This is a genomic window from Citrobacter sp. BDA59-3, from assembly GCF_015167655.1.
GTDB lineage: Bacteria > Pseudomonadota > Gammaproteobacteria > Enterobacterales > Enterobacteriaceae > Phytobacter > Phytobacter diazotrophicus.
Genome location: NZ_CP063427.1, coordinates 4,825,439 through 5,284,087, shown reverse-complemented (window position 1 = coordinate 5,284,087; position 458,649 = coordinate 4,825,439). Strand labels below are relative to the sequence as shown.

General features: G+C 54.1%; 441 protein-coding genes, 2 tRNA genes, 1 other RNA gene and 3 pseudogenes (1 of these 447 running past the window's edge). 257 read left to right on the top strand and 190 right to left on the bottom strand.

Features of this window, described 5'->3' with window-relative positions:
* From fucP to nepI, 4 genes are all read left to right on the top strand, one after another.
* Positions 1-679: the 3' portion of an L-fucose:H+ symporter permease gene (fucP, locus tag IP582_RS24905; protein WP_039080055.1), read on the top strand. It extends 638 nt beyond the left edge of the window; 679 of the gene's 1,317 nt are visible here — the last part of the coding sequence; its start codon lies beyond the left edge, outside the window; its stop codon occupies positions 677-679.
* Positions 680-690: 11 nt separating this feature from the next.
* Positions 691-1,704 (top strand): aldose 1-epimerase family protein, encoded by a 1,014-nt coding sequence (locus IP582_RS24900; protein WP_193794728.1) that lies wholly within the window; start codon positions 691-693, stop codon positions 1,702-1,704.
* 170 nt (positions 1,705-1,874) lie between these two features.
* On the top strand, positions 1,875-2,327 hold the full coding sequence (locus IP582_RS24895; protein WP_039080057.1) for a DUF1198 domain-containing protein: 453 nt from the start codon (positions 1,875-1,877) through the stop codon (positions 2,325-2,327).
* A gap of 106 nt (positions 2,328-2,433) precedes the next feature.
* A complete protein-coding gene (gene nepI, locus IP582_RS24890) occupies positions 2,434-3,615 on the top strand; it encodes a purine ribonucleoside efflux pump NepI (protein WP_193794727.1) in 1,182 nt (393 codons plus the stop codon).
* Positions 3,616-3,691: 76 nt separating this feature from the next.
* On the opposite strand, the gene IP582_RS24885 is transcribed toward nepI, so the two are convergent.
* From IP582_RS24885 to IP582_RS24860, 6 genes are all read right to left on the bottom strand, one after another.
* Positions 3,692-4,597, bottom strand: a complete 906-nt coding sequence (locus IP582_RS24885; protein WP_193794726.1) for an EamA family transporter — start codon at positions 4,595-4,597, stop codon at positions 3,692-3,694.
* 106 nt (positions 4,598-4,703) lie between these two features.
* Complete coding sequence (locus IP582_RS24880; RefSeq protein WP_193794725.1) at positions 4,704-6,083, bottom strand: carbohydrate porin; 1,380 nt, start codon at positions 6,081-6,083, stop codon at positions 4,704-4,706.
* Positions 6,084-6,349: 266 nt separating this feature from the next.
* Positions 6,350-6,652, bottom strand: a complete 303-nt coding sequence (locus IP582_RS24875; RefSeq protein ID WP_039080060.1) for a PTS lactose/cellobiose transporter subunit IIA — start codon at positions 6,650-6,652, stop codon at positions 6,350-6,352.
* A gap of 6 nt (positions 6,653-6,658) precedes the next feature.
* Positions 6,659-8,047, bottom strand: a complete 1,389-nt coding sequence (locus IP582_RS24870; RefSeq protein WP_071195118.1) for a glycoside hydrolase family 1 protein — start codon at positions 8,045-8,047, stop codon at positions 6,659-6,661.
* 14 nt (positions 8,048-8,061) lie between these two features.
* Entirely contained in the window at positions 8,062-9,390 is a 1,329-nt protein-coding gene (locus tag IP582_RS24865; protein WP_039080062.1) for a PTS sugar transporter subunit IIC, read from the bottom strand.
* 11 nt (positions 9,391-9,401) lie between these two features.
* Positions 9,402-9,716, bottom strand: a complete 315-nt coding sequence (locus IP582_RS24860; RefSeq protein ID WP_071195117.1) for a PTS sugar transporter subunit IIB — start codon at positions 9,714-9,716, stop codon at positions 9,402-9,404.
* A gap of 294 nt (positions 9,717-10,010) precedes the next feature.
* On the opposite strand from IP582_RS24860, the gene IP582_RS24855 reads away from it, so the two are divergent.
* Positions 10,011-10,964 carry a LacI family DNA-binding transcriptional regulator gene (locus IP582_RS24855; protein WP_039080064.1) on the top strand — a complete coding sequence of 318 codons (954 nt, stop codon included), beginning with the start codon at positions 10,011-10,013 and terminating at the stop codon, positions 10,962-10,964.
* A gap of 44 nt (positions 10,965-11,008) precedes the next feature.
* Here the strand turns inward: IP582_RS24855 and IP582_RS24850 are convergent, their stop codons facing one another.
* Positions 11,009-11,551, bottom strand: a complete 543-nt coding sequence (locus IP582_RS24850) for an RNA 2'-phosphotransferase (RefSeq protein WP_193794724.1) — start codon at positions 11,549-11,551, stop codon at positions 11,009-11,011.
* 301 nt (positions 11,552-11,852) lie between these two features.
* Here IP582_RS24850 and IP582_RS24845 point away from each other — a divergent pair, with 301 nt between their 5' ends.
* Entirely contained in the window at positions 11,853-12,077 is a 225-nt protein-coding gene (locus tag IP582_RS24845; protein ID WP_193794723.1) for a hypothetical protein, read from the top strand.
* A 169-nt stretch (positions 12,078-12,246) separates the two neighbouring features.
* Here IP582_RS24845 and nfsB read toward each other — a convergent pair whose 3' ends face one another.
* Positions 12,247-12,900 (bottom strand): oxygen-insensitive NAD(P)H nitroreductase, encoded by a 654-nt coding sequence (gene nfsB, locus IP582_RS24840; RefSeq protein ID WP_193794722.1) that lies wholly within the window; start codon positions 12,898-12,900, stop codon positions 12,247-12,249.
* A 205-nt stretch (positions 12,901-13,105) separates the two neighbouring features.
* On the opposite strand from nfsB, the gene IP582_RS24835 reads away from it, so the two are divergent.
* The 3 genes from IP582_RS24835 to IP582_RS24825 all read left to right on the top strand — a co-directional run bounded on the left by IP582_RS24835 (position 13,106) and on the right by IP582_RS24825 (position 16,407).
* Positions 13,106-14,041: a LysR family transcriptional regulator gene (locus tag IP582_RS24835; RefSeq protein WP_039080067.1), complete on the top strand. Its 936-nt coding sequence runs from the start codon at positions 13,106-13,108 to the stop codon at positions 14,039-14,041.
* A gap of 273 nt (positions 14,042-14,314) precedes the next feature.
* Positions 14,315-15,268, top strand: coding sequence for an aldo/keto reductase (locus IP582_RS24830; protein ID WP_193794721.1), 954 nt, complete (start codon positions 14,315-14,317; stop codon positions 15,266-15,268).
* Between the two features lie 218 nt (positions 15,269-15,486).
* Complete coding sequence (locus IP582_RS24825) at positions 15,487-16,407, top strand: WYL domain-containing protein (RefSeq protein WP_193794720.1); 921 nt, start codon at positions 15,487-15,489, stop codon at positions 16,405-16,407.
* Here IP582_RS24825 and IP582_RS24820 read toward each other — a convergent pair.
* Positions 16,364-16,759, bottom strand: a complete 396-nt coding sequence (locus tag IP582_RS24820) for a cupin domain-containing protein (protein WP_193794719.1) — start codon at positions 16,757-16,759, stop codon at positions 16,364-16,366. The genes IP582_RS24825 and IP582_RS24820 overlap by 44 nt on opposite strands.
* 202 nt (positions 16,760-16,961) lie before the next feature.
* Positions 16,962-17,564, bottom strand: coding sequence for an XRE family transcriptional regulator (locus tag IP582_RS24815; RefSeq protein WP_193794718.1), 603 nt, complete (start codon positions 17,562-17,564; stop codon positions 16,962-16,964).
* Positions 17,565-17,608: 44 nt separating this feature from the next.
* Between IP582_RS24815 and IP582_RS24810 the strand changes: the two genes are divergently transcribed.
* Positions 17,609-18,295: a B3/4 domain-containing protein gene (locus IP582_RS24810; RefSeq protein ID WP_193794717.1), complete on the top strand. Its 687-nt coding sequence runs from the start codon at positions 17,609-17,611 to the stop codon at positions 18,293-18,295.
* 74 nt (positions 18,296-18,369) lie between these two features.
* On the opposite strand, the gene IP582_RS24805 is transcribed toward IP582_RS24810, so the two are convergent.
* Positions 18,370-19,269 (bottom strand): LysR family transcriptional regulator, encoded by a 900-nt coding sequence (locus tag IP582_RS24805; protein WP_039080073.1) that lies wholly within the window; start codon positions 19,267-19,269, stop codon positions 18,370-18,372.
* Between the two features lie 117 nt (positions 19,270-19,386).
* On the opposite strand from IP582_RS24805, the gene IP582_RS24800 reads away from it, so the two are divergent.
* The 4 genes from IP582_RS24800 to IP582_RS24785 all read left to right on the top strand — a co-directional run bounded on the left by IP582_RS24800 (position 19,387) and on the right by IP582_RS24785 (position 22,908).
* Entirely contained in the window at positions 19,387-20,136 is a 750-nt protein-coding gene (locus IP582_RS24800) for an SDR family NAD(P)-dependent oxidoreductase (RefSeq protein ID WP_193794716.1), read from the top strand.
* 520 nt (positions 20,137-20,656) lie between these two features.
* On the top strand, positions 20,657-21,355 hold the full coding sequence (locus tag IP582_RS24795; RefSeq protein ID WP_193794715.1) for an amino acid ABC transporter permease: 699 nt from the start codon (positions 20,657-20,659) through the stop codon (positions 21,353-21,355).
* On the top strand, positions 21,333-22,100 hold the full coding sequence (locus tag IP582_RS24790) for an amino acid ABC transporter ATP-binding protein (RefSeq protein WP_039080076.1): 768 nt from the start codon (positions 21,333-21,335) through the stop codon (positions 22,098-22,100). Before IP582_RS24795 ends, IP582_RS24790 begins: the two co-directional genes overlap by 23 nt.
* 34 nt (positions 22,101-22,134) lie before the next feature.
* On the top strand, positions 22,135-22,908 hold the full coding sequence (locus tag IP582_RS24785; RefSeq protein WP_193796345.1) for an amino acid ABC transporter substrate-binding protein: 774 nt from the start codon (positions 22,135-22,137) through the stop codon (positions 22,906-22,908).
* A gap of 98 nt (positions 22,909-23,006) precedes the next feature.
* On the opposite strand, the gene IP582_RS24780 is transcribed toward IP582_RS24785, so the two are convergent.
* The 11 genes from IP582_RS24780 to IP582_RS24730 all read right to left on the bottom strand — a co-directional run bounded on the left by IP582_RS24780 (position 23,007) and on the right by IP582_RS24730 (position 34,303).
* Positions 23,007-24,167 (bottom strand): sugar MFS transporter, encoded by a 1,161-nt coding sequence (locus tag IP582_RS24780; RefSeq protein WP_193794714.1) that lies wholly within the window; start codon positions 24,165-24,167, stop codon positions 23,007-23,009.
* A complete protein-coding gene (locus IP582_RS24775; protein ID WP_193794713.1) occupies positions 24,167-25,444 on the bottom strand; it encodes a hypothetical protein in 1,278 nt (425 codons plus the stop codon). The genes IP582_RS24780 and IP582_RS24775 overlap by 1 nt, the downstream gene beginning before the upstream one ends.
* A gap of 30 nt (positions 25,445-25,474) precedes the next feature.
* Positions 25,475-26,662: an ROK family transcriptional regulator gene (locus tag IP582_RS24770; RefSeq protein WP_193794712.1), complete on the bottom strand. Its 1,188-nt coding sequence runs from the start codon at positions 26,660-26,662 to the stop codon at positions 25,475-25,477.
* Between the two features lie 412 nt (positions 26,663-27,074).
* Positions 27,075-28,424, bottom strand: coding sequence for a GntP family permease (locus IP582_RS24765; protein WP_039080081.1), 1,350 nt, complete (start codon positions 28,422-28,424; stop codon positions 27,075-27,077).
* 95 nt (positions 28,425-28,519) lie between these two features.
* The gene (locus IP582_RS24760; RefSeq protein WP_193794711.1) at positions 28,520-30,487 is read right to left on the bottom strand and encodes a YjhG/YagF family D-xylonate dehydratase; all 1,968 of its coding nucleotides are present in this window, start codon (positions 30,485-30,487) and stop codon (positions 28,520-28,522) included.
* 10 nt (positions 30,488-30,497) lie between these two features.
* On the bottom strand, positions 30,498-31,403 hold the full coding sequence (locus IP582_RS24755; RefSeq protein ID WP_193794710.1) for a dihydrodipicolinate synthase family protein: 906 nt from the start codon (positions 31,401-31,403) through the stop codon (positions 30,498-30,500).
* 4 nt (positions 31,404-31,407) lie between these two features.
* Positions 31,408-32,196, bottom strand: coding sequence for an IclR family transcriptional regulator (locus IP582_RS24750; protein WP_071195098.1), 789 nt, complete (start codon positions 32,194-32,196; stop codon positions 31,408-31,410).
* Between the two features lie 296 nt (positions 32,197-32,492).
* Complete coding sequence (locus IP582_RS24745; RefSeq protein ID WP_193794709.1) at positions 32,493-32,702, bottom strand: DUF1471 domain-containing protein; 210 nt, start codon at positions 32,700-32,702, stop codon at positions 32,493-32,495.
* Between the two features lie 275 nt (positions 32,703-32,977).
* Positions 32,978-33,334 carry a hypothetical protein gene (locus tag IP582_RS24740; protein WP_228007930.1) on the bottom strand — a complete coding sequence of 119 codons (357 nt, stop codon included), beginning with the start codon at positions 33,332-33,334 and terminating at the stop codon, positions 32,978-32,980.
* Between the two features lie 240 nt (positions 33,335-33,574).
* Complete coding sequence (locus IP582_RS24735) at positions 33,575-33,784, bottom strand: DUF1471 domain-containing protein (protein WP_193794708.1); 210 nt, start codon at positions 33,782-33,784, stop codon at positions 33,575-33,577.
* A gap of 424 nt (positions 33,785-34,208) precedes the next feature.
* A tRNA-Sec gene (locus IP582_RS24730) sits at positions 34,209-34,303 on the bottom strand.
* A 693-nt stretch (positions 34,304-34,996) separates the two neighbouring features.
* Between IP582_RS24730 and IP582_RS24725 the strand changes: the two genes are divergently transcribed.
* The 8 genes from IP582_RS24725 to IP582_RS24690 all read left to right on the top strand — a co-directional run bounded on the left by IP582_RS24725 (position 34,997) and on the right by IP582_RS24690 (position 41,944).
* A complete protein-coding gene (locus tag IP582_RS24725; RefSeq protein WP_193796343.1) occupies positions 34,997-36,550 on the top strand; it encodes a transcription antiterminator in 1,554 nt (517 codons plus the stop codon).
* 25 nt (positions 36,551-36,575) lie between these two features.
* On the top strand, positions 36,576-37,046 hold the full coding sequence (locus IP582_RS24720; protein WP_039080095.1) for a PTS sugar transporter subunit IIA: 471 nt from the start codon (positions 36,576-36,578) through the stop codon (positions 37,044-37,046).
* Between the two features lie 19 nt (positions 37,047-37,065).
* Positions 37,066-37,380 (top strand): PTS fructose transporter subunit IIB, encoded by a 315-nt coding sequence (locus IP582_RS24715; RefSeq protein WP_039080096.1) that lies wholly within the window; start codon positions 37,066-37,068, stop codon positions 37,378-37,380.
* 18 nt (positions 37,381-37,398) lie between these two features.
* Positions 37,399-38,490: a PTS fructose transporter subunit IIC gene (locus tag IP582_RS24710; protein WP_039080097.1), complete on the top strand. Its 1,092-nt coding sequence runs from the start codon at positions 37,399-37,401 to the stop codon at positions 38,488-38,490.
* 11 nt (positions 38,491-38,501) lie between these two features.
* The gene (locus IP582_RS24705) at positions 38,502-39,353 is read left to right on the top strand and encodes a class II fructose-bisphosphate aldolase (RefSeq protein WP_193794707.1); all 852 of its coding nucleotides are present in this window, start codon (positions 38,502-38,504) and stop codon (positions 39,351-39,353) included.
* 81 nt (positions 39,354-39,434) lie between these two features.
* Complete coding sequence (locus IP582_RS24700) at positions 39,435-40,295, top strand: ketose-bisphosphate aldolase (RefSeq protein ID WP_193794706.1); 861 nt, start codon at positions 39,435-39,437, stop codon at positions 40,293-40,295.
* A 48-nt stretch (positions 40,296-40,343) separates the two neighbouring features.
* Complete coding sequence (locus IP582_RS24695; RefSeq protein ID WP_193794705.1) at positions 40,344-41,261, top strand: ROK family protein; 918 nt, start codon at positions 40,344-40,346, stop codon at positions 41,259-41,261.
* Positions 41,258-41,944: a D-lyxose/D-mannose family sugar isomerase gene (locus IP582_RS24690; protein WP_193794704.1), complete on the top strand. Its 687-nt coding sequence runs from the start codon at positions 41,258-41,260 to the stop codon at positions 41,942-41,944. The genes IP582_RS24695 and IP582_RS24690 overlap by 4 nt, the downstream gene beginning before the upstream one ends.
* Before the next feature lie 185 nt (positions 41,945-42,129).
* Here the strand turns inward: IP582_RS24690 and IP582_RS24685 are convergent, their stop codons facing one another.
* Both IP582_RS24685 and IP582_RS24680 read right to left on the bottom strand, forming a co-directional pair.
* A complete protein-coding gene (locus IP582_RS24685) occupies positions 42,130-43,860 on the bottom strand; it encodes an AsmA family protein (protein ID WP_193794703.1) in 1,731 nt (576 codons plus the stop codon).
* A 120-nt stretch (positions 43,861-43,980) separates the two neighbouring features.
* Positions 43,981-45,366, bottom strand: coding sequence for a uracil-xanthine permease family protein (locus IP582_RS24680; protein ID WP_107222650.1), 1,386 nt, complete (start codon positions 45,364-45,366; stop codon positions 43,981-43,983).
* A gap of 226 nt (positions 45,367-45,592) precedes the next feature.
* On the opposite strand from IP582_RS24680, the gene IP582_RS24675 reads away from it, so the two are divergent.
* Positions 45,593-46,270: a hypothetical protein gene (locus IP582_RS24675; RefSeq protein WP_193794702.1), complete on the top strand. Its 678-nt coding sequence runs from the start codon at positions 45,593-45,595 to the stop codon at positions 46,268-46,270.
* Here the strand turns inward: IP582_RS24675 and recG are convergent, their stop codons facing one another.
* The 5 genes from recG to gmk all read right to left on the bottom strand — a co-directional run bounded on the left by recG (position 46,271) and on the right by gmk (position 52,282).
* Positions 46,271-48,352 carry an ATP-dependent DNA helicase RecG gene (gene recG, locus IP582_RS24670; protein ID WP_132440350.1) on the bottom strand — a complete coding sequence of 694 codons (2,082 nt, stop codon included), beginning with the start codon at positions 48,350-48,352 and terminating at the stop codon, positions 46,271-46,273. It abuts the gene before it with no gap.
* Positions 48,353-48,357: 5 nt separating this feature from the next.
* Positions 48,358-49,047 carry a tRNA (guanosine(18)-2'-O)-methyltransferase TrmH gene (gene trmH, locus IP582_RS24665; RefSeq protein ID WP_193794701.1) on the bottom strand — a complete coding sequence of 230 codons (690 nt, stop codon included), beginning with the start codon at positions 49,045-49,047 and terminating at the stop codon, positions 48,358-48,360.
* Positions 49,048-49,178: 131 nt separating this feature from the next.
* Entirely contained in the window at positions 49,179-51,311 is a 2,133-nt protein-coding gene (spoT, locus tag IP582_RS24660) for a bifunctional GTP diphosphokinase/guanosine-3',5'-bis pyrophosphate 3'-pyrophosphohydrolase (protein ID WP_039080106.1), read from the bottom strand.
* Positions 51,312-51,329: 18 nt separating this feature from the next.
* Positions 51,330-51,605, bottom strand: a complete 276-nt coding sequence (gene rpoZ / locus IP582_RS24655) for a DNA-directed RNA polymerase subunit omega (protein WP_000135058.1) — start codon at positions 51,603-51,605, stop codon at positions 51,330-51,332.
* Between the two features lie 53 nt (positions 51,606-51,658).
* Positions 51,659-52,282, bottom strand: coding sequence for a guanylate kinase (gmk, locus tag IP582_RS24650; RefSeq protein WP_039080107.1), 624 nt, complete (start codon positions 52,280-52,282; stop codon positions 51,659-51,661).
* Positions 52,283-52,556: 274 nt separating this feature from the next.
* Between gmk and ligB the strand changes: the two genes are divergently transcribed.
* Entirely contained in the window at positions 52,557-54,215 is a 1,659-nt protein-coding gene (gene ligB / locus IP582_RS24645; RefSeq protein WP_193794700.1) for an NAD-dependent DNA ligase LigB, read from the top strand.
* An 80-nt stretch (positions 54,216-54,295) separates the two neighbouring features.
* On the opposite strand, the gene IP582_RS24640 is transcribed toward ligB, so the two are convergent.
* Positions 54,296-55,540, bottom strand: a complete 1,245-nt coding sequence (locus IP582_RS24640; RefSeq protein WP_193794699.1) for a glycoside hydrolase family 28 protein — start codon at positions 55,538-55,540, stop codon at positions 54,296-54,298.
* A 136-nt stretch (positions 55,541-55,676) separates the two neighbouring features.
* Entirely contained in the window at positions 55,677-56,540 is an 864-nt protein-coding gene (locus IP582_RS24635; RefSeq protein ID WP_193794698.1) for a YicC/YloC family endoribonuclease, read from the bottom strand.
* Positions 56,541-56,664: 124 nt separating this feature from the next.
* Here IP582_RS24635 and rph point away from each other — a divergent pair, with 124 nt between their 5' ends.
* Positions 56,665-57,381, top strand: coding sequence for a ribonuclease PH (rph, locus tag IP582_RS24630; protein ID WP_039080110.1), 717 nt, complete (start codon positions 56,665-56,667; stop codon positions 57,379-57,381).
* Positions 57,382-57,592: 211 nt separating this feature from the next.
* Positions 57,593-58,234, top strand: coding sequence for an orotate phosphoribosyltransferase (pyrE, locus tag IP582_RS24625; RefSeq protein ID WP_071195078.1), 642 nt, complete (start codon positions 57,593-57,595; stop codon positions 58,232-58,234).
* 80 nt (positions 58,235-58,314) lie between these two features.
* Here pyrE and slmA read toward each other — a convergent pair whose 3' ends face one another.
* The 3 genes from slmA to coaBC all read right to left on the bottom strand — a co-directional run bounded on the left by slmA (position 58,315) and on the right by coaBC (position 60,678).
* Positions 58,315-58,911: a nucleoid occlusion factor SlmA gene (gene slmA, locus IP582_RS24620; RefSeq protein WP_039080112.1), complete on the bottom strand. Its 597-nt coding sequence runs from the start codon at positions 58,909-58,911 to the stop codon at positions 58,315-58,317.
* Between the two features lie 119 nt (positions 58,912-59,030).
* On the bottom strand, positions 59,031-59,489 hold the full coding sequence (gene dut, locus IP582_RS24615; RefSeq protein WP_039080113.1) for a dUTP diphosphatase: 459 nt from the start codon (positions 59,487-59,489) through the stop codon (positions 59,031-59,033).
* Entirely contained in the window at positions 59,467-60,678 is a 1,212-nt protein-coding gene (gene coaBC, locus IP582_RS24610; RefSeq protein ID WP_103245897.1) for a bifunctional phosphopantothenoylcysteine decarboxylase/phosphopantothenate--cysteine ligase CoaBC, read from the bottom strand. Before coaBC ends, dut begins: the two co-directional genes overlap by 23 nt.
* Positions 60,679-60,850: 172 nt before the next feature.
* On the opposite strand from coaBC, the gene radC reads away from it, so the two are divergent.
* The 4 genes from radC (at position 60,851) to mutM (ending at position 63,158) form a co-directional block, all read left to right on the top strand.
* A complete protein-coding gene (gene radC / locus IP582_RS24605) occupies positions 60,851-61,519 on the top strand; it encodes a DNA repair protein RadC (protein ID WP_193794697.1) in 669 nt (222 codons plus the stop codon).
* A gap of 215 nt (positions 61,520-61,734) precedes the next feature.
* Positions 61,735-61,971, top strand: coding sequence for a 50S ribosomal protein L28 (rpmB, locus tag IP582_RS24600; protein ID WP_002436699.1), 237 nt, complete (start codon positions 61,735-61,737; stop codon positions 61,969-61,971).
* 20 nt (positions 61,972-61,991) lie between these two features.
* On the top strand, positions 61,992-62,159 hold the full coding sequence (gene rpmG / locus IP582_RS24595) for a 50S ribosomal protein L33 (RefSeq protein WP_003024094.1): 168 nt from the start codon (positions 61,992-61,994) through the stop codon (positions 62,157-62,159).
* A 189-nt stretch (positions 62,160-62,348) separates the two neighbouring features.
* Complete coding sequence (mutM, locus tag IP582_RS24590) at positions 62,349-63,158, top strand: bifunctional DNA-formamidopyrimidine glycosylase/DNA-(apurinic or apyrimidinic site) lyase (protein WP_193794696.1); 810 nt, start codon at positions 62,349-62,351, stop codon at positions 63,156-63,158.
* Between the two features lie 109 nt (positions 63,159-63,267).
* Here mutM and coaD read toward each other — a convergent pair whose 3' ends face one another.
* From coaD to rfaQ, 7 genes are all read right to left on the bottom strand, one after another.
* The gene (gene coaD, locus IP582_RS24585) at positions 63,268-63,744 is read right to left on the bottom strand and encodes a pantetheine-phosphate adenylyltransferase (RefSeq protein ID WP_071195076.1); all 477 of its coding nucleotides are present in this window, start codon (positions 63,742-63,744) and stop codon (positions 63,268-63,270) included.
* A 3-nt stretch (positions 63,745-63,747) separates the two neighbouring features.
* A complete protein-coding gene (locus IP582_RS24580) occupies positions 63,748-64,518 on the bottom strand; it encodes a glycosyltransferase family 2 protein (RefSeq protein ID WP_193794695.1) in 771 nt (256 codons plus the stop codon).
* Entirely contained in the window at positions 64,518-65,792 is a 1,275-nt protein-coding gene (waaA, locus tag IP582_RS24575; RefSeq protein WP_039080119.1) for a lipid IV(A) 3-deoxy-D-manno-octulosonic acid transferase, read from the bottom strand. The genes IP582_RS24580 and waaA overlap by 1 nt, the downstream gene beginning before the upstream one ends.
* A gap of 115 nt (positions 65,793-65,907) precedes the next feature.
* The gene (locus IP582_RS24570; RefSeq protein ID WP_193794694.1) at positions 65,908-66,897 is read right to left on the bottom strand and encodes a glycosyltransferase; all 990 of its coding nucleotides are present in this window, start codon (positions 66,895-66,897) and stop codon (positions 65,908-65,910) included.
* Between the two features lie 28 nt (positions 66,898-66,925).
* Complete coding sequence (locus tag IP582_RS24565) at positions 66,926-68,020, bottom strand: glycosyltransferase (protein ID WP_193796342.1); 1,095 nt, start codon at positions 68,018-68,020, stop codon at positions 66,926-66,928.
* A gap of 2 nt (positions 68,021-68,022) precedes the next feature.
* On the bottom strand, positions 68,023-69,150 hold the full coding sequence (locus IP582_RS24560; RefSeq protein ID WP_193794693.1) for a glycosyltransferase family 4 protein: 1,128 nt from the start codon (positions 69,148-69,150) through the stop codon (positions 68,023-68,025).
* Positions 69,147-70,223, bottom strand: coding sequence for a putative lipopolysaccharide heptosyltransferase III (rfaQ, locus tag IP582_RS24555; protein WP_193794692.1), 1,077 nt, complete (start codon positions 70,221-70,223; stop codon positions 69,147-69,149). The genes IP582_RS24560 and rfaQ overlap by 4 nt, the downstream gene beginning before the upstream one ends.
* A gap of 110 nt (positions 70,224-70,333) precedes the next feature.
* On the opposite strand from rfaQ, the gene IP582_RS24550 reads away from it, so the two are divergent.
* From IP582_RS24550 to IP582_RS24540, 3 genes are all read left to right on the top strand, one after another.
* Positions 70,334-71,296 (top strand): polysaccharide deacetylase family protein, encoded by a 963-nt coding sequence (locus IP582_RS24550; protein WP_193794691.1) that lies wholly within the window; start codon positions 70,334-70,336, stop codon positions 71,294-71,296.
* A 101-nt stretch (positions 71,297-71,397) separates the two neighbouring features.
* Positions 71,398-72,486 (top strand): glycosyltransferase, encoded by a 1,089-nt coding sequence (locus IP582_RS24545; RefSeq protein WP_193794690.1) that lies wholly within the window; start codon positions 71,398-71,400, stop codon positions 72,484-72,486.
* On the top strand, positions 72,483-73,739 hold the full coding sequence (locus IP582_RS24540; RefSeq protein ID WP_193794689.1) for an O-antigen ligase: 1,257 nt from the start codon (positions 72,483-72,485) through the stop codon (positions 73,737-73,739). Before IP582_RS24545 ends, IP582_RS24540 begins: the two co-directional genes overlap by 4 nt.
* Positions 73,740-73,766: 27 nt before the next feature.
* Here IP582_RS24540 and IP582_RS24535 read toward each other — a convergent pair whose 3' ends face one another.
* The 4 genes from IP582_RS24535 to rfaD form a co-directional block, all read right to left on the bottom strand.
* Positions 73,767-74,864 (bottom strand): glycosyltransferase family 9 protein, encoded by a 1,098-nt coding sequence (locus IP582_RS24535; RefSeq protein ID WP_193794688.1) that lies wholly within the window; start codon positions 74,862-74,864, stop codon positions 73,767-73,769.
* 141 nt (positions 74,865-75,005) lie between these two features.
* Entirely contained in the window at positions 75,006-75,980 is a 975-nt protein-coding gene (rfaC, locus tag IP582_RS24530; protein ID WP_193794687.1) for a lipopolysaccharide heptosyltransferase RfaC, read from the bottom strand.
* A 3-nt stretch (positions 75,981-75,983) separates the two neighbouring features.
* Positions 75,984-77,030: an ADP-heptose--LPS heptosyltransferase RfaF gene (gene rfaF, locus IP582_RS24525; RefSeq protein WP_193794686.1), complete on the bottom strand. Its 1,047-nt coding sequence runs from the start codon at positions 77,028-77,030 to the stop codon at positions 75,984-75,986.
* A 116-nt stretch (positions 77,031-77,146) separates the two neighbouring features.
* Positions 77,147-78,091 carry an ADP-glyceromanno-heptose 6-epimerase gene (gene rfaD, locus IP582_RS24520; RefSeq protein ID WP_039080128.1) on the bottom strand — a complete coding sequence of 315 codons (945 nt, stop codon included), beginning with the start codon at positions 78,089-78,091 and terminating at the stop codon, positions 77,147-77,149.
* Positions 78,092-78,307: 216 nt separating this feature from the next.
* Between rfaD and kbl the strand changes: the two genes are divergently transcribed.
* From kbl to IP582_RS24505, 3 genes are all read left to right on the top strand, one after another.
* Positions 78,308-79,504: a glycine C-acetyltransferase gene (gene kbl, locus IP582_RS24515; protein WP_193794685.1), complete on the top strand. Its 1,197-nt coding sequence runs from the start codon at positions 78,308-78,310 to the stop codon at positions 79,502-79,504.
* A 9-nt stretch (positions 79,505-79,513) separates the two neighbouring features.
* A complete protein-coding gene (tdh, locus tag IP582_RS24510; RefSeq protein WP_039080130.1) occupies positions 79,514-80,539 on the top strand; it encodes an L-threonine 3-dehydrogenase in 1,026 nt (341 codons plus the stop codon).
* 148 nt (positions 80,540-80,687) lie between these two features.
* Complete coding sequence (locus tag IP582_RS24505; protein WP_039080131.1) at positions 80,688-81,494, top strand: glycosyltransferase family 2 protein; 807 nt, start codon at positions 80,688-80,690, stop codon at positions 81,492-81,494.
* Here IP582_RS24505 and IP582_RS24500 read toward each other — a convergent pair.
* From IP582_RS24500 to gpmM, 3 genes are read right to left on the bottom strand one after another with little or no spacing between them, the layout of a single operon-like run.
* Entirely contained in the window at positions 81,491-82,426 is a 936-nt protein-coding gene (locus tag IP582_RS24500) for a divergent polysaccharide deacetylase family protein (RefSeq protein WP_193794684.1), read from the bottom strand. The two genes, IP582_RS24505 and IP582_RS24500, sit on opposite strands and share 4 nt — an antisense overlap.
* Before the next feature lie 3 nt (positions 82,427-82,429).
* Positions 82,430-83,695: a murein hydrolase activator EnvC gene (envC, locus tag IP582_RS24495; protein WP_039080133.1), complete on the bottom strand. Its 1,266-nt coding sequence runs from the start codon at positions 83,693-83,695 to the stop codon at positions 82,430-82,432.
* Between the two features lie 9 nt (positions 83,696-83,704).
* The gene (gpmM, locus tag IP582_RS24490; RefSeq protein WP_193794683.1) at positions 83,705-85,249 is read right to left on the bottom strand and encodes a 2,3-bisphosphoglycerate-independent phosphoglycerate mutase; all 1,545 of its coding nucleotides are present in this window, start codon (positions 85,247-85,249) and stop codon (positions 83,705-83,707) included.
* A gap of 245 nt (positions 85,250-85,494) precedes the next feature.
* On the opposite strand from gpmM, the gene IP582_RS24485 reads away from it, so the two are divergent.
* From IP582_RS24485 to cysE, 5 genes are all read left to right on the top strand, one after another.
* Positions 85,495-85,926, top strand: a complete 432-nt coding sequence (locus IP582_RS24485; RefSeq protein WP_193794682.1) for a rhodanese-like domain-containing protein — start codon at positions 85,495-85,497, stop codon at positions 85,924-85,926.
* A 143-nt stretch (positions 85,927-86,069) separates the two neighbouring features.
* A complete protein-coding gene (grxC, locus tag IP582_RS24480; RefSeq protein ID WP_039080134.1) occupies positions 86,070-86,321 on the top strand; it encodes a glutaredoxin 3 in 252 nt (83 codons plus the stop codon).
* Between the two features lie 96 nt (positions 86,322-86,417).
* On the top strand, positions 86,418-86,885 hold the full coding sequence (secB, locus tag IP582_RS24475; protein ID WP_039080135.1) for a protein-export chaperone SecB: 468 nt from the start codon (positions 86,418-86,420) through the stop codon (positions 86,883-86,885).
* Positions 86,885-87,904, top strand: a complete 1,020-nt coding sequence (gene gpsA / locus IP582_RS24470) for an NAD(P)H-dependent glycerol-3-phosphate dehydrogenase (RefSeq protein WP_039080136.1) — start codon at positions 86,885-86,887, stop codon at positions 87,902-87,904. The genes secB and gpsA overlap by 1 nt, the downstream gene beginning before the upstream one ends.
* Positions 87,905-88,085: 181 nt before the next feature.
* On the top strand, positions 88,086-88,907 hold the full coding sequence (gene cysE, locus IP582_RS24465; protein ID WP_047372612.1) for a serine O-acetyltransferase: 822 nt from the start codon (positions 88,086-88,088) through the stop codon (positions 88,905-88,907).
* Positions 88,908-89,010: 103 nt separating this feature from the next.
* Here cysE and trmL read toward each other — a convergent pair whose 3' ends face one another.
* From trmL to IP582_RS24445, 4 genes are all read right to left on the bottom strand, one after another.
* Positions 89,011-89,484, bottom strand: a complete 474-nt coding sequence (gene trmL, locus IP582_RS24460; RefSeq protein WP_039080138.1) for a tRNA (uridine(34)/cytosine(34)/5-carboxymethylaminomethyluridine(34)-2'-O)-methyltransferase TrmL — start codon at positions 89,482-89,484, stop codon at positions 89,011-89,013.
* 165 nt (positions 89,485-89,649) lie between these two features.
* Positions 89,650-90,837 carry an FMN-dependent L-lactate dehydrogenase LldD gene (gene lldD / locus IP582_RS24455; RefSeq protein ID WP_193794681.1) on the bottom strand — a complete coding sequence of 396 codons (1,188 nt, stop codon included), beginning with the start codon at positions 90,835-90,837 and terminating at the stop codon, positions 89,650-89,652.
* Entirely contained in the window at positions 90,834-91,610 is a 777-nt protein-coding gene (gene lldR / locus IP582_RS24450; protein WP_107222640.1) for a transcriptional regulator LldR, read from the bottom strand. The genes lldD and lldR overlap by 4 nt, the downstream gene beginning before the upstream one ends.
* A gap of 423 nt (positions 91,611-92,033) precedes the next feature.
* On the bottom strand, positions 92,034-92,396 hold the full coding sequence (locus IP582_RS24445; RefSeq protein ID WP_193794680.1) for a YibL family ribosome-associated protein: 363 nt from the start codon (positions 92,394-92,396) through the stop codon (positions 92,034-92,036).
* Between the two features lie 137 nt (positions 92,397-92,533).
* Between IP582_RS24445 and IP582_RS24440 the strand changes: the two genes are divergently transcribed.
* Entirely contained in the window at positions 92,534-92,752 is a 219-nt protein-coding gene (locus IP582_RS24440; protein ID WP_193794679.1) for a hypothetical protein, read from the top strand.
* A 2-nt stretch (positions 92,753-92,754) separates the two neighbouring features.
* Here IP582_RS24440 and mtlR read toward each other — a convergent pair whose 3' ends face one another.
* The 3 genes from mtlR to IP582_RS24425 form a co-directional block, all read right to left on the bottom strand.
* Entirely contained in the window at positions 92,755-93,342 is a 588-nt protein-coding gene (gene mtlR / locus IP582_RS24435; RefSeq protein ID WP_115464259.1) for a mannitol operon repressor MtlR, read from the bottom strand.
* Positions 93,342-94,490 carry a mannitol-1-phosphate 5-dehydrogenase gene (gene mtlD / locus IP582_RS24430; protein ID WP_193794678.1) on the bottom strand — a complete coding sequence of 383 codons (1,149 nt, stop codon included), beginning with the start codon at positions 94,488-94,490 and terminating at the stop codon, positions 93,342-93,344. Before mtlD ends, mtlR begins: the two co-directional genes overlap by 1 nt.
* A gap of 185 nt (positions 94,491-94,675) precedes the next feature.
* Positions 94,676-96,586: a PTS mannitol transporter subunit IICBA gene (locus tag IP582_RS24425; RefSeq protein WP_193794677.1), complete on the bottom strand. Its 1,911-nt coding sequence runs from the start codon at positions 96,584-96,586 to the stop codon at positions 94,676-94,678.
* A gap of 538 nt (positions 96,587-97,124) precedes the next feature.
* Between IP582_RS24425 and IP582_RS24420 the strand changes: the two genes are divergently transcribed.
* The 5 genes from IP582_RS24420 (at position 97,125) to dbpA (ending at position 102,964) form a co-directional block, all read left to right on the top strand.
* Entirely contained in the window at positions 97,125-97,733 is a 609-nt protein-coding gene (locus IP582_RS24420) for a glutathione S-transferase (protein ID WP_039080146.1), read from the top strand.
* Positions 97,734-97,830: 97 nt separating this feature from the next.
* Positions 97,831-99,219, top strand: coding sequence for an L-seryl-tRNA(Sec) selenium transferase (gene selA / locus IP582_RS24415; RefSeq protein WP_193794676.1), 1,389 nt, complete (start codon positions 97,831-97,833; stop codon positions 99,217-99,219).
* Positions 99,216-101,057 (top strand): selenocysteine-specific translation elongation factor, encoded by a 1,842-nt coding sequence (gene selB / locus IP582_RS24410; protein WP_193794675.1) that lies wholly within the window; start codon positions 99,216-99,218, stop codon positions 101,055-101,057. The genes selA and selB overlap by 4 nt, the downstream gene beginning before the upstream one ends.
* A 321-nt stretch (positions 101,058-101,378) precedes the next feature.
* Positions 101,379-101,510 carry a hypothetical protein gene (locus tag IP582_RS25440; RefSeq protein WP_223878750.1) on the top strand — a complete coding sequence of 44 codons (132 nt, stop codon included), beginning with the start codon at positions 101,379-101,381 and terminating at the stop codon, positions 101,508-101,510.
* 80 nt (positions 101,511-101,590) lie between these two features.
* On the top strand, positions 101,591-102,964 hold the full coding sequence (gene dbpA / locus IP582_RS24405; protein ID WP_193794674.1) for an ATP-dependent RNA helicase DbpA: 1,374 nt from the start codon (positions 101,591-101,593) through the stop codon (positions 102,962-102,964).
* 70 nt (positions 102,965-103,034) lie between these two features.
* Here the strand turns inward: dbpA and IP582_RS24400 are convergent, their stop codons facing one another.
* Positions 103,035-105,008 (bottom strand): glycoside hydrolase family 127 protein, encoded by a 1,974-nt coding sequence (locus IP582_RS24400; protein ID WP_193796341.1) that lies wholly within the window; start codon positions 105,006-105,008, stop codon positions 103,035-103,037.
* Positions 104,995-106,395, bottom strand: a complete 1,401-nt coding sequence (locus IP582_RS24395; protein WP_193794673.1) for an MFS transporter — start codon at positions 106,393-106,395, stop codon at positions 104,995-104,997. The genes IP582_RS24400 and IP582_RS24395 overlap by 14 nt, the downstream gene beginning before the upstream one ends.
* A 250-nt stretch (positions 106,396-106,645) precedes the next feature.
* Here IP582_RS24395 and IP582_RS24390 point away from each other — a divergent pair, with 250 nt between their 5' ends.
* Positions 106,646-107,464 (top strand): helix-turn-helix domain-containing protein, encoded by an 819-nt coding sequence (locus IP582_RS24390; RefSeq protein ID WP_193794672.1) that lies wholly within the window; start codon positions 106,646-106,648, stop codon positions 107,462-107,464.
* Positions 107,465-108,069: 605 nt separating this feature from the next.
* Here the strand turns inward: IP582_RS24390 and araD are convergent.
* From araD to IP582_RS24330, 12 genes are all read right to left on the bottom strand, one after another.
* A complete protein-coding gene (araD, locus tag IP582_RS24385) occupies positions 108,070-108,765 on the bottom strand; it encodes an L-ribulose-5-phosphate 4-epimerase (protein ID WP_193794671.1) in 696 nt (231 codons plus the stop codon).
* A complete protein-coding gene (locus IP582_RS24380; protein WP_193794670.1) occupies positions 108,759-109,619 on the bottom strand; it encodes an L-ribulose-5-phosphate 3-epimerase in 861 nt (286 codons plus the stop codon). Before IP582_RS24380 ends, araD begins: the two co-directional genes overlap by 7 nt.
* A gap of 2 nt (positions 109,620-109,621) precedes the next feature.
* On the bottom strand, positions 109,622-110,275 hold the full coding sequence (gene ulaD / locus IP582_RS24375; protein ID WP_193794669.1) for a 3-keto-L-gulonate-6-phosphate decarboxylase UlaD: 654 nt from the start codon (positions 110,273-110,275) through the stop codon (positions 109,622-109,624).
* Complete coding sequence (locus tag IP582_RS24370) at positions 110,272-111,777, bottom strand: FGGY-family carbohydrate kinase (protein ID WP_193794668.1); 1,506 nt, start codon at positions 111,775-111,777, stop codon at positions 110,272-110,274. The genes ulaD and IP582_RS24370 overlap by 4 nt, the downstream gene beginning before the upstream one ends.
* Before the next feature lie 112 nt (positions 111,778-111,889).
* Entirely contained in the window at positions 111,890-113,209 is a 1,320-nt protein-coding gene (locus IP582_RS24365; protein ID WP_193794667.1) for an MFS transporter, read from the bottom strand.
* A gap of 53 nt (positions 113,210-113,262) precedes the next feature.
* The gene (locus tag IP582_RS24360) at positions 113,263-114,198 is read right to left on the bottom strand and encodes a DUF4862 family protein (RefSeq protein ID WP_193794666.1); all 936 of its coding nucleotides are present in this window, start codon (positions 114,196-114,198) and stop codon (positions 113,263-113,265) included.
* Positions 114,199-114,243: 45 nt separating this feature from the next.
* The gene (locus IP582_RS24355) at positions 114,244-114,711 is read right to left on the bottom strand and encodes a YhcH/YjgK/YiaL family protein (protein WP_193794665.1); all 468 of its coding nucleotides are present in this window, start codon (positions 114,709-114,711) and stop codon (positions 114,244-114,246) included.
* Between the two features lie 11 nt (positions 114,712-114,722).
* A complete protein-coding gene (gene yiaK / locus IP582_RS24350) occupies positions 114,723-115,721 on the bottom strand; it encodes a 3-dehydro-L-gulonate 2-dehydrogenase (protein ID WP_039080160.1) in 999 nt (332 codons plus the stop codon).
* A gap of 111 nt (positions 115,722-115,832) precedes the next feature.
* Positions 115,833-116,696, bottom strand: a complete 864-nt coding sequence (locus IP582_RS24345) for an SMP-30/gluconolactonase/LRE family protein (RefSeq protein ID WP_193794664.1) — start codon at positions 116,694-116,696, stop codon at positions 115,833-115,835.
* Position 116,697: 1 nt separating this feature from the next.
* Positions 116,698-117,765 carry a substrate-binding domain-containing protein gene (locus IP582_RS24340; RefSeq protein WP_223878814.1) on the bottom strand — a complete coding sequence of 356 codons (1,068 nt, stop codon included), beginning with the start codon at positions 117,763-117,765 and terminating at the stop codon, positions 116,698-116,700.
* A 63-nt stretch (positions 117,766-117,828) separates the two neighbouring features.
* Positions 117,829-118,899 (bottom strand): ABC transporter permease, encoded by a 1,071-nt coding sequence (locus IP582_RS24335; protein ID WP_193794663.1) that lies wholly within the window; start codon positions 118,897-118,899, stop codon positions 117,829-117,831.
* Between the two features lie 17 nt (positions 118,900-118,916).
* Complete coding sequence (locus IP582_RS24330) at positions 118,917-120,437, bottom strand: sugar ABC transporter ATP-binding protein (protein WP_193794662.1); 1,521 nt, start codon at positions 120,435-120,437, stop codon at positions 118,917-118,919.
* Positions 120,438-120,659: 222 nt separating this feature from the next.
* On the opposite strand from IP582_RS24330, the gene yiaJ reads away from it, so the two are divergent.
* Positions 120,660-121,475: an IclR family transcriptional regulator YiaJ gene (yiaJ, locus tag IP582_RS24325; protein ID WP_039080164.1), complete on the top strand. Its 816-nt coding sequence runs from the start codon at positions 120,660-120,662 to the stop codon at positions 121,473-121,475.
* A 123-nt stretch (positions 121,476-121,598) separates the two neighbouring features.
* Positions 121,599-122,072: a 4Fe-4S dicluster domain-containing protein gene (locus tag IP582_RS24320; protein ID WP_071195052.1), complete on the top strand. Its 474-nt coding sequence runs from the start codon at positions 121,599-121,601 to the stop codon at positions 122,070-122,072.
* A 65-nt stretch (positions 122,073-122,137) separates the two neighbouring features.
* Here the strand turns inward: IP582_RS24320 and avtA are convergent, their stop codons facing one another.
* Together avtA and IP582_RS24310 are read right to left on the bottom strand one after the other, a co-directional pair.
* Positions 122,138-123,391, bottom strand: coding sequence for a valine--pyruvate transaminase (avtA, locus tag IP582_RS24315; RefSeq protein WP_039080166.1), 1,254 nt, complete (start codon positions 123,389-123,391; stop codon positions 122,138-122,140).
* Positions 123,392-123,608: 217 nt separating this feature from the next.
* A complete protein-coding gene (locus tag IP582_RS24310; protein WP_193794661.1) occupies positions 123,609-125,639 on the bottom strand; it encodes an alpha-amylase in 2,031 nt (676 codons plus the stop codon).
* Between the two features lie 317 nt (positions 125,640-125,956).
* On the opposite strand from IP582_RS24310, the gene IP582_RS24305 reads away from it, so the two are divergent.
* A complete protein-coding gene (locus IP582_RS24305; RefSeq protein ID WP_039080168.1) occupies positions 125,957-126,784 on the top strand; it encodes a protein bax in 828 nt (275 codons plus the stop codon).
* Positions 126,785-126,862: 78 nt separating this feature from the next.
* Here IP582_RS24305 and xylR read toward each other — a convergent pair whose 3' ends face one another.
* From xylR to xylF, 4 genes are all read right to left on the bottom strand, one after another.
* Positions 126,863-128,041, bottom strand: coding sequence for a D-xylose utilization transcriptional activator XylR (xylR, locus tag IP582_RS24300; RefSeq protein WP_039080169.1), 1,179 nt, complete (start codon positions 128,039-128,041; stop codon positions 126,863-126,865).
* A 93-nt stretch (positions 128,042-128,134) separates the two neighbouring features.
* Entirely contained in the window at positions 128,135-129,316 is a 1,182-nt protein-coding gene (gene xylH, locus IP582_RS24295) for a xylose ABC transporter permease XylH (protein WP_039080170.1), read from the bottom strand.
* The gene (locus IP582_RS24290) at positions 129,294-130,835 is read right to left on the bottom strand and encodes a xylose ABC transporter ATP-binding protein (protein WP_039080171.1); all 1,542 of its coding nucleotides are present in this window, start codon (positions 130,833-130,835) and stop codon (positions 129,294-129,296) included. The genes xylH and IP582_RS24290 overlap by 23 nt, the downstream gene beginning before the upstream one ends.
* Positions 130,836-130,918: 83 nt before the next feature.
* Entirely contained in the window at positions 130,919-131,911 is a 993-nt protein-coding gene (gene xylF, locus IP582_RS24285) for a D-xylose ABC transporter substrate-binding protein (RefSeq protein ID WP_039080172.1), read from the bottom strand.
* A gap of 360 nt (positions 131,912-132,271) precedes the next feature.
* On the opposite strand from xylF, the gene xylA reads away from it, so the two are divergent.
* The 5 genes from xylA (at position 132,272) to yiaA (ending at position 137,249) form a co-directional block, all read left to right on the top strand.
* Entirely contained in the window at positions 132,272-133,594 is a 1,323-nt protein-coding gene (gene xylA, locus IP582_RS24280; RefSeq protein ID WP_039080173.1) for a xylose isomerase, read from the top strand.
* Positions 133,595-133,678: 84 nt separating this feature from the next.
* A complete protein-coding gene (gene xylB, locus IP582_RS24275; RefSeq protein WP_193794660.1) occupies positions 133,679-135,133 on the top strand; it encodes a xylulokinase in 1,455 nt (484 codons plus the stop codon).
* Between the two features lie 133 nt (positions 135,134-135,266).
* Positions 135,267-135,806, top strand: a complete 540-nt coding sequence (locus tag IP582_RS24270) for an isochorismatase family protein (protein WP_193794659.1) — start codon at positions 135,267-135,269, stop codon at positions 135,804-135,806.
* Positions 135,803-136,723: a GlxA family transcriptional regulator gene (locus IP582_RS24265; protein ID WP_193794658.1), complete on the top strand. Its 921-nt coding sequence runs from the start codon at positions 135,803-135,805 to the stop codon at positions 136,721-136,723. Before IP582_RS24270 ends, IP582_RS24265 begins: the two co-directional genes overlap by 4 nt.
* Before the next feature lie 94 nt (positions 136,724-136,817).
* A complete protein-coding gene (yiaA, locus tag IP582_RS24260; protein WP_039080177.1) occupies positions 136,818-137,249 on the top strand; it encodes an inner membrane protein YiaA in 432 nt (143 codons plus the stop codon).
* 36 nt (positions 137,250-137,285) lie between these two features.
* Here the strand turns inward: yiaA and IP582_RS24255 are convergent, their stop codons facing one another.
* A complete protein-coding gene (locus IP582_RS24255) occupies positions 137,286-138,281 on the bottom strand; it encodes an acyltransferase (RefSeq protein ID WP_193794657.1) in 996 nt (331 codons plus the stop codon).
* A 175-nt stretch (positions 138,282-138,456) separates the two neighbouring features.
* Between IP582_RS24255 and IP582_RS24250 the strand changes: the two genes are divergently transcribed.
* The 4 genes from IP582_RS24250 (at position 138,457) to IP582_RS24235 (ending at position 143,734) form a co-directional block, all read left to right on the top strand.
* Positions 138,457-138,762, top strand: a complete 306-nt coding sequence (locus tag IP582_RS24250) for a YsaB family lipoprotein (RefSeq protein WP_193794656.1) — start codon at positions 138,457-138,459, stop codon at positions 138,760-138,762.
* A 105-nt stretch (positions 138,763-138,867) separates the two neighbouring features.
* A complete protein-coding gene (gene glyQ, locus IP582_RS24245) occupies positions 138,868-139,779 on the top strand; it encodes a glycine--tRNA ligase subunit alpha (RefSeq protein WP_004126458.1) in 912 nt (303 codons plus the stop codon).
* Positions 139,780-139,788: 9 nt separating this feature from the next.
* A complete protein-coding gene (gene glyS / locus IP582_RS24240) occupies positions 139,789-141,858 on the top strand; it encodes a glycine--tRNA ligase subunit beta (protein WP_193794655.1) in 2,070 nt (689 codons plus the stop codon).
* 256 nt (positions 141,859-142,114) lie between these two features.
* Positions 142,115-143,734 carry an ABC-F family ATP-binding cassette domain-containing protein gene (locus tag IP582_RS24235; protein WP_193794654.1) on the top strand — a complete coding sequence of 540 codons (1,620 nt, stop codon included), beginning with the start codon at positions 142,115-142,117 and terminating at the stop codon, positions 143,732-143,734.
* A gap of 43 nt (positions 143,735-143,777) precedes the next feature.
* On the opposite strand, the gene IP582_RS24230 is transcribed toward IP582_RS24235, so the two are convergent.
* Positions 143,778-144,071, bottom strand: a complete 294-nt coding sequence (locus tag IP582_RS24230) for an HTH-type transcriptional regulator (protein ID WP_039080183.1) — start codon at positions 144,069-144,071, stop codon at positions 143,778-143,780.
* Between the two features lie 377 nt (positions 144,072-144,448).
* Between IP582_RS24230 and IP582_RS24225 the strand changes: the two genes are divergently transcribed.
* Positions 144,449-145,159, top strand: a complete 711-nt coding sequence (locus tag IP582_RS24225; protein ID WP_193794653.1) for a DUF3053 domain-containing protein — start codon at positions 144,449-144,451, stop codon at positions 145,157-145,159.
* Between the two features lie 65 nt (positions 145,160-145,224).
* Here the strand turns inward: IP582_RS24225 and ghrB are convergent, their stop codons facing one another.
* The 6 genes from ghrB to IP582_RS24195 form a co-directional block, all read right to left on the bottom strand.
* Positions 145,225-146,199: a glyoxylate/hydroxypyruvate reductase GhrB gene (gene ghrB / locus IP582_RS24220; RefSeq protein WP_193794652.1), complete on the bottom strand. Its 975-nt coding sequence runs from the start codon at positions 146,197-146,199 to the stop codon at positions 145,225-145,227.
* Between the two features lie 20 nt (positions 146,200-146,219).
* Positions 146,220-147,500, bottom strand: coding sequence for an MFS transporter (locus IP582_RS24215; protein ID WP_039080186.1), 1,281 nt, complete (start codon positions 147,498-147,500; stop codon positions 146,220-146,222).
* 177 nt (positions 147,501-147,677) lie between these two features.
* Positions 147,678-148,616 carry a sugar kinase gene (locus IP582_RS24210; RefSeq protein ID WP_193794651.1) on the bottom strand — a complete coding sequence of 313 codons (939 nt, stop codon included), beginning with the start codon at positions 148,614-148,616 and terminating at the stop codon, positions 147,678-147,680.
* A 4-nt stretch (positions 148,617-148,620) separates the two neighbouring features.
* The gene (locus IP582_RS24205) at positions 148,621-149,370 is read right to left on the bottom strand and encodes a sugar phosphate isomerase/epimerase (RefSeq protein ID WP_193794650.1); all 750 of its coding nucleotides are present in this window, start codon (positions 149,368-149,370) and stop codon (positions 148,621-148,623) included.
* Between the two features lie 112 nt (positions 149,371-149,482).
* Entirely contained in the window at positions 149,483-150,499 is a 1,017-nt protein-coding gene (locus IP582_RS24200; RefSeq protein WP_108700468.1) for a substrate-binding domain-containing protein, read from the bottom strand.
* Complete coding sequence (locus IP582_RS24195; RefSeq protein WP_146158920.1) at positions 150,411-150,701, bottom strand: hypothetical protein; 291 nt, start codon at positions 150,699-150,701, stop codon at positions 150,411-150,413. Before IP582_RS24195 ends, IP582_RS24200 begins: the two co-directional genes overlap by 89 nt.
* 63 nt (positions 150,702-150,764) lie before the next feature.
* Between IP582_RS24195 and IP582_RS24190 the strand changes: the two genes are divergently transcribed.
* Positions 150,765-153,044: a molybdopterin guanine dinucleotide-containing S/N-oxide reductase gene (locus IP582_RS24190; protein WP_255520057.1), complete on the top strand. Its 2,280-nt coding sequence runs from the start codon at positions 150,765-150,767 to the stop codon at positions 153,042-153,044.
* On the opposite strand, the gene IP582_RS24185 is transcribed toward IP582_RS24190, so the two are convergent.
* Together IP582_RS24185 and tag are read right to left on the bottom strand one after the other, a co-directional pair.
* On the bottom strand, positions 153,007-153,453 hold the full coding sequence (locus tag IP582_RS24185; RefSeq protein ID WP_039080191.1) for an N-acetyltransferase: 447 nt from the start codon (positions 153,451-153,453) through the stop codon (positions 153,007-153,009). The genes IP582_RS24190 and IP582_RS24185 overlap by 38 nt on opposite strands.
* Positions 153,431-154,012 carry a DNA-3-methyladenine glycosylase I gene (gene tag / locus IP582_RS24180; RefSeq protein ID WP_193794648.1) on the bottom strand — a complete coding sequence of 194 codons (582 nt, stop codon included), beginning with the start codon at positions 154,010-154,012 and terminating at the stop codon, positions 153,431-153,433. The genes IP582_RS24185 and tag overlap by 23 nt, the downstream gene beginning before the upstream one ends.
* A 160-nt stretch (positions 154,013-154,172) precedes the next feature.
* On the opposite strand from tag, the gene IP582_RS24175 reads away from it, so the two are divergent.
* From IP582_RS24175 to IP582_RS24150, 6 genes are all read left to right on the top strand, one after another.
* Positions 154,173-154,862: an autotransporter domain-containing protein gene (locus IP582_RS24175; RefSeq protein ID WP_039080193.1), complete on the top strand. Its 690-nt coding sequence runs from the start codon at positions 154,173-154,175 to the stop codon at positions 154,860-154,862.
* Between the two features lie 244 nt (positions 154,863-155,106).
* Positions 155,107-156,309 carry an MFS transporter gene (locus tag IP582_RS24170; RefSeq protein ID WP_039080194.1) on the top strand — a complete coding sequence of 401 codons (1,203 nt, stop codon included), beginning with the start codon at positions 155,107-155,109 and terminating at the stop codon, positions 156,307-156,309.
* A gap of 136 nt (positions 156,310-156,445) precedes the next feature.
* Positions 156,446-156,877 (top strand): organic hydroperoxide resistance protein, encoded by a 432-nt coding sequence (locus IP582_RS24165; protein ID WP_193794647.1) that lies wholly within the window; start codon positions 156,446-156,448, stop codon positions 156,875-156,877.
* Between the two features lie 214 nt (positions 156,878-157,091).
* Positions 157,092-158,774 (top strand): kdo(2)-lipid A phosphoethanolamine 7''-transferase, encoded by a 1,683-nt coding sequence (gene eptB, locus IP582_RS24160; protein WP_193794646.1) that lies wholly within the window; start codon positions 157,092-157,094, stop codon positions 158,772-158,774.
* A gap of 90 nt (positions 158,775-158,864) precedes the next feature.
* A tRNA-Pro gene (locus tag IP582_RS24155) sits at positions 158,865-158,941 on the top strand.
* 32 nt (positions 158,942-158,973) lie between these two features.
* A non-coding RNA gene (locus IP582_RS24150) (RtT sRNA) lies at positions 158,974-159,107 on the top strand.
* Positions 159,108-159,341: 234 nt separating this feature from the next.
* On the opposite strand, the gene IP582_RS24145 is transcribed toward IP582_RS24150, so the two are convergent.
* A complete protein-coding gene (locus IP582_RS24145) occupies positions 159,342-159,566 on the bottom strand; it encodes a hypothetical protein (RefSeq protein WP_193794645.1) in 225 nt (74 codons plus the stop codon).
* 678 nt (positions 159,567-160,244) lie between these two features.
* On the opposite strand from IP582_RS24145, the gene dppA reads away from it, so the two are divergent.
* The 5 genes from dppA to dppF all read left to right on the top strand — a co-directional run bounded on the left by dppA (position 160,245) and on the right by dppF (position 165,954).
* Entirely contained in the window at positions 160,245-161,852 is a 1,608-nt protein-coding gene (dppA, locus tag IP582_RS24140) for a dipeptide ABC transporter periplasmic-binding protein DppA (protein WP_039080197.1), read from the top strand.
* A 169-nt stretch (positions 161,853-162,021) separates the two neighbouring features.
* Positions 162,022-163,041, top strand: a complete 1,020-nt coding sequence (gene dppB, locus IP582_RS24135; protein WP_039080198.1) for a dipeptide ABC transporter permease DppB — start codon at positions 162,022-162,024, stop codon at positions 163,039-163,041.
* Between the two features lie 9 nt (positions 163,042-163,050).
* Positions 163,051-163,953, top strand: coding sequence for a dipeptide ABC transporter permease DppC (gene dppC, locus IP582_RS24130; RefSeq protein ID WP_193794644.1), 903 nt, complete (start codon positions 163,051-163,053; stop codon positions 163,951-163,953).
* A 10-nt stretch (positions 163,954-163,963) separates the two neighbouring features.
* Positions 163,964-164,947: a dipeptide ABC transporter ATP-binding protein gene (gene dppD, locus IP582_RS24125; RefSeq protein WP_193794643.1), complete on the top strand. Its 984-nt coding sequence runs from the start codon at positions 163,964-163,966 to the stop codon at positions 164,945-164,947.
* A complete protein-coding gene (dppF, locus tag IP582_RS24120; RefSeq protein ID WP_193794642.1) occupies positions 164,944-165,954 on the top strand; it encodes a dipeptide ABC transporter ATP-binding subunit DppF in 1,011 nt (336 codons plus the stop codon). The genes dppD and dppF overlap by 4 nt, the downstream gene beginning before the upstream one ends.
* Before the next feature lie 126 nt (positions 165,955-166,080).
* Here the strand turns inward: dppF and IP582_RS24115 are convergent, their stop codons facing one another.
* The 5 genes from IP582_RS24115 to IP582_RS24095 form a co-directional block, all read right to left on the bottom strand.
* Complete coding sequence (locus IP582_RS24115) at positions 166,081-167,679, bottom strand: regulator (protein ID WP_193794641.1); 1,599 nt, start codon at positions 167,677-167,679, stop codon at positions 166,081-166,083.
* A gap of 19 nt (positions 167,680-167,698) precedes the next feature.
* Positions 167,699-168,094: a glutamyl-tRNA amidotransferase gene (locus IP582_RS24110; RefSeq protein WP_039080203.1), complete on the bottom strand. Its 396-nt coding sequence runs from the start codon at positions 168,092-168,094 to the stop codon at positions 167,699-167,701.
* A 245-nt stretch (positions 168,095-168,339) separates the two neighbouring features.
* On the bottom strand, positions 168,340-169,740 hold the full coding sequence (locus tag IP582_RS24105) for a DUF1116 domain-containing protein (protein ID WP_193794640.1): 1,401 nt from the start codon (positions 169,738-169,740) through the stop codon (positions 168,340-168,342).
* 3 nt (positions 169,741-169,743) lie between these two features.
* The gene (gene fdrA / locus IP582_RS24100; protein WP_193794639.1) at positions 169,744-171,291 is read right to left on the bottom strand and encodes an acyl-CoA synthetase FdrA; all 1,548 of its coding nucleotides are present in this window, start codon (positions 171,289-171,291) and stop codon (positions 169,744-169,746) included.
* A gap of 67 nt (positions 171,292-171,358) precedes the next feature.
* Complete coding sequence (locus tag IP582_RS24095; RefSeq protein WP_193794638.1) at positions 171,359-172,021, bottom strand: cysteine hydrolase family protein; 663 nt, start codon at positions 172,019-172,021, stop codon at positions 171,359-171,361.
* 239 nt (positions 172,022-172,260) lie between these two features.
* Between IP582_RS24095 and IP582_RS24090 the strand changes: the two genes are divergently transcribed.
* Positions 172,261-173,079 carry a DUF2877 domain-containing protein gene (locus IP582_RS24090; RefSeq protein ID WP_193794637.1) on the top strand — a complete coding sequence of 273 codons (819 nt, stop codon included), beginning with the start codon at positions 172,261-172,263 and terminating at the stop codon, positions 173,077-173,079.
* Here IP582_RS24090 and IP582_RS24085 read toward each other — a convergent pair.
* Positions 173,071-173,982, bottom strand: a complete 912-nt coding sequence (locus tag IP582_RS24085; RefSeq protein ID WP_193794636.1) for a LysR substrate-binding domain-containing protein — start codon at positions 173,980-173,982, stop codon at positions 173,071-173,073. The genes IP582_RS24090 and IP582_RS24085 overlap by 9 nt on opposite strands.
* Positions 173,983-174,544: 562 nt before the next feature.
* Here IP582_RS24085 and bcsO point away from each other — a divergent pair.
* Genes bcsO through IP582_RS24050 form a run of 7 tightly spaced genes read left to right on the top strand, consistent with a single transcriptional unit; the run spans position 174,545 to position 185,859 of the window.
* On the top strand, positions 174,545-175,141 hold the full coding sequence (gene bcsO / locus IP582_RS24080; protein WP_370551778.1) for a cellulose biosynthesis protein BcsO: 597 nt from the start codon (positions 174,545-174,547) through the stop codon (positions 175,139-175,141).
* Entirely contained in the window at positions 175,132-175,935 is an 804-nt protein-coding gene (gene bcsQ / locus IP582_RS24075; protein WP_193794634.1) for a cellulose biosynthesis protein BcsQ, read from the top strand. Before bcsO ends, bcsQ (IP582_RS24075) begins: the two co-directional genes overlap by 10 nt.
* Positions 175,936-175,952: 17 nt before the next feature.
* The gene (bcsA, locus tag IP582_RS24070; RefSeq protein WP_110296465.1) at positions 175,953-178,067 is read left to right on the top strand and encodes a UDP-forming cellulose synthase catalytic subunit; all 2,115 of its coding nucleotides are present in this window, start codon (positions 175,953-175,955) and stop codon (positions 178,065-178,067) included.
* Positions 178,064-180,358 carry a cellulose biosynthesis cyclic di-GMP-binding regulatory protein BcsB gene (gene bcsB / locus IP582_RS24065; protein ID WP_193794633.1) on the top strand — a complete coding sequence of 765 codons (2,295 nt, stop codon included), beginning with the start codon at positions 178,064-178,066 and terminating at the stop codon, positions 180,356-180,358. The genes bcsA (IP582_RS24070) and bcsB (IP582_RS24065) overlap by 4 nt, the downstream gene beginning before the upstream one ends.
* Positions 180,359-180,371: 13 nt before the next feature.
* Positions 180,372-184,373 (top strand): cellulose biosynthesis protein BcsC, encoded by a 4,002-nt coding sequence (locus IP582_RS24060; protein WP_193794632.1) that lies wholly within the window; start codon positions 180,372-180,374, stop codon positions 184,371-184,373.
* Entirely contained in the window at positions 184,373-184,852 is a 480-nt protein-coding gene (gene bcsD / locus IP582_RS24055) for a cellulose biosynthesis protein BcsD (RefSeq protein WP_193794631.1), read from the top strand. Before IP582_RS24060 ends, bcsD begins: the two co-directional genes overlap by 1 nt.
* Positions 184,853-184,860: 8 nt before the next feature.
* The gene (locus IP582_RS24050) at positions 184,861-185,859 is read left to right on the top strand and encodes a glycosyl hydrolase family 8 (protein WP_193794630.1); all 999 of its coding nucleotides are present in this window, start codon (positions 184,861-184,863) and stop codon (positions 185,857-185,859) included.
* 150 nt (positions 185,860-186,009) lie between these two features.
* On the opposite strand, the gene IP582_RS24045 is transcribed toward IP582_RS24050, so the two are convergent.
* The 4 genes from IP582_RS24045 to bcsE all read right to left on the bottom strand — a co-directional run bounded on the left by IP582_RS24045 (position 186,010) and on the right by bcsE (position 189,889).
* Positions 186,010-186,234, bottom strand: a complete 225-nt coding sequence (locus IP582_RS24045) for a hypothetical protein (protein ID WP_193794629.1) — start codon at positions 186,232-186,234, stop codon at positions 186,010-186,012.
* Positions 186,235-186,463: 229 nt separating this feature from the next.
* Positions 186,464-188,143 carry a cellulose biosynthesis protein BcsG gene (bcsG, locus tag IP582_RS24040; RefSeq protein WP_193794628.1) on the bottom strand — a complete coding sequence of 560 codons (1,680 nt, stop codon included), beginning with the start codon at positions 188,141-188,143 and terminating at the stop codon, positions 186,464-186,466.
* The gene (gene bcsF, locus IP582_RS24035; RefSeq protein WP_039080215.1) at positions 188,136-188,333 is read right to left on the bottom strand and encodes a cellulose biosynthesis protein BcsF; all 198 of its coding nucleotides are present in this window, start codon (positions 188,331-188,333) and stop codon (positions 188,136-188,138) included. Before bcsF ends, bcsG begins: the two co-directional genes overlap by 8 nt.
* Positions 188,330-189,889: a cellulose biosynthesis c-di-GMP-binding protein BcsE gene (gene bcsE / locus IP582_RS24030; RefSeq protein WP_193794627.1), complete on the bottom strand. Its 1,560-nt coding sequence runs from the start codon at positions 189,887-189,889 to the stop codon at positions 188,330-188,332. The genes bcsF and bcsE overlap by 4 nt, the downstream gene beginning before the upstream one ends.
* A 171-nt stretch (positions 189,890-190,060) precedes the next feature.
* On the opposite strand from bcsE, the gene bcsR reads away from it, so the two are divergent.
* The 9 genes from bcsR (at position 190,061) to IP582_RS23985 (ending at position 206,022) form a co-directional block, all read left to right on the top strand.
* Positions 190,061-190,249, top strand: coding sequence for a cellulose biosynthesis protein BcsR (bcsR, locus tag IP582_RS24025; RefSeq protein WP_039080217.1), 189 nt, complete (start codon positions 190,061-190,063; stop codon positions 190,247-190,249).
* An 11-nt stretch (positions 190,250-190,260) separates the two neighbouring features.
* Complete coding sequence (bcsQ, locus tag IP582_RS24020) at positions 190,261-191,025, top strand: cellulose biosynthesis protein BcsQ (protein WP_193794626.1); 765 nt, start codon at positions 190,261-190,263, stop codon at positions 191,023-191,025.
* Positions 191,022-193,619, top strand: a complete 2,598-nt coding sequence (gene bcsA, locus IP582_RS24015; RefSeq protein ID WP_193794625.1) for a UDP-forming cellulose synthase catalytic subunit — start codon at positions 191,022-191,024, stop codon at positions 193,617-193,619. Before bcsQ (IP582_RS24020) ends, bcsA (IP582_RS24015) begins: the two co-directional genes overlap by 4 nt.
* Before the next feature lie 25 nt (positions 193,620-193,644).
* Positions 193,645-196,056, top strand: a complete 2,412-nt coding sequence (bcsB, locus tag IP582_RS24010; protein ID WP_193794624.1) for a cellulose biosynthesis cyclic di-GMP-binding regulatory protein BcsB — start codon at positions 193,645-193,647, stop codon at positions 196,054-196,056.
* A 6-nt stretch (positions 196,057-196,062) separates the two neighbouring features.
* Positions 196,063-197,169, top strand: coding sequence for a cellulose synthase complex periplasmic endoglucanase BcsZ (bcsZ, locus tag IP582_RS24005; RefSeq protein ID WP_193796340.1), 1,107 nt, complete (start codon positions 196,063-196,065; stop codon positions 197,167-197,169).
* Positions 197,151-200,642 carry a cellulose synthase complex outer membrane protein BcsC gene (gene bcsC / locus IP582_RS24000; protein ID WP_193794623.1) on the top strand — a complete coding sequence of 1,164 codons (3,492 nt, stop codon included), beginning with the start codon at positions 197,151-197,153 and terminating at the stop codon, positions 200,640-200,642. The genes bcsZ and bcsC overlap by 19 nt, the downstream gene beginning before the upstream one ends.
* A gap of 217 nt (positions 200,643-200,859) precedes the next feature.
* A complete protein-coding gene (gene hmsP / locus IP582_RS23995; protein ID WP_193794622.1) occupies positions 200,860-202,866 on the top strand; it encodes a biofilm formation regulator HmsP in 2,007 nt (668 codons plus the stop codon).
* Positions 202,867-203,023: 157 nt separating this feature from the next.
* Positions 203,024-204,310, top strand: a complete 1,287-nt coding sequence (locus IP582_RS23990; RefSeq protein WP_039080223.1) for a dicarboxylate/amino acid:cation symporter — start codon at positions 203,024-203,026, stop codon at positions 204,308-204,310.
* A gap of 218 nt (positions 204,311-204,528) precedes the next feature.
* Entirely contained in the window at positions 204,529-206,022 is a 1,494-nt protein-coding gene (locus IP582_RS23985) for a pitrilysin family protein (RefSeq protein WP_193794621.1), read from the top strand.
* A gap of 142 nt (positions 206,023-206,164) precedes the next feature.
* On the opposite strand, the gene IP582_RS23980 is transcribed toward IP582_RS23985, so the two are convergent.
* Positions 206,165-207,094, bottom strand: coding sequence for a sugar kinase (locus IP582_RS23980; protein ID WP_039080225.1), 930 nt, complete (start codon positions 207,092-207,094; stop codon positions 206,165-206,167).
* 231 nt (positions 207,095-207,325) lie between these two features.
* Here IP582_RS23980 and pdeH point away from each other — a divergent pair, with 231 nt between their 5' ends.
* Positions 207,326-208,096, top strand: a complete 771-nt coding sequence (pdeH, locus tag IP582_RS23975) for a cyclic-guanylate-specific phosphodiesterase (RefSeq protein WP_193794620.1) — start codon at positions 207,326-207,328, stop codon at positions 208,094-208,096.
* Between the two features lie 72 nt (positions 208,097-208,168).
* On the top strand, positions 208,169-210,223 hold the full coding sequence (locus IP582_RS23970; RefSeq protein ID WP_193794619.1) for an AsmA family protein: 2,055 nt from the start codon (positions 208,169-208,171) through the stop codon (positions 210,221-210,223).
* A gap of 214 nt (positions 210,224-210,437) precedes the next feature.
* On the opposite strand, the gene IP582_RS23965 is transcribed toward IP582_RS23970, so the two are convergent.
* The 3 genes from IP582_RS23965 to IP582_RS23955 form a co-directional block, all read right to left on the bottom strand.
* Positions 210,438-211,754 carry an MFS transporter gene (locus IP582_RS23965; RefSeq protein ID WP_193794618.1) on the bottom strand — a complete coding sequence of 439 codons (1,317 nt, stop codon included), beginning with the start codon at positions 211,752-211,754 and terminating at the stop codon, positions 210,438-210,440.
* Between the two features lie 262 nt (positions 211,755-212,016).
* The gene (gene yhjD / locus IP582_RS23960) at positions 212,017-213,060 is read right to left on the bottom strand and encodes an inner membrane protein YhjD (protein ID WP_193794617.1); all 1,044 of its coding nucleotides are present in this window, start codon (positions 213,058-213,060) and stop codon (positions 212,017-212,019) included.
* Between the two features lie 53 nt (positions 213,061-213,113).
* Positions 213,114-214,013: a LysR family transcriptional regulator gene (locus IP582_RS23955; RefSeq protein ID WP_193794616.1), complete on the bottom strand. Its 900-nt coding sequence runs from the start codon at positions 214,011-214,013 to the stop codon at positions 213,114-213,116.
* A gap of 118 nt (positions 214,014-214,131) precedes the next feature.
* Here IP582_RS23955 and IP582_RS23950 point away from each other — a divergent pair, with 118 nt between their 5' ends.
* Positions 214,132-214,890, top strand: coding sequence for an SDR family NAD(P)-dependent oxidoreductase (locus IP582_RS23950; RefSeq protein WP_193794615.1), 759 nt, complete (start codon positions 214,132-214,134; stop codon positions 214,888-214,890).
* Positions 214,891-214,978: 88 nt separating this feature from the next.
* Here the strand turns inward: IP582_RS23950 and IP582_RS23945 are convergent, their stop codons facing one another.
* Together IP582_RS23945 and IP582_RS23940 are read right to left on the bottom strand one after the other, a co-directional pair.
* Positions 214,979-215,377, bottom strand: a complete 399-nt coding sequence (locus IP582_RS23945) for a YdeI family stress tolerance OB fold protein (RefSeq protein ID WP_193794614.1) — start codon at positions 215,375-215,377, stop codon at positions 214,979-214,981.
* A 67-nt stretch (positions 215,378-215,444) separates the two neighbouring features.
* Positions 215,445-215,981, bottom strand: coding sequence for a GNAT family N-acetyltransferase (locus tag IP582_RS23940; RefSeq protein ID WP_193794613.1), 537 nt, complete (start codon positions 215,979-215,981; stop codon positions 215,445-215,447).
* Positions 215,982-216,133: 152 nt separating this feature from the next.
* Between IP582_RS23940 and IP582_RS23935 the strand changes: the two genes are divergently transcribed.
* Positions 216,134-217,723 carry an STY4199 family HEPN domain-containing protein gene (locus IP582_RS23935; RefSeq protein ID WP_193794612.1) on the top strand — a complete coding sequence of 530 codons (1,590 nt, stop codon included), beginning with the start codon at positions 216,134-216,136 and terminating at the stop codon, positions 217,721-217,723.
* A gap of 12 nt (positions 217,724-217,735) precedes the next feature.
* Here IP582_RS23935 and IP582_RS23930 read toward each other — a convergent pair whose 3' ends face one another.
* Together IP582_RS23930 and IP582_RS23925 are read right to left on the bottom strand one after the other, a co-directional pair.
* A complete protein-coding gene (locus tag IP582_RS23930) occupies positions 217,736-219,385 on the bottom strand; it encodes an alpha,alpha-trehalase (RefSeq protein WP_039080235.1) in 1,650 nt (549 codons plus the stop codon).
* A gap of 252 nt (positions 219,386-219,637) precedes the next feature.
* A complete protein-coding gene (locus tag IP582_RS23925; RefSeq protein WP_193794611.1) occupies positions 219,638-220,543 on the bottom strand; it encodes a LysR substrate-binding domain-containing protein in 906 nt (301 codons plus the stop codon).
* Positions 220,544-220,699: 156 nt separating this feature from the next.
* Between IP582_RS23925 and IP582_RS23920 the strand changes: the two genes are divergently transcribed.
* Together IP582_RS23920 and IP582_RS23915 are read left to right on the top strand one after the other, a co-directional pair.
* A complete protein-coding gene (locus tag IP582_RS23920) occupies positions 220,700-221,461 on the top strand; it encodes a sulfite exporter TauE/SafE family protein (RefSeq protein WP_193794610.1) in 762 nt (253 codons plus the stop codon).
* A gap of 82 nt (positions 221,462-221,543) precedes the next feature.
* The gene (locus tag IP582_RS23915) at positions 221,544-221,948 is read left to right on the top strand and encodes a GNAT family N-acetyltransferase (RefSeq protein WP_193794609.1); all 405 of its coding nucleotides are present in this window, start codon (positions 221,544-221,546) and stop codon (positions 221,946-221,948) included.
* Positions 221,949-222,048: 100 nt separating this feature from the next.
* Here the strand turns inward: IP582_RS23915 and aguA are convergent, their stop codons facing one another.
* On the bottom strand, positions 222,049-223,131 hold the full coding sequence (gene aguA, locus IP582_RS23910; protein WP_193794608.1) for an agmatine deiminase: 1,083 nt from the start codon (positions 223,129-223,131) through the stop codon (positions 222,049-222,051).
* Positions 223,131-224,018 (bottom strand): N-carbamoylputrescine amidase, encoded by an 888-nt coding sequence (aguB, locus tag IP582_RS23905; RefSeq protein WP_090083804.1) that lies wholly within the window; start codon positions 224,016-224,018, stop codon positions 223,131-223,133. The genes aguA and aguB overlap by 1 nt, the downstream gene beginning before the upstream one ends.
* 147 nt (positions 224,019-224,165) lie before the next feature.
* Here aguB and IP582_RS23900 point away from each other — a divergent pair, with 147 nt between their 5' ends.
* Both IP582_RS23900 and IP582_RS23895 read left to right on the top strand, forming a co-directional pair.
* Positions 224,166-225,062, top strand: coding sequence for a LysR family transcriptional regulator (locus IP582_RS23900; RefSeq protein WP_228008007.1), 897 nt, complete (start codon positions 224,166-224,168; stop codon positions 225,060-225,062).
* 286 nt (positions 225,063-225,348) lie between these two features.
* The gene (locus tag IP582_RS23895; RefSeq protein WP_193794606.1) at positions 225,349-226,317 is read left to right on the top strand and encodes a fimbrial protein; all 969 of its coding nucleotides are present in this window, start codon (positions 225,349-225,351) and stop codon (positions 226,315-226,317) included.
* Positions 226,318-226,402: 85 nt separating this feature from the next.
* Here the strand turns inward: IP582_RS23895 and IP582_RS23890 are convergent, their stop codons facing one another.
* Positions 226,403-227,161 carry a glutamine amidotransferase gene (locus IP582_RS23890; protein WP_193796339.1) on the bottom strand — a complete coding sequence of 253 codons (759 nt, stop codon included), beginning with the start codon at positions 227,159-227,161 and terminating at the stop codon, positions 226,403-226,405.
* A gap of 299 nt (positions 227,162-227,460) precedes the next feature.
* Between IP582_RS23890 and IP582_RS23885 the strand changes: the two genes are divergently transcribed.
* From IP582_RS23885 to IP582_RS23875, 3 genes are all read left to right on the top strand, one after another.
* A complete protein-coding gene (locus IP582_RS23885; RefSeq protein ID WP_193794605.1) occupies positions 227,461-228,408 on the top strand; it encodes a bifunctional helix-turn-helix transcriptional regulator/GNAT family N-acetyltransferase in 948 nt (315 codons plus the stop codon).
* A gap of 793 nt (positions 228,409-229,201) precedes the next feature.
* The gene (locus IP582_RS23880; protein WP_193794604.1) at positions 229,202-231,100 is read left to right on the top strand and encodes a methyl-accepting chemotaxis protein; all 1,899 of its coding nucleotides are present in this window, start codon (positions 229,202-229,204) and stop codon (positions 231,098-231,100) included.
* Positions 231,101-231,244: 144 nt separating this feature from the next.
* Entirely contained in the window at positions 231,245-231,985 is a 741-nt protein-coding gene (locus IP582_RS23875) for a class I SAM-dependent methyltransferase (RefSeq protein ID WP_193794603.1), read from the top strand.
* A gap of 66 nt (positions 231,986-232,051) precedes the next feature.
* Here the strand turns inward: IP582_RS23875 and IP582_RS23870 are convergent, their stop codons facing one another.
* From IP582_RS23870 to IP582_RS23855, 4 genes are all read right to left on the bottom strand, one after another.
* Positions 232,052-232,759: a YafY family protein gene (locus IP582_RS23870; RefSeq protein WP_193794602.1), complete on the bottom strand. Its 708-nt coding sequence runs from the start codon at positions 232,757-232,759 to the stop codon at positions 232,052-232,054.
* A gap of 33 nt (positions 232,760-232,792) precedes the next feature.
* Entirely contained in the window at positions 232,793-233,158 is a 366-nt protein-coding gene (locus IP582_RS23865) for a VOC family protein (RefSeq protein WP_039080253.1), read from the bottom strand.
* A 241-nt stretch (positions 233,159-233,399) separates the two neighbouring features.
* The gene (gorA, locus tag IP582_RS23860; protein ID WP_193794601.1) at positions 233,400-234,752 is read right to left on the bottom strand and encodes a glutathione-disulfide reductase; all 1,353 of its coding nucleotides are present in this window, start codon (positions 234,750-234,752) and stop codon (positions 233,400-233,402) included.
* Positions 234,753-234,980: 228 nt separating this feature from the next.
* Positions 234,981-235,823 carry a 23S rRNA (adenine(2030)-N(6))-methyltransferase RlmJ gene (locus IP582_RS23855; protein ID WP_041851280.1) on the bottom strand — a complete coding sequence of 281 codons (843 nt, stop codon included), beginning with the start codon at positions 235,821-235,823 and terminating at the stop codon, positions 234,981-234,983.
* Positions 235,824-236,016: 193 nt separating this feature from the next.
* Here IP582_RS23855 and IP582_RS23850 point away from each other — a divergent pair, with 193 nt between their 5' ends.
* Positions 236,017-237,288, top strand: coding sequence for a phosphatase PAP2 family protein (locus tag IP582_RS23850; RefSeq protein WP_193794600.1), 1,272 nt, complete (start codon positions 236,017-236,019; stop codon positions 237,286-237,288).
* Positions 237,289-237,327: 39 nt separating this feature from the next.
* Here the strand turns inward: IP582_RS23850 and IP582_RS23845 are convergent, their stop codons facing one another.
* Positions 237,328-237,777, bottom strand: coding sequence for a hypothetical protein (locus tag IP582_RS23845; RefSeq protein ID WP_193794599.1), 450 nt, complete (start codon positions 237,775-237,777; stop codon positions 237,328-237,330).
* Positions 237,778-238,008: 231 nt separating this feature from the next.
* Here IP582_RS23845 and prlC point away from each other — a divergent pair, with 231 nt between their 5' ends.
* Together prlC and rsmJ are read left to right on the top strand one after the other, a co-directional pair.
* The gene (prlC, locus tag IP582_RS23840; protein ID WP_071195002.1) at positions 238,009-240,051 is read left to right on the top strand and encodes an oligopeptidase A; all 2,043 of its coding nucleotides are present in this window, start codon (positions 238,009-238,011) and stop codon (positions 240,049-240,051) included.
* Between the two features lie 6 nt (positions 240,052-240,057).
* A complete protein-coding gene (gene rsmJ, locus IP582_RS23835) occupies positions 240,058-240,810 on the top strand; it encodes a 16S rRNA (guanine(1516)-N(2))-methyltransferase RsmJ (protein WP_193794598.1) in 753 nt (250 codons plus the stop codon).
* A gap of 264 nt (positions 240,811-241,074) precedes the next feature.
* On the opposite strand, the gene uspA is transcribed toward rsmJ, so the two are convergent.
* Complete coding sequence (uspA, locus tag IP582_RS23830; protein WP_041851284.1) at positions 241,075-241,512, bottom strand: universal stress protein UspA; 438 nt, start codon at positions 241,510-241,512, stop codon at positions 241,075-241,077.
* Positions 241,513-242,030: 518 nt separating this feature from the next.
* Between uspA and uspB the strand changes: the two genes are divergently transcribed.
* On the top strand, positions 242,031-242,366 hold the full coding sequence (gene uspB / locus IP582_RS23825) for a universal stress protein UspB (protein ID WP_041851285.1): 336 nt from the start codon (positions 242,031-242,033) through the stop codon (positions 242,364-242,366).
* Positions 242,367-242,404: 38 nt separating this feature from the next.
* Here the strand turns inward: uspB and pitA are convergent, their stop codons facing one another.
* A complete protein-coding gene (gene pitA / locus IP582_RS23820) occupies positions 242,405-243,901 on the bottom strand; it encodes an inorganic phosphate transporter PitA (protein WP_041851286.1) in 1,497 nt (498 codons plus the stop codon).
* Between the two features lie 230 nt (positions 243,902-244,131).
* Between pitA and IP582_RS23815 the strand changes: the two genes are divergently transcribed.
* Positions 244,132-245,325 (top strand): NAD(P)/FAD-dependent oxidoreductase, encoded by a 1,194-nt coding sequence (locus IP582_RS23815; RefSeq protein WP_103245159.1) that lies wholly within the window; start codon positions 244,132-244,134, stop codon positions 245,323-245,325.
* Between the two features lie 49 nt (positions 245,326-245,374).
* Here the strand turns inward: IP582_RS23815 and IP582_RS23810 are convergent, their stop codons facing one another.
* The 3 genes from IP582_RS23810 to ycgZ all read right to left on the bottom strand — a co-directional run bounded on the left by IP582_RS23810 (position 245,375) and on the right by ycgZ (position 246,382).
* Entirely contained in the window at positions 245,375-245,641 is a 267-nt protein-coding gene (locus tag IP582_RS23810; protein ID WP_041851440.1) for a biofilm development regulator YmgB/AriR family protein, read from the bottom strand.
* A 55-nt stretch (positions 245,642-245,696) separates the two neighbouring features.
* The gene (locus tag IP582_RS23805; protein WP_193794597.1) at positions 245,697-246,008 is read right to left on the bottom strand and encodes a hypothetical protein; all 312 of its coding nucleotides are present in this window, start codon (positions 246,006-246,008) and stop codon (positions 245,697-245,699) included.
* A gap of 131 nt (positions 246,009-246,139) precedes the next feature.
* A complete protein-coding gene (gene ycgZ, locus IP582_RS23800; RefSeq protein WP_041851289.1) occupies positions 246,140-246,382 on the bottom strand; it encodes a regulatory protein YcgZ in 243 nt (80 codons plus the stop codon).
* Between the two features lie 346 nt (positions 246,383-246,728).
* On the opposite strand from ycgZ, the gene IP582_RS23795 reads away from it, so the two are divergent.
* The 7 genes from IP582_RS23795 to IP582_RS23765 all read left to right on the top strand — a co-directional run bounded on the left by IP582_RS23795 (position 246,729) and on the right by IP582_RS23765 (position 251,248).
* Entirely contained in the window at positions 246,729-247,949 is a 1,221-nt protein-coding gene (locus IP582_RS23795; RefSeq protein ID WP_193794596.1) for a diguanylate phosphodiesterase, read from the top strand.
* Positions 247,950-248,193: 244 nt separating this feature from the next.
* Positions 248,194-248,925 carry a MerR family transcriptional regulator gene (locus tag IP582_RS23790; protein ID WP_193794595.1) on the top strand — a complete coding sequence of 244 codons (732 nt, stop codon included), beginning with the start codon at positions 248,194-248,196 and terminating at the stop codon, positions 248,923-248,925.
* A 305-nt stretch (positions 248,926-249,230) separates the two neighbouring features.
* Positions 249,231-249,455 carry a hypothetical protein gene (locus tag IP582_RS23785; protein WP_193794594.1) on the top strand — a complete coding sequence of 75 codons (225 nt, stop codon included), beginning with the start codon at positions 249,231-249,233 and terminating at the stop codon, positions 249,453-249,455.
* Between the two features lie 355 nt (positions 249,456-249,810).
* Positions 249,811-250,026 carry a hypothetical protein gene (locus IP582_RS23780; RefSeq protein WP_041851293.1) on the top strand — a complete coding sequence of 72 codons (216 nt, stop codon included), beginning with the start codon at positions 249,811-249,813 and terminating at the stop codon, positions 250,024-250,026.
* 65 nt (positions 250,027-250,091) lie between these two features.
* Entirely contained in the window at positions 250,092-250,343 is a 252-nt protein-coding gene (locus IP582_RS23775; RefSeq protein WP_193794593.1) for a hypothetical protein, read from the top strand.
* Positions 250,344-250,645: 302 nt separating this feature from the next.
* Positions 250,646-250,885: a hypothetical protein gene (locus IP582_RS23770; protein WP_071194997.1), complete on the top strand. Its 240-nt coding sequence runs from the start codon at positions 250,646-250,648 to the stop codon at positions 250,883-250,885.
* A 54-nt stretch (positions 250,886-250,939) separates the two neighbouring features.
* Entirely contained in the window at positions 250,940-251,248 is a 309-nt protein-coding gene (locus tag IP582_RS23765; RefSeq protein WP_193794592.1) for a hypothetical protein, read from the top strand.
* Positions 251,249-251,369: 121 nt separating this feature from the next.
* On the opposite strand, the gene IP582_RS23760 is transcribed toward IP582_RS23765, so the two are convergent.
* Positions 251,370-251,618 carry a biofilm development regulator YmgB/AriR family protein gene (locus tag IP582_RS23760; RefSeq protein ID WP_193794591.1) on the bottom strand — a complete coding sequence of 83 codons (249 nt, stop codon included), beginning with the start codon at positions 251,616-251,618 and terminating at the stop codon, positions 251,370-251,372.
* A 199-nt stretch (positions 251,619-251,817) separates the two neighbouring features.
* Here IP582_RS23760 and IP582_RS23755 point away from each other — a divergent pair, with 199 nt between their 5' ends.
* From IP582_RS23755 to IP582_RS23745, 3 genes are all read left to right on the top strand, one after another.
* Positions 251,818-252,069 (top strand): ParD-like family protein, encoded by a 252-nt coding sequence (locus IP582_RS23755; protein WP_041851297.1) that lies wholly within the window; start codon positions 251,818-251,820, stop codon positions 252,067-252,069.
* Positions 252,066-252,851: a type I methionyl aminopeptidase gene (gene map, locus IP582_RS23750; protein ID WP_193794590.1), complete on the top strand. Its 786-nt coding sequence runs from the start codon at positions 252,066-252,068 to the stop codon at positions 252,849-252,851. Before IP582_RS23755 ends, map begins: the two co-directional genes overlap by 4 nt.
* Before the next feature lie 289 nt (positions 252,852-253,140).
* Positions 253,141-254,283, top strand: coding sequence for an iron-containing alcohol dehydrogenase (locus tag IP582_RS23745; RefSeq protein WP_075203625.1), 1,143 nt, complete (start codon positions 253,141-253,143; stop codon positions 254,281-254,283).
* A gap of 57 nt (positions 254,284-254,340) precedes the next feature.
* Here IP582_RS23745 and IP582_RS25595 read toward each other — a convergent pair whose 3' ends face one another.
* Positions 254,341-254,436, bottom strand: coding sequence for a hypothetical protein (locus IP582_RS25595; protein WP_193794589.1), 96 nt, complete (start codon positions 254,434-254,436; stop codon positions 254,341-254,343).
* Between the two features lie 150 nt (positions 254,437-254,586).
* On the opposite strand from IP582_RS25595, the gene IP582_RS23735 reads away from it, so the two are divergent.
* Complete coding sequence (locus IP582_RS23735; protein ID WP_193794588.1) at positions 254,587-255,714, top strand: metallophosphoesterase; 1,128 nt, start codon at positions 254,587-254,589, stop codon at positions 255,712-255,714.
* Positions 255,715-255,803: 89 nt separating this feature from the next.
* Here IP582_RS23735 and IP582_RS23730 read toward each other — a convergent pair whose 3' ends face one another.
* The 4 genes from IP582_RS23730 to IP582_RS23715 are packed head-to-tail and all read right to left on the bottom strand — an operon-like array spanning position 255,804 to position 259,782.
* Positions 255,804-256,805, bottom strand: coding sequence for a transketolase family protein (locus IP582_RS23730; RefSeq protein ID WP_193794587.1), 1,002 nt, complete (start codon positions 256,803-256,805; stop codon positions 255,804-255,806).
* Complete coding sequence (locus IP582_RS23725) at positions 256,805-257,650, bottom strand: transketolase (protein ID WP_079496972.1); 846 nt, start codon at positions 257,648-257,650, stop codon at positions 256,805-256,807. Before IP582_RS23725 ends, IP582_RS23730 begins: the two co-directional genes overlap by 1 nt.
* 11 nt (positions 257,651-257,661) lie before the next feature.
* Positions 257,662-258,411, bottom strand: coding sequence for an SDR family NAD(P)-dependent oxidoreductase (locus IP582_RS23720; protein WP_193794586.1), 750 nt, complete (start codon positions 258,409-258,411; stop codon positions 257,662-257,664).
* A 42-nt stretch (positions 258,412-258,453) separates the two neighbouring features.
* Entirely contained in the window at positions 258,454-259,782 is a 1,329-nt protein-coding gene (locus IP582_RS23715; protein ID WP_193794585.1) for an MFS transporter, read from the bottom strand.
* Between the two features lie 401 nt (positions 259,783-260,183).
* On the opposite strand from IP582_RS23715, the gene IP582_RS23710 reads away from it, so the two are divergent.
* From IP582_RS23710 to IP582_RS23700, 3 genes and pseudogenes are all read left to right on the top strand, one after another.
* Positions 260,184-261,107 carry a LysR substrate-binding domain-containing protein gene (locus IP582_RS23710; RefSeq protein ID WP_193794584.1) on the top strand — a complete coding sequence of 308 codons (924 nt, stop codon included), beginning with the start codon at positions 260,184-260,186 and terminating at the stop codon, positions 261,105-261,107.
* Positions 261,108-261,251, top strand: a pseudogene (locus IP582_RS23705) (type II toxin-antitoxin system Phd/YefM family antitoxin); the annotation flags it as partial.
* A 5-nt stretch (positions 261,252-261,256) separates the two neighbouring features.
* Positions 261,257-261,512 (top strand): annotated as a pseudogene (locus IP582_RS23700) (Txe/YoeB family addiction module toxin).
* 4 nt (positions 261,513-261,516) lie between these two features.
* On the opposite strand, the gene idnK reads toward IP582_RS23700, so the two are convergent.
* Positions 261,517-262,041, bottom strand: a complete 525-nt coding sequence (gene idnK / locus IP582_RS23695; protein ID WP_103245162.1) for a gluconokinase — start codon at positions 262,039-262,041, stop codon at positions 261,517-261,519.
* Positions 262,042-262,257: 216 nt separating this feature from the next.
* On the opposite strand from idnK, the gene idnD reads away from it, so the two are divergent.
* The 6 genes from idnD (at position 262,258) to IP582_RS23665 (ending at position 269,835) form a co-directional block, all read left to right on the top strand.
* Complete coding sequence (idnD, locus tag IP582_RS23690) at positions 262,258-263,289, top strand: L-idonate 5-dehydrogenase (RefSeq protein WP_071194987.1); 1,032 nt, start codon at positions 262,258-262,260, stop codon at positions 263,287-263,289.
* Positions 263,290-263,313: 24 nt separating this feature from the next.
* Positions 263,314-264,078 (top strand): gluconate 5-dehydrogenase, encoded by a 765-nt coding sequence (gene idnO, locus IP582_RS23685; RefSeq protein ID WP_193794583.1) that lies wholly within the window; start codon positions 263,314-263,316, stop codon positions 264,076-264,078.
* Positions 264,079-264,142: 64 nt separating this feature from the next.
* On the top strand, positions 264,143-265,462 hold the full coding sequence (locus IP582_RS23680) for a gluconate:H+ symporter (protein WP_041851307.1): 1,320 nt from the start codon (positions 264,143-264,145) through the stop codon (positions 265,460-265,462).
* A gap of 70 nt (positions 265,463-265,532) precedes the next feature.
* The gene (locus IP582_RS23675; protein ID WP_041851308.1) at positions 265,533-266,531 is read left to right on the top strand and encodes a LacI family DNA-binding transcriptional regulator; all 999 of its coding nucleotides are present in this window, start codon (positions 265,533-265,535) and stop codon (positions 266,529-266,531) included.
* Positions 266,532-266,676: 145 nt separating this feature from the next.
* Positions 266,677-268,614, top strand: coding sequence for a methyl-accepting chemotaxis protein (locus IP582_RS23670; RefSeq protein ID WP_228007929.1), 1,938 nt, complete (start codon positions 266,677-266,679; stop codon positions 268,612-268,614).
* Positions 268,615-268,860: 246 nt separating this feature from the next.
* The gene (locus tag IP582_RS23665) at positions 268,861-269,835 is read left to right on the top strand and encodes an AEC family transporter (protein WP_193794582.1); all 975 of its coding nucleotides are present in this window, start codon (positions 268,861-268,863) and stop codon (positions 269,833-269,835) included.
* A gap of 42 nt (positions 269,836-269,877) precedes the next feature.
* Here the strand turns inward: IP582_RS23665 and IP582_RS23660 are convergent, their stop codons facing one another.
* Positions 269,878-270,672 carry an SDR family NAD(P)-dependent oxidoreductase gene (locus tag IP582_RS23660; protein ID WP_193794581.1) on the bottom strand — a complete coding sequence of 265 codons (795 nt, stop codon included), beginning with the start codon at positions 270,670-270,672 and terminating at the stop codon, positions 269,878-269,880.
* A 249-nt stretch (positions 270,673-270,921) separates the two neighbouring features.
* On the opposite strand from IP582_RS23660, the gene IP582_RS23655 reads away from it, so the two are divergent.
* Genes IP582_RS23655 through IP582_RS23640 form a run of 4 tightly spaced genes read left to right on the top strand, consistent with a single transcriptional unit; the run spans position 270,922 to position 275,796 of the window.
* Positions 270,922-271,815: an ABC transporter substrate-binding protein gene (locus tag IP582_RS23655; protein WP_193794580.1), complete on the top strand. Its 894-nt coding sequence runs from the start codon at positions 270,922-270,924 to the stop codon at positions 271,813-271,815.
* A complete protein-coding gene (locus tag IP582_RS23650; protein ID WP_103278436.1) occupies positions 271,815-272,741 on the top strand; it encodes an amino acid ABC transporter permease in 927 nt (308 codons plus the stop codon). Before IP582_RS23655 ends, IP582_RS23650 begins: the two co-directional genes overlap by 1 nt.
* Positions 272,734-273,495, top strand: a complete 762-nt coding sequence (locus IP582_RS23645) for an amino acid ABC transporter ATP-binding protein (RefSeq protein WP_103278435.1) — start codon at positions 272,734-272,736, stop codon at positions 273,493-273,495. Before IP582_RS23650 ends, IP582_RS23645 begins: the two co-directional genes overlap by 8 nt.
* A complete protein-coding gene (locus IP582_RS23640; RefSeq protein WP_193794579.1) occupies positions 273,496-275,796 on the top strand; it encodes a molybdopterin-dependent oxidoreductase in 2,301 nt (766 codons plus the stop codon).
* On the opposite strand, the gene IP582_RS23635 is transcribed toward IP582_RS23640, so the two are convergent.
* The 4 genes from IP582_RS23635 to purB are packed head-to-tail and all read right to left on the bottom strand — an operon-like array spanning position 275,771 to position 280,125.
* A complete protein-coding gene (locus tag IP582_RS23635) occupies positions 275,771-277,081 on the bottom strand; it encodes an MmgE/PrpD family protein (RefSeq protein ID WP_193794578.1) in 1,311 nt (436 codons plus the stop codon). The two genes, IP582_RS23640 and IP582_RS23635, sit on opposite strands and share 26 nt — an antisense overlap.
* Positions 277,078-278,223 (bottom strand): amidohydrolase, encoded by a 1,146-nt coding sequence (locus IP582_RS23630; protein WP_193794577.1) that lies wholly within the window; start codon positions 278,221-278,223, stop codon positions 277,078-277,080. Before IP582_RS23630 ends, IP582_RS23635 begins: the two co-directional genes overlap by 4 nt.
* Positions 278,224-278,233: 10 nt before the next feature.
* Positions 278,234-278,761, bottom strand: a complete 528-nt coding sequence (locus IP582_RS23625; RefSeq protein ID WP_103278431.1) for a GNAT family N-acetyltransferase — start codon at positions 278,759-278,761, stop codon at positions 278,234-278,236.
* Entirely contained in the window at positions 278,758-280,125 is a 1,368-nt protein-coding gene (gene purB / locus IP582_RS23620) for an adenylosuccinate lyase (RefSeq protein ID WP_193794576.1), read from the bottom strand. The genes IP582_RS23625 and purB overlap by 4 nt, the downstream gene beginning before the upstream one ends.
* Positions 280,126-280,352: 227 nt before the next feature.
* Here purB and IP582_RS23615 point away from each other — a divergent pair, with 227 nt between their 5' ends.
* Complete coding sequence (locus tag IP582_RS23615) at positions 280,353-281,459, top strand: iron-containing alcohol dehydrogenase family protein (RefSeq protein ID WP_079496985.1); 1,107 nt, start codon at positions 280,353-280,355, stop codon at positions 281,457-281,459.
* On the opposite strand, the gene nikR is transcribed toward IP582_RS23615, so the two are convergent.
* The 7 genes from nikR to IP582_RS23580 all read right to left on the bottom strand — a co-directional run bounded on the left by nikR (position 281,407) and on the right by IP582_RS23580 (position 287,769).
* Positions 281,407-281,856 carry a nickel-responsive transcriptional regulator NikR gene (gene nikR, locus IP582_RS23610; protein ID WP_193794575.1) on the bottom strand — a complete coding sequence of 150 codons (450 nt, stop codon included), beginning with the start codon at positions 281,854-281,856 and terminating at the stop codon, positions 281,407-281,409. The genes IP582_RS23615 and nikR overlap by 53 nt on opposite strands.
* Positions 281,844-282,632 carry a nickel import ATP-binding protein NikE gene (gene nikE / locus IP582_RS23605; RefSeq protein WP_193794574.1) on the bottom strand — a complete coding sequence of 263 codons (789 nt, stop codon included), beginning with the start codon at positions 282,630-282,632 and terminating at the stop codon, positions 281,844-281,846. The genes nikR and nikE overlap by 13 nt, the downstream gene beginning before the upstream one ends.
* Complete coding sequence (nikD, locus tag IP582_RS23600) at positions 282,629-283,393, bottom strand: nickel import ATP-binding protein NikD (RefSeq protein ID WP_193794573.1); 765 nt, start codon at positions 283,391-283,393, stop codon at positions 282,629-282,631. The genes nikE and nikD overlap by 4 nt, the downstream gene beginning before the upstream one ends.
* Entirely contained in the window at positions 283,393-284,226 is an 834-nt protein-coding gene (gene nikC, locus IP582_RS23595; RefSeq protein WP_193794572.1) for a nickel ABC transporter permease subunit NikC, read from the bottom strand. Before nikC ends, nikD begins: the two co-directional genes overlap by 1 nt.
* Entirely contained in the window at positions 284,223-285,167 is a 945-nt protein-coding gene (gene nikB, locus IP582_RS23590; RefSeq protein ID WP_193794571.1) for a nickel ABC transporter permease subunit NikB, read from the bottom strand. Before nikB ends, nikC begins: the two co-directional genes overlap by 4 nt.
* On the bottom strand, positions 285,167-286,738 hold the full coding sequence (nikA, locus tag IP582_RS23585) for a nickel ABC transporter substrate-binding protein (protein ID WP_193794570.1): 1,572 nt from the start codon (positions 286,736-286,738) through the stop codon (positions 285,167-285,169). The genes nikB and nikA overlap by 1 nt, the downstream gene beginning before the upstream one ends.
* 170 nt (positions 286,739-286,908) lie before the next feature.
* Positions 286,909-287,769, bottom strand: coding sequence for a LysR family transcriptional regulator (locus IP582_RS23580; RefSeq protein WP_071194972.1), 861 nt, complete (start codon positions 287,767-287,769; stop codon positions 286,909-286,911).
* A gap of 99 nt (positions 287,770-287,868) precedes the next feature.
* Between IP582_RS23580 and IP582_RS23575 the strand changes: the two genes are divergently transcribed.
* Positions 287,869-288,375 carry a phenolic acid decarboxylase gene (locus IP582_RS23575; RefSeq protein ID WP_041851319.1) on the top strand — a complete coding sequence of 169 codons (507 nt, stop codon included), beginning with the start codon at positions 287,869-287,871 and terminating at the stop codon, positions 288,373-288,375.
* Between the two features lie 7 nt (positions 288,376-288,382).
* Here the strand turns inward: IP582_RS23575 and IP582_RS23570 are convergent, their stop codons facing one another.
* The gene (locus IP582_RS23570) at positions 288,383-289,432 is read right to left on the bottom strand and encodes an AI-2E family transporter (RefSeq protein ID WP_041851320.1); all 1,050 of its coding nucleotides are present in this window, start codon (positions 289,430-289,432) and stop codon (positions 288,383-288,385) included.
* 145 nt (positions 289,433-289,577) lie between these two features.
* Here IP582_RS23570 and IP582_RS23565 point away from each other — a divergent pair, with 145 nt between their 5' ends.
* Positions 289,578-290,780 (top strand): MFS transporter, encoded by a 1,203-nt coding sequence (locus IP582_RS23565; protein ID WP_193794569.1) that lies wholly within the window; start codon positions 289,578-289,580, stop codon positions 290,778-290,780.
* On the opposite strand, the gene IP582_RS23560 is transcribed toward IP582_RS23565, so the two are convergent.
* Complete coding sequence (locus IP582_RS23560) at positions 290,781-291,341, bottom strand: DcrB family lipoprotein (RefSeq protein WP_041851322.1); 561 nt, start codon at positions 291,339-291,341, stop codon at positions 290,781-290,783. It abuts the gene before it with no gap.
* Between the two features lie 73 nt (positions 291,342-291,414).
* Positions 291,415-292,080, bottom strand: a complete 666-nt coding sequence (locus IP582_RS23555; RefSeq protein WP_193794568.1) for a 7-cyano-7-deazaguanine/7-aminomethyl-7-deazaguanine transporter — start codon at positions 292,078-292,080, stop codon at positions 291,415-291,417.
* A 304-nt stretch (positions 292,081-292,384) separates the two neighbouring features.
* On the opposite strand from IP582_RS23555, the gene tusA reads away from it, so the two are divergent.
* The 4 genes from tusA to IP582_RS23535 all read left to right on the top strand — a co-directional run bounded on the left by tusA (position 292,385) and on the right by IP582_RS23535 (position 295,630).
* Complete coding sequence (tusA, locus tag IP582_RS23550; RefSeq protein ID WP_041851324.1) at positions 292,385-292,630, top strand: sulfurtransferase TusA; 246 nt, start codon at positions 292,385-292,387, stop codon at positions 292,628-292,630.
* Positions 292,631-292,816: 186 nt separating this feature from the next.
* Positions 292,817-293,800 carry a TRAP transporter substrate-binding protein gene (locus IP582_RS23545; protein WP_193794567.1) on the top strand — a complete coding sequence of 328 codons (984 nt, stop codon included), beginning with the start codon at positions 292,817-292,819 and terminating at the stop codon, positions 293,798-293,800.
* Between the two features lie 23 nt (positions 293,801-293,823).
* Complete coding sequence (locus IP582_RS23540; protein WP_193794566.1) at positions 293,824-294,333, top strand: TRAP transporter small permease; 510 nt, start codon at positions 293,824-293,826, stop codon at positions 294,331-294,333.
* Positions 294,334-294,343: 10 nt separating this feature from the next.
* Entirely contained in the window at positions 294,344-295,630 is a 1,287-nt protein-coding gene (locus tag IP582_RS23535) for a TRAP transporter large permease (protein WP_193794565.1), read from the top strand.
* 83 nt (positions 295,631-295,713) lie between these two features.
* Here IP582_RS23535 and zntA read toward each other — a convergent pair whose 3' ends face one another.
* The 4 genes from zntA to rsmD all read right to left on the bottom strand — a co-directional run bounded on the left by zntA (position 295,714) and on the right by rsmD (position 299,604).
* The gene (gene zntA, locus IP582_RS23530; RefSeq protein WP_193794564.1) at positions 295,714-297,915 is read right to left on the bottom strand and encodes a Zn(II)/Cd(II)/Pb(II) translocating P-type ATPase ZntA; all 2,202 of its coding nucleotides are present in this window, start codon (positions 297,913-297,915) and stop codon (positions 295,714-295,716) included.
* Between the two features lie 75 nt (positions 297,916-297,990).
* Positions 297,991-298,617 carry a lysoplasmalogenase gene (locus IP582_RS23525; protein WP_041851329.1) on the bottom strand — a complete coding sequence of 209 codons (627 nt, stop codon included), beginning with the start codon at positions 298,615-298,617 and terminating at the stop codon, positions 297,991-297,993.
* A gap of 125 nt (positions 298,618-298,742) precedes the next feature.
* The gene (locus IP582_RS23520) at positions 298,743-299,012 is read right to left on the bottom strand and encodes a DUF1145 family protein (RefSeq protein ID WP_228008005.1); all 270 of its coding nucleotides are present in this window, start codon (positions 299,010-299,012) and stop codon (positions 298,743-298,745) included.
* Positions 299,002-299,604: a 16S rRNA (guanine(966)-N(2))-methyltransferase gene (rsmD, locus tag IP582_RS23515; RefSeq protein WP_041851444.1), complete on the bottom strand. Its 603-nt coding sequence runs from the start codon at positions 299,602-299,604 to the stop codon at positions 299,002-299,004. Before rsmD ends, IP582_RS23520 begins: the two co-directional genes overlap by 11 nt.
* A gap of 190 nt (positions 299,605-299,794) precedes the next feature.
* Between rsmD and ftsY the strand changes: the two genes are divergently transcribed.
* The 4 genes from ftsY (at position 299,795) to rpoH (ending at position 304,012) form a co-directional block, all read left to right on the top strand.
* A complete protein-coding gene (ftsY, locus tag IP582_RS23510) occupies positions 299,795-301,165 on the top strand; it encodes a signal recognition particle-docking protein FtsY (RefSeq protein WP_079496992.1) in 1,371 nt (456 codons plus the stop codon).
* Positions 301,166-301,167: 2 nt separating this feature from the next.
* Entirely contained in the window at positions 301,168-301,836 is a 669-nt protein-coding gene (ftsE, locus tag IP582_RS23505; RefSeq protein WP_041851332.1) for a cell division ATP-binding protein FtsE, read from the top strand.
* Entirely contained in the window at positions 301,829-302,887 is a 1,059-nt protein-coding gene (gene ftsX, locus IP582_RS23500) for a permease-like cell division protein FtsX (protein ID WP_041851333.1), read from the top strand. Before ftsE ends, ftsX begins: the two co-directional genes overlap by 8 nt.
* Before the next feature lie 267 nt (positions 302,888-303,154).
* Positions 303,155-304,012, top strand: coding sequence for an RNA polymerase sigma factor RpoH (gene rpoH / locus IP582_RS23495; RefSeq protein WP_193794562.1), 858 nt, complete (start codon positions 303,155-303,157; stop codon positions 304,010-304,012).
* Positions 304,013-304,074: 62 nt separating this feature from the next.
* Here rpoH and IP582_RS23490 read toward each other — a convergent pair whose 3' ends face one another.
* Complete coding sequence (locus tag IP582_RS23490) at positions 304,075-305,595, bottom strand: PLP-dependent aminotransferase family protein (RefSeq protein WP_193794561.1); 1,521 nt, start codon at positions 305,593-305,595, stop codon at positions 304,075-304,077.
* A gap of 107 nt (positions 305,596-305,702) precedes the next feature.
* On the opposite strand from IP582_RS23490, the gene IP582_RS23485 reads away from it, so the two are divergent.
* Positions 305,703-306,968, top strand: a complete 1,266-nt coding sequence (locus IP582_RS23485) for a 4-aminobutyrate--2-oxoglutarate transaminase (protein ID WP_193794560.1) — start codon at positions 305,703-305,705, stop codon at positions 306,966-306,968.
* Positions 306,969-307,220: 252 nt separating this feature from the next.
* Entirely contained in the window at positions 307,221-308,324 is a 1,104-nt protein-coding gene (locus tag IP582_RS23480; RefSeq protein ID WP_162303313.1) for a branched-chain amino acid ABC transporter substrate-binding protein, read from the top strand.
* Positions 308,325-308,519: 195 nt separating this feature from the next.
* Here the strand turns inward: IP582_RS23480 and panM are convergent, their stop codons facing one another.
* Entirely contained in the window at positions 308,520-308,912 is a 393-nt protein-coding gene (panM, locus tag IP582_RS23475) for an aspartate 1-decarboxylase autocleavage activator PanM (RefSeq protein WP_041851336.1), read from the bottom strand.
* A gap of 427 nt (positions 308,913-309,339) precedes the next feature.
* Here panM and livK point away from each other — a divergent pair, with 427 nt between their 5' ends.
* From livK to ugpQ, 10 genes are all read left to right on the top strand, one after another.
* Positions 309,340-310,449, top strand: a complete 1,110-nt coding sequence (gene livK, locus IP582_RS23470; RefSeq protein ID WP_041851337.1) for a high-affinity branched-chain amino acid ABC transporter substrate-binding protein LivK — start codon at positions 309,340-309,342, stop codon at positions 310,447-310,449.
* Between the two features lie 173 nt (positions 310,450-310,622).
* Complete coding sequence (gene livH, locus IP582_RS23465) at positions 310,623-311,549, top strand: high-affinity branched-chain amino acid ABC transporter permease LivH (RefSeq protein ID WP_041851338.1); 927 nt, start codon at positions 310,623-310,625, stop codon at positions 311,547-311,549.
* Complete coding sequence (locus IP582_RS23460) at positions 311,546-312,823, top strand: high-affinity branched-chain amino acid ABC transporter permease LivM (RefSeq protein ID WP_193794559.1); 1,278 nt, start codon at positions 311,546-311,548, stop codon at positions 312,821-312,823. Before livH ends, IP582_RS23460 begins: the two co-directional genes overlap by 4 nt.
* Positions 312,820-313,587, top strand: coding sequence for a high-affinity branched-chain amino acid ABC transporter ATP-binding protein LivG (gene livG, locus IP582_RS23455; protein WP_041851340.1), 768 nt, complete (start codon positions 312,820-312,822; stop codon positions 313,585-313,587). The genes IP582_RS23460 and livG overlap by 4 nt, the downstream gene beginning before the upstream one ends.
* Before the next feature lies 1 nt (position 313,588).
* A complete protein-coding gene (gene livF / locus IP582_RS23450; RefSeq protein WP_041851341.1) occupies positions 313,589-314,302 on the top strand; it encodes a high-affinity branched-chain amino acid ABC transporter ATP-binding protein LivF in 714 nt (237 codons plus the stop codon).
* 263 nt (positions 314,303-314,565) lie between these two features.
* Entirely contained in the window at positions 314,566-315,882 is a 1,317-nt protein-coding gene (gene ugpB, locus IP582_RS23445) for a sn-glycerol-3-phosphate ABC transporter substrate-binding protein UgpB (RefSeq protein ID WP_041851342.1), read from the top strand.
* 114 nt (positions 315,883-315,996) lie between these two features.
* Positions 315,997-316,884, top strand: coding sequence for a sn-glycerol-3-phosphate ABC transporter permease UgpA (gene ugpA, locus IP582_RS23440; protein ID WP_041851343.1), 888 nt, complete (start codon positions 315,997-315,999; stop codon positions 316,882-316,884).
* Entirely contained in the window at positions 316,881-317,726 is an 846-nt protein-coding gene (gene ugpE / locus IP582_RS23435) for a sn-glycerol-3-phosphate ABC transporter permease UgpE (RefSeq protein ID WP_041851344.1), read from the top strand. The genes ugpA and ugpE overlap by 4 nt, the downstream gene beginning before the upstream one ends.
* 1 nt (position 317,727) lies before the next feature.
* Positions 317,728-318,801, top strand: coding sequence for a sn-glycerol-3-phosphate import ATP-binding protein UgpC (locus IP582_RS23430; protein WP_193794558.1), 1,074 nt, complete (start codon positions 317,728-317,730; stop codon positions 318,799-318,801).
* The gene (ugpQ, locus tag IP582_RS23425; RefSeq protein ID WP_193794557.1) at positions 318,798-319,538 is read left to right on the top strand and encodes a glycerophosphodiester phosphodiesterase; all 741 of its coding nucleotides are present in this window, start codon (positions 318,798-318,800) and stop codon (positions 319,536-319,538) included. Before IP582_RS23430 ends, ugpQ begins: the two co-directional genes overlap by 4 nt.
* On the opposite strand, the gene IP582_RS23420 is transcribed toward ugpQ, so the two are convergent.
* Entirely contained in the window at positions 319,535-319,987 is a 453-nt protein-coding gene (locus tag IP582_RS23420; protein ID WP_193796337.1) for a DUF2756 family protein, read from the bottom strand. The two genes, ugpQ and IP582_RS23420, sit on opposite strands and share 4 nt — an antisense overlap.
* 121 nt (positions 319,988-320,108) lie before the next feature.
* Between IP582_RS23420 and ggt the strand changes: the two genes are divergently transcribed.
* The gene (gene ggt / locus IP582_RS23415; RefSeq protein ID WP_193794556.1) at positions 320,109-321,863 is read left to right on the top strand and encodes a gamma-glutamyltransferase; all 1,755 of its coding nucleotides are present in this window, start codon (positions 320,109-320,111) and stop codon (positions 321,861-321,863) included.
* A gap of 66 nt (positions 321,864-321,929) precedes the next feature.
* Here the strand turns inward: ggt and yhhY are convergent, their stop codons facing one another.
* Positions 321,930-322,421 carry an N-acetyltransferase gene (gene yhhY, locus IP582_RS23410; RefSeq protein WP_041851348.1) on the bottom strand — a complete coding sequence of 164 codons (492 nt, stop codon included), beginning with the start codon at positions 322,419-322,421 and terminating at the stop codon, positions 321,930-321,932.
* 214 nt (positions 322,422-322,635) lie between these two features.
* Complete coding sequence (locus IP582_RS23405; protein WP_193794555.1) at positions 322,636-323,277, bottom strand: polymer-forming cytoskeletal protein; 642 nt, start codon at positions 323,275-323,277, stop codon at positions 322,636-322,638.
* 294 nt (positions 323,278-323,571) lie between these two features.
* On the opposite strand from IP582_RS23405, the gene IP582_RS23400 reads away from it, so the two are divergent.
* The 5 genes from IP582_RS23400 (at position 323,572) to gntU (ending at position 328,536) form a co-directional block, all read left to right on the top strand.
* Positions 323,572-324,609, top strand: a complete 1,038-nt coding sequence (locus tag IP582_RS23400; protein ID WP_193794554.1) for an oxidoreductase — start codon at positions 323,572-323,574, stop codon at positions 324,607-324,609.
* Between the two features lie 123 nt (positions 324,610-324,732).
* Positions 324,733-325,428 carry a pirin family protein gene (locus tag IP582_RS23395; protein WP_193794553.1) on the top strand — a complete coding sequence of 232 codons (696 nt, stop codon included), beginning with the start codon at positions 324,733-324,735 and terminating at the stop codon, positions 325,426-325,428.
* 102 nt (positions 325,429-325,530) lie between these two features.
* Complete coding sequence (gene gntR / locus IP582_RS23390; RefSeq protein WP_041851352.1) at positions 325,531-326,526, top strand: gluconate operon transcriptional repressor GntR; 996 nt, start codon at positions 325,531-325,533, stop codon at positions 326,524-326,526.
* A 136-nt stretch (positions 326,527-326,662) separates the two neighbouring features.
* Complete coding sequence (gene gntK / locus IP582_RS23385; RefSeq protein WP_064572416.1) at positions 326,663-327,184, top strand: gluconokinase; 522 nt, start codon at positions 326,663-326,665, stop codon at positions 327,182-327,184.
* Positions 327,185-327,195: 11 nt separating this feature from the next.
* Complete coding sequence (gene gntU, locus IP582_RS23380) at positions 327,196-328,536, top strand: gluconate transporter (protein ID WP_041851354.1); 1,341 nt, start codon at positions 327,196-327,198, stop codon at positions 328,534-328,536.
* Positions 328,537-328,715: 179 nt separating this feature from the next.
* On the opposite strand, the gene IP582_RS23375 is transcribed toward gntU, so the two are convergent.
* Complete coding sequence (locus IP582_RS23375; protein ID WP_041851355.1) at positions 328,716-329,309, bottom strand: YhgN family NAAT transporter; 594 nt, start codon at positions 329,307-329,309, stop codon at positions 328,716-328,718.
* 162 nt (positions 329,310-329,471) lie between these two features.
* On the opposite strand from IP582_RS23375, the gene asd reads away from it, so the two are divergent.
* The 7 genes from asd to IP582_RS23340 all read left to right on the top strand — a co-directional run bounded on the left by asd (position 329,472) and on the right by IP582_RS23340 (position 341,946).
* Positions 329,472-330,578 carry an aspartate-semialdehyde dehydrogenase gene (asd, locus tag IP582_RS23370; RefSeq protein WP_041851356.1) on the top strand — a complete coding sequence of 369 codons (1,107 nt, stop codon included), beginning with the start codon at positions 329,472-329,474 and terminating at the stop codon, positions 330,576-330,578.
* Positions 330,579-330,841: 263 nt separating this feature from the next.
* Positions 330,842-333,025, top strand: a complete 2,184-nt coding sequence (glgB, locus tag IP582_RS23365; RefSeq protein ID WP_193794552.1) for a 1,4-alpha-glucan branching enzyme — start codon at positions 330,842-330,844, stop codon at positions 333,023-333,025.
* Entirely contained in the window at positions 333,025-335,001 is a 1,977-nt protein-coding gene (gene glgX / locus IP582_RS23360; protein WP_193794551.1) for a glycogen debranching protein GlgX, read from the top strand. The genes glgB and glgX overlap by 1 nt, the downstream gene beginning before the upstream one ends.
* Positions 335,002-335,015: 14 nt before the next feature.
* On the top strand, positions 335,016-336,302 hold the full coding sequence (gene glgC, locus IP582_RS23355) for a glucose-1-phosphate adenylyltransferase (protein ID WP_193794550.1): 1,287 nt from the start codon (positions 335,016-335,018) through the stop codon (positions 336,300-336,302).
* Between the two features lie 91 nt (positions 336,303-336,393).
* Complete coding sequence (gene glgA, locus IP582_RS23350; RefSeq protein ID WP_041851360.1) at positions 336,394-337,827, top strand: glycogen synthase GlgA; 1,434 nt, start codon at positions 336,394-336,396, stop codon at positions 337,825-337,827.
* 19 nt (positions 337,828-337,846) lie between these two features.
* Positions 337,847-340,294, top strand: a complete 2,448-nt coding sequence (glgP, locus tag IP582_RS23345; protein ID WP_193794549.1) for a glycogen phosphorylase — start codon at positions 337,847-337,849, stop codon at positions 340,292-340,294.
* A gap of 131 nt (positions 340,295-340,425) precedes the next feature.
* On the top strand, positions 340,426-341,946 hold the full coding sequence (locus tag IP582_RS23340; RefSeq protein WP_193794548.1) for a PstS family phosphate ABC transporter substrate-binding protein: 1,521 nt from the start codon (positions 340,426-340,428) through the stop codon (positions 341,944-341,946).
* A 51-nt stretch (positions 341,947-341,997) separates the two neighbouring features.
* Here IP582_RS23340 and glpD read toward each other — a convergent pair whose 3' ends face one another.
* Positions 341,998-343,503 carry a glycerol-3-phosphate dehydrogenase gene (glpD, locus tag IP582_RS23335; protein WP_041851363.1) on the bottom strand — a complete coding sequence of 502 codons (1,506 nt, stop codon included), beginning with the start codon at positions 343,501-343,503 and terminating at the stop codon, positions 341,998-342,000.
* Positions 343,504-343,744: 241 nt separating this feature from the next.
* Here glpD and glpE point away from each other — a divergent pair, with 241 nt between their 5' ends.
* The 3 genes from glpE to IP582_RS23320 are packed head-to-tail and all read left to right on the top strand — an operon-like array spanning position 343,745 to position 345,740.
* A complete protein-coding gene (gene glpE / locus IP582_RS23330; RefSeq protein WP_041851364.1) occupies positions 343,745-344,074 on the top strand; it encodes a thiosulfate sulfurtransferase GlpE in 330 nt (109 codons plus the stop codon).
* 59 nt (positions 344,075-344,133) lie between these two features.
* Positions 344,134-344,964, top strand: a complete 831-nt coding sequence (glpG, locus tag IP582_RS23325; RefSeq protein WP_193794547.1) for a rhomboid family intramembrane serine protease GlpG — start codon at positions 344,134-344,136, stop codon at positions 344,962-344,964.
* Positions 344,965-344,981: 17 nt separating this feature from the next.
* On the top strand, positions 344,982-345,740 hold the full coding sequence (locus IP582_RS23320) for a DeoR/GlpR family transcriptional regulator (protein ID WP_041851366.1): 759 nt from the start codon (positions 344,982-344,984) through the stop codon (positions 345,738-345,740).
* Between the two features lie 40 nt (positions 345,741-345,780).
* On the opposite strand, the gene malT is transcribed toward IP582_RS23320, so the two are convergent.
* The gene (malT, locus tag IP582_RS23315; RefSeq protein ID WP_193794546.1) at positions 345,781-348,486 is read right to left on the bottom strand and encodes an HTH-type transcriptional regulator MalT; all 2,706 of its coding nucleotides are present in this window, start codon (positions 348,484-348,486) and stop codon (positions 345,781-345,783) included.
* Positions 348,487-349,126: 640 nt separating this feature from the next.
* Between malT and malP the strand changes: the two genes are divergently transcribed.
* On the top strand, positions 349,127-351,520 hold the full coding sequence (gene malP / locus IP582_RS23310; protein ID WP_193794545.1) for a maltodextrin phosphorylase: 2,394 nt from the start codon (positions 349,127-349,129) through the stop codon (positions 351,518-351,520).
* A gap of 9 nt (positions 351,521-351,529) precedes the next feature.
* Positions 351,530-353,617: a 4-alpha-glucanotransferase gene (gene malQ / locus IP582_RS23305; protein ID WP_193796336.1), complete on the top strand. Its 2,088-nt coding sequence runs from the start codon at positions 351,530-351,532 to the stop codon at positions 353,615-353,617.
* Positions 353,618-353,684: 67 nt separating this feature from the next.
* On the opposite strand, the gene gntT is transcribed toward malQ, so the two are convergent.
* The 3 genes from gntT to gntX all read right to left on the bottom strand — a co-directional run bounded on the left by gntT (position 353,685) and on the right by gntX (position 356,650).
* A complete protein-coding gene (gene gntT / locus IP582_RS23300; RefSeq protein ID WP_041851370.1) occupies positions 353,685-355,001 on the bottom strand; it encodes a gluconate transporter in 1,317 nt (438 codons plus the stop codon).
* Positions 355,002-355,332: 331 nt separating this feature from the next.
* A complete protein-coding gene (nfuA, locus tag IP582_RS23295) occupies positions 355,333-355,908 on the bottom strand; it encodes a Fe-S biogenesis protein NfuA (protein ID WP_041851371.1) in 576 nt (191 codons plus the stop codon).
* 58 nt (positions 355,909-355,966) lie between these two features.
* A complete protein-coding gene (gene gntX / locus IP582_RS23290) occupies positions 355,967-356,650 on the bottom strand; it encodes a DNA utilization protein GntX (protein ID WP_193794544.1) in 684 nt (227 codons plus the stop codon).
* A gap of 37 nt (positions 356,651-356,687) precedes the next feature.
* Between gntX and bioH the strand changes: the two genes are divergently transcribed.
* Together bioH and IP582_RS23280 are read left to right on the top strand one after the other, a co-directional pair.
* Positions 356,688-357,461, top strand: a complete 774-nt coding sequence (bioH, locus tag IP582_RS23285; RefSeq protein WP_193794543.1) for a pimeloyl-ACP methyl ester esterase BioH — start codon at positions 356,688-356,690, stop codon at positions 357,459-357,461.
* 118 nt (positions 357,462-357,579) lie between these two features.
* Entirely contained in the window at positions 357,580-357,849 is a 270-nt protein-coding gene (locus IP582_RS23280) for a YdgH/BhsA/McbA-like domain containing protein (protein WP_041851374.1), read from the top strand.
* 28 nt (positions 357,850-357,877) lie between these two features.
* Here the strand turns inward: IP582_RS23280 and feoC are convergent, their stop codons facing one another.
* From feoC to greB, 5 genes are all read right to left on the bottom strand, one after another.
* The gene (feoC, locus tag IP582_RS23275) at positions 357,878-358,123 is read right to left on the bottom strand and encodes a [Fe-S]-dependent transcriptional repressor FeoC (RefSeq protein ID WP_041851375.1); all 246 of its coding nucleotides are present in this window, start codon (positions 358,121-358,123) and stop codon (positions 357,878-357,880) included.
* 11 nt (positions 358,124-358,134) lie between these two features.
* Positions 358,135-360,453 carry a Fe(2+) transporter permease subunit FeoB gene (gene feoB / locus IP582_RS23270; protein WP_193794542.1) on the bottom strand — a complete coding sequence of 773 codons (2,319 nt, stop codon included), beginning with the start codon at positions 360,451-360,453 and terminating at the stop codon, positions 358,135-358,137.
* Positions 360,454-360,483: 30 nt separating this feature from the next.
* Positions 360,484-360,711: a ferrous iron transporter A gene (gene feoA, locus IP582_RS23265; protein WP_193794541.1), complete on the bottom strand. Its 228-nt coding sequence runs from the start codon at positions 360,709-360,711 to the stop codon at positions 360,484-360,486.
* Between the two features lie 503 nt (positions 360,712-361,214).
* The gene (locus IP582_RS23260; protein ID WP_193794540.1) at positions 361,215-363,545 is read right to left on the bottom strand and encodes a Tex family protein; all 2,331 of its coding nucleotides are present in this window, start codon (positions 363,543-363,545) and stop codon (positions 361,215-361,217) included.
* A gap of 98 nt (positions 363,546-363,643) precedes the next feature.
* Positions 363,644-364,117 (bottom strand): transcription elongation factor GreB, encoded by a 474-nt coding sequence (greB, locus tag IP582_RS23255; protein WP_041851379.1) that lies wholly within the window; start codon positions 364,115-364,117, stop codon positions 363,644-363,646.
* A gap of 216 nt (positions 364,118-364,333) precedes the next feature.
* Here greB and ompR point away from each other — a divergent pair, with 216 nt between their 5' ends.
* Entirely contained in the window at positions 364,334-365,053 is a 720-nt protein-coding gene (gene ompR, locus IP582_RS23250) for a two-component system response regulator OmpR (protein ID WP_001157751.1), read from the top strand.
* Entirely contained in the window at positions 365,050-366,402 is a 1,353-nt protein-coding gene (envZ, locus tag IP582_RS23245; RefSeq protein WP_193794539.1) for a two-component system sensor histidine kinase EnvZ, read from the top strand. The genes ompR and envZ overlap by 4 nt, the downstream gene beginning before the upstream one ends.
* Positions 366,403-366,449: 47 nt before the next feature.
* Here envZ and pckA read toward each other — a convergent pair whose 3' ends face one another.
* The 5 genes from pckA to IP582_RS23220 all read right to left on the bottom strand — a co-directional run bounded on the left by pckA (position 366,450) and on the right by IP582_RS23220 (position 372,607).
* Positions 366,450-368,069, bottom strand: a complete 1,620-nt coding sequence (gene pckA / locus IP582_RS23240; protein WP_041851381.1) for a phosphoenolpyruvate carboxykinase (ATP) — start codon at positions 368,067-368,069, stop codon at positions 366,450-366,452.
* A 350-nt stretch (positions 368,070-368,419) separates the two neighbouring features.
* A complete protein-coding gene (gene hslO / locus IP582_RS23235; RefSeq protein WP_041851382.1) occupies positions 368,420-369,298 on the bottom strand; it encodes an Hsp33 family molecular chaperone HslO in 879 nt (292 codons plus the stop codon).
* Positions 369,299-369,322: 24 nt separating this feature from the next.
* Positions 369,323-369,724 (bottom strand): ribosome-associated heat shock protein Hsp15, encoded by a 402-nt coding sequence (gene hslR, locus IP582_RS23230; RefSeq protein ID WP_041851383.1) that lies wholly within the window; start codon positions 369,722-369,724, stop codon positions 369,323-369,325.
* Entirely contained in the window at positions 369,724-370,404 is a 681-nt protein-coding gene (gene yrfG, locus IP582_RS23225) for a GMP/IMP nucleotidase (protein ID WP_193794538.1), read from the bottom strand. The genes hslR and yrfG overlap by 1 nt, the downstream gene beginning before the upstream one ends.
* 64 nt (positions 370,405-370,468) lie before the next feature.
* A complete protein-coding gene (locus tag IP582_RS23220; protein ID WP_193794537.1) occupies positions 370,469-372,607 on the bottom strand; it encodes an intracellular growth attenuator family protein in 2,139 nt (712 codons plus the stop codon).
* Between the two features lie 320 nt (positions 372,608-372,927).
* Here IP582_RS23220 and nudE point away from each other — a divergent pair, with 320 nt between their 5' ends.
* Positions 372,928-373,488 carry an ADP compounds hydrolase NudE gene (gene nudE, locus IP582_RS23215; protein ID WP_041851386.1) on the top strand — a complete coding sequence of 187 codons (561 nt, stop codon included), beginning with the start codon at positions 372,928-372,930 and terminating at the stop codon, positions 373,486-373,488.
* A gap of 99 nt (positions 373,489-373,587) precedes the next feature.
* Here nudE and mrcA read toward each other — a convergent pair whose 3' ends face one another.
* Positions 373,588-376,140 carry a peptidoglycan glycosyltransferase/peptidoglycan DD-transpeptidase MrcA gene (mrcA, locus tag IP582_RS23210; protein ID WP_079497005.1) on the bottom strand — a complete coding sequence of 851 codons (2,553 nt, stop codon included), beginning with the start codon at positions 376,138-376,140 and terminating at the stop codon, positions 373,588-373,590.
* A gap of 120 nt (positions 376,141-376,260) precedes the next feature.
* On the opposite strand from mrcA, the gene IP582_RS23205 reads away from it, so the two are divergent.
* The 12 genes from IP582_RS23205 (at position 376,261) to trpS (ending at position 386,406) form a co-directional block, all read left to right on the top strand.
* Positions 376,261-377,046 carry a DNA utilization protein HofM gene (locus tag IP582_RS23205; protein WP_193794536.1) on the top strand — a complete coding sequence of 262 codons (786 nt, stop codon included), beginning with the start codon at positions 376,261-376,263 and terminating at the stop codon, positions 377,044-377,046.
* Between the two features lie 8 nt (positions 377,047-377,054).
* The gene (locus IP582_RS23200) at positions 377,055-377,585 is read left to right on the top strand and encodes a PilN domain-containing protein (protein ID WP_193794535.1); all 531 of its coding nucleotides are present in this window, start codon (positions 377,055-377,057) and stop codon (positions 377,583-377,585) included.
* Positions 377,569-378,033, top strand: coding sequence for a hypothetical protein (locus IP582_RS23195; RefSeq protein WP_193794534.1), 465 nt, complete (start codon positions 377,569-377,571; stop codon positions 378,031-378,033). Before IP582_RS23200 ends, IP582_RS23195 begins: the two co-directional genes overlap by 17 nt.
* Positions 378,020-378,376, top strand: a complete 357-nt coding sequence (locus IP582_RS23190; RefSeq protein ID WP_228007928.1) for a HofP DNA utilization family protein — start codon at positions 378,020-378,022, stop codon at positions 378,374-378,376. The genes IP582_RS23195 and IP582_RS23190 overlap by 14 nt, the downstream gene beginning before the upstream one ends.
* Positions 378,339-379,577: a DNA uptake porin HofQ gene (gene hofQ / locus IP582_RS23185; protein WP_193794533.1), complete on the top strand. Its 1,239-nt coding sequence runs from the start codon at positions 378,339-378,341 to the stop codon at positions 379,575-379,577. Before IP582_RS23190 ends, hofQ begins: the two co-directional genes overlap by 38 nt.
* Positions 379,578-379,871: 294 nt before the next feature.
* The gene (gene aroK, locus IP582_RS23180) at positions 379,872-380,393 is read left to right on the top strand and encodes a shikimate kinase AroK (RefSeq protein ID WP_035892101.1); all 522 of its coding nucleotides are present in this window, start codon (positions 379,872-379,874) and stop codon (positions 380,391-380,393) included.
* A 55-nt stretch (positions 380,394-380,448) separates the two neighbouring features.
* Positions 380,449-381,537: a 3-dehydroquinate synthase gene (aroB, locus tag IP582_RS23175; RefSeq protein ID WP_047372833.1), complete on the top strand. Its 1,089-nt coding sequence runs from the start codon at positions 380,449-380,451 to the stop codon at positions 381,535-381,537.
* Between the two features lie 90 nt (positions 381,538-381,627).
* On the top strand, positions 381,628-382,953 hold the full coding sequence (gene damX / locus IP582_RS23170; RefSeq protein ID WP_193794532.1) for a cell division protein DamX: 1,326 nt from the start codon (positions 381,628-381,630) through the stop codon (positions 382,951-382,953).
* Positions 382,954-383,076: 123 nt separating this feature from the next.
* The gene (gene dam, locus IP582_RS23165; RefSeq protein WP_193794531.1) at positions 383,077-383,898 is read left to right on the top strand and encodes an adenine-specific DNA-methyltransferase; all 822 of its coding nucleotides are present in this window, start codon (positions 383,077-383,079) and stop codon (positions 383,896-383,898) included.
* A gap of 79 nt (positions 383,899-383,977) precedes the next feature.
* The gene (gene rpe / locus IP582_RS23160; protein ID WP_041851394.1) at positions 383,978-384,655 is read left to right on the top strand and encodes a ribulose-phosphate 3-epimerase; all 678 of its coding nucleotides are present in this window, start codon (positions 383,978-383,980) and stop codon (positions 384,653-384,655) included.
* Positions 384,648-385,409, top strand: coding sequence for a phosphoglycolate phosphatase (gene gph / locus IP582_RS23155; protein ID WP_041851395.1), 762 nt, complete (start codon positions 384,648-384,650; stop codon positions 385,407-385,409). Before rpe ends, gph begins: the two co-directional genes overlap by 8 nt.
* Positions 385,402-386,406 carry a tryptophan--tRNA ligase gene (gene trpS, locus IP582_RS23150; RefSeq protein WP_041851396.1) on the top strand — a complete coding sequence of 335 codons (1,005 nt, stop codon included), beginning with the start codon at positions 385,402-385,404 and terminating at the stop codon, positions 386,404-386,406. The genes gph and trpS overlap by 8 nt, the downstream gene beginning before the upstream one ends.
* Before the next feature lie 114 nt (positions 386,407-386,520).
* On the opposite strand, the gene IP582_RS23145 is transcribed toward trpS, so the two are convergent.
* The 9 genes from IP582_RS23145 to nirB all read right to left on the bottom strand — a co-directional run bounded on the left by IP582_RS23145 (position 386,521) and on the right by nirB (position 396,894).
* Positions 386,521-387,252, bottom strand: coding sequence for a GntR family transcriptional regulator (locus IP582_RS23145; protein ID WP_041851397.1), 732 nt, complete (start codon positions 387,250-387,252; stop codon positions 386,521-386,523).
* A gap of 96 nt (positions 387,253-387,348) precedes the next feature.
* Complete coding sequence (gene frlD, locus IP582_RS23140) at positions 387,349-388,134, bottom strand: fructoselysine 6-kinase (protein ID WP_193794530.1); 786 nt, start codon at positions 388,132-388,134, stop codon at positions 387,349-387,351.
* The gene (gene frlC / locus IP582_RS23135; protein ID WP_193794529.1) at positions 388,131-388,961 is read right to left on the bottom strand and encodes a fructoselysine 3-epimerase; all 831 of its coding nucleotides are present in this window, start codon (positions 388,959-388,961) and stop codon (positions 388,131-388,133) included. The genes frlD and frlC overlap by 4 nt, the downstream gene beginning before the upstream one ends.
* 50 nt (positions 388,962-389,011) lie before the next feature.
* Positions 389,012-390,034 carry a fructoselysine 6-phosphate deglycase gene (gene frlB, locus IP582_RS23130; protein ID WP_041851400.1) on the bottom strand — a complete coding sequence of 341 codons (1,023 nt, stop codon included), beginning with the start codon at positions 390,032-390,034 and terminating at the stop codon, positions 389,012-389,014.
* A 21-nt stretch (positions 390,035-390,055) separates the two neighbouring features.
* Entirely contained in the window at positions 390,056-391,396 is a 1,341-nt protein-coding gene (gene frlA, locus IP582_RS23125) for a fructoselysine/psicoselysine transporter FrlA (protein WP_193794528.1), read from the bottom strand.
* Between the two features lie 313 nt (positions 391,397-391,709).
* The gene (cysG, locus tag IP582_RS23120) at positions 391,710-393,074 is read right to left on the bottom strand and encodes a siroheme synthase CysG (RefSeq protein WP_193794527.1); all 1,365 of its coding nucleotides are present in this window, start codon (positions 393,072-393,074) and stop codon (positions 391,710-391,712) included.
* Positions 393,075-393,148: 74 nt separating this feature from the next.
* On the bottom strand, positions 393,149-393,958 hold the full coding sequence (gene nirC / locus IP582_RS23115; protein ID WP_079497016.1) for a nitrite transporter NirC: 810 nt from the start codon (positions 393,956-393,958) through the stop codon (positions 393,149-393,151).
* Positions 393,959-394,027: 69 nt separating this feature from the next.
* Positions 394,028-394,354 carry a nitrite reductase small subunit NirD gene (gene nirD, locus IP582_RS23110; RefSeq protein ID WP_193794526.1) on the bottom strand — a complete coding sequence of 109 codons (327 nt, stop codon included), beginning with the start codon at positions 394,352-394,354 and terminating at the stop codon, positions 394,028-394,030.
* The gene (gene nirB, locus IP582_RS23105; protein ID WP_041851405.1) at positions 394,351-396,894 is read right to left on the bottom strand and encodes a nitrite reductase large subunit NirB; all 2,544 of its coding nucleotides are present in this window, start codon (positions 396,892-396,894) and stop codon (positions 394,351-394,353) included. The genes nirD and nirB overlap by 4 nt, the downstream gene beginning before the upstream one ends.
* A 240-nt stretch (positions 396,895-397,134) precedes the next feature.
* Here nirB and IP582_RS23100 point away from each other — a divergent pair, with 240 nt between their 5' ends.
* From IP582_RS23100 to IP582_RS23075, 6 genes are all read left to right on the top strand, one after another.
* Positions 397,135-398,430, top strand: coding sequence for a cytosine deaminase (locus IP582_RS23100; RefSeq protein WP_193794525.1), 1,296 nt, complete (start codon positions 397,135-397,137; stop codon positions 398,428-398,430).
* 152 nt (positions 398,431-398,582) lie between these two features.
* Positions 398,583-399,155: a peptidylprolyl isomerase A gene (gene ppiA / locus IP582_RS23095; RefSeq protein ID WP_041851407.1), complete on the top strand. Its 573-nt coding sequence runs from the start codon at positions 398,583-398,585 to the stop codon at positions 399,153-399,155.
* Positions 399,156-399,261: 106 nt separating this feature from the next.
* Positions 399,262-399,432, top strand: coding sequence for a YhfG family protein (locus tag IP582_RS23090; protein WP_064572417.1), 171 nt, complete (start codon positions 399,262-399,264; stop codon positions 399,430-399,432).
* Complete coding sequence (locus IP582_RS23085) at positions 399,422-400,024, top strand: putative adenosine monophosphate-protein transferase Fic (protein WP_193794524.1); 603 nt, start codon at positions 399,422-399,424, stop codon at positions 400,022-400,024. Before IP582_RS23090 ends, IP582_RS23085 begins: the two co-directional genes overlap by 11 nt.
* Positions 400,025-400,054: 30 nt before the next feature.
* The gene (gene pabA / locus IP582_RS23080; RefSeq protein ID WP_193794523.1) at positions 400,055-400,627 is read left to right on the top strand and encodes an aminodeoxychorismate synthase component 2; all 573 of its coding nucleotides are present in this window, start codon (positions 400,055-400,057) and stop codon (positions 400,625-400,627) included.
* 79 nt (positions 400,628-400,706) lie between these two features.
* Positions 400,707-401,927 (top strand): aspartate aminotransferase family protein, encoded by a 1,221-nt coding sequence (locus IP582_RS23075; RefSeq protein ID WP_041851410.1) that lies wholly within the window; start codon positions 400,707-400,709, stop codon positions 401,925-401,927.
* Here the strand turns inward: IP582_RS23075 and IP582_RS23070 are convergent.
* Positions 401,924-404,002 (bottom strand): YccS/YhfK family putative transporter, encoded by a 2,079-nt coding sequence (locus tag IP582_RS23070; RefSeq protein ID WP_041851411.1) that lies wholly within the window; start codon positions 404,000-404,002, stop codon positions 401,924-401,926. The genes IP582_RS23075 and IP582_RS23070 overlap by 4 nt on opposite strands.
* 53 nt (positions 404,003-404,055) lie before the next feature.
* Entirely contained in the window at positions 404,056-404,688 is a 633-nt protein-coding gene (crp, locus tag IP582_RS23065; protein WP_000242758.1) for a cAMP-activated global transcriptional regulator CRP, read from the bottom strand.
* 309 nt (positions 404,689-404,997) lie between these two features.
* On the opposite strand from crp, the gene IP582_RS23060 reads away from it, so the two are divergent.
* Entirely contained in the window at positions 404,998-405,402 is a 405-nt protein-coding gene (locus tag IP582_RS23060) for an OsmC family protein (protein WP_041851412.1), read from the top strand.
* Positions 405,403-405,492: 90 nt separating this feature from the next.
* Here the strand turns inward: IP582_RS23060 and IP582_RS23055 are convergent, their stop codons facing one another.
* The 4 genes from IP582_RS23055 to IP582_RS23040 form a co-directional block, all read right to left on the bottom strand.
* Positions 405,493-406,362, bottom strand: a complete 870-nt coding sequence (locus IP582_RS23055) for a phosphoribulokinase (protein ID WP_041851413.1) — start codon at positions 406,360-406,362, stop codon at positions 405,493-405,495.
* 51 nt (positions 406,363-406,413) lie between these two features.
* Positions 406,414-406,632, bottom strand: coding sequence for a YheU family protein (locus tag IP582_RS23050; RefSeq protein ID WP_041851414.1), 219 nt, complete (start codon positions 406,630-406,632; stop codon positions 406,414-406,416).
* Positions 406,633-407,616, bottom strand: coding sequence for a hydrolase (locus IP582_RS23045; RefSeq protein ID WP_370551814.1), 984 nt, complete (start codon positions 407,614-407,616; stop codon positions 406,633-406,635).
* A gap of 123 nt (positions 407,617-407,739) precedes the next feature.
* Positions 407,740-408,459, bottom strand: coding sequence for an NUDIX domain-containing protein (locus IP582_RS23040; protein ID WP_193794521.1), 720 nt, complete (start codon positions 408,457-408,459; stop codon positions 407,740-407,742).
* Positions 408,460-408,651: 192 nt separating this feature from the next.
* Between IP582_RS23040 and prs the strand changes: the two genes are divergently transcribed.
* The 10 genes from prs to mdcH all read left to right on the top strand — a co-directional run bounded on the left by prs (position 408,652) and on the right by mdcH (position 418,286).
* A complete protein-coding gene (prs, locus tag IP582_RS23035) occupies positions 408,652-409,512 on the top strand; it encodes a ribose-phosphate diphosphokinase (RefSeq protein ID WP_193794520.1) in 861 nt (286 codons plus the stop codon).
* Positions 409,513-409,525: 13 nt separating this feature from the next.
* Positions 409,526-411,016 (top strand): nicotinate phosphoribosyltransferase, encoded by a 1,491-nt coding sequence (locus IP582_RS23030; RefSeq protein ID WP_193794519.1) that lies wholly within the window; start codon positions 409,526-409,528, stop codon positions 411,014-411,016.
* 211 nt (positions 411,017-411,227) lie between these two features.
* Complete coding sequence (gene mdcA / locus IP582_RS23025) at positions 411,228-412,883, top strand: malonate decarboxylase subunit alpha (RefSeq protein WP_193794518.1); 1,656 nt, start codon at positions 411,228-411,230, stop codon at positions 412,881-412,883.
* Complete coding sequence (locus IP582_RS23020) at positions 412,883-413,740, top strand: triphosphoribosyl-dephospho-CoA synthase (protein ID WP_193794517.1); 858 nt, start codon at positions 412,883-412,885, stop codon at positions 413,738-413,740. The genes mdcA and IP582_RS23020 overlap by 1 nt, the downstream gene beginning before the upstream one ends.
* A 9-nt stretch (positions 413,741-413,749) precedes the next feature.
* Complete coding sequence (gene mdcC, locus IP582_RS23015) at positions 413,750-414,049, top strand: malonate decarboxylase acyl carrier protein (protein ID WP_041851420.1); 300 nt, start codon at positions 413,750-413,752, stop codon at positions 414,047-414,049.
* On the top strand, positions 414,042-414,875 hold the full coding sequence (locus IP582_RS23010; RefSeq protein ID WP_193794516.1) for a biotin-independent malonate decarboxylase subunit beta: 834 nt from the start codon (positions 414,042-414,044) through the stop codon (positions 414,873-414,875). The genes mdcC and IP582_RS23010 overlap by 8 nt, the downstream gene beginning before the upstream one ends.
* Positions 414,875-415,675 carry a biotin-independent malonate decarboxylase subunit gamma gene (gene mdcE / locus IP582_RS23005; RefSeq protein ID WP_193796334.1) on the top strand — a complete coding sequence of 267 codons (801 nt, stop codon included), beginning with the start codon at positions 414,875-414,877 and terminating at the stop codon, positions 415,673-415,675. The genes IP582_RS23010 and mdcE overlap by 1 nt, the downstream gene beginning before the upstream one ends.
* A 130-nt stretch (positions 415,676-415,805) precedes the next feature.
* The gene (locus tag IP582_RS23000) at positions 415,806-416,765 is read left to right on the top strand and encodes an AEC family transporter (RefSeq protein ID WP_041851423.1); all 960 of its coding nucleotides are present in this window, start codon (positions 415,806-415,808) and stop codon (positions 416,763-416,765) included.
* A gap of 3 nt (positions 416,766-416,768) precedes the next feature.
* Positions 416,769-417,383: a malonate decarboxylase holo-ACP synthase gene (locus IP582_RS22995; RefSeq protein ID WP_193794515.1), complete on the top strand. Its 615-nt coding sequence runs from the start codon at positions 416,769-416,771 to the stop codon at positions 417,381-417,383.
* Positions 417,384-418,286 (top strand): malonate decarboxylase subunit epsilon, encoded by a 903-nt coding sequence (gene mdcH / locus IP582_RS22990; protein WP_041851425.1) that lies wholly within the window; start codon positions 417,384-417,386, stop codon positions 418,284-418,286.
* A gap of 12 nt (positions 418,287-418,298) precedes the next feature.
* Here the strand turns inward: mdcH and IP582_RS22985 are convergent, their stop codons facing one another.
* Together IP582_RS22985 and IP582_RS22980 are read right to left on the bottom strand one after the other, a co-directional pair.
* Complete coding sequence (locus IP582_RS22985) at positions 418,299-419,231, bottom strand: LysR family transcriptional regulator (protein WP_193794514.1); 933 nt, start codon at positions 419,229-419,231, stop codon at positions 418,299-418,301.
* Between the two features lie 18 nt (positions 419,232-419,249).
* On the bottom strand, positions 419,250-421,154 hold the full coding sequence (locus IP582_RS22980) for an ABC transporter ATP-binding protein (protein ID WP_041851427.1): 1,905 nt from the start codon (positions 421,152-421,154) through the stop codon (positions 419,250-419,252).
* 170 nt (positions 421,155-421,324) lie between these two features.
* Here IP582_RS22980 and kefG point away from each other — a divergent pair, with 170 nt between their 5' ends.
* The 4 genes from kefG (at position 421,325) to slyD (ending at position 424,583) form a co-directional block, all read left to right on the top strand.
* On the top strand, positions 421,325-421,879 hold the full coding sequence (kefG, locus tag IP582_RS22975; protein WP_072039772.1) for a glutathione-regulated potassium-efflux system ancillary protein KefG: 555 nt from the start codon (positions 421,325-421,327) through the stop codon (positions 421,877-421,879).
* Entirely contained in the window at positions 421,879-423,684 is a 1,806-nt protein-coding gene (kefB, locus tag IP582_RS22970) for a glutathione-regulated potassium-efflux system protein KefB (RefSeq protein WP_041851429.1), read from the top strand. The genes kefG and kefB overlap by 1 nt, the downstream gene beginning before the upstream one ends.
* A 10-nt stretch (positions 423,685-423,694) precedes the next feature.
* Complete coding sequence (locus IP582_RS22965) at positions 423,695-423,895, top strand: YheV family putative zinc ribbon protein (RefSeq protein WP_041851430.1); 201 nt, start codon at positions 423,695-423,697, stop codon at positions 423,893-423,895.
* A 94-nt stretch (positions 423,896-423,989) separates the two neighbouring features.
* Positions 423,990-424,583: a peptidylprolyl isomerase gene (gene slyD / locus IP582_RS22960; RefSeq protein WP_041851431.1), complete on the top strand. Its 594-nt coding sequence runs from the start codon at positions 423,990-423,992 to the stop codon at positions 424,581-424,583.
* A gap of 159 nt (positions 424,584-424,742) precedes the next feature.
* Here slyD and IP582_RS22955 read toward each other — a convergent pair whose 3' ends face one another.
* Positions 424,743-424,961, bottom strand: coding sequence for a protein SlyX (locus IP582_RS22955; protein WP_041851432.1), 219 nt, complete (start codon positions 424,959-424,961; stop codon positions 424,743-424,745).
* Positions 424,962-425,195: 234 nt separating this feature from the next.
* Between IP582_RS22955 and fkpA the strand changes: the two genes are divergently transcribed.
* The 11 genes from fkpA to bfr all read left to right on the top strand — a co-directional run bounded on the left by fkpA (position 425,196) and on the right by bfr (position 433,550).
* A complete protein-coding gene (fkpA, locus tag IP582_RS22950) occupies positions 425,196-426,053 on the top strand; it encodes an FKBP-type peptidyl-prolyl cis-trans isomerase (protein ID WP_041851433.1) in 858 nt (285 codons plus the stop codon).
* A gap of 282 nt (positions 426,054-426,335) precedes the next feature.
* On the top strand, positions 426,336-427,058 hold the full coding sequence (locus IP582_RS22945; protein WP_041851434.1) for a transcriptional regulator: 723 nt from the start codon (positions 426,336-426,338) through the stop codon (positions 427,056-427,058).
* Complete coding sequence (tusD, locus tag IP582_RS22940) at positions 427,058-427,444, top strand: sulfurtransferase complex subunit TusD (RefSeq protein WP_041851435.1); 387 nt, start codon at positions 427,058-427,060, stop codon at positions 427,442-427,444. The genes IP582_RS22945 and tusD overlap by 1 nt, the downstream gene beginning before the upstream one ends.
* Positions 427,444-427,803, top strand: a complete 360-nt coding sequence (gene tusC, locus IP582_RS22935; protein ID WP_071194924.1) for a sulfurtransferase complex subunit TusC — start codon at positions 427,444-427,446, stop codon at positions 427,801-427,803. The genes tusD and tusC overlap by 1 nt, the downstream gene beginning before the upstream one ends.
* A 7-nt stretch (positions 427,804-427,810) precedes the next feature.
* Positions 427,811-428,098: a sulfurtransferase complex subunit TusB gene (gene tusB, locus IP582_RS22930; protein ID WP_193794513.1), complete on the top strand. Its 288-nt coding sequence runs from the start codon at positions 427,811-427,813 to the stop codon at positions 428,096-428,098.
* A 124-nt stretch (positions 428,099-428,222) separates the two neighbouring features.
* Positions 428,223-428,597, top strand: a complete 375-nt coding sequence (rpsL, locus tag IP582_RS22925; RefSeq protein WP_000246815.1) for a 30S ribosomal protein S12 — start codon at positions 428,223-428,225, stop codon at positions 428,595-428,597.
* A gap of 95 nt (positions 428,598-428,692) precedes the next feature.
* Positions 428,693-429,163: a 30S ribosomal protein S7 gene (gene rpsG / locus IP582_RS22920; RefSeq protein WP_035894363.1), complete on the top strand. Its 471-nt coding sequence runs from the start codon at positions 428,693-428,695 to the stop codon at positions 429,161-429,163.
* Between the two features lie 88 nt (positions 429,164-429,251).
* On the top strand, positions 429,252-431,366 hold the full coding sequence (gene fusA / locus IP582_RS22915; protein ID WP_193794512.1) for an elongation factor G: 2,115 nt from the start codon (positions 429,252-429,254) through the stop codon (positions 431,364-431,366).
* A 70-nt stretch (positions 431,367-431,436) separates the two neighbouring features.
* On the top strand, positions 431,437-432,621 hold the full coding sequence (gene tuf, locus IP582_RS22910) for an elongation factor Tu (RefSeq protein ID WP_047372876.1): 1,185 nt from the start codon (positions 431,437-431,439) through the stop codon (positions 432,619-432,621).
* Between the two features lie 187 nt (positions 432,622-432,808).
* The gene (bfd, locus tag IP582_RS22905) at positions 432,809-433,003 is read left to right on the top strand and encodes a bacterioferritin-associated ferredoxin (protein ID WP_039076808.1); all 195 of its coding nucleotides are present in this window, start codon (positions 432,809-432,811) and stop codon (positions 433,001-433,003) included.
* A 70-nt stretch (positions 433,004-433,073) separates the two neighbouring features.
* Positions 433,074-433,550: a bacterioferritin gene (bfr, locus tag IP582_RS22900; RefSeq protein WP_039076809.1), complete on the top strand. Its 477-nt coding sequence runs from the start codon at positions 433,074-433,076 to the stop codon at positions 433,548-433,550.
* On the opposite strand, the gene IP582_RS22895 is transcribed toward bfr, so the two are convergent.
* On the bottom strand, positions 433,534-434,019 hold the full coding sequence (locus tag IP582_RS22895; RefSeq protein WP_193794511.1) for an A24 family peptidase: 486 nt from the start codon (positions 434,017-434,019) through the stop codon (positions 433,534-433,536). The two genes, bfr and IP582_RS22895, sit on opposite strands and share 17 nt — an antisense overlap.
* Before the next feature lie 371 nt (positions 434,020-434,390).
* Between IP582_RS22895 and rpsJ the strand changes: the two genes are divergently transcribed.
* The 31 genes and pseudogenes from rpsJ (at position 434,391) to IP582_RS22740 (ending at position 449,323) form a co-directional block, all read left to right on the top strand.
* Complete coding sequence (gene rpsJ, locus IP582_RS22890; RefSeq protein ID WP_001181005.1) at positions 434,391-434,702, top strand: 30S ribosomal protein S10; 312 nt, start codon at positions 434,391-434,393, stop codon at positions 434,700-434,702.
* Between the two features lie 32 nt (positions 434,703-434,734).
* A complete protein-coding gene (gene rplC / locus IP582_RS22885; protein WP_039076811.1) occupies positions 434,735-435,364 on the top strand; it encodes a 50S ribosomal protein L3 in 630 nt (209 codons plus the stop codon).
* A 10-nt stretch (positions 435,365-435,374) separates the two neighbouring features.
* Positions 435,375-435,980, top strand: a complete 606-nt coding sequence (rplD, locus tag IP582_RS22880; protein ID WP_039076812.1) for a 50S ribosomal protein L4 — start codon at positions 435,375-435,377, stop codon at positions 435,978-435,980.
* On the top strand, positions 435,977-436,279 hold the full coding sequence (gene rplW, locus IP582_RS22875) for a 50S ribosomal protein L23 (RefSeq protein ID WP_000617546.1): 303 nt from the start codon (positions 435,977-435,979) through the stop codon (positions 436,277-436,279). The genes rplD and rplW overlap by 4 nt, the downstream gene beginning before the upstream one ends.
* A gap of 17 nt (positions 436,280-436,296) precedes the next feature.
* On the top strand, positions 436,297-437,118 hold the full coding sequence (gene rplB, locus IP582_RS22870) for a 50S ribosomal protein L2 (protein WP_039076813.1): 822 nt from the start codon (positions 436,297-436,299) through the stop codon (positions 437,116-437,118).
* A 16-nt stretch (positions 437,119-437,134) separates the two neighbouring features.
* Positions 437,135-437,413: a 30S ribosomal protein S19 gene (rpsS, locus tag IP582_RS22865; protein WP_001138115.1), complete on the top strand. Its 279-nt coding sequence runs from the start codon at positions 437,135-437,137 to the stop codon at positions 437,411-437,413.
* A 14-nt stretch (positions 437,414-437,427) separates the two neighbouring features.
* Positions 437,428-437,760: a 50S ribosomal protein L22 gene (gene rplV / locus IP582_RS22860; protein WP_002919773.1), complete on the top strand. Its 333-nt coding sequence runs from the start codon at positions 437,428-437,430 to the stop codon at positions 437,758-437,760.
* Positions 437,761-437,777: 17 nt separating this feature from the next.
* Positions 437,778-438,479, top strand: a complete 702-nt coding sequence (rpsC, locus tag IP582_RS22855) for a 30S ribosomal protein S3 (RefSeq protein WP_000529945.1) — start codon at positions 437,778-437,780, stop codon at positions 438,477-438,479.
* Positions 438,480-438,491: 12 nt separating this feature from the next.
* Positions 438,492-438,902 carry a 50S ribosomal protein L16 gene (gene rplP, locus IP582_RS22850; RefSeq protein WP_007369814.1) on the top strand — a complete coding sequence of 137 codons (411 nt, stop codon included), beginning with the start codon at positions 438,492-438,494 and terminating at the stop codon, positions 438,900-438,902.
* Positions 438,902-439,093 carry a 50S ribosomal protein L29 gene (rpmC, locus tag IP582_RS22845; protein ID WP_032614707.1) on the top strand — a complete coding sequence of 64 codons (192 nt, stop codon included), beginning with the start codon at positions 438,902-438,904 and terminating at the stop codon, positions 439,091-439,093. Before rplP ends, rpmC begins: the two co-directional genes overlap by 1 nt.
* Positions 439,093-439,347: a 30S ribosomal protein S17 gene (rpsQ, locus tag IP582_RS22840; RefSeq protein ID WP_000130100.1), complete on the top strand. Its 255-nt coding sequence runs from the start codon at positions 439,093-439,095 to the stop codon at positions 439,345-439,347. The genes rpmC and rpsQ overlap by 1 nt, the downstream gene beginning before the upstream one ends.
* A 162-nt stretch (positions 439,348-439,509) precedes the next feature.
* Positions 439,510-439,881 (top strand): 50S ribosomal protein L14, encoded by a 372-nt coding sequence (gene rplN, locus IP582_RS22835; RefSeq protein WP_008457164.1) that lies wholly within the window; start codon positions 439,510-439,512, stop codon positions 439,879-439,881.
* 10 nt (positions 439,882-439,891) lie between these two features.
* Positions 439,892-440,206 carry a 50S ribosomal protein L24 gene (gene rplX / locus IP582_RS22830; protein WP_007724317.1) on the top strand — a complete coding sequence of 105 codons (315 nt, stop codon included), beginning with the start codon at positions 439,892-439,894 and terminating at the stop codon, positions 440,204-440,206.
* A gap of 14 nt (positions 440,207-440,220) precedes the next feature.
* Positions 440,221-440,760 carry a 50S ribosomal protein L5 gene (gene rplE, locus IP582_RS22825; RefSeq protein ID WP_007702494.1) on the top strand — a complete coding sequence of 180 codons (540 nt, stop codon included), beginning with the start codon at positions 440,221-440,223 and terminating at the stop codon, positions 440,758-440,760.
* Positions 440,761-440,774: 14 nt separating this feature from the next.
* Positions 440,775-441,080 (top strand): 30S ribosomal protein S14, encoded by a 306-nt coding sequence (gene rpsN, locus IP582_RS22820; protein WP_039076814.1) that lies wholly within the window; start codon positions 440,775-440,777, stop codon positions 441,078-441,080.
* Between the two features lie 33 nt (positions 441,081-441,113).
* Positions 441,114-441,506 carry a 30S ribosomal protein S8 gene (rpsH, locus tag IP582_RS22815; RefSeq protein ID WP_039076815.1) on the top strand — a complete coding sequence of 131 codons (393 nt, stop codon included), beginning with the start codon at positions 441,114-441,116 and terminating at the stop codon, positions 441,504-441,506.
* 12 nt (positions 441,507-441,518) lie between these two features.
* A complete protein-coding gene (gene rplF / locus IP582_RS22810; protein WP_039076816.1) occupies positions 441,519-442,052 on the top strand; it encodes a 50S ribosomal protein L6 in 534 nt (177 codons plus the stop codon).
* Positions 442,053-442,061: 9 nt separating this feature from the next.
* The gene (rplR, locus tag IP582_RS22805) at positions 442,062-442,415 is read left to right on the top strand and encodes a 50S ribosomal protein L18 (protein WP_039076817.1); all 354 of its coding nucleotides are present in this window, start codon (positions 442,062-442,064) and stop codon (positions 442,413-442,415) included.
* Between the two features lie 14 nt (positions 442,416-442,429).
* Entirely contained in the window at positions 442,430-442,933 is a 504-nt protein-coding gene (gene rpsE / locus IP582_RS22800; protein ID WP_039076818.1) for a 30S ribosomal protein S5, read from the top strand.
* Positions 442,934-442,936: 3 nt separating this feature from the next.
* On the top strand, positions 442,937-443,116 hold the full coding sequence (gene rpmD / locus IP582_RS22795; RefSeq protein WP_001140434.1) for a 50S ribosomal protein L30: 180 nt from the start codon (positions 442,937-442,939) through the stop codon (positions 443,114-443,116).
* A 3-nt stretch (positions 443,117-443,119) separates the two neighbouring features.
* Positions 443,120-443,554 carry a 50S ribosomal protein L15 gene (gene rplO, locus IP582_RS22790; protein ID WP_039076819.1) on the top strand — a complete coding sequence of 145 codons (435 nt, stop codon included), beginning with the start codon at positions 443,120-443,122 and terminating at the stop codon, positions 443,552-443,554.
* 7 nt (positions 443,555-443,561) lie between these two features.
* Complete coding sequence (gene secY / locus IP582_RS22785; RefSeq protein WP_039076820.1) at positions 443,562-444,893, top strand: preprotein translocase subunit SecY; 1,332 nt, start codon at positions 443,562-443,564, stop codon at positions 444,891-444,893.
* A gap of 30 nt (positions 444,894-444,923) precedes the next feature.
* A complete protein-coding gene (rpmJ, locus tag IP582_RS22780; protein WP_000868187.1) occupies positions 444,924-445,040 on the top strand; it encodes a 50S ribosomal protein L36 in 117 nt (38 codons plus the stop codon).
* Positions 445,041-445,186: 146 nt separating this feature from the next.
* Positions 445,187-445,543 carry a 30S ribosomal protein S13 gene (gene rpsM, locus IP582_RS22775; RefSeq protein ID WP_003863308.1) on the top strand — a complete coding sequence of 119 codons (357 nt, stop codon included), beginning with the start codon at positions 445,187-445,189 and terminating at the stop codon, positions 445,541-445,543.
* A 16-nt stretch (positions 445,544-445,559) separates the two neighbouring features.
* A complete protein-coding gene (rpsK, locus tag IP582_RS22770) occupies positions 445,560-445,949 on the top strand; it encodes a 30S ribosomal protein S11 (protein ID WP_002919257.1) in 390 nt (129 codons plus the stop codon).
* A 34-nt stretch (positions 445,950-445,983) separates the two neighbouring features.
* A complete protein-coding gene (gene rpsD / locus IP582_RS22765) occupies positions 445,984-446,604 on the top strand; it encodes a 30S ribosomal protein S4 (RefSeq protein WP_000135224.1) in 621 nt (206 codons plus the stop codon).
* A 25-nt stretch (positions 446,605-446,629) separates the two neighbouring features.
* Positions 446,630-447,619 (top strand): DNA-directed RNA polymerase subunit alpha, encoded by a 990-nt coding sequence (gene rpoA, locus IP582_RS22760; protein WP_034461761.1) that lies wholly within the window; start codon positions 446,630-446,632, stop codon positions 447,617-447,619.
* A 40-nt stretch (positions 447,620-447,659) separates the two neighbouring features.
* A complete protein-coding gene (gene rplQ, locus IP582_RS22755; RefSeq protein ID WP_193794510.1) occupies positions 447,660-448,046 on the top strand; it encodes a 50S ribosomal protein L17 in 387 nt (128 codons plus the stop codon).
* A gap of 107 nt (positions 448,047-448,153) precedes the next feature.
* The gene (locus IP582_RS22750) at positions 448,154-448,522 is read left to right on the top strand and encodes a DUF1992 domain-containing protein (protein WP_110296695.1); all 369 of its coding nucleotides are present in this window, start codon (positions 448,154-448,156) and stop codon (positions 448,520-448,522) included.
* A gap of 2 nt (positions 448,523-448,524) precedes the next feature.
* Positions 448,525-448,941: a Zn(2+)-responsive transcriptional regulator gene (gene zntR / locus IP582_RS22745; RefSeq protein WP_193794509.1), complete on the top strand. Its 417-nt coding sequence runs from the start codon at positions 448,525-448,527 to the stop codon at positions 448,939-448,941.
* 66 nt (positions 448,942-449,007) lie between these two features.
* Positions 449,008-449,323, top strand: a pseudogene (locus IP582_RS22740) (alternative ribosome-rescue factor A).
* On the opposite strand, the gene mscL reads toward IP582_RS22740, so the two are convergent.
* From mscL to def, 5 genes are all read right to left on the bottom strand, one after another.
* The gene (gene mscL, locus IP582_RS22735; RefSeq protein ID WP_193794508.1) at positions 449,214-449,627 is read right to left on the bottom strand and encodes a large-conductance mechanosensitive channel protein MscL; all 414 of its coding nucleotides are present in this window, start codon (positions 449,625-449,627) and stop codon (positions 449,214-449,216) included. The pseudogene IP582_RS22740 and the gene mscL overlap by 110 nt on opposite strands.
* 139 nt (positions 449,628-449,766) lie before the next feature.
* Positions 449,767-451,143, bottom strand: a complete 1,377-nt coding sequence (gene trkA, locus IP582_RS22730; RefSeq protein WP_039076825.1) for a Trk system potassium transporter TrkA — start codon at positions 451,141-451,143, stop codon at positions 449,767-449,769.
* Positions 451,144-451,165: 22 nt separating this feature from the next.
* Positions 451,166-452,455: a 16S rRNA (cytosine(967)-C(5))-methyltransferase RsmB gene (rsmB, locus tag IP582_RS22725; protein ID WP_193794507.1), complete on the bottom strand. Its 1,290-nt coding sequence runs from the start codon at positions 452,453-452,455 to the stop codon at positions 451,166-451,168.
* Between the two features lie 49 nt (positions 452,456-452,504).
* Positions 452,505-453,452, bottom strand: a complete 948-nt coding sequence (gene fmt / locus IP582_RS22720; RefSeq protein ID WP_193794506.1) for a methionyl-tRNA formyltransferase — start codon at positions 453,450-453,452, stop codon at positions 452,505-452,507.
* A gap of 14 nt (positions 453,453-453,466) precedes the next feature.
* A complete protein-coding gene (def, locus tag IP582_RS22715) occupies positions 453,467-453,976 on the bottom strand; it encodes a peptide deformylase (protein WP_039076828.1) in 510 nt (169 codons plus the stop codon).
* Between the two features lie 127 nt (positions 453,977-454,103).
* Here def and dprA point away from each other — a divergent pair, with 127 nt between their 5' ends.
* The 6 genes from dprA to IP582_RS22685 are packed head-to-tail and all read left to right on the top strand — an operon-like array spanning position 454,104 to position 457,897.
* The gene (gene dprA, locus IP582_RS22710; RefSeq protein WP_193794505.1) at positions 454,104-455,228 is read left to right on the top strand and encodes a DNA-protecting protein DprA; all 1,125 of its coding nucleotides are present in this window, start codon (positions 454,104-454,106) and stop codon (positions 455,226-455,228) included.
* A complete protein-coding gene (smg, locus tag IP582_RS22705; protein WP_039076830.1) occupies positions 455,200-455,673 on the top strand; it encodes a DUF494 family protein Smg in 474 nt (157 codons plus the stop codon). Before dprA ends, smg begins: the two co-directional genes overlap by 29 nt.
* A gap of 27 nt (positions 455,674-455,700) precedes the next feature.
* On the top strand, positions 455,701-456,258 hold the full coding sequence (locus IP582_RS22700; protein ID WP_193794504.1) for a type I DNA topoisomerase: 558 nt from the start codon (positions 455,701-455,703) through the stop codon (positions 456,256-456,258).
* Entirely contained in the window at positions 456,248-456,820 is a 573-nt protein-coding gene (gene tsaC / locus IP582_RS22695) for an L-threonylcarbamoyladenylate synthase type 1 TsaC (RefSeq protein WP_193794503.1), read from the top strand. Before IP582_RS22700 ends, tsaC begins: the two co-directional genes overlap by 11 nt.
* 4 nt (positions 456,821-456,824) lie before the next feature.
* Positions 456,825-457,643: a shikimate dehydrogenase gene (gene aroE, locus IP582_RS22690; RefSeq protein WP_193794502.1), complete on the top strand. Its 819-nt coding sequence runs from the start codon at positions 456,825-456,827 to the stop codon at positions 457,641-457,643.
* Positions 457,640-457,897 (top strand): DUF1488 domain-containing protein, encoded by a 258-nt coding sequence (locus tag IP582_RS22685; protein ID WP_193794501.1) that lies wholly within the window; start codon positions 457,640-457,642, stop codon positions 457,895-457,897. Before aroE ends, IP582_RS22685 begins: the two co-directional genes overlap by 4 nt.
* Here the strand turns inward: IP582_RS22685 and IP582_RS22680 are convergent.
* Complete coding sequence (locus tag IP582_RS22680; RefSeq protein ID WP_039076835.1) at positions 457,879-458,427, bottom strand: gamma carbonic anhydrase family protein; 549 nt, start codon at positions 458,425-458,427, stop codon at positions 457,879-457,881. The two genes, IP582_RS22685 and IP582_RS22680, sit on opposite strands and share 19 nt — an antisense overlap.
* Between the last annotated feature and the right edge of the window lie 222 nt (positions 458,428-458,649).

The window sequence follows — 458,649 nt, the reverse complement described above, 5'->3', positions numbered from 1 at the left end:
GGTTGTCATGGCGCTGTTTATGTTCACCCGCTTCCCGAAATGCAAAGTGGCGCAAACGGAGACACATAAACGTCCGACCGCTATGGAAACACTGCGTTATCTGGCACAGAATGCCCGTTTTCGCCGTGGTATTGTCGCGCAATTCTTGTATGTCGGCATGCAGGTAGCGGTGTGGTCGTTCACCATTCGTCTGGCACTGGAACTGGGTGATATAAACGAACGCGATGCGTCAAACTTTATGGTCTATAGCTTCGCCTGCTTCTTTATTGGCAAGTTCGTCGCCAACATTCTGATGACGCGGTTTAACCCGGCCAAAGTGCTGATTCTCTATTCCGTGATTGGCGCCCTGTTCCTGGCATACGTGGCGCTGGCCCCCAGCTTTAGCGCGGTGTACGTGGCGGTGGCGGTCAGCATCCTGTTTGGACCGTGCTGGGCGACCATTTATGCCGGCACGCTGGATACCGTGGATAACGAACATACGGAGATGGCAGGCGCGGTAATTGTGATGGCGATTGTTGGCGCGGCGGTAGTCCCGGCGATTCAGGGCTATGTGGCAGATATGTTCCATTCGCTGCAATTGTCGTTCCTCGTTTCCATGCTGTGCTTTGTCTACGTTGGCGTCTATTTCTGGCGCGAAAGTCGAGTGCGTCGCGAACTGACCGAAGCGACCGCTTCCTGAGGAGAAGGACGATGGCAACACGATTGATCCTGTGGCGTGAGCTGTTCACCCAACAGCCGCGCACCTTACTGGAAAACAGCGATTTTACCGTCACGGCGTTCCGCTACCCGAGCGGCGTGGAAGCTGTACGGCTGCAGAACGCCCGTGGGCACCTGGTCGTACTGCCCTGGCTTGGACAGATGATCTGGGATGCGACCTTCGACGGGCACGACCTGACGATGCGTAACATGTTCAGCCAGCCCAAACCGGCGAATGTGATTGTTGAAACATACGGCTGTTTTGCTTTTCATTCCGGGCTGCTGGCGAACGGCTGTCCGTCAGCGGAAGATACTCACGCGCTGCACGGCGAAATGGCCTGCGCCACGATGGATGAGGCGTGGCTGGAGCTCGACGGCGACGCGCTGCGTCTGGGCGGGCGCTATGAGTATGTGATGGGTTTTGGCGATCACTATCTGGCACAACCGTCGGTCACGCTGCATAAAGCGAGCGCGCTGTTTGATATCGCCATGGATGTTACTAATCTGGCGTCGGTGCCGATGCCGCTGCAGTACATGTGCCATATGAATTACGCCTATGTTCCGCAGGCAACATTTAGCCAGAACATTCCGGATGAAGCGTTAATGCTGCGCGAATCCATCCCGGCGCATGTGAAACCGACGGAGCAGTGGCTGGCATTCAATCGCCGCGTCCAGCAGGGCGAAGCGACGGTCACTGCGCTGACGGAGCCGGAATTCTACGATCCGGAAATCGTCTTCTTTGCCGACAGGCTTGACCGCCACACGGATAAGCCTGAGTTTTGTATGCATGCACCGGATGGCACCACCTTTGTGACGCGTTTTTCCAGTGAGCAGTTTAATTACGTCACGCGCTGGATCCTTTACAACGGCGATCAGCAGGTCGCGGCGTTTGCCCTTCCGGCAACCTGTCGCCCCGAGGGGTTTCTTGCTGCGAAGCGTAGCGGCAGTTTACTCAGCCTTGCGCCACAGCAAACCCGCCATTTTAGCGTCACCACGGGCATTGCCTGATGGCCTTACCTGAGCCCGGTTCGCCGGGCTTTGCTGTGTATTCTCATCAATAAAATCAGCCATCTGCGTGATCCCGTGCACTACGAAAAACCAGTAAGCTCACGCTTCGACTGTCCATTTTGTGCATTTTGACTTTATGATGTGCCTCCTGAGATGTGGCGGGAGCTTTCATGATTTGGTTAACACTGACGACACTGGTTGTGGTTTTTATTATTGGTTTCAGGGTATTAACGTCTGACTCCCGTCGCGCGATCCGTCGGTTGAGTGAGCGGCTGGCAATCACGCCGGTGCCGGTGGAAACCATGATTGATCAGATGGGGAAAAGCGCAGGGGCGGAGTTTATTCAGTATCTGGCTCGCCCGGATGAAGCACATCTGCAAAATGCCGCCCAGATGCTCTTTATCTGGCAGGTTTTTATTGTCGATGGCAGTGAACAGCATCTGCAATCCTGGCATCGCATTCTGCAAAAGGCCCGGCTGGCCGCGCCCATTACCGATGCCCAAGTCCGTCTCGCGCTGGGCTTTTTACGCGAACTTGAGCCGGATGTTGCTGAACTTAATGCCTTCCAGATGCGCTACAACACTTTGTTTGTCCCTGAGGAAGGGGTGCACTGGTTACACTGATCTTACTGTCCGATGGTGTAAATAGTTGCGTAAATGTTAAATGAATCACACTGTTGTTTGTTACACTACACGGCTTTCTCAATAAAACATGAAGCCGGGTGTAAAAATGATGGAAATGCAGCGGACGCAGCCTGCAACAGGCGGCGTAAGTCGCCCAAACTGGTCGGCGGTATTTGCCGTCGCCTTCTGTGTGGCGTGCCTGATCACCGTGGAGTTTCTGCCGGTGAGTCTGTTGACGCCCATGGCGCAGGATTTGGGCGTGTCGGAAGGTGTTGCCGGTCAATCGGTGACGGTAACGGCATTTGTCGCCATGTTCGCCAGCCTGTTTATCACCCATATCATCGGCAAAACGGACCGCCGTCTGGTGGTTATTGCCTTTTCGGTGTTGCTGACGCTCTCGTGTCTGCTGGTCTCGTTTGCTAATAATTTTACCTTGCTGTTGCTCGGGCGTGCTTGCCTTGGGTTAGCGCTGGGCGGTTTTTGGGCGATATCTGCCTCCCTGACCATGCGACTGGTACCTGCCCGCACCATTCCGAAGGCGCTGTCGGTCATCTTCGGTGCGGTCTCCATTGCGTTGGTGATTGCGGCGCCGTTAGGCAGTTTTCTCGGCGGGATCATTGGCTGGCGGCATGTGTTTAACGGCGCAGCGCTGATGGGGTTCGTTTGTATTGGCTGGGTGTGGATGGCGCTGCCGTCGATGCCGGGACAGACTGAACATCATCAGAATATGTTTGGTTTGTTGAAGCGCCCGGGCGTCCTTGCCGGAATGCTGGCGATTTTTATGGCCTTCGCCGGGCAGTTCTCGTTTTTCACCTACATTCGTCCGATCTTTATGACCCTCGCCGGCTTTGATGTTGATGGCCTGACGCTGGTGTTATTGAGCTTTGGTATTGCCAGCTTTGTGGGTACTTCGCTTTCATCACATATCTTAAAGCGCTCGGTAAAACTGGCGCTGGCCTGTGCGCCGCTGATCCTTGCAGTGAGCGCGCTGGTGCTGATTTTATGGGGCAGTAATAAAGTGGTTGCTTCGGGGATTGCCATCGTCTGGGGATTATCGTTCGCACTGGTGCCGGTGGGTTGGTCGACGTGGATCACCCGCTCGCTTGCCGATCAGGCGGAAAAGGCGGGGTCGATTCAGGTAGCGGTTATTCAACTGGCAAATACCTGCGGCGCGGCGGTTGGCGGCTATGCGCTGGACAACCTGGGCCTGCTTTCACCGCTGGTGCTGTCCGGGGCGCTGATGCTGCTTACCGCGCTGCTGGTGGCAGGAAAAGTGAAGGTGAAGTGATTTTCCTCTCACCCTTATCCGGGTTATTGCTGCGCTAACCGTAGCCCCGGTAAGCGTCAGCGCCACCGGGGGAATGTCAGGCTGCAGCCTGCATGCGTTTGCGGGAATCCAGCGAAATCAGCAGCACCGACGACACAATCATCAGCGTACCCAGCCAGTCCGGCAGCGTAAAAGCGATACCCAACAGGGCAACCGAGAGCAGCGCGCTACTCAGCGGTTCCGCACAGCTCAGAATACTGGCGCGTGAGCCGCCAATCATCTGCGCCCCTTTCAGATACAGGCTAAAGGTCAGCGCGGTACCCACCATCACCAGATACATAAAGGCCATCACCAGATTGCCGTCGATAATGAAATCGCCACCTTTATTGCCATAGAACGGCGTCAGCATTAATCCGGCGAGAAACATACTCCAGCCGACAATCGGCAGTGTGCCGTAGCGGGCGATAAGCTTCGACGGATAGGTGGAATAGAGCGCGGCGGAAAACGCCGACGCGATGCCCCATACCAGCGCTTCGGTGGAAATCGACAGCGATGTCATATTTCCGTGGGTCACCAGCAAGAGGGTGCCAATCAGAGAGGTTGCAATCGCCGCCGTAACTGCGAGCGTCGGCTTCGCTTTTCGTGCCAGGGCAAACCACGTCACGATAATTGTTGGCGAGAGAAATTGCAGTACCGTGGCGGTGGCGGCATTGGATTTCTCGATGGTCACCAGGAAGGTGAGCTGAACGATAAGCGCGCCAAACAGCGAAAAGAACAGCAGGCTCAGCGTGTCTTTGCGGTTTTTCACGATCGCGAAAATTTTATCGCCATGGAAAAACGACAGAATTAATAACACCGCGCCGCCGGACAGCAGGCGAACCATCGTCAACCAGGGGGCTGCGATGTGACTTTTCTCCATGATGTACTGAGCGCAAACCCCGGAACTGCCCCATAAAATGGCGGCAATCAGTACATAAAGCATCCCTTTTTTTGTGAAACCCATTTTCTACCCAGTCCTGCCATGCTGCTTTCTTATTGATGAATTTTGCATCATAACACAGGCGTGATGGATAACCGGAGGCAGCATCCCTGCCGCCCGTGGATTTACATTAGAACCAGGCTTCCCACATTGCACCGACGTTGAAGGAGTCCAGCGTGGTGTCATCCGTACCGTTAACACGCGCGGTACGCTTGTTGTCAACTTCGCCACCGGTCACGTAGAAGCGCAGCATCGGACGGAACTCTGGCCCCATATCGATGGAGATATTCTGCGACAGGGTCGCTTTCCAGCCGTTGTTATCACCGCCTTTGTCGTAAGCCACTTTCTGCCAGCCCAGCTCAAGCCAGGTGGAATGAACGTCGTTCCACCAGTACATCGGGCGCACAATGGCGTTGTAGTTCTTACGGTTGTCAGACTTGTCTGCGCTGTTGTCGTAATCGTGGAAGGCGAGGAGATATTCCACCTGCATCTGGCGACTAAACTTGTGCAGCCCTTCGAAGCTGGCATAAATAGTCTTCAGATCATCCGTTTTGTTATAAACGCTGTTATCTGCGTTATCGGAGTAACGGGCGATAACTTTGTTCACACCGCTGTCGTTGGTATGGCTTAACACCACGCCACCCTGCCATGCTTTCAGGCGGGCATCGCTTTCAACGGCCTTCGAGTCAAAACCGTAGTTTGCGTAAACTTCCAGATCCAGCGGGCCGACTTTCATGCCGTGGATTTTTGAGGTGACGGCGTAATTGCCTTTGTCGCCGGTGCCGGAGCCGCCGGTACAGGTAATGCGTGACGGGTTATCCCCGTTGTCTTCTACTTCCGGGTTACAGGACTGCACGGCAGCTACAGTGGCCACGTCAAACTGCACGCCACCGATATCGAAGTTTTTCACCCCGGCACCCTGGCCATCGTGGTTCATCCAGAAGTAGTCGTTGATGCCCTGTTGTGGACGCTGATGGAAGTCACGACCTGCCCAGAAATAGGCGTTCGGGTTGGATTCCAGCAGGTTGGTCACACCGGCGTAGGCTTTTTTCAGGTTAACTTCGTCGCCCCAGTGATCAAACATCACGTTGACGTCCCAGATTGCTCCACGCGAACTCTTAAATGCTTTGGAAAGCTGGAACTCGCCACCGTTGCCTTCGTTACCCAGACGGCCAATCGCAGACGAGCCGTTATATGAACCGTCTACGCCAACATATTTCTGATCGCCGCTCTGGTAATGGGCGCCGTAACGGGCGTAACCGCTAAATTTCACGCCATAAGGAATAGCTAAGTCAGGCGTTTGCGCAGTGCTTTGCGGCTCGGTAATGACATCCGCTTTTTTATCAATAGCGGCATCCATTTTTGCCTGCCGCTCGGCTAATGCTTTATCCACCGCTTTTGCCACGATGGCGTCGATTTGTTCTTGCGTAAATTCTTGTGCTATCACCGAACCAGAGCAAAGCGCAGCCGTAACCGCCAGTGCCACTGGAAGTTTATTGTTTAATTTCATAGTTATCTCAATTTATACCCTTTATATTTCAAGTTGCATGGGCATTAGCTGCGCGCATTCACCCGAATCACTTACATCAGTAAGCTCCTCGGGATTCTTTCGCCTGCCGTGTTCCTGAAACTCGAATTATTTAGGGTCTCGTTGGTTGTTTTTAAACAATAACCATCCTGTCCTGATTTGACAGAACAACATGCCAGTATCAAAACAAGTTGATTTATATTTTATAATTCAGGTACAGAGTTATATCTTCCATAAACAATGAGCTTTTAACGCTGATAAAGCTGAATAATCTCCTCTGATAATTCACGCGCCAGTAACGACGTCATTAAATGATCCTGGGCATGTACCATAATTAATGTCATGGGTTGCCGGGCTTCGCCGGCATCCTGTTCAATTAATTTGGTTTGCATTTGATGGGCCTGGCGTGAATAACCATCGGCTTCACGCAGCAGTGTTTGGGCTTCCTCAAAATTGCCCGCTCTTGCGGCACGCAATGCTTCAAAGCACAGACTGCGTGACTGACCCGCGTTAACGATAATTTCCATTACCGCTTCTTCTAATGCGACCATATTTATTTACTCTTCATCAAAACCATTATTTTTCGCGGTGGCGGCAAACCATTCTCCGCTTTTCTTAACGGTACGTTTCTGGGTTTCTAAATCGAGCTGAACAAAACCGTAGCGATTTTTATACGCGTTACACCATGACCAGTTATCAATAAAGGTCCACATATGATAACCAAGGCAATTACAGCCTTCGCTAATTCCTTTATGCAGCCATTTAAGGTGATCGGCAATAAATGCAATCCGGTACTGATCGTTTATTTGCCCGTTTTCAATAAAGCGCTGTTCATTCTCGACACCCATTCCATTTTCAGAAATAAAGCAGCGTGGGTTGCCATAATTATCACGAAGATTAACCAAAATATCGTAAATACCCGGCTCATAAATTTCCCAGCCGCGATAAGGGTTCATTTTTCGCCCCGGCATCTCGTAATAATCAAACAGCCATTCCGGCATAAACGGTGACTCTGGGTTAACGGCGCTGTCCCGGCATTTCACCCGCCGCGGCTGGTAATAGTTAATGCCCAGTAAGTCTATTTTCCCGTCGGCAATCAGCTCCTTATCGCCCAGATGGCACTCAGGAAGCTGATCATACTCTTTCAGCAAAGCCACCAGGTCCGCCGGGTATTCACCCCGCAGTACCGGATCGAGGAAGCTGCGGTTAAACAGCAGATCCGCATGGTGCGAAGCTTTCACATCCGCCGGGTGCTGTGAACGTGGATACGACGGCGTCAGGTTGAGCACAATGCCGATCTCACCAGGATGACGCCCGGCGCGAAACGCCCGCACCGCGCTGGCATGAGCCAGTACCGTGTTGTATGCCACTGTGGCTGCCCGTTTGAAATCCACCACGTTCGGGTAATGGAAGTCATACAGATAACCCCCTTCAACTGGCACAATGGGTTCGTTGAAGGTAAACCAGTGCTTCACCTGATGACCAAACAGGTCGAAACAGATCTGCGCGTAGCGGGTGAATGCCTCAACCACTTCGCGATTTTCCCAGCCGCCTTTCTCCTGCATCACCATCGGCATGTCGAAGTGGAACAGAGTGATAAACGGTTCGATGCCCTGTTCCACCAGTTCGTTAAGCATGGTGCTGTAAAACGCAACGGCCTGGGTATTCACCTCACCGGTACCGTCAGGAATCAGTCGGCTCCAGCTTATTGAGGTACGAAAGCTGTTGTGGTTCAGTTGTTTTAACAGGGCGATGTCTTCGCGCCAGTGCTGGTAAAAGGTGGACGTATCCTGCGGGCCCACCTGCTGATGAAAGCGCCAGGGTTGGCTGGCGTACCAGGCATCCCATGTTGTGGCGCTCTTCCCGCCCTGTAAGCTTTCCCCTTCGGTTTGTTGCGCGGAACTGGCGCTGCCCCACCAAAAGTTTTCGGGAAATGCATATTTCATTTTTCTCTCCTTGTTCAGTTACTGCCGACGGTTTCCGCCATCGGTGCGCTGTTCTGCGCTTTTTGCTCTTCGGTCTTCATCAATGAACGTTCGTAAGCACGCAGGAACGGCAGGTACATCAGTGCGGACATCACCATACAAATCACGCACATCACCACCGGACTGAATGCCCAGTTGGCTGCCCAGGATGCGCCAATCGGTGCCGGTGTTGTCCATGGCGTCAGTGAGACGACCTGCGCCAGTAAGCCCATGCGGGTTGCCGCATACGCCAGAATGGCGTTTACCAGAGGGACACAGACGAACGGGATAAACAGCATCGGGTTCATGATGATCGGTGCGCCGAACAGAATCGGTTCATTGATGTTGAAGAAGCTTGGCACAACGCCCATTTTGCCGATAGTCCGTAGGTGCGCAACGCGGCTACGCAGCAGCAAAAAGGCCAGCGGTAAGGTTGAACCCACGCCGCCGATCAGCAGGTAGTGGTCCCAGAAACCTTGCAGGTAAACGTGCGGTAATGCAGCGCCTGCGGCCAGAGCAGCCTGGTTGGCGGAGAGGTTTGCCATCCAGAAGGGGTTCATGATGCCGGTGACGATAAGCGAACCGTGGATACCGGCAAACCAGAAGATCTGGCACAGCAGCACAGAGAGCAGAATGGCAGGCAGTGAGTCTGATGCGGAGACCAGCGGTTCCAGCAGGTGCATAATCGCCTGCGGCAGGATCATGCCAGTTTGCGCTTCAATAAACAGGTTCAGCGGATGCAGCGTACCGATAATCACCAGAACCGGGATCAGGATTTCAAACGAGCGGGCAACACCGGTCGGCACCTCTTTCGGCAGGCGAATAGTGATGTTGTGCTGCTTGAGCCAGGCATAAACGCGAGCGGAGTAAATTGACGTCAGCAGTGCGGTGAAGATCCCCTGGCCGGAGAGGTACTGAGTGGAAATCTGTCCTTCATGATAGGGGGCCGCTACCAGCAGGAACGCCATAAATGCCAGCAGGCCGGTCATCACCGGGTCAAGATTAAACTGACGGCCCAGGCTCGCGCCGATACCGACAGAAATGAAGAAGGTCATGACCCCCATGCTCAGGTTGAAAGGCAACATTAGCTGTGCGCGATATTCGGTTGAAAAATCCAGCCAGGCGCGGGCAAAACCGTTGGTCGTTTCCGGGGAGAACGGCGGGAAAATAAACACCAGCATAAACGAGCCGATGATCATGAACGGCAGCGCGGCGGTAAAGCCATCGCGGATAGCGATAACGTATTTCTGCTGTCCGAGTTTGCCCGCAAGCGGGGTAATGGACTGCTCAATGACGCCAATCATAGACTGATATAACGAACTCATGGGTTCACCTTTTAGTGCGCCGCTTCAATCAGCGACAGTGCATAGTCCAGTACTTTATCGCCACGCTGCATCCCGTAGTCCATCGGATTGATGGGCTGCACGGGGATACCGGCGGCGGCGGCCTTTTCTGACAGCGTATTTAACATATATTTCACTTGCGGTCCGAGAAGCACGACCTGGTATCGTGGAAACTGCATATCAAATTCAGCCACACCGTACGCATCGATCTCGACCGGCAAATTCCGTTGCTGCGCCTCTTCAACCATTTTCCTGACTAACAGGCTGGTAGACATACCGGCGGAGCAACACAACATAATCCTGAACATCTTGACCTTCCTCGAATGTAAAAAGTTATTGCGGGGATGATTGGATATCATACGGAAACCGGTTTCCATCTCATCGCAAAAGAAGTGTGATGGGTATCAAAGTCTCATTGATATAAGCGCTTTTTTCTGGATTCAGGTCACGGAATTTGGATGGATTCTGATAGCAATAGAGTCCAAATGGAAAATCGGTTTCCATGAAAAAAAGAAAAGGATATACTGCGAATGGTTATATTATGAACCATTGCTGGACTTGGTATTTTCAGGCGTAAATTAGTCGTCTGTCAGGGGAGAAAGATGTCTACAATCAACGATGTATCACGTTTAGCTGGGGTGTCCAAAGCCACAGTCTCACGGGTGTTGAGTGGTTCGCGCGGCGTTAAGGAAGCCAGCCGCCTTGCAGTACTGAAAGCGGTCGATGAGCTGAATTATCGGCCCAATGTTATCGCACAGTCCTTACTCAGCCAGTCGACAGGCTGCATCGGTGTGATTTGCGCCCAGGACAATATCAACCAGACCACCGCATATCTTTACGCGCTGGAAAAACACCTCAGCCAAAGTCAGAAACATTTGCTGCTGCGCTTTGCCAACAGCAAAGCGGGGGTGCTGAGTGCGCTGGAAGAACTTACCTGTGGGTTGTGCGACGATGTGTTGATTATCGGCGCCCGTTTCCCGCTGAATATCAACGACGAGAATGTCATTCTGGTGGATTGCGCGGAGTCAGAAACGCCAAACAGTATCCAGTTCGACCACGCGTTCGCGGCTGAAACGGCCTGTAATTTCCTGATAAGCCAGGGGAGACGCCAGATTGCCCTCATCCACCCGGATACCAGCGGCCCGGCGGACCAGGTACTGCTCGGTTATAAGCATGCGCTGGAAAACAATTTCCTGCCGTTTAATCGCAACCTGGTCTTTATGGATGACACCTCGTCATCTGTGGCGTTGCAGGTATTGCTCAACAATGCTACTACCTTGAATTTCAACGCCCTTTTGGTTGCCGATGAGCAGGAAGCGCAGCGGGTGATCCCGCAGTTGCAGGCGTTCAATAAATCCGTACCGGGCGACATCATGGTCTTTAGCCTGGCGGGGTCACTGCATCTGCCGGGGGTTCCAAAAATCCCGGCGATTGAGTACTCCATAGACTCGATGGCGGCGCGGATTGTCGCGTGGCTCAACGAAAAAACCCAAAGCGCGCTGGGCTCTTGTGTGGTGCGCGGGGATTTAATTATTCCTGAGATGATCAAGCGTTAACATTTAAAGAGAGCCTCCGTCCGGAGGCTTTTTTAACGCCGGGATCACTGGCTGATAAATTCCACCGCAACCTGCCGGGTCAACCAGACGCCATTCTCCGCCTGATAGAACGGATAACCCTGCCCGAACATGGCTAATGCGTTAATTTCCAGCACCACCGGCGTACCGTAACGCTGTCCGACCTGGATGGCCACCTCCCGGTCGGCGGAGAGATGAACATATTGTCGCGACTGTGCGGTTAATCCTTCTGCAAGAATGGCGGAAAGAAAACGGCTGGCGGTGCCGTGGTACAAGATGTCCGGTGGTTTTTTTTCAGTAAAGGCGATATCGACTTTCGCCGTCGAGTGCCCCTGAACAGCACGAATACGCAGCCCGTCTTCTGAGAGGGCGAAGCGCTTTTTATCACTGCCTTCCACGACCGCCTCAATGAGTTGTTTGTCCAGTGATGGCCCCTGGCCTGCCGCGCCTGCGATCAGTGCATCAATGTTCGCCCACCCTTCGCTATCCAGTTCCAGACCAATGGCTTCAGGTTGATGGCGCAGAACGTAGCTCAGAAACTTACTGACTTCATTATGTGCTTTTTTCATTATTGTCATCCTTGCATGTCGTTTGCGTGGGGTACAAATAAACCAACCCCAGGGGTTGTAAATCGCCCAGTTTGACACCCGAAAATGATTGATAAAAGAGTGAAGGAGGCGGGAAGTCATAAAAAAGAGGACAACCGCTCTTCTTTGATGCAGAGGGGATCCCCGGATGCATCGCGCACGCAGTACGGTCCCCTCTCCCTTGAGGGGTGAGGAATCCCCAGTAATCTTACGTCTTACAGCGATAACGCCGCGTAATAAGAATAAAACAGTGACAGCGATGACAGGGTCCGGCTGAAAATCGATGAGGCGTTGGCGGCTGACCGGGGCCGTCCGCAGGGAAGCGGGCGGAGGGGATAGCCTGCAAGGACGCAGGCTGGTCCCCGACCCGAAAGTCAGCCGACATAAGCATCATGGACCGCGCCAGCGGCGATTTTCCTGGCCGGGAGCCCGGGTCGCCAGGGTGGCGGCGGTGAGCCACCCTGGCACGTTCACGGGTTCTGTCGCGACAGAAAAGCAAGGAACATAAGGTGAACGGAATGACCATCAGAGCCGCATTTTCCCCCTCACCCTGGCCCTCTCCCTCAGGGAGAGGGGACCGTTCGTGCTCGCATTTTTGTGGGGATTCCTCAGCCCTTGAGGGAGAGGGTTAGAGTGAGGGGGAAATGCCGCAAACAGCACGCGTGCAGCATTCACCATCAAATAAAGGTAAAAATCTCTTCACGCGGCAGGCGGGATTTCGGCAATGCGGCGTTGAAATCACTTTCGCTGCGGTAACCGAGCGACACCAGCACCACGCTGGTCAACCCTTTTTCACGCAGACCCAGCGAGAGGTCCAGCGCACGTTGATCAAAACCTTCCATCGGCGTTGCGTCGATACCTAACATCGCCGCGCCCAGCAGCAGGCCGCCCAGCGCCAGATAAACCTGTTTCTCCATCCACTGCGGAATATCACGGGATTCATAGCGGTGCATATCCACATAAGAACGACGGCTCTTATCCTGGCCTGCCTGCGCGCCTTCGGCAACGAAACGGCCATCTGCGCTCTCCTGCGTCAGCACCTTTTGCAGATGCTGATCATCCAGATCTGTACGCATGCAAAGTGCAATAACGTGCGAGGCATTCAGCACTTTAGGTTCGTTGTAAATGAAAGCGCCGGTGGTGGATTTTGCAATCGCGGCACGGCCTTCGACCGTCGATGCCACCACAAAATGCCACGGCTGGGAGTTTACCGAAGAGGGGCTGTTTTGTAGTACATTAAGCAGCGTCTCAATCTGCTCCTGCGGCAGGGTTTTACCCCCTTCAAAGGCTTTAACGGTATGGCGGGCAAGCACAGCATCATCTAAAGTCATCGTCTTTCTCCGGCAGGAAAATGAAATAAATACGGGACTTGCCGCCCCGTCTGGTAGGTCGAGAATAAACACAAATAGTGACGAGATAAATCACCTCCGCTGTGCAGCACTTTCCCTCCGGGAGTGAAAATAATGTCATGGCGCTTTGCGCCTGTGGTTTTTTCTGGCAAAAAGAGGGCTGACCGTAAGCCCGGCAGGAGAAAGCATGATTCGCCTTGAAGATGTCACCTTATTTGTTCGCTCTGCTGCGCTGGGCAGTTTCTCCAGTGCGGCGCGAGAGGCGGGGCTGTTGCCGGGGCAGGTCAGCGCCGCCGTGCACCGTCTGGAGCGCGACCTCGACAAGCGCCTGTTTGCGCGCTCGACCCGCAGTCTGCGGTTGACCACTGAGGGCGAAAAATATCTGCCCTTCGCTCAGGAGATGCTGGCCGTGGTGCATGCGGGGGCGGAAAGTCTGCACAGCAGCGACAACGACATTCAGGGCGAACTGCGTGTGGCCGTGCCGTCTGATATTGGCCGCAACGTGCTCTTGCCGCTTATCACCCGGTTTTGCCAGCAGTACCCCAAAATCTCGCTGCGTCTGTCGCTCTCCGATGAAATCAGCGATGTCTTTCGCGACCCGGTGGACATCGCGATTCGCTATGGCGTGCTGGATAACAGTAGCTATGTCGCACTACCGCTGGCAGAAGATAACCGCCGCGTACTGGCCGCCTCGCCGGCTTATCTGCAACAACACGGCAGACCGCAAATCCTCGACGACATCGTCAATCACCACTGCCTGCTGTTTACCATGAACAGCCACGTCTATGACAAATGGAGTTTCCCGGAAGACGGTATGCGCCGCCAGCTTATCGTTAAAAGTCGAATGCTGTGCGACGATGCGGATGTTGCCCGCCGTTGGGCGCTGGAAGGGATGGGCATCATCTACAAATCGTGGATTGATATCAGCGCGGACGTTCAGGCGGGCAGGCTGGAAGTACTCTTACCGCAGCACCCCGGCGAAGCGGCGCCCCTCAACCTGATTTGCCCGCACCGCAAGCAGTTCTCTCCGGCAATTCGCCAGTTGCACAGCGTGTTACGCGAACCTCTGCGCGCGATTACCGCGTTGCTGCATACCCACCCGGCGTTTCACCCACAGCCCTGATTTGCTCATCCTGCATCTCCACACACCCCGTCGGCCCTGAGTGGTGGGGTATGCCCTGTGCGTCTATCGTCAGACAATATTCAGCTTTCAAAAAGCCACGTTTTGCTAACCCCTGATATGGTGATAGGCGACTATTGTTGAAGCCACATAAAAAATCAGGGATCGCGTTCAGTGAGGAATGCGGCGAAAAGGCGTAAATCAGCGCCTAATGTTGTCCGGGCTGGCGACGCAAGGAGTGCCGGGTTCAGTCCGTCATCTAAAAGGTATGTGCGAATGGCTTTACGTTCATTAGGTACCACGGGTTTACAGATCCCCCGGCTGGTTTTTGGCGGTAACGTATTTGGCTGGACCGTGGATGAGAAGCAGAGTTTTAGTTTGCTGGACGCATTGCTGGAGCGAGGCTTCACGGCAATCGACACCGCGGACGTTTACTCTGCGTGGGCGCCGGGTAACAAAGGCGGCGAATCGGAAACCATCATTGGTAAGTGGTTTGCCGCCCATCCTGGCGTGCGTGAAAAAGTGACTCTTTTTACGAAAGTCGGCGCTGATTTGGGCGCACCTGGCAAAAAAGGCCTTTCCGCACGCTGGATTGAACAGGCGGTCGAGGACTCATTGCGCCGTCTGCAAACCGACTACATCGACTTGTATTTCTCCCACTGGCCGGACAGCGAAACGCCGTATGACGAAACCCTGGGAGCATACCAAAAGCTGCTTAAAGCCGGGAAAATCCGTGCGGTCGGGGCGTCAAATCTCAATGCGGAACAGTTACAGGCTTCTCTGAAGGTGGCGGATGACAACGGCTTGCCGCGCTATCAGGTACTGCAACCGGAATATAACCTGTATGACCGTGACAGTTTTGAAGGAAAACTGCAGGAGTTAACGGTTCGGGAAAATATCGGTGTGGTGACCTACTACAGCCTGGCGTCGGGTTTTCTGTCGGGCAAATACCGCAGCGAAAACGATCTCAGCCAGAGTCAGCGCGGGCAGGGCATCAACAAGTACCTGAATGCACGCGGCTTTGCCATTCTGGATGCGGTGGACAAGGTGGCGGCGAAACATAATGTGAAACCCGCTGAGGTAGCGCTAGCCTGGCTTATCGCTCAGCCTGGTGTGACTGCGCCTATCGCCAGCGCCACAAAAATCGCCCATGTGGAGAGCTTCGTGACGGCGGTGTCGCTGGTCCTTTCCAGTGAGGATATCGCGGCGCTGAATAACGCCGGTCAGTAAGGCACAAAACCGGATGGTTATGCGCCATCCGGTGCGCTTTTCCCACCTAAAAATTGTAGTTTTGCATGACCTGAGACAATTTTTCCTGTTGTTCGGTTGGAGTTTTTGTCGCCCCTGCCGTTAAACCTTTTGATGAACGCCACGTATTACCGTACAAGTCCGGCAGGTGATTGCCGCCGCGTAAGCACCTTCTGACTTGTCGTTCGGGACAGGGAACAATGAAGGAAAGTCACGCAAAGAAACACGATGTGCTGATTGAGCGACTGTGCGAAATTTTCTCGGTCCTTTATCAGGGAAATACCATCGATAAGGCATGGTTATGCACGAAATTTGGCATTACGGCGCGCACCGCGTACCGGGACCTGGCGCGGCTTGGCCACTTGCTGGATCAGGTCTCGCCTGGCCGTTATCGCCTGAGCACGCATCTGCTGCCGACACTCCATACCGGGCACCTGGCGGAATTTGCTGATTTCGCGGGCGTTGCGCATCTGTTCCCTCGTCGGGACGGACAGTCGCTACGTAACAGCATGAAAAACCGGGATAACATCGCTTTTCATGGTGTCAGTAGCCGGGAAAATTACACCATGGATGACCTGATAGGCCAGCTCAATCAGGCTATCGCCGCCCGGCAGGAAGTCACGTACCGCTACCGTGAAAAAAACCGCTGCGTTCAGCCGTATCGCCTGATAAACCATTATGGTTTGTGGTATCTGGCGGCGGTGGATGCGGGCACGCTCAAGGCCTTCGAGCTGGCGCTGATTTCCCAGTTTGCGCCAGGGACAAACCGCTTCATGGCCGATCCACTGGTGCTGGAGGAGCTGGAAGCAGGCTCGGATATTCGCTTTGGCAAAAAGACAGAGGTGCAATTACGGATTTCGGCTCATGCGGCGAAATTCGTCAGCCGACGCCCGCTTTTTCCTGCTCAACGCCTGGTGGAACGGCACGACGATGGTGGCATGACAATTTCATGTGACATTCGCGACCCGCACACGCTGTTTCGCTGGCTGCGCTACTGGCTACCGGATGTCAGCATCCATTCGCCCGCTTCCCTGCGCGACGCGTTTAAGCAAGATTTACAGCGGCGCTACGCCGAAGCTAGCGACGATATTGTTCATCCGATACCTGCTCCAGCCAGGTAACCGGGCTGCCGTTTTGTGATTCGGCGATAGCGATATGGGTCATCGCATTGTCTGGCGTTGCGCCATGCCAGTGCTTCACATCCTGCGGGATCCAGACGATATCGCCCTGGTTCATCTCCTCAATGGATTCCCCTTCACACTGGATCCAGCCTTTGCCGTGGGTGACGATCAGCGTCTGGCCGAGTGGATGGGTATGCCATGCCGTGCGCGCACCCGGTTCAAAGGTGACAGTCGCGCCGCCAACGCGCGCCGGAGCATCGGTCTGGAACGGGGCGTCGAGGCGCACGCGGCCGGTAAAATAGGCCTCCGGGCCGGGTGCGGAGGGGACAGAACCACTACGGATAATTTTCATTTTCTTCTCCTGAAAGGTAAAAACCACAGGATTAAGTTTACGCAGTGCCGCCGGGATTGATTAGTCGGGGAAATCGAAAAGGACTTATGAGAGACATTCATGAGTGTCTCAGGGGGGAGCCCGGCTGTGCGGCTACAGAGTAACGGCGAGCTGGAGCGATGGAATCGAATTGCGGGCGGCAGAATGGGGTTAAAAGACTAACTCATGAATGGCGTTCACTGACCGTCATGGTAAACCATACTTCTTCATCACTGTCGTTGGCATAGGCATGGGGCGCATCGGTCCGGGCTACGGCGGAGCTGCCCTGCGTGACGGCCAGGACGGTTTCATCGACGGTGACGGTCAATGTGCCTTGCTCCACATGCAGTAGTTCAAAGGTGCCAGTCGGATGACCCGGTGAGCTAAAACGTTCGCCGGGAAACAGATGCCAGCGCCACATTTCCAGCATGTCGGGTCCACTGGTGCCTGCCAGTAAGCGGGCCGAACCGCCCTTATCCCCGTGCCAGAGTACCGGGATATCCCCGGCATCAATCAGGTGGACGGCGGGTTTACTGGTCACATCGACAATATCCGCCACGGAAACGCCCATCGCCGCGGCGATTTTACAGAGCATCGCGATGCTGGGGTTGGCCAGACATTTTTCGATCTCGACCAGCATGCCTTTGCTGACACCTGCCCGGCGGGACAGTTCGTCCAGCGATAGTTTTTGTTGCTGGCGAAACGCTTTAATTCGCACCGCCACGGCCTGGCTAACGGTCTGGAGGTCGGCACCTGAGTCGGTCGGTATATTGACTTTTTTGGTCATCGGTCACTACTATGGGATAAATTAGTCACTAAAAGGATTATCCGATGCTTTCTGTTCAGCCGTCAATCGACGCCGGTATCGCCCGCATTGCACCACAGTTTCGTGCGCTTAGCATGCTGGTGGAGGCCGCACCGTTAAGGCATCCTCAGGTGGGAGAAGCGGCGCTGGCGCGTGCCTGTGCAGAGGTGGTGGCGGGTGGCCCTGATTGGGCGCAGGCGCATCTGGATGCGTGGAGCGAGGTGTTTAAACGTTTCGGTGCGAAGCCAAAACGCACGCCATGTTCTGCCGACGCGCTGCGAAAACGGGTGTTGCGTGACGGTTCGATGGCGGCGATTGATCCGGTGGTGGATCTCTATAACGCCATCAGTTTGCGCTATGCGATTCCGGTGGGCGGCGAGAATCTTGCCGCGTATGTGGGCGCACCGAGGCTGGTTATCGCCGAAGGGACAGAGCGTTTTGACATGATGAAAGACGGGCAACTGGCGGAAGAGTCGCCGGAGCCCGGTGAAGTGGTGTGGCGTGACGATCTCGGAGTGACGTGCCGCCGCTGGAACTGGCGGCAGGGGGTGCGTACCCGCCTGAGTGCGACCGATAGCCAGATGTGGTTTATCCTGGAAAGCCTGCCGGAGATGCCGATTGATGCCTTGCACGCCGCAGGCGATGAGCTGGCTGCCGGTTTGCAGGAGATGATGCCTGGCAGCATTATCCGTTCGTCGCTGCTCACGGTATGAAAGGGAATATCCCGGATGCGGTGCGCCCGTAGCCCCGGCAAGCGCAGCGCCGCCGGGGATGCCCCGGATGAGCACTACAACCTCGTCAACGTCGCAAAATAGGCGGCGAGACTGTCTATCAGAGCCCTGACCGCAGGCGGCAACCCTTTGCGCGTAGTGAATACAAGGTGAACTATCCCCGGCACGCTGCGCCACTGCGGGAATACCTGCACCAGCTCCCCCTTCTCTAATGCGCGATGGCAAAAGTGCTCCGGCAAAAACGCCACGCCGAGCCCCTGACTTGCCGCCGTACGCACCGCCGCAAAATCACTACAACTCATCATTGGCTCGTGACGAAACATCATGCTTTGCTTATCACGGTTTTCCAGCGGCCATTCCACTTCGGCGTCGCCATCGTTAGTGCTGAGCGTGGGCAGGGTATTCAGCGTGGCGATATCCTCCCCCGCACGCCGCGCCAGCGAAGGGCTGGCAACCAGAATGCGGTGCGAAGTACCCAGCGTGCGCATGATGAGTTCCGCATCGCTATTAAGCTGCGTACGCACGCGCAGGGCCACATCAATGCGCTCATTAATCAAATCCACGGGCCTGTCGAGAGCAAGGATTTGCAGCCGGACCTTCGGGTAGCGGTGCATATAGGCCATCAGCGTGTCGGAAACCACCTCCACCATCCCGGTCGGGCAGCTAAAACGCACCAGGCCATGCGGCTCGGCATGGGCATTGATAATCAACGCCTCTGCCTGCTCAGCCTCTTGCAACATGGCCCGGCAGCGCTGATAAAACGCCTCGCCCACTTCGGTGACGCGAAAACGGCGGCTGGTTCGCTCAATCAGCCGTACGCCGAGGCGAGATTCCAGCTCGGCAATCCGACGGCTGAGTTTTGATTTTGGTTCGTGCAGTGCCCTGCCTGCGGCGGCAAAACCCCCGTGGCGCACCACCTCGGCAAAATAGCGATAGTCATTCAGATCGGTACGCATTGTCGCCTCATCGTTCCTTTAATAGAACGATAGGTAGCATAATTGCTATCTTTTTGCACTATCGTTCCACTGGTATCTTCATCATCACTAACCCAACGGAATAAACCGGAGCGTAAAATGAACAGATACAGCAACAAAGTGGTGGTAGTGACTGGCGGTACCAGCGGCATCGGCCTGGCAACAGCAAAAGCCTTCGCAGCAGAAGGGGCGCATGTTTACATCACCGGGCGTCGCCAGCAAGCACTGGACAATGCGGTACAGGCCATTAGCGGCAGCGTGGTCGGCGTGCGTGGCGATATGGGGCAACTGGCCGATATCGACCACCTCTATGATGTGATTCAGCAACAGCATGGCCAGATTGATGTGCTGGTGGCGAATGCGGGCGGCGGCGACTTTGCGCCCCTTGGTGAAATTACCGAACAGCATTACGAGCAGACCTTTAACACCAACGTAAAAGGCGTGCTTTTCACCGTGCAAAAAGCGCTACCGCTGCTTAAAGATGGCGCCTCCATTGTGTTGACGGCCTCGACCACCAGCGTGAAAGGTACGCCGGCATTCAGTGTTTATTCGGCCACCAAAGCGGCGGTACGTAACTTTGCCCGTAGCTGGATTCTGGATCTTAAACCGCGCCGTATTCGCGTCAATGCCGTAAGCCCTGGCCTGACCGATACCGCCGGACTGAATGAGCTGTTTGGCGGTGGTGAACAGGCGGAAGGCACCAAGTCCTGGCTCTCCGAACAGGTACCGTCAGGCCGTATTGGCCAGCCTTCTGAGGTTGCCAGCGCCATCACGTTCCTCGCCTCGGATGATGCGAGCTACATCAACGGTATTGAGCTGTTTGTCGACGGCGGTCTGGCACAGATTTGATTAAGAGATTACCCCGTATTCGCAGAATGGGATACGGGGTAACTAACATTAGGTTATCGTATAATTTAGGCTGGTTTTGGATCACATCAAATTCAAGGAAGAGAAATGTGCAGCCAAAGGCTATATAAATGTAGCGATCAACCATCTAAGCCAGTGGGTGAAAAGGATGTTTCATCTCAACCGTTAATTGAAGTCCCCAGGAAGATAGACTGGGAAAGTTGGTTTGATGGCGAAACCGCTAGTGAAGATTTTATGAATGTGCGTGAACAAGACGTATGACTAGTATTGGTCTTTGAAAGAAACGTCAGTATGTCCTGAAAGGGATTTACACTGGCTTCTTTGTGCCGGACAGTTGGCTTTTATAAAAAATCTGATTTTACCTTTATGCTTCAAATGCATAAGCATTCCTGGTATATCTCGATACATCCGCAATAACCCCGTGGTAGACTCGCCTTATAAAATATATTGATGTCATCTAATTTATAACAACTGAAATAATCATTTTCAGGGAAGGTGAAGTGTGCCTGATTGGTTATCGTTAGCAATAGATTCATTTTGGCCAATGCTGCATGCCGGGCTGACATTTACTATTCCATTAACATTGATTACCTTCGTCCTTGGATTAATTCTGGGGTTCGTTGTGGCGTTAATTCGTTTATATGGACCTGCGCCGCTGAAAAGCCTGGTGCGCTTCTATGTCTGGATTATTCGCGGTACCCCCTTACTGGTGCAACTGTTCCTTATTTTCTATGCATTACCAAATGCGGGTATCACGCTCGATGCGTTTCCATCGGCGGTGATTGGCTTTACGCTGAATATTGGCGCCTATACCTCGGAAGTGATCCGGGCGACCTTGCTCTCGGTGCCAAAAGGCCAGTGGGAAGCGGCACACTCCATCAGCATGAGCTGGAGCCAGTCGCTGCGGCACATCATTTTGCCACAGGCGGCGCGCGTGGCGGTTCCGCCATTATCAAATACCTTTATTTCGCTGGTAAAAGACACTTCGCTTGCATCGGTGATTACGGTTCCGGAGATGTTTCTCGCCGCGCAACGTATTGCCGCCGTCACCTACCAGCCGCTTATTCTTTATAGCGAAGCAGCGCTCCTCTATCTGTTGATCAGTTCCGTCTTATCGTATTTACAGTCGCACCTGGAAACCCGATTAGAAAGAAATACCGTGGTTAAGGAAAATAATAATGATAACGCTATCCGGAATTGAGAAAAGTTTTGGTTCGCAGAAAGTACTGCACGATATCTCTCTTACACTTCCGGAAGGCAGCGTCACGGCATTAATTGGTCCCTCCGGTAGTGGAAAAAGTACATTATTACGCTGCGTCAATTTGCTGGAAATTCCACAGGCCGGAACGGTGAAAATTGGCAGCGAAGATATTTCATTTAATGGCCATGCCAAACCGAAGAAAAAAGATATCCGGCGCATATGCCAGCAGACCGGTATGGTCTTCCAGAACTTTCAGCTATTCCCGCACTTAACGGCGCTGGAAAACATCATGCGCGGGCTGGTGGTGGTGCAGAAATGGCCCGTTGCCAAAGCCAAAGCGCGGGCGGAAGAGTTACTCACCAAAGTGGGCATGCTGCATAAACGCGACGCCTGGCCTGCCATGCTCTCTGGCGGCCAGCAGCAGCGCGTAGCGATTGCCCGTGCACTGGCTCCGTCGCCGAAAGTTTTGCTCTGCGACGAACCGACGTCGGCGCTCGATCCTGAATTGTCGCTGGAAGTCGTTGCCGTCCTGCGCCAGCTCGCCCAGGAGGGGACAACCATGTTGATGGCGACACACGATTTACGGCTGGCGGCGAATATCGCCAACCAGGTTGTCTTCCTGGAGTCCGGGCACATTGTGGAGAGTGGTACCTCGAAAGCCATCTTCACCCAGGCGAAAAAGACGCGAACACAACTGTTTATTTCCACCCTGACCGACACCCTTCCCGATTCCTGGGAAATTTAAAACAACAACACGGCAACTCTTTAAGGAGCTAATGATGAAAGTATTAGTCACTGCATTGCTGGCAAGCGCCATTCAACTGAGCGTTTCCCATGCTGCTTTCGCGGCAGACGATCTGGCCACTATCAAATCTGCCGGGGTGTTAAAAATTGGTACTGAAGGCACCTATCCGCCGTTCACCTACCATGATGCCTCTGGAAAACTGGTGGGGTTTGATGTGGAGATTGGTCGCGAAATCGCTAAACGTGTTGGCGTGAAGGCGGAATTTGTCGAAGGCAAATGGGATGGCCTGATTGCCGGGCTCGACGCTAAACGTTACGACGCGGTCATCAATCAGGTGTCGATCACCCCGGAGCGTAAGGCGAAATTTGATTTCTCCGAACCCTATATTTCCTCCAAAGCGGTGCTGATTGTTAATAGCAATAACACGGCGATCAAGAGCTTCGATGACCTCAAAGGCAAGAAATCTGCCCACACGCTGACCAGTAACTATGCGCAACTGGCGCGTAAATACGGCGCGGAGGTGGTGGGGACCGATGGCTTTGATCAGTCGGTATCGTTAGTTGCCCAGGGGCGTGCGGATGCCACCATCAATGACAACCTGTCATTCCTCGACTTCAAGAAACACAAGCCGGATGCACCGGTGAAAATTGTGGCGTCGCAAAATGATGCAGAACAGGTGGGTGTCCTGATTCGTAAGAATGAAGGGGAGCTGCAACAGGCAATCAATAAAGCCCTGGACGGCATTAAAGCTGACGGGACCTACCAGAAGATTTCCAATACCTACTTCGGGACCGATGTCTCTAAATAACCGCTCAGCCGCAGCGGTCATTGCGCCGCTGTTGGTTTTAAAAAAGGCAGCAGTTGCACGGGAGAGCCGGGGGCAAACTGCTGCCAAAAGTACAACGTTTACTGCGCTTTTTCTTTTATTAGCATTGCAAGGACAAAGAACACGGCGACGAAAGCGATGATGAAGTTAAAGCCCGTCGAGATACCGTAATTGTCGGAGACCTGACCTATGACCGACCCGGCCAGCGCGCCGCCGAAGCCAGAGGCGACATAAATCAGCCCCATCACCGAACCGCTTTTGCGGGTAAGGCGCGTGGCAATGGCTGCCGCCGTCGGGAACAGCACGGACATGGCGAAGCCGAACAGCATGAACAGGTAGACGAACTCCACTACCAGCATGCGGCTGACGATGATGGAAACCAGCGACAGAATCGAGAACCAAATCAGCGTCCGGCGCTCGCCCAGTTTCAGGGTGATAAAACCGCCAATCACGCGGCCAATGGTAAACAGCCCGGCAAACGAGGAAATGACATAAGCGGCTTTCGCAGCCTTACCGGCGGCGTCCAGGTCTGCGATATCGAGTGCGGCGTAGAAAATCGGGAAAAAGTTCAGGAACGCCGCTTCTGCTGCCACATAGAACAGCAGGAAGGCGATCACGACCATGATGTGTTTCTGGGTCAGCAGCTCAATAAAGTCGCTCAGCTTCATGCTGGACTGGGCATTGCTCTCCAGCTTCAACGTGCTCAGAACCAGCACCAGCACGGCGACGATAACGGCGATGCCAACGTAGAAGGCGCGCCAGGAGACACTGTTGGCGAACAACTGATGCAGGATCAGCGGGGTGACAATCATCCCGACGCCAAACATGGCGTTGGAAATATTGAACATCATTCCGGCTTTGTCTTTATAGAAGGTCGGAATGACGGTCACGATGGAGACCATCATCGAGCCAATGCCCAGACCAATCACCAGATAGAAACCAAAGAACAGCGCCACGGTATAGGCAAGGCTGGTGCCCATCAGGCCGGCAATCATCAACAGCGAGCCCACCAGCATCATGATTTTCAGACCTTTTTTGTCGGTCAGGTAGCCTGTCAGCAGGCTGGAAATCAGAAAACCAATCTGAAACAGGGTAATTAGCGTCCCTACCTGGCCCATATTGAGATCAATGCTGTGCTGTACCTGTTCAAGGATCAGCCCTTTGGTGTTCTGAATCCCGCCCAGCAAAAACATGGTCATAAATAGCAGGAAAAAAACTTTCCATTTTTGCGCATTCGTCATTATTCAGCTTCCTTGCGTAGTTCATATTCTCCGATGGCGTCAAACAACGCCTGATCAGCCCATCCGTAGCAGTAATAGAGCAGGTCATCGCAGGCGCTGGCTTTTGCGGCGCGTACCGCTTCCAGCAACTGTTCTGGCGGCAGATTCCACATCTGTATACCGCTGAAAATAAAAGTACCTTCCTGCGAGAGCTGGCGTACCCGATCGTTTTGCTCTTTGACGAAACTGATCGGGAAGCCGGAGACTTTAAAGTCCTCGTAGCTGAGCGCGTAAGGCAGGTTGAACAACTTTTTAAACGCCTCAAAAGCGGGTTCAAGCGCGGCTTCATCGCAGGCAAAGAAATTGACCAGCCCCTGTACGTCCGCACCGCCCCCGAGTTTGTGGTAAGGGAAATGTTTCAGCGTGCCGGAAAGACGCGTCAGCGCGCGGTAATCCTGTCCGAGGATCCAACTGTAGGCCGGTGGCCACAGGTCGAGCCAGAAATGGATATCGCCAATGTTCTCTTTCACGTTTTTCAGGATACGTTCGACCAGCCCGGTAACGCTTTGCTGGCGAAACGCAACCCAACGGGCAATGATGGGGTTATCGCGAAACGCCTCAACGGGATAAGCGAAGTCCCCTTCGGCTAGGGCGGCAGCGATTTTATCCAGCTCGTCTTTGACTTCCTCTGGCGCGAGGCCCTGCGCTTTCATGGCCTGCTGGCAGTGTGGGCAGAAACAGGTAAAAAGCCCGGCGGGATTGACCTCTTTTCCGGCCCAGTCAGGAAAGCGGATACGGTCAATCAGGAAGGTGTCGTAACCGTAAAGACTCTTGATGCGGCTGAACGTTTTTTGCCAGTAATCGGCTACATCCGGCGCATTGGGGCATAGCCAGTACTTGATGACCCGGCCACGATAATCAACGACCTGGTTGTTGGCGATATCACCACTAAAATCCCCGTTCAGGATGTTTACCCAGGGAATCACTTTATAGCGAGTGCCTTCTGTCGCCTGTTGAACCCGGCGCAAAGGGTCGTTGCCCGCCAGCACGCCGGGGTCTATTTTCTGCTGCAGACGCGTATCGGGATTATCAATATTGACGTGCAACATGCCGTTGCCCATTACCGATTCGTGTACCGGGTTATGCGGTAATACGCCAACGGGATACGGATTACGTTCAAAAATGGTATTTAATTCGACAAATAAATGTTCGACGTTCTGCATGCCGTCTATGCGTTGCAGAATGTTCTCCATTCCTTCGTCCAGAATATCGTGCGGATGCAAATGGATTCCTGCCATTATGTTCTCCTTGTCGTCAGGTGACTGACACTAATTAATTTGTGCGTCTGGCATAAATTGAATTGCGGGATAAATAGCGGAAAGCGCCAGAATGGCGATGCCATAAAGCGGTGCTTTTTCGCGTAATTCTGATAATTCCACGGTGACGTGGGTATTGGTGAAAAGCTGTCTATCGAGAGTGGCCTGCACGCGGGGTAAGAAATAGTCCGCCACGTGGGTGACACCGCCGGTTAACACCACTTTTTGCAGGTTTGCCATCGCCACGAGATTAATAATCCCCATGGCTAAATAATCGGCCATCTCATCGAGCAGTGCGCAGGCCAGTGGGTCGCCCTTGTGTACGTATGACATTATCTTTTCCAGCGAAAGCGTCTGGCTTGTCAGTTCTTTAAACCTGTCGCTGATACCAGAGCCTGAGCAGTAGCTTTCAAAGCACCCCTTATTGCGCCAGTTTTTATAGAGCTGGCCGCGGTTAAAAATCATGTAACCAATCTCGCCCGCTGCATTATTGACACCACGAATGATTTTACCGTCCATCAGCAGCGCTGATCCTAAGCCAGTCCCGATGCCAATTAGCGCGGCGCTGTTGCTGTTGCGACATTTACCGCACCACATCTCGCCCACCAGCGCGGCACGAATGTCATTCTCCAGGATGACCGGCAGAGAAAGCCGCTTTGTTAGCTCATCCGCCAGGGGAAGACGAGACCAGTCAGGCAGATTGGGCGAGCCTTCCAGCACTACGCCATTACTGATATCGATAATGCCGGGCGTCGCAAGACCAATGACGCCGATACGACGATATTCAATACCACTTTCCACGATAAAGCTGGCGATGCTATTGGATAACTGGTCAATAAAGGCATTACGATCGTCGGTCTGGTAAGTCGCTTCGCGTTTTTCATACAAAATCGTGGCATCGAGATTAAACAGCGAAAAGGTAATTTTCGTTCCGCCCAGATCGATGCCAATCCCCAGCCTGGCGTGTGGATCAAAATTAATCAGAATGCCTTTTCTTCCTTGCCCGGTTTGTTCGCTAACGCCGCCTTCAAAAATGATTTTCTCCAGCAGTAAATCGTTAATAATTTCTGAAACGGTCGCTTTGGTCAGTCCACTGATTTTTGCGATTTGCGCGCGTGATAATGGACCCTGCTCACGAATGATATTGAGCACCAGCGTCGCGTTCATCTGGCGTAAGGTATTGGGAACCACTGGCGTCATAATGAATACCCTTTAGTTTGCTTTCCATACTTAATCGTAAGGATTAACTGACTTTGATGTCCTTTTTTGCATATTTATTGCCAGGAATACTGCTCATGTAAAGTGTTTTTGCTTATTTAGTTTGTATTCCATACTAATTTGTTGAGCGCTGTCACACGCTGCTTTTATTTAGCGCTATGGTATTTTTTTAATGAATCTTTAGGGTTTTTTTATTTATTTTTTAAATATTTTAAGGGGTGATTATAGGGTTTTATTTATAAGCTGCATGAATATTTTTAAGCCGTATTATTGGGGTTGTCATGCAATGAAATATAAAAAGGAATATAAAAAAGGAATATAAAAGCCCGGATACGCTGACGCTTATCCGGGCTACACTTTATTCTCTCTGAGGGGTGGGGTGAGGGGGGAAGACTTACATCACCATACTCGCCAGTAAGATAAACAGCAGGCCGCAGATGGAGAGCAGGGTCGACATCAGCGTCCAGGACAACAACGTCTCTTTGGTGGTCAGGCCGAAGAAATCCTTAATCATCCAGAAACTGGCATCATTCACGTGCGAACAGATGCAGGAACCCGCCCCTGTTGCCAGCGTAATCAGTGCCAGATTGGTATGAGGATGCGCCGCCAGCAGCGGGATGACCAGCCCGGCCGTAGAGATCGCCGCCACCGTGGCTGAACCCAGGCAGATTCGCAGGAACGCCGCCACACCCCAGGCCATCAGAATCGGGTTGATATCCATCCCCGACACCAGCGTCGAAATGTACTGACCCACACCGGAGTCAATCAGTACCTGCTTAAACGCACCGCCGCCGCCGATAATCAGCAGCAGACCGGCAATCCCGGCAATCGCTTTGCTGCAAGAATCCATCAGTTCCGAAATGGTTTTCCCACGCCCCACACCCATGGTGTAAATCGCGAACAACAGCGAAATCAGCATGGCGATAGTGGAGTTCCCCAAAAACAGAAAGATGTTATAGAGCGTGCCAGGGTCGCCTGCGTCTTTCGGGCGGGCCATTTGCATAATGGTCACCAGCGCCATCAAAATCACTGGCAGCATGGCGGTTAAAAAGCTGATGCCAAAGCCTGGCATTTCGCTCTCGCTAAAACTTTTCGTCGCGCCGAGAGAGGCAATATTGCCCTCTTTTTTAAAGGCATCCGGAATTAAACGCTGGCACACTTTATTCAGCAGCGGACCGCAGAGAATAAAGGTCGGAATACCCACGATAATGCCGTAAATCAGCACCATCCCGACATCTGCGCCATATTCACGGGCGATCACGGTAGGGCCTGGGTGCGGCGGCAGAAAGCCATGAGCAACCAGCAAACCGGAGAGCATCGGTACGCACATATACATCGGTGATATTTTCGCTTCCCGGGCGATGGCGAAGATAATCGGCACCAGCAGTATCAGGCCGACTTCGAAAAAGAGCGCAATCCCGACGATAAACGCCGAACAGACCACCGCCCAGTCGAGTTTCTTCGCGCCGAAATATTTCAGCATGGTCAGCGCGATACGCTGTGCGCCACCCGCGTCAGACAACAGACGCCCAAGCATCACACCGAAACCAAATATCAACCCAATATGGCCCAGCGTACCGCCAAGGCCAGATTCGACCGAGGTGACAACTTTATTCAGGTTCATTCCACTGGCGATGGCGACCCCGATTGAGACGATAATTAACGAAACAAAGGTGTTTAATTTTATTCTTATAGTTAAAAGCAGGAGTACAGCAATACCTGCCACGACGATAAATAGTGGCATAACGTCCTCTCTTTCCAGGATACAGATGTGATCTACCAGACTGCCTGAATCAGGCAGCCGAATAATAAATAATTTAATAATGGGTATGTCTTAACTCAGGGCTTATTAATATAGTCCTGTAGCGCTTCACTAATTTTATTAACGTCATAAATACAACCGCGCCATGTCCCGCCGCTCACGGCCTGCAGCATTGCCCAGAGACGTGTATCATCCGGTAATTCCGGGTCAGGTATTAAATCCGGATGCGTATTGCGGGCATTTAATATTGCGGCTGCTTCCTCACGCGATGGCAAAATAGTATCGACATCGGTTCCTAAGAAATTCACCTCCCCATGAAGTTGTTTGCAGTCGATTTTAATTTCAATAATATCTCCGGTACGTAGCTTACCAATCGGCCCACCCGCCAGAGCTTCTGGCCCGACGTGACCAATACAGGCCCCGGTTGAGACGCCGGAGAAACGGGCATCGGTAATTAACGAGACATGTTTACCATATGACAAATGTTTCAGCGCGCTGGTAACCTGATAGGTCTCCTCCATTCCCGTACCGGAGGGGCCTGCGCCAATAATCACCAGAATATCGCCCGCTTTAATTTTGTCGTGTTTGATATCGTAAATGGCGGCTTTTTCCGAGAGGTACACTTTCGCCGCGCCTTTATGGTAATAGACGCCCTCTTCATTAATCACCGACGCATCAATAGCCGTGGACTTAATCACCGATCCTTCCGGCGCGATATTGCCCACCGGGAAAGTAATAGTAGACGTCAGCCCACGTTTAGCGGCCTGTTGCGGCGACATAATCACATCGTCCGCTGCAACCTGTTCTTGCTTAAATAACAGCTCTTTGAAAATCTGCCGACGTTCAGACTGCTCCCACCAGTCGAGGTTTTCCTTGAGCGTGTTGCCGGTGACGGTCATGACATCTTCATGCAGTAAACCCAGGCTGCGCAGATGCAGCATCACTTCCGGCACGCCGCCTGCCATAAAGGCATTCACCGTCGGGTGATAGACCGGGCCGTTCGGCAGCACGCTCACTAAGCGCGGCACCTGCTTGTTAATGCGGATCCAGTCTTCCACGGTTGGGATATGACAACCCGCCTGATGAGCAATCGCCGGGATGTGCAGCAGCAGGTTGGTGGAACCGCCAAAGGCCGCGTGAACCATCATGGCGTTTTCAAAGGCTTTATCGGTGAGAATATCCTTCGTGGTGATGCCTTTCCGGGTCAGTTGCAGCGCTGCACGGGCGGAAGCGCGGGCGATTTCCTGCCACACCGGTTCGCCTGATGGCGCCAGAGCGGAGTGGGGGATTGCCAGCCCTAACCCTTCGGCCACCACCTGCGAGGTGCCCGCCGTGCCCAGGAACTGACAGCCGCCGCCGGATGATGCGCAGGCCTGGCATCCCGCCCGACGAGCGCCCTGCAATGACAATTCGCCATTGGCAAAACGCGCGCCAATGGTCTGCACTTTGCCGTTATCTTCGCCGTGCAACGCAGGCAGCGTCGCGCCGCCGGGGATCAGGACTGTGGCTTTGTCATGCTGAGAGGCGAGCGCCATCATGGTGGCGGGCAGCCCTTTGTCGCAGGTCGCCACGCCAATCACCGCTTTGGCATCCGGCAGGGAGCGAATCAGGCGGCGCATCACCATTGAGGCGTCGTTGCGGTAGGGCAGCGAGTCGAACATCCCGGTCGTGCCCTGCGTGCGGCCATCGCACGGGTCGGAGACATAGACCGCGTAAGGCAGAGCGTTATTGTGTTTGATAACGTCTGCTGCCGCTTTCATCTGGATATCCAGCTCGTAGTGGCCCTGGTGAAGCGCCAGCGCGACAGGTTTCCCGTCTGGCCCGCGAAGCCCGCCCAGCGTGCTCAGTAGCAGAATGCCATCACGGTTAAGCTCGTCTGGCGACCAGCCCATCCCGGCATTCATCGTCATACCAAAAATATCGCCGCAGGGTCGGTTGATCAGCATATCCGGGGTCAGAGGCAGCTCGCCTTGCGGGCCAGCGGCATGCGTCCTGACGCAGTAAATATCCCGGTTGTCGTTATCAAATATTTCGCGAACAGACATGGTGTTCCCCTTATTGTTTCAAAATTCCCTGAGAGGCCAGGATCGCCTTCACTTTCTCTTTTCCTTCCGTCGATGCTTCCAGGATCGGCGGCAGGCAATACGTATTCACCGGGAGCCCTACGCACTGCATGGCATATTTGATGAGCGAGACAAACGGGGTTTCCAGCGCATAAATCGACGGCAACTGGAGCAATTTTTTATTGAGCGTGGCGGCCGTGGCGAGGTCGTTTTCCTGCCAGGCGCGGTAGATGCCGATGGATAACTCCGGCGCGAAGTTGGCGCTGGCGGTAATCGACCCGTCACCTCCCAGCAGCAACGTGTTGAGTAAATGGTCGTCATAGCCGCAGAAAACGGAGAAATCCGGGCGCACTGCTTTGACGGTATTAATCATTGCGCGCAGGTGACCGACGCTGTCGATGGTATCTTTAATGCCAACGATGTTGTCGTTTTGCAAAACCAGGCGTTTGACGGTCTCCGGCGTTAAGTCCTGGCCGGTCAGGTCGGGGAAGTTATAGATGATCACCGGCAGTTTTACGCTTTGCGCGATGCGGTGGTAATAATCGTCCAGGTTGCGCGGGGCGACTTTCCAGTAATAGGGGTTGATGGCAACAATGCCATCCGCGCCACAAACCTCAGCATGCTGCGCCAGTTTTACCGCTTCGTCGGTGGAGGGAGAGCCCACGCCAATCAGCACAGGAACGCGTTTATCCGCTGTGGCGACCGCCGCTTCGGCGAGCGCCATCCGTTGGCTGGTGTTCATCTGGCTGAATTCCCCGCCGGTCCCCAGATAAAACAGTCCGTCGACCCCTTTCTCAATCAGGAAATCTGCGACCGCTTTCATGGCGGTTTTATCGATATTTCCGTCGTTATCAAAGGTGCTGGAGACCGGCGGAATAATTCCCCTGAACTTTTTCATTACATCAGTTTCCTTTTCTTAGGTTTTCACTTTCACTCCGGTATCCCAGCCCATATGATATTTGCCCGGCGCACTGGCGGAGCAATTCGAGATAACCATCGATCTTATTTCCTGAATACACCACCGGATCGCCCGACAGTGAGATCGCATAATTAACCCGGTTATACATATTGAATACCGGCATACTCAGACATACAGCGCCATAGGTTGATTCTTCATTGTCTATGGCCCATCCGCGTAGACGCGTTTTTTGCAACTCTTCCCGAAATAACTTCTTATCTGTAAAGGTATTTTCGGTATGTTTGGTGAGCGCTAACGCATCCAGAAAATAATCCATCTCTTCACGGGGCTTCCAGGCGAGTAACGCTTTGCCGAGCGCCGTAATGTGTAATTCTAATTTCTTACCAATCCAGCTTTTTTTCGTGGGTACGGAACCGGGACTTTCCACTTTATCGAGATAAATGGCGTAGCAATCTTCTATGGCCCCTAAATGACAGACCAGGCCGCTTTTTTGCGAGAGTTCCTGCATCGGGCGTTTGGTCACCTCAAAAATATTTTTGCGGTGTAATGCCTGACAGCCAAGCTCATAATTTTTAATGCCAAGGGAATATTGATTGCGATCGCTTTTGGTTAAAAATCCGCAATCGACCATGACATTTAATAAATTCAGCAGGCTACTCTTCGGATACTGAAATTCCCGTAGAAGCTCCATAAAACTCGCTGCGCCAACATAGGCAATGTAGGTCAGTATTTTCTCAGCCCGAATAAGTGAATTACACCCTTTACCGCCCATAACGGCTCCTCTATTAATTGAGTAAAAGTTTATCCATCCTGTGTAAGGGAGAATACATGTGGTTCAACAGGCTGAACCGAGTTAGGGCGGGGAAACGTGATCTGTGGCGAGGTTTTGAATAATCGATTTATGTGCGAAGCTCTTAACCCGGATAAGGGGTTTACGCCGCATCCGGGAACCCGGCGGTGCAATATTTACCGAATCGCAAACGCAAAAAAGCCCCCGAAGGGGCCTGAAGGGTTGTCTTTGAGGGCGAACCTGGCCGCCTTGCGGCGACCTGTCGCGACCATCCGGTCTTATTTGCTCAGTTCAGCAGTCATATGAACAACGTTGTTCACGGTCGCTTCGGTAATTTTGTAAGACGCGCCTTCCTGATGTGCCTGTGCGGCGATTTTGGCTTCTGCGCCGTCGATGGTGGAGGAGCTTGCGCTCACGCTCTGAGCGAAAGCACCGAAAGACATCATGGAGAGAGCGGCAACTGCAACGAAAGTTTTGATGGATTTCATGGTCGTATTCCTTAAGTTATTTTGTTCGTAGTAGGGCGTGTCGCCCTGATGTGATAAATAATAGACCGACCATTTGATGGTGAAAATCTAAACTATTTGCCGATAACGTTCAAAAAATTAGAACATAATTTGAGCATGTTTGTGGGCACCAAAACCCCGGTGTCGCTGCGCTTACCGGGGCTACGATCTGTAGCCCGGATAAGGCGTTTACGCCGCATCCGGGAATTCAGCGGCTCGATGCTTTTGTACTGCTTATCCGCAGATGCGCGCCAGTGTTATGGATTGGCGTATTCGAGAATTTCTTCACCCATCAACGTACAGTCATTAAGGAAGATAAACCGCATCCGATATTTGCCTTTATAGATATTTCCCCATACCTGCAATACATCGAAGTATTGTGATTTATTTTCCGGGTTTTGGCTTTTTGCCAGCGGGGTGACATGGTCATCAATTTCCGTCCTGTCATCATTATCACGATAAAAGGCCAGCAGTTTTTTGGCTTCTGAAATGGCCTGTGGCTTACAGGTCTCGGCAGACTTTTTCTCAGCGGCGAATGACTGGAAAGATATTGCGAATAATAAAGATGCGACGAGGGCGATAACTGGTTTCATTGTGAAGCGACCTTTTAACACATAAATGAGGGGACCTGTCGTCACCCACACAGGGTTAATAAGGTTACTCTATTTATGTAGGAACGCAGACGTAAAAAAACAGGCGTAGCCCGGATAAGGCGCGTGCGCCGCATTCGGGAATCCCCTGGCGGCGAGATGCTTACCGATTACAAATGCAAAAAAGCCCCCGAAGGGGCCTGAAGGGTTTTCTTTGAGGGCGAACCTGGCCGCCTTGCGGCGACCTGTCGCGACCATCCGGTCTTATTTGCTCAGTTCAGCGGTCATGTGAACAACGTTGTTCACGGTCGCTTCGGTAATTTTATAAGAAGCCCCTTCCTGCTGTGCCTGAGCGGCAATTTTGGCTTCTGCACCGTCGATGGTGGAGGAGCTTGCGCTCACGCTCTGAGCGAAAGCACCGAAAGACATCATGGAGAGAGCGGCAACTGCAACGAAAGTTTTGATGGATTTCATGGTCGTATTCCTTAAGTTATTTTGTTCGTAGTAGGGCGTGTCGCCCTGATGTGATAAATAATAGACCGACCATTTGATGGTGAAAATCTAAACTATTTGCCGATAACGTTCAAAAAATTAGAACATAATTTGAGCATGTTTGTGGGCACCAAAACCCCGGTGTCGCTGCGCTAACCGGGGCTACGGTTGTAGCCCGGATAAGGCGTTTTACGCCGCATCCGGGTTTATTCGACATCACGCCTTTAGTAGAATCAAAAGAACGATTCACATCGCTATTTTTTCTGATGTAGCTATCAACTCAAACGCTTTATTTATACATTTTGATTGTAATTCTGATGATAAATCATGCGGTAAGTTTAAAAGAAAATGAGTTACTGTCTTTTCTTTAAAAATTAACGTAAGGGGGGATATATATGAGCAACTTTGGCGGAAGATCACAGGAGTCGAACCTGCCCGGGACCGCTGGCGGCCCCATCTGGATTTGAAGTCCAGCCGCCTCACCGGAGACGACGATCTTCCGCGCCTCGATTGCTACATGGAGGCGGGGCGCATTATAGCCACTTTCAACCATTTACCACATCCCCCATCACACTTTTTTCTCGGTCTGCTGTCCGCTTTTCCATACGTTTAAGTTAAATGCTAACTTATTCATGTGGTTACTAAAGTTTTCTCTTACGGCACAATCGCCGTCATAGTAAACAACAAGCCCAATTCGGTAGCTAAATACGCTATTCCGCTGCAAATGTTGATGGTTGGCGATAGCGGTTGTCGCCTCAAAGAACCCTTGAGTGTAAAGGGGGAACTCTTCTGTGACGAAAAAGTAGTGACGGTATTGGCCTGATTGCCGTGTTGCTGCCTGTCCCGGATGCGGTGCACAGGCGTCTTATCCGGGCGATGGTTCGGACGTGATGTGCGCGGTGCTTTGTACCCCGCCACGTCTTTCCAGACATCTCGAAAAAAATCACCATACTTAAAATTTTTATCCTCCCCATATTTGCGAGCGCTATCACGTTAATTATCTCAAAAAGTGTGATCTGCGCTGTAAATATCTCTGAGATCCCGCTTGTTGTCTTATTTTTTGTCCGGAAGGCAGGACACGATTTAGTATTGTCGTTATTTCAATGCCCTTTTATATTTATCATCACGGATTGCAAGCGGAGCTTATCTGTTTTAGAGCTTCATCATTATTTTTAATCTGTGTAAGGGTAAATGATGCAAATGATTACCTCGCGACAAAACAGATTATTGAAATTCCTTCTTCCGCGAAGGGAATTTATTACATTGTTAAAAATCGCTGAATACTTAAATGTATCGGAAAAAACTATTCAGAGGGATTTACGCATCCTTGAACCGTGGCTGGCAGAATGGAATATCGGCATTAATAAGCGTGCCGGTGCCGGGGTCATGCTCAGCGCAGACAATGTCACTGACCTTTTGCACCTCGACCAGTTGCTTGGCACTGAAGGTGATGACGCAGACGGCATGATGAACAATTCCCGGCGCGTGAAAATAGCGTCGCAATTATTAAGCGAAACTCCACATGAAACGTCCATCAGCAAATTATCGGAACGCTATTTTATCAGTAGCACCTCAATTGTGAATGATCTGAAAGTGATTGAGTCCTGGATTGCCCCGCTGGGATTGACGTTAATTCGCAGCCAGAGCGGAACGCATATCGAAGGCAGCGAAAGTAGCGTGCGTCAGGCAATGGCTTCGCTGATCAATGGTGTTATTAACCATAACGAACCGGGAAGCGTAATCTATTCCCGCCTCGATCCGGGCAGTTATAACGCGCTGGTCCATTACTTTGGTGAAGAAGATGTTTTATTCGTTCAGTCATTATTGCAGGAGATGGAAAACGATCTTTGCTGGTCTTTGGGTGAACCCTATTACGTCAATATTTTCACCCATATTTTGATCATGATGTACCGCATTACCCGTGGCAATGCGCTGCCAAAAAAAGACGACAACGCCAGTACCTTTGATGAAAACATCTTTGCCGTTGCCAGTCGTATGATCCAGCGGATTGAACAACGCATCGCCCACCCGTTGCCGGAAGACGAAGTCTGGTTTATTTATCAGTACATTATCTCGTCCGGCGTGGTGATTGAAGAGCATAACGACGTCAGCGTGATTGGCCATATGCACTCCAGCGATGAAGCCCGGCTGATTACTCATCGGCTTATCGCGACCTTCGCCGATATGGTCGACAGCGACTTTAGCCAGGATGTCGCGCTTTACGACGGGCTGTTGATTCATATTAAGCCATTGATTAACCGCCTGAATTACCAGATTCGCATTCGTAACCCGCTGCTCGATGATATCAAAGGCGAATTGCAGGACGTCTGGCGCTTGACCCGGTGCGCGGTGAATCGGGTGTTCAGCGGTTGGGGGGAACAGGCGGTGTCGGAGGATGAAATCGGTTATCTGACCGTCCATTTTCAGGCTGCGATGGAGCGACAGATTGCCCGCAAGCGCGTATTGCTGGTCTGCTCGACGGGTATCGGAACCTCACATCTGTTGAAAAGCCGCATTCTGCGCGCCTTCCCGGATTGGACCATCGTTGGCGTGGTCTCTGCGGGAAGCCTGCCGTCTGTTCTGACGGACGATATTGAACTGGTTGTCTCGACGATCAATCTGCCGGCCATTGCTCTGCCGGTGGTATACGTCACCGCCTTTTTTAATGATGCCGATATTAAGCGTGTGACGGAAACGGTTATTACGGAAAAATTGCATCGTGCGACGTCTCTGGTCGTCGAACATTAATATCTGAATCCATGAGGTATGTTTAATGGACATAACAAAAATCCTGAATACGAATCGCGTTATTTTAGATATGAAAGCTACTAATAAAACGGAGGCGATTGAGGAATTAACCGACCTGTTGCAAAAAGATGGCGCTATTAGTTGCCGGGAAACGTTTATTCAGGATGTCTGGCAACGCGAATCAGAAGGGTCGACCGGCTTCGAAAATCATATCGCGATACCCCATGGTAAATCCTCAGCGGTGGTCAATACCACTCTGGCGATTGGACGCACACGCCAGGATATTCCCTGGGAAACCCTGGATGGCAGTAATGTGCGCTGCATTATTTTATTTGCTGTACGGCTTGAAGATCAAAATACGACGCATATTCGCCTGCTTTCTCAGGTGGCGGGTGCACTGGCGGATGAAGAGATTATCGAGCAATTACTGGTCGAACGTAGTCCACAAAAGATTATTGACTTGTTCAGTCAATATGCCGAATCCGATGTTTGCTAAATAAAAAGTGGAGCATGTTATGAATATTGTTTGTGTCGCTGCCTGTACGGCAGGTATTGCACATACGTATATTGCCCGCGAGAAGTTAATTAAAGGCGCAAAAGCGCTTGGGCATAATATTAAAGTTGAAACTCAGGGCACTATCGGTACTGAAAATGAGTTACTGGCGGAAGATATTTCCGCAGCCGACGTCGTTATTCTTGCGGTCGATGTCAAAATAAAAGGAGAAGAACGTTTCATTAATAAACGCATCGTGCGAGTTAAAACCGAAATTGTCATTAAATCACCCGTTCAGTTTCTTGAAAAGGTCGAGAAATCATTAGCTAATGCGTGATCCTTATCTGGAGGTCACATGAGTGAAAATAAAGTTCCTGTTTCGCAGGAAATAAAAAGACATCTTTTGACGGGCATCTCGTGGATGATTCCGTTAATTGTGGCGGCGGGCATCTGTATTGCCCTCGGCCAGGTACTCGGCGGCACAAACGTTGGAGAAAAAACGGGCACCATCCCCTGGATGCTCAATCAGATTGGCGGCTGGGGAATGGGGTTGATTGTCCCCCTGATCAGCGCCGCCATTGCCTACTCCATTGCTGACCGTCCCGGATTCGCGCCGGGCCTGATTGTCGGCTTTGTCTGTGGGCAAATTCATACCGGGTTTATCGGGGGGATGCTGGGCGGGTTTCTGGTGGGCTACACCGTCCTGTTGCTTAAACACTACATCCGTCTGCCGAAATCCATGCAGGGGCTGATGCCCATAATGGTACTGCCCGTCCTGAGCACCATTATCGGCGGCCTGTTGATGATGACTCTGATTGGCAAACCCATCGCCTGGCTGCAGGAAGCGCTGATCCACATGCTGGAGTCGATGCAGGGCGGTTCTCGCTTCCTGATGGGGGCGATCCTTGGCGCGATGGCAACGTTTGACTTCGGCGGCCCGGTGAACAAAACCATGTCACTGTTTGCCGATGGTCTGCTGGTCAGCGGTGTATACGGGCCGGAAGCGGTGAAATTTGTCGGCTCCATTATTCCGCCGTTCGGCATCACCCTCTCTTTCCTGCTGACGCGCCACAAATACACCCGCGCCGAACGTGAAGCGCTGAAAGCGGCCTTCCCGATGGGGATCTGCATGATTACCGAGGGGGTTATCCCGATTGCGGCGCGTGACCTGCTGCGCGTGGTCGGCTCCTGTGTGGTGGCCTCGGCGATTGCGGGTGGCCTGATCATGGTGTGGGGCGTGGAAAGCCCGGTTCCGCACGGTGGCATGTTTGTGGTTCCGCTGTTTACCCATCCGCTGCTGTTCTGCCTGGCGTTGGGGATCGGCACGGTTATCTGCGGCGTGATGCTCTCGCTGTGGAAGAAACCGGTGACCGAACGTGACGAAGAGTTTGACGAGCTTAGCGATAAGAAACTGAAAGACGAAGAGATCACCTTCACCCTGGAATAAACGGAGACCGTATGTTTGCCGACATGAAAAGTATGGTGACCAAAGCCTGGCGTGAACACTATGCGCTTCTGGCCATCAACTGTATGAACCTCGAAAGCGCCCGCGCGGCGGTACGGGTTGCCGAGAAACATCGCGCGCCGATTATCCTGAACCTGTATCAGGGACATCTGGCGCATTTCCCGCCACCGGTTGCCGTGGCGGTGGTGAAAGCGCTGGCCGACGAGGCCACGGTGCCGGTTACGCTGGCCCTTGACCACGGGAAAGATCCGGTGCGCATTCGTCAGGCGTTTCGCGCCGGGTTTAGCGGCCTGATGATTGACGCCTCTGCCTTCCCGCTGGAAGAGAACATCCGCCAGACCCGCGCGGTTGTTGAGCTGGCCGCCAGCGCCGGGCTGTGTGTGGAAGGGGAGTTGGGCCATCTGGCCGATGCGCCGCGCTATGACCACGCCACCAATGCGGATCTCATGACGCAGGTCGCCGACGTTGAACCGTTTATTGCGCAGACCGGGATTGATCTGCTGGCGGTTTCCGTTGGCACCGCGCACGGCATGTACGCCCCCGGCATCACGCCAGCTATCGATTTTCAGCGCCTGGAAGAGGTTGCCCGCAAATCGACGGTCCCGCTGGCATTGCACGGCGGCAGCGGCACCCCGTTTGACCAGATGCAGAGTTGCCCGTCCTTTGGCGTCGCCAAGATCAATGTCGGCGCGGCGGTGTTCGAAGCCGGAAAAGCCGCGTTGCTGCATACCCTGTGTCATGACAGTTCCCGCGAACTGGTGGATGTGCTGATCGCCATGGAGCAGGCCAGCGAAGAAGCCATTATTCCGTATCTACAGGCCAGCGGCGCTATCGGCAAAGCCTGATTCTTTTTTCTGTTACGCCTTCTATGCCTCTGCAACGACGCACCGGCAGGGCTTGCTACACCCCGAAACTGGAGAATTAACATGTTAATTTCAATGAAAGAGTTACTGAAACCCACCCGCCAACACGGTTTCGCCATTGGTGCGTTCAACGTGGCGGATAGCTGCTTCATCCGCGCGGTGGTGGAAGAAGCGGAAGCCACCAACACGCCTGCGATTATCTCCATCCACCCCAGCGAACACGATTTTGTCGGGGATAGCTTTTTCGGCTATGTCCGCGATATCACCATGCGCAGCCCGGTGCCGTTCACCCTGCACCTGGATCACGGCGCGTCGGTCGAACATGTGTTGCGGGCGATCCAGTGTGGATTCACCTCGGTGATGATTGATGGCTCGCTACTGCCCTATGAGGAGAACGTGGCGCTGACCAAAGAAGTGGTGCGCCTGGCGCATGCGGTGGGCGTTTCGGTGGAAGGAGAACTGGGCACCATCGGGCAGACGGGCACGTCCGTGGAAGGCGGCGTGTCGGAAGTCACCTATACCGACCCGGCACAGGCAGAGGATTTTATTGCCCGTACCGGGGCAGACACTCTGGCGGTGGCGATCGGTACGGCGCATGGTATCTACCCGAAAGGCATGCAGCCGAAGCTGCAAATGAACATTCTACGCGACATTGCCGGGCGGGTGGATATTCCTCTGGTGCTGCACGGCGGTTCGGCGAACCCGGATGCGGAAATTGCTGAATCCGTGACCCTGGGGGTGGGCAAAATCAACATCTCCAGCGACATGAAATACGCCTACTTCCAGAAAGTGCGTGAGATCCTCGCCCGCGAAACCTGGTGGGATCCGAACGTGATCTACCCGGATGCGATCAACGCCGCGCGAGAGGTGATCCGCTACAAAATGAAGCTGTTTGGATCAACCGGGAAAGCGTCACTCTACTAAGGCCATGGAGGCGGGTTCGCCCGCCTCTTTCGCAATAAGGAAAGGGATATGTACTACCTGGGGCTGGACATCGGTGGCACCAAAATCGCGGCAGTGGTGATGGACGCGCAGGGCCAGGAAATAGCCCGCTACCGCTGTCCGACGCAAAAAGCGAGCTATGCGCAGTTTGTGGAGTCGGTGGTCGCTTTTATTGACCAGATTCGCCATGACATACAACAGCCGATGATAACGGGGATTGCCCTGCCGGGCAGCGTTTCGCCGCTAAGCGGGCTGATTAAAAATTCGAATATTCAGGTCATTAATGGCCGCGCGTTGCAGGCGGATCTCCAGCAGTTACTGGGGCAGACCGTGGTGATGGCGAACGACGGCAACTGCTTCGCTCTGTCGGAAGCTTGTGACGGCGCGGGGCAGCAGCATGAAGTGGTGTTTGGTATCACGCTCGGTACCGGCTGCGGCGGCGGGATAGCCATTCACCGCCAGCCATTTGTCGGCGCGTGGGGAAATGCCGCCGAGTGCGGTCACATTACCCTGCCGGGATACCGCGAGCAGCACGATGGCCCGCCAGTACGCTGTTATTGCGGTAAGGATAACTGCGTGGAGTCGTTTGTCTCCGGGACGGGGTTGAGTGAGTGCTACCGGTTGTTCAGTGGGCAACATCTTACAGGTGATGCGATTGTGGCGCTGGCGCAGCAGGGGGAACCCAACGCCGTGCGGCAGGTGTCGCGGTTTCGCCAACAGCTTGCCCGCACCCTGGCAACGGTGGTGAATCTTCTCGACCCTGGCGTGATTGTGATTGGCGGTGGGTTATCGAATGCAGAGTCGCTTATCGCGAATCTTGAAGCCGACGTCGCCCCTTTCGTTTTTACCGATCATTTCTCTACCCCCATCGTGAAAGCCCATCACGGCGACAGCAGCGGCATGCGCGGCGCTGCCTGGCTTGCCATTCGAACCGGGAGAACAGAATGAAACGTTCACAGATTAACTATGCCATTGATAAAGCGCATGCCATCGCCGAGACGTTCCGGGTGTGCCTACCGGAGTTTGCCTTTTTCACTGTCGATGCCTGGCGAAAACAGCCGCTGGATGAATGGAGTGAGGTGCTGGATCTGCAACTGGGCTGGGATATCACCGATTTTGGCCGCGGCGATTTTAGCAAAACCGGCCTGACGCTGCTGACGTTGCGTAACGGTGCGCTGAATTCAGCCGCCTACCCGAAGCCGTATGCCGAAAAGATGCTGCAAATCCAGCAGGAGCAGCAGACGCCGTGGCATTTTCATCGCCATAAAATGGAAGACATTCTGAACCGGGGCGGTGGCGATTTGTGTATGCAGTTCGGCTGGGCGACGGATGAGGCGTTGTTTGACGAGCGGCGTGTGGTGGAGGTGCGTGTTGACGGGCGGCGGCGTACGTTTAAGCCCGGTGAGACGCTGGTGTTAAAACCGGGGCAGGGGGTGTGTCTGCCACCGCGTCTGTATCACCGTTTCTGGGCCGAGAAAGCGTTTGTGCTCGGTTGGGAGATTTCGATGGTGAATGACGATAAGCGCGATAACCATTTCCTCGAGCCCGGCGGGCGTTTCCCAACCATCGATGAAGATGTGCCCGTGAAGTGGTTGTTATGCAACGAATACGATCGTTTGAATGTGACGTGATTTTCCCGGATGCGGCGTAAACGCCTTATCCGGGCTACGCATCGTACCGCCGCGCCAGCGGATTTCGGTGCCTGATGTGGGCAGCGTTTTTCCTCCCTCTCCCTCAGGGAGAGGGCCGGGGTGAGGGTTGTTGGATGCGCCGTTGCCGAGTCCCCGGTAAGCGCAGCGCCACCGGGGAAAATGGGTTACGGCGCTGGCGGTACTGCGACAGGTGCCGACGCGGGCGCAGCCGCTTCACCACCTGACACTACGCCGCTGCGCATCGTCTGTTTCACCTGTTGTTGCTGGGCATTCACGGCGGAAAGTTCACCATCAACCGTTGGTTTTAGCGGCGCATCGGCCTGAATACGGCCCGTGGCGCTCAACTGCAGATTACCGTCGCCACCGATCGGCAACGCGGGCCATCCCCACTGCTGCAATACATTCATCGGCACGCCACGCCCGTTCAGGCTCACCCGCACGGTGCGGTCCGGCGTTTGACCGACCACGGCAGTGGCTTCCAGCATCCCTTTCTCGACAAAGGCGCTCAGCTCGGTAATGTTCACCGAACTGCCGTTAGCGCTTAACGCCAGCGACGGCCTGCGCACATCCACCCGGTTAAAGGTCGCGGCGGCGGCATTAATCTTCACATCGCCATTCCACACGCCCCACTTGTGGTCGCGCGCCAGTTGCACGTTGGTGCCGTAGCCATCCAGTGACGTCAACTGCCACGGGAAAGCCGGGTCGATATCAATCACCAGGTTGCGACTTGCGCTGAACCTGGTCAGCGTGACGCTATTCAGCCAGTCGGGCAGGATGTCCATCCACAACTGCTTCCAGTTGGCAGGCAGCGTATATTCCAGCCCGACGATGGCCGCATCGTTCAGCACCAGTGCTTTTCCGCTGCGCGTCCAGTAGCCGGATGTGCGCACCATTCCGTTTTCCCAGCGGGTGGTGAACTGCTGCATCGCGATACCCGCCGGGGTAAATTCCGCGTTTATAATCGGGTCGAACAAATGCAGCGAACCGTAGATAAACTCATTAGCATTCATCGACAACTGGCCGTCATCCGTATGCCAGTCGCCTTTGGTTAGCGTCAGGTTACGCAGCGTCAGGTCCAGATCGGCAATTGCCCATTCTGGCCCCTGCAGACGGGCATCGGTCACATCCAGCCGCCCGATTTGCAACGACGGCAGAGTCGTGAGCGGTGCAAAGAAATCTTTCAACGATTTGTCGCTCTGCAGGCGAATATCAGTCAGCCGCAGGTTATCCACCACCCAGCCGCCATCCGCGTCGCGTCGTGCATTTCCGGTCAGCGAACCTCGCGCCATATCCGCACCAATGGTGGTTAATGTGACCGTGCCTTTATCAATGCTGCCCTGAATTAACACATTGCTGGCGGGCACGCCGTTAAGCGTCATCGAACCGGCGCTCATCTGAATTTGCGCCTGCGTGCCGAGCACATTGCCCTCGACAGGCTGCCAGGGGCTTACGCCGCCGGTGACGCGTTGCGCACTCAGATTCCAGCCGGTCGCCGGGCTGTTAAAGGCCATATTGCTCAGTTGCAGACGGTCAGCCTGGAAGGGGAGCGGCGCGGTGGCCGGGGAAAGATTCAGCGTGCCGTCCTGCAGCAAAATGGTGTCGGTGTGGTGAGGGTCGGTGAACTGGCGGCTACTCAGGCCGATATCAACGGTTTTGGCGACCAGAGTAGCGGGCTGCCCTTTACGGCCAAAATTGACGTTGCGTAACAGCACATGGGAAGGCGAGGAAAGCTGGTGGTCAATGGCCTCAACGGTGAGGTGATATTGACTCTTTTCGTTTACCCAGTTAGCAACCTGCGTTGCACCCCAGCGGGTCTGCAGCAGGAAATAACCGGCCACCATCGCCAGCAGCAGGACGACAATGACGAAAATTAGCAGCTTTCCAATAAATTTCATGATCTTCCACCCTCGTAAGCCTGTACAGGAGTTATGCACGATTTATGCGCATTCCTCAAGGCACGAATGGTGAAAGAGCGTTACAGAGGCAACGGAATATATCCGCTGCCTCTGTTGGAATTACGGCTTATCGGTAGGGAAAACCAGGTTCAGCACGATAGCGGTGATGCCACCGGCAGCGATGCCGGAAGAGAGCAGGTTTTTCAGCCAGTCAGGGGCGAATTGCAGAATCATTGGCTGCTGGGAGACGCCCAGGCCAACGGCCAGCGACAGGGCGATGATCATGATTGCGCGGCGGTTCAGCGGCTCGCGGGAAACGATACGTACGCCAGATGCGGCAATGGTACCGAACATCACCAGCGTTGCACCGCCGAGCACCGGCTCAGGCAGTTGCTGAACGAAGGCGGCAACGGCCGGGAACAGACCCATCACCATCAGCATGACGGCAACGAAGAAACCCACATAACGGCTGGCGACGCCGGTGAGCTGAATCACGCCGTTGTTCTGCCCGAAACAGGAGTTCGGGAAGGTATTGAACACCGCAGAAACAAAGGAGTTCAGACCGTTTGCCAGTACGCCGCCTTTAAGGCGATTCATATAGGCCGGGCCGGAAACCGGCTGCTCAGAAACGTCAGAGGTTGCGGTGATATCACCGATGGTTTCCAGCGAGGTGATCATAAATACCAACATCAGCGGCAGCAGCAGGTTCCAGTCGATGCTCAGGCCATAATACAGCGGCGTAGGGATCATAAAGGTGCTGCCCGGCGCGTTGTAAGCCGGGAGCATACCCATCATCATGGCGACGAGGTAGCCGACCGCCATTGCAATGACCAGGGAGGCGATACGCAGGTACGGGTTACGCTGGCGGTTCAGCAGAATGATGATGGCAAGAACGATACCTGCCAGTAGCAGGTTCTTCGGCGCGCCAAAGGTATGGTTTGCCATCGCGCCGAAGCCACCGCCCACAGACGTCAGGCCGACCTGAATCAGCGACAGGCCGATGATCATCACCACCACGCCGGAGACCAGCGGGGTAATGATACGGCGGGCAAACGGCAGAATGCGGGAGATGACCATCTCGGTACAGCTTGCCAGCATCAGGGAGCCGAACAAGGCGGCCATCATCGTCGGCACATCGGCGCCGCCAGTTTTCAGTGCGGTTCCGCCCATAATTAATGGCGCAACGAAGTTAAAGCTGGTGCCCTGAATAGACAACAGGCCGGACCCGACCGGGCCCCAGGCTTTAATCTGGATGATGGATGCGACGCCGGAGGCGAACAGCGACATGCTGATGATGTGCTGCGTATCCTGAGCCGGTAAACCCAGTGCCTGGCAAATCAGCAGGCCTGGCGTGATAACGCCAACAAACATCGCCAGCAGGTGCTGTAGCGCGGCAAAAATGGTTTGCGCCAGCGGTGGGCGGTCTTCAAGGCGGTAGATCAGCTCACTGGGCTGGGTATGCGCAACCGTTTGCGCATTTTCGGACTCGATGGTGTTGACAGACATCGCAAACAATCCCCTGATGGAAAAGCGGAGATTCTATCGGACTGTTTGGTAAAAGCAAACGGTTGCTAAACAATAAAACGTACTTTTATAAAGAATGTTGAGAGCGGCAAGTTGGGTTCTAAGGCCCCCCGATTTTAGGTGGTTCGCGCTTTTATCGTTCTGCAGAATTTGCGCAATGCTAAAATCATCGGCAATCGCGCATGATAATTAAAAATTAGGGATTGATATGAAAGGAAAAATACTGCTCGCCCTGGCTTTTTTCTCTGCCGGATGTCTCGCTGACGAATACGATCTGCATACCTGTCGTAATGGCAGTTTCCCCACCTGGCCAGGCGTCTTCAACCAGGCGAAAGTGAAAACCGATGCCAATGCTAAAGTGCATTTTTACCGCGACGATGACGGCTGCCCGGGGCAGGGTGAAGTCTGCGCAACAAAACCGTATCTGGTGGCGGGTGACACGGTACTGGTAGCACAAGAAGTGCCGGGCTGGAGCTGCGTCTGGTACTCAGGGAAAAAGCATGAATTTGTCGGCTGGATGCCCACTAAGTCCTTAGAAAAACAGCCGATTCACAACGCGACGCTTGCCGAATGGACTGGTAAATGGCATGCCGAATTGGGTGACAATGAAATTCATATTACGTCTGTGGGGAAAGGGCAGCTTAACGTCGAGGGACAGGCGACCTGGTATGGCGGAAAAGATTCGCAAGGATATGACATTGTCCATACCGGCGATCTCGATGAGACAATAACGCCACAAGGGAATGCGCTGCACTGGGGAAACCCGAAAGAGGAATACACTTGCAGCGGGGCGGCACAACTGGTTAATGGCAACTTAATCGTTCGTGATAGCGGTTATTGCGGCGGCATGAACGTCAGTTTTGATAACGTCTATCACAAACAGTAATCAGGCGTTTGAATAGCGTTCTGTTTCCGGCATCCAGCGCTCGATAAGGGCTTCGGCCTGCCGGGGATAGCGTTCGTGAATATGACGGGCAATGCGCTGCACTTCCGGGATCATCGCCTGGTCGCGCAGCAAATCAGCCACTTTGAACTCGGCATTCCCGGTCTGTCGGGTGCCGAGCAGTTCGCCTGGGCCGCGAATCTCCAGATCTTTTTGCGCAATCACAAAGCCGTCATTACTGTCGCGCAGCACCTGCAGGCGTTTTTGCGCGGTTTTCGACAGCGGTGATTTGTAGAGCAGCACGCAGTGTGAGGCCACCGCGCCGCGTCCGACACGACCGCGTAGCTGGTGGAGTTGCGCAAGACCCAGACGCTCCGGGTTTTCGATAATCATCAGGCTGGCGTTGGGCACGTCCACGCCCACTTCGATCACGGTGGTCGCCACCAGAAGATGCATTTCGCCCTGTTTGAAGGCCTGCATCACCGCCTGTTTTTCCGCAGGCTTCATGCGTCCGTGAACCAGGCCGATATTCAGCTCCGGCAGGGACAGCTTTAACTCTTCCCACGTGGCTTCCGCTGCCTGGGCTTCCAGCAGATCGGACTCTTCAATCAACGTACAGACCCAGTAGGCCTGGCGACCTTCCCCGGTACAGGCGTTGCGCACGCGATCGATAATATCGCTGCGTCGGGTATCCGGAATGGCAACGGTGGTCACAGGTGTTCTGCCCGGTGGAAGTTCGTCGATAACCGAGGTGTCGAGATCGGCATAGGCGGTCATCGCCAGGGTGCGCGGAATGGGTGTTGCGGTCATGATCAACTGGTGGGGATGGAAGCCCTGTTGCTGGCCTTTCTCCCACAGCGCCAGGCGTTGATGTACGCCAAACCGATGCTGTTCGTCGATGATCACCAGCGCAAGGCCGTTAAACTGCACCTGTTCCTGGAAGATGGCGTGCGTGCCGACGATCATTTGTACCTGGCCGCTGGCAATGGCCTCTTGCTGCGCCTGGCGCGCTTTGCCTTTCTGCTTACCCGCCAGCCAGCCCACTTCCACACCGAGCGGCGCGAACCAGTTGCGGAAATTGTTGGCGTGTTGTTCAGCCAGCAGCTCGGTCGGCGCCATCAGGGCCACCTGATTGCCGTTGGCAATCGCCCGCAATGCCGCCAGCGCCGCCACCAGCGTTTTCCCGGAACCCACGTCGCCCTGTACAAGGCGCATCATCGGCACATCGAGCGCCATATCGCGTTCAATTTCTGCCACCACGCGCGCTTGCGCGCCGGTAGGTTTGAACGGCAGCGAGGCCAGCAGGGCATTTTTCAGCGTATCCTGAGGATTCAGCGGCTTTGCGTGATAACGCTGCGCCCCGGCACGCAACGCCAGCATGCTGAGATTGTGTGCCAGTAACTCTTCGAGAATTAAACGCCTTTGCGCCGGGTGTTGCCCGGTTTCCAGCTCAGCAAGCTGCAGTGTCGGCGGAGGACGATGCAGAGTGCGCAAGGCTTCCGGCAGTGTCATCAGCCCCTGTGCCAGCTCTGGCGGTAGCAGTTCAGCAATCGCGCAAGTGGCAAGCAGGTCCAGCGCCTGATCGGTGAGCTTGCGCAACGTCGCCTGTTTTATCCCCTCGGTCGTCGGATAAACAGGCGTTAAGGTTTCCTGTAATTCCGGGGTACTGAGATCGCCCTGAACACGGTATTCCGGGTGGATCATCTCTGCGCCGAACTTCCCGCGTTTTGCTTCACCGTAGGCCAGCACGCGACGCCCGGTCGCGAGGCTGTTTTTCATCGCCGCGTTGAAGTTGAAAAAACGCATAGTCAGAATGCCGGAACCGTCGCTTATCTGGCAGGTCATCATCCGACGTCCGCCAAAGGTAATGTTGCAGTTCAGCACTTCGCCTTCCACCGTGGCATAAATGCCCGGCAGCAGGTCGGCAATGGGGTAGAGCTGGGTGCGATCTTCGTAGCGTAGAGGCAGGTGCAGCAGTAAATCCTGCACTGTGTGAAGGCCGATTTTTGCAAGTTTGCTGGCCTGCGCCGCGCCAACGCCGGTCAGGGTATTGAGGGGAACGGCATCCAGCAGGCGACCTTGCATAGGCATTATCTCGCAGCCTGCATGGTGGCCCACCAGGCTTCGTCGGCGTCCACTTCGCCATGCTCGTTGACGCGGGGATAAGGCAGACCTTTGCGTTTTGCCACGCGCGCCAGTACCGGGTAACCGCCTTCAAACAACCGACGCTGCTGTTCTTCATCTGGCAGCATGCTGTTTTCGCGCAGGTACATACCGGCGTTTTGTCGTTGGCGCTGGGCTTCGTAGAGGATAAGCGCAGAGGCGACGGAGACGTTGAGCGACTGCACCATGCCGATCATCGGGATGATAATGTCCTGATCCGCCAGATCTAATGCTTCCTGGCTGATTCCGGTTTTCTCCTGCCCCATCAAAATACAGGTGGGGCGGGTGTAGTCGATCTCGCGAAAATCTACGGCTTTGTCTGAGAGGTGTGTCGCCAGGATCTGCATTCCCGCCGCTTTCAGTTGGGAAACGGCGTCACCGATGGTCGGGTGCGTTTTCACTTCCACCCAACTGTTGCTACCCGCAGCGGATGACAGCATGGTATGCATGCGTCGACTCGGCCAGACGGCATGAACTTCATGTACGCCGACGGCGTCTGCGGTGCGGATAATCGCGGAGACGTTATGCGGTTTGTGGACCTGCTCCATGCAGACGGTCAGGTCCGGTTGACGCCTGGCCAGCATCTCGCGGATTCGCGCATAACGTTGTGCATTCATATACACTTCATCCTTCAAATTGCCTCAGCGTTAGCTGCACTCTCTCACCCCTGTTACGTACTTCTGTACGCTCTTGGGGTTTCATTCGCTTGCTGCCTCGATGCAATTCGAATGCTTTTGTGTAAGACATACTAGTTTCGGTTACGGGTGACTTTAATCACATCCGGCATGACGCGGATTTTGCGCATGATATTCGCCAGATGGACGCGATCGCGAGACGTCAGACGGATAAAGGCGCTGTAAACGCGGCCGTCTTTTTCTTCCGTGTTCAGGCTTTGAATATTGGAAGACGCGGTGTTGATTGCCGCGGTCAGATTCGCCAGTGCGCCCTGATGGTTGAACATATCTACCTTGATTTCGGTGATAAATTCCTGCGCGGTGTCCTTGTCCCACTCAACGGCCATAAACTTCTCTGGCTCTTTCTGGTAGCCACGGATGTTACGGCAAGATTCATGGTGGATGACCAGCCCTTTGCCGGGGCTAACATGCGCCACAATCGGGTCGCCGGGAATCGGACGACAGCACTTCGCGAAGGTGATCAGCACACCATCCGCACCTTTGATCGGCAAATGTCCGCCACTTGCGCTGACGCTCGCGGCGGTACCGGTGCTTTGCGCTGTCGCCGTCGCTTCACCCTGTTGCAGGTTCTTCGCTACTACCACGCTCATGGCGTTGCCGAGGCCGATTTCCGCCAGCAGATCGTCAAGTGAGGCGAGTTTCATGCGGTCCAGCTCGCGCTGAATATGTTCTTGCGGGATTTCCGCTAGCTTACGGCTTCCACCCAGTGCGTGGTTGAGCAGACGGCGGCCAAGGCTCACTGAATCATCACGCTTGAGGTTTTTCAGCAACTGGCGAATTTTGGCGCGGGCTTTCGAGCTCACGACAAAGTTAAGCCATGCCGCGTTCGGACGAGCGCCCGGCGCGGTAATGATTTCTACGGTTTGCCCGCTGGAAAGCGACTGCGACAGAGGATACGGCTGCCTGTCGACGCGTGCGCCCACACAGGCGTGGCCGATGTCGGTGTGAACCGCATAGGCGAAGTCGACCGGGGTCGCGCCTGCTGGCAGTTCCACGATGCGGCCTTCCGGGGTGAAAACATAAATCTCATCCGGGAAGAGATCAGATTTAACGCTCTCAATAAATTCAAACGAGCTGCCTGCGCTCTGTTGCAGTTCGAGCAGGCTTTGCATCCAGCGCTGGGCACGGATTTGCGCGGTGGTGCTGGTTTCGCCGTGCTCTTTATAGGCCCAGTGCGCAGCGACCCCCATTTCCGCCATCTGGTCCATGTCTTCGGTGCGAATTTGCACTTCAACCGGGACGCCGTGAGGACCGATCATCGAGGTGTGCAGAGACTGATAGCCGTTCGCTTTTGGAATGGCGATATAGTCTTTAACGCGACCCGGACGCGGTTTGTAGAGGCTGTGCATCTGGCCCAGCACGCGATAGCAGGTGTCGGAATCATGGACGATAACGCGGAAGGCATAGATATCCATAATCGAGTGAAAACGCTGCTCTTTGAGCACCATTTTGCAGTAGATGGAGTACAGGTGTTTTTCGCGACCGCTGACGCGACACGGAATTCCCGCTTCCTGCAGACGCCCTTCAATTTCAGAAAGGATCTTCTGAATCATCTCTTTACGGTTACCGCGCGCAGCTTTTACCACTTCTTTAATGACGCGATAACGGTTCGGATACAACGCTTCAAAGCCCAGCTCTTCAAGCTCAGTTTTGATGTGATGAATACCTAAACGGTGCGCCAGCGGGCTGTAAATTTCGAGAGTTTCACGGGCGATGCGGCGACGTTTATCCGGGCGAAGAGAGCCCAGCGTGCGCATGTTGTGGGTACGGTCGGCGAGTTTGATGAGAATGACGCGGATATCCTGCACCATCGCCATAATCATCTTGCGAAAGTTTTCGGCCTGCGCCTCTTTCTTATCGCGGAACTTGAGCTTATCAAGCTTTGACACCCCTTCTACCAGTTCGGCAACGCTTTTGCCAAACAACTGCTCCATGTCCTGGTAGGTTGCGGGGGTATCTTCAATCACGTCATGCAGCAGCGCGGCCATCAGCGTTTCGTAGTCGAGTTTCATCTCGGCCAGGATACAGGCTACGGCAACCGGGTGCGTGATATAGGGTTCACCACTTGAACGTGTCTGGCCCTCGTGAGCGTCACGTGCAACGAGATACGCCTGCCGAAGACGCTTGATCTGGTCTTCCGGCAGGTAGTTTTGAATCAGTTGATTCAGACTTTCAAACAGATACAAGGGCGACCCGCTTATTGATTAACGACGACCTTCAGCAATAGCGGTAACGGCTTGTAATTCAGCGGCTTCCTGCTCTTGCTGTTCCTGGCGCTCACGTACGTCGAGGATCTGGTTGTTGATCAGACCTTCTTCGATTTCGCGCAGCGCGATAACGGTGGTTTTATCGTTTTCTTCCGGTACCAGCGGATCCTTTCCGCCTACCTGCATCTGACGAGCGCGACGCGCGGCGACCAGTACCAGGTCAAAACGGTTACCAATTTTCTCTACAGCGTCCTGAACAGTTACGCGTGCCATATTTAAAATGCTCCACAGATGGTGATGGACTGGGCATGATACTGAATGTGGGTTCAGTCTGCCAACAGTTTGCTGATTAAAGCGTCATGTCGCTGCATCTGGCGGCCCATACGCAGACGTTCGGCGCGAATGATGGTTTTGAGGTCGCCCAGGGCGGTATCGAAATCATCGTTCACAATAAGGTAATCATACTCTGCGTAATGGCTCATTTCCGCAACTGCTTGCGCCATGCGCTTTGCGATAACATCTTCGCTGTCCTGACCGCGACCACGCAGACGTCTGTCCAGCTCGATTTTCGACGGCGGCAAAATAAAGATGCTGCGCGCCTGCGGCATTCTCATGCGGATTTGCTGCGCGCCCTGCCAGTCAATATCCAGGAATACATCTACGCCGGTTTTAAGAACTTGCTCAATCGTAGCGCGCGATGTGCCGTAATAATTGCCAAATACCTCGGCGTGCTCAAGGAAGGCGTCATCATCAATCATCGCTTTAAATTCGGCATGATTAACAAAGAAATAGTGTTCACCGTGCACTTCACCCGGACGCGGCGCGCGCGTGGTGTGTGAAACAGAAACCTGGGTGTCATACAACGGTTGGGTTTTTAATAAAGCCTGAATGAGGCTTGATTTACCCGCGCCACTGGGGGCGGAAACAATATAAAGCGTGCCTTGAGCCATGAGAGTCTTTTGTATGTGAATTGCGAAAGGAAACTTACATACGTGCCTATTATACACAACGGCGCAACGTGACGTAGCCCTCGTCACACTTTTTACTGTGGATAATGGTGTTTTGCGCGCCTTTTCCCTGATTTGCCACCCTTTTTCTGCAAACGGTGAAAAACGCCGGAACCCACCTCGCAAACTCTGTTTTACTGCCTCGAAAACCTATTTCCGTCGCGATATACCCGCTGCATTCAGCTAAGGAGGCGGCGAAATGTGGATAAGGATATTTATGATGATCGGCGCGGTGGTCTGGAGCGTATGCAGTAACGCGGCCTGCCCGGTGTGGGCGCCAGCGCGAGCAGAACAAGAGATTGCACAACTGGAAAAACAGATTGCGCAGTGGAATGAGGATTACTGGTTGCAGGGCGCGAGCGCCGTGAGCGACGATGTTTACGACAATCTCAATGCCCAGCTTGCGAACTGGCGGCGCTGTTTTGGGCAGGAGACGGTCCGTGATGCGCCAGCCGTAGCGGGCGGTACGGTAAGGCACCCGATTGCCCATACGGGGGTTGATAAACTGCGTAATAAAGACGCGCTGCGTAAATGGATGGCGGGTAAAGCAGCGCTTTGGGCACAGCCGAAAGTGGACGGCGTGGCGGTCACACTGGTCTATCGCCACGGCAAACTGGAGCGGGTCATCAGCCGGGGGAATGGACTGGCAGGCGAAGACTGGACGGAGAATGCCCGCCGTATTCCCGCACTGCCGCAAACTGTTACCGGCGCACTGGCAAACAGCGTCTTACAGGGCGAGCTGTTTTTAAAGCGTGATGGTCATATTCAAAAACAGATGGGTGGCATGAACGCCCGGGCCAAAGTGGCGGGCGCCATGATGAGACGAGGCGGAGCGGATGTGTTAAGCGATATTGCCGTCTTTGTCTGGAGCTGGCCGGACGGGCCGCAAGCGTTGGCGCATCGCCTGCAATTATTAACGCAGGCCGGGTTTGACTGGGTGGAACGCTACAGTGTGCCCGTCAGCAATATCAGTGAAGTGGAGGTCCTTCGTGAGCGCTGGTTCACCACCGCGCTGCCCTTTGTGACAGATGGCGTGGTGGTAAGAAGTGCTCAAGAGCCGCAAGGAAAACAGTGGCTCCCGGGGCAGGGTGTCTGGGTCGCGGCATGGAAATATCCGCCAGTCGAACAGGTCGCCGAGGTGAAAAATATCCGCTTTACCGTCGGGCGTACCGGGAAAATTGCCGTGGTTGCCCATCTGGAGCCGGTACAACTGGACGATAAACGTGTGCAGCGGGTCAATGTTGGTTCTGTGCGGCGTTGGCAGGAACTGGATATTGCGCCTGGCGATCGGGTAGTGGTAAGCCTGGCAGGGCAAGGGATCCCACGCATTGATGATGTGGTCTGGCGCGGGCAGGTTCGCGTTAAACCGCAGCCGCCTGCCCCGGTTTTCACGCCGCTTACCTGTTTTTATGCCTCGCCAGAATGTCAGGAGCAATTTCTGGCCCGGCTGACGTGGCTGAGTTCAAAGCAGGCACTGGATATTGAAGGGCTGGGGGAGGCGGGTTGGCGTGCGTTGCATCAGGCGCATCGGTTTGAACATCTCTTTTCCTGGCTGGCGTTAACCGAAACGCAGCTACAGGAAACAGCCGGGATAACACCTGCTCGCGGACGGCAGCTTTGGCATCGCTTCGAACTTGCCCGGGAGCGGCCCTTTGTGCGCTGGGTTTATGCCCTTGGTCTGCCGTTAACGACGTCGGCAATTCAGGCCGCCGGGGATACACACTGGCAGCAGATGCAGGATCGAAGCGACCAGGCGTGGCAGCGTCTGCCGGGCATCGGTGCCCGAAAAGCCCGCCAGATCATGACTTTTATTCAGGAGCCGGTGGTTAAGACGCTGGTGGCCTGGCTGGGTGAGCACGGAATTGCTGGCTTTTAGCGCCGTCACTTTTGCAGCAGCGATGAGGTCTTTCGCTATGACGGCCATATTTTGCTTTGCGATGTTCCCACGCATTTATCTCAAGGGCATGATCCCGTGGGGCCTGGCGCGATTGCGCCCTGGATAATAGCGTATTTTTTGTGCATTTCCGAACCCCCGGCAAGCGTCACATTTTTCAGGGTGGTTACAATCGGATTGCTGTCGCTGTCTCCCTGAAATGTCAGCGCACCTGCCGTAAGCACTTTCACATGCTCAAACGTGATATCGCGAAAGATGGGGAGCAGATGCCCTTCTTTAGGTTCGTAGCGCGTGTTTAGAACAATCGGGTTTTTCACGTTTTCCATGCAGATATTGCGATAGGTAACCCCGGTCACCAGACCACCGCGCGAGCGGTCGCTTTTAATGCGCAGCCCGTTAGTTGTGCCGTTCAGGGTGAGCTGGTTGACGTCCACATCACTCACACCTTTATTGACCTCGCTACCAATGGACATGCCGTGTCCGGAGCCAAAGCGGTTATCCACAATGGAGATATGGGATGCGCTGGCATTCCCGGCCTTAATGGCGACATTATCGTCCCCGGTGCCGATCACGCTGTGGATGAGCGTCACGTTCGTCGAGCCCATAGGATCAAAACCATCCGTATTACGTGCGAAAGCGGGGGTGTCGATAGTGATCCCCCACAAGGTCAGCCCGTTGCTGCGGTTGCCCACTACGTGGAAATTCGGCGCGTTTTTGAGGGTTATCTGATACAGCGTGATATCTGAGGAGCTATCAATCTGGATTAAGCGAGGCGCATTCTGTTTGCTGCCGCTTTTTTGCGCCTCTTTTGCCAGTTGCCACCATGTCTGGTTTCGCCCTGCCATGACCGTGCCACCCTGGCCATCAATTGTCCCCTGTCCATAAATCCCGCTGCCGACCGCGTCTTTAATCCAGATAAACGGTTTACAGCCCTTCCCTGAATCATCCAGCGTGCCGCAGGTCTGTTTGCCTGTGTCGAAGCGGGCCGGGTTGGCGACAGCCCTCAGTGTTGTTCCCGTATCAATCGCAAGGCTAACGCCCGATGGCAGGCTGAGTGGGCCACTGTAGAAGGTATCCGAGTTTTCTGATGCGGCCAGATGCACTGTTTTTCCGCGAGCGCAGGTATTGAGCGCCGTCTGGATTGCCTGCGTTGCATCGTCTGTTCCGCTGGCATAAAGGGTCTGACAAGGCGGCGGTGTGACGGGTTGGGTGACGGTGCGCGTATCTCCTGCCTGTGCCCCTGCGGCACAGAGCATCAGTATGGCTGTTAGCGTACTAACATGAAGCGGTCGCGAGGGTGAAGACATAAAAAGTCCGGACAGGTGGAAACCTGAAAGTCACAATACCGGGGGCGGTACGAACCTGTAAAGCGATGGCCGGGAGCGGAGAGCAGAAAATAAAAAAGCCCGCAGCGTTGCGGGCTTTCGGGGCGCGGGCGCGGGATTATTCGATATTCTGGATCTGCTCGCGCATCTGCTCAATCAACACTTTCAGCTCAATGGCTGAATTGGTGACATCGGCATTGATAGATTTAGACGCCAGGGTGTTCGACTCACGGTTGAACTCCTGCATCATAAAGTCGAGACGGCGGCCCACAGCCTCTTTCTTCTTGAGGATGTTGTAGGTTTCTTTAACGTGCGCTTCCAGACGGTCAAGCTCTTCGGCAACGTCGATACGCTGTGCCATCAGCACCAGCTCTTGTTCCAGTCGATTATTTTCCAACTGGACCTGCGCTTCTTCCAGTTTTGCTACCAGGCGGTCGCGCTGCCATTGCAGGATTTCCGGCATCTGTGCGCGCACGTTTTTCACTTCAGTGCTGACGCCTTCCAGACGCTGCTCAATTAAGGCTTTCAGCGCCTGGCCTTCGGTCTCGCGGGCAACGATAAAATCGTCCAGCGCGTCATCAAGGGCAGACAGAATTTCAGCGGCAATCGCGTCCAGATCCTGTTCCTGAGCGGCCATAACGCCCGGCCAACGCAGAATATCCACCGGGTTGATTTCGCCTTCATCGCTCTGCATTTTGACCCAGTTGGCGGCGTTCACCAGCTGTTTTGCCAGTTTTTCGTTGAGAATCAGTTCGCTTTGGGCGCTGGCGTCAGGTTCAAAACGCAGATTACATTCGATTTTTCCGCGAGTCAGACGCGTACGGATGCGCTCGCGAACCACAGGTTCCAGGCTACGAAATTGTTCCGGCAGACGGAAGTAAGTTTCAAGATAACGCTGGTTTACCGAGCGCAGTTCCCATGAGGCAGAGCCCCAGCTACCCTTGATTTCACGCCGGGCGTAGGCGGTCATACTGCGGATCATAGACGTTCCCGTTTTTTAAGGAGAGATGCGGGGATTATAGCTTTCATGGGCTTATCAGGATAGGAATAACCTTGGTAAGCCAGTATAATGCGCAGCCACATTCGTAACAGCCGGAGAAATCATCATGCGTCCATCAGGCCGTAGCACCACCGAGGTGCGTCCCGTCACCCTGACCCGTAATTACACAAAACACGCAGAAGGCTCCGTGCTGGTTGAATTTGGTGATACCAAAGTGCTGTGCACCGCCACCCTTGAAGAGGGTGTGCCACGTTTCCTCAAAGGCCAGGGCCAGGGCTGGATCACCGCCGAATATGGCATGCTGCCGCGTTCCACCCACACCCGTAACGCGCGCGAAGCGGCGAAGGGCAAACAGGGCGGGCGCACCATGGAAATTCAGCGTCTTATCGCCCGTGCGCTGCGTGCGGCGGTAGACTTAACGGCGCTGGGTGAATACACCATTACCCTGGACTGCGACGTGATTCAGGCCGATGGCGGTACCCGTACTGCCTCCATCACCGGAGCATGCGTTGCGCTGGCCGATGCGCTGAACGCGCTGGTAAGCGCAGGCAAACTGAAAGCGAACCCGATGAAAGGACTGGTGGCGGCGGTTTCAGTCGGCATCGTCAATGGCGAAGCGGTTTGCGATCTGGAATACGTGGAAGACTCCGCAGCGGAAACCGATATGAACGTGGTGATGACCGAAGATGGGCGCATCATTGAAGTTCAGGGCACCGCCGAGGGCGAACCGTTCACCCACGAAGAACTCCTGACCTTGCTGGCGTTGGCCCGAGGGGGAATCGAATCGATTATTGCGACGCAGAAAGCGGCGTTGGCAAACTAGTTTTTAAGGCGACTGAGAAGTCGCCTTTTTTTTGTCCATAGAAAAGTGAAATCCTTTCCCAGTCGGCGTAATCGGCGAAGACCGTTTGAACGCGAACAGCGCGGAAAATCCGGAACGTACACGAAGTACGTGAGGATTTGAGCACTGCCCGGGTTAAAACTGGCAAGTAAGATAGCCTGATGGGATAGGTTCTAAGATGAGGAGCGAATCCATGAAACAGTATCAGCGTGAGTTTATTGAGTTTGCGCTTAACAAACAGGTACTCAAGTTTGGCGAGTTCACCCTGAAATCCGGGCGTAAGAGCCCCTATTTCTTTAACGCCGGCCTGTTTAATACCGGGCGCGACCTGGCGTTGCTGGGCCGTTTTTACGCCGAAGCGCTGGTGGATTCGAAAATTGATTTCGACCTGTTGTTTGGCCCGGCCTACAAAGGTATCCCTATCGCGACCACCACAGCAGTCGCGCTGGCTGAGCACCACGAGCGTGACGTGCCGTATTGCTTTAACCGCAAAGAGGCCAAAGACCACGGCGAAGGCGGCACGCTGGTTGGCAGCGCATTGCAGGGCCGCGTCATGCTGGTGGATGATGTGATCACTGCCGGTACGGCAATTCGCGAATCCATGGAGATAATCCAGGCGAACGGCGCGACGCTGGCAGGCGTGCTGATCTCCCTTGATCGTCAGGAGCGTGGACGCGCGGATATTTCCGCGATCCAGGAAGTGGAGCGCGACTACGGCTGCAAAGTGATTTCAATTATCACCCTGAAAGAGCTGATTGCTTATCTGGAAGAGAAGCCGGAAATGGCTGACCATCTGGCCGCGGTGAAGGCATATCGGGAAGAGTACGGGATTTAATAGTAATCCCGCATACCTGAGATAGATCGAAAGAGTTGCCCGGATAAGGCGGTTAACCGCCATCCGGGATAACTTATCGCTTATTGCAACTGTGCGGCCAGCAAGGGCCAGCGTGCTTCAAACTCATCGGTCGGACTGTATTTGAACTCGCTACGCACATAGCGCGACAACATCCCCTCACAAAACGACAGCAACTGACTTGCCAGCAGCGTTTCGTCAGTGACGTAGCCTTCGCCTTCACGCATCTTCTTTTCGCGCAGTACCTGGCGAATCTGGGATTCGATACGCTCGAAAAGCTGATTGATACGCCCTTGTAAGCGATCCTGTTCAAACATCAGCGCATGACCGGTAAGAATGCGGGTCAGCCCTGGATTACGCTCGCCAAACCCCAGAATCAGTTGAACAATCAGACGCAAGCGCGCTGTGGTGTCCTTTTCATCTTTCATGATCAGGTTGATACGGGTAATCAGGCTATCTTCGATAAACTCAATGAGGCTATCGAACATGCGTGTCTTGCTAGGGAAATGACGGTACAAAGCGGCCTCGGAGACGCCAACAGACGCCGCCAGTTTTGCCGTCGTGATGCGTTGACTTCCATCGCTGGATTCAAGCATCAGTGCCAGAGACTGAAGTATTTCTTCGCGACGATTCCTTTTCGCGGTTTGTTTTTCTGCCATGTTGCAAAATACCCCTGAAATAAGCGCTTATCAGGCGAACATCCACGCGGCGGCCGCAAACCGGTGTTTGCGGAAATATTATGGCGTTATTTCGCCGCAGGATGCGTTAAATGGGCTGCTTATTTACGCCCGGAGTGACCGAAGCCACCTTCACCACGATCTGTGGCGTCAAACTCTTCAACCAGATTAAATTCAGCCTGAACGACCGGGACAAACACCATTTGCGCGATGCGCTCGCCGGGTTCAATGGTAAAGCTGTCCTGACCACGGTTCCAGACGGATACCATCAATTGCCCCTGATAGTCAGAGTCAATGAGCCCTACCAGGTTACCCAGCACAATACCATGCTTATGGCCAAGGCCTGAGCGCGGCAGAATCACTGCGGCAAGCGACGGATCGGCAATATGAATCGCCAGACCGGTCGGCAGCAGGGTGGTCGCGCCCGGTGCCAGCTCTACGGCGTCATCGAGACAGGCACGCAGATCAAGGCCGGCAGAACCGGCGGTGGCGTAGGTCGGCAGTGGGAATTGCTTGCCTACACGCGGGTCCAGAATCTTAACGTCGATTTTTTTCATCATAACGGGTAACGATCTCGTCCAGTAATAAGTGGCCTAACTGTTCCTTGCTCTTTAGCGGTAAATGTTTATCGCCATCCTGCCAGAAAAGATGCAAAGCGTTATTGTCGCTATTAAAGCCTTGATTTGATTGCGAAACGTCGTTGGCGCAGATCAGGTCGAGGTTTTTGCGGGCACGTTTTTGCCGGGCATATTCTTCCACATTATTTGTTTCGGCGGCAAACCCAACGACATAGGGGCGATGCTCGGTCAATGCGGCGACACCGGCGACGATATCCGGGTTTTTGACCATTTTTATTGTTAATTCATCGCCTTGCTTTTTGATTTTTTCGTCGGCAATGGCGGCGGCGCGATAATCCGCGACGGCGGCACAGCCAATAAAAATGTGTTGCTGCTGAGCGAGACCCTGTACCGCGGCCTCCATCTCCAGAGCGGTGGTCACGTCAATCCGTTTGACCCATGCTGGCGTTGCCAACGACACCGGGCCTGACACCAGCGTCACGTTAGCCCCACGACGGGCGGCCGCCGCAGCGATGGCAAAGCCCATCTTGCCGGAGCTGTGGTTTGTAATATAACGCACCGGGTCCAGCGGCTCGCGGGTCGGACCGGCGGTAATCATGATGTTCAGATGTTGCAGATCGTTGACAGGCGAGAAATGCGCGGCGGCGAGATCAACGATGGTTAGCGGATCCAGCATCCGGCCCGGCCCAATGTCGCCGCAGGCCTGGCTGCCGCTGTCCGGGCCCCACAATAACAGGCCGCGCGAGGCCAGCACCTCTAAATTATGCTGAGTGGCGGCGGCGCGATACATCTGCTGATTCATGGCAGGCACAACCGCAACCGGAGAAGGCGTGGCAAGGCAAATCGTCGACACCAGGTCATTAGCCATACCGGCGGCGACGCGCGCGATTAAATCGGCGGTGGCGGGGGCGAGAATGACCAGGTCGGCCCATTTGCCAAGCTCAATATGGCCCATTGCGGCTTCGGCGGCCGGGTCGAGCAGACTGTCGGAAACCGGGTAGCCGGAAACTGCCTGCAGGCTCAGCGGCGTAATAAAAGCTTTCGCTGCTTCGGTCATCGCAACGCGCACATCGGCGCCGCGATCGCGCAGACGACGCACCAGTTCCGGCGCTTTGTAAGCCGCGATGCCGCCGCTTATGCCGAGAACGATTTTTTTACCCGCCAGACTCATCATGACTCTTTCCTGTTGGATTTCACCAGAAGGCGGGCATTTTATCACAATCCTGGTGCTGTCGTGCTTTTGCCCGTCGTGCTCTTTGCGAGGTATTACGCAAGTATGGCGATCCCGTGTCGATGGCCCTTTTCGCTTGTGGCAGCATGGTGCGTAAAAGGGAGGATTCGACATGGATATAGTTTATTTACCCCCATTGCCCAGAGAAAAAATGATGAGTGCGGGCATTGCGTCGCTGACGGATGTCGAGCTACTGGCGCTGTTTTTACGCACTGGCACACAGGGGAAATCAGTGATGACGCTTTCCCGTGATCTGCTGCAGCACTTCGGCTCACTCTACGGGCTACTCTCGGCGGACTATAAAGATTTTGCCAACGTTAATGGCATTGGGGTGGCGAAATACGCGCAACTAAAAGGCATTGCCGAGCTGGCGCGGCGCTATTACAGCGTTCGGCTACTGGAAGAAACATCATTGTTAAGCCCGGAACTGACCCGGGAATTTCTGCAAAGCCAGTTGACGGGCGAAGAGCGCGAGATCTTTATGGCGATCTTTCTCGACAACCAAAATCGGGTGTTGAAGCATTCCCGTCTTTTTTCCGGCACCATTAATCAGGTGGAAGTGCATCCGCGCGAAATTGTCCGCGAGGCGATTAAAGTGAATGCCGCCGCCGTGATCCTTGCGCATAATCATCCTTCGGGTAGCGCTGAACCCAGTAAAGCGGATAGAATCATCACCGAAAGGGTGGTGAAGTGCTGTCAGTTTATGGATATTCGTGTGCTCGATCATCTGGTGATAGGCCGTGGAGAGTACGTTTCGTTCGCAGAACGGGGCTGGATTTAGACCTCTTTGGGCGATCCATCGGGATCTTTGTCTGTTCGGGACTTGAGCACATCGCCGACTCAGCGTATACTACGCCACCTTTGAGAATCTCGGGTTTGGCAATTGGGCCTGGCTACACGAGTTCGCTTAGAACCGTCAGACCAGGCTGTGAAAGCCTGACGAGGCGCCAATACCCCATACGAAGCTCGAGCTAATTTGATTTTTGGAGAATAGACATGTCCCGAGTCTGCCAAGTTACTGGCAAGCGTCCGGTGACCGGTAACAACCGTTCCCACGCACTGAACGCGACTAAACGCCGTTTCCTGCCGAACCTGCACTCTCACCGTTTCTGGGTTGAGAGCGAGAAGCGTTTTGTCACCCTGCGCGTATCTGCTAAAGGTATGCGTGTAATCGATAAGAAAGGCATCGATACAGTTCTGTCTGAACTGCGTGCCCGTGGCGAAAAGTACTAAGTACTTAGAGGAAATAAATCATGGCTAAAGGTATTCGTGAGAAAATCAAGCTGGTTTCTTCTGCTGGTACTGGTCACTTCTATACCACCACGAAGAACAAACGTACTAAGCCGGAAAAACTGGAACTGAAAAAATTCGATCCAGTTGTCCGTCAGCACGTTCTTTACAAAGAAGCAAAAATTAAATAATTTGCGCTTTCTTTGTACGAAAACCTCGCTTCGGCGGGGTTTTTTGCATTTTGCCCTTCGTAGTTTGAGCCGCAGATACGTTAGCTGTGTACGCTCACCCTGGTCCCCTACTCAGGTAAGCGCCCGGGTTTCACTTCTTGCCGCCTTCCTGTGACTCAAATTACATTGGGGAAATAAGGAGAAATAAACATGCCAGAGTTACCCGAGGTAGAAACCAGCCGCCGCGGTATTGAACCGCATCTGGTCGGCGCCAAAATTCTTCATGCTATCGTCCGTAACGGGCGCCTACGGTGGCCTGTCTCGGATGAAATTCATCGCCTGAGCGACAAACCGGTTCTCAGCGTGCAGCGCCGTGCCAAATACCTGCTGCTGGAGTTACCGGACGGCTGGATAATCATCCATCTGGGGATGTCCGGCAGCCTGCGTATTCTCACCGAAGACCTCCCGGCGGAAAAACATGACCATGTCGATCTGGTGATGAGCAATGGCAAAGTGTTGCGTTACACCGATCCACGACGCTTTGGCGCCTGGCTGTGGACGAAAGAGCTGGAAGGTCACAATGTGCTGGCACATCTGGGGCCGGAACCGTTAAGTGAGGCGTTTAACGCCGATTACCTGCAACAGAAATGTGCGAAGAAGAAAATCGCCATCAAACCCTGGCTGATGGATAACAAGCTGGTGGTGGGGGTGGGCAATATCTACGCCAGCGAGTCGCTGTTTGCTGCCGGGATCCATCCTGACAGACTGGCCTCGTCACTGTCGCGCGAGGAGTGTGAGCTGCTGGTGCGGGTAATTAAAGCCGTGCTGCTGCGTTCGATTGAGCAGGGCGGTACCACGCTGAAAGATTTTCTGCAAAGCGACGGTAAGCCCGGATATTTTGCGCAGGAATTGCAGGTTTATGGACGTAAAGGAGAGCCATGCCGGGTGTGTGGTACGCCGATTATTGCGTCAAAACATGCACAGCGGGCGACGTTTTATTGCCGCCAGTGCCAGAAGTAAAGTGCGGTGGTTGCGTTTATCCCGGCTCGCGCTGCGCTTAACCGGGCTACAGGTTGCGGACTGGTAACCCGGACAACGCGCGTCAAGCGCCGCCTCCGGAAAGAACGCCCTACAGCTTTTTCAGCAGCGCCTGGTGGACATTAGCTGGCAGGAAATGCGTGACATCACCGGCATGGCGCGCCACCTCTTTAACAAGGGTGGAGGAAATAAATGACCACTCTTTTGATGGCATCAGAAATACGCTTTCCAGGTCAGGCATCAGATGGCGATTCATATGCGCCAGTTGCATCTCATATTCAAAATCCGCCACCGCACGCAGGCCACGAATCAGAATGTTCGCCTGCTGGGCGCGCGCAAAATTGGCCATCAGATCGCTAAAGCCCATCACCGTGACGTTCGGAATCTGTTTGGTTGCTTCCTGAGCCAGTGCCACGCGCTCATCGAGCGTAAACATTGGTTTTTTGCTTGGGCTGGCGGCAATCGCCATCACCACTTCATCGAACATGGTGGCGGCGCGGGTCACGATATCAATATGCCCGTTAGTGATGGGATCAAACGTACCGGGATAAATTGCTTTTGTGCTCATCGCTTAGGCTTTCTCGCTGTAACCGTGGTTTAGCGCCCACAGTTCGGTGTATTTGTTGAAAGTATACTGCGCATTGACCACCGCGAGCAGCCAGCCTTGTTTGCCATCCAGCACGCCACCGCGCAGCAGCAGCGTTTTCAGGAACGCCCCCAGCGTATGGGTGAAAATACCCGCCAGCGATGCCTTCTTGCCCTTCTGATGACGTTCTTGCGCCCAGGCTGTGGCGTAATTGAGCTGTTTGCGCTGAAAGCTGGCGAAATCACGGCAGGTTAAATGCAGCAGGTCGCCTTTCAGTTCGATAACTTTTGCGCCCTGGGTGTCCAGTGACTCATGTACGAGACTGGCGTTGTACTGGTAACGCTCGCGTGGGTAGAGCCGCATCACCCGGTCAGGGTACCAACCACTGTGACGCATAAAACGTCCCAGGAAAAAGTTACGACGGGCGATGCTGTAAACCGCATCCGGCTGTGGTGCATCAAGCACCGCGCGAATAGATCGCGCCAGTTCCGGTGTGACCCGTTCATCGGTGTCAATCATCAGGACATAGTCACCGCTGGCAAAGCGTTGCGCCTTCTGGCGCTGAATACCATAGCCCTGCCAGTTGGTATCAGTGAAAACCTTTACCCCCGCCGCGCGTGCGACCTCTGATGTTGCATCCTGGCTGCCGGAATCGAGCAGGATAATTTCATCGGCCCATGCGACTGACGCTAAGCAATCAGGCAGCAGGTCTGCCGCGTTTTTGGCGATCATGACCACCGACAGGCGTTGAGACATTAATGGCTCCGCTGAGGCAAATACGGTTGCAGGAGTTGCAGCAGACGCGTCAGCGCGCCCTGGTTCTGATGCAGGACTTCAACGGCGTGGCGACCACACCACAGACGGTAATCTTCGTCGGTCAGCAAGGTCGAGACCTCTTTGACCAGCGAGTCGGCATCGGTGACGGTAATCAGGCCATCAGCGGCTTGCAGGCGCGCGCAGATATCTTTGAAGTTGAAGGTGTGTGGACCCATCAGCACAGGAATGGCATGTGCCGCCGGCTCCAGCGGGTTATGACCGCCGCGCTCAACCAGGCTGCCGCCGACAAAGGCCATATCAGCAATACCGTAAAGCAGCATCAGTTCACCCATGGTATCGCCAATAACGACCTGAGTACTGCCGGAAGGAATTTCACCCGAGCTTCTCATGATGAAACTAAAGCCGCCTTTGCGCACCATTTCGCGGGCGTCAGGGAAGCGCTCCGGGTGACGCGGCACCAGGATCAGCAGTAAATCAGGGAACGTCTCCAGCAACTTGCGATGTGCCTGCAGGATAATCGTCTCTTCGCCGTCGTGGGTGCTGGTAGCAATCCATACTTTACGGCGAGGCGCCCACTGACGCCGCAGTGTGATGGCTTTGGCGGCTAATTCCGGGGTGACGGAGATATCAAATTTCAGGCTGCCGGTAACGGCAAGCTGGCCCCGTTTCAGGCCCAACTGCAGAAAACGATCGCCATCTTCCTGGGTTTGCGCGGCAATCAAGGTGATTCTGCTGAGCAGACGACGCATAAATCGCCCCAGTTTGCCGTAGCCCTTGGCCGAACGGTCCGACAGGCGTGCATTGGCGATCACCAGCGGAATTTTGCGACGGTTCAGCGCGGCAATCATATTGGGCCACAGTTCGGTTTCCATCACGATCACCAGCTTTGGGCGGACCGTATCAAGAAAACGGCCCATCGCGCCGGGCAGATCGTAAGGGAGATAGACATGATGAACATCTTTGCCAAAGGCAGACATCACACGTTCTGAGCCCGTCGGTGTCATGGTGGTGACGGTAATGGGCAGCATGGGATAGCGATGGCGCAATGCACGTACCAGCGGAATGGCCGCCAGCGTTTCACCAACGGAGACGGAATGCAGCAAAATACCGTCCGGCTTCACTTTATTACGGCAAAAACCATAGCGTTCAGCCCAGCGTTTACGGTAAGCCGGGGCCTTGCGGCTGCGAAGCAGAAGCCGCAGCCACACCAGAGGCTGAATTAAGTAGAGCAGGATGGTATACAACAATTCCAAGCGATTATCCGTTTTTTGAGTTTCGGCGGGCAAATTCTAAGCATTTAGCCCGCTTAAAGCTATCTCTTTGGCGCATTGATACTGCGCCAGGGCTATAGCGGGAACGCGGCACACGCTATGCGACATCGCGGTATTTTTTAATCCGGAAATAACGGCGCCCCAGACGCCAGCGTAAACGCAATGAGCTGGCATTGGTCCAAATGAGCCGCCAGATTCCACGATCGAAAAACTCACTGATGATAATACGTTTTTTCGCTTCATCTTTCATTTCATCGAACGTATGAATAATGCCAAGCCCCTCTTTGGCGATTTGCCAGCGACAGGCGGAGATGTTACGCGCCTTATCCGGGTAACGCTTATTGATGGCGTCCAGCATCTCAAGAATTTTCATGTAATGACGCGCTGAGCGCATCAGCGTATCGTCATTGTCCGGCTTGTGCGACACCGATTCCGAATGAATGTAGTAGTCATAAAAGGATTCGCTGGTGTACTGCACGCGTTCTGCAGCCAGCAGCACTTCCGTGGTCCAGGGAATATCCTGATGACGCAGCCCCGGTTCGAAATGAAAATTGTGCCGGGTAATAAATTCCCGGCGATAGATATTCAGCCAGGTGACGTGCAGAAATTTGCGCGAGTCGAGCGCGGTTTTCAGCCAGACGTGGCCCGGCAATACCGGTGTGGAAGATAAGCGCTCAGGTGGGAAAATAGGGTGGCTTTCACGGTTCTTTTCGTAAACATAGCGGCCATTACAGGTGGCAACATCAAGATTGCCTTTTTCAGCCATATCCAACAGCGTGCGGAACATCCCAGGGTAGAGCTTGTCGTCAATATCCGGGAAGGTCAGGTATTTACCCTTCGCCATGGCGAGGCCGGAATTTCGCGCGACGGAAACGCCCTGGTTTTCCTGTTGAATTAGCGTAACGTTTTGCATTCTGTCGCGCCAGGCATCGATAACGGCCAGGCTGTCATCGGTCGAACCATCGTTTACCAGGATCAGTTCATAACTTTCAAGCTGCTGTTGTTCAATGCATTCAAAAAACTGTGCGAGAAATTTTCCGCCGTTATACACCGCGACCACGATGCTCAGTAAAGGGTTTTGACTCATAAAAGATCCGGTATCGGTAAGGTGCCTGTTACTCTTTGCCCAACTGGCGATATTGCTGACAGATTGTCTCCACGCTGAATTTTTCCAGCGCAGCCTGCTCAATAATCGGCGGGTTAGTGTAAATGCTTTGCATCGCCTGAGCCAGCGCAGGGCTATTGAGATCTGCAAGCCCTTGCGCCAGCGGGCCCGTCAGGATCTCCGGGATGCCGCCCGGACAACGGGTGCTGGCAACGGGAGTGCCCAGAATCAGCGCTTCAATGACGACATTACCCAGGCCTTCGCTATCGGAGCTGAGTACCAGCATCCGTGCCTGTTTCATCCATGAATGAGGGTTGCTCTGAAAACCTTTAAACAGCACGCGGTTGGCCACACCCAGCTTTTCAGCCAATGCGCGCAAACGCTCTTCTTGTTCTGGTTTGCCCTGGCCGAGCATCACTAACGGCGCGGTGATGTGACTCAGCGCATAGGCTTCAATCAGGCGGTCCTGACGTTTTCCGGGATGCAGGCGCCCGACGTGGATAATGTAATCCTGCCCGGCCATCTCAAAGGGAGCCTCGGCGCTTGCGCGGATCGCGGCAATATCAAAAGGGTTATAGATGGTTTTCAGTTGTGCAGGCTGAATGGCGAATTGTTCGACCAGATCCTGCCCTACGGCGCTGGAGACGCTAACGATATTACGCCCCTGGTAAACGTGTTTAATTTTCTGCTGTTTCAGCCAGCGGTCAAAGCCTGTCCGGTGGCCAAGATAAGAGGTTGAAAACACGCCATGCAGACAGAACCAGAGGTTGTGCGAGCGCAGCGTTTTACTGCGCGACACGATACGATCGGTTTTATGCAGGTTTGATAACACAAGGTCGAAACGACCAGACCGTTCGGCATCAACGACCGCATCGTCAAGCTGGCGCGCACGACGCGAAATCTCCGTCAGCTTACGCCAGGGCTTACGACATTTATCGGCGATAACCCGGTAATCCAGCCCGTCAGGCAGAGGGTATTCGCAGACGTCGCGCAGTGAAAAGAGTGATACCTCATCGCCCTGGCGTAAAAAAGTCTCTGCGAGCGTCAAAACGACTTTCTCGGCGCCGCCGCCCGGTAATCCATCAATGATAAACAGTATGCGCATGGTCATTTCACCAGCTTCTGGTAAAGGGCAAGTAATTGCGTCGACAGACGCCCGGCGGTGCAGGACAAAATACGTTCCCGGGCATGCTGGCCTTCGCTGGAGCCTAACGCGCGTGCGGGGAGCGCCATAACGGCGTCCTGCAATGCGGGAATATCCAGCGCATCGCATACGTAGCCATTCTGCCCCTGCACTATGAATTCCTGGCCGCCGCAGCCGGTCGTGGTGATGGCCGGTAAACCGCAGGCCATTGCTTCCAGAATCACATTGGGGAACGGATCGTAAAGGGTTGGCAGCAGCAGACCATCCGCCATTTGATAGAACGGTAGCGTCTCTGTTTGCATGCCAAAGAAATGCACCCGGCTGGCGCAGTTGAGCGATGCCGCCAGAGATTCGTAGCGACGCTGGTCTTTATCTTTGCCAACGACGAAAAGGTGGCGATCCGTAGGGGCAATAGCGCGAATGGCCGCATCCAGTCCCTTACGTTCAAAGCCCGAGCCGACATAGACCAGGCAGGTCGCCTGTAACGGGATCCCGCGCGCTTGTCGCAGGGCTGCAAACGTCTCTTCATCCGGCGGTGTAAAACGCTGATTATCGATGGCGTTGTAAATTACGTGGATTTTATCTGCCGGCAGGCCGAAATCCGCAATGATCTCCTGCTTTATCATCTCAGCGTTGCAAATGACGCCACGCAGATGGTCATGCTGGTACATCTCGCGTTCGGCATTCATCACATAGCGGTGATAGCGGTCAGCGAACAGCAAGGCTTGTTTCCAGCCGGGGAGAATTCGCGCGCGTTGCTCCAGCCAGCGGCGGTGCACGCCATCACCAGCGCGATACAGGTCGCACCCTGGGATGCGCTCATGGCTTTGCACAAGGTCGAACTGTTTGCTTTCCCAAAGCGCTCTGGCGGCGTTGGCGAACCCGCGTTCACGGCTGATGCGTCCCCATTTTCTGGGGTTACAGATATGAATGTGCCATTCCGGTTTTACCGGCCCCTGCCACTCGCGGGTGATGACATTCAGTTCGAGATTGCTACTATCGAGCGCTTCCAGCGCGCGGGAGACAAAACGTTCCGCGCCGCCATCAGGGCGGTATTTCTGTCTGACCAGCGCCAGGCGAAATTTACTCATGCTAAAACCCTTCTTGCCGCGGCGATAACCTCTTCTTCAGGAATTAAATCCAGGTAGCGTTCATCAGTGCGGGTATCAATCGCATCCGGATCGGGAAGCGGGCCGTAATCGCCAGCCCAAATGACTTCGCCCTGAGCCTGCCAGGGACGCCAGAAAGTCAGTTTAGAGGGGCCAAACAAGGCAACCAGCGGCGTATTCAGCGCGGCGGCCATGTGCATCGGTACGGAATCGACGCCAATAAACAGGCGGGCGTGATCAATCAGCGCACCGAGCTGGCGCAGCGTCAATTTACCGGCCAGCGAGACCAGGCGTGCATCCGGGCAGCCTGAGATAATGGTATCGACCATCTGTTTTTCTTTGGCGTCCGGGCCAGAGGTGAGCACAACGGTGTATCCGTCAGCCGAGAGCGCGTTAATCACTGCGCTCATCCGATCCTCTCGCCAGCATTTAAAGAACCAGCGTGAGGTAGGTTGCACGACGATATAGCCCCCGGTTAACCCTTCTGGTAACAATGCCTTGCAGGTCTGCCAGTCCGCCTCGCTATAGCCCATTTTGGCCGGGGCATTTTGTACCTCTATACCCAGCGGCGCCAGAATGGAGAGATTTTGCTGGACCGTATGCAGGCTGTTATGGGCCTGCGTGGAAGCCAGAACGGTATGGCAAAAACGCCAAATGGGGTGACGGCGTTTCGGGAAATCAAAGCCGATGCGCTGTGGGGCTCCGGTAAAGCGGGTGACGATAGCGCTGCGCCATTGGTCGGCCAGGTTCAGTACCAGGTCGTAGTGTTGCTTGCGTAAAGTGCGCAGAAGCCCCCATTCCATCGCGATCAGGTGCCGCTGCCCCTGTTTTTTCCATTTTCGGTCAATACCGTAAATGTGATGGATATCGGTGTTGGCGGCGAGCATATCCCGTGTCTCTTCATACAGCAAAACGTCGATTTTCACGTCAGGATAGCGCTGGCGAAGTGTCTGAATCACGGGTGTAATCAGCAGCATATCGCCATGATGGCGTAGCTTTATCACTAAAATGCGCGCAGGCATTTTGCTGTCGAAAGGGCGGGTTTCGGGCGTCATACGGTCTTCTTAATCCGATCACAAGCCTCTGATTCTAGGTTATCAGATGCATTGAGAGAAGCGTTGTATTGCTCTACCATGACCGGATAACTAAGCCTGAGGACAAAGACGTGCAGAAACCGGCATTTCTTATCACGATCGATACAGAGGGTGACAACCTCTGGCAAAAAAATGACAGTATCACCACGGAAAATGCGAAATATTTGCCGCGTTTTCAGGCTGTGTGTGAAAAGTATGGTTTTAAACCGGTCTATCTGACTAATTACGAAATGGCCATCGACCCGTTTTTTATTGAGTTTGGCCAGGACGTGATTGCCCGGGGGACGGCAGAAATCGGCATGCATTTACATGCCTGGAATAGCCCGCCAGAGACGCCGCTGACCGATAACGACTGGCGCTACAAACCCTACCTCATTGAATATTCCGACGCACTAATGCGGGAAAAGGTCGATTTTATGACCAAACTCCTGCAGGACACCTTCCAGACCAAAATGCGCAGCCATCGTGCCGGTCGCTGGGCCTTTGATGAACGCTATGCGCGCCTGCTGATCGAATATGGCTACGAGGTGGACTGTTCCGTCACACCAAAAGTGAACTGGAAAACTGCGAAAGGGGCACCACAGGGAACCGGGGGCACGGATTATCGCCAGTTCCCGCTGCAGGCCTATTTTCTTGATGAAAACGACATCAGTAAGCCCGGCAATTCACCGCTGCTTGAGGTGCCAATGAGCATCCAGTTCAAGCACTCGGCGCTGATGAACAGTATCAAACAGGGCTACGACAAACTGCGCGGTAAATTGCGTTCGCCTTCTGTCCATTGGCTACGCCCGATGGGCGGCAATGTCGAGACGATGCAGCGTGTCGTGGAGCAGACGCTGGCGCAGGGCAACGACTACGTTGAGTACATGCTGCACTCGTCTGAATATATGCCGGGCGGGAGCCCGACGTTTAAGAATGAACAGGATATCGAGCGTCTGTACGATGACCTTGAGTCCTTCTTTACATGGCTGCAGCCGCGTGTTCAGGGAATGACTCTGGCGGACTATTATCAGCAGAAAAAACCAAAAATATAAGACTTATGCCCCACTGCCGCATTGTGGGACCCCATGGGATTTGACTGATTTACGTTAAGTCACCATGTTTATGATGATAGTAATTACTCAGAAGAATACTCATGATCGAAAAGAAAAAAATCCTCTTTATCGCTGAAATGCTGGCAGGAAGAGGAGGTATGGAAAATGTTACCCGGCAGGTCATCTTGCAATTAAATGCCGATCCTGAGTATTCGGCAGGTCTTTTTCTTCTTGATAACGATTGCGAATTTTCCGCTTCGTCCTGGCGTGAAGGTATTGTTTGGGGACAAAGCAAAAGGATCACTCGCAACCCAAAAATTACACGCTTGATGCATGCTGTCATGCTGGCGTTATTTATTGCGAAACATAAACCAGATTATGTCATTGCGATGAACACCATTCCATGTCTCATTGCCAGGCGCGCAATTATGCTTTCTCGTGTAAAGACAGTTTTATCCACCTGGATGCATTTGCCGCCCAATGGTAGATATCGGCCTCGTTACCTGATGCGTGCTGACCACCATTTTGCTATCAGTAGAGACATTGCAAATCAACTGGTCGCATTAGGGGCGGCGCCTGAGTCTATCGACGTGGTATTTAACCCCGTCAGAAAGGTGGCGACTATGATTAAGCGGCCCGAGAATTTGAAGATGTTATACCTCGGCCGCATCCATTTCACCGGGCAAAAGAATCTTAAAGACCTGCTTGATGCTGCGAGCAAATTAACAACCACCTGGTCTCTTGATATTCTGGGGGACGGTGAGGATTATGCTCGATGCCTGGCCTATGCCGACAGCCTGGGAATTGCACAGCACATTACCTGGCATGGCTGGCAGGATAACAGTTGGGATTACATTGAGAAAAATATTAAAGAGGTGACCTGCCTGGTACTGACCTCCTCAATGGAAGGATTGCCACTGGTTCTGTTAGAGGCCATTGCTCGTGGTATTTATTGTGTATCTTCTGATTGTGTTAGTGGTCCTTCTGATATCATTAAAGAAGGCATCAATGGGCAACTCTATGAGACGTATAATGTTGAAGAGTTAGTAAGTATTCTTGATGCGCCTGATTTTAGCAAAACACTGCCGGATCAGAAGATTGTGAAAGATAGTATCCATGATTTTTATGAAGATGCCTATATGACGAATTTCAAAAACATATTACGGAAACGTAAACAGGGTACATTATGAAGAATGTATCTACACTAAATAAGTATTCAGAGTTAAGTGCTAATATTTTTTTTATCATACTGGTACTGTCATTATCGACTACCCTTTTTACTATCGGGTTTTCTCAAAAAATATTTTATACGTTAGGCTATGTCTCTTTTTTCATTGTTTGCTATGCGTATTTTAAACGCCGTGAACTGTTTATAGTCGTTACGCCAGTATTTCCCTTGATTTTGGCCTTGCTGATAACAGGTGTCATTCGATATTGCTGGTTTGTTTATTCTAAGTCAGACATCTCAAATTTTAGTGAGTATGATCTTAATAATCTAAGAAATTATGATCTCAGTGGTAAACGCTTTATTTTGTCAGCGTTTATGATCAGTGCTGCATTGATTTTATCTAAGTTCATTACAGCAAAAACCATTACAATCTGTAAAGTCATTCTTTTTGTGGCTATTGTTATAACTGCCGGTGTTGGCTGCTACGAATATTTTTATGTGACTCATGAGCGGATAAAATTAACGGCGGATGCAGCAAGCAGTTCATCGTATATGATTCTGATGGCTTATGCTTCTTATTTAGTGCTATCGAGGCAAACATCACGAGCCTTAGAGCATCTCTTTGACCTGTTTTATGCCGCGATCATTTTCGCGTTATTAATACTTTGTGAAACCCGGATTTCCGTTCTGGCATTTATTGTCGTGACAGTACTGTATCTCTTAATGAATGGCGATTTAAAAAGGTATGTAAAGGGCCGGACAATTATCATTGCTAGCTTTGTTTTAGCTCTCTTCATTATTGGTGTTACAAGCCAGCGCTGGGCCGAAGGGATAAAAAACATTGAAGATTATCAAACAAATAGCTCAACATCGTTGGGGGCAAGGGTAGCAATTTGGGACAGTGGAATTCACTTTGCCAGCCATCATTTTCTTTTCAGTACGCCATATCAAAGGACGACATTTGCGCAGTCATATATTAAGGAACACCATCCAGGTAATCTGGAGGGATATACCAATGTCAGATACAACATGCACAATGAATTCCTTGAAATATTAACCTTGCAGGGTGTTTTGGGGTTGCTATTTTTTGCTTTGATTTATCTTTCCTATCTGCGAGTTGCGATAACCAAAAGAGTGTTTACGTCAGCGGCGCTCCCACTATCCGTTATGTTTGTCTGCGGTCTGGCGGATTCTGTATTGATTAATGCTCAGACGGCTATGCTTTTCCTGATTTCGCTAACGTTATGCGCTATTTCTTTTAACAAGCAACGATAGTATGAGGGGGGAACCATCCCCCCTTAATTATGCATGACTATTCGTCGTATGCTTATGAAGCATATGTCCAACGGCATCGATAATGTCACTGACTTTAATGGTTGAAATAGGGTGATATTTGTCCTTAGTCATGATCTGAACGGCTGCATCATATCCCGGCCCCCAAATATCATTGTTATGATATTTACCATGCATCTCGTTACCATATAATGCAACAAGCGGTTTATTATATGTCGCAGCAATATGTACGATAGCGGTATCCGGCGATATGATCAGATCAGCATGGGCAATCAGAGCCATTGCGCTGTATAAAGTCGGGTGTGGATTTTTGTAAACCCCATCGGGTAACGCGATATCAAATCGCTTATTGGGATCAAAGTAGACTATATTATAATCAGGGTGTTTTTGACGTAGTTCAGAAAAAAGTTGCAGCACCTGCGTGACAGACATTTCTCTTTTAGCATCGGCAGCAAAAGGGTTAACGATAATATTTTTTGCATTAGGCAAGGTTTGTAGGAAAGCCGTTGTTTCGGTATTGATATCGTCCGGATAGAACAGTTCGTAATCTGTACTGGAATGGCTAAAATTTAGCTCATTCATGAGCAAGGCGTAGCGATGAGTGATGTGTTCCTGATAACCCAGAAAGGCGATGGTTTTATTGTAGAGGTTATATTGCTCTTTATTAAAACCGAGAACGTTTTTCGCTTTAATTTTCTTTAAAAAATGGAAACTGGCGGGCGATATCTTATCACCCATATCGATCACCAGATCGTAATCCTCAGCCGCCAGTTCAGTCGTGATGTTTGGGTTATCATCGAAGTGTATTTTTCGGATGTGCGGATTGTGCTCAATCACCACAACATTACTGCGCGTTGCCAGAATATCAACCGTATAGCCGTTGGTCTTAAGTTCTCTGATCAGCGATGTTGAGACAATCATATCGCCAATCTTACCGTCGTTGCGCAGAAGCAGTACTTTACTGATCGCCCGCAAATCAAAGGGTCTTCTGACCGGTTCATCCCATATCCATTTCGCCATTCGCATGCGCAATGCTTTCATGAAATAGTTACGTTTCCGGTTCCATGCGCGTAGGGTCGCAAATTTTTTTTGCTTGTGCGGTTTCATTATGTATTCCTGGATTTGAGCAATGTTCCCTTAGGTGCAGGATTTACTGTGATGTCTGATGGGATACCGGGCCAGCAGGCCACGACAGTCTTATGCACGGATGCAGGCGGCGATAAAAGAGGAATAAGCATGCGTATTTTTCTAAAGGGAGTCGATATAGTGATCGTTTTTTAGAATTTCAAAAATACGATCTGCCATGATTGCATCCATACTTCGTGTTGCGCTAGTCAGCTCGCGCTGGTTTTTTCCGTAACCGCCGATTAACCCTGGATCTGTTGGCCCGTAGAGCGTCAAATTCGGGCGATCCAGTGCCGCCGTTAAATGACTCAGACCGGTATCGACGGAAACCACAAACTTTGCCCCGGCCAGCACCTGAGCGACATTCTCCAGGCTCATGCGTGGCAGGACATCAACGAAATCATAGCCCTCGGCAAGGCGTTTTGCCCGTGCCTCTTCATGCGCCGCGCCCCAGGGGAGCTTGATACGCAGACCGCTGTTAGCCAGCAGGCCAATCAGCTCGCGCCAGTGGTTCTCAGGCCAGTGCTTATCATCACGCGTTGTGGCATGTAAAAAGACAGCATACGGCGCTTTCAGGCCGCTACTATTGGGAAAATGGCGGGCAATGGCGTAATCACCCTGAGTTTGCGGTTTGTCGTAGTCCAGGCTTTTCGCGAACAGTTCACGGGTGCGTTCCACCGCATGCTGCTGCTTTGCAATGTGGTGACGGTGGTTATAGAACAGGCTCGCCAGCGGTTCACGCGCGGTTTGCCAGTCCATCCCATGTTTGATGCCGTGGGCCAGGCGTGTCACCAGCGCGGCGCTTTTTACCAGCCCTTGAGCATCGATGATAACGTCGTAATATTCGGCCTGCACGGCGTGACGAAATGCGCGACGCTCTGCTTTTACAGGCGCAGAAAACCACGCTTTACGCCAGCGGCGAATCGCCACGGGAATAACCCTGTCAACCGCATCATGCCACGACGGGATTTGCGCAAAGTTTTCTTCTACCACCCAGTCAAAGCGAATACCGGGAATGGCCCGCACCGCGTCAGTTAACGCAGGCAGGGTATGCAGTACATCACCCATTGAAGAGGTTTTAACGATAAGAACCCGCATGCGTTATCCTTCTTCATTCAGCAACAGCGTGTTTAGCTCGCTCAATACCTGCTGCGGGGTAATGTCGATCAGGCTTTGATGATAGCCTTCGGCGGCATCGCCTTTGCGTACTTTGTGGTAGCCGGTAATCAGGCGAATCACCCGCGCTTTGTGCGACAGCGGTGGCGTGAAATCCGGGCTGCTTGGCCCATAAAGTGCGACCAGTGGGCGATTGAGTGCTGCGGCAACATGCATCAGGCCAGAGTCATTGCTGACGACCGCTTTACAGGACGCGAGTAGAATGACCGCCTGTTCAAGTTGGGTTTCTCCGGCCAGATTACGGCACCAGGCCTGCTGTTCAACGCTTAGCGTCGCGAGAATTTGATTACCTGCTTCATGATCTTTCGCCGAACCAAACAGCACAATCTGGAAGCCTTCATCAATCAGCTGTTTTGCCAGTTCCGCATAGTGATAGTGTGGCCAGCGCTTGGCCGGACCAAACTCAGCGCCGGGGCAAAAACCGATCAGCGGACGTTCCGCTGAGAGGCTAAAGGCAGCACAGGTCTGGCCTTTTTCGCTCTCAGTCACCTGTAACTGCGGCCATAACAGCGGTTGCGGCAAATCTTTCGCCGATGCCATTACGCCTTTATCGTAGGCCAATGCAACATAGCGCTCGATCATTAGCGGCCAGGCCTGCTTGTCCAAAACGCGCACATCGTTCAGTAAGCCGTAGCGCATTTCGCCGCGCCAGCCGGTACGGTGAGGCACGTTGGCAAAGAACGGGACCAGCGCCGATTTAAAGGAGTTTGGCAGGACGTATGCCCGGTCATAGCGTTTTGCCCGCAGGCTGTGACCCAGCTTACGGCGTTCGCCAAGTTCCAGCGCGCCGTGGCCCAGCGGCATCGGAATCGCCTCGTTGACTTCCGGCATCCGCGATAACAGCGGACGGCACCACGCGGGAGCCATCACGTCGATAATCGCCTGGGGGTAGCGCGCTTTGAGTGTGCGATAGAGACTTTGCGACATCATCATGTCGCCCACCCAGGACGGGCCGATCACCAATATTTTCATTCACTTCATCCTTCAAGCTGTCTCTGCGTTGGCTGCCTTTGTTCACCCCAGTCACAGCGTTATTCTATGCTCCTGGGGACTCACTCAGTTGCCGCCTTGATACCGCTTTAATGATTTTATGAATGGGTGCCGTTATCGCGGTTCAGCCAGGCCATATATTCCGTTACGCCTTCGGCAACGGTTTTGAATGGCTTGTCATAGCCCGCGGCACGCAGGTTGGTTAAGTCAGCCTGGGTGAATGCCTGATAGCGGCCTTTCAGTTTATCCGGGAACGGAATGTATTCGATGCTGCCTTTTTTGTGGAACGCCAGCGTTGCATCGGCCACGGCCTGGAAAGATTCCGCACGGCCGGTTCCGAGGTTGAAAATACCGGATACGCCATTTTCCCAGAACCACAGGTTGACGGCGGCCACATCGCCTACATAGACGAAGTCGCGTTTGAAGCTGTCGCTGCCTTCAAACAGTTTCGGGCTTTCGCCATTATTCAACTGGGTGTTGAGGTGGAACGCTACGCTCGCCATGCTGCCTTTGTGCCCTTCGCGCGGCCCGTAAACGTTGAAATAGCGGAAACCGACAACCGGAGAGTTGGCTTCCGGCAGGATCTGGCGCACATACTCATCGAACAGGAATTTAGAGTAACCGTAGACATTTAGCGGTTTTTCATATTCACGTGATTCGATAAAGTCGCTGGTGCGCCCGCCGTAGGTCGCCGCAGAAGAGGCGTACAGGAATGGAATTTCACGTTCCAGGCAGTAGTGCAGAACCTCTTTGGAGTACTGATAGTTATTATCCATCATGTACTTACCGTCCCACTCAGTGGTGGAGGAGCAGGCCCCTTCGTGGAAAATAGCCTCGATATCGCCGAATTCTTCACCCGCCATAATCTGGATAAGGAAGTCTTCTTTGTCCATGTAGTCGGCAATATCCAGATCCACCAGGTTCACAAACTTGGTGCCGTCTTTCAGATTGTCCACCACCAGAATGTCGGTGATGCCTTTATCATTCAGGGCTTTAACGATATTGCTGCCGATAAAACCCGCGCCGCCGGTAACGATAATCATAACTATGACCTTTGAATTGTGGAGCTCCGAGACTATCTCAGACACTAATGATTCTTATCATACCATCTCATTGCCAGCCCGACAGCCATTCACGGACAGGCCATAATCTTACACGTGATTTATGCTACAAAGTGCGCAACAGGTGATGCGTCATCTCGTATCAACGTATAGCTTTGGGTAATATGTGCCGAAATTTGCCCAGTCTGGAGAATTGCGATGCGTGGGGATTTTTACAAGCAGTTAACGAGCGACCTGGAGACCGCACGTGCGGAAGGGTTGTTTAAAGAAGAACGCATTATCACGTCGGCCCAGCAAGCTGATATCACCGTGGCGAATGGAAGCCACGTCATTAACTTCTGCGCCAACAACTATCTCGGTCTGGCCAACCATCCTGAATTGATTGCCGCCGCGAAAGCAGGGATGGACAGCCACGGCTTCGGCATGGCCTCTGTACGTTTTATTTGCGGTACGCAGGACAGCCACAAAGAGCTTGAAAAGAAACTCGCTGAGTTCCTCGGTATGGAAGATGCGATCCTCTATTCCTCCTGCTTTGATGCCAACGGCGGTCTGTTCGAAACCCTGTTGGGCGCAGAAGACGCCATTATCTCTGATGCCCTGAACCATGCCTCGATCATCGACGGCGTGCGTCTGTGTAAAGCGAAGCGTTTCCGCTACGCCAACAACGATATGCAGGAGCTGGAAGCGTGTCTGAAAGAGGCCCGCGAAGCCGGTGCCCGCCATGTGCTGATTGCCACCGACGGCGTCTTCTCGATGGACGGCGTGATTGCCAACCTGAAAGGTGTCTGCGACCTGGCAGATAAGTACGATGCGCTGGTAATGGTTGATGACTCCCACGCGGTGGGGTTTGTCGGCGATAACGGTCGTGGCTCGCACGAGTACTGCGACGTCATGGGCCGGGTGGACATCATTACCGGTACGCTGGGTAAAGCGCTCGGCGGCGCGTCTGGCGGTTATACCGCAGCGCGTAAAGAGGTCGTTGAATGGCTGCGTCAGCGCTCACGCCCATATCTTTTCTCCAACTCACTGGCCCCGGCGATTGTCGCTGCCTCCATTAAGGTGCTGGAGATGGTGGAAGCGGGGAGCGAGCTGCGTGACCGTCTGTGGTCTAACGCGCGTCTGTTCCGTGAAAAGATGAGTGCCGCAGGCTTTACCCTGGCGGGTGCCGATCACGCCATCATTCCGGTAATGCTCGGTGATGCGGTAGTGGCGCAGAATTTTGCCCGCGAGCTGCAAAAAGAGGGGATTTACGTGACGGGCTTCTTCTTCCCGGTTGTGCCAAAAGGCCAGGCGCGTATTCGTACCCAAATGTCTGCTGCTCATACCCCTGAGCAAATCGAACGTGCGGTGGCTGCCTTTACCCGCATCGGTAAACAACTGGGCGTCATCGCCTGAGGACGTAAGATGAAAGCGCTATCTAAGTTGAAAGCGGAAGAAGGCATCTGGATGAACGATGTTCCGGCTCCGGAAGTCGGACATAACGACCTGCTGATTAAAATTCGCAAAACGGCTATTTGCGGTACTGATGTGCATATCTATAACTGGGACGAATGGTCGCAAAAAACGATCCCGGTACCGATGGTGGTTGGGCATGAGTACGTGGGTGAAGTGGTTGGCATCGGCCAGGAAGTGAAAGGCTTTAACATCGGCGACCGCGTTTCCGGTGAAGGCCACATTACCTGCGGCCATTGCCGTAACTGCCGCGCTGGACGCACGCACTTATGCCGCAACACCGTGGGTGTTGGCGTCAACCGTCCCGGTTGTTTTGCAGAATACCTGGTTATTCCTGCCTTTAACGCTTTCAAAATCCCGGACAACATTTCCGACGACCTGGCCTCTATTTTCGATCCGTTCGGCAACGCGGTTCACACCGCGCTCTCCTTCGACCTGGTTGGGGAAGATGTACTGGTTTCCGGCGCTGGCCCGATTGGTATTATGGCGGCGGCGGTGGCAAAACACGTTGGCGCGCGCCATGTGGTTATCACTGATGTGAATGAATACCGTCTGGATCTGGCACGTAAAATGGGCGTTACCCGTGCGGTCAACGTAGCGAAAGAGAACCTCTCCGATGTGATGGCAGAGCTGGGAATGACCGAAGGTTTTGATGTCGGTCTGGAAATGTCCGGCGCGCCGCCAGCCTTCCGTACCATGCTTGATACCATGAACCACGGCGGTCGTATTGCGATGCTGGGTATTCCGCCGTCTGATATGGCTATCGACTGGAATAAAGTGATCTTCAAGGGCCTCTTTATTAAAGGTATCTATGGCCGTGAAATGTTTGAAACCTGGTACAAAATGGCGGCATTAATCCAGTCCGGACTGGATTTGTCGCCTATTATCACCCACCGTTTCGGCATTGATGACTTCCAGAAAGGTTTTGATGCTATGCGTTCTGGTCAGTCAGGTAAGGTAATCCTTAGCTGGAACTAAAAATAAAGACGCCTGCGGGCGTCTTTCTCTTATCCTTTTCCTGTTTTCAACCTTACATCGCACTAAAGGCACAATTTCCGTAACAGTGTTCTACATTAGAAAGTAGAGTTCGTTGACGATCCGTTTAACCTTTTCAGTGCGGCTAATTATGTTCAAACTTTCGGTGTGTCTGTTAACCTGCAATTCCGCTCGCTTATTACGGGACGTTCTCCCGCCACTGCTTAAAATCGCGGATGATTTTGTGGTTCTGGATTCCGGCAGTACAGACGAGACGCTGGATATTTGTCGGGAATATGATCTTCATGTTCATTATCATCCCTATGCGATGCATGGCGCGCAGATGAATCACGCAACCAGCCTGGCTGCGCATGACTGGGTGCTCTGTATGGATAGCGATGAAATCCTTGATGAGCAGACGGTAAACTTTATTTTGCAGCTAAAAGCAGGTGATGAGCCAGGTGCTGACCAGGCATGGCGTTTGCCGCGTTACTGGTATGTGCTGGGTGAACAAACCCGCACGATATATCCTGTTTCCTCCCCTGATTTCCCCGTGCGTTTATATAACCGCCGCACGGCGCGTTTTAACAATCGTGCAGTTGATGATCAGGTGGAAGGTTATTCGGCATCGACAAAAATACCGGGACATGTGCGTCACGATACGTTTTATTCGCTGCATGAAGTATTCAGCAAACTTAATAGTTACACCACGCGACTGGTGAAATATCAGAAAGTCCGCCCCTCCATTGGCCGTGGAATTATTAGCGCCATCGGTGCGTTCTTTAAATGGTATTTATTTAGCGGCGCATGGCGTAACGGCAAAGTGGGCGCGGTGACAGGTTTATACGCCACCTTGTACAGCTTTCTTAAATATTTCAAAGCCTGGTATGCCCACAATGGCCACAACGATGAAAAAAACGCTGTGGCAGAAGAAAAGAAAAACACCCGTACGGTTTAGGGGTGTTTTTTACCCCAGCCTTGCCACTCATTCGTGACATATTTCACCAGCGTACTCTCACTGATGCTGTCCTTCACGACCGTAAAGAAATAGCTGGCATAAACGGGCTGCGGTTTATGTGGCGTTTTGCACAACTTCACGCCCCGGAACGGGTTACGCGGTGGCTGATTGCGTGGCGGCATCTGGCCCGGCGTTGAGGTATCCGTTTGCGGTTCATTCAGCAGGCTTCCCGCGCGAACCAGGGTGATATCCGCAGGCAGGTTGTAAAGCATCTGTTGCAGCACACGTACTGTGGTTGGGTGCGGGTGGCCGATAGCGATGGCGGAACCGCTACGACGCGCCTGATCGACGGCACGATTAAACTGAAAGCGAATATCGCTCTCGTTTTGCGTGTCATCAAGAAACACTTTACGTTTGATGACCTTCACGCCCGTACCGCTTGCGGCGCGCATCGCCTGGCTATTGCCGATGGTCATGCTGTCCAGAAAGTAGAGATCGTAATGCCCCAGAACCTGCATCACCTTCTGCATGCCAAACAGGCTGGAGGTCATGGCACTGCCCATATGGTTGTTTAACCCGGTGGCATACGGCACTTTGCTGACCGCATCGCTGATGATGCGCTCAATTTCCGCGCTGCTCATATCCGGGCGCAGGGTATCTTTTTCCAGTGGCTGTTTGCTGAGCGGCGCCATGGGCAAATGGATCAGCACCTCGTGCCCGGCGTTATGGGCTTTGGTGGCCATCTCTTTTGCGTGCGGCGCGTTTGGCAGCACGGCAACGGTGACCGCCGCAGGCATGGCAATAACCTGATTTTCGGTCTGTGGACGATAACCGAAATCATCAATAACAATGGCGAGTTTGCCGGCAAACGCTGGCACAGAAAAAGCCAGCATGCTGGCAGCGACAACAACAACGCGACGAAATTGAAGCAAAACTTATCTTCCCAACCACGGCTGTGGATTGACCGCCTGACCCTGGCGGCGAATTTCGAAATAAAGTGAAGGTCTACCCTGACCGCCACTGCTCCCGACAAGGGCTATCGGCTGACCGGCGCGGACTTGCGCGCCTACGCTCACCAGCGCGCTCTGGTTGTAGCCGTACAAACTCATATCGCCTTTGCCGTGTTCAACCACGACCACCAGGCCATACCCCTGCAGCCAGTCGGCGAGGATCACCCGCCCGTCGGCCACAGCTTTGACTTCGCTACCCTCAGATGCACCGATAACAATCCCTTTCCAACGTAGCTCACCCTGCAGTTGTTCGCCATAACGATGTAGCAACGGACCGCGAACAGGCCAGTAAGCCTGGCCGGATGGCGCGCCCAGCCCACCTGTACGGGACATCAGTGAACGTTCGCCTTCGGTCGGTTTGTAGGTGGTGCCTTTACGGGATGCATCCTGCTGTTTTTCACGTACGGCCTGCGCTTCGCGAGCTTCACGCTCGGCGCGGGCTTTGGCTGCCGCTTCGGCACGTGCCAGACGATCGCGCAAACGGGATTCGTTCGCTCGCAGTTCGCCTAACTGCTGCTGCCCTTCCTGAATAGATGACTCCAGCCCGGCGAGCGTTTTCTTACGCTCGTTGCGCGCTTGTTCGAGCTTCGCCTGCTGTGCTTTTTGTTCGTACATCAGCGTTTGCTGCTGACTCTGCTTCTCTTCCAGCTCCGCTTTCTGCGTGGCAACCTCTTCGCGCGTTTGCTTGAGTTGCGCGATGGTCTCCTGCCGGGCCTGGTTGAGATAGCCGAAGTAAGCCTGCAGACGTTGCCCGCGTTGGGTTTCTTCCCCGCTGAGAATCAACTGAACGCCAGTATGTTGACCCTGGCGGAATGCGGCATCCAACTGAGCGGCCAGATTATGCTCTTGCGTCGCCTTCTGTTTTTCCAGTTTGGCGATAGATGCGTTCATGGCATCGATTTGCTTATTGAGCTGTGCGAGGGTGTTCTGCGTTTCGCGCAACTGACGTGTGGCTGCGGAGATGGCGACTTCTTGCTCTTTGAGTTGCGCAAGCAGACCGGAACGCTGTTGTTGCTGCTGGCGTACGTCGCGTTCTTTTGCGGCGATATCCGCCTGAATGGATTTTAACTGGTCGCGGTCATCCGCGTGGGCAGAAAAGGCGCACAACAATGCGCCAGCGCTAAAAGCGCTGGCGCAAAGCAAAGGCCTGACTGCGGCCAATGTGACAGAAAAAATCGCCTTTCCCCTCATGGGGAGCGATTATTCCACGATGAACAGCGGCTTACCAGTCATCTCTTTCGGGATTTCCATGCCCATCAGGGTCAGCATGGTCGGTGCGATATCGGAAAGTTTGCCACCTTCGACCGCTTTCAGCGCTTTATCGCCAACGTAAATCAGCGGGACTGGCAGGTTGGTATGGGCAGTGTGCGCCTGGCCGGTTGCCGGGTCACGCATCTGCTCAGCGTTACCGTGGTCAGCGGTGATCAGCAACTGACCGCCAACGGATTCCACCGCTTTGGTTACCTGCTCAACACAGTGGTCCAGCGCTTCTACTGCCTTGATTGCCGCTTCCATCACACCGGTATGACCGACCATGTCGCCGTTCGGGTAGTTACAGATGATGGTGTCGTACTTACCGCTGGTGATAGCGCCAACCAGTTTTTCTGTCAGCTCTGCGGAGCTCATTTCTGGCTGCAGATCGTAGGTCGCCACTTTCGGAGAGTTAATCAGAATACGATCTTCGCCCGGGAACGGCTCTTCAACGCCGCCGTTGAAGAAGAACGTCACGTGAGCATATTTTTCCGTTTCAGAGATACGTAACTGCGTTTTGTCGTTCTTCGCCATCCATTCGCCGAAGGTGTTCGCCAGAGAGGCAGGCGGGTATGCAACGGCGGTTTTGATGTCTGCGGCATATTCGGTCAGCATGACAAAATCGAGGTTCACTACTTTCTTACGGGCGAAACCGTCGAAATCGCTGTTAACAAATGCACGGGTGATTTCACGGGCGCGGTCTGCACGGAAGTTCATGAAAATCAGTGCGTCGCCGTCTTCCATTGCCGCATCGGGCTGGCCTTCGGCGCGGATCACGGTGGCTTTCACGAATTCGTCGTTTTCGTCACGCGCATAGGCAGCAGCCAGGCCTTCAACCGCAGTCGCGAACTGGAATTCCCCTTTTGCCAGCGTCATCAGGTCATAAGCTTGTTCAACGCGGTCCCAGCGGTTGTCGCGGTCCATGGCGTAGTAACGGCCAATGATAGATGCCACCCGGCCTTTGCCCAGTGCGGCAAACTTGTCTTCAAAACGTTTCAGTGAGGAGTCAGCGCTACGCGGCGGCGTATCGCGACCATCCAGGAATGCGTGCAGGTAGATTTTTTCCGCACCGCGCTCAGCGGCCAGCTCTACCATGGCCAGGATGTGATCTTCATGGCTGTGAACGCCACCAGCAGACAGCAGACCCATGATATGAACGGCTTTGCCCGCAGCAACGGCTTTATCCACCGCGCCCGCCAGTACCGGGTTAGTGAAAAAGGTACGCTCTTTGATTTCAACATCCAGACGGGTCAAATCCTGATACACGATGCGGCCAGCACCCAGGTTGACGTGACCCACTTCGGAGTTACCCATCTGGCGATCCGGCAGACCGACTTCCAGACCAGAAGCGTCAATCAGAGTATGCGGACGTTTAGCCCACAATGCGTCCATAACGGGAGTTTTTGCGCTGTAAATTGCGTTATCCTGCTGCTCTTCACGGTAGCCATAGCCATCCAGGATCACCAGTACCATAGGTTTTTTAGAAACCGACATTGCGACAACCTCATGCTCAAAGACGAAAAATTTGCGTAATTTTACTACAGCTGAATCGATAAAATAGCCGCAGAAGATCAAAGAATACCGCCGCAGGAGGTGAGGATTTCACGGCGTTGATGAATTTTTTTCGTAACAGTCCGCAGAAAATGCATTCCATTACGCTCGCTGGCTGTATTTGCTACACCGCACAGGTATACTCCTTTCCTGGTTTTTACTCACTGATTCGGGAGCTGTTACCCCCCATGCAAGAAATTATGCAATTTGTTAGTCGCCACCCCGTACTTTGCCTCGCCTGGATTGTATTACTGGGGGCGGTGCTGTTCATGACGTTCAAAAGCCTCGCATCGAAAGTGAAAGTGATCACTCGTGGTGAAGCGACGCGTCTGATCAACAAAGAAGATGCTGTTATCGTGGACTTGCGCCAGCGCGATGATTTCCGAAAAGGTCACATCGCAGGCTCAGTGAATTTGCTGCCAACCGAAATCAAGGCCAATAATGTAGGTGAGCTTGAGAAACACAAAAGCAAACCGGTTATCGTCGTGGACGGCTCCGGGATGCAGGCTCAGGAATCTGCAAACGCACTGATCAAAGCCGGTTTCGAGCAAGTTTTCGTGCTCAAAGAAGGCATCGCAGGCTGGAGCGGTGAGAATCTTCCGCTGGTACGCGGTAAGTAATTTACCCGTCGTCTTTCATGCCGCAGGGGCGTTGGCTGCAATTATTCAACCTGGTCACTTACTGAGGTAAGCTCCTGGGATTCATAATTTTGCCGCCTTCCTGCAATATGAAATCCATTGGGTGAAACAACTGGAGCAAAGTCATGGCCAATATTGAGATCTACACCAAAGCAACCTGCCCGTTTTGCCATCGCGCAAAAGCGCTGCTGAGCAGCAAAGGCGTTTCTTTTGAAGAACTGCCGATCGATGGCGACGCGGTGAAACGCGAAGAGATGATTAAACGTAGTGGCCGTACGACGGTACCGCAGATTTTTATTGATGCACAGCACATTGGCGGCTGTGATGATTTATATGCGCTGGACGCGCGCGGTGGGCTCGATCCCCTGTTGCGTTAATGCATAGAAGAAGTGATTCACGTTGCGTCAAGGCCGACAAACAGAGGCAGCCTGAAGAATAAAGCGTATTAAGGACAACACTTAAGGGTTTTAGACATGTCTGAACAAAACAACACGGAAATGACTTTCCAGATTCAACGCATCTACACTAAAGATATCTCTTTCGAAGCACCGAATGCTCCGCATGTGTTTCAGAAAGACTGGCAGCCGGAAGTGAAACTGGATCTGGATACTGCATCCACTCAGCTGGCTGAAGGCGTTTATGAAGTGGTACTGCGTGTTACCGTTACCGCTTCCCTGGGTGAAGAAACGGGCTTCCTGTGCGAAGTACAGCAAGGCGGTATCTTCTCCATTGACGGTATCGATGGTAACCAGCTGGCGCATTGCCTCGGTGCGTATTGCCCGAACATTCTGTTCCCTTATGCGCGTGAGTGCATCACCAGCCTGGTTTCCCGCGGTACTTTCCCGCAACTGAACCTTGCGCCGGTGAACTTTGATGCGCTGTTCATGAACTATCTGCAGCAGCAGGCTGGCGAAGGTGCTGAACAACATCAGGATGCCTGATGAACGCACGCAATGCTGAAATGACTGTGATCGGTGCCGGCTCTTACGGCACCGCTCTTGCCATCACACTGGCAAGAAATGGCCACCAGGTTGTTCTTTGGGGCCATGACCCGAAACATATTGCGACCTTACAGCATGACCGTTGTAATGCCGCTTTCCTTCCCGATGTCCCTTTTCCTGATACGCTTGCGCTGGAAAGCGATCTCGCTTGTGCTCTGGCGGCCAGCCGTAACATTCTCGTGGTTGTGCCAAGTCATGTGTTTGGCACTGTTTTACAGCAGATTAAACCGCTGATGCGCAGCGATGCGCGCATTGTCTGGGCCACCAAAGGTCTGGAAGCTGAGACGGGGCGCCTGTTGCAGGACGTGGCGCGTGAAGTGCTGGGCGATGAGATTCCTCTGGCGGTTATCTCCGGGCCGACCTTTGCGAAGGAGCTGGCGGCAGGGTTGCCAACGGCGATTTCTCTGGCGTCGACTGACCCGGTGTTTGCCGATGATCTCCAGCAATTGCTGCACTGTGGTAAAAGCTTCCGCGTCTACAGCAATCCGGATTTCATTGGCGTGCAGCTTGGCGGCGCGGTGAAAAACGTCATTGCGATTGGCGCAGGCATGTCGGACGGCATAGGTTTTGGCGCTAACGCCCGAACAGCGCTTATCACCCGTGGTTTGACCGAAATGTCACGTCTGGGCGCGGCGCTGGGTGCCGATCCTGCCACTTTTATGGGCATGGCGGGTTTAGGGGATTTGGTGCTGACCTGTACCGATAATCAGTCGCGCAACCGTCGTTTCGGTATGGCGCTGGGGCAGGGGATGGACGTGCAAACGGCGCAGGACCAGATTGGTCAGGTCGTCGAGGGCTACCGCAATACCAAAGAAGTTCGCGCTCTGGCGCATCGGTTTGGTGTCGAAATGCCAATAACCGAGGAAATTTATCAGGTATTGTATTGCGGAAAAAATGCGCGCGAGGCAGCATTGACCTTATTAGGTCGTGCGCGCAAGGACGAGCGCAGTAGTATTTAGCACATACGTCATCCTTCATGCTGCCTGGTTGTTGGCTTCGGCTGCGTACCCCAGTCATTTACTTATGTAAGCGTCTGGGGTTTCCAGCCTCGTCGTCGCGACACAGTAAGAATGATTTTGTGTTTATGTCCTCAGCCAGTTAAGCAGTGACTGGCTGAACTTATTACGTCTGGAGTAAGCAATGCCGTGTGAAGAACTGGATATCGTCTGGAATAATATTAAAGCCGAAGCCCGGGCGCTGGCGGACTGTGAGCCAATGCTGGCCAGTTTTTACCACGCAACGTTACTCAAACATGAAAACCTGGGCAGCGCGCTAAGCTATATGCTGGCAAATAAGCTGGCATCACCCATTATGCCTGCCATCGCCATTCGTGAAGTGGTTGAGGAAGCCTATGCGGCTGACCCGGAGATGATCGCCTCAGCGGCCTGCGACATTCAGGCGGTGCGCACCCGCGATCCGGCGGTGGATAAATACTCCACGCCGCTTTTGTATCTGAAAGGTTTTCACGCGCTACAGGCGTACCGCATCGGCCACTGGCTATGGAACCAGGGACGCCGCGCGTTGGCCATTTTCCTGCAAAACCAGGTCTCTGTATCGTTCCAGGTTGATATCCACCCGGCGGCTAAAATCGGGCGTGGCATCATGCTCGACCATGCTACAGGCATTGTGGTGGGTGAAACCGCGGTGATTGAAGATGACGTGTCGATTCTGCAGTCGGTGACGCTGGGCGGGACTGGCAAAACCAGCGGCGACCGTCACCCGAAAATCCGTGAAGGGGTGATGATTGGCGCCGGGGCGAAAATCCTCGGCAATATCGAAGTCGGCCGCGGTGCGAAAATCGGCGCAGGATCCGTGGTGTTGCAACCTGTACCGCCGCACACCACCGCCGCAGGCGTTCCGGCGCGCATTGTCGGCAAGCCGGAATCAGACAAACCCGCGATGGATATGGATCAGCATTTTAATGGGATTAACCACGGGTTTGAGTACGGTGACGGCATTTGATTGAGTGCACGGAGGCAATGCTACGCATCTGTCCGGCTACAAAGCCGGGCGCTTTCTGGTAGCCCGGAAAGGCGCTGCGCGCCGCCTCCGGGAGAACGTTGACTCAGCTTCGCAATACCGCGCCAGCATATCCTAACTGGCGCCAGGCTTCATACACCACTACCGACACTGCGTTAGACAAGTTCATGCTGCGGCTGTCCGGCATCATCGGGATACGGATTTTTTGCCCTGAAGGTAGCGCGTCCAGAATCGACATCGGTAATCCGCGCGTTTCCGGGCCAAACATCAGATAATCACCGTCCTGATAACTCACCGCGCTGTGTGCTGGCGTTCCTTTGGTGGTGAGAGCAAACAGACGTTCCGGCTTTTCGGCCTCAACAAACGCGGCATAATCATGGTGACGCTTCACGGCGGCAAACTCATGGTAATCCAGCCCGGCACGGCGCAGGCGCTTATCATCCCAGGTAAATCCCATGGGCTCGATAATGTGCAGGCGAAAGCCGGTGTTAGCGCATAAGCGGATGATGTTCCCGGTATTCGGTGGTATTTCTGGCTCGAATAAAACGATATTTAACATGCTGCCCCCTTGATAGCGGGGGGCAGGATAGCAGAATTTTTCCCTCACCCTAACCCTCTCGCTGTGGAAGAGGGGACTTTCCCTCTGCCCGGTGTGAGACTGGATTCTTTTTTCTCCCTCTCCCTGTGGGAGAGGGCCGGGGTGAGGGCATCAGGCAGCTCTTATTTAAGCCGCATCCCCCTGCGACAACGGTGCCAGCGCCGCCGGGATCTTATTCAGCTCCTGCACCAGCGAGTCTTTGCTGATTTCGCTGATGGATTTCGCGCCGGTCAGGGTCATCGCCACTCGCATCTCTTTTTCGATCAGATTCAGCAGGTTTGTCACCCCGGCGCGGCCATGTGTCGCCAGCGCGTAAAGGTAAGCGCGGCCCAGCAGCACCGTGTCTGCGCCCAGCGCAACCATCCGCACCACGTCCAGTCCGTTGCGAATACCGCTGTCCGCCAGAATCGCGATATCCCCTTTCACCGCATCGGCAATGGCGGGCAATGCTCGTGCGGAAGAGAGCACACCATCAAGCTGACGCCCGCCGTGGTTCGACACCACAATCCCGTCTGCGCCAAAGCGCACCGCGTCCCGCGCATCTTCGGGATCGAGGATCCCCTTGATCACCATCGGGCCGTCCCAAAACTCGCGGATCCACTCAAGGTCTTTCCAGGATATGGAGGGATCGAAATTGTTGGCCAGCCAGCCGATATAATCTTCAAGCCCGGTGGGTTTACCCAGGTAGGTCGAGATATTGCCTAAATCGTGCGGTCTGCCATGCAGACCTACATCCCACGCCCATTGTGGATGCGTTACTGCCTGCCAGTAGCGGCGCAATGCGGCGTTTTGTCCACTCATGCCGGAATGGGCATCGCGGTATCGCGCCCCGGGTGTGGGCATATCGACAGTAAAGACCAGCGTGGAACACCCCGCCGCTTTGGCGCGCTCCAGGGCATTGCGCATAAATCCGCGGTCGCGCAGAACATACAACTGAAACCACATCGGGCGCTTAATGGTCGGTGCTACCTCTTCAATCGGACAAACAGATACGGTCGATAAAGTAAAAGGTATGCCTTTCGCATCCGCCGCGCCTGCCGCCTGCACTTCCCCCCGACGCGCGTACATGCCGCATAATCCCACCGGGGCGAGCGCAACCGGCATAGACAGTTTCTCGCCAAAGAGGGTGGTCTCCGTGCTCAGCGCTGACATGTTTTTCAGCACCCGCTGGCGTAGAGCTACCTGACCCAAATCCTCCACGTTCCGACGCAGTGTGTATTCTGCATAGGCACCACCGTCAATGTAGTGGAACAGGAATGGGGGCAGTATGCGTTGGGCGGCAGCGCGGTAGTCGCTGGCGGCGGAAATGATCATGCTGGGTCTCCAAAAGAATGCGGATGCCGTTCATTGGGCAGGCGAGTGATGCGCGCGCTGCGCGCCTGGTCTTCATCAAACTGACGAATCGTGGTGTGAACAAAACCAAGGTGCGCCATCATCGCTTCGCGGGCGCCATCGGCATCTCCGGCAAAAATGGCGTCCATAATTTCACGGTGCTGCACGGTGAGCTGCGTAAAGACCGGGGGAACCTGGTACATGCGCTGGCGGCTCTGTTTCACCGAGCTTTGCAGCAGGTCGAAAAAGCCGCGCATGGTTTGCAGCAGTACGATATTGTGCGACGCCTCGGCAATTGCCAGGTGAAAGCGGACGTCGGCTTGTGATGCAAGATCCGGGTCCTCGGCCAGGGTGGCCTCAAAGCACAGCCGAATCTTTTCTTTCTCGATGGGTGTGGCGCGTAAGGCCGCATGCCAGGCGGTGCTGCCTTCAATAGCATGGCGCGCTTCGAGGATATCGAAGCTGTAATCCGGGTCATCTTCAAGCAGCGTTTTTAACGGCTGCACAATATTCTGTTCCGACCATGCCTCATGCTGCCAGCGCACGAACGTGCCGCCGCCGTGGCGACTCAGCAAAACGCCTTCGCTGATGAGTTTTGCGATGGCTTCGCGCAGAGAGTTGCGCGACACGCCAAGTTGCAGGGCGAGCTGGCGCTCAGAGGGCAAACGCATACCCGCCTCAAGCCCTTTTTCACGAATAAGCGTTCTGATTCGCCGGGCAACATCCTCAGAAAGCCGTTCAGCTATCGCGGTCATGGTCTGCTCCGTGTCAGTCAAATTCGGGGGAAAGTGGTACTGCCAGTTAGCGGCAGCACAATGCCATTAGCACAAGGTTAATTGGCTGGTTTGTAATGGCAATGTTAATTTTATGTGATTTTGCGGGGTGTGAAGTGACGCGCATAAATGCGTGAAGTGGTAGGGCCACTTGAAATCCATTCCATCAGGCTCTCTTGTTTGCCAGCTTGAACCAGGGTAGTGCTCAAACAAAACGCAGGGCGTTTTGAATGTCCTCAAGGCGGTCCCGTAGGGATAAGCGAAACGCAGAATCCTCACGTACGTCGTGTACTCTCCGGTTTTTCCGCGTTGTCCAGGTTTAAGCTTCCTGCGCCGATTACGTCTGGTGGGATGGATTTTTACGCAGTAAAAGGGCTCCCCTTCGGTTAAGAAGGGGAAGCGGGATCAAAACTCGCTTTTCGCGAAGCCTGTCATCTCTTTGAGGCCCATTTCGCGGCCCAGCGCGGTCATCGGGTGCACAACAATAATACCCCGCACGCTTTTTTTCAGCTTGCCCAGGTCGGCCTGCTCTTTTTTGGTGATGGCGCGCTTGAACGGCATGCTCACCAGCTTTTGTGCTTCTTTACTGAGTTTCTGGCTGTACTGGCCACGCAGACGTTCAATTTCAGTTTCGATAGTCGCTTTCTCTTTCTCCAGCTCCGCGTATTTTTCGGCGGATTCCACCAGCGACAAACCGGCCTGCTGGTGACGGATAGCGTCCAGACGATCACTCAGGCGTTTAATTTCGTTCTTTTCAACTTCTTTCATAGGAATGTGTTTCTGCAGATTAAAATATAAGGATACCGCATTGCGGCGAACAACCCCAGAAAAGCACGGAAACACTAAAAGTATCCCGCACGCAGGTCCATCTTTGTTCTACGGTTGGGCAAAAAGGAGAGGAGAAAATGGCTAAATTAGGTGACTACACCCCACAAATCATCGATAAAGCGATCGATTTTATGGCTTCAAGCCAGGCGTTCCGTGAGTACCTGGCGCATCAGCATAAGAAAGACAGTGTTCCTGATGATATTCCCACAGATAAGGTCGATATGTACCGTGAAAGGCTGGAATATTATCGCCAGCTTTATCGGCCTGCATGTGTTCATGAAGAAGAGACAGAGTAAGCTTATTTCTGGAATGCTTTTTTCAGGCTGATTCGGGAAATCAACTCCGTCAGGGAAAGCACCATGGTTGAACGAACGACCTGCTGGTAACGCTGTTTTTGCATAGCAAACAGGTCGGGGTCGCTGGTATCAAAGAGCGGCGTTGCAGGCAGCGCCGCCACGCAGTGCAGTTCGCCAAACGGCCCCAGGATTTCATCATCCGTGAAGGCGTATTCAGTGCCGTCGTGATTCAGTTCTTCACGTAACGCCATCAACAATTCCGCATCTTCATACTCATGCCGACTGATTACGCCAAGCCCATAAATCAGTTTTAAGCGCACGGACAAATTGCCCAGCGGTCCATCTCCGTCAAGCAACGGCTCTACAGCATATTTCACTGCATAGTCGTCTTTGCGGAAGACCTGAAGCACCAGGATATTCACCGCCTCGGTCAATAACTCGACGGCGGCAATCAGAAAGCTTCGTACGGTTTTGCCAGCATTCAGACGCTCGAGCACACGGTTTTCGAAAGCCTGTGTTAGTTCCATTATTGCCTGCATATCTGACAATCTTGTTAACAGGCGCGGGATGTCCCGCGCCAAACTCGGCATCATGCCTTTGCGTTGTATGCGTTAACAGCTTCGGCTACCACGTCGCTTGCTGCGTCCAGACCGGAGATCTGCACCAGCGCGGCCTGTGGGCCTTTTTCTTCAATTAAGGTCGCTAATTCCTGCGCCTGCGGATCCTGTTCACTGCGGTAATGCATGGCAGCGGCGATACCTTTTACCAGGTTCGCGTGCGGTAAACCATATTCCAGCGTGCCGAGCAGCGGTTTGATCAGACGATCGCCTGCGCTCAGTTTACGCAGCGGCTGACGGCCTACGCGCTCAACATCATCTTTCAGGTATGGGTTCTCAAAACGACCAAGGATTTTTTCGATATACGCGGCGTGTTTGGCAGCATCGAAGCCGTAGCGCTTGATCAGAACCGCGCCACTCTCTTCCATTGCGCCTTTCACCACTGCACGGATGCTGTCATCCAGAATGGCGTCGCGAATGGTCTGATGACCGGTCTGTTGTCCAAGGTACGCGGTTATAGCATGCCCGGTGTTCAACGTGAAGAGCTTGCGCTCAACAAACGCCATCAGATTGTCGGTTAATTCCATGCCGGGAATGTGTGGCAGCTCGCCAACAAATTGGGTTTTATCAACAATCCACTCGCTAAAGGTTTCTACAGTCACTTCCAGCGGATCGTTAGTTGCAGATTCAGAAGGCGGAACAATGCGGTCCACTGCGGAATCAACGAAGCCGACATGGGCTTCAACCCATGCTTTATCTTCTGCTGCCAGCGCGTTGAACACATGGCCTTTTAACTGAGAGGTGCCGCGCACCATGTTCTCACAGGCGATGATATTCAGCGGCGCTTCTACGCCCTGCGCTTTACGTTTTGCCAGGCCTTTGGCGATGGCCGGGGCGATACGCTCCAGAACCACCGGACCAACGGCGGTTGTCACCAGATCAACAGAGGCAATCAGATCAACCACATCGTCGCCGATGCTGCTCACCGCATTGACGCCGGAAACGGTGTCTACCTGCTCTTTTTCACCAACAACGTGAACCTGATAGCTATGACGGGCATTAAGGGCGTCGAGAACCACCTGATTAACATCGGCGAATGTCAGCGTAATTCCCGCGTCAGCCAGCAATTTGCCGATGAAGCCACGTCCGATATTACCTGCGCCAAAATGTAATGCTTTCATAGAATTAACCTTAATCAATGTTTTTACCCGAGAGGGCTGGGGTGAGGAACCACGTGAAATTATCCTCACCCTAACCCTCTCCCTGAGGGAGAGGGGAGGTATCTCCCGGATGCGTTTCGCTTATCCGGGAGACGCGTCAACGTTTTTGGTAGCCGGATAAGGCGGAGCCGCATCCGGGACCAGGGTTACGCTTTCAGCAGCGCCAGCACTTCTTCAACGCTGTTTGTATTAGCCAGACGCTCGATAACGGTTTCATCATCCAGTGCGTTGGTCAGGCTGGTAATCACCTGAATGTGCTCGTTATTGCGCGCAGCGATACCGATAACCAGACGGGCGATGTCATCCTCTTCTTCACCGAAGCGCACGCCTTGCGGATACTGGCAGAATACTACGCCGGTTTTCAGCACGCGATCTTTCGCTTCAACGGTACCGTGCGGTACCGCGATGGACTCACCCAGGTAAGTCGGGGTCAGTTTTTCGCGTTCCAGCATCGCTTCAACGTATTCCGGCTGAACATAACCGCCTTTCACCAGTTGTTCGCCGGCAAAACGGATAGCTTCTTCTTTGTTGCTGGCTGTACGACCCAGGAACACATTGTCTGCGCCCAGCTTGAACAGGTTGCTGTCGCCAGCGTCAAAACTATCCTGCAAGCTGGTCTGAACCTTTACGCTGTTGTCCACGTGGCGCTGTGCGGCAACCAGGCGTTCAGTCAGGTTGGTGTACAGGCCGCTGTCCAGGAAGTTGGTCAGCGAAATGTGCTGTGCCTGAGGAGCCTGACGCATAGCGCGCTCGGTCAGGTCACGGTGCGTAATCACCAGGTCAACGTCAGACGGCAGGCTGTTGATAGCGCTGTTGGTCACAGAGATGTTGGTCAGACCGGCATCCTGGACTTTCTTACGCAGCACACCGGCACCCATTGCGCTGGAGCCCATACCGGCATCACACGCAACGATGATTTTACGAACGTGGCTCAGGTCGTTGGTCACGTCGCCAGCGGCCAGCGGGGTAGCGCCTTTAGACTGGGCTTTCATGTCCTGTACACGACGGGTAGCCGCTTCGATATCGTCGTCGTCTTCTTTCACTTTGCTGGTTTTCAGCAGAATCGCGGAGATAACGAAGGAGACGATCAGCGCAGCAAAGATAGCCACGAGGTTCGCGAAGTAAGTGCCTTTCGGCGTCATTGCCAGTACGGCCAGGATGGAACCCGGAGAAGCCGGAGAAACCAAGCCACCGTTCAGCACGCTCAGTGTGAACACGCCAGTCATACCACCAAGGATTACCGCCAGCAGCAGACGTGGGTTCATCAGCACATACGGGAAGTAAATTTCGTGGATACCGCCCAGGAAGTGGATGATAGCCGCGCCGCCAGCGGACTGACGAGCACTACCACGACCAAAGAACATGTACGCCAGCAGAACGCCCATCCCCGGACCCGGGTTGGCTTCGATCAGGAAGAAGATAGACTTGCCGAGGTCATGAGACTGCTGAATACCCAGCGGCGAGAAGATACCGTGGTTGATGGCGTTGTTGAGGAACAGGATTTTCGCCGGTTCAACAAAGATAGACGCCAGCGGCAGCATGTCGTGCGCCACCATGAAGTTAACGCCCGCAGCCAGGCCTTTGGACAGAACTTCAACCGCAGGGCCGATGCCTTTAAACGCCAGCAGTGCCAGAATCATACCGATGATGCCAGCGGAGAAGTTATTCACCAGCATTTCGAAACCGGATTTGATCTTACCGTCTACAGCGGCGTCGAATTTCTTGATGCACAGGCCGCCCAGAGGACCGGCAACCATTGCACCAAGGAACATCGGCATATCAGCACCGACGATAACACCCATGGTGGTGATTGCACCTACCACACCACCACGATCGCCACCCACCAGACGACCACCGGTAAAACCGATCAGCAGCGGCAGCAGGAAAGTAATCATTGGGCCGACGAGTTTCGCCAGCGTTTCGTTTGGTAACCATCCTGTAGGAATAAACAATGCGGTAATAATACCCCACGCGATAAACGCGCCGATATTGGGCATTACCATGTTGCTGAGGAAGCGACCAAAGCTTTGCACTCTGATCTTGATATCGGATGACATAAAACACCCCTTCTTATGTTTGCTATCTCACAGGCCGGAAGCCCGAGGTTTTGTTGTTAACGTGGCGGCAGAGGTAGCCGGACCCATGATCTGTGCTGCGAAATCTCGCACTGAATCGATGAACTGTCCAGATGGCGCTAATTTATGTGATGAAGATCACGTTAATGCAGGGGGTACACCATCCAATGAAGTGATCTTTGTCACAAAAATTATGTGTAAAAAAAGAACAAAGGCTAAAATTTCACCGCTATGTGCCTGTTAATGTGATGTTAATCACAATTGTTAGCGGTGAGTTTGTTGTTTGTTTGTGATCTAAATCACAAGATATTTTTGCCAGGAGTTTTCCGAGTGTGATCGCTCGCAAACTGTGGTTTTTCCTGGCCTTCGCCACTGTAATTCCCTTTCACATTTCGCGCGGCTGCGAAGGCAAGATGTAACGCACTATAGTCAGAGCAGTTTTCACATTTATGAAATGGTCAGCGCGCGCTTTGGTCGGGTAGTACATACTTACTGTTTTGTTGGCGAAGAGGAGAAGGCAATGAAACTTATCGGCAGCTATACCAGCCCTTTTGTACGAAAAATATCGGTCATCCTGCTCGAGAAGGGCATCACCTTCGAATTTGTGAATGAACAGCCTTACAACGCCATTAACGGCGTGGCGCATTACAACCCGTTGGGAAAAGTACCGGCCCTGGTAACCGATGACGGTGAAGTGTGGTACGACTCGCCGATCATTGCCGAATATATCGACCTGTTGGGTATCGCGCCGGCCATGCTGCCTGCCGATCCCAAAGCTGCGCTGAAAATTCGTCAGATTGAAGCGCTGGCGGACGGTATCATGGATGCGGCGCTGGTTTCCGTGCGTGAGCAGGCGCGTCCGGTGGCCCAGCAATCGGAAACGGAGCTCTTACGCCAGCGCGAAAAAATCAATCGCGGCCTCGATACCCTGGAGAGCTATATCAACGAAGGGGCATTACGCGTTGATGAGATGAACCTCGCCACTATCGCCATTGCCTGCGCCATTAGCTATCTCAATTTCCGCCGTGTCTCCCCTGGCTGGTGTGTCGATCGTCCGCAATTGGTTAAAATGGTGGAAAATCTCTTTCAGCGTGAAAGCTTTGCGCGCACAGAACCACCAAAGGATTGACGCCCGTTATGTCAGGCTGAACCAAGTCGCTGTACAATCCCCCTCATGTCGAATCCCTCTCCCATCGGGAGGGGGCAACCCTCAGCCAGGCCATTTCATGACAACGGAAAATCACTCGCTTTACAGCCAGATCCCCTCAACCGATCGCCTGTTACGTGATGAGGCGTTCACTCTGTTACTGACCGAATTTGGGCACAACCGTGTGGCGCAGACGCTGCGTCAGTTGCAGGATGAAGCCCGTGATGACATCCGCCTGCGCCAGGTTCTGCCCGTCTGGTGTAATGACTGGGCGCAGGCAGCGTACCAGCGCTTGTGGGATGAAAATGCCAGCGCGCTGCGCCCGGTTATCAACCTGACGGGCACCGTGTTACACACCAATCTTGGGCGCGCGTTGCAGGCGCAAGCGGCGATCGACGCCGTCGCGCAGGTGATGCGTTCACCCGTAACGCTGGAGTATTCGCTGGATGACGCCGGGCGCGGGCACCGCGACCAGGCGCTCGCCGATATCCTCTGCCGCCTGACGGGCGCGGAGGATGCCTGCATCGTCAATAACAATGCAGCGGCGGTTCTTCTGATGCTGGCGGCAACGGCCAGTGGCAAAGAGGTGGTGGTCTCTCGTGGCGAGCTGGTGGAGATCGGCGGCGCGTTTCGTATCCCTGATGTCATGCGTCAGGCGGGCTGCTTTCTGCATGAAGTCGGCACCACCAATCGCACTCATGCGAAAGATTATCGTGAAGCGGTCAACGACAATACCGCGCTGCTGATGAAGGTTCATACCAGTAACTATCACATTGAAGGCTTTACCAAAACGGTAGACGAAGCGGAGCTGGTGACGCTCGGTGATGAGTTAAATGTGCCGGTGATTGCGGATTTGGGCAGCGGCTCGCTGGTGGATTTAAGTCTCTATGGTTTGCCAAAAGAGCCGATGCCGCAGGAACTGATTGCCGCAGGCGTGAGTCTGGTGAGCTTTTCCGGCGATAAACTGCTTGGCGGCCCGCAGGCAGGCATCATTGTGGGGAAAAAAGCGCTGATCGCGCAGTTGCAGCGCCACCCGCTCAAGCGTGCGCTGCGGGCAGATAAAATGACGCTGGCGGCACTGGAAGCGACGCTGCGTCTGTATCTGCACCCGGAAAAGCTGCGGGACAATTTACCCACCCTGCGTTTGCTGACGCGAAAACCAGACGAGATTCGCCAGCAAGCGTTGCGCCTTGCCGGGGTGCTGGCCGACCATTACGATGCGTTTGACCTGCGTGTGGAAGCGTGTTTATCGCAAATCGGCAGCGGTTCCCTGCCGGTGGACAGGCTGCCCAGCGCCGCGCTGACTTTTACCCCGCGTGACGGCAGCGGGCGTCGCCTGGAAGCGCTCGCGGCATCCTGGCGTAACCTGCCAGAGCCGGTGCTGGGGCGGATCTCTGATGGCCGCTTATGGCTGGATTTACGCTGTCTTGAGAATGAACCCCGATTTCTGGAGATGTTGTTGAAATGATTATTGCCACCGCCGGGCACGTCGACCACGGCAAAACGACATTACTACAGGCCATTACCGGCGTGAATGCTGACCGTTTGCCGGAAGAGAAAGCGCGCGGTATGACCATCGATCTTGGCTATGCCTACTGGCCGCAGCCTGATGGCAGCGTGCCAGGCTTTATTGATGTGCCGGGCCACGAGAAGTTTCTGTCCAATATGCTCGCAGGTGTGGGCGGTATCGACCATGCGCTGCTGGTGGTGGCCTGCGACGATGGCGTGATGGCGCAAACCCGCGAGCATCTGGCTATTTTGCAACTCACCGGTAACCCGGCGCTGACTGTTGCGCTGACCAAAGCCGATCGCGTGGATGAGGCGCGTATTGATGCCGTCCGCCACGAGGTACTGACGACGCTAAACGACTTTGGCTGGAAAGAGGCGGCGTTGTTTGTGACGGCGGCAACCGAAGCGCGTGGCATTGACGAACTGCGTGCGCACCTGCTGCAACTGACTGCGCGTGCGCATCCGCAGCATCAACGTTTTCGCCTGGCACTCGACCGGGCGTTTACGGTGAAAGGGGCGGGGCTGGTGGTGACCGGAACCGCGCTGTCGGGTGAAGTGCGCGTGGGCGATACGCTGTGGCTCACCGGGGTGAATAAGCCGATGCGCGTGCGCGGATTGCATGCCCAAAATCAGCCGACCGGGCGGGCGTATGCCGGGCAACGCATCGCCCTGAATATCGCCGGTGATGCGGAAAAAGAGGCCCTGACCCGTGGGGACTGGCTGCTTTCCGTCACGCCGCCCGAACCTTCGGAGCGTGTCATTGTGGCGCTGCAAACTCATACGCCGTTGACGCAGTGGCAACCGCTGCATATTCACCACGCTGCGAGTCATATCACCGGGCGCGTATCATTGCTGGATAACAATCTGGCGGAGCTGGTGCTCGATATGCCGTTATGGCTGGCAGATAACGACAGACTGGTGCTGCGGGACATTTCCGCGCGTGAAACGCTGGCAGGCGCGCGCGTGGTGACGTTGCACCCACCGCGTCGCGGCAAACGCAAACCGGAGTATCAGCAGTGGCTTGGCGCACTGGCGGCAACAGAAAGCGATGCGCAGGCGCTGGCCGTGCATCTGCAACGCGGGGCGGTGAACCTTCCGGCCTTTGCCTGGGCGCGGCAGTTGAACGATGCCGGGCTTGAGGCGTTGGTGAGCGAACCTGGGTTTATTCGTGCGGGAGACAACCTGCTCAGTGCGCCCGTGGCCGCAGGCTGGCAGCGTAAATTGCTCGCGACGCTTGCCCAATACCACGATCAGCATGCGGATGAACCCGGCCCTGGACGCGAGCGTTTACGGCGTATGGCGCTGCCGATGGAAGATGAAGCGCTGGTGCTGACGCTGATTGAGCAGATGCGCGACAGCGGCGAGATCCACAGCCACCACGGCTGGCTGCATCTGCCGGATCATAAAGCGGGCTTTACCGACGAGCAGGCCGCTATCTGGCAGCGTGCCGAGCCGTTGTTCGGCGACGAACCCTGGTGGGTGCGTGATTTAGCGCGTGAGACGGGCGCGGATGAGCAGGCGATGCGCAGCGTGTTGCGCCAGGCGGCACAACAAGGGCTGATAACGGCGATCGTTAAAGATCGTTATTACCGCAACGATCGGATTGTTGCTTTCGCCAGTATGATCCGCGACCGCGATCCGATTCACGGTTCGACCAGCGCAGCGGATTTCCGCGACACCCTTAACGTCGGGCGTAAGCTGGCGATTCAGATCCTGGAATACTTCGACCGCATCGGTTTTACCCGCCGTCGTGGCAATGACCACGTGCTGCGCGATAAAGCGCTGTTTACGAAATAGCCTGAACCCCCGGTGGCGCTACGCTTACCGGGGCTACGGGGATTGTAAAGGGGAACGCGGCGTTCACGTGTTCGGGAGATTCCATTTCGCCATGAACGTAAGGTGAACGGAACCCACCTCCCGAGCCGCATTTTCCCCCTCACCCCAACCCTCTCCCCGGGGGCGAGGGAGAAAACCGGGTGTAGCCCGGATAAGGCGTTTGCGCCGCCATCCGGGGTTACGACCGGATGGGGAACAGACTGAATGCCAGGGAATATTCACCATTCCTCCGGTCCACGATCCCGATTGTCTATACTCGATAAAACAACACGGGAGGAAAATATGGCAACACATCACCAGTCCGATGACCAACACACCAAAGATGTTAAAGACGCGCCAAACAAACAGGGGGAAATCCCCCGTAAGCGCGATGACAGCAAGGACGATCAGAAAGACCCTTTTAAAGCGAGCTAAAGGCAAACATATGTAGCCGCAATGACCGGACACACAGAGTCTGCTAGCATAGCGGCCTGCAACTACTCAGAGATAACACCGTGACCGCCTTTTCAACCTTAAATGCTTTGCCCGCTGAACTCCTCGCCAACCTTGATGAGCTGGGTTATCACTCCATGACCCCGGTCCAGGCGGCGGCATTGCCGGCGATCCTTGAAGGCAAAGACGTGCGCGTACAGGCGCAGACCGGCAGCGGCAAAACCGCCGCTTTTGGCTTAGGCTTGCTGCAGCACATCGATGCCAGCCAGTTTGTGACCCAATCTCTGGTGCTATGCCCAACGCGTGAGCTGGCCGACCAGGTCGCCAAAGAGCTTCGTCGTCTGGCGCGTTATCTGCCCAACATTAAAATTCTGACCTTGTGCGGCGGTGTGCCGTTTGGTGCACAGCGCGATTCGCTCCAGCATGCGCCGCATATCATCGTCGCCACGCCGGGTCGTCTGCTGGATCATCTGGAAAAAGCCACCGTCACCCTGGACGCCCTGAAAACGCTGGTCCTGGACGAAGCCGATCGCATGCTCGATATGGGCTTTAGCGACGCCATTGACGCCATCCTGCGCCATGCGCCGGAACGTCGTCAGACGCTGCTCTTTTCCGCCACCTGGCCTGCGGCTATTGCGGCCATCAGTACCCGTTTCCAGCGCGATCCGCAAACCATTGAAATCGACTCGGTCGAAGCCTTACCGGCGGTGGAACAGCATTTCTATGAAGTCTCGCGCCGGGAAAAAATTCCGCTGCTGCTGAGTCTGTTAAGCAAGCATCAGCCAGCTTCCTGCGTGGTGTTCTGCAACACCAAAAAAGATTGCCAGGAAGTGTGCGATGCGCTGAATGAGCGTAACCAGAGCTCGCTGGCGCTGCATGGCGATATGGAACAGCGTGACCGCGACCAGACGCTGGTGCGCTTTGCCAACGGCAGTAGCCGCGTTCTGGTGGCTACCGACGTCGCCGCGCGCGGGCTGGATATCAAAGCGCTGGAAATGGTCATCAACTACGAGCTGTCCTGGGACCCGGAAGTGCACGTACACCGCATTGGCCGTACCGCGCGTGCCGGGCAGAGCGGTATGGCGCTTAGCCTGTGCGCACCGGAAGAAGCGCAGCGTGCGGCTATTCTCGGTGAAATGCTGGCTATTTCGCTCGACTGGCAATCCCCGGTTATCAGCAACAACATCAAGCCGCTGGAAGCGGAGATGGCGACCCTGTGCATCGATGGCGGTAAGAAAGCCAAAATGCGCCCCGGTGATATTCTGGGCGCACTGACCGGTGATATTGGCCTGGACGGCGCGGATATCGGCAAGATTGATATGCACCCGATGCATGCCTATGTTGCCGTGCGTCAGTCCGTGGCAAAACAGGCCTGGAAGCAACTCCAGCAGGGCAAAATCAAAGGCAAAGCCTGCCGGGTGCGTCTGCTCAAGTAAGACGGTGAACGGTAACCCGGATAAGGCGTTACGCCGACATCCGGGACATTCCGGCGATTACGGCATCCGGTTACCTTTCCTCGTTAACCCAAATCCGCATCTCCCCTTCGCCGCGATTTGCCCAGGAAAACCACGGAATAAAGGTCAGCGTCTGCGCCTGACGTTCGCCTGGCGTTTTGTCATAACGCCACAGAGCCTGCTGCCCCGCGTCAGCCGCTGTTTGCTTATAGCCCTGCGCCTGAATCAGCATTTTATGGGCGAAAATCCCCTTACCCTCAAAAACGGTGAATGTCGCCTGCGGTGAGAGCCACAGATTATGCAGCTCTTCCCCGTTGTCCGCCTGCTCCAGACAGTAAACCAGCGGCCCGCGCTGAATCGCCACTTTACCCGCCACATGACGCAGCAGCGGATTGCCATAAACCCGGCGTACCGGCATTGGCAGGGTGAGCGTCAGGGTATCGCCCTCCTGCCAGCGACGCTGAATATGCAAATAGCCTTTACGGACATCGCTGGCCACCTCCGCGCCGTTCAGCGTGATGTGCGGATCGGCGCACCAGTCCGGCAGACGCAGCGCCAGCGTGTGGTCAACCGCCTGCGGTGACTCGATGGTAATGGTGACCTGCTCCTGCCACGGATAGTTGCCGCTGACCCGCAGCCGCAGCGCCTGGCCGCCCACCGGGATCTCTACGCTATTGCCAACGTAGAGGTTGATATAGAGCGCATCCTCGCGCGGAGTGTAGAGATAATGGCCGAGCGAGGTGAGCACGCGGGCGATATTCGGCGGGCAGCAGGCACAGCCAAACCAGCGCTGACGAACCGGTTTCACATGGTCATAGATATGGTTGAATTTCAGCGACTTCGGGTGCACTTCCAGCGGGTTAACGTAAAAGAAGTGCTTCCCGTCCAGTGCCATGCCGCCGAGCACCGTATTGTAGAGCGCACGCTCCATTACATCGGCGTACTGGCTGTCGGCCTCCATCTCCAGCATTCTGCGGGCGAACATCATCAGCCCAATGGAGGCACAGCTTTCGGCATACACCGTGTCGTTGGGCAGATCGTAATCGCTGCTGAACGCCTCGCCGCTGCTCTGCGAGCCGATGCCGCCGGTGATGTAAAGCTGGCGCTGCGCCATATTCTTCCATAGCCGCAGGCAATCCTGACGCTTCCCTTCGTCCTGGCTTAAGCGCGCCAGGTGGGCCACGCCGGTCATCAGGTAGACGAAGCGTACCGCGTGGCCGATAGCCGTTTGCTGTTCGGCTAACGGCTGGTGTGCCTGACTATAGCCTTTATCTTTGACCATCCACGCCGGGCCGTAGTTATGCCAGTAAGAGGTCCGCCCGCGCTTTACATATTCGACATCGTAGAAATGCGGCTGCGTGCCACGCTGCTCAACAAAGTAATTCACCAGCGCCAGATAGCGGGGCTGCTGAGTAACTTCGTACAAACGCATCAGCGCCAGTTCGATCTCCGGATGCCCCGGATAGCCGTGCAACTGCTGTTCACCGGGGCCGAAGACCGAATCGATATGATCCGCCAGGCGGCAGACTACCTCCAGCAGACGGCGTTTCCCGGTACCCTGAAAATAAGCCACGCCCGCCTCAATCATATGCCCGGCGCAATAGAGCTCATGGCATTCGGCCAGGTTGGTCCAACGGTCCTGCGGCGCTTTGACCGTGAAATAGGTGTTGAGGTAACCATCGTCACACTGGGCTGCGGCGACCAGCTCGATCACCTCATCGGCGGTCTTCTCCAGTTCCGCATCCGGCTTCTGGCACAGTGACCAGGCCACCGCTTCCAGCCACTTGGCGACGTCGCTGTCCTGAAAGACCATACCGTAAAACTCCCCCTCCTGCAGCCCTGCGGCGATACGAAAGTTTTCAATCGCATGGCTGGGGTCGGCTTCGGCGATACGGTCATTCAGCGCATCCCACTGGTAGGGAATAACAACCTCGCGCACCAGTTGTTGATACTGACCAAGAAACGCATCGCTGACTTTCAGTTTGTGCAGATCGACTTCCATTACAGACTCCTTAAGACTGAACATGACGCTGGCGCAGATCGGTGGCAATACGCGCCATCATGGGATTGTTGAGCTTGCAGGCGCGGATAGCGAACGCCAGCAGCAGGTGGAACAGGGCAGGCAGCAGCGTCTCCATTGCGGTGATGCCTTGTAACGAGGCGGGTGTCTGATTTCCTGCGCCGGGCTGATAGGCGACGAAAACGAACACCAGGCTGATAATGACGGCGCTGGACGCCCACGCGAGCTTGATGCAGAAGAGGTTGAAGGCGAAGTTCATACCGGACGAACGCACGCCGGTCTTCCACTCGCCGTAATCATCGGCGAAGGCCATCAGTGAGAAGTGCAGCGGCAGGGTAAAGCCGAGGATCACGCCATTGCCCAGAATGACCGCCAGCCACAGAGTCTGCCAGGCCGGTCCGGTAGGCAGGAGCCACATTATCACCGATAGCGCGGCCAGCACGAGGTTGGTGTAGTAGTAGAATTTCACCGTGTCGAAGCGTTTTGACAGCGGGTTAACCAGCACCGAGCCAAGAATCGAGGCAAAGGTCACCATGGTGAAAAATAGCGAGGTATAACCGGTGCTGCCTTGCAGTACATAGGTGATGAAGTACATGTAGCCGCCGCCGCGAATGTTGAACACATTGATCAGCAGGAAAGACATCAGCAGCATCAGTAACAACTGGTCGTTTTTACGCAGCCCCGCCAGATGTTCACGCAGGGTGAATTTACCCATCGTCGACAGCGGCACCCGTTCGCGCACCCAGAAGAAACAGCACAGGAACATCACCACGGCGATGGCGCACAGCACGCCGACACCGAGCTGATAACCCTGCGCGGCATTCCCTTTACCCAAGGAGGAGACCAGCCACGGCAGGCCAACTGAGACCAGAAAACCCGCCACGCCACAGAGCACAAAACGCCAGGACTGACAGGAGATCACTTCGCTATGACGCGTGGTCATCGTATTGATCAGCGCGCAGTAGGGTACGTTGATGGCGGTATAACCCACAGAAAGCAGAAGATAAGTGCCAAACGCCCAGGCAATTTTCACGTTCATGCTGGCATCGGGGACGGTGAAGGTCAGCACGCCGATAATGCCGATAGGCAGGGCAATCCATAGCTGCCAGGTGCGAAAACGGCCCCAGCGACTTTGGGTGCGGTCAGCAATGATCCCCATTACCGGGTCGGATATGGCATCGAATACACGTAATGCCATAAACAGTGTGCCGACCAGCGCCGGGGTTAAGCCAAAAATATCGGTATAAAAAAAGGTCAGGAAATTCATGATTAAGCAGGTAATTACCGTTCCACCTGCGTCACCCAACCCATAGCCTATTTTTTCACGTACGGATAATTTATCGTCCAGCGTTTTTTGCGCTGAATCGGTATTGGAAATTAATGTTGAAGTCATGGCAAACGCCTCACGGATATTCCAAAAGTAACCCGCTTATTTGCAGATTTTGTTGTGTAGTTTGCAAAGTACGTTATTTATTTTGCATTGAATTGACCACACAACAAGGGAAGGGAAAAGTACAAAAAGATGACGATTCCGACCTGATGCGTAAAGTGTGATTTTGATCCGGCGCGGGGCTTATATTTCGTTAATAATCAAAAACAAGATGCAGTGTAATGGCTCTTTTGTAGCGAGAATTGACATATTTATGCTTGAATTATCCATAACATTTCCGCTTCGTGTGCAAAATGGCGGCTTATTTATCTCGCGCGGCGTGGGAAGCCATCCGTCACGGACTCTGCATTCCTGGGAGGTGATTTTCGTCGAAAAGGGGACATTAACGATCCGCGAAGAAGAGAAACTCTTTACGGTTAATGCCGGCGAAACACTTTTACTCTGGCCGCAGCGGCGACATGTTGGTGTAGGGGAATTTCCGGCAGATCTTAAATTCTACTGGCTGCATTTTGAATTAACGGCTGCGGTGGAAAAAACAGGGCAAAACAGTGTGCTTATGTTGCCGCAACATACAGCATTAAATGATCCGCAATATATGACGGCGTTATTTCGCCAGTTTTTACATGAGCAGGAAAATGTTCATCGCAGCGTGGCAATGGAATGTATTTTGCTGCTGATTCTGCAACAAATATCGGCCTCTGCGCTCAGCGAGCGTGCCGTGGATAATCCGGGAATGGCGCTCGCCTGGAAAGCCCGGCAAATGATTGGTACGCAATTTCATCTGCCGATTTCGGCCTCGACGCTGGCAAAAGAGCTGCACTGCAATGCCGACTACCTGGGGCGGGTGTACCGGCGCGCCTTTCGTCTGACGCTGACCGAAGCCATTCATCGCCAGCGGGTACGGGCAGCGGAAAAATTACTGATCAGCGACTCGTTATCGTTAAAAGAGGTGGCGGGGCAGTGTGGGTTTAATGATGCAGGCTATTTCCGCCAGATTTTTCGCAAGCACACCGGGCTGACGCCCGCCGCATGGAAGCGGCGGTATTGTAAGGAGCATATTAATTCGGGGTGAATGTTTTGATGTGGTGCGGTCTGATGCCCTCACCCCGGCCCTCTCCCACAGGGAGAGGGAGAAACCGGGCCATCAGCCCGGCCCAGCAAATCGGTGCTAACGTGCAATCGGGCTCGATCGGTCCCCTCTCCCCTGGGGGCTGAGGAATCCCCACAAAAATGCGAGCACGAACGGTCCCCTCTCCCTGAGAGAGAGGGCCAGGGTGAGGGGGAAAATGCGGCTCTGATGGTCATTCCGTTCACCTTATGTTCCTTGCTTTTCTGTCGCGACAGAACCCGTGAACGTGCCAGGGGGGCTCACCGCCACCCCCCTGGCGACCCGGGCTCCCGGCCAGGAAAATCGCCGCTGGCGCGGTCCATGATGCTTATGTCGGCTGACTTTCGGGTCGGGGACCAGCCTGCGTCCTTGCAGGCTATCCCCTTCGCCCGCTTCCCTGCGGGCGGCCCCGGTCAGCCGCCAACGCCTTATCGATTTTCAGCCGGACCCTGTCATCGCTGTCACGGTTTTATTCTTATTACGCGGCGTTATCGCTGTAAAACGTAAGATTACTGGGGATTCCTCAGCCCCTGGGGGGCCAGGGTGAGGGGGCCCAGACCGCAGAAAACTTACTGCCCGTAGTAGGCGTTCGCGCCGTGCTTACGCAGATAGTGCTTATCCAACAATTCAGACTGCATATCCGGCAACTGCGGCGCCAGTTGACGGGAGAACAGGCCCATATAGGCGCACTCTTCCAGCACCACCGCGTTGTGCACCGCATCCGCCGCGTTTTTGCCCCAGGCAAACGGGCCGTGGGAGTGGACCAGCACGGCCGGAACCTGCATCGGGTTCAGGTCGCGCGCTTCAAAGGTCTTGATGATCACTTCGCCGGTTTCGTATTCGTACTCGCCGTTGATTTCCTCGGTGGTCATCAGGCGCGTGCAGGGAATGGTGCCGTAGAAGTAGTCCGCGTGCGTAGTGCCCCAGGCGGGCAGATCCAGACCCGCCTGCGACCAGATAGTGGCGTGGCGGGAGTGGGTATGCACAATGCCGCCAATCTCCGGAAAACGACGATACAGCGCCAGGTGCGTTGGCGTATCAGAAGAGGGTTTTTTACTGCCATCGACCACTTTGCCAGTGGCGATATCTACCACCACCATATCCTCGGCTTTCATCACGTCGTACTCCACGCCGGACGGTTTAATCACCATCAGTTTGCGGGTTTCATCGACAGCGCTGACGTTTCCCCAGGTAAAGGTGACAAGCCCGTGTGCGGGTAGCGCCAGGTTTGCCGCCAGCACCTCGGCTTTCAGTTGCTCTAACATACGAATCCTCCTTCCTGCATACGGGCTTCAATCCAGCGACGGGCCTGGATGATCTCCAGCACCGGCTCTTTGGCTTTTTCGGTCCACATCTCAATCAGAAATGCGCCGCGATAATTCAGGTTCTGCAACGTGCTGAACACATTGACGAAATCCACACAGCCTTCGCCAAACGGCACATCACGGAACTGGCCAGGGCTGGTTTCGGTGACGGGCTGCGTGTCTTTCAGGTGAATAGCCGCGATACGGTCGATACCGAGCGCCAGCTCTGCCGGTACGTCGTTACCCCAGGCGCTGAGGTTGCCCACGTCCGGGTAGACGGTGAACCACGGTGAAGCGAGCATCTCGTCCCATTTTTTCCATTTGGTAATAGAGTTCATAAACGCGGTATCCATGATCTCCACCGCCAGCATCACCTGTGCGCCTGCGGCCTGCTCAACGGCCCACGCCAGCCCTTCGGCGAAACGCTGCTGGGTGCCTGCGTCATGTTCTTCGTAATAGACGTCGTAGCCCGCAAGCTGAATGGTGCGGATACCTAAGTCGCGCGCCAGTTTGATGGCTTTGGTCATGATATCGCGGGCACGTTCGCGCACGGCTTCATCGCGGCTGCCGAACGGGAAGCGACGATGGGCGGAAAGGCACATCGACGGAATCGACACATTGGTTTCCAGCATTGCTTCCACTAACGAGGCGCGCTGGGCGGTGGTCCATTCGAGTCGCGAGAGGCGCTCGTCGGTTTCGTCGACGGACATTTCCACGAAGTCGAATCCGCAGCTTTTAGCCAGAACCAGACGCTCCGGCCAGGATAAGTCTTTCGGTAACGCTTTTTCATAAATACCTAACGGATGGTTGCGCATGTTTACGCTCCCCAGATGTCGTGGATGCGGGCGTGGAATTCTTCGGCGACCTGCTGTGGATTCGCCGCACCAGACAGCGCGCGTCCCGCAATGAACGCCTTCACATTGATCTCTTTGAATAACGGCAAATCGGCAGGGGTAATACCACCGGTGATAGAGAGTTCGAGACCAATATCGGACAGCGCTTTCATGCGTGCCAGGTCCGCTTCACCCCACTGCTGGCCGCTCGCCTGGGCATCACGACCACGGTGATAAATGGCCTGACGCACCCCGGTGTTGTACCAGTCGCGGGCATCGTCGAAGGTCCAGTTACCAAACAACTCAATCTGAATTTCTCCCCCGCGTGCGGCGGCAACGGCATGGCCTTTTTCGATGGTAGCCAGCGGTGCGGCACAGATAATAGTCATCCAGTTTGCACCTGCGTCCAGCGCCTGCTGGGCCAGAGTTTCACCGGCATCGGCCACCTTCCAGTCGGCAACGATGATTTTCTCCGGGCACTGGGCGCGTAAGGCGCGCACGGCATTTAACCCTTCACTGAGGCAGAGGATGGTGCCCGCTTCCACGATATCGACGTGATCTTTTAGCAACGCAACGTCGCGCTGGGCGGCGACAAGGCTGATGTGGTCGAGCGCCAGTTGCAGTAGTGGTCGGCTCATAAAGAGTGCTCCTTAATACGGGCATGAAAGCCCTGAAGTGCTTCAATTAAAGTCTGGTAACGGTGATATTTGCGCTGGTAGGCCGCATGGGCGTTCATGTCCGGCGTCAGGGTGTGCATCTCGTAGTTGAGCGTCTGCTGGGCATCGCTAAAGTTCTGATAGACGCCGGTGCCGACCAGTGCGGCGATGGCCGCGCCAAAGCAGCCGGTCTCTTCCACCTGCGGCAACTCAACGGGCAGGCCGCTGACATCCGCGAGCATCTGCATCCAGACTCTGGAATGGGCCGGGCCGCCGGTGACGCGCAGGGCGCGCACGTCGGTAAAGCGCTCGCGCATGCGGTTGAGGTGCGTCATATGGCTGAACACAACCCCTTCGTAGACCGCCTGCAACAAGTGCGCGCGGGTATGCAGCGCCTGCATGCCATAAAAGCCGCTGGTCATGTCGAGCCCGGCGTTGCTGCCATACAGGAAAGGTAAGAAGAAGACCTCGCTGGCGGCTTTCGGCAGGCTGTCGACGAGCTGATTGATCTCAGAAAAGCTGATATCGCCCCACTGCGCGGTCAGCCATTCCAGGTTGCCGGACGAGGTGGGGCTGGCTTCGTGCACGATGTATTGCCCGTCATTGACGTAGCGGCCATACACATAGGGATGCGCTTCGTTGTCGCGCAGGCCTTCGGCAATACCGCTGGTGACAGCCCAGGTGCCCATCACGGCATTGAGCGTGTATTCGTCTTTCAGACCGGCGCAGATCGCGGTGGAAACCACATCAAACAGACCGCCCACAACGGGTGTTCCCGCTGCGAGACCGGTAATGGCGGCTGCCTGAGCGGTGATTTCCCCGCTGATTTCTGCAGAACCCACAATCGGCGGCAACGCGGGGTCTATCTCACTAATGCCCAGCCATTGCGTCAGGCAGGGGTCATACTGCCCGGTGGTCATATGGTAGAGGTTGGATTCAGAGATATTGCTCTCTTCACACCCCTTCACGCCGGTCAGACACCAGCGCAGGTAGTCATGGCCCATCATCACGCAGCCAATCTGTGCGTAACGCTGCGGCTCGTTTTCTTTTACCCAGCGCAGCAGCGAGGCCGGGTGCCCGGTCCACAGGGTCTGGCGTGTTAACGGGTAGAGCTTTTGCGGAATGCCGTCCTGCTGCCAGCGCTTGACGATTTCCATGGCGCGGCGGTCGGAAGAGAGGATCGCGGTGCCCAGCGGCTGGTCATTTTTATCAAGTAAAAACAGCCCTTTGCCCTGAGCGGAGATGCCCACGCCCTTAATGTTTTCGCCGCCAATGCCGGTACGTCGCAACAGGCGGGAGATGGTCGCCGCGCAGTGTTGCCACAGTTCCGCCATGTCGCGCTCCGCCCAGCCCGGATACGGGCTAAGAGTGCGGACGGACTGGCGTTCAATAGCAAATTCTTTACCCTGGCTGTTGTACAGTCCTGCTTTCAGATAAGTACCGCCACAATCGATACCCAGCCAGAAGGTCTCTTTTTCACTCATCTTTTTGTCCTGTTTTTTCGCCCTCTCCCCGTGGGAGAGGGCTGGGGTGAGGGCATCAGACCGCACCTGTTTTTTCACCCTCTCCTCGTGGGAGAGGGCTGGGGTGAGGGCATCAGACCGCACGTTTGGCCGTATTCGTCGCGCCCACGCTTGAGCTGTTGGCATCACACTTCGCCGGCAGCAGCAGCGCCATCAGCGCGGCAATCGCCAGAGACACCGCCAGGCAGTAGACGCCCGCATCCTTGCTGTACATGGTGATCAGCACACCCACGGCATACGGACCGCAGAAGCCACCCAGGTTACCCAGGGCGTTAATCACGCCGCGTGCGCCACCGGCCATTTCCGCGCTGAACAGACGAGCAGGAATGGTCCAGAACACCCCGGCAGCGGACTGCAGGAAGAAGCCACAACCAACCAGTGCGGCATACGACAGCCAGATGTTCTCTTTCAGGGTGACGGAGAGGAACATGCAGGTGGCGAAGCCAATCAGCGGCAGGGAGACGAACAGCTTGCGTTTACCGGTACGGTCGGACAGAGAAGAGAACAGGAACATCCCGGCGATAGCGCCAACGTAAGGCAGAATGGCAAGCATCCCGACCTGTCCCATGCTGGTGTGGGTCAACTCTTTGAGGATGGTGGGCAGCCACAGGGTGTAGCCGTAAATCCCGGTTTGATAGAAGAAGTTCAGGGCAATTAACTGCCACATGGTACGGTCAGACAACACCGCGCCCAGCGAGGCATTGACCACGGTTTTACCCGCAATGGCACGCTGCTCAGCGGCCAGGGTTTCCACCAGATATTTCTTCTCGGCTTCGCTAATCCAACGGGCTTCCTGCGGACGGTCATACACGGTCAGCGCCCACAGCACCAGAACAACCAGTGACAGCAGACCTTCGATGATGAACAGCCAGCGCCAGTCGAGTGCGGTAATGATCCAGCCGGAGAGCGGGGCGGTGATGATCCCGGCAATCGGGACGAACATAATGACGATAGCATTTGCGCGACCACGTTCTGCATCCGGGAACCAGTTGCTGATCATGGTGAGCACCACGGGCAGCATGCCGCCTTCCGCCACACCGAGCAGGAAACGCAGTGCTAACAGTTGATATTGGTTGGTGACAATACCGGTAAGCACAGAAATGACCGCCCAAGCGACCAGTGACCAGCCGATGAATTTTTTACCGCTGCCGTGCACGGCGATTTTCCCGCCCGGTACCTGCAAGAAGAGGTAACCGAGGAAGAAAATACCGCCAGCCAAACCTGCCATGGTGGCGGTAATGCCTAAATCCTTGTCCATCCCGCCAGGCATTGCGAATGCGATATTCACGCGGTCCATATAAGAAATAATACACGCGATAAGAATAGGGGGAATAATTCTTAACCAGCGTTGGCGCGGAATATCCGCAGATGTAGCGTAAGAGGAAGTGTTCATATTAATCTCTCGTTAAAAGTAACAGGCCTTGCGATTAAATTGACGCTTTATATTTATTGTCTGGCTTTGTTTAATGCGTTAATGCCATCGCGTAATATGGCTATGCGATGATTCGCATCAGCATTAGCATCAATTTCCAGTAACTTAATACCGGCAAACTGTAATTTTGCTGTGTCAGCCACATTAAATAATTCTTTAGCACTTTCTACCGTGAGCAGGCTTTCCGGGCAGAAAGGGGCGAAAGGCGTATGCAGGTCAGTCCATTCACCATACGGCCCTTCGGTGGCGGTGCCGGAGAACATCAGCGCCCCCAGTTTTCCTACGGCTTTCACCGCCTGAGTATGTTCCAGCGGCAGGGTGGTATTACGCCCTTCAATCGCGGAACGCGCCCAGTTAATGCACACATCAATGTCGTAACCGGCGAGGGTATCCAGCACGTTTTCCAGCGGCAGGAAACCTTTGCGCGGTGCGGGCTTGTTCATGGCGTCGCAGTGTTCCAGTACGAGCGAGCATGACCAGTCCCAACTGGCGATTTCTTTGATGGAGCGGGCAAACGCATCGGTTGCCTGTGCCACATCAGCGTTACCGCCCAGCGGTGCTGCCTGCAGCTCCAGCGATATCACTTTATTGGCGAAGCGCTGGTTTACTGCATTGATTTTTTTCAGCAAATGACGATGGAACTCGACGCATGCCCGACGTTGTTCTTCATCGCTGGAGGCCAGACCGAAGGCCAGATTGCCGCCGCTGCGACGACGCATGGTCTCCGGGATCGCGGTGACCACAATCTGCCATTCGCCCGGCGTGTGCCGGAACAGCCACTCATCGCCATAAGCGTGCAGGTTTTCGTGGCACGGCTGCTCCAGACCGCGAATGTGCGGCGTATCCGCGAGTAAACGCCAGAATTCCTTCTCTTCCTGTTCGCTTTTTTGGTGAAATGAAGGCGCACAGGGGTATGCGCCGATAATATAACCGGCGTCATTCGTTTTCATGTTTCGCTCCTTTTATTTATCAGGTATCGATAAATAAATAACGGATTAATTCAATGCGGAAACCGCAACTTTAACGACTATTTTTCTGATCGCTGTTTCTCTGTGTTTATTACAGGCAGGACGATGGACATCCTGCGGAAAAAATATGGCGTAATTCCCTGGTACCATTTCAATCAACGATTCGTTTTCACTGTCGTGATAGAAAATAATATCGCGCTGCTCAAGTAATTCTTCGCTCACCACGTTATTGCCGGTATCAATGGCGACACCGATTTGTTCTTCGCCGGAATATAAATACTGAATATCCAGATAACGGCGATGCACTTCCGGGCGCAGCTCATCGTGAGGGCGAGTGGTCAGGTCGAGGATCTGTGCGTAAATCGTGCGCCCCTCAATTTCCACCACGCCCGGCTCCAGCTTGCTGAAATCCGTGGCGCGCAGGAACTCCAGTGCCTTTTCAATCGCTGCCGGATACCGGCAGGCGTTGGGTTGAGAAATATGTCCATAAATCATGATGATAATCCTTACAGCGACTTGATTTTCGCCCACACGCTGTCGTCAACGGTGATACCGTTGCGGCGGTTTTCTTCCAGCAGACGCGTAAATTCATGGCCCGGCAGACGCACAGGGACATTTTCATCGGCACGTTCAGCGGTCGTGATGTAATCCATGATGCGTTGCAGCTTGGCATCACGGGTGGCCCCGTCGATCAGTTTGTCCACTTCGATGGCGATAAAGACCTGCGAAATGTTGAACTCGTCGCTGTTGTCTTCGGTGACGGCGGCCACGGAAGAGCCATCGGACAGCAGGGTGGCGATCATATCCAGCACGATAGAGAGGCCAGAACCTTTCCAGTAGCCCATCGGCAGAATGCGGCGGTTTTTCTCAATCGGCGCCGGGTCTTTGGTCAGCTTACCTTCGTCATCAAAGCCACCCTCAACCGGCAACTGGCGGCCCGCCAGGCGGTTCACTTCCAGCATGCCGTAGGAGAACATCGACATAGACATATCCACCATGGTGATCGGCGTGGACGGAATGGCAACGATCAGCGGGTTAGTCCCGATACGGCACTCTTTCGCGCCCCACGGCGGCATAACGGCGATGGAGTTGGTCCAGCAAATACCGATGTAGCCTTTCTCCGCTGCCTGCCAGCCGTAGCTGCCGCCGCGCATCCAGTGGTTAGCGTTACGTACCGCCACCAGGCCGATACCGTGGTCGGAGGCCAGTTCAATCGCGCGGTCCATCATCTTTTTCGCGGTCAGGTTGCCGATAGAACGCTGGGCATCCCACTGTTCAATCGCCCCCAGCGACGTGATGCGTTTTGGCAGCGCATCCGGAATGATGTCGCCATTTTCCAGTTGCTGGATAAAGCGCGGGAAACGGTTTACGCCGTGTGAATAGACCCCTGACTCGGTGGTGCGGGCAAACATCTCCGCACAGGCATCGGCGGTTTCTGCCGCCACACCGCGTGCCAGCAGGACACGGTTAAACTCATTTTTAAGATCAGAAAAACTCAATAACATACGCTTTCTCCATCACATCTTCGTTTTACATAGTGGAATGACATTCCACTAAACTATATTGGGTTGTGAAAACGCGCCGGCAGGGCCGGTGCGCTTCGGTATTAATCCTGTTTATCCCTGAATACGGGAGGGGGCGATGGTCACCCGGTAAAGCGATGTGGTCGCGGTAATAAACAGCGTATTTCCGTCAGGCCCACCAAACGTGCAATTAGAGACGCGTTCAGGGACGGGAATCGTTTCCAGCAGCGTCCCCTGCGGCGAGAAAATCAAAACACCAGTCTCGCAACTACAGAAAATATTCCCCGCCGGGTCAACGCAAAAGCCATCCGGAATACCCGGCGCAACCTGGGTGACCACGTGAGAAAATACCGCGCTATCGCCGTCGAGACGGTAGGCGCGAATTTCCCGGCGGCCCTGCGTCGGAAAATCAATAATCGACATATCCGCCACGTAGAGCCATTTATCATCCGGCGAGAAGGCCAGCCCGTTAGGGCGCTGAGTATCGCTGATGGCGATCGTCGCCCGGTTGTTCGCTTCATCAAAACGGTAGACGTAGCAGCCGATGATCTGGCTTGCCGCGCGATAACCCTCTTCGTCGCCGACGATGCCGTAGGGTGGGTCGGTAAACCAAATCGACCCGTCCTGGCGCACTGCGATATCGTTGGGCGAGTTGAAACGCAGCCCGTCGATTTTGTCCACCAGCAGGGTGTGATTCCCCTGCTTATCTGTCCGGCTGATACCGCGACGGCCATGTTCGCAGGTTAACAAACGCCCTTCGTTATCCAGCGCGTTGCCGTTGGCAAAGTGGGACTCAGCGCGAAACACGCTGACGCCGTTTTGCGCACTCCAGCGGTACATCTTGTTGCCCTTCACATCGCTGAAAATCACGCTCTGCTGTTCTGCCAGCCACACCGGGCCTTCCGCCCAGATGGCCGGAGAACACAGGCGTTCAAAACTGCCCGCGACGGCTAACATCTCACTTCACTCCCCAGATGGCTTTGTAGTGATCGCGATACTGGTTACCCGGGTCGAATTCATTGTTCTGACCGCCGTCGGCGCTGATGTTTTCTTTGGTGACCAGGTGCGCCGGGGTGACATAGCCAGAAGGTTGTTTACCGGCGAAGGCACGGTTGAACTCATCCAGTAACTGCCAGCCGTGCAGTTTCAGCGGCTCAGGCACGGTCGCGACTTGCGCTTTGCCATCGCGTACGCGCTGGTAGGCGGTAACGGAACCGTCGCCAGCCGAAATGTTGTACGGCGGCTTGCCATCCGTGCCTTTACCCGCGGTTTGCAGGGCCGGGGCCATAAAGTCGAAGTACAAGTCGTTGATGGCCAAAGAGTATTCGAACTTATCACCATATTTTTGCATCAGGCTGTAGGTCATGCCTGGCATGCGGTTAGAGGTGTCGGCAAGCGGGGTATCGATAAATTCAACCACCTGGCAGCCGCTGCATTGCTCAATCACTTTCTTCATCGCGTTGGCTTTATCCAGAGCGATTTGGTAGAGCGAGTCGGTGAAAATCAGCACCTTTGCCGTGCCGTTGGATTTCGCGACGGCGTAGAGTGCCGCCATGCGTGACACTTCGTTAGAGTCGGAGGTCACGTTGTAGAAAATGTTGTAGGCCGGAACCGGACCCGGTGCCGGAACAGCGTGCCATGCGGTCAGTACGATGCCCTCTTTCACCGCTTTTTTGAGCGGGATTTTGGCGACGTTCGGGTTCCAGCCACCAATCACGATACCGTCCGGTTTGCGGGCAATCGCCTGGTTCAGCGCCGCCAGTTGGTCTTTTACCGAACCCGCACCGTCCAGCACGTCGAGTTGCCAGCCCGCGATTTTTGCCGCTTCTTCAAGCCCCTCTTTAACACCCAGCACGCCGCCGTTTTTCATGTCAGACGCGATGAAGATAATCTTTTTGTTCGGCTGTAATGCCGGGCCCTGCGTTGGGCCATCCCACACGGTGACAGGCGCGGTCGCTTTGGCAATCGCCGCCTGCGCCTGCTGAACATAGCTGTCATCGGCCAGGGCGAAACCGCTTGCCATCATCAACCCGGCAGCCAGACAGCATTGAACTATTTTGTTATACATTTTCAGTTCCTTACGCGAGAGTCATTGGGTAACAGAGGAGCCCGGTGCGGTCGTTTGAGCACGCTGCACCAGTTTTTTATTTAATGCCCGGCGGCGCTGTGCATAACCGGCCAGGGTAATCGACAACAGTAGCGTCGCACCGTTAAACAGCGGCTCGACCCAGAATGCGCCGCCAAACTGCTGAATCCCGGCGATACCAATCGCCAGTACAGCAATCCCGACCACCGTGCCCCAGACGTTCACGCGCCCCGGACGAATAGTGGTACTGCCAAGGAACGCCCCCACAAGGGCAGGCAGCAGATAGTCCATGCCGACGCTGGCCTGGCCCACGCCCTGCTCGGCGGCAATGATCACCCCGGTAAACCCGGTTAAGGTGCTGGAGGCGATAAAGGCGCCGATGGTGTAACGGTTAACGGCGATGCCGTTGAGCGCAGCCGCGACCGGATTACCGCCCACCGCATACATGCAGCGACCAATCGGGGTGTGTTCGGTAATGATCCAGAGCACCACGGCGGCAAACAGGACATAAAAAGCCACCACCGGAATGCCAAACAGATCTGAATGGTGCAGGGCAATAAAGGCGTCCGGTAAGTCGCCGACAATCTGCCGTCCACCGGAGTGCCAGAGCGCGATGGCGTAGAGCACGGTACCGGAGCCGAGCGTAGCCACGAAGCTATCGATGTCGGCCAGCGCCACCAGAATACCGTTAAGCAGGCCATACAGCGCGGAGAGCGCCAGCACGATGACTACGGCCACCGGCCAGGAAAAGCCATATTCCACCTGCAACGTGATGGCGAGGATGTGCCAGAGCACGATGCCAAAGCCGACGTTAAGATCAATTTTCCCGACAATCATCGGGATGGTCGCCGCCAGCGCCAGCAGGGCGATTTTCGATTTACTGTCGAGAATGGCCTGTAAGGTCAGCAGTGAAGCGAATGAGGGCGTCGTCAGCGAAAAAACGATAACCAGTACCACGCAGATCACGGGCAGGCCGTAACGGGTGGTTAATTGTCCAAGCCAGGCGGCGGCGCCGTGTTCATGAAGCGATACGCGTGATTCCAGGGCCGTCGATTTCATTGATGTTTTAGCCATAACTAACGCACTCCGACTTAATGTAGTGTGCCGCTGCCTGACGCCAGTTCGAGCAACCTGGCGAAGGTGACATCCTGGTTGAGAAGCTCACCGACAATCTGCCCACGGTTAAACACCAGCGCCCGGTTGCAGATATGCGCCACCTCTTCCAGGTCATTAGAGATGACCAGAATGGCGACGCCGTTTTGCAGCGCCTGATTGAGCAGGTCATAGATTTCCGCACGCGCGCCGACATCAACGCCCGCGGACGGGTCTTCCAGAATGAGCAGTGGAGCATTGAGTGAAAGCCAGCGCGCCATCACGACTTTTTGTTGGTTGCCGCCAGACAACGCGCTGATTTCAATGTTGATCTGTGCTGGCCGGACATCGAACTGGCGGATTTTCTCCCAGCTCATCGGCGATTCGCTTTTTTCGTTATAGCGGGACAGCGGGGCGTGACCGTGTTTACACGGATTCATGAACAAGTTTTCACGCACCATCATGCCCGGAATCAGACTTTCATGAAGGCGATCGCCTGCGACAAAAGAGACGCCCGCAGACATCGCCTCCCCTGGTGTTGTCGCCGTAAACGGCACGCCATTCAATGTGATTTGCCCGCTTTCCTGCGTACGGCAGGCAAACAGCAAACGTCCAATCTCTTCCTGTCCGGCGCCGCGCAGACCGGCGAGCGCCACCATCTCACCGGCACGAAGCTCGAAAGAGACGGGGCCGGTATCACCCACTTTGACGTTGTCCATCTTTAACAGCACCGGCGCATCACCGTCGGGTAACGCCTGGCGCTGGTCGTCACGCAGACTTTCGCCAACAATCAGTTCGACCAGACCTCGCAGGGTGTAGTGGTCGATATCACCACCACCTGCATAGCAACCATCGCGCATGGCGCAGACGGAATCGGCCATCTCCATCACCTCATCCAGACGATGGGTGATATAAATCATGCCGACCTGTTTTTCCCGCAGGATGTTCATTACCCGGAACAGGTGGCGAACATCGTCCGCGGGAAGGGAGGCCGTAGGCTCATCGAGCACCAGCACCGAGGCATCTACCGCTACCGCACGGGCTATTGCCAGCAACGATTTTTCAGTGCGGGAGAGGTCGAACACGCGGTCATCCGGATCAAGCTGAATGCCGATGTCTTCCAGCGCTTTTTGCGCCTGACGGCGTGTTGCCGCCCAGTCAATCAGCCCAAAGCGACGGGGAAAACCCATCACCAGCGCCATGTTTTCCGCGACAGTCATCCACTCCACCAGACCTAAATCCTGATGGATAAAGGCAATAGGCTGCTCGTTGCCCCGGCGCAGCGCAGCGGCAGAATCCACCGGCTCACCGCGAAACAGGATTTCGCCACCGTCGCGGGAATAGACACCGGCCAGCACTTTGATCAGCGTGGATTTGCCCGCACCGTTCTCCCCCAGCAGCGCCACAACCTTGCCCGGATAGATATCCAGGCTGACGTTGTTGACCGCCACATTTCCCCCAAAGCGCTTAACGATATGGCGCATGGATAACAAAGGAGATAACACTGCTGCTTCTGCCATTTAGGATGACCTCCCACCGAGGGAATGAGAACGTTGTGCGACCTGTAAATTTCACTATGCGAAATCTGATTTCAAATATAGCGATCATAATTTGACAAAGCAATTGCTGGATATATTTTTGAAATGTAATAAAATCAATAAATTACAAATTTTCTGTTCAGATCGTGAAGTGAAACACACTTTGCGCTACCATCAGGTCGCCACAAAAAGGAGGCGAAAGCGATGAACACCAAAGAGAGTGAAAACACGCAGGAGAAAGAGAGGCCGGCAGGAAGCCAGAGCTTGTTTCGCGGTTTGATGTTGATAGAGATACTGAGCAATTACCCGAACGGTTGTCCGCTGGCGCATTTGTCCGAACTGGCGGGGCTGAATAAAAGTACCGTGCACCGATTGCTGCAAGGGCTGCAATCCTGTGGCTACGTGACCCCCGCGCCCGCTGCCGGGAGTTATCGCTTAACCACAAAATTTATCGCTGTCGGACAAAAGGCGCTCACGTCGCTGAATATTATCCATGTTGCCGCGCCGCATCTGGAAGCGCTGAACCTGGCGACCGGGGAAACCATCAATTTCTCCAGCCGTGAAGACGATCACGCCATTCTGATTTACAAACTGGAACCGACGACGGGTATGCTGCGTACGCGCGCCTATATTGGTCAGCATATGCCGCTGTACTGCTCGGCGATGGGTAAAATCTATATGGCCTTCGGTCAGCCCGATTATGTGAAAGAGTACTGGGAGACGCATCAGGAACAGATTCAACCGTTGACGCGTAATACCATTACCGGCCTGCCCGCGATGTACGATGAGCTGGCGCAGATCCGCGAAACCAGTATGGCGATGGATCGTGAAGAGAATGAGCTGGGCGTCTCCTGCATTGCCGTCCCGGTGTTCGATATTCACCACCGCGTGCCGTACGCCATCTCTATTTCGCTTTCTACATCACGCCTGAAACAGATTGGCGAGAAAAACCTGCTCAAGCCGCTGCGTGATACGGCGCAGGCTATCTCTAACGAGCTGGGATTTACGCTGCGCGTGTAGGCAGAAGGCCAGATGTGATCAGGCAAATGAACGATTTACCCGCTTTCCCCATCGGGATCAAAGCGAAGACGGTTCATTCTCTGGCACTCTGAACGGAATTTTTCTGTATCAGGGGTGTGGAGAATGAACCGTTTTATACTTGCGGATTCGACCAAATGTATCGGCTGTCGTACCTGTGAAGTCGCCTGTGTGGTCTCACACCAGCAGGATCAGGACTGCGCGGCCATCTCTCCGCAAACCTTCAGCGCACGGATTCGCGTGGTAAAAACCGGCTCTTTTTCCACGGCGGTTACCTGTCGTCACTGTGAAGACGCTCCATGCGCCAATGTTTGCCCGGTAGGAGCCATCAGCCGGGTCAATGGTGCGGTGTATGTGGAGCAGACGCTGTGCATCGGTTGTAAGAGTTGCATGCTGGCCTGCCCGTTCGGCGCCATGCAGGTGACGATGGAAAATGACCAGGTACAGGCGCAAAAATGCGATCTGTGTCTGCACCGTGAAACCGGACCTGCCTGTGTGGAAGCCTGCCCGACCAGCGCATTAGCCTGCATCGATCCCATCAGGCTGCGACAAAGCCGCCTCAACAGTCATTTAGCGTAACGTATTGACGTTTCTGGTTAAGAGATGACAAGAGGAGGCCCTCATCAAGAGGGCCGGATTGCTGATTACGCGTGCTCACGCCAGGCGATTTCAATTTCCTCGGCGAGGATTTTCACGCCGGCTTCGATTTTTTCCGGGTCTGGCACATAGTTCATGCGCATACACTGGTGCGTGTGCGGCCATGGTTTATCCAGCCCAGGAAAGAAATAGTCGCCGGGGACCATTAACACGCCGCGCTTTTTCAGTCGCTGGTACAGCAGTTCGGTCGTGATCGGCAGGTCTTTAAACCACAACCAGAGGAAGATGGCCCCTTCGGGCTTGTGGATCAGGCAGCGCTCTTCCGGCAGATAGCGGCGAATAATCGCGATCGTTTCCTGCACACGCTGGTAGTAAAACGGCTTAATCACGGTTTCCGACAGGCGCAGCAGATCGTTGCGCTTAATCATTTCGCACATCATGGCCGGGCCAATACCGCCCGGTGCGAGACTGATAATGCCGTTCATATTACGGATGGCGGATATCACTTTGTCGTTGGCGATGATAATACCGCAACGGCTTCCCGGCAGGCCCAGTTTCGACAGGCTCATGCAGAGGATAATATTCGGATTCCATAAAGGCCGCGCTTCGCTAAAAATAATGCCCGGGAAGGGGACGCCATAGGCGTTATCAATAACCAGCGGAATGCCGTGTTGATTGGCCAGCGCATCCAGTTTGATCAGCTCTTCATCGGTAATAACGTTACCGGTTGGGTTGGTCGGGCGCGATACGCAGATCATCCCGGTCTCTTCACCGATGTGCAGGTGTTCGAAATCGACATGGTATTTGAACTGGCCGTCCGGCAGCAATTCGATATTCGGGCGTGCGGAGACAAACAGATCTTCTTCCAGCCCGGAATCGGCGTAGCCGATGTACTCAGGCGCTAATGGAAACAGCACCTTACTGGTGGTTCCGTCGGCACGGCGACCAGCAAACAGATTGAATAAGTAGAAAAACGCGCTTTGGCTGCCGTTTGTCAGTGCAATATTTTGTGGTTCAATGTCCCAGCCCAGTTCATCGCGCAGCATGCTTGCCAGCGCCGTCAGCAGTTCGGTCTTCCCTTGTGGGCCATCGTAATTACAGAGCGCATCAGTGGCTTTGCCGTTTTCGACCATTTCTGCCAGCAGATTATGGAAGTAGTCGGTCATCGCCGGAATTTGCGCCGGGTTACCGCCGCCGAGCATGATGGCGCCCGGTGTGCGCAGGCCATCGTTAAGGTCTTCCATCAGGCGGGTGATGCCTGCGTGACGGGTAAATTTGTCGCCGAAAAGTGAAAATGTCATAGCTGCTGTTCTGTCGGGCCGATTTTAAAAATGGCTAACCATAGCGCTACATACCCTGCTGTGCAAATCGGATGAGATGGGGTGTGGTGACGTTTTATTTTGTGAATTTATTGTTTGGTGGGTTTTTATATTGTAATGCCGATGAGTTTGTCGTCCCGGTCAGCGCAGCGCCGCCAGGGTGTCCCGGATGCGGCGTAAGCGCTACGCAGGAAGAGAATCAGCGATTCCCCGCCCAGACCACCATCACTTTGTCGCCGTTGTGCTCGCGCACGAAGCCGTATCCTTGTGGCAGGCTAAGCGTTGTCTGCTTACCCGCCCCCAGTGCCGGGTGACGCGCGCGGAATTGCCCCAGCGTTTGCCAGTGTTGCAGGGTTGGCGCCGCCTTGCCGTTGATGTCCTGCCAGTTCATGTCCGAACGTGTCCCCTGTAGCGGGTCGGAGCCGGTCGGTCCGAAAGGCCGGCTGGTTTCATCGCCATAAAAAATTTGTACCGCCCCCGGCGCCAGCATCAGCAACTCTGCCGCTTCCTGGCCGCCGTCGCGGAACAGACGCGTGTCATGGGAAGAGAGATAACTCAGCGCATTAAAACCCTGCAGCTTTTCTGCCATCTGCTGCCAGACGAGATCCATATTCGCCAGGCATTTCACCGCACCTGCGGCCTGTTCCTGGTAATCAAAATTGATCATGGCGTCGAAGCCATGGTTGTAATAATCGCTGCGCATGACACCGTGCCCCCAGGATTCTCCGGTCATCCAGAACGGCGCGTCGTCGAGTTTTTTCTGCGGGTTCGCTTTTTTCCATTCGGCCAGCGCGTCGGTGGCCTGGGTTTTCAACTGTTGCCAGGCCGCGAGTTCGACATGTTTGGCGGTATCGACCCTGAAACCGTCGATGCCGTAATCACGCACCCACTGACTTAGCCAGTGAGTCAGGTAATCTCGCGGCGTGTAGCCAGGGATCTCTCGTGCGGCGGTATCGGGTTTATGACGATAAAAGTTCGGTAATCCTGACGGTGTGGTGGATTCGGTTTTCAGATCCGGCAGAAAGGCCAGCGACATGGTCAGGTCATCGAAGCCGGGGTTGTCGTAGTCGCCAATATCGGTGCGGATCCACTTTTTGCCCCACCAGTTCTCCCAGGCCGCTTTGTCGCTGAAATTGATAAAGTCGTTAAAGCTGTGCCAGCTTTGCCCTGGGCCTGGCCGCCAGTCTGTCCAGCGCTCGCCGAGCACTTTTTTGCGCTCTTCACCCTGAACATACAGCGCGCCGAACTGAAATTCCTGCATATCTGCCAGCGTCGCGTAGCCGGTGTGGTTCATCACCACGTCAAAAAGGATACGGATACCGCGCTTATGGGCTTCATCGACCAGAGTACGTAAATCCGCTTCGCTGCCCATGTTGGCGTCCAGACGGGTCCAGTCCTGCGTGTAGTAGCCATGATAGGCGTAATGCGGAAAATCGCCTTTTGTTCCACCCCCTACCCAGCCGTGGATTTGCTCAAGCGGTGAGCTGATCCACAGGGCGTTGACGCCAAGCTGCTGCAGGTAGTCGAGTTTGCTGGTAAGCCCCTTCAGATCGCCGCCGTGAAAGGTTCCAATCTCCTGCATCCCGTCTTTGTGGCGTCCGTAGCTGTTGTCATTCGACGGATCGCCGTTGACGAAGCGGTCAGTCAGCACGAAATAGACCGTCGCATTTTGCCAGCTAAAAGGGGCAGGGGCGGCGGTTTCAGCGCGTTCGAGCAGCAACAGGCCGCCGCTACCGTTAGCCGGTTGCAGCGTTATCTTGCCGTTTTGCACCATCGCTGTTTTCTGGCTGTAGAAATCGCGCACCATGCTCCCTTCCGGGAACGTCTTACTGACATCCAGCGTCAGGGCTTTACCGTCCCAGGTGGGACACTGGCGCACAATATTAACGGCCTGGGTGACGGCTTCGCTTTTTACCGACAGCATTAGCGTTGGCGTGCCGGAGCGGGTATCGAGTTGAATCTGATAATTCCCTTCACGGAAAACGCGCCACTGGGGGGCATCGCCTGTGCAGGGTTTGAGGGAGAGCATCTGGTTGAGTTTGATGTCGGCGGCAGGCTGCCAGCATTGCTGATCAAGGTGCAGCGTCAGCGGGTATGATCCTTTCTGTAATGTGCTGTTGCTACGCCAGACTCCGGTACCATCATCGGAAAAGGCAGAGAGACCGGGAGCCGACCAGTTAGCGCTGGCGAAGGCCGGTATAAGCAGGAGAAAAAGGGCACTGTATTTCATCTGATCCTTCCCGAGGCATCCGTTTTTACCATTGTGTCATTAGCCCGGCGCGGGCAACTCATCCCGTGAATGCAATCGCCAGGGTGGAGAGCGCCGGGTGAGTGATCGTGCGCAAATTTTGCGCAGAATTTGCGATAACCGCCACAAATCTATGCTGTTGTTTTCGCGACGTAGCAGGTTTGAGATGACAGGCTTTCGGAATTGGATTATTTCTGTACGTGCCCTGAAGCGCTATTTTTGATATGATTTGAGATTCAGCTCTCAAATTTGTGTAAAAAATAAGGTGTTGGAATGTTTATATCCGACCAGGAGACTTAATGATATCGACTCCCTTGCGACGACTAGGGGCCACGATACTCATGTTACTCACCATCGCATTTTCAGGTGAGGTGCTTGCGCAGACGCACAGCAAAACAGCGAGTCACAAAGCCCCAATCTCAAAGACGACCGGTACAAAACAGGCAAGCAGTAAACAAGAGTATTCTCGCAATAGTGTAAATAGCAGTTCACTTCCTGACTTGCGAAAATACCCTTCCGGAGCACCAAGAAAGAAAGCGTTTCTCCGGACGGTCATGCCTTATATTACCAGTCAAAATGCAGCGATTACCGCTGACCGTAACTGGCTGATGTCACGTCAATATAGCCAACAATGGTCGACGGCGGACCGTACACGCTTGAAGGATATCGCCAAACGCTACAAGGTGAGCTGGTCTGGCAATACCCGCCGCATTCCGTGGAATGCGTTGATGGAACGCGTGGATATCATCCCGGACAGCATGGTCGCGACCATGGCGGCGGCGGAAAGCGGCTGGGGTACTTCAAAACTGGCGCGTACCAACAACAACCTGTTCGGCATGAAATGCGGGAAAGGCAGTTGTAAAAACGGTCCAGGCAAAGTGAAAGGTTATTCGCACTTTGAATCGGTGAAAGAGTCCGTGGATGCTTATGTAGTGAATCTGAACACTCACCCGGCTTATGCTTCTTTCCGTAAGTCCCGTGCGCAGTTGCGTAAAGCGGACCAGGAAGTGACAGCCAGCAACATGATTCATAAGCTGAAAGGCTACTCAACGAAGGGCGCGAGCTATAACAACTATCTGTTTGCCATGTATCAGGACAACCAGCAGCTCATCGCCTCGCATATGTAATAGTCACATGTCATCGCATAACGCCTTCCACCCGGAAGGCGTTTTTCTTTTCTGAATACACTGTTCCTGAATGCCGCGTTAAATCAGTGTCTCACCGTAGCGTTCACGGTAATCCTTCGGCGTGCTGTCGTACTCTTTGCGAAACACCGAATAGAAATATTGCAGTGACGGATAGCCACACATCTGCGAAATTTCGTTGATGGAAAGGGAGGTGGAAACCAGCAGGCTGCGTGCTTTTTCCAGTTTTTCCGCGTGGATCACCGCATGGATGGTTTCGCCCACTTCCTCTTTAAAGCGCTTTTCCAGATTCGAACGTGAAATCCCGACGGCATCCAGCACTTGTTCTACTTTGATCCCCTTACAGGCGTGATTACGGATGTAATGCATCGCCTGAATGACCGCCGGGTCATTCAGGGAGCGGTAATCCGTTGAACGTCGCGCCACCACGCGTACCGGTGGAACCAGCAGACGCTGCAGCGGCATCGGTTCGTTGTCCAGCAGGCGATGCAGCAGTTTCGCCGCCTGATAGCCCATCTGCCGGGTTCCCTGCGCAACCGACGAGAGCGCTACGCGTGACAGGTAGCGAGTCAGCTCTTCGTTGTCGATGCCAATCACGCAGAGTTTCTCCGGCACCGGAATATGCAGATGGTCGCATACCTGGAGCACGTGACGGGCGCGGGCATCGGTAACGGCAATAATACCCGTCTGCGGTGGCAGCGTTTGTAGCCAGTCCGCCAGCCGATTTTGGGCGTGCTGCCAGTTCTCAGGCGCGGTGGTCAGCCCCTGATAGACCACCCCGCGGTATTTCTCCTGTGCGACCAACTGACAAAACGCATGCTCTCGCTCAACGGCCCAACGTTTACCGCTGGAGGTGGGCAGACCATAGAACGCAAAACGGTGCACCCCTTTCTCTTTGAGATGCAAAAAGGCCTGCTCGACCAGGGCAAAGTTATCGGTGGCGATATAGTGCACCGGCGGGTAGTTTTCCGGTGCGTGATAGGAGCCGCCGACGCCGACAATCGGTACGTCGACATCGGCCAGCAGGCGCTCAATTTCAGGATCGTCATAGTCGGCAATGACGCCATCGCCGAGCCACTCTTTGATGTTTTCGATGCGGGTACGGAAATCTTCCTCGATGAAGATATCCCACTCAGATTGTGACGCCTGCAAATATTCACCAACCCCTTCAACCACCTGGCGGTCATAGGCTTTGTTGGCATTGAATAACAACGTAATGCGGTGGCGTTTCTCGAACATATCGGTTCCGTCGCTGGTTAATCATTAATTCTGATTATCATATTCGGCACACTGCCGGAGAAAAATCTTCCGGCAGTGTGATCGCTCCTGGTTTCACGCCCGACGTTTGGTGGCGGAGTCCATCCATACCGCCAACAGCAAAATGGCTCCTTTCACGATGTACTGCCAGAACGTGGGCACATCCATCATGCTCATGCCGTTATCCAGTGACGCCATGATAAATGCCCCCATCACCGCGCCCGCCACGCTACCAATCCCGCCCGCGAGGCTGGTGCCGCCGATAACGCAGGCGGCGATAGCGTCCAGTTCAGCAATGTTGCCCGCCGAGGGTGAACCCGCCCCCAGACGTGAGCTGAGAATCAGCCCGGCAATCGCTACCATCAAGCCGTTAATGGCGAACACCGCCAGCTTGGTGCGTTCCACGTTGATTCCGGACAGGCGTGCGGCCTCCAGGTTACCACCGATAGCGTAGATACGACGACCAAACGCGGTACGCGTAGCCATAAACATCCCCGCCAGCAGCAGGAAGACGAGCAGCAATACCGGCGTCGGGACACCGCGATAATCATTGAGCAGCCAAATGGCACCGAGCACCAGCACGGCGATGAGCGACTGGCGACCCACGACAGAGGTGGACGCGGTGGTGGTCAGCCCCATCGCCTGGCGGCGCAGTCGTCCACGCCACTGCCACAGAATGAAGGCGACAAGACCCAGCGCACCCACGCCGAAACCGACACCATCAGGCAGATAGCTTTGCCCGATTTGCGACATGGCAGCGCTGGTGGGTGAGACGGTTGTGCCATTGGTGATGCCAATCAGCACGCCGCGAAACGCCAGCATCCCCGCAAGGGTGACGATAAACGACGGCACCTTACGGTAGGCGACCCACCAGCCGTTCCACGCACCCAACAGTAAACCCAGTACCAGCGTGACCACAATGGTCAGCGGTAAAGGCCAGCCCAGCCAGACGTCGAAAATCGCCGCCGCGCCGCCCAGCAGGCCCATCATCGAGCCCACGGAGAGGTCGATTTCCGCCGAGATAATGACGAACACCATGCCCACCGCCAGGATGCCAGTGATGGCCGTCTGGCGCAGCAGGTTTGAGACGTTACGCGCGCTCAGGTAAGCGCCGTCGGTCATCCAGGTAAAGAACAGCATGATCACAGCGATGGCCGCAATCATGACAAAGACCTGGAAATTCAGAGACTTCAATCCTTTGAAGGCACCCGGTACCGGGGCGGATAGTTTCATTTCAGACGGGTTGCTTTTCGACATGATGTTCGCTCCTCAGCGCCGCTTCCATGACCTGCTCCTGGGTCAGTTGATGATTAATTAGGTCGGCTTTTAGCTTGCCTTCATGCATCACCAGTACCCGATCGCTGAGCCCCAGCACTTCGGGCAATTCGGAAGAGATGACAATAACGGCAATCCCCTGCTGTACCAGTTGATTGATTAATTTATAAATTTCGTATTTCGCGCCGATATCAATCCCGCGCGTCGGTTCGTCGAGGATCAGAATGCGCGGGTTGAGCAGCAGGCAGCGGGCAAGAATGGCTTTTTGCTGATTCCCACCGCTCAGGCGACCAATCGCCAGGTCGGGGGAGGAGGTTTTCACTTTTAGACGTTGCAGCGACTGCAAAATGCAATGCTGCTCTGCTGCATCGTCCAGACTACTCAGCGTGCCGGAAAACTGGTCCAGCGCCGCGAGGGTGATGTTTTTACCGACGGCCATCACGGGGACGATGCCATCTTTCTTGCGGTCTTCTGGCACCATCGCGATACCACTGGCAATCGCCTGCTGGCAGTTATGGATATGCACCTGTTTGCCATCAAGGAAAATATTGCCTTCCCAACGTCCCGGCCAGACGCCAAACAGGCACTGTACCGCTTCGGTTCGCCCGGCGCCCACCAACCCGGCAATACCCAAAATTTCGCCACGTTTAAGTGAGAAAGAGACGTCATTGACTCGCTTGATGTGTTTATTGACCGGATGCCAGGCGGTTAAATGCTCAACACGTAAGATCTCATCGCCGGTGGTGTGCGGTTCGTTGGGGTAGAGCGCGGTGAGTTCGCGGCCCACCATCATGGTGATGATGTCGTCTTCGCTCATCCCGGTGGCATCGCGCGTGCCGATATGCTGACCATCGCGGATCACGCAGATGATGTCAGAAATAGCCTTCACCTCGTTGAGTTTGTGCGAGATATAAATACAGGCGATACCGTGGTTTTGCAGATCGCGAATGATATCCAGTAAGACGGCTGTTTCCTGCTCGGTGAGTGAGGCGGTAGGTTCATCAAGAATAAGCAGACGGACCTGTTTATTCAGCGCTTTGGCGATTTCTACCAGTTGCTGTTGCCCAAGCCCGAGATCGCCGACACGGGTATTGGGGGAAATCGTCAGACTGACCTGGGCGAGCAGCTTTTCGCAGCGCAGCGTCATGGTGTCGTAGTCCATCACGCCGTGATGGGTGATTTCGGTGCCAAGAAAGATGTTTTCCAGCACCGTCAGGTGCTTAACCAGCGCCAGTTCCTGATGGATTATCGCAATGCCTTTACGCTCGGTATCACGGATATGCCCGGCCTGTAGGGTTTCGCCAGCGAAAACAATTTCGCCATCATAGCTGCCCCAGGGATAGATGCCGCACAGTACTTTCATCAGCGTGGATTTGCCGGAGCCGTTTTCACCGCAAAGGGATAACACTTCGCCTGCATTGAGCCGCAGACTCACGTTATCAACGGCCTTGACCGCGCCAAAGGCCTTGGTGATGTTCTTCATTTCAAGTAAATAAGGCATAACTGCTCCACGTAATTCGAGGTATTCACAGTGCCTGAAGACATGTTCCGGCGTGCCTCCTGTAGGGAGACACGCCGCGAGGCTTAGAGCTGATCTTTCTGATGGAACCCGTCTTTGATAACCGTGGCGTCGATGTTGTCTTTGGTGACTTCAATCGGCGTCAGCAGACGGGCGGGGACGTCTTTCAGACCGTTGTTGAGGGTGGAGTCCGCTTTTGGCTGTTTGCCATTACCGAGCTCAACGGCGATTTCTGCGGCCGTGTTAGCCAGTTGGGTGATGGGCTTATAGACCGTCATGGTCTGGCTGCCGTTGATCAGGCGTTTAATCCCGGCGAGGTCGGCATCCTGGCCTGAAATGACGACTTTGCCTGCCAGGCCTTGAGCGCTCAGCGCCTGAATTGCGCCGCCTGCGGTCGCATCGTTAGACGCCACGACAGCGTCGATTTTGTTATTGTTCGCCGTGAGGGCGTTTTCCATGATTTTCAACGCATTTTCAGGCAGCCAGCCGTCGACCCACTGATCGCCGACAATTTTAATCTTGCCGCTATCAATGTACGGTTTTAATACTTTCATTTGGCCTGCACGGAACAACTTAGCGTTATTATCAACGGGCGAACCACCCATCAAAAAGTAATTGCCCTGAGGCACTTTGCTGACCAGGCTTTGCGCCTGCAATTCACCAACCTTTTCATTGTCGAAGGAAATATAAAAATCAATGTCGGCATTATTGATCATACGGTCATAAGCCAACACTTTAATCCCTTCTTGTTTGGCCTCTTTTACAACATTACTTAATACCTGACCGTTGTAGGGAATAATAACCAGAACATCAACGCCGCGGTTGATCATATTTTCGATTTGCGACATCTGGGTTTCTTCATTACCGTTAGCCGACTGGACAAAAACCGTGGCACCCAGCGATTCGGCTTTTTTCACGAAAATATCACGGTCTTTCTGCCAACGTTCGAGGCGTAAGTCATCAATCGCCATACCGATTTTTACTTCTTTTGCGTGACCCGCCATGCTGGCGAGCAGCAAAGAAGCACACAAAGTAAGGCAAAGGTTCTTTATCTTCATAATAGTAATACCTTTTTGTAGGGTGACGAAGCGAGATAAAAGAAACATGCACTGCGATGAACGTTGCAAATTTTTAACGCGTAAGCGGTGGCTGGCAATTCCTGGTTTTTATCCCGGCGTTATGTTTTTTGGTTTATTTGTGGAAGTTTGACGGTGATCTGATTTTAAAATAAGCGGAAACGGTTTTGCAGGCGGCAACAATTAAGCAAGCGGCCTGGTTATGGCTTATTTTGCGAGGTGGCGCACATTTGCGTATTCTCTTAATGTCAGTGTGAAATAACGTAATTGAGCAAGGCGAGGAGAGAATCCAGTATTACCTGGAAAATGAATCTTTGCCGACACCTGATTATGGAGCTCATTATGCATGCTTATTTCGACCAGCTCGAACGTGTTCGTTATGAAGGCCCGAAAACAACCAACCCTTTAGCGTTTCGTCATTACAACCCGGACGAGTTAGTGCTGGGTAAGCGAATGGAAGATCACCTGCGCTTTGCCGCCTGCTACTGGCATACATTCTGCTGGAACGGTGCGGATATGTTTGGTGTGGGATCATTCGACAGACCGTGGCAACAGCCGGGCGACGCGCTGGCGCTGGCGGAGCGCAAAGCGGATGTAGCGTTTGAGTTCTTCCACAAACTGAATGTGCCTTACTACTGCTTCCACGATGTCGATGTCTCGCCGGAAGGGGCTTCGCTGAAAGAGTACCTGAATAACTTTGCCCATATGGTGGATGTGCTGGCGCAAAAACAGCAGCAGAGCGGCGTGAAACTGCTCTGGGGTACCGCCAACTGCTTTACTAACCCGCGCTATGGCGCAGGGGCTGCCACTAACCCGGATCCCGAAGTATTTAGCTGGGCTGCGACCCAGGTCGTCACCGCGATGAACGCAACTCATCAGTTGGGTGGCGAAAACTATGTGCTGTGGGGCGGTCGTGAAGGGTATGAAACCCTGCTCAATACCGATCTGCGTCAGGAGCGTGAGCAGATTGGCCGCTTCATGCAGATGGTTGTTGAACACAAACATAAAATCGGCTTCCGTGGCACGCTGCTGATTGAGCCAAAACCGCAGGAACCGACCAAACATCAATATGATTATGATGTGGCAACGGTGTACGGCTTCCTCAAACAGTTCGGTCTGGAAAAAGAGATTAAAGTGAACATCGAGGCGAACCACGCCACGCTGGCCGGCCACTCTTTCCACCATGAAATTGCCTCTGCCATTGCGCTGGGTATCTTCGGTTCGGTCGATGCTAACCGCGGCGACGCGCAACTGGGTTGGGATACAGACCAGTTCCCGAACAGCGTGGAAGAGAACGCGCTGGTGATGTATGAAATCATCAAAGCGGGCGGCTTTACCACTGGCGGCCTGAACTTTGACGCCAAAGTGCGTCGTCAGAGCACCGACAAATACGATCTGTTCTATGGCCACATTGGCGCAATGGACACCATGGCGCTGGCGCTGAAAGTGGCCGCGCGGATGAGTGAAGACGGTGAGCTGGATAAACGCGTCGCGAAACGCTATGCCGGCTGGAATGGTGAACTTGGCCAGCAAATTCTGCAGGGCCAGCTAACGCTTGCTGAACTGGCGAAGTACGCTGAACAGCAAAACCTGGCGCCACGCCATCAGAGCGGGCATCAGGAACTGTTGGAAAATCTGGTAAACCATTACCTGTTCGACAAGTAACCGGCGCTGGCCTGCATTCGGGCCTGCACACCGACCAGGCCCGGAACGCATTGCGTTACCGGGCAGTTTTTTAAGGAGCCATCTATGTATATCGGGATTGATCTTGGCACATCAGGGGTAAAAGCAATTTTGCTCAGTGAGCAGGGCACCGTACTGGCCTCACAAACGGAAAAGTTAACGGTGTCGCGCCCGCGCCCTTTGTGGTCGGAGCAGGACCCGTTGCACTGGTGGCAGGCCACGGACCGGGCGATTCGCGCCCTCGGCGAACAGCATTCATTACAGCAGGTGAAGGCCATTGGCCTGGCCGGACAAATGCACGGCGCCACGCTGCTTGATAACGAAAATCAGGTACTTCGTCCGGCTATTCTGTGGAATGACGGGCGCTGCGCCGAAGAGTGTGCGCTGCTGGAAGCGCAGGTAAAAAACGCACGGGCGATAACCGGCAACCTGATGATGCCGGGGTTCACCGCGCCAAAATTACTATGGGTGAAGCGCCACGAACCTGACGTGTTTGCCCGCGTGGCGAAAGTCCTGCTGCCGAAAGATTATTTGCGCTGGCAAATGACCGGACAGTACGCCAGCGATATGTCGGACTCAGCCGGTACAATGTGGCTGGATGTGGCAAAACGCGACTGGAGCGACGAGATGCTCGCCGCCTGCGCGCTGACCCGCGACCATATGCCTGCCTTGTTCGAAGGCAGCGACATCACAGGCACCTTGCTGCCGGAGGTGGCAGCGCGCTGGGGCATGGCACAGGTTGCCGTCGTTGCGGGCGGCGGCGATAACGCGGCGGGTGCCGTCGGCGTTGGCATGGCGGACGCCGGGCAGGCGATGCTCTCCCTGGGAACGTCCGGCGTCTATTTTGCGGTCAGCGAAGGTTTCCTCAGCAATCCCGAAAGCGCGGTGCACAGTTTCTGCCATGCGCTACCGGGACGCTGGCATCTGATGTCGGTCATGCTGAGCGCCGCTTCCTGCCTGGACTGGGCCGCGAAGCTGACCCGGCTGGATTCTGTACAGGCGCTGATTGCCGCAGCGGAACAGGCGGATGACAGCGCGGGCGATCTCTGGTTCTTACCCTATCTTTCCGGCGAGCGTACGCCGCATAACAACCCGGAAGCCAAAGGCGTGTTCTTTGGCCTCACCCATCAGCACGGGCCGAATGAGCTGGCGAAATCGGTGCTCGAAGGGGTGGGCTATGCGCTGGCAGACGGGATGGATGTGGTGCACGCCTGCGGCGTGAAGCCGCAAAGCATCACGCTTATCGGCGGTGGGGCGCGCAGCAGCTACTGGCGACAGATGCTGGCGGATATCAGCGGCCAGCAGCTTGATTACCGCACGGGGGGCGATGTCGGCCCGGCTTTAGGCGCGGCACGTCTGGCGCAAATTGCCGCCAACCCGGATGTCCCGGTGACCCGCCTATTGCCACAACTGCCGATTGAACAGCAGCACCAGCCGGATGCCGCGCGCCATGCGTTGTATCAACCGCGCCGCGAAACCTTCCGTCGTATTTATCAGCAGCTTTTACCGCTGATGTCGTAACGTCTGTGTCCTCCCCGTTTGTGCGGGGAGGATGTTCGTCTGTAATCCACCTGATGATGTCCTTTTTTGGTCTTAGCGCCTTGCCCGTTCCTTGCCAGAATAGTCCTACACCCACTGCGTAAGGAGTCCCAAAATGTCACGTACCGCCCTTATCAATATCGATACTCAGAACTCTTTCCTGCATCGCGATAGCTGGCAGGAGGACAATTTCCCCGCTTTTCGCGACGCCATGTTGAACCTGATAGCCGGCTGTATTGCGCGGGATGTGCCGGTGGTAGACATTTTTCATGTCGCTGACGGCGGGCCGTTCGCGCTGGAAAGTGGTTATGTCGCGCCAATGGCCTTTTTGCAACATCAGCCTGCGGTGACTTTCTACAAGCATGTGCATAATGCCTTTACCGATACCGGGCTGGATCACTGGCTGCGTAAAGAGGATATTAATCATGTCATTATTTGCGGGATGCGCACCGAACAGTGCTGCGAAACGACGGCCCGCGTGGCGTCAGATCTTGGCTACAGTGTGACCTTTGTCAGTGAAGCGACGTTAACCTTCCCGATGACGCATAAAGGGATTACGCTGGACTGCGACGCGCTGCGTCATCGTACGGAAACGGTGCTCGAAGGCCGTTTCGCCACCGTGAAAACTGTCAGTGAAACTCTGGGATCCCTATGACCACCGATGTCTGGTTCGTGATGTTGCCGGGCGTGCTGGCGCTGGATATGACCGGCCCGGCAGAAACCTTCTCCCTGGCGGGAGAGGCCTTTCGCTTGCATTACATTGGACCGGACGCAGAGGTGCCGACCTCTATCGGCCTGACGATGGGCAATATTGCGCCGCTGCCGGACAGCCTGCCGGAAGGCAGTCTGCTGGTATTGCCCGGCGTTCATCAGTCCGCACACTATTTTGCCACGCCCCAGGCTGATACCGTCCGCCACTGGCTGATGCGCATGCAACCGCTGATCCACAGCCAGAAGGTGCTGTTGATGTGTGTCTGTTCCGGCTCGCTATTAGCGGCAAAAGCAGGGCTGATGACGGGGATTCAGTGCACCACGCACCACGATGTGATTGCCCGTCTGAGGGCGGCGGCACCTGCCGCGCTGGTCAAAGAGAACCGGATTTTCATTGAAGACAGAGGGATCTGGACCAGTGCGGGGATCACCTCCGGTATTGACCTGACGCTGCACATTATTCACCGGCTGTGCGGGCCGGAAACGGCGCTGGCGGTGGCTCGCGAGATGGTGGTCTGGTTCCGTCGTTCCGGCGATGACCCACAGCTCTCACCGTGGCTGCGCTATCGCAATCATCTCCACCCGGCGGTTCACCGCGCGCAGGATGTGCTTACCGCCGAGCCGCAAAAACCCTGGCAACTGGCGGATATTGCTGAGCAGGCGCACGTGAGCCCACGGCATTTAACACGTCTGTTTCAGCAACACCTGGGCATCAGCGTGCGTGATTATCTGGAACAACTACGTCTGGCGGTGGCTGAACAGTGGCTAATACAAGGACGGGGTACGGAGCAGGCCGCGATGGCCGCCGGGTTTTCCTCACCCCGCCAGTTGCACCGCGCGCGCCAGCGCGCCGCCGGGTAACGTCACTATTGGTGTTTTCTGAAAAACTGCTCTCCCTCTCCCGCTTCGCCTCCGTGCCTTTACTATGGGTTACCAAAAACGGAGGGTGTTATTTATGGAAAAAAACGCAGTACATGTTTCTCCCGCGTTCAATATCGTGTCGTGGGTTGCCCTGATGGGGGGCGTGGCGTCTTATCTGGTAGGTCTGTGGAATGCCGAGATGCAACTGAATGAGCGGGGTTATTACTTTGCGGTGCTGCTTCTTGGACTTTTTGCCGCAGCCTCCTATCAAAAAACGGTCAGAGACCGCTACGAAGGTATTCCCACCACGCAGATGTATTACTTTATGTGCCTGATAACGTTTATTCTTTCTATCGGCTTGCTGCTTGTCGGATTGTGGAATGCGACACTGCTGCTCAGTGAGAAAGGGTTTTACGGACTGGCCTTCTTTCTTAGTCTGTTTGGCATTGTCGCCGTGCAAAAAAATGTCCGTGATGGTTGGGATCAAACCGAGCCGGAAGTCGTACCCGCTGAGGCGGAGGAGTAAGTTCAATCGCCCGGCGTTGCTGGCCGGGCTGCTCGTTTAGCTCACATAGCGCCGCGTATCAATACGCCGCAGCAACATCGACAAGCCCAGGCTGATGAGTAAGGTTGCGGTAAAAATCCACAGGATATCGAGCACGGGCCAGGCCTGAATTTCAACGCCACGGGTGCGCAGCGCATGAATGATCAGGGCATGAAAACCATAGATTCCCAGCGAGTGGCGGGAGATGATAGCCAGCCCCGGCAGCGCCCGCGCGCTAAGGGTGTTTTTGACGAGGGTGAACAGCGACATGGCGCAGATAAATACCAGCGGGCCACAATAGACATACCAGGTGTCGGCGAAATTGCCACGCCATTTCAGTTCATGCAGGGTGCCGCGAGAAATGGCGAATGCGGCGACGACAAAAACAGTCGCGCTCAGCACGGTGAGTAACTTTTTCTGCGTATCCATCATCCCTAACGCACGGCCCAGCATACCGTACAACACGTAATAGAACGTGTCGCCATTGATATACAGATTGATGGGCAGCCATTCGAAATGGCCTATTTTTTGCGCCACCGTATTGGGGTTGGCAACAATGCCAATGACGACCATCAGCGCCAGCAGCATCTTCCCGCTCACCTGTTTTACCTGAATAAGCGGCGAGACGAGATAGATAACGATAATCGCAAAGAAAAACCACAGATGATAAAACATCGGTTTTTGTAGCAGGTTTCGTAGTGATAACTCACTGTTAATTGAGGTAAATAAGACGATGTAGAGAAAGGCGATCGTGCTGTAGAACAGCAGGCATAAACCGATACGCAAAAAATGGCGCGGCTGGGCGCTGCGTTCGCCAAAAAAGAGATAACCTGAGATCATAAAAAAGAGCGGTACGCTGACGCGAGAAGCAGAATTGAGGAGATTGGCGACACCCCAGCCGAGGGTGCTTACGCTGGCCGCGTTAGTCACGTACCAGGCGGTGGTATGGATCATCACGACCATCAAACAGGCGATCCCTCGCAGATTCTCAATCCAGTAAATTTTCGACGACATCTGTTCCTCAATTTTCCCGTTAAATACCCTCTGACTTACGATTTAACGCACTTTCTTTCTGGATAATTCTGAGTTTTCCTGCCCATACTTGTGATGTTACGGCAGTTTTGCAAAATTCACTGCTTAGCCCTTCTACCTTCTAAAAATAACAGCAGCTTAGCCTGACGGTAAAAAAATGATGATCAAAAGTATGGCGTCAGCCTTGTTGTTCTTGCTGGTGGCGGGATGCAGCGCGCCACAAGAAGCGCCTGCGCAACGCGCGCAAAAAGCGAAAGTGAGCCCGGCGCACTCCCTCGAAATGGAACAGCTCTGCAAGCAATCTGCTGCGCATCGCTACAATACCGACTCGCAAGCGATCGCGGTTACCAGCTTCGAACAGTTTCAGAGTAGCTATGAAATGCGTGGTGTTACCCCCCGGAAGGAGGGTTTTGTCTGCTCTTTTGACCCGGAAGGCCAGTTTTTGCATCTCTCGATGCGCTAGTTCTTCAATTTTCCATAAACAGGCCCGTTTCGTACTGTATATCTTCCGGTCAGCGGGTATACTGGCCCCTTCCTTTAAATCCACACGTATCCAGCACGAAATCATATGCAAAAGTTTGATACCAGGACCTTCCAGGGCCTGATCCTGACCTTACAGGATTACTGGGCTCGTCAGGGCTGCACCATTGTTCAACCTCTGGACATGGAAGTCGGCGCCGGCACATCTCACCCAATGACCTGCCTGCGTGCATTGGGGCCAGAACCGATGGCGACTGCCTACGTGCAGCCTTCCCGTCGTCCAACCGATGGCCGCTATGGCGAAAACCCGAACCGTTTACAGCACTACTATCAGTTCCAGGTCGTGATTAAACCGTCTCCGGACAATATCCAGGAGCTGTACCTCGGGTCTCTGAAAGAGCTGGGTATGGATCCGACCATCCACGATATCCGTTTCGTGGAAGACAACTGGGAAAACCCGACGCTGGGTGCCTGGGGTCTGGGTTGGGAAGTGTGGCTGAACGGTATGGAAGTGACCCAGTTCACTTACTTCCAGCAGGTCGGCGGTCTGGAATGTAAGCCGGTTACCGGTGAGATTACGTACGGCTTAGAACGTCTGGCGATGTACATTCAGGGCGTAGACAGTGTTTACGACCTGGTCTGGAGCGATGGCCCGCTGGGTAAAACCACCTACGGCGACGTGTTCCATCAGAACGAAGTGGAACAGTCCACCTACAACTTCGAATACGCCGACGTCGACTTCCTGTTCTCCTGCTTCGAGCAGTACGAGAAAGAAGCCCAGCAGCTTCTGGCGCTGGAAAATCCGCTGCCGCTGCCTGCGTACGAACGTATTCTGAAAGCCGCTCACAGCTTCAACCTGCTGGATGCGCGTAAAGCCATCTCCGTCACCGAGCGTCAGCGCTACATTCTTCGCATTCGCACGCTGACCAAAGCGGTAGCAGAAGCCTATTACGCTTCCCGTGAAGCCCTTGGCTTCCCGATGTGCAACAAGAATAAATAAGAGGCGGCCATGTCTGAGAAAACTTTCCTGGTGGAAATTGGCACCGAAGAGCTGCCACCAAAAGCCCTGCGCAGCCTGGCTGAATCTTTTGCTGCGAACGTGACCGCTGAGCTGGATAACGCTGGCCTGGCGCACGGTAAAATCGAATGGTTTGCCGCACCGCGCCGTCTGGCGCTGAAAGTGGCGAATCTGGCGGCTTCTCAGCCTGACCGTGAAGTTGAGAAACGCGGCCCGGCGATTGCTCAGGCGTTTGACGCCAGCGGTCAACCGAGCAAAGCGGCTGAGGGCTGGGCGCGTGGCTGCGGTATCACCGTCGATCAGGCCGAACGTCTGACCACCGACAAAGGTGAATGGCTGCTGTATCGCGCGCACGTGAAGGGTGAAAGCACCGAAGCGCTGCTGCCGAATATGATCGCCACCTCGCTGGCGAAACTGCCGATCCCGAAACTGATGCGCTGGGGCGCGTCTGACGTCCACTTCGTGCGTCCGGTTCATACCGTGACCCTGCTGCTGGGCGACGACGTCATCCCGGCAACTATTCTGGGCGTCCAGTCCGATCGTATTATTCGCGGTCACCGCTTTATGGGCGAGCCGGAGTTCACCATCGACAATGCCGATCAGTATCCTGAAATCCTGCTGGAGCGCGGCAAAGTTGTGGCTGATTACGAAGCGCGTAAAGCCAAAATTAAAGCAGACGCAGAAGAAGCGGCGCGTAAGATTGGCGGCAACGCTGATCTGAGCGACAGCCTGCTCGAAGAAGTGACCTCGCTGGTGGAATGGCCGGTGGTGCTGACGGCGAAATTCGAAGAGAAATTCCTCGCGGTGCCTGCCGAAGCGCTGGTGTACACCATGAAGGGCGACCAGAAGTACTTCCCGGTTTATGACAATGCCGGCAAGCTGCTGCCGAACTTTATCTTTGTGGCCAATATCGAGTCCAAAGACCCGGTTCAAATCATCTCCGGTAACGAGAAGGTGGTTCGTCCGCGTCTGGCGGATGCCGAGTTCTTCTTCAATACCGACCGTAAAAAACGTCTGGAAGACCATCTGCCGCGTCTGCAAACCGTGCTGTTCCAGCAACAACTGGGTACGCTGCGCGACAAGACCGATCGTATTCAGGCGCTGGCGGGCTGGATTGCCGGGCAGATTGGCGCTGATGTGAATCACGCGACCCGCGCGGGTCTGCTGTCTAAGTGCGACCTGATGACCAATATGGTCTTTGAGTTCACCGACACCCAGGGCGTGATGGGCATGCACTATGCGCGCCATGACGGCGAAGCGGAAGATGTTGCGGTTGCGCTGAATGAGCAGTATCAGCCGCGCTTTGCGGGCGATGACCTGCCGTCTAACCCGATTGCCTGTGCGCTGGCGATTGCCGATAAGATGGACACCCTGGCGGGTATCTTTGGTATCGGTCAGCACCCGAAAGGGGATAAAGACCCGTTTGCGCTGCGTCGTGCCGCGCTGGGCGTGCTGCGTATCATCGTTGAGAAGAACCTCAACCTGGATCTGCAAACGCTGACCGAAGAAGCGGTACGTCTGTATGGCGACAAGCTGACGAATGCCAAAGTGGTCGACGACGTTATCGACTTTATGCTGGGCCGTTTCCGCGCCTGGTATCAGGACGAAGGCTATACCGTCGACACCATCCAGGCTGTGCTGGCACGTCGTCCGACCCGTCCGGCGGATTTCGATGCGCGCATGAAGGCGGTATCTCACTTCCGCACGCTGGAAGAGTCCTCTGCGCTGGCTGCGGCCAACAAGCGTGTCTCTAATATTCTGGCGAAATCAGACGAGACGCTGAACGACATCGTTCATGCTTCCGTACTGAAAGAAGCGGCAGAGATCAAACTGGCGGGCAACTTAGTCGTTCTGCGCGATAAGCTGCAGCCGTACTTTGCCGCAGGCCGTTACCAGGAAGCGCTGGTCGAACTGGCATCCCTGCGCGAGCCGGTTGATGAGTTCTTCGAAAACGTGATGGTGAATGCGGAAGATAAAGACGTTCGTCTGAACCGTCTGACGCTGCTGTCTAAACTGCGCGAGTTATTCCTGCAGGTTGCGGATATTTCCCTGCTGCAGTAATGGCGTGGTCGAAAAATAAAAACCTGCCTGCGGGCGGGTTTTTTATTATCTGAATCTTTATTCTTCAAAGCGATCTCGAATAAAAGCTTAAAAGTTAACCTTGAAATCCTGTCCGATCTGCGGCTATCCTTTGCCCCGACGAATCCCTCGTCTCACTGAGGCCCACTAAAAATGGATAAACACACCTGCTGACTTCGAATCCTTGCTTCGCGCTTATGGCGAGCAGGGGATGTATTGATTTCACTCAGGAGTGCTTATGGCTCAGTGCGCCCAATCCCCCTTATTTATTTTGCATCAGGTCACCTGTCAGTTTGCGACGGGCGTGACACTTTTTAGCCCAATTTCTCTTTCGCTCGAACCCGCGTTGTGTGGCCTGGTCGGGCGCAACGGCTGCGGTAAAACGCGCTTATTGCGCCTGCTGGCGGGGCTGGACCTCCCCTCATCCGGACATATCGAACGTTTTGGTACTGTGGCTTACGTCGCTCAACAACACGCGGTTTCCCCGTCGACTACGCTTGCCGAATTGCTGGGTTATGACGCTGTGTTTGCTGCTCGTCGGCGTATCGAATCGGGTGATTACCTCCCAGAAGATCTCGAACGTATGGAAGGCTTTTGGGATCTTGAGGAGCGCCTGACTGCGGCCTTTATGGATGCCAGTCTGCCTCCGTTCACCCCCGAGCGACCTGCCGCAGCGCTGAGCGGCGGCGAGCGGGTTCGTGCCCTGCTGTGCGCGGCATTGACGGCAGACGCCGATTACCTGCTGCTTGATGAACCGACCAACCATCTCGACAGACAAGGACGAGAATGGCTTTATACGCGGCTTGCCCGTCGGCAGGGCGGAACGCTGGTGGCGAGCCACGATCGTGAACTGCTGGCCTTGATGCCGCGCATCCTTGAATTATCTCCCGCCGGATTACGCAGCTATGGCGGCTATTATGCTGATTATCAGCGTCAACGCGAAGCCGAGCAGCAGGCAGCCCACGCGGCGCTTGAGCATGCGGCTACCGAGCGTCGTCGGGTACGTAACCGCCAGCAAAAGGAGCATGATGCCAGCCAGCGGCGTTCAGCCCAGACTCTGCGAACTGTCGATACACTCAACATTGCCTCGTTCGAGCGGGTGAAATACAAAGGAGCCGCAAAGGAGCGGACAGGCACGCTGCGTCGGCAGCACCGTGAGCAGAACGAGACGCTGAATGCCGCAGTTGCACAGGCCCGCGAGCGAGTTGAAGACGATGCGCCAGTCTTGTTTACCCTGCCGGGCAGCCAGGTGGCTGAGGGGAAACAGGTGTTGGTGATGGACAACCTCATCTTGCCTTATGGCAACTCATCTCCCCTGAGCTGGCGAATGGACGGGCCGATGCGTGTAGCGCTTCGCGGGCCAAACGGTTGTGGAAAATCGACTCTGTTGCGCGTCATGCTCGGAGAAGAAAAGCCGCTATCAGGCTCGTGTCAGGTATCGGTCGCGACGGCGTACCTCGACCAGCATCTGTCGCAACTGGATCTTTCCCTCCCGGTGCTGGCACACCTTCACGCCAGTGAGACGCCACTCGACGAAGGCATACTGCGAACCCGACTGGCGCAACTGCAACTGGGGGCAGAGAAAGTGACGCTTCCGCTGGCGGCTTTAAGCGGTGGAGAACGCCTGAAAGCGGCGCTGGCCTGTGTACTCTGGCGTCGTGAGGCGACACAACTGCTTTTGCTTGATGAACCCACGAACCACCTTGATTTGACTTCGACGCAGGCGATTGAGTTGGCATTGTCGACGTTTCCGGGCGCAATAGTGGTGGTTTCACATGATGAGGCATTTCTGCAGGCGCTAAACTTAACGCACCAGATTGAGTGGCGAGAAGAAAGATGGCGCTGTGAAAGGAAGTAAGAGAGTATTGACCCCCGTCATGGCGGGGGTTTTACAGCCAGATTTATTCCATTAACTGTTTACTGAGCATCGGATTTGAATGGATCAGGCGCATCAGTTTCATTTCGGTCGCGGAAGGACGAACACGTTTTGATTCCCATTCCTGAACCATTGCTACGCTAACACCCATTGCGCGTGCAAAATCATCAATCTTTAACCCAGTGCCACGTCGTAATTGTTCAAACTCATTAAAAGAATTAGGCTTTTGGGTCAGGGTAACCGCTTGCGCTACATCTTTTTTAAAGACAATCTGTTCCAGACTGCTCAGCAGCTCAAACATCGGATCTTTATATTCCATTGAGAACTCCTCTAAAAACACACAGCGGATAGTGATACAGCACAAATAAGAATAGTCGTTAAAAACGCGGGCGGGGTGGTGTGACCAGGATATATCGTGGAAAAGAGCGCCTTTCATGCTTTTGAAATGCATATTCAAACGTTTCGCTAAACGTTAATTGCTTGATTACGCAAGCCCAGGAATAAATACGTATTTTTTTGTAAATCGTTAGCAAAAAATCGCATGACGAAACGGCGTGAGGTCTGACCTGAGCGTGTCCGGGCGTTAATAAGAAAGCATGGAAAGGGGTATCCTGAGACGCCGACCTGGACTATCCTTGTAAGCCGTCAGGCACGCGTGTTTCGTTGTGCGCATTTTTGGGTGAAAGGAGTATTAAAATGGCGACAGGTAAGTCCTGCTCTCGCTGGTTTGCGCCTCTTGCGGCGTTGTTAATGGTAGTTGGCCTGAGTGGGTGTTTTGATAAAGAAGGCGATCAGCGCAAGGCATTCATCGATTTCCTGCAAAATACGGCGATGCGTAGCAGTGAACGTCTTCCCGCGCTGACGGCCGACCAGAAAAAACAGTTTGGACCGTTCGTCTCTGATTACGCCATTCTGTATGGTTATTCTCAGCAGGTGAACCAGGCGATGGATTCCGGTCTGCGTCCGGTGGTGGATAGCGTGAACGCGATTCGCGTACCGCAGGATTATATGACTCAGCGTGAACCGCTGCGTCAGGCCAATGGTTCTCTCGGCGTGCTGAGTCAACAATTGCAGAATGCGAAAGTGCAGGCTGATACAGCTCACGCGGGGCTGAAACAGGCGGATGACCTGAAACCGGTCTTCGAGCAGGTGTATTCGAAAGTGGTCACTGCTCCGGCTAACGCGCTGCAACCCCTGATCCCGGCGGCACAGACTTTCACGCAGCAACTGGTGCAGGTGGGTGATTTTATTGCTCAGCAGGGTACGCAGGTGAGCTTTGTTGCCAATGGCATCCAGTTCCCGACCTCACAGCAGGCCAGCCAGTATAATGCACTGATTGGGCCGCTGGCGGCTCAGCATCAGGCGTTTATGCAAGCCTGGACTGCCACGGTGAATGCGACGCAGTAAGCGTGGAACCCATAATAAAAAAGAGGCGAGATAATCGCCTCTTTTTTATTTCTGCCGGAAAAAACTTATTTTAAAACCTGCGGGTTAACGCAGTTTTTCTCGACGTTGCCATTCAGCGCATCAATGAGGTTATCCACCGCGCAGGCGGCCATACCGTAGCGTGTTTCGTGAGTGGCAGAACCAATATGCGGCAGTGCCACTACGTTGGGTAACGTCAGCAGAGGGGAGTCTACCGGTAAAGGTTCCTTCTCAAACACATCCAGACCGGCTGCATGAATCTCGCCTTTTTTCAGCGCCTCAATGAGGGCTTTCTCATCGACAACCGAACCGCGACCCGCGTTGACGAAAATCGCCGATGATTTCATGATGGCGAATTTCTCTGCGTTGATCAGGTGATGTGTTTCCTGGGTGTACGGCAGGACGAGAACCACATAGTCAGACTCTTTAAGCAGCGTATCCAGATCGCAGTAGCGGGCCTGGAAACGGCTTTCCGCTTCCTGATGCTGGCGGCGTGCGTTATAGAGAATCGGCATACCGAAACCAAAGTGCGCACGTTGCGCCAGCGCCAGGCCGATGCGCCCCATCCCCACGATGCCAAGCGTTTTGTGGTGGACGTCAACGCCAAACCAGTCCGGACCAATGCCCCTGGTCCATTCGCCTTTCTTCACTCGCTCCGCCACTTCCACCACCCGACGTGCGGAACTCAGTACCAGCGCCATGATGGTATCGGCCACAGTTTCGGTCAGCACGGTCGGGGTGTGCATCAGCAGAATATTTTTTGCATTCAGCGCGTCCACATCAAAGGTGTCGTAACCCACTGAAATGGTCGATGCGGCGCGCAGTTTCGGCATCTTTGCCAGCAATGAAGCGTCCACCTTTTCACTGGAACCCAGCAGGCCCTCGGCACTAGCGAACGCGTCGGCGTGTTGCTCCACCGTCTCCGGGCGCAGGTTAGCCACCTGCGTGACGGTGAAATGCTCTTCCAGACGACGTTTCAGATCATCAGGCAATGCTTTGTACAGGATGATGGACGGCTTCATGGGTTCTCCCTCGTTAAGATTCAGGCGTGACGAGCGCCCGCTGGAATTGTTTTATCGTTAGCAGGCTTCACAATTAAAGTAAGCCATACAGATGCAAAAAGTGCCACCCCCATAAAAATGTACGAGGCGGCCGGGCTGCCCGTTGCGCCATTGAGGTAGCCAACAAACCAGGAACCGAAGAACGAGCCGAGCGCGCCCATGCTGTTAATAAGCGCCATGGCACCGCCCGCAACGTTACGCGGCAGCATTTCGGGAATGATCGCAAAGAACGGGCCGTAGGGGGCGTACATGGCAGCACCGGCGATCACCAGTAGGGTGTAAGAGGCCCAGAAATGGTTTGCCCCAACTGCCCAGGAGCCAATAAACGCGAAGCCGCCAATTAGCAACAGTGGCCAGACGAACAGCTTACGGTTTTGCAGCTTATCCGATGCCCAGGAGGCCAGAATCATCGCTATGGTCGCAGCCAGGTACGGAACGGATGAGAGCCAGCCCACTTCGACCATACCGAGATTGGCCCCGCCGTTACGGATGATGGACGGCAGCCACAGTACGAAACCGTAAACACCAATACTCCAGGCAAAATATTGCATACACAGCAGGATAACGTTACGGGAGCGGAAGGCTTCGCCGTAATTACGCACAGCTTTGATGCCTTGCTGTTCCTGATCCAACTGTGTTTGCAGGGCAGATTTTTCGTCCTCTGACAGCCAGCCAACCTGAGCGGGTTTGTCGCGGACCAGCATCCACCAGGCAAAAGCCCAGATGATGGCAGGAACCCCTTCAATGATGAACATCTCGCGCCAGCCGAGCGCCTGAATCAAGTAACCAGAGACCACAGACATCCACAACACGGTGACCGGGTTACCGAGGATCAGGAAGGTGTTGGCACGTGACCGTTCCGATTTGGTAAACCAACTGCTGATATAAATCAGCATGGCGGGCATGACTGCGGCTTCTACCACGCCGAGAATAAAACGAATGGCGGCGAGCATCGGGATATTGGTGACCATCCCGGTCAGTGACGCGCAGCCGCCCCACAGGATCAGGCAGACAAAAATCAGTTTGCGAACACTGCGGCGTTCCGCATAAATCGCGCCGGGGATCTGGAAGAAGAAATAGCCCAGAAAGAACAGTGCGCCAAGCAGAGAGGAGACCCCTTTGGTAATACCTAAGTCGTCGTTGATCCCGGCGGCGGAGGCGAAGCTAAAGTTCGCCCGGTCGAGGTAGGCCAGACTGTAAGTGATGAAAACAATCGGCATGATGTAAAGCCAGCGTTTTGCTGCATTTGTCGAGCTTTTCATAATGTTGCCTCTATGGTTGAGGTTTGCGCCGCCTGTTTGTAGGGTCCAGGGTGGCTTTGTTACTTTTAGTGATGGGTTTACCCCCTCACCCTAACCCTCTCCCTCAAGGGAGAGGGGATAAGTCCGCTGCGATGTTCTTCTCCCTCTCCCTGTGGGAGAGGGAAGGGGTGAGGGGAATCATTCACCCAGTCCTTCACGTGTGGGCAGCCCCTCGCTATCCCCAAGCACCTGAATGGCAAGCGAGCCAATCTTGTTGCCGCGCTGAACGGCCTGTTGCAGCGTCTTGCCTTCCAGCAGAGCGCTAATCACACCGACGGCGAAACCATCTCCGGCGCCGACGGTATCGACCACGTTATCCACTTTCACGGGAGCGACCGCGCCTTGCTCGCCGCTGGCGGTTTTATACCAGGCGCCATCCGGGCCGGTTTTAATCACCACGGCTTTAACGCCGCGTTGCAGGTAAAAATCAGCGATGCCTTCTGGCGATTGCTGTCCGGTCAGGATCGCGCCCTCTTTCAGCCCCGGTAACACCCAGTCGGCCTGGAAAGCGAGGCGGTTAAGTTTCTCTATCATCTCTGCTTCGCTTTTCCACAGCACCGGGCGCAGATTCGGGTCGAAAGAGATGGTCTTGCCCTGAGCTTTCATGGCCGCTGCCGCATGTTCCAGCAGTTCATAGGATGTCGAAGAGAGCGCTGCCGCCACGCCACTCAAATGTAGGTGGCGCGCTTCGTTGAAGGCTGCGGCGTGAAAATCATCTGTTGAAAGGTGGCTTGCCGCCGATCCTTTACGGAAATACTCTACAATGGGATCGGTTCCATTTTCGGCTTTCGATTTTAGCTGATAGCCCGTTGCGAAGCGTCCATCAACGGTGACGCCGCGGGTGTCAATATTCTCTTTTTTCAGCGAGTTAAGAACAAAACGTCCAAAACTGTCATCGCCTACGCGGCTGATCCAGCAGACATTCATTCCCAGCCGCGCCAGACCCGTCGCCACGTTCAGCTCCGCGCCCGCAACGCGCTTCACAAAATGTTCTGCATCGGCAAGTTCGCCGGTTTCGGTGGCGACAAACATGGCCATGGCTTCGCCAATCGTGATGACATCAAGCGAGTTATGCATGGCGTTACTCCTCACGTAACAATTCGACGTAGTGACGGGTGACGGCGGTCAGGTCGTCGCCTTTAAGTGGAAATTCAATCCCACGCGGGGCATCGGGCGGTAGCTGCTTTAACAGGGCAAGCCAGCGTTCATCGGCTTTATCGGGTGCGACGGCGCGATAATTCTCATGGTGTGGAATGGCAGCCTTCACATGAATATAGCTCACTGCGGGGGCCAGAAGATGCGCTGCCGCTTCCGGCGACTCGCCGACCCACACCCAGTTGCCGGTATCGAAGGTGAGCGTCACCGGCAGCGCCAGTACATTGCAGGCGGCTTTAAAGCGCTGCATCGGCGCCAGTTGTCCGCATTCGGTCTGATCGTTTTCTACCACCAGCGCCATGCCGCTCTCTGCAAGCCAGCCGCGTAGGGTTTCCAGCACGTCTTTACGCTGATAATGACCAAGGGAGACCTTGAGCCACAGTGCCTTGAGCGTGCGCGCTTCTTCAAGCAGGGCAGGCAAGTGCGGGTTCAGAGAACCATCTTGCAGGCACAGCGCGTATGGCGCGGAGTAACAGGCCAGTAAACGGTGGTCTTCAATGGTGGCGGCCAGAGTAGAGAGGTTTTTCAATTCCTGATCGTTTAACAGTTCGCGGCGTATCTCCACGCCGTCTGCACCTGCGTTGGCAATCAGCGGCAGGACGGCCTGCTGGCCGCCCATCGCCTTAATTTGTTCGCTGCCATAGGCGGCGGTGACAACGATGATTTTTCTTTTCATCTTCCGGCTTCCCAGGAGTTAAAGACAATTTGCTTGTCTGTAACGCTAGATGGAACCGGTTCCAAAGAAAAGCACAGTGCATCGAATTTATGATCGTCATCACGAAGGTTAATTATCGTGCAGTTGAACCGCGCACGATGAGCTCCCCGGAAAAGACCCGCTCGCGGACGGTATCGCTGTTGCCTTCGATACGCTCAACCACTTGTTCTACCGCGGCATAACCAATTTGCCAGGTCGGTTGTTTAAGGGTAGTTATACCGACCCCTGCCAGCTCAGCCCATTCCAGCTCATCAAAGCCGAGCAGGCCAATATCGCTACCCCAGTGCAGGCCAATGCGTTTCAGCGAGCGGGCAACTTGCAGCGTCAATGCGCCATTGGCAGAGATCACCGCTTTGCGCATTCCACGGTGGCGGGAGTGGAACTGGCGCAGGGCGTTATCGATCTGGCTGGCTTCGTGTAACGGCGTTTCTGCGTTTTCAGCCACCACGCCGGGGTAGCGGGCTAGCGTGGTTCGAAAGGCATCCAGGCGTTCCCGCCGCGTATTCACCGTGCCCAGCGGTTCGCTGAGGAACAGCAAGGCTTCAAAGCCTTGTTCAATCAGGTGTTCCGTAGCGGTGGTGGCAGCCTGGGTGTTATCTAACCCCACGACGTCACAGGCGAAATCGGGGATCTTACGGTCAATCAACACCATGGGCAGGGACGATTGCTGCAAACGGTTTAGCCCCTCTTCGCGCATCCCCACCGCGTTCACCACGATGCCTTCTACCTGATAGCTACGCAGCAGGTCCAGGTAGTGCAGCTCCTGATCGACTTCGTTGTTGGTATTACAGACCAGTGGGGTGAAGCCCTTTTCCCGGCAGGCCGCTTCGATCCCGCTTAGCACATGTACGGAATAGGGGTTCGTGATATCGGCAATAATGAGACCAATCAGGCGAGTGCGCCCGTGCTTGAGGTTGCGCGCCATCAGGCTGGGGCGATAATCGAGTTCGGCAATGGCATGTTCAATTCGCGCCAGCAAGGCATCCGACAGGAGATGTTTTTCACCATTCAGATAGCGTGAAATGCTGGTTTTGCCCGTTTTTGCCGCTTTCGCGACATCGCTGATGGTCGGGCGCGTCGTTTTCGCCATAAATGCTTCCCTCGCGGTAGTTGTGAGACCACACGATAGCGCGAAAATCCGCACTGGCAAGGGGGAACATCCCGCTTATCGCCTTCTGCGTGGCCATCATGCCGTTTAATTCTTTGCCAATTTGCCGCGCATGTGGATGATAGAGCGCGACATCCATTATTTCATAAGACAGCGAAACGACGCTGTCGCCACCTGCATGCATCAGGAGCGCGCTTTGGCAAACTCTGCAGTTAAAACAGTTCTTACGGCAGCCCACTGGGGGCCGATGTTGGTCGAAACCGACGGCGAAACGGTGCTGTCATCGCGCGGGGCGCTTCCCACGAACCACCCCAACTCGCTGCAAACGGTGGTGCGCGACCAGGTCCACAGTAAAACTCGTGTCCGCTTTCCTATGGTCCGTAAAGGCTTTCTGGCATCTCCGGACAGCCCGCAGGGCGTTCGCGGCGAGGATGAATTCGTCCGTGTCTCCTGGGATGATGCCCTTGCCCTCATCCATCAGCAGCACAAACGCATTCGCGACGAACATGGCCCGGCATCCATTTTCGCCGGATCGTATGGCTGGCGCTCGAACGGTGTGTTGCACAAAGCGGCGACTCTGTTGCAGCGTTATATGAGCCTTGCTGGTGGCTATACCGGCCATCTGGGGGACTACTCCACTGGTGCTGCGCAGGCGATCATGCCGTACGTGGTCGGCGGCAACGAGGTGTATCAGCAGCAAACTAGCTGGCCGCTGGTGCTGGAGCATAGCGATGTGGTGGTGCTGTGGAGCGCCAACCCGCTGAATACGCTGAAAATTGCCTGGAATGCCTCGGATGAGCAGGGTATCGGCTATTTCGATGCCTTACGCAAAAGCGGCAAAAGGCTGATCTGCATCGATCCGATGCGATCGGAGACCGTCGATTTTTTTGGCGACAGCATGGAGTGGTTAGCGCCGCACATGGGAACTGATGTGGCGATGATGCTCGGTATCGCCCATACGCTGGTAGAAAACGGCTGGCAGGATGAGGCATTCCTGGCGCGTTGTACGCAAGGCTATAGCGTCTTTGCGGATTACCTGACCGGGAAAAGCGACGGCGTGGCGAAAACGGCAGAGTGGGCGGCAGATATTTGCGGCATTCCTGCGGCGAAAATTCGTGAACTGGCAAAACTTTTCCACGAAAACATCACGATGTTGATGTCCGGCTGGGGAATGCAGCGCCAGCAGTTTGGCGAGCAGAAACACTGGATGCTGGTGACCCTGGCGGCGATGCTGGGCCAGATTGGGATCCCCGGCGGCGGCTTTGGCCTGTCGTATCATTTTGCCAATGGCGGAAATCCTACGCGCCGGGCGGCGGTACTGGCCTCCATGCAGGGGTGCGTTAAAGACGGCATTGAGGCGGTCGAAAAAATCCCCGTGGCGCGCATTATTGAAGCGCTGGAAAAACCGGGAGCCTTCTACCAGCACAATGGTATGGATCGGCACTTCCCGGATATTAAATTTATCTGGTGGGCGGGTGGCGCCAACTTTACCCACCATCAGGACACGAACCGGCTGATTCGCGCCTGGCAGAAGCCGGAGCTGGTCGTCATTTCCGAGTGTTTCTGGACCGCAGCGGCAAAACACGCGGATATTGTCCTGCCTGCCACCACGTCGTTTGAACGTAACGATATGACCATGACGGGCGACTACAGTAACCAGCATCTGGTGCCGATGAAGCGAGTGGTGCCCCCGCGCGATGAAGCGCGTGACGATTTCGAGGTGTTCGCCGATCTCAGCGAGCGTTGGGAAGCGGGCGGGCGTGAGCGCTTTACCGAAGGTAAAAGCGACCTCGAATGGCTGGAAACCTTCTACAATATCGCGGCGCAGCGTGGTGCCCCGCAGGGCGTTACCCTGCCGCCGTTTGCCGAGTTCTGGGAAGCGAATGCCCTGATTGAAATGCCAGAAAGCGAAGAGAATGCCCGCTTTGTACGCTTCGCTGATTTCCGGCGTGACCCGCAGGCGCATCCGCTCAAAACCGACAGTGGTAAAATCGAAATTTACTCGGCGCGCATTGCCGGTTTTGGTTATGCCGACTGCCCGCCGCATCCGATGTGGCTTGAGCCGGATGAATGGCACGGTAATGCACGACCGGAGCAGTTGCAACTCCTTTCTGCTCACCCGGCGCATCGTCTGCACAGCCAGCTTAACTATTCATCACTTCGCGAGCAGTATGCGGTGGCGGGGCGCGAACCGGTGACGTTGCATCCGAGCGACGCGAAAGCGCGCGGCATCGCTGATGGCGATCTGGTGCGTGTCTGGAACCAACGCGGACAGGTGCTGGCAGGCGCCGTGGTCAGCGAAGGGATCAAGCCCGGAGTGATCTGTATTCACCAGGGCGCCTGGCCGGACCTTGAGCGTGCCGAAGGGGGGATCTGTAAAAACGGCGCGGTTAACGTGCTGACAAAAGATCTCCCCAGCTCAAAGCTGGGGAATGGCTGTGCGGGGAATACCGCACTGGTATGGATGGAAAAATACAGCGGTCCGGCGCTTACGCTGACGGCGTTTGATCCGCCTGCCAGTTCATAATCCAGGTCGGGTGCTGCGTCTCTTCCTGCCAGGCGCTGTCCTCTATGCGAAAGCCCTGCGCGTGATAGAAATTCACCGCCCGCTCGTTTTTCTGGTACACCTCCAGGCTTAAGGCATTAAAGCACTGCTTGACGTGATCAAGCAGTGCGGTGCCGATCCCTTTGCGCAGCGCCTTCGGGCAGACGAACAACGCCCCGATATACTGCGAGTCCATTACGCTTATAAAACCGTACAGCTTGCCTTCTTCCTCCCAGACCCAGGTGCGGGCCGACGGGAGATACACTTCCCGCACCAGCATCTCGCTGTCTTGCCAGTAGGTTGCCGCAATAAACGGGTGCGCATAGGTGGTGCTTTCAAGCCACAGGCTCAACAGAGGAGACAAATCTTTACTGTGCCACTCTCGGATCATGCCGACCTCCGGGATGACAAAAACAGTCCGTAATATGGTCATTAACCAGACCGCAAGCTTGCATAAAGGAGTAGCAGATGGTGGTGCCGACAAATTTGAAGCCGCGTTTTTTTAGCGCCTTTGACAGGGCGTCGGACGTGGGCGTTGAGGTGGGAATGTCGCTGAGTGTGGCGGCCTGGGTAACCTGCGGCTCGTTTTCAACAAACGACCAGACAAACGGGGCGAAAGGCTCGCCATTTTGTTCCATGGCAAGCAAGGCGCGGGCATTACCGATAATCGCCTCAATTTTGCCGCGATGGCGAATAATCCCGGCATCCAGCATCAGGCGTTCGACATCCTCTGGCCCCATCGCGGCCACTTTTTCAGGATCGAACTGATGAAAGGCATTACGGTAATTTTCGCGTTTTTTGAGTACCGTAATCCATGATAAACCTGCCTGTTGTCCTTCAAGGCAAATCATCTCAAACAATTTTTTACTGTCTGTTTGCGGTACGCCCCATTCTTTATCGTGATAAGCAAGATAAAGGGGGTCTTGAGTCACCCAACCACAACGCTGCATATCCTTCTCCGTTGCTGATGTTGATCAAAATTATGTAAGTTGCAGGCTTGACGCGACAGCTAAAAAGACAATAGTTAGGTAAGGGATATCTACCCTCGCCTTTTGCCCAACAAAAACGATAACAAATACGCCGTTTTGGCTCTTTTGTGGAGTCGCATTGATGAAAATAAAAAACAGTGGCCGTTTGATAGCGGTAGTGCCTGCTTGTCTGCTTTTTAGCCATGCTGCATTTGCCTGGCAACAAGAATATATCGCGATCGATTCGCAAAATAATATGCCGCAACGCTATACATGGGATAGCGATCACCAGCCACGTTATAACGATATCCTGGAAGAACGCATTCGCTCGGCGCAGAGTGGGCCTGGTGTTGCCTTTAATCTGCCAGATAAAACGCCGATGGATGCCGTCAGCACTATGAGTATTGGCCTGAATATTCCACTCACAGGCAATGTGATGACCGGCCCGGTGGCCGTCTGGCATTACGATGGCTCTACGACGTCAATGTACAATGAATATGGCGACAGCGCGACCACGTCGCAATACAGCGATCCGCTCTGGCACGCGACCGTCAGTTCCCTGGGATGGCGCGTGGATAGCCATATTGGTGACTTTCGTCCATGGGCGCAAATTAGTTACAACCAACAGTTCGGTGAAAACGTCTGGAAATCACAATCCGGGCTGAGTCGCCTGACCGCGGCGAACCAGTACGGCAACTGGCTGGATGTGTCTGTCGGTGCCGATATGCTGCTTAATCAACATTTCGCCGCTTATGCCTCAATGTCGCAGTCGGAAAACTCGCTCACCGGGCCGAATTATCTCTACAGCATGGGCGTCAGCGCCCGTTTTTAAAGATCATTTAATACAAAGTGATCACAATTAAGAAACAATAGACACGCGCTCTGTATCGATAGTATGTACTAACTCACCTGAGAAAATGAGGTGAGTCTGTGTTTCGAAATGTCATTCATTCCTGCATATGTGCATTTCATTCCCCGCTTACTGCATTTCATGCCTTTTTAGCCCTGGCATGAAATGCGCTTCGTTATTGTTGTCCGCAGTGAATTCCCATAATTTTCTCTGCAGGACAACTGCCATGAATACATCATCCTTGAATCGCACACGCTGGCTGACGCTGGCTGGCACCATCATCACACAATTTGCGTTGGGATCTGTTTATACCTGGAGCCTGTTTAATAGCGCGCTGGCAGACAAGCTGGGCGAGCCGGTAAGCCAGGTTGCGTTTTCATTTGGTTTGTTAAGCCTGGGGCTGGCGTTATCCTCCTCCATCGCCGGGAAACTGCAGGAACGTTTTGGCGTAAAACGGGTGACCATAGCGTCTGGCGTGCTGTTGGGTATCGGCTTTTTCCTGACCGCCCACTCCAACAACCTGACGATGCTGTGGCTAAGTGCGGGTGTACTTGTGGGGCTGGCGGATGGTGCTGGTTACCTGCTCACCCTTTCCAACTGTGTGAAATGGTTCCCGGAACGTAAAGGGCTGATTTCCGCCTTCGCCATCGGGGCTTATGGCCTGGGCAGCCTGGGTTTTAAATTTATCGACAGCCACCTGTTGGCCACCGTTGGCCTGGAACAGACCTTCATGATCTGGGGGGCGATGGTGCTGGTGATGATTGTCTGCGGCGCGATGCTGATGACTGACGCTCCGCAACAAAAAGTGGGTGCGGTCAATGGTGTGGTGGAAAACGACTTCACGCTGGCGCAGTCCATGCGTAAACCGCAATACTGGATGTTAGCCGTAATGTTCCTGACCGCCTGCATGAGTGGCCTGTATGTGATTGGCGTAGCGAAAGATATTGCGCAGGGCATGGTGCATCTTGATGTGGCAACGGCCGCCAATGCGGTCACCGTGATCTCTATTGCGAACCTCACCGGTCGCCTGGTGCTGGGCATTCTTTCCGATAAAATCGCCCGCATCCGCGTTATTACCATTGGGCAGGTGATTTCACTGGTTGGCATGGCTGCCCTGCTGTTTGCGCCACTGAATGCGGTTTCCTTTTTCGCGGCGATAGCCTGCGTAGCGTTCAATTTCGGCGGCACCATTACCGTGTTCCCATCGCTGGTCAGCGAGTTCTTTGGTCTGAACAACCTCGCGAAAAACTACGGTGTGATTTACTTAGGTTTTGGTATTGGCAGTATTTGTGGTTCGATTATCGCTTCGCTGTTTGGCGGTTTCTATGTCACTTTCTGCGTCATCTTCGCGCTCCTGATTGTCTCCCTGGCACTTTCCACGACCATCCGTCAGCCGCAGCGCAGCGTGTATAAACCAGCACATGCCTGATTCTTCCTCTGCTTTACAAAAAACCGCCGACATAAACTGTCGGCGGTTTTTTATTACCCTTACGTGCGGGCTTTTCTGAGGCTCCCCTGACAACGACTATTCTTAATGGCAGGTCTTCCAACAGAAGGAGTTGCACATGTCGTTAGAAAAAGTGGTGTATCGGGCGAAGGCGAAAGCCACCGGAGGCCGTGACGGCAGAGCCATCTCTTCCGATGGCGTTCTGGATGTGAAACTGGGCGTGCCAAAAGAGATGGGGGGAGCTGGCGGGGAGGTGACGAACCCGGAACAACTGTTCGCCGCCGGGTATTCGGCCTGTTTTCTCGGAGCGTTAAAACATATCGCGTCGGTAGAAAAACAACGCCTACCGCAAGAGGCTTATATTGAAGGCACCGTGGGCATTGGCCCTTTGCCGACCGGGTTTGGTATTGAAGCGCAACTGGATATTCACCTGCCGGGAATGGATCATCAGATAGCACAGGAATTGGTGAAAAAAGCCCACATTGTGTGCCCTTATTCCAATGCGACCCGCGGCAATATTGACGTTAAGCTGAACGTAATCACTGCCTGAATACTATTCAGGTGTCAGATAGTGTGTTTTCGGTTATATAATTTTGTAAATGTATGACCGGATCACACTCCGGACAGACACTTTTTCTTTTCCTTGTGGTCTACTTATCCGCGCTTAAGAAGTTCCTCAATTGACTTCCCTTGCGTTTAATGCCCGATCGGTGCTGCTACAAGCGCTGAGCGGCTTTGTTTTCCCTTTTTCCAGGGTTGCTTGCATGAGTTATTTAAAAGCAATGACTCAGCAGAAATTGAGTTTTCTGCTGGCGTTGTATATTGGCTTATTTATGAATAGCGCAGTTTTCTACCGTCGGTTTGATGGTTATGCGCAAGCGTTCACCGTCTGGAAAGGACTCTCTGCGGTTGTTGAACTGGTTGCCACTGTCCTGGTGACTTTCTTTTTATTACGTGTGCTCTCATTGTTCGGGCGCCGGGCCTGGCGTGTACTGGCATCGCTGGTGGTGCTGTTTTCAGCAGCAGCCAGCTATTACATGACCTTCCTGAATGTGGTTATTGGCTATGGTATTATCGCTTCGGTGATGACCACAGACATCGATCTCTCCAAAGAGGTGGTGGGCTGGCAGCTCATTGCCTGGGTAGCGATTGTCAGTCTTATGCCGCTGTTGTCTATCTGGAATAACCGCTGTCGCTACACCCTGTTGCGCCAGTTGCGTACGCGCGGCCATCGTGTGCAGAGCGTGACCCTGGTCGTCCTGGCCGCGCTGCTGGTATGGGGGCCCATTCGTCTTCTGGATTTGCAGCAGAAGGAAGAAGAACGGACATCGGGCGTGGACATGCCGAGCTATGGCGGCGTGGTAGCGAACTCCTATCTCCCTTCCAACTGGCTTTCAGCGCTCGGGCTGTACGCCTGGGCGCAGGTAGACGAGTCGTCGGATCATCGTTCCTTGATCAACCCGGCGGCGAAATTCAGTTATGTCGCGCCGGACGACATCAATGACACCTATGTCGTGTTTATCATTGGTGAAACGACGCGCTGGGATCACATGGGCTTACTCGGTTACTCGCGTAACACCACGCCAAAGCTGGCGCAGGAGAAGAACCTGGTCGCTTTCCGTGGCTATTCGTGTGATACCGCCACTAAGTTGTCGCTGCGGTGTATGTTCGTACGTGAAGGTGGGGCTGAGGATAATCCCCAGCGCACGTTAAAAGAGCAAAACGTCTTTTCCGTGCTGAAACAGATGGGCTTCTCTTCCGACCTGTATGCGATGCAAAGCGAGATGTGGTTTTACAGCAACACAATGGCAGACAACATTGCCTATCGTGAACAGATTGGCGCGGAGCCGCGTAACCGGGGCAAGAGCGTTGACGATATGCTGTTAATTGATGAGTTGCAGCAATCGCTAAATAATAACAAGCAGGGCAAGCATCTGATTATCCTGCATACCAAAGGTTCGCACTTCAATTATACCCAGCGCTATCCACGTAGCTTCGCACAGTGGACTCCAGAGTGTGTGGGGGTGGACGATAAATGCAGCAAAGAAGAGTTGATCAATTCGTACGATAACTCCGTCACCTATGTGGACTATTTTATCGACAACGTAATCGACAAGCTGCGTGATAAGAAAGCGATTATCTTCTATGCGGCGGACCACGGTGAGTCGATTAATGAGAAGGAACATCTGCACGGTACGCCGCGTAAGATGGCGCCACCGGAGCAGTTCCGCGTACCGATGATGGTATGGATGTCAGACAAATATCTGCAAAACCCGGACAAGGCGAAGATGTTTGCACAGCTCAAACAGCAGGCGGAGATCAAGGTACCGCGCCGCCACGTTGAACTGTACGACACCATTATGGGCTGCCTGGGATATACCTCGCCAAACGGCGGTATTAATGAAAATAACAACTGGTGCCATGTGCCTGCTAACAAGGTAAATTGAGGCGCTGGCGGCTTTCTCGCCAGTCAGTTGGCTTTTTTACATTAAGGGATTGACGGTCGGGGTGTGTGGCAGTAAGATGCGCCCCGCATTCGGTGATTGGCGCAGCCTGGTAGCGCACTTCGTTCGGGACGAAGGGGTCGGAGGTTCGAATCCTCTATCACCGACCAAATTCGAAAAGCCTGCTCAACGAGCAGGCTTTTTTGCATCTGTGCCAATGAGGATGAGAACCTCCGGGGGCAGGGAGGTTCGACCCGAGCGAAGCGAGAGAACGTTGCGTCAGCAACGGCCCGCAGGGCGAGCCACGCAGTGGCGAGTAATCGCTATCACCGACCAAATTCGAAAAGCCTGCTCAACGAGCAGGCTTTTTTGCATCTGTGGTTTTGTAGTCCTGGCAAGCAAAGCGCCGCCGGGGTGGTGTTATTGAACCGCATCACCCTCACCCCGACCCTCTCCCTCAAGGGCTGAGGAGTCCCCACAAAAATGCGAGCACGATCGGTCCCCTCTCCTCTTTGGGGAGAGGGTTAGGGTGAGGGGGAAAATGCGGCTCTGATGGTCATTCCGTTCACCTTATGTTCCTTGCTTTTCTGTCGCGACAGAACCCGTGAACGTGCCAGGGTGGCTCACCGCCGCCACCCTGGCGACCCGGGCTCCCGGCCAGGAAAATCGCCGCTGGCGCGGTCCATGATGCTTATGTCGGCTGACTTTCGGGTCGGGGACCAGCCTGCGTCCTTGCAGGCTATCCCCTCCGCCCGCTTCCCTGCGGGCGGCCCCGGTCAGCCGCCAACGCCTCATCGATTTTCAGCCGGACCCTGTCATCGCTGTCACTGTTTTATTCTTATTAAGCGGCGTTGTCGCTGTAAAAGGTAAGATTACTGGGGATTCCTCAGCCCTCAAGGGAGAGGGGGAAAACCAGCCGCTTCTGTTACCGTTCCACCACCTTATTTCACCCTGCCGCGTCACGGTTTTGTGACATAATCCATTGTATTTTTTTATATATAGTTCGATCTTTTTTCGCGTTGCTTATAGATAGAGTTAGCATTTTACGCTGTGCGTTTTAACGTTCGCGGTATTAATCGCTCACATATTCATCATTCCGCAAGAAATTTTTCATAATCTGCTCAAACGTTAAACACCAACCTGAGATGATTCTCAAGCTTATTATTCTGCCCATAACGGCATAGCACAAATTTACCTGCTGAAAATAGCAGCTTGAAGTTTTTTTTAACTTTGTTTGTTGATTCTCATCAACGATGTAAATCCCCGTTACCTGTATTGACGTTTTGACATTCTATTGACAGATTGTAGGGCATGAGGGGCATTTCATGGAGAATCTGCACTGCAACTCAGTCAATCTCGTGAAAGGATTTCCCGTCTCTCATAGCTTCCGATAAGTCCAGGCAAAAATCTAATAACGGCCTGTCGGATAACCCAGCGCAAGGGTAACAACACATATCACATTGGAGCAGAATAATGAGTATTTCCTTGAAGAAGTCAGGGATGCTGAAGCTTGGTCTTAGCCTGGTGGCTATGACTGTGGCGGCCAGCGTGCAGGCAAAAACCCTGGTTTATTGTTCAGAAGGCTCGCCTGAAGGCTTTAACCCACAGCTTTTCACTTCTGGTACTACTTACGATGCCAGCTCTGTGCCGATTTATAACCGTCTGGTTGAGTTCAAAACCGGTACTACTGAGGTCATTCCGGGTCTTGCTGAGAAGTGGGATATCAGCGCCGATGGCAAAACCTACACTTTCCACCTGCGTAAAGGCGTGAAGTGGCAGGACAACAAAGATTTCAAACCGACGCGTGAATTCAACGCGGACGACGTCGTATTCTCCTTTGATCGTCAGAAAAACGCCCAGAACCCGTACCATAAAGTCTCTGGCGGCAGCTACGAATACTTTGAAGGTATGGGCCTGCCAGACCTGATTAGCGAAGTGAAGAAAGTCGACGACAACACCGTTCAATTCGTGCTGACCCGTCCGGAATCTCCGTTCCTGGCTGACCTGGCAATGGACTTCGCGTCTATTCTGTCCAAAGAATATGCCGACAACATGCTGAAAGCCGGTACGCCGGACAAAGTTGACCTGGATCCGATCGGTACCGGTCCGTTCCAGCTACAACAGTACCAGAAAGATTCCCGTATTCTGTACAAAGCGTTTGAAGGTTACTGGGGCACCAAGCCGCAGATTGACCGCCTGGTCTTCTCCATCACGCCTGACGCTTCCGTACGTTATGCCAAACTGCAGAAAAACGAGTGCCAGGTTATGCCGTACCCGAACCCGGCTGACATCGCTCGTATGAAACAAGACAAAAACATTAACCTGATGGAGCAGGCTGGCCTGAACGTCGGTTACATGTCTTTCAACACCGAGAAGAAACCGTTTGATGACGTGAAAGTGCGTCAGGCGCTGACTTACGCGGTAAATAAAGAAGCGATCATCAAAGCCGTTTACCAGGGTGCTGGCGTTGCCGCGAAAAACCTGATTCCGCCGACAATGTGGGGCTATAACGACGACGTTAAGGATTACACCTACGACGTTGAGAAAGCGAAACAGTTGCTGAAAGAATCCGGCCACGAGCAGGGCTTCACCGTTGAACTGTGGGCGATGCCGGTACAGCGTCCGTACAACCCGAACGCTCGCCGTATGGCTGAGATGATTCAGGCTGACTGGGCGAAAATCGGTGTTCAGGCCAAGATCGTTACCTACGAGTGGGGCGAGTACCTGAAACGCGCCAAAGCGGGTGAGCACCAGGCTGTAATGATGGGCTGGACCGGCGACAATGGGGATCCGGATAACTTCTTCGCAACCCTGTTTAGCTGCGCTGCGGCGAAAGACGGTTCCAACTACTCTCGCTGGTGCTACAAGCCGTTTGAAGACTTGATTCAGCCGGCTCGCGCAACTGACGACCACAACAAGCGTATTGAACTGTACAAACAGGCTCAGGTAGTGATGCATGACCAGGCTCCGGCACTGATCGTCGCTCACTCCACGGTGTATGAGCCGGTGCGTAAAGAAGTCAAAGGCTACGTGGTTGATCCGCTGGGCAAACACCACTTCGAAAACGTGTCAGTTGAATAATAGGCACGATGCCTGAGTCCCTCCTCCCTTTCCGGGGGGAGGGTTTTTGTTCCTTATTCCTCCGGGAAAAGGCCTGGATAGAGTGGGATTTTCCCGTTTATCCAAACATTTGTGAGCAATACAGACGCACTACCGCCAGGTGCATGCGTCACTACAGAGAATCCGGGTTATGTTGCAGTTCATCCTCCGACGTCTGGGGCTAGTTATCCCGACGTTTATCGGTATCACCCTTCTCACCTTTGCCTTCGTTCATATGATTCCCGGTGACCCGGTGATGATCATGGCAGGTGAGCGTGGTATCTCTCCTGAGCGTCATGCCCAGTTGCTGGCAGAGCTTGGTCTCAACAAGCCGCTGTGGCAGCAATACGTCAACTATGTGTGGGGCGTGTTGCATGGTGATTTAGGGATCTCTCTTAAGAGCCGTCTTCCGGTGTGGGACGAGTTCGTACCGCGTTTTAAAGCGACGCTGGAACTCGGCGTCTGCGCCATGATTTTCGCGGTGGCTGTCGGTATCCCGGTGGGCGTAATGGCCGCTGTGAAGCGTGGTTCCATTTTTGATCATACCGCCGTGAGCCTCGCGCTGACCGGTTACTCCATGCCTATCTTCTGGTGGGGCATGATGCTGATCATGCTGGTGTCGGTACACTGGAACCTGACGCCGGTATCCGGGCGCGTCAGTGACATGGTGTTCCTTGATGACAGTAACCCCCTTACCGGTTTTATGTTGATTGACACGGCTATCTGGGGCGAGCAGGGTAACTTTATCGATGCCCTGGCGCACATGATTCTGCCTGCCATCGTGCTGGGAACAATCCCGCTGGCGGTTATCGTCCGTATGACCCGCTCCTCGATGCTGGAAGTGCTGGGCGAAGACTATATCCGTACCGCGCGCGCCAAAGGGTTAACCCGTATGCGCGTTATCATCGTCCATGCGCTGCGTAATGCGATGCTGCCGGTGGTGACCGTTATCGGTCTGCAGGTCGGGACATTGCTGGCAGGCGCGATCCTGACGGAAACCATTTTCTCCTGGCCGGGCCTGGGCCGCTGGTTGATTGACGCGCTGCAACGCCGTGATTATCCGGTTGTGCAGGGTGGGGTATTGCTGGTCGCGACGATGATCATTCTCGTCAACCTGTTGGTCGACCTGCTCTACGGCGTGGTGAACCCGCGTATTCGTCACAAGAAGTAAGGGGCCATCATGTCACAAGTTACTGAAAATAAAGTTATCTCTGCACCGGTCCCGATGACCCCGCTGCAGGAGTTCTGGCACTATTTCAAACGTAATAAAGGCGCGGTTGTTGGTCTGGTTTACGTGATCCTGATGTTGCTTATCGCTATCTTCGCGAACGTGCTGGCGCCGCATAACCCGGCGGATCAGTTCCGCGATGCGCTGCTGGCGCCGCCGGTCTGGCAGGATGGCGGCACATGGTCGCATATTCTGGGTACCGATGACGTAGGCCGCGATACCCTGTCGCGTCTGATGTTTGGCGCGCGCCTGTCGCTGCTGGTCGGCTGTCTGGTAGTGGTGCTGTCATTGATCATGGGGATTATCCTCGGCCTGGTGGCGGGCTACTTTGGCGGCGTCATCGATAGCATCGTCATGCGTGTTGTCGACATCATGCTGGCGCTGCCGAGCCTGCTGCTGGCGCTGGTTCTGGTGGCGATATTTGGTCCTTCGATAGTCAACGCATCGTTAGCGCTCACTTTCGTCGCCTTACCGCACTATGTACGTCTTACCCGTGCCGCGGTGCTGGTGGAAGTTAACCGCGATTACGTGACGGCTTCCCGCGTGGCGGGGGCTGGCGCGATGCGTCAGATGTTCGTCAATATTTTCCCTAACTGCCTTGCGCCGCTGATTGTTCAGGCGTCGCTCGGTTTCTCGAACGCCATTCTCGACATGGCCGCCCTCGGCTTCCTTGGCATGGGCGCGCAGCCGCCAACACCGGAATGGGGCACTATGCTCTCCGATGTGTTGCAGTTTGCGCAAAGTGCCTGGTGGGTCGTGACCTTCCCTGGTCTGGCGATCCTGCTGACGGTGCTGGCATTTAACCTGATGGGTGACGGCCTGCGTGATGCGCTCGACCCCAAACTGAAGCAGTAAGAGGTTCGAGATGGCGTTATTAAATGTTAATAAATTATCGGTGCACTTCGGCGACGAAGGCAGCGAGTTTCGCGCAGTAGACCGCGTAAGCTACAGTGTGAACCAAGGTGAAGTGGTTGGCATCGTGGGGGAGTCTGGCTCTGGTAAATCGGTCAGCTCGCTGGCGATCATGGGGTTGATTGACTTCCCAGGCCGCGTGATGGCGGAACATCTGGAGTTTAACGGTCAGGATTTGAAACGCATTTCGGAAAAAGAGCGCCGCAGTCTGGTGGGTTCCGAAGTGGCGATGATCTTCCAGGATCCGATGACCAGCCTGAACCCCTGCTACACCGTAGGTTTCCAGATTATGGAAGCGATCAAAGTGCATCAGGGTGGCAATAAGCACACCCGCCGCCAGCGCGCGATTGATCTGCTCAACCAGGTCGGTATTCCTGATCCGGCATCAAGGCTGGACGTTTATCCTCATCAGCTCTCCGGTGGGATGAGCCAGCGTGTCATGATTGCGATGGCGATCGCGTGTCAGCCGAAACTGCTGATTGCCGATGAGCCAACGACTGCGCTGGACGTGACTATTCAGGCGCAGATTATTGAGCTGCTGCTCGAGCTACAGCAAAAAGAGAACATGGCGCTGATCCTGATCACCCATGACCTGGCGCTGGTGGCCGAAGCGGCACACAAAATCATCGTGATGTATGCAGGCCAGGTGGTGGAAACCGGGGCGGCGAAAGATATCTTCCGCGCACCGCGTCATCCGTATACCCAGGCACTGCTGCGGGCATTGCCGGAGTTTGCGCAGGATAAAGCGCGTCTGGCGTCGCTGCCAGGCGTCGTACCCGGTAAGTATGACCGTCCGAATGGCTGTCTGCTGAACCCGCGTTGCCCCTACGCAACGGACCGATGCCGCGCCGAAGAGCCTGCGCTGAACACCGTTGACGGTGGACGCCAGTCGAAATGTCACTACCCACTCGATGATGCCGGGAGGCCCACACTATGAGTACGCACGAGGCCGCCACGCAACCGCTGTTGCAGGCTATCGACCTGAAAAAACATTACCCGGTGAAGAAAGGGCTGTTTGCCCCGGAACGCCTGGTAAAAGCGCTGGACGGCGTATCGTTCACCCTGGAACGTGGCAAAACGCTGGCTGTGGTCGGTGAATCCGGTTGTGGTAAATCCACGCTGGGCCGTCTGCTGACAATGATCGAAACCCCGACCGGTGGTGAGCTGTATTACCAGGGGCAGGATCTACTGAAACACGATCCGCATGCGCAGAAACTGCGTCGCCAGAAAATCCAGATCGTGTTCCAGAACCCGTACGGTTCGCTGAACCCGCGCAAAAAAGTGGGACAGATTCTGGAAGAACCGCTGCTTATTAACTCCTCCCTGAGTAAGGCGGAGCGTCGTGAGAAAGCGCTGGCGATGATGGCGAAAGTCGGCCTGAAAACCGAGCATTACGACCGTTACCCGCACATGTTCTCCGGCGGTCAGCGTCAGCGTATCGCTATTGCCCGTGGCCTGATGCTGGACCCGGACGTGGTGATCGCCGACGAACCGGTCTCCGCGCTGGACGTTTCTGTTCGCGCGCAGGTGCTGAACCTGATGATGGACTTGCAGCAGGATTTGGGGCTGTCCTATGTGTTTATCTCCCACGACCTGTCTGTGGTGGAACACATTGCCGATGAAGTGATGGTGATGTACCTGGGCCGCTGCGTCGAGAAGGGCACCAAGGACCAGATCTTCTCTAATCCGCGTCATCCGTACACCCAGGCGCTGCTCTCTGCGACGCCGCGCCTGAACCCGGACGATCGCCGCGAGCGCATCAAGTTGACCGGCGAGCTGCCGAGCCCGCTGAATCCGCCGCCGGGTTGTGCGTTTAACGCCCGCTGCCGCCGCCGCTTCGGTCCCTGCACCCAGTTGCAGCCGCAGCTCAAAGACTACGGTGGTCAACTGGTTGCCTGCTTCGCGGTCGACCAGGATGAAAACGGCGAGAAGCCACAGGCGTAACGCGCTGAAATAAAAAACCGGAGCCATGTGCTCCGGTTTTTTTATGCCTCCCCGGAGGCGCTAATGCTTCATTCGGGCTACCGCTCGTAGCCCCGGTAAGCGCAGCGCCACCGGGGACTGCGGGTTTTAGCTCATCGGCTCACTGTCGTTATCAATCGGCGACCAGTCCAGCTTGCCCTGCTCGCGCACCTGACGCCAGGCGAGGAAGGTCAGCATCACCGTCACCACCGCATAGGCGAAAGTCACCGTTGGCGAGGCGTTAACCGCCATCTGGTGTCCATGAATCAAACCAAAGAAGGAGAGCACCGTGGCAGCCGCGGCATACACCGCCGCCCAGTTAAAACGACGGTCAATGATAAACGCGGCAATCGCCCCCATCATCAGCCCTGCCAGTACGGCACCCCCACCGGTGGTGGCCATACCGTTATAAAGCACGCCGTTATTGGCCATATTGGTCATCACCTCAGCAGGCAGATTCACCGTGTTGGCCCCAGCCGCATTCAGTGCGCCATCGACCTGCGTTTTCGCCCATTCGGCGATGTTCGGCACCAGCGCCAGAATAATGGCGGGCGCATGACGTTTCGGCGATACCTGGAACGCCTGTGCGCCAATCACCAGCCCGATAAACAGCAGAATCGGCACTATCGCGACCAGTGGAATGATCGACAGCAGCAGTGCGGTAAGCCCCAGGAAACAGACCATCGCCATCGCAATACCGGTCGCCAGCGAATAACCGATACGCCCGCCCATCGCTTTCCAGCCGGGGTGGCCGATATAGACCGCAGGCGGGAACGGCGAGCCGAGCAGCGCACCGACAATCGCCCCCACGCCATCTGCCGCCAGCACCGCCCGCAGGTTATAGCTGTCGCCACCTACGGCGGCAGACTCCACGTTATTGAGAATTTCAGTAAAGTTGAAGATACCCAGCGGGATAGCCGTCACCAGCAGCGGCCAGACCAGCTCCGACGGCACGCTGAACACATCGCCAGTAATGGAAGGCAGATGGAGCGCAAAATTGCCGGTTGCTTCTTTTACGGCAGCCGGATTCATGATGTCGCTCAGACCCAGCAGCGTAGCCCCCCAGCCGAGCACGCAGCCAACGATGACCACGGCCAGCCCACCCGGTAAACCGAACGGCAGGCGGACATTCCCGACCCAGTTGAGCAGGATAATGGCGAAGCAGATGACGCCAATCCATGCGGTATCAAACATCTGATAAGCCGGGCGCATCGCGATAAAAGCAATCGCGATCCCGGCCAGCGTCCCGAGCATAGCGGCACGCGGGGTGTATTTACGGATGGTCGGGCCAATGACAACGCCGAGCAGGACAATAACGCCGACGAACATCGCCCAGATAAGACCCAGCTTCCACGCCAGCATCCAGTCTTTATGAATCAGCAGCGTAGGCAGCATCACCACAAAGACTACGATAAACATATGCGGCACGCTGGGGCCATAAGGCAGGGCGGTAACATCATTGCGGCCTTCGCGCTGGGCTAATTTCCAGGCAAGCCAGGCATAGAAGAGATTTCCGAGGGGAAGTGCAATGCCCAGAGCAGGCAGGATACGACCATAAACTGTTGTTGCCGGGATTTGCGCGACGTACAGTGCCAGCCCGGAGAGCACCAGCACATTCAATAACACATTCGTGAACAGACCAAAAAAAGCATTTAAATCGCCCGCGACCCAAAGCTGTGGCCGATGAGCGAGATTTCCTTGCGCCATGATCCTACTCCTGACGTTATCAAGCTGTCATAAAGTGGCCGGTATAAGCTCTCCAGCCTCCCAAAGAGGTAATTTCTTTTTGTCCTTCTACCAGCCAGGGTTCGGCCAGCACACCCAGTACTTCACTACCGTCACTCAACTCGACCTTACCGACACATAATCCGGCAGGTTCTTTTAGCAGGATCTCGCCAAGCCCGGCAGGCGGCACCGCCCAAATTTCCAGCGCAATCTGCCCACCCTCTCCGGGTGTGCGAATCATGCCTGGGTGATTATCATTAATGCTCCAGCAGCGGTAGCAGGCGGCGGTAGTGTCTTCACGAACAAACTCAGCCTGTGCGGCAATCATATTAGGATTAAGCACAAGGCCACGCATTAATGTGCCATTAACGGCCAGTAAAATCTTATTACTTATCATGGTTTTTTGCTCAGAAAAGTGTGCAGCGTTAGCGGGTTAAACGGGTGCCACCCTTGCCGCTTAGCGCGCGGGAAATGCCCTGCGGCGTGGTAATCAGGCCCAGCCCCTGCGGCTGAGCGCGTAAATAAGCATTTTCGGGGCCATGCTGCCTGCGCCAAATTCGCGGCTTTGCAGCAGCGCTTCTGCTTCGGCGAGTGAAAGCTGGCTAAGCCAGCCCTGCGTTGCTACCGACAGCGACCTTACCGCTACACACGATCGTTCCCTTGCGACAAAGCCGTCAGCCCGGCAATAAAGCAGGCCAGCGGTGCGGTGGTAATACCCGCGCCAATTTGCCCGACCCCTGCCAGCTTATGGGCGATACCGGTATTGATAATGGGCAGAATATTGCTATCGACAACGCGCCGCGCATCAATACCGCAGCCGCTGCCCACAAAATTGAGGGCGGGAAGGGTAAATGCCGGCTGGGTGGTTAAGGTAATTTCATGCATGGCCTGGCTGTGTCTCACCGCATCGGCCGGGGTGCCGCCAACAAATTTCACGATAGCCGGTGACGCCGCCATGGCAAAACCGCCAATGCCTGCGGTTTCCGTAATGGCCGAGTCGCCCAGATCTGCCGCCGCATCATTAACGCCAAAACCGGGGAAGAACAGGCCATCAACCGGGTTAGCCGGAGCCTGAAACCAGCGATCGCCGGTCCCGGAAAGACGGATACCGAAGTTGACGCCGTTTCGTGCCATCACCGTGACCATGGAGCTGTGCGGAACATTGCTGGCGGCATCGAGCATCGATTTACAGGCCGCCATGGAGAGATTCAGGAAGAAGTGATCGTTGGCCGCGATAAACTCCAGCACTTCCGGGCCCTTTTCAATGCGGGCCAGGTGGGAGGCCAGGCGGCGAAAGAACAACCCGCTGGCCGCGACGTTGCGGTTATGGCATTCATCACCCATATGTAGCGCCTGGGCAATCATTGGCTTAAGTTCAATATCGCCGCTCATGGCAAGGGCTTTCTTGAGGACGGGTGCCAGCACATCGGCCATCCAGCGCAGGCGGGTCAGGACCTCTTCGTGATTGGCGCCAAAGCGCAGCACTTTCCCCAGCCCTTCGTTAAAATTACAGTAGGCCCGGTTGCCATGCGTTTTGTTCTCCACTATCCAGACAGGCATGGAAGGACTGATAATCCCCGCCATTGGCCCGGTGGCGTGGTGGTGATGGCAGGGTTCCAGCGCGACCTCGCTGTTTGACGCCATTAGCATGGCCTGCTCAACGCTGTCAGCCCACCCTTCGAGCACAATCGCCCCGGCAATCGCCCCTTGCATTGGGCCACACATGTCTGCCCAGGCGATGGGCGGACCTGCGTGCAAAATTTTACGTTCTGCTGCCAGCGCCGGAATCGCTTCCTGCGCCGTACTGATTCCGATCAGCACCGGTTGCGCATCCAGATAGCGCTGCAACGCGATGTCATTTGCCGCATCCACGCGGGTATCCGCCATTAATTTCGCCAACATCCAGTTAGCCTCTTCATCGCCGAATGCGGCGGGCTGCCATTGCAGATGCAACACGTCCCCCCCTGCATCCCGCAGATTATTGGCGAAACTCTCCAGACCCAGGTTGAGCACGCTGAGCGGTTGTTGAAATAACGTCGTCATAATCTATTTCCGTTGAAGGGCTACAAAAGCCGCCAGCCGCGCGGCCTCGATATTGCTGTCCGCCACCAGAACGCCAGCCTGTTCCAGACGTTCAATTTGCTGCTGACGATTCTGAGGATCGTCTTCGGTCCCGCAAACGTGCGCAATCAGCAAAAGGTGTCGCTGCGCTTGTGCGGCTTCTTGCCGCAGCGTATCCAGCACGGGCAATAACGTGGCACAAGGATCTGCGCTGGCGCCGTAGCCCAGAACAATGTCAAACAACAGGACGGCCGTGGTGGGATCGCGACCTTCCGACAACAGGCGTGCGTTGCGCAGTTTGGGGTCAATCATGGGATGCGGTCGGCCCTGGGTGAATTCGTCATCCCCCATATCGACCAGACTATGTCCGGTACCCTGCTGACGGCTGCGTAATTCCGTGGCCCCACGAACAGGGGCGTTGGATTCACATGACAGCCCCGCCGCCAGCAGGGCGAGTTGTGCTTCGTAACAGAATGTGCCACCGGCGAATACGCCGCGAATGTCTTTTTGTTTTGCCGCCATTGCCCCAATGCTGTCCCGGGCTTTGGCGAGGAGAGATTCCCTGGTGCTGGTCTCTTTGGGCGCCTTTTTACCCTCTAACGTGGCTACCGCAATCTCCGCTGCGTGACGCAGACTGAGTGCGGGTATGACGCCTTCATATTGCAAACTGTGCTCGTCGGCGCCCAGAAAATGGACGACGACGGGTTTTTCACACTGGCGTGCGCAGGCCAGTACTTTTTGCATAATCCCTGGTGCTGGTGGTTTAGAAATAAGAACAATAAGTTGTGTTTCAGGATCTTCTGCTAACAGGGTGATGCCCTGAATCATGCTCAGACCGCCGATGGCTTCGTGCAGATCGCGCCCGCCCGTGCCGATGGCCTGCGACACGCCAGCGCCAAGGTGGTGAATATGGCAACTGACCTCTTGTAGTCCGGTCCCTGATGCTGCCACCAGGCCAATAGCGCCGCGTCGTACCACATTGGCAAAGCCCAGCGGCAGACCGTTGATAATGGCGGTACCGCAATCTGGCCCCATGACCAACAACTGGTTCTGACTGGCATAACGCTTGATGGCGGCTTCTTGATCTTCCGGAACGTTATCGCTGAATATCATCACGTGCAGACCGTTGCTCAGCGCTTTTAAGGCTTCGGCAGCGGCATAGCGGCCTGGTACAGAAATCAGGGCAAAATTGGCCTCCAGCGCGTCGTGCAGACCCATAGCGATACTGACAGGTATACGCTGTGTCGCGACGGAGGCGGGCTCAACAGCAGAAGGGCGCAGCAAGGAGGCCGCGAGTTCCAGCGCCGCTTGCGCAGCGGCTTCGCTGGCTTCCAGCGCGATTAACAGATCGTTAGGGCGCGCGTCGATGACAATGTCCATACCCGCGTCACGCATGCGTTCAATATTAGCCGGGGTCGCCATGGCGACAGATGCTTGCTCTACCCCATCCAGCGCGTTGAGTTTGGCGGAAATCTGCATAAGGGAAACGGAGTCCTTATACAGGTTCGGGAAACATTGATAGTGCAGTGTCATCTTTTATCCTCGGGCAAAAACGGTACTCATTTTGCTGCTTACTACGTTGTATCTGTCTGCCGGAGCGTCATGGGCGCAGCGCCGCAATGACCTCCGCTGAATGGCTCACCCAGCCGACAATGGCGCCCTGGGCTTTGATCATCGCCAGCGCCGCCTGATGAAATTCCGGAAAGTAGGAGGCGCAGCAATCTTCCGGAATCACCAGCTCATAGCCACGATCGTTAGCTTCACGGGCGGTACTCTGCACACACACCTCGGTGGTGACGCCGCAGATAATGAGCGAGGCGATGCGGTGAGATTGCAGAATGAGATGTAGGTCAGTGGCGTAAAACGCCCCTTTGCCTGGCTTATCAATCACCGGCTCGCCGGGCTGTGGCGCGAGTTCGGGAATAATGTCGTGGCCCGGCTGGCCTCGCACCAGAATGCGGCCCATCGGACCGGGCTCGCCAATAAAGGTTTTACCCCCACGGGTGCGTTTGGCGGGCAGGCAATCGCTGAGGTCATCACGGTGTCCTTCCCGGGTATGAATAACCAGCAGACCCGCCTCGCGAGCGCTTTTCAGCAATGCGGCACAGGGTTCGATCGCACGGCGAACAAGGGAGACGTCATTACCAAGGGCTTCGCCAAAACCACCGCGTTCAACAAAGTCGCGCTGCATATCAATCACCACGAGTGCGGTGGCGGCGGGATCGAACTGAAAGTCAAAAGGTTGAGCTTTAATCGTGCGCATAAACGTTCCTTTGTTGATTCGCCTTTAATTGGAGTGTACGGAGTGATAACACCGTGTGCGCAAAAAGCTTTTCTGCCTGAACCTCAAAAAATATGAGGCATCTCTGTACGCGAAAACGCCATAATGCGTAAATCGTGTACTGGCGAGGCTTTAGGCGTACAAGCGTCGGATTTGGGTAAAAAAAGCACCCAAAACAAGATAACGGATTTGTGACGTCGCACCTATTGACAGGCGTAATCATGACCTCAGTAAGAGATATTGCGGCGATACAACTCTGCGATGCGTTACCCCCATGGCGCCCGACGGTTCCCTGGCTTCGGGTGCATTCGGTTTTTCAGCGCGCCTGTAACGTGCAAACGCCACAAGGGAAGCTATGGGGGGTGCAGGCGAGCGGTATGCCGTTGGCCCCGGCGGGAATGGTGACTGACTGCGTTGACCTGCGCCCCTTTTTTAGCGTTGGGGAACGGCTGCGCTGGTGTGATGAAACCTGCCTGTACGGTACAAAAGTACGTATTGAGCTGGGCTCTGCCATGCCGGTTTCCACGCGGCTAATACCCTGCGGCGAAGCGCAAATGCTGGCGCGCCTGGCAGCACAGATCGCCGCCTTTTTCAGCCATCAGCCGGAAAAAGGCATTCGCCTCGCGCTGCGTACGGACGCGACGTTAATACGCGCACAGACCTCGTTGGTCCATTGGCTGCGCACGGGTGAAGGGGATCTCAATGATTTCCTTATTGGCTTTATTGGTCGGGGGGAGGGGCTCACCCCCGCCGGAGATGATTTCCTGCTGGGCGTGTCGTTGGTTCTCAATAACTGGCGCTTTGCGCGTGTGGCGGCATTCAACGCAGCGCTGCTCCCTTTACTCGACCGTACGACCGATATCAGCCGCGCCATGCTGGAACAGGGTTGTAATCATCATTACAGCGCCCAACTGCTGGCGCTGGCGAGAGGCGAAAGCGAGACAGGGCCGCAGGCCATCGCCCGCGTCGCCGACTACGGGTACTCGTCTGGTCACGACATGCTGGCGGGCATCCTCACGGCAGCGCACGCCTTAGCTTAACGGCGTAAATAACCCTTTCTGCACCTCCGACTGTTTTAACTGCTGCAACCACCAGTTAAAACAGGGGCGCGGCGGGCGGCTTTGCCAGGCCAGAAACAGCGGCGTCGGCTGTTTGCTCTCTTCAACATGCAGATGTACGAGTCGGCCATCATCAATATAGGGCTGGCAAATATGGCGTGGCAGAAAACCAATGCCCAGCCCTTTGAGATGCATAGAGATTTTCGCATGATAGTCAGGCACGACCACCGCTTTTTGTCCCCGTAGCTGCCAGGCAACTTTAGGTTCAAGTTTTACCGAGGTATCAGGGATGCACACCGCAGGATAAGGACGCAGGTCGTCGGCACGCAGCGGACGATGAATGGTGGTGAGAGGGTGATCGGGCGCGATGGCGAATAGCCATTCGACCGTGCCAATTTCCAGGCAGCATATTTCTCCGGGTAAGGCGACCTGGTTGGGCGCGGCAATGGCGATATCCGCCCGTTTTTCCAGTAAGGCGTCCCAGACGCCATCATGTACATCAATCGCGATATGAATTTCGGTTTGCGGGAAAAGCAATTCGCTTTCTGAGAGTAGGGTGTAAACCGGTCGCAGGCTGACAATATTATTAAGGGTAATATTGAGGCGAGTCTCGACACCAGCGGCAATACGCTGGGTGGCAAACTGGAGATCATCCAGTTGAGTCAGGATAATCTGGCCTTTACTAATGAAATAACGGCCAGCCTCCGTTAATTCGAGCTGTTTCCCGAGGCGTTTGAATAACTTGAGTCCCAATTCACTTTCCAGCTTGTGAACCGTATAACTAAGTGCCGTCGGTACTTTATGCAGTTCCTCTGCGGCTGCGGCAAAACTACCGCAGCGTGCAATGGTGATGATTACATTCAATGCTTGTGCACTAATCAACATGCCGTCTCCCTTGCCGGATAGCGCGTTGTTATTTTTTAACGCATTACCTGCATCCAGACCAGCTTGCTCATCCGGTCCCTACTAAAAACAGGCGTGTTACGCTAATTCTCATAGCTATCGTGAGTTGCCGTTTTTTATCCTGGTTCTAAATCAAATAAGTATTTCCATATATTTCAGCGAGTAACCAATAATTAAATCGAACACTATTCATACTGGCGTAAAACCCTGCTTGCCGTGTATTATTTGGTTTTTTGTGTCAGTTATCCACATTAAGTTGATTCTTGGGTGGATGTTCAACGTAGTGAGTTGCTATTAACTACTTTAATGATTTTTAGGGAAAAAAAAGATAGCATGTGTACAGGTGAAATTTATATATTTGCTAGAAATAAACAGCGTGTTAGCACAGATGTAATTTAGCCACGCGATAATAAGGCGAATTGTTAATAGCCAAAGCATCTACGTACCCACACGACAGGCGAGCAGCCTAATTATAAAACGAATCTACCAATAACTGATCGCTCAGGTTATGTAGGTGGTGGGTATATAGTTTATTTTGTAAATCATGAGTATAGCTATGAACCATTATGATGATTTGCAGAGGTTTAAGGATAAGACCCGCAACCAAAAATACGAATTCAAGGATCTGTCGGCGCAGAACCTCTCTCCTGACCATGGAAGTTGGGCGATCATGAATCAGCTGGCTCCTGCAACAGAGGAGTCTAAACTGGCAATGGGTGGTCACGTTTCGCTGCCGCAGCCGCAGGCTGTCGCCCCGGATGTCTTCGCGAGCGACCAACGTCATGAGCGCGTCGAAAGTATCGATACTATCGACAGTATTGAAAGTTCCGAAACCACCGAAAACAGCACCGAAAGCGTTCTTCCCCCTGTCGGCGCAGACATACCGGCGGTGACCGCCCCGTCTATTTTCCGTGAAGTTGCAGGACAACTTGCATCGCAATCGGCGACACCCGTTGCGCCTTCTGCCCAACCGGCGGCTAACCCGGTTGTACCAACGACCACCACCGCACCTGCTCCGTCTGCGACAGCGCCTGCTGATTATTCCCGGCTGTTTGCAACGAAAGCGCCAGAAGCAAAACCCACCGTAGAAAAAAACCAACCTTTACAATCTTTGCTAGAAAGGATCGCTTCATGCCGTTGATTTGTGTTTGTTCACCGAAGGGCGGTGTTGGGAAAACGACGCTCACGGCTAATCTGGCTTACGCCCTTGCGCGTTCTGGCAGTAAGGTCCTGGCGCTGGATTTTGACGTGCAGAACGCACTGCGTCTGCACTTTGGCGTGCCGCTGTCTGACGAGCGTGGTTATGTCGCCAAATCAGCCGAGTCCCCGGACTGGAGTCAGTTCGTATTGACCGCAGGCGGGAATATCTTTGTGTTGCCTTATGGCGAAGCCAGCGAAGATCAACGCCAGATATTCGAAGAACGCCTGACGAATGACGAACATTTTCTGATTCGTGGCCTCAACACGTTGCTGAATTATCCGGGCCTGATCATTGTGGCCGATTTTCCTCCCGGTCCCTCTGCTGCACTGAAAGCCATGTCGCGCCTGGCAGACCTGCATCTGGTCATCATGCAGGCAGATACCGCCTCTCTTTCCCTGTTGCCTCACGTTGAAAATCACCGTCTGACCGGGGATGTCCTCAATCGAAAAGCGGGCCATTACTTCGTGCTCAACCAGAGCGACAACCGTCGTCAGGTCAGCCGGGATGTCACCGCATTTATGGAACAGAAATTAGGTAATCAGCTTTTAGGCGTTATTCATCGCGATGAAAGCGTCGTAGAAGCGAATGCCTCGCAGCAATCGGTTTTCGACTTTAGTCCTGCATCCGCCGCTGCATTCGATATCGAACTCATTGCAAAAAGAGTCGCCGGAATCTTAGGCGTAAAAATCGGAGACGGCACGGTTCACAGTAAACCGAAAATGTCTGGCTTCTAATTCGCGCAGGGCAACCTATGAAAAAGTTCCTTTATGTTTTGCTGGTACTGGCAATGCTACCTGTTGCGCTGCTGGTCATCATTACGCCTATGGACAGCCAGAAACAGTATATTTTTGGTCTGCTCAGTATCGGTGTGCTGTTTTTAATGGGATTCAGCAAAAAACGCAGTGTGTCCGTCATTATGGTGGTCATGTCGATTTTATTATCGACGCGCTATATGTATTTCCGCCTGACGCAAACCCTGCATTTTAATTCCGAAATTGAAACCATTCTTGGGATGGGACTGTTTCTGGCGGAAGTCTACGTCTGGGTCATGTTGCTGCTGAGCTATCTGCAGACGGTCTGGCCGTTAAAACGCGAGATTGTGCCGCTGCCGGATGATATGAGCCAGTGGCCGACGGTGGATGTCTATATTCCTACCTATAACGAGCCACTGGATGTGGTGCGTGATACGGTGCTGGCGGCGCAATGCATTGATTATCCTCGTGATAAGATGAATATCTACCTGCTGGATGACGGCAAACGCCGCGAGTTTGCTGTTTTTGCCGCAGACGTTGGCGTCGGGTACATCACGCGTAACGACAACAATCATGCCAAAGCCGGTAACCTCAACCACGCCATGAAGCTGACGCAGGGTGAGTTGATTACCGTGTTCGACTGCGACCACGTTGCGACACGCATCTTCCTGCAGGCGACAGTCGGCGGCTTCCTGAAAGATCCGAAACTGGCGCTGGTGCAGACACCTCACTATTTCTACTCGCCGGACCCGTTCGAGCGTAACCTCTCCGTTGGACGTAACATTCCTAACGAAGGGACGCTGTTCTACGGGCCGATTCAGCAGGGCAACGACAACTGGAACGCCACCTTCTTTTGCGGCTCCTGTGCGGTGATTCGCCGTAGCGCGCTGGAAGAGATTGGCGGTTTTGCCGTAGAGACCGTTACCGAAGATGCTCACACCGCGCTCAAATTGCAGCGCCGTGGTTGGGGCTCGGCATTCCTGGATATCCCACTGGCTGCCGGTCTGGCGACTGAACGTCTGGTGCTGCACGTTATCCAGCGTACCCGCTGGGCGCGTGGGATGACGCAGATTTTCCGTCTGGATAACCCGCTGTTTGGTCGCGGCCTGACTATCCAACAGCGCCTGTGCTACCTGAGCGCCATGCTTTACTACCAGTTTGCGCTGCCGCGTATTGCGTTTGTGACCGCGCCGCTGGCCTATCTGTTGTTTAACCTGAACATCATTCACTCCTCAGCGAGCCTGGTTTTCGCCTATGCGCTCCCGCATCTGTTCCTCGCGATTTACGTCAACTCGCGCATGAACGGGCGGTATCGCTATAGCTTCTGGGGGGAGATCTACGACCTGGTGCTGGCCTTCCACATTGCACTGCCGACGGTGGTGACGATGTTTTTCCCGAAACGCGGCAAATTCAACGTGACCGACAAGGGTGCGCTGCTGGACGTGGGGTACTTTGATTTTAGCGTGGTGCGCCCGCATTTGATTATCGCCCTGCTGCTGGCGGCCGGGGTGATTGCCGGTATCGTTCGCGCCTGTGCTCATGACTACTTTGGCGTGGATCCGCGCGTTATCGCCCTTAACGTCGGTTGGGGGTTGTACAGTCTGATCTTTCTGTTGGCCGCGATTGCCGTTGCGCGCGAAACCCGACAGACGCGCAAAACCATTCGTATTGATGCGGAAATCCCGGTACTGCTCCACCATGCCAGCGGCGTGGTGACGCGCAGTCATACCGCTGACCTGTCGATGGGCGGCTGCCGTATTGTGGCGCCGGATGATCGCCATCTCGATGATGAGATTGAAGAGATTGAGTTGCTGCTGCAATCCGGCGCGATCCTCATTCCGGTAAAAACCATCGCCACGGATGAAGAATCGATTCGTCTGATGTTTGAAGACATCCCGCTGGCCCGCCGTCGTGAACTGGTGCGCGTGGTGCTCTCCCGTGCGGATGCATGGATTCACCCACCGAAACCTCAGGACAACCCGTTCCGTTCGTTGGGGACCATTATGCGTTGTGTGTTTGACCTCTTCTGGCTGACCTGGAAAGACCGTCGCGAAAACCGCCGTTTGCGCGCCGGGCAGGACCAGGCCGCTTCCCAGGAGGAGGGCAACGCATGAAACGTCTGACAACACTGGCTGTGCTGGTCGGCGCACTCTTTATGATGCCGCTGCATGCCGAAGACACTTCCATCGAGTCGCTACTGAAATTAAACGAGCCGGCGGAGACGCCACCCGTGCCGCCGCCCGGGGCGCCGGTATTTGTTCCTTCGGTGGTTAACAGCATCAGTCTCGCGCAGATGGGTTTCCCGGAAGGGATTTCCCTGACGGGTGGGCAGTTCCAGGGGGGCGCCTCCTTTACTCTGCCCGTGGACCAGGTGATTACCACGGCGCGCCTTGAACTGAACCTGAAAGTGTCGCCCGCGATGGTGGCGCGAAATGCCACCATGCAGTTGATGCTCAATGGTCAGCCGCTGGGGACGGTACCGCTGACCGTGACCGACAGCGACACCGCGCGTTATCAGTTGGATATTCCCTCGGCGCTCATGGTGTCGAGCAACAACCTGAGCTTTAAAATCAACGATGGCGATGCGATGCAGTGCCAGCGCGATCTGAGCGATAAATATCGCGTCATCATCATGGCGGATTCCCATTTCGAGCTGGAAGGTCAACAACTGGACATTGGCGCCGATTTAAGCCACTTCCCGCGCCCGTTCTTTGACAGCATGCAAATGACCCCGGCGGCGATCGGTATGGCCTTCCCGGCGAAGCTGAGCGCCGATACCTTAAGCGCCAGTGCGCTGATTTCATCGTGGATGGGTATCCAGGCTGACTACCGTGGCGTGTCGTTTGCCGCCTATCATGACCGCTTGCCGGAAAAGAACGGCATCCTGATTGGTCATCCGGGCGAGCAAATCGGTGGCCTGACGCTGCCGGCTACTGAGCAGCCGCTACTCAAAGTGGTCGATAACCCGGCAAACCCGGTTTATAAGCTGCTGCTGGTGGTGGGTAAAGATGATGCCAGTCTGCGCGCGGCGGCATGGCGTTTAACCCGCGGCAATTTCGCCATGCAGACGCCGTCGGTGGATGTCACCCCCCAAACGATCCCGGCGAGTAAGCCTTACGATGCACCGCGCTGGATCCCCACCGATCGTCCGGTAAAACTGTCAGAACTGATCCGCAAAGATCAGAGCCTGACCACCACGGGGCTGTGGCACGATCCGCTGCGCGTGGCATTCCGTGCGGCACCGGATCTGTTCCTGTGGGATGGCGAAACGATTCCTCTGCATATTGGTTACCGTTTCCCGACGGAAAGCTGGATTGATGAAGACCGTTCGTGGCTCAGCATGACCATGAATGATACCTTCCTGCATAACCTGCCGGTGAATAAGCAGGGGGCGCTGGAAACGTTGTGGCATAAACTTGGCGGTGATGCGCGTCAGGAGAAGTTTGATATGCCGCTGGAGCCGTACATGATCTATGGCGACAACCAGCTCTCGCTGTACTTCAACATTCAACCCAAGGCGAGCGCCCCGTGTAGCGTGCTGCTGAACAATAACATTAAGAGCCGTATCGAAGACGACTCGTGGATTGATCTCAGCCATACGCGTCACTTCGCGCTATTGCCGAACCTCTCTTATTTTGTGGGCGCGTCCTTCCCGTTCACCCGGCTTGCGGATTATTCGGAAACGGTGCTGATGCTGCCGGAAAAACCGACTGAAACGCAGATCGCCACGCTGTTGGATATGGCGGCACGTTCCGGTAACGCGACGGGAACGGCGCTGGGCCGCAACCGGGTGGTGCTCGGCGTACCCACTGGCGGGGCGGGTGTTGAACTGCTGAACGACCGCGATGTGCTGGCGGTCACGGGTCTGGATCAGCATGACTTTAACCGCGCGATCCTCAATACCTCGCCGTTTGTGATGCACGACTCTACGTTGGGCGTACGTGAGCCGACGACCTGGGAGCGTATCAAACGCTGGATAGCAGGGGACTGGGCATCAAACGGGCTGGATGCTGACCGCTACTTCTCCTCCAACGAAGCCTGGCGCGGGTTTGTCAGCTTCCGTTCACCGTGGAATAACGATCGTCTGGTGGTACTGGCTATTGGCAGCAATGACGAGCAGCTCTCACGCCTGCACGGTGACCTCGCCTCAGCGAAAATTAACGCCGGGATCCGCGGCGACGCAGCGGTGATCACCAATGAGAACGGCGTGCGCAGCTTCCGCGTGGGTGAGCAGTTCCCGAGTGGCGAGATGCCAATGCAAATGCGGGTGATTTGGTATGCGAATCAGCACTCGGCGCTGCTGGCGATTTTAGGGCTGCTATTTGGTTGTATCGTTGGCTCGGTGCTCTTTGTCTGGCTGAGAAACCGCGCGAAACGACGTCTGGATTTGGACAACCGCAAATAAGAGGGTGACAAGAATGATGATAAAAACCGCCCGCCGTTTGACGACGCTGTGCCTGTCCAGCGCGCTCACTTTCGGTATACCAGGGCTGGCACATGCTGCCGCGAATGATGCCGCGCTCAAAGCCTTATTTGACCAGGCGAACTACTGGCATGAGAAGTCCCACGATGATCTGGCGATGGAGTCGCTGCGTAAAGTGTTGATGGTGGATGCCAATAACACCCAGGCGATGTACCTGATGGCGTTATGGGCGCAGCAAAATGGCGATCTGCAAGTCTCGTCCCAGTGGCGTACGCGGCTGGCGCAGGTTTCTCCTGACGATCCGGGGTTGCAGGCGCTGGATAATGCCAAACAACTGACGCAGGTTCCGCAGGGGCAATTGAGCCTTGCCCGCCAGCAGGCGCGCAGCGGTAACGTACCGGCGGCGCTGGCGACCTGGCGCAGCATGTTTAACGGCGATACGCCGCCACCCAGCCTCGTCCCTGAGTACTACCAGACGATGGCGGGAGACAAAACCCTTTATCCGCAGGCCGTGTCGCAACTGAAAAATTTCGTGATGCATAACCCGCAGGATACCTCGGCGCGCATTGCACTCGGCAAAATCCTGACCTGGCGTGAAGAGACGCGCCGCGACGGCATTTTGTTGCTCGAACCGATGGCCAGCGGCAGTAAAGAGGCCGATGACGGGTTGCGTCAGGCGCTGTTATGGCTGGGGCCGCAGGCAGGCGATGAGCGCTTCTACGACACCTGGCTGCAGCGCCATCCGCAGGATACTGATGTCCAGAACTATTACCGTAAAAATGTCGGCGGCGCGGCGAAAGGCGCGGGTTATACCGCGCTGAACAGCGGTGATAACAGTGCGGCAAAAAATAAATTTGAGCAGGTGCTGCAAACCAACCCTAACGATGCTGACGCTCTTGCCGGGATGGGCTACATCGCCCAGCGTAGCGGTGATTACAAAGCGGCGGCACAGTACCTGAATCGGGCAGCCAGTCAGGGCGGTGATGCTTCTGAGGAGCGTAAAAATCAGGCCGCAGACGCGGCGTTTTACGGCCAGCTCGCTCAGGCGCAGCAGGCATTGAAAGAGGGCAATATCAGCCAGGCGCTGGCGCTTTCGGCCCCGCTGGCACAAGAGAGCGGTGAGCGAGGCACGGCAGGAAAACTGTTCCGTGCTTCCGTACTGCGGCAGAACAAAGATTTCTCGCAGGCCGAACAGACCCTGCGAGGTCTTCTCAACGAGCAACCGCAGAACGCCCCGGCACGGGAAAACCTCTATTACGTCCTGCGCGACCAGAATAAAACGGAAGAAGCGCAGGCGATACTGCGCACTTTACCCGCCAGCCTGCAGGAAAAACTGCAGCCGCGTGTGGTCGCGGGGGCGCCTGGCGATCCGATTCGCCGTCAGGCACAGCAACTGGTCCAGGCCGGTAATACTGACCAGGCGATTTCGGTACTGCGCCAGGGCGTTGCCCGCGTGCCGGATGATCCGTGGCTGCGTCTTGACCTTGCCCGCCTGCTGCAAAAATCCGGGCAGGAAGGTGAAGCGGCCACGGTGATGATCCCCGCGGGTCGCGATGGTGCTAACAGCAACTCACTGTACGCCGCTGCGCTCTATGCCAGCGAAAGCGGGGCCTGGCAGCAGGCCAACTCTCTGCTGGCGCGTATTCCGCCGTCCAGCCGTAATAGCCAGATGCGCGATCTGGCGGAAAGTGTGAATTACAACCTGCAAATGGCGACGGCAGAACGTTACCTTTCACAAGGGAACATGACCGCGGCGTCCAATACGCTGAAAGCGCTGGCCAGTCAGCCGCCGAAAAGCCCGGTCGATGCAGGGAAACTGGCGCGGATGCTTGCCCGTTCGGGTGATATCACCACCGCCGTATCGCTGGTGCGCAACAGTATTAAAGATGGGGTGCAAGGCAACGCCGGGGATTATGCCGATCAGATAGCGGTACTGAACCAGGCGGGGCTTACTCAGGAAGCGCAAACCCTGATGTCCAACCCGGAGCTACAGGCGCGCAGTACGCCTGCTCAGCTTGCGGGTATCCGCAATGGCTACGTGATTAATGAAGCCGACAAACTGCGTGAAGAGGGCAACTACGCCGCGGCGTATGACAAGCTGATCCGTGCGCTGCAAAGCGACCCGCAGAACACCGATTTGATGTTCGCCATGGGCCGTCTGTACCAGACAGGCAAAATGAACAAAGAAGCGGGCGTACTCTACGACTACCTGATGACCCGTGATACAGAGGATCAGGCGGCGCGTGTGGGGGCTATCGACGTTGCGTTGTCTGAGAATAACGTGCAGAAGGCCACCACCCTTGCCAGCGGTCTGCGTAGCGACAACTCACCGGAACGCATGCTGTTGCTGGCGCGTCTGGAAGAGGCAAAAGGCAACCACCAGCAGGCGATGACCTACTTACGTAGCGCACGCGGTAAGCTGGTGGGGCTGGAGTCGTCTAACAGCGCGGCTACGCCGACGATTGGCGGCATACTGTTGGCAGATAATCCGTTTACCACTACCAGTAAAACGCCGCCGCAGTCGAGTTCTCCGCAGGCGTTGTACGGCACCATCCTGCCGTGGCAGGTCGCGCAAGTAGCCCGTGAGCCGGGGAGCAGTTTGCCGGGCACAACCCGTACCGATTTGCCGGTCGAGACCGCGCAAAGCCGCACGCTGCGTCAGGTTGATAACATGATGCAGGAGCTTGATGAGAAGAAAGGGATGTGGTTGCAGGGCGAGGTCGACATCCGTGGCCGCGACGGCGAGTCGGGCACCAGTAAACTGACTGAAGCCAAAACGCCGCTGACCTGGTCAAGTTCGCCGTTTGGTGAGTCGCGTTTCGAATTTACCGCCACGCCGATCAGTTTGAGTTCAGGAACCGCTTCGGGTGATGCCTGGCGCCGTTATGGCTCGAATCCGCTGGCGAATGCGGTAACTAATATCAGTCAGTCTGTCACCAATGCCAATACCACGACCGATACCAACGCGACGGACAAGTTTACCGACCTGTCCGGGTATGCGGATGCGAACAAATTGTCGCCGTTTACTGATACTGGCCTTGAACGTCTGGACAGATTGTTAGGTACCGATTTAGGCCGTCTGAAAGCGCTCAGTACTTCCAGCTATAAAGCGAGTTCCAGCGATCCGATTAACTCATCAACGGATTCGCAAAACGGCAACGGCGTTGAGCTGAATATGGCGCTCAGTGGCGATAGCTACCGTGTGGATATCGGCAGTACGCCGCTCGGTCAGGACATGAGTACGCTGGTGGGCGGGGTGAAATGGTCTCCGAAACTCTCCAATTACCTGACGTTAATTCTGACCGGCGAACGCCGCGCAGTGACCGATAGCCTGCTCTCCTATGTTGGCCTGAAAGATAAATATTCAGGGGACAGCTGGGGGCAGGTGACGAAAAACGGCGGTAGCGTACAACTGAGCTACGACGACGGTGATGCGGGCTTCTTCGTGGGGGGCGGTGGTTACAGCTACATTGGCAACAACGTGGCGAGCAACACCAGCGCCAACGCCAACGCCGGCGTGTACCTGCGTCCGTGGCATGATGATTTCCGTCAGTTGCAGACGGGCTTAAGCGTCAGTTGGATGAATTTCTCGAAAAACCTCAGCTACTTCACCTATGGGCAGGGGGGCTATTTTAGCCCGCAGAACTATGTCAGCGTGTCGTTACCTGTCGATTTCTCACAAAAAATCGATAACTGGAAGCTGAGCCTGGGCGGATCTGTGGGATACCAGTCCTACACCCAGGATAAGAGCGATTATTTCCCGAACGATCCCGAAGCACAGAGAATGTTGCAGCAACTGGCTGATATGGGCTTTACCAAAGAAGCGCAGTATGGCAGCAAATCGCAAAACGGGATTGGCTATACCTTCCGGGCAGGGATTGATTACAACCTGAACAAGAATATGACCGTCGGCGGTAGGGTCGGTTACGACACCTTTGGCGACTATAACGAAAGTACTGCCGGGATCTGGTTCCGCTATATGTTGGGAGATAAATAATGACGTCGAGTACGGCTAATCCTTTACTGCTGTCTTATTTTCAACGGCAACAAACGCCGGCCGGTTGGTTTGACCTGCTGTCGGTAATGGTTGATGGCATGGTGAGAAACGTGGGGGAAGCGGAAAGCCAACCCTTCTTGCGCCAGATGGGGGCATCGCTGGCGGAACGTTTTCCTCTGCCTGCCTCACAAACCATCGGCGAACTCGAAACCAACATCAACGCGCTGCTTGCTGAGTTTAATTGGGGCTATATTGATATTGATGCCAGCGAAGAGGGATTATCGTTCCGCCATCAGGGGTTACCGGTTTCCCGGGATGAGAACAGCCAGACGCGTTGGTGTTACGCATTTTGCGCCATACTGGAAGGGCTTTATTCCCGTTGGCTGCAAGGACAGGGCGGAAAATCGCATCTCGCTTTTAGCCGCGAACGGCTTTACTCCGTATCGGACGTTGTGTTCCGCTACGCTAACCCACAATGAGTCTGAGTATGTTTAAACGCGTTTTCGCCATGATGGTGATGATGATGAGTGTGCTTTTTTCCTCGTTTTCGCAGGCGGGACAGGCCTGGGAAGCGTACAAAGCGCGCTTTCTGATGACGGATGGCCGTATTGTTGATACCGGCAATAAAAACGTCTCTCACACGGAAGGCCAGGGTTTCGCCATGCTGATGGCGGTGGCCAGCAATGATAAAGCGGCGTTTGACCGCATCTGGGGATGGACAGATAAGACGCTCAGGAACAAGGACAATGGTCTGTTCTACTGGCGTTTTAATCCCGTCGAGCCGGATCCGATTGCCGATAAGAATGACGCAACGGATGGCGATGCGTTAATTGCATGGGCGTTGTTAAAAGCCAGTCAGCGCTGGAATGATAATAGTTATGCCACCGCATCGGATGCCATTACCCAGGCGATGATTAAACATACGGTGATCAATTATGCGGGTTATCGGGTGATGCTGCCGGGCGCGAAGGGTTTCAATCTCAACAGTTATGTGAACCTGAACCCGTCGTATTTTATCTTCCCGGCATGGAAAGCGTTCGCTAACCGTAGCCATCTGGTGGTCTGGAATGATCTGATCCGTGATAGCACTACGCTGCTTGGCAAAATGGGCTGGGGTCAATCGCATTTGCCTACCGACTGGGTATCACTGTCGGCGGATGGCAAACTGAGCCCTGCCAAAGAGTGGCCGCCGCGCATGAGTTTCGACGCTATTCGTATTCCGTTGTATATCTCATGGTGGAATCCGCAAAGTTCGCTGCTGACGCCGTGGCGCAACTGGTGGCAGGGTTATGATCGTAGCCGCACCCCGGCCTGGGTGAACGTTACAACCAACGATACCGCCCCGTACAATATGAATGGCGGTTTGCTGGCGGTACGTGATTTGACGATGGGCCAGACGTCTGGCGAGCCGCAAATCAACGCACAGGATGATTATTATTCTGCCAGTCTGAAAATGTTGGTCTGGCTGGCACAGCAGCAACAGTAATTTTCCGCTTTTCCTGGTGATGTCTCCGGACCGTACACCCTGAGGGGTGAGGAATCCCCCACAAAAATGCGAGCACGAACGGTCCCCTCTCCCCGTGGGAGAGGGCCAGGGTGAGGGGAAAATGCGGCTCTGATGGTCATTCCGTTCACCTTATGTTCCTTGCTTTTCTGTCGCGACAGAGCCCGTGAACGTGCCAGGGTGGCTCACCGCCACCACCCTGGCGACCCGGGCTCCCGGCCAGGAAAATCGCCGCTGGCGCGGTGCATTCGTCTTATGTCGTCTGACTTTCGGGTCGGGGACCAGCCTGCGTCCTTGCAGGCTATCCCCTCCGCCCGCTTCCCTGCGGGCGGCCCCGGTCAGCCGCCAACGCCTCATCGATTTTCAGCCGGACCCTGTCATCGCTGTCACTGTTTTATTCTTATTAAGCGGCGTTATCGCTGTAAAACGTAAGATTACCAGGGATTCCTCAGCCCTCAGGGAGAGGGCTGAGGTGAGGGTGAAAGCCCTCTCGGCTGGTCGCTTATTGCCCCCCTCCCGGATGGCGGCGCAGGCGACATATTCGGGCTACGACTTGCCCCCTTGCTTCGGCGAGGGGACAAACAACCTACTGCGGATAGGGCACCCAGTCGCCGCCGTTCAGACGAACATACGGCTTATTCTGGTACTGAATCACCACGGCGTTAGCATTTTCTGAAACCGGTGCTGTCTGCGGCAGGCCGCTGGTCAGCTGATCCCAGTTCACGCGATCTTCGGTGAATATCTTGCCATCCAGCACGCGCGTTACCAGTTCTGATATCGCCAGGAAGCTGCTCGGTTGATTGATCTCAATCGCAGGCCCTTCATGCGGCGCCTTCATGCCAAAGAACTTGATTGCCGTTGGGACGTGGGTAATCGATGGGCTTGGAATATCACGCAGGCCGGAAACCTGCATCTTGTCGCCCTGCAGGGCCGCGCCATGTTCCGGCACCATCACTACCATCACCTTACGCCCGGATTTCTCCAGTTGCGTGAAGAAGGCATCCAGCTCATCAAACAATTTCTGGGCGCGAATTTTATAATCCGCCGTCTGGCGCACGCCGGGGAAATGGTTACCGTCGTGCAGTGGCAACAGGTTATAGAAGGTCGCGGTACGCTGACCATTATTGTTCGCCTCGTTCTCCATCCAGCGGTTCAACACGGCGGTATCGTCATAGACCGGAGAGCCATCAAACGACAACAGAACCGGCGGCAAGCCTGCCTGATTCATCAACGGCACCTGCACGCCGCCGTTGTCGCGGATCTCTTTGAGGAAATCACCAAACACGCCGTTGTGATCCATCATCAACTGTTGGGTGAAACCCAGTTTGGCCAGGTTATCAAACAGGTAGCACTGGGCGCCGGCTGTCTGGTAGAGATTTTTATGCGATGTCTGACCGCAGCTCGCGCGTAGCAGACGAATGGCCGCCGGGCCGCTATAGGCAGTGGCCGAATTAAACTGCTTAAAGACAATATCGAAATGTGACCACAGTGGGTGCGATGACAAACCTGCGACATCAATATCTGACCAGGAGAGCGAACAAATGTTGATAACCAGCAGATCAAAAGGCTGTGCATCTGCCGGCAATTGTGTCGGGAACGGCGTCTGGCGTTTCTCTTCGGAGGCATAGAAACTGGCGAGCCAGGCATTCAGGTTCTCAGAGGTTGGCGGCGCGGTTTGTGCCGGAATATCGCCCACCACGGGTGTTGCCGCGGTATTCGCGACGGTCGGCGCCACCGTACCGCCCGTTGTGGCAAGGGTGTTTTGTTGGGTGCTTTGCGGCCACAGGGTGAAGGCCGGGCCGACAATCGTCAGCACATTCAGCCAGATCATAATAGCGACAACAAATACCGTGACGCGTATCCACTGCGCCAGGAACAGCCAGGCGACAAGCAACACGAACAGCGCGCCAATCATCTGCCAGTTAATAAAACGCGTTACCAGATCGAGCAGGTAATCGGCGCTAAAGCCTGCCACCTGGGAGCCCTGACTCATAATGCTATCGATACCCGGTAGCCAGGTATCATGCCAGAACAGGCCGAAACCAATCGGGAGGGCAATGCAGTGGCGCAGGCGGTGCAGGCCCGGACCTGGCAATGGCATCAACAGAAAGGCCATAAACACCAGGTTCAGCAATGGATGAAAATTAAGGTAGCCCGCCCACAGCAAACCAAATTTCACCAAAAAATAGAAATTCCAGCCGGATAAACCGCGCCAGTGTTGCCACAGCGTCGAGGGTCTGGAAGGCGTCAGCGTTTGATTAGTCATGTTTTCGGTCTGCCTTGACGAACGATTCCCGACGCAATATGCCGGCCGGTTTAACGTAGCGAGGTTTAATAAACATTATTCTTGCAATAAGACGAATGCGGTACAGCCAGTGGCGTGCCAGATAGCCCAGCGGGAAGAAAATCAGCGCGCAAAGGATAACGAGTTCAATAATATCGGCGATGGACATCATGATGCGCTCCCCGTCTCTTCACTTAACAGTCTCAGGGGTTGGGGGATACGTCGCCAGACTTGCCCGTCATGCTCGGCATTCATGATTTTCGGCTCATCGCTTGTACCCGCAAGCGGACTGCCCCATTTTTCCGGCCCGACTTCCCGCAATAGCACCAGCTCGGCCGCAATCTGGTTGTCTTCGAACCACACCATGCGGTTAGAGAAGATATCGGCTGTAGGTAACGGGAAAATGTGATTAAGGGCGGTGTCGAGATCGTTTACACGACAGAACGACAAAAACATCAGCAGGCGATTATCGCCGATGGTGACAATATCCCCGGCACGGTTCGGGCGGCAGAGCGTTAGCGCTTGTTCTACGCGAATACCAGGCACCGGGCGCAGCGCCACCAGCACCCCTTTGCCGTCTGGCGGTAACAGCGTGTTATTCACCATATTGGCTACCGCCTCGCAGAACGTGGTCCACGGCTGGAAGCCGCGCAGCTTGAGCGGCAGTGTCATTGAGAGCAGTGTAGAAATATCTTCCGGCACAATGCGTTTAAATTGTTGCCCCTGTACGCTTTCGATAAGCGTCAGGCAGCGGGAGAGTGGGGCGTTCCAGGGGATGACCATGTTTGCGCCACACCGCAACAGCAAACGTTCATCGGTGGCGCGCAGGCTGGCCCTGGTTTCACGAACGATAATCTTCAGTGCGCTACCGCGCTGGCGGCGCAGAGTATGAATCTGGCGGGCAATGGTTTCGATTTGGTTGTTCTGACTCAGGGCGAAAATAAGGGTCGCGGCCTGGCTGGTTCGCGCCTCGTCAAACATTCCTTCGTTGGTTTTAAATAGCGTCCAGTGTTCAGAAAGCGCGGGCGCCCCTTCCAGCACATCGACATTACTGAGCACCCGTTTTTCATCACTGCGCGGCTGGACGGAGGCCTCTTCCTGGTTCGCTAATTGCCAGTGACCATCGTGATGTTCAAGAATAAGTTGTTGCTGGGCACTCACGCCTCTGTCGTTACACCACCAGGCCACATCATAAAGATGCGTTCCGCTTGTATAACGCAAACTAGCCAAACCGAACAATGAACGGTATTTACCTATCAATACTGATGATTGCCTGTCGCTATTGTTTGCAGGGTTTATTACCAGCAATGCGCAGTTATGATATTTCGTCCACTCATGGATTCGTATTAGCCAGTGGTGTAATTTCTCTGCTGAAATATTCTGCCAGGCGTTATTTGCACATAGCAAAATGAGTAAATAATTTTCCGGCTCAATAGAACAAAGTAAATCGCGGGAGAAAAAGTATAGACCCTTTTCATGACTTGGCATGGAAAAAAGTTGTATTTTTTTGGGGCCGTGATCGGATTCTAATCTGAGGATGTTCTGCAAATCATAACCCATACCCGCAATCGCGACTTTCGCGTTTTCAGTTTGCGATGCAATTGTTTGATTAACAAGGCTAATTGCGTCTTCTTCACGATCGGCGTTAATCCACCAGACGCCGCCGGCAGGCATGTGACGTAATTCGTCCCATAGCGACTGGATGCCAATAGAAAATATGGGGTCCACGGTGTCCCTCTACGCGTAATTTATCTGTATCTCAGTTTACTAGCGAAAGCAGAGAAATAAACCTAACATTGAAATTAAAGAACATCAGATTTAGCATGTAAACGAATTTCGTCGCAAATACCTTACTAAGAATGTCCGCAATCTTTTCCTGATTATAAGGGTCGTGTCTGAATGCATAACGATGAACCTAAAACTCAGATGGATTCGACGCTGGGTTATACGTTTCAAAATGATTTTTTGGCGCTCAGTAAGGTGTTTTCTCTGCCCGAAATAGATTATGCCGATATTTCCCAACGAGAACAGTTGGCGGCGGCTATTAAACGTTGGCCCCTGCTGGCAGAATTTGCTCGTCAACAATAAGGAAGCCGTGGATGGCTGTATTGGGGTTACAAGGGGTACGCGGCGGTGTGGGCACCACATCAATTACCGCGGCGCTTGGCTGGGCATTACAACTTTTAGGGGAATCGGTACTTGTTATTGACGCCTGCCCCGATAACCTCCTGCGCCTCTCATTTAATGTTGATTTCGACCACGCCGACGGTTGGGCGCGCGCGCTTCTGGACGGCAAAAACTGGCGCGACGCGGGACTGCGTTATACCTCCAGCATCGACATCCTGCCCTTTGGCCGCCTGACGGATGACGAATGGGAAAACCGGCACCTCTTATATCAGCCCCCCGGTCAGCTAACGACGCTATTACAGACACTGAAAACACAGCAGCGCTACCAATGGGTGCTGGTTGACTTACCGCACGGCTGCTCGCCGCTGGCGCGCCAGTTTCTTGAATTTTGCGACCACACGCTGGCGGTGGTGAAACCGGATACTAACTGTCACGTGCGCCTGCACCAACAGCGGCTGCCGACAGGCGCGCACATCCTGATTAATGATTTACGTATTGGCAGCCAATTGCAGGATGACCTGTATCAGGTGTGGCTTCAAAGCCAGCGCAACCTGATGCCCGTCCTCATCCACCGTGATGAAGCAATGGTGGAATGTCTGGCAGCCAAACAGCCGTTGGGGGAATACCGGAGTGATTCACTGGCGGCGGAAGAGATCCTGACGCTGGCAAACTGGTGTTTGCTGCACTGTTCGCCCGCAGCCACGCCGGGGGAACAACACGCGAGGGTGCCTGAATGAGTCGTCTGGCCGCCTGGTTTCTGACCCCCCCGGTATATACCCGCTTAAGCGAGCGTTACCGCTTTTATCGCCGGAATAAGGCGTCGGGGTTCAGTGCGGCATGCGGCTGTTTCTGGGTAGCACTGGCATGGCTGTTTCTGCCGCTGGAAAATGATCGCTGGCAGCGGGTGCGTGAGCAGCATCAGGCGCTGTTTCCACACATTAATCCGGACAAACCGCGTCCGCTTGACCCGGCACGTTATCTGTTGCAGGTCCTCTGGCTGCTGGCAACTTTGCCACAGCATGTGGCAGCGCAGGCGCAGAAACCTGAACGCCTCCATAAACTGCGTGAACGTTACCATCGCTGGCTGGATTCTCTGCCCACCCGCGTTTCTGACCAGACCCGCCACCTGGATAACCAAAAAGAACTGGGGCATCTCAGCCGGAGAACGCGACGTTTCATTCTGGGGATCATCATCACCTTCTCGCTGATTCTGGCGATCGTCTGCATTACCCAGCCGTTTAACCCACTGTCGCAGCTCATTTTCCTGCTGCTGTTATGGGGCGTGGCCCTGTTGGTTCGTCGTATTCCGGGGCGTTTCTCCGCGCTGATGCTGATCGTCCTGTCGCTAACGGTCTCCTGCCGCTACATCTGGTGGCGCTATACCTCCACCCTGAACTGGGATGACCCGGTCAGCCTGGTGTGCGGTATCGTGTTGCTGTTCGCCGAAACCTATGCGTGGATTGTGCTCATTCTCGGCTATTTCCAGGTGGCCTGGCCGCTTAATCGCCAGCCGGTGCCGCTACCAAAAGATATGGCTCTCTGGCCGTCGGTCGATATTTTTGTGCCCACCTATAACGAAGATTTAAATGTGGTGAAAAACACCATTTATGCGGCGATGGGTATCGACTGGCCGAAAGATAAACTCAAAATCTGGATCCTTGATGACGGCGGCCGGGAAGAGTTTCGTCAGTTTGCCCAGACCGTGGGCGTGGAATACATCGCCCGTACCACCCATGAGCACGCGAAAGCCGGGAACATCAATAACGCGCTGAAATATGCCAAAGGCGATTTCGTTTCGATTTTTGACTGCGACCACGTGCCGACGCGCTCTTTCCTGCAAATGACCATGGGCTGGTTTATCAAAGAAAAAGATCTGGCGATGATGCAGACGCCGCACCACTTTTTCTCGCCGGACCCGTTCGAGCGCAACCTTGGCCGTTTCCGTAAAACGCCAAACGAAGGAACTCTGTTCTACGGGCTGGTTCAGGACGGCAACGATATGTGGGATGCCACCTTCTTCTGCGGCTCGTGTGCGGTCATTCGTCGTGGGCCGCTGGATGAGATTGGCGGTATCGCGGTGGAAACGGTCACCGAAGATGCCCATACCTCGCTGCGCCTGCATCGCAGAGGACATACTTCTGCCTATATGCGTATTCCTCAGGCCGCCGGTCTGGCAACGGAGAGTCTGTCGGCGCACATCGGCCAGCGTATCCGCTGGGCGCGCGGGATGATTCAGATTTTCCGTCTCGATAATCCCCTGCTCGGCAAAGGGCTGAAACTGGCGCAGCGTCTGTGTTACGTCAACGCCATGCTGCACTTCCTCTCCGGGATCCCGCGCCTGGTGTTTCTCACCGCGCCGCTGGCGTTCCTGCTGCTGCATGCCTACATCATCTATGCGCCAGCCATCATGATTGCGCTGTTTGTTTTGCCGCACATGATCCACGCCAGCCTGACCAACTCCAAAATTCAGGGTAAATATCGCCATTCGTTCTGGAGTGAAATCTACGAAACCGTACTGGCCTGGTATATCGCACCGCCGACTCTGGTGGCGCTCTTTAACCCGCACAAGGGCAAATTCAACGTCACCGCAAAAGGGGGACTGGTCGAAGAAGAGTATGTCGACTGGGTTATCTCCCGGCCCTATATCTTCCTTGTTTTGCTGAACATCGTCGGCGTGCTGGTAGGCATCTGGCGTTATTTCTACGGCCCGCAAAACGAGATTTTAACGGTCTTCGTCAGTATCGCATGGGTGTTCTACAACCTGATTATCCTCGGTGGCGCGGTGGCGGTATCGGTGGAAAGCAAGCAGGTTCGTCGCGCGCACCGCGTGGAGATAGCCATGCCTGCGGCTATCGCCCGCGAAGACGGTCATCTGTTCTCCTGTACCGTGCATGATTTTTCCGACGGCGGCCTGGGGATCAAAATCAACGGCCAGTCTCAGGTACTGGAAGGGCAGAAAGTCAGCCTGCTCTTAAAACGCGGCCAACAAGAGTATGTCTTCCCGACAATGGTCGTGCGCGTTTCCGGCAATGAGGTGGGGCTGCAATTAATGCCGCTGACCACGAAACAGCATATCGATTTTGTGCAGTGTACGTTTGCCCGTGCGGATACATGGGCGTTGTGGCAGGACAGCTTCCCGGAAGATAAGCCACTGGAAAGCTTAATGGATATTTTAAAACTGGGCTTCCGTGGTTATCGCCATCTCGCGGAATTTGCTCCACCGTCTGTGAAAATGATTTTCCGGTCGCTAACCGTACTGGTTGCCTGGATTGTGTCGTTTATACCGCGTCGCCCGGAACGTGAAGCGGTAATACAGCACCCCGTGACGTGATTGGCTCAACAATGATGAAAACGCGATGAAAAGAAAACTTTCCTGGATTTGTGCAGTGGCTGTGGGGATGAGCGCTATACCCTCCCTGATGACGTATGCGGCACCCGGTAACCCGGCGGCGCAAGCGGCCCCCACCGTGCCTGCCGTCGCGCCTGCGACACAGCCGGTCGCGACGCCTGCGCCGACACAATCGGAAACGCTGGTCCCTACCACCCCGACAGAGGGACAAACGCAACCGGCACCCCCGACCGGAAGCCATGCCACAGGGCAGGTGACGCCGACCGTGACGCTTTCAAATGCGCCATCGCGCGAGGTCAAGCTGACGTTTGCTGAGATTGCGCCGCCGCCAGGCAGTATGGTGCTGCGCGGTGTCAACCCGAACAATGGCATTGAGTTCGGCACGCGCAGCGATGAAGTGGTGTCGAAAGCGTTGCTCAATCTCGAATATACCCCGTCACCGTCACTGCTGCCGGTCCAGTCGCAGCTAAAGGTCTACCTGAATGACGAACTGATGGGCGTGCTGCCGGTCACCAAAGAACAACTGGGTAAAAAGACCTTTGCGCAGGTGCCCATCGACCCGCTTTACATTACCGACTTCAACCGCGTGCGGCTGGAGTTTGTCGGTCACTATCGCGATGTCTGTGAAAACCCGGCCAGCACGACGCTGTGGATGGATATTGGCCGCAGTAGCTCGCTGGAACTTTCTTACCAGACGCTGGCCGTGCAAAACGACCTGTCGCACTTCCCGATCCCGTTCTTCGACCCGCGTGACACTCGTCCGTTAACGCTGCCGATGGTCTTCGCCGGTGCGCCGGATCTGGCTGAGCAGCAGGCGGCGGCAGTCATAGCCTCCTGGTTTGGTTCACGTACCGGCTGGCGGGGGCAGAACTTCCCGGTTATGTACAACGGTCTGCCGGATCGTAATGCGATTATTTTCGCCACCAACGACAAGCGTCCGGATTTCCTGCGTGACGCACCGGCGGTGAACGCCCCAACCATCACCATGATGAGCCACCCGAACAATCCTTATGTGAAATTACTGGTGGTATTTGGGCGCGATGACAAAGACCTGTTACAGGCGGCAAAAGGTATCGCTCAGGGGAACGTGTTGTTCCGTGGCAGCAGTGTCACCGTTGATGAAGTGAAACCACTGCTGGCGCGCAAACCCTATGATGCGCCGAACTGGATACGCACTGACCGCGCGGTCACCTTTGGTGAACTGAAAACCTATGAAGAGCAGTTGCAGTCCACGGGCCTGCAACCGGCGTCGATCAATGTCGCGTTGAACCTGCCGCCGGATCTCTATCTCTTGCGCAGTAACGGTATTGATATGCATCTGAACTACCGTTATACCGCGCCGCCGACCAAAGACAATTCGCGTATGGATATCAGCCTGAACAACCAGTTCCTGCAATATTTCAGTCTGGTCAGCAATCAGGATACCAACCGACTGCTACTACGCCTGCCGGTGTTACAGGGGTTGCTGGATGGTAAAACCGATGTTTCTATTCCGGCGCTGAAACTGGGGGCGGTGAATCAACTGCGCTTTGACTTCCAGTATATGAATCCCATGCCGGGTGGCACTATCGACAACTGCGTCACCTTCCAGCCGGTGCAAAACCGTGTGGTCATTGGCGACGATTCCACTATCGATTTCTCGAAGTACTACCATTTCCTGGCGATGCCGGATCTGCGCGCGTTTGCCAATGCAGGCTTCCCGTTCACCCGAATGGCTGACCTGTCTGAAACCATTGTTGTGGTGCCGCCAGCCCCGACGGAGGGGCAACTGACCACGCTGCTGGACTCGCTGGCTACCGTCGGTGCGCAAACGGGCTTCCCGGCCATTAACGTGACATTGACCAATGACGGTACGCAGATTCAGGGGAAAGACGCCGACATCATGATCATCGGCGCGCTCCCGGAAAAACTGAAAGACGACAAGCGTATCGACCTGCTGGTTCACGCGGCGCAAAGCTGGGTGAAAACGCCGCTGCGCCAGACGCCGTTCCCTGGCGTGACGCCTGATGAGGTTGATCGTCAGGCGGATGCGCAGACCTCGGTGTCGTCCAGCGGCCCGATGGCGGCCATTATCGGCTTCCAGTCGCCTTATAACGATCAGCGCAGCGTGGTGGCACTGCTGGCGGACAGCCCGCGCGGCTACGAGTTGTTAAACGACGCGATGAATGACAGCGGTAAACGTGCCTCGATTTTCGGCTCCGTCTCGGTGATTCGCGAATCGGGGGTGAACGGTCTGCGTGTGGGCGACATCTACTACGTGGGACATCTGCCGTGGTTCGAACGTATCTGGTATGCGCTGGCGAACCATCCGGTACTGCTGGCGATTCTGGCCGCGGTGAGCGTGGTATTGCTGGCATGGGTGCTGTGGCGTCTGCTGCGTATTATTAGCCGTCGCCGTCTCGACCCGGATCACGAGTAAGCGGTGATGAAAGCGCTACGCTGGATGGTCATGGCGGCGCTTATGCTGGCGGCGGCGCAGGTAAGCGCCGCCTGTAACTGGCCCGCATGGGAGCGCTTTAAACAGGACTATATTAGCGATGGCGGACGCGTCATCGACCCAAGTGATGCCCGCCAGATAACCACCTCCGAAGGGCAAAGCTATGCCCTGTTCTTTGCCCTTGCGGCGAACGATCGCGATGCCTTTAAAACGGTGCTGAGCTGGACGCAAAATAACCTGGCGGAAGGGGATTTAAGCGCGCGGCTACCCGCATGGCTGTGGGGGCGGAAAAATGAAACCGAATGGACGGTACTGGATACTAACTCCGCGTCGGATGCGGATATCTGGATTGCCTGGTCTCTGCTGGAAGCCGGACGGCTGTGGAACATGCCGGACTATACCGGGATCGGAAAAGCGCTGCTCTCACGCATTGCCAAAGAAGAGGTGACCACGGTACCCGGCCTTGGCTCCATGCTGCTTCCCGGCAAGATCGGGTTTGCTGATAACGATGCCTGGCGCTTCAACCCCGGCTATCTGCCGCCCCAACTGGCCCAGTACTTTACCCGTTATGGCGCGCCCTGGACGACGCTACGGGAGACCAACCTGCGTTTAATTATGGAAAGCGCGCCGAAAGGGTTCTCCCCTGACTGGGTACGTTATCAGAAAAATAAGGGCTGGCAGCTTACCGCCGATAAGCCGGTTATCGGGGGTTACGATGCGATTCGCGTGTATACATGGGTAGGCATGATGCATGACAGCGACCCGCAAAAGGCGCGTATGCTGGCGCGCCTCAACCCCATGGAAACCATGACGGCGAAACAGGGTGTGCCGCCAGAAAGAGTCAACGTGGCGACCGGCAAGGTTCAGGGTAATGGCCCTGTGGGTTTCTCCGCGGCACTCCTGCCATTTTTACAGGATCGTGATGCTCAGGCGGCGCAGCGTCAGCGGGTGGCGGATCGCTTCCCCGGCAAAGACGCCTATTACAGTTATGTTCTGACCCTTTTCGGACAAGGTTGGGACGAGCATCGTTTCCGCTTCACCCCTCGCGGTGAGTTACAACCTGACTGGGGCCAGCAATGCGCAAGCTCACATTAAGTTTATTGTCTTTCACGCTCGGCATCTCAGTGATGCCTTTTGCGCAGGCGGCACCGGACGCGCAACAACAACTGCTTGAACAGGTACGCCTGGGCGAAACCACCAAACGTGAAGATTTGGTACGCCAGTCGTTATATCGCCTTGAATTAATGGCTCCCGACGACCCGGATGTGATTGCCGCGCGTCTGCGCTATCTGCTGCGTCAGGGGGATAATGCCGGTGCGCAAAAGCAGATGGCGCGGCTGAACGCTCTCGCACCAAACGCCAGCGCGACCAAAACGTCGCGTATCACGATGGCGCTGTCGACACCCGAAGGACGACAGGCCTTGCAGGAAGCGCGTTTACAGGCCGCCACGGGACATCCGCAGGAGGCCGTTGCCGCCTACGAGAAGATGTTTAACGGCAGTGCGCCAGCAGGCGATCTGGCGGCGGAATACTGGATGCAGGTGGCGAAAGTCCCGGCGCGACACAACGAAGCCATTACTCAGTTGAAAGCCCTTAATGCCAGCAATCCGGGAAATGCCGATTTGCAAAATACGCTGGCACGGCTGTTGATCGCCGACGGGCGCAACGAAGAAGGCTATGCCGTTCTTGAGCAAATGGCGAAAAACAACACCGGGCGCGATGCCGCAGCCAATCTCTGGTATCAGCAGATTCAGGGCATGGCCGTCAGCGAAAAAAGCGTGGCGGCTCTCAAACGTTTCCTGAGCGTGTTCAGTGAAGGGGATACGGTTGTGACGGCGCGCCAGCAGCTTGATGCACAACAGAAACAGTTGGCTGACCCGGCATTTCGGGAGCGTGCCAGCGGGCTGGCGGCCGTGGAAGCGGGCAAGGGCGGCACGGCGATTGGCGCATTGCAGGATGCCGTAAGCAAAAATCATCAGGACAGCGAAGTCGTCGGGGCGCTGGGGCAGGCCTATTCCCAGAAGGGCGATCGTGCCCGGGCGGTGGCGCAGTTTGAGCGGGCCATCGCCCTCGATCCCAATAGCGATAATCGCGGCAAATGGGACAGCCTGCTCAAGGTGAACCGTTACTGGTTGTTGATTAAACAAGGCGATGCGCAACTGGCGGCGAAAAATCCGGCCCAGGCGGAACGCCTCTACCAGCAGGCGCGTGCGATTGATAATACCGACAGCTACGCGGTGCTGGGGCTGGGCGATGCGGCAATGGCCCGCAAGGATACCGCCGCCGCAGAGCGTTTCTATTACCAGGCGCTGCGTATGGATAGCGGTAACAGCAACGCGGTACGTGGTCTGGCGAATATTTACCGCGCGCAGTCGCCGGAAAAAGCCGATGCCTTTATTCAGTCACTGAGCGCCAGCCAGCGGCGCAGCATTAACGACATTGAACGCAGCCTGACCAATGACCGACTCGCGCAGGAGGCGGAGCGGCTGGAAAATCAGGGCAACTGGGCGCAGGCCGCCGTATTGCAAAAGCGCCGTCTGGCGCTGGACCCGGATAGTGTGTGGGTGACCTACCGTCTGGCCAGTGATTTGCGCTCCGCCGGTCAACAGATTGAAGCCGACGCGCAGATGCGCGCGCTGGCGCGCAATAAACCGGCTGATCCTGAGCAGGTTTACGCTTACGGCCTCTATCTTTCCGGCAATAACCAGGAGAGCGCGGCGCTGGCGCACCTCAACACGCTGTCGCGCGACAAGTGGAACAGCAATATTCAGGAACTCTCCGACAGGCTGGAAGCCAATCAACGCCTGGCGCGGGCTAATCAGTTGCGCAATGCGGGCCATGAGCCAGAAGCAATCGCTTTTCTTCAACAGCAGCCTGCGTCGACGCGTATTGATTTGACGCTCGCCGACTGGGCGCAACAGCGGGGCGATAATCCCACGGCGATATCGACCTATCAGCGCGTGTTGAATCGCGAGCCGACCAATGAAGATGCGGTACTGGGGCTGGCAGAAATTTATGCCGCCGACGGCAACCGCATGGCTTCGCGTGAAATGCTGGCCAAATTACCGGCCGCCACTCCGACTGCGCCACGGACGATCAATACCCAACGCCGGGTGGCAATGGTGCAGGCGGCGGTGGGCGATAATGACGCCGCCCGTCAGACTTTCAGCGAGATTGTGCCGCAGGCGAAGGGGCTAGCGCCTTCGATGGAAAGCGCGCTGGTGCTGCGTGATGCGGCGCGTTTCCAGGTGCTGGAGGGGCAACCGCAGGCGGCGCTGGAAACCTATAAAGACGCGATGGTTGCATCGGGCGTGGCGGCAACCCGTCCCGCCAGTAATGACGAATTCACCTATAAAACCCGCAACAACGAGAAAGATGACTGGCTGAAACGCGGCGTGCGCAGCGATGCCGCAGAACTTTATCGTCAGCAGGATGTGAATGTCACCCTGGAGCATAACTACTGGGGGTCGAGCGGTACGGGCGGCTACTCTGATTTAAAAGCCCACACCACTATGCTGCAGGCCGATGCGCCGCTGGCTGACGGCAGGATGTTCTTTCGTACCGATATGGTGAATATGGATGCCGGAAAGTTCTCGCTTAAAGATGACGGGACATATTCGCCGCACTGGGGAACCTGTAATGAAGTGGCCTGTGAGGGCGGCGACCGCACCCAGACGGCTAACGGCGTGAGTGTTGCGGTAGGCTGGCGCAATAAGACCTGGGATATGGATATTGGCACCACGCCGATTGGCTTTAACGTGGTGGATATCGTCGGCGGCCTGAGCTACAGCAATGATATCGGGGCGATTGGCTACACGCTGAATGTGCATCGTCGTCCGATCTCCAGCTCCTTACTGGCGTTTGGCGGGCAGAAAGATAACGGCAATGGCGATCATCCCGGTACCACATGGGGCGGCGTGCGGGCGAATGGCGCCACCGCCAGCATGAGTTATGACCGTGGCGAGGCGCACGGCGTCTGGGCCTCTTTAGGCGCCGATCAGTTGACCGGGAAAAATGTGGCTGACAACTGGCGAGTGCGCTGGATGGCGGGGTATTACTACAAGCTTATCAATGAGAATAACCGCCGTCTGACCATTGGCCTTAATAATATGATTTGGCACTACGACAAAGATCTGAGCCACTACACCCTGGGGCAAGGGGGCTATTATAGCCCGCAAGAATATTTGTCATTTTCGGTGCCCGTGACCTGGCGTCAACGTACGGAGAACTGGTCCTGGGAGTTGGGTGGCTCTGCCTCCTGGTCACATTCGCGTAAGAAAACGGAACGAAGCTATCCGTTACTGAATTTAATCCCGGCGGATTATCGTACCGACGCCAGAACCGCGCTGGAGGAAGGGAGTTCATCGAGCGGCGTAGGTTATACCGCCCAGGCGTTGGTTGAACGGCGTATTAACGCGAACTGGTCCGTTGGCCTTGGCGTGAATATTCAGCAGGCGAAAGATTACACGCCAAGCCAGGGAATGCTCTTTATCCGTTATTCCGCCGCAGGGTGGCAGGGCGATATGGACATGCCGCCGCAGACGCTGACGCCATACGCTGACTGGTAATAATGAGGATAATTCCTGGGGGAAGCGTGGCGGGCAATATGGCCCGCCACATGAAATTTGTGCTTATTATTCCGTGTATTGCTGACGCTTTTTCCTCATAGCGTTGGCGCTGAGGCAATCTTGACGCCTCTTTATCTCAAACTGTCACGATAGGGTATACTCTGGCGGCGGAGTTGTATTTTATTGCCCTGCGCTTGTGTATCTCTGGAGAGTGATTTTGCGTGTCAGCCGTTCTTTAACGATTAAACAGATGACTGCGGTTTTTTCCGTGGCGATGGTGTTTATTTTCATTTTTTGCGTCATTTTGCTGTTTCATTTTGTGCAGCAGAATCGCTACAACACGGCTACGCAACTGGAAAGTATTGCCCGTTCGGTACGTGAACCGCTGTCCGAAGCCATATTAAAGGCCGATTTCCCGGAAGCGGAATCGGTGCTTAAGCAAATTAAGCCAGCCGGGGTGGTTATCCGCGCGGATGTGGTGCTGCCCAATCAGTTTCAGGCGTTGCGCCTGCGATTTATTCCCGAGCGCCCGGTGCCTATGATGATCGCGCGGGTGTTTGAACTGCCTATCCAGATTTCATTGCCCATTTACTCCCTGCAGCGCCCCGCTAATCCACAGCCGATTGCCTATCTGGTGCTCGAAGCGGACTCTTATCGCGTCTATAAATTCGTGATGAGCACCCTTTCAACGTTGGTAACTGCTTACTTACTTTTGACGTTGATTATGACGGTGGCGATCACCTGGTGTATTAACCGATTGATCGTCCATCCGCTGCGCAAAATCGCCCGTGAACTGAGCGATGTACCGCAGCAGGACCAGGTCGGGCACCAACTGGCGTTGCCGCGTCACCATCAGGATGATGAGATTGGCAGCCTGGTTCGCAGCTATAACCGTAATCAGCAAAACCTGTTGCGTCAGCATGATGAGTTGAACACCCAGTCGACCCTCTTCCCGGTATCGGAACTGCCAAACAAAGCCTTCCTGATGGCGCTGCTGGATCAGGTGGTGGCACGGCAGAAGACCACCGCGCTGATGTTTATCGCTTGTGAAACGTTGCAGGATACGGCGGGTGTGCTGAAAGAGTCACAGCGCGAGATGCTGCTGTTGACGCTGGTGGAGAAGCTGAAATCTGTCATTTCACCGCGGATGGTGCTTGCCCAGGTCAGTGCCTATGACTTCGCCATTATCGCCCATGGGGTGAAAGAGCCATGGCACGCCATAACATTAGGTCAGCAAGTACTCACTGTTATTAATGAGCGCGTGCCCATTCACGGCATTCAGTTGCGCCCGAGTGCCAGCATCGGTGTGGCGATGTTCCATGGCGACCAGACCGCGGAACAGCTTTACCGACGTGCGGCTTCAGCGGCGTTTACATCACGACGCAAAGGGAAAAATCAGATTCAATTCTTCGATCCAAAGGAGATGGAAGAGGCGCAAAAACGGCTGTCGGAAGAGAGCAATATCCTGACCGCGCTTGAAAATCGCAAGTTTGCCATCTGGCTTCAGCCGCAGGTGGACCTCGCCACGAATGCGGTGGTGAGCGCCGAAACATTGCTGCGTATGGAGCAACCGGATGGCAGTTGGGAGTTGCCGGAAGGGTTAATCGAACGCATCGAGTCGTGCGGGCTAATGGTTACCGTGGGTTATTGGGTGCTGGAAGAGTCGTGCCGTCTGTTGTCTGCCTGGCAAGAGCGCGGGCTGATGATGCCGCTGTCGGTGAATCTCTCGGCGTTGCAACTGATGCACCACGATATGGTGCCGGACATGCTGGAACTGCTCAATCGCTATCGAATTAAACCCAACACCTTGATTCTTGAAGTGACTGAGAGCCGTCGCATTGATGACCCACAGGCGGCGGTGACCATTCTGCGCCCGCTGCGGAATGCGGGGGTGCGTATTGCGCTGGACGATTTCGGCATGGGCTATGCCGGGTTACGTCAATTACACCATATGAAGTCACTGCCGGTAGATGTACTTAAAATCGACAAAATTTTTGTTGAAGGCTTGCCCGACGACAGCAGCATGGTGGCGTCGATTATCCACATGGCCCGAAGCCTGGATTTAAGCATTATCGCCGAAGGAGTTGAAACCGAAGCGCAGCGCGAATGGCTGCAAAATGCGGGTGTGGAAATCGTGCAGGGATTTTTGTTCGATCGCGCCATGACGCCGGAATCATTTGAAGCGCGTTATTTTTCAACGTCAGACAATGCTGAAAATGGTTGAAATGTTGCTGGCTTGTACGAGTCAGCTCTAATTTTTTAACATCATTGTTTCAAATTTGATGTGAGTATATTTCTGTCATGTTTTCCGGGTGTTATTTTTAACCCGCAGGCGCGAGAAATCCCTAAAAAGCCTGTGGTTTATACCTCAAGGACACCCTATGAAAACCTCTCTGTTTAAAAGTCTGTATTTCCAGGTACTGACGGCAATCGCTATCGGTATTTTGCTCGGCCATTTCTACCCGGAACTGGGCGCGCAAATGAAACCGCTTGGTGATGCCTTCGTTAAGCTGATTAAAATGATTATCGCCCCTGTCATCTTCTGTACGGTAGTGACAGGTATCGCCGGTATGGAAAGCATGAAGGCGGTAGGCCGCACGGGTGCGGTGGCGTTACTCTATTTTGAAGTGGTTAGTACGCTGGCACTGATTATCGGCCTGATTATCGTCAACGTAGTGCAGCCCGGTGCGGGGATGAATGTTGACCCCTCAACGCTGGATGCTAAAGCGGTTGCGGTGTATGCAGAACAGGCCAAAGAGCAGGGTATCGTCGCCTTCCTCATGGACGTTATCCCGGGCAGTGTGATTGGCGCGTTTGCCAGCGGCAACATTTTGCAGGTGCTGCTGTTTGCCGTGCTGTTTGGTTTCGCGCTGCACCGTCTGGGCAACAAGGGCCAGCTAATTTTCAACGTGATTGAAAGTTTCTCGCAGGTCATTTTCGGCATCATCAACTTTATTATGCGTCTTGCACCCATTGGTGCGTTTGGCGCGATGGCCTTTACCATCGGTAAGTACGGTGTTGGCACGCTGATCCAGTTGGGGCAGCTCATTATCTGCTTCTATATCACCTGTATTCTGTTCGTGGTGGTGGTATTGGGTTCGATTGCCCGCGCGACAGGCTTTAACATTTTCAAATTTATCCGTTATATCCGCGAAGAACTGCTGATCGTGCTGGGGACCTCTTCGTCCGAGTCTGCGCTGCCGCGTATGCTCGAGAAGATGGAACGCCTCGGTTGTCGTAAGTCCGTCGTGGGGCTGGTTATCCCTACCGGCTACTCGTTTAACCTGGACGGAACCTCTATTTACCTGACGATGGCGGCCGTGTTTATCGCCCAGGCTACCAACAGCCATATGGATATTTTCCATCAGATAACCTTGCTGGTAGTCCTGTTGCTCTCGTCAAAAGGCGCAGCGGGGGTGACCGGGAGCGGCTTTATCGTACTGGCGGCAACCATTTCCGCGGTGGGCCATTTACCGGTAGCAGGACTGGCGCTGATTCTGGGTATCGACCGTTTTATGTCAGAAGCGCGTGCGCTGACTAACCTGGTCGGTAATGGCGTGGCGACCGTGGTCGTGGCGAAATGGGTAAAAGAGCTCGATCAGAAAAAGCTAACGGATACGCTGAATAATCGCGCATCAAGCAGCAAAACCGGCGAAATTTCCTCTTAATTTCGCTACTTAGCCCCGTAGTCCTTGTCGGGCTACGGGTGCCTGCGCATAATTACCCCCTGGCCCGTCACAATTCAGAACGAATTGCCCGGGATTTTTCACTTCGCTGTGTGACATTTTGCAATTCGTGAGGTCTAACAGCGAAGTGTTAAAGTATCTTTAGCCTCCAGACATGTCGGGGCTGACTTTTTAACCAGGAACGTTGATCAGGGGTTCTCATGCAGGGCACAAAAATTCGATTGTTAACAGGCGGTTTGCTCATGATGGCAGCTGTCGGTTATGTGCAGGCAGATGCGCTCCAGCCCGACCCGGCCTGGCAACAGGGGACACTGGCAAATGGTTTGCAATGGCAAGTCCTGGCCACACCACAACGCCCCAGCGATCGCATCGAAGTACGTCTGTCTATTAATACCGGTTCGCTCACCGAGAGTACGCAACAGAGCGGCTTTAGCCATTTTCTCCCACGTATTGCGCTGACCCAAAGCGGTAGCCTGCAACCTGCACAGGTACGTTCACTGTGGCAGCAGGGTATCGACCCGAAGCGTCCGTTACCTCCCGCGCTGGTCTCGTATGAATACACGATGTTCAATCTGAGCCTGCCGAATAACCGCAACGATTTGCTCAAAGAAGCGCTGGTCTGGCTCTCTGACAGCACCGGGCGCCTCACCATTACGCCAGAAACGATTAACCATGCGCTGGCCAGCGAAGATATGGTGGCGACCTGGCCGGGTAACACCAAAGACAACTGGTGGCGCTATCGCCTGAAAGGGTCGTCATTGCTGGGCCATGATCCGGCTGAAACGCTCAAACAACCGCTGGATGCGAAACAGCTCCAGGCCTTCCATCAGAAATGGTACACCCCCGACGCGATGACGCTGATTGTGGTGGGTAACGTTGATAGCCGCGCGGTTGCCGAGCAGATTAACAAGGCGTTTGGCGATCTGAAAGGCAAGCGCGAAACACCGGCCCCGGTGCCGACTTTATCGCCACTACCGCGTCAGCCAGTTAGTATCATGACGGACTCTGTGCGTCAGGATCGTCTTTCCATCATGTGGGATACCGCCTGGCAGCCGATTCGTGAATCTGCGGCCTTGCAACGCTACTGGCGTGCTGATTTAGCCCGCGAGGCGCTGTTCTGGCACGTGCAGCAGTATCTGGCGAAGACCAACGTGAAAGACATTGGTCTGAGCTTCGACTGCCGGGTGTTGTTCCAGCGTGCGCAGTGTGCCATCAACCTTGACTCGCCAAACGATAAGCTCAACAGCAATCTGGATATCGTGGCCCGCGAGCTGGCGAAAGTGCGCGATCGCGGCCTGCCGGAAGACGAGTTTGATGCGCTGGTGGCGCAAAAAAATCTTGAGCTTCAGAAGCTGTTTGCTACTTATGCCCGCACGGATACCGACATCCTGATTAGCCAGCGGATGCGTTCGCTACAAAACCAGGTGGTGGATATCGCGCCCGAGCAGTACCAAAAATTGCGCCAGAACTTCCTGAGTAGCCTGACGAAAGAAATGCTGAATCAGGATTTACGTCAGCAGCTTTCGCAGGATATGGCGTTGGTATTGCTGCAGCCGAAAGGCGAGCCGGAGTACAACATGAAGGATCTGCAGGCGAGCTGGGAAGAGTTGATGTCTTCTGGTGAGCAGAATGCCGCGCCAGCCAACGTGGATGATGCCCATCAGGATGTGTCGGATATTCCGCCGCAGCAGTAAAGGTTGTGGGTGTTCCCGGATGCGGCGTAAACGCCTGATCCGGGCTACCAGACAGGCCGCATGGAATAGTCCCCTCTCCCTATGGGAGAGGGTCAGGAAGAGGGGAAAAAGACCTGCCCCGGACAGGAGGCAGGAAAAATCCTTAGTTCGGCATGGCGTCGCGCGGAATGATCGCGCCACGGTATTGAATCACCGTGCTGGCCGTTAAGTGGCCGCGTCTGGCAGCCGCTTCGGCATCGCCACCGGTCAGGCGCACGGCCAGATATCCGGCGCTGAATGAATCACCCGCTGCGGTAGTGTCCACCACTTTCTCTTTTGGCAATTTCACCGCAGGCACTTCTTTCAGGGCTTCCCCCTGGATTGCGACCAGGCAGGAGTCCGCACCGCGTTTAATCACGACCTCTTTTACGCCCGCCTGCTGAGTGCGTGCGATAACGTCTTCCACCGGCTGTGCGCCCCACAGCAGATCTTCGTCATCCAGCGTCAGGAACGCGATGTCAGTACAGGCGAGCATCTGCTGATAGACCTGACGGGTCTCTTCTTTGCTGGCCCACAAACGCGGACGGTAGTTGTTATCGAAAATCACCTGACCGCCGTTTGCGCGACATTCCTGGAGCAGTGACAGCAGTTTAGTACGGCTCGCCGGGCTTAAAATCGCCAGGCTGATACCGCTGAGATACAAATAATCAAAGGTCGCCAGCTCTTCACAAATGGCGGCAGACTGCTCGCTTTCCAGCCAGAATTTTGCCGCGGCTTCGTTACGCCAGTAGTAAAAGGTGCGCTCGCCGGTGTCATCGGTCTCGATGTAATACAGGCCGGGCAGTCGATTTTCCATGCGCTGAGTCAGGGTGGTATCGACGTTTTCTGCCTGCCAGGATTCCAGCATCTGTTGGCTAAAACTGTCGGTACCCAGCGCAGTAACGTAATGCACGGATAACGCCGCGGCGTCTACCTGACGAGCGATGTAAACCGACGTATTGAGTGTGTCGCCACCGAAACCGCGATTCACTTCCGCGCCTTTTTGTGACAGTTCAATCATGCATTCGCCGATGACGGCAATTTTCTTTGACATAGTCCGGAACCTGAATCAGATGAATTAACGGTAGTGTGCGTTGTGCGCGTTTCGTGGTCAACTATATTAAAACGACGTTCCATTATTTTTTTGACACAGAACGTATTCTCTGCTGATTCCGCAAAGTGCTTTTTCATTTTGCGTGGGTCATGAAGGTAAAGTTCTCCCCTCAGGGGCCGATAACCCAATAACGAGAGCTCCGGGGCTACTCATTTTCAACAGGAAGAAGAAATGAAGTTAAAGCAGGTTATCCAGCGGCTGAACTACTCCGAGGCGAGCATAGAAAGCCTACAGGAACGTCGTTTTTGGCTGCAGTGTGAGCGTGCTTATACTTATCAGCCAATTTACAAAACTGATGGTCGCCTGATGGCGGTTGAGGTGCTGACCGTTGTGACGCATCCGAGCCAGCCCGATCAGCGCATCCCACCGGACCGCTATTTTTCCGAGGTCGCGGTGCGCCATCGTGTCGACGTGGTACACGAACAAATCGCTCTGCTGGCCAAACAGAAAGACTTTTTCGAGCAGCACGGCGTGCTGGCATCCGTAAATGTCGATGGGCCCACGCTGATAGCCATGCGCTCGAATAAAGCATTAAAAGCCCTCATCGACACCGTGCCGTGGATCCGTTTTGAACTGGTGGAACATATCCGCCTGCCGCAAGACTCCACGTTCGCCACGATCAGTGAAATGGGACCGCTGTGGCTGGATGATTTTGGTACCGGAATGGCCAACTTCTCGGCGCTTAGCGAAATGCATTATGACTACATTAAAGTGTCGCGCGACCTGTTTATTATGCTGCGCAAGACGCCCGAAGGACGCAACCTGTTCGCGCTGCTCATTCAGTTAATGAATCGCTACTGCCAGGGGGTGATTGTTGAAGGTGTTGAAACCCTCGACGAGTGGCGTGACGTTCAGAATTCTCCGGCTTTTGCCGCACAAGGCTACTTCCTTTCGCGCCCGGTTCCACTGAATACGCTGGAAAACGTACTGCTGGAGCTCTGATCGCAGGGCACCCCTTTCTGCCAGCCTCGGCTATCTTTATGACAGGCAAGGCAATAAAGAAAGGGTGCCCGCATGACAAAAACAAGCAAAGCGATTATTGCTGTCACTGGAACACTGGTTTTATTGATTGTGGTGGCCATCATTATCATTGCCACCTTTGACTGGAACCGCCTCAAACCGACCATTAATCAGAAAGTCTCTACTGAACTTAATCGCCCCTTTGCGATTCGCGGTGATTTGGGCGTGGTGTGGGAGCGACAAAAAGAGGAGACGGGCTGGCGTAGCTGGATACCCTGGCCGCACATTCATGCCGACGATATTGTCCTCGGTAACCCACCTGAGATCCCCGAAGTCACCATGGTGCACCTGCCGCGCGTCGAAGCCACTCTCGCACCGCTGGCGCTCTTAACGAAAACCGTTTACCTGCCGTGGATCAAATTGCAAAAGCCGGATGCGCGCCTGATCCGCCTGTCTGAAAAGAACAACAACTGGACCTTTAAGCTCGCCAGTGCAGAAAACAACGATCCCAATGCCCAACCTTCTGGCTGGTCGTTCCGCCTGGATAATATTCTCTTCGATCAAGGGCGTATCTCTGTTAACGACAAGGTGAGCAAAGCGGATATCGAGATCCTCGTCGATCCGTTAGGCAAACCGCTTCCTTTCAATGAAGTCACTGGCGACAGTAAAGATAAAACGCGCGTGGCAGATTATGTTTTCGGGCTGAAAGCCCAGGGGCGTTATAACGGCCAACCGCTGACAGGCACGGGGAAAATCGGTGGCATGCTGGCGCTACGCAGCGAAGACACGCCTTTCCCGGTGCAGGCTGATTTCCGCTCCGGCAACACCCGTGTGGCCTTTGTCGGCAAGGTTAACGACCCGATGAAAATGGGCGGTGTCGACCTCCAGTTGAAATTTGCTGGCGATACCCTGGGGGATCTCTACGAACTGACAGGCGTGCTGCTGCCGGATACCCCACCGTTTGAAACGGATGGTCATCTGGTGGCGAAGATAGATAGCGAAAAAAGCAGTGTCTATGATTATCGCGATTTTAACGGGCGTATCGGCGAAAGCGACATACATGGCTCACTCACCTATACCACCGGTAAACCACGTCCGAAACTGGAAGGCGATTTGGAATCTCGTCAGCTTCGCCTGGCCGACCTTGGCCCCTTGATCGGCGTGGACTCCGGTAAAGGGGGAGATAAAGCGAAACAGGCAGAGCAGAATAAGGGTGAAAAAAATATCCAGCCTGCCGGGAAGGTGTTGCCTTACGATCGCTTTGAAACCGATAAATGGAACACGATGGATGCCGATGTGCGTTTTAAAGGGAAGCGCATTGAGCATGGCAGCACATTGCCGATAAGCGACCTCACAACCCATATCATTTTACAGAATGCGGATCTGAAACTGCAGCCGTTGAAATTCGGCTTAGCGGGCGGGACGATCTCATCCAATATTCGCCTTGAAGGGGATAAAAAGCCGATGCAGGGGCGCGCGGAAATCCAGGCGCGACGGTTAAAACTGAAACAACTGATGCCAAATGTCGAGCTGATGCAGAAAACCCTCGGTGAGATGAATGGCGATGCGGATTTCCGGGGGACAGGGAACTCCGTAGCGGCGCTGCTGGGCACCAGCAACGGTAACCTTAAGCTGTTGATGAATGACGGGCTTATCAGCCGTAATCTGATGGAGATTGCCGGGCTGAATGTGGGTAACTACGTTATCGGCAAGATCTTTGGCGACGATGAGGTGCGGGTGAACTGCGCGGCGGCAAATCTCGATCTGGTTAATGGCGTGGCGCGTCCGCAAATCTTCGCTTTTGATACCGAAAACGCGCTGGTGAATGTGACGGGTACGGCGAGTTTCGCCTCGGAGCAACTGGACCTGACCATTAACCCGGAAAGTAAAGGGGTGCGTATCGTTACGCTGCGTTCACCTTTGTATGTGCGCGGAACATTTAAAAATCCGCAGGCGGGGGTAAAACCCGGGCCGCTGATTGCCCGTGGTGCGGTGGCCGCAGCGCTGGCAACGCTGGTGACACCTGCGGCTGCACTGTTGGCATTGATTTCGCCATCGGAAGGCGAAGCCAACCAGTGCCGGGCGATTCTGGCACAGATGAAAAAGTAAGAGATTGGTGCGGTGGTTGCCCCTCACCCTGACCCTCTCCCTCAAAGGGAGAGGGGACCGATCGAGTGAATGTCGGCGGAGTGCCAGGTTTTACCATGCTGTTGTAACATCGTCGCCCGAAAAAGGTACGAGTGAGCATCAGATGACGGGGCGGTAGCCCGGATAAGGCGTTGACGCCGCATCCGGGAAAGACATAAGGGCCATGCCCAGACCATTACAGCGAATGGTGTTTGGTCTCGTGAGTCAATAACAGCGCGGTCAGCGTCAGGGCTGCCATCGCCGCCAGATAAATCCCCACATACATCAGACCGTAATTCGCCTGCAGCCATGTGGCGATATAAGGCGCAACGGACGCACCCAGAATTGATGACACGTTATACGAGAAAGATGCTCCGGTGTAGCGCACTTCGGTCGGGAACAACTCCGGCAGCAGTGCACCCATCGGGCCAAAAGTCAGCCCCATCAGGCTCAGACCGATCAGCAGATAAGCCATTACCAGCGCCGGGTTGCCGGAGCCTAACAGCGGCGGGAAGACGAACAGCGCAAACAGAATGATCAGTGTTGTAATGGCGATCATGCTTTTGCGACGGCCATATTTATCGGCCAGCAGCCCGGCAACCGGCACCATCACACCAAAACCAATGACCGCCATCATCAGCATCCACAGCACTTCGTTTCGCGGCATACCCAGCCCGCCAGGCGAGGTGCTGAACGTCATGGAATAGACGGTCATGATGTAAAACAGCGTGTAGGTGGCCAACATAATGAAGGTGCCCAGCACGGTCACACGGACATGTTTGGTCAGCAGGGTGCCCAGCGGGATTTTCACCTGTTTCTTCGCGGCGGCGATTTTCGCAAATACCGGCGTTTCATGCAGAGACACGCGAACATACAGGCCAATCAACACCAGCACGGCGGAGAAGATAAAGGGTACGCGCCAGCCCCAGCTCATAAACTGCTCGTCGGTCAGTAACCAGGAGAGCAGCAGGAAGGTGCCGTTCGCAAAGAAAAAACCAATCGGCGCGCCCAGTTGTGGGAAAGAGCCATACAACGCGCGTTTGCGTGGCGGTGCGTTTTCGGTCGCCAGAAGCGCCGCGCCGCCCCATTCACCACCCAGCCCCAGACCCTGGCCAAAACGTGCCAGCGCCAGCAGCAGCGGAGCCATCACGCCGATGGTTTCATAGCCTGGCAGCAGGCCAATTAATACGGTGGAGATCCCCATCGTCAGCAACGACGCCACCAGGGTGACTTTACGCCCTACGCGGTCGCCGAAGTGACCAAACACGGCGGAACCAATGGGGCGCGCGACGAAAGCAATCGCAAAGGTGGCGAGCGACTGCAACGTTGCGGCGGTCGGGTCACCCTGCGGGAAGAAGATATGCGGGAAAACGATAACCGCCGCAGTGGCATAGATATAGAAATCGAAGAACTCGATAGCGGTGCCAATCAGTGAAGCGATAACGACTTTACTGCGTGAGTTTACCGGCGTGATTTCCTGCTCGTTGTCTAAGGTTGTGGCTGTGGCTTGCATAAAATTTTCTTATTTTTTGGCGAACGAACGACCATATTAGCCACAGCAAAAGCGACATTTCAATCTGTAACAAAGTGCGGAAACGTACAAAAACCAGGCAAAAAGCGGATAATTTTCAGACCTGCGATTTCGCTTCTATGAAATGCTTCACATAATTTCAATAATGGAATTTAAAACTGGTTTTAGGTTAAATAAAAGTTACGGCTTGGATATTAATGCTGAAATGATGAATTGGGCTGAAATATTCAGCCCAGTTAGGGATTTAGCGGTGTGTTTTGCCTGGCATCCGTGGATCGTCTTTGTAATGCGCAGTAGCAATCCATGCGGCGCAAAACAGCGTCAGCCGGGCAAAGAAGTAGAAGAACGCCATCAAGCCCAGTACAGAACCAAAGGCGGCGCCAGAAGGAGATTGAACCAGCGAGGGTAGCATGTAGGTCATCACAATTTTGATCACCTCAAAGCCGATCGCCGCAATAAACGTACCGCGAATCAACGCCTTTTTCCGTGGACGGTGGCGCGGTAGCCGCCAGAAAATCCAGAAGAACAACAAGTAGTTGGCGAATATAGAGATCGCCAGACCAATCAGTCGCCATGCAGGTTTCAGCCACTCAATATTATCAAGATAGAGGGCGGAGATAATCATCTGCTGCGCCGAACCGGCAATCGAGGTGATGGAAAGCGTAACAATCAGCGCCACCAGCAGGCCAATCAGCGAAATAAAATCACGGAAATACTTCACCCAGATTTTTTCCTGGTCCTGTGGGTTACGCTCCCAGACATCCCGCGACTGGGCGCGTATCGCCTCGCGCAGGTTGCCCATCCAGTTAACGCCGGAGTAGAGCGCAATCGCCAGCCCGACAATCCCCACCGTGGTACGCTGCTGCACGGCGGTATTGATGGTGCTCTTCAGGGTTGTCGCCAGCGTAGGGTCGCTGACGTTGGTCAGGATCTTATTGAAAATGTCCTGCAATAGCGTGGGATGTGAGGCCAGCACAAACCCGGCAGCGGCAAAGGAGACCATCAGGATGGGGATCATCGACAAAAATGAGAAATAGGTGATGGCCGCGCCAAACTGGTTTCCCATACGATCATTGAAGCGTTCAGTGGCGCGGATCAGGTGCGCAATCATTGGACGGCGCTGCACTTTCTTCGCCACCTGGGTGACCGTTTCCAGCGGTGAGGGCGCCTTGCTGTCACCAGCGCTGGGAGGGGTGTCTTTCGTTGATGTTCCCGATGTATCCATTTTTCTGACTGGCTCATAATCCAGATCCTGGGTCGGACGTTTTTCGCTGTTTTCCGGCGTCATCAGGGCAATTTTCCTTCTTTTTAACTCGCAGTGAATAAAATTATAGACTGCGTCTAATCAACGTAATCTTTCATCACTCCTGCCAGCCATTCCATAAACAGATGCACGCGGCGCGACAGATTACGACGATGGGGATAAATAAGTGATACCGGCATAGGTTCTGCACGATATTGCGGCAGGATCTCCACCAGCTTTCCTGCGCGTAGCGCTTCCCGCACGCCGACGCGCGGTACCTGGATAATGCCAAGCCCTGCGAGGCAGGCGGCGTGATAGGTCTCGGTACTGTTGACTGTCAAAATGCCGCCGGTTTTCACCCACGTGGTCTGCTTATTGAGGCAGACTTCAAAGCCTTGCGGACGCGCGCCGAGGTTGAGGGCGTAATGCACAACCGCATGCGAAGAGAGATCGTCCAGGCTTTCCGGGTAGCCAAAACGCGCCAGGTAGTCGGGGCTGGCGCAATTAATAATGGAAAGCTTACCCAGCGGGCGGGCAATCAGGCCGGAATCTTTCAGCGTGCCGACGCGCACCACGCAGTCAAACCCCTCGCGAATAATATCCACCAGCCGGTCGCTGCTGCTTAGCTCCAGTTCAATACCGGGATATTGCTGCAAAAACGCCGGTAGCCGTGGAATCACCAGGTTTTTCGCCACGGCCACGGGCATATCAACTCGCAACCGCCCGCTGATGCTCGACGGATCGTGCAGAAAAAGTCCGTCAAGTTCGTCCATATTGGCGAGCAAATCTTTCGCCCGCTCGTAATAGACCATCCCGTCCTGGGTAAGCTGCACCCGTCGCGTTGTGCGATGCAGCAACTGTGTACCGAGGTGGTTTTCCAGCGCCTGAACCTGCCGCGATACGCTGCCTTTAGGGAGGCCTAATGAATCTGCCGCGCGGGAAAAACTCTCCAGTTCTGCCACGCGAATGAACAATTGCATTGCATAAATTTTATCCATCAAACGCATCCATTGTTGTTGTAAATGAAACAGTGAAGCGTAATTCAGCGCCTTTATTGTTTTACCACCAGCTAATAAGCTTTTTCCACAGTCAACACCAAACAAAACGAGGTTTCTTATGACACAACGTATCGCATTAGTAACAGGCGGCAGCCGTGGACTGGGGAAAAACGCAGCGCTGAAGCTGGCAGAACGCGGAACCGCCGTCATCCTGACCTACAACAGCAATCAGCAGGCAGCTGATGAAGTTGTGGCGGAAATTGAGGGAAAAGGCGTGAAAGCGGTGGCTTTACAATTGAATGTCGGCGATATTGCAAGTTTCGAGGCTTTCGCCATGGACGTACAGCATCAGCTAAAAAACGGCTGGAATCGGGATACGTTTGATTATTTATTAAACAATGCCGGTGTTGGCATCGCGGTTCCCTTTGCTGAGGCCAGTGAAGCGCAGTTTGATGAATTAATGAACATTCATTTTAAAGGGCCATTCTTCCTGACACAGCGCCTGTTGCCATTGCTGGCAGATGGCGGACGCATCCTCAATGTCTCAAGCGGGCTGGCGCGTTTTGCGCTGCCAGGATACGCGACCTATGGCGCGATGAAAGGGGCAATGGAAGTGCTGACCCGCTATCAGGCCAAAGAGCTGGGCCCGCGCGGGATTTCCGTCAATATCATTGCCCCTGGCGCGATTGAGACCGATTTCCGCGGCGGTGAAGTCCGTGATAACCCGCAAATTAATAAACATATTGCCGGGCAAACGGCGCTGGGGCGCGTCGGTAAGCCGGATGATATTGGCGGCGCGATGGCGGCCCTGCTGAGCGACGATCTGGCGTGGATGAATGCTCAACGCGTGGAAGTCTCGGGCGGGATGTTCCTGTAAAGGTCGTCGTTTAACGTGGTTTAGCTATCGGTCTCAGACGTATGCATTATCATTTGCCCGGCGGCGTTATGCCACCGGGCGGTGAGACTTACTGCTTCTGAAAGTGGGTGACTTTGATTCGGGCCGGTTTCTGTTTAGCGTCTAACGACCCGCTAATGCCCACCAGTTCGTCCGGGGAGACATTTTTGCCATCGAAAACGGCCATTGGGATATACACGTCAATTTGCCCGGTTTTGTCGCGGAACTGGTAGAGATCTTCCCCCGTTTTCTTCACGAGGTTCCCTTTGAGCGAAACGGAAGCGCCATCATGCATGGCTTTCGCCTGTTTAATGGTCATGCTACGGGCATCTTCCATACCGCGATAGCCATCTTCCATTTTATGCGGCGGTGGCGGCGCCTTGTCCGTCTTTAAACCTGGTGCATCCTGCGCGAATGCCGCCATGGAGAATAATGCTGTAAAACTTGTTATCAGCAGAATCTTCTTCATATGCTCTCCTCTTTATTGCCAAAACACTGCCTAAGCCTGGCACAGAGAGAGGAAGATGACAGGTGAATTATCTGCTTTCATGGTATTCATGGCGCAGCAGGCCAAACAGCCAGTCGTTATGCCAGCGACCCGCCAGCCAGAAAGCTTCGCGCAGTTCACCTTCCTGCACAAATCCTGCCTTTTCCAGTAAACGCTTTGAGGCGTCATTTCCTGCCGTTACGGTCGCGACAAGGCGGCGGATGCCGCCTTGGGCAAATGCATAGCGGCAAACCGCCTGTAATGACTCCAGCCCATAACCTTTTCCCTGTGCCTGGGGGGCAAACAGAAACCCGACTTCGGCGCAGTCTGCTTCGTGATGGCGGTAGCCCGTCACCCCAAGCGGGGTTTGCGTGGCGCTGTCGCGCACCACAAGACATAACCAGTGTTCACAACCGGGAGACCAGGCAGGCAGGCGGGATTCAAAAGCCTCGCGGATAGCTTCCTGCGGGCGGTCTTCGGCAACATAACGCATGACCTGCTGATCCTGCTGCAATGCGAGGAAAAAAGACCAGTCTTGCGATGTTATCGGCGTACAAATGAGCCGTGGCGTGACCAGCGTCGGCATAAAAATAGCTCCATTGTTTTTTTCGTGTTAAAACCGCTATCACTGATAATAATCATTAACTGGTCTATGTTTTAAGTATCCATAAATAAAGAAAAATTAACGTTTCTTTTTTTCCAGTTAATTATTTCACCGGTTGTACTTAAAGGAAAAGAATGACCCATACATCCTCGCAGAACCTGGGGGAACAATTCGAGCAATGCACAGGAATTATTCGTCAGGCATCGAAAGAAATATTAATGCTGCTTAATGTGCATTTTGACGAAGGGAAGGATCCTCGCTGGTTTCTTGAACAACTCGATATTGCACGTTTGAGCCTCGGCGGATGGGGCGCTGTCGCAAAACGGTTAAGGCTTAATGATGCGGAATTAACCCAGTTCACCTTACAGCTACGCCATTTGCAACAACTGGTGCCGTATTATGAAAAGGGGCAGAACGTTACGGAGAACCAGCTTATTGTCGCACTGCGTTTCGTGCGCACGCTGGAACATCTGCGGGCGAAGCAGCCATTGCTGACCTATGCGACAACCCTCAATGCAGACAAAGAAGGGCAGCAGCAGGGGTTAAAACAGTTACGGGCGCTGGAGTTGATGCTCAAATCGCTGGTAACAAATGCCTGGCCGGATGCGTTGCGGCTGAGTAACCACCTGAAAACGCGATTTGGCGCCGATTGCGTTCGGCGCTGGTTGAAAGTCGGCGATCGCAACGATGTACTCAGTGGTATGTTATTTAGCGAACTGGCGCTGTTATTAATTGATAAGAAAGAATTTAGCCAGCATTATGCCCGGCTTTTTAACGATTCACCGGTATTGAGTCTGTTTCTTGAGCCGCGCAAAACACTGCAAACCTTTCTGGACGATATTCGGCAAATACGCAGCGCTGTAGTCGCAGGGCAAGCGTTAACCTCGAACCAGTTGATGCTACTGGAGAACTATTACCCGCAGATTGCCGGGCCAGTGCAGCGGGCATGGGAAGACGGGCGCATACAGGTTAACCCCGCAAGCTTGCTGCGAGAGGCGGAAGATGATTTAGATACATTCTGGGAACAGGCACGCAAGAAAGATCGGGCGGCGGGAGGTGATGCTATGCAAATTCGCGATGGAATTGAAAGGCCGGAAAAACGCGCCGCGCGTACCCGCGAGGAGCGTGAACAGATGCTTTCCAAAGCGCTGTGGGGCGCAGTCGGCGTTGCGGTGCTGGTCATCGTGGCGGGAGCATTCTGGTTGTTCAGCGACTCATCAGTATCGGTACCGGTGTCAGGGCAGGGGCGGATTACGGTGCCTATCTCTCAGGATAAGGAAAAAGCGACGCCAAAAGAAGAGTTGACCAAAATGGGCATCCCCCGTGATGAGAGCAACTTCCGTTCCGCAATCGACCGCAATGATACCCGCGTCGTGTCGCTGTTTCTCCGTACGGGCATGAGCTGGAAACTGTCGTGGACCGAGCAGGCGATGGCGAACGATTACACGGATGTGCTGGAGATGTTGCTGCGTTATCGGCTACAGATGGAAGAAAACCGCCCATGCCGCCGGTTTATCGAAAACATGGGGCATGAGATGGCTTCCGGCACGAAGCTGACATCGCTGCGTAAGAACTACCTGCAGGCGTTCTGTACATCGGAACCCGTCGTGAGACGTCAGCGTTATGAAATGGAACAGGCGCAACTGCGATATGAGGCTGCGCCTGACGATAACACGAAGAAATGGGCGGATATTCAGTCGGCTATTTATGATGCTATCGACTGAATAAACGGGGAGCTACGGCTCCCCGTATAACCCGATGAGGCGACGAACCACACCGTTTGTCCAGCCAAAGCCATCCTGGAGCGGATATTCACCCCCACCCCCTTCGCGCGGCGTGCTGCTGGCGATATGGTATTTCTCAATCAGCTTGTGGTGACGCTGGTAGAAATGGTTAACGGTGCGCAGCCAGTTATGGGCGATTTCGTCACCCAACGCGTCGTTGCCGTACAGTTTGAAGCCCTGAATCGCCATCCACTGTAAGGGCGCCCAGCCGTTGGGTTTATCCCACTGTTCACCGGTTTCATACTCTGTCGCCAGAATACCGCCAGGCGTCATCAGACGCGTGCGCGTGGCCTCAGCCAGTTTATCTGCCTGCTCATGCGTAGCCATGCCGACATACAGCGGGACCAGGCTGGCAGCGGAAAAGAGCGCCATTTCGCCACGACGCCAGTCATAGTCGCGATAACAGCCTTTCTCCTCATCCCACAAGTAGCGATTGACCGCCGCCCGTCTGTCGCTGGCTTTAAGACGGAATTCCGCCTCCTGCTCCCGTTCACCTTTTAAGCCGGCAATATTGGCGATAGCGCTTTCCAGTTTGAACAGGAAGGCGTTCAGGTCGATGGGGATGAACTGGGTGGTGCGAATACTCGCCAGGCGATTGGCGTCTCGCAGCCAGCGTGACGAATAGTCCCAGCCGGAAGCCGCACCCGCACGGAGATCCCGGTAGACCTCGTTAGCCGGGCGAGAAGAGTGCTTCGCGGTTTCCACATCCTCCAGCCAGGATTCATCACGCGGCGTATCCCTGTCGTCCCAGTAACGGTTGAGCAGGGAGCCGTCAGGCATACGTACCGCGTGGCGATAGGCCTGGTTCGGTAGCAGCGACTCCGCGCCATCCATCCAGAAGTCATACTCCATCAGCAGATGGTCCAGGTAGCGCCGCGCGCCGCGCACGCCATCCTCTTCAAACAGTTCTACCATCAGGGCGAACACCGGCGGCTGCGAACGGCTGAGATAGTAGGTACGGTTGCCGTTCGGAATATGCCCGTAACGTTCAATCATCCACGCGAAGTTGTCCGCCATACATTTCAGCATGTCGTGGCGACCACTTTCCGCCAGCCCCAGCATGGTGAAATAGGAGTCCCAATAATAGGTTTCGCTAAATCGCCCACCGGGGACGATATAGGCCTGTGGCAAAGCAAGCAGTGATGACCATGGAATATGGTCCTGCGGCTCACGCGTCAGCACTGGCCAGAGCTGGTCGATATGCTCTTTGAGGGAGTTTTCCGGGTCGGAAACATATTCACTGCCATAGGTTTCCGGCATCCAGAAGTGCGCCTGAACAAACAGCCGCAGGTCAAAATCGGGTTTGCGCTTAATTTTGCGATAGCGAATTAAAATATCGAGCGGATCCATTTTCGGCGCACAGTCCGGGAATGTTTTGCTATCGGCAAAAATACGCGATGACTGCACGTGTTCAAACAGTTCAAGATAACGATCGGATGGGGTAAGGGCGTCCGAAGCAGGCAGCCCCTCGATCATTTCCGGTTCCGGCTCCGCGTCGATCATTTCAGCCAGTTTTAACTCGCAGGGATCGATTTCGTAGCGGGGTTCTTGTGCGATCCCAAATTCTACGGATTCAGCGCTGTGAAGTTTCTGGTTGAACATAATAATACTGGCCTCCGGAGGTCGTCGTAAGAGTTTACGGGTGTTTCCCGGCATATCTATAAGCTTAGACATTCGCTTCGATATTTGGGGTACAAAGCGTGCGCTAGATCACGTTTAGGCGCGGGTGGAGAAAGAGCGAAATCAATTAATTTTTATAATTTCAATCGCTTAATTGCCGCTCCTCCGAAAGCGAAACGACAGAATTCAGAACATTCAAAATGCAACAGGTTATGAATATTCAGGGCAATCCCTTTAGCCTGGTAACTTTCCCGCATTCACGCCAGTCAGTAACCGCAAAAAATTTAGCGTTCGTGGGTTATTTTCACTCTCTCGGGTGACGATCGCCATGCATAACTCTGCGTCATCTTCGGCAAGCGGGATAAATTTCACGCCCTTCGGCTTGAGCTGATCAATGGGTCTGGGTAAGACGGAAACCCCCACGCCTGCGCCGACAAGTCCAATATGCGTCAACACTTCCGCCGCCTCCTGGACGACATAGGGAGTGAAGCCCGATTTCTGGCACATACGTCTGACTTTATCCGGCACTGAGGCGCCGGCCGTGTCGGGGTAGAAGATAAAGGGCTCGTCTTTCACATCAGTAATGGTCAGGGTTTTACAGACGGCTTTGGGGTGATCATCGGGCAGTACGACGCAGAGCTGGTCGCGCCTGAGCACCCGGATATTCAGGCCATCGCGGGTGGTTCCTGGCGTGACGCGAATGTATCCCACGTCGATATCCTCATTGAGCAGAGCGGTGAATTGCTGCTGTGAGTACATCTCACTGAGCGTGACCCGAACCTCGGGGTAGTGACGGCGGAAAGCTTTGAGCGGCGCGCTGAGTTCATCGACCAGCAGCCCGGTGGTGGTAAACCCAATGCGTAACTCGCCGCTTTTACCCTGCGCGATGGCCTGTAGCTCGGTGGGAAGGTCGCTGCTGAGTCGCAGCATCTCTCTGGCTTTAATCACGAAATGCTCGCCCGCTTCTGTCAACGCGACTTTGCGCCGGGTGCGATTGAACAACAGAACGCCCAGCTCTTCTTCAAGGGCCTGAATTTGCTGTGATAATGGCGGCTGGCCGATGTTGAGCTTTTCTGCGGCACGGGTAAAGTGCAGCTCCTCAGCCACGGCCAGGAAATAACGAAGGTGACGGAATTCCATTTATATTTCCAGATATATAAATACATAAAGATTTATATATTGGACAGGTATACATCGCAACCTTACCATTGCTGCCAGATTATAAATAAAACACTATTTCACTCTTTAAAGGCTGCACCGCGCGTGCGGCCTGAGTACTGATACCAGGAAAAACTGATGAGTAGCGAGTTATTGGTATTAATACCCGTGGCGTTTATTGCTGGGATTATCAATGCGGCAGTGGGCGGCGGCGGGTTGATTACCATGCCGACGTTTTATTCCACGCTGCCCCATTTCACCCCTGCCGAAATAATGGGAATCGACAAGTGCTCCTCCGTGATGGGGCACCTGATGTCTATTAAGCAATTCACCGCGCGCCTGCGATTGCCGTGGACATTGATTTTGCCGACCGCAATAAGTGCGGTGATCGGCGCATACACGGGCATACGCTTGCTGGACTTTATGCCATCAGACTGGATGCGTCCGATAGTGATTGTGGTGCTGGCGATCATGCTGGCGTACACCTGGTTTAAACCGCAGTTTGGTCATAGTGATACCAGCCGGGAACCCACCCGAGGTGATTTGGCGAAGGGTGTGCTGTTAGGTTTTGCGATTGGCTTTTATGACGGTTTTATCGGCCCGGGTACCGGCAGTTTTCTGCTCTTTTTGTTTATCCGTTTTTTCCATTTTGATTTTTTACGTGCAACAGCCTGCGCAAAGGTAGTGAATTTCGGCACCAATTTTTCCACGCTGTTCTTTTTAATTCCTAATGGGCTTATTCATTACGATATTGCGATACCGTTAGGGATTTCCGCTATTTGTGGTTCGCTGGTGGGTGTGCGTGTTGCTCTGCGCGGCGGAAACCTGTGGATTCGCCGTCTTTTTCTGATTCTTGCCGCAACGCTGTTGATAAAGCTGCTATGGGAGACGTTGCATTAACGGTACATCAGGTTATCGAATGATCGGCTGATATCGTTGCGTGTTATCGTCTGTGTTTTCGCCATATTTGCGTGAGACGATAATGGAATTCGTGACGACGACCCTCGACAACTGCCTTGATATCCGCCATCCGGTTTTATGGCCGCACCTTCCGCGCGATGCATCACGGGTGGAGGGTGACGATGATGCGCTGCATTTTGGCGTGCTGCATAACGGTAAACTGGTGAGCTGCCTGTCGGTCTTTATGCTGGATGCCCCGGTTTGTCAGATTCGTAAGTTCGCCACGCTGGAAGCGTATCAGGGGCAGGGTTTTGGCGGTTTTTTATTGCAGTCTGTGCTGGAAAAGATGGCGGCAGCCGGGGTAAATGAAGTGTGTCTTGATGCACGTATCGGGGCCGTCAATTTCTATAAGAAGTTTGGTTTCCGTCCCGAAGGCGAGACGTTTTTTAAAAAGGGCGTCGAGTACGTGCGGATGGCGCGGGGTTAGGGACCGTTCGAGCAGGGAGAGGGGATCGATCATGCGGGCTGCGGGCTGGCTTTTCACCCTCTCCCTTTTAGGGAGAGGGCTGGGGTGAGGGTCTGTGGAATTAACGCGGAATCTGCTGCGTAATGCAGTGAATATTGCCACCGCCGAGCAGAATTTCACGAGCCGGAATGCCGGTAATCAGGAAATCCGGGAACATCTGACGGAACAGCACTTCGGCCTGCGCATCGGTGGCCGGGTCCAGCAGCGGGTAAATAATATGGTCGTTGCTAACCAGATAATTCACGTAGGAACCCGCCAGACGATTACCTTCGGTGCGCTCAATCGCCGTCCCTTTCTCAACGTCACAGGTTTCTTCTGCGCTGGCATACAGCGGCTGCGGTGATGGCACTTTCCAGACTTTCAGCTTGCGACCGCGCGCATCCGTGGTGTTTTCCAGGACGTTGAGTGCCGCAACGGAACGGGCGTACTGCGGATCGTTCTCGTCATCGGTCCAGTGCAACGCCACTTCGCCGGGGCGGACAAAACAGCACATGTTATCGATGTGACCGTCGGTCTCGTCGTTAAATACCCCTTCTGGCAGCCAGATAAAGGTCTCAGCGCCCAGATACTCACGCAACTGATGCTCAATCTCCGCCTGCGACAGGTGCGGGTTGCGGTTCGGGTTGAGCAGACACTCTGCGGTTGTCATCAGCGTTCCTTCACCATCCACATGAATGGAGCCGCCTTCCAGAATCAGGTCGGTGTTGTAGCACGGCATCTGGTGATACTGTGCCACCTGGCCTGCTACTTGCTGGTCTTTATCCCAGCTTTCATAGAGGCCGCCGAGTAGACCGCCCCACGCGTTAAACGTCCAGCTTACGGCACGAATCTCTCCCGCCGGGTTACGCACCACGGTTGGGCCGGTGTCGCGCATCCAGGCATCGTCGCTTTCCATCTCAACCAGCGTCACGCTGGCTGGCATGGTGCTGCGTGCTTTTTCCATTTCGGCACGCGGCACCGCCATAATAACAGGCGTCCTGCGGGAAATAGCCTCAGCCACGGCGGCGAACGCCTTTTGCGCTGGCGCACCGTTGGCGCGCCAGTTGTCAGTACGATAAGGCCAGCACATCCACACTGCCTGATGCGGTGCCCATTCTGCAGGCATGGCGAAGCCATCCTGGCGTGGAGTTGTCAGCACGGACATTATTTGCTCCTTTCGCTGCCGTCAGAGGTGGCGATGGTGCCGTACATGTTCGGGCGACGGTCGCGGAACAGGCCCCACGATGCGCGCTGTGCGGCAATCGCGTCCAGGTCGAAGGTGTGCACCAGCACGGCTTCGTCAGTTTTGTTGGCCTGCGCGACCAGTTCACCGGTCTGATCGGCGATGAACGATGAACCGTAGAAGGTCATTTCCAGACCTTCGATGTACTTGCTCGCTTCGGTACCGATACGGTTAGAGGCGATAACCGGCACCAGGTTTGCCGCCGCGTGACCCTGCTGAACACGCGTCCAGTGCGGCTGGCTGTCGATGTCCGGATAAGCGGGTTCAGAACCAATCGCCGTTGGGTAGAAAATGATTTCCGCGCCGTTCAGTGCCAGGCAGCGTGCGGTTTCCGGGAACCACTGATCCCAACAGATGCCCACGCCGATTTTCGCGTAGCGGGTATTCCACACTTTGAAGCCGGTGTCGCCTGGGATGAAGAACTGTTTTTCCTGATAAGCCGGGCCGTTCGGAATATGCGTTTTACGGTAGGTTTCCATCACGGTGCCATCGGCATCGATCATCACCAGCGAGTTGTAGTACGCGTTGTTGTGTTTTTCGAACAGGCTTAACGGCAGCACAACTTCCAGCTCTTTTGCCAGGGCAGAGAAATGTTTGATCAGCGGACTGGTGGCCACTTCTTGCGCCAGCGCATAGTGTTCCGGGCTCTGATCAATACAGAAATAGGGAGCAGCGAACAGCTCCTGAATCAGGATAACCTGCGCGCCTTTGCTGTGCGCGTCACGTACCAGACGCTCAGCGTTGGCAACGTTTTTTTCCAGTTCCCAGGTGCAGGCCATTTGAGTAGCGGCAACCGTTACATTTCTCATGAGCGTCTCCATAAAAGCAGATGTTGAAGTGTGCAGTTTATAAACACCAGGCGTGCTTACTTTACGTTGCAATGACTATAGCAATCTCCGGCGTTATGCATAAAATGTATTATTTGCATGAAATAATGAACAAGGTGCATAGTCGTGATGGATCTGAATTTGCTGCGCCTGGTGCCGATTCTGGCTAAAGAAAAAAACGTCACGCGGGCGGCGCGCAAAGCCAATATTACGCAATCGGCATTCAGCCATGCGCTCAATCGCCTGCGCGAGCAGCTTAATGATGAGATGTTTGTCCGTACCCGCAATGGTATGGAACCGACGCCTTATGCGGCGTCGATGATCCCGGTGATTGAAAATGCCCTGAGCAAACTGGAGGCGGCCACGCGGGGGAAAGGCAATTTCAACCCGGCCAAAGATCCGCACACCTTTTATATTGGCGCGGTGGATTACTTCGAGTTTATGTATATGCCTGCGTTAACGGCAAAATTTAAAGCCTCCGCGCCTAATGTCCGCCTGTCCGTTGATATCCTGTCTGAGACCATCAAGTTTGAGCGAGTAGAACGCGGGCAACTGGATGCGTTTATTGGCGTGGACAATCTGCAATACATCCCCCAGTATTTTAATAAACACCCGTTGATTTCCGATCATTATGTGGCGATTGCCTCGGCAGAGCGTACCGATCTGCCAGAACAACTGACCCTCAAACATCTGGTCACGGAAGCGCAAATCCATCTCCCGGCGGTGAGTTCCGGCGCGGACCATATTGATAGCTGGCTGCTGGGGCAGCATCTCTATCGCCCGTTAACAACGGTGGTTCAGAGTTATGCGGTAGGCGGCCGAGTGGCGGTGGCGTCGGGTTATTTGATGTGCGTGCCGTATCGCATTGCGAAAGAGCTTGCCACGATGATGCCGCTACGGATTATGCAATTACCTACTGGCGCCCCGTCTTATGACTTAATCCTGTTAACGCATCGCTTATTTGATTATCAATCGGCATTGCAGTGGCTGATCAGTGAATTAAAAATGGTTAGTTTTGATGTATAACCATATTTTTCAAATATGCTTAACCAAAAGCTTTAGATTTATCATTGCAAGCAATACATTCTAAATAATCAATGATTCATACAATGAATAATTAATGTAACTGCCAAGTGTTTTCTGATTTCAATAACTACTGACTTGACGACTGGAATGGCGCGGTATAAGTTATGAAAATTAAATTTTATTAGTTGCATTAGTTTTATGAGAATGAAACAACATAACTATCATGAATGATTCAAAGTAATTATGTTGCCAGTGACATTAATTCATATACAAGGACGATATTGTTATGATTCAGGGGACGATTAAGTTTAAAAGTGCGCTGCTCATATTGTTTTTATCCCAAAGTGCTATGGCATTTAACTTTAATCAATCAAGTGCAACAGCTTATATGAATGCTTCAAGCTTCCCTAATACATTGGGAGATATTACTTCTCTAGCAAGTGGAGCAGCGTCGGTCACCGCGAATGGCTGGCCAAATCCTATTTCAAAAGACCATGTTAAAATTGAATCAGTTACATTAGATTCAGCACTAATTGATCGTGAATTTACGATTGAAGTTAAAGTCGCTAATTCAAGTTGGATGTCCAACACTGCGGCGATAAATAAATGCGTCTGGGTGGATGGGAGTTGCTCTACGAATGGTTCAACATCCACAGCAGTGAATAATAGGGCAACCCAGCCGGTGTTTATTAGACTAAAGAGAAATACCCTTAACTCTTATGATGCAATCCCGAATGGTGCGAATATTGCAACTGTAAAATTACAACAATATGGTGGAGGCGGTTCAGTAAGGGGGGCCGCTGCTTATCTCTATTTTAAATTTGATGGTGCTGTCACTCCCGTCGTCCCTACCTGCGATGTTAAAAACTTTGATAACAACGTTACCCTACCAAAAGTTAAACGTACTGATTTAGTGAGCCATGGTTCCGGGCGTTACACCGGGGCGACCAAAGAATTTAATATCAATCTCGCCTGCGAAAATACCCCAAAAGTGAACGTCACATTTAGTGGCGATAAGATGTCTGGCGTTGCCAGTGAAGATGTTCTGGTGAATAAATTAAGCGGAAACGACAATGTCGGTGTGCAAATACTTTATGGCAGCAATCCGTTAAAAATTGGCGAGAAAGTGGCTGTTCTCAGCGCCGCCGGGAGCAATGAACTACTGAAATTTAACGCTTACTATTACTACAAGGGCGGTACCGTACAGGGCGGCACCATTAAATCCCAGAGCGAGTTCACCTTTACCTACGAGTAGTTCTGCAATATACCCGGATGGCATCAGCGAATGCCTGTGTCATCGCTCTGTAGCCCCGGCAAGCTGGCGCCGCCGGGGAGTCGAATCAGGCACTCTGCGCCAGCAGTTCCTGCTGTGGCGCCGCACGATTGAAGGCCTGATGTACAAAGCGGCGCAGCAATTCTGTGGCCTCTGGCGAGGGCAGCACGCCTGCTAATAGCGCCAGCGGGTCAAAACCTTCTTCGACAAGCACAGTTTCACGCTGGCGAATCATGTCCGAAGCGATTTCTGGAGTGAATTCGGGGTGAAACTGCGTCGACATGGCGTTCGGCCCATAACGCACAATTTGATGTAGGTCGTGTGAAGAGGACGCCAGCGCCAGAGCCCCTTCCGGCAGACGGGAGACGGTCTGCATATGGGTCAGATGCGCCGGAAATTCACGCGGCAGGGTACTCAGCAGCACATCATTACTGGCATGAGAGTGAAGTTGAATCGCCTGGCTGCCAACCTCACGCCCCTGCGGATGCCACTCCACTTCGCCGCCCAACGCATGCGCCATTAACTGATGGCCGTAGCAGACGCCAAACAGCGACATGTCAATCGACATAGCTTCGCGAATCCAACCGGCGGCGGCTTCGCTCCAGGGGAGACGGTCTGTGACCATTGCCCATGAACCGGTAATCACTGCCACGCGACTGGCATCCGGCGGCGGAAGGGCCTCGCCTTCAAACACCCGGATTACTTCTGTTTTCTCAAGAGGATGCTGAATGGCACGACAAAACCAGGAGGGGATATCGCCGTGGACTTCACGAATAGACTCTGAGGGAAAACCAACTTGCAGGATAATTAACGGACGGTCTGTCATTACAACCACTCTCTTCCTCTGCTGAACATTTGTTCAACTATGCGCCGAAAAAGGCGGCCTGTGAAGGGCTTAGCGGGAAGAGGAGTGTAAAGGCGAAGCGGCAAACGGCGCGCTTTACAGGTCCGTGCCGACCCTATTCGTTTGTTTTGGTGGTGAAATAATAAACACGGTATGGCATATGCTTTTTTTGTCTATTTTTAGCTTTTTTACGCTCACGCAGGCGATCGTACCAGGCGCTGTTGACAGGTATGTCATCAGATGGTTGTATTATACAACTATCTATTTGAAGGGCCATAAATATGCCGAACGCCAGTCTGGTAAACGAGATCCGTGTTGCCTCCCGTCTTATGGTCCGTGAACTGGGGTTTATGAGTACTACCCTCGCTGCCACAGACTATTCTCCCTCAGCGGTTCATACCTTGTTAGAAATTGACAACCAGGGGGCCATGACCGCCGCGCAACTGGTCCAGATGTTGGGGCTGGAGAAATCCAGCGTAAGCCGAATGCTTGGCAAGCTCGTCCGCGCGGGGGAACTTCAGGAAGTTCCGTCCAAAGAAGATGCGCGCTTTAAACAACTGCAACTCACCGCCAGGGGAAAAGAGAGCGTCGCGCGCATCAACCAGTACGGCAGCATGCGAGTGATAGCGGCGCTTACGCATCTCACTCCTTCCCGGCAAAAAGCTGTTGCCGCTGGCCTTTCAGCTTATGCTCATGCGCTGGCGGCCTGCCGGAACGGTGAAGCGCCGTTGCACAAAGATGAGATTGAGATTGTTGCTGGCTATCGTCCCGGCATGATTGGCCGAATCAGCGAAATGCATGCCAGCTACTACTCCCGCCATTATGGCTTCGGGTACTTTTTTGAAAGCAAAGTGGCGGCCGGGCTGGCTGACTTCGCCGGGCGTCTGGATGTTGCGTGCAATCGTATCTGGCTTGCCGTTCATCATGAAAGGGTTGTGGGATCGCTCGCGATTGATGGGCAGGATCTCGGTAATAACGAGGCGCATCTTCGCTGGTTCATTCTTGATGATGATTGCCGTGGCGGCGGCGTGGGTCGTCGGTTGCTGACAAAGGCGATGAATTTCTGCGACAGCCAGGGCTTCGCGTCTGTGCAACTGTGGACTTTTAGCGGGCTTGATGCGGCGCGGCGACTCTACGAATCCTTTGGCTTCCGGCTAACAAAAGAGTGGCTAGGGGAACAGTGGGGCAATGAGATGCTGGAACAGCAGTTTACGCGCAAACGCATATGAGATTTGCGTAGCGTTAATAGAGTGATGGATAAATTGCCCCTCCCGATACGCAGACGTTTATTATCCAGGCGTTTTCAACCTGGCGGCTGTTTTACGAATGCTGTCCGCAATGTACTGCCGGGAAATATTTCATCCGCTCACCTGAAAATATTGTCCCGGCGCAGAGTTTTTGACAGGGGAACAATATTTAAATGGGAATGGTATTCGTTTCGGGTAGAGCTGCGCTTATTTCATTTAAGGGTATTGCCTGACGAAATATAAGGGTACTCGACGAGATTAAAATGCTTTTATATCTGTCCCGATGTGCCGCTAACAATACTTCGCTATTGAGAGTGGTACCGGATTGACAGGCCGCCCGGTCGTGAAAAAAACGCGCGCAAAAACGCTGTATAAACAGGCGATGTGAGCAACATGTAGTTGTCTCTCTTCTTGCCAGAACCGCACAGAGGCATGGCCTTGCCGTTGCGGGGCCCTGACTGGTTAAAAAGCGTCCGAACGCGCATATTGCTACCCATACTCTTCTGTTTCATGAGAATGTTCGCATATTAATGAAAATCATATTGATATCATCGAAGTATGTTCATTCTCCGGAAATTATTCATTACGAAGGTATTATCTTTTATAGAAACAAGGCATGGCACTTAAAAAATGTGAACGGCAGAGCGTTTTTTCTAAAACGTCATTTTGTCCTTTGGAATGCGCTTTTATATGAAACCGTAGCACGATTTAGATTAAAGAATTTCAAATAAATGTCGTTATAACCCCTAATTCAACCAGATCGAGTGCTGCCATTATGACATGGAAAAATACCCAGGGCCGAATAGGCCTGTTGCTTATAAGCTTTTTCGTTATCTTATTGATAGTTACCTATATTGTTATCAATCAATTCGTTTCTCCACAGATTATTGAAACTGAAACCAAAAATATTCAGGCAACGGTTGAATTACAAAGTAATGCCATAAAAGAGCAGATGAACCGCGTTAAGGCTCAGCAACGCTCCATCACTGAACTGGTTGTCGGACTGCAAAGTGAGCAAATCGACGAATTATTACCGCGTCTGGTAAACCAGTACGGCGATTTAAACGTCTTCGGCGGTGGGATTTGGCCTCTGCCTGGTCAACGTGATCCGGCGCGGGACAAATTCAGCACATTTTATGCCCGCGACGGGGGCGGCAATTTGCAGGTCAACACTGTCTGGAACCAACCTGAGTCGGCAAAATACTGGGAACAACCCTGGTATAAAGACGGTATGAATGCGCCAAAAGGCGAGTGTGCGTGGGCGAAAGCCTATCAGGATGCGGCCAGCCCGCAGCCGCGTACTAACTGTGCAATGGCGATCTGGAAAGACGGTAAAGCCTGGGGTGTGGCGACTATCGACGTGACGCTGGGCTTCTTTAACCAGCTTGCTGTTGACATGGGAAAAGCGGTAAACGGCAGCGTATTGATTGTAGAAGCGGACGGCAAAATCGTCGGTAACGGCTCTTCCGTACAGGATAAACCCGCGCTGTCAAATGTCCGCGATCTGGGTATTCCGGCGGCAGCGCCGTTAGTTAGCCTGTTAGGCCAGGGTAAAACAACAGAAGTGCGTGGCAGCTATGACGGTGAAGATGGGGCGCATTCCCTGTTCGTTCTGCCGATCAGCGGCAGCCCGTGGTTTATGGCGGTCGACATTCCGAGCAGCCACCTGGTAAGTATGTCTGACGCTATTATGACCAAGCTGACCATCGTACAGGCGATTATTGGCATACTTATCGTCCTTATCATGATGATCATCGTGCGCAATATTTTCCATAATGTGACGCTGCTCAATCGTAATATTGAAGCGCTGTCCAGCGGCGGTGCGGATTTAACGCAACGTCTTGCGCAAAGTAAGAGCCCGGAATTTAACGCCATTATCAACAACTTCAATAAGTTCATTTCGTTCCTTAATGAGTTGATGCAGCAGGTAGGGAGTAGCTCGATGGCGATCTCTTCGGCTTCGCGCCAGATTGCCAGCGGCAACCTGAACCTCTCCTCGCGCACCGAAGATCAATCGGCCTCGATTGTGGAAACAGCGGCATCAATGGAAGAGCTGACCAGTACCGTGCGCCTCAACGCAGAGAACGCTCTGCAGGCGAACAAGCTGGCGGAAGAGGCCTCGGCGGCGGCTAAACAAGGGGCCAATGTAGTTAACAAAGTCGTCTCCACGATGAATAACATCAATGCGTCCTCCTCTAAAGTGGTGGAAATCATCAGTGTGATTGATGGCATCGCCTTCCAGACCAACATCCTGGCGCTTAACGCCGCGGTGGAAGCGGCAAGGGCGGGTGAGCATGGCCGTGGTTTCGCCGTGGTCGCTGGCGAAGTTCGTTCACTGGCGCAGCGCAGTGCCCGCTCGGCTCAGGAGATCAAGAAATTGATTGAAGAGTCGGTGAGCAGCATTGAGCAGGGCAGCGGGCTGGTCCGTCAGGCGGGTACGACGATGGACGGCCTGATGGAAAAAGTGGAAGGTGTGGGCGTGCTGATCTCAGAAATCAGCTCTTCCAGCGATGAACAAAGTCGCGGTATTGCCCAGATCAATATCGCTATCAACCAGCTCGATAGCGCCACGCAGCAGAATGCGGCGCTGGTCGAAGAGGTGGCGGCGGCTGCGCAGTCGATGGAAGAACAAACCGTACAACTCGAAAACGTCGTCGGCAGCTTCAAGCTCTGACAGACAACATAGCCGACTCTGCGGAGTCGGCTTTCTTCTCTCTGGCGTCCGCCACTTACCCTTTCCGTCAATGCCCGCTTTGTATTCCCCTTGTCGCAAAAAGCCATTCGCACTACTGTATTTTTACTAAACAGAGGACACCCCATGCCGAACTGGTTTGCAAGCGGCGGCGCCGATTACGCCCGCTATCGCCCGGAATATCCCGCAGTCTTGCTGGATTACCTGCTTTCGATAACGCCGGAACATCACCATGCGCTGGATGTCGGTTGCGGTACGGGCCAGTTGACTACGTTACTGGCCTCAGCCTTCGATAAGGTGACGGGGATTGATCCCAGCCAGACGCAAATCGACAACGCGACACCTCATGCCCGCATTACGTATCTGCAAGGCCCGGCGGAGCAGCTTGCGCAGACGCTACGCGATATCAACCTGATTACTGTCGCCCAGGCGGCGCACTGGTTTGATTTACCGGCCTTTTACCGGGAAATCCGGCGGGTTGCGGTACCGAACGCGGTGATTGCGATTATCAGCTACGGCGTGCTCAACCCTGACGAGACCCTCCGGGCGCGCGTTCGTCAATTCTACTATGACGACATTGGTCCCTACTGGCCCCCGGAAAGGCAGTTGGTGGATAACGGTTATGCGGACATCGCCTTCCCGTTTACGGAAATTCCCGTCCCGGAAATGTCGATTCGTTTGCACTGGGATCTCGACGCCTTGATGGGTTATCTCTCCACCTGGTCTGCGGTGAAGCGCGCGCGTGACGCCGGGCAGGAGGGGCTGTTAACCCGCTTTTACGACGACGTACGCGACCTCTGGGGCGACCCGGTACAAACGCGGACCTTTACATGGCCGATTAACATCAGAGCCGGGAAAATAGGGTAATTTTCCGGCGCGGGAATTCGGGTAGATGGCGGACTGAGAGTGTCATGTCAGGCGGTGCGACTGTTATTACTGCTTGTCACTGTATCGCTTAGCTCTCGCCTTTTGCTGGTGGATAAAATCCTCAAGGGAGCGGTCGTGCCGTTCGGCAAACTGTTTCCCGGTTAAGGTCACGGCCTGGCAGCGATCTAGGCGGAAACAGCGATAATCCTGACGCAACGTGCACCAGGCCACCAGTACCCATACTTCTCCCCAGAACGACAGGCCCAGCGGATGAACCGCCCGCTCAGAACCTTCACCCTGCTCGTTCTCATAACGGATCCAGACCTCATCGCGCTGGCGCATGGCCTGATGGAAAACATCAAACCAGCGCCGCGTCTGTGGGTACTTGCCAAAGTCCGGGGTCAGGATGCGGTTTCGTTCGGCCAGGATGCGCCGGTCTGTCGGCAGTACCGCCAGCAGCTTTTCCTGTGCCGAACCCGCCGCTTTAGCCAGTGTGCCGCCGCTCCAGGTTTGTAGCATGCCAATCGCGGCAATCAGCGCTTCCACTTCCATACCGGTGAACATCAGCGGGGGAATATCAAACCCCGGCATCAGGCGATAGCCGCTCCCTGCCTCGCCCTGAATGGGCACACCGGAGAGCGACAGATCGCGAATGTCCCGATAGACGGTACGCTCCGATACCTCCAGTCTCTCCGCCAGCAGAGCGGCCGTGACCCGACGACGTGTACGCAGGATCTGGACTATCTGGAACAGACGATCGGCACGGCGGCTCATGGCAAATTTCCTGTCAGTGGTCGGTTAATGTTGTCAGGCTGGTTGATGCAGCCCGACTTTATTCCCTTCACTGTCAATAATAAGCGCAATGGTGCCAATATCATCCGGTAAAATTTCAGGCCCGAAGCAGCAGGTGCCGCCTTTTTCCGCCACTTTTTTGAGGGACGCGGCGATGTCTGCGGTGTAGAGATAGACCACGGTGCCGTTTGCGGAAGGTTGTAACGCCTCCGATTTTACCAGCGCCCCGCCGATTGCAGGCTCCTGATAATGAAAGACCGCCATCGACATACCGGCGACATGCTCCTGACGAAATTGCGCGTCGATGCAATGTTCATAAAACGCGGTTGCCCGTTGCAGGTCCTGAACCGGAATCTCAAACCAGTTGATAACGTTGCTCATTTTTTTGCCCTCGTTGTGTTTTCGACAACGAGATAATGGCACCCCCCTCCTGACAGCATAGTGTCAGGAGTGATCGGCGGGGGAGAGAAATTCCCGGAGGCGGTGCTGCGGGGATTGTAAAGGGGAACGGAACCCGCCTACTGAGCCGCATATTCCCCTCACCCCAACCCTCTCCCCGGGGGAGAGGGAGAAAACCGGTCGTAGCCCGGGTAAGGCGTCAGCCGCCACCCGGGGGAGGGGCTTACCGCATGGTGACAAACTCTTCTGCCGCCGTTGGGTGAATCGCCACCGTATTGTCGAAGTCCTTCTTGGTGGCACCCATTTTCAGGGCGACCGCGAAGCCTTGCAGAATTTCATCCATCCCGAAACCGATGCCGTGGATACCGACGATTTTCTCTTCCGGGCCAACGCAGACTAACTTCATGCGGCACGGCTGGCGGTGAGAGGTCACGGCGGTATACATCGCGGTAAACGACGATTTATACACTTTGACTTCACTATCGCCATACTGCTCGCGCGCCTGCGGTTCGGTTAAACCAACGGTGCCGATCGGCGGATGGCTGAACACCACGGTCGGAATATTGCTGTAATCCAGATGCTCGTCCGGCTTGTTATTAAACAGGCGTTCAGACAGACGACGGCCTGCGGCCACGGCGACAGGGGTCAGCTCAACTGCACCCGTGTTATCGCCGACAGCGTAAATACCCGGCACGGAGGTATTCTGAAATTTATCCACCACGATGAAACCTTTCTCGTCGGTTTTTACCCCGGTGACGTCCAGATTGAAGGTGTCGTTCGCCGGTTCACGACCAATCGCCCAAATCAGGCAATCCACCGTCTGGCTGCGCCCATCGTCCAGCACCAGCGTCAGGCTGCCGTCGGCGTTTTTCACCACGGCTTTGGGGACTGCCTGGGTATGTAGCGTCGGGCCTTCGGCGGCCATCACTTCAACCAGCGTTTCACTGATCATCGGATCGAAACTGCGCAGCGGAGAGTGCTTACGCACGAACAGATGCGCTTCTGCGCCCAGCCCGTTAATCACCCCGGCCAGTTCAACGGCGATATAACCAGCACCGACCACCGCCACGCGTTTAGGCAGCGCGGGCAGGGCAAAGAAACCGTCGGAGTCGATACCGTATTCCGCACCCGGAATTTTCGGGTGGCTCGGGCGACCACCGGTTGCGATCAGGATGTGATCGGCGGTGATCGTCTCGCCATTGACCTCGACAGTCTTCGCATCGACAAAGCGGGCGAAACCACGAATCACATCGACATTGTTTTTACCCAGCACGTTGTCATACGAGGTGTGGATACGGTCAATGTAGGCCGTGCGGCTGGCGACCAGTTTGTTCCAGTCGAAATGATTGACGGTGGTGTCGAAGCCGTAGTCCGGCCCGTACAGATCAATAGCCTCGCGGATTTGCGCCGCGTGCCACATCACTTTTTTGGGAACACAACCCACATTCACGCAGGTGCCGCCAAGCTCTTTGGCTTCAATCAGCGCGCACTTCTGGCCGTACATGGCGGCGCGGTTAATCGAGGCAATGCCACCGCTGCCACCGCCAATGGCGATATAGTCGTAATGTTTGCTCATGGTTAATTCCTTAGAGCCTATCCAATTAGGCTATTTTATTGGCCATTTTGGACCTGGGCAGTGCTCACAATCCTCACGTACTGCGTGTACGCTCCGGTTGTTCCGCGCTGTCCGTGTCCAAACTCGCTGCAACAATGTACGCCTACTGGGTAGGCTCTTAATCCTGAACGAGATCGAAAGTGTCGCGATTGTAACGCGCAGCCAGCAAGGTTCCTTCGATTGCTGCGATTACTCGGGAACAATCCAGTTAACGAGGGTGTGGCCTGTCCCGGCGGGCACCAGTTTACTGTGCAGCCACGGCAGCACGTTATTCATCTGTGCTTCTAATTTCCACGGCGGGTTAACCACGATCATACCGGAGGCGGTCATCCCACGCTGGTCGCTGTCCGGGCGCACCGCCAGTTCAATCTGCAGAATTTTACGAATGCCCGTTGCTTCCAGGTCATGCACCATACGTTTGATTTGCTGGCGCAGCACCACCGGATACCACAGAGCATAGGTACCGGTTGCAAAGCGCTTGTAGCCTTCGCTAATGCCGGATACCACCGCCTGATAATCGGTTTTTATTTCATACGGCGGGTCTATCAGTACCAGGCCGCGACGGGAAACTGGCGGCAGTTTGGCTTTCAATTGCTGGTAGCCATCGGCACGCTCAACGCGGGCACGTTCGTCTTTCTGGAACTCCTGACGCAGCAGTGGATAGTCACTCGGATGCAACTCGGTCAGGAACAGGCTGTCCTGCTCGCGCAACAACTGACGGGCAATCAGCGGCGAGCCAGGATAGTAGCGCAGCGTCTCGTTACGGTTGAAGTGGCGCAGCACGCTCATGTACGGCTCCAGTTCAGCCGGAATATCGTCTTGCTGCCAGATGCGGCCAATCCCTTCCAGATACTCCCCGGTGCGTTCGGCATGTTCGCCGGACAGTTGATAGCGGCCCGCGCCCGCGTGGGTATCGAGATAGAGAAACGGTTTCTCTTTTTCTTTGAGCGCTTCAATGATCAGGCTCTGAACGGTGTGTTTGAGAACGTCGGCGTGGTTGCCTGCGTGGAAGCTGTGGCGATAACTGAGCATGGAGATAGAAATTCCAGAATATGAACGAGATTAGCCACAGTTTACCGTAGATTGCGCGGGAATGTCGTTGAACCCTGCGGTTGTTTCAGGCAGTCGTAAAACGTTTCAAAATTTATCCCTGTCACAAAAGCGTCAACTTACAGGGCTAGCGTCGAGCGCAGGCAAGGTAATCGTTTGAATAAAAGGATAAAAAATGAAAATCCGTTTAACGCTGTTAACTGTCTCGCTGCTGCTTGCTCATCAGGCGATGGCGAAAGATGTGCCGCTCTCTATTGCGCACGACATTGCCAATACCACCACGCCGGCCTCGGAAAGCCAGGCGTTTGATAGCCTGGAAAACCAGTCTCTGGCCGCGCTGCGTGCTGCGTTAAAAGGGGACGGTGCAAAGGTAGAGCGTGAGCACCTGGAAAAAGCGTCGCAAAGTGCAAAACAGGCCGACACCGCCTGGTTGAAAGCCAGCGGCTATGATTTCAAAGTAAAAGATAACCAGCAAGCCGGCATTGAATTGCTCTCCTCGTTCAACAAGCTGCCTGCTCCTGTACTGGATGCCAACCTGAAAACCGTTGAGACGATTAATCTCGATGCCACGCAGGGGCTGCGTCATCAGGCGCTGGCGGACGCAGAAGGTATCAGCTACTTGTACTTCCTGTCCGACGCGCTCGGCCCGCGTCTGGGTAAAGCGTTTCTTGACGCCTATGACAAGGGAGAGCTGGGCAAAGCGGCTGCGCTCATTAAAGCCAGCGAAGTCAGCACCGGCGCGGCGAAGAAGCACTTCGACTACAAGCGTCCGTTCCTTATTCAGGACAACACCATTCACCAGGTCCCGGATGATGTGGTGGTGAAAGACAACAAACCGTACTCCGCCGATGGCGGTTCCTTCCCAAGCGGCCATACCAATACCGGCTATACCGATGCGCTGTTGATGGCTGAGATGATCCCGGAACGCTTTGATTCATTGGTGGAGCGCGGTGCCCGCTATGGTTACTCACGCATTGTGCTTGGTGTGCACTATCCGCTGGATGTGATGGGCTCAAGAATGGTGGCCCAGCGTAACGTGGCGCATTACCTCAACGATCCGGCGTACCGCAAGCTGTTCAACGAAGCGCGCGATCAGCTGCGTACGGCGCTGGAGAAAGAGTGCGGTGCGTCGCTTGCGGAGTGTGCGAAAACGGCGGGGAAAGACGATCCGTACCGCGATCCGGCGATGAAAGAATTTTACCGCTTCACCATGACTTATGACCTGCCGCAGCAAAAAGGGAAAACGCAACCGGTGAAAGTACCGGAAGGGGCGGAAGTGCTGCTGGAGGCGGCGCTGCCAAACCTGTCGGCGACAGCGCGGCGCGAGTTGATGGTGAAAACCGCGCTGCCAGACGGTTACCCGCTCTCTGGCGAAACTGCCGATCAGAACTTCTGGCAGCGCCTGAATCTGCCTGCGGCTTATGCCATGGCGCATAAAGCGAAGTAAATTTTGACAACGGTGCGGGCGTTGCCTGCGCCGTGATATTCACAGACTCAGCGCGTTCAGTTTACGCACGCTGGCGGCAGGGTTAGCGCGTTTAACCGCCTCCAGGAAATCGGCAAAGTCGGTGTTAAACAGGGTGTAGTTATGGCGGAATCTTGCCTGTTTCATCTGCCCGTCAGTCATGTAAGTCACTATCCAGAAAGAACGATTATTCACTTTAATATTGTCGCGCTCGATCTTTGTTATCGCGCTCAGTGGAACAGATTTTTTCACATCAAGCTGAACTTCATAGAAATACCCTTCATCGAAATAATAATCCGTGGGTAATAGCTGCCCCCCTTTGCCAGGCCGAAAGGTTTTGGTGGTAATGGATATCTTTCGCAACCCATGATTTGCTTGTATGTCGTTTTTTCGATGTCGCCATTTTGGAAACACAAATACCAGCCCGATAAGCGCCAGTAGCGGCAGTATTGTCATAATGAAATTCAACATGCGGTCTCCTTTTCGCCGTTGTGATGAGTATACGCCCTGTACGACGGTTCTTATTACTTTGATTTCATAGCGGAAACGACATCGTATGTGCAAATGGGTATTGCAGCGATAAGCAGTTCAGCGCAACGCCTGCCATTGAAATCCTCTACACTTAACCCCATGCTACAACGTTATGCAGAGCGCCGGATCGTGCGCTTCACTCACTCTCTTTAACAGGACAGGACTGCGCTTATGACCAATCCATTACTCACGCGTTTCGAATTACCGCCGTTTTCAAAAATCCTGCCTGAACACGTCGTGCCTGCCGTGACGAAAGCGCTGGATGATTGCCGTACCGCGGTGGAAAGCGTGGTAGCCCATGGTGCGCCGTACACCTGGGAAAATCTGTGCCAGCCGCTGGCGGAAGTGGACGATGTGCTGGGGCGTCTGTTCTCTCCGGTGAGCCATTTGAATTCTGTGAAAAACAGCCCGGAATTGCGTGAAGCCTATGAGCAGACGCTGCCGTTACTGTCGGAATACAGCACCTGGGTTGGGCAACATGAAGGGCTGTACAACGCTTACCGCGACTTACGCAATGGCGATCACTACGCCACCCTGAGCATTGCGCAGAAGAAATCTGTCGATAACGCCCTGCGTGATTTCGAACTGTCCGGTATTGGCCTCGAAAAAGAGAAACAAAAACGCTACGGCGAAATCGCCGCGCGCCTGTCCGAACTGGGCAATCAGTACAGCAACAATGTGCTCGATGCGACCATGGGCTGGACAAAGCTGGTGACCGATGAAGCCGAGCTGGCGGGTATGCCGGAAAGCGCGCTGGCCGCCGCAAAAGCCCAGGCCGAAGCAAAAGAGCAAGAGGGTTACCTGCTGACGCTGGATATTCCGAGCTATCTGCCGGTGATGACCTATTGCGACAACCAACCGCTGCGTGAAGAGATGTACCGCGCTTATAGCACCCGCGCCTCTGACCAGGGGCCGAATGCAGGTAAATGGGATAACAGCCCGGTGATGGCGGAAATTCTCGCCCTGCGGCACGAGTTGGCCCAACTGCTCGGTTTTGAAAGCTATGCCTATAAATCGCTGGCGACCAAAATGGCGGAAAACCCGGCGCAGGTACTCGACTTCCTGACCGATCTCGCCAAACGCGCCCGTCCGCAGGGTGAAAGAGAGCTGGCGCAACTGCGTGCGTTCGCCAAAAAAGAGTTTGGTGTGGATGAGCTGCAACCGTGGGATATCGCTTACTACAGCGAAAAACAGAAGCAGCATCTGTACAGCATTAGCGACGAACAGTTGCGCCCGTACTTCCCGGAAAACAAAGCGGTAAGCGGCCTGTTTGAAGTGGTGAAAAGGATTTATGGTATTACCGCGAAAGAGCGTCATGATGTCGATGTCTGGCATCCGGATGTGCGTTTCTTTGAGCTGTATGACGAAAGCAATGAACTGCGCGGTAGTTTCTATCTTGACCTCTACGCACGTGAGCACAAACGCGGCGGCGCGTGGATGGATGACTGCGTTGGGCAGATGCGCCTGGCGGACGGTTCGCTGCAAAAACCGGTGGCCTACCTTACCTGTAACTTCAACCGTCCGGTCAGCGGCAAACCGGCGCTGTTCACCCATGATGAAGTGATCACCTTGTTCCACGAATTTGGTCACGGTCTGCATCATATGCTGACCCGTATCGAAACGCCGGGGGTTGCTGGTATTAGCGGTGTGCCATGGGATGCGGTCGAACTGCCGAGCCAGTTTATGGAAAACTGGTGCTGGGAGCCGGAAGCGCTGGCATTTATCTCGGGTCATTATGAAACGGGCGAGCCGCTGCCACAGGATCTGCTGGATAAAATGCTGGCCGCGAAAAACTACCAGGCGGCGCTGTTTATCCTGCGCCAGCTAGAGTTCGGCCTGTTCGATTTCCGCCTGCACGCCGAGTTTAGCCCGGAGCAGGGGGCCAAAATCCTCGACACGCTGTTTGAAATTAAAAAACAGGTTGCCGTGGTGCCAAGCCCGACATGGGGCCGCTTCCCGCACGCGTTCAGCCATATCTTTGCAGGGGGCTACGCCGCAGGGTATTACAGCTACCTGTGGGCGGATGTGCTGGCGGCAGATGCCTACTCACGCTTTGAAGAAGAGGGGATTTTCAACCGCGAAACCGGGCAGTCGTTCCTCGACAATATTCTGACCCGTGGTGGTTCCGAAGAGCCGATGGAGCTGTTCAAGCGTTTCCGTGGCCGTGAGCCGCAACTGGATGCGATGCTGGAGCATTACGGTATCGAAGGCTAATCGTCAGTGAAAATCTGCTTAATGGATGAAACAGGCGCCGGAGACGGCGCCTTATCTGTTCTTGCGTCCCGCTGGGGCCTGGAACATGACGAAAGTAACCTGATGGCGCTGGTGCTTACACCGTCGCATCTGGAACTGCGCAAGCGCGATGAGCCGAAGCTCGGCGGTATTTTTGTCGATTTCGTGGGCGGGGCGATGGCCCATCGGCGTAAATTTGGCGGTGGGCGCGGCGAGGCTGTGGCGAAGGCCGTTGGCATCAAGGGCGATTATCTCCCGGATGTGGTGGACGCGACGGCGGGACTGGGGCGTGATGCCTTTGTGCTGGCGTCAGTCGGCTGCCGGGTGCGGATGTTAGAGCGCAACCCGGTGGTTGCCGCACTGCTGGATGATGGCCTGGCGCGTGGCTACGCGGACCCGGAAATTGGCGCCTGGTTACAGGAGCGGTTGCAGTTGATTCATGCCTCCAGCCTGACCGGGCTGGCGGATATTACTCCGCGTCCGCAGGTGGTTTATCTCGATCCGATGTTTCCGCATAAGCAAAAAAGCGCGCTGGTGAAGAAAGAGATGCGGGTGTTCCAGTCGTTGGTGGGGCCGGATCTGGACGCGGATGGCCTGCTGGGGCCTGCGCGTCTGCTGGCGACGAAACGTGTGGTGGTGAAGCGCCCGGATTATGCGCCACCGCTCGCCGATGTGGCGACTACCAATGCGGTGGTCACCAAGGGGCATCGGTTTGATATTTATTCCGGGACGCCGGTGTGAATTGGTGAGGGCAGTGCGGTTTGCTGCCCTCACCCAGGCCCTTTCTCACAGGGAGAGGGAACAGTTTAGTGCTTAGCGGTCTGGGGTTTTGTAGCCCGGACAAGGCGACAGCCGCCGTCCGGGAACCCTCCCTGGTGCTGCTGCGGGTACCGGGAATATATGTAACTGCACAAGGCGGTTTTATCGGCCTTTGGCGGGGAAATCAGCGCCAGAAAGTAAAACGCCCGCAGCAGCGGGCGTTAGCAGGCAAGAAAAGAGGGACGGTTATTCTTCGTCTTCATCTTTCAGCGGAACAATCAGCATGTCCACATGGACAGTATTGATGAGCTGACGTGCGGAGGACATCAGTTTGCTCCAGAAGTCCTGATGATGCCCGCAAACCACCAGATCCATATCGTATTTCTTAATGGCATCTACCAGTACCTGCCCCAAATCACCGCTACCGCTTAAGGTCTCCGTGATCGGATAGCCCGCATTGGTAGACAGTTCGGTCAGCGCATGGTGTGTCTCATCAGAGATACGTTTTTGCATATCGCCGAGGTTAACGTCGATAAGACCAGTGTAGAGATCAGAATAATTTACATCGACATGAATCAGTGACACCTTCGCGTTATAAGGCCGCGCCATGGATACTGCTTTTTCGACCAGCAATTTGCTTTCAGGAGAAAGATCGACTGCGATGAGAATGTGTTTGTAAGCCATAGTGTTACTCCTTCCATAAGTTGTCGATGACCATAGGGTTACTCACCCCTGACACAGCACTGTTTCCCGCGTCCTGCGTACCACCTGCACGGGTAGCGCCCGGCCTTAAGCATTTCATTTTATACTCTTCGTACTTTACGCCGCAGATGCGTTGGCTACGTTCGTTTATCCCATCGCACGGTCTTCTATGCTCAGGGGATTCATTCTCTTGCCGCCTTCCTGCAACCCGAATTACGTAGAGTGTGGGAATATTTCTACCTTATAACTCTGTGAAGTTATCGTCAATCTGCCTGGATCACGATTCACTTAACCAATATTTACAACCAGATGCACAAGATTGATTAACGTTGTGGCAAAAAAATAAACAAATCTCCTACACTATTTAATGAGCCGTTTGGATTTCAGTTTGTGATCTCGATCGGCTATTGGTAATACTCTTCACTGAATGACTTGGTTGATTATCTGGGAGCGGTCAGCCCGGATCACGTTTCCGTGGGCGGTTCGCCGGGGGAGGAGATATGATCAGCACCGTCGCGCTGTTTTGGGCTTTGTGCATCGTTTGTGTGGTTAACATGGCGCGTTATTTTTCGTCATTGCGCGCATTGTTAGTGGTACTTCGTGGTTGTGACCCCTTGCTTTACCAGTACGTTGATGGCGGAGGCTTTTTTACCTCCCATGGACAACCCAGCAAGCAGATGCGTTTAGTCTGGTACATTTATGGCCAGCGCTATCGCGACCATCATGATGAAGAGTTTATTCGCCGCTGTGAGCGAGTACGCGGGCAGTTCATCTTAACCAGCGCGCTCTGTGGGCTGATTCTGGTGAGCCTGATTGCTCTGATGATTTGGCACTGAGCAAAAAAAACGGGCCAGTTTCCTGACCCGTTTCGTTGTTAAATCAGCTTGAGGGCTAACCAGTAAAGCACGCCCGAAAGGATGATTGACGCCGGTAGGGTAAAGACCCAGGCCATCAAAATGCTGGTGACGGTTTTGCGTTGCAGACCGCCGCCATCGACGATCATCGTCCCTGCTACTGAGGACGAGAGTACGTGCGTGGTGGAGACGGGCATACCGGTATAGCTTGCCAGACCGATGGAGACTGCGGCAGTCATCTGTGCGGACATGCCCTGCGCGTAAGTCATGCCTTTCTTACCGATTTTTTCGCCGATGGTGGTCGCCACACGACGCCAGCCAATCATCGTACCCACACCTAACGCCAGCGCGACGGCCATGATAATCCAGATTGGCGCGTATTCGATGGTGCTCAGCATGTCGCTTTTCAGTTTCTTAAGCAGACGCTGGTCGTCGGCATTGACGTCAGGCTGCTTCGCGACCTGGTCGGTGATATCCGACAGACAAAGCATGATGCGACGCAACTGACTGCGCTGCTCCACGCCGAGTTTGTCGTAGCTTTCAATCCCGGTCAGCATCTCTTTAGCACGATCCAGCGCGATAATGGCGCGGCTCGGATGACAGTGGAACTGTGCCGGGGTTGCCGCTGTTTCCGCAGGCGTCAGCGGTTGTTGCGCTACGCCCGTTGCCTTCTGCAGAAGTTCCGGATGCTGCTGGAAGTACACTTCCACGTTGTTCACCGCGTCACGGGTACGGGTGATGTCATAACCTGAGGCATTCATGTTAACCACGAAGCCCGCAGGTGCGACGCCAATCAGTACCAGCATGATGAGACCGATACCTTTCTGACCATCGTTCGCGCCGTGAGAGAAGCTCACGCCAATAGCCGAAAGAATCAGCGCGATACGCGTCCAGAAAGGCGGCTTTCTTTTGCCGTCTTGCTTTTCACGCTCCGCGGGCGTCAGGTGAATACGCGCGCGCTTTTTACTGCCGCTCCAGAACCGACGCAGCAGGAACACCAGCCCGCCCGCGAAAATCAGGCCAACAATTGGCGAGACAATCAGGGAGGCAAAAATGTTCAGCACTTTTGGAATGTTAAGCGCATCCACTACCGAGGTGCCGGACATCAGGGCATTGGTTAAACCAATACCGATGATCGCGCCAATCAGGGTGTGGGAGCTGGAGGCAGGTAAGCCGAGATACCAGGTACCGAGGTTCCAGATGATCGCGGCCAGCAACATAGAGAAGACCATCGCAAGGCCATGTGCTGAACTGACGTTAAGCAGCAAATCGGTCGGCAGCATATGCACAATCGCATAGGCCACGCTTAACCCACCCAGCAGTACGCCGAAGAAGTTAAATACCGCTGCCATAACAACAGCCAACTGTGAGCGCATAGCGCGGGTATAGATAACCGTTGCCACTGCGTTCGCCGTGTCGTGGAAGCCATTGATCGCTTCGTAGAACAGAACAAAACCCAGAGCAAGCAAAAGTAACAGCCCGGTATGGAGATCCAGACCGGCAAATAAATGTAGCATAGGACGTTACGCCATTTTGAGGACATGAACGCGGCGCATTATCAGGGAGTTTGGCAGCATCGGCAAAGTGAAAAATGGACTTTTTTTGACATTCTTTCTGGTTAGCCTCCTTTGCTTTAAGCATATTCTTATATTTTTCAATGTAATGGATATTGGTCTGCGTATTCGTGCTGGTGTGACCACCCTGAACTATTTACAATCCGCCGCGACATAATGAAGAGGATTTTAGTGTGGAACGGTTTGATGCCATCGTTATCGGTGCCGGTGCGGCGGGAATGTTTTGTGCAGCTCAGGCGGGGCAGGCGGGGTTACGCGTGCTATTACTGGATAATGGCAAGAAGCCTGGCCGCAAGATCCTGATGTCCGGCGGCGGTCGCTGCAACTTTACTAACCTTTATGTCGAGCCTGCGGCTTATCTCAGCCAGAACCCCCATTTCTGCAAATCTGCCCTTGCCCGTTATACCCAATGGGACTTTATTGACCTGGTGGGCAAGTACGGGATCGCCTGGCATGAAAAGACGCTGGGCCAGCTCTTTTGTGATGACTCTGCTGAACAGATTGTCGACATGCTGGTGGCGGAGTGTGAAAAAGGCAAGGTGACGCTGCGTTTGCGTAGTGAAGTCCTGAGTGTTTCCCGTGATGACGATGGCTACACGTTGCAATTAAATGGTGACACGGTGGCGGCGAAAAAACTGGTGGTCGCTTCCGGCGGGCTTTCTATGCCAGGTCTGGGCGCATCGCCGTTTGGCTATAAGCTCGCTGAACAGTTTGGCCTGAACGTGCTGCCGACGCGCGCCGGACTGGTGCCGTTTACATTGCATAAACCCTTGCTGGAACAATTTCAGGTGCTTTCCGGCGTCTCGGTGCCGTCTGTCATTACCGCAGAAGACGGCACGGTATTTAAAGAGAACCTGCTTTTCACCCATCGCGGCCTTTCCGGGCCAGCGGTGCTGCAAATCTCCAGCTACTGGCAGGCGGGGGAGTTCGTCACTATCAACCTGCTGCCGGAGTGCGATCTCGACAGTCTGCTTAACGAGCAGCGCCAGGCGCACCCGAATCAAAGCCTGAAAAACACGCTAGCGATGCAACTGCCGAAACGGCTGGTGGAGTGTCTGCAACAACTGGGGCAGATCCCGGATGTCACGCTTAAGCAGCTCAATAGCCGCGACCAGGAAACGTTGATCGACACCCTGACGAACTGGCGCGTGCAGCCTAACGGCACCGAAGGCTATCGCACGGCGGAAGTGACGCTCGGCGGTGTCGATACCAACGAACTCTCTTCACGCACGATGGAAGCCCGCAAGGTACCGGGGCTCTATTTTATTGGTGAAGTGATGGATGTTACCGGCTGGCTGGGCGGCTATAACTTTCAGTGGGCATGGGCCAGCGCCTGGGCGTGTGCGCAGGCGCTGGTTGAAGAATAAGTGGTCTTTGGATGGTCATGATCCGTTGTGCCTTCCGATCCTGCGAAGATCAGATATCGTCCATCGTATGATCGACCACGATCTCCAGGGTTTTGCGAAGAATGTCCTTTCTGACGACATCTTCTGTATTTTCCATCAGGTTAATCAGCCGCAGGATGATGGCTTTGTTGGTCACTTGACCATCGTAAGCCAGAATGCTGCGGATCACGCCCCCGAGAATAATCGCCTCTTCGGCCAATAAATCGCCAGCGTTACGAAAATAATCAGACAATGTCTTGTTGGGCAAATTCTTATAAAGCTCTGACTTTTCAATCATCACCTGGTTCATTTTCACGCCTTAGTATAGTTTTCCGTAATGGGGCCATCAGCTATCACTGCTTTTTACTGCGGCCCTGCCGTTGGCGATTGCCGAATAATGGATAGACATTATCTCCGGCGTCTCTGATGTTCTCGTATTGCTCATTCCCATTCTGAACACGGGATGAGGCAAATTTATTACTGCTAATTTCCTCGATCAGACGCACAAGCACCGCCCGTCTCTGGCTATCCTGCTCGCGGCTCTCCATCTCTTGCAGCCGGGCAATGAGGGCCAGGGTGTTTATCGGGCCATTTTCTTTAAGAAGAAAAAGTAGCGCCTCTCCAATCAATTCATCTGTCAGTTGTTCATTATCACTACTATTCATAACTGCATCTCTGCTTGCCGCTCTGTTCATAAATAAAACGCGGCATGAAGTCATCTCTCGACAGGAATCAGGCTGACACCTTAACCCTCAGAAGTGACTTGATTTATCAGGACACTTTTACTGCATTTGGCTTAATCATTACCAAAAAGCAGGCTGATAAGCCCCTGATAATGGCGTTCCTCTTCTGGCGTTGACGCCTGTTCAAGACGGCTCAGTAACTTTGTACAAAGTGATTTACGGTTCAGATGCCGACCGTCCCGCAGGATGTCCACCACAATCTGCCCTAACGTCTCTTGTTGTGACGGAAGATCCGCAGCGCTGAAATAGCGAGCGATGGCATTCGCTGTGTCCGGAAGGTAGCCGTTCTGATGCATACATCACTCCTGTATAACTCGTTGTGAATAATTGAAAGCGTTAAGCTATACAACTATAGAAAAGCTGTACATAAAAATTGTACAAATTTGACAATGATTTTAAACAATAAATGCTATATCTTTATTTTCAAGAAGATAGGAAGCATAAAATCAGCACATTTCACTATTCCAGGCTACACTTTTGGGACGCGTTTATCTGCGATGACATAAAAAACCACATGGATGTTGGGACTGTCGTCTCCACATTCACCTGTTGTATACCCGCTGTTGGTCATGGTTGTTTACAAGGTTCCCTGCGTAAGCCTCTGTCATTGTGGTAATTACAACGCTTTCTCTTGGATAGCTCATGCTCACAACTCTTATTTACCGCAGCCATATCTGCGAGAACGTCTCCTTTAGCGTGCTGGAGGAGATGGTTGCTGCGGCGAATCTCAAAAATGGTGAGGCAGATATCACCGGCATTTTGCTTTTCAACGGCACCCACTTTTTCCAGTTGCTTGAAGGCCCTGAGGAAAGTGTTTCTGCTATTTATCAGCATATTTGTAACGATAAGCGGCACTACAACCTGGTTGAGTTGTTGCGCGACTACGCGCCCTTGCGGCGATTTGGTAAGTCAGGAATGGAACTCTTTGATTTACGTGAATATGACAGAGAGGAAGTTCTGCAGCATGTGCTTGATAAAGGCACCTCCAGATACCAACTGACCTATGAAGATCGCGCACTTCAGTTCTTTCGCACGTTTGTAGAAGACCTGGAAAAAGAGAACTATTTTGAGATTCCACCGGGTGATGCCTGGGAATTTGTGACGGATGAAAAGGATTCATTCTCTCAATTCTTGCCCCCTGACCGCGAGGCCGGCTGTCATTTTGCCTTCCAGCCCATTATCGATCCCTTCGCCCGGCAAGTGGTTTCACTTGAGGCACTGATCCGCACGCCTGAGGGCCACTCGGCGCAAGCCTGGTTTGAAGGGCTTAGCCGTGATGAAATCTATGAGGCCGATCTCAAAAGTAAACAGGTGGCGTTTGCGATGGCGGCCGCACTGAATCTGGGGACCCAGACACTCTCCGTGAACCTGCTGCCAATGACGCTGGTGAATGTTCCCGGAGCGGTTAGTTTTCTTTTAGATGCCATTAAAACCAACGGTCTCGTACCTGAACAGGTCATTGTGGAGTTCACCGAAAATGAAATTATTTCCCGCCTGGATGAGTTTACGAATGCCGTTAGGTTATTGAAAGCAGCCGGGTTTCGGGTGGCCATCGATCACTTTGGCGCCGGATTCGCAGGCCTGCTGTTGCTGGCGCAATTCCAGCCTGAGCGGATCAAAATTAACCGCGACCTGATCAAAGATGTCCATAAAAGCGGCCCCCGGCAGGCCATTATTCAGGCCATCATCAAATGCTGCGTTTCTCTGGAAATCATGGTTTCGGCCGTGGGGGTAGAGAAGGCAGAAGAGTGGATGTGGCTGGAGTCTGCGGGTATCTCTCAATTCCAGGGTTATCTTTTTGCCCCTCCTGCATCCGGGGCTATTCCTGCCATTGCGTGGCCGGAAAAAAGAGGTGGCCTTTAAATTCCATCTGCTGTGAGCAACTGGCTTTCCCTTGCCGCAACGTGTTTCCGGTGGTATGGGGAAGCCAGCCTTTTCTCTCTGTGCGCTGGCTTCGGTGAAACAAAATCCATTTTTGCACATGGCCTATTTCCGGTTATGCTTGCTCATGAGCACGTTCTGTCTTGTACAAGTTATGAAAATTGTACAATCTGTACAGAAGAGTGAATGTGAAGTGTAACGTATAGGGTTTGAATTGAGGGAAGCGATGACCTTTTACAGTATTGGCGATGTCGCTGAACGATGTGGAATAAATCCTGTCACGCTGCGTGCGTGGCAGCGTCGCTATGGATTGTTGAAACCTCAACGTAGTGAAGGGGGCCATCGACAATTCGACGAAGAAGATATTCAACGGATTGAGGAAATTAAACGTTGGATTGAAAGCGGCGTTCCGGTCGGCAAAGTCAAAGCGCTTCTTGAAGATAAAAAAGTGGATTCCCATGATGGCTGGGAGTCGCTTCAGGAAGAGGTCATGTCTGTATTAAGGCAGGTTCGCCCTGCAAAATTACGTGCCTTGATTATGGCAATGGGACGGGAGCATACCGCCGATGTTCTTATCGATCATGTCTTTGTCCCTGTACGCCAACGGCTTTCGCTCGATCAGAGTACGGCTCGCGCCATGTGTAGTTTATTAGATGGCGTCTTAATTGATTACGCCGTCTTATGCCTTACCCGTTCTCGTAAGAAGATAGGAAAAGACGCGCTGTTTATTGGTTGGGGCAGCGATGATCGCACCCGGATGTGGCTGGAAGCCTGGCGGTTGTCTCAGCATGACTGGAATATTGACGTCCTCGCGGAGCCGTTGGAAACCCTTCGTCCGGAGCTTTTTCCTGGCCTGCACATTTTTGTCTGGACCGGTAAAGCGTTATCGCGTCATCAGCAAGAACAGTTTACCCACTGGCGGGAGCAGGGATTCGCCATCGCGTTGCATGGGGCATAGTGCGGAAATGTAACGCGCACCTGTTCGGTCTCCCGTACTGGAGGTGAGTCGCCCACTTCCGCCCGCCCTCCATTTATTCTTCTCGCATTGTTCAGCCACCGCTGCGTGATAATCCTTTCACTCTGTTCCGTTCCTCGCTTTATATCCCGCAACATGCATACATTTCCTTTTGCTACGGCTCGTTCTCCCGTTTTATCCATTCTATTACCCTGTTAAGAATCCCCTGAATATTATTTGGCGAATAACCGCCTGGCTATAATAAAAATGCAAGACATTATTTATGGCTAAAAATAAAGGAGGTGGGTTTGGTAAAAACCATTGATAAACATGAGTTAGGTTATATCGCGATCGGTGAAGCAGTACTGTGCCATATCGCCAGTAACAAGGAAATATCACGTGAGTCACTAATGCTGATGTTAACGCAACACGCTGAGGAGGTGACGAATGAATACCAATTATCCCAAATCTGGTTGGGGCACTCGCTGCTCAAGAATGCCCGCCATGACCATAGCTCACTTACTGAAAATTAGTTTTCAGTAACGTACCCGTGCCGTAAAAAACGGTTTTAAAACAGCCCTGGGAAAGGCTAAGCACTCTTTTACGGGTCTTGTTCAGGCACGTTAATCGGGTTGCGAATCGCGTTTGGATTTCATTTATATCCTGACACTCTGCCTTGCTAATGCCTTGCTAACTGGCACAGGGAAGGGGACGCTTTGCCTTTATTTATCGGGCTCATAATGATTTTTCGGATACCCCGATTCTTTATGAAATACGGGTGCCGAAATATTTACGCATCCAACGTCATTAATTATTCAGGCCTGATTGCTTGTATCTGACATATGTAAATTTTTCTTTCTAAAAGAAACAGGAGAATTTTTCGTTTATATGACTAAACCATCCGGTAACGTAAATTTGACCCGGGATGAACTGATTCGTGAAGCGATAGGCTTCGCAGCAGCATATTTAATTAAAAACAATTTACCCGTGACCACGCGCGGGTTAAGCCTGACTCTTCTGATGGAAGAGGAGAAAACAAATATTGCAGAGCGTAAGGCTATTTATCAGGAAGCCAGAAAAATGGTTTTGCGTAAAATGCAGTAAATAAATGTATCAGGCTGCGCGAATTGACGATATCCGCAGCCTGACATTCAAATCATGAGGAGGCGATGATGACAGTAAAAACGACCGACAAAGCCACAGAAATTCTTATTAGTGAGGCGTTGGTTCAATTACTTGAGTGTGGCGCGGAAATAACGCATGACACACTAATTCACACTCTGGATGATAACCGGGTTAATGTAACTGACCGGAACCTGCGAATGAGCTATTCAAGGGCGATTGATGAGGTGCGAACGCACCAGCATTTTTCATCGCAATCTCACAGCGGAATTTACCACAGCAGCTATCCGATTCATTAAACCACCCCGAAGGTGAATAACCACCTTCGGCTTTTTTATTGTTGTTGTTTCAGTAAGTTATTTGGCTTTGATATTAATTAGATAAGTAAAATCTTAAACACCTGACATTGTGAGACACACTGTTTTTTAACGTATCATGCTTTTAATGTCACTGTTCCGGGGCAGTTATCTTTGCTAACAGGATCGGATATCCTTTCAATTATGTGCGGCTAATGCCACAATGCCCGCCATGCTTATTGTTTAGCATTGTTAATGGTTACTGTCCGTAAGGTATTTTCCTGAATGCATAAGTAAGGTGAAATATGAATAACTCACACAGTGACGGCCCGCAGGAGACGGCGGGCGACTCGGGTAATGGGAAGCTTAGTCTGGAACAGACATTAGGCGCTATTGTTATCCAAATGTTACGTGAAGGGCGGTATATTACTCGCCATAGTCTCTGCATTGCCGTTGCTGGATGTATTGAAAAAAATACTCGCCCCGAACTTGAAGCGCATTATGCTGATATCTTGCGAGTATTACTGAGCCGCGAGGCTGATTAATTATCTGCGGCTGCCGTCATCGCGAATTCGCATGAAATGCATTCTGGAGTCAGCATGATTAAAAATGTCAAAGAGAGTCTGGTGGAACTGGTTATGGGTGATGCCATTCTCGAGCTGCTTGAAGCGGATGCCCCTATTTCCCACGAGGCACTCATTGCTCAACTTGCCCGTAATCTCGAACAGGAACCGCGGGAATCACGGCGGGAAGCCATTCTGGCTGCTATTAAAGAGGTTCAGGAAAGTATCAAACTTGTCGACCATACGGGAGACAAGGGAACTGGCTGGAACCAGCAAACCGTAAAAAATAGCAAACTGCTAAAAATGAATAGTGTTTCGCCAGGTATTGGTGATAAAAAACATTAACTATCGAATTATTATGGCTTTTTCAGCTTCCGCTGAACCGTGACGATCGCAGATAAAAATACCTGAGCAGATAAGCTGTTGTTTTTCACTTTTCGAAGTGAGGGTTTTGTCGTCACGCTTTTCAAAGATCGTCCGGCGTTCTACTGACGACCATTTCCAGAGCACTACGGTACATCCTTGTTTTTTCCGGGTCACTCTCCTCTTCAAGATGGCGAATAATCGCCAGAATCACCGCTTTGTTACTGACCGGTAAATTTAACGAAGCCAGCTTTTCTTCAACGTTTTTAATAAAAGCAAGCTCGGCGCTGAAAACCGGTAGCCGAATGGTTTGTGACGAATTCAGAAACTGTGTTGCCGGGTGAAGGGTCATGTGTGCTCTCTTCCTTTTGCGACAGTAGCGGTAAATCGGAAAAATCCCCTTGTTCACAAAATCTAGGCTGCTTTTGGCAAATTGCATAGCGAAAAGCGGGTTTTTCCGTCTTTAGCAGGCGAATTAATAAATTCCCCTTCAGGTTTAGAGTATGTATTATATGTTTCATATATGATTCGTATAAGGTGAAGCATGGACCATGGGTATCGTTAAAATCTCGGACCTGATGCACGAAAACCTGCGTCTTGCCAGTAACGCACTGAGCCGTTCAATCAATGCACAGGCAGAGCACTGGCTGAAAATCGGCATGCTTTCAGAGCTGTATCCGCATTTGACGCATCAGGAACTCACCCGCCTGCTGGTTCGGGCGGAGCTTAAGGGCAGCGTGGATATCAACAAGCTGGTTGACGATGAGCCGCTGTCATTGCAAATGGAGCATGAAGCCAGATGACGAACATCAAACTGCACTCTCAGGAAGAGATTGAAATGGCCCGCGCGGCGGGACACGCTGCGGCAAAAGTGCTGGAGATGATCAAACCCCACGTTCGCGCGGGCGTGACAACCGATGAGATCGACAAACTGTGCCATGATTTCATTCGCCACGAATTAAAGGTGATCCCGGCGAACATTGGTTACAACGGCTATACCCGCACCGTCTGCACGTCGGTCAACCATGTGGTGTGTCACGGCATTCCGTCGGAGAAACGTCTCAAAGAGGGTGACATCATCAATATTGACGTGGCGATCATCAAGGATGGTTGGTACGGCGATACCAGCCGCATGTATTTTGTGGGTGAGCCCTCCGTGCGTGCCAGGAGACTGACCCATATCACCTATGAATCGATGGTTGCCGGGATTAAAGCCGTGCGCCCCGGCGCGACACTGGGCGATATCGGCGCGGCTATTCAGCAGGTGGCGGAGTCTGCCGGCTTTTCAGTAGTGAAAGAGTATTGTGGTCACGGCGTGGGGAAGGAATATCACGCAGAACCGCAGATCCTGCACTATGGTCGGTCGGGAACAGGGCTGGTACTGAAAAAAGGGATGATTTTTACCATTGAGCCGATGATCAACGCCGGTAAAGCCGCGACAAGCGTGCTGTCCGATGGCTGGACGGTGGTCACCAAAGACCGTTCTCTTTCGGCGCAGTGGGAACATATGGTGGCGGTTACCGACAGTGGTTTTGATTTGTTAACACCCTGGCCGGATCCTTCACCCGAGTATCCGGGGCTTTAATTGCCACTTTTTTCAGGCGGGGCAGACCATCGCTGAACCGCCTGCCCGCGCTTTAGCGCACTTTGCCTAACGCCCATCCTCTTCTTGCGCACGCGAAAAAAGACGCCCAGAACAGTACGGTCTAATTCCTCCGCTTTCATCACAAATTCCTTCGGGCATTGCTGCCACAATCGTCCGGTGTCCTGCCAAAGATTTGCTTTTACTCTGCGCACATCTTATTTCCCGTTCCTTTTTCTGCCTGCGCGCAAAATAAAACCCAATCTTTTATCTTAAATTTATGGAGTCTTCTATGACACTTTCATTCTCTATTCCGCGCAGTATTATTTATGGCGAAAACGCATTAGAACATCTGGCAACCCTTAAAGGGAAAAAAGCCGCGCTGGTTACGGGCGGCAGTTCAATGAAGCGCTTTGGTTTTTTGGACAGGGCCATCAGCGAGCTGAAGAAAGCCGGGATGGAGTGCACCGTCATTGATAATGTCGAACCCAACCCCTCTGTTGAAACGGTCTGGCGTGGGGCGAAAGCCATGCTGGCGTTTGAACCGGACTGGATTGTGGCGCTCGGCGGCGGTTCCGCGCTGGATGCGGCAAAAGTGATGTGGTGTTTCTACGAGCATCCGCACCTGACGTTTGAAGACATTATTCCCGTCGGCTCAATGCCCGCACTGCGTAATAAAGCCCGTTTTGTCGCCATTCCGTCCACCAGTGGCAGCGCCTCTGAAATCACCGCGTTCTCGGTTATCACCGATACGGCTCATCACATCAAATACCCGATTGTGGCGGCAGATCTGGTTCCGGATATCGCCATTCTGGACCCGACCATTCCGGCAAAAATGCCGCCGCATGTCACCGTGCATACCGGGATGGATGTGATGACACACGCGCTTGAGGCCTATGTCTCGACTGCCGCCAACTCCTTTACCGATCCCTATGCGGTCGAAGCCATTCGCCTGGTGTTCGAATATCTGGAAATCGCCTATTTGTCGCCAAATGACCTGAATGCGCGTATGCACATGCATAATGCCTCCGCACTGGCGGGCATTGCGTTCACCAATGCGTCTCTGGGGTTAGTGCATTCTATGGCGCATAAGATTGGCGGGGAGTTTGGTATTACGCATGGTCTGGCGAACGCCATTATGCTGCCGTATATCATTCAATATAATTCTATCTATACCAATAAGTACCAGAAGCTGGAGAAAGCGCTGGGCATTGGCAACCTGATTACCGCCATTAAGGACCTGAATAAGCGTCTGAATATTCCAGAAACCCTGGGTCAATGTGGCGAGGTTGAAATTAAAGAGGCCGCATTTATGCAGGTCCTCGACCGGATGAGTCACAACGCGGTGGATGATCCGTGCACCCTGACCAATCCCAATCAGCCAACGGTACAAGATGTGAAAACACTCTATTCCAGCGCCTATTACGGCGCCTGATATTCAGAGTGACAGGAACAAAAGCGTATGGCGACATACGCTTTTTTTTGCCCTGAATCAGGCCCGATAGGCGAGCAGAAAAACCGTCACTGCGCGGGCGGTCACTTCTTCGATTTTCTTACTATCCGGCGCGGCCTCGACCCCGAGAACCACGCTGAGGTACAGTTCGGCTTCAATCTATGAAATACCTCAACCACCGCAGCGCGTAAGAAAACAGCAACCGGCGCATTACAACAACGTGCTAATTTTAAAAGGGTTCATTTACGCGCGCTTTGTGATGCAAACGCAGGTAGGGAGATAACGATGTTTTTTATCTGGATGTTGTTACCGGCACTCTATATTGGTTCTCGTTTTATCTGGTGGCTTCCACTGTCTCCTGTTCTCCGCTTTGGCCTGTTCCTTGTGCTGGTGGGCATTTGCGAGTTCCGCTTTTTTAGCCGCTGGCTGTGGGGGAGTTCATTTTCACCAGAGTGGCCACGCCCGGTTGTGATGCTGGCTGGCGGATTGTTCGGCGCCGTGGTGCTGTTCGCCAGTTTCCTTCTGCTGCGTGATATGCTCGCTTTACTTGTCGGGCTGCTGACCCGTAAAACCCTCCCAGGCTTGCCCATCTCGCTGCCTCTGCTGGTCCTGTCCGTGGTGCTGGCAGGGGTTGGCGTCAGGCAGGCCACGCGCGTGCCTGACGTTCGTACCGTCCACGTGACGATTCCCGGACTGCCGCCTGCTTTTGACGGCTACCGGCTGGTACAACTGGCTGATATTCATGCCACGCGCCTGTTGCCCCGCCAGTGGGTGCAGCAGATTGTTGCCAGAACCAACGCCCTGCAGCCGGATCTCATCGCGATTACCGGCGATATGTCAGACGGTTCCGTAGAGGATCGCCTGCCGGATGTCGAACCGCTGACGCAACTGCGGGCGGCGGATGGCGTCTATGCCATCACCGGCAATCATGAATACTATTTCGACTACGCAAGCTGGGTGCCAGCCTGGCAGAAACTGAGCATTCCCTTTTTGACCAACCAGCATGTACGTATTGCGCGCGGTGACGCCTCGTTTATGCTGGCCGGCGTGCCGGATAAAGTGGCGGAAAATTACGGTTTTGATGGGCCGGACCTGAAACGTGCGCTGGAAGGCACTCGCCCCGATGACACCGTTATCCTGCTCGATCATCGGCCAGGTACCGCCGATGATAACGCCGCAGCGGGGGTGAAGTTGCAGCTCTCCGGCCACACTCACGGTGGAATGGTGTTGGGGCTTGACCAACTGGTGAAACCCCTCAACAACGGCTATATCTCCGGTCGTTACGCGGTCGGCCCAATGACGCTGTATGTCAGTAACGGTGCCGGGCTGTGGAACGGTTTTCCGCTACGGCTTGGCCGACCTTCTGAAATTACCGAGCTGATTCTGCACTCAGCGGCATCCACGGCACGTTGAAATGAAGGCAGTCGTATGGTGACGACTGCTCCGGCTGGCAATTTGAACCGGATAAACCGTGCCGCCGTAAAAGTACGGCGGCGATATGGTTATTGAAGACGCAGTTTGATTTTTTCGACCATCGCCGTGGTGGAGATGCCGTAGCGATCGTGTAGCGTGGGAAGCGCACCAGCATGAAGAAACTCATCCGGCAGGGAAACCACATCGAATTCGCAGCTTACGCGTTTACGCATCAGCAGGGCGGCGACCGCCTCGCTCAAGCCACCCACGCAAGTATGGTTTTCTGCGGTCACGACCAGGCGGCCCGGTTTGGCGGCCTGCGCCAGGATGGTCTGCTCATCCAACGGTTTGATGGTCGGCACATGTAACACCGCCACGCTAACGTTGTCATGACGCAGTTTTTCCGCCGCTTCGAGTGCGCGCATAGTCATGATACCGGAGGAGATAATCAGCACGTCGTTGCCCTCTTCCAGCAGCTTTGCTTTGCCCAGCTCGAATTTGTAGTCATATTTATCCAGCACCAGTGGGACTTTGCCACGCAGCAGACGCATATAGACCGGACCGTTATGGTCAGCGATAGCCCGTACCGCCTGGTCAGTATCCAGTGCATCGCAAGGGTCAACAATGGTCAGGCCGGGCACGCCGCGCATGATCGCCAGGTCTTCGGTGGCCTGGTGGCTGGGGCCATAGCCTGTCGTCAGACCCGGTAGCGCAGCGCAAATTTTCACATTCAGATGCTCTTCGGCAATCACCTGGTGAATAAAGTCATAGGCGCGACGGGTGGCGAACACCGCATAGGTAGTGACGAAGGAGGTAAAGCCCTCTTTCGCCATGCCGCCTGCGGCCCCCATCAACAGTTGCTCTGCCATCCCCATCTGGAAGAAGCGCTCAGGGAAGGCCTGGGCAAAAATATGCAGATCGGTGTATTTCGACAGATCGGCGGTCATCCCGACAATATCCGGGCGCTCAGCGGCCAATTTTGATAGTGCGGTGCCAAACGGGGCAGGGATCGTGGCCTGACCTTCATCGGCAATCGACGCAATCATGGCAGACGTTTTTAAGCGGGTTTTGCCCGCGGTGGTCTGGCTCATTACAGCACTCCTTCCGGTTTGTTGGCATCCAGCACGGCAATCGCTTTTTGCCATTCGTCGGCATCGACGCGAATAAAATGGTTTTTGTCGCGGGTTTCCAGGAACGGCACACCTTTGCCCATCAGGGTGTCGCAGAGGATCACGCGCGGTTGGTTTTCCGGGTAACTTTTGGCATTTTCAAAAGCTTTGATGACGGCTGGCAGGTCATTGCCATCCACGCGCTGGACGTACCAGCCAAACGAGGCCCATTTCTCATGTAGCGGCTCAAAACCAAGAATCTTTCGTGAATCGCCATCGGCCTGCTGCTTGTTCACGTCGACAATGTTGATCAGGTTGGTCAGCCCGTAATGTGCGGCGGACATCGCCGCTTCCCAGGTCGAACCTTCATCCAGTTCGCCATCTGACATGGAGTTAATCACCAGCGCCGGGTTTTTCTTCTGCCGCAGGCCAAGCGCCATACCAACGGCGATGCTCAGTCCCTGGCCCAGCGACCCGCCGGATATTTCCATTGCCGGGGTGTAGGTGGCCATGCCAGACATCGGCAGACGGCTGTCATCAGAGCCATAGGTTTCCAGCTCTTCCTCGGCAATGATCCCCGCTTCAATCAGCGCCGCGTAATAGGCGATGGCATAGTGACCGTGGGACAACAGAAAGCGATCACGCTCTTCCCACTCTGGCTCATCCGGACGGAAATTCATAATGTGAGCAAACGCGGTGCCAAGTACGTCGGCATAACCCAGCGCCTGGCCGATGTAACCCTGGCCCTGCACCTCGCCCATGCGTAGGGCGTAGCGGCGAATGCGCCATGCCGCCGCAGCGACTTTTTGGATATCGTGATTTGTCATGATGCAGTTCCTTAGTGAATTAACATCCCGCCATTAACATCCAGCGTGATACCCGTTGAGTAAGAAGAGAGATCGCTGCCGAGGAACAGTGCGGCGCGGGCGATATCCACCGCATCACCAAGACGGTTCATGGGGATCCCGGCAAGAATGTTGTCGCGCATCTGGTCTGTGAGCTTGCCTGCGGTGATATCTGTTTGAATCAGTCCAGGAGTGATGGCATTGACGCGGATATTATCCGGGCCAAGCTCTCGGGCCATGGCGCGGGTCAAACCCAACACACCGGCTTTGGCTGCGCTGTAATGTGGGCCACCGAAAATACCACCGCCGCGTTGCGCTGATACCGAAGAGATACAAACAATGCTGCCGGATTTTTGTGCTCGTAGCGTCGGGATAACCGCCTGAGACATGATTAACGTACCGCGCAGGCTGACATCCAGGACGGCATCGTAATTCTCGCGCTTAATATCCATCAATTTAATCGGCTGGGTAATACCTGCATTATTGACCAGTACATCGATACGCCCATATTTTGCTAATACCTGCTCAATGGCTGCCTGAACCTGAATTTCGTTTGCCACATTGGCAGCAAGGCCAATATGTTCCGTACCAAGCATCGCAGCAGCACTTTTACTGGCCTCTTCGTTTAAATCAATAATGACCACTTTCGCACCGTTCTCTGCGAATAATTTTGCCGTGGCAAAACCTAAACCGCGAGGGGAGGCCGCGCCAGTGATAATGGCGACTTTGTTTTTTAACAACATAATTTACTCCATGACAATTGATAAGGTGTTGGGTAATAAATACTATTGCGCTTCGTCGAGAGTTAAAATAATAAGAAGACCAACGGCTGCACAGGCACCAAAATAAGTGAATACGGAATTAAAATTGCCCGTGGTATCTAATAAAAAACCAGCAACCATCGGAGAAACAAAACCACCCAAGTTCCCGCCGCTATTAATAATGGATGAAGCGATTGGGTACGTTTTACTGTCGGATACGGCCATACCGTAAGCGGTAAATGCGGGCCAGCCGATATTCAGGCATAATCCCACGAAGAATAACCCCACGCAGACCGCCGTTGTATTTTGCGGAATGTTCAACATGATAATCATCATTATCACCGTGGAAATAGCGGTGAAGATCATGGTCGGCTTACGGCGACGCCCGAGTAATTTATCTGAAATATAACCGCCGCCGATGGCGCCGACAAAACCACCGATACACGGCATACTGGCGACCAGACCCATGCGTATAAAATCGAAGCCTTTTTCTTTAACCAGATAAAGCGGGATCCAGGTGAGCAGGCCATACAACACGCTTACCATCATAAAATAAGCCAGACAGTCACCCAGAATATTCTTCGAGGTGAATAAACCTTTGACGGTGGCAATCGGTTCCAGCTTTCTGACGCGAATCAGTTTATCGAGGGTGGTGAATTTGGCATGCATCTGGATATTTTCGCGCGTCTTTTCCTGCGCACCGGCACCATCGGTAATCACCGACAATTCGCTCTCCGATACCAGGTGGCTCTCAGAGGGTCTGGATTTAACGAATAGATACCAGATGACGGCGATGACAATGCCAGGAATGGCAAACGAGTAGAAAACCCATCGCCAGCCCCAGGTGACGGCAATCCACACAGCCAGGGGAGGCACAATGATGGGGGCAAACATAGTTGCGGCGATGTAGACGCCCGTTGCCGTGGCCTTCTCTTTTGCCGGGAACCAGTTATTGATGGTCGATGCGAGGCCGACCGGGCATGGCCCCTCGCTTAAGCCAAGACCTAAACGCACCAGTTTTAAGCCGAGGACAGAGCTGACTGTTCCCATCAGCCAGGTAAAGGCCGAGAAACCAAAAATGGACAGCGCCACCAGACCACGGGTACCGCGTTTAGCGATAAAGAAACCGGCGGGGATTTGACTGACGGCATAGCCAAGGAAAAACATACTGGCAATGGCACCGGCTTCGAAGTTATTAATATGGAATTCTTCGATAATAAATGGCAGAACCGCACCAATATTTGTACGATCAGCATAATTTATCGCGTATACCGCGAATATGATCGCCAGCACTACAAATCGGTAGTTTGTTTTTCTGGCGCCGGTACAGACAAGGTTATCTATACGGGACATAGGTTTACCTCTTATCTTTTTTTTAGTTTAAGGGTACATTCCGGACTCCGCGGTCACGATTATTTTTCAGACCTGCGAGCGAAATATACCAACGCGTCAAAACGGCGGGCATGCAAAAAAACTCAATTGAGGTTGAGAAAAATTTGATTCGTGAGTTAACGCAAATAAACATCGTTAGATCCAGCCTGTTTAGCCATTTTGGTGGCTGAAAATGCCATGTGCGTCACAAAAAATGACCACATCAGGGTAAATCTATCCTTTTAGCTTGTATGGCGGATTTATTTGTTTTTCTATCACTTACACTGTTGTCTGGTGGGCGTTATAACAAGGATCTACTTACAGTGAAGTAATGAATGTCGCGATATGAGGTATCACGTTAATGCACCAAAGTGAGTGAGCAAATGACAAAAGTGAACACCAAAAAATCTTTACCCATCCCCTCGTTAAGAAATATTCAGACATTTATTGAAGTGGCAAACACTGGCAGTATTAATCAGGCTGCTGATATTATGAATATTACCGCATCGGCAGTAAGTCATCAGGTTGCCAGTCTGGAACAATTTATTGGCAAGAAGTTATTTATCCGTAGCGGCAAAGGTGTTTTATTAACTCATATTGGTGAGAAATATTTGCAGGAGGTCTCCGGGGCGGTCAGTATTATTGGACGGGCAACCGACCAGGTAATAAACGATATCCATCACGAACATTTACGCATTCATTCAGCGCCCAGTTTTGGCCTGCTATGGCTTATCCAGCGGTTAAATAAATTCAGAAAAGAGTACCCGGATTTAAAAATCAGTCTGACCTGCTCCTATGAAAATCTACAGTTTTCACGGGACAATCTGGACATTGATATCCGCCACGGTTTACCGGAGTGGCCAACATTACATGTACGAACTATTAAAAATGAGAAGGTGATCCCTTATGCCTCTCAGGATTATCTGGCGGGCAAATCCATCACTGAACCCGCAGATTTACTGGATTATGAGCTTATCCATTCCGACAGTACGCTGGTGAACTGGAATACCTGGCTCTCCTGGTACGGTGTCGCGCATCACAATAAGAACTACTACTTTAGCTTTGATCGTTCCTATATGAGTATTGAGGCGGCCAGAATGGGTATGGGGATTATTCTTGAAAGCAATCTGCTTGCGGATGATTACCTGCGTCAGCACCACCTGGTACCGGTATTTGCCAGCGATCATGGGATGTCGGTCGCGGCGCACCATTTTGTGTTGCCCCACGTGAATGAACAAAAAGAGAAGGTGAAGGCATTTTTGTGTTGGGCGGAGAAAGAGCTCAGCACGGCCGGGTTTTCGGTCTAAGCGGGTGTTTTGATGTCGCTTGATGAATACAACTCCCTTGGGGAAACGGCATACCTGTTGCGCTCACCGGAAAACGCCAAAAGACTCATAAACTCAATTGAAAGTCTCAAGGCTGGCGACGGAACTGAGAAGGATATGATTGAGGGAAACTGGTTTGGTCGGTGGAATCATGGAATGATCATTTTTTCTGGCAGGAGACGGGCAAGCGCATGGTCAAAAAGATTAATGAACTCATCAAAGACATTCGTCGGCCCCCCCTTTTGAGGGAAAAGGAAAACCTGAGCCCTTAAAATATAACCTGGTTGGTTTTTGTTCCCGACGGATAACCGGGGAGCATCGTCTGGTCTATTCCATTACCAACGATGCACTCCTGCGGCGGCTTGCCGCTATCAGATAACGCTTTAGTGGGTTATCCCTTTTTGGCCCGCAGCGTAGCAACTGCCTGCACGCACTGCTCCACCACGTTATCGACCTCATGGTTGATGTCTATGCGCATGACGTCATCTTCTTGCCGTTCCGGGCGTTCCAGCGCGGCGAACTGACTTTTCAGTAATTCAACCGGCATAAAGTGCCCCTGCCGTTTTGCCATCCTCGCCAGAATGGTTTCATAATCGCCGTCCAGCCACAGAAAATGCACATTCGGACTGCCTTTACGCAGAATATCGCGGTAGCGTTTCTTTAATGCCGAACAAACAATTAAACCGGTTTCATTCTTTTTATACAGACTATAAGACGCGTCATTTAATCGTTCCAGCCATGGCAATCTGTCTTCATCGGTTAAGGGAATGCTGGCTGACATTTTATCAATATTCTTTGCCGGATGGAGATCGTCCCCATCAATAAATTTCGCACCAAGTACAGCGGCGGCTTTGGCTCCAATCAGTGTTTTTCCGCTTCCCGATACCCCCATTAAAATATAACTCTCACCGCGCATTTAATTACTCCTGTCATCATTTTGATGACGCGGATATTACCGTGCAAATAGCGATGCGTTTATGTTTTTCTGCACATGAAAAGCAGAATTATAAAGCGCGTCACGTTATGCGTAACATTGCAGTGTAACAATTTTTGAGCGTGACATCCGTCACAATTCAGGTCAGGGAAAACCGTTTAAATGCCCACCAGGCCACGTCCTGACCAGAGAGGAAACATGAAGATTAAAACTCAATCCTGCGTTGTAGCGGGAAAGCAAACTGTTGACGTTACCGACCAGGAAATTGAATGGAATAATAAGGGTACATTGGTACAAATAACCCGAGGGGGGATTTGTGGATCCGATTTACATTATTATCAGGAAGGCAAGGTTGGTAATTTTTCTGTTAAAGCACCGATGGTGTTAGGCCATGAAGTTATTGGCAAAATTGTTCATTCAGATTCCGAAAAATTACAAGAAGGCCAGACTGTAGCAGTAAATCCATCAAAACCTTGTGGTCATTGTAAATATTGCCTGGCGAAAGAAGAAAATCAGTGTACGGAAATGCGCTTCTTTGGCAGCGCCATGTATTTCCCGCATGTTGACGGTGGTTTTACCCGCTTTAAAGTGGTGGATACCGCGCAATGCGTTCCTTTCTCCAGTAATGCCGATGCCAAAATCATGGCCTTTGCCGAACCGCTGGCGGTTGCTATTCACGCTGCTCATCAGGCCGGTGACTTACAAGGCAAGCGTGTCTTTATCTCAGGCGTAGGCCCGATTGGCTGCCTGATTGTCAGCGCGGTGAAAACGCTGGGCGCGGCAGAAATCGTCTGCGCGGATATCAGCCCTCGCTCGCTGGAACTGGCGCAAAAAATGGGGGCCGACACGCTCCTCGATCCGCGTAGCGCCGATCTGACGCCGTGGAAAGCGGAAAAAGGTTACTTCGATGTCAGCTTCGAAGTGTCGGGGAATCCGACATCCATTACCACTTGCCTGGAAGTGACGCGCGCCAGAGGGGCGATGGTTCAGGTGGGGATGGGCGGCGCGGTAGCGGATTTCCCGATGATGATGCTCATCGCCAAAGAGATTGCCCTGAAAGGCTCCTTCCGTTTCACCACTGAATTTAATACCGCTGTCTCCTGGCTGGCGAATGGCGTGGTGGATCCCCTGCCGTTATTAAGCGGCGAATACCCCTTCACCGAGCTGGAGCAGGCGCTGAAATTCGCGGGCGATAAAACCCAGGCCGCCAAAGTTCAACTCGTTTTTTAATGCATCGTGATAAGGAATAAGACCATGAACGACCTTTTTTCACTGGCGGGCAAGAATGTCCTGATTACCGGTTCCGCACAGGGTATTGGCTACTTATTAGCAACCGGCCTTGGGAAATATGGCGCACAAATCATCGTTAACGATATTAATCAGGAGCGGGCTGATGCCGCTGTTGAAAAACTGCGCGCAGCGGATATCCGCGCTGTGGCCGCACCGTTTAACGTGACCAAAAAAGTAGAAATCGATGCCGCCATTGCACGTATCGAAGAACAAACCGGGCCGATTGATGTTCTGGTCAATAATGCCGGTATCCAGCGCCGCCACCCGTTTAATGACTTCCCGGAACAGGAGTGGAATGACGTGATCGCGGTTAACCAGACGGCGGTTTTCCTGGTGTCACAAGCGGTCACCCGTCGCATGGTTGAGCGTCAGGCCGGGAAAGTGATCAACATCTGTTCCATGCAGAGTGAACTGGGACGCGACACCATCACGCCGTACGCCGCGTCTAAAGGCGCGGTAAAAATGCTGACCCGTGGCATGTGCGTTGAGCTGGCACGACACAACATTCAGGTGAATGGCATTGCTCCGGGTTATTTCAAAACCGAGATGACCAAAGCGCTGGTCGAAGACGAAGCCTTCACCGGCTGGCTCTGCAAACGTACGCCTGCGGCGCGTTGGGGTAACCCGGAAGAGTTGATTGGCGCGGCAGTGTTCCTCTCCTCTAAAGCCTCTGATTTTGTTAACGGTCATCTTCTGTTCGTTGACGGCGGCATGCTGGTCGCTGTGTGACTCGTTAGTACTAAGATGCAGCGCTGCGGCGCTGCTGGTTCGGCACATAACAAGAGACAAGATTATGCCATTACTGATTATCGCGGCAGGCGTAGCGCTGCTGCTGGTCTTAATGATTGGTTTTAAAGTTAATGGGTTTATCGCCCTGGTGCTGGTTGCCGCCGTTGTGGGATTTGCCGAAGGTATGGATGCGCAGGCCGTGCTGCACTCCATTCAGGGGGGAATTGGCGGAACGTTAGGCGGCCTGGCGATGATTCTTGGCTTTGGCGCCATGCTGGGGAAGCTGATTTCTGACACCGGTGCCGCTCAGCGTATCGCCACGACGCTGATTGCGACATTCGGTAAAGAGCGGGTGCAATGGGCGCTGGTGATTACCGGTCTGGTCGTGGGGCTGGCGATGTTTTTCGAAGTGGGCTTTGTCCTGCTGTTGCCGCTGGTGTTTACCGTGGTGGCGTCGTCTGGCCTGCCGCTGCTCTATGTCGGTGTACCTATGGTGACCGCGCTGTCCGTAACCCACTGTTTTCTGCCGCCGCATCCGGGGCCGACCGCTATCGCCACCATTTTTGAGGCCAATCTGGGGACAACCCTGCTGTATGGCATGATCATTACTATTCCGACGGTGATTGTCGCCGGGCCGCTGTTTTCGAAACTGCTGACGCGTTTTGAAAAAGCGCCGCCGGAGGGGTTATTCAACCCGCATATTTTTGCCGATCATGAAATGCCGGGCTTCTGGAACAGTATTTTCGCGGCGGTAATGCCCGTGATCCTGATGGCAATTGCCGCGGTTTGTGAAATTACCCTGCCAAAAGGCAATAGCGCGCGTCTCTTCTTTGAGTTTGTCGGTAACCCGGCGGTGGCCCTGTTTATCGCCATCGTGATCGCCATTTTCACTCTCGGGTTGCGCAATGGCCGTAATCTCGAAAAAGTGATGGAAATGGTCGGCGCCTCCATCGGTGCTATCGCAATGATTGTCTTCATTATTGCGGGCGGTGGGGCGTTCAAACAGGTGCTGGTTGATAGCGGAGTAGGCAAATACATCTCACAATTGATGACGGGCACAACCCTCTCGCCGCTGCTGATGTGCTGGACCGTTGCTGCCGTGCTGCGTATCGCGCTGGGCTCTGCCACCGTGGCGGCCATCACGACCGCTGGCGTTGTGCTGCCGATAATCAATGTCACCCATGCCGATCCGGCGCTGATGGTGCTGGCTACCGGAGCGGGCAGCGTAATTGCGTCACACGTCAACGATCCTGGATTCTGGCTGTTCAAAGGCTACTTTAATCTCAGCGTTGGTGAGACACTGCGTACATGGACAGTAATGGAAACGCTAATTTCATTTATGGGTTTACTGGGTGTGCTGACGCTTAACGCCATCCTGCATTAACTTCATTTTTCGCAATGACGGTATTCCTGGGGGAAGTGGATAAACCGCTTTCCCCGGGGAGGGAGAGACGATGAGAAATCACAGAATTTCACTTCAGGATATCGCCACGCTGGCGGGGGTCACCAAAATGACCGTCAGCCGCTATATCCGCTCGCCTAAAACCGTATCCAGGGCCACCGGCGAGCGCATCGCGATGATCATGGAAGAGATCAACTACATACCCAATCGTGCGCCCGGCATGTTGCTCAATGCGCAAAGCTATACGCTCGGTGTGCTGATCCCCTCATTCCAGAATCAGTTATTTGCTGACATTCTCGCGGGTATTGAGTCTGTGACATCCGACCATAATTATCAGACACTTATCGCCAACTATAATTACAACAAAGAGTCCGAAGAGGAGTCGGTGATCAATCTGCTCTCCTACAATATCGACGGCATTATTCTTTCCGAAAAGCACCATACCGTTCGTACCGTTAAGTTTCTGCGCTCCGCCAAAATCCCGATTGTTGAGCTGATGGATGTGCAGGGCGCCAAAATGGATATGGAAGTGGGGTTTGATAATCGTCAGGCCGCCTTCGACATGGTGAGCACCATGCTGGCTAAGCGTCAGCGGCGTAAAATTATCTATCTGGGTTCGAAAGACGATATGCGTGATGAGCAGCGCTTTTGCGGTTATTGCGATGCCATGAATCAGCATCAACTGGAGGCTTACCGTATCAACCCCCGCGCGAGCTCGTCTATCTACCTTGGATCGCAGCTTATGGCCGAAGCCTTTAAAACCCACCCGGATCTGGATGGCGTTTTTTGCACGAATGACGATATTGCGATGGGCGCGCTGTTTTACTGCCGCGAGCACGACCTTGCCGTCCCGGAGCGCATTTCCATCGCCGGTTTTCATGGCCTGGAAATGGGGAAACAGATGATCCCAAGCCTGGCGAGCGTGATCACGCCGCGCTTCGATATCGGCAGAATGGCAGCACAGATGTTATTGAATAAGCTAAAAAATGACGCGCTCAACCACAACACTGTCGATTTGGGTTATCAAATCTATCAGGGAAAGACCCTCTGATTTCCTCAGTACGCTCAATGAGCCTCCTTCCGGGTAAAAAAAATTTCATGCAAATTTCTGTGAAGTGTTAAGCAGGCTTTACCGATATATGAAGCATGAGTTAATTGGGTTATTTGCCACAGGGCGATTGCCCGAGCGGGGAAACATGAGCACACGTAAAAAACTCACAGCCAGAACACTCATGCTGGCGTCTATTTTTGTCACCATCACCACCGGGTTCCTGGTCACCATTGGCCTGTTGCTCTGGCAATCTATGGGCCAGCAAGAAGCGGTCGCCAAAAGACATCTCCAGCAAATTGCGCTCACTGAATCATTACGTGTTCAGCAACAGCTCGACTCTGCGCTGAACGCCGCGCGCGATTTAGGCAACAGTGCCTGGGCATTACATCAGGCCGGGCTGACAGAACGGCGTGGCCTGGACCAGTTATTGGCCGATTATCTGCATCAGCACCCTGATTTTTTGTCGATGTCACTGGCCTTTGAAGCCAATACGTTTGACGGCAAAGACGCGGAGTTTGCGGGAAAAGCGGATCAGGATCCGGCTGGCCGCTACGCCCGCTATGTTGACCGGGATAACAGTGGTAACCCGGCGCTACACAACCTGGTGGATTATGAAACACCGGGCAGCGGCGACTACTACCTTTTGCCGCGTCAGCGCCAGAAAGAGGTGATTATCGAGCCGTATATCTACCCCTATAACGGTGTGGATGTGATGCTGACCTCCATCGCGGCGCCGATTATCCGCGACGGTAAGTTTCAGGGCTCTGTGACTTCGGATTTCTCGCTGGAAACGCTGCAAAAAATGATTGGCGCCATCAAGCCATGGGAGGGGACGGGTTACGCGCTGTTGCTCTCGGCGGATAACAAAGTGGTTTCCAGCCCTGATAAGGTGGCAACGGGTAAACCCTGGACGGGGACAATCGGCGCGGAAGCGGTGGTGCGCACCGACGATGCCCTGCTAAAAGAACCGGCGTTTGTGACCTGGCGCACCATCGACATTGGTAACAGTCAGACGCCATGGAAGCTGGCGATTGTGACGCCAGTCAGCGTCGTCATGGCCGAAGCGTGGCACTACCTGCGTAACGCCATCCTGCTGATGATCCTGAGTATTATCATTGTCAGCGTGGTGGTAGCGATGGTGTTTACCCGCAAGGTTGCGCGCCCGGTAGGCGGCGAGCCGACGGAAGCCTCAGAGATTGCGCTGTCCGTGGCGCAAGGGGATTTGAGTCATCAGATTGCGGTACGTAACGGCGATAGCAGCAGCATCTTTTATGCCCTGCACACCATGCAAGCCCAGCTCCGGCGTATTGTGGGCAGCATCAGCGATGCCAGCCATTCCGTGCGGGCGGGAAGCAGTGAAATCGCGGCAGGCAACCTCGATTTAGCTTCGCGGACCGAAGAGCAGGCGGCGGCGATTGTACAGACGGCGGCGAGCATGGAGCAGATTTCCGTGACCGTCAAAAACAACGCGGAGAATGCGCACAAGGCAACATCACTGACGCAGAACGCGGCGCAAATTGCCGGGCAGGGGGAATTGCTGGTGGCACAAGTGGTGGATATCATCGGCAAGATTGATGAGAGCGCCGGCAAGATTGGCGATATTAACAGCATCATCGACAGCATCGCTTTTCAGACCAATATTCTGGCGTTGAACGCGGCGGTTGAAGCGGCCCGCGCCGGTGAGCAGGGCAGAGGCTTCGCGGTAGTGGCCGGTGAAGTACGCAGCCTTGCACAGCGCAGCGCCAGTGCGGCCAAAGAGATTTCAGCGCTGATTGAGGAGTCGTCCGGGCGTGTCAGTAAAGGGGTTACGCTGGTGAATGAGACGGGGGCGATGATGAAGCAAATCATTACCTCGGTTTCCAGTGTGCATCAGATGATTGCCGAGATTGTGCAGGCGCTGGATGAGCAAACGAAAGGCGTGAGTCAGGTGAGCGAGGCGGTCAATCAGATGGATAGCGCCACCCAGCAGAATGCGTCTCTGGTGCAGCAGATCTCTGCGGCGGCCATGTCGCTGGAGGAGCAGGCGAAGAGTCTGGAGGAGACGCTGGCGTTTTTCTCGGATGCGCGGAAGAGCTATTCGTAATGAGTGGGTTATGATTTTGTCCCCGGTGGCGCTGCGCTAACCGGGGCTACACATTATTGCCCGGATAAGGTGCTTGCGCCGCCATCCGGGAATTGCCTGACCTGGCCATTTTATTCATCTGCCATATATGACCAGGTCATTTATACAGACCGTTTCAGCCAGACTGACTCTTCATGGCAAAACCCCTATACTGCCAAAAAACATAAAAAATCATTCATTTGTACGGTGATACGGGCAGGGTAACGGATGGAAACAACGAATTTTCTGGGGCAACTTACGCAGCAGATGATCCTGTCTGCGCCTTTATTTTCCTTAATTGCGTTGGGTTATTGTCTTGGGCGTTTTGCCGGCTGGCCGGAGGCCGCCAGTGGGGTATTTAACCGCTTCTGTTTTTCGATTGCCTTGCCCTGCATGTTATTTAAAGTCATGAGCAAGTTCTACCAAAGCCCGCCGGTGGATATGCGTTTGCTGATCGCCTATTTCGGCAGTTGCCTGTTGATCTATATTGTCGGACGCATTGTCGCAAAAAGCGTTTTTGGCCTTGATGCCATCTCGGCATCGGTATTTGGCCTTGGGGGGATTTTTTCCAATAACGTCATGCTCGGGATCCCGGTCGCGGTGATTCTTCTGGGGCAGGCCAGCCTCGCCTCGGTCGCGCTGGTACTGGTGTTTAACAGCCTGATTCTGTGGACGCTGGTAACTGTCTCGGTGGAGTGGGCGCAGAGCGGCAGTTTTTCCTGGAAAGGCATCGGCAAAACGCTGGTCAACGTGCTGCGTAATCCGCTGATTATCGGCATTTTTTCTGGTTTTTCCTGGAGCGCAACTCACCATTCCTTGCCGCAATTTATTGATGGCCCCGTCAGCATGTTAGGGCAGGTTGCCGCGCCGTTAACCCTGGTAACGCTGGGCATGAGCCTCTCGCATTACAATATTAGCCAGGGGCTGCGGGAAAGCGCGGCTATCTGCCTGATTAAACTGGTGTTGATGCCTGCGCTGATTTGGGCGCTCGCTTACGCACTGCATCTGCCGCAGCAGGAGAGCCAGGTGGTGGTTTTATTGGGGTCAATGGCGGTGGGGATAAACGTCTATCTGATGGCGCAGAAATTCAAAGTGTTGCAAGGGGCGACGGCAACCAGCATGTTGATTTCCACTCTGCTTTCTACCCTGACTACGCCAATGCTGATGATCCTGATGAGCCGCTTCTATCCTGCATGGCCGTAATTTCTCCCGGCAGGGCACACCGCGTGCCCTGCCAGAAACGCGTTAAAGAATGTCGTCCACCACGCCGCCGTCAACGCGCAGCGCCGCGCCTGAGGTCGCCGATGCCTGAGTCGAGCAAACGTAGACCACCATGTTCGCCACTTCTTCAACCGTTGCTGCCCGCTGAATAACGGAGCTGGGACGGTGAGCCATCACAAACTCTTTCGCCAGCGTTTCCAGTGACTTGCCAGTTCTTGCCACTTCGTCCTGCATCATGGCGGCAAAGCCATCGGAAAGGGTCGGGCCGGGTAACACGCTGTTGACCGTCACGCCACTACCGGCGACAAACTTCGCCAGCCCGCGCGCCAGCGAGAGCTGGGCCGTTTTGGTCACGCCGTAATGAATCATATCGGCAGGAATGTTGCGCGCCGATTCCGAGGAGATAAAGACCACGCGGCCCCAACCTTTTTTCACCATCGCTGGCAGCAACGCACGGGAAAGACGCACGCCCGACATCACATTGGTTTGCCAGTAATTTTCCCAGGTTGCATCGTCGGTGGCATAAAAATCCTGCGGCCCGTAAATCCCGGCGTTATTGACCAGGATATCGGCATCCGTTGCCGCGCTTAATAAGGTTTCGACCCCCTCAGCCGAACTCAGGTCGGCAATGGCGGTACGCACTTTTGCGCCCGGTACACGCTCATTCAGCGTCTGGAGCGCTTTATTCACTGATGCCTCGCTACGTCCGTTGAGGATCACTTCCGCACCGCTTTCGGCAAGCCCCGTAGCTATGGCGAAACCAATGCCGCCGGTCGAGGCGGTGACCAGTGCGACTTTCCCACTCAGATCAATTTTCATCCTCTGCTCCTTCCTCTTTATGCATACAGAACGTTAAGCGTAGCAGCCTGCTCGCGGGTGGGTGTTTTCGTCACGGGCTCCGCGTGGTGGCTGGCTTATGCAATTCCTGGCATTGCTTTTCTGGTTTTATTGGTTCCCTCACATTACCCACTCAACCAGAATAACAATCACAAAATATATTCCGTCTTACGCCTTCTGATTTTATTTTGCCACCCCGTACGGGGTTAATTTTGGGGACAGAAAAACGAAATGAAAAAACAGAGCATTTTAGCGCTATTTTTGGCCCTGGGCGGCATGCAGCAGGTTATTGCCGCTGAACAAACTGTTCCGGCAAAAAATAATTTTACTGTTCCGGCAGATGAAACATTAAAAGCCAAACTCCCGGCTGACATTTTGCAGCGTGGGTATATTGTTGCCGGAACAAACCCGAATACGCCGCCCACCACCTTTTATCAGGAAGATAATAAAACGCTGGCCGGGCGTGAAATCGATATAATGAGCGCAGTGGCAGAGCGCCTGGGTGTACAGGTTCAATGGCACGATACCGGGGGCTTCGACAATATTATCCCTGGCCTCAAATCCGGTCGCTATGATGTCGCGCTGTCCAATATTAACGCCACGCAAAAACGCCTCGAGCAGGTCGATTTCGTCAGCTACTACGACGCTTCCCGTTTGGGGGTAATCTCCCGTAAAGATGCCAGTATTCCCGAGTTCACCGAGCTCACGCAGGTGTGTGGAAAAGAGATTGGCGCGGGGGCGGGTACCACGCAGATTAACCGTTTGAACGAAGCCAGCAAGGCGTGTGAATCGCAGGGCAAACCGCCGATCAAGGTCGCGGTTTTCCCGGACCGCCCGGCAGGTGTGCAGGCGGTGGTGAGTGGTCGCGTGCCGATGTTCTTCGGCCCGTATGAAGGGCTCACCTGGCAGGTTAAAACCGTCAAACCGCTGACCATGAGCGGGCAGATCAGCGTCAACGATGCGCCGGTTTCCATCGCCTTCCCGAAAGACTCACAACTGGAAGAAGCGGTACAGGCCGCCCTGAATTCGCTCATCAAAGACGGGACCTATCAGAAGATTTTGGATCACTGGTCGATTGGCTTTGGCGCAGTGAAAGAGTCGAAACGTAATCAGGACATCTTCTAATGCCTCACTCCACCCCTCCCGCTTCTCAGGACGCGCTGCGCATCATCGGTAAGCGCTATTACGGGCGCTGGTTCAGCGCGCTGGTCGTTTTACTGCTGTTGGCCGGGTTGCTGCACTCTATCTTTAATAACCCGCGTTTTGAGTGGCATGTGGTGGCAGAGAGCTTTACCGAAGACTCCATTATTAGCGGCGTGCTGATGACCCTGCAGCTCACCGCCATCTCGGTGGTGTTGGGCTTCGCCGGGGGAACGGTACTGGCGCTGATGCGGCTTTCCTCCAATCCGGTGCTGGTGGCCGTCAGTTGGGGATACACCTGGTTTTTCCGGGGCGTGCCGATGCTGGTACAACTGTTTCTCTGGTACAACATCGCCGCACTTTATCCTACCGTCTCATTGAGCCTGCCAGGGATTGGTGAATTCTTTAGTGCGTCATCCAATGCGCTGATTAGCCCCTTTAGCGCTGCCGTGATTGCCCTGGTGATGCATCAGTCTGCCTATGCGGCTGAAATTATTCGTGCCGGTATCCAGAGCGTCGGTAACGGTCAGCTTGAAGCGGCGCGTGCGCTGGGTTACACCCGCAGCCAGATTTTCCGCCATACGGTTCTGCCACAGGCGATGCGCGCCATTCTGCCCCCTGCGGGCAATGAGGTCATCGGGCAACTGAAAACCACGGCGGTGGTGTCGGTTATCTCGCTACAGGACGTGCTTTACTCGGCGCAAATCATCTACCAGCGCACCTATGAAGTGATTCCGCTGCTGCTGGTGGCAACGCTATGGTATCTGCTGTTGACCTCGGTGCTCTCTGTCGGTCAGTTCTACGTCGAACGTTACTTCGCCCGTGGGGTAAAACGTGAGACAGCAAAAGTCTGGTTCGCCCGCAAACTGCCGGTTTTTCTGTTCAATGCAAGGGGCGTTAGCAATGGCTGAGACCATCGAATTACGTAACATCACCAAACGTTTTGGTGGGCAGACGGTGGTGGATGCCGTTGACCTGGACGTCGACGCCGGGTCCGTCACGGTGATTCTTGGGCCTTCTGGCTCAGGTAAATCCACGCTGCTACGCTGCATCAACCACCTGGAAAAGCTGGATGCGGGCACCATTCGCATCGGTGGCAACCTGGTAGGCTATGTGCAAAAAGGCCAGGCGCTGTATGAAGTGGGCGACAGCAAAATCGCTGCCCAACGCAGCCGCATCGGCATGGTTTTCCAGCAGTTTAATCTGTTTCCGCATCGCACCGTTTTGCAGAACATTATTGATGCGCCCATCCGGGTGAAGAAGCAGCCGCGTGCGGTGGCGGTAGCAAAAGCCCGTCAGTTGCTTCAGCAGGTGGGGCTTTCCGGGCGTGAAAATGACTGGCCGCAGCAGCTTTCCGGCGGGCAGCAACAGCGCGTGGCTATTGCCCGTGCGCTGGCGATGGACCCGGAAGTGATGCTGTTTGATGAACCCACTTCCGCGCTGGATCCTGAACTGGTGGGCGAAGTGTTACAGGTCATCAAAGGGCTTGCTCACTCAGGCATAACCATGGTGATTGTCACCCATGAGATCGGCTTTGCCCGTGAAGTTGCTGATAACATTGTCTTTATGGAGTCCGGTAAAGTCATTGCCTCTGGCCCGGCGCGCAAGGTGCTGGAAGAGAATGCCAATGCCCGCGTAACCCACTTCCTCTCAACGGTTTTGTAAATGTCTGCGCCGGTGCCTCACAGCTCCCACTGGGGAGCTTTTACCGCCCGGCGCGTGGCAAACGCGCTGAAAATAACCCCCTTTGCCGCCGACCCCGATCCCAGCCCGTTACTGGAAAACTTCACCGATGCTTTAACCCACCCGGCGCGCGTCACTCAGCCGATGGTACGCCGTGGCTGGCTGGAAGACGGGCCCGGCCCGGATGAGCGGCGCGGCGCGGACGAGTACATCGCTATTAGCTGGGAGCAGGCGCTCGGTCTGGCAGCAAATGAGTTACAGCGGGTGGCGGAGCTTCATGGCCCACAAGCCGTGTTTGGCGGCTCTTATGGTTGGTCGAGCGCCGGGCGTTTTCATCACGCGCAAAGTCAGGTGCACCGCTTTCTCAATACGACGATTGGCGGCTATGTGCGCTCGGTCTGGTCCTACAGCTCGGCGGCAGCGTCGGTGATCCTGCCGCATATTGTCGCGCCCCAGGATGAGATCTCCCGGCGCGGCGTAAGCTGGCGGGAGATCGCCGAACATAGCGACATTGTTCTCGCATTTGGCGGCCTGGCGCTGAAAAATGCCCAGGTTGCCAGCGGTGGGATGAGTGAACATACCGAGCGCGGATATATGCAGCAGGCGGCCCGTCGTGGGGCGCGTTTTATCTCCGTCAGCCCGCTTCGTAGCGATCTGCCGGAGGAGGCCGCCGGGGAATGGCTGTCGATCACGCCCGGTACCGATGCGGCGCTGATCCTGGCGTTACTCCATACCCTCTATCAGCAAGGGCGCACGGATGAAGAGTTCCTGGCCCGTTACTGCACCGGTTGGCCAACGCTGGTGCGTTATTTTCAGGGGGAGGCGGACGGCACGGTACGTAATGCCGCCTGGGCCGAAGCAATTTGTGGCATTCCGGCGGGCGAGATTATCGCCCTGGCGCAGCGGCTTCACGGCAGGCGGGTTCTGGTCACGGTGGCCCACGCCTTACAGCGCGCTCAGCATGGCGAACAGCCGGTATGGCTCGGGCTGGTGCTGGCTTGCGCATTGGGGCAACCGGGGCTGCCCGGCGGTGGGTATACCTATGCGCTGGGTGCGCTGGGGCATTACGGTAAGGCATTTAACCGGGTCTCTTTTCCGTCGCTGCCACAGGGGACAAATGGCGTCGAGGCGCTGATTCCGGTGGCGCGGATTGCCGACATGCTGCTTCATCCCGGCGAACCCTTTCAGTTTAATGGCGTCGAACGGCGCTATCCGCATATCAGGCTGGCCTGGTGGGCGGGAGGCAATCCGTTCCACCATCACCAGGATTTGGCGCGACTGCGGCGGGCGTTTTGCCGTCTCGATACCTTAATCGTCCATGAACACAGCCTGACGGCCACCGCACGCCATGCGGATCTTATTCTGCCTGCCACCATGACGCTGGAGCGTGAAGATGTGGGCGGCGCCCCTACCGATCGCCATCTTTTTGCCATGCATCCGGTGGCGAAACCCCACGGCGAGGCCAGGGATGATTTTGCTATTTTCCGCGATATCGCTGCTCGCCTGGGCAAAGAAGAGGCGTTTACCGAAGGACGCAGCGTGCGCGAATGGTTACAACATCTCTACCAGCAGATGCAGCAAAAGCTGGCGGAGATAGACCACCCGGTCCCTGACTTTGACCACTTCTGGCAGCAGGGCGTGTTGACCCTGCCCCAGGTGGATGACGGCGGGCGTTTGATGCGCCGTTTTCGTGCCGACCCGCAGGCAAATCCGTTGCCCACGCCGGACGGAAAAATCCAGATCTTCTCTGCCGTCATTGACCGTTTTGGCTATGCCGATTGCCCCGGTCATCCGGTGTGGCGGGAGCCGGATGAGCAGCCGAATGCGCTGCATCCGCTCTGGCTCATCGCCAACCAGCCCGCCACCCGTCTGCACAGCCAACTGGACTATGGCCGGTACAGCGCAAAGCATAAACGGCAGGGGAAAGAGGTCTGTTTGATGCACCCGCAAGACGCTACGGCGCGGGAAATTAGCGAAGGGGATGTGGTGATGTTGCATAACGCGCGGGGGGCGTTGCTGGCTGTCGTGAGCGTTTCAGTGAACATTAAGCCCGGCGTGGTGCAGCTACCTACGGGGGCCTGGTATGACCCGGTAGATCCAAAGGCGGAGCGTCCACTGTGCCGCCACGGTAACCCGAATGTCTTAACGCGGGACATTGGTACATCTGCCCTTGCGCAGGGCTGTAGCGGGCAGATTACCGTTATTCAGGCTACCCGTTTTACCGGTGATGCCGGGCCGGTTCAGGCGTTTTCACCGCTTATCCCAGCAGCAACCCGCGAATAGCCTCAAGATCCTCCGGGGTGTGCAGGCGTGTCTGCTGCTGCCAGCGTGCGCGGGTGGGCGCATCCGCCCCTGGCAGGCACTGGCGTAGTTTCTCTTCTAAATCGACGCCCTGAGTCAGTAGCCCCTGGCGCGTCACCTGGCTGATAAGCTGTTCGCCATTAAGCAGTTGCAGCGTCAGGCGGTGAAAACGCGCACCCGGATTTTGTGCATCCGGCGGTGCGCTGGCATCTGGCGTGCGGGTCACCCGTGCAGCCAGTTCTGCGGTAAGCGGGTCGACAGGACGGGCGTCAAAGCGGGTCAGCGCAAGTTCTCCGCGCAGCAGGCACTCGGCAATCACATATTCGAGACTAAAGCGTGCTTCCACTCCCGTTACAGGCTGACGCACAAAGGCTGCCACATCGCCGCCAGGAGGAAAGGCTATCTCGATATGTTCTATAGCCCCGATAAGGTTATCGGATGTTTTGCCGGTTGCCAGCCACTGTTTGCGCAGCCGCAGCGCCGCCAGCGCCGCGCCGTGCGTTCCGCTGCAGGTAGGCCAGGGTTTGAATTCCAGACCCGGCGTGACAATGCGCCACGGCGCCCCCCAGTCTTGCGTGAGTTTTTGCGGCTGCTGTGTCGCGGGGCTGTAAGCCGCGAGGAAACTCTCCAGCGCGCCCGCAATGGATGCCTTGATGTCGTGCTGCGCAAGCTGCACGGCAGTCACCGCCGCTCGTGCGGCAAAACCGGCATGCAGCGGTTTGATCTCCGAGCCAAACTGCACCCGTAATCCGGCAGACTGGGTAGCGGCGATAGCCAGCGCCGCGGCTGTTTGTTCTTGCGTCGCCCCGACAAGCCTCGCACCTGCCGCCGCTGCGGCAATAACCCCCAGCGTGCTGGTGTTGTGAAAACCCTGAACATAATGTCCGCCGCCGACGGCCAGTCCTAATCTGCCCGCCATTTCGACGCCCACCACAAACGCATCCAGCAGATGCAGGGGCGTCTGCGTACCGAGCGCCAGGAGTGTAGGTAAAATCACCGTGCCAGGATGTCCGCGAAAGTCCGGGTGAAAATCATCAAAATCGAGGGCATGTCCACAGTAGCCCAGACGCAATGCGCGTGACTGCGTATCATCGCCGGGCCAGATTGCGCGTATCGTCTCCCGCGTGGCATCCGGCAGGGTGCCATTGACCACCGGGAAAGCGACGGCGAAAAAATCCAGCACGCCTTGTCGCGCCTGTTCACGGGCTGCTTCGTCGGGTTGTCGGGTGGCAACCAGCCGGGCGACTTCCGCCGTCAGGTTGCTCATGCGGTTGCCTTTGTCAGTGCGGCGATGGCCAGTTGTGCCAGCCAGTCGGCGGTCGGGAACAGGGCGGCGTCATCCACCCGGAACTGCGGATGGTGCAGAGCAAACGGCCCGCCGGAACCAATCATGATAAACGCGCCAGGCAGACGCTGCTGGTAAAAGGCAAAGTCTTCACCGATGGGGTTGGCGGGGATGCGGCGCACTTCGAAGCCTGCCTGTTCACCGGTTTCCAGCGCCAGATCGACCCAGCTTTCGCTGTTCATGACCGACGGTGGGCCTGGCTGCCAGTCGAGTGCGATTTGCGCGTCAAAGGTGGTGGCGAGACCGCGCGTAACGTCATGAAAACGGCGTTCGATGTTTTCCCTAACGCTCTGGCTAAAAGTACGTACGGTGCCTTCGAGCCAGGCACTGTCGGGAATAACATTCCAGGTGCTTCCGCTATGTACCTGAGTAATAGAGAGCACGGCGTTTTCACTGGAGTCGACGTTACGGCTGATGAGCGTTTGCAGCGCGCCAATCAACTGCCCGGCAATCACGATAGGATCGTTACCTTCATGAGGCCGCGCGGCGTGGCTGCCGGTGCCGGTGATATCAATACGGAAACGATCCACGCCTGCGGTCAGCGCGCCTGCTTTACTGCCCATCACCCCCACCGGCAGTGCCGGGTCATTGTGAATACCAAAAATAGCAACGGCCTCATCCAGCGCGCCGGTGGCAATCACCGCCGGTGCGCCCTGGCCCGTCTCTTCGGCGGGCTGGAACAGAATACGTACCCGGCCTTTTAGCGTGGCTTCCTGCGCTTTGAGCAAAATAGCGGCTCCCAGCGCTGCCGAGGAGTGGAAATCGTGGCCGCAGGCGTGCATTACGCCAGGGTTTTCTGAGCGATACGCAACGCCGGATTTTTCCTCAATGGGCAGCGCGTCAATGTCAGCACGCAGCACCACCAGGGGGCCGGGGTTTTGCCCGCCGATCTCCACCACCAGGCCGGTAGGTAAATCCAGCGGCAGAATAGAAATCTGATACTGCTCCAGCACATTACGCAGGCGTGCGGTAGTGGCGAATTCTTCGTTGGAGAGTTCCGGGAAGCGGTGCAGTTCATGGCGAAAATCGGTAAGCCAGAGGGCTAAATCATGGGTATCTGTCATGGTTTACTCATTAGGGTGTTTGGCGGGCGAGCCAGCTTGTGTGGGCTGCCTCATCAAGGATCTTTTTCATAAACAGGGTGATATGGCCTTTCCCCAGATCCGCTTTGTGCTGCGGCGTAAAGCCCCAGTGTTGATACATCTCAATCAGCCACGGATGGTGGATAGCCGTACCTAGCGAAATCGCGGGGGCGTGCAGCATGTCGCGCACGATATGGGTTTCCACCCAGTCATAAATTTGCTGTCCCCGCTGTTGACCACGAAAGCGCGGGTGCGCACCGAACCAGCCAATATGCGGCAAACCAAAGGGGCCGGGGAGCGGCCCCCACGGGTATCGCAGGGTGACGGACGCGGCCAGTTCATCCTCAATAAACAGGCCGTACACGCCGTGCTGTCGCAGGTGCCGTTCGACCTTCTCGGGCGTGGCGGTGGCCGCATCGAAATGAACACCTAACGCCAGCGAGGGGGCATAGGCGGCGAGCATGAGTTCGAGATAGGCATCGCTATCGGCCAGGGTGAGCTGACGATATTTTTCGGTCATACCGACGCCTGCTCCAGCGCAGCATCGGCGGCGCGCAGCACATCTGACACCTTTTCCACAGCGCTACCGAGGTAGCGTGCAGGGTCAAACCAGGCATCCAGATCTGCGCTTGAGAAGGCGCTGGCAAACTCCGGGGTTTCCGCCAGCACGCTCTTAAAGTCACGTCCGGTTTCAAAGGCCGTCATGGCACAGGTATAGACCAGATGATGAGCGGTCTGCTTGCCGAGGGTTTTGCCTGCCTCAAACATCACTTTTTCAGACAGCAGCAGCCCGGCCTGAATATCCAGATTGGCGCGCATTTTCGCTTCATTCACCGTCAGCCCGCTGAGGATACCCTGGGCATTTTGCAACTGGGCGGAGAGGTAGAGGCAGATTTCCGGCAGGGCCAGCCACTCGGCGCGCCAGCTCATTGCGTCGCGCTCATGTTCAACGTGCATGGATTCGTAGATTAGCGCCGCGCTTTTGCGAATCGGCGGCGTCAGGCTTGCCAGCCCTTCGATGGCCGCCGGGTTGCGTTTATGCGGCATGGTCGTGGAGCCGATTTTACCTTTGCTGAACGGCTCTTCCACTTCGCCAATTTCGCTGCGCATCAGGTTATAAAGTTCATTGCCGATTTTGCCCAGTGAACCGCTGATCAGCACCGCTACCGACGCGAATTCGCTCAGCCTGTCGCGGGCGGACTGCCAGCCAATGGTCGGGCTATTCAGGCCGAGCAGACTCAGCGCTCTGCGCTCTACTTCCGGGCCCTGTGCGCCCAGCGCGGCATTGGTGCCAATCGCGCCGTTGATATTGCCGGTGAGTACGCGTGGCGTGATTTCACCGAGGCGTGTCAGGTGGCGCAAAAATTCATCCAGCCAGACGGCGGTTTTAAAACCAAAGGTGGTCGGCAGTGCCTGCATACCATGCGTGCGGCCAACCATCAGGGTGTGCTGATGGCGTGCTGACAACTGGCGCAACGCGCGGGTAACGCCCAGGGTGTCACGACGAATAATGGTCAATGCCTGGCGCAACTGCAAAATGGTGGCGGTGTCGACGATGTCCTGTGTGGTGGCTCCGTAATGCAGATATTCCCCTGCCGGGCCGCACTGTTGTTGCAATGCGCTCAGCGTGGGCATAAAGGAGTGTTTCATCAATCCGGCCTGAGCGGCAATATCGCTTAGCAGCAGTTTTTCTGGCTGAGCACGGCGAAGGATCTCTTCGGCAGCCTCTTGCGGGATCACCCCCAGTTCGCCCTGGGCCTGAGCCAGTGCAACTTCGACCGCCACCTGTTGATGAAGCCGATTTTCTTCCGACCAGACGGCACGCATTTCCGGCGTGGCGAAGTTATTGCCAATAATTACAAAATCGATAGGATGCGATGCCATTTTTTTCGTTTGCCTGTCGGTGAAAGGGAAAATTGAAATAATGGGAACCACTATTTTCTGCAAGTATCTTCATTGATGGATATATTGCGGGGCAAGGTATTTATTGCCTTATCCAATATTCTTCTATCGATATGAAAATAGAAGAAATAGAGATTATTGTTTTTAATTTTTATTTTTGTAGCATGGTGAGATAAAGCGAAATAATTCGCGCACACATGGACATGCCAATGCTTGCGATAAAAACTCCGCAGACCTGGTTTCACCAGTCTGGTATTCGTCATGACGCAGGAAAATATATTGCGCCGCTTACCCAGCATATTTTGATAATTACCAGCGTAAAGGCATGGGCGCAGGTTAACCCAGGGCTTGAAGAGAGCTTACGCGCCAGCGGTATCCGCTGGCAGACGGAGATCATGACCGGCTACTGTACCGAAGATAGCGTTGCCCGCTATGTGCAGCGGGCAAAAAAACTGGGGGTGCAGTTTATTGTCGGCGTGGGCGGCGGGCGCGTTCTGGATACCGCCAAAGCCGTCGCCGATACCCTTGAGGGCGGCGAATCCATCACCATTCCGACGCTGGCAGCGACCTGTGCGGCCTGGTCGCCTTTATCGGTGTTCTATACGGACGAAGGCGCGCAGATCAGTAGCCAGGCTTTACGCACACTGCCGCGCCTGGTGCTGGTGGACAGCGAAGTTATTGCCCGTAGCGATGTGCGTTATTTAAAAGCGGGCATCGTCGATGCGCTGGCGAAATGGTACGAGTTTCGTCCTTATTTGCAGAAAAATCCCGATAATCTGGGGCTGCAATTAAAAGTGCAAAACGCGCGTCTGGCCGTCGAAATTTATGAAAAACACGGTCAACAGGCTATTCGCGATAATAAAGCTCAGGTGGTGTCGGATGCGTTGATCAACGTTATTGACGCCAATATTGCCGTGGCCGGTATGGCAAACAGCGTGCGCGGCGAAATCCCCACGCCGGGTGTGGCGCATGCGATTCATAACCGGCTCACGCAGGAGCCGGCTTTGCGTCAGTGGCTACACGGTGAACGTGTGGGATTCAGTCTGCTGGTGCAATCCATTCTGGAAAATGAAAATAGCCAGCCCGATCCGGTGTTACTGGCGCTGCTGCGTCAGTATGAGATGCCGCTAACCCTGGCACCGCTGAAAGAGATCCGCCTGGCGGTCATCCAGGCGGTGGCGCGCAGTATTCCCTTCCCGCGTGATGCTCTGGAGCATTTACCGTTCACACTCGAACCCACGCGTATTGAGCAGGCGCTGCGTCTTACAGAACAATATGTTTCAACCCGTGCGTATGCCCGTGATCTGGCGGGGTAGTGTCATCCGTAACGCACTGAAGGTGGCCATGGCGCACACCGCGCTGGGCGATGACGCTATCGGCAAATTGCTGCACATCGCCCATTTTACCTTTCAGGACGGTGATCTCCAGGCAGTCGTCATGGTTGATATGCACATGTAACGTGGCGACGGAGAGGTCATGATGGTGGTGCTGCGTGGCGACAATGCGGCTCGCCAGATCGCGCTTTTCATGTTCATACACATAGGACAGCACCGCATAGCCCCGTGTGTCCTGCTCGCAGGCCGCTTGCTGGGTGAGTGCGTCGCGTAAAATATCCCGTAGCGCTTCGGAGCGATTGTGATAGCCACGGCGCTGGCTCAGATCGTCGAGAGTGACAAGCAGGTCATCATCAAGAGTAACAGTTACGCGTTGCATGGCAGTGTTCCTGGCGTTCGGGTTTTGGGATAGGCGGGCAAGACGGCCTGTTGCAGCGCCTGTCCGGCCAGAGAGGTAAAGCGTAAGGGGTGGGTGACGGCAATATCTTCGCTGATATGGCCGTTCTCCATCACCACCACGCGCTGGCAAAAACGCTCCACCAGACGTAAATCGTGGGTGATAAACAGGCAGGCGATGCCCGAGTGCTGTTGCAGTTTTTTCAGCAGGCGAATGATACCTGCCTGCAAGACCAGATCCAGGCTGGACACGGCCTCATCAAGGATGAGCAGCGTCGGGCGGGTCGCCAGCGCGCGGGCCAGGCAGACGCGCTGTAACTGCCCGCCGCTCAGTTGCGGTGGGCGCTGGTCAAGCAGGCTGACTTCCAGTTCCACATCACGCATCAACTGTTCGATGCGGGTGTGCTGTTCCGTTTTGCTTAAGCTGAACAGATGGCGCAACGGTTCGGCAAGAATGTCGCGCACCGTTTTGCGGGGGTTGGCGGCGCTGATGGCGTCCTGAAAGACCAGTTGAATATCCCGGCGGAAGTCTTTTTTCATCGCCCCGGACATGCGGGAAAGCGGGGTTCCCTGCCAACTGATTTCACCGCTGACAGGCCTTTCCAGCCCAACCAGCAGGCGTGCCAGCGTGCTTTTGCCACACCCGCTACGCCCTAACAGCGCAAGGCTTTCCCCACTGTTGATCGAAAGGGAGATATTCTCCAGCACCGGGTGGGCATGATAGCGGTGGGTGACGTTAGACATGGTGAGTAAATTCATTGGTTAAGTTCCATCCCGTACAGCGCCAGATGCGCCGCCACCAGATTGCGTGTCACCGGATGTCGCGGGGTGCGAAACAGCACATCGACACTGCCCTGCTCGACAATACGCCCTGCCTCCATCACCGCCACGTCGTCGGCGAGCCGCGCCACTACGCCCATATCATGGGTAACCAGCAACATGCCGCAGTGGCGGGTTTGTAAGAGACGTTCGAGCAGATCGAGAATTTTGGCCTGCGCCACGGCGTCGAGATCGGTGGTGGGTTCATCGGCGACAATAAAGGTCGCATCACTGAGCAGCGCCATTGCGATCATCATGCGCTGCAACATGCCGCCACTCATCTCAAACGGGTAGAGCGTCAGTACCCGTTCCGGCGCCTCCAGCCCAACGTCGCCCAGGGCGGCGATAAGCGTGGCGTCATCCGCCGGTTTGCTCAGCGCCCGGCAGGTTTCCCTGGCGTGCGCCGCCATGGTCCGCAGTGGGTTAAAGGCACTGCGCGGGTTTTGCATAATGGTCGCCACCTTAAGCCCACGCAGCGCCTGCGGCGAGATGGGCTGACCATCTGCCAGCAGCGTGCCCGCCGTTTGCCGCACACCCGCAGGCAATACGCCGAGCGCGGCGGCACAGGTCAGCGATTTCCCGCTGCCGCTTCCGCCGACCAGCGCCAGCACGCGCCCGCGCTGAAGGGTGAGTGAGACGTCATGGGTGAGGGGACGCTGCGCCTCAAGGGTGAAATTTCGCAGTTCAAGTTGCGCAGGCATCAGTGGGCATGCTCCGTTTCCAGATGTGGATCGAGGCGGTCGCGCAGGGCATCGCCCACCATGTTAAAGGCCATCACGCTGACAAACAGCGCCAGACCCGGCCACAGCATTTGCAGCGGTTGCGTCCAGATATACTGACGGGCATCGTTAATCATCACCCCCCATTCGGCGGTGGGGGCGCTGACGCCCAGCCCCAGGAACGACATCCCCGCCACGTGCAGCATCATGTGGCCGATATCCAGCGTCGCCAGCACCAGCAGCGAAGGCACCACGGCGCCTGCCAGATGATCGATAAACACCTGCGTATAGCTCGCCCCGCTCAGGCGGGCGGCCAGAATGTACTCGCGGCTGCGCAGAGAGAGAACCAGACTGCGCACCATGCGGGCGTACCAGGCCCAGTGGGAGAGGGCGATGGCGATAATCACATTTGTCAGCCCGGTTCCCAATACGCCGACCATAAAGAACGACAGGATAGAGGTGGGGAAGGTCATAAAGACATCCGCGACGCGCATGATCGCCTGGTCGATGCGGCCACCGGCCAGCCCCGCGCAGCCGCCGAGCGTCAACCCCAGCGTCAGCACCAGCAGAAGACAGGCCATGACCGACCCTAAGGAGACGCGGGTGGCGCTCAGCAGCCGGGAGAAAATATCGCGCCCCAAATGGTCGGTACCCAGCCAGTGTTCGCTACCGGGGGGTAACAGGCGGGCGGGCAAGTGAATCGCCTGCGGATCATAGGGCAGCCACCACTGGCAGGTCACCGCGATGACCAACAGCAGCGCCAGAATCAGTACGGCAAAGCGCACCGACCAGCGGGCAGAACGCAGAAAATTCATGCGTGCGCTCCTTCATGGTGACGAATACGCGGGTCGAGCGCGGCGCTGAGCACATCCACCAACAGGTTACACAGAGCGAATACGATGACCATCACCAGCGTAAAACACTGGATCACCGGGTAGTCACGGTTGAAGATGGCCGACACGGCATAGCGGCCAATGCCCGGCCAGGCAAAGATGCTTTCGATAATCATCGTACCGCCAATCAGTTCACCCACGTGCATACCGAGGGCGGTGATCACCGGCAGCGACGCGTTACGCAAAATATGCTGACGCTCGGTCTGCTTTTCACTCAATCCGCGCAGCCGCGCCCAGATGACGTGCCGCTGTCCGGCGGCCTCCAGCATACTGGCGCGCAACAGGCGCGCGTTGATCGCTAGTGACATAAAGGCAATCGACACGGCGGGCAGCAGTATATGTTGCCAGCCGCCGTAACCCATTGCCGGTAGCCATTGCAGATAGACCGAAAAGAACATCACCAGCAGAAAGGCGAGCCAGAAATTGGGCATCGAGACGCCAAGAAAGGCAATCAGACGCACAATATAGTCCGGCAGGCTGTTGCGGTGGCGTGCAGCCCAAATGCCCAGCGGTACGGAGGTGAGCAGAATCAATATCAGCGCGGCGCCCGCCAGTTGTAATGTGGCGGGCAGGAAGTGCAGAACATCCTCCAGCACCGGGCGCTGGGTCGCATACGAGATACCGAAATTGAGATGCAGCGCCTGCCATAGCCAGTGCAGATACTGCTGCGGCAGGGGTTTATCCAGCCCCAGCATGATGCGCGTTGAGGCCACCATCTCCTGCGTAGGCGGCAGGTTCGACAGGCGAAGATAATCCAACGCCGGGTCGCCCGCCCCCATGCGTAGCAACAGGAAGATGACCACCGACGCGGCGAAGATCATCGGGATAAGCAGTAACAAACGGCGAATGACATAGCGCAGCATCAGGGGTTCACCGGGGAAATGTGTTCAAAAGGAATATCGCTGGCGATAGGGGCGAAAGGAATGACGCCCAGTTCAGGCTTCGCTACCACCAGCGTTGAGACGTAGCTGATGGGCAGATAGACCGCTTCGTCGTGCAGGCGGGTCAGGATGTCGCGATAAAGCGCCCGGCGCTCGGTTTCATCGCGTGTCGTCAGCACCTCGCCAATTTCTTTGTCGATCTGCGCCTTATCCGGCAGGCCAAGCTGCGCCTGGTAGTCGGCGTGAGAGGGGACGCGCATGGAGCTTAAGAAGGCGTGCGGATCATAAGGCGCGCCCCAGGTGCGGTTGAAAATCATGCCGAAACGGCCATCGCGCTGGCGGGCATAAATACTGCTCTCTTCCTCGCCCACAAGTGCCGTGTCCACGCCGATATCGCGCAGGTTAGCCTGGATAATTTCGGCCATTGATTTGCTCATCGCGTCGGTGCCGATAAACGCAAGTTCGACATGCAGCGGCTGCCCCGCTTTCTCACGGATCGTTTTGCCATCCGGCAGTTTCCAGCCGTCAGCGTCCAGCAGCGCGCGAGCTTTTGCCGGGGAGTATTCACGCGCTTTCAGACCAATATTGGCGTATGGCACGGTGGGGGCGAACAGCGTGTCGGCTACTTTTTGGGTGCCGTATAGCGCGCTATCAATCAGCGTCTTTTTATCGACCGCGTAGTTGAGCGCCTCACGGACGGACTGCTCATTGGTCGGCGCTTTGGCGGAGTTCAGCGCCAGCATCACCGTTTCGACCGGGGCGGAAAGCTGGGTGCGTAACGCCGGGTTTTGGCTAAACCGGGAGAAGGTATCGAGCGGCAGCAGCCCTTCGTTGCCGTATAACAGATCGAGATCGCCGGTTTCAAAGGCCACCGCGCGGCTGGTGGGGTCCGGGATCACTTTGATGGTGATTTTGCTCAATGCCGGTTTTTCGCCCCAGTAGTGTTCGTTACGCACCATCACGTCGTACTGATTCAGACGCGACGTCTGCAATACCCACGGCCCCGTGCCAATCGGGGCTTCGATGCCGTTCATGGTCTCGTGGTTTTTAAACTGAGAGGGGGCGATAAAGCGGAACGGGCGGGGCAGGGCAAGCTCCTGCAGGAACGGATAATAGGCGCTTTTCAGGGTGATTTGCAGTTGGTTGTCGCTAAGCGCTTTCACATCAGTTATCTGGTTGGCGAGCTCAAGCCAGGCATGACGCTGGCGGTTATCGAGCACCGCACGGAAGTTTTCCACCGCGGCCTGGGCGTTAAATGGCTCGCCGTTGGAGAACGTGACATCCGTACGCAGCGTAAAGACCCAGGTTTTACCATCCTCAGAGGAGGTCCAGCTTTTAGCCAGCCAGGGTTTTACCGTGCCATCGGCCTGATATTTTACCAGCGGCTCGTAGACCATGCTTTGGGCGAACATTTGGTTTGGCGTATAGAGATGCGGATTAAGCGGTCCTACGTTGACCGGCCATGCGGTGGTCAATTCCTGAGGGGATGAAGCCTGGGCAAAAAACGCAGTACAGGCCAGCAGTAACGCACTAAGAGAGCGAAAGGACGACATGGTTTTCCCTGAAAATCTGCCACAAAAGGAGTATGACGATTTTATTGATTCATCATACGAATGCGGTGCGCGGGATCAAAAAGGCATGATAAAAGTGTGGAGATCGTGAAACGAGCGAAGGGGACTGGTCAGCGGAACCCCTCCGCCGACAGTAAACTCCCCATCTTTAACTACTGCCCCTTAAACAGTTGCAGCAGCGTGTCCACCTGCTCATCGAGCGGCATCAGATCCTTTTTCACAATCAAATGCAGCGGCGTGGCGCGGCGTGAACCGTGGCTGAGCGGCAGAATTTTCAGCACGCCGCTGGCTAGCAGAGACCCGATGCGCTCCTCCGGCAGCCAGCCGTAACCCACCTGATACTGCACCGCTTCCACGGCGGCATCGATGGTAGAAAAAGTCCATGACTCACCGCTCTCCTGCGGCAGGCGATTCTCCCGGTCGGCGATGCGAATTAATGGCCAGGCGGCGAGAGCATCCTCTGTGATCGCGGTTTCGGCGCAAAGTGGATGATCCCGGTGGGCGACAGCGACAAAATCAATATTCATCAGCCATTCGCCGCGCCCGGTCAGGTCCTGGCGACGGGTCAGCACCATTACGTCGGCTTCGGCATAGGCGGGGCGCTCCACGGAGGCGTTTTCGAGGACTTCGGTCAGATGCACCTGAGTTTGCGGATAGCGCTGCTGGAACTGGCGCAAAATGGCAAACAGCCGTGAGCGGGGAAAGATGCTGTCTACGACCAGGTCGAGCCGGGTACGCTGGCCGTTGCGCAGTGTGGCCGCCCGGGTTTCAACGTAGTCGAAGGCTTTCAGCAGCGGTTTTACCTGGTTAAGCAACAGCTCGCCGGAGGGGGTGAGCACCGCACGGCGGCCTTCCTGTACCAGCAGCGCCACGCCCAGACGCTCCTGCAAGAGCGCCAGGTTGTAGCTCACGGATGACTGACTACGGTGGGTCTCTTCGGCGGCCTTCGCAAAACTGCCCAGCTCCACCACTTTTTGCAGCAGCGACCATTGTTCGAGGGTGGTTTTATGCATGACTCATCTAAAAAATGAATGAATTTAATTCAAACATAGCGTTATTCATTCATTTTTTGAAGCGGTACGATCTTCTCATCAAATAAGAGGAGAACAATTATGAGCAGCTTTGATAAACATGATCTGAGCGGTTTCGTCGGCAAACATCTGGTTTATACCTACGATAACGGCTGGAACTACGAGATTTATGTCAAAAACGAGACCACGCTGGACTACCGTATTCATAGCGGTATCGTGGCAAACCGTTGGGTGAAAAACCAGCAGGCTTACATTGTACGCGTTGGTGAGAGCATTTATAAAATCTCCTGGACCGAGCCGACCGGTACTGACGTGAGTTTGATCGTCAACCTCGGCGATCGCCTGTTCCATGGTACGATCTTCTTCCCTCGCTGGGTGATCAACAATCCGGAAAAAACCGTGTGCTTCCAGAACGATCATATTCCGCTGATGGAATCCTATCGTGCGGCGGGCCCGGCCTATCCGACCGAAGTAATTGATGAGTTTGCGACTATCACCTTTGTGCGCGACTGCGGCGCAGACAATGACAGCGTCATCGCCTGCGCGGCCAGTGAGCTTCCGGCAGATTTCCCTAACAACCTGCGTTAACGCAGGGTTAGCCGGGCAGGCGGTTTTTCGGCCTGCCTGGGCCAAGCATAATGGCCAGCTTGCTCCCGCCGGTGGTGGTTTCCATCCATATTTTACAGACGCTGGTGAGCGGCACAGAGAGCAGCATCCCCACCGGACCGAGCAACCACCCCCAAATCAGTAACGAAAGAAAGACCACCAGTGTCGACATACCGAGTCGGTGACCCATCATGCGTGGTTCCAGAATATTGCCGATAACCATGTGCACGACGAGAAACAGGCCGCCGACCAGCAGCCACTCATACGGGCCGTTAAAGAGCAAAGCCTGCACCATCGGCGGGATAGCCGAGAGCACCGATCCGATATTCGGCACGTAATTAAGCAGAAACGCCAGTACCCCCCACATGAGCGCAAACTGGATGTCCATAATGGCCAGCCCCGCCCAGACGATCACCCCCGTCCACAGGCTGAGCAGCGTTTTTAACGCCAGATAGTGAGAGACGCCCTTAAGCGCGCGGTGCAAACCGGCGATATGAATCTGAGGGTTATTCAGCGCGAAACGCATTTTATAGGGCACATGACGCACTTCAAAAAGCATGAATACCATGGTCATTACCAGTAAAACGATGCTCGCCATTGCGTTAGACAGTTGCGTCATCATTGTCGTGGCAAAACTCATTACGCGCTCGGAATCCATTCGTTGCAGCATTCGTTCTGGCGAAACATGCAGGTGCAGGAAAGGGAGCGCATCCTGAAGCTGGAGGAATTTGCGCGTGAACTCCCGATTGTATTTCGGCAGCATCGTCATGAACTCATTCACCGAGGCGGCCAGCACGCCAATCAGCGCGGTCAGGAAGACAAGCATCACCAGTACCACAATGGCGATGGCGACAGGCCGTTTTACGCCCCGGCGAATAAACCAGGTGACCAGCGGATTAAGTACAATGGCGAAAAAGAGCGCCAGTAACAGTTGAACAATGATATCGGCAGCGGCATGAATACCGGCCAGAATAATGACCAGTGAGGCCAGTTTAAGCAGAATATGTAAACCCGCACGATCGGGTTGGGGCTGTGTCATGGGCAATTCCTTTTTCTATACCGCCCGATAAGTGTAGCCACTGGCGGACGCTTCGCCCGAGGCACATATTCTTAATCTCCATGCTGATTTCCAGGCCATGACGTGGTAATAGTGAAACATCGTTGTGAAAATCTGGTGAACCCCCATGCCCGAACAAGCCGCTGAACCGGCGCTAAGCGGATTACGTCTTAATCTGCGGATTCTCTCCGTCGTTATCTTCAACTTCGCAAGTTACCTCACGATAGGTTTGCCGCTGGCAGTTTTGCCCGGCTATGTCCATGAAACGCTGGGCTATAGCGCCTTCTGGGCAGGGCTGGTCATCAGCCTGCAATACTTCGCAACCCTTATCAGTCGTCCGCACGCCGGACGCTACGCGGATATGCTCGGGCCGAAAAAAGTGGTGGTGTTTGGTCTCTGCGGCGCGTTCATTTGTGGGCTGGGGTATCTGCTGGCGGATCTGCAAAGCGGCTCGCCGCTGGTCAGCCTGGTGCTGCTCTGCGTCGGGCGCATTATTCTCGGTGTCGGGCAAAGCTTCGCCGGGACCGGGTCGATGCTCTGGGGGGTGGGAGTGGTCGGTTCACTGCATATTGCCCGTGTTATTTCCTGGAATGGTATCGCGACCTATGGCGCAATGGCGCTGGGGGCGCCGCTTGGCGTCATTTGCTACAACTACGCCGGACTGAGCGGGCTGGGCGGGTTCATTATGGTAGTGGCGTTTATTGCGATTGCCTGCGCGTTGCCGCGTGCGGCAGTAAAAGCCAGCAAAGGTAAACCACTGCCATTTCGTGCGGTGCTCGGCTATGTCTGGGTTTATGGGATGGGGCTGGCGCTGGGTACGGCTGGTTTTGGGGTTATTGCCACCTTTATCACCTTCTTTTATGACGCGAAAGGGTGGGATGGCGCGGCCTTCGCCCTGACGCTGTTTAGCCTGGCGTTCGTGGGTTCGCGGCTGGTGTTTCCGAACAGCATCAACCGCCTGGGCGGCCTGAATGTGGCGATGATAAGCCTGGCGGTGGAAGTGGTCGGCCTGATTCTGGTGGGCATCGCCGATGCTCCGCTGGTGGCAAAAATCGGGGTATTTCTGACCGGAGCAGGCTTCTCGCTGGTCTTCCCGGCGCTGGGGGTGGTGGCGGTTAAAGCGGTGCCGCAGCACAATCAGGGCGCGGCGCTGGGCACCTACACGGTATTTATGGATATGTCGCTGGGAATAACCGGGCCGCTTGCCGGGCTGTTGATGGCCTGGTCAGGAGTATCAATGGTGTATCTGCTGACGGCGGTGCTGGTGGCGGGAGCGTTCGTGCTGACGTGGCGGCTAAAAAAACGGCCTCCGATGGAGGCCGCTTCCTGATTACTTGATGACCAGGGTGTTAACAATGTTTTCCGCTGCGGTCTGCGCCTGCTGCTGGTTATCTGCCGGCAGCGTCACCTGCAAAGTCAGCAGTTTGTTATCCACTTTACCCAGCACTACGGTAGACCAGGCCGTTTGACCTTTGGCAGAGATGATACTGTCGAGCTGCTGCATTTTCTGGCCTTTCAGCTCGATAGATTTGTTGGTCACGACCTGCAACTGCGGGTCGCGGTTGCGCTGTTGGTCTTCCAGACGTTTTGCCAGCGTATCCAGCCCTTCCTGAGTGTCGTCGCCTACAATCACAATCACCGCTTTCTGACCGGTTGAGTCAGAGTAAACGTGCATGTTATTAGACTGCGTACCCAGTTTACCGCTTTGATCGGTCATGTCTGCGGGCAGCGAGAAGCTGAGTTTGCCATCAAGCAGCGTTACCGGTTGCCCGGTCGCGTTGCTTTCTGCGGATGCCCCCTGAGCGGGAGTTTTTTTGCTGTCGCTGTTGTCGCAGGCCGCCAGACCCATTACCAGCAGGCCAATACCGACATATTTAACCAGATTGCGCATTGACTTCTTCCTTTCGATAAACAGCCATAACGGCTCATGTGGGCCATCTTACCACAACTGGCATCGCGTACTCTTAACTGGCCTGTAACGCTGATATTTCAGATTTGTCTGCCAGTCTTTTCAACAGCATATTCAACAACACACCGTACATCGGCAGGAAGAAGGCGATGCTGATAATGACCTTAAAGGCGTAATCCACCAGGGCGATTTCCATCCAGTGTTCGGCCATAAACGGATCCGGGCTGTGCCAGAAAGCGATGAAGAAAAAGGCAAGGGTGTCGCTGGCGTTACCGAACACCGTTGAGGCCGCAGGCGCCAGCCACCAGCGTTTGTTCTGACGCAGGCGGTTAAAGACATGCACGTCGAGGATCTGCCCCAGCGCGTAAGCCATAAAGCTGGCGGTGGCGATACGGGCGACGAACAGGTTGAAATGGGTCAGTGCTTCAAAGCTTTGCCAGCTTCCCATGTAAAACAGAGAAGAGATGCCGTAGGAGATAACCAGCGCAGGTACCATCACGGCGAAAATAATCCGCCGGGCGAGCGGCGCGCCAAAAATACGCACGGTTAAATCTGTCGCCAGGAAAATAAACGGGAAACTGAATGCGCCCCAGGTGGTATGGAAGCCGAAAATGTTAACCGGTAGCTGTACCAGATAGTTACTGGAGGTGATCACCAGCAGGTGAAAAAGGGATAGCCAGAACAGCGCTTTCATGCGCTGAGTTTGTGAAAACTGCGTCATATTGTGACCTTTTTAGTGTTTGGGGTGAGGGAACCCAATAAACATGTAACACGCTATTTTACTTGCCGTTTTGACATCGGGCAGTGCTCGTCATCCTCACGGACTCGGTGTCGCCGGGGTGCGTGCGCGCAGGCCTTAATCAAACGGCTGCGCCAATAGCGCGTGTTGATACTGTGCAAAGCCGCAGAATGATACTGCAACATTACGCCGATGCAATGGTTATTTTTAACGCAATCGTTAACCTGGCTTGCGTCACAAAATGGGCAGCGTAAACTAATGCCGTTTTTTCCCGTGTGAGACGAAAATGACCGACCTCTTCACTACCGCCGACCATACTCTTGACGCGCTGGGCCTGCGTTGCCCTGAGCCGGTAATGATGGTGCGCAAAACCGTACGCAATATGCTGCCGGGTGAAACCCTGCTGGTGATTGCTGACGATCCGGCGACCACCCGTGACATTCCGGGGTTCTGCCGCTTTATGGAACACGAACTGGTGGCCCATGAGACGCAATCGCTGCCGTATCGCTATCTGGTGCGTAAAGGGCAATAACTCCCCATTACAGGCCGCGTTTTTACGCAGTTTGCGATCCTTGCCACCAATTTAAACCGTCGTTTCATTTTTTAGCGCTTTTTGTGAGGCGCTTCACTCTCCCCTTTTCAGCGGTAGTCTAGTTTTTAAGCGTAAAAATAAAACATTGTTTTAACATTTACCTTTCACTGCCCTGGAGAAGACCCGATGAAAACGACTTTCAAGCCGTTGCTGGCCGCGTTGTGCCTGTCCACCGTGTCACTGTTATCTGTATCCGCCGTAAATGCGCAGACGATTAAAGCTGCCGATGTGCATCCGGAAGGCTATCCCAATATTGTTGCTGTGCAGAACATGGGTGAAAAACTCAAACAACAAACGGACGGCAAGCTGGAGATTAAAGTCTTTCCCGGCGGCGTTCTTGGCGATGAAAAACAGATGATAGAACAGGCGCAAATGGGCGCTATCGACATGATTCGTGTCTCGATGGCCCCTGTCGCCGCTATTCTCCCGGATATTGAAGTCTTCACCCTGCCGTATGTCTTCCGTGATGAAGACCATATGCACAAGGTCATTGATGGCGATATCGGTAAACAGATTGGCGATAAGCTGACGGCCAATCCGAAATCCCGACTGGTATTTCTGGGCTGGATGGACTCCGGCACGCGCAATCTCATCACTAAAAAACCGGTGGTTAAGCCCGAAGATCTGAACGGCATGAAAATTCGCGTGCAGGGCAGCCCCGTCGCTCTGGCAACGTTAAAACAGATGGGCGCTAACTCGGTGGCGATGGGGGTGAGCGAGGTCTATAGCGGCATGCAAACGGGGGTGATTGATGGCGCGGAAAATAACCCGCCGACGTTTATCGCCCATAACTATATGCCGGTTGCCAAAAACTATACCCTCAGCGGTCACTTTATCACCCCTGAAATGCTGCTCTACTCCAAAGTGAAATGGGACAAACTCAGCGCTGATGATCAGAAAAAAATCCTCATCCTGGCGCGTGAAGCACAGTTCGAACAGCGCAAACTCTGGGAAGCCTATACCCAGCAGGCGCTGGATAAAATGAAAGCGGGCGGCGTGCAATTTCATGACATTGATAAATCGGTGTTTATCAAAGCGACAGAGCCGGTGCGCGCCCAGTATGGCGATAAGCATCAGGATCTGATGAAAGCTATCGCTGACGTCAAATAACCCCACTTTTCTGCGGAGAACGTATGTCAGAACTCTACTTAAAGTGGATGGATCGCCTGTACCTGCTTGCTATGACGGTGGCCGGTATATCACTGCTGGTGATGACGATTGTTATTCCGATTGGCATTTTCTCGCGTTACGTATTGAATCGCGGAGAGTCATGGCCGGAACCTATTGCCATCATCTGTATGGTCACTTTTACGTTCATTGGCGCGGCGGTGGGGTACCGCGCCGGTTCCCACATTGCGGTCAACATGCTCACGGATCGTCTGCCTGACACGCTAAAGATGGCATGCGCGCGGCTTGTCGATCTGTTGATGCTGCTCATCTCTCTCATCATGTGCTGGTACAGCTACTGGCTGTGCGTTGAGCTGTGGGAACAACCTGTGGCGGAGTTTCCCCTGCTGACCTCAGGCGAAAGTTATCTGCCGTTGCCGATAGGTTCGGCCATTCTGATCCTGTTTGTGCTCGAACGATTGCTGTTCGGCTCGCAGGAAAATCGCCCGGTCGTACTGATTGGCAACCATGGGTAAGGGGTGAACAATGGACGCATTTGTATTGTTATTCACCCTCGCCATTCTGCTGGCGCTGGGTATGCCAGTGGCGTTTGCCGTCGGGTTGAGTGCCGTTGCCGGCGCGCTGTGGATAGATCTTCCGCTGGAAGCGCTGATGATCCAGATAACCAGCGGGGTGAACAAATTCACGCTGCTGGCGATTCCGTTTTTTATTCTGGCGGGCGCGATCATGGCGGAGGGCGGCATCGCGCGGCGGCTGGTCAATTTTGCCTATCTGTTTGTCGGGTTCATTCGCGGCGGGTTGTCTCTGGTGAATATTGTCGCATCGACCTTTTTTGGCGCGATTTCCGGCTCGTCGGTCGCCGATACGGCATCCATCGGTAGTGTGATGATCCCGGAAATGGAAAAGAAGGGCTACCCGCGTGAATATGCGGCGGCGGTAACGGCCAGCGGATCGGTGCAGGCTATCCTGATCCCGCCCAGTCATAACTCGGTCATTTACTCGCTGGCGGCGGGTGGCACGGTATCCATTGCGACGTTGTTTATTGCGGGCGTTCTGCCGGGTTTACTGTTGGGATTGTGCCTGATGATTCTGTGTCTGGGTTTTGCCCATAAGCGTGGATATCCGAAAGGGGAGCGCATTCCCTTTAAGCAGGCGATCAAAATATTCGTTGATGCGCTATGGGGGCTGATGACAGTCGTGATTATCCTCGGCGGCATTCTTTCCGGGATTTTTACCGCCACAGAATCTGCCGCTGTCGCCTGCCTGTGGGCCTTCTTCGTCACCATGTTCATCTACCGTGATTACAAATGGAATGAGCTGCCGAAGCTGATGTGCCGTACCGTGAAGACGGTCACCATTGTGATGATTCTTATCGGCTTTGCGGCCGCCTTTGGCGCCGTGATGACCTATATGCAGCTTCCGATGCGCATCACCGAATTTTTCACGTCGTTATCGGACAATAAATACGTCATTCTGATGTATCTCAATATCATGCTGCTACTGATTGGCACCTTGATGGATATGGCGCCGATCATCTTGATCCTGACGCCAGTGCTGTTGCCGGTAACGAATGCGTTGGGGATCGATCCGGTACATTTTGGCATGATCATGATGGTCAACCTCGGGATCGGATTGATTACTCCACCGGTGGGATCGGTGTTGTTCGTCGCCAGTGCGGTGAGTAAGCAGAAGATTGAAACGGTGGTGAAGGCGATGCTGCCGTTTTACGCGATGCTGCTGATTGTGCTGGGGATGGTGACCTATATTCCGGCGATATCTCTCTGGTTGCCCGGAGTGCTGGGAATGCAGTAAAAACTTCCCGGGTGCGGCTGATGCCTTACCCGGGCTACGGTAAAAGAGTAGCCCGGGTTAGCGAAGCGACATCCGGGATTTTTTTATTTGCGTAATAAACGCAGTGCGTTGGCGGTTACCAATACCGTCGCGCCGGTATCTGCCAGTACCGCCAGCCACAGGCCCGTTATCCCCAGCAATGTTGTTACCAGAAAAATCGCTTTCAGCCCCAGAGCGATAGCAATGTTCTGCCGGATATTGGCCTGTGTGGCGCGGGCAAGATGAATCATCTGCGCCAGTCCGGTGAGGCGGTTATGGGTTAACGCCGCATCGGCGGTTTCCAGCGCCACATCCGTCCCGCTGCCCATCGCAATGCCTATCGTCGCGGCTTTCATCGACGGGGCATCGTTAATGCCGTCGCCAATCATCGCCAGCGGAGCATCCTTAGTGAGCAAGGTGACTGCGCTCACTTTATCTTCGGGTAATAGCCCGGCGCGGAAGTCCATCTGCAACTCTCCGGCAATGGCGGCAGCGGCACGCGGGTTGTCCCCCGTTAACATCACCCCCTCCACGCCCAGATTACGCAGTGCGGCGATGGCTTCCCGCGCATCCTCTCGCAGGGTATCGCGCAGCGACAGGGAGCCAATAGCGACGCCATCACGCAGGGCGACGATCACCGTTTCTCCCTGGCTTTCGCGGGCATTGATATCCGCCAATAGCGCGCCATCCAGCGTCTCTGGCGGCAGCTTATCCGGCGCGCTCAGGCGGATGTGCTGGCCCTCCACCTGCGCTTCGATACCTTTGCCTGTCAGGGTGCGCTGTTCGGTAGCCTGCGGCAGCACCCGTTTGCGCGTCAGGGCTTCCTGCACAATAGCCTGCGCCAGTGGATGGGTCGACCCCTGCTCCACGGCAGCGCTCAATGTCAGCAGTGTCTCTTCCTTAACTCCGGCAAGTGGATACACGCCGACAACCTGCGGTTTACCGACGGTCAATGTGCCGGTTTTATCAAACGCCACATGCTGGATACGACCGAGTTGTTCCAGCGCTGCGCCGCCTTTAATCAGCGCCCCACGACGTGCTGCCGCTGCCAGGCCTGAGGTAATGGCGGCAGGCGTTGAGATAACCAGCGCGCACGGGCAACCGATCAGCAGCAACGTCAGCCCTTTGTAGATCCACGCCAGCCAGTTTGCCGCGAACAGCAACGGCGGCAGCACGGCGACCAGCAGGGCGACGACCATAATCACCGGGGTATAAATCCGGCTAAAGCGATCGATAAAGCGCTCAATAGGCGCGCGGCGCTCCTCGGCTTCTTCTATCAGCTTGAGGATACGGTCAATGGCACTTTCACCGGGGCGGGAAACCACTTCCAGCGTCACCAGTCTGTCAACGCTGGTCGCCCCCGCAGGAATACTCTCGCCGTTGCTGTGCTCGACGGGCAGGGATTCACCGGTTAATGCGCTTTCATCAAAGCTGGCGAACGGCGTTAAAAGCTTGCCATCAGCCGGTAAACGCCCGCCAGCCGGGACCTCGATAACATCGCCGGGGCGCAATTCCTGGGCACTAACGGTCTGCCGCTCCCCTTTGTGGATGCGTATGGCGGTATCGGGTTTTAGCGCCATCAGCGCGCTCACCCCTTTTCGTGCGCGACTGGCCGCCCAACCTTCAAGCCGTTCGCCCACCAGGAACAGCAGCAGCACCATGGCGGCTTCTGCCGTCGCACCGATAAACAGCGCACCGATAGCGGCAACGCTCATCAGGGTTTCGATAGCAAACCAGCTACCGCTGCGCATCAGGCGCAATGCCTGGCGCGCAATGGGAAAGAGCCCCACCAGGGTGGTTACGATAAAGGCCGTCTGGCCCAGCGGATGGTTAAACTGCTCCAGCAGCCAACTGATACCCATCAGCACAATCAGGATCAGAAGCGGCATATTTTCCTGCCAGCGCGACGGCGCAACCGCTTTGGGGGCGTTTTCATCCTGCACGGCGTACCCGGCCTGTTGCACGGCTTTTTCTACCTGCTTGCGGATATCGTTATCGGCAATCACCGTGAGTTTTTCGGTAGCAAAGGCGACCTGCACCTGATTAACCCCGGCTATCTGGCGAACGGCATTTTCCACCTTACGGGCGCAGGCTGCGCAGTCCATCCCTGTCACCAGCCAGCTATAACGTTCGCCGTTGGCGCTTTCGAGGGGCGCCTCAGGCGTTTCACAGGGGATGTCACACGTGCAGGGCGCGGTTTTCTCCGCCAATGGACGAAGTTTCATAGCCGCAAATTGCGGGGGTTTTTTATTATCGAGGGGTGTCATGGCATCCTCCGGTGAATGATAATTTTCTCATTAACCGGAGGATACACTCTGGAGTCGACTCCAGAGTCAAGCGTTTTAAATGTACAGCGAACGCACGATCAGGAAGTGCCCGGCAAAGTAGCAGGCTGCGGAAATCGCGTTATCGGCACGGAAGCGGCGACGGTAATGGCTACCCAGCCAGACAACGTTGCTGATTAGCAGCAGCGCCGCGCCAACAAAGGCAGAGAGTGCCGGGCTGGTGGGACGGAAGAACCACAGCTCACCGGCCAGCCAGACCATCACCAGCGTCATGGCGATAAATGTGCAAACAGGCAAACGCAGCTCTTCCAGGCGCGACCAAATCACCGCAATCAGCAGGGCGCCAACGATCAGCAGCACCACCGGCAACGGCCAGAAGAAGGAGAGCGACATCTGCGTGGCAAAATAGATGGTGTAAAGCAGGTGGGCGAGGAAGAAGGCGCCAATGGCGTAGAGCAGTTGCTGGCGCGGCAGTAGGGTTAGCGCATCGCCTATCAGCGAGGCGCACAGCCCGGCAAGCACAAGGTAGCTAATGGCATCAAACATCGGGGCTTGCCAGGCCAGTAATAACAGCAGCAGCAGCGTGACAGGTTTAAATACCCAACGCTGCCAGACAGGCCCACGGTAGGAAGCGTCAACATACAGCCAGGCGGAAAAACAGACAGCAATAAATGACCAAAGCATAATAAGTCCCTGAATCCGTTATTGTATCGCGAGCACCATGCCCACGGCTCTACTAATGAGTTTAGTGGTCGTAGCAGGTGAATGACAATGTTACGGAAGACAGGGGAATCTTAAAAATGTGCCATTTATTTTTTTGCTTTCAGTTTTTTCAGCCAGATAAGCAGCTCAAAAACGCCAAAGACAAAGATGCGAAACTCTTCGAACCGTGTCATTTGCGGACCCTCTTTCGGCAGCGTTTTTTTCATCATCGTCGCCTGAATGGCGTGCATAAACACGGTGAAAAACAGCGCCACGTTGACGAAAATATTGAGTGGTTTAGGAAACGGGGAAAACAGGTTCAGCAGTAAAAATGCCCAGACAAAGAGCATTAACAGCCGTCCCAGATTAATCAGTATGCTCATTTTCCTCTCCTTGTGATTCACGCTGATATAAGCGGTAGGCGACCTGACCCGCGACTTTCTCCCGGTGCAAACTCCAGCTTGCTGGCACCAGCGGCAGGCCATTTTCTACTTCGCTTTCGACATAGATTAGCGCGCCATTGGCCAGCCAGCCGTTGTTTTCCAGCAGGGTTAAGGTCTCTTCGAGCATCCCTTTGCGAAACGGCGGATCGACAAACACGATATCATGCGGCGTGCCGCTTTGTGCCAGCCAGGCCAGGGTATTCCCGGTGATCACTTTGCCGTTGGCGGCTTTTAATGTCGCCAGGTTTTGCTGCAATTGCTGGGCGACCCCGCGTTCCATTTCGAGCAGCGTGGCACTGGCGGCGTAGCGTGACAAGGCCTCTAAGCCCAGCGCGCCGCTGCCGGCAAAGCAGTCGAGACAACGCGCGTCGACCATGGACGGCGCCAGCCAGTTAAATAGGGTTTCGCGCACACGGTCAGTTGTCGGGCGCAATCCGGGGCTGTCCGGCACCGGGAGTTTGCGTCCCCGCCATTGCCCGCCAATAATACGTATCTGGCCGGTGGCGGCCCGATTGGGTTTCTTCATGGTCATCGCTTAGCTCATCATTTCGGCCTGCTATTCTAGCGGCGCCCGGCGCGGCGCGAAACCTTAATCCGCAGGCGGTGATGCGAGTTAAGGAAAGTGATAGACTATCTCTCTAATTAACCCTATTTTTCAGCCCTGTTGCGCCAGTACGGGCTGCGCCATGAATAAACCGCGAGGAGTGTAGTCGCAAATGGCAGATGAGAAGAAACGTGGCTTTTTTTCCTGGCTGGGCTTTGGGCAAAAAGATCAGGTAAAAGAAAAAGAAGCGGAGCAGGCAGCCGAAACGCAGCCGCCGCATACCCAGGAAGAGAGCGAAACCTTTGCAGAAGAGGTCGTTGAGGTTACTGAAAAACTGGTTGAAAGCGAAAAGCCACAGCCAGTAGAAGAGGAACCGCAACCTGAGGTCGTGGCGCGCGAAGAACTGCCGCTACCGGAAGAGGTGAGCGAACCGGAAAGTGCCGCGCAAGAGTGGCAGCCGGAGCAGGAGCCTGTCGACGAAGACGCGCCGATCAGCGATGAAGAGCTGGAAGCCCAGGCTCTGGCTGCAGACGCGGCTGAGGAAGCGCTGGTGGTGGTGCCGGTTGACGAACCTGCAGAAGAGGTTGTGGAAGAGACCGTTGTTGAACAAGAGAAGCCGACCAAAGAGGGTTTCTTCGCGCGACTCAAACGCAGCCTGCTGAAAACCAAAGAGAATCTCGGTTCCGGATTTATCAGTCTGTTCCGTGGCAAAAAAATCGACGATGATCTCTTTGAAGAGCTGGAAGAGCAGTTACTGATTGCCGACGTCGGGGTGGAAACCACCCGTAAAATCATTACGAGTCTGACGGAAGGCGCGTCGCGCAAACAACTGCGTGATGCCGAGGCACTGTATGGTTTGCTCAAAGAAGAGATGGGTGACATCCTTGCCAAAGTTGATGAACCGCTGAATGTTGAAGGCAAAACACCGTTTGTTATTCTGATGGTTGGCGTCAATGGGGTGGGTAAAACGACCACCATTGGTAAACTGGCGCGTCAGTTTGAACAACAGGGTAAATCGGTGATGCTGGCGGCTGGCGACACCTTCCGTGCTGCGGCGGTTGAGCAGTTGCAGGTGTGGGGGCAGCGTAACAATATTCCGGTTATCGCCCAGCATACGGGGGCCGACTCCGCCTCGGTGATTTTCGATGCCATCCAGGCCGCCAAGGCGCGTCATGTGGATGTACTCATCGCCGATACCGCCGGGCGCTTGCAGAATAAAGCGCACCTGATGGAAGAGTTGAAAAAGATCGTCCGCGTGATGAAAAAGCTGGACGAAGACGCCCCGCATGAGGTGATGCTGACCATCGATGCCAGCACCGGGCAGAATGCGATAAGCCAGGCCAAACTGTTCCATGAAGCCGTTGGCCTGACGGGTATCACCCTTACCAAGCTGGACGGTACGGCGAAGGGCGGTGTGATTTTCTCGGTAGCGGATCAGTTTGGCATTCCTATCCGCTACATTGGGGTCGGCGAACGTATTGAGGATCTACGTCCGTTTAACGCGGGCGATTTTATAGAGGCACTTTTTGCCCGAGAGGATTAACAATGATTCGCTTTGAACACGTCAGCAAAGCCTATCTCGGTGGTAGACAAGCGTTGCAGGGGGTGACATTCCATCTGCAACCGGGCGAGATGGCCTTTCTGACCGGCCACTCCGGCGCAGGGAAGAGTACCCTGCTCAAGCTTATCTGTGGCATTGAGCGGCCAAGCGCCGGGAAAATCGTCTTTGGCGGGCACGACATTACACGCCTGAAAAACCGGGAAGTGCCGTTTCTGCGTCGGCAGATCGGGATGATTTTCCAGGATCACCATTTGCTGATGGACAGGACGGTTTATGACAACGTGGCTATCCCGTTGATCATTGCCGGGGCCAGCGGTGACGACATTCGTCGCCGTGTTTCCGCAGCACTGGACAAGGTGGGTCTGCTCGACAAAGCGAAGAGTTTTCCGATTCAGCTTTCCGGTGGTGAACAACAGCGTGTGGGTATTGCCCGCGCGGTGGTGAACAAACCTGCGGTACTGCTGGCGGACGAACCGACCGGTAACCTGGACGACGCCCTTTCCGAAGGGATTTTACGTCTGTTTGAGGAGTTCAATCGTGTTGGGGTCACTGTGTTAATGGCGACGCACGATCTGGGGCTGATTTCCCGGCGTTCGTACCGCATGCTGACTTTAAGCGATGGCCATTTGCATGGAGGCCTGGCGGGTGAATAAGCGTGATGCATTGAATCAAATGCGGCAATTTGGCAGCAAACTGGATCGTTTTCGTAAATCGGCGAGCGGTACCGGTGATGCAGGCCGTAACGCGCCGCGCCGTGGTAAAGGTGCGCCGAAAGTCAGTTCGCGTAAAACCAACGTCTTCAACGAACAGGTGCGTTATGCCTTCCAGGGCGCGTTACAGGACCTGAAAAGCAAACCTTTTGCCACGTTCCTGACGGTAATGGTGATTGCCATTTCCCTGACGCTGCCGAGTGTCTGCTATATGGTGTACAAAAACGTTAACCAGGCCGCCTCGCAGTATTATCCGTCACCGCAAATTACAGTCTATTTCGATAAGGCGCTGGATGACGACGCTGCGGCTCAGGTGGTAGGGCAGCTCCAGGCGGAGCAGGGTGTGGAGAAGGTCAACTACCTGTCCCGTGAGGATGCGCTCGGCGAGTTCCGCAACTGGTCTGGTTTTGGCGGCGCGCTGGATATGCTGGAAGAGAACCCGCTGCCTGCGGTGGCGGTGGTGATCCCCAAACTCGACTTCCAGAGCACGAATGCGCTAAACACGCTGCGTGACCGTATTTCGAAACTGCACGGTATTGATGAAGTGCGGATGGACGACAGCTGGTTTGCCCGTCTTGCGGCGTTAACCGGGCTGGTTGGTCGGGTATCGGCAATGATTGGTGTGCTGATGGTAGCGGCGGTGTTCCTCGTTATCGGCAACAGCGTGCGTCTTAGCATCTTTGCCCGCCGCGATACGATCAACGTGCAAAAACTGATTGGCGCAACGGACGGTTTTATTCTGCGTCCTTTCCTGTACGGTGGAGCGCTGTTGGGCTTTAGTGGCGCCTTCCTGTCACTGATTCTTTCTGAGATTCTGGTGCTACGGCTCTCCTCTGCGGTGAGCGAGGTGGCGCAGGTATTCGGAACGAAGTTCGATCTGAATGGCCTGTCGTTTGATGAATGCCTGCTATTACTGCTGGTGTGCTCAATGATTGGCTGGGTTGCTGCCTGGCTGGCAACTGTGCAACATTTACGTCACTTTACTCCGCAGTAAAAAAAGTCTGATATACTCTTTCCCTGCAATGCAGTATTCCCGTCGCAGGGAAAGCGTATAGCGCATATCTCCTTTCCTTTGCCGCGGTTTTTCATTCTTATGTCACATTTTGTGCCTAATTTATTCACAATCCAGCCTGGAACTTGTGGATAAAATCACTGTCTGATACAAGAGTGGATGCTATTCTCGTTGCTCATTAACGCTGGCATGTGTGTTGCCTGATGGGGACAGACCGCCGCCAGTCGAATGTAATTTGAGAGGATTTGAATGACCAAAGAAATGCAAACTTTAGCTTTAGCCCCTGTTGGTAACCTGGAGTCTTATATCCGGGCCGCTAACGCATGGCCGATGTTGACGGCTGATGAAGAAAGGGCACTGGCTGAAAAGCTGCATTACCAGGGCGATCTGGAAGCAGCTAAGAAGCTGATCCTGTCACACCTGCGCTTTGTTGTTCATATTGCTCGTAACTATTCGGGCTATGGTCTGCCGCAGGCGGATCTGATCCAGGAAGGTAATATCGGCCTGATGAAAGCCGTACGTCGCTTCAACCCGGAAGTGGGTGTGCGCCTCGTCTCTTTCGCCGTGCACTGGATTAAAGCTGAGATTCACGAATACGTGCTGCGTAACTGGCGTATTGTGAAAGTCGCGACCACGAAAGCACAGCGTAAGTTGTTCTTTAACCTGCGTAAAACCAAGCAGCGTCTGGGCTGGTTTAACCAGGACGAAGTGGAAATGGTTGCCCGTGAACTGGGCGTGACCAGCAAAGACGTGCGTGAAATGGAATCACGTATGGCGGCGCAGGACATGACTTTCGATATGTCGCCAGATGATGAATCTTCCGATAGCCAGCCTATGGCACCGGTACTCTATCTGCAGGATAAATCGTCTAACTTTGCGGATGGCATTGAAGACGACAACTGGGAAGAGCAGGCTGCTAATAAGCTGACGGATGCGATGCAGGGTCTCGACGAGCGTAGCCAGGACATTATTCGTGCTCGCTGGTTGGATGAAGAGAACAAAACAACGCTGCAGGAACTGGCAGATCGTTACGGTGTTTCCGCTGAGCGTGTGCGTCAGTTGGAAAAGAACGCGATGAAGAAACTGCGTGCCGCGATCGAAGCGTAGCGCTGTGCGTTAAAGAATGGGCCGGGTCAGCGAGAGCTACCCGGCTTTTTGTTTTCTGGCGTTCAGTTTTTTGCTTTCAGGGCCGGGTTTATATAGTCCGGATAAGGCGACGCCACCTCCGGGATCAGGCAGGCCAGCAAGAGCTGGAACGCCGATTCCATCTCTTCTTCCTCCATGGCGGCAAACCCCATCAACAACCCTTTCAACGGCTTATCGCCAGAGTAGTACCGCGACAGTGCCCGCACCAGAACACCTCGTTCATTCGCGTGCCTGGCAAGGGCAACATCATCACACTCTGCGGGCAGTGAAAGCACCAGGTGCAGCCCGGCATTGTCGTTATATTCGCTCAGCGCCTCTTTACCCAGCGCCTCGACAATCAGGCTTGCCAGTCGGGCGCGTCGGCGGGCATAGAGCAGACGCATCCGTCGGATATGTGCCGTGTAATGCCCCTCGGTAATAAACTGCGCCAGCGCCTCCTGGTCCAGCAACCGGCCGCCGCGATACAGCTCTGCATGCGCCGTCTTTAACGCCTGCATCAGGGGACGCGGCAACACCAGATAACCCAGACGCAGACCGGGGTAGAGCGTTTTGCTGAATGTCCCGGTGTAGATAACCGGCGCGTCATCAACCAGTCCCTGGAGCGCGGGGATCGGCTGACCAGAAAAGCGAAATTCGCTGTCGTAATCATCCTCAACAATCCAGCTTCCCGTCTGCCGCGCGAGCGCCAGCAGGCGCTGGCGTCGCTCCAGGCTCATGACGCAGCCCAGCGGGTACTGATGAGAGGGGGTGACAAATATCAGCCTGGGTGGCGTGTTTCCGCTCTCCGGTGGCTGCATGCCAGAGAGATCGACGTCGATAGCCTGGAGTTCGACACCGTTCATCTTCAAAACGTTACGAATGCCCCAGTAGGCTGGCTCTTCAATCCATGCGCTATCGCCGGGATTACACAACATGCGCGACACCAGATCGATGGCCTGGTGAATACCCTCAGTTATCAGGATTTGCCCGGCGCTACAGCGAACGGAGCGGGTAACGCGCAGATATTCCACCAGCGCCTGCTGCAATGCCTGGCTACCACCTGCATCGCTGTAGGAGAGTTGGCTGGCCTGCGGTTTGCGGCTGATACGTGCCTGGATTTTACGAAACAGGGCATGTGGAAAGGCGCTGACATCGGGCACGCCGGGTAAAAATGCCCCCCACTGGCGTGGGCTGGCGCTGCTTTTTTGCAATAACGCCTGACCGCGTAAGGAAAGATGAGAAGGAAGATCGCCCGCATCGTGTCCGGCAGGCGACAGAGGCGCCGTGAGCAGGCTGTCCGGCACCGTCTGTGCCACAAAGGTGCCGCTTCCGGCACGAGAAACGACATATCCTTCCGCCACAAGCTGTTCGTAAACCGTCAGTACCGTGTTGCGCGAAAGGTGGAGTTCTGCGGCTAAATCCCGGCTCGGGGGCAGGCGGCTTTGCGGGGGCAGGCTCCCTTCGAGGATCGACAGGCGAATCGCGTTATATAATTTCTTATGCAGTTTGCCTTCGGTTTGTTCGTCCAGACGCAACTGCAGCAAATCACACACGAGCGAACGCAAATTGGATCCCTTAATTATTCAAAACTGGTACTCGATTATAGGACCGCTTGTGTCATTGTTGCAAAACAGGGTTGCTGCGAAATGAATCAATGACGGGGGAGTTTAAGGTGAAGAATAACGAATTACATCAACGCCGTTTACAGGCGACACCGCGTGGTATTGGCGTGATGTGCGGCTTCTATGCCGAGAAAGCAGAAAATGCCACTCTGTGGGATGTGGAAGGCAACGAAGTCATCGATTTCGCCGCCGGGATTGCGGTACTCAATACCGGCCATCGCCATCCTAAAATTGTCGCAGCAGTGGAAAAGCAGTTGCAGGCCTTTACCCATACGGCTTATCAGATTGTCCCTTACGAAAGCTACGTCTCGCTGGCGGAACGCATTAACGAACGCGTACCGGTAGAAGGCCCGGCCAAAACAGCCTTTTTCTCGACCGGGGCGGAAGCGCTGGAAAACGCGGTCAAAATCGCTCGCGCCTATACCAAACGTCCTGGTGTGATTACTTTCGGCGGCGGTTTCCACGGACGTACCTATATGACCATGGCGCTGACCGGCAAAGTGGCACCGTACAAAATCGGTTTTGGCCCGTTCCCTGGTTCCATTTTCCATGCGCAATTCCCGAATACGCTGCACGGTGTCAGTACTGAAGACGCGATGAAAAGCCTGGATCGTATTTTTAAAGCGGATATCGCCCCCGATCAGGTTGCGGCCATTTTACTCGAGCCGGTACAGGGCGAAGGCGGCTTTAATATCGCGCCTGACGACTTTATGCAGGCGTTGCGTAAGCTGTGTGATACCCATGGGATTTTGCTGATCACCGATGAAGTGCAGTCCGGCTTTGCGCGTACCGGTAAACTCTTCGCGGTGGAACATTACAGCGTTAAACCTGACTTGATCACCATGGCGAAAAGTCTGGCGGGTGGCCTGCCGCTGTCCGCAGTGGCGGGGCGTGCGGAGGTGATGGACGCACCCGCGCCGGGGGGATTAGGCGGTACTTATGCCGGTAACCCGCTGGCCGTGGCCGCTGCGCATGCCGTGATGGATGTGATTGAAGAGGAGAATCTCTGCGAACGCGCCAACCACCTGGGTAAGCATCTGGTTGAAGTGCTGACCAAAGCGAAAGCGGACTGTCCGTACATTGCGGATATTCGCGCCCAGGGTTCCATGGTGGCCGTGGAATTTAACGATCCGCAAAGTGGTGAACCGTCGGCGGAATTCACAAAACAGGTGCAGGATAAAGCGCTGGCTGCCGGGCTGTTGCTGTTGAGTTGCGGTGTCTACGGTAACGTGATTCGCTTCCTCTATCCGCTGACCATTCCGGAAGTTCAGTTCCGTAAAGCGCTGGATATTATCTACCAGTCACTGACTCACTAATTGACCTGATCAATGAAAGCCGCCGCCTGGCGGCTTTCTTACTCACTGTCATCCGCCTGTTATATAACCTTCAAAATTGTTGTTCCAAATTTCAGAAAATGGGGTATGTTTTAGCAGAGAATGCTGCCAAGACACGGGCGGCATCCGTGCTGGCTACTATCATATTCTTTGCTTATGACTGTCAGCAAAATAATGTGTCGAACAACAACATCACAACAAATGCAATCACCATAAACAATGGGGAATCTCAGGATGAATATGAAGGGTAAAGCGTTACTGGCAGGATGTGTCGCGTTAGCGATGAGCAACATGGCATTCGCGAAAGATATTAAAGTTGCTGTCGTGGGTGCGATGTCTGGCCCGGTTGCGCAATACGGTGATCAGGAGTTTACTGGCGCTGAGCAGGCTGTTGCTGATATCAATGCCAAAGGCGGTATCAAAGGCGACAAGCTGGTTATCACCAAATATGATGATGCGTGCGACCCGAAACAAGCCGTTGCAGTAGCGAACAAAGTGGTTAACGACGGCATCAAATATGTTATTGGTCACCTGTGCTCCTCTTCCACTCAGCCTGCGTCCGATATTTATGAAGACGAAGGTATTCTGATGATTACGCCAGCAGCAACCGCACCTGAGCTGACCGCTCGCGGTTATAAACTGACTCTGCGTACCACCGGTCTGGACTCTGATCAGGGCCCGACGGCTGCAAAATACATTCTGGAACACGTTAAACCGCAGCGCATTGCTGTTATCCACGATAAACAGCAGTACGGCGAAGGTCTGGCGCGTGCTGTGCAGGATGGCCTGAAAAAAGGCGGCGCGAACGTGGTGTTCTTTGACGGTATCACCGCTGGCGAGAAAGACTTCTCCACGCTGGTTGCGCGTCTGAAAAAAGAGAACATCGACTTCGTTTACTACGGTGGCTACCACCCGGAAATGGGCCAGATCCTGCGTCAGTCTCGTGCTGCCGGTCTGCAAACCAAATTCATGGGGCCGGAAGGCGTAGCGAACGTTTCCCTGTCTAACATCGCGGGCGATTCTGCCGAAGGCATGTTAGTAACCAAACCGAAAAACTACGATCAGGTTCCGGCGAACAAACCTATCGTAGACGCGATCAAAGCGAAGAAACAGGATCCGAGCGGCGCGTTCGTGTGGACCACCTACGCTGCGCTGCAGTCTCTGGCGGCGGGCCTGAACCAGTCCTCCGACCCGGCGGCTATCGCAACCTGGCTGAAAGGCAACACTGTTGAGACCGTTATGGGACCATTGTCCTGGGATCAGAAGGGTGATCTGAAAGGCTTTGAGTTTGGCGTATTTACCTGGCATGCGAATGGTACCGCGACTGACGCGAAATAAACTCTGACCGTCGCCTTTCGCACCGCAAGCGCGTTGGCCGCGTCCGTTAACCCCGGTCACCTACCCCTCTCCCTCTCCCCGTGGGAGAGGGGCGGGGTGAGGGCATCAGGCCGCACAGAGATAAATGCAAACGGCAACCTGAGGGTTGCCGTTTTTACATCTTTGCGCTTTCCCGGATGCGCTGCGCTTATCCGGCTACGCGTCTATATGCTTCACCCAGCCATCATTCTGCGCGGTAAAGCCCGTCGCCTGAGCGAATGCGGCCATCACGCTACGATCTTCTACGCCGGCTTCGGTTATCCACCAGGTAGTGACTGACGGATTATCGCGGATCACTTCTTCGAGCAAATATTGGCCAACCCCGCGGCGACGGGTGACATCACGTACGCGCAGGGAATCCAGTGCCGCCTGGGTACCACTCAGGGTTACGCGAACAGCGCCTAATAATCGGTCGTTAAAACGCGCCGCATAAATAAGGTGCGTTTCATCAACTTCCAGCGATGCAGGGGAATATTCCGGCCAGACTTTAGCTAAATCAATAAGATCCTGCTCGGTAAAACTTACCAGACGGATAATGGTCAATTTCATTCACAGCTTGTCCATGTCTCAAAAGATAACTGCAGTGTAAACAATTTCCTTTGACGTGGGCTGTTACTTTTTCATTTTTCGGTTTGCAGGCGATTACTTTTGAGGCTGGCGTTGCGGCAGATTTAAACATTAGGGATTGAAAAACAGGCAGCATTTTTCCCTGAAAGGTAGCGTTTTATTCCGCTCATTGTGCCATTATTTTATGCTGTAAACTGAACTTTTTTGGTTTATCTCCAGCGGAATTCAGAATATTATCTCTGCTTAATCGCCTGAAAAATAGAGTATTTAGTCTGGTTTTTGCCAAAAAACTGCGCTAAACCATTCATGGCACTGGTAAAAATAGCGTTGTCTATAAAAAGTACAGAATGCTTTTTAACCATAAAAAAACAATATATTTACACACGACATCACGAACGAGGATTTTAGAATGAGAAGGAACGCGAAGACATTAATCGCGGGGATGGTTGCACTTGCGATGTCTCACGCGGCCATGGCGAAGGATATAAAAGTTGCGGTTGTGGGGGCGATGTCCGGTCCGATTGCTCAATGGGGCGATATGGAGTTCAACGGTGCGCGCCAGGCTATCAAAGATATCAACGCTAAAGGCGGCGTTAAGGGCGACAAACTGGTCGCTGTGGAATACGATGACGCCTGTGACCCGAAACAAGCCGTTGCGGTGGCGAATAAAGTCGTTAACGACGGCATCAAATACGTTATTGGACATCTCTGCTCATCGTCAACGCAGCCTGCGTCTGACATCTACGAAGACGAAGGCATTTTGATGATCTCCCCCGGCGCGACCAATCCGGAACTCACCCAGCGCGGTTATCAGCATATTATGCGTACCGCAGGCCTGGACTCCTCTCAGGGGCCGACTGCCGCGAAATATATCCTCGGCACGGTGAAGCCGCAGCGTATTGCCATCATTCACGACAAGCAGCAGTACGGTGAAGGTCTGGCGCGTTCCGTTCAGGAAGGGTTGAAAGCTGGCGGTGCGAACATTGTTTTCTTTGACGGTATCACCGCCGGTGAGAAAGATTTCTCCGCGCTGGTTGCTCGCCTTAAGAAAGAAAATATCGATTTTGTCTACTACGGTGGTTATTACCCGGAAATGGGACAAATTCTGCGTCAGGCACGTGCGAATGGTCTGCAGACCCAGTTTATGGGGCCGGAAGGCGTAGGTAACGCATCCCTTTCCAACATCGCGGGCGATGCGGCGGAAGGCATGCTGGTAACGATGCCGAAGCGCTACGATCAGGATCCGGCTAACCAGGCCATCGTCGACGCGTTAAAAGCCGAGAAGAAAGACCCGAGTGGTCCGTATGTCTGGATCACCTATGCCGCAGTGCAGTCTCTGGCGCAGGCAATGGAGCGTTCTGGCAGTAATGAACCGCTCGCGCTGGTGAAAGATTTAAAAGCTAACGGAGCTAAAACCGTGATTGGGCCGCTGAACTGGGATGAGAAAGGCGATTTGAAAGGATTTGATTTCGGAGTCTTCCAGTGGCACGCCGATGGTTCGTCCACGGTAGCCAAATAAGGCAACCACTCATCATACTTCGCGCCGCAGATGCGTTGGCTGCGTTTATCCACCCCGGTCACATACGATTTGTACGCTTCCGGGGATGAACAAACTTGCCGCCTTCCTGCAACTCGAATTATTTAGAGTGGGGGTTCAACATCCCGGCTTGTCGGGTTTAGAAAGGTTACGTTATGTCCGAGCAGTTTCTCTACTTCTTGCAGCAGATGTTTAACGGCGTGACGCTGGGAAGCACCTATGCATTGATCGCCATCGGTTACACCATGGTGTATGGCATTATCGGCATGATCAACTTCGCCCACGGCGAGGTCTATATGATCGGCAGTTATGTCTCCTTTATGATTATTGCCGCTTTAATGATGATGGGAATTGACGCCAGTTGGCTGTTGATTACCGCAGGCTTTGTCGGCGCTATCGTCATTGCCAGTGCTTATGGCTGGAGTATTGAGCGCGTGGCCTACCGCCCGGTGCGCAACTCCAAACGCCTGATTGCACTGATTTCTGCCATCGGGATGTCAATCTTCCTGCAAAACTATGTCAGCCTGACCGAAGGTTCACGTGACGTGGCGTTGCCGAGCCTGTTTAACGGCCAGTGGACGGTCGGTAGCAGTGATAATTTCGCGGCCACCATCACCACCATGCAACTGGTTATCTGGATCGTGACCTTTGTTTCGATGCTGGCCCTGACGGTGTTTATCCGTTATTCCCGCATGGGCCGCGCCTGTCGCGCCTGTTCAGAAGACCTGAAAATGGCGAGCCTGCTTGGCATCAATACTGACCGCGTGATTGCTCTGACCTTTGTGATTGGTGCAGCGATGGCGGCAGTGGCGGGCGTATTGCTCGGTCAGTTCTATGGTGTAATCAACCCCTATATCGGCTTTATGGCGGGGATGAAGGCCTTTACCGCAGCGGTGTTGGGCGGGATCGGTAGCATTCCGGGTGCAATGATCGGCGGCCTGATTCTGGGCATTACCGAAGCACTCTCCTCGGCGTACCTGAGTACGGAATATAAAGACGTTGTGGCCTTTGCCCTGCTGATCGTCGTGCTGCTGGTGATGCCGACCGGTATCCTGGGTCGCCCGGAGGTTGAAAAAGTATGAAACCGATGCATTTTGCGATGGCATTGCTCTCCGCCGCCATGTTTTTCGTGCTGGCGGGCATCTTTATGGGCGTACAGTTAGAGCTGGATGGCACGAAGCTGGTGGTTAACACCGCAGCGAGCATTCGCTGGGAATGGGTGTTCATTGGCACGGCCGTGGTCTTTTTCTTCCAGTTGCTGCGCCCTGTTTACCAGAAGACGCTGAAAAACGTCTCGGGGCCGAAATTCATTCTGCCGGCGATCGACGGTTCGACTGCTAAACAGAAACTCTTCCTGGTGGCCCTGCTGGTGGCTGCCGTGGCATGGCCGTTTGTGGTGTCGCGCGGTACGGTAGATATCGCCACCATGACCATGATTTACATCATCCTCGGCCTTGGGCTGAACGTGGTGGTGGGGCTGTCTGGTCTGCTGGTGCTGGGTTATGGCGGTTTCTACGCTATCGGCGCCTACACCTTCGCGCTGCTTAACCACTATTATGGTCTCGGTTTCTGGACATGTCTGCCGCTGGCGGGCCTGGTGTCGGCGGCGGCGGGCTTCCTGCTGGGCTTCCCGGTACTGCGTCTGCGCGGAGATTACCTGGCGATTGTCACCCTCGGTTTCGGCGAAATCGTCCGTATCCTGCTACTGAACAATACCGAAATTACCGGTGGCCCGAACGGGATCAGCCAGATTCCGAAGCCGACGCTGTTCGGTCTGGAGTTTAGCCGCACCGCGCGCGAGGGCGGTTGGGATACATTCAGCAACGTCTTTGGCGTGCCTTATGACCCAAGCGACCGTGTCGTCTTCCTCTATATGGTTGCGCTGCTGCTGGTCGTACTCACCCTGTTTGTGATTAACCGTCTGCTGCGTATGCCGCTCGGCCGTGCCTGGGAAGCGCTGCGTGAAGATGAAATTGCCTGCCGCTCTCTGGGCCTCAACCCGACTCGCATCAAACTGACTGCCTTCACTATCAGCGCCGCGTTTGCTGGTTTTGCCGGTACGCTGTTTGCCGCGCGCCAGGGTTTTGTCAGCCCGGAATCCTTCACCTTTGCGGAGTCTGCCTTTGTGCTGGCCATTGTGGTGCTGGGCGGTATGGGTTCGCAGTTTGCGGTTATCCTGGCAGCGATTCTGCTGGTGGTTTCCCGCGAGCTGATGCGCGATTTCAATGAATACAGCATGTTGATGCTGGGTGGATTGATGGTACTGATGATGATTTGGCGTCCTCAAGGCTTACTGCCGATGACCCGTCCGCAACTGAAACTGAAAAACGGTCAGGCAAAGGGAGAACAGGCATGAGTCAGCCATTGTTATCCGTAAACGGCCTGATGATGCGCTTTGGCGGCCTGCTGGCCGTCAACAATGTGGCGCTGGATTTACATCCGCAGGAAATCGTCTCGCTGATTGGCCCAAACGGTGCGGGAAAAACCACCGTCTTTAACTGCCTGACCGGTTTCTACAAACCGACGGGCGGCACCATTATGCTGCGTGACCAGCATCTGGAAGGGCTGCCGGGCCAGCAAATTGCCCGCATGGGCGTAGTGCGTACTTTCCAGCATGTGCGTCTGTTCCGTGAAATGACGGTGATTGAAAACCTGCTGGTGGCACAGCATCAGCAACTGAAAACCGGTGTCTTCTCCGGTCTGCTGAAAACGCCATCTTTCCGCCGCGCGCAGAGTGAAGCACTGGATCGTGCTGCCATCTGGCTTGAGCGTATTGGTCTGCTTGAGCATGCCAACCGTCAGGCAAGTAACCTGGCCTATGGCGACCAGCGTCGTCTGGAGATTGCCCGTTGCATGGTGACGCAGCCGGAAATCCTGATGCTGGACGAACCGGCGGCAGGGCTGAACCCGAAAGAGACCAAAGAGCTGGACGAGTTAATCGTTGAGCTGCGTAACAACCACAACACCACCATCCTGCTCATCGAGCATGATATGAAGCTGGTGATGGGGATCTCCGATCGTATTTATGTCGTCAACCAGGGCACGCCACTGGCTAACGGTACGCCGGAAGAAATTCGTAATAACCCGGACGTGATCCGCGCATACCTTGGTGAGGCATAAGATGGAAAAAGTCATGTTGTCCTTTGACAAAGTTAGCGCCCACTACGGCAAAATCCAGGCGCTGCATGATGTCAGCCTGCATATCAATCAGGGTGAGATTGTCACCCTGATCGGTGCCAACGGCGCGGGTAAAACCACGCTGCTGGGAACCCTGTGTGGCGATCCGCGCGCGACCAGCGGTCGTATTGTGTTTGATGGCAAAGACATTACCGACTGGCAGACGGCGAAAATCATGCGCGAAGCGGTGGCGATTGTGCCGGAAGGGCGTCGCGTCTTCTCCCGTATGACCGTGGAAGAGAACCTGGCGATGGGCGGCTTCTTTGCCGATCGCGACCAGTTCCAGGATCGCATCAAGTGGGTCTACGAGCTGTTCCCGCGTCTGCATGAGCGTCGTATTCAGCGTGCGGGCACGATGTCCGGCGGTGAACAGCAGATGTTAGCAATTGGCCGTGCGCTGATGAGCCAGCCGCGCCTGTTGCTGCTGGACGAACCTTCTCTGGGTCTTGCGCCGATCATCATTCAGCAGATTTTCGATACCATCGAACAACTGCGTAAAGAAGGGATGACTATCTTCCTCGTCGAGCAGAACGCTAACCAGGCGTTGAAACTCGCCGATCGCGGCTACGTGCTGGAAAACGGTCACGTCGTGCTGGAAGATACCGGCGATGCGCTGCTGGCGAACGAAGCGGTGCGTAGCGCCTATCTGGGCGGTTAATAAAAGCAAAACGACAGCCATCAGGCTGTCGTTTTTAGTGTTTACTCCCTCTCCCCGTGGGAGAGGACCGGGGTGAGGGCATCAGGCCGCACATCCTAATATATTTTCCCCTCTGCTTTCATGAATCCATCATCTCTCTGACGTCTGGCTGTCACTTTATTGTAATTAAAAGGTTATTTTTCTGTCATTCGAGCATGTCATGTTACCTCGCGAGCATAAAACGCGTGATATCGCGCATCCGGCACAACAAGAGAGAAAACCGAATGACACCGTTACGACACACAGCTTTAGGACTGGCTCTTGGGTTGATCTTTGCAGGCAACGCAATGGCTGTCACGACAATCCCATTCTGGCATTCCATGGAAGGTGAGTTAGGCAAAGAAGTCGACTCCCTGGCGCAACGTTTTAACGACACCCACCCGGATTACAAAATTGTGCCGGTGTACAAAGGTAACTACGAGCAGAGCCTGAGTGCGGGTATCGCTGCGTTCCGTACCGGTAATGCACCCGCTCTGCTGCAGGTTTACGAAGTGGGTACGGCGACCATGATGGCATCGAAAGCCATTAAGCCGGTCTACGAAGTATTTAAAGACGCGGGTATCAACTTTGATGAGTCTCAGTTTGTGCCGACCGTTGCCGGCTACTACACCGATTCTAAAACGGGTCACCTGCTGTCTCAGCCGTTCAACAGCTCCACGCCGGTGCTGTATTACAACAAAGATGCCTTCAAAAAAGCGGGCTTAGATCCGGAGCAGCCACCAAAAACCTGGCAGGATCTGGCTGCGTACACGGCCAAACTGAAAGCCACAGGGATGAAATGCGGTTACGCCAGCGGTTGGCAGGGCTGGATTCAGATTGAAAACTTTAGCGCCTGGCACGGCCTGCCGGTTGCGACCAAAAACAACGGTTTCGACGGTACGGATGCGGTTCTGGAGTTCAACAAACCGGAGCAGGTGAAACACATCGCCATGCTCGAAGAGCTGAACAAGAAAGGCGATTTCAGCTACTTCGGTCGTAAAGATGAGTCTACCGAGAAGTTCTATAACGGTGACTGCGCGATTACTACTGCTTCCTCTGGCTCGCTGGCTGATATCCGTCATTACGCCAAATTTAACTACGGTGTAGGCATGATGCCTTACGACGCTGATGTGAAAGGCGCGCCGCAGAACGCCATTATCGGCGGGGCCAGCCTGTGGGTTATGCAGGGCAAAGATAAGCCGACCTATACCGGTGTTGCGCAGTTCCTTGAGTTCCTGGCTAAACCGGAAATCGCTGCTGAATGGCACCAGAAAACTGGCTATCTGCCGATTACTACTGCTGCATATGATCTGACCCGTAAAGAAGGTTTCTATGACAAGAACCCGGGTGCGGACATCGCAACGCGTCAGATGCTGAACAAGCCCCCGTTGCCGTTCACCAAAGGTCTGCGTCTGGGCAACATGCCGCAGATTCGTACCATTGTGGATGAAGAACTGGAAAGCGTCTGGACCGGTAAGAAAACGCCGCAGCAGGCCCTGGATTCGGCCGTAGAGCGTGGTAATCAGCTACTTCGCCGCTTCGAGCAGTCGACTAAGTCTTAATAGCTTACACCCTCACCCCGGCCCTCTCCCTGAAAGGGAGAGGGAGCAAACCCACCCCTCGCCCCTATGGGGAGAGGGTTAGGGTGAGGGGAAAATATAACTCAGAGCATAACTATGTCCTCATCCCGTCCGGTGTTTCGTTCGCGCTGGCTGCCTTACCTGCTGGTCGCGCCTCAACTGGTTATCACCATTATTTTCTTTATCTGGCCTGCGGGTGAAGCGCTGTGGTATTCGGTTCAAAGCGTTGATCCGTTCGGCCTGTCGAGCCAGTTCGTTGGCCTGGATAACTTTGTGGCCCTGTTCCATGACAGCTATTACCTTGAGTCCTTCTGGACGACGATGCGTTTTAGCGCGCTGGTCACTTTTTTTGGTCTGTTCTCCTCCCTGTTCTTTGCCGCGCTGGTCGACAACGTGGTACGCGGCAGCCGTGTATACCAGACATTGATGCTGCTTCCGTATGCCGTCGCCCCGGCGGTCGCCGCTGTGTTGTGGATTTTTCTCTTCAATCCCGGTCGCGGTTTGATTACCCATGTTCTTGAACAATTTGGCTATAACTGGAACCACGCGCAAAACAGTGGCCAGGCCATGTTCCTGGTGGTTTTTGCTTCTATCTGGAAGCAGATTAGTTACAACTTTTTATTCTTCTTCGCTGCGCTGCAATCTATCCCCCGTTCCCTGGTGGAAGCCGCGGCGATTGATGGCGCAGGGCCGATTCGCCGCTTCTTTAAGCTGTCGCTGCCGCTGATTGCCCCGGTGAGTTTCTTCCTGCTGGTGGTCAACCTGGTGTACGCCTTCTTTGATACCTTCCCGGTGATTGATGCTGCGACGGCGGGCGGCCCGGTACAGGCAACGACCACGCTGATTTATAAGATTTACCGTGAGGGCTTTGCTGGTCTGGATCTGTCCGCATCCGCTGCACAGTCCGTGGTGCTGATGTTCCTGGTGATCGTGCTGACGGTCGTTCAGTTCCGTTATGTTGAAAGCAAGGTACGCTACCAATGATTGAGAATCGTCCAGGGCTGACTTTTTTCAGCCACCTTCTGCTTATCCTGGGCATTGTGACGATCCTGTTCCCCCTGTATGTCGCCTTTGTGGCGGCAACACTGGATAACAAAGCCGTTTTTGAAACGCCAATGACCCTGATTCCCGGCACGCACCTGCTGGAAAACATGAAAGCGATTTGGATTAACGGCGTGGGGGCTAACAGTGCGCCATTCTGGCTGATGATGCTTAACAGCTTCATCATGGCGTTCTCCATTACTGTGGGGAAAATCGCCGTTTCGATGCTATCCGCTTTTGCCATCGTCTGGTTTCGTTTCCCGCTGCGTAACCTCTTCTTCTGGATGATTTTTATCACCCTGATGCTGCCGGTTGAAGTGCGTATCTTCCCGACGGTGGAAGTGATTGCGAACCTGAAAATGCTCGACAGCTACACCGGGTTAACGCTACCGCTGATGGCTTCCGCTACGGCGACATTTCTGTTTCGCCAGTTCTTTATGACGCTTCCCGATGAACTGATGGAAGCGGCACGTATTGATGGTGCCTCGCCGATGCGCTTTTTCTGGGACATCGTGCTGCCGCTATCAAAAACCAATCTGGCGGCGCTGTTTGTCATTACCTTTATCTACGGCTGGAACCAGTATTTGTGGCCGCTGCTTATCATCAGCGACGTCAATCTGGGCACGGCTGTTGCGGGCATTAAAGGCATGATTGCCGTAGGTGAGGGCTCAACACAATGGAACCAGGTGATGGCGGCAATGCTGCTTACGCTGATTCCCCCGGTGGTTATCGTTTTTGCCATGCAGCGTGCCTTTGTGCGTGGCCTGGTCGACAGTGAGAAATAAGATGGCAGGATTAAAATTACAGGCCGTAACCAAAAGCTGGGATAACGGCAAAACGCAGGTTATCCAACCGCTGACGCTGGACGTGGCGGACGGCGAATTTATTGTAATGGTGGGGCCATCCGGTTGCGGAAAGTCGACGCTGCTCCGCATGGTCGCTGGCCTTGAGCGCGTCAGCACTGGCGATATCTGGATTGATAGCCAGCGCGTGACGGAAACGGAGCCGAAAGATCGCGGTATTGCGATGGTGTTCCAGAACTATGCGCTCTACCCGCATATGAGCGTGGAAGAGAACATGGCCTGGGGGCTGAAAATTCGCGGCATGGGTAAAGAGCACATTGCCGATCGCGTAAAAGAGGCGGCCCGTATTCTGGAGTTGGATGGTCTGTTAAAGCGCCGTCCGCGCGAATTATCCGGCGGCCAGCGTCAGCGTGTGGCGATGGGGCGTGCCATTGTGCGCGATCCGGCGGTGTTTCTGTTTGATGAACCGCTATCAAACCTTGATGCGAAACTACGCGTCCAGATGCGGCTGGAACTGCAGCATTTACACCGTCGCCTGAAAACGACGTCGCTCTACGTGACCCACGACCAGGTAGAGGCAATGACGCTGGCGCAGCGCGTGATGGTGATGAATAAAGGGGTGGCGGAACAGATCGGCACACCTGTAGAGGTGTACGAAAAACCGGCCAGCCGCTTTGTGGCGAGTTTTATCGGTAGCCCGGCGATGAACTTACTGGATGGGCGTATCAGCCACACCGGTACCCATTTTGAATTGGATAGCGGTATGGCCCTGCCCATTAACTGGTACTACCGGGGTTATGCCGGGCGTAAAATGACATTGGGTATCCGCCCGGAACATATTGCGTTAAGCTCACAGTCCGCAGGTGGCGTACCGCTGGTGATGGATACGCTTGAGATGCTTGGCGCAGATAACCTGGCCCACGGTCGCTGGGGCGACCATAAGCTGGTGGTGCGCCTTGCACATCAGGACAGACCGAAGCAGGGCAGTACGCTGTGGCTGCATTTGCCGGAGAATCACCTGCACCTTTTTGACGGTGAAACAGGACAACGTGTATGAGCAACTGGCCTTACCCCCACGTCGCCGCCCATCGTGGCGGTGGGAAACTCGCCCCGGAAAATACGCTGGCGGCCATTGATGTGGGCGCTCGCTACGGTCACACGATGATCGAGTTCGATGCGAAGTTGTCGAAAGACGGGCAAATTTTTCTGCTGCATGACGATAATCTTGAGCGCACCAGCAACGGCTGGGGTGTTGCCGGGGATCTGGAATGGAACGATCTGCTGAAAGTAGACGCAGGCGGCTGGTTTGGCGGCGAATTCAAAGGTGAACCGCTGCCGCTGCTGTCGCAGGTTGCCGACCGCTGCCGTCAGTACGGCATGATGGCGAACATCGAAATTAAACCGACGACCGGCACTGGCTCGTTGACGGGCAAAGTGGTGGCACTGGCGGCGCGCGAACTCTGGGCTGATATGCCGACACCGCTGCTGTCGTCGTTTGAAATTGATGCGCTGGAGGCGGCGAAAGCGGCAGCACCGGAACTACCGCGTGGGTTGCTGCTGGATGAATGGCGCGATGACTGGCGGGAGCTGACTACCCGTCTGGAATGTTTCTCCATCCATCTTAATCACACGCTTCTTGATGAAGAACGTGTGGATATGCTGCGGGATGCCGGGTTACGCATTCTGGTTTATACCGTCAATCGCCCGCAGCGTGCGTCTCAACTGCTACGCTGGGGCGTTGATTGCATCTGTACCGACAACATTGAAGTCATCGGGCCAGATTTTCAGCCTTAAGGCGTAACGGTTTTTAGCGGGATATTCGCTTGCGGCGTGCTGGTATGGGTTTGATTCAGCATGCTGCTGCCGGCCTGGTTAGCGGGCAGCATATGTTGCTGCTGACCCAGTGTCGCATCGTTATTAACGCTTTGGTTCAGCATGCCGCCGTTTGTATTGGGGAGCATCTGCTGGGTACCCGGGTCGAGCTCCCCCGGCTGCGCCTGCCTTACCCGCTGGGAATTATTATTAATCTGCGCTTCCAGATGCTGCTGTTGCAGGCGCGTTTGCGTCTGCAAATTCTGATTTAACATCCCTTTTTGCTGCTGTTGCTGATTAAGCATTTGCGTCTGCATTCGCTGCTGACTCGGTATCTGATAACCCGGTTGGTTCGGGTTATTGGTGGTATTGAGCGGCTGTGCGAAAGCGGCCAATGGCAAGAATGCGGCCAGAATAAATAGTCGTTTCATCATCTTCTCCTCCTTCTGAGGCTTCTTCTAAGTTTACTCCGTTTCACGCACTACGATGATCTTTTAGGAGTTCTGAACCAGACTTAAGCGGGGACTGTAGCCCCTTCTCAGGAGAACGACGATGATGAAACAGAAGTTTGCGCGTTGGGTGGCGATAGCCGCTCTGATGGCGGGAGGATGTTTTAGCGTTGCGGCGGCACCTCCGCCCGTTGCGGCACCGGCTCCGGTGTCGTATGGCGTTGAGGCGGATGTCTTTCATCCGGTTCGTGCGAAACAGGGGATGGTGGCGTCCGTTGACGAAACCGCAACCCGTGTTGGCGTCGATATCCTCAAACAGGGGGGCAACGCCGTTGATGCCGCCGTGGCGGTTGGCTATGCGCTGGCCGTAACGCACCCGCAGGCAGGTAATCTCGGTGGCGGCGGGTTTATGATGATCCGTACCAAAGATGGCAAAACGACCGCAATTGATTTTCGTGAAATGGCCCCGGCAGCAGCAACGCGCGATATGTTTCTTGACGACCAGGGCAACCCGGACAGCAAAAAGTCTCTCACGTCACACTTAGCTTCCGGTACGCCGGGCACAGTGGCGGGCTTTTCGCTGGCGCTGGAAAAATATGGCACATTGCCGCTGAATAAAGTCGTACAGCCGGCCATAAAGCTGGCAAAGCAGGGCTTCGTGGTGAACGACGCGCTGGCTGACGATCTCAAAACCTATGGCAGTGAAGTGCTGCCAAACCATGAAAACAGCAAAGCCATTTTCTGGAAAGACGGCGAGCCCCTGAAAAAAGGCGACAAACTGGTTCAGGCGAACCTGGCAAAGAGCCTGGAGATGATTGCCGAAAAAGGGCCGGACGCATTCTATAAAGGCTCGATTGCCGATCAGATTGCTCAGGAGATGAGTAAAAACGGCGGGCTGATCACGAAAGAAGATTTGGCCAATTACAAAGCCGTCGAGCGCCCCCCCATCAGCGGCGACTATCGCGGCTACCAGGTTTTCTCCATGCCGCCGCCCTCTTCCGGGGGGATCCATATTGTGCAGATCCTCAATATCCTTGAGAACTTTGACCTCGCGAAATATGGCTTCGGCAGCGCGGATACCTTGCAGGTAATGGCGGAGGCGGAAAAATACGCCTATGCCGACAGGTCTGAATACCTTGGCGATCCGGATTTTGTGAAGGTGCCCTGGCAGGCATTGACCAACAAGGATTATGCAAAATCGCTGGCTCAGCAAATCGACGTCAATAAAGCGAAGCCATCGAGCCAGATTCGTCCGGGCAAGCTTGAGCCCTACGAGAGTAACCAAACAACGCACTATTCGGTGGTGGATAAAGACGGTAATGCCGTCGCGGTGACCTACACCCTCAACACCACCTTTGGTAGCGGGATTGTGGCGGGAAATACCGGCATCCTGATGAACAACGAAATGGATGATTTCTCGGCCAAACCCGGCGTGCCGAATGTCTATGGGCTGGTGGGGGGCGATGCGAATGCGGTGGGGCCGGGCAAGCGTCCGCTCTCTTCCATGTCGCCGACTATCGTGGTGAAAGACGGGAAAACCTGGCTGGTTACGGGGAGTCCTGGCGGTAGCCGAATCATCACAACTGTGCTGCAAATCGTGGTAAACAGCATCGATTTTGGGATGAATGTCGCCGAAGCGACCAATGCCCCGCGCTTTCATCATCAGTGGCTGCCGGATGAACTGCGCGTCGAAAAAGGCTTTAGCCCGGACACCCTCAAGCTGCTAGAGCAGAAAGGGCAGAAGGTGGTTGTGAAAGAGGCGATGGGCAGTACGCAGAGCATTATGGTTGGCCCGGACGGCACGCTGTACGGTGCGTCTGACCCGCGTACGGTGGATGATTTAACGGCGGGATATTAAGTTTCTCAATCCCCTCTTCCTGAAAGGAAGAGGGGATGGGTTGAGCGGTTTGTTAATCGTGGAGGCTTACTGTTTTATCCGTGCCATAAAATAGGCGTCCACGTATTCGCCGTTGCGCAGGGCGAAGCGCTTTCCGGTTCCTTCAATTTCAAAACCGAATTTCTGATACAGCGTCAGCGCCGGGGCATTATCAACGAAGACGGTCAATTCAATACGTTCTATTCGCAGCCAGTTGTCGCACAGGTTCACCATTTCGCGCATTAACGCGCTGCCTACGCCACGCCCATGCTTTTCCGCTGAAACGCCAATTCCAAAGGTGGCAACGTGACCGCGCCGGGGATTTTCCATGATATCCAGAGCCAGGTGTCCGACGACCTCTTCGTCAAGACAGGCGACGAGGTGGCGTCGGCCTGGTTTGACGGCGGCCCTTTCTTGCCACATCGCCATGGAAGGATGAGGAATTTGTAGCGTGTCGTGATACACCCCAGGATGTGAATTGATGTGGCGTAATGCTTCTGCATCGCTGGCTTCAATATGGCGTATCACAATGTCACTCATTCCTTTTTCCTCTTTTAGTGAAATATCCTCTTCAACATCACGAAGTTTGCAAAGTGCGTCAACTGCCATTTTTTGCAAAAAAGGGTAGACAAGTGCGAATGATAATGATTATTATTGCCATGCGTTCAGGGAAACCGATGCGGTAATCCTGAAAGCACGACATTGCTCACATTGCTTCCAGTATTTCTTAGCCAGCCGGGTGCTGGCTTTTTTTTTACCTGCGTTTTCCCTCAGCCTTTTTGCTTGTGGCCTCTGTGGTGGTGTCGAGCACCAGCCCCACAATGTTCGTCTGCTCCTGTCGTGGGGCACGCAGTTCCGCCTGGCCTGTAAAGGTGCCGCCCTGTTTTATGCTCAACGTGCGATAAACCAGCGTGCCGGTTAGCGTACCGTTTTCGGCAATATCTACCGCATCGCCCGTACACTGGCCTGTCACGGTGCCGTCGATAATCAATTGCTGGCAGTTAATGTTGCCTTCGACCCGTCCTTCACGCATGACGTTGACCAGACTCTCTTTCACGTCGATATCACCCCGTATACTGCCGTAAACGTACACCGGGCTGGATGAAGCAATATTGCCTTCAAGATGAACATCACGGGCGATCACCGTAGATGTTTCCGTCTCGGCCTGGTGTTGATTATCGGTAGAAGGGGTGGCAGCTATTGCGCCCGTGTTTTCGCTGTTTTTATGTTTTTTGAACATACCTGTTATGAATCCTCTCAGGATAAAAGCGCTAAAGGTGGCAAAGGCCAGCACTCCTGCGTAACGCGCCAGCGATGATGCGCCAACGCACCAGGACAACAGCGCAAATAGCCAGACCAGAAGGGTGAGGTTTAGCAGGAGATATTTTCTGTCCATAATTCCCTGAGCCGCTTTCCATGGCAGCCAGCCTGATGCGTGGCTGACCTGTTATTGCGAGAAACATCCTGCTTTTCGCGGCACTTTTATCGGCAATTTGGTCAATGAGATCAAGATGTGTCAGAGGATTTTAAGAATGGAAGCGGTTGTTTATTCTTCTTTTATAATTCCAGGATATAGGTCGTAAGGTTGGAATGAGCTGGATGAATATCTTGTTCATTGATGGCAGCGGTTTTTATCGGTGGGCGTCTTGCGCTAAGGTTTAAGGCTGCGACGCTAAACAAGGACAGCATTATGACTCTGCATTGCGCATTTATCGGCTTTGGTAAAAGCACCACCCGCTATCATCTCCCTTACGTTCTGAATCGCAAAGATACCTGGCATGTGGCGCATATCTTTCGCCGCCATGCGAAACCGGAAGAACAGCATCCGCAGTATCAGCATATTCACTTCACCAGCGATCTTGATGAGGTGCTCAATGATCCGCAGGTCAGGCTGGTCATCGTTTGTACCCACGCGGACAGCCATTTTGAGTACGCGAAACGGGCGCTGGAAGCCGGGAAAAATGTGCTGGTAGAAAAGCCATTCACACCAACGATTGCCGAAGCTGTCACCCTCTTTGAACTGGCAAAAAGCAAAGGCCTGACCGTCACGCCGTATCAGAATCGCCGCTTTGACACCTGTTTTTTGATGGCCAAAAAAGCCATCGAGAGCGGCAAGTTAGGTGAAATCGTTGAAGTAGAGAGCCACTTCGATTACTACCGCCCGGTTGCAGAAACGAAACCGGGCCTGCCGCAGGATGGATCCTTCTACGGGCTTGGCGTGCATACGATGGATCAAATTATTTCACTGTTTGGTCGTCCGGACCATGTGGCGTATGACATTCGTAGCCTGCGCAACAAGGCCAACCCGGATGACACCTTTGAAGCGCAGCTCTTTTATGGCGATCTGAAAGCCATCGTAAAAACCAGCTATCTGGTCAAAATCGACTATCCGAAGTTTATTGTCCACGGGACCAGAGGATCATTTATCAAGTACGGCATCGACCAGCAGGAGACCAGCCTGAAGGCCAATATCATGCCTGGTGAAGCGGGGTTTGCGGCAGATAACAGTATCGGCGTGCTGGAGTATGTGAATGACGCGGGTGAAACGGTGCGTGAGGAGCTGAAACCGGAAATTGGTGACTATGGCCGGGTCTATGATGCGCTCTATGCCACGTTGACCACCGGGGCGGATAATTACGTCAAGGAATCTGATGTTCTGACCAACCTGGAGATCCTGGAACGCGCCTTCGAACAGGCCTCTCCATCCACGGTAACCCTCGCAAAATAAGTGGTCTTAAGGTTACAAAACTCATTCATTTTTTTTGAACAGAGGAGTCAATTTTCACCCTCTATGATTGGTCAGCGATCGGGTCCACACTTACCCCATCGAAACGAACATGAGGGTGAAAACATGATTTATTTACGCAAAGCAAACGACCGTGGCCACGCAAATCATGGCTGGCTTGACTCCTGGCATACCTTTTCGTTTGCCAACTATTATGATGCGAACTTTATGGGTTTTTCTGCACTGCGCGTGATTAACGACGACGTGATCGATGCCGGGCAGGGGTTTGGTACCCATCCCCATAAAGATATGGAAATCCTGACGTATGTACTGCAAGGCGCGGTCGAACATCAGGACAGCATGGGCAATAAAGAACAGGTCCCGGCAGGTGAGTTCCAGATTATGAGCGCAGGCACCGGCGTGCGGCACTCTGAGTACAACCCCAGCGCCACTGAACCGCTGCGTCTGTACCAGATCTGGATTATTCCAGAAGAAAATGGCATCACGCCGCGTTACGAACAACGCCGCTTTGATGCAACGCAGGGCCGCCAACTGGTGCTGTCGCCGGATGCTCGCGACGGTTCGCTGAAAGTGCATCAGGACATGGAGCTTTATCGCTGGGCGCTGTTGAAAGATGAGCAGTCTGTGTATCAGGTTTCTGCAGACCGCAAAGTCTGGATTCAGGTGGTGAAAGGTGAGGTATCCATTAACGGCACGAAAGCGACCACCAGCGATGGCCTGGCCATCTGGGACGAGCAGGCTCTGTCCATTCATGCCGATAGCGACAGCGAAATTTTACTTTTCGACCTGCCGCCAGTTTGATCGGGCTTAAATAAATGACGCAACCTTCTGGTTAACACCAGAAGGTTGCGTGCTGTCCGTGATAAACTGGCCTGATGTTTCCCCGTTTATCAATTCAGGACGATGAAAAAGAAAAGACCCGTACTTCAGGATGTGGCCGATCGCGTTGGCGTGACCAAAATGACGGTCAGCCGATTTTTACGCAACCCGGAGCAAGTCTCCGTGGCGCTTCGGTCTAAAATAGCGGCTGCACTTGATGAACTGGGCTACATTCCGAATCGGGCTCCGGATATTCTCTCCAATGCCACCAGCCGTGCGGTTGGCGTGCTGCTTCCCTCTTTAACCAACCAGGTGTTCGCAGAAGTCCTGCGCGGCATCGAAAGCGTGACGGATGCGTTTGGTTATCAAACCATGCTGGCGCACTTCGGCTATAAACCTGAGCTGGAAGAAGAGCGGCTTGAATCGATGCTGTCGTGGAATATTGACGGCCTTATCCTCACTGAACGTACCCATACGCCTCGCACGCTGAAAATGATTGAGGTGGCGGGTATCCCTGTTGTTGAACTGATGGACAGCAAGTCGCCTTGCCTGGACATCGCCGTTGGCTTCGACAACTTTGAAGCGGCGCGGCAGATGACGGCGGCCATTATTGAACGTGGTCATCGCCGGGTGGCCTACCTGGGCGCACGTCTCGACGAACGTACTATCATCAAACAGAAGGGGTATGAGCAGGCGATGCTTGATGCGGGTCTGACGCCATACAGCGTGATGGTAGAACAGTCCTCGTCCTATACCGCGGGCATTGAGCTTATGCGGCAGGCGCGTCGCGAATACTCGCAACTGGACGGAATTTTTTGCACCAACGATGACCTTGCGGTCGGCGCGGCGTTCGAATGCCAGCGTTTGGGGCTGAAAGTTCCTGATGATATGGCGATTGCCGGGTTCCACGGTCACGACATTGGCCAGGTAATGGAGCCGCGTCTGGCGAGCGTCCTTACGCCGCGTGAACGTATGGGGCGTATTGGCGCAGAACGCCTGCTGGCGCGCATTCGTGGTGAATCTGTTACGCCAAAATTGTTAGATTTAGGTTTCACATTGTCACCGGGTGGATCTATTTAGTCTGACAAATTTGAAGTAGCTCACACTTATTCACTTCTGGCACGAATGGTTATTGCTTATCCATTACCCCGGCAGGACAATGTTACCGATAACTGTTACCCGTAACAATTCACTTTGTACCTGTGGGAGCTACGCTTTGAGCACGACTAACCATGATCACCACGTCTATGTCCTGATGGGCGTATCTGGCAGTGGTAAATCCGCTGTCGCCAGTGAAGTGGCGCATCAACTCCATGCCGCGTTTCTTGACGGCGACTTCCTGCATCCACGCGCCAACATCATGAAAATGGCCGCAGGCGAGCCGTTGAATGACGATGACCGTAAACCCTGGTTGCAGGCACTCAACGATGCGGCCTTTGCAATGCAGCGCACCAACAAAGTGTCGCTGATTGTCTGTTCAGCGCTGAAAAAGCGTTACCGCGACCTGCTGCGTGACGGCAACCCTAACCTCTCCTTTATCTACCTGAAAGGGGACTTCGATGTTATCGAAAGCCGCCTGAAAGCGCGTAAAGGCCACTTCTTTAAAACGCAAATGCTGGTGACCCAGTTTGAAGCCCTGGAAGAGCCGGGTGCGGATGAGCGCGACGTACTGATCGTCGACATTGACCAGCCCCTGGAAGGTGTTGTCGCCAGCACAATTGAAGTGATTAACAAATAAAGGCAGTTGTTGTGAGTACATTGACGCTTGTTTTAACAGCAGTTGGCTCTGTGTTGCTGCTGCTGTTTTTAGTCATGAAAGCGCGTATGCACGCTTTCGTTGCTTTGATGGTGGTTTCTATTGGTGCAGGGCTTTTTTCCGGTATGCCGTTGATCAAGATTGCGGCGACCATGGAAAAAGGGATGGGCGGGACGCTGGGCTTCCTCGCCATTGTGGTGGCTTTAGGGGCGATGTTCGGCAAAATTCTGCATGAGACCGGCGCGGTCGATCAGATTGCCGTGAAGATGCTCAAATCTTTTGGTCACAATCGCGCGCATTTCGCGATTGGCCTGGCGGGGTTGATTTGCGCGCTGCCGCTGTTCTTTGAAGTGGCGGTGGTGTTGCTGATAAGCGTTGCCTTCTCTATGGCGCGCCATACCGGTACTAACCTTGTGAAGCTGGTGATTCCGCTGTTTGCGGGCGTGGCGGCAGCCGCAGCGTTTCTGCTGCCTGGGCCTGCGCCGATGCTGCTGGCTTCCCAGATGCACGCTGACTTTGGCTGGATGATCCTGATTGGGCTGTGCGCTGCCGTTCCTGGAATGCTGATCGCCGGGCCGCTGTGGGGCAACTTTATCAGCCGCTATGTCGCGCTGCATATCCCCGACGACATCACTGAGCCGCATCTGGGCGAGGGTAAAATGCCCTCATTCGGCTTTAGTCTGTCGCTGATTCTGCTGCCGCTGGTACTGGTGGGGCTGAAAACTATCGCTGCACGTTTTGTGGCAGAGGGTTCGGACCTCTACAACTGGCTGGAGTTTATCGGTCACCCGTTCACCGCGATTCTGGTGGCTTGCCTGGTGGCAATCTACGGTCTGGCGATTCGCCAGGGCATGGCGAAAGACCGGGTCATGGAGATCTGCGGTCAGGCATTGCAGCCTGCCGGGATTATCCTGCTGGTGATTGGTGCGGGCGGTGTATTCAAGCAGGTGCTGGTGGATTCCGGTGTTGGCCCGGCGCTGGGCGAAGCGCTGACCGGTATGGGGCTGCCGATTGCAGTGACCTGTTTCGTGCTGGCAGCCGCCGTGCGCATTATTCAGGGGTCGGCGACGGTTGCCTGTTTGACGGCGGTGGGCCTGGTGATGCCGGTAATTGAGCAACTGCATTTTTCCGGTGCGCAACTGGCGGCCCTGTCGATTTGTATCGCGGGTGGTTCCATTGTGGTGAGCCATGTGAATGATGCGGGTTTCTGGTTGTTCGGTAAGTTTACCGGCGCCACCGAAGCGCAGACGCTGAAAACCTGGACGTTAATGGAAACGATTCTGGGCACCACAGGGGCGATTGTCGGGATGATTGCCTTTACGTTGTTGAGTTGATTTTACTGTTTAGGGGAGTGCGGTCTGATGCCCTCACCCCGGCCCTCTCCACTGGGTGAGGAGCTGTCTGATGCCCTCACCCCAACCCTCTCCCACGGGGAGAGGGAGCAAACACTAAAAAAGGCAACTTGCGTTGCCTTTTTGCTTTTATATCCGTTGCCGTTTTGCTTTTTACCTTGCTAACCCTTCATCCACAGGCGGATGCCGTCCAGGAACATCTGGGTTGCGAGCATCACCAGAACCAGCCCCATTAAACGCTCCAGCGCGTTCACTCCTTTCTCGCCGAGCAAACGCAGGAACAGCGATGATTGCAGCAAGATCGCCACGGTACCGCCCCAGGCTATCAACAGGGCAATCACCAGATGGCCCATCTGATTAGGGTACTGGTGTGAAAGCAGCATCAGAGTTGCAAGCAGCGTTGGCCCGGCCACCAGCGGAACCGCCAGCGGTACGATAAACGGTTCTTCACCCGCAGGCAGTCCCATGCTGCTGCCGGACTCGCTGGGGAAAATCATCTTAATGGCGATCAGAAACAGGATGATGCCGCCGGAAATCGAAACCGTTTCGGCGCGTAGGTTGAGAAACGCCAGAATATTTTCGCCCGCGAAGAGGAAAACCAGCATCAGCACCAGTGCGATGAGCAGCTCGCGAATCATGATTTTTCGGCGGCGCTTCGGCTCAGTATGCTTGAGTACTGACATAAATATCGGCAGGTTCCCGAGAGGGTCCATAATCAGAATCAACAACACTGCCACCGAAATGATTTCGCTCATTATCAATTACCCATTTTGCCGCTGATTAGCGGTATTTCTGATGGCTTGCCCATCATTGATTAATTTCACTTGCGACTTTGCGTGCATTTTGTAAGGTGGACTATTAGCGCCAGTTGGATACTGGCTCGCACTAACAGCACACACCTTCGCAGGAAATACGCTATGAAAAATGTTGGTTTTATCGGTTGGCGCGGAATGGTCGGCTCCGTACTCATGCAACGCATGGTAGAAGAGCGCGACTTCGACGCCATTCGCCCGGTCTTCTTTTCAACTTCCCAGCTTGGTCAGGCAGCCCCGACATTCGGCGGTAAGTCTACCGGTACGTTGCAGGACGCATTCGATCTGGAAGCGCTGAAGGCCCTCGACATCATTGTCACCTGCCAGGGCGGCGATTATACCAACGAAATTTATCCAAAGCTTCGTGAAAGCGGCTGGCAGGGTTACTGGATCGATGCTGCCTCTTCTCTGCGTATGAAAGATGACGCCATCATCATTCTTGACCCGGTGAACCAGGCTGTCATCACCGACGGCCTGAACAAAGGCATCAAAACCTTCGTTGGCGGCAACTGTACTGTCAGCCTGATGCTGATGTCACTGGGCGGTCTTTTCTCCAATGATCTGGTTGAATGGGTTTCTGTGGCGACGTATCAGGCGGCTTCCGGCGGCGGTGCGCGTCATATGCGTGAACTGCTGGCGCAAATGGGGCAACTGCACGGCCTCGTGGCTGCTGAACTGGCAGATCCGGCGTCTGCCATCCTCGATATCGAACGCAAAGTCACCCAGCTTTCCCGCAGCGGCGAACTGCCTGTCGACAACTTCGGCGTGCCGTTGGCAGGCAGCCTGATTCCGTGGATCGACAAACAGCTCGATAACGGCCAAAGCCGCGAAGAGTGGAAAGGCCAGGCTGAAACCAACAAGATTCTGGGCACAACCACCACGATTCCGGTTGATGGCCTGTGTGTCCGCGTTGGCGCACTGCGCTGCCACAGCCAGGCATTTACCATTAAATTGAAAAAAGATGTGTCGATTCCGACCATCGAAGAGCTGCTGGCGGCCCATAACCCATGGGCGAAAGTGGTGCCGAACGACCGTGAAATCACCATGCGCGAACTGACGCCTGCTGCGGTAACCGGCACGCTGACGACCCCTGTAGGGCGTCTGCGTAAGCTGAATATGGGGTCGGACTTCCTCTCCGCATTCACCGTGGGGGACCAGCTCCTGTGGGGCGCAGCGGAGCCGCTACGCCGCATACTACGCCAACTGGCGTAATCAAAAATTTATTTAAAAAGGGGTGCTTGTCACCCCTTTTTTTTGCGTATTAACGGAGTGTACGCAGATGTTGATATTTTTCTCGGGAGTCAGATAAAGCGTTGGCTATGCTTTAAGTGGGGTGTTTACGCATCTTGCCTGAAGGTGGGACGGAGCAGAGAGGATGCACATTATGTGCTTGCGCCGTTCAGGTCAAAAAGAATGTCACAGCTGGGCGTATAACCTTGCCGGGAAGGTGTGACATAGATAACAAGGATTAAACCATGTCTGTTTTTGTAGATAGAGACGTGATTAATGCGCTAATTGAAGGCCATTTTGCAGACCCCTTTTCCGTACTCGGCATGCACCAGACGGAAGCCGGGCTGGAAGTTCGCGCATTATTACCTGACGCGACCGAGGTCTGGGTAATCGAACCCAAAACCGGGCGCAAAGTGGGCAATCTGGATTGCCTTGATTCACGTGGTTTCTTTAGTGGCGTTATGCCGCGCCGCAAAAACCCCTTTCGCTACCAGTTAGCCGTTATCTGGCATGGCCAGCAAAATCTTATCGATGATCCTTACCGCTTTGGTCCATTGATTCAGGATATGGACGCCTGGCTGCTTTCCGAAGGTACCCACCTCAGGCCTTACGAAACGCTGGGCGCACATGCGGATACAATGGACGGCGTGACCGGGACTCGCTTCTCTGTCTGGGCGCCAAACGCCCGCCGTGTTTCCGTGGTCGGGCAATTCAACTACTGGGATGGTCGCCGCCATCCGATGCGCCTGCGTCGTGAAAGCGGTATCTGGGAGCTTTTCATTCCGGGGGCGCACAACGGCCAGCTCTATAAGTTTGAGATGATTGATGCGCATGGCAATCTGCGCATCAAATCTGACCCGTATGCCTTTGAAGCCCAGATGCGCCCGGAAACGGCCTCCATGATTTGCGATCTGCCGGAAAAGGTAGAGCAGACAGAGGCGCGTAAAAAGGCCAATGAGTTTGATGCGCCCATCTCCATCTATGAGGTGCATTTGGGGTCATGGCGTCGCCACACGGACAATAATTTCTGGCTGAGCTACCGCGAGCTGGCGGACCAACTGGTGCCGTATGCAAAATGGATGGGGTTCACCCATCTGGAGTTGCTGCCCGTTAATGAGCACCCGTTTGACGGAAGCTGGGGCTATCAGCCGACGGGTCTCTATGCCCCGACGCGCCGCTTTGGCACCCGCGACGACTTTATCTACTTTATCAAAGCGGCCCACGCTGCCGGGTTGAACGTGATTCTGGACTGGGTACCCGGTCATTTCCCGTCCGATGACTTTGGCCTGGCCGAGTTTGACGGAACCGCGCTCTATGAGCACAGCGATCCGCGTGAAGGTTACCATCAGGACTGGAATACCCTGATTTATAACTACGGTCGCCGCGAAGTCAGCAACTATCTGGTGGGCAATGCGCTCTATTGGGTTGAGCGTTTTGGTATCGACGCTCTGCGCGTGGACGCGGTCGCCTCCATGATTTACCGCGATTACAGCCGTAAACAAGGCGAGTGGATCCCCAACGAATTTGGTGGTCGGGAAAACCTTGAGGCCATCGAATTTTTGCGTAGCACCAACCGTATCCTCGGCGAGCAGGTTCCTGGCGCAGTGAGTATGGCGGAAGAGTCCACCGACTTTGCCGGCGTCTCGCGTCCGCCATCACTGGGCGGCCTGGGCTTCTGGTACAAGTGGAACCTCGGCTGGATGCACGACACCCTGGATTACATGAAGCTCGATCCGGTCTATCGCAAATACCATCACGACAAACTCACCTTCGGCATGCTCTACAACTACACGGAAAATTTCGTGTTGCCGCTCTCCCATGACGAAGTGGTACACGGCAAGAAATCCATTCTTGACCGTATGCCCGGCGATGCGTGGCAGAAGTTTGCCAACCTGCGCGCGTACTACGCCTGGATGTGGGCCTTCCCCGGTAAAAAGCTGCTGTTTATGGGTAACGAGTTTGCGCAAGGGCGTGAGTGGAACCATGACAGTAGCCTCGACTGGCACCTGCTTGAAGGGGGCGATAACTGGCATCACGGCGTGCAGCGTCTGGTGCGGGATATGAACCACGTCTACCGTCATCATAAAGCGTTGCATGAGCTGGATTTCGACCCGTATGGCTTTGAATGGCTGGTGGTGGATGACCATGAGAACTCGGTGTTTGTCTTTGTACGTCGCGATAAAGCCGGCAATGAGATCATTGTCGTCAGCAATTTCACACCGGTTCCGCGTCATAACTACCGCTTTGGTATCAACCAGCCAGGGCGCTGGCGTGAAGAGCTGAACACGGACTCGATGCACTACCACGGCAGCAATGCCGGCAATGGCGGTGGTGTACAGAGTGATGAGATCCCGGTGAACGGCAGGGCGCACTCTCTCTCTGTGACGATCCCGCCGCTGGCAACCGTCTGGTTTGTGCGGGAGGGGTGATGACCAAACTGACCGCAGGCAACGCGACGCCACTTGGGGCCCATGTAGAGAGAAATGGCGTGAATTTCACGCTATTTTCAGCACATGCGGAGCGAGTCGAACTGTGCATTTTTGATGACGAAGGCAACGAACAACGTTATGACTTGCCCGCCCGCAGCGGCGATGTCTGGCACGGTTTCCTGGCAGATGCGCGGCCTGGTACGCGTTATGGCTATCGCGTACACGGTCCGTGGGAACCGGGGCAGGGGCATCGCTTTAACCCGGCGAAGTTACTGCTCGATCCCTGTGCGCGCCGTGTCGACGGTGACGTGAAAGACAGCCCATTGTTGCACGGCGGCTATGACGCTCCTGATCCGCATGACAGCGCGGCAATTGCGCCGAAAAGCGTGGTCGTGGATGACGCGTTTGACTGGGGGAATGATGCCGCGCCACGCACGCCATGGGGCAATACGGTCATCTATGAAGCCCATGTCAAAGGATTGACCTGGCTGCACCCGGATTTGCCAGAAGAGATCCGCGGTACCTATAAAGCCCTTGGTCATCCGGTCATGATCAACCACTTCAAGACGCTGGGTATCACGGCGCTGGAACTGATGCCGGTGGCGCATTTTATCAGCGAGCCGCGTCTGCAACGTCTGGGGTTAAGCAACTACTGGGGCTATAACCCGTTGGCGCTGTTTGCACTTGACCCGCGTTATGCCACCGCTCCCGAGTTAGCCATCAATGAGTTTCGTGAGGCAGTTAAGTCCCTGCATCAAAACGGTATTGAGATCATCCTCGATATTGTGCTCAACCACAGCGCTGAAATTGACCTGCATGGTCCGACGCTCTCCCTGCGCGGAATCGATAACCGTAGCTATTATTGGATAAGGGGCGACGGTGATTATGAAAACTGGACCGGTTGCGGTAACACCCTGAATTTGAACAACCCAGGCGGCGTGGGCTATGCCCTGGCCTGCCTGAAATATTGGGTTGAGACGTTCCATATCGACGGCTTTCGCTTTGATTTGGCGACAATTATGGGACGCACGCCGGGATTCAGTCAGCAGGCGCCCTTGTTCGAGGCAATTAAAAACTGCCCGTTACTTTCGCAGGCGAAGCTTATTGCGGAGCCGTGGGACATTGGCGAAGGCGGTTACCAGGTGGGTAATTTCCCGCCCTTATTTGCCGAATGGAATGATCATTTTCGTGATGCTGCCCGCCGCTTCTGGCTGGAGCAGTCACTCTCGCCTGGGGAATTTGCCGGGCGTTTTGCCGCATCCAGCGATATGTTCCGTCGCGAAGGGCGTCTGCCCCATGCGTCGGTCAATTTGGTGACGGCGCATGACGGGTTTACGTTGCGTGACTGCGTGAGTTTCAACCATAAGCATAACGAAGCGAATGGCGAGGAAAATCGCGACGGTACTAACAATAACCACAGTAATAATCATGGTATAGAAGGGTTAAGTAGCAGTCTTGATGTGACAGAAAGGAGGCGAGCAAGCGTCCATGCCCTGTTAACAACACTGCTACTTTCCCAGGGAACACCAATGTTGTTGGCCGGTGACGAACATGGTCATAGCCAGCACGGTAATAACAACGCTTACTGTCAGGACAATGCGTTGACCTGGCTTGACTGGCAAAACGCAAACAGTGGGCTAATGGCATTTACCGCCGCGTTGATTCACCTTCGCCAGCGCATTCCCGCCTTAACCCGGGATGCATGGTGGGAAGAGGGCGATGGCAACGTGCGTTGGCTTAATCAGGAAGCGCAACCTCTCAGCGTTGCGGAGTGGCAAAGCGGTGTCCACCGCCTGCAAATCCTGCTGTCCGATCGTGTACTGCTGGCGATTAACGGCACGCATGACGTTGCTGAGATTGTGCTACCAGAAGGGGAATGGCGTGCTGTTCCTCCGTTTGCCGGTGAGGATAATCCGGTAGTGATGGCTGTCTGGCATGGGCCCGCGCACGGAGTGTGCGTCTTTGAAAGGTCATAAAAAAGGAGTTAGTCATGGTTAGATTAGATAAGAACGATCCCTTAATGTTAGCGCGCCAGCTGCCATTAAAATCTGTAGCCCTGATACTTGCGGGAGGGCGCGGAACCCGCCTTAAAGATTTGACAAAAAAACGCGCCAAACCCGCGGTTCACTTCGGCGGTAAGTTCCGTATTATCGATTTCGCATTATCCAACTGCATTAACTCCGGTATTCGTCGTATTGGTGTGATCACGCAGTATCAATCCCACACGCTGGTGCAGCATATTCAGCGTGGCTGGTCCTTCTTCAACGAAGAGATGAACGAATTTGTCGATCTGCTACCTGCGCAGCAGCGTGTGCATGGCGAGAGCTGGTATCGCGGCACCGCCGATGCGGTCACGCAGAACCTCGACATCATTCGCCGCTATGGTGCGGAGTACATCGTCATTCTGGCCGGTGACCATATCTATAAGCAGGACTATTCACGCATGCTTATTGATCATGTCGAAAAAGGTGCGCGCTGCACCGTGGCCTGCCTGCCGGTGCCCATTGAAGAGGCAAGCGCGTTTGGCGTTATGGCTGTGGATGAAAACGACAAAGTTATCGAGTTCGTTGAAAAACCCGCCAGCCCGCCTTGTATGCCTAATGACAGCACGAAATCACTCGCCAGCATGGGGATTTATGTTTTCGATGCTGAGTACCTTTACGAGTTGCTTGAACAAGACGACAAGAATGAAAACTCCAGTCACGATTTCGGCAAAGATATCATCCCGCTGATAACCAAGTCTGGCATGGCTTATGCACATCCCTTCCCATTATCCTGTGTGCATTCGGACCCTGACTCAGAACCCTACTGGCGTGACGTAGGAACCCTCGAAGCGTACTGGAAAGCAAACCTCGATCTCGCATCAGTTGTACCTGAACTGGACATGTATGACCGTAACTGGCCAATACGTACCTATAATGAATCTTTACCACCGGCGAAATTTGTTCAGGACAGATCGGGAAGTCACGGTATGACACTGAACTCACTGGTTTCCGGTGGATGTGTGATATCCGGCTCGGTAGTGGTGCAATCGGTATTGTTCTCACGGGTACGTGTGAATTCGTTCTGCAATATCGACTCTGCAGTTCTTTTACCGGAGGTCTGGGTCGGACGCTCCTGTCGCTTGCGGCGTTGCGTTATTGACCGGGCCTGTGTCATCCCGGAAGGGACGATCATTGGTGAAAACGCAGAAGAGGACGCCCGTCGGTTCTACCGCTCCGAAGAGGGCATTGTACTGGTGACGCGCGAAATGCTGCGTAAATTGCAACAAGAGTAACAGCATCGAGATAACCTTGCGCGGAAGGGGTCCGCGCGCTGTTTTTCCCGCTAGCGCCCGCTAAGTGTTAGCGGTTTTGACAGGAGCGATAATGCAGGTTTTACATGTATGTTCTGAGATGTTTCCGTTGCTGAAGACCGGTGGTCTGGCTGATGTTATTGGCGCATTGCCTGCGGCGCAAATTGCCGATGGCGTTGATACGCGCGTTTTGCTGCCTGCATTCCCGGATGTTCGTCGCGGCGTGACTGATGCTCAAGTGGTCTCGCGGCGGGATACATTTGCTGGTCGTATTTCATTGCTGTTCGGACATTTCAACGGGGTGGGGATCTACTTAATTGATGCGCCGCATCTTTACGATCGTCCCGGGAGCCCGTATCACGATACCAATCTTTTTGCTTATACCGATAACGTTCTGCGTTTTGCCTTGCTTGGCTGGGTCGGCGCAGAGATGGCCAGCGGGCTGGACCCGTTCTGGCGGCCCGATATCGTCCATGCCCACGACTGGCATGCAGGGCTGGCGCCCGCTTATCTGGCGGCGAAGGGGAGACCGGCGAAGTCTGTGTTCACGGTACACAACCTGGCTTATCAGGGGATGTATTACGCGCAACATATGAGTGAAATACAGTTGCCATCGTCGTTCTTTAATATGCATGGGCTGGAATTCAACGGACAGATCTCTTTCCTGAAAGCCGGTCTCTATTACGCCGATCATATTACGGCGGTCAGCCCGACCTACGCTCGCGAAATTACCGAGCCGCAGTTTGCCTACGGCATGGAGGGGCTGCTGCGTCAGCGGCAAGTTGAAGGGCGCCTGTCCGGTATTCTGAACGGCGTGGATGAAAAAATTTGGGATCCGGCAACAGACCTGCTGCTTTCATCGCGTTATACGCGGGATACGCTGGAGGAAAAAGCGGAGAACAAACGCCAGCTACAGATCGCCATGGGGCTGAAAGTGAACGACAAAGCGCCGCTTTTTGCGGTGGTGAGTCGCTTAACCAGCCAGAAAGGGTTGGATCTGGTGCTGGAGGCATTACCCGGTTTGCTGGAGCAAGGCGGGCAACTGGCGCTACTTGGCGCGGGCGATCCGGTTCTGCAGGAAGGTTTCCTTGCGGCGGCGGCGGAGCATCCTGGGCAAGTCGGCGTGCAAATTGGGTATCACGAGGCGTTTTCACATCGCATTATGGGCGGGGCGGATGTCATCCTGGTCCCAAGCCGTTTTGAGCCGTGTGGGTTAACGCAACTTTATGGATTGAAGTACGGCACGTTGCCGTTAGTTCGTCGCACGGGCGGGCTGGCGGATACCGTGACCGATAGCTCATTGGAGAATTTGGCAGATGGAATCGCCAGTGGTTTTGTATTTGAAGACAGTAATGCCTGGTCGCTGCTTCGCGCGATTCGGCGTGCTTTCGTGTTGTGGTCCCGCCCCTCTCTCTGGCGCTTTGTTCAGCGCCAGGCGATGGGCATGGATTTTAGCTGGCAGGTCGCCGCGCAATCCTATCGCGATCTTTACTATCGGTTGAAATAGTTTTCCAGGAATCACTTGTATGAATGCACCTTTTACATATGCATCACCCACACTGAGCATCGAAGCGTTAAAACATTCGATCGCCTACAAGCTGATGTTTACCATAGGTAAAGATCCCGTTATCGCCAACAAGCATGAGTGGCTGAACGCCACGCTGTTTGCGGTGCGTGACCGCCTGGTAGAACGCTGGTTACGTTCCAACCGTGCACAGCTCTCTCAGGAAATGCGCCAGGTTTACTACCTGTCGATGGAGTTTTTGATTGGCCGCACCCTTTCCAACGCCTTGTTGTCATTAGGTATTTATGACGATGTCAAAAACGCTCTGGAAGAGATGGGGCTGGATCTGGAAGAGCTGATTGACGAAGAAAACGACCCAGGATTGGGTAACGGGGGGTTAGGGCGCCTGGCGGCCTGCTTCCTGGATTCTCTGGCAACGCTGGCGCTGCCTGGACGCGGTTATGGTATTCGCTACGACTATGGCATGTTCAAGCAGAACATTGTTGATGGCCGGCAAAAAGAGTCCCCGGATTACTGGCTGGAATACGGTAACCCATGGGAATTCAAACGCCATAACACCCGCTACAAAGTGCGTTTTGGCGGGCGCGTGCAGCAGGAAGGCAAAAAGTCTAACTGGCTGGAGACCGAAGAGATTTTGGCCGTGGCCTACGATCAAATTATTCCTGGCTACGATACCGACGCGACCAACACCCTGCGGTTGTGGAATGCGCAGGCGAGTAGCGAAATCAACCTGGGTAAATTTAACCAGGGTGACTATTTTGCGGCGGTGGAAGATAAAAACCACTCCGAAAACGTATCTCGCGTGCTCTATCCGGATGACTCGACCTATTCCGGTCGGGAATTGCGCCTGCGTCAGGAGTACTTCCTGGTGTCGGCAACCGTTCAGGATATTTTGAGCCGCCATTACCAGCTCCACAAAACCTACGCCAATCTGGCGGAGAAAACCGCGATTCACCTGAATGATACCCACCCGGTATTGTCGATCCCTGAGTTGATGCGTCTGCTGATTGATGAGCATAAATTCTCATGGGATGAAGCGTTCGAGGTGACCTGCCAGGTGTTCTCCTACACCAACCACACGCTGATGAGCGAAGCGCTGGAAACCTGGCCGATTGATATGCTCGGTAAGATCCTGCCGCGCCACCTGCAAATCATCTTTGAAATTAATGATTACTTCCTGAAAACCATTCAGGAACAGTACCCTAACGATATTGGCCTGCTGAGTCGTGTGTCGATTATCGATGAGTCGAACGGGCGTCGCGTGCGCATGGCGTGGCTGGCCGTGGTGGTGAGCCATAAAGTGAATGGCGTGTCTGAATTGCACTCTAACCTGATGGTGCAGTCCCTGTTTGCCGATTTCGCCAACATTTTCCCGATGCGCTTTACGAACGTGACCAACGGTGTCACACCGCGTCGCTGGCTGGCACTGGCGAACCCGCCGTTGTCAGGCGTGCTGGATGAGAATATTGGCCGTACCTGGCGTACCGATCTGAGCCAGCTCAGCGAGCTGGAACAGCATATCGACTACCCGACGGTGAACCAGGCGATTCGCCATGCCAAGCTGGAGAACAAAAAGCGTCTGGCGGCGGTAATAGGCCAGCAGCTTAATGTGGTGGTCAACCCGAAAGCGCTCTTCGATGTGCAGATCAAACGTATCCACGAATATAAGCGTCAGTTGATGAATGTGCTGCACGTGATCACCCGCTACAACCGTATCAAAGCAGATCCGACCGCAGAGTGGGTACCGCGCGTCAATATCTTCGCCGGTAAAGCGGCGTCGGCGTACTACATGGCGAAGCACATCATTCACCTTATCAATGATGTGGCGGCGGTGATCAACAACGATCCGCAGATTGGCGATAAGCTGAAAGTGGTCTTTATTCCCAACTACAGCGTAAGTCTCGCGCAGGTGATCATCCCGGCGGCGGATCTTTCTGAGCAGATCTCGCTGGCAGGGACGGAAGCCTCCGGCACCAGTAACATGAAGTTTGCCCTCAATGGCGCGTTGACCATCGGTACGCTGGACGGTGCGAACGTAGAAATGCTTGAGCATGTTGGGGCGGATAACATCTTCATTTTCGGTAATACCGCCGAAGAAGTTGAAGAGCTACGCCGTAAAGGCTATTCACCGCGCGAATACTACGAAAAAGATGAGGAGCTGCATCAGGTACTGACGCAAATTGCGACCGGCCTGTTCAGCCCGAATGAGCCGGGTCGTTATCGTGATCTCGTGGATTCGCTGATTAACTTTGGCGACCATTATCAGGTACTGGCCGATTTCCGCAGTTACGTTGACTGTCAGGACAAAGTAGACGAGCTCTATCGTAACCCGGAAGAGTGGACCACGAAGGCGATGCACAACATCGCTAATATGGGCTACTTCTCGTCTGACCGAACGATTCAGGAGTATGCCGAGCAGATCTGGCATATCGATCCGGTACGCCTGTAAGTCACCTTCGTTTTCGCCATACATATCTCACGGAGCCCCAGGGCTCCGTTTTTTTTCAGAATATGAAGGGGGATGAGCTACCAGGCCGCGCCTTTATAATTGGCCGACAAACAAGGATGAGGTGGCAGGATATGGGATTCGGATGGTGGGTAAGATCGCTTTTATTGATGTTTATTGGCGTTCCGCTGTTAGCACATGGCGCGGCGGCGGCGTGTCTATTTGTCCAGGAGTTACTCAAAAAAGCGCTTATTGCGCTGGATCTTTCACGCTCATTTGCGAATGGTGATATCGCCACATGCATGTTTTACGCATTGGGTGGCGTCATGATGTTTCTTATGGGCTGGCTGTGGGCGCGCTTTACCCAACCGAAAGAGAACAATGCCTTACGCCAGAGCTTGTTACTGCTGCCTGCGCTGCTCGTATTGCTGTGCTGGATAGTCATCATGCAGCGATCTGGCCTGGGCTTTAGCAGCCGCTGGTTCGGGATAATGTTTAAACTCGGTCTACCCTGGATGGGCATTAACCTTATTGCGCTGTTAACCGGCTGGTTTTGGGCGATGGTGATTATCCCGGTGGGTACCCAGGCCTGCTTTACCCTCGGCTGTTACTGGCGTCATCGCTACGCGCCTGATTCTCGCGCCTCGCTTTGCTTGCGAAATCTGCTGGTGTTAGCGCTGATTACATTGAGTCTGGTGGCCTGCTGGCAGGCGGCGTTACGACAGAAGAAATTCCCCCGGGTAACAAGTGAGCATGCCGTCAGTGAATCTCTTGATCGCTGGGATTATTACCCTGACAGGCCCAATAACAAACTCACGGCGTTGCGCGGTGCCGCTCCATTTACCTTCGCGGACAAACACCCACGCCTTGATGGTGCGACCGCAGCCTACCCGCTATACGCCTCGGCCTTCTTTGCGCTGAACCGTTTCCCGCAAGACATGTCCTCTTATAGCATTCAGGCCTGCTGCCTGTCCCTGTCACGCACGCCAGACGCCTATAAAAATATTATTGCCGATAAAGCCGATATCATCTTTGTCGCCCAACCTTCTGAGGGGCAGAAAAAACGGGCACAGGCGGCGAACGTCAATCTGACCTACACGCCGTTTGCTCGTGAAGCCTTTGTGTTCATTACACATGCCGATAACCCTGTCGACAGTCTGACTCAGCAGCAGGTGCGCGATATTTTCAGTGGCAAAACGACGCGCTGGAGCGACGTGGGCGGTGATGCGCGTGATATCGAAGTCTGGCAACGACCGGAAGATTCCGGAAGTCAGTCCACGATGCTGGCGAAAGTGATGAAAGAGACGCCCATGCTGCCGCCAAAAGAGACCGAAGTGGCGAGGGGAATGGGGGGGGTGATCCGTAAAGTGGCTGAGTACCAAAACAGCAAAGGGGCAATAGGTTACACCTTCCGCTACTATGCCACGAAGATGAATGCCAATGCGGGTATCAAGTTATTAGCCATCGATGGCGTCGCACCGACGAAAGAGAACATTCGTAACGAGACATACCCTTTCGTTGTGGATGTTTACATGGTGACGCGTGAAAACCCAACGGCGGAAACGCAAAAGCTGGTGGCGTGGTTTTTAAGTCCGCAGGGGCAGGCGCTGGTGGAGGATGTGGGTTACGTGCCGTTGCACAGTCCGGCAAACTAGCATCCTAAAAGGCCCCCGCTGAACGCGCGTCAGCGGGGGACGTTCAAGATTTTAAGAGGCCAGCGATAATTCCGCTTTGCTGTGGCGGGTCAGCCACTGTGCCACACGGGACTGCTCCTCAGCATTGAGCCACATGCCCAGTTTGGTACGCCGCCAGATAGCGTCGTCCAGACGGCGCACCCATTCGTGCTCAACAAGGTAACGCAGTTCGGCTTCGTAAAGCTCATGGCCGAAATGCTCGCCCAGGTCTTCAATTGAGCCTGCCTGCCCCAGAATCAGCTCGCTGTTGCTGCCGTAAGTCCTGGCATAATGGCGGGCCAGCGACTCGGTAATGAACGGATAACGACGACGCAGTTTCGCGGCGTAGTCATCGCGATCGCCCCCCAGCTCACCGCCAGGCAATACACAGTTTTTGGTCCAGGCCGGGCCAATACCTTCATAGTAGGAGGCCAGTTTTTCCATCGCATGTTCAGCCAGCTTGCGGTAGGTCGTAAGCTTGCCGCCAAAGACGGACAGCAGCGGCGCTTTACCGTCCTGATCGTGAATATCCAGCGTGTAGTCGCGGGTGATTGCCTGTGGGGAGTCGGACTCATCGTCACACAGCGGGCGCACACCGGAGTAAGTCCAGACAATGTCATTGCGCGTTAGCTGCTTTTTAAAGTGCGCGTTATAGACCTTCAACAGGTAATTCACTTCACTTTCGTCGATTTCGACGTTTTTCGGGTCGCCTTTATATTCCACATCGGTTGTACCAATGATGGAAAACTCATCCATCCACGGGATCACGAAGACGATACGTTTATCTTCGTTTTGCAGAATATAGGCCTGTTTCTGTGAATGAACGCGTGGCACAACGATATGGCTGCCTTTAATCAGGCGAATACCATACGGAGACGGCAAATGCATCCCGTCATCAAAGAACTGCTTAACCCATGGGCCGGTGGCATTGACCAGACCGCGTGCTTGCCAGCTAAATTTTTCCCCGGTGTCGATATCTTCCGCTTCAACAATCCACAGACCGTTTTCACGTTTTGCTGAGACAGCACGTGTACGGGTACGTACTTCGCCGCCTTTTTTTACAACCATCTGCGCATTTGCCAGGACCATACGGGCATCATCGACCCAACAGTCAGAATATTCGAAACCGCGCACGATTTCAGGTTTGAGGACCGATTCTGAGCCAAAACGCAAACTTTGCGAACCGGGTAAACTGGTGCGTTTACCCAGGTTGTCGTACATAAAAAGACCGATACGGATCATCCATGCCGGACGTAAGTGCGGGCGATGCGGTAAGCGGAAACGCATCGGAAAGGCGATGTGCGGTGCCATTTTCAACAGCACTTCACGTTCGGCCAGCGCCTCGCTAACCAGCCGGAACTCATAGTGTTCAAGGTAGCGCAGGCCACCGTGAATCAATTTTGAGCTGGCGCTGGAAGTTGCGCAAGCTAAGTCCTGGGCTTCCAGCATCAGCACGGATAAACCTCGCCCGGCGGCGTCTGCCGCGATACCGGCACCGTTGATGCCCCCGCCAATAACGATCAGATCTTTGGTTTCCATGCTGCCCTCACGCGCTTTCGTTAAAGCTCACAAATGTTCGATATCGCTCATAATAGCAAAAGATCGCGCTTTTGGTAACATCAGAAAAACAATTTAGAGTGATATACATAACATAATGGTGTTTCTCCGCCTGGAGGACGTACACTAAGCGGTAAACTTATGCTGCCTGTTTTTTCCTCCCTGAACGTGTGGAAAGGAAGCAGGCGTACCACCTGCCATACGAAAAAGAAAAGAGATCAGAATGGATCAATTTGTCTGTATTAATGTTGAAGAGGCCCACCAGAAACTGCAGCTTAAGCAGGCGGTAATGGTTGATATTCGTGACCCACAAAGCTATGCGATTGGCCACACGCCGGGCGCTTTTCATTTAACAAACGACACCCTCGGTGCGTTTATGCGCGAAACCGACTTCGATACCCCGGTGATGGTGATGTGCTATCACGGCAACAGCAGTAAAGGCGCGGCGCAATACCTGCTCCAGCAAGGCTATGATGCGGTATTCAGTGTTGATGGCGGCTTTGATGCCTGGCACCGTCACTTTCCAGCGGAAGTCGAGCAGGGATCCCTTTAGAGAGTGAAGACTCTGCCGCTATACTGTGCTCTTTTCCAGGGACAAAGCGACCGCCTGCCATGTTGATGATTACATCATTTACCAATCCGCGTATCGCCCAGGCGTTTGTTGATTACATGCAAACCCAGGGCGTCATTCTTACCATTCAACACCACTCACAATGCGATATCTGGCTGGCGGACGAAAGCCAGGCAGAGCGCGTGAAAGCTGAACTGGCGCGTTTTCTGGAAAACCCCACCGATCCGCGTTATCTCGCCGCAAGCTGGCAATCCGGCGAGACGGGCAGCGGTCTGCAGTACCGTGGTTTTACCCTGCGCGCGGCGCTGAGGGAACGGGGTGGGCCAATGACTCTCTCTGTCTTCGCGGCCTGCGTCCTGGTCTTTATTCTGATGAGTCTGTATAGCGATCAGGATGTGATGGTCTGGCTTGCCTGGCCCTACGATGCCTCGGTGCAATTTGAAGCCTGGCGCTATTTTAGCCATGCGCTAATGCACTTTTCGCTGGTTCATATCATCTTTAACCTGTTCTGGTGGTGGTATCTTGGCGGAGCGGTGGAAAAACGCCTGGGAAGCGGCAAGCTGGTGGTAATCACCCTTATCAGCGCGTTACTGAGCGGCTTTTTACAGTACAAACTGGCTGGCCCGTGGTTTGGTGGTTTGTCAGGTGTGGTCTATGCATTGATTGGTTATGTGTGGCTACGTGGTGAGCTTGACCCGCAACGCCCGGTCTGGCTGCCTCGTGGACTGGCTATTTTTACGGTCATGTTACTGGTTGCTGACTGGTTTGGCATCTCAGCAGTGGATACGGCTATCGGCGCACACACCGGCGGGCTGTTGATTGGCCTTGCGATGGCGCTGGTAGATACATTGAATGCGCGAAAACGAACATAATTATCCAGAGACATTTCATGAAACAAACACAACGTCATGACGCGATCATTGAACTGGTTAAACAGCAGGGATATGTCAGCACGGAAGAACTGGTAGAGCAATTCTCGGTAAGCCCACAGACTATTCGCCGCGATCTGAACGATCTGGCCGATCAAAACAAAATCCTGCGCCACCACGGGGGCGCCGCGCTACCTTCCAGCTCGGTCAATACCTCCTGGCACGATCGTAAGGCGACGCAAACGGCAGAGAAAGAACGCATTGCCCGTAAAGTGGCCAGTCAGATCCCAAATGGCGCAACGTTGTTTATTGATATTGGCACCACCCCGGAAGCCGTGGCGCACGCGCTGCTCGATCACAGCGATTTACGCGTGGTGACGAACAACCTCAACGTGGCGAACACGCTGCTGAAAAAAGAAGATTTCCGCGTCATCCTTGCTGGCGGCGAATTGCGTAGCCGTGACGGTGGTATTGTTGGCGAAGCCACGCTGGACTTTATTTCTCAGTTCCGTCTGGACTTCGGCATTCTTGGCATCAGTGGTATTGACGCTGATGGTTCGCTGCTGGAGTTTGACTATCATGAAGTGCGCACCAAACGGGCGATCATTGAAAACTCGCGCCATGCGATGCTGGTAGTGGATCACTCGAAGTTTGGACGCAACGCGATGGTCAACATGGGCAGTATCAGTATGGTCAATGCCGTGTACACCGACATCATGCCACCCGCAGGCGTTATGCAGGTGATCACCAGTAATAACGTCCAGTTAGAGTTATGCTAAGCAGTCGCGTCGGGCGGCGTTGCGCAGCCCGACCTGATACTCAGACACCGTACCCCATCATTTTCAGCAGCCGCTGGGCATGCAATACGGCATCCTGACGGTGGGCAACCCCCAGCTTCTGATACAAATTACGGATATGCGTTTTAATGGTGGTCGCCGCCACGGCGAGTTCACCAGCGATCTGCTCATTACTGTAGCCTGAGTAGATAAGCCCCAATACCTGCCACTCTCGCTGGGTTAGCGGACTGGTGCGGATCAACTCCGGCACTTCCGGATGGTTCAGTAAACGTTCAACGAAGCTCTCGTCAAAATGGGCGAACTTATGCCGGTGATGCTGGTTGATGTCACGCAGAATACGCTGTGCGCGGTGCTGGTCGAGCTCCGGCAGTGTATTGAGTTGAATAAGCTGACGCAGTTGCTGCGCCATGGCCTCGCCCTCAATAACAAAGTGGCTGATAAACCCGGTGCGGTTGGCCAGTTGCAGCGCCTCAAGCAGCACGCGCTGTGCGTCGTTTTTACGCCCGGACTGCCAGTACAACTGATTCAGTAACAGCAGGTTGCGGTTCAAATCACTCATCAGGCGCAAGCTGCGTGCGTTCTCGTTGAGCTCTTCAAGCACCATTTCAGCCGGGTCGAAATCGCCAAGCAGAATTTGCGCTCTGGCGATATTGCGCCACTGCCCTTGCAGGAAGTGGTTATTGGCAAATTCGGGTTTAGGCGTCTGGCGAAGCCACTGCGCTGCTGATTTGCGATCGCCCGTCATGTTCCAGTAAATCACCCGGACCTTATCGGCGTTCGACACCCAGTCGCTGTGATACTGACCGTTACCCAGCAAATTTTCCAGACGATGCAAATGCGCGCGAGCATTGTCCAGGTCACCGCGAGCCAGCGAATTTTGAATCACCAGCGCCAGACACTGTAACTGTTGCTGCGGCTGGAAGGAGGCGAGAACCTCCATCCCCTGGCGAGCGGCGGCTTCGGATTCGTCAAGACGCGCCCAGGCCCAGAGTAATTGCGAACGAATGCGCAGTAAGAACTCGTGCATCGGCAACTGCTCAAGGTGCTGTTCGCGCACCAGAACAAAGCCTTTTTCCTGGGTCTCCCAGGCAGCCTGCAGGAACCCTTGCGCAAACAGAATTTCGCTCTGCTGAATCAGGCTCCACAAGGCGTAATGCCACACGTCATGGCGGCGCGCCATCTGCTCGGTTTGCTGCATCAACGCCAGCGAGTTGGTCAGTTGCCCTTTGCAATGCAGCACTTCACCGTGTACCGACGTGGCGACAATACGGCTGTAGTAATTGGCAAGCGGCAGTTCAGCGAGCGCCACCATCGCCAGGCGTTCCGCTTCGGCGGCGTCGCCATCATTGATCGCGACCTGCGCGCGCAATGCATTGAAATCTCCGTGCAGGGAGGCGTCCATTTGGGTGGTCATCTCCTGTTCGGCACGGGCCAGCAAGGTATTCACTTCGCTGTAGCGATGCTGGCTTTGCATCAGCCAGGCCTGTAGCAGCACCAGGCGCGGGTTCTCCAGGAGGCTCTCCCACGGTAGTGCTTTCAGCGAGGCTTCCAGCAGGCTGAGTTCGCTATGGTTGAATAAGCCCCAGGCGTGATGCAGCAGAATGTCCCGTAACATAATGCCGTCGCCCGCCGCCAGCGCGTGGTGGATGGCTTCGCTGGGGAATCCCTGTGCCATCCAGCTTTCTGCCGCCGCGCGATGAATTTCCGGCAGTTCAGTCGCCAGTTCCCACTGGCAGCGCTGGCGCAGGAAATTGCCGAACAGCGGGTGGTAGCTGAACCATTCGCCGGAGTCATCCATGCGCTGCAGGAATAACCCCTGGCGCTCAATTTCTTCCAGCCGCATCTGACCATTTTCTTCGCCGGTGACACGGACAATCAGCGCATCGTTCATCGAGCGCAATAGCGAGCTTTTCAGTAAGAACAGACGCGTGCTGGCATCGACATTATCCAGCACCTCATCCACCAGATAATCGGAAAGATGGCTGGCGTTGATCCCCGCCAGACGACGAGCAGATTGCTGCGCGGCACTGTGATTCTGGCGTACGGAAAGGGCAATGAGTTGGAGCGCGGTGGCCCAGCCGGCAACGTCATCACACAGACGGCTGCTTTCTGCCGCTTCGATAGGGGAAGTCAGGCGGCAATCAAAAAATTGCTTCGCTTCCTGATGATTAAAGGCCAGTTGGTGGCTGCCGATCTCCAGCAGTTGTTCACGTACGCGCAGATTGGCAATGCCTAACTGCGGTAAATTGCGCGACAGCACAATCAGCGTCAGGTTTTCCGGCTGATGGCGCAAGAAAAAACGCATGGCTTCATGAATCACCGGGTTGGTGATGAGGTGGTAGTCATCTATCACCAGATAGAGCGCGCGTTGCCACTCTGCCAGCTCAATAAACAACTGAGCAAAGAGGGAGGAGAGGCTGGCGTACTGGCGTTTTTGCGCCATTGCCTCACTGGTGACGCAATGCCCCCCCGTGGCCTGTTGAATAGCAGCAATAAAATAGCTGGCAAAACGTTCCTGCTGGTTGTCGCCTTCATCCAGCGAAAACCAGCCCACGTCATTTTTACCGGAAGCCCATTGGGAAATGAGCGTTGTTTTTCCGTACCCAGCAGGGCTAGTGATCAGCGCAAGCCGAAAATTGTTCGCGCCGGAAAGTTTAGCCAACAGACGCTCACGAACGACAGTATGGTCGAGGCGTACCGGGCGACTTAATTTAGACGGAATCAACATAGTTATCACTTCACTGTGAGGACAAAGGGGAAAAACGATTTTTTTTGCGCTTCGTAATTAATATAAATAAGGTCGGATAAATTCCGAATTATTGCAAGTTATGTCCGGATCTGACGATTGTGAATTTGCACTATGTCACATTTCTATTTGAGTTGCGAAAAAAGAGACAGCACCCGTGGCGAAAGGGTATGCAGCCCGATTTGCAGCAAAACGCGTCACAATAAGGCGAAATAGTTTTGCATCTTATGGGGGCTTTGGTGAAATATTTCCCAAAACGGCGAGGTAATCGCACAAATAGCAAAAGGCGAAATTATCATTTAAGAAAATATTATTTACTCAAATTATGTTGATGCCGCGAGTGATAATTTCCCTGAAACAATATTTCAATTCTTTGACATTCTCCCCCGTTATCTCCACGGTAAGCGAACGACGCATCGCCGTGTTTTTTCCTCCCGCTTGAAACAGTAAATGCTTGAAGAATGCTTAAAAAAACAGCTAACTTTAGGTGGCAGAGATCACACTTTTCGCTCATCCCTGCTGCTCCTCCCCGTTGAATCCCTGGCAGGATGAGGAAGTCGTTTCATGAGCCTGGCACACTAGCGCTAACGTTGTTTTTTCAATTACAGGATCCGAATTCTCTATGTCAAAGCCCACGTTTAACAAAGCGCAATTTGAGGCGGCCCTGACGCGTCAGTGGCAACATTTTGGTTTGCACACAGCCCAGGAGATGACATCTCGCCAGTGGTGGCAGGCCGTTAGCGGCGCGCTGGCAGAGTTGCTGGTGGCACAACCGCTGGCTAAACCGGCGAAAAACCAGCGCCATGTAAACTACATTTCAATGGAATTTCTGATTGGTCGCCTGACGGGTAACAACTTGCTCAACCTTGGTTGGTATCAAGAGGTGAGCGATATTCTGCAGGAAAGCGGTATCAATCTGAGCGATCTGCTGGAAGAAGAGACCGACCCGGCGCTGGGTAACGGTGGATTAGGACGTCTGGCGGCGTGCTTCCTGGACTCGATGGCAACGGTAGGCCAGTCTGCCACCGGCTATGGCCTGAACTATCAGTACGGCTTGTTCCGTCAGTCTTTTGACGATGGTCAGCAGAAAGAGGCGCCGGATGACTGGCAGCGTCGCAGCTACCCCTGGTTCAGTCATAATGCGCAATTGAACGTGCAGGTGGGGATTGGCGGTAAAGTGAGTAAAGACGGCCACTGGACGCCGGAATTTACGATTGTCGGCGAAGCCTGGGATTTACCGGTACTGGGTTATCGTAATGGTGTGGCGCAGCCGCTGCGACTGTGGCAGGCAACCCATGCGCACCCGTTCGATCTGACCAAATTCAACGACGGTGATTTCCTGCGTGCCGAGCAGCAGGGCATCGATGCAGAAAAACTGACCAAGGTGCTCTACCCGAATGACAATCACCAGGCGGGCAAGAAGCTGCGTCTGATGCAGCAATATTTCCAGTGTGCCTGTTCCGTGGCGGACATTTTGCGACGTCATCACCTGGCCGGGCGCAAAATTGCCCAGTTGCCGGACTTTGAAGTTATTCAGCTTAACGATACGCATCCGACTATTGCGATCCCGGAAATGCTGCGCGTGCTGATGGACGAACATCAACTGAGCTGGGATGACGCCTGGGCTATTACCAGCAAAACTTTTGCCTACACCAACCATACGCTGATGCCGGAAGCGCTGGAGTGCTGGGATGAAAAACTGGTAAAAGCGCTGCTGCCTCGCCACATGCAAATTATCAAACAGATTAACGATCGCTTTAAGGTACTGGTTGAGCAAACCTGGCCTGGCGATGAGGACGTGTGGGCGAAACTGGCGGTGGTGCACAACAAACAGGTGCGGATGGCCAATATGTGTGTGGTCGGCGGCTTTGCGGTGAATGGCGTTGCGGCACTGCACTCAGATTTAGTCGTCAAAGATCTGTTCCCGGAATATCACCAACTGTGGCCGACGAAATTCCACAATGTCACTAATGGTATTACGCCGCGTCGCTGGATTAAACAATGCAACCCGGCGCTGGCGGCATTACTGGATAAGTCGCTGAAAAATGAGTGGGCGAACGATCTCGACCAGCTTATTCATCTGGAGAAATTTGCCGACGACGCGAAATTCCGCGCGCAATATCGCGCTATCAAACAGGAAAATAAGGTGCAGCTTGCGGCGTTCGTCAAAGCGCGTACTGGCATTGAGATCAATCCGCATGCGCTGTTTGATATTCAAATCAAACGTCTGCATGAATATAAACGCCAGCATCTGAACCTGCTGCATATTGTGGCGCTGTATAAAGAGATTCGTGAAAATCCGCAGGCAGACCGCGTACCACGCGTATTCCTCTTCGGTGCGAAAGCCGCGCCGGGCTACTACCTTGCGAAAAATATCATTTACGCCATCAATAAAGTGGCCGCTGTAATCAATAACGATAAGACGGTGGGCGATAAGCTGAAAGTGGTTTTCCTGCCGGATTATTGCGTTTCGGCGGCGGAACGTCTTATCCCGGCGGCAGATGTGTCTGAACAAATTTCTACCGCAGGTAAAGAGGCCTCGGGTACCGGCAATATGAAGCTGGCGCTGAACGGTGCGCTCACCGTCGGTACCCTTGACGGTGCCAACGTGGAGATTGCCGAGCAGGTTGGCGATGAAAACATCTTCATCTTCGGTCATACCGTGGAAGAGGTGAAGGCGTTGAAAGCCAAAGGCTACGATCCGGTGAAATGGCGTAAGAAAGACAAGCTGTTGGATGCGGTGCTCAAGGAACTTGAGAGCGGCAAATACAGCGAGGGCGACAAGCATGCGTTCGACCAGATGCTGCACAGCATCGGTAAGCAGGGCGGCGATCCCTATCTGGTTCTGGCGGATTTCGCCGCCTATGTTGAAGCGCAAAAACGGGTTGATACGCTCTATCGCGATGAAGAAGCCTGGACGAGGGCTACAATATTGAATACCGCACGTTGCGGCATGTTCAGTTCGGATCGTTCGATCCGTGATTACCAAACCCGTATCTGGCAGGCAAAACGCTAAGGAAACGCCATAGTGAGCAAACGTCTTGATAATGCCGCACTGGCGGCGGGAATTAGCCCGGATTACATCAATGCGCATGGCAAACCACAGTCTATTGGTGCGGAAACCAAACGACGTTTGCTTGACGCTATGCACGCTGTGACCGCGACACCTGTCGCGGTAACGCCGATCCCAAATGTGCTGGTGCACACCCAGGGAAAGAAGAAGTCATTGCCGATTGAGGGAAACGGTACTTTCAACTGGATAATCACCACCGAAGATGGTCAGCAGCATAAAGGCCTGGTCGAGGCAGGGAAAAACCTCATCCTGCCAACGAAGTTACCGCAGGGGTATCACACCCTGACGCTGCGGCAAAGTGAGCAGAGCTGGCATTGTCGCTTAATTGTTACCCCAAAGCGCTGCTATGAACCGCAGGCGCTGCTGGAAGGGAAAAAACTCTGGGGGGCGTGTGTACAGCTTTATACCTTGCGTTCTGAGCGTAACTGGGGGATAGGCGATTTTGGCGATCTGAAAGTCATGCTGGGCGAGGTGGGGCAGCGCGGTGGCGCGTTCATCGGCCTGAACCCTATTCACGCCCTCTATCCGGCCAACCCGGAAAGCGCCAGCCCCTACAGCCCTTCGTCTCGCCGCTGGCTGAATATCATTTATATCGATGTTAATGCGGTAGAAGATTTTCAGTTGAGCAAAGAGGCGCAGGCGTGGTGGAAACTCCCTACGACGCGCAAGGCGCTGGATGCCGCTCGCGACGCGGAGTTTGTCGATTACGCAGGTGTGACCGCCCTCAAACTGGCGGCATTACGCCTGGCCTGGGTACAGTTTTCGCAGCGTAAAGATGATGACGATTTGCGCGCTGCGTTTCATGCCTTCGTGAAGGAAGAGGGGGAAAGTCTGTACTGGCAGGCGGCATTTGATGCGCTTCATGCCAACCAGGTGAAAGAAGATCCGCTACGCTGGGGCTGGCCTGCCTGGCCGGAAGGTTTTCAGTCAACCGACAGCCCGGCGGTTAAAGCCTTTTGCGAAAGCCATGCCGATGAAGTGAACTTTTACCTGTGGTTGCAGTGGCTGGCGTATACGCAATTTGCCGAGTGCTGGCAGGAGAGCCAGGGCCATAATATGCCTATTGGGTTGTACCGGGATCTCGCCGTGGGCGTTGCCGAAGGCGGTTCGGAAACCTGGTGCGATCGTGAGTTGTACTGCCTGAAAGCCTCTGTGGGGGCACCGCCGGATATTCTCGGCCCGCTGGGGCAAAACTGGGGATTGCCGCCGATGGACCCGCACATTATTGCCGCGCGCGCTTACGAACCCTTTATTGAGTTGCTGCGCGCCAATATGAAAAGCTGTGGCGCGCTGCGTATCGATCATGTGATGTCGATGCTGCGCCTGTGGTGGATCCCGTATGGCGAAACGGCAGATCACGGGGCGTATGTGCAATACCCGGTGGACGACCTGTTGTCGATCCTCGCGCTGGAAAGTCAGCGTCATCAGTGCATGGTCATTGGCGAAGATTTGGGGACGGTGCCGGTGGAGATCGTCAGCAAGCTGCGCGACAGCGGCGTTTACTCCTACAAAGTCCTCTATTTTGAAAATGACCACGAGAAGCGCTACCGTGCTCCTAAAGCTTACCCGGCACAGTCAATGGCGGTGGCGACCACTCATGATTTGCCGACGCTGCGGGGATACTGGGAAAGTGGTGACCTGACGCTCGGTAAAACGCTGGGTCTGTACCCGGATGAAGTGGTGCTGCGTGGGTTGTATCTCGATCGCGAACTGGCAAAACAGGGGCTGCTGGATGCGCTCCACGCCCATGGTTGTTTGCCAAAACGGGTAGGGCATAAAGCCTCACGTATGCCAATGAGTGCGGTACTTAATCGTGGTATGCAACGCTATATCGCTGACAGCAATAGTGCGTTGCTGGGGCTGCAGCCGGAAGACTGGCTGGATATGGCCGGACCGGTGAACATTCCGGGCACCAGCTACCAGTACAAAAACTGGCGGCGTAAGCTCGCCGTGTCACTGGAAAAAATGTTTGCCGATGAGAACGTCAACAAGCTGATTAAAGACCTGGATAAACGCCGGAAAGCGGCAGGGAAGAAGTAAATAAGTAAATACAAAGAACCCGCCACTCGGCGGGTTCTCTTTTTAACAACCAGTTGGACGGTAGAACTTACACCACCATTCCCAGCAGCAGACAGCCAACCAGACCGCAGACAGAGATAATGGTCTCCAGTGCGGACCAGGACTTCATGGTTTCGCCGATGGTCAGGTTGAAGTACTCCTTGAACAGCCAGAAGCCTGGATCGTTCACGTGAGAGAAAATCACGCTGCCGGAACCAACCGCGATAACCATCAGCTCAGGGCTCACGCCAGTGGTGGCAATCAGCGGCGCAACAATCCCGCCTGCGGTAATGGCTGCAACAGTTGCAGAACCCAGCGCGATACGCAATACGGCGGCAATTGACCACGCCATAAAGATTGGCGAGATGTTGGTTTCATGCATCAGCGAAGCGATATATTTATCCACGCCGCTATCAACCAGAACCTGTTTGAATGCGCCGCCACCGCCGATGATCAACAGCATCATGGCAATGATTTTGATTGAGCTGGTCAGCGTTTCGTTGATGTCGTCCATGGAACGACCACGGTTCAGGCCGAAGGTGAAAACGGCAATCAGTACTGCAATGAGGGTCGCCATCACCGGATCGCCGAAGAACTCAGCGTAAGGGAGAATCGCATGGCCTTTCGGCAGCAGCATCTCTGCAACCGCACGCAGCGCCATCAGTACCACCGGTACCAGAGAGGTCCAGACGCTGACGCCAAAGCCCGGCATTTCTTCTTCGGTAAAGGTTTTCTTGTTGTATAGCCCTTCCGGAATCGGCTTGTCGATGCCTTTCAGGAAGCGAGCATAGACCGGGCCGGCCAGAATCACTGTCGGGATACCGAGCAGCGTACCGTAGAGCAGCGTTTTACCCATGTCCGCATGGAAAATGGTAGCGATTGCAGTCGGGCCAGGGTGTGGAGGCAGGAAACCGTGAGTAACGGAAAGCGCGGCCGCCATCGGGACACCCACATACAGCAGCGGGATACGGGCTGCGGCAGCGATAGTGAAAACCAGCGGCAGTAACAGGACGAAGCCCACTTCATAGAACAGCGCAAAACCCACGGTAAAGCCGGTCAGTACGACGGCCCACTGAATGTGTTTTTCGCCAAATTTTGCAATCAGCGTTGTGGCGATGCGTTGTGCGCCGCCGCAGTCCGCCAGCAGTTTACCCAACATGGCACCGAAGCCCATGATCAGCGCAAGGCTGCCCAGCGTTCCGCCCACACCGGCTTTGATAGATTTGATAACTGCGTCCAGAGGCATGCCCTGCATCATACCGACGGCGAGCGCCACCAGGATCAGAGCGATAAATCCGTTCAATTTGAAGCGGATCATTAATAACAACAACAAGACTACACCGATAGCAACGATGACTAATGGCATGATTTACCTGGCCTTAATTTGTTATGGGTAACGTCAGTTTTCAGCGGTTATTGCAGGTTTTAGCCCTGTAAAAACGAAGCGCTGGAGTACCGATATGCCTTACATCCACTTTTTAAAAGGATAGCTGGATGTTTTTATATTTTTGGTACTGGCACAGATGATACGGGTAACATTCATGAAAAGAGAATCACCCGGCGGGTCAAAATTTACGAAGTGAGATGCCTGTCATATTCCAGGCTGGAAATGAGTGCAAAAAAGAGGCGCGAGATGGCAGGGAAAGATACAGGTAACATGCTCTCCCGCATCGGGAGAGCATCAGATAAAAGTCGGCTTAGTAGTAGGAGTGCTCGCCGCGCTGGTGTTCAGTAAGATCGCGTACACCTTTCAGTTCCGGGAATTCGTTAAGCAACTGCTTTTCGATCCCTTCTTTCAGCGTGACATCCACCATAGAACAGCCGTTACAACCACCGCCAAACTGGAGGATGGCATAGCCTTCATCCGTAATTTCCATCAGCGTGACGCGGCCGCCGTGGCCTGCCAGCTGTGGGTTGATCTGCGATTGCAGCAGATACTCAACACGTTCCATCAGCGGCGCGTCTTCGGACACTTTACGCATCTTCGCGTTTGGTGCTTTCAGGGTGAGCTGGGAGCCCAACTGATCGGTGACAAAATCAATTTCCGCATCTTCCAGGTACGGTGCACTTAACTCATCGACATAGGCGGTCAGTTGTTCAAATTTCAGGGCGGTGTCAGTTGCTTCCACTGCATCTGGCGGACAATAAGAGACGCCGCATTCAGCGTTTGGCGTGCCTGGGTTAATCACAAATACACGGATTTGTGTCCCTTCTTCCTGATTTGCCAGCAGTTTAGCAAAATGCGCTTGCGCAGCATCAGAGATACGGATCATAGCAATGGCCTAATAGTTGACTATTTTACTTGGTTATAATACGCCCATCATCGAGGGTCTACAAGGTTCGACAAAGGCACCATACCTGAACAGACGCCGCGCCGTTGCGCAGGAGCAACCGACTTATTTCCGCGACGGTGCTGCCGGTCGTAACGACATCATCCACGATAACCATATGGAGACCCTGGACGGGCAATTCAAGGCGAAAGGCATTTTTCAGGTTGCGTTTGCGTAGCCGGGCGCTGAGATGATGCTGAATGGACGTTGCCCGAATGCGGACAATGGCGCTCGGTTCATAGCGACAGCATAACCAGTGGGCAAGTGCACGACAGAGCAGATCACTTTGGTTATATCCTCTGCGCCACTGGCGATGCCGATAAAGCGGTACGCTGATAAGCATATCGGGTTTCTGCCACCATGTTGTTCTGCGTTCGTTGATGATTGCCAGTACCAGCAGCCGGGCCAGCGCATTTGCCATTTCGGGTCGTCGCACGAATTTGAACTGATGCACCAGCATACTCAATGGCAATGCGTAATCGCTGACCGCCACCAGACGTTGCCACGGCGGCGGTTTTTGCAGGCACCTGCCGCAAGGCAGTGTCCGGCTCGCGGCAGGCAAACCACAGGCTGGACAAACGGACAGAGGGGCTACCACCGCCCGGGTGCAGCAGGAACACAACCCCCAGTGTGCTACCGCCAGCGGCATTCGACATAGCCAGCACAAGCCCGGCGCTGTTAGCATGTTTACCTCCCTGTTTTAAGAAAGAGAACGATAACTGATGAACAACATCTGGTGGGAAACCAAAGGCGAAGGAAATTGCCATCTTGTGCTGCTGCACGGATGGGGGCTGAACGCACAGGTTTGGGATTGCATTGTGCCGCAACTAAGCTCGCAATTTACACTGCATCTGGTGGACCTGCCGGGTTATGGGCGCAGTAGCGGATTTTCGGCAATGACATTGCAAGAGATGGCGGAGCGCGTGTTGGCACAGGCACCGCAGCGCGCCGTCTGGCTGGGCTGGAGCCTCGGCGGGCTTGTCGCAAGCAAGATTGCGCTTCTTGCCCCTGAGCGCGTCTGCGGCCTGGTGACGGTTGCATCATCTCCTTGTTTTGGCGCGCAGGATGAATGGCCTGGCATCAAACCGGATGTGCTGGCCGGTTTCCAGCGGCAGCTCAGCGAGGATTTTCAACGTACGGTCGAGCGCTTCCTGGCTCTGCAGACGATGGGTACGGAGACAGCCCGTCAGGATGCACGTCAGCTCAAGCAGGCGGTATTGTCGTTACCGATGCCCTCAGCAGAGGTGCTGAACGGTGGGCTGGAGATCCTCAAAACAGAAGATCTGCGCGACGCCCTGTCAGGGTTGGATATTCCCTTCTTGCGACTTTACGGGCGATTAGATGGGCTGGTGCCGCGCAAAATTGTTGCCACACTGGATGCGCGCTGGCCACAAAGCCAGTCGCTGATATTTCCTAAAGCTGCCCATGCACCTTTTATTTCTCACCCGGACGATTTCTGCAGAGCATTGACAGAATTTAATAGTTTCACGGTGTAATTATTGCGCCACCTGGAAAAAATGCCGTTTCACGACAATACTCAGAACGTTGCTGCGGTTGGCTTATCTTTCTTTACCACAGCATCACAATCTAAAAAACCCGAGGAGAATCAAGTCTATGAAACTTGTTACAGGTATTGTTGCATCTCTGGTGATTGGCTCCCTGTCGTTTGGCGTTATGGCGGCGCAGGAACTCGAAAAAGATAAGGTCGCGGGTATGAATCTGACAAAAGTGGGGACGATTACCACGTCTGATACCTCGGCACCCATGGACGCGAAAAAAGAGCTGTCAAAAAAAGCGGATGAGCTGGGCGGAAAATATTTCGTTGTGACCAGCGGCGAGAAGAATGAAAAAGACATCCATGCCACGGCGGATGTCTATAAGTAATGTTATGAGCGGGTCGCCTGACCCGCTATCAGCATCCTGTCAGTGACCACCATTCACGCTGGCAGGCCGATTTTCCTTCCGGGCATTGTTTGCACTCGCCGCTCAGACAGCCGTCCGCCTCTTCCTGAATACGTACTGCTTTGCCCATGGCTTCCATGCGCGTCAGCATGGCATCGGCCATTGGCCGGGAGAGATGCAGCGCGTTACAGAGCTGGTTGATTTCCATCCGGCCCTGTAAAGCAAGCATATCGCGAACCTCAATTAACGATGCCATGTTTCGTGTCCTTAGTGGCAGTCGCCCGCCGGGCTTTCACAGCAACTTGCCACGGTTTTGCGGCTGGCCAGGAGATTCACATCCACGCGACTTCTGGCGCGACGCAGACCGCCAATCACGATGACATTGAATAAGATCACCGCGAGAATACAGGTGAGGCTGTAAACCGGGTGCTCCTCAAAACTCACGGCCTGATAGAACAGCGTGGCAAGTGAATAGGCGATATTCAGCCCCCACAGCACGGAGAACCCCATCCAGCCACGGCTCGATTCACGGGCAATGGCGCCCATTACGGATATGCACGGCGTATAGAGCAGAACGAAAATCAGGTAGCTGTAGGCCGCAGCGGCGCTGCCGAATTTCTCACTCATCACGCCCATAGTGCCTTCTGTCATCTCACCGTCGCCCTTGCTGGCTTCAATAGGGTTGGCCAGTACGCTCAGACTGAAGGTGTTTTTCAGGCTGCTCCAGGTCTCGTCGAGTGCGGCGATCAGTTCATCGGTGAGACTGTATTCTGCGGGATTGAATTCCGCTTTCTGAATATGTTCGGCGGTATAGAGTGAGTTAAGCGTCCCGACCACCACTTCTTTCGCCATTGCCCCCGTCACCAGGCCAACAGTCGCCTGCCAGTGGTCACCGTGCACGCCAATCGGTTCCAGTATCGGGGTAAAGACGCGGCTTACTGACGCCAGCGCAGAATCGTTAATGTTATCGACCGTTTTACCGCTCAAAGAGAAACTATTGAGAGCACTGAGGAAAATGCTCACGATCACAATGACTTTACCGGCCCGCAGCACAAACCCTTTCAGACGCTGCCAGGTCTGCAACACCAGGCTTTTCAGGTGTGGCACGTGGTAGACCGGTAGTTCCATAATGAACGGTGACGCTTCGCCACGCATGATGGTGTGTTTAAGCATCAGGCCGGTAAGGATTGCCATCACAATGCCCAGCACGTACAGCGAAAAGACCAGTAACGCCCCCTGCTGGCCGAAGAAGGCCGATGCGAAGACAGCGAAAATGGCCAGACGCGCGCCGCAGGACATAAACGGTGCCATCATCATGGTCATCAGACGTTCACGCGGCGCATCCAGGGTCCTGGCCCCCATCACCGAGGGAACATTGCAGCCAAAGCCGACAATTAGCGGCACGAAGGATTTACCCGGCAGCCCCAGCGCCTGCATCAAACGGTCCATGACGAAGGCCGCACGTGCCATATAGCCGGAGTCTTCAAGGAATGAGAGGAACAGGTACATCATGCCAATTTGCGGTACCAGCGGTAGCACCGTGTTGATACCACCGCCCAGCCCCTGAGCCAGGAAAACGGTCAGCCATTCCGGGAAATGCAGCGTATAGCCCAGCCACTGGATACCGTGGACGAAAATCGCCACTGAACCCGCATCAAAAATCGGCTGTAACGCACCACCGATGTTAATGGCGAGCAGGAACATCAGGTACATCACAAACAGGAAAATCGGTAAGCCAAGGAAGCGGTTCAGAATGATTCGGTCAACGGCTGCCGTAAACTGGCTGGATTCCGCCGTCAGGGTATTACTGACCGCCTCGCAAATGGCGGCAATGGTTTGATAACGGGCATCGGCAATGTGCAGTGCGGGATCGTCGATTTCGTCCTGCAGGCGTGCCAGTGAAATATCCAGCTTGTGGGCGGCATCACCAGCGTAAGCGCGGCTGTAGATATCGCCTTCCAGCATTTGCAGGCCCAGCCAGCGACGTTGTTGGATGGGCATATCCGCGGCCATGCCTTGCGCCAGCTCATCGGCTTCACGCGACAGCGGCTGGGCATAGTGGACAAGCTCGATTTGTTTATTTTTCTGATGACGATCAAGCGCGATTTTTAACGCGTCGATACCGCGACCACGGGTGGACACCAGAGGAATAACCGGGCAGCCGAGGCGAGCGGAGAGGGCATCGATATCAATGCGGACTTTTTGCTTCTCGGCAATATCCAGCATATTCAGCGCCACCACGCAGGGGATGCCCAGTTCCAGCAATTGCAACGTGAGATAGAGGTTGCGCTCGAGGTTTGAGGCATCTACGACGTTAATCAAAATGTCCGCATCGCCGCTCAGAATGTAGTGACAGGCAATTTGCTCATCCAGTGAGGTCTGTGACGAGATAGTGGTCAGGGAGTAGGTACCGGGCAAATCGACCAGCGTAACCTGATGGTCGGTGGTAGAGAATTGCCCCTCTTTGCGCTCAACCGTGACACCCGCCCAGTTCCCCACGCGCTGGCGCGCGCCAGTTAACTGATTGAATAATGTGGTCTTGCCGGAATTAGGATTACCAATTAATCCCACGGTCAATTTTTTCATTGTTCTTCTCTCTCTTTCATGGCCGGGCCATTAGCGGGAAACGGCTTCCAGTTCCAGAAACGCGAGATCTTTCTTACGCAAGACCAGATTAACGCGTCGGGTTTCAATGTGAATAGGATCACCAAGGGGGGCTACGCGCACGACATTAAAGGATGAGCCGGGCAACATGCCTAATGAGAGGAGTTTCTGGCGCCACGCAGGGCTAATGTCGCGAGAGAACCCCGTTATTTTCCACGCACTGTCAGGAGAGAATTGCATAGGACCTACTTATCTGTATCGCAAACAACATTCCCACCATGCGCCAGTAAAGCGCATGAAACCAGTTAGTTAGCCAGCACAGCAATGAGTGTCACTCCACTCATACAATGATAATGAGAATAGTTTTTATCATCACTATTAAACCGCGATATTGCGCAAAGCGGAACCACAATCCGAGCCATTGTTGATATGGCTCAAAATTTATGTTGTTTTGCCTTTCCCGTTTGCAATAACAAATAAGAAACAGTGAAGGGATATTTAATTTATTACCCGGACTTAAGGTTAAATTAATAATAAGAATAAAGTTTAAATAATAAAGAGTTATGAGGCGGTTTTATTAACTAAAATATAACTAATATAAAATTAGTTAATAATTTTGAAAATTAATCCGGAGATTATTCAAAGAGTTACTGGCAGGTAAGAAATAACGCAGTACACCTGTTTGTTTAGATTTGAACATCTGGAAGAGGGAGTACCCTCTCCCGAAAGAGAGGGCGAAGGGTTTAACGTTTTTTGCCCATGGCGGCCGCCAGCGCATCCATCATGGCGCTGTTGCCAGCAGGCTGCGACTCGCGCCCGCGTGGTTTCGCCGGACGGGCGGCAGGGCGGTTGCCTGCCTCGCGAGTGCCACCATTACCACGCCGTGAATTGCTGTCTCCCGGCTGCTCATCAAGACGCATGGTCAGCGCAATGCGTTTGCGCTGCAGGTCAACTTCAAGCACTTTTACTTTGACGATATCCCCCGCTTTCACGACGGTATGCGGATCTTCAACAAATTTATCGGCAAGCGAAGAGATATGTACCAGGCCATCCTGATGCACGCCGATATCCACAAACGCACCGAAGTTGGTAACGTTGGTCACCGCACCTTCAAGCACCATGCCAGGCAGCAGGTCATTCATCGTTTCAACACCGTCAGCAAACTGGGCGGTTTTGAACTCCGGGCGCGGGTCACGGCCTGGTTTTTCCAGCTCTTTGATGATGTCAGTAACGGTCGGTACCCCGAAACGCTCGTCGGTAAAGTCGGACGCTTTCAGTGACTTAAGGCCGCTACTGTTGCCCATCAGATCGCGCAGAGATTGCTCTGTCGCCGCCAGAATACGTTCCACAACCGGGTACGCTTCCGGGTGCACGGTAGAGGCATCCAGCGGGTTATCACCATGGTTGATACGCAGGAAGCCCGCGCACTGCTCAAAGGCTTTTGGTCCCAGTCGGCTGACTTTTAATAGCTGCTGGCGATTCTGGAACTGACCATTCTCATCGCGCCAGGCGACAATATTTTGCGCCATCATGCGGGTTAAACCGGCAACGCGAGTCAGCAGGGGAACAGACGCGGTATTCAGGTCCACGCCAACGGCGTTCACGCAGTCTTCGACGACCGCGTCCAGTTTGCGCGCCAGTTGCGTCTGGCTGACGTCGTGCTGATACTGGCCCACGCCGATGGATTTCGGATCGATTTTCACCAGCTCTGCCAGCGGATCCTGCAAACGACGGGCGATTGACACTGCGCCACGCAGGGAAACATCCAGATCGGGGAATTCCAGCGCCGCCAGCTCAGAGGCGGAATAGACCGACGCCCCGGCCTCGCTGACGATCACTTTCTGCGCGGTGACTTTCGGGAATTGTTTCTGCACATCCAGGAAGAAACGTTCGGTTTCACGTGATGCCGTTCCGTTGCCGATAGCGACCAGTTCAACGTTGTGTTTTTCGCACAGCGCGGCGACCACCACGGCGGCTTTTGCTGCCTGGCCGGTATGTGGGTAAATGGTGTCAGTGGCGACCAGCTTACCCGTGCCGTCGACAACGGCGACTTTCACACCGGTACGCAGACCCGGATCAAGACCCATCGTCGCGCGCAGGCCAGCGGGTGCGGCCATCAGCAGGTCATGCAGGTTACGGGCGAAGACGTTGATCGCTTCATCTTCCGCACGTTCACGCACGGTACCCATCAGTTCGGTTTCCAGGTGCATCAGCACCTTAATACGCCATGTCCAACTGACAACACCTTTGCGCCAACTGTCTGCCGGCGCATTATTCAGCCGCAGGCCAAGGTGATCCTGAATAATTTGCTCGCAATGGCTCTCTTTTGGCGGCTCATCAAACTGCGGATCGGCATTCAGTGAGAGCTGCAATACCCCTTCGTTGCGGCCACGGAACATGGCCAACGCGCGGTGTGACGGCACGGTGGAAATCGGCTCATGGTGATCGAAATAATCGCGGAATTTTGCGCCTTCCTCTTCTTTGCCGCTCACTACGGTGGCGACCAGATGGGCGTTTTTCCACAGGTAATCACGCACTTTCGCCAGCAACTGTGCATCTTCGGCAAAGCGCTCCATCAGGATGTAGCGTGCGCCATCCAGCGCTGCTTTGGTGTCGGCAACACCTTTGTCGGCATCAATGTATTTTGCGGCTTCGTTTTCCGGGTCGTGTGAAGGCTCGTTCCACAGCAAATCCGCCAGCGGCTCAAGGCCTGCTTCAATGGCGATTTGCCCACGGGTGCGGCGCTTGGGTTTGTACGGTAAATACAAATCTTCGAGTTCTGTTTTACTGAGCGTACCGTTGATGGCTTTGCTCAATTCATCGGTGAGCTTACCCTGCTCGCCAATCGACTTCAGGATGGCCTGGCGGCGTTCTTCGAGTTCGCGCAAATATCCCAGGCGGGTTTCCAGATTACGCAGCTGCGTGTCATCCAGACCGCCGGTGACTTCTTTACGATAACGCGCGATAAACGGCACGGTGTTCCCTTCATCAAGCAGGCGAACGGCAGCTTCTACCTGTTCGGATCTGGCCTGAAGTTCACCCGCAATAATGCGGCAGAGCGAATCATTCATCATTTCAATATCATCTTCTGAACAAAATCAGGGGATAGTTATACGGACTGAGACAGAAAAATGCCAGTCGCGCCGGGGGCTACCGGATAGTTCCTGGTGCGTTACTTTACATACTCGATTTCATTAACGTACCAGGTGGCTTCCCCGGCGGGCGTCTGCACCACGGCGACATCGCCGACCTCTTTTTTCAGCAGTGCGCGCGCCATTGGCGAGTCGATGGAGATGTAGTCTTTGCGACCAAAAATTTCGTCGTAACCGACAATGCGAAAACGTAATGTGTTGCCATCGTCATTTTCGATTTCCACCCACGCGCCGAAGAAGACTTTGCCTTCCTGTTGCGGTGAGTAATCGACAATTTTCAGATTTTCCAGGCACTTTGTCAGATAGCGAACGCGGCGGTCTATTTCACGCAGGCGCTTTTTGTTGTACTGGTAGTCGGCATTTTCACTGCGATCGCCGAGGCTCGCCGCCCAGGTGACTTTTTTGGTGACTTCCGGGCGCTCCTGACGCCAGAGAAAATCCAGTTCCTGTTTCAGCTTGTCGTAGCCTTCTCGGGTGATCAGGGGCGTTTTCATTTCGTGGCCTTCTTTTTTCTCTGATTTCTTTACAAATCACCGCCCCTTAAGGTGCGGATTAATCATCATTTCTGTGATGCAATGTGCATATAAGCTACTGTTAAATATGCTTTGTAACAATTTCGACTAGAATTTATACCAGATTTAGCTGGTCCTCGACGCGCACTTTTTTAGAATACGTATTCATAATTGTCGGAACCTTTGGGAGTAAAAACAATGCAAGAGAATTATAAGATTCTGGTAGTGGATGACGATATGCGCCTGCGCGCGCTGCTTGAGCGTTATCTTACCGAGCAGGGCTTCCAGGTTCGTAGCGTCGCTAACGCGGAGCAAATGGACCGCCTGTTGACCCGCGAATCATTCCACTTGATGGTTCTCGACTTAATGCTGCCGGGTGAAGATGGCCTGTCCATCTGTCGTCGCCTGCGTAGCCAGAGTAACCCGATGCCGATCATTATGGTGACGGCGAAAGGGGAAGAAGTTGACCGTATCGTTGGCCTCGAAATCGGTGCTGATGACTACATTCCAAAACCGTTCAACCCGCGTGAACTGCTGGCGCGTATCCGTGCGGTACTGCGTCGTCAGGCAAATGAACTGCCTGGTGCGCCTTCACAGGAAGAAGCGGTTATCGCATTTGGTAAGTTCAAGCTGAACCTCGGTACCCGCGAGATGTTCCGTGAAGATGAGCCGATGCCGCTGACCAGCGGTGAGTTCGCCGTGCTGAAAGCGCTGGTGAGCCATCCTCGTGAGCCGCTGTCGCGCGATAAGCTGATGAACCTGGCGCGTGGTCGTGAATACTCCGCGATGGAGCGTTCTATCGACGTGCAAATCTCCCGCCTGCGTCGCATGGTGGAAGAGGATCCGGCTCACCCACGTTACATTCAGACCGTTTGGGGTCTGGGCTACGTCTTTGTGCCGGACGGTTCTAAAGCATGAGGCGAATGCGCTTCTCACCGCGCAGTTCTTTTGCCCGCACGCTGTTGTTGATCGTCACATTGCTGTTCGTCAGCCTTGTGACGACCTACCTCGTGGTGCTGAATTTCGCGATTTTGCCCAGCCTCCAGCAGTTTAATAAGGTTCTCGCCTACGAAGTTCGTATGTTGATGACCGATAAACTGCAACTGGAGGACGGCACACAACTGGTGGTTCCTCCGGCGTTTCGCCGTGAGATTTATCGCGAACTCGGTATCTCACTCTATTCCAATGAAGCCGCAGAAGACGCAGGCCTGCGTTGGGCACAGCACTATGAATTTTTAAGCCAGCAGATGGCGCAGCAACTGGGTGGCCCAACGGAAGTGCGCGTTGAGGTTAACAAGAGCTCGCCGGTTGTCTGGTTGAAAACCTGGCTGTCGCCCAATATTTGGGTACGCGTGCCGTTGACGGAAATTCATCAGGGCGATTTCTCCCCGCTGTTCCGCTACACGCTGGCTATTATGCTGCTGGCGATAGGGGGCGCATGGCTGTTTATCCGAATACAGAACCGACCGCTGGTCGACCTGGAACATGCCGCGCTAAAAGTGGGCAAAGGACATATTCCACCGCCGCTGCGTGAATACGGTGCCTCCGAAGTGCGTTCCGTGACGCGCGCGTTTAACCAGATGGCGTCAGGGGTCAAGCAACTGGCGGATGACCGTACCCTGCTGATGGCCGGAGTGAGCCACGATTTACGTACGCCATTGACGCGTATTCGTCTGGCCACAGAGATGATGGCCGAAGAAGATGGCTACCTTGCGGAATCGATCAATAAAGATATCGAAGAGTGCAACGCCATCATCGAACAGTTTATCGACTACCTGCGAACCGGGCAGGAGATGCCGATGGAAATCGCCGATTTAAACGCGGTCCTGGGCGAAGTGGTGGCGGCCGAGAGTGGCTATGAGCGTGAAATTGATACGGCGCTTAATGACAGCGAAATTCTGGTTCGTATGCACCCGCTTTCGATTAAGCGTGCCGTTGCCAATATGGTGGTGAACGCTGCCCGTTACGGTAATGGCTGGATCAAGGTCAGTAGCGGTACAGAGCTTAATCGCGCCTGGTTCCAGGTGGAGGATGACGGCCCTGGCATCAAGCCGGAGCAGCGCAAACATCTGTTCCAGCCGTTTGTCCGTGGCGACAGTGCGCGTAGCACCAGCGGTACGGGTCTTGGGCTGGCGATTGTTCAGCGTATTGTCGATAACCACAACGGTTTGCTTGAGCTTGGTACCAGTGAGCGGGGAGGCTTGTCGATCCGTGCCTGGCTGCCGATTCCCATTACTCGCCTGAACACGCCGGGCAAAGAGAACTAACAGAAAACCCGCCTTTCGGCGGGTTTTGTTTGGCTTGCGTTGGAAAATTACAGCTTCGGTCCGGCGCTCACCAGTGCGGCACCCGCAGGGGTATCCGTATACTTCTCAAAGTTACTGACGAACAGTTTAGCCAGTTGCGTGGCTTTCTCCTGCCACTGTTCTGGTGATGCGTAAGTATTACGTGGGTCGAGGATTTTTGTCTCCACGCCGGGCAATGTTGTGGGGATAGCCAGGTTAAACATCGGCAGGGTGAAGGTCTCGGCGTTATCCAGTTCACCATTCAGAATCGCATCGATAATCGCGCGCGTATCTTTAATGGAGATGCGTTTGCCGGTCCCGTTCCAGCCAGTGTTCACCAGGTATGCCTGCGCACCGACGGCCTGCATACGTTTCACCAGCACCTCTGCGTACTGCGTGGGGTGCAGCGACAGGAATGCTGCGCCAAAGCAGGCGGAGAAGGTGGGTGTAGGCTCCGTTACGCCACGTTCCGTGCCCGCCAGTTTAGCCGTAAAGCCTGACAAGAAGTGATACTGCGTCTGGCTTGCGGTAAGGCGGGAAACAGGCGGCAGCACGCCGAATGCGTCTGCGGTCAGGAAGATAACTTTTGTTGCATGCCCGGCTTTTGAAACGGGCTTAACGATGTTGTCGATGTGATAGATCGGGTACGACACACGGGTATTTTCTGTTTTCGAGGCATCGTCATAATCGATGCTGCCGTCGGCACGTACGCTCACGTTTTCCAGCAGAGCATCCCGACGGATGGCGTGGAAAATATCCGGTTCCGCTTCCTCTGACAGTCGGATGGTTTTGGCGTAGCAACCCCCTTCGAAGTTGAAGACGCCGTCGTCGTCCCAGCCATGCTCGTCATCGCCAATCAGGCGGCGTTTTGGATCGGTAGAAAGGGTGGTTTTCCCGGTGCCTGACAGGCCAAAGAAAACGGCGACATCGCCTTTCTCACCGACGTTTGCCGAGCAGTGCATCGATGCGATGCCTTTCAGCGGCAGAAGGTAGTTCATCATCGAGAACATCCCTTTTTTCATTTCGCCGCCGTACCAGGTACCGCCAATCAACTGAATGCGTTCGGTCAGGTTGAACGCAACGAAGTTTTCTGAATTCAATCCCTGTTCTTTCCATAACGGGTTTGTGCATTTCGCCCCGTTCATGACAATAAAATCAGGTTTAAACTCAGCGAGTTCTTCGTTTGTCGGACGGATAAACATGTTCTTCACAAAGTGCGCTTGCCAGGCGACTTCTGTGATGAAGCGAACGGAGAGACGGGTATCCGCGTTGGCGCCACAAAAGGCGTCGATAATAAACAGACGTTTACCGGAGAGTTGTTGCGTCACCAGCCCTTTCAAGTGTTGCCAGACTTCGGGCGAGAGCGGTTTGTTGTCGTTCTTGCCTTTGCCTTTATCAGACCACCAGACGGTGTCGCGGGTGGTGTCATCACGGACAATATACTTATCTTTCGGCGAACGGCCGGTGAAAATACCGGTGTCGACGGCGACAGCACCAGAATTCGTCAATACTCCGCGCTCGTATCCTTCCAGGTCTGGACGGAGCTCTTCCTGATACAGCGTATCGTAGTCGGGGTTATAGACGATATCCTGAACATCGTTGATACCATAAGCCTTGAGATCTTGCGGGGTTAAAACGTTAACGCGCATGTCACTACTCCTTAGCCAATATGTACTGCCTGAAATTGTAGGGTTGTTGCTCATTCCCTGACCGCGACGGGGCTCATAGATTTACGTATCTCGACAAGCCCTGGATCGCGGAAAACGCTGTGACATGGGTCACGTGGCGACACAGTTTCTGGCAATAATAGCCAGAATAATCGAGAAAATGTCACTAAAGCGACGTAAAGCGATATTTTTAACGGCAGCTTTGTGACTGTAATCGCTTTCATGAAAGTAAATTACGTAAGACTTTCAGAAAACATTTTAACGGAAACGTGACGTGCTATGCAAAAGCGCCACCTTAACGGTGGCGCTTTTGCTGACGATTAAGGAAGGTCTTAGTGGACCTGCGGGTCGGCAGGCGAGGCGTTGTTACGGATTTCAGCAATGTCCATGGCATTGAACAGGTAGTGATTACCGCAGTAATCGCAATGCATGTCGATCTCGCCCTCTTCGGCAATGATGCTGTCAACTTCTTCATCTGGCAGGGTTTTTAATGCGCCAGCACAGCGTTCACGAGAACAGGTGCATTTGAATTCCACATCCTGCGGGTCGTACAGGGTGACTTCTTCTTCGTGGTACAAACGCCACAGAACATCCTGCGCCGGAAGCGTAAGCAGCTCTTCTGCTTTGATCGTTTCAGTCAGCGTTGCCAGATGCTCGAAATCCACCGCCTGGGTATCCTGAGCGGGTAAAACCTGCAGCAGCATACCGCCTGCGGCCGGTGCACCCTCCACATCGCCTGTACGGATGAACAAGCGGGTCGGCAGTTGTTCGGAACGCAGGAAATAATCTTCCAGACATGCTGCCAGCGTATCGCCTTCGAGACCGACGACGCCCTGATAGCGTTCACCTTCTTCTGGCGTAATGGTAATGACCAGATAGCCATTGCCAACCAGCGTTTTCAGATCGGCATCGTCAGCAATGTCGCCCTGTACGCGTGCGACACCACGCATCTGTTGACGGTTGTTACCGTTGATGACGGCCAGGCTCATTGGGCCATCGCCCTGTAGCTGAACGGTAATATCGCCCGCAAATTTCAGGGTGGCAGTCAGCAGGCTGGTCGCGACAAGCAACTCGCCGAGAATGTTTTTCACTGGCTGCGGATAGCTATGGTTTTCCAGGATCTGCTTCCAGGTTTCGGAGACGGTCACCAGTTCACCGCGTACGGCATAGTTCTCGAACAGGTAACGGTGTAATTGGTCATGTTGAGCCATAGTTTTCTCTCTTGCGGGTGCGCGTTACTCGCTGTCACCGTATTTAAATTTCATCAGGTCGCGGCGTTCTTTTTTATCCGGACGGCGATCGGGGTGCGGCATTGTAAGCGCATTCATCTTCCGTGCCAGCGCCATTTTTTCGCGCTTCGCTACGCTTTCCGCAGTCTCTTCATACATTTCGACGGCTTCTGCGGCGGGGCGGCGTTGTTCGGTAATAGCTTTAATAATCACCGTACGTTCGTCATTGCCCTGCCTGAGCGTCAGCGTGGCATTCAGTTCGACGATTTTACTCGGCTTGCTGCGCTGACCGTTGTAATGCACTTTGCCGCCTTCGATCATCTCGCGGGCTAAGGCGCGCGTTTTATAGAAACGCGCGGCCCACAGCCATTTATCGAGGCGAACATCAGGTGCTGACTGTTCTTTCATTACCCCTCCTTCACGCTCAGCGAGGGAATCAGGTGGCGATAATCGTTCATGCCAGGATGACGTAAATAGCTTTTCTCCGCCAGACCTGAATCCGGGTTGGTAACGCCCAGGCAGTAACGAATGCCAAATTTTGCGGCGGCATCCAGAATGGGTTCACTGTCATCAATGAACAGCGTTCTTTCGGCGTTTAAGCCGGTCTCTTGCGCTACGGCTTGCCACAAACGCTGATCCTCTTTCGGATAACCAAATGTGTGGGTGGAAAGTAATAAATCAAGGTGTGATGCCAGACCGGTGTGCTCAAGTTTCACCGCGAGATTATGCGGATGCGCATTGGTCAACAGAATGCGCCGCTTACCACTTTTTTGCAGCGCATCAAGAAAAGGAACTGTATCTTCACGCAGTACGGCGCGCGGCCCCTGCTGTGTTGTCATCGCGCAGATATCCAGTCCTAAGCGTTCGCTCCAGTAATCCAGACAATACCAGTTTAGCGTATGCTGAACGGCATGATATTCCTGACGAAGAATGTCCTGGGCCTCTGCGGGTGAAATGCCCTGCTTTGCGCCAAACGTCTCCGGCACAAGTTTTTGCCAGAAATAATTATCAAAGGCGAGATCGAGCAGCGTACCGTCCATGTCCAGCAGAACGGTATCCACGTTCTGCCAGTCGATATCAAAATGCATAAGAAACTCCAGCCAGAAATAACGATGCGCGACAGGTTAACATACCCGGCGCGCATGACATTTATCAGGTCAGGCTATCGGGTGCGGGGATAAGCCCGGGATTCAGGCAGTTTTCGTAATATTGCTGAATTTCCGCCAGACGCGTGCGGTTTCGATGGTAGCGGCGCAGCGCCTGGACGCCGTTATAAACGCAGCAGACAATCATTGCCAGAAGCAGAAGCGCGGTGCTGACGTAGCGCCAGAGCCCGGTTGTGCTATTTGGCATACGGTGCAGGCTGATATGACGAGTACCGTTGGCGTCGGTCGAAATATTGGTGATGATGCCCTCGGCGGTGAAGGGGGTTTGCATCAGCATTCCCGCCAGACGCTGGAACTCTGCCCACTGTTCGGCGGCCGGATAGTCATACAACGAGACGCCTGGGTAGGGTTGATCTACCAGCTCGCTACCTTCTTCACTCACAATCAGGAAGCCGCCAGGTGCCGGGCTGTTAAGCGCCTGTGCCGCACGGGTTGTTTCGCGCAAAATAAAGGGCGCGGTGGAGGTGGTGACCAGGTTATCCAGTGATTCTGCGCTGACCGGGCGCAGCAACACATTCACGCCGGTGAGTTTACCCGCACTGGCGCGCGACGTCAGCGTATCCCAGTCTTTACTGTTCCCCAGGTTGACCAGCGCGTTTTTAAGCCGCAGACAGTCATCCTCTGCTGAACAGAGATCCTGCGTTTTCAGCACGATCTCAGAAAAATCATCCAGTAAGACCATGCCAGATTTTTGGATTGCCGTACGCAGCGCCGGGCTCACGCGAGAGCCGTCATCCTGTTTCGGATGCAACTGGCGGTTGACGGCTTCCACCAGTGCCGTCGCTTTGGTGACGGTTTCTGATTCCGGCAAGGGCAGCGGCGGCGCGTCGTTCCAGATAATTTGTGAACAGTCGAACGGCGCAAAAGGCGAACTTTGGCGAGCGCTCCAGTTGCTTGACGAATGGATGCTACACATGCCGGTGCCGTGAATCTTTAGCGAGTCACCGATACGCAGCCCAGCTTCTTCAAGCTGGCTAACTTTCGTCGCTTCGATGGTCTGCGCCCCTTTAATCCATGAAAGGGTAAACTTGATGGGCATATCCAGCGGAACCCACATTAGCAGCATAATCAGAACCAGCAGCGCCCCGGCTGAAATCACGGCGCTGCGCACCCAATGCTGGAGGGGGAAGTTCTTGACCTCATCATGCAGCGATAAAAAGCGCCCCTGTCGAACCACGTGACGATCGAGGTAGATATCAATATCGCTTTGTTGCCCCAGGTCCTGGGCGATAAAAGGTTGCCAGTGTTTTGGGTAGATAAGATCAATGATGCCTAACGAGATATTGTTGATCTGTTCCTGATTGTTCTCACCAAAAAGCCCCCACCGTTTGGGCGTGCCGCGCAGGCAGTGGATTTCGCGCAGCGCAGTTTGCGCGGGCGGTGCAAAGATGCCCCAGAGCCCTGCCGCAAGCAGCATAATTCCGCCACCAGCAAGCCACGGGACAAACACGTCGGGGGCGACGAGGCAGAAAAAGAACAGTAAAAACGATGTTGAAATCAGTAAGGCTTCACGCATGCCGTCCGGGCGGCTAAGCGCATACTCTTCCACCGTTTCATGGCGAATATTAAGTAGCTCAATTTGCTCCGTCTCTTCGCCGCGGATAGCGGAGTGGGACGAGGGAACCTGTTCTGGCACCAGGCTGTGTTCTTCCGGACGGAATTCATTCAGGGCGTGGCCATTTAGCGAAATGACCAGCGGTAGAGTGTCGGTACGGATAAGCTCAACGCTGTTTTCGTCATTGATATACTGCTCCCAGAACGGCGGCAGATGGACTTCGACAGAATCGAGATAGTAGCGCCATTTGTTCGGGGCATCGGTCGTAATCCCGTAGCGGGTGATCGCGCGGGTGACGCTGATGACGGTATTACTTTGCGCATTGAGCGTGAGGGAGATCGGGGCGGCCGTCGCACCGGTCGGGCCCGGTACCTGACGGGTACGGGAGAGCGATTCCAGATAGCTTTCAACAGCGCTGCGCTCATCAGGAGTTAATTTGCGGGTTGTCGCGCCAGCGAAAGCTTGCAGATGTGGCAGGCGGTATCGTCTTTGCGATCGCGCTCTGTAAAACCATCCAACAAGGCATACGCAGGCCAGCATAGCAGCGAAATAAATCAAAATGGTGCTCATGCTTTCCCCATCTTACTTTTACTAGCAGGTGTAGTCAGTTGCACCCTTTCCCGTAAATTCAATGAATATGGCTGGAGCGTTATCGGGCAAATCGTTAGTCTAATAGGTGAGCGCCTGACAACATGCAAAATAGTAGCAAAGCCGCAATAGAGCGAATATCAGCAAATTCTTAGTTTTATTTCAACCTCTTGACTTTTGGGTTTATTTGGGAAATAGCTTTTGCTAAGTTACAGGAATGTAAATGAGGCGCGAAGAACATTGCCGAAACAGTGTCGCATGTCGCACAATAATGCCAGTAATCTCTGGAAAGACCGATAATAATGAGCGAATCATTGCAAAAACCCACCATTCTTAACGTTGAAACCGTCGCGTCTTCACGACTTTTTAACGTCGAAAGTGTGGACCTGGAATTCAGCAACGGCGTACGTCGTGTCTATGAACGTATGCGTCCCTCGTCACGTGAAGCGGTGATGATCGTGCCTATTGTAGACGATCATATCATTCTCATTCGCGAATATGCTGTGGGTACCGAATCTTATGAGCTGGGATTTTCCAAGGGATTGATCGATCCCGGTGAGAATATGTATGAGGCGGCCAACCGCGAGCTTAAAGAAGAGGTGGGTTTTGGCGCGAAGGAATTAACGTTCCTGAAAAAACTCAGCATGGCTCCGTCTTATTTCTCCAGCAAAATGAATATCATGGTCGCTGAGGATTTATACCCTGAGTCGTTGCCCGGTGATGAGCCAGAGCCGTTACCGCAGGTGCGTTGGCCACTGGCTCATTTAATGGACTTGCTGGAAGAGCCTGATTTCAATGAGGCCCGCAATGTAAGCGCACTGTTCTTGTTAAGAGAGTGGCTTAAAGGGCAGGGCAGGTTATAAAAAAAGCGCGTAAGCGCTTTTTTTTATGTCTGTCAGAACTGCGGCCCGCCCGGATAAAACGTTTTTGCGTCCCATCCGGGGAGCCCTGGCAGGCTTTTATCAGAACAATTCGTGCGTCTCGCCATTATCAATAATGGTAGTTCCCACTTCGTGCACGGCCTGCTGTGTCGGTTGCGTCCCGTCAATAAAATACTCCTGACGGCTGCTGCCTCCACTTGCCAGTTGCCCTGTACTCCGGTCGATATTTACCGTCACTATACCTGGCGGTGGCGTGAGCGGTTGCTCCGGTACGCCATTGAGAACAACCTGCATGTAAGCATCCCATGCTGGCTGCGCACTCTTCGCGCCGCCTTCGTAACCCGAGATCTGATCTTTGATAGCGCCCGACGCGGAGGTGCGTCCCAGATCGCGACGGTGATCATCAAAACCGATCCAGACCGACGTCACTACGCCCGGACCATAACCGGAGAACCAGGCATCTTTCGAGCTGTTGGTGGTCCCGGTTTTACCACCGATATCATTACGTTTGAGATCGCGACCTGCGCGCCAGCCTGTGCCTTGCCAGCCTGGTTCACCGAAGATATTACTGTTAAGCGCGCTCTTGATTAAAAACGATAGCGGCGTACTGATCACGTGCGGTGCATACTCCTGACCACCGCTCTTCACCACCAGATCCTGATTGGCTTGCTCCAGTTGCGGCATCGGTATGGAAGGATTTTGCTGCTCCTGAGAGATAGCGACGTTTTCCATATCTTTGTTTTCCAGCACGTCTGATTTCGGCGTATCCCCATAAATCACCGGGATATTACACTCCGCGCAGGCGACCTTTGGCCGGGCTTCGAACAGAACATTACCCTGATCGTTTTCAATTTTGGTAATGAAGTACGGATCGATGAGGAATCCGCCGTTCGCCATGACTGAATAGCCGCGGGCTACCTGCATGGGCGTGAACGATGCGGAACCCAGCGCCAGCGACTCTGTGTGCACGATGTTTTGTGCCGGGAAACCGAATCGCTGTAAATACTCGGCGGCGTAATCGACCCCCATTGCACGCATAGCGCGTACCATCACCACGTTCTTCGACTGCCCCAGCCCCTGACGCAGGCGAATTGGCCCGGCATACTCATCTGGCGAGTTTTTCGGACGCCAGTCGGAACCCGCCCCTGCATCCCAACGGGAGATAGGCACATCGTTCAGGATACTGGCCAGCGTCAGGCCTTTGTCCATCGCCGCGGTATAAAGGAATGGTTTGATGTTAGAACCAACCTGACGCAGCGCCTGGGTGGCGCGGTTAAATTTGCTTTGATTGAAATCGAAGCCGCCAACCAGCGCCAGCACGGCGCCATCGTGCGGGTTGATGGAGACCAGGGCGGAGTTAACATCCGGCACCTGGGCCAGCCACCAGCCTTCATTTACCATGCGCACCCAAATCTGCTGACCTGCCAGCACCACATCGGTCACTTTGCGTGGGGTTGGGCCCTGTGCGGTGTCAGAACGATAAGGCCGTGCCCAGCGCATTCCGTCCATATGCAGTGATACGGAGGTCCCATCGCCCAGCATCGCGGTAGCTTCTTGCGCATTGGCGGCCGTCACGACAGCCGGCTCCAGCGGCCCATAGGTCGGCAACGCTTTTAGGGTGTCGGTGATTTTTTTACTGTCCCAGGCGCTTTCGCCCGGTTTCCACAGCACATTCGACGGGCCGCGATAACCGTGACGCATATCGTAGTCCATCACGTTATTGCGCACGGCATCCTGTGCCGCCAACTGCACTTTACGGGTGATGGTGGTGTAAACACGATAACCGTCTTCGTATGCTTTATCGCCGTAGCGATTCACCATCTCCTGACGCACCATCTCTGAGAGGTACGGCGCCGAGAAGGCAATTTCCGGCGCATGGTAATCCGCATCAATGGCTTCGCCACGCGCCTGGTCATACTGCGTCTGGCTGATGTAGCCCTCGCTCAGCATACGGGCCAGCACCACATTACGACGGGCCGTTGCGCGGTCAAGCGAATAGAGCGGGTTAAAGGTGGATGGCGCTTTGGGCAACCCGGCAATGACCGCCATCTCACTCAGGGTGAGCTGGTCGACGGGTTTGCCAAAGTAGACCTGTGCCGCCGCACCCACACCATAAGCACGATAACCGAGGTAAATCTTATTGAGGTAAAGCTCGAGGATCTCGTCTTTATTCAATAACTGCTCGATGCGGATAGCCAGAAACACTTCCTTGATTTTACGCATCAGCGTGCGTTCCGGACTCAGGAAGAAGTTACGTGCGAGCTGTTGCGTGATGGTGCTGGCGCCCTGTGAGGCGTGACCAGAGAAAAGCGCTACGCTGGCCGCACGGAAAATCCCCACCGGATCAACGCCATGGTGTTCATAGAAGCGGCTGTCTTCTGTGGCAACAAACGCTTTCACCATTTCAGGCGGAATCTGATTCAGCGTCAGCGGAATACGACGTTTTTCACCGTACTGCGCAATCAATTCGCCGTCGGCGCTATAGACCTGCATCGGGATTTGTAGTCGCACGTCTTTCAGCGTCGCGACGTCAGGTAGCTGCGGCTCAATGAATTTGTACAACCCATAAATCGAGCCTGCTCCCAGCAGAATGCAACACACTGCAAGGATCAATAAATACTTTACGAACTTCACCGGAGGATTCCCATTTAGTTTCATTTGGGCAGTTTATAAACAACCGCGCGGTAGTATAAATGCAAGCCTGATGCATTGATATAGCCGTCATCTTTCCTGGCGATAAGGAGGTCGCGATTTATGGCATTCGGGCACTGGCAGATTGGACTGCATATTCAGCAAGATAGCGTTTTCAGCGTCGCATTAACCCCAGGCAGAACAGGGTGGGCGCTACGCCGTTGGTGGCACATCCCGTTACCATTGGGCACAGTTGAAAACGGGCAGCTTAAAGCACCACAACAGTTGTTGACCACGCTCTTACCGTGGCGAAAATCATTACCGCAGCGCCACCGGGTACGGCTGGCATTTCCGGCAGCGCGCACATTGCAGCGTAAGCTCCCCCGCCCGGTAATGGCCTTGCGGGAAAACGAACTGGCAAGCTGGGTTTCTCACGCCATGGCGCGTGAACTTGAAATGGCAGCGGCAGATTTGCGTTTCGACTATACCGAAGATTCACTGGCGCAGGCCTATAGCGTGACGGCGGCGCAGCATAAAGACGTGGCCGAAATGCTGGAGCTGGCAACCTCTCTGCACCTGAATTTGACCTCCCTGACGCCTGATGCCTGCGCGTTACAGCATCTTGTCCCTTTTTTACCGCCTCCGGCACGTTGTCTTATTTGGGAAGGCGACGCGCAATGGCTGTGGGCAACGCGCACTGGATGGGGGCGCCGGTCGCACGAAGATCAGCCCACCGTAAACGCGCTAAGCGCAAGCCTCGGGCTGGACATTGCCGATATTGCGCTATGCACCGCGGCAACGCCCGATTTTGACCCCTGGAGCGTCCTTGTGCAGCGGCAACCGCCTTTACCGGCAAATGGCATGCGTTTCGCTGTAGCGATTGGCCTGGCCCTGGGAGCGGTTCGCTAATGGAGCAGATGATCAACCTGCTGCCCTGGCGAGAGCAGCGACAACAGGCATGTCGGCGCTTTTGGGGGCAACTGCTGGCATACGTTGTGGGCCTGATGCCGCTGATTACCCTGGTGTTTCAGGTAAAGGCAGGCCAGGACAAGCAGATCGCTACGTTGTGGCTGCAATCTGACGCCCAGATGCTGGCAGCGCTAAAGGCAAAACAGCCGCATTTCCAGGCGCAACACCAGTTGTGGTTAAAACAGCAGGCCAGAATGCAGCGGCACAACCAGACCCGCCAATGGCAGCAACGGCTGGCGGAACTTGCGGAAAAAATCCCCGACAGCGCCTGGCTTACGGAGGTGAATTTTCAGCAAGGGCAACTCAGCGTGTCGGGGATTGCCAGAACTTTTCAGTCATTAAGCGAACTGGAACAGGCGCTGGACACCACAGCCGGTTTTCGTCTTCGCCAAACCGGTTCGACCGGTCGAGATGCGCAAGGGTACTGGCAGTTTCACTATCAACTTAATAAGGAAGATGAGCATGCCGCGCAGCCTTGATCTCTGGTACGCCCTCTCGCCCGTAACCCGTGCCGGGTACGGATTGTTGCTTATGGTTCTTCTCCTGCTTGCGGTGTGGTGGTGGCAGATTAAGCCCACAGCGCGTGAACAAACGGCACGGGAGCAACAGCGCCTTGTGCAGCAGGCGGCATTGCAGGAAAGCTGGCGAGAGATCCTGGCCCTTAAACCACCGGTGATAGCGCATGCTCAAGCAGATATCCCAAAGGCCTTTTCACCGCTGGATTTTCATACTCCTGATGCCCAACTGATTGGCTGGCGTCCTGCCAATCAGGGGGGCGAGATGGTGCTTGAGGCGCAGTGGGTATCGATTCCCCGGACGTTTTCCTGGCTTGCCGAACGGCAAATGCTCGCGCCTGCATTTTCCATCACCGCGCAGGACAAGGCGCTGCGTTTTGTGCTCCAGGTGGAGAGCGATGATGGCGGCTAAACGCATCGCAGCATCATGTTTGTTGGTGCTAATGCTGGCGGGTATGCGTGATCCTTTCAAGCCGCCTCCCGATCGCTGCATGGTCAGTCAGCTTGCGCTTTGGCATTACCAGGGCGTGGTAAGCATGGCTCAGGTCGCGACAGGGATTGTGCGCGATCCCGCCGGGAGATGGCGACGCGTGCAGAAGGGGGAAACGCTTGTGGGAGGCTGGCGCGTGGTGGAATTTAATAAAGAAGAGATGCGCATCGCGACAGGGGAAGGTTGTGAACCCGCGCACTGGCGCTGGAAACGAGAAGGATCTCAGCATGAAAAGAACAGCAGTAGTGGCTCTTTGCCTCTGTAGCCTGGCGGCGAGCGCGGCAACACCCGCCCCCGTGACATTAATGGTGGATGATGTTCCCGTCACCCAGGTCCTACAGGCGCTTGCCGGGCAGGAAAAACTTAATCTGGTGATCTCGCCGGATGTCAGCGGGACACTCTCCTTGCATCTTGTCGATGTTCCCTGGAAGCAGGCACTGAACACGGTGATTGCCAGCGCCGGGCTGACACTACGCAGAGAGGGCAACATCCTGTCTGTGCATTCCGCAAACTGGCAACAGCAACAGTACGATGCGCGTGAGGCGGCACGGGAAAAGCAAAAACAGAGTCTGCCGTTGGAAGAGCGTAGCCTGACGCTGCGTTATGCGCAGGCCAGTGAGTTGGCAAAGGCTGGCGAAAAGCTCCTTGGGCCAAAAGGAACGATCACGGTAGACAATCGGCTCAACCGGCTGTTGCTTCGCGATCATCAGGCCTCGCTTAACGTGCTGGAAAAGTGGGTTGCGCAGATGGATTTGCCCGTTGAACAGGTTGAACTGGCCGCACACATTGTCACCATAAATGAAAAGAGCCTGCGTGAACTCGGCGTGAAATGGGGGCTGGGGGAGGCGACAAAGCCCGGAAAACGCGGGCAGGTGTCATCGCTTTCAAGCGATCTGTCGGTTGAAAGTGCCAGCACCCGGGTCGGTTTTAATATCGGCAGTATTAACGGGCGATTGTTGGATATTGAGTTATCCGCGCTGGAACAAAAACAGCAACTGGAGATCATCGCCAGTCCACGATTACTGGCCTCTCACATGCAGCCTGCCAGCATTAAACAAGGCAGTGAAATCCCGTACCAGGTCTCCAGTGGCGAAAGCGGTGCAACGTCGGTGGAGTTTAAAGAAGCGGTGCTGGGTATGGAGGTGACGCCGACCGTGCTACCTGATAACCGTGTGCGTCTCAAGTTGCGTATTACCCAGAACATGCCGGGCCAGGTGCTTCAGCAGGCTGATGGCGAGGTACTGGCGATTGATAAACAGGAGATTGAAACCCAGGTCGAAATAAAAAGCGGTGATACCCTGGCGCTGGGAGGCATTTTCTCACAAAAGAACAAGCTCGGTTCCGACAGCGTACCAATTTTAGGGGGGATACCCTGGTTTGGCCGACTGTTTCGTCATGATGGTAAAGATAATGAGCGCCGTGAACTGGTGGTCTTTATTACACCAAGGCTCGTGCCAGTTCGTTGATCGATACATATTCTATATCGCTTTTTCTGCCTAACTCGCTACAGGTGTTTGACGTGAGAGATGATTTAGCTTACAAGGAGTACCGATTTGAGCGTCAGCTATCTCCGTCTTACCATAAGTAGTGTTAACGTCTGGTCGGCAATTTATTCAGTTGCCAAACCAGTCTCAGTACTGAGATAATTTTTGGTCTGACTCTCGCACTATCGCATATGAGGTTTCAGTTCATGTCCGGCTTCGCACGGTGTCTACGGAGCGGATTTATCATCAACGAATAGTCTTAGTAGTACCGAAAAAATGGCAGAGAAACGCAATATCTTTCTGGTTGGGCCTATGGGTGCCGGCAAAAGCACTATTGGGCGTCAGTTAGCTCAACAACTCAATATGGAATTTTACGATTCTGATCAAGAGATTGAGAAACGAACCGGAGCTGATGTGGGCTGGGTCTTCGATGTAGAAGGTGAAGAAGGTTTCCGCGATCGCGAAGAAAAAATCATTAACGAGCTAACGGAAAAACAGGGAATTGTACTGGCAACCGGTGGTGGCTCTGTGAAGTCTCGCGAAACCCGTAATCGTCTCTCCGCCCGTGGCGTAGTGGTTTATCTGGAAACCACTATCGAGAAGCAGCTGGCTCGTACTCAACGTGACAAAAAACGTCCGCTTTTACAGGTGGAAACGCCGCCGCGTGAAGTGCTGGAAGCGCTGGCTGATGAACGCAATCCGCTGTATGAAGAGATTGCCGACGTTACCATTCGCACAGACGATCAGAGCGCGAAAGTCGTCGCAAACCAGATTATTCACATGCTGGAAAGCAACTAATTCTGGCGTAATACACAGGCCTGCGGGTTTAAGCAAATAAGGTGGATGTCGCGTCATGGAGAGGATCACAGTCACTCTCGGGGATCGTAGTTACCCTATCACCATCGCGGCTGGTTTGTTCGACGATCCAGCTTCCTTCTCGCCCCTGAAATCCGGTGACCAGGTTATGCTGGTCACTAATGAAACGCTGGCTCCACTCTATCTCGACAAGATTCGCCATGTCCTTGAAACGGCAGGTATCAAAGTCGATAGCGTGGTGTTACCCGATGGTGAGCAGTATAAAAGCCTGACGGTGCTGGACTCGGTTTTCACTGCGCTTTTGCAAAAACCGCACGGTCGTGACACAACGCTTGTCGCGCTGGGTGGCGGTGTGGTGGGCGATCTGACCGGTTTTGCCGCAGCCAGCTATCAGCGTGGCGTGCGTTTCATTCAGGTTCCCACAACGTTGCTTTCGCAGGTCGACTCTTCTGTTGGCGGCAAAACGGCGGTCAACCATCCACTGGGCAAAAACATGATCGGCGCGTTCTATCAGCCAGCCTCGGTGGTGGTGGATCTCGACTGCCTGAAAACGCTGCCTGCGCGTGAACTTTCCTCTGGTCTCGCCGAAGTTATCAAATACGGCATCATCCTTGATGGCGCTTTTTTTGACTGGCTTGAGCAAAATCTGGACGCGCTGTTGCGTTTGGATGGCCCGGCAATGGCGTACTGTATTCGCCGTTGTTGTGAGCTGAAAGCCGAAGTTGTGGCGGCTGACGAGCGGGAAACAGGCTTACGTGCTTTACTGAATTTGGGGCATACCTTTGGGCATGCCATTGAAGCCGAGATGGGTTACGGCAACTGGTTGCATGGTGAAGCTGTCGCTGCTGGAATGGTGATGGCAGCACGTGCCTCCGAGCGTCTTGGGCAGTTCAGTAAAGATGATACTCAACGCATTATTACCCTGCTTGAGCGCGCAGGTCTGCCGGTTCATGGACCGAAGGAAATGACCGCACAGGCATATATCCCGCACATGCTGCGTGACAAAAAAGTTCTGGCCGGCGAGCTACGTTTGGTGCTTCCGCTGGCAATAGGGAAAAGCGAAGTTCGTGGCGGAGTGTCACAAGACGTTGTACTTGGCGCTATTGCTGATTGTCAGCAGGCGTAATTTATTAGAAAGGTCTTGCTGCGCGTGCGTGGCGTTTAACTTCGGGCGAATGCAATTGTTGTTAGCATGAGCCTTTGAGTGGGGTGTTAAATGGATGAATTCAAACCAGAAGACGAGCTGAAACCCGATCCCAGCGATCGTCGTACTGGTCGTTCTCGTCAATCTTCTGAACGTGTTGATGAGCCGCAGATCAATTTTGATGATGTTGAACTTGATGCTGACGAGCGTCGCCCTTCGAGAACACGTAAGACGCGCGATGATCGCGAAGAATACGCAGAAGAAGATTATGAAGCGGAAGAAAACTCACTGGACGAGGAGCGCGCAGAGCGTCGCCCACGTAAGCGTAAAAAGGCCGCCGCCGCAAAACCTGCATCACGTCAGTACGTGATGATGGGGGTCGGTGTTCTGGTGCTGCTACTGCTGATTATCGGCATCGGTTCCGCATTGAAAGCCCCTTCCAGCAACAGTACGGCCCAACAGAGTTCATCTGGCAGTAAAAACATCGACCTTTCGGGGAACGGTAGTGCTGCCGATCAGGCTAATGCCACTCAGCCTGCGCCGGGCACCACGTCTGCAGAACAAACTGCGGGTGCTGCACAGCCGACGACGGGCAATAGCAATGGAGCGCAGGATATTTCCCTGCCGCCCATCTCCTCTACGCCTTCTCAAAGCCAGGCACCTGCAAGCACAGGTGCCCAGCAGCGTCTTGAAGTGCAGGGTGATTTGAACAACGCGCTCACCTCGCCGCAAAACCAGGCGCAGATCAATAACGCGGTGGCAAACAGCACGCTGCCGACGGAACCTGCGACCGTTGCGCCAGTACGTAACGGCGGCGGGAATGCGACTCATACCGCAGCAACCGCAGAAAACCATACGGCAACGACTCGCCCGGAACACAAACAAGCGGTTGTCGAACCGAAACCACAGCAGCAGGTTAAACCGCCGGTGGTGAAGGCAGAGCCGAAAGCTGTTGTTCAGGCTCCGGCGGCGCAACCGAAAGTTGTTGCCTCTGAGCCGGTCAAAGCGCCGACCGTGGCCGCGACGACGCCGAAAGCGACAACCAGCACGACTGCACCTGCGGCACCGGCAGCTACTGCTGCTGCACCTGCAGCCAACGCGAGCGTGGCGACGGGTAACGTGGGCTCACTGAAATCTGCGCCAGCCGACCATTACACGCTGCAGTTGAGCAGTTCTTCTAATTACAACAACCTGAATGCCTGGGCCAAAAAAGAAAATCTGAAAAACTTTGTGGTTTATCAGACAACACGTAATGGCCAGCCGTGGTATGTATTGGTCAGCGGTGTGTATGCCTCTAAGGATGATGCAAAACGCGCTGTCGCTGCACTGCCATCAGATGTTCAGGCTAAGAACCCGTGGGCCAAGCCTATTCATCAGGTACAGGCCGACCTGAAATAATTTCACGTCACAACATCATTCAGGCAGGCCACCCAGGCCTTGCCTGAATGATAACGTGTATAAAGCGCAGGATGCTGTCGGAGCTGTCTCCACAGCCGGAGAGAGTGTAATCAATCATCCAGCATGAAAAAAAATCGCGCTTTTCTGAAATGGGCAGGGGGAAAGTACCCTCTGCTTGCCGATATTGAACGACATTTGCCAAAAGGCGAATGCCTGATCGAACCCTTCGTTGGTGCTGGCTCGGTATTTCTCAATACTTCATTTTCCCGTTACATTCTTGCGGATATCAACAGCGATCTGATTGGCCTTTATAACATCGTCAAAGAACGCGCGGATGAATATGTTCAGGGCGCACGGGAGCTCTTTACGCCTGCGACGAACCAGTCGGAAACTTATTATCAGTTGCGCAATGAGTTTAACCAGAGCCAGGATCTTTTCCGGCGCGCGCTGTTATTCTTGTATCTTAACCGCCACGGCTATAACGGCCTGTGTCGTTACAATCTGCGCGGCGAATTTAACGTACCCTTTGGCCGCTACAAAAAACCGTACTTCCCGGAAGCTGAGTTGTACCATTTCGCTGAAAAGGCGCAAAATGCCTTCTTCTATTGCGAATCCTATGCCGAGAGCATGGCGCGTGCGGATGCGAATTCGGTGGTCTATTGCGATCCGCCTTATGCTCCGCTCTCAGCCACGGCGAACTTTACGGCGTACCATACGAATAGCTTTACCCTGGAGCAACAGGCCCATCTGGCGGCCATTGCCGAGAGCCTTGTGAATAACCGGATCCCGGTACTGATTTCCAACCACGACACCGCGCTGACGCGTGAGTGGTATAGCCAGGCGAAACTGCACGTTGTGAAAGTACGACGCAGTATCAGCAGCAACGGTGGGACACGTAAAAAGGTGGATGAACTGCTGGCGCTCTATCGCCCGGCAACTGTCTGAGCCAGAGCGGCTTCGCCGTCAGAAATGCGTTTGTCTACACCCTGTAAAATGAATGTAGATTCTTCTCAAGGAGATGCGGATGACACAGTATTTGATCGCCCCCTCGATTCTGTCGGCTGATTTTGCCCGTCTGGGTGAGGACACTGCCAGTGCGCTGGCTGCCGGTGCAGATGTGGTTCACTTCGATGTAATGGACAATCACTATGTGCCGAACCTGACCATTGGACCGATGGTACTGAAATCGTTGCGTAAGTACGGTATTACGGCGCCGATTGACGTGCATCTGATGGTGAAACCGGTTGATCGTCTGGTGCCGGATTTCGCCGCCGCCGGGGCAAGCATTATTACGTTCCATCCGGAAGCTTCTGAGCATGTTGATCGTACGCTGCAATTGATCAAAGAGAACGGCTGTAAAGCCGGTCTGGTATTTAACCCTGCCACGCCGCTGAGTTATCTGGACTATGTCATGGATAAGCTGGATGTCATTTTGCTGATGTCAGTGAACCCGGGCTTCGGCGGCCAATCCTTCATTCCACATACGCTTGATAAACTGCGCGAAGTGCGCCGTCGGATTGATGAATCCGGTTTGGATATTCGCCTGGAAGTAGATGGCGGTGTGAAGGTCAGCAACATCGCTGAAATAGCTGCCGCAGGTGCAGATATGTTTGTGGCGGGCTCGGCGATTTTTGATCAGCCGGATTACAAAAAAGTCATTGATGAAATGCGCAGTGAATTGGCAAAGGTAAGTCATGGATAAAATGCAGGTAATTCGTGGGATAGCCTTTGACCTCGACGGTACGCTGGTGGACAGCGCGCCGGGGCTGGCGGCGGCGGTAGATAACGCATTATATGCGCTGGAACTGCCTCAGGCGGGTGAAGATCGGGTCATCACCTGGATTGGTAATGGCGCAGATGTGCTGATGTCACGCGCTCTGACCTGGTCGCTGCAGGAGCGCAACGCGCAACGCGCTGCGTCCGGTAAACCGGCGATTAACCATGCGGATATTCCACAGGAAGAGCAGGCCGTGATGCTGCGTAAGCTGTTTGACCGCTACTACGCTGAGTCGGTTGAAGAGGGCAGTTTTCTGTTCCCTGATGTTGCCCATACACTGGCTGCACTGCACGAAAAAGGTTTCCCGCTGGCGCTGGTCACCAACAAGCCTACGCCATTTGTTGCACCGCTCCTTGAAACGCTGGGTATTGCGCACTATTTCAGCGTGGTCATCGGTGGTGACGACGTGAAAAACAAAAAGCCGCATCCGGAACCGCTGCTGTTGGTGGCGGAAAAGCTGGGTCTGGCACCGAACGAATTGCTGTTCGTTGGCGATTCTCGTAATGATATTCTCGCCGCTCAGGCTGCTGGCTGTTGCTCTGTCGGCATGACCTATGGTTACAATTACGGCGAAGCCATTACATTGAGTGAGCCGGACTACGTGTACGACCGCTTCAACGAATTACTGCCCGCACTCGGGCTCCCGCACAGTGAAAATCAGGACGTGAAACATGACTAAACCCATCGTATTTAGTGGCGCACAGCCTTCAGGTGAATTGACCATTGGTAACTACATGGGTGCGCTGCGTCAGTGGGTAAACATGCAAGATGACTACCATTGCATCTATTGCATCGTTGACCTGCATGCCATCACCGCGCGTCAGGATCCTGAAAAACTGCGTAAAGCGACCCTGGACACGCTGGCGCTCTATCTGGCATGCGGTATCGATCCTGAGAAAAGTACCATTTTCGTTCAGTCACACGTGCCGGAGCATGCACAGTTGGGATGGGCGCTGAACTGCTACACCTATTTCGGCGAACTGAGCCGTATGACCCAGTTCAAGGATAAATCAGCGCGTTACTCCGAAAACATTAACGCCGGTCTGTTCGATTATCCGGTACTGATGGCGGCGGATATTCTGCTGTACCAGACCAATCAGGTTCCGGTCGGCGAAGACCAGAAACAGCACCTGGAGCTGAGCCGCGACATCGCCCAGCGTTTTAATGCGATCTATGGCGACGTCTTCAAAGTGCCGGAGCCGTTCATTCCGAAATCCGGCGCGCGCGTGATGTCCCTGCTGGAACCGACGAAGAAAATGTCCAAGTCTGACGATAACCGCAATAACGTTATCGGCCTGCTGGAAGATCCGAAATCGGTGGTGAAGAAAATCAAACGTGCGATGACCGACGGTGACGAGCCACCGGTCGTGCGCTACGACATCCAGAACAAAGCGGGGGTTTCTAACCTGCTGGATATTCTCTCTGCCGTAACCGGCCAGAGCATTCCGGAACTGGAGCAGCACTTCGAAGGCAAAATGTATGGTCATCTGAAAGGCGAAGTCGCGGACGCCGTGTCCGGTATGCTGACTGAGCTGCAGGCGCGTTATCACCGCTATCGCGATGACGAAGCGTTTTTGCAGAAGATCATGAAAGAGGGCGCGGAAAAAGCCAGCGCCCGTGCGTCTGAAACGCTGAAAAAAGTCTACGAAGCTATTGGGTTCGTGGCGAAGCCGTAAGTCCGCCGGGGCGTATGTTCCCTCTCCCCCAATGGGGTGAGGGGATCGACTGTGCAGGATGGATCCGGATGGTAGCCCTGATAAGACGTTTACGCCGCATTCGGGATCTCTTACCTACGCGTGCTGGTTATCAATCGTTAGCGTAATACGGTTCGCGCGGCAGAAAAGTTCGGAAACATGGACCGGTTTACTGTTTTGATCGAAGGCGATTTTGCTGATGCGAAACAGCGGCTCGCCCAGTTCGCACTTAAGCCACTGCACCTGTGAACGGGTGGCGGCGAAAATATCGATCGTCTTTTTGTCGCTCACTACCCGCGTGTCAAAATGTTTTTGAAATAGCTGATAGGTTGATTCTCCCTCGCTGTAATACGCGTCAAATTGCGGATAGCGTGACAGCGGGATCCATGAGCTGTCGATAAATAGCGGTTCCTTGTCCAGATACATCACCCGGCTTAAGTGGAAAACTTCACTGTTACCCGGAATGTTCAGCTTTTCGCAAAACGGCGCGGCAGAGATACGCGCCTGTTCAATCACCTTTTCTTTCGTCGGTTTGCCCTGCGAGACGCCAAAATCGGTAAAGCCGCTGACGGTCAGCAAGGCATTTTCCACCTTCTGGCTTTGTACAAACGTTCCTTTCCCCTGCCAGCGAATCAACACCCCATCTGCCACCAGATCGCTTATGGCCTTGCGGATCGTGATCCTGCTGACGTTGTACTGCGCGCACAGTTCACTTTCGGTGGGGATCTGTTGTCCGGCTTTGTAGACGCCCTGGGCAATGTCATCCAGCAGGCGCTGGCGAACCGTGGCGTAGAGCAGTTGGTGAGAATAGCGGTCCGTAGCTGGCATGACTCAACCCTGAAAAGAATGGAATAGGGGAATTATAGGGTTGTTTATCAGCGAGTAACAGAGCGCTGGCATGATGCGGCTCATGCCAGCACAGTATTACCATGCGCCGTGGTATTGAATGGTACGCGCCGCGCTGAATGTACCCTGCTCCATTGCCACCGTCAGCGGCCTGCCGCAGGCCACAGCGCAGAGGAAGCCGGCAATAAACGAGTCCCCTGCGCCCATGGTATCGATGACATCAACGCAAGCCGCGGCCTGGCGGTAAAACTGCTCGCCATCCCAGGCGATGCTGCCATTTTCACCCAATGTGACGACAGCGATGCCTGTGCCGTGCGCAACTATCGCCTGCATACGCTCCCTTAACGCCGTGTCCTCCTGCGGCGCCGAGGCGAAGGCAAAATCGAGATGCGGTGGCAGGGTTTGCCAGAGCGGGCTGTCCCATTTATCGGCAAAGTCAAAAGCCGTCAGCTTGCCCGCCGCATGCAGCCGGGGAAAGGCGCTTTCAGCGTGGCCCCAGATAGCGGAGTGAATAATGTCATAGCCATCAAGCCAGGCAAAATCACTCTCCTGCAGAGTGAAATCTGCCATGACACCTTCGGTATAGTCGCCCAGCACCCGATCATTACCTTTCAGCTCTACCTGCGTTTGCGCGGTGACGCCGCGTTTGACATGCACATGGCTGGTGTCGACCCCCATCTTTGCCAGGTCGTCCTTTAACATCCGACCATAGTCGTCTTCGCCAACCCATGTCACGCAGCCAGGCCGCATGCCGTAACGGGTGCTGTAAACCGCTACATTCACCGCATTGCCGCCGGAAAAGGCTTTACCGAGATGCGGATAGATGTCGACACAGTTATCGCCAATGGTCGCCAGCCGTTTCATGCGCTTTCCTCCGGCAGCAACGCGCGAAAGCGCTCCAGCGCCTGACGTGCAAAGAGACGCGGCTCGTTCATGTACATGGTTACCAGCTCGATCGTGCAATAACCGTTGTAGCCGCTGGTGATAACATCGCGCATCAGCTCCCGCAGCGGCATTTTGCCTTCACCGGGGATGTAGTGGCTGTCGCTTGCGCCGTCGCTGTCGACGATGTGCAAATGGCGAAGTTTATTCCCCAACTTGTTGAAGTAACTCATTACCGGCTCGCCTTGCACCCAGGGGGCGCAGATATCAATCATGCTGTACAGGCGTGGCGAGGGGACAAGCGAGAAAGCGCGTAGCACGTCATTGGCATTGCAGACCACGTTGGACTCATAGGGCGTAAGCGGTTCGAGCACCAGATCCATCTCAATGTCCTGCGCATACTCGCACAGTTCATGCAGGTTATCGGCCAGACGCTGCCAGATAACATCCGGTGTGGTCAGATAGCCGGCATGGGCCGCGGAAATCAATGTGAAGCCTGCGCCCATCTCTTTGGCCATATCCATCGCCAGTTTGATCATATCCAGGCTTTCGCGGCGCATCCGTTCATCGCCCAGCATCATATTCCACGGGTAACCATTGGTCTCTGGCGTGTAGCCGATAATGGGCAACTGGTATGTCCGGGCGAGTGCTTTGATTTGCTTAATCCCGCCCGCTTTCAAATCGGGGGCGAAAGCGTGGGGACGCCCGCCCCACAATTCGATACCGTCATAGCCCAGCTCATGCGCGTCGCGAAACGCCTCTTCCACCGGTAAACGCTGGTGACCGCAGGTAAACATGCCTGTTTTCATTGCTCTGCTCCTTTTTAGGAAAACCGGCCCGGTCGGGCCGGATAGCGAAATCAATACTCCACAAGGCCGCCGTAATAGCGACGATCATCCGGGTTGTGATCTTTGTAAATCGACAGGTAGTAGCAGAGCCACTCCATCGGCACGAACATCAAGAAGGGGGCCAGCCATGGGTGCAGGCCCTGGGCAATGTCGGCGTAATCAATCACGATGACGTTATCGGTACGCTCTTTGACGAAACGGATGGCACGCTCAGTGGTGTGGCGGCTTTCGTCATTGCCGAGCAGGAACAGGAAGGGGACGCCAGGCTCCACCACTTCAAGCGGGCCGTGGCGGAATTCCCCGCTCTCAATAACCGAGCCGTGTGTCCAGGTAAACTCCATCAGGGTAACAATCCCTTCCTTGTAGCCCAGCGGGCGCAGCGGGCCGGCGGAAACGGTGTAGATCATCGGCCATGAGCTTGCCTGCTCGCCAAGCTGACGACCTTTCTCTTCCCAGTTACGCACCAGGTAGCCCAGTGCCTGCGGCAGTTTCTGCAGATCGGTTTTGATTTTGCCAATTTCCGCATGCGGCGCGAGGCGGGTCACCATCTCCAGTACCACGCTGTAGCAGAGCAGCAGATGGATTTCCCAGATGCAGTCGGCCTGGTAGTCCACAACATACTCCACCGGGACGGTGATCGGGCTGTCCGGTTTTTTAGTAAAGGCAGCGGTCAGTGCGCCACAGGCACGGCCTAGTTCCAGCGCTTTAATGACCTCTTCGGTTTTGCCGTAATCCGACACCCCTATCACCGCGCAGCGGTTGTCCAGGCGGTGCGGGGTGTTATCGCAAAACTCCCAGCCAGACATCGCGTAAACCTGTAAATCGGAATAACGATCCGCAAGATGCTTCGCCGTTTGCGCAGCGTTGAGCGGCGAACCACAGGCCACGAAATAGATCCGGTCAATGCCGCGACGCAGCATTTCATCAACGATGCCGTGAACGCGGGGAACATCCTGTTGCAGAACTTTCTCCACTTCCGACACCATATTTTCGGTAACCAGGAAATCCACGGTGCTTTTATCAATATCCAACATGTAACGTTTCTCCAGACGGGTTTACGAAAGTGCGGCCAGCCGACGATTGCGCTTTTCCCAGAAGGCATAAGCGGGCAGACCGGTGGCGATAACGATCAGGGCGCAGATCAGACCAGGAATGGGCGCCCAGACAAAAGTAGAGGCGACGAGGATCAGGCTTGAGCAGATGGCAAGGAACGTCATCAGGCCAAACAGAGGCGTGCGCCAGAGCGGTTTGTAGTCGTCGCGTTTGCGACACCAGATAATCGAGCCGAAGGTGAGGGTGTTTTTGAAGCACATCACCAGCGTGAAGTAGCCGAGCAGGCTGGTCAGATCGGAGACGAAGATGAAGAAGATCCCGAGCGCTCCCTGCAAAATAATTGATACATCCGGGGTGTTGTATTTCGGGTGAACATGGGCGAAGCATTTGAAAAACAGCTTGTCCTTCGCCATCGCATACTCCAGACGCGGTTGGTACATCACGCAACTGGAAAGCGAGCCAAGAATAACGATCATCGCAGTGATTGCCACGAAGATGCCCGCCATGCTGCCCAGCGCCGGAATATAGGTCAGGGCGTCGGAGATGGGCGTTTCGGAGGCCGCCAGTTTTTCAAAAGGCATCAGACCGGAAATAACCAGCGCCAGCAGGGAGTAGAGCACCAGAACCAGCAGGCAGGAGCCAATCAATGCGCGCGGCATGGTCTTGCCAGGGTTTTTTATTTCGCCGGTCATATAGCAGATGGAGGCCATACCGGTATAAGACCAACTGGTGGCCGATACGCCCGCCAGCAGTGCCATAATGCCGGAGGCCGCAGTAACGGTGGCCGTAGTTGCTGGCGCGGCGAAGTTGTCGGTTTTGAACCAGAAAATACCCATGCCAATAACAATGGTGAAGGGAATAATCTTGGCGATGGTGATCAGCGTCTGGAAGGCGGCGCCGCCTTCGACGGAGCGCAGATGCAGCAGCATAAACAGGATGATTAACGCTGTCGCCACCAGCTTGCCGGTGAGCGGATCGAGCGGCATCAGGAAGCCGAGATTACTGACCACCGCCAGCGCCATAATCGATAATGAGGGGGCATCGTTGGCCCAGAAGCTGGCCCAGCCGGAGAGAAAGGCCAGCGGACGGCTGCCCGCATTTTTCAGATAAATATAATCCGCGCCGTTTTCAGGGTAGGCGGTTGAGAGTTCGGCGTAGACACACATTTGTGGAATGACGATCAGACCGCCAATCACAAAGGCGAGTACGGTTAACCACGGCGATCCTGCCGCTTTTGCAACTTCTCCCACTGAAACGAAAATACCGGAACCGACGGTTGTCCCGACGGCGATAGCGAGCACGGCCCAGAAGCCGAGCTTGCGTTGAAGTTCCTGGCTTTCCATATCAATACCTTTCTTAGAATGTTGTATGTAGGGTCAAAAGGGTGCCGCCTGAAATCCACCGACAGCCAACGGCTTATTTCAGTATATGACGACACATAATCAATATAACAACACATGATGAATTGTATTGGCGAGAGAGATCACAAATTTGCGACGAGAGAGCAATTGTGACGCTATGCGAGGTTTAAGTTATTGATTTTAATATTTAAATAATCCGGATGGTTTCCGGAATTATGGAGTCGGGCTGCCGGATGCGGCACAAGCGCCTTATCCGGGCTACCTCTGTGAAATGACTAACCTGTGGAAGGAAATGTTAAAACCACTTTAGCTTGTCGCGCAGGCCGACGACGCGGCCAACGATGATAAGCGCCGGGCTGTCTACCTGCCGGGCCAGTTCACCCAGCTCCGTCAAAACTCCGCTGACGACACGCTGTTTTACCGAGGTGCCGTTTTCTACCAGCGCGACGGGCATATCTGCCTGCATGCCGTGCTCAATCAATTTTTCCTGAATGGTCGCCGCCTGGTTCAGCCCCATATAGAAGACCAGCGTCTGTTTTTCTGCCGCCAGATTCGCCCAGTCCAGTTCGCCGCCGGTTTTTAAATGCCCCGTGACCAGGCGTACGCTCTGGGCATAATCCCTGTGGGTTAACGGAATGCCGGAGTAAGCAGAACACCCTGAGGCTGCGGTAATGCCTGGGACAACCGAAAAGGGAATGCCTGCATGGCACAGGGTTTCCAGCTCTTCACCGCCGCGTCCGAAGATAAACGGATCGCCCCCTTTCAGGCGCACTACACGTTTGCCCTGTTGCGCTTCGTGCAGCAGAATCTGATTAATCTCTTCCTGCGGCACACAGTGATAACCCGCGCGTTTGCCAACAAACACCCGGTCGGCATCGCGACGTACCAGATTCATGATTTCATCTGAGACCAGGCGGTCATACACCACCACGTCGGCCTGCTGGATTTGTTGCAACCCTTTGAGCGTCAACAAACCGGCATCGCCCGGGCCTGCGCCGACCAGCACCACTTCGCCACGATGATCCAGCGGCTCGGCAAGCAGTTGCCTGGTAATGGCTTCAACAGCCGGAGGATCCTGATTTGCCAGCGACTGTGCGAGACGGTCATTAACAAACAGTTTTTCCCAGAAGCGGCGGCGCTCGGCAACGCTGGCAAAGTGTTCTTTTACGCGGCGACGCAGTTTGCCAGCATAGCTGGCAACGTACCCAAGATGCTGGGGAAGAACCGATTCAAGTTTTTCACGCAGCAGACGCGCCAGCACCGGAGAGGTACCGCCGGAAGAGACGGCAACCATTAATGGAGAACGGTCAATAATCGAGGGCATGATAAAGCTCGCCTGCTTCGGCGCATCCACCACGTTACAGAAGATACGGCGGGATTCCGCCGCGTCGCTGACCTGCTGGTTAACCGCTTCATCATCGGTCGCGGCAATCACCAGCCAGCAAGGGTCGAGCAGGCGCTCGTCGAAACCGCCTTCTACCAGCGTCAGCATCCCTTCGTTCGCCCACACATGAAACTGGGGAACGAAGGTGAGTGAGTTAACGGTAAGCCGTGCACCAGCATCCATCAAAAGTCGGGCTTTACGTTCGGCAACATCCCCGCCGCCTACCAGCAGGCAGGCGCGGTCGCGTAATTGACAAAAAATGGGTAAATGGTCCACGACATCACCTCAAATACACATCATTCTGCGAGCCACAGGTGCGTTGCCTGCAGCTCGAATTATTTGTGTCTTTATTAATGGGTTGTTATTGGTTGGCTCTTCGCTGTCTGGGTTGCAGACGGACGCTCCGCTTTCGGCGTAGCATACCAGTAACCCAGGCCCATAAACACGGCACCGGAGAAAGTATTGCCCAGGGTTACCCACAACAGGTTATGACCAATTCCAGAGAGGGTATACGCTTCGCTGTGGTGACCAAACCACGAGAGGGCAAACAGCGTCATGTTGGCAACGGAGTGCTCGTAGCCAGAGGCGATAAAGGCCAGCAGACACCACCAGATGGCGAGGAACTTTGCGGCGCCTTCGGTACGAATCGCCATCCAGATTGCCAGGCAAACCAGCCAGTTACACAGCGCGCCTTTAAAGAACAGCACGCCTGCGGGCGCGTTGGTTTTGGCCAGTGCAACGGTATGCACAAGGCTGGTATCCAGCGGCAGTAAGCTACCACCACCCCAGTTATACAGCAGCGCAACCAGAACGGAACCTAACAGATTACCCAGCCAGGTTTGCGGCAGAATGGTCCACATCTGGCCCTGAGTGATGGTGCCTGCTTTCACACCGAGAGTCAGGAACATGGTATGGCCGGTAAAGAGTTCGGACCCTGCGATGATAACCAGTGTTAAGGCGATACCGAAGGTTGCGCCCATCACCAGCGGACGCACTGACGGGTCAAGTAAGTTACCGAGGGTAAAAATCAAAATAATCCCTAAGCCCACATAAGCGCCAGCCATAGCGGAGCTTATCCAGAAACCCACAGGATTATTTGTCGAGAGGCGTGAAATGCGCGCAGCATTAGCCGCACACTTATTAATCGTGTCTGTAAACATAGCGTTGATTACCCAAAGTTAAAAAAGAAAAAGGTTTAAAAAGTGGGGGCATTGCACCCCCACTGAAAATTACGCTTTAAGTTGCACCACACCGTCTTTTACACGGGCGTCGAAGTGGTCGACAGAGTGGCTTTCATCTTCAAGGCACATGCCGTCACGCAGGCGGAAACGCTGTTTTTTCAGCGGGCTGGCGACCCACAACTCCCCGTTGTGCTCGGCAATCAGGCCGCGCGACAGCACGCTTGCCTGAAAGAACGGGTCGATATTGCTGATCGCGTAAACCTGGTCATCGTGACGCGGGCGGAAAATGGCCACCTGTTTGCCATTCAGCAGGGCACAGACGCCTGTTGCCGGGACGATATCGTCAATTTTGCAGATAGTGTTCCACTGGCTCATACGGTTTCCTCCACCATTTTGACCGGGATGCGTTCATATGGCGTTGCCGGACGATGTTGCTCGCGTTCTGCCACAACCTGAACGTTCGGGTCGCGTTTGTCGCTGTTGATAAAGTGTTTGAAGCGAACCTGTGCCTGCGGGTTGTTGACGGTTTCTGTCCATTCGCAGATAACGGCGTCGCGCAGGCGCGCCATTTCGGCTTCAAGCTGGTCGTTCAGACCCAGTTTGTTGTCGATGATGACGCTTTTGAGGTAAGCGATGCCGCCTTCCAGATTATCCAGCCAGGAGGCCGTACGGGTCAGTTTGTCGGCCGTGCGGATATAGAACATCATGAAACGGTCGAGGTATTTGAGCAGGGTTTCACGGTCGAGATCCGCCGCCAGTAAATCCGCATGGCGTGGTTTCATCCCGCCGTTGCCGCAAACATACAGGTTCCAGCCTTTTTCAGTAGCGATAATGCCTACATCTTTACCCTGTGCTTCGGCACATTCACGGGTACAGCCGGAAACGCCAAACTTCATTTTATGCGGAGTGCGGATGCCTTTGTAGCGGTTTTCCAGCTCAACGCCGAAGCCCACGCTGTCCCCCACGCCGTAGCGGCACCAGGTGCTGCCGACGCAGGTTTTCGCCATTCGCAGCGCTTTAGCATACGCGTGACCCGTTTCGAAGCCTGCTTCAATCAACTGACGCCAGATTTCCGGCAGATCGTCTTTCTGCGCACCAAACAAGCCAATACGCTGTGAGCCGGTGATTTTGGTGTAGAGATTAAATTCGCGGGCGATACGGCCTACTTCCATCAGCCCTTCCGGGGTGATTTCGCCACCGGCAGAGCGCGGGATAACGGAGTAGGTACCGTCTTTCTGGATGTTTGCCAGGAAGTTGTCGTTGGTATCCTGCAGCGGCGTGTGCTGCGGTTTCAGAATGTATTCGTTCCAGCAGGAGGCCAGCAGAGAACCCACGGTTGGTTTACACACTTCACAACCGTAGCCTTTGCCATATTTCGCCAGCAATTCGTCGAAAGATTTAATGCCTTCAACGCGAATCAGGTGATACAACTCCTGACGGGAGTAGGCGAAATGTTCACACAGGTTATTGGTGACTTCGATGCCCTGTTTCGCCAGCTCGGCGTTCAGCACCTGGGTGACCAGCGGAATACAGCCGCCGCAGCCAGTACCGGCTTTGGTTTCTGCTTTCAGTGCGGCAACGGTGTGGCAGCCTTTGTTGATGGCGGCGACCAGCATGCCTTTGGTGACGTCGAAGCAGGAACAGATTTGTGCGCTGTCCGGCAGTTTATCCACGCCGATAGACGGTTTGCCGCTGCTGGCGTGTGCTGGCAGGATCAAGGCATCGGGGTTTTCCGGTAGTTCGATAGCGTTCAGCACCAGTTGCAACAGATTGCCGAAGTCGCTGGTGTCACCCACCAGTACCGCGCCGAGCAGGGTTTTGTTGTCAGGACTAACGATAAGGCGTTTGTAGACTTCTTTGCTTTCGTCGAGGTAAACATAGCTGCGTGCGCCCGGCGTGCGACCATGCGCATCGCCGATACCGCCAACGTCCACGCCCAGCAGTTTCAGCTTGGCGCTCATGTCTGCACCCGCAAAGGCGTTAGCATTGCCGAGGATATGATCCACGGCGACCTGCGCCATTTTATAGCCCGGCGCGACCAGACCGTACACATGGCTATTCCAGCTCGCACATTCGCCAATCGCGTAGATATCCGGGTCAGAGGTCTGACAGGTGTCGTTAATCACGATACCGCCACGCTGCGCGACATCCAGCCCACATTGGGTCGCCAGTTTGTCGCGCGGGCGAATACCGGTCGAGAAGACGATAAAGTCGACTTCCAGCTCGGTACCGTCGGCAAAGCGCATGGTTTTACGCGCGCTTGTTCCTTCCTGGACGATCTCTTTGGTGTTTTTGCTGGTGTGCACACGCACACCCATGCTTTCGATCTTGCGTTTAAGCTGTTCACCGCCCATCTGATCGAGCTGTTCAGCCATCAGCATGGGAGCAAATTCAATAACGTGCGTTTCAACACCGAGGTTTTTCAGCGCGCCGGCGGCTTCCAGACCGAGCAGGCCACCGCCGACCACCGCACCACGTTTGCTGCGACGAGCGCAGGATTCGATGGCGTTGAGGTCTTCAATGGTGCGGTAAACAAAGCAATCCTGGGTTTCGGAGCCTTTAATGGGCGGGATCCACGGGTAAGAGCCTGTCGCCATGATCAGTTTGTCATAATAGACGGTACGACCGGCGCTGGAGTGGATCACTTTCTCCTGGCGGTTGATGGTAATTGCACGTTCGCCAACGAGAACGTTAACGCCGTGCTTTTCGTAGTAACCTTCACGTACCAGCGACAGTTCTTCCGCAGTATGATGCGAAAAGTAGGAAGACAGGTGAACGCGATCGTAGGCTTTACGGGGTTCTTCACAAAAAACGGTAATATCGAACTGGCTGGCATCAGCTTTATCGAGGAGATCCTCAATAAAACGGTGGCCGACCATGCCGTTACCGATTATAGCGAGTTTGACTTTGCTCATTTTTGCCTCGATTTCTTTTCTATTACTGCCTACCTTAACGATTCAGCCCCGGCACTTATTGATGCAGGTCAAATACATCTTCACCTACCACTTAATGGGTAGATAATTGATTTTGATGGTTTTTTATAAGTCGCGGATCTGTCAGGCTTTTCAGAATTGTGGAAATTGTGTACAAAAAAAGATGTGAATTTATGGCAATTGCCTGAAACAACGTTTCAGTGATAACCAGGGGGTAGAAGCATGACGGCAACACCACTTTGGCTGGTTCAGAACGTTCATTTACCTGGGCGAAAAGGGCTATGGCAAATCGCGATTGAGAAGGGCCACTTCGGTGACATTACCCCGATGAGCGCCCCACAGCATGAAAGTTATGAAGTCTTAAACGCCAGGGGCGGGCTGGCGCTGCCGCCGTTTATTGAACCGCACATCCACCTGGATACCACCCAAACCGCAGGCGAGCCAAACTGGAATCAGTCGGGAACGCTATTTGAGGGGATTGAACGCTGGGCGGAACGCAAAGCGTTACTCAGCCATGATGATGTGAAAAAGCGCGCCTGGCAGACGTTAAAATGGCAAATGGCGAACGGTATTCAGCATGTGCGCACCCATGTCGACGTCTCCGACCCGACGCTGACAGCGCTCAAAGCAATGCTGGAAGTGAAACGGGAAGTCGCCCCGTGGATAGACCTGCAAATCGTCGCCTTCCCGCAAGAGGGTATCTTGTCTTATCCCAACGGCGCAGCATTGCTGGAAGAGGCCTTGCAGCTTGGCGCGGATGTGGTAGGGGCGATTCCCCATTTTGAATTTACCCGCGAGTATGGGGTGGAATCACTGCATATCGCCTTTGAACTGGCGCAGAAATATGACCGGCCACTGGATATTCACTGTGACGAGATCGACGACGAACAATCGAGGTTTGTCGAAACGGTCGCCGCGCTGGCGCTGAAAATGGAGATGGGCGCGCGCGTTACCGCCAGCCACACGACGGCGATGCACTCCTATAACGGCGCCTATACTTCTCGCCTTTTCCGCTTGCTGAAACTCTCAGGTATCAACTTTGTCGCCAATCCGCTGGTGAATATCCATCTGCAGGGGCGTTTTGATGATTATCCGAAGCGGCGTGGGATCACCCGCGTGAAGGAGATGCTGGCCGCCGGGATTAACGTCTGCTTCGGCCATGATGATGTCTTTGATCCCTGGTATCCACTCGGCACGGGCAATATGTTGCAGGTGCTGCATATGGGTCTGCATGTTTGCCAGTTGATGGGGTATCAGCAAATCGACGATGGCCTGCGGTTGATCACCGATAATAGCGCCAGAACCTTTGGTCTGGATGATTACGGTATTGAGCCGGGTAACCCGGCGAATATGATCATTTTGCCGGTTGAGAGCGGTTTTGACGCGGTGCGATGTCAGTCGCCGGTGCGCTGGTCCATTCGCCAGGGGCGGGTGATTGCTACCACGCAACCTGCGCAAACCTGGATTCAGACGGACAGTGGCGGTGAAGAAGTGGCGTTTTATCGCAAGAGTGAGTGAAGCTAATAGCAGAATGACCACACAATGCGTGGTCAGCCTGCGTAACATATGTTTCAATTGCGTAAAATTAAGTAAAAGGCTGGCCTGGTGGCGGAGTGCTCTTTAGAATCAAGCCACTCGCTTTCTTACCTGTATTTCGTTAAGGAAACCTCATGGTTAAATCGACTCTGGCGGCAATTGCGGCTGTTTGTGCCCTTTCTGCAATCTCCTCTTCCGCACTGGCGGCAAAAGGTGATCCCCATGTTCTGCTCACCACGTCAGCCGGCAACATCGAACTGGAGCTGAACAGTCAGAAAGCCCCCGTGTCGGTGAAAAACTTTGTGGATTATGTGAATAACGGTTTTTATAACAACACCACGTTTCACCGCGTGATCCCGGGTTTTATGGTTCAGGGTGGCGGTTTTACTGAGCAAATGCAGCAAAAACAGCCTAACCCGCCCATTAAAAACGAAGCCGATAACGGTTTACGCAATACGCGCGGCACCATCTCCATGGCCCGTACCGCAGATAAAGACAGCGCCACCAGTCAATTCTTCATTAACGTCGCTGATAACGCCTTCCTGGACCATGGTCAACGTGATTTTGGCTATGCGGTATTCGGTAAAGTTGTCAAAGGGATGGATGTCGCCGACAAGATTTCTCAGGTTCCAACCCACGACGTCGGTCCTTATCAGAATGTGCCGACAAAACCGGTTGTTATCCTCTCTGCTAAAGTCCTGCCATAATCTTTTTTTCGCACGGGCCGCCCGGCCTGTGCGCGTTCTCCTCCCTGCGTGACGCGAAATTGCTGCTTATACTTGTGGCACATGAGCGAGACATCAGGGAGGCGTTATGACCAAAAAACTCACCGACCGACAAAAATCCCGTCTCTGGGAGCAAGACCGTAATGTCAATTTTCAGGCCAGCAGGCGTCTTGAAGGCGTTGAAAGCCCGCTGGTAACGCTTACAGCCGATGAAGCGCTGGCGCGTATTGAAGAGCTAAGGAGGCACTATGAGCGATAAATTCGGCGACGGTCGCGATCCTTACTTCTACTCTGGCCTCAATGTTATGCGCAACAAGCTGGGTATTCGCGAGGCGCAACGGCTGGAACAGGCGGCATGGGAGTTCACGGCATTACGTGCCGCCACGCTGGAACTGGGTCCGCTGGCACGAGGGCTGCCACATCTGTGCGCCATCCACCGTCATATTTACCAGGATGTCTTCGACTGGGCGGGACAGGTACGCGAAGTAGATATCTATCAGGGAGATACGCGTTTCTGCCATTTCGAATACATCGAAAAAGAGGGTAATGCGTTAATGCAGTCGCTTGAAGACGAAGAGTGGCTACAGGGGCTTGGGAAGGAAGAATTTATTGAGCGACTGGCGCATTACTACTGTGAAATCAATGTGCTGCACCCATTTCGTATTGGCAATGGCATTGCACAGCGGATTTTCTTTGAGCAGCTTGCGCTGCATGCCGGATACCGACTGGACTGGCGTGGCGTCGACCCGGAAAACTGGAGTAAAGCGAACCAGACCGGGGCGATGGGTGACCTAAAACCGCTGTGCGAGATCTTCGGCAAAGTGGTAAGCGAAGCCGTCGAAACTGAGTAGAATAGGGCGGCTTAAAATGATGAGGCCGCCATGATCCTGCTTATTGATAATTACGACTCTTTTACCTGGAACCTGTATCAGTACTTTTGCGAACTGGGGGCACAGGTCGAGGTCAGGCGTAATGATGAGATCACCCTGGCGGATATTGCGATTATGGCCCCCAAAAAGATCGTGATATCCCCAGGCCCCTGCACGCCGGATGAATCGGGTATTTCGCTGGAGGTTATTCGCCACTATGCTGGCACGTTGCCGATTCTCGGCGTCTGCCTCGGTCACCAGGCCATCGCCCAGGTTTTTGGCGCCCGCATTGTCCGGGCACAACAGGTTATGCACGGGAAAACCTCTCCGATAACCCATACCCGGCAGGGCGTTTTTCGCGGCCTGAATAATCCGTTAACCGTCACGCGCTACCACTCTTTGTTGATCGATCCGCCTTCATTACCAGACTGCTTTGAGGTGACCGCCTGGAGCGAGACACAAGAGATCATGGGGATTCGCCATCGTCAGTGGGATCTGGAAGGCGTGCAGTTTCACCCGGAAAGTATTCTTAGCGAGCAGGGACATGCGTTATTGAATAACTTTTTGCATCGTGCCGATTTTTAGTTGCCATTGAGTGATTTTTTATGCATATTTCGTGATTATATTTTCACTTCTACTTCTTGTTTAAAAAGGGTGGGGTTACATGGCAACTCAGCAGGGTGCAATCACGCGCGCAACATTTGACGAAGTCATTCTACCAATTTTCGCACCGGCCGAATTTATTCCGGTGAAAGGAAAAGGTAGCCGCGTGTGGGATCAGCAGGGTAAAGAGTACGTTGATTTTGCGGGTGGTATCGCCGTTACCGCGTTGGGGCATTGCCATCCAGCCCTGGTAGAGGCGTTAAAAACACAGGGCGAAACGCTGTGGCATATCAGCAACGTGTTTACGAATGAACCCGCACTGCGCCTGGCACGTAAGCTGATCGATGCCACCTTCGCCGAGCGCGTGGTGTTTATGAACTCCGGCACCGAGGCCAACGAAACGGCATTCAAACTGGCGCGTTATTATGCATCTACCCGCCACAGTCCGCATAAAACCAAAATCATCGCTTTCCACAACGCGTTCCATGGCCGTTCACTGTTCACCGTGACCGTGGGCGGTCAGCCGAAATACTCGGACGGCTTCGGTCCGAAACCGGCGGATATCATTCATGTGCCCTATAACGACCTGCATGCGGTAAAAGCGGTCATGGACGATCATACCTGTGCGGTCGTGGTTGAACCGATTCAGGGGGAAGGCGGGGTGACGGCGGCAACGCCAGAGTTTTTACAGGGCTTGCGTGAGCTGTGCGATGAACACAAAGCGCTGCTGGTGTTTGATGAAGTGCAGTGTGGAATGGGGCGCAGCGGCGATCTCTTCGCCTACATGCACTATGGCGTCACTCCGGATATCCTGACCAGCGCCAAAGCGCTCGGCGGTGGTTTCCCGGTAAGCGCCATGCTCACCACTCAGGAGATCGCCAGCGCGTTCCATCCGGGTTCCCACGGTTCAACCTACGGCGGTAACCCGCTGGCCTGTGCTGTTGCCGGTGCGGCATTCGACATCATTAATACGCCAGAGGTCTTAAATGGCGTCAATGCGAAACGCGAACTGTTCGTTAAGCATCTTGAAGACATCAATGCGCAGTATGACCTGTTCAGCGAAATTCGCGGCATGGGGCTGCTGGTTGGCGCGGAACTGAAACCGCAGTACAAAGGCCGTGCGCGTGATTTCCTCAACGCGGCGGCAAATGAAGGGCTGATGGTGCTTAATGCCGGTCCTGACGTAATGCGTTTTGCGCCGTCGCTTATCATTGAAGAGAACGATATCGCAGAAGGTATGCTGCGCTTCGCTAAAGCTGTAGCCAACGTGGTTAACGCTTAAGAGCGCAAGCGGCGATTTAACCAGATGCCGTGATGTGGGCGCTGACGCCAGGCCACCGAAGAAATGGTGTGCATGGTGTTCAGATGCCCCAGGATCCGTTGCAGATGTTGCTCCAGCGTACTCATTGGGCCATGCGTCATGCTCTCTGGCGCCTCCAGAATATTCACATCTCCTGAACTTCCCGGACCATCATACTCCAGCCGCTGCTGACAACGTTGCAGGGCAATTTCGCAGGACTGCAGATAACGCTGAGCCAGTTCCGGCGTGAGCATGGTGTGCTCCCGCGCCAGCGTGGTCATTGCATTAATATGTTCGACAATAAACTGACTGTGCGTGACCCACAGCTTCATGTCTGCCAGGTAACGTGTATCAAAACCTGGCTCCTGCATGGCCTGATTAAGCGAGTTAAAGAGCGCATTATGCGCCTGGTTTACCCGCATGCGCTGCCAGGCCAGCGGCGTCGCCTGGGGATCATCGCTCAGGATCAGCCGAATGGCATCCTGGTAAGTTTCCAGCGCGTCATGAGCATTTTTTCGCAGCAGGCCACTTTGCCATTGAGGCCACAGCCAGACCATGCCACCAAAAGCAATCAGGCAGCCGATCAACGTATCGATAAGACGAGCAACAATAAACTGGTCGCCATTCAGTGTAAGCAACTGGAGCGTATAGACCGCGGTGAGAGTAAAACCCACCATCGCCCAGCCGTAGCTTTTGCGGATAATCAGATAGCTCACCAGGGTGACGATCAGCATCGCGGTGAGCGTGAAGCCTTCCGGTACGTGGTAGTGCAGCGTCGCGCCGGCAATGATCAGCCCGGCCATGGTGCCTGCCGCCCGGTGCAGGATGCGCACGCGTGTCGCCCCATAACCGTTTTGCGTAACAAACATCACCGTCATCATGATCCAGTAAGGTTTAGGCAGATGGAGCGCGCTGCCCATCAGGCTGGCGATACTGAGCATGACGCTAATGCGTGCCGCATTACGTAAGGCGGAGGATTTCAACGACAGATAACTTTTTAGGGCCGGGATCAGGGGCAAACGGCGCTGCTTCTCCGCCATCAGATCACGGACATAGAGCGGGCGCTGGGTACGCAGAACCCGGGCTATCTGGCTGAAATGCCAGGCGCAAAACTGCCCAACCGGGTTATCCGGGTGCTGGCGGGCAATTTTCTCCAGCGCGCCAATCTGTTTATCCATATTGAAGCGTTTGGGGTAGCGGTGATAAAGAATATCATCGGCTATGACCCGTAACCGCGCGGCAACGGTTTGCGCATTCCAGCGGATAACTTCCTCGGCATGGCTGCGTTCGACCAGCTCCTGCACTTCCTGCGGTTGGTGGAGGCTGACGGCAATATGTTCCTGTAAGTCCAGCGCCACCTGGAAGACGCGGCGTAACCGCTTATAGTCGTTATTGTTATTCGCCGCCAGCATATGCAGTTGTTGGTAACACTGGCTGATCATATCCACCGCCTTTTGCTGGCGTGCCAGGAGTGGCGGAAGGGCTTTTTCTGGATCGACGTGCTGCGTCAGTAAACTGTATTTCGCTTCGCAATAGTCCGCCAGTTGGCGATACAGCAGGCTCAAGGATTCACGCAGTGGTTGCTCTCGCCACAGCCAGAACCAGAAGGCGTTAAACGCGCCGTACCACAGGGTACCCAGCCCATAAATCAGCAACGGCTCCCAGATGGGCATGTTACCGGCGAGGCTGAGAGTAAAAATGGCGGCAATGAGCGAGGCGGGTAGAAGCCGCCCGTGTAATGCGCTGATTTCTGCTGTAACGCCGAGCAGAAGCGTTAATCCGGTCAGAATCAGCGGCAGCGGAATATTTTGCGTCAGTAATAGTTGTACGGTGAGGCTACTGCCAGCAAAGAGCGTGCCGCCGATAATGACGCGTTTGAAGAAACGTTTATGCAGAGTATCCAGACCGGCAATATTGCAGCAGGCGGGAACGAGAGAAAACAGCAGACCAAGATCGAGACGACCCGCGATCAGACCCACGGTCACAGGAAGGCATAACACCAGCGTTTGTCGCAGTGCATAGTTGATTTCGGGGTGATAAATCAGCCTGCGCCACATGGGGAAGAGAGACAAAAACGGCGCATCGTTAAGGGCGATGCGCCGCTTGAGAATTAACGTGTACCGTACACGACAATGGTTTTACCGTGCGCGGAGATCAGGTTTTGATCTTCCAACATTTTCAGGATACGGCCGACGGTTTCGCGGGAACAGCCAACGATCTGACCAATTTCCTGGCGGGTAATTTTAATTTGCATACCGTCCGGGTGGGTCATTGCATCCGGTTGTTTCGCCAGATTCAGCAGCGTCTGTGCGATACGGCCCGTCACATCAAGGAAGGCGAGGTTACCGACTTTTTCCGAGGTGACCTGCAGGCGACGCGCCATCTGGGAAGACAAGCGCATCAGGATATCCGGGTTCACCTGAATTAACTGGCGGAATTTTTTGTAGGAGATTTCGGCCACTTCACAAGCGGTTTTAGCGCGTACCCATGCACTGCGCTCCTGACCCTCTTCGAACAGACCCAGTTCACCGATAAAATCTCCCTGGTTAAGGTAAGAGAGGATCATCTCTTTACCTTCTTCATCCTTGATTAGCACAGCCACTGAGCCTTTGACGATGTAATACAACGTTTCCGCTTTTTCACCCTGGTGAATCAGCGTGCTCTTCGACGGGTACTTATGAATGTGGCAATGAGACAAGAACCATTCGAGAGTCGGGTCTGTTTGCGGTTTGCCAAGCACCATGCGCGGTTATCCTCTGTTATAAGCTGGCTCCAGACGCTGGATTCACATATCGCGTCCGGGGTTGCAATCTATCTTCCCCATACCTGGGAAGTGGACCGTCAGACATGCCTGCGGCCTGTAATATGTGATGTCCTCTGCATACATGCATAACGTCAATGTATCACTGTAGCATCGTGATTGTTTTAGCATAGCTTTTGTCGCGTGTCTCCTGGTGTCTCGCTTCAGCTTGACGCAGGTCGCCTTCCGTTGCGAGTTTTCTTATGTGCGCGTAATCTGTAAAGAAAACTGTAACTCCGGAGTGAATTAAAAATGCAAGCTCGTGTGAAATGGGTAGAAGGTTTAACGTTCCTTGGCGAGTCTGCGTCCGGGCACCAGATCCTGATGGATGGTAACTCAGGCGACAAAGCCCCAAGCCCGATGGAAATGGTGCTGATGGCAGCAGGCGGATGCAGCGCTATCGATGTTGTATCTATTTTGCAGAAAGGCCGCCACGATGTGAAAGATTGCGAAGTGAAGCTGACCTCAGAGCGTCGTGAAGAGGCTCCGCGTCTGTTCACGCATATCAATTTGCACTTTATCGTGACCGGCAAAGAGCTGAAAGAGGCGGCGGTATCGCGCGCGGTGGATCTCTCTGCCGAGAAGTATTGCTCCGTGGCATTAATGCTGGAGAAAGCGGTGAAAATCACGCATTCATATGAGGTGATTGAGGCCTGAGAACATAGGTCGGATAAGCGTCGCGTATCCGACACATTCCCCGGTGGCGCCGCGCTTACCGGGGTTACAGAGGTTGTGTCGGCTGGAGGCCTATTGAATCTTCTTCCCTTCCATCAGCCGTTGGACCAGCGGTGTCATGATCAGCTCCATTGCTAACCCCATTTTGCCGCCAGGCACCACAAGCGTATTCATGTGTGAAATGAACGAACCCTGCAGCATCGCCAGTAACCAGGGATAGTCGATCCCTTCAAGATTACGAAAATGAATCACCACAAAGCTCTCATCCAGCGATGGGATCACTTTGGCGGCGAACGGGTTGGAGGTATCCACCGTCGGCACACGCTGGAAATTAATATGGGTGCGGGAAAATTGTGGGGTGATGAAATTGATGTAGTCTTCCATCGATCGAACCACCGAATCCATCACTGCCTCACGGGAGTGGCCACGCTCGCTGGTATCGCGGACCAACTTTTGCATCCACTCGAGGTTGACGATGGGCACCACACCTACCAGCAGATCGACGTGGCGGGCGACATCGTGCTGGGGCGTCACCACGCCGCCGTGTAACCCTTCATAAAACAGCACATCTGTTGGCTCCGGCAGGGGCTGCCAGGGGGTGAACGTACCGGGAACCTGGTTCCAGGGAACGGCTTCATCGTAGGTATGCAGATATTTTCGTGCCTGGCCTGTGCCGGTTTGTCCGTACTCAATAAACGTTTGTTCCAGCAGGCCGAAGTCATTCGCTTCCGGGCCAAAATAGCTGATATGTCGACCTAAATCGCGGGCTTTACGAATTGCCATGTCCATTTCAGGGCGGGTATAGCGATGAAAACTGTCACCTTCAACCTCGGCGGCATGCAAATTCAGTTGAGCAAAGATTTTGCGAAACGCGAGGCTGGTGGTGGTGGTTCCCGCACCGCTGGAACCTGTTACGGCAATAACCGGATGTTTAGCGGACATAGCAGCTCCCTGAGTAAACCATTGTTGTAGACGAAGCCAGCCGCCAGTCAGTTACTCGCGAAACTGCGAGCGCGGCATAATGTTGACGGTTTCGTGCAGTTCTGACCACACCAGTACGGCTTCACCGTTTTTAAGTTGCCGTCTCACATCGGCGACCTTTTGTTCGAGTGAGCGCTCATGTTCACCATAATCGGTGCCTTCACGCAAGACAAAGCTTTCAATCAGGCTGTCGAGCGTCTCAGGCGCCAGGTCCTGCCAGGGAATAATCATTTAGCTTTCCAGATAAGTTTGCAGCCAGTCGGGGATACGTTTCTCCAGCCACATTTCCGGGTGAAGTAACGTGCCGCCCACAAACCCCACGTGACCGCCATGTTCGGTGAGTTGATATTCTACCGACGGCGGTAATGTCTGCGTATCGGGGATCACATTTTGATCCATAAAGGGGTCATCTTTAGCATGGATGATCAGCGTCGGTTTGCTGATTTTATTCAGCAACGGCATGGCGCTGCACTGGCGGTAATAGTCAATCGCATCGGCAAAACCATGGATGCGCGCCGTAATCGCATCATCAAAATCGCGCAGACGACGCAGACGTTTCAACTGCCGTAAATCAATGGGTAAGGAACCCGGATAGGCTTTTAGTTTGCGCGACGCATTGGCTTTCAGCAGGTTGAGCAGATAGTGCTGATACACCCGTGAAAAGCCGGTTTCGATATGGGCGCTGCACGCTTCCAGTACAAAGGGGGCAGAGACAATGACCGCAGCATCCAGCGGGGCGCGATTTTCCTCTTTCGCCAGCAGGCAGGCCAGCATATTGCCGCCCAGCGAATAGCCCACCGCCGCGGTAGGGACCTGACCAAACTCCCGTTGCAGCCAGTGCAAAAACCAGGTGCCGTCTTCGGTTTCGCCAGAGTGATAAATACGGTTAAGGCGGTTAGGTTCACCGCTGCAGCCACGGAAATGCATCACCACGCCCAGCCAGCCGCGCGCTTTTGCTGCTTCTATCAGACCATGAGCATAGGGACTGTGCAGGCTGCCTTCCAGCCCGTGAAAGACCACCAGCCGTGGTTTATGTTTTGCCAGTGCAGGGTCTTCGCTCCAGGCGAGATCCACAAAATCGCCATCGGGCAGTTCCAGGCGCTGCCAGGTCGGCGTAAAGCCCAGTTTCCGGCGGATCAATCGCGGGAGCATCGTCTGGAAATGCGGATTGCTTCCGCCGCGCAGTGGGCGGAACGTAGAGCTATCAGCAGCCATTTCCGAGAGTCGTGAAGGTGTAATTTCAGCCATAGTAAAGAACAATAGAATCAAGAATGGGACAACTATAGCTGCTCGATGTTGCGCCGTTTTTTCATTTCGCGGGACATCGTGCAGGCCATACTAGTCCGTCAGTAAATTTCGGGAAAAGAGATGAATATCGACACCCGGCTTACGTCGCCACAAGCGTGCTTTTCGCGCACCTGTCGCTACGCTCTCGCCTGTCTCTTCAAACATGCCTGAGGCCTCAAATCGGCGAATCAGGCTTTTTCGCTGGATAGGCTGGCCGAGGATAATCTCCGTCGCCTCCTGCAATTGTGTCTGGGTAAAGGTATCAGGCAGACAATACACTGGCAGTAAAGAGTACATTGTTTTCTGTCGTAACCGTTGTAGCGCCGTCTGAATTATCTCCCGGTGATCGAAGGCCAGGTCGATATCATCCAGCCCGGTTACGGGCATCCATTTGGCATCGCTGACGCTCGCGATATGCGGCGCGCAGGCTACCCAGGAGATTAACGCATACCAGGCGATGGTCAGACTCCAGCCGCGTGGATCGCGTTTTGCCCCGGAAAACGTATCCAGTTGCTCCAGCCAGGAAGGGGAGACGCCCGTTTTTTCTGTCAGCTTACGTAATGCCGTGGCTCGCGTGGATTCATCTTTTTCCATATCGATAAATCCGCCAGGCAGACCCCAACGCCCTTGTTGAGGGTGACTCGCTCGTTTCACCAGCAAAACGTGAAGCGCCTGCTCATGCAGCGTGAACAGCACGCTGTCTACCGTCACCAGGGGAGAAGGGAACCGGCTGGCATCATAAGAATCCAGATACTCTGCTTCGCTGATCATTGCTTACTCGGCTTATTAAACACGCCACAAGTTTATCAGCCCACCCCATGGCGGCAAGCTAACTTTTATCTCTTTAAATATCAATTTGTTAACTTTTTATTTGCGCGACAGGGAAAAAATCCCTTGCCAATAAGTGTCCCATGGACAATATTATAAGTGTCTTAGGGACATTAATTAATGGTGAGGTGAATCATGACCAGCAGAATCGCGTTAACACTTGATAATCAACCCGTTGAAATCGAACGGGGTGTCTTTCCCGATGGCGCGGTATGGCTGAAAGTAATCGGTGAACTGCCACATTTTGCTCAGGTCATGCGGGTTCGCGTTGCCGCCATGCGCGATATGAACGATTTTATGCTGTTAGCCCAACTGGTTGATGCCGTGCGTCACGTTACCGACATCGCCGTAAGCCATCTTGAACTGGCATGGCTGCCCTGGGCGCGCCAGGACCGACACATGGTTAATGGCGACAGTTTTGCGCTCAAAGTATTCGCTAACCAGTTGAACACATTGAACTTCAACAAAGTTTTTCTGCTGGATCCCCACAGTGATGCGGCAGCGGCGGCCATTAACAATAGCGTGGTGGTTGCGCAGGAAACCTGCCTGATGAAAAGCGAAAACCTGCGTCAGGCGATAAGCACAGGCAAATTGATGCTTGTAGCACCCGATGCCGGGGCATTGAAGAAAATTCATAACGTAGCCAAAGCCAGCGGGGCACGGGACTATGCCATCCTCACGAAAGAGCGTGATGTTGCAACGGGTAACCTGACCGGTTTTTCCCTCGTTTCCGGCAATGTGGCAGGCAAAGACGTGCTAATTGTGGATGACCTTTGCGATGCGGGCGGTACCTTTATCGGCTCTGCTCAGGTACTACGCGATGCCGGCGCGCGCAGCGTGAGTTTATATGTAACCCACGGCGTGTTTTCTAAAGGGGTCGAGAACCTGCTGAACAATAGTATTGACGCCATTTATACCACTACTTCTTTTGCCTCTTCTGAGCTTCGCGACCCTCGCGTTGAGCTTATCGACATCGACACTATTTTTTGCGCTTAAGGGAGATAACACCATGAAAATGAACCCCATCCTGGCTATCGACGGTTACAAAGTTTCCCACCGCGCGCAGTACCCGCAAGGGACCACGCAGGTGTACTCCAACTTTACGCCGCGCAGCGATCGCTTTTTCTCATCTCCCGTGGCGGACGGCAAGCTGGTGTTCTTTGGCCTGCAGGGATTTTTGCAGTGGTTTATGGTCGATTTGTTCAACGATGCCTTTTTTGCCCGCCCACAAGAAGACGTGGTGAATGAATACAAAGCGGTGATGGACAGCTACCTGGGCAAAGACGCCGTGCCGGTTGACCACATTCGCGCACTGCATAATTTGGGTTATCTGCCTCTGCACGTTAAATCTCTTGATGAGGGCAGCAAAGTGCCGATGAAAGTGCCGGTGCTGACCATCACCAATACCCGTGACGAATTCTTCTGGCTGGTGAATTATCTTGAGACGGTGCTCTCCGCTGAATTATGGAAAGCCTCCACCAACGCCACCATTGCGCACCACTACCGTAAAGTCTGTGAACAGTGGGCGGTAAAAACCTGCAGCGACATGTCACATCTTGATTTCCAGTGCCACGACTTTTCTTTCCGTGGCATGGCGGGTCTCCAGGACACAATGCAGGCCGGTGCCGGGCACCTGCTGAGTTTTAAAGGTACCGACAGCATTCCGTCACTGCTCTACGCCCGTGACCACTACACCGCTGGTGAGGACTATTTTATCGGCGCGAGCATTCCGGCCACCGAGCATAGCGTGATGTGCATGGGCGAGAAGGAACAAGAAATTGAAACCTTCCGCCGCTTGATAGTCGATCTCTATCCGCAGGGCTTTGTCTCAATCGTCTCGGATACCTGGGATTACTGGCGGGTGATGACGGAATACACCCGTGAACTGAAACAGATAATCCTTAATCGTGAAGGGAGCGTCGTGTTCCGCCCGGACAGCGGTGACCCGGTTGAGATCCTGTGTGGCACCGGGGCGGATGATGATACCCGCAACACGCGCACCCCGGAGGAGAAAGGTTCTGTGGAAGTGTTATGGGAGATCTTCGGCGGCACCGTGAATGAGAAGGGCTACAAGGTACTCGACCCGCATGTTGGCCTGATTTATGGCGACTCCATTACCCTTGCGCGGGCAGATGAAATCCTGCGTCGCCTGGAAGCCAAAGGTTTTGCCAGCTCAAATGTTGTCTTTGGGGTGGGATCATTTACCTATCAGTACAACACACGCGATACGTTTGGTTTTGCGATGAAAGCGACATGGGGCGCGGTCAACGGCGAAGGGCGGATGATCTTCAAAGAGCCGAAAACTGACAGCGGCCTGAAACGTTCAGCGCGCGGGCTGTTACGGGTAGAAAGAGACACGCAAGGTGAGCTGCAACTGCATGATGAACAAACCTGGGAGCAGGAAAAAACCGGTGAAATGAAAACGCGTTTCCTGGACGGCAAACTGTATAACGTTGACCATTTTGAACAGATTCGCCAGCGCCTGACCGCCCAGCGCTAACCGTTCTACTCCATTCCGGGGGCGCATTGTGCCCCCTACGTGCTACAGATTTTCCCTTCTTAAAATGATCCTCGTCACAAATCATCACTTTGATTATTACTCTCAGGCTAACAATCGTCTTTTATCCTTAATTGATGCCTTTCTCACCAGCGCGCACACTTTACTCAGTGTTAAGCAAATCAAAATGATTCGCTGAATCAGGAGGTTAATAATGTTATCTGGACAAACGCCAGAACGGGTGTGGAATACGCGGCGCACGGAAAAACAGCGTCGCCTGGCATCCGTACCCGTACAGGGCAAGGTACTGCCGACCGACGATCTGGTCGCTATGCTGGAAAAATTGATCGCGCCGGGCGACAAAGTGGTACTGGAAGGGAATAACCAAAAACAGGCCGATTTTCTCTCCCGCGCGCTGGCGTCGGTCAACCCGCAAAAAGTCCATGACCTGCATATGATCATGCCAAGCGTCGGACGCAGTGAGCATCTCGACATTTTCGAAAAAGGCATCGCCCACAAGCTGGACTTTTCTTTCTCGGGTACCCAAAGCCTGCGTATCTCACAGTTGCTGGAAGATGGCCTGCTGGAAATCGGCGCTATTCATACCTACATCGAGCTGTATTCCCGCCTGTATGTTGACCTCTCGCCAAACGTGGCACTGATTGCCGGTTACAAAGCGGACCGTAAAGGCAATCTCTACACCGGGCCGAGTACCGAAGACACCCCGGCACTGGTGGAAGCGGCCGCCTTCCGCGACGGTATTGTTATCGCCCAGGTCAATGAACTGGTGGATGACGAATGCGATTTGCCGCGTGTGGACATCCCTGGCTCGTGGATTGACTACGTGGTCGTGGCTGATAAGCCTTTCTTTATCGAACCGCTGTTTACCCGCGACCCGCGCCTTATCAAACAGGAACACATTCTGATGGCGATGATGGCCATCAAAGGCATCTACGCCGAGCATCAGGTGCAGTCGCTGAATCACGGTATCGGCTTTAATACCGCGGCGATTGAACTGTTGCTGCCGACTTACGGCGAACAGCTTGGTCTGAAAGGCAAAATCTGTAAGCACTGGACGCTGAACCCGCATCCGACGCTGATCCCGGCCATTGAAAGCGGTTGGGTGGAGAGCGTGCACTGCTTCGGCGGCGAACTGGGGATGGAAGAGTACATCCGCGCCCGCCCGGACGTGTTCTTTACCGGCGCAGACGGTTCTATGCGCTCCAACCGCGCCTTCTGTCAACTGGCGGGTCAGTACGCAGTGGATATGTTTATCGGCTCGACCCTGCAGGTGGATGGCCTGGCAAACTCGTCGACGGTGACCCGTGGGCGTCTGGCTGGTTTCGGCGGTGCGCCAAATATGGGCCATGACCCGCATGGTCGTCGTCATGCGACGCCTGCCTGGCTGAATATGATCACCGAACCTGACCCCATGCAGCGCGGTAAAAAGCTGGTGGTGCAGATGGTTGAGACCTTCCAGGCTGGTGCAAAACCCACCTTTGTGGAAACGCTTGATGCTGTAGAGGTGGCCAAAACGTCCGGTATGTCGCTGGCGCCGGTCATGATTTATGGCGATGACGTCACCCATGTGCTGACCGAAGAAGGCATTGCTTACCTCTATCGTGCTGAAAGCCTTGAAGAGCGCCGTGCGATGGTCGCCGCCGTGGCCGGTATCACCGATATTGGCCTGGGCGTAGACGCCAGACGTGTCGCCGAATTGCGCCGCAGTGGCAAAGTGGTTTACCCGGAAGATATGGGGATTCGCCGCACCGAGGCCACCCGTTCGTTACTGGCGGCAAGCAGCGTGGCAGACCTGGTGGAATGGTCCGGTGGTCTTTATAACCCGCCTGCGAAATTCCGGAGCTGGTAATGAAACTTCTGCCACAGATTCAGGTTGAAGGCGGTGCCGAATGGCTGGCGCGAACCGCCACGCAGTGTCTGATTGACGAAGCACGATTAAGCCCGAAACCCGGTCTGGTGGACAGTCGGGGAAACGGCGCGCACCACGACTTAACGCTTGCGCTGATGGAACGCTCTGCCCATAGCCTGACCCCCACGTTTCAGGCGCTGGCGCAACAAAGCTGGCAGCGTCCGGCGGACATTGCGTTACGACAAACCATTGGACGACTCGGACGTGTTGGCGAACAGCAGATGATGGCGGCGACAGATGGCGTGAATACCCACCGTGGTGCGATTTGGGCGCTGGGGCTGCTGGTAAGCGCGGTGGCGATGCTTGGTGGCGATGCGAGCGCGCCTGTTATTGCAGCGACCGCCGCCACACTGGCGAAACTGCCGGATGATGCCGCGCCCAAAATTTTCAGTAAAGGGCTTCGCGCTACACATCGCTATCGCGTACCCGGTGCCAGAGAAGAGGCACAACAGGCCTTCCCGCATATTTTGCAGCTCGCCTTACCGCAATTGCGTTTGAGCCGGATGAACGGTGGCAGTGAATCTCACGCCCGGATTGATGCCCTGATGGCCATCATGACCTCGCTTACCGATACCTGCGTGCTCTCCCGTGCCGGGATGGAAGGGCTTGAGGTCATGCAGCACGGTGCGCGCGCCGTCTTAACCGCGGGGGGTAGTGCGACCCCGGAAGGACAGCAGGCGCTCCACCTCCTGGATCGTCAAATGCTGGCGCTGAACGCCTCACCGGGCGGTGCCGCAGACTTACTGGCTGCCACTCTGTTTCTTGACCGTATCGGGACGCCCTATTTCAAGCATTAAGAGGATGTTATGGAAAAAATCACATTAACCGTGCCCGCCAGCCGTACCTTAAACGGCAAAGCGCTGGCAGGAGTTGTTGGTTCAGGGGATATGGAGGTGTTATTCACCGCCGACCAGAGCCAGACACTCACTATAGATATCACGACTTCCGTCGACAACAGCCGTGGCCGCTGGGAAGCCTTGTTCAACCGTCTGCAAACCGTCAGCAGCCTGCCTGCGGGCAAACTGATCATTCATGATTTCGGCGCCACGCCTGGCGTTGCGCGCATTCGTATTGAACAGGTCTTTGAAGAGGTGAGCTATGCGTGATGATCGCAGTTTTATCGAACTAAAAGCACGCCAGCGTGCGCATGCATTGCTGGATGAAGGCAGCTACCGTGAACTGCTCGACCCGTTTGAAGGGATTGTCTCCCCGTGGCTGGGCGCGCAGGGCATCGTGCCGCAGGCCGATGACGGTATGGTGGTGGCGAAAGGCACCATCAACGGCAAACCTGCCGTGGTCGTCGCCATTGAGGGCGCCTTCCAGGGCGGCAGCATGGGCGAAGTCTCCGGTGCCAAAATGGCAGCGGCGCTGGAACTGGCGGCAGAAGATAACCGCAACGGTATCCCGACTCAGGCGGTGCTGAGTCTGGAAACCGGTGGTGTTCGTCTGCAGGAGGCCAACCTTGGCCTGGCGGCGATTGCTGATATTCATGCCGCGATTGTTGACCTGCGCCGCTATACCCCGGTGATCGGTATTGTGGCCGGGACCGTGGGCTGCTTCGGTGGGATGTCCATTGCCGCAGCGTTGTGCAGTTATCTGATTGTTACCCGCGAAGCCCGCCTGGGGCTGAACGGTCCGCAGGTCATTGAACAGGAAGCGGGTATTGAAGAGTACGACTCCCGCGACCGTCCGTTTATCTGGAGCATGACCGGTGGGGAAGTGCGCTATCAAAGCGGGCTGGTGGATGCGCTGGTGGGCGATGGCATAAACGCGGTGAAACAAGCCATGAACGAGGCGATTGCCAAAGGCGTGCCGGCAAAACACCGCACCGATAACTACGACGACTACCTTGCCCGTCTGACCAATTTCGACACCCGCAAACAGGCTGATGCCGAACAGATTAAAGCCCTTTTTGCCCGGGAGGTGAAATGATGAGTACTGCAATAAGCCGTGGCGAACTCTGGCTGGAAACTCTCGCCCCAAACGCCCAGCGCCTGGCAGGCTTATGCCCGTCCGTACAGGTAGCTGATGGTGAACTGAACGGTGAAACGGTGCGCTTTGTTGCCGTTGTGCCGGATGCGAATAACCATTTCCCGCGCGCCGCCAAAGGCGAGGTGGGCCTGCTGGAAGGCTGGACGCTGGCGAAAGTTATCAGCGAAACGGTCGCCGCTGATGCGGATAAAGCCGTAAAACGCCCGGTTGTGGCGGTAATTGATGTGCCAAGCCAGGCGTACGGTCGCCGTGAAGAAGGTTTTGGTATTCACCAGGCGCTGGCCGGTGCCGCTGCGGCTTATGCCAATGCGCGCCTGGCAGGCCATCCGGTGATTGGTCTCATTGTTGGTAAAGCGATGTCCGGCGCGTTTCTGGCGCACGGTTATCAGGCTAACCGGCTGATAGCCTTCAACGACAAAGGCGTGTTGATTCACGCGATGGGTAAAGAGTCCGCCGCGCGTATCACCTTGCGTACCGTAGAGGCGCTGGAAAAACTGGCGGCGACCATCCCACCGATGGCGTATGACATCAGTAACTACGCCACCCTTGGGCTGCTGGAAAATCTGCTGGATATCAGCAATCCGGATGCGCCATCGTCGTCCGATCTGACGCTGGTCAAAACCACGCTGCAAGAGGCTATCAACGCCGCTCGTCAGGATGCCACCCTGAAAAACCGTCTGGGCGCTGACAATCGCCGCTGCTCTGCGCTTGTGCGCGAACGCATGAAAGCGAGCTGGTAAGTAAAAAAGAGACCTGCCAGATGCATTAACTCCGTGGGCGCAGCCACTGTGCCCACGCGGGAGCGTGCATCCTGAAAATAATAATCATCGCACCAGTGCTAAACGTTTCTTTATTTATTACAGGTGATTTATGACTTATGTAATTGTTCATGCCCTCGCGCCGATTTTTATCATCATGTTGCTGGGCTTCTGGGCGGGCAAGGCCAAAATGGTGGATAACAAGAATGTTTCCCTGCTCAATATTTTCGTCATGGATTTTGCACTCCCCGCAGCCCTTTTCAGTGCCACGGTACAAACTCCGTGGACCGGTATCGTTGCCCAGTCTCCACTGATTCTGGTCCTGACGCTGGCGATGTGGGTTACTTACGCGGTTATCTACTTCCTGGCGACCCGTGTCTTTAAAAAATCGCCGCAGGATGCCGCCGTGCTGACCCTGACTGTCGCGCTGCCAAACTATGCGGCGCTGGGGCTGCCTATTCTGGGTAGCGTGCTGGGCGAAGGTTCTTCTACGTCGCTTTCCGTCGCGGTGTCGATTGCCTGTGGCTCAGTATTGATGACCCCGTTCTGCCTGCTGATTCTGGAACGTGAAAAAGCCCGTGCGCAGGGAGGTAACTCCGGTTCCACGCTGGCAATGCTGCCGGTTTTGATGTGGCGCTCGCTGAAAAAACCGATCGTGATGGGGCCGCTGTTGGGTGTGATCCTCTCTGCGATTGGTATCAAAATGCCGGAACTCCTGCTGGCGGCGATTAAACCGCTGGGCCTGTCTGCAACCGCAGCGGCGTTATTCCTGACCGGGGTGATCCTCTCTGCCCGTAAACTGCAGATCAACACGATGGTCATCACCTCGACCATTGCCAAGCTGCTGATTCAGCCTTTTATCGCCTGGGGCATCGTGCTGATTTTTGGCCTGCACGGTTCGGTGGCGATCACCGCAATCCTGATGATTGCACTTTCTGCGGGTTTCTTCGGCGTGGTATTCGGTAACCGATTTGGCGTGCAATCGCCGGATGCAGAAGCCGTGCTGTTGTTAAGCTCAGTACTGTGTATTCTGTCGTTGCCGCTGTTTATCTCGCTGACCTCAGGAATCTAAACCATGAAAACATTACGACCGCACGATCTTGTCTGGCTGGCTGAGCGTAGCGCCCTGGAAGGCGTTACCGAAGCCTGGGTTGAAGAGATATGGCACCCCGGTTTGCCGGTGGTGGTGCGGCGTGATGTGAATCCTAATGGACGCGTACCTGTCGGGATACGCGGCCTTAAACGTGAGCAACGCGCAGCGGCCTGGGTTGCCCCGGAGCACGTTGTCCGCGTTGTCTCTCCGGAAGAACTCGTTGATACGCAGACGCTGGTCCGTTCGCCGTTTATCACTCAACCGCCCGTGCAGGTCGCGTTCCAGTTGGCTCAACAGCGCTGGCCGTGGGTCTGGGGAATTACGGGCAGTAGCGGTTATAGCCTGGCAACCGGGATCCCGGTTTTGCATGCGGCCAGCGACCTTGACCTGATGATCCGTGCGCCGCAACCGCTGGCACGCGAGGCGTTACTTCGCTGGCAGCAGCAGATTTCAGGCGCCTTATGCCGTGTTGATACGCAGGTCAATGTTCCGCAGGGCGGCTTTGCGCTGACGGAGTGGCTGCGTGATGGCTGGGTGCTTCTGAAAACGAATCGCGGGCCGCAGTTGGTCAGCGATCCCTGGTTTGAGGGAAATTAAATGAAAATTCTGTTCACCTTTCCCGGGCAGGGAACGCAGCATCCGGGGATGTTGCGCGCGCTTCCGGGAACGGAACTGGCGCAGGCACGTGAGGTGCTGGGCGCAGAAATCGATACGCTGGATACTGCAGAAGCCTTACAGCATACGCGCGCCGTTCAGCTTTGTTTGTTGATAGCCGGGGTTGCCTGGGCGCGTGAACTTATGCGCCGGGACGTTTCGCCCGATATTGTCAGCGGCCTTTCGATTGGCGCCTATCCGGCCGCGGTCATCGCCGGAGCACTGGACTACGCAGACGCTCTGCGGCTTGTGGCATTACGCGGTGATCTAATGGAGCAGGCCTGGCCCCACGGTTATGGTCTGACGGCGATCATGGGCCTGACGCTACCGCAGGTGGAAGCACTGGTGGAAGGGAGCGGGGCGTATATTGCCAATCTGAATGCCGAGACCCAGATTGTGATTGCCGGTAGCGACGCAGCAATGGCGAGTGTGGGGCAAAAAGCGCTCGCCAAAGGCGCAAATAAAGTCCGACGTCTTGATGTCAGCGTACCGTCACACTGTGCGCTGCTGGCTGAGCCGGCCCAAAAACTGGCGGAGGCGTTTCGCAAGGTGACACTTGCTCGCCCGAGCTGTGCTTACCTTAGCGGTAGCACCGGGCGCGTATTGTGGCAGGCTGATAAAATTGCCGACGATCTGGCGATGAACATGGCGCGCACCGTGCGCTGGCAGGAGGCGATGATTGCGGCAAACGAACGTGAAGCCCGGCTGGCGATTGAGATGCCGCCCGGCGGCATATTGACCTGCTTAACCCGTCAGGCCGCATGGACGGGAGAGACGATTTCATTAGATCGCAGCGGCGTGTCGGTCGCGGAACACCTCGCAAAACGACTCAGATCGCAGGAATAAGCCGTGTTCGGTTCAGACGTTGTCCTGCCGGTTTCTGGCGTACATACGGCCTTCCGCCGCCAGCGCCAGTAAGTTCGGGTCATGCTCGCGGTTGCGGGCAAAGACAATGGCTATCTGCTGCTGCATCTGGTAGGGCTGTGCGAGTTTGAGTAGCTGCACGGAATTCTCATACACCTTCTTCATCCGCCCCGGCATCAACGTGAAGCCCACGCCCGCCTGCACCAGGCTCAGCATAGAAAAGATATCATTCACCCGCGTCACAATCTCTGGCTCAAACCCGGCGATATGGAAGGCTTCCTGAAACCCGGCGTAGGTGGCAAACCCTTCGGCAAGAGCGACGAATTTTTGCTGGCGATAGTCGCGTAAATCGGCTGGAGCGGAGGTATTCAGTTTCGCGGCCGCCGGTGCAGCCAGAAAGATTTCATCGTGGAAGAGCGGCAGCATTTCGAGGTTGGCTGAATCCAGTTCCGATTCAGAAATGGAGATCAGTATCGCGTCCAGCGATCCTTCCTCCAGTTTATGCAACAGGGTCTCGTTCGACCCCATCGTCAAATCCATCTCAAGTTCCGGGCGGCGCAGCTTCATCCCCATGATCAACTGGGGGACGGTTTCCAGCGTGAGTGAATAGAGGGTGCCGACGCGCAAACGATTCTGGCCGATACCCGCCATCTTGCGAGCTTCTGCCAGACCGCGCTCCATGATTTGCGTGGCCTCCTGGCAATACTCCAGTAATGTCCAGGCCGCCGGAAGGGGCAATAAGTTACGCCCTTTGTGGACAAACAGCGGGCAGCGTACGTTCTCCTCCAGCGTATGCAGCGCGCGATGCACGCTCACACCGCTAAGGTTCAGCGCCTCGGCGGCTCGGGCGATATTGCCTTTCTCCATGAAGGCCATAAAAATGGCCAGCTTGCGAAAGGTGAGATCACTGGTGATGTCGGGGTTCATCTCAGCCTGCCTGCGTGATTAATCAGTTTGCAGCATGGCCTCGAGCTGCTCGTGCGCCTCCAGCCACGCCATTTCGCACTCTTCAAGACCCGCTTTTGCCTTCGCCTGTTGCTGCAGACACTCGGTAAGTTCTGCTTTACGGCTTTGGTCATACAGGCCGCTGTCTCCGAGCTTCTCTTCCGCCTGCGCTAGCTGGGCATTGAGTTTTTCCATCTCTTTTTCGAGGCGGGTGATCTCTTTGCGCAGTGGTTGCGTTTGGGTTCGCAATTCGGCTTCACGGCGTTTCTGGTCTTTGCGGGCCTGCGCACTGTTGGCATTGTCTTTCGGTGCGTCGGTCGGCTGGCTTTCCTGTTTCTGAATGTCGCTCAGCCACTGCTGATAATCTTCCAGATCGCCATCGAACGGTTCGACTTTCCCGTCGTGTACCAGGTATAAATCGTCCGTGGTTGAGCGCAGCAGATGACGGTCATGCGACACCACCACCAACGCGCCTTCAAATTCGATTAACGCTTCGGTCAGCGCCTGACGCATGTCGAGATCAAGGTGGTTGGTGGGTTCATCGAGCAGCAACAGGTTCGGGCGCTGCCAGACGATCAGCGCCAGTACCAGGCGTGCTTTCTCGCCTCCGGAGAAGCGGCGAGTCTCTTCGCTGACTTTGTCGCCCTGGAAACCAAAACCGCCGAGATAATCACGCAGCTTTTGCTCCAGCTCCTGCGGTGCCATACGCGCCAGATGCTGTAACGGCGACTCGTCGGCACGCAAGAACTCCAGTTGATGCTGGGCGAAATAGCCAAGCTTGATGCCCTTCGCCAGACCGATGTCGCCGCTAAACGGCGTTAGTTCACCGGCCAGCAGTTTAATAAGCGTCGATTTACCCGCACCGTTGCGACCCAGCAACCCGATACGCGATCCTGGCACCAGGTTGAGCTTAATAGAGTCGAGGATGACGCGGTCGCCATAGCCAGCGCTGATTTTTTCCATTTTCAGCAGCGGATTGGGCAGGCTTTCTGGCGCACGGAAGCTAAAGTGGAACGGGTTATCCACGTGAGCCGGGGCGATAAGCTCCATACGCTCAAGCATTTTGATGCGGCTTTGCGCCTGCTTCGCTTTGCTGGCTTTGGCCTTGAAGCGATCGATGAAACTTTGCAGATGCGCCACGCGCTCCTGCTGGCTTTCGTACATTGCCTGCTGCTGCGCCAGACGGGTTGCGCGCTGACGCTCGAAGGAGCTGTAGTTGCCGGTGTATTCGAACATGGTTTGCTGTTCGATATGAATAATTTTATCGACCACCGGATCGAGAAAGTCACGATCGTGGGAGATAAGAATCAGAGTGCCCTGATAGCTCTTTAGCCACTTTTCCAGCCAGATTACCGCATCGAGATCGAGGTGGTTGGTCGGTTCATCGAGCAGCAGCAGGTCGGAGCGGCAAATCAGCGCCTGCGCGAGGTTAAGACGCATACGCCAGCCGCCTGAGAAATCGCTGACCGGACGTTCGAGCTGCTCGTTAGAAAAACCCAGACCGTGTAGCAAACTGGAGGCGCGCGAACGGATAGTCCAGGCATCGATAGCGTCGAGCTTGCCGTGGACGGTGGCGATGGCGTGTCCGTCATTGCGTTCGTTGGCGGCGTTCAGCTCTGCTTCGAGCCGACGGTATTCGCGATCGCCATCAATCACATAGTCGAGTGCGGGCATCGGCAGGGCAGGGGTTTCCTGATTCACCCACGCCAGTTGCCAGTTATTGGGAAAGGTAAAACTACCGCCATCAGCGCTGAGCTCGTTTTTCAAAAGCGCCAGCAACGTAGATTTGCCGCAGCCGTTTTTGCCCACCAGGCCGACTTTCTGACCCGGGTTGATGGTAGCTGTGGCGTTATCCAGCAGGACACGCACGCCGCGACGAATTTGTAACGAGGAGAAAACAATCATAAGGCGCCGTATGTTCAGACTATGTTAATTTGTCATTATGATAATGTAAGTAGTGAGCGGTTTCGCCTCACCAGGCCCGCAATGGTAGCCCAAAACAAAGAATTTAGACAAAATCATTCTGGCCGCTGAATGCGGTAATAAAAAAGACAGGTTTTACGCCCGGGAGGGGGATGATGTCCCAGACAGCGAAAGTACTGCTGCTGTATGCCCATCCGGAATCACAGGACTCGGTGGCAAATCGAGTTTTGCTCAAGCCGGCAAAGCAACTGCACAATGTCACCGTGCATGACCTCTATGCACACTATCCAGACTTTTTTATTGATATTCCCCGGGAGCAGGCGCTGCTGCGCGAGCATGAGGTTATTGTTTTCCAACATCCGCTTTATACCTACAGTTGCCCGGCGTTGCTAAAAGAGTGGTTTGATCGCGTGCTTACGCGCGAATTCGCCAGCGGCCCGGGAGGGAGTCAGCTCGCGGGAAAGTACTGGCGTAGTGTCATCACCACCGGTGAGCCGGAGGCGGCCTATCGCCATGACGGGCTCAACCGTTATCCCATAAGCGATATTCTGCGCCCTTTTGAGTTAACGGCGGCCATGTGCCGCATGCACTGGATGAATCCCATCATTATTTACTGGGCGCGCAGGCAGCCGCCAGAGGCGCTGGCAAACCATGCGAAAGCCTACGGCGACTGGCTGGCCTCGCCAATCATGACGGGAGGCCTGTAATGGAGGGTTCGGATTTATTGCTGGCTGGCGTCCTGTTTCTTTTCGCTGCGGTGGTGGCGGTTCCGCTTGCTGCCAGGTTAGGAATTGGCGCGGTGCTCGGTTACTTGCTGGCGGGGATTGCCATTGGCCCCTGGGGGCTCGGTTTCATCAGCGATGTCGATGAGATCCTGCACTTTTCGGAACTTGGTGTCGTCTTCCTGATGTTCATCATTGGACTGGAGTTAAATCCGTCAAAACTTTGGGCGCTGCGTCGCTCTATCTTTGGCGTAGGCGCTGCGCAGGTGCTGATGAGCGCGGCCGTGCTGGCCGGATTACTGATGCTGACACAATTCTCCTGGCAGGCGGCGGTGATTGGCGGGATTGGTCTGGCGATGTCCTCTACCGCGATGGCGCTCCAGTTGATGCGTGAAAAAGGGATGAACCGTAGCGAATCCGGCCAGCTTGGCTTTTCGGTGCTCCTGTTTCAGGACTTAGCGGTGATCCCGGCTCTGGCGCTGGTACCGCTGTTGGCGGGTAACGGTGATGACCATCCTGACTGGGTAAAAATAGGCATCAAGGTGCTGGTGTTTGCGGGTGTACTGGTTGGCGGGCGCTATCTGTTGCGCCCGGTGTTTCGCTTTATTGCCGCATCCGGCGTGCGGGAAGTTTTTACAGCCGCTACATTGTTACTGGTCCTCGGATCGGCGCTGTTTATGGATGCGCTGGGGCTGTCGATGGCGCTGGGCACCTTCATTGCGGGTGTGCTGCTGGCGGAAAGTGAATACCGTCATGAGCTGGAAATAGCCATCGATCCGTTTAAAGGACTGCTGTTAGGGTTGTTCTTTATTTCCGTCGGCATGGCGCTCAACCTTGGCGTGCTCTATACCCATCTGCTTTGGGTACTGGCGAGTGTTGCCGTGCTGGTGGCGGTGAAGACGGGAGTGCTCTATTCCCTGGCGCGTATCTATGGTCTACGCAGTTCCGAGCGAATGCAGTTTGCCGGGGTGCTGAGCCAGGGGGGAGAATTTGCTTTTGTGCTTTTTTCCTCGGCATCCTCGCAACGCCTGTTCCACAATGATCAAATGGCGCTGCTGCTGGTGACGGTCACCTTATCCATGATGACCACGCCAGCGCTGATGAAGCTCATCGATAAATTGCTGTCCCGACGCTTTAACCAGCCAGAAGATGAAGACGAAATGCCGTGGGTGGACGACGATAAACCGCAGGTGATTGTGGTGGGATTCGGGCGTTTCGGTCAGGTGATTGGTCGTCTGCTGATGGCCAATAAAATGCGCATAACGGTACTGGAGCGGGATATCAGCGCCGTTAACCTGATGCGTAAATATGGCTATAAAGTGTATTACGGTGACGCCACGCAGCTTGAATTGTTGCGTTCTGCGGGGGCGGAAGAGGCCCAGTCCATCGTCATCACCTGTAACGATCCGGAAGATACGATGAAGCTGGTGGAACTGTGTCAGCAACATTTCCCGCAGCTTAAGATCATGGCGCGTGCGCGGGGCCGTGTGGAAGCACATGAGCTCTTGCAGGTGGGCGTGACACAATTTTCCCGTGAGACGTTTTCCAGTGCGCTTGAATTAGGCCGTAAGACGCTTATCTCGGTGGGGATGCACCCGCATCAGGCCCACCGTGCTCAGTTGCACTTTAAGCGTCTCGATATGCGTATGCTGCGGGAGCTGATGCCAGTGCATACCGATACAATGCAAATTTCCCGTGTGCGGGAAGCGAGACGAGAGCTGGAAGAGATTTTTCAGCGTGAAATGCAGCAAGAGCGTCGCCAACTGGATGGCTGGGACGAGTTTGAATAAGGGGGAACCCATGGCAGTACGTAAACGTTTTATTGCCGGGGCCGTATGCCCGTCCTGCCAGGCGCAGGATTCGATGGCAATGTGGCGCGAGAATAATGTCGATATAGTTGAATGCGTTAAGTGCGGTCACCAGATGCGTGAGGCGGATAAAGAAGCCCGTGAACATGTCCGCAAAGATGAGCAAGTTATTGGGATCTTTCATCCGGACTAGCGATATACCCAGAGTTTTTTTAAGCTAAAGGGTACACAGGGGCGGATTTCCGTTACAATCTGCGCCAGCAATTTTCCCACGCTCAGGAGATATCATGAAAGTAGCAAAAGACCTGGTGGTCAGCCTGGCCTATCAGGTACGTACAGAAGACGGTGTATTGGTTGATGAGTCTCCGGTGAGTGCGCCGCTGGACTACCTGCATGGTCATGGTTCCCTGATCTCTGGCCTGGAAACAGCGCTGGAAGGTCACGACGTCGGCGACAAATTTGATGTTGCTGTAGGCGCGAACGACGCTTACGGTCAATACGACGAAAATCTGGTTCAGCGCGTTCCTAAAGACGTCTTCATGGGCGTTGACGAGCTGCAGGTTGGCATGCGTTTCCTGGCTGAAACAGATCAGGGCCCGGTACCGGTAGAAATTACCGAAGTGGAAGACGACCACGTGGTGGTTGACGGTAACCACATGCTGGCTGGCCAGAACCTGAAATTCAACGTTGAAGTTGTTGCTATTCGCGAAGCAACCGAAGAAGAACTGGCTCATGGTCACGTTCACGGTGCTCACGGTCATGATCACGATCACGACCATGGTCACGACGGTTGCTGCGGCGGCCACGGCCACGATCATGACCACGGTCATGAGCATGGCAAAGGTGGTTGCGGCGGTAATGGCGGTTGCGGCTGCCACTAATACCCGTCGTCTTTCCAGCCACAGCGGCATGGGCTACGCTTGCGAACCCCGGTCACAGAGTGATCTATGCTCCGGGGAGTCCAGTAGCTTTATGTGTCGCGGTGACCAGGTAAATGTTCGGGCACAAAAAAAGCGGGAGATTCCCGCTTTTTTTACGTCTCAATAATGGGGCGGAGGCGTCTCTTCGGACTGTGAAGCGATGTGTGAGGGCTGGCTGGCTTTGAGTTTTTCTGCCATTAAGCGCATATGTTCGCGCAGCTTCGTCATTTCCAGTTCATGGGCAATGACCGTCTGGTTGAGCTCTTCAATGGTCATCTCCTGGAAGGCCAGTTTGCTTTCCAGTTCTGCCAGCCGCGCTTCCATTGTTAAATCGTTCATGGTGTACCTCGTATCAATGTTCTGCACGGTTATCGCCAGGATGACGGATTTTACTGAACTTTCACCCCGTCTGCAGCATCCGACTGGCGACGCGAAACTAATTTAAACAAAAATAGTCTGAAAACAGGCGATTTCAGGGGGAGACCTTATGTTGATTTCGCCCACAACGTTTTATAGTACGTTTCTCATTTACGTTTAACCCTGGGGTGAGATGCCCCGGCCCTGGAGATATGGATGAAATCACTGTTTAAAGTCACGCTGCTGGCGACCACGATGGCCGTTGCACTGAATGCGCCGCTGACCTTCGCTGCTGAAACCGCAACGAAAGATGCAACTGCAGCAGCAGCTGACAGCAAAGCGGCATTTAAAAATGACGACCAGAAATCCGCGTATGCGCTGGGTGCGTCACTGGGCCGCTACATGGAAAACTCCCTGAAAGAGCAAGAAAAACTGGGCATCAAACTGGACAAAGATCAGCTGATCGCAGGTGTTCAGGATGCGTTTGCTGATAAGAGTAAACTGACCGACCAGGAGATCGAACAGACTCTGCAGGCGTTTGAAACCCGCGTGAAGACAGCCGCGCAGGAAAAAATGGAAAAAGACGCTCTGGAAAACGAAACCAAGGGCAAAGCTTTCCGTGATGCGTTCGCTAAAGAGAAAGGCGTTAAAACCTCTTCTACTGGCCTGCTCTATCAGGTAGAGAAAGAAGGTACGGGTGATGCGCCGAAAGACAGCGATACCGTAGTCGTTAACTACAAAGGTACGCTGATTGACGGTAAAGAGTTCGACAACTCTTATACCCGTGGCGAGCCGCTCTCTTTCCGTCTTGATGGTGTTATCCCTGGCTGGACCGAAGGGCTGAAAAACATCAAGAAAGGCGGCAAAATCAAACTCGTGATTCCGCCAGAACTGGCTTACGGTAAAAACGGCGTTCCGGGTATTCCGGCTAACTCTACGCTGGTCTTTAACGTAGAACTGCTGGATATCAAACCAGCACCGAAAGCAGACGCATCTGCCGCGCCAGATGCAGCAGCTGCGCCTGATGCGCCAGCCGCTACGGGCGATAAGCCCGCGGACGCAAGCAAAAAATAATGATGTAAACGCCGCCGCCTTTTGAGCGGCGGTTTTTTTATTGCAGCACAGAGATACATATCATTCATACTGCTTCGGGGCGGGAATACCAGTATTTCTCACGCATACTCAAATCTGTGACCAGACAGCGCTGATGCCGCCAACAAAGAAGCAGCTTGAAGCATAAAATGTATATAATTCTGGAAAGCGTCACCCACGCTGTATTAATTTAATCCTCTGTGTAAATGTCGAGCCTGCCCTGAAAACATAACGACAGGCTCCTGAAAAGGAGTGCTTTTTTTCATGTCCAGGTCGCTTTTAACCAACGAAACCAGTGAACTTGATTTACTGGATCAACGTCCTTTCGATCAAACAGACTTCGATATTCTTAAGTCATACGAAGCCGTTGTGGACGGGTTAGCGATGCTCATTGGTTCTCACTGCGAAATTGTTTTGCACTCCCTGCAGGATCTGAAATGTTCCGCCATTCGTATCGCTAACGGCGAGCACACCGGGCGTAAAATCGGTTCGCCGATTACTGACCTTGCATTGCGTATGCTGCATGATATGACCGGTGCGGACAGTAGCGTGTCCAAGTGCTACTTCACGCGCGCGAAAAGCGGCGTTTTAATGAAATCGGTGACTATTGCTATTCGTAATCGCGATCATCGGGTCATTGGTCTGTTGTGCATCAACATGAACCTTGACGTGCCGTTCTCGCAAATCATGAACACCTTTATCCCGCCAGAAACACCGGATGCAGGTTCGTCTGTCAACTTTGCCTCTTCGGTAGAGGATCTGGTAACTCAGACCCTTGAGTTCACGATTGAAGAAGTGAATGCCGATCGTAACGTTTCCAATAACGCCAAAAATCGCCAAATCGTTCTGAACCTCTATGAAAAAGGTATCTTCGATATCAAAGATGCCATCAACCAGGTGGCGGATCGTTTGAATATCTCCAAGCACACCGTTTATCTGTATATCCGTCAGTTCAAAAGCGGTGACTTCTCCGGGCAGGATCGGTAATGCGTTTTGCCTTAATGGTCACAGGCCCGGCTTATGGTTCCCAGCAGGCGAGCAGTGCCTGGCAGTTTGCCTGCGCGCTGCTGGCCAGTGGGCATGAGCTGGATTGTGTCTTTTTCTACCAGGACGGGGTCAGCAATGCGAACGTGTTGACCTCTCCCGCCTCGGACGAGTTTGATCTCGTTCGCGCATGGCAACGTCTGCATGAGCAGCATCAGGTTGCATTGCATATCTGCGTTGCGGCGGCGCTGCGTCGGGGCGTTGTTGATGAAAACGAGGCCAGTCAACAGGGCTTGCCTTGCGCTAATCTCCAGCCGGGGTTCACGCTCTCGGGCCTGGGGGCGCTGGCCGAAGCGGCATTAACGTGCGATCGTGTGGTGCAATTTTAATGAAACGTATCGCTTTTATCTTTAGCTCTGCGCCGCATGGATCTGCTGCCGGACGTGAAGGCCTTGATGCATTAATGGCCGCGTCCGCTTTTACCGATGATATCGGCGTGTTTTTTATTGGTGACGGTGTCTTCCAGTTGCTGGTGAATCAACAGCCGAACGCTATCCTGGCACGAGATTACATCGCGACCTTTAAAGTTCTTCCTCTTTATGACATCGAAACCTGTTGGGTTTGTCAGGCATCGCTTCGCGAGCGTGGCCTGAGTGATGCGACGCAATTTGTGTTACCAGCGCAACTGCTGGAACCGGATGCGCTTCGCGATCAATTAGATGGGTACGATGTTGTCATGACGTTTTGAGGCATTTATGTTGCACACTTTGACTCATTCTCCCTGGCAATGTGATATGGCAACGTTACTGCGAACCTTACGCAGTGGGGACGATCTTTTATTGCTTTCCGATGGTGTGATTGCGGCTCTGGAAGGCGGGCAGTACCTTGAGTTGCTGCTAAATGCCCCCATAACGGTGCATGCGCTGAATGAAGACATTGATGCGCGGGGTCTGTCTGGTCAAATTTCGAGCAGTGTCGTCAGGGTTGGCTATAATGATTTCGTTAGCCTGGCGGTAAAACACGAGACTCAGATGCGTTGGTGATACGGGATCGTTGTATATTTCTTGACACCTTTTCAGCACAGCCATAAAATTCTGCGTCCTCATATTATATGAGGTCGATTTATTACGTGTTTACGAAGCAAAAGCTAAAACCAGGAGCTATTTAATGGCAACAGTTAACCAGCTGGTACGCAAACCACGTGCACGCAAAGTTGCGAAAAGCAACGTGCCTGCGCTGGAAGCATGCCCGCAAAAACGTGGCGTATGTACTCGTGTATATACTACCACTCCTAAAAAACCGAACTCCGCACTGCGTAAAGTATGTCGTGTTCGTCTGACTAACGGTTTTGAAGTGACTTCCTACATCGGTGGTGAAGGTCACAACCTGCAGGAGCACTCCGTGATCCTGATCCGTGGCGGTCGTGTAAAAGACCTCCCGGGTGTTCGTTACCACACTGTTCGTGGTGCGCTTGACTGCTCCGGTGTTAAAGACCGTAAGCAAGCACGCTCCAAGTATGGCGTGAAACGTCCTAAGGCTTAATGGTTCTCCGTTAAGTAAGGCCAAACGTTTTAAATTAATGTCAAACTAAACTCTTTGAGTTTTGGACAATCCTGAATTAACAACGGAGTATTTCCATGCCACGTCGTCGCGTCATTGGTCAGCGTAAAATTCTGCCGGATCCGAAGTTCGGATCAGAACTGCTGGCTAAATTTGTAAATATCCTGATGGTAGATGGTAAAAAATCTACTGCCGAATCTATCGTATACAGCGCGCTTGAGACCCTGGCTCAGCGTTCTGGTAAAAACGAACTGGAAGCATTCGAAGTCGCTCTCGAAAACGTGCGCCCGACTGTAGAAGTTAAGTCTCGCCGCGTTGGTGGTTCTACTTATCAGGTTCCAGTTGAAGTCCGTCCGGTTCGTCGCAATGCTCTGGCAATGCGTTGGATCGTTGAAGCTGCTCGTAAACGCGGTGATAAATCCATGGCTCTGCGCCTGGCGAACGAACTTTCTGATGCTGCAGACAACAAAGGTACTGCAGTTAAGAAACGTGAAGACGTTCACCGTATGGCAGAAGCCAACAAGGCGTTCGCACACTACCGTTGGTAATCCCTTCGGTTTAGTCACCAGGCGGGCGCTTCGGTGCCCGCTCTGGCTCACTTAATCTGAACGTCTAAAGCAATAAACGAGGAATCAAATGGCTCGTACAACACCCATCGCACGCTACCGTAACATCGGTATCAGTGCGCACATCGACGCCGGTAAAACCACGACTACCGAACGTATTTTGTTCTACACCGGTGTAAACCACAAAATCGGTGAAGTTCACGACGGCGCCGCTACCATGGACTGGATGGAGCAGGAGCAGGAACGTGGTATCACCATCACTTCCGCTGCAACTACTGCATTCTGGTCTGGTATGGCCAAACAGTATGAACCGCATCGCGTAAACATCATCGACACCCCGGGGCACGTTGACTTCACCATCGAAGTAGAACGTTCCATGCGTGTTCTTGATGGCGCGGTAATGGTTTACTGCGCAGTTGGTGGTGTTCAGCCGCAGTCTGAAACCGTATGGCGTCAGGCAAACAAATATAAAGTTCCGCGTATCGCGTTCGTTAACAAAATGGACCGTATGGGCGCGAACTTCCTGAAAGTTGTTGGTCAGATCAAAACCCGTCTGGGCGCGAACCCTGTTCCGCTGCAGCTGGCGATTGGTGCTGAAGAAGGTTTCACCGGTGTTGTTGACCTGGTGAAAATGAAAGCCATCAACTGGAACGATGAAGACCAGGGCGTTACCTTCGTTTACGAAGATATCCCGGCTGACATGCAGGACCTGGCTGACGAATGGCACCAGAACCTGATCGAGTCCGCAGCTGAAGCGTCTGAAGAGCTGATGGAAAAATACCTGGGCGGCGAAGAGCTGACCGAGGAAGAGATCAAGAAAGCGCTGCGTCAGCGTGTTCTGAACAACGAAATCATCCTGGTAACCTGTGGTTCTGCATTTAAGAACAAAGGTGTTCAGGCGATGCTGGATGCGGTAATTGATTACCTGCCTGCACCGACTGACGTACCGGCAATCAACGGTATTCTGGACGACGGTAAAGATACCCCGGCTGAACGTCACGCAAGTGATGACGAGCCGTTCTCTGCGCTGGCATTCAAAATCGCTACCGACCCGTTCGTAGGTAACCTGACGTTCTTCCGCGTGTACTCTGGCGTGGTTAACTCTGGTGATACCGTACTGAACTCCGTGAAAGCGGCTCGTGAACGTTTTGGTCGTATCGTGCAGATGCACGCGAACAAACGTGAAGAGATCAAAGAAGTTCGCGCGGGCGATATCGCTGCAGCTATCGGTCTGAAAGACGTGACCACCGGTGACACCCTGTGTAACCCGGATCACCCGATCATTCTGGAGCGTATGGAATTCCCGGAACCGGTAATCTCCATCGCAGTAGAACCGAAAACCAAAGCTGACCAGGAAAAAATGGGTCTGGCTCTGGGCCGTCTGGCTAAAGAAGACCCGTCTTTCCGTGTATGGACTGACGAAGAATCTAACCAGACCATCATCGCTGGTATGGGTGAACTGCACCTCGATATCATCGTTGACCGTATGAAACGTGAATTCAACGTTGAAGCTAACGTAGGTAAACCTCAGGTTGCTTACCGTGAAGCGATTCGTCAGAAAGTTACCGATGTTGAAGGTAAACACGCGAAACAGTCTGGTGGTCGTGGTCAGTATGGTCATGTCGTTATCGACATGTACCCGCTGGAGCCGGGCTCAAATCCGAAAGGTTACGAGTTCATCAACGACATTAAAGGTGGTGTAATTCCTGGCGAATACATCCCGGCCGTTGATAAAGGCATCCAGGAGCAGCTGAAATCTGGTCCGCTGGCTGGTTACCCGGTAGTTGACATGGGCGTGCGTCTGCACTTCGGTTCTTACCATGACGTTGACTCCTCTGAACTGGCGTTTAAACTGGCTGCGTCTATTGCCTTTAAAGAAGGCTTTAAGAAAGCAAAACCAGTTCTGCTTGAGCCGATCATGAAGGTTGAAGTAGAGACTCCGGAAGAGAACACTGGTGACGTTATTGGTGACTTGAGCCGTCGTCGCGGTATGCTGCGCGGTCAGGAATCCGAAGTGACTGGCGTTAAGATCCACGCTGAAGTACCGCTGTCTGAAATGTTCGGATACGCAACTCAGCTGCGTTCTCTGACCAAAGGTCGCGCATCGTACACTATGGAATTCCTGAAGTATGATGATGCCCCGAACAACGTTGCTCAGGCCGTAATCGAAGCCCGTGGTAAATAAGCCGCAGGGTTAAAACCAAAGTCCCGTGCTCTCTCCATAAGGGGGGAGCACTATAGTAAGGAATATAGCCGTGTCTAAAGAAAAATTTGAACGTACAAAACCGCACGTTAACGTCGGCACCATCGGCCACGTTGACCACGGTAAAACTACTCTGACTGCTGCAATCACTACCGTTCTGTCCAAAACTTACGGTGGCCAGGCTCGTGCATTCGACCAGATCGATAACGCGCCGGAAGAAAAAGCACGTGGTATCACCATCAACACTTCTCACGTTGAGTACGATACTGCGATCCGTCACTACGCACACGTAGACTGCCCGGGCCACGCCGACTATGTTAAAAACATGATCACCGGTGCTGCGCAGATGGACGGCGCGATCCTGGTTGTTGCTGCGACTGACGGTCCGATGCCGCAGACTCGTGAGCACATCCTGCTGGGTCGTCAGGTAGGCGTTCCGTACATCATCGTGTTCCTGAACAAATGCGACATGGTTGATGACGAAGAGCTGCTGGAACTGGTTGAAATGGAAGTTCGTGAACTTCTGTCTCAGTACGATTTCCCGGGCGACGACACTCCGATCGTTCGTGGTTCTGCTCTGAAAGCGCTGGAAGGCGAAGCTGAGTGGGAAGCGAAAATCATCGAACTGGCTGGCCACCTGGATACCTATATCCCGGAACCAGAGCGTGCGATTGACAAGCCGTTCCTGCTGCCGATCGAAGACGTATTCTCCATCTCCGGTCGTGGTACCGTTGTTACCGGTCGTGTAGAGCGCGGTATCATCAAAGTGGGTGAAGAAGTTGAAATCGTTGGTATCAAAGATACTGCGAAATCTACCTGTACCGGCGTTGAAATGTTCCGCAAACTGCTGGACGAAGGCCGTGCTGGTGAGAACGTGGGTGTTCTGCTGCGTGGTATCAAACGTGAAGAAATCGAACGTGGTCAGGTACTGGCTAAGCCGGGCACCATCAAGCCGCACACCAAGTTCGAATCCGAAGTGTACATTCTGTCCAAAGACGAAGGCGGCCGTCATACTCCGTTCTTCAAAGGCTACCGTCCGCAGTTCTACTTCCGTACAACTGACGTGACTGGCACCATCGAACTGCCGGAAGGCGTAGAGATGGTAATGCCGGGCGACAACATCAAAATGGTTGTTACCCTGATCCACCCGATCGCGATGGACGACGGTCTGCGTTTCGCAATCCGTGAAGGCGGCCGTACTGTAGGCGCGGGCGTTGTAGCAAAAGTTCTGGGCTAATTACTCGTTAATTAGTTTTGAACTGAAAAGGGCGCTAAGGCGCCCTTTTTGCTGCCTGCCTTCTTGCTGTCTGCCATCATATTTGTTCGCATTTTTTCTCATTATCCCACCATACAAACATCGCTGTGCTATTGTAATCATAACTATTCTCATTTACACTTTGCGCATAAATTGAACGGGAGTGATTATGTACGTTTGTTTGTGTAATGGTGTAAGTGATAAAAAAATTCGCCAGGCTGTACGCCAGTTCCATCCTCAATCATTCCAGCAATTGCGCAAGTTTATTCCTGTGGGAAATCAGTGTGGTAAGTGCGTACGCGCTGCTCGCGAAATCATGCAGGATGAGTTGCTGCAGATCCCGGAATATAAAGAAACCGCCTGAGTCTTCTGCTTTTTTTTGACTTCCCTGTAGCCCGATCTACGCTTCAATGAGTGGAAGCGGAGGGACTATAATGAAAGGTGATGTCAAAGTTATAAATTATCTCAATAAGTTATTGGGAAACGAGCTTGTCGCAATCAACCAGTATTTTCTCCACGCGAGAATGTTCAAGAACTGGGGCCTGATGCGCCTTAATGATGTTGAATATCATGAATCCATCGATGAAATGAAACACGCCGATAAATACATCGAGCGTATTTTGTTTCTTGAAGGCATTCCAAATCTGCAAGATCTGGGCAAACTCGGTATCGGTGAAGACGTTGAAGAGATGCTACAGTCCGATTTACGACTGGAGCTGGAAGGTGCCAGGGATTTGCGTGAAGCCATTGCCTACGCTGACAGCGTGCACGATTATGTCAGCCGGGACATGATGATTGAAATCCTGGCCGATGAAGAAGGCCACATTGACTGGCTGGAAACCGAGCTGGACCTTATCGGCAAGATTGGTTTGCAGAACTATCTCCAGTCGCAAATTAAGGTTCAAGATTAACCATCGACCTAAAGATGCTTTGGTAAGCCATGAACAAACCCGCGCCCGCCAGGAATGGACCAAAAGGCAGCGGGTTTTTTATTATCTGCATGCTTCTGCGTCTTATGGACATAAGGCAAGCGGCGCCGGACGCAAGTGATGCGGCAACAAAGACAAGCAAGGGTAAGACTTCCCAGCCATGCCAGGCACCCAGGGCCGCCAGAAATTTCACATCACCATAGCCGAGTCCTTCCTTATTACGTAGGAAGCGATACCCCCAATAAAGTGCCGCGAATCCGACGTAACCCGCAATAGCTCCTAATACCTTTTCCTGTAACAGCATGGGATTGAACCAGCCACAATAAAACAGCCCACTCCAGAGAAGAGGGCAGGTGAAGCGATCGGGTAGAAGGCCCTGCCGGACGTCATACCAAACCAGCAATGTATTAAGTACAAGGTAAATACATATAAAGAGAATTGTACCTGCCATATAACCTCCGCATGCTCGCTGGCGATAAAGCATCAGCGACAGAGATAAACGGCAAAAGAGGGGCAAGAGCGCTCTTGCGTACAAGCTCCAGAAAAAGATAACTGCCTTGCATAGCGCGGCATGCGATGCGCGACGCTTCACGCACAGGCGTTTAATTTATAAACGGCCCTTGCGTAAATGCCAGATTTACGTATAATGCGCGGGCTTGTCGTAATTGACGGCTGGTTCGATATGAACCCTGATAGCGTATTTGGCTATCAAACAATGCTCCCAATCGGGGGGCTATGTAAGAACGGTTACACTCTCCCATCAATCGTAATGGGTATGAGGAGTAATCATTTCGTCTATAAAATAATTGGAGCTCTGGTCTCATGCAGAACCAAAGAATCCGTATCCGCCTGAAAGCGTTTGATCATCGTCTGATCGATCAATCAACCGCGGAAATCGTCGAGACTGCTAAGCGCACTGGTGCGCAAGTCCGTGGTCCGATCCCGCTGCCGACCCGCAAAGAGCGCTTCACCGTTCTGATCTCCCCGCACGTCAACAAAGACGCGCGCGATCAGTACGAAATCCGCACTCACAAGCGTCTGGTTGACATCGTTGAGCCAACCGAGAAAACCGTTGATGCTCTGATGCGTCTGGACCTGGCTGCCGGTGTAGACGTGCAGATCAGCCTGGGTTAATCAGGTCATCGAGCGATTGAGAGGTTGAAACAATGATTGGTTTAGTCGGTAAAAAAGTGGGTATGACCCGCATCTTCACTGAAGATGGCGTATCTATCCCAGTAACCGTAATCGAAGTTGAAGCAAACCGCGTTACTCAGGTTAAAGATCTGGCTAACGATGGCTACCGCGCTGTTCAGGTTACCACTGGTGCTAAAAAAGCTAACCGTGTAACCAAGCCGGAAGCGGGTCACTTCGCTAAAGCTGGCGTAGAAGCTGGCCGTGGTCTGTGGGAATTCCGTCTTGCTGACGGCGAAGAGTTCACCGTAGGTCAGAGCATTAGCGTTGAGCTGTTTGCCGAAGTTAAAAAAGTTGACGTAACTGGCACCTCTAAAGGTAAAGGTTTCGCAGGTACCGTTAAGCGCTGGAACTTCCGTACCCAGGACGCTACCCACGGTAACTCCTTGTCTCACCGCGTTCCGGGTTCTATCGGTCAGAACCAGACTCCGGGCAAAGTGTTCAAAGGCAAGAAAATGGCAGGTCAGCTGGGTAACGAACGTGTCACTGTTCAGAGCCTGGACGTAGTACGTGTTGACGCTGAGCGCAACCTGCTGCTGGTTAAAGGTGCGGTCCCGGGTGCAACCGGTAGCGACCTGATCGTTAAACCAGCTGTGAAGGCGTGAGGAGATAGCAATGGAATTAGTATTGAAAGACGCGCAGAGCGCGCTGACTGTTTCCGAAACTACCTTCGGTCGTGATTTTAACGAAGCGCTGGTACACCAGGTTGTTGTTGCTTATGCAGCTGGTGCACGTCAGGGTTCTCGTGCTCAGAAGACTCGTGCTGAAGTAACTGGTTCCGGTAAAAAACCGTGGCGCCAGAAAGGTACCGGCCGTGCGCGTTCTGGTTCTATCAAGAGCCCGATCTGGCGTTCTGGTGGCGTAACTTTCGCTGCGCGTCCGCAGGACCACAGTCAAAAAGTTAACAAAAAGATGTACCGCGGCGCGCTGAAAAGCATTCTGTCCGAACTGGTACGTCAGGATCGTCTGATCGTTGTCGAATCTTTCTCTGTAGAAGCGCCTAAAACTAAGCTGCTGGCACAGAAACTGAAAGACATGGCTCTGGAAGATGTGTTGATCATCACCGGTGAGCTGGACGAAAACCTGTTCCTGGCTGCGCGCAACCTGCATAAGGTTGACGTACGCGATGCAACTGGTATCGACCCGGTTAGCCTGATCGCCTTCGACAAAGTCGTAATGACTGCTGATGCTGTTAAGCAAGTTGAGGAGATGCTGGCATGATTCGTGAAGAACGTCTGCTGAAGGTGCTGCGCGCACCGCACGTTTCTGAAAAAGCGTCTACTGCGATGGAAAAAACTAACACCATCGTTCTCAAAGTTGCTAAAGACGCGACCAAAGCAGAAATCAAAGCTGCTGTGCAGAAACTGTTTGAAGTCGAAGTCGAAGTCGTTAACACCCTGGTTGTTAAAGGGAAAGTTAAACGTCACGGACAGCGTATCGGTCGTCGTAGCGACTGGAAAAAAGCTTACGTCACCCTGAAAGAAGGCCAGAATCTGGACTTCGTTGGCGGCGCTGAGTAAGTCGGAGGAGTAATACAATGGCAGTTGTTAAATGTAAACCGACATCTCCGGGTCGTCGCCACGTAGTTAAAGTGGTTAACCCTGAGCTGCACAAGGGCAAACCTTTTGCTCCGCTGCTGGAAAAAAACAGCAAATCCGGTGGTCGTAACAACAATGGCCGTATCACCACTCGTCACATCGGTGGTGGCCACAAGCAGGCTTATCGTCTGGTTGACTTCAAACGCAACAAAGACGGTATCCCGGCAGTTGTTGAGCGTCTTGAGTACGATCCGAACCGTTCCGCGAACATCGCGCTGGTTCTGTACAAAGATGGCGAACGCCGTTACATCCTGGCCCCTAAAGGCCTGAAAGCTGGCGACCAGATTCAGTCTGGCGTTGATGCTGCAATCAAAGCAGGCAACACCCTGCCGATGCGCAATATCCCGGTTGGTTCTACCGTTCATAACGTAGAAATGAAACCAGGTAAAGGCGGTCAGCTGGCACGTTCCGCTGGTACTTACGTTCAGATCGTTGCTCGTGATGGTGCTTATGTCACCCTGCGTCTGCGTTCTGGTGAAATGCGTAAAGTCGAAGCAGACTGCCGCGCTACTCTGGGCGAAGTTGGCAATGCTGAGCATATGCTGCGCGTTCTGGGTAAAGCAGGTGCTGCACGCTGGCGTGGTGTTCGTCCTACCGTTCGCGGTACTGCGATGAACCCAGTCGACCACCCACATGGTGGTGGTGAAGGTCGTAACTTTGGTAAGCACCCGGTAACTCCGTGGGGCGTTCAGACCAAAGGTAAGAAGACCCGCAGCAACAAGCGTACTGATAAATTTATCGTACGTCGCCGTAGCAAATAATATTAGAGGATAAGCCATGCCACGTTCTCTCAAGAAAGGTCCTTTTATTGACCTGCACTTGCTGAAGAAGGTAGAGAAAGCGGTGGAAAGCGGAGACAAGAAGCCCCTGCGCACTTGGTCCCGTCGTTCAACGATCTTTCCTAACATGATCGGTTTGACCATCGCTGTCCATAATGGTCGTCAGCACGTTCCGGTATTTGTTTCCGACGAAATGGTCGGTCACAAACTGGGTGAATTCGCACCGACTCGTACTTATCGCGGCCACGCTGCTGATAAAAAAGCGAAGAAGAAATAAGGTAGGAGGAAGAGATGGAAACTTTAGCTCAACATCGCCATGCTCGTTCTTCTGCTCAGAAGGTACGCCTTGTTGCTGACCTGATTCGCGGTAAGAAAGTGTCGCAGGCCCTGGATATTCTGACCTACACCAATAAGAAAGCGGCTGTACTGGTCAAGAAAGTTCTGGAATCTGCCATTGCTAACGCTGAACACAACGATGGCGCTGACATTGACGATCTGAAAGTTGCGAAAATTTTCGTAGACGAAGGCCCGAGCATGAAGCGCATTATGCCGCGTGCAAAAGGTCGTGCAGATCGCATCCTGAAGCGCACCAGCCACATTACTGTGGTTGTGTCCGATCGCTGAGACTCTGGAGACTAGCAATGGGTCAGAAAGTACATCCTAATGGTATTCGCCTGGGTATTGTCAAACCTTGGAACTCTACCTGGTTCGCGAACACCAAAGAATTCGCTGACAACCTGGACAGCGATTTTAAAGTACGCCAGTACCTGACTAAGGAACTGGCTAAAGCGTCCGTATCTCGTATCGTTATCGAGCGTCCGGCTAAGAGCATCCGTGTGACCATTCACACCGCTCGCCCGGGTATCGTTATCGGTAAGAAAGGCGAAGACGTAGAAAAACTGCGCAAGGTCGTAGCGGATATCGCTGGCGTTCCTGCTCAGATCAATATCGCCGAAGTTCGTAAACCTGAACTGGACGCAAAACTGGTTGCTGACAGCATCACTTCTCAGCTGGAACGTCGTGTAATGTTCCGTCGTGCTATGAAGCGTGCTGTACAGAACGCAATGCGTCTGGGCGCTAAAGGTATCAAAGTTGAAGTTAGCGGCCGTCTGGGCGGCGCGGAAATCGCACGTACTGAATGGTACCGCGAAGGTCGTGTTCCGCTGCACACTCTGCGTGCTGACATTGACTACAACACCTCTGAAGCGCACACCACTTATGGTGTAATCGGCGTTAAAGTGTGGATCTTCAAAGGTGAGATCCTTGGTGGTATGGCTGCTGTTGAACAACCGGAAAAACCGGCTGCTCAACCGAAAAAGCAGCAGCGTAAAGGCCGTAAATAAGGAGCGTCGCTGATGTTACAACCAAAGCGTACAAAATTCCGTAAGGTGCACAAAGGCCGCAACCGTGGTCTGGCGCAGGGCACGGATGTGAGCTTCGGCACTTACGGTCTGAAAGCTGTTGGCCGTGGTCGTCTGACCGCTCGTCAGATTGAAGCAGCACGTCGTGCCATGACACGTGCAGTTAAGCGTCAGGGTAAGATCTGGATCCGTGTATTCCCGGACAAACCGATCACCGAGAAGCCGCTGGAAGTTCGTATGGGTAAAGGTAAAGGTAACGTGGAGTATTGGGTTGCCTTGATTCAGCCGGGTAAAGTCCTGTATGAAATGGACGGCGTTCCGGAAGAGCTGGCCCGTGAAGCCTTCGAGCTGGCAGCAGCAAAACTGCCGATTAAAACCACCTTTGTAACTAAGACGGTGATGTAATGAAAGCAAATGAGCTGCGTGAAAAAAGCGTTGAAGAGCTGAACGCTGAGCTGCTGAACCTGCTGCGTGAGCAGTTCAACCTGCGTATGCAGGCTGCAAGTGGCCAGCTGCAACAGACTCACCTGCTGAAGCAGGTTCGTCGTGATGTTGCACGCGTTAAGACTTTACTGACTCAGAAGGCGGGTGCGTAATGACCGATAAAATCCGTACTCTGCAAGGTCGCGTAGTTAGCGACAAAATGGAGAAATCCATTGTTGTTGCTATCGAACGTTTTGTGAAACACCCGATCTACGGTAAATTCATCAAGCGTACGACCAAACTGCACGTACATGACGAGAACAACGAATGCGGCATCGGCGACGTGGTTGAAATCCGCGAATGCCGTCCGCTGTCCAAGACTAAGTCCTGGACGCTGGTTCGCGTTGTAGAGAAAGCGGTTCTGTAATACAGTACGCATTCTCAATAATAAACGGTCCAGCGATGGGCCGTTTATTTTTTCTACCCATATCTAAGAAGCGGTGTTATAATGCCGCGCCCCCGATATGGGGCTTTTTTAACGACCCGTTTTTAGGGTCTCAGTAGTAGTTGACATTAGCGGAGCACTAAAATGATCCAAGAACAGACTATGCTGACCGTCGCCGACAACTCCGGTGCACGTCGCGTAATGTGTATCAAGGTTCTGGGTGGCTCGCACCGTCGCTACGCAGGCGTAGGCGACATCATCAAGATCACCATCAAAGAAGCAATTCCGCGTGGTAAGGTCAAAAAAGGTGATGTGCTGAAGGCGGTAGTGGTGCGCACCAAGAAGGGTGTTCGTCGCCCGGACGGTTCTGTCATTCGCTTCGATGGTAATGCATGCGTTATTTTAAACAATAACAGCGAGCAGCCTATCGGTACGCGTATTTTTGGGCCGGTAACTCGTGAACTTCGCAACGAGAAGTTCATGAAAATTATCTCTCTGGCACCAGAAGTACTCTAAGGAGCGAATCATGGCAGCGAAAATCCGTCGTGATGACGAAGTTATCGTGTTAACCGGTAAAGATAAAGGTAAACGCGGTAAAGTTAAGAATGTCCTGTCTTCCGGCAAGGTCATTGTTGAAGGTATCAACCTGGTTAAGAAACATCAGAAGCCGGTTCCGGCCCTGAACCAACCAGGCGGCATCGTTGAAAAAGAAGCTGCTATTCAGGTTTCTAACGTTGCACTCTTCAATGCGGCAACCGGCAAGGCTGACCGTGTAGGCTTTAGATTCGAAGACGGCAAAAAAGTCCGTTTCTTCAAGTCTAACAGCGAAACTATCAAGTAATTTGGAGTAGTACGATGGCGAAACTGCATGATTACTACAAAGACGAAGTAGTTAACAAACTCATGACTGAGTTTAACTACAATTCTGTCATGCAAGTCCCTCGGGTCGAGAAGATCACCCTGAACATGGGTGTTGGTGAAGCGATCGCTGACAAGAAACTGCTGGATAACGCAGCAGCTGACCTGGCAGCAATCTCCGGTCAAAAACCGTTGATCACCAAAGCACGCAAATCTGTTGCAGGCTTCAAAATCCGTCAGGGCTATCCGATCGGCTGTAAAGTAACTCTGCGTGGCGAACGCATGTGGGAGTTCTTTGAGCGCCTGATCACTATTGCTGTACCGCGTATCCGTGACTTCCGTGGCCTGTCCGCTAAGTCTTTCGACGGCCGTGGTAACTACAGCATGGGTGTCCGTGAGCAGATCATCTTCCCAGAAATCGACTACGATAAAGTCGACCGCGTGCGTGGTTTGGATATTACCATTACCACTACTGCGAAATCTGATGAAGAAGGCCGTGCTCTGCTGGCTGCCTTTGACTTCCCGTTCCGCAAGTAAGGTAGGGTTACTTAATGGCTAAGCAATCAATGAAAGCACGCGAAGTAAAGCGCGTAGCTTTAGCTGATAAATTCTTCGCTAAACGCGCTGAACTGAAAGCTATCATCTCTGATGTGAACGCAACCGACGAAGATCGTTGGAATGCCGTTCTCAAGCTGCAGACTCTGCCGCGTGATTCCAGCCCGTCTCGTCAGCGTAATCGCTGCCGTCAAACTGGTCGTCCGCACGCTTTCCTGCGGAAGTTCGGGTTGAGCCGTATTAAGGTCCGTGAAGCCGCTATGCGCGGTGAAATCCCGGGTCTGAAAAAGGCTAGCTGGTAATTGTCACCAATTGAATCACGGGAGTAAAGACAGATGAGCATGCAAGATCCGATCGCGGATATGCTGACCCGTATCCGTAACGGTCAGGCCGCGAACAAAGCTGCGGTCACCATGCCTTCCTCCAAGCTGAAAGTGGCAATTGCCAACGTGCTGAAGGAAGAAGGTTTTATTGAAGATTTCAAAATCGAAGGCGACACCAAGCCTGAACTGGAAGTAGCTCTTAAATACTTCCAGGGCAAAGCTGTTGTAGAAAGCATTCAGCGTGTCAGCCGCCCAGGTCTGCGCATCTATAAGAAAAAAGATGAGCTGCCGAAAGTTATGGGTGGTCTGGGTATTGCAGTTGTTTCTACCTCTAAAGGTGTTATGACTGATCGTGCAGCGCGCCAGGCTGGTCTTGGTGGCGAAATTATCTGCTACGTAGCCTAATCGGAGGAAAAAATGTCTCGTGTTGCTAAAGCACCGGTCGTTATTCCTGCCGGCGTTGATGTAAAACTCAACGGTCAGGTTATCACGATCAAAGGTAAAAACGGCGAGCTGACTCGTACTCTCAACGATGCTGTTGAAGTGAAACATGCAGATAACGCTCTGACTTTCGGTCCGCGTGATGGTTACGCAGACGGTTGGGCTCAGGCTGGTACCGCGCGTGCCCTGCTGAACTCAATGGTTATCGGTGTTACCGAAGGCTTCACTAAGAAGCTGCAGCTGGTTGGTGTAGGTTACCGTGCAGCGGTTAAAGGGAATGCAGTAAACCTGGCTTTAGGTTTCTCTCATCCTGTTGACCATCAACTGCCGGCTGGCATCACTGCAGAGTGCCCGACTCAAACTGAAATCGTGCTGAAAGGCGCTGATAAACAGTTGATCGGTCAGGTTGCAGCTGATCTGCGCGCCTACCGTCGTCCTGAGCCTTACAAAGGCAAGGGTGTTCGTTACGCCGACGAAGTCGTGCGTACCAAAGAGGCTAAGAAGAAGTAAGGTAACACTATGGATAAGAAATCTGCTCGTATCCGTCGTGCGACCCGCGCACGCCGCAAGCTCAAAGAGCTGGGCGCAACTCGCCTGGTGGTACATCGTACCCCGCGTCATATTTACGCACAGGTAATTGCACCGAACGGTTCTGAAGTTCTGGTAGCTGCTTCTACTGTAGAAAAAGCTATCTCTGAACAACTGAAGTACACCGGTAACAAAGACGCGGCTGCAGCTGTGGGTAAAGCTGTCGCTGAACGCGCTCTGGAAAAAGGCATCAAAGATGTGTCCTTTGACCGCTCCGGGTTCCAATATCATGGTCGTGTCCAGGCACTGGCAGATGCTGCCCGTGAAGCTGGCCTTCAGTTCTAAGGTAGAGGTGTAAGATGGCTCACATCGAAAAACAAGCTGGCGAACTGCAGGAAAAGCTGATCGCGGTAAACCGCGTATCTAAAACCGTTAAAGGTGGTCGTATTTTCTCCTTCACAGCTCTGACTGTGGTAGGTGACGGTAACGGTCGCGTAGGTTTTGGTTACGGTAAAGCGCGTGAAGTTCCAGCAGCGATCCAGAAAGCGATGGAAAAAGCCCGTCGCAATATGATTAACGTCGCGCTGAACCACGGCACCCTGCAGCACCCGGTTAAGGGTACTCACACGGGTTCTCGTGTATTCATGCAGCCGGCTTCCGAAGGTACCGGTATCATCGCCGGTGGTGCAATGCGCGCCGTTCTGGAAGTCGCTGGGGTTCATAACGTTCTGGCTAAAGCATATGGTTCCACCAACCCGATCAACGTGGTTCGTGCAACTATTGATGGCCTGGAAAATATGAATTCTCCAGAAATGGTCGCTGCCAAGCGTGGTAAATCCGTTGAAGAAATTCTGGGGAAATAAACCATGGCAAAGACTATTAAAATTACTCAAACCCGCAGTGCAATCGGTCGTCTGCCGAAACACAAGGCAACGCTGCTTGGCCTGGGTCTGCGTCGTATTGGTCACACCGTAGAGCGCGAGGATACTCCTGCTGTTCGTGGTATGGTCAACGCGGTTTCCTTCATGGTTAAAGTTGAGGAGTAAGAGATGCGTTTAAATACTCTGTCTCCGGCCGAAGGCTCCAAAAAGGCGGGTAAACGCCTGGGTCGTGGTATCGGTTCTGGCCTCGGTAAAACCGGTGGTCGTGGTCACAAAGGTCAGAACTCTCGTTCTGGCGGTGGCGTACGTCGCGGTTTCGAGGGTGGTCAGATGCCTCTGTACCGTCGTCTGCCGAAATTCGGTTTCACTTCTCGTAAAGCAATGATCACTGCAGAGGTCCGCCTCTCTGATCTGGCTAAAGTAGAAGGCGACGTAGTTGACCTGAACACGCTGAAAGCAGCAAACATTATCGGTATTCAGATCGAGTTCGCGAAAGTGATCCTGTCTGGTGAAGTTTCTACTCCGGTAACTGTTCGTGGCCTGCGTGTTACTAAAGGCGCTCGTGCTGCTATCGAAGCTGCTGGCGGTAAAATCGAGGAATAAGTAGCAGATGGCTAAACAACCGGGATTAGATTTTCAAAGTGCCAAAGGTGGCTTAGGCGAGCTGAAACGCAGACTGCTGTTTGTTATCGGTGCGCTTATTGTGTTCCGTATTGGCTCTTTTATTCCGATCCCTGGTATTGATGCCGCTGTACTTGCCAAACTGCTTGAGCAACAGCGAGGCACCATCATTGAAATGTTTAACATGTTCTCTGGTGGTGCTCTCAGCCGTGCTTCTATCTTCGCTTTGGGTATTATGCCGTACATCTCGGCATCAATTATTATCCAGCTGCTGACGGTCGTTCATCCGGCCCTGGCAGAACTGAAGAAAGAAGGGGAATCTGGTCGTCGCAAGATTAGCCAGTACACCCGTTACGGCACTCTGGTGCTGGCAATATTTCAGGCAACCGGTATTGCTACCGGTTTGCCGAATATGCCTGGTATGCAGGGCCTGGTTATTAACCCGGGCTTTGCATTCTATTTCACCGCTGTTGTAAGTCTGGTTACAGGGACAATGTTCCTGATGTGGCTCGGCGAACAGATTACTGAGCGTGGTATCGGTAACGGTATCTCAATCATTATCTTCGCCGGTATCGTTGCGGGACTCCCGCCAGCCATTGCCCATACTATCGAGCAAGCGCGTCAAGGCGACCTGCACTTCCTCCTGTTGCTGTTGGTTGCAGTATTAGTATTTGCAGTGACGTTCTTTGTTGTATTCGTTGAACGTGGTCAACGCCGCATTGTGGTAAACTACGCGAAACGTCAGCAGGGTCGTCGTGTCTATGCTGCTCAGAGCACACATTTGCCGCTGAAAGTGAATATGGCGGGGGTAATCCCGGCAATTTTCGCTTCCAGTATTATTCTGTTCCCGGCAACCATCGCGTCATGGTTCGGGGGCGGTACTGGTTGGAACTGGCTGACAACAATTTCGCTGTATTTGCAGCCTGGGCAACCGCTTTATGTGTTACTCTATGCGTCTGCAATCATCTTCTTCTGTTTCTTCTACACGGCGTTGGTTTTCAATCCGCGTGAAACAGCAGATAACCTGAAGAAGTCCGGTGCATTTGTACCAGGAATTCGTCCGGGAGAGCAAACGGCGAAGTATATCGATAAGGTAATGACACGCCTGACTTTGATTGGTGCGTTGTATATTACTTTTATCTGCCTGATCCCGGAGTTCATGCGTGATGCGATGAAAGTGCCGTTCTACTTCGGTGGGACCTCGCTGCTTATCGTTGTTGTCGTGATTATGGACTTTATGGCTCAAGTGCAAACTCTGATGATGTCAAGTCAGTACGAGTCTGCATTGAAGAAGGCGAACCTGAAAGGCTATGGCCGTTAATGGTCGCCCGAGAAGTTACGGAGAGTAAAAATGAAAGTTCGTGCTTCCGTCAAGAAATTATGCCGTAACTGCAAAATCGTTAAGCGTGATGGCGTCATCCGCGTGATTTGCAGTGCCGAGCCGAAACATAAACAGCGCCAAGGCTGATTATTTCGCATATTTTTCTTGCAAAGTTGGGTTGAGCTGGCTAGATTAGCCAGCCAATCTTTTGTATGTCTGTGCGTTTCCATTTGAGTATCCTGAAAACGGGCTTTTCAGCATGGTGCGTACAAGTAAAATTATAGGAGTGCATAGTGGCCCGTATAGCAGGCATTAACATTCCTGATCAAAAACATGCCGTGATCGCATTAACTTCGATCTACGGCGTCGGCAAGACCCGTTCCAAAGCCATCCTGGCTGCAGCGGGTATCGCTGAAGATGTTAAGATCAGTGAGCTGTCTGAAGAACAAATCGACACGCTGCGTGACGAAGTTGCCAAATTTGTCGTTGAAGGTGATCTGCGCCGTGAAATCAGCATGAGCATCAAGCGCCTGATGGATCTTGGTTGCTATCGCGGTTTGCGTCATCGTCGTGGTCTGCCAGTGCGCGGTCAGCGTACTAAGACCAACGCACGTACCCGTAAGGGTCCGCGCAAACCGATCAAGAAATAATCGGGGTGATTGAATAATGGCAAAGGCACCAATTCGTGCACGTAAACGTGTAAGAAAACAAGTCTCTGACGGCGTGGCTCATATCCATGCTTCTTTCAACAACACCATCGTTACTATTACTGATCGTCAGGGTAACGCATTGGGTTGGGCAACAGCCGGTGGTTCCGGTTTCCGTGGTTCTCGCAAATCCACTCCGTTCGCAGCTCAGGTTGCAGCAGAGCGTTGTGCAGAAGCCGTTAAAGAATACGGCATCAAGAATCTGGAAGTTATGGTCAAAGGTCCGGGTCCGGGTCGCGAATCTACTATTCGTGCTCTGAACGCCGCTGGTTTCCGCATCACTAATATTACTGATGTGACTCCGATCCCTCATAACGGTTGTCGTCCGCCGAAAAAACGTCGCGTATAACGCGCTCGTTTTCTAGGATTGTTGGAGAAAGAAAATGGCAAGATATTTGGGTCCTAAGCTCAAGCTGAGCCGTCGTGAGGGCACCGACTTATTCCTTAAGTCTGGCGTTCGCGCGATCGATACCAAGTGTAAAATTGAACAAGCTCCTGGCCAGCACGGTGCGCGTAAACCGCGTCTGTCTGACTATGGTGTGCAGTTGCGTGAAAAGCAAAAAGTTCGCCGTATCTACGGTGTGCTGGAGCGTCAGTTCCGTAACTACTATAAAGAAGCAGCACGTCTGAAAGGCAACACCGGTGAAAACCTGTTGGCTCTGCTGGAAGGTCGTCTGGACAACGTTGTATACCGTATGGGCTTCGGCGCCACTCGTGCAGAAGCACGCCAGCTGGTTAGCCACAAGGCTATCATGGTAAACGGTCGTGTTGTTAACATCGCTTCTTATCAGGTTAGTCCGAATGACGTTGTTAGCATTCGTGAGAAAGCGAAAAAGCAGTCTCGCGTGAAAGCCGCTCTGGAGCTGGCTGAGCAGCGTGAAAAGCCAACCTGGCTGGAAGTTGATGCTGGCAAGATGGAAGGCACGTTCAAGCGTAAGCCGGAGCGTTCTGATCTGTCTGCGGACATTAACGAACACCTGATCGTCGAGCTTTACTCCAAGTAAAGCTTAGTACCAAAGAGAGGACACAATGCAGGGTTCTGTGACAGAGTTTCTAAAACCGCGCCTGGTAGATATCGAGCAAGTGAGTTCGACGCACGCCAAGGTGACCCTTGAGCCTTTAGAGCGTGGCTTTGGCCATACTCTGGGTAACGCACTGCGCCGTATTCTGCTCTCATCGATGCCGGGTTGCGCGGTGACCGAGGTTGAGATTGATGGTGTACTTCACGAGTACAGCACCAAAGAAGGCGTTCAGGAAGATATCCTTGAAATCCTGCTCAACCTGAAAGGGCTGGCGGTGAGAGTTCAGGGTAAAGATGATGTTATTCTTACTCTGAATAAATCTGGCATTGGCCCTGTGACTGCAGCCGACATTACCCACGACGGTGATGTCGAAATCGTCAAGCCGCAGCACGTGATCTGCCACCTGACCGATGAGAACGCGTCTATTAGCATGCGTATCAAAGTTCAGCGCGGTCGTGGTTATGTGCCGGCTTCTGCCCGAATTCATTCGGAAGAAGATGAGCGCCCAATCGGCCGTCTGCTGGTCGACGCATGCTACAGCCCTGTAGAGCGTATTGCCTACAATGTTGAAGCAGCGCGTGTAGAACAGCGTACCGACCTGGACAAGCTGGTCATCGAAATGGAAACCAACGGCACAATCGATCCTGAAGAGGCGATTCGTCGTGCGGCCACCATTCTGGCTGAACAACTGGAAGCTTTCGTTGATTTACGTGATGTACGTCAGCCGGAAGTGAAAGAAGAGAAACCAGAATTCGATCCGATCCTGCTGCGCCCTGTTGACGATCTGGAATTGACTGTCCGCTCTGCTAACTGCCTCAAGGCAGAAGCTATCCACTATATCGGTGATCTGGTACAGCGTACCGAGGTTGAGTTGCTGAAAACGCCGAACCTGGGTAAAAAATCTCTCACCGAGATTAAAGATGTGCTGGCCTCACGTGGTCTGTCTCTGGGCATGCGCCTGGAAAACTGGCCGCCGGCAAGCATTGCTGACGAGTAACCGGATCACAGGTTAAGGTTTTACTGAGAAGGATAAGGTCATGCGCCATCGTAAGAGTGGTCGTCAACTGAACCGCAACAGCAGCCATCGCCAGGCTATGTTCCGCAACATGGCAGGTTCGCTGGTTCGTCATGAGATCATCAAGACGACCCTGCCGAAAGCGAAAGAACTGCGTCGCGTAGTTGAGCCGCTGATTACTCTTGCCAAGACTGATAGCGTTGCTAATCGTCGTCTGGCATTCGCCCGCACTCGTGATAACGAGATCGTGGCAAAACTGTTTAACGAGCTGGGCCCGCGTTTCGCGAGCCGTGCCGGTGGTTACACTCGCATTCTGAAGTGTGGCTTCCGTGCAGGCGACAATGCGCCGATGGCATACATCGAGCTGGTTGATCGTTCTGATTCGAAAGCAGAAGCTGCTGCAGAGTAATCTGCAGTAACGTAAGAAAACCCGCTTCGGCGGGTTTTTTTATATCCGCAAAACCTCCATATTCTCTACAATGTCTATAAGTTTTTCGTTCCTCTCCTGGAGGTGGTATGTGGTTACTTGACCAGTGGGCAGAACGACATATCCTCGATGCGCAGAAAAAAGGTGAATTTGAGCATTTGCCTGGTAACGGCAAACCGCTTGTCCTGGACGATGACTCGCATGTCCCGCCTGAACTACGCGCAGGGTTTCGTTTACTCAAAAATGCGGGCTGTCTTCCGCCTGAACTTGAATATCGTAAAGAAGCACTCGCTTTGTCAGACTTACTGGCTCATATACACCAGGATCATCCGGATTATCATGAAGTAAGTCGAAGATTGACGCTTTTGGAGCTGAAATTGAAGCAAGCTGGACTAAGTACAGAATTCCTTCGCGGCGAATATGCGGAAAAATTGATGCTGAAATTAGATGAGGAGTAGAGATGTTTCGCATTGGAGAATTAGCCAAACTGGCTGACGTTACCCCGGACACCATTCGCTACTATGAAAAACAGCAGATGATGGATCACGAGATCAGAACGGAGGGTGGCTTTCGCCTTTATTCAGACAATGACTTACAGCGTCTGAAATTTATCCGACATGCACGCCAGCTTGGATTTACGCTTGAGTCTATTCGTGAATTGCTCTCTATCCGTATCGATCCTGAGCATCACACTTGCCAGGAATCCAAGAGCATTGTTCAGGCGCGATTGAGCGAGGTTGAAGCGAGAATTCAGGAATTGCAGATTATGCAACGCTCTCTACAGAAATTGAATGATGCTTGCTGTGGGAGTGCGCACAGTAGCGTCTATTGCTCAATACTCGAGGCCCTGGAGCTGGGTGCCAGCAGCGCTCCTTAGGGACATTGATTTTTGTTGCCACCAAGCCTACACTTGCGCCGTTTTAAACCACAATCTGGAGAAATTATGAGCCACTATCAGCATAAGAAAGGGCAGATTAACAATAACGCCATCGAGGCATTGCTTCATGACCCTTTGTTCAGACAGCGGGTTGAGAAGAATAAGAAGGGGAAAGGGAGTTATTTACGCAAAGACAAACATGGTAAGAAAGGGAACTGGGAGGCCAGTGGCAAGCAGGCTAATCGCTTATTTACCACTGGCCTTCTGCTTAATCAGGAGCGTTTATTTTGTTCTTTTAACAGATCGCGGATTTCTGTTAACAGCAATTCCTCTTTGCCAGGAGCCGGCGGTGCTTTGGGTTCATCTTCCTGTTTACGTTTGAGACGGTTAATCAATTTAATTGCCATGAAAATAGCAAACGCGACAATAATAAAGTCGAAAATATTCTGGATGAAGACACCGTAATGCATTACGACTGCCGGGACATCGCCTTGTGCTGCGCGTAAAGTTAGGGCAAATTGCTTAAAGTCTATTCCACCAATCAGTAACCCTAATGGCGGCATGATAATATCAGCAACCAGTGACGACACAATCTTGCCGAATGCTGCCCCAATGATCACACCTACTGCCAAATCAACTACATTTCCCCGCATCGCAAATTCGCGAAATTCTTTTAGCAAACTCATGCTCTTCTCCTTGTGCTGTCAGACAAGTTAAGTCTAACAAATGTATTCTCGTTTTCCATTGAGGGTAAAAATTTGCTGAATTTTTTTAACATTGATAAAACCAGGGTTAAATAAAAGGCGCCGGTCTGGCGCCCGATAATTACAGGAAGAAAGGGCTGGGCTGGAACAGGCGCTCAACGTCGGTAATATATTTTTTGTCGGTAAGGAACATGATGACGTGGTCACCCTGTTCGATACGTAAATTATCGTTGGCGATCATCACATCATTACCGCGCACAACGGCACCGATAATTGTGCCTGGTGGCAGCTTAATCTCATCAATAACACGTCCGACGACACGCGAGGTACTCTCATCACCATGTGCCACGGCCTCTATTGCTTCGGCAACACCGCGACGCAGCGATGACACACCGACGATATCTGCTTTGCGCACATGGCTTAGCAACGCAGAAATAGTGGCCTGCTGTGGTGAAATCGCAATATCGATCACGCTGCCCTGCACCAGATCGACGTAGGCACGGCGTTGAATGAGCACCATGACTTTCTTGGCGCCCATTCGCTTGGCCAACATGGCGGACATGATATTCGCCTCATCATCGTTGGTGACGGCAATGAAGAGATCCATTTGATCAATATGTTCTTCTGCGAGCAGTTCCTGATCCGACGCATCACCATAAAACACAATGGTGTTTTGTAGTTTTTCCGCCAGTTCCGCCGCGCGTTGTTGATCGCGCTCGATCAATTTAACGCTGTAATCTTTTTCCAGGCGCATTGCCAGGCCAGCGCCGATATTCCCGCCGCCAACAAGCATGATGCGCTTATAGGGTTTTTCAAGACGCTGTAACTCGCTCATCACGGCACGAATATGTTGAGACGCGGCGATGAAAAAGACTTCATCACCGGCTTCGACAATCGTTGAACCCTGTGGGCGAATTGGGCGATCATGACGGAAAATAGCGGCGACGCGAGTATCAATATGCGGCATATGCTCGCGCATGGTTGATAGCGCGTTTCCTACCAGGGGCCCGCCGTAATAGGCTTTTACGACGGCGAGGCTAACTTTCCCCTCGGCGAAATTCACAACCTGAAGCGCCCCCGGGTATTCAATCAATCGATAAAGACTGTCGATGACCAATTGCTCCGGGGCAATGAGGTGGTCAATAGGCACAGCTTCAGAATGGAACAATTTGTCTGCGTCACGCACATAGTCCGGGGAGCGGATGCGTGCAATACGGTTTGGCGTATTAAATAAAGAATAGGCCACCTGGCAGGCAACCATATTTGTTTCGTCAGAACTGGTTACCGCAACCAGCATATCTGCGTCGTCAGCACCAGCCTCGCGGAGCACGCGTGGATGTGAACCATGCCCCTGGACGACGCGTAAATCAAATTTGTCCTGCAGACTACGCAGACGATCGCCGTTAGTATCCACGACGGTGATGTCATTATTTTCACCGACCAGGTTTTCTGCCAGCGTTCCGCCGACTTGCCCCGCGCCCAGTATTATGATTTTCATCAGCTGCGACCCGTTATCCTACTTATTGTTTGGAAAGCTTAGCGTAAAAGAAGCCGTCACCCTCTTCGGCTCCAGGCAGATTCTGCTGACCTGGCTGTTCTGGTGTTCCCGTTACGTTTAAGCGAGCATCAGGCGTACGTGACAGGAATGCGGCAATTTGCTGGCTGTTCTCTTCCGGCAAAACTGAGCACGTGGCATACACCAGCGTCCCGCCAGGTTTAAGATGTGGCCAGACAGCATCAAGAATCTCAGCCTGCAATTGCACAAGTTCGCTGATGTCACGATCCCGGCGCAACCATTTGATATCCGGATGGCGACGAATAACCCCCGTTGCTGAGCAGGGCGCATCCAGCAAAATACGGTCGAATTTCTCATCGCCGCACCATTGTGCAGGGTGACGTCCATCGCCTTGCTTCACCTCAGCGTTCATTCCCAGACGTTTAAGGTTGTCATAGACGCGGGAAAGACGTTGCTCGTCAATGTCGACAGCCAGAACGCGGGCTTGCGGAGCGGCTTCAAGGATATGTGTGGTTTTACCGCCTGGGGCGGCACACAAATCCAGGATGCGTTCACCATTTTGCGGTTCAAGGAAGGTTATGCAGCCCTGTGCGGACGCATCCTGGACAGTGACCCAGCCCTCATCAAAACCGGGTAATGCGCTTACAGGAACCGCGGATGCCATGCGTACAGCATCGGGATAATCCGGATGTGAGAATCCTTCCATTCCGCTTTCGGCCAGTAGCGCCAGCCAGGCGTCACGGGAGTAATGGTTACGATTGACGCGCAACCACATAGGTGGACGCAGATTATTGGCCTCGACAATATGTTGCCACTGTTGCGGATACGCTTTTTGCAGGCGTTTTAGCAACCACGCTGGGTGCAGGAAGCGTTGTTCACTCTGTTCAAACTCAGCCTGTAAGGCTTCTTGCTGGCGCTGGAACTGACGCAGTACACCATTAATCAGGCCTTTAAGCTGTGGACGCTTGATAGCAATGGCACCTTCAACGGTCTCTGCCAGCGCGGCGTGAGCTGGAATACGGGTATGCAGTAGCTGATACAGGCCAATCATAATCAGATAATGTACGGTACGCTGTTTACCCGTCATTGGACGGGACATCAACTTATTGATGAGCCAGTCCAGTTGCGGGAGCGTTCGCAGTGCGCCAAAGCAGAGCTCCTGCAGCAGTGCTTTGTCTTTATCGGAGACTTTTTGCTGTAGTGGCGGAAGAACATTACTCAGGGATTGCCCTTGTTCAACGACCTGCTCGATAGCCTGTGCCGCCATGCTGCGTAAATTAATATTTTTTTTCATAGCCACGAAAATAAAAAATGCCCGGTAGTACCGGGCTTAAAGATAATTGTCAGACCAGACGATTGCCCGGCGTAAACCACTCCCGCCGGGAGTTTAGTAAATCCTGGGCATTCATCGCTTTTTTACCGGCGGGTTGGAGCGATTCAAGATTCAAAATGCCCTCAGCCGTTGCAACCTGAATACCTTGCTTATTAGCTTCAATAATGGTGCCGGGTTCGGCTTTAGCCTGGCTATTTATCACCGACGCCTTCCAGACCTTAACGGGCTGCTCCTCAATGACGAAATAGCTCATTGGCCAGGGATTGAAGGCCCGAATACAACGCTCAAGCTGTTCAGCAGGCAAAGACCAGTCAAGAAATGCTTCTTCTTTGCTAAGTTTTTCAGCATAGGTAACCTGCGTTTCGTCCTGAATCTCGGGCGTTGCCGTACCAGTTGCAATTTGCGTCAGCGTTGCGAGCAAACCCTGCGGGCCAAGTTGTGCCAGCTTATCGTAGAGTGTCGCACTGGTGTCTTCGGCAGTGATTGGGCAGGAGAGCTTATAAAGCATATCCCCCGTGTCCAGCCCGACATCCATTTGCATGATGGTGACGCCAGTTTCCGTGTCACCTGCCCAGAGGGAACGTTGGATCGGTGCCGCACCACGCCAGCGTGGGAGCAAAGAACCGTGTACGTTCAGGCAGCCGAGACGAGGCATCTCCAGAACAGCTTTCGGCAGGATGAGGCCGTAGGCGACAACTACCATGACATCGGCCTGCAAATCGGCAACGAGCTGTTGATTTTCCTGTGGACGAAGAGACACTGGCTGAAATACCGGAATCCCTTTCTCTTCAGCCAGTACTTTGACCGGGCTCGGCATCATTTTTTTGCCGCGTCCGGCAGGACGATCAGGCTGAGTGAATACGCCAACGATCTGATGCTCAGAAGAGAGCAGCGCGTCGAGGTGACGCGCTGCAAAATCAGGTGTGCCGGCAAATATAATGCGTAGTGAATCTGACACGTGGATTCTTATCCTTAAGCTCGCGCTTTCATGCGATCAAGTTTTTCAACTTTCTGGCGAATACGTTGTTGCTTGAGTGGTGACAGATAGTCGATAAACAATTTTCCGACCAGATGATCCATCTCATGCTGAATGCAAATAGCCAACAGGCCATCCGCTTCCAGCTCATAGGTTTGACCTTCGCGGTTCAGCGCGCGGATTTTCACTTTTTCGGCACGCGGAACAAGCGCACGCTGCTCTGGAATAGAGAGGCAACCCTCTTCAATTCCCGTCTCGCCGCTTTTTTCCAGCAGTTCCGGGTTAATTAACACCAGTTGCTCATCGCGGTTTTCAGAGACATCAATAACAATAATACGTTGATGAATATCTACCTGGGTTGCAGCCAGACCGATACCTTCTTCGGCGTACATTGTCTCAAACATATCGTCAACGATACGCTGAATTTCTGCATTAACTTCTTTTACCGGCGCGGCGACTTTGCGAAGACGCTCGTCCGGAATATGTAACACTTGCAAAACTGCCATAAATATCCAGAGTCGTGTTCAAGAGTAAGAAAGATTATTCCCTCTATTCTAGACAAATCCCCCTCCGATTGACAGCATCGGTGACCAATCGCAAGGATTGGGCGAGCTATTTATGGCAGGGATGCATATGACTTCTACAGAAATATGGTTGCGCCTGATATATACAGGCGATCTGTTCGGTGAGGGAATGCTCAGGGCGGCGCAGAGCCTTACAAATAGCGCTGTGATTGATGTTGAGACGCTAACCTCAAGCGGCATGACGGTAAAACAGGCCAGACGGTTTCTGGCCATGAGCTCGCGCGAAATTGAAGAGAGTTTGCTATGGCTTGAGCAACCGCAGCATCATCTTATTCTGGCCTGCGAGAAGCAATATCCTCAGCAGTTACGAGCGATTGCTGATTATCCTGGTGCGCTTTTTATTATAGGGGAGCCAGATGTACTGGCGAGCCAGCAGATTGCTGTCGTTGGCAGTCGAGCACATTCATGGTACGGCGAGCGTTGGGGGACCCAGTTTTGTGAAGCCCTGGCACGGAGCGGTTTAACTATTACCAGTGGACTGGCGCTTGGGATCGATAGTGTTGCGCATCGCGCAGCGCTTAACGCGCAGGGTAAAACCATTGGTGTATTAGGGCATGGCCTTTTTACCGTGTATCCACGACGCCATGTCTCCCTGGCCGCCGACATCATTGCCAATGGCGGGGCGCTCGTCTCCGAATTTTCCCTCAAGACTACACCTTATCCTGGCAATTTCCCTCGACGTAATCGCATTATTAGCGGGCTTAGTCGTGGGGTGTTGGTTATCGAAGCTGCTTTACGCAGCGGTTCATTAGTGACTGCACGCAGTGCGGTGGAACAGGGGCGTGAGGTTTTTGCGCTCCCCGGCCCGGTAGGAAACCCCGGCAGCGAGGGGCCGCACTGGTTGATACAGCAGGGCGCGCTCCTGGTTGTCTCGCCAGAAGAGATTCTGGAAAATTTGCAATACGGGCTACATTGGTTGCAGCCAGGTAACGAAAATTCAATTTATTCGCCAGATCAAGAAGAGGTGGCATTGCCATTTCCCGAGCTCCTGGCTAACGTAGGAGATGAGGTAACACCTGTTGACGTCGTCGCTGAACGTGCCGGCCAACCTGTGCCAGTAACTGTGGCTCAGCTACTTGAACTGGAGTTAGCAGGGTGGATCGCAGCTGTACCCGGCGGCTATGTCCGATTAAGGAGGGCAAGCCATGTTCGACGTACTAATGTATTTGTTTGAGACTTACATCCATAACGAAGCTGAAATGCGGGTAGATCAGGACAAACTGGAACGGGACCTTACCGACGCTGGTTTTGATCGTGAAGATATCTATAACGCGCTTCTGTGGCTTGAAAAGCTGGCTGATTATCAGGAAGGCCTCGCCGAACCGATGCAGCTCGCTTCTGACCCGCTCTCCGTGCGTATTTATACGCCAGAAGAGTGTGAACGGCTGGATGCCAGTTGCCGGGGATTCTTATTATTCCTGGAGCAGATTCAGGTGCTAAACCTCGAAACACGTGAAATGGTGATTGAACGTGTGCTGGCGCTGGATACGGCAGAATTCGAACTGGAGGACCTTAAATGGGTCATTCTGATGGTTCTGTTTAACATTCCAGGATGTGAAAACGCCTACCAGCAAATGGAAGAATTACTCTTTGAAGTGAATGAAGGTATGCTGCATTAACCATTTTTTGCAGCTTCCAGAGTCCTTATGGCCAAATCAGCACTGTTTACGGTGCGTAACAACGAGCCCTGCCCACAGTGCGGGGCTGAACTCGTTATTCGTTCCGGCAAGCATGGTCCGTTTCTCGGATGTTCTCATTATCCGGAATGCGATTATGTGCGTCCGCTGAAAAGTCAGGCGGATGGACACGTCGTCAAAATTCTGGAAGGACAAGACTGCCCCGTCTGTGGTGCCGTACTGGTACTGCGACAGGGACGGTTTGGGATGTTCATTGGCTGTAGCCACTATCCTGAGTGTGAACATACCGAACAAATCGACAAACCCGATGACACCGCGATCACGTGTCCACAGTGTCAGTCCGGGCATTTGATCCAGCGACGGTCGCGATTTGGCAAAACCTTCCATTCCTGCGATCGTTATCCCGATTGTCAGTTCGTCATCAATTTCAAACCCGTGGCAGGGGAATGTCCAACATGCCACTACCCGCTACTGATTGAGAAAAAAACGGCGCAAGGTATCAGATGTTTCTGCGCCAGTAAACAATGTGGAAAGCCGGTAACGGCGGAACAGACTCGTGAAGAATAACCTGCATTTGGATCCCATTGCTGCTGCGGTGGCGGTCCTGAAAAATAAAAAAGTCATCGCATATCCCACAGAAGCGGTTTTCGGTGTTGGGTGTGACCCGGACAGCGAGATTGCCGTAAATCGTCTGCTTGAGTTGAAACAGCGCCCGGTCGAGAAAGGACTGATCCTGATCGCCGCCAGTTTCGAGCAGTTAAAGCCCTATATAGACGACAGCATGCTGAATGAGACTCAGCGGCAGGCTGTTTTCGACTGCTGGCCAGGACCGGTAACATTCGTCTTTCCTGCCAAAGCTACCACGCCGCGCTGGCTGACCGGGCGTTTCGACTCTTTGGCAGTGCGCGTTACCGATCACCCGCTGGTGATCGCGCTGTGCGAGGCGTACGGCAAACCACTGGTATCAACCAGTGCAAACTTGACCGGTTTACCTCCTTGCAGAACGGATGATGAAGTACGCCAGCAATTTGGTGCCGACTTCCCTGTCGTGGAAGGGAAAACGGGTGGCCGCCAGAATCCTTCTGAAATTCGCGACGCCCTTACCGGTGAATTATTTCGTCAAGGTTAACGCTATGGAATCCTACGCTGTATTTGGTAACCCCGTCGCACACAGCAAATCGCCGTTTATTCACGCGCAATTTGCGGCTCAGTTAAAGATTGAACACCCTTATGGTCGCGTACTGGCGCCAATGGATGATTTCGTCAATACGCTTGAGGCTTTCTTTGCTGCGGGAGGGAAAGGTGCCAATATTACCGTGCCTTTTAAAGAAGAAGCCTTCAGTCGGGCAGATGAACTTACCGAACGCGCTGCGCTTGCGGGGGCGGTAAATACATTAAAGCGTCTTGATGATGGGCGCTTGCTGGGTGACAACACTGACGGGATCGGGTTATTGAGCGATCTGGAGCGCTTGTCATTTATCAAACCCGGCTTTCGCATCCTGCTAATTGGTGCGGGTGGCGCTGCACGAGGCGTACTGCTCCCGCTGCTTTCGCTGGATTGCGCAGTGACAATAACCAACCGGACGTTGGCTCGAGCACAGGAACTGGCAACGCTTTTTGCTCATACCTGCAGCGTGAATGCGCTTGCGTTATCCGAGCTGGCAGGCCATGAATTCGACCTCATCATTAATGCTACCTCCAGTGGTATTGATGGAGGCGTGCCCGAGTTACCCGAATCTCTCATCCATGCAGAGCTTTTTTGCTACGACATGTTCTATCAAAAAGGCAGCACACCTTTCCTTGCCTGGTGCCAGCAAAATGGGGCGCAGCGATGCGCCGATGGTTTAGGGATGCTGGTGGGGCAAGCCGCGCATTCCGTGCTGTTATGGCATGGCGTATTGCCAGATATCGAATCTGTTATTAAACAGCTCCAGAAGGAACTGGCGGAATGAACCAGGCTATCCAATTTCCCGACAGGGAAGAGTGGAATGATGCACAGCAGGCGGTCTGTTTTCCTGCCCTGGTTAACGGCTTACAACTTACCTGCATACTGCGTGCTGAGGTTCTGGCGGAACGTTTTGGGGGCGATTCGCCAGCGCGGTGGCTGGCGTTGTTCCGGGAAAACCGCTGGGATCTGGAAGATGAGGCCGAACAGTTGATCCGTGAGCAGCAGGAAGACGAGCAGGGTTATATCTGGTTATCCTGAGCCAGATACTCATCCTTCCATTTCACGTAGTTGTTCGCCGAGTATTTTAACCCTGCGATCTCTTCTTCTTTTAGCGGGCGGATCTGTTTCACCGGGCTGCCAAGGTAAAGGTAACCGCTCTCGAGGCGTTTATTTTGCGGAACCAGGCTGCCCGCGCCAATCATCACGTCATCCTCTATAACCGCGCCATCTAATAAAATGGACCCCATTCCGACCAGAACGCGGTTACCGATAATGCAGCCATGCAGCATGACTTTATGTCCCACCGTCACATCTTCGCCAATGATTAGCGGGTTACCTTCTGGGTTATAAGAAGATTTATGCGTAACGTGTAATACGCTTCCGTCCTGGATATTACTGCGTGCCCCTATCTCTACATAGTTGACATCACCGCGGATAACGACCAGTGGCCAAATACCGACATCATCAGCAATACGTACATCGCCGATCACGACGCTGGTGGCATCGACCATCACTTTTTCACCGACTTGAGGATACAAATTTCTATAAGGACGTAAAACTGCGGACATAGCTACCTCATCAAAAACAGGTTGTGAAGTAGACTTTGGTGGCAATAACGGCCTTGTGCAAGCCTTTTACTTGTCATAATTCGAGCAGATCGTACGGGATCTCAGCGAAAAGGGCGAAAAAACAACAATCAGTAAAAAAGATCGAAAAAAGGCTTGTGCAAAAAAATGGGATCCCTATAATGCGCCTCCGTTGAGACGACAATGTGAAACACTTCACGAGAT

Coding starts and splice junctions, on each gene's coding strand:
- nikD (WP_193794573.1), bottom strand. CDS start 283,393: ATGCCTGCGCAACTTGAACTGCGAAATTTCACCCTTGAGGCGCAGCGT.
- aroE (WP_193794502.1), top strand. CDS start 456,825: ATGGAATCCTACGCTGTATTTGGTAACCCCGTCGCACACAGCAAATCG.
- rpsQ (WP_000130100.1), top strand. CDS start 439,093: ATGACCGATAAAATCCGTACTCTGCAAGGTCGCGTAGTTAGCGACAAA.
- IP582_RS24685 (WP_193794703.1), bottom strand. CDS start 43,860: ATGAAATTTATTGGAAAGCTGCTAATTTTCGTCATTGTCGTCCTGCTG.
- rpsG (WP_035894363.1), top strand. CDS start 428,693: ATGCCACGTCGTCGCGTCATTGGTCAGCGTAAAATTCTGCCGGATCCG.
- IP582_RS24785 (WP_193796345.1), top strand. CDS start 22,135: ATGAAAGTATTAGTCACTGCATTGCTGGCAAGCGCCATTCAACTGAGC.
- damX (WP_193794532.1), top strand. CDS start 381,628: ATGGATGAATTCAAACCAGAAGACGAGCTGAAACCCGATCCCAGCGAT.
- IP582_RS24190 (WP_255520057.1), top strand. CDS start 150,765: ATGTTGGTCGAAACCGACGGCGAAACGGTGCTGTCATCGCGCGGGGCG.
- IP582_RS24215 (WP_039080186.1), bottom strand. CDS start 147,500: ATGAAAAGCTCGACAAATGCAGCAAAACGCTGGCTTTACATCATGCCG.
- IP582_RS23955 (WP_193794616.1), bottom strand. CDS start 214,013: ATGGATAAAATTTATGCAATGCAATTGTTCATTCGCGTGGCAGAACTG.
- bcsA (WP_193794625.1), top strand. CDS start 191,022: ATGAGTCGTCTGGCCGCCTGGTTTCTGACCCCCCCGGTATATACCCGC.
- IP582_RS23670 (WP_228007929.1), top strand. CDS start 266,677: ATGAGCACACGTAAAAAACTCACAGCCAGAACACTCATGCTGGCGTCT.
- yiaJ (WP_039080164.1), top strand. CDS start 120,660: ATGAACACCAAAGAGAGTGAAAACACGCAGGAGAAAGAGAGGCCGGCA.
- IP582_RS23555 (WP_193794568.1), bottom strand. CDS start 292,080: ATGACGCAGTTTTCACAAACTCAGCGCATGAAAGCGCTGTTCTGGCTA.
- IP582_RS24115 (WP_193794641.1), bottom strand. CDS start 167,679: ATGGCGCAAGGAAATCTCGCTCATCGGCCACAGCTTTGGGTCGCGGGC.
- bcsO (WP_370551778.1), top strand. CDS start 174,545: ATGAGTATAGCTATGAACCATTATGATGATTTGCAGAGGTTTAAGGAT.
- IP582_RS24380 (WP_193794670.1), bottom strand. CDS start 109,619: ATGCGCAACCATCCGTTAGGTATTTATGAAAAAGCGTTACCGAAAGAC.
- nikA (WP_193794570.1), bottom strand. CDS start 286,738: ATGTCGTCCTTTCGCTCTCTTAGTGCGTTACTGCTGGCCTGTACTGCG.
- kefB (WP_041851429.1), top strand. CDS start 421,879: ATGGAGGGTTCGGATTTATTGCTGGCTGGCGTCCTGTTTCTTTTCGCT.
- IP582_RS24250 (WP_193794656.1), top strand. CDS start 138,457: ATGATGATCAAAAGTATGGCGTCAGCCTTGTTGTTCTTGCTGGTGGCG.
- livG (WP_041851340.1), top strand. CDS start 312,820: ATGAGTCAGCCATTGTTATCCGTAAACGGCCTGATGATGCGCTTTGGC.
- IP582_RS23795 (WP_193794596.1), top strand. CDS start 246,729: ATGCTCACAACTCTTATTTACCGCAGCCATATCTGCGAGAACGTCTCC.
- ugpA (WP_041851343.1), top strand. CDS start 315,997: ATGTCCTCATCCCGTCCGGTGTTTCGTTCGCGCTGGCTGCCTTACCTG.
- ghrB (WP_193794652.1), bottom strand. CDS start 146,199: ATGAAGCCGTCCATCATCCTGTACAAAGCATTGCCTGATGATCTGAAA.
- IP582_RS23980 (WP_039080225.1), bottom strand. CDS start 207,094: ATGTCAAAGAAAATTGCCGTCATCGGCGAATGCATGATTGAACTGTCA.
- IP582_RS24775 (WP_193794713.1), bottom strand. CDS start 25,444: ATGGCAGGAATCCATTTGCATCCGCACGATATTCTGGACGAAGGAATG.
- idnO (WP_193794583.1), top strand. CDS start 263,314: ATGAACGACCTTTTTTCACTGGCGGGCAAGAATGTCCTGATTACCGGT.
- IP582_RS24875 (WP_039080060.1), bottom strand. CDS start 6,652: ATGGTCGCATTAGAAGAAGCGGTAATGGAAATTATCGTTAACGCGGGT.
- frlB (WP_041851400.1), bottom strand. CDS start 390,034: ATGTTGGATATTGATAAAAGCACCGTGGATTTCCTGGTTACCGAAAAT.
- IP582_RS23045 (WP_370551814.1), bottom strand. CDS start 407,616: ATGGCTGCTGATAGCTCTACGTTCCGCCCACTGCGCGGCGGAAGCAAT.
- IP582_RS24805 (WP_039080073.1), bottom strand. CDS start 19,269: ATGCGTACCGATCTGAATGACTATCGCTATTTTGCCGAGGTGGTGCGC.
- IP582_RS23375 (WP_041851355.1), bottom strand. CDS start 329,309: ATGAGCGAAATCATTTCGGTGGCAGTGTTGTTGATTCTGATTATGGAC.
- rplP (WP_007369814.1), top strand. CDS start 438,492: ATGTTACAACCAAAGCGTACAAAATTCCGTAAGGTGCACAAAGGCCGC.
- bfd (WP_039076808.1), top strand. CDS start 432,809: ATGTACGTTTGTTTGTGTAATGGTGTAAGTGATAAAAAAATTCGCCAG.
- rpmJ (WP_000868187.1), top strand. CDS start 444,924: ATGAAAGTTCGTGCTTCCGTCAAGAAATTATGCCGTAACTGCAAAATC.
- IP582_RS23615 (WP_079496985.1), top strand. CDS start 280,353: ATGCTTGCGATAAAAACTCCGCAGACCTGGTTTCACCAGTCTGGTATT.
- rpsL (WP_000246815.1), top strand. CDS start 428,223: ATGGCAACAGTTAACCAGCTGGTACGCAAACCACGTGCACGCAAAGTT.
- dam (WP_193794531.1), top strand. CDS start 383,077: ATGAAAAAAAATCGCGCTTTTCTGAAATGGGCAGGGGGAAAGTACCCT.
- frlA (WP_193794528.1), bottom strand. CDS start 391,396: ATGGAAAGCCAGGAACTTCAACGCAAGCTCGGCTTCTGGGCCGTGCTC.
- IP582_RS23575 (WP_041851319.1), top strand. CDS start 287,869: ATGAGCAGCTTTGATAAACATGATCTGAGCGGTTTCGTCGGCAAACAT.
- glgX (WP_193794551.1), top strand. CDS start 333,025: ATGACCAAACTGACCGCAGGCAACGCGACGCCACTTGGGGCCCATGTA.
- IP582_RS23070 (WP_041851411.1), bottom strand. CDS start 404,002: ATGTGGCGCAGGCTGATTTATCACCCCGAAATCAACTATGCACTGCGA.
- IP582_RS23940 (WP_193794613.1), bottom strand. CDS start 215,981: ATGCCGACGCTGGTCACGCCACGGCTCATTTGTACGCCGATAACATCG.
- IP582_RS23745 (WP_075203625.1), top strand. CDS start 253,141: ATGACACTTTCATTCTCTATTCCGCGCAGTATTATTTATGGCGAAAAC.
- IP582_RS23710 (WP_193794584.1), top strand. CDS start 260,184: ATGACAAAAGTGAACACCAAAAAATCTTTACCCATCCCCTCGTTAAGA.
- xylA (WP_039080173.1), top strand. CDS start 132,272: ATGCATGCTTATTTCGACCAGCTCGAACGTGTTCGTTATGAAGGCCCG.
- IP582_RS23055 (WP_041851413.1), bottom strand. CDS start 406,362: ATGTCCGCTAAACATCCGGTTATTGCCGTAACAGGTTCCAGCGGTGCG.
- glgC (WP_193794550.1), top strand. CDS start 335,016: ATGGTTAGATTAGATAAGAACGATCCCTTAATGTTAGCGCGCCAGCTG.
- feoB (WP_193794542.1), bottom strand. CDS start 360,453: ATGAAAAAATTGACCGTGGGATTAATTGGTAATCCTAATTCCGGCAAG.
- IP582_RS24860 (WP_071195117.1), bottom strand. CDS start 9,716: ATGTTCAGGATTATGTTGTGTTGCTCCGCCGGTATGTCTACCAGCCTG.
- IP582_RS24225 (WP_193794653.1), top strand. CDS start 144,449: ATGGCGACAGGTAAGTCCTGCTCTCGCTGGTTTGCGCCTCTTGCGGCG.
- IP582_RS24360 (WP_193794666.1), bottom strand. CDS start 114,198: ATGAAAACGAATGACGCCGGTTATATTATCGGCGCATACCCCTGTGCG.
- feoC (WP_041851375.1), bottom strand. CDS start 358,123: ATGGCATCGTTAATTGAGGTTCGCGATATGCTTGCTTTACAGGGCCGG.
- IP582_RS23535 (WP_193794565.1), top strand. CDS start 294,344: ATGGACGCATTTGTATTGTTATTCACCCTCGCCATTCTGCTGGCGCTG.
- zntR (WP_193794509.1), top strand. CDS start 448,525: ATGTTTCGCATTGGAGAATTAGCCAAACTGGCTGACGTTACCCCGGAC.
- IP582_RS22700 (WP_193794504.1), top strand. CDS start 455,701: ATGGCCAAATCAGCACTGTTTACGGTGCGTAACAACGAGCCCTGCCCA.
- IP582_RS24355 (WP_193794665.1), bottom strand. CDS start 114,711: ATGATTTATGGACATATTTCTCAACCCAACGCCTGCCGGTATCCGGCA.
- IP582_RS24170 (WP_039080194.1), top strand. CDS start 155,107: ATGAATACATCATCCTTGAATCGCACACGCTGGCTGACGCTGGCTGGC.
- cysE (WP_047372612.1), top strand. CDS start 88,086: ATGCCGTGTGAAGAACTGGATATCGTCTGGAATAATATTAAAGCCGAA.
- IP582_RS23220 (WP_193794537.1), bottom strand. CDS start 372,607: ATGAGCACCATTTTGATTTATTTCGCTGCTATGCTGGCCTGCGTATGC.
- IP582_RS24200 (WP_108700468.1), bottom strand. CDS start 150,499: ATGGCGAAAACGACGCGCCCGACCATCAGCGATGTCGCGAAAGCGGCA.
- IP582_RS23725 (WP_079496972.1), bottom strand. CDS start 257,650: ATGACAAATCACGATATCCAAAAAGTCGCTGCGGCGGCATGGCGCATT.
- IP582_RS23060 (WP_041851412.1), top strand. CDS start 404,998: ATGCAAGCTCGTGTGAAATGGGTAGAAGGTTTAACGTTCCTTGGCGAG.
- tusA (WP_041851324.1), top strand. CDS start 292,385: ATGACCGACCTCTTCACTACCGCCGACCATACTCTTGACGCGCTGGGC.
- nfuA (WP_041851371.1), bottom strand. CDS start 355,908: ATGATCCGTATCTCTGATGCTGCGCAAGCGCATTTTGCTAAACTGCTG.
- yrfG (WP_193794538.1), bottom strand. CDS start 370,404: ATGCATTTTGATATCGACTGGCAGAACGTGGATACCGTTCTGCTGGAC.
- IP582_RS24345 (WP_193794664.1), bottom strand. CDS start 116,696: ATGTTAGCCGTCGCGGGCAGTTTTGAACGCCTGTGTTCTCCGGCCATC.
- IP582_RS23675 (WP_041851308.1), top strand. CDS start 265,533: ATGAGAAATCACAGAATTTCACTTCAGGATATCGCCACGCTGGCGGGG.
- rplW (WP_000617546.1), top strand. CDS start 435,977: ATGATTCGTGAAGAACGTCTGCTGAAGGTGCTGCGCGCACCGCACGTT.
- nepI (WP_193794727.1), top strand. CDS start 2,434: ATGATGGAAATGCAGCGGACGCAGCCTGCAACAGGCGGCGTAAGTCGC.
- IP582_RS23100 (WP_193794525.1), top strand. CDS start 397,135: ATGACGGCAACACCACTTTGGCTGGTTCAGAACGTTCATTTACCTGGG.
- IP582_RS23260 (WP_193794540.1), bottom strand. CDS start 363,545: ATGATGAATGATTCGCTCTGCCGCATTATTGCGGGTGAACTTCAGGCC.
- purB (WP_193794576.1), bottom strand. CDS start 280,125: ATGGCATCGCATCCTATCGATTTTGTAATTATTGGCAATAACTTCGCC.
- IP582_RS24165 (WP_193794647.1), top strand. CDS start 156,446: ATGTCGTTAGAAAAAGTGGTGTATCGGGCGAAGGCGAAAGCCACCGGA.
- livF (WP_041851341.1), top strand. CDS start 313,589: ATGGAAAAAGTCATGTTGTCCTTTGACAAAGTTAGCGCCCACTACGGC.
- IP582_RS23580 (WP_071194972.1), bottom strand. CDS start 287,769: ATGCATAAAACCACCCTCGAACAATGGTCGCTGCTGCAAAAAGTGGTG.
- fdrA (WP_193794639.1), bottom strand. CDS start 171,291: ATGACACTGCACTATCAATGTTTCCCGAACCTGTATAAGGACTCCGTT.
- frlD (WP_193794530.1), bottom strand. CDS start 388,134: ATGAAACGGCTGGCGACCATTGGCGATAACTGTGTCGACATCTATCCG.
- rpsE (WP_039076818.1), top strand. CDS start 442,430: ATGGCTCACATCGAAAAACAAGCTGGCGAACTGCAGGAAAAGCTGATC.
- IP582_RS24330 (WP_193794662.1), bottom strand. CDS start 120,437: ATGGCAGAAGCAGCAGTGTTATCTCCTTTGTTATCCATGCGCCATATC.
- IP582_RS24230 (WP_039080183.1), bottom strand. CDS start 144,071: ATGGAATATAAAGATCCGATGTTTGAGCTGCTGAGCAGTCTGGAACAG.
- nirB (WP_041851405.1), bottom strand. CDS start 396,894: ATGAGCAAAGTCAAACTCGCTATAATCGGTAACGGCATGGTCGGCCAC.
- IP582_RS23545 (WP_193794567.1), top strand. CDS start 292,817: ATGAAAACGACTTTCAAGCCGTTGCTGGCCGCGTTGTGCCTGTCCACC.
- IP582_RS23985 (WP_193794621.1), top strand. CDS start 204,529: ATGCAGGGCACAAAAATTCGATTGTTAACAGGCGGTTTGCTCATGATG.
- IP582_RS24565 (WP_193796342.1), bottom strand. CDS start 68,020: ATGCGCATACTGTTTATCATTGATGGATTACCGGGCGGCGGCGCCGAG.
- gorA (WP_193794601.1), bottom strand. CDS start 234,752: ATGAGCAAACATTACGACTATATCGCCATTGGCGGTGGCAGCGGTGGC.
- IP582_RS23920 (WP_193794610.1), top strand. CDS start 220,700: ATGAGTAGCGAGTTATTGGTATTAATACCCGTGGCGTTTATTGCTGGG.
- pyrE (WP_071195078.1), top strand. CDS start 57,593: ATGAAACAGTATCAGCGTGAGTTTATTGAGTTTGCGCTTAACAAACAG.
- IP582_RS23020 (WP_193794517.1), top strand. CDS start 412,883: ATGAAACTTCTGCCACAGATTCAGGTTGAAGGCGGTGCCGAATGGCTG.
- lldR (WP_107222640.1), bottom strand. CDS start 91,610: ATGACCGCGATAGCTGAACGGCTTTCTGAGGATGTTGCCCGGCGAATC.
- IP582_RS23780 (WP_041851293.1), top strand. CDS start 249,811: ATGACTAAACCATCCGGTAACGTAAATTTGACCCGGGATGAACTGATT.
- IP582_RS24835 (WP_039080067.1), top strand. CDS start 13,106: ATGATTCGCCTTGAAGATGTCACCTTATTTGTTCGCTCTGCTGCGCTG.
- IP582_RS24340 (WP_223878814.1), bottom strand. CDS start 117,765: ATGATGGCAAGCGGTTTCGCCCTGGCCGATGACAGCTATGTTCAGCAG.
- idnD (WP_071194987.1), top strand. CDS start 262,258: ATGAAGATTAAAACTCAATCCTGCGTTGTAGCGGGAAAGCAAACTGTT.
- IP582_RS24825 (WP_193794720.1), top strand. CDS start 15,487: ATGAAGGAAAGTCACGCAAAGAAACACGATGTGCTGATTGAGCGACTG.
- rpmB (WP_002436699.1), top strand. CDS start 61,735: ATGTCCCGAGTCTGCCAAGTTACTGGCAAGCGTCCGGTGACCGGTAAC.
- IP582_RS24750 (WP_071195098.1), bottom strand. CDS start 32,196: ATGGGCGGTAAAGGGTGTAATTCACTTATTCGGGCTGAGAAAATACTG.
- malP (WP_193794545.1), top strand. CDS start 349,127: ATGTCAAAGCCCACGTTTAACAAAGCGCAATTTGAGGCGGCCCTGACG.
- IP582_RS24675 (WP_193794702.1), top strand. CDS start 45,593: ATGAAAGGAAAAATACTGCTCGCCCTGGCTTTTTTCTCTGCCGGATGT.
- IP582_RS24290 (WP_039080171.1), bottom strand. CDS start 130,835: ATGCCTTATTTACTTGAAATGAAGAACATCACCAAGGCCTTTGGCGCG.
- map (WP_193794590.1), top strand. CDS start 252,066: ATGACGAACATCAAACTGCACTCTCAGGAAGAGATTGAAATGGCCCGC.
- IP582_RS24420 (WP_039080146.1), top strand. CDS start 97,125: ATGAAACTTATCGGCAGCTATACCAGCCCTTTTGTACGAAAAATATCG.
- rplE (WP_007702494.1), top strand. CDS start 440,221: ATGGCGAAACTGCATGATTACTACAAAGACGAAGTAGTTAACAAACTC.
- nikE (WP_193794574.1), bottom strand. CDS start 282,632: ATGAATTTACTCACCATGTCTAACGTCACCCACCGCTATCATGCCCAC.
- def (WP_039076828.1), bottom strand. CDS start 453,976: ATGGCAGTTTTGCAAGTGTTACATATTCCGGACGAGCGTCTTCGCAAA.
- mtlR (WP_115464259.1), bottom strand. CDS start 93,342: ATGCCGAGTTTGGCGCGGGACATCCCGCGCCTGTTAACAAGATTGTCA.
- IP582_RS23915 (WP_193794609.1), top strand. CDS start 221,544: ATGGAATTCGTGACGACGACCCTCGACAACTGCCTTGATATCCGCCAT.
- pabA (WP_193794523.1), top strand. CDS start 400,055: ATGATCCTGCTTATTGATAATTACGACTCTTTTACCTGGAACCTGTAT.
- uspA (WP_041851284.1), bottom strand. CDS start 241,512: ATGGCTTACAAACACATTCTCATCGCAGTCGATCTTTCTCCTGAAAGC.
- IP582_RS24505 (WP_039080131.1), top strand. CDS start 80,688: ATGTTCAAACTTTCGGTGTGTCTGTTAACCTGCAATTCCGCTCGCTTA.
- frlC (WP_193794529.1), bottom strand. CDS start 388,961: ATGAAAACAGGCATGTTTACCTGCGGTCACCAGCGTTTACCGGTGGAA.
- rplR (WP_039076817.1), top strand. CDS start 442,062: ATGGATAAGAAATCTGCTCGTATCCGTCGTGCGACCCGCGCACGCCGC.
- IP582_RS24900 (WP_193794728.1), top strand. CDS start 691: ATGGCAACACGATTGATCCTGTGGCGTGAGCTGTTCACCCAACAGCCG.
- IP582_RS24845 (WP_193794723.1), top strand. CDS start 11,853: ATGAGGCGTTGGCGGCTGACCGGGGCCGTCCGCAGGGAAGCGGGCGGA.
- IP582_RS23730 (WP_193794587.1), bottom strand. CDS start 256,805: ATGAGCCAGACCACCGCGGGCAAAACCCGCTTAAAAACGTCTGCCATG.
- bcsA (WP_110296465.1), top strand. CDS start 175,953: ATGAAAAAGTTCCTTTATGTTTTGCTGGTACTGGCAATGCTACCTGTT.
- gph (WP_041851395.1), top strand. CDS start 384,648: ATGGATAAAATGCAGGTAATTCGTGGGATAGCCTTTGACCTCGACGGT.
- xylH (WP_039080170.1), bottom strand. CDS start 129,316: ATGTCGAAAAGCAACCCGTCTGAAATGAAACTATCCGCCCCGGTACCG.
- rplF (WP_039076816.1), top strand. CDS start 441,519: ATGTCTCGTGTTGCTAAAGCACCGGTCGTTATTCCTGCCGGCGTTGAT.
- rfaF (WP_193794686.1), bottom strand. CDS start 77,030: ATGAAAATATTGGTGATCGGCCCGTCCTGGGTGGGCGACATGATGATG.
- idnK (WP_103245162.1), bottom strand. CDS start 262,041: ATGCGCGGTGAGAGTTATATTTTAATGGGGGTATCGGGAAGCGGAAAA.
- IP582_RS23395 (WP_193794553.1), top strand. CDS start 324,733: ATGATTTATTTACGCAAAGCAAACGACCGTGGCCACGCAAATCATGGC.
- IP582_RS23680 (WP_041851307.1), top strand. CDS start 264,143: ATGCCATTACTGATTATCGCGGCAGGCGTAGCGCTGCTGCTGGTCTTA.
- trkA (WP_039076825.1), bottom strand. CDS start 451,143: ATGAAAATCATAATACTGGGCGCGGGGCAAGTCGGCGGAACGCTGGCA.
- IP582_RS24045 (WP_193794629.1), bottom strand. CDS start 186,234: ATGAGGCGTTGGCGGCTGACCGGGGCCGCCCGCAGGGAAGCGGGCGGA.
- IP582_RS24095 (WP_193794638.1), bottom strand. CDS start 172,021: ATGCGCACGATTAAAGCTCAACCTTTTGACTTTCAGTTCGATCCCGCC.
- IP582_RS23895 (WP_193794606.1), top strand. CDS start 225,349: ATGATTCAGGGGACGATTAAGTTTAAAAGTGCGCTGCTCATATTGTTT.
- IP582_RS24445 (WP_193794680.1), bottom strand. CDS start 92,396: ATGAAAGAAGTTGAAAAGAACGAAATTAAACGCCTGAGTGATCGTCTG.
- gntT (WP_041851370.1), bottom strand. CDS start 355,001: ATGCCATTAGTCATCGTTGCTATCGGTGTAGTCTTGTTGTTGTTATTA.
- hofQ (WP_193794533.1), top strand. CDS start 378,339: ATGAAAAGAACAGCAGTAGTGGCTCTTTGCCTCTGTAGCCTGGCGGCG.
- dppD (WP_193794643.1), top strand. CDS start 163,964: ATGGCGTTATTAAATGTTAATAAATTATCGGTGCACTTCGGCGACGAA.
- rplD (WP_039076812.1), top strand. CDS start 435,375: ATGGAATTAGTATTGAAAGACGCGCAGAGCGCGCTGACTGTTTCCGAA.
- IP582_RS23935 (WP_193794612.1), top strand. CDS start 216,134: ATGACCCATACATCCTCGCAGAACCTGGGGGAACAATTCGAGCAATGC.
- gpsA (WP_039080136.1), top strand. CDS start 86,885: ATGAACGCACGCAATGCTGAAATGACTGTGATCGGTGCCGGCTCTTAC.
- yiaK (WP_039080160.1), bottom strand. CDS start 115,721: ATGTTATTGAGTTTTTCTGATCTTAAAAATGAGTTTAACCGTGTCCTG.
- gmk (WP_039080107.1), bottom strand. CDS start 52,282: ATGGCTCAAGGCACGCTTTATATTGTTTCCGCCCCCAGTGGCGCGGGT.
- IP582_RS24755 (WP_193794710.1), bottom strand. CDS start 31,403: ATGAAAAAGTTCAGGGGAATTATTCCGCCGGTCTCCAGCACCTTTGAT.
- IP582_RS23190 (WP_228007928.1), top strand. CDS start 378,020: ATGATGGCGGCTAAACGCATCGCAGCATCATGTTTGTTGGTGCTAATG.
- bcsD (WP_193794631.1), top strand. CDS start 184,373: ATGACGTCGAGTACGGCTAATCCTTTACTGCTGTCTTATTTTCAACGG.
- bcsR (WP_039080217.1), top strand. CDS start 190,061: ATGCATAACGATGAACCTAAAACTCAGATGGATTCGACGCTGGGTTAT.
- feoA (WP_193794541.1), bottom strand. CDS start 360,711: ATGCAATTCTCTCCTGACAGTGCGTGGAAAATAACGGGGTTCTCTCGC.
- IP582_RS23715 (WP_193794585.1), bottom strand. CDS start 259,782: ATGTCCCGTATAGATAACCTTGTCTGTACCGGCGCCAGAAAAACAAAC.
- IP582_RS24090 (WP_193794637.1), top strand. CDS start 172,261: ATGACCTCAGTAAGAGATATTGCGGCGATACAACTCTGCGATGCGTTA.
- IP582_RS24710 (WP_039080097.1), top strand. CDS start 37,399: ATGAGTGAAAATAAAGTTCCTGTTTCGCAGGAAATAAAAAGACATCTT.
- bioH (WP_193794543.1), top strand. CDS start 356,688: ATGAACAACATCTGGTGGGAAACCAAAGGCGAAGGAAATTGCCATCTT.
- rplX (WP_007724317.1), top strand. CDS start 439,892: ATGGCAGCGAAAATCCGTCGTGATGACGAAGTTATCGTGTTAACCGGT.
- IP582_RS24175 (WP_039080193.1), top strand. CDS start 154,173: ATGAAAATAAAAAACAGTGGCCGTTTGATAGCGGTAGTGCCTGCTTGT.
- IP582_RS24765 (WP_039080081.1), bottom strand. CDS start 28,424: ATGCCACTATTTATCGTCGTGGCAGGTATTGCTGTACTCCTGCTTTTA.
- IP582_RS23930 (WP_039080235.1), bottom strand. CDS start 219,385: ATGTTCAACCAGAAACTTCACAGCGCTGAATCCGTAGAATTTGGGATC.
- IP582_RS24545 (WP_193794690.1), top strand. CDS start 71,398: ATGATCGAAAAGAAAAAAATCCTCTTTATCGCTGAAATGCTGGCAGGA.
- IP582_RS24770 (WP_193794712.1), bottom strand. CDS start 26,662: ATGACGCCAGTGGTTCCCAATACCTTACGCCAGATGAACGCGACGCTG.
- IP582_RS23885 (WP_193794605.1), top strand. CDS start 227,461: ATGCCGAACGCCAGTCTGGTAAACGAGATCCGTGTTGCCTCCCGTCTT.
- IP582_RS24680 (WP_107222650.1), bottom strand. CDS start 45,366: ATGTCTGTCAACACCATCGAGTCCGAAAATGCGCAAACGGTTGCGCAT.
- nikC (WP_193794572.1), bottom strand. CDS start 284,226: ATGAATTTTCTGCGTTCTGCCCGCTGGTCGGTGCGCTTTGCCGTACTG.
- IP582_RS23875 (WP_193794603.1), top strand. CDS start 231,245: ATGCCGAACTGGTTTGCAAGCGGCGGCGCCGATTACGCCCGCTATCGC.
- envZ (WP_193794539.1), top strand. CDS start 365,050: ATGAGGCGAATGCGCTTCTCACCGCGCAGTTCTTTTGCCCGCACGCTG.
- IP582_RS23655 (WP_193794580.1), top strand. CDS start 270,922: ATGAAAAAACAGAGCATTTTAGCGCTATTTTTGGCCCTGGGCGGCATG.
- bcsG (WP_193794628.1), bottom strand. CDS start 188,143: ATGACTAATCAAACGCTGACGCCTTCCAGACCCTCGACGCTGTGGCAA.
- eptB (WP_193794646.1), top strand. CDS start 157,092: ATGAGTTATTTAAAAGCAATGACTCAGCAGAAATTGAGTTTTCTGCTG.
- IP582_RS23665 (WP_193794582.1), top strand. CDS start 268,861: ATGGAAACAACGAATTTTCTGGGGCAACTTACGCAGCAGATGATCCTG.
- IP582_RS23970 (WP_193794619.1), top strand. CDS start 208,169: ATGACAAAAACAAGCAAAGCGATTATTGCTGTCACTGGAACACTGGTT.
- IP582_RS24810 (WP_193794717.1), top strand. CDS start 17,609: ATGCTTTCTGTTCAGCCGTCAATCGACGCCGGTATCGCCCGCATTGCA.
- IP582_RS23660 (WP_193794581.1), bottom strand. CDS start 270,672: ATGAAAATTGATCTGAGTGGGAAAGTCGCACTGGTCACCGCCTCGACC.
- IP582_RS24395 (WP_193794673.1), bottom strand. CDS start 106,395: ATGACTTCAACATTAATTTCCAATACCGATTCAGCGCAAAAAACGCTG.
- IP582_RS24335 (WP_193794663.1), bottom strand. CDS start 118,899: ATGGCTAAAACATCAATGAAATCGACGGCCCTGGAATCACGCGTATCG.
- ompR (WP_001157751.1), top strand. CDS start 364,334: ATGCAAGAGAATTATAAGATTCTGGTAGTGGATGACGATATGCGCCTG.
- IP582_RS24390 (WP_193794672.1), top strand. CDS start 106,646: ATGCTTGAATTATCCATAACATTTCCGCTTCGTGTGCAAAATGGCGGC.
- IP582_RS23990 (WP_039080223.1), top strand. CDS start 203,024: ATGAAAACCTCTCTGTTTAAAAGTCTGTATTTCCAGGTACTGACGGCA.
- IP582_RS23460 (WP_193794559.1), top strand. CDS start 311,546: ATGAAACCGATGCATTTTGCGATGGCATTGCTCTCCGCCGCCATGTTT.
- trmL (WP_039080138.1), bottom strand. CDS start 89,484: ATGTTAAATATCGTTTTATTCGAGCCAGAAATACCACCGAATACCGGG.
- dprA (WP_193794505.1), top strand. CDS start 454,104: ATGACTTCTACAGAAATATGGTTGCGCCTGATATATACAGGCGATCTG.
- IP582_RS23565 (WP_193794569.1), top strand. CDS start 289,578: ATGCCCGAACAAGCCGCTGAACCGGCGCTAAGCGGATTACGTCTTAAT.
- glyQ (WP_004126458.1), top strand. CDS start 138,868: ATGCAAAAGTTTGATACCAGGACCTTCCAGGGCCTGATCCTGACCTTA.
- IP582_RS23090 (WP_064572417.1), top strand. CDS start 399,262: ATGACCAAAAAACTCACCGACCGACAAAAATCCCGTCTCTGGGAGCAA.
- IP582_RS23630 (WP_193794577.1), bottom strand. CDS start 278,223: ATGACAGATACCCATGATTTAGCCCTCTGGCTTACCGATTTTCGCCAT.
- selB (WP_193794675.1), top strand. CDS start 99,216: ATGATTATTGCCACCGCCGGGCACGTCGACCACGGCAAAACGACATTA.
- coaBC (WP_103245897.1), bottom strand. CDS start 60,678: ATGAGTCTGGCGGGTAAAAAAATCGTTCTCGGCATAAGCGGCGGCATC.
- IP582_RS23430 (WP_193794558.1), top strand. CDS start 317,728: ATGGCAGGATTAAAATTACAGGCCGTAACCAAAAGCTGGGATAACGGC.
- IP582_RS23560 (WP_041851322.1), bottom strand. CDS start 291,341: ATGCGCAATCTGGTTAAATATGTCGGTATTGGCCTGCTGGTAATGGGT.
- IP582_RS24305 (WP_039080168.1), top strand. CDS start 125,957: ATGATATCGACTCCCTTGCGACGACTAGGGGCCACGATACTCATGTTA.
- IP582_RS23625 (WP_103278431.1), bottom strand. CDS start 278,761: ATGACCGAAAAATATCGTCAGCTCACCCTGGCCGATAGCGATGCCTAT.
- IP582_RS23085 (WP_193794524.1), top strand. CDS start 399,422: ATGAGCGATAAATTCGGCGACGGTCGCGATCCTTACTTCTACTCTGGC.
- rph (WP_039080110.1), top strand. CDS start 56,665: ATGCGTCCATCAGGCCGTAGCACCACCGAGGTGCGTCCCGTCACCCTG.
- ycgZ (WP_041851289.1), bottom strand. CDS start 246,382: ATGCATCAGAACGGCTACCTTCCGGACACAGCGAATGCCATCGCTCGC.
- aroB (WP_047372833.1), top strand. CDS start 380,449: ATGGAGAGGATCACAGTCACTCTCGGGGATCGTAGTTACCCTATCACC.
- glyS (WP_193794655.1), top strand. CDS start 139,789: ATGTCTGAGAAAACTTTCCTGGTGGAAATTGGCACCGAAGAGCTGCCA.
- IP582_RS23540 (WP_193794566.1), top strand. CDS start 293,824: ATGTCAGAACTCTACTTAAAGTGGATGGATCGCCTGTACCTGCTTGCT.
- IP582_RS23400 (WP_193794554.1), top strand. CDS start 323,572: ATGACTCTGCATTGCGCATTTATCGGCTTTGGTAAAAGCACCACCCGC.
- IP582_RS24715 (WP_039080096.1), top strand. CDS start 37,066: ATGAATATTGTTTGTGTCGCTGCCTGTACGGCAGGTATTGCACATACG.
- tag (WP_193794648.1), bottom strand. CDS start 154,012: ATGCAGCGTTGTGGTTGGGTGACTCAAGACCCCCTTTATCTTGCTTAT.
- ugpE (WP_041851344.1), top strand. CDS start 316,881: ATGATTGAGAATCGTCCAGGGCTGACTTTTTTCAGCCACCTTCTGCTT.
- rpmD (WP_001140434.1), top strand. CDS start 442,937: ATGGCAAAGACTATTAAAATTACTCAAACCCGCAGTGCAATCGGTCGT.
- xylR (WP_039080169.1), bottom strand. CDS start 128,041: ATGTTCGAGAAACGCCACCGCATTACGTTGTTATTCAATGCCAACAAA.
- rpsC (WP_000529945.1), top strand. CDS start 437,778: ATGGGTCAGAAAGTACATCCTAATGGTATTCGCCTGGGTATTGTCAAA.
- IP582_RS23855 (WP_041851280.1), bottom strand. CDS start 235,823: ATGCTCAGTTATCGCCACAGCTTCCACGCAGGCAACCACGCCGACGTT.
- IP582_RS22685 (WP_193794501.1), top strand. CDS start 457,640: ATGAACCAGGCTATCCAATTTCCCGACAGGGAAGAGTGGAATGATGCA.
- IP582_RS24425 (WP_193794677.1), bottom strand. CDS start 96,586: ATGTCATCCGATATCAAGATCAGAGTGCAAAGCTTTGGTCGCTTCCTC.
- IP582_RS22965 (WP_041851430.1), top strand. CDS start 423,695: ATGGCAGTACGTAAACGTTTTATTGCCGGGGCCGTATGCCCGTCCTGC.
- grxC (WP_039080134.1), top strand. CDS start 86,070: ATGGCCAATATTGAGATCTACACCAAAGCAACCTGCCCGTTTTGCCAT.
- dut (WP_039080113.1), bottom strand. CDS start 59,489: ATGATGAAAAAAATCGACGTTAAGATTCTGGACCCGCGTGTAGGCAAG.
- IP582_RS22945 (WP_041851434.1), top strand. CDS start 426,336: ATGTCCAGGTCGCTTTTAACCAACGAAACCAGTGAACTTGATTTACTG.
- IP582_RS24760 (WP_193794711.1), bottom strand. CDS start 30,487: ATGTCTGTTCGCGAAATATTTGATAACGACAACCGGGATATTTACTGC.
- IP582_RS22750 (WP_110296695.1), top strand. CDS start 448,154: ATGTGGTTACTTGACCAGTGGGCAGAACGACATATCCTCGATGCGCAG.
- rpmC (WP_032614707.1), top strand. CDS start 438,902: ATGAAAGCAAATGAGCTGCGTGAAAAAAGCGTTGAAGAGCTGAACGCT.
- IP582_RS23925 (WP_193794611.1), bottom strand. CDS start 220,543: ATGGAATTCCGTCACCTTCGTTATTTCCTGGCCGTGGCTGAGGAGCTG.
- IP582_RS24485 (WP_193794682.1), top strand. CDS start 85,495: ATGCAAGAAATTATGCAATTTGTTAGTCGCCACCCCGTACTTTGCCTC.
- bcsQ (WP_193794634.1), top strand. CDS start 175,132: ATGCCGTTGATTTGTGTTTGTTCACCGAAGGGCGGTGTTGGGAAAACG.
- IP582_RS23770 (WP_071194997.1), top strand. CDS start 250,646: ATGAATAACTCACACAGTGACGGCCCGCAGGAGACGGCGGGCGACTCG.
- gpmM (WP_193794683.1), bottom strand. CDS start 85,249: ATGTCGGTTTCTAAAAAACCTATGGTACTGGTGATCCTGGATGGCTAT.
- envC (WP_039080133.1), bottom strand. CDS start 83,695: ATGAGGGGAAAGGCGATTTTTTCTGTCACATTGGCCGCAGTCAGGCCT.
- rplN (WP_008457164.1), top strand. CDS start 439,510: ATGATCCAAGAACAGACTATGCTGACCGTCGCCGACAACTCCGGTGCA.
- slmA (WP_039080112.1), bottom strand. CDS start 58,911: ATGGCAGAAAAACAAACCGCGAAAAGGAATCGTCGCGAAGAAATACTT.
- IP582_RS23145 (WP_041851397.1), bottom strand. CDS start 387,252: ATGCCAGCTACGGACCGCTATTCTCACCAACTGCTCTACGCCACGGTT.
- IP582_RS23735 (WP_193794588.1), top strand. CDS start 254,587: ATGTTTTTTATCTGGATGTTGTTACCGGCACTCTATATTGGTTCTCGT.
- ligB (WP_193794700.1), top strand. CDS start 52,557: ATGATGATCGGCGCGGTGGTCTGGAGCGTATGCAGTAACGCGGCCTGC.
- IP582_RS24780 (WP_193794714.1), bottom strand. CDS start 24,167: ATGACGAATGCGCAAAAATGGAAAGTTTTTTTCCTGCTATTTATGACC.
- secY (WP_039076820.1), top strand. CDS start 443,562: ATGGCTAAACAACCGGGATTAGATTTTCAAAGTGCCAAAGGTGGCTTA.
- IP582_RS23000 (WP_041851423.1), top strand. CDS start 415,806: ATGACTTATGTAATTGTTCATGCCCTCGCGCCGATTTTTATCATCATG.
- glpE (WP_041851364.1), top strand. CDS start 343,745: ATGGATCAATTTGTCTGTATTAATGTTGAAGAGGCCCACCAGAAACTG.
- IP582_RS22980 (WP_041851427.1), bottom strand. CDS start 421,154: ATGATTGTTTTCTCCTCGTTACAAATTCGTCGCGGCGTGCGTGTCCTG.
- IP582_RS24235 (WP_193794654.1), top strand. CDS start 142,115: ATGGCTCAGTGCGCCCAATCCCCCTTATTTATTTTGCATCAGGTCACC.
- IP582_RS24195 (WP_146158920.1), bottom strand. CDS start 150,701: ATGCATGCAGGTGGCGACAGCGTCGTTTCGCTGTCTTATGAAATAATG.
- nikB (WP_193794571.1), bottom strand. CDS start 285,167: ATGCTGCGCTATGTCATTCGCCGTTTGTTACTGCTTATCCCGATGATC.
- bcsZ (WP_193796340.1), top strand. CDS start 196,063: ATGAAAGCGCTACGCTGGATGGTCATGGCGGCGCTTATGCTGGCGGCG.
- rsmD (WP_041851444.1), bottom strand. CDS start 299,604: ATGAAGAAACCCAATCGGGCCGCCACCGGCCAGATACGTATTATTGGC.
- rpmG (WP_003024094.1), top strand. CDS start 61,992: ATGGCTAAAGGTATTCGTGAGAAAATCAAGCTGGTTTCTTCTGCTGGT.
- IP582_RS23890 (WP_193796339.1), bottom strand. CDS start 227,161: ATGACAGACCGTCCGTTAATTATCCTGCAAGTTGGTTTTCCCTCAGAG.
- mdcA (WP_193794518.1), top strand. CDS start 411,228: ATGTTATCTGGACAAACGCCAGAACGGGTGTGGAATACGCGGCGCACG.
- IP582_RS24255 (WP_193794657.1), bottom strand. CDS start 138,281: ATGTCGTCGAAAATTTACTGGATTGAGAATCTGCGAGGGATCGCCTGT.
- yiaA (WP_039080177.1), top strand. CDS start 136,818: ATGGAAAAAAACGCAGTACATGTTTCTCCCGCGTTCAATATCGTGTCG.
- IP582_RS22680 (WP_039076835.1), bottom strand. CDS start 458,427: ATGTCCGCAGTTTTACGTCCTTATAGAAATTTGTATCCTCAAGTCGGT.
- IP582_RS24050 (WP_193794630.1), top strand. CDS start 184,861: ATGTTTAAACGCGTTTTCGCCATGATGGTGATGATGATGAGTGTGCTT.
- secB (WP_039080135.1), top strand. CDS start 86,418: ATGTCTGAACAAAACAACACGGAAATGACTTTCCAGATTCAACGCATC.
- rpoH (WP_193794562.1), top strand. CDS start 303,155: ATGACCAAAGAAATGCAAACTTTAGCTTTAGCCCCTGTTGGTAACCTG.
- trmH (WP_193794701.1), bottom strand. CDS start 49,047: ATGAATGCACAACGTTATGCGCGAATCCGCGAGATGCTGGCCAGGCGT.
- IP582_RS24185 (WP_039080191.1), bottom strand. CDS start 153,453: ATGATCCGAGAGTGGCACAGTAAAGATTTGTCTCCTCTGTTGAGCCTG.
- IP582_RS22895 (WP_193794511.1), bottom strand. CDS start 434,019: ATGGCAGGTACAATTCTCTTTATATGTATTTACCTTGTACTTAATACA.
- aroK (WP_035892101.1), top strand. CDS start 379,872: ATGGCAGAGAAACGCAATATCTTTCTGGTTGGGCCTATGGGTGCCGGC.
- uspB (WP_041851285.1), top strand. CDS start 242,031: ATGATCAGCACCGTCGCGCTGTTTTGGGCTTTGTGCATCGTTTGTGTG.
- radC (WP_193794697.1), top strand. CDS start 60,851: ATGGATATAGTTTATTTACCCCCATTGCCCAGAGAAAAAATGATGAGT.
- IP582_RS23075 (WP_041851410.1), top strand. CDS start 400,707: ATGGCAACTCAGCAGGGTGCAATCACGCGCGCAACATTTGACGAAGTC.
- IP582_RS24735 (WP_193794708.1), bottom strand. CDS start 33,784: ATGAAATCCATCAAAACTTTCGTTGCAGTTGCCGCTCTCTCCATGATG.
- IP582_RS24745 (WP_193794709.1), bottom strand. CDS start 32,702: ATGAAATCCATCAAAACTTTCGTTGCAGTTGCCGCTCTCTCCATGATG.
- rsmB (WP_193794507.1), bottom strand. CDS start 452,455: ATGAAAAAAAATATTAATTTACGCAGCATGGCGGCACAGGCTATCGAG.
- IP582_RS23205 (WP_193794536.1), top strand. CDS start 376,261: ATGGCATTCGGGCACTGGCAGATTGGACTGCATATTCAGCAAGATAGC.
- IP582_RS24320 (WP_071195052.1), top strand. CDS start 121,599: ATGAACCGTTTTATACTTGCGGATTCGACCAAATGTATCGGCTGTCGT.
- IP582_RS24265 (WP_193794658.1), top strand. CDS start 135,803: ATGACCACCGATGTCTGGTTCGTGATGTTGCCGGGCGTGCTGGCGCTG.
- IP582_RS23865 (WP_039080253.1), bottom strand. CDS start 233,158: ATGAGCAACGTTATCAACTGGTTTGAGATTCCGGTTCAGGACCTGCAA.
- IP582_RS23480 (WP_162303313.1), top strand. CDS start 307,221: ATGAATATGAAGGGTAAAGCGTTACTGGCAGGATGTGTCGCGTTAGCG.
- IP582_RS24560 (WP_193794693.1), bottom strand. CDS start 69,150: ATGAGTAAATTTCGCCTGGCGCTGGTCAGACAGAAATACCGCCCTGAT.
- IP582_RS23405 (WP_193794555.1), bottom strand. CDS start 323,277: ATGGACAGAAAATATCTCCTGCTAAACCTCACCCTTCTGGTCTGGCTA.
- rfaC (WP_193794687.1), bottom strand. CDS start 75,980: ATGCGGGTTCTTATCGTTAAAACCTCTTCAATGGGTGATGTACTGCAT.
- IP582_RS24060 (WP_193794632.1), top strand. CDS start 180,372: ATGATGATAAAAACCGCCCGCCGTTTGACGACGCTGTGCCTGTCCAGC.
- rplO (WP_039076819.1), top strand. CDS start 443,120: ATGCGTTTAAATACTCTGTCTCCGGCCGAAGGCTCCAAAAAGGCGGGT.
- rpsK (WP_002919257.1), top strand. CDS start 445,560: ATGGCAAAGGCACCAATTCGTGCACGTAAACGTGTAAGAAAACAAGTC.
- ugpB (WP_041851342.1), top strand. CDS start 314,566: ATGACACCGTTACGACACACAGCTTTAGGACTGGCTCTTGGGTTGATC.
- nirD (WP_193794526.1), bottom strand. CDS start 394,354: ATGAGCCAGTGGAACACTATCTGCAAAATTGACGATATCGTCCCGGCA.
- rpe (WP_041851394.1), top strand. CDS start 383,978: ATGACACAGTATTTGATCGCCCCCTCGATTCTGTCGGCTGATTTTGCC.
- bcsC (WP_193794623.1), top strand. CDS start 197,151: ATGCGCAAGCTCACATTAAGTTTATTGTCTTTCACGCTCGGCATCTCA.
- bcsF (WP_039080215.1), bottom strand. CDS start 188,333: ATGATGTCCATCGCCGATATTATTGAACTCGTTATCCTTTGCGCGCTG.
- glgP (WP_193794549.1), top strand. CDS start 337,847: ATGAATGCACCTTTTACATATGCATCACCCACACTGAGCATCGAAGCG.
- IP582_RS23720 (WP_193794586.1), bottom strand. CDS start 258,411: ATGTTGTTAAAAAACAAAGTCGCCATTATCACTGGCGCGGCCTCCCCT.
- IP582_RS24145 (WP_193794645.1), bottom strand. CDS start 159,566: ATGAGGCGTTGGCGGCTGACCGGGGCCGCCCGCAGGGAAGCGGGCGGA.
- tusB (WP_193794513.1), top strand. CDS start 427,811: ATGTTGCACACTTTGACTCATTCTCCCTGGCAATGTGATATGGCAACG.
- mutM (WP_193794696.1), top strand. CDS start 62,349: ATGCCAGAGTTACCCGAGGTAGAAACCAGCCGCCGCGGTATTGAACCG.
- IP582_RS24820 (WP_193794719.1), bottom strand. CDS start 16,759: ATGAAAATTATCCGTAGTGGTTCTGTCCCCTCCGCACCCGGCCCGGAG.
- mdcC (WP_041851420.1), top strand. CDS start 413,750: ATGGAAAAAATCACATTAACCGTGCCCGCCAGCCGTACCTTAAACGGC.
- IP582_RS23870 (WP_193794602.1), bottom strand. CDS start 232,759: ATGAGCCGCCGTGCCGATCGTCTGTTCCAGATAGTCCAGATCCTGCGT.
- IP582_RS24855 (WP_039080064.1), top strand. CDS start 10,011: ATGTCTACAATCAACGATGTATCACGTTTAGCTGGGGTGTCCAAAGCC.
- IP582_RS24640 (WP_193794699.1), bottom strand. CDS start 55,540: ATGTCTTCACCCTCGCGACCGCTTCATGTTAGTACGCTAACAGCCATA.
- dppB (WP_039080198.1), top strand. CDS start 162,022: ATGTTGCAGTTCATCCTCCGACGTCTGGGGCTAGTTATCCCGACGTTT.
- gntR (WP_041851352.1), top strand. CDS start 325,531: ATGAAAAAGAAAAGACCCGTACTTCAGGATGTGGCCGATCGCGTTGGC.
- panM (WP_041851336.1), bottom strand. CDS start 308,912: ATGAAATTGACCATTATCCGTCTGGTAAGTTTTACCGAGCAGGATCTT.
- slyD (WP_041851431.1), top strand. CDS start 423,990: ATGAAAGTAGCAAAAGACCTGGTGGTCAGCCTGGCCTATCAGGTACGT.
- IP582_RS24270 (WP_193794659.1), top strand. CDS start 135,267: ATGTCACGTACCGCCCTTATCAATATCGATACTCAGAACTCTTTCCTG.
- IP582_RS24885 (WP_193794726.1), bottom strand. CDS start 4,597: ATGGGTTTCACAAAAAAAGGGATGCTTTATGTACTGATTGCCGCCATT.
- IP582_RS23050 (WP_041851414.1), bottom strand. CDS start 406,632: ATGATTATTCCCTGGCAGGACCTGGCGCCTGAGACGCTCGACAGCCTG.
- IP582_RS23950 (WP_193794615.1), top strand. CDS start 214,132: ATGACACAACGTATCGCATTAGTAACAGGCGGCAGCCGTGGACTGGGG.
- selA (WP_193794676.1), top strand. CDS start 97,831: ATGACAACGGAAAATCACTCGCTTTACAGCCAGATCCCCTCAACCGAT.
- nikR (WP_193794575.1), bottom strand. CDS start 281,856: ATGCAACGCGTAACTGTTACTCTTGATGATGACCTGCTTGTCACTCTC.
- IP582_RS24850 (WP_193794724.1), bottom strand. CDS start 11,551: ATGAAAAAAGCACATAATGAAGTCAGTAAGTTTCTGAGCTACGTTCTG.
- dppA (WP_039080197.1), top strand. CDS start 160,245: ATGAGTATTTCCTTGAAGAAGTCAGGGATGCTGAAGCTTGGTCTTAGC.
- rpoA (WP_034461761.1), top strand. CDS start 446,630: ATGCAGGGTTCTGTGACAGAGTTTCTAAAACCGCGCCTGGTAGATATC.
- IP582_RS23645 (WP_103278435.1), top strand. CDS start 272,734: ATGGCTGAGACCATCGAATTACGTAACATCACCAAACGTTTTGGTGGG.
- IP582_RS24695 (WP_193794705.1), top strand. CDS start 40,344: ATGTACTACCTGGGGCTGGACATCGGTGGCACCAAAATCGCGGCAGTG.
- fkpA (WP_041851433.1), top strand. CDS start 425,196: ATGAAATCACTGTTTAAAGTCACGCTGCTGGCGACCACGATGGCCGTT.
- IP582_RS24725 (WP_193796343.1), top strand. CDS start 34,997: ATGCAAATGATTACCTCGCGACAAAACAGATTATTGAAATTCCTTCTT.
- nudE (WP_041851386.1), top strand. CDS start 372,928: ATGAGCGAATCATTGCAAAAACCCACCATTCTTAACGTTGAAACCGTC.
- mdcH (WP_041851425.1), top strand. CDS start 417,384: ATGAAAATTCTGTTCACCTTTCCCGGGCAGGGAACGCAGCATCCGGGG.
- ftsE (WP_041851332.1), top strand. CDS start 301,168: ATGATTCGCTTTGAACACGTCAGCAAAGCCTATCTCGGTGGTAGACAA.
- IP582_RS24535 (WP_193794688.1), bottom strand. CDS start 74,864: ATGAAACCGCACAAGCAAAAAAAATTTGCGACCCTACGCGCATGGAAC.
- IP582_RS23810 (WP_041851440.1), bottom strand. CDS start 245,641: ATGATTGAAAAGTCAGAGCTTTATAAGAATTTGCCCAACAAGACATTG.
- IP582_RS24310 (WP_193794661.1), bottom strand. CDS start 125,639: ATGAAATACAGTGCCCTTTTTCTCCTGCTTATACCGGCCTTCGCCAGC.
- livH (WP_041851338.1), top strand. CDS start 310,623: ATGTCCGAGCAGTTTCTCTACTTCTTGCAGCAGATGTTTAACGGCGTG.
- livK (WP_041851337.1), top strand. CDS start 309,340: ATGAGAAGGAACGCGAAGACATTAATCGCGGGGATGGTTGCACTTGCG.
- IP582_RS24700 (WP_193794706.1), top strand. CDS start 39,435: ATGTTAATTTCAATGAAAGAGTTACTGAAACCCACCCGCCAACACGGT.
- bfr (WP_039076809.1), top strand. CDS start 433,074: ATGAAAGGTGATGTCAAAGTTATAAATTATCTCAATAAGTTATTGGGA.
- IP582_RS24105 (WP_193794640.1), bottom strand. CDS start 169,740: ATGACGACGTTATTTCAACAACCGCTCAGCGTGCTCAACCTGGGTCTG.
- IP582_RS24370 (WP_193794668.1), bottom strand. CDS start 111,777: ATGAGTGAAAAAGAGACCTTCTGGCTGGGTATCGATTGTGGCGGTACT.
- IP582_RS23850 (WP_193794600.1), top strand. CDS start 236,017: ATGAAAATCCGTTTAACGCTGTTAACTGTCTCGCTGCTGCTTGCTCAT.
- gntX (WP_193794544.1), bottom strand. CDS start 356,650: ATGCTAACAGCGCCGGGCTTGTGCTGGCTATGTCGAATGCCGCTGGCG.
- prs (WP_193794520.1), top strand. CDS start 408,652: ATGACCAGCAGAATCGCGTTAACACTTGATAATCAACCCGTTGAAATC.
- IP582_RS24570 (WP_193794694.1), bottom strand. CDS start 66,897: ATGAGTCAAAACCCTTTACTGAGCATCGTGGTCGCGGTGTATAACGGC.
- IP582_RS24865 (WP_039080062.1), bottom strand. CDS start 9,390: ATGAGTTCGTTATATCAGTCTATGATTGGCGTCATTGAGCAGTCCATT.
- rplB (WP_039076813.1), top strand. CDS start 436,297: ATGGCAGTTGTTAAATGTAAACCGACATCTCCGGGTCGTCGCCACGTA.
- IP582_RS23900 (WP_228008007.1), top strand. CDS start 224,166: ATGGATCTGAATTTGCTGCGCCTGGTGCCGATTCTGGCTAAAGAAAAA.
- IP582_RS23845 (WP_193794599.1), bottom strand. CDS start 237,777: ATGTTGAATTTCATTATGACAATACTGCCGCTACTGGCGCTTATCGGG.
- aguB (WP_090083804.1), bottom strand. CDS start 224,018: ATGAGAAATGTAACGGTTGCCGCTACTCAAATGGCCTGCACCTGGGAA.
- IP582_RS24400 (WP_193796341.1), bottom strand. CDS start 105,008: ATGTTCAGTCTTAAGGAGTCTGTAATGGAAGTCGATCTGCACAAACTG.
- IP582_RS23340 (WP_193794548.1), top strand. CDS start 340,426: ATGGGATTCGGATGGTGGGTAAGATCGCTTTTATTGATGTTTATTGGC.
- tdh (WP_039080130.1), top strand. CDS start 79,514: ATGAAAGCGCTATCTAAGTTGAAAGCGGAAGAAGGCATCTGGATGAAC.
- asd (WP_041851356.1), top strand. CDS start 329,472: ATGAAAAATGTTGGTTTTATCGGTTGGCGCGGAATGGTCGGCTCCGTA.
- mdcE (WP_193796334.1), top strand. CDS start 414,875: ATGAGTACTGCAATAAGCCGTGGCGAACTCTGGCTGGAAACTCTCGCC.
- IP582_RS23040 (WP_193794521.1), bottom strand. CDS start 408,459: ATGATCAGCGAAGCAGAGTATCTGGATTCTTATGATGCCAGCCGGTTC.
- IP582_RS24705 (WP_193794707.1), top strand. CDS start 38,502: ATGTTTGCCGACATGAAAAGTATGGTGACCAAAGCCTGGCGTGAACAC.
- IP582_RS25440 (WP_223878750.1), top strand. CDS start 101,379: ATGGCAACACATCACCAGTCCGATGACCAACACACCAAAGATGTTAAA.
- IP582_RS23805 (WP_193794597.1), bottom strand. CDS start 246,008: ATGAATAGTAGTGATAATGAACAACTGACAGATGAATTGATTGGAGAG.
- IP582_RS23650 (WP_103278436.1), top strand. CDS start 271,815: ATGCCTCACTCCACCCCTCCCGCTTCTCAGGACGCGCTGCGCATCATC.
- IP582_RS23010 (WP_193794516.1), top strand. CDS start 414,042: ATGCGTGATGATCGCAGTTTTATCGAACTAAAAGCACGCCAGCGTGCG.
- IP582_RS23635 (WP_193794578.1), bottom strand. CDS start 277,081: ATGAGCAACCTGACGGCGGAAGTCGCCCGGCTGGTTGCCACCCGACAA.
- pitA (WP_041851286.1), bottom strand. CDS start 243,901: ATGCTACATTTATTTGCCGGTCTGGATCTCCATACCGGGCTGTTACTT.
- IP582_RS23640 (WP_193794579.1), top strand. CDS start 273,496: ATGTCTGCGCCGGTGCCTCACAGCTCCCACTGGGGAGCTTTTACCGCC.
- IP582_RS23030 (WP_193794519.1), top strand. CDS start 409,526: ATGAAAATGAACCCCATCCTGGCTATCGACGGTTACAAAGTTTCCCAC.
- rpsS (WP_001138115.1), top strand. CDS start 437,135: ATGCCACGTTCTCTCAAGAAAGGTCCTTTTATTGACCTGCACTTGCTG.
- nirC (WP_079497016.1), bottom strand. CDS start 393,958: ATGTTTACAGACACGATTAATAAGTGTGCGGCTAATGCTGCGCGCATT.
- pdeH (WP_193794620.1), top strand. CDS start 207,326: ATGAAGTTAAAGCAGGTTATCCAGCGGCTGAACTACTCCGAGGCGAGC.
- avtA (WP_039080166.1), bottom strand. CDS start 123,391: ATGACATTTTCACTTTTCGGCGACAAATTTACCCGTCACGCAGGCATC.
- rpsH (WP_039076815.1), top strand. CDS start 441,114: ATGAGCATGCAAGATCCGATCGCGGATATGCTGACCCGTATCCGTAAC.
- glpD (WP_041851363.1), bottom strand. CDS start 343,503: ATGGAAACCAAAGATCTGATCGTTATTGGCGGGGGCATCAACGGTGCC.
- kbl (WP_193794685.1), top strand. CDS start 78,308: ATGCGTGGGGATTTTTACAAGCAGTTAACGAGCGACCTGGAGACCGCA.
- IP582_RS23525 (WP_041851329.1), bottom strand. CDS start 298,617: ATGCTTTGGTCATTTATTGCTGTCTGTTTTTCCGCCTGGCTGTATGTT.
- IP582_RS24085 (WP_193794636.1), bottom strand. CDS start 173,982: ATGTTGATTAGTGCACAAGCATTGAATGTAATCATCACCATTGCACGC.
- IP582_RS24580 (WP_193794695.1), bottom strand. CDS start 64,518: ATGTCTCAACGCCTGTCGGTGGTCATGATCGCCAAAAACGCGGCAGAC.
- IP582_RS24870 (WP_071195118.1), bottom strand. CDS start 8,047: ATGAAATATGCATTTCCCGAAAACTTTTGGTGGGGCAGCGCCAGTTCC.
- IP582_RS24365 (WP_193794667.1), bottom strand. CDS start 113,209: ATGAACACTTCCTCTTACGCTACATCTGCGGATATTCCGCGCCAACGC.
- rpoZ (WP_000135058.1), bottom strand. CDS start 51,605: ATGGCACGCGTAACTGTTCAGGACGCTGTAGAGAAAATTGGTAACCGT.
- IP582_RS22955 (WP_041851432.1), bottom strand. CDS start 424,961: ATGAACGATTTAACAATGGAAGCGCGGCTGGCAGAACTGGAAAGCAAA.
- dppC (WP_193794644.1), top strand. CDS start 163,051: ATGTCACAAGTTACTGAAAATAAAGTTATCTCTGCACCGGTCCCGATG.
- ggt (WP_193794556.1), top strand. CDS start 320,109: ATGATGAAACAGAAGTTTGCGCGTTGGGTGGCGATAGCCGCTCTGATG.
- IP582_RS24540 (WP_193794689.1), top strand. CDS start 72,483: ATGAAGAATGTATCTACACTAAATAAGTATTCAGAGTTAAGTGCTAAT.
- mscL (WP_193794508.1), bottom strand. CDS start 449,627: ATGAGTTTGCTAAAAGAATTTCGCGAATTTGCGATGCGGGGAAATGTA.
- IP582_RS24830 (WP_193794721.1), top strand. CDS start 14,315: ATGGCTTTACGTTCATTAGGTACCACGGGTTTACAGATCCCCCGGCTG.
- greB (WP_041851379.1), bottom strand. CDS start 364,117: ATGAAAACGCCCCTGATCACCCGAGAAGGCTACGACAAGCTGAAACAG.
- glpG (WP_193794547.1), top strand. CDS start 344,134: ATGTTGATGATTACATCATTTACCAATCCGCGTATCGCCCAGGCGTTT.
- aguA (WP_193794608.1), bottom strand. CDS start 223,131: ATGTCCGTGCTGACAACTCCACGCCAGGATGGCTTCGCCATGCCTGCA.
- kefG (WP_072039772.1), top strand. CDS start 421,325: ATGATGTCCCAGACAGCGAAAGTACTGCTGCTGTATGCCCATCCGGAA.
- ftsY (WP_079496992.1), top strand. CDS start 299,795: ATGGCAGATGAGAAGAAACGTGGCTTTTTTTCCTGGCTGGGCTTTGGG.
- IP582_RS24440 (WP_193794679.1), top strand. CDS start 92,534: ATGGCTAAATTAGGTGACTACACCCCACAAATCATCGATAAAGCGATC.
- bcsB (WP_193794624.1), top strand. CDS start 193,645: ATGAAAAGAAAACTTTCCTGGATTTGTGCAGTGGCTGTGGGGATGAGC.
- IP582_RS22995 (WP_193794515.1), top strand. CDS start 416,769: ATGAAAACATTACGACCGCACGATCTTGTCTGGCTGGCTGAGCGTAGC.
- yhhY (WP_041851348.1), bottom strand. CDS start 322,421: ATGAGTGACATTGTGATACGCCATATTGAAGCCAGCGATGCAGAAGCA.
- rplQ (WP_193794510.1), top strand. CDS start 447,660: ATGCGCCATCGTAAGAGTGGTCGTCAACTGAACCGCAACAGCAGCCAT.
- IP582_RS24210 (WP_193794651.1), bottom strand. CDS start 148,616: ATGCATAACTCGCTTGATGTCATCACGATTGGCGAAGCCATGGCCATG.
- IP582_RS23570 (WP_041851320.1), bottom strand. CDS start 289,432: ATGACACAGCCCCAACCCGATCGTGCGGGTTTACATATTCTGCTTAAA.
- fusA (WP_193794512.1), top strand. CDS start 429,252: ATGGCTCGTACAACACCCATCGCACGCTACCGTAACATCGGTATCAGT.
- nfsB (WP_193794722.1), bottom strand. CDS start 12,900: ATGACTTTAGATGATGCTGTGCTTGCCCGCCATACCGTTAAAGCCTTT.
- IP582_RS24110 (WP_039080203.1), bottom strand. CDS start 168,094: ATGATAAGTAATAAGATTTTACTGGCCGTTAATGGCACATTAATGCGT.
- IP582_RS23880 (WP_193794604.1), top strand. CDS start 229,202: ATGACATGGAAAAATACCCAGGGCCGAATAGGCCTGTTGCTTATAAGC.
- IP582_RS23965 (WP_193794618.1), bottom strand. CDS start 211,754: ATGCAAGCCACAGCCACAACCTTAGACAACGAGCAGGAAATCACGCCG.
- trpS (WP_041851396.1), top strand. CDS start 385,402: ATGACTAAACCCATCGTATTTAGTGGCGCACAGCCTTCAGGTGAATTG.
- IP582_RS23775 (WP_193794593.1), top strand. CDS start 250,092: ATGATGACAGTAAAAACGACCGACAAAGCCACAGAAATTCTTATTAGT.
- IP582_RS23280 (WP_041851374.1), top strand. CDS start 357,580: ATGAAACTTGTTACAGGTATTGTTGCATCTCTGGTGATTGGCTCCCTG.
- crp (WP_000242758.1), bottom strand. CDS start 404,688: ATGGTGCTTGGCAAACCGCAAACAGACCCGACTCTCGAATGGTTCTTG.
- IP582_RS24790 (WP_039080076.1), top strand. CDS start 21,333: ATGATAACGCTATCCGGAATTGAGAAAAGTTTTGGTTCGCAGAAAGTA.
- bcsB (WP_193794633.1), top strand. CDS start 178,064: ATGAAACGTCTGACAACACTGGCTGTGCTGGTCGGCGCACTCTTTATG.
- recG (WP_132440350.1), bottom strand. CDS start 48,352: ATGCAAGGTCGCCTGCTGGATGCCGTTCCCCTCAATACCCTGACCGGC.
- IP582_RS23760 (WP_193794591.1), bottom strand. CDS start 251,618: ATGACCCTTCACCCGGCAACACAGTTTCTGAATTCGTCACAAACCATT.
- tusD (WP_041851435.1), top strand. CDS start 427,058: ATGCGTTTTGCCTTAATGGTCACAGGCCCGGCTTATGGTTCCCAGCAG.
- IP582_RS24895 (WP_039080057.1), top strand. CDS start 1,875: ATGATTTGGTTAACACTGACGACACTGGTTGTGGTTTTTATTATTGGT.
- IP582_RS23420 (WP_193796337.1), bottom strand. CDS start 319,987: ATGAAACGACTATTTATTCTGGCCGCATTCTTGCCATTGGCCGCTTTC.
- rpsJ (WP_001181005.1), top strand. CDS start 434,391: ATGCAGAACCAAAGAATCCGTATCCGCCTGAAAGCGTTTGATCATCGT.
- rfaQ (WP_193794692.1), bottom strand. CDS start 70,223: ATGACGCCCGAAACCCGCCCTTTCGACAGCAAAATGCCTGCGCGCATT.
- rpsD (WP_000135224.1), top strand. CDS start 445,984: ATGGCAAGATATTTGGGTCCTAAGCTCAAGCTGAGCCGTCGTGAGGGC.
- IP582_RS24635 (WP_193794698.1), bottom strand. CDS start 56,540: ATGATCCGCAGTATGACCGCCTACGCCCGGCGTGAAATCAAGGGTAGC.
- araD (WP_193794671.1), bottom strand. CDS start 108,765: ATGTTAGAGCAACTGAAAGCCGAGGTGCTGGCGGCAAACCTGGCGCTA.
- IP582_RS23765 (WP_193794592.1), top strand. CDS start 250,940: ATGATTAAAAATGTCAAAGAGAGTCTGGTGGAACTGGTTATGGGTGAT.
- hslR (WP_041851383.1), bottom strand. CDS start 369,724: ATGAAAGAACAGTCAGCACCTGATGTTCGCCTCGATAAATGGCTGTGG.
- lldD (WP_193794681.1), bottom strand. CDS start 90,837: ATGATCATTTCCGCCGCCAGCGACTACCGCGCTGCCGCCCAACGCATA.
- IP582_RS23945 (WP_193794614.1), bottom strand. CDS start 215,377: ATGAAGAAGATTCTGCTGATAACAAGTTTTACAGCATTATTCTCCATG.
- IP582_RS24800 (WP_193794716.1), top strand. CDS start 19,387: ATGAACAGATACAGCAACAAAGTGGTGGTAGTGACTGGCGGTACCAGC.
- hslO (WP_041851382.1), bottom strand. CDS start 369,298: ATGGCTCAACATGACCAATTACACCGTTACCTGTTCGAGAACTATGCC.
- mtlD (WP_193794678.1), bottom strand. CDS start 94,490: ATGAAAGCATTACATTTTGGCGCAGGTAATATCGGACGTGGCTTCATC.
- xylB (WP_193794660.1), top strand. CDS start 133,679: ATGTATATCGGGATTGATCTTGGCACATCAGGGGTAAAAGCAATTTTG.
- zntA (WP_193794564.1), bottom strand. CDS start 297,915: ATGACACCCCTCGATAATAAAAAACCCCCGCAATTTGCGGCTATGAAA.
- glgA (WP_041851360.1), top strand. CDS start 336,394: ATGCAGGTTTTACATGTATGTTCTGAGATGTTTCCGTTGCTGAAGACC.
- IP582_RS24720 (WP_039080095.1), top strand. CDS start 36,576: ATGGACATAACAAAAATCCTGAATACGAATCGCGTTATTTTAGATATG.
- pckA (WP_041851381.1), bottom strand. CDS start 368,069: ATGCGCGTTAACGTTTTAACCCCGCAAGATCTCAAGGCTTATGGTATC.
- smg (WP_039076830.1), top strand. CDS start 455,200: ATGTTCGACGTACTAATGTATTTGTTTGAGACTTACATCCATAACGAA.
- IP582_RS23755 (WP_041851297.1), top strand. CDS start 251,818: ATGGGTATCGTTAAAATCTCGGACCTGATGCACGAAAACCTGCGTCTT.
- ugpQ (WP_193794557.1), top strand. CDS start 318,798: ATGAGCAACTGGCCTTACCCCCACGTCGCCGCCCATCGTGGCGGTGGG.
- ppiA (WP_041851407.1), top strand. CDS start 398,583: ATGGTTAAATCGACTCTGGCGGCAATTGCGGCTGTTTGTGCCCTTTCT.
- bcsQ (WP_193794626.1), top strand. CDS start 190,261: ATGGCTGTATTGGGGTTACAAGGGGTACGCGGCGGTGTGGGCACCACA.
- rplV (WP_002919773.1), top strand. CDS start 437,428: ATGGAAACTTTAGCTCAACATCGCCATGCTCGTTCTTCTGCTCAGAAG.
- IP582_RS22985 (WP_193794514.1), bottom strand. CDS start 419,231: ATGAACCCCGACATCACCAGTGATCTCACCTTTCGCAAGCTGGCCATT.
- glgB (WP_193794552.1), top strand. CDS start 330,842: ATGTCTGTTTTTGTAGATAGAGACGTGATTAATGCGCTAATTGAAGGC.
- IP582_RS24690 (WP_193794704.1), top strand. CDS start 41,258: ATGAAACGTTCACAGATTAACTATGCCATTGATAAAGCGCATGCCATC.
- prlC (WP_071195002.1), top strand. CDS start 238,009: ATGACCAATCCATTACTCACGCGTTTCGAATTACCGCCGTTTTCAAAA.
- IP582_RS23320 (WP_041851366.1), top strand. CDS start 344,982: ATGAAACAAACACAACGTCATGACGCGATCATTGAACTGGTTAAACAG.
- IP582_RS24205 (WP_193794650.1), bottom strand. CDS start 149,370: ATGAAAAGAAAAATCATCGTTGTCACCGCCGCCTATGGCAGCGAACAA.
- xylF (WP_039080172.1), bottom strand. CDS start 131,911: ATGAAGATAAAGAACCTTTGCCTTACTTTGTGTGCTTCTTTGCTGCTC.
- malT (WP_193794546.1), bottom strand. CDS start 348,486: ATGTTGATTCCGTCTAAATTAAGTCGCCCGGTACGCCTCGACCATACT.
- IP582_RS24815 (WP_193794718.1), bottom strand. CDS start 17,564: ATGACCAAAAAAGTCAATATACCGACCGACTCAGGTGCCGACCTCCAG.
- IP582_RS23790 (WP_193794595.1), top strand. CDS start 248,194: ATGACCTTTTACAGTATTGGCGATGTCGCTGAACGATGTGGAATAAAT.
- IP582_RS23200 (WP_193794535.1), top strand. CDS start 377,055: ATGATCAACCTGCTGCCCTGGCGAGAGCAGCGACAACAGGCATGTCGG.
- tusC (WP_071194924.1), top strand. CDS start 427,444: ATGAAACGTATCGCTTTTATCTTTAGCTCTGCGCCGCATGGATCTGCT.
- IP582_RS23195 (WP_193794534.1), top strand. CDS start 377,569: ATGCCGCGCAGCCTTGATCTCTGGTACGCCCTCTCGCCCGTAACCCGT.
- rfaD (WP_039080128.1), bottom strand. CDS start 78,091: ATGATTATCGTTACCGGCGGCGCGGGTTTTATCGGCAGCAATATCGTT.
- rpsN (WP_039076814.1), top strand. CDS start 440,775: ATGGCTAAGCAATCAATGAAAGCACGCGAAGTAAAGCGCGTAGCTTTA.
- ulaD (WP_193794669.1), bottom strand. CDS start 110,275: ATGAGCCGACCACTACTGCAACTGGCGCTCGACCACATCAGCCTTGTC.
- coaD (WP_071195076.1), bottom strand. CDS start 63,744: ATGAGCACAAAAGCAATTTATCCCGGTACGTTTGATCCCATCACTAAC.
- rplC (WP_039076811.1), top strand. CDS start 434,735: ATGATTGGTTTAGTCGGTAAAAAAGTGGGTATGACCCGCATCTTCACT.
- yhjD (WP_193794617.1), bottom strand. CDS start 213,060: ATGACGCCGGAAAACAGCGAAAAACGTCCGACCCAGGATCTGGATTAT.
- IP582_RS24880 (WP_193794725.1), bottom strand. CDS start 6,083: ATGAAATTAAACAATAAACTTCCAGTGGCACTGGCGGTTACGGCTGCG.
- dppF (WP_193794642.1), top strand. CDS start 164,944: ATGAGTACGCACGAGGCCGCCACGCAACCGCTGTTGCAGGCTATCGAC.